The organism is Sanguibacter sp. TS_SC_8, from assembly GCF_055361235.1.
This window is the reverse complement of the sequence record NZ_CM143955.1, coordinates 2,740,155-3,201,527: the sequence shown is the minus strand read 5'-3', so window position 1 is coordinate 3,201,527 and position 461,373 is coordinate 2,740,155. Positions and strand designations below refer to the sequence as shown.

General features: G+C 70.2%; 407 protein-coding genes, 6 tRNA genes, 3 rRNA genes and 1 pseudogene (2 of these 417 running past the window's edge). 265 read left to right on the top strand and 152 right to left on the bottom strand.

What is annotated here, in order from left to right; genetic code table 11:
* Both ACWA15_RS14490 and hemQ read left to right on the top strand, forming a co-directional pair.
* Positions 1–217: the 3' portion of a ferrochelatase gene (locus ACWA15_RS14490; RefSeq protein ID WP_464056083.1), read on the top strand. Its footprint begins 1,001 nt before the window's first position; 217 of the gene's 1,218 nt are visible here — the last part of the coding sequence; the start codon falls outside the window, past its left edge; the stop codon is at positions 215–217.
* A 138-nt stretch (positions 218–355) separates the two neighbouring features.
* A complete protein-coding gene (gene hemQ / locus ACWA15_RS14485; protein ID WP_464059527.1) occupies positions 356–1,027 on the top strand; it encodes a hydrogen peroxide-dependent heme synthase in 672 nt (223 codons plus the stop codon).
* Between the two features lie 95 nt (positions 1,028–1,122).
* On the opposite strand, the gene ACWA15_RS14480 is transcribed toward hemQ, so the two are convergent.
* From ACWA15_RS14480 to ACWA15_RS14455, 6 genes are all read right to left on the bottom strand, one after another.
* Positions 1,123–2,403 (bottom strand): Glu/Leu/Phe/Val family dehydrogenase, encoded by a 1,281-nt coding sequence (locus ACWA15_RS14480; RefSeq protein ID WP_464056081.1) that lies wholly within the window; start codon positions 2,401–2,403, stop codon positions 1,123–1,125.
* A 77-nt stretch (positions 2,404–2,480) separates the two neighbouring features.
* Positions 2,481–3,530, bottom strand: a complete 1,050-nt coding sequence (locus ACWA15_RS14475) for a LacI family DNA-binding transcriptional regulator (protein ID WP_464059525.1) — start codon at positions 3,528–3,530, stop codon at positions 2,481–2,483.
* 309 nt (positions 3,531–3,839) lie between these two features.
* The gene (locus ACWA15_RS14470) at positions 3,840–4,751 is read right to left on the bottom strand and encodes a carbohydrate ABC transporter permease (RefSeq protein WP_464056080.1); all 912 of its coding nucleotides are present in this window, start codon (positions 4,749–4,751) and stop codon (positions 3,840–3,842) included.
* Complete coding sequence (locus ACWA15_RS14465; protein WP_464056079.1) at positions 4,748–5,764, bottom strand: carbohydrate ABC transporter permease; 1,017 nt, start codon at positions 5,762–5,764, stop codon at positions 4,748–4,750. Before ACWA15_RS14465 ends, ACWA15_RS14470 begins: the two co-directional genes overlap by 4 nt.
* A 158-nt stretch (positions 5,765–5,922) precedes the next feature.
* Positions 5,923–7,239: an ABC transporter substrate-binding protein gene (locus ACWA15_RS14460; protein ID WP_464056078.1), complete on the bottom strand. Its 1,317-nt coding sequence runs from the start codon at positions 7,237–7,239 to the stop codon at positions 5,923–5,925.
* 297 nt (positions 7,240–7,536) lie between these two features.
* Positions 7,537–8,049 (bottom strand): DUF2505 domain-containing protein, encoded by a 513-nt coding sequence (locus ACWA15_RS14455; RefSeq protein ID WP_464056077.1) that lies wholly within the window; start codon positions 8,047–8,049, stop codon positions 7,537–7,539.
* Positions 8,050–8,136: 87 nt separating this feature from the next.
* Between ACWA15_RS14455 and ACWA15_RS14450 the strand changes: the two genes are divergently transcribed.
* Positions 8,137–9,600: a sensor histidine kinase gene (locus ACWA15_RS14450; RefSeq protein ID WP_464059523.1), complete on the top strand. Its 1,464-nt coding sequence runs from the start codon at positions 8,137–8,139 to the stop codon at positions 9,598–9,600.
* Between the two features lie 149 nt (positions 9,601–9,749).
* Here ACWA15_RS14450 and ACWA15_RS14445 read toward each other — a convergent pair whose 3' ends face one another.
* Positions 9,750–9,998, bottom strand: coding sequence for a WhiB family transcriptional regulator (locus tag ACWA15_RS14445; protein ID WP_093183738.1), 249 nt, complete (start codon positions 9,996–9,998; stop codon positions 9,750–9,752).
* Between the two features lie 340 nt (positions 9,999–10,338).
* Here ACWA15_RS14445 and ACWA15_RS14440 point away from each other — a divergent pair, with 340 nt between their 5' ends.
* Entirely contained in the window at positions 10,339–10,809 is a 471-nt protein-coding gene (locus ACWA15_RS14440) for a hypothetical protein (RefSeq protein WP_464056075.1), read from the top strand.
* Between the two features lie 21 nt (positions 10,810–10,830).
* Here ACWA15_RS14440 and ACWA15_RS14435 read toward each other — a convergent pair whose 3' ends face one another.
* The 5 genes from ACWA15_RS14435 to ACWA15_RS14415 all read right to left on the bottom strand — a co-directional run bounded on the left by ACWA15_RS14435 (position 10,831) and on the right by ACWA15_RS14415 (position 20,966).
* A complete protein-coding gene (locus ACWA15_RS14435; RefSeq protein WP_464056074.1) occupies positions 10,831–15,210 on the bottom strand; it encodes an FtsK/SpoIIIE domain-containing protein in 4,380 nt (1,459 codons plus the stop codon).
* A gap of 133 nt (positions 15,211–15,343) precedes the next feature.
* A complete protein-coding gene (locus tag ACWA15_RS14430; protein ID WP_464056073.1) occupies positions 15,344–17,956 on the bottom strand; it encodes an ABC transporter permease in 2,613 nt (870 codons plus the stop codon).
* Entirely contained in the window at positions 17,956–18,777 is an 822-nt protein-coding gene (locus tag ACWA15_RS14425; RefSeq protein WP_464056072.1) for an ABC transporter ATP-binding protein, read from the bottom strand. Before ACWA15_RS14425 ends, ACWA15_RS14430 begins: the two co-directional genes overlap by 1 nt.
* 177 nt (positions 18,778–18,954) lie before the next feature.
* The gene (locus tag ACWA15_RS14420) at positions 18,955–19,668 is read right to left on the bottom strand and encodes a response regulator (RefSeq protein ID WP_464056070.1); all 714 of its coding nucleotides are present in this window, start codon (positions 19,666–19,668) and stop codon (positions 18,955–18,957) included.
* Between the two features lie 14 nt (positions 19,669–19,682).
* Positions 19,683–20,966: a sensor histidine kinase gene (locus tag ACWA15_RS14415; RefSeq protein WP_464056068.1), complete on the bottom strand. Its 1,284-nt coding sequence runs from the start codon at positions 20,964–20,966 to the stop codon at positions 19,683–19,685.
* Between the two features lie 187 nt (positions 20,967–21,153).
* Between ACWA15_RS14415 and ACWA15_RS14410 the strand changes: the two genes are divergently transcribed.
* Positions 21,154–21,837, top strand: a complete 684-nt coding sequence (locus ACWA15_RS14410; protein ID WP_464056067.1) for a response regulator transcription factor — start codon at positions 21,154–21,156, stop codon at positions 21,835–21,837.
* A gap of 53 nt (positions 21,838–21,890) precedes the next feature.
* Positions 21,891–23,219 carry an ATP-binding protein gene (locus tag ACWA15_RS14405; RefSeq protein ID WP_464056066.1) on the top strand — a complete coding sequence of 443 codons (1,329 nt, stop codon included), beginning with the start codon at positions 21,891–21,893 and terminating at the stop codon, positions 23,217–23,219.
* A gap of 82 nt (positions 23,220–23,301) precedes the next feature.
* Here ACWA15_RS14405 and ACWA15_RS14400 read toward each other — a convergent pair whose 3' ends face one another.
* Positions 23,302–23,874, bottom strand: a complete 573-nt coding sequence (locus ACWA15_RS14400) for a GtrA family protein (protein WP_464056065.1) — start codon at positions 23,872–23,874, stop codon at positions 23,302–23,304.
* A 66-nt stretch (positions 23,875–23,940) separates the two neighbouring features.
* On the opposite strand from ACWA15_RS14400, the gene ACWA15_RS14395 reads away from it, so the two are divergent.
* Together ACWA15_RS14395 and purE are read left to right on the top strand one after the other, a co-directional pair.
* The gene (locus ACWA15_RS14395; RefSeq protein WP_464056064.1) at positions 23,941–25,161 is read left to right on the top strand and encodes a 5-(carboxyamino)imidazole ribonucleotide synthase; all 1,221 of its coding nucleotides are present in this window, start codon (positions 23,941–23,943) and stop codon (positions 25,159–25,161) included.
* Positions 25,158–25,703: a 5-(carboxyamino)imidazole ribonucleotide mutase gene (gene purE / locus ACWA15_RS14390; protein WP_464056063.1), complete on the top strand. Its 546-nt coding sequence runs from the start codon at positions 25,158–25,160 to the stop codon at positions 25,701–25,703. The genes ACWA15_RS14395 and purE overlap by 4 nt, the downstream gene beginning before the upstream one ends.
* Before the next feature lie 63 nt (positions 25,704–25,766).
* Here purE and ACWA15_RS14385 read toward each other — a convergent pair whose 3' ends face one another.
* From ACWA15_RS14385 to ACWA15_RS14365, 5 genes are all read right to left on the bottom strand, one after another.
* Positions 25,767–27,320, bottom strand: coding sequence for an LCP family protein (locus ACWA15_RS14385; protein ID WP_464056062.1), 1,554 nt, complete (start codon positions 27,318–27,320; stop codon positions 25,767–25,769).
* 11 nt (positions 27,321–27,331) lie between these two features.
* On the bottom strand, positions 27,332–28,648 hold the full coding sequence (locus ACWA15_RS14380; protein WP_464056061.1) for an LCP family protein: 1,317 nt from the start codon (positions 28,646–28,648) through the stop codon (positions 27,332–27,334).
* Between the two features lie 78 nt (positions 28,649–28,726).
* Complete coding sequence (locus ACWA15_RS14375; protein WP_464056060.1) at positions 28,727–29,749, bottom strand: LCP family protein; 1,023 nt, start codon at positions 29,747–29,749, stop codon at positions 28,727–28,729.
* Between the two features lie 174 nt (positions 29,750–29,923).
* Positions 29,924–30,304, bottom strand: a complete 381-nt coding sequence (locus ACWA15_RS14370; RefSeq protein WP_464056059.1) for a DUF2304 family protein — start codon at positions 30,302–30,304, stop codon at positions 29,924–29,926.
* A 41-nt stretch (positions 30,305–30,345) separates the two neighbouring features.
* Positions 30,346–31,056, bottom strand: coding sequence for a glycosyltransferase family 2 protein (locus ACWA15_RS14365; RefSeq protein WP_464056058.1), 711 nt, complete (start codon positions 31,054–31,056; stop codon positions 30,346–30,348).
* Between the two features lie 85 nt (positions 31,057–31,141).
* Here ACWA15_RS14365 and ACWA15_RS14360 point away from each other — a divergent pair, with 85 nt between their 5' ends.
* Genes ACWA15_RS14360 through ACWA15_RS14330 form a run of 7 tightly spaced genes read left to right on the top strand, consistent with a single transcriptional unit; the run spans position 31,142 to position 39,519 of the window.
* Entirely contained in the window at positions 31,142–31,741 is a 600-nt protein-coding gene (locus ACWA15_RS14360) for an acyltransferase (protein ID WP_464056057.1), read from the top strand.
* Positions 31,738–32,847, top strand: a complete 1,110-nt coding sequence (locus ACWA15_RS14355) for a DegT/DnrJ/EryC1/StrS family aminotransferase (protein ID WP_464056056.1) — start codon at positions 31,738–31,740, stop codon at positions 32,845–32,847. The genes ACWA15_RS14360 and ACWA15_RS14355 overlap by 4 nt, the downstream gene beginning before the upstream one ends.
* Positions 32,847–33,842, top strand: a complete 996-nt coding sequence (locus ACWA15_RS14350; protein WP_464056055.1) for a Gfo/Idh/MocA family protein — start codon at positions 32,847–32,849, stop codon at positions 33,840–33,842. Before ACWA15_RS14355 ends, ACWA15_RS14350 begins: the two co-directional genes overlap by 1 nt.
* On the top strand, positions 33,835–35,061 hold the full coding sequence (locus tag ACWA15_RS14345; RefSeq protein WP_464056054.1) for a glycosyltransferase family 4 protein: 1,227 nt from the start codon (positions 33,835–33,837) through the stop codon (positions 35,059–35,061). The genes ACWA15_RS14350 and ACWA15_RS14345 overlap by 8 nt, the downstream gene beginning before the upstream one ends.
* Positions 35,058–36,902: an ABC transporter ATP-binding protein gene (locus tag ACWA15_RS14340; protein WP_464056053.1), complete on the top strand. Its 1,845-nt coding sequence runs from the start codon at positions 35,058–35,060 to the stop codon at positions 36,900–36,902. Before ACWA15_RS14345 ends, ACWA15_RS14340 begins: the two co-directional genes overlap by 4 nt.
* Positions 36,899–38,359 (top strand): glycosyltransferase, encoded by a 1,461-nt coding sequence (locus tag ACWA15_RS14335; protein ID WP_464056051.1) that lies wholly within the window; start codon positions 36,899–36,901, stop codon positions 38,357–38,359. The genes ACWA15_RS14340 and ACWA15_RS14335 overlap by 4 nt, the downstream gene beginning before the upstream one ends.
* Complete coding sequence (locus ACWA15_RS14330) at positions 38,356–39,519, top strand: glycosyltransferase family protein (RefSeq protein ID WP_464056050.1); 1,164 nt, start codon at positions 38,356–38,358, stop codon at positions 39,517–39,519. Before ACWA15_RS14335 ends, ACWA15_RS14330 begins: the two co-directional genes overlap by 4 nt.
* On the opposite strand, the gene ACWA15_RS14325 is transcribed toward ACWA15_RS14330, so the two are convergent.
* Entirely contained in the window at positions 39,483–40,730 is a 1,248-nt protein-coding gene (locus tag ACWA15_RS14325; RefSeq protein WP_464056049.1) for a hypothetical protein, read from the bottom strand. The two genes, ACWA15_RS14330 and ACWA15_RS14325, sit on opposite strands and share 37 nt — an antisense overlap.
* A gap of 96 nt (positions 40,731–40,826) precedes the next feature.
* Positions 40,827–41,894: a non-hydrolyzing UDP-N-acetylglucosamine 2-epimerase gene (wecB, locus tag ACWA15_RS14320; protein WP_464056048.1), complete on the bottom strand. Its 1,068-nt coding sequence runs from the start codon at positions 41,892–41,894 to the stop codon at positions 40,827–40,829.
* A gap of 77 nt (positions 41,895–41,971) precedes the next feature.
* Here wecB and ACWA15_RS14315 point away from each other — a divergent pair, with 77 nt between their 5' ends.
* The 3 genes from ACWA15_RS14315 to ACWA15_RS14305 are packed head-to-tail and all read left to right on the top strand — an operon-like array spanning position 41,972 to position 45,567.
* A complete protein-coding gene (locus ACWA15_RS14315; RefSeq protein WP_464056047.1) occupies positions 41,972–43,090 on the top strand; it encodes a glycosyltransferase in 1,119 nt (372 codons plus the stop codon).
* A gap of 5 nt (positions 43,091–43,095) precedes the next feature.
* The gene (locus tag ACWA15_RS14310; RefSeq protein WP_464056046.1) at positions 43,096–44,208 is read left to right on the top strand and encodes a glycosyltransferase; all 1,113 of its coding nucleotides are present in this window, start codon (positions 43,096–43,098) and stop codon (positions 44,206–44,208) included.
* A gap of 57 nt (positions 44,209–44,265) precedes the next feature.
* A complete protein-coding gene (locus ACWA15_RS14305; RefSeq protein ID WP_464056045.1) occupies positions 44,266–45,567 on the top strand; it encodes a nucleotide sugar dehydrogenase in 1,302 nt (433 codons plus the stop codon).
* Positions 45,568–45,629: 62 nt separating this feature from the next.
* Here the strand turns inward: ACWA15_RS14305 and rfbB are convergent, their stop codons facing one another.
* Positions 45,630–46,625, bottom strand: coding sequence for a dTDP-glucose 4,6-dehydratase (gene rfbB / locus ACWA15_RS14300; RefSeq protein ID WP_464056044.1), 996 nt, complete (start codon positions 46,623–46,625; stop codon positions 45,630–45,632).
* Positions 46,626–46,781: 156 nt separating this feature from the next.
* Between rfbB and ACWA15_RS14295 the strand changes: the two genes are divergently transcribed.
* On the top strand, positions 46,782–47,780 hold the full coding sequence (locus tag ACWA15_RS14295; RefSeq protein WP_464056043.1) for a class I SAM-dependent methyltransferase: 999 nt from the start codon (positions 46,782–46,784) through the stop codon (positions 47,778–47,780).
* Between the two features lie 31 nt (positions 47,781–47,811).
* On the opposite strand, the gene ACWA15_RS14290 is transcribed toward ACWA15_RS14295, so the two are convergent.
* From ACWA15_RS14290 to ACWA15_RS14275, 4 genes are read right to left on the bottom strand one after another with little or no spacing between them, the layout of a single operon-like run.
* A complete protein-coding gene (locus ACWA15_RS14290; RefSeq protein WP_464056041.1) occupies positions 47,812–48,789 on the bottom strand; it encodes a glycosyltransferase family 2 protein in 978 nt (325 codons plus the stop codon).
* The gene (locus tag ACWA15_RS14285; RefSeq protein ID WP_464056040.1) at positions 48,786–49,949 is read right to left on the bottom strand and encodes a glycosyltransferase family 4 protein; all 1,164 of its coding nucleotides are present in this window, start codon (positions 49,947–49,949) and stop codon (positions 48,786–48,788) included. Before ACWA15_RS14285 ends, ACWA15_RS14290 begins: the two co-directional genes overlap by 4 nt.
* A gap of 34 nt (positions 49,950–49,983) precedes the next feature.
* The gene (locus tag ACWA15_RS14280; RefSeq protein ID WP_464056039.1) at positions 49,984–51,192 is read right to left on the bottom strand and encodes an ABC transporter ATP-binding protein; all 1,209 of its coding nucleotides are present in this window, start codon (positions 51,190–51,192) and stop codon (positions 49,984–49,986) included.
* Complete coding sequence (locus tag ACWA15_RS14275) at positions 51,192–52,097, bottom strand: ABC transporter permease (RefSeq protein WP_464056038.1); 906 nt, start codon at positions 52,095–52,097, stop codon at positions 51,192–51,194. The genes ACWA15_RS14280 and ACWA15_RS14275 overlap by 1 nt, the downstream gene beginning before the upstream one ends.
* A 151-nt stretch (positions 52,098–52,248) precedes the next feature.
* Between ACWA15_RS14275 and ACWA15_RS14270 the strand changes: the two genes are divergently transcribed.
* The 10 genes from ACWA15_RS14270 to ACWA15_RS14225 all read left to right on the top strand — a co-directional run bounded on the left by ACWA15_RS14270 (position 52,249) and on the right by ACWA15_RS14225 (position 67,172).
* Positions 52,249–54,768 carry a glycosyltransferase gene (locus tag ACWA15_RS14270; RefSeq protein WP_464056036.1) on the top strand — a complete coding sequence of 840 codons (2,520 nt, stop codon included), beginning with the start codon at positions 52,249–52,251 and terminating at the stop codon, positions 54,766–54,768.
* Between the two features lie 196 nt (positions 54,769–54,964).
* On the top strand, positions 54,965–56,902 hold the full coding sequence (locus ACWA15_RS14265; protein WP_464056035.1) for a DUF7657 domain-containing protein: 1,938 nt from the start codon (positions 54,965–54,967) through the stop codon (positions 56,900–56,902).
* 94 nt (positions 56,903–56,996) lie between these two features.
* Positions 56,997–58,118, top strand: a complete 1,122-nt coding sequence (locus ACWA15_RS14260) for a DegT/DnrJ/EryC1/StrS family aminotransferase (protein ID WP_464056034.1) — start codon at positions 56,997–56,999, stop codon at positions 58,116–58,118.
* 50 nt (positions 58,119–58,168) lie between these two features.
* Entirely contained in the window at positions 58,169–59,101 is a 933-nt protein-coding gene (locus ACWA15_RS14255; protein ID WP_464056033.1) for an NAD-dependent epimerase/dehydratase family protein, read from the top strand.
* The gene (locus ACWA15_RS14250; protein ID WP_464056032.1) at positions 59,101–59,559 is read left to right on the top strand and encodes an acyltransferase; all 459 of its coding nucleotides are present in this window, start codon (positions 59,101–59,103) and stop codon (positions 59,557–59,559) included. Before ACWA15_RS14255 ends, ACWA15_RS14250 begins: the two co-directional genes overlap by 1 nt.
* Before the next feature lie 8 nt (positions 59,560–59,567).
* Positions 59,568–60,755, top strand: coding sequence for a glycosyltransferase family 4 protein (locus ACWA15_RS14245; protein WP_464056031.1), 1,188 nt, complete (start codon positions 59,568–59,570; stop codon positions 60,753–60,755).
* Between the two features lie 161 nt (positions 60,756–60,916).
* The gene (locus ACWA15_RS14240) at positions 60,917–63,328 is read left to right on the top strand and encodes a glycosyltransferase family 4 protein (RefSeq protein WP_464056030.1); all 2,412 of its coding nucleotides are present in this window, start codon (positions 60,917–60,919) and stop codon (positions 63,326–63,328) included.
* Entirely contained in the window at positions 63,325–65,004 is a 1,680-nt protein-coding gene (locus ACWA15_RS14235; protein ID WP_464056029.1) for a polysaccharide pyruvyl transferase family protein, read from the top strand. The genes ACWA15_RS14240 and ACWA15_RS14235 overlap by 4 nt, the downstream gene beginning before the upstream one ends.
* Before the next feature lie 143 nt (positions 65,005–65,147).
* Positions 65,148–66,143, top strand: coding sequence for a GDP-mannose 4,6-dehydratase (locus ACWA15_RS14230; RefSeq protein WP_464056028.1), 996 nt, complete (start codon positions 65,148–65,150; stop codon positions 66,141–66,143).
* 3 nt (positions 66,144–66,146) lie between these two features.
* Positions 66,147–67,172, top strand: coding sequence for a GDP-mannose 4,6-dehydratase (locus tag ACWA15_RS14225; protein ID WP_464056027.1), 1,026 nt, complete (start codon positions 66,147–66,149; stop codon positions 67,170–67,172).
* On the opposite strand, the gene ACWA15_RS14220 is transcribed toward ACWA15_RS14225, so the two are convergent.
* Positions 67,138–68,298 carry an alginate O-acetyltransferase AlgX-related protein gene (locus ACWA15_RS14220; RefSeq protein WP_464056026.1) on the bottom strand — a complete coding sequence of 387 codons (1,161 nt, stop codon included), beginning with the start codon at positions 68,296–68,298 and terminating at the stop codon, positions 67,138–67,140. The two genes, ACWA15_RS14225 and ACWA15_RS14220, sit on opposite strands and share 35 nt — an antisense overlap.
* A 731-nt stretch (positions 68,299–69,029) precedes the next feature.
* On the opposite strand from ACWA15_RS14220, the gene ACWA15_RS14215 reads away from it, so the two are divergent.
* The 11 genes from ACWA15_RS14215 (at position 69,030) to ACWA15_RS14165 (ending at position 83,564) form a co-directional block, all read left to right on the top strand.
* Positions 69,030–70,595: a hypothetical protein gene (locus tag ACWA15_RS14215; RefSeq protein WP_464056025.1), complete on the top strand. Its 1,566-nt coding sequence runs from the start codon at positions 69,030–69,032 to the stop codon at positions 70,593–70,595.
* 270 nt (positions 70,596–70,865) lie between these two features.
* Positions 70,866–71,801, top strand: a complete 936-nt coding sequence (locus tag ACWA15_RS14210; protein ID WP_464056023.1) for a lysylphosphatidylglycerol synthase domain-containing protein — start codon at positions 70,866–70,868, stop codon at positions 71,799–71,801.
* Positions 71,802–71,915: 114 nt separating this feature from the next.
* On the top strand, positions 71,916–72,512 hold the full coding sequence (locus ACWA15_RS14205; RefSeq protein WP_464056022.1) for an acyltransferase: 597 nt from the start codon (positions 71,916–71,918) through the stop codon (positions 72,510–72,512).
* Positions 72,509–73,609 carry a DegT/DnrJ/EryC1/StrS family aminotransferase gene (locus ACWA15_RS14200; RefSeq protein WP_464056021.1) on the top strand — a complete coding sequence of 367 codons (1,101 nt, stop codon included), beginning with the start codon at positions 72,509–72,511 and terminating at the stop codon, positions 73,607–73,609. The genes ACWA15_RS14205 and ACWA15_RS14200 overlap by 4 nt, the downstream gene beginning before the upstream one ends.
* Positions 73,609–74,595: a Gfo/Idh/MocA family oxidoreductase gene (locus ACWA15_RS14195; RefSeq protein ID WP_464056019.1), complete on the top strand. Its 987-nt coding sequence runs from the start codon at positions 73,609–73,611 to the stop codon at positions 74,593–74,595. Before ACWA15_RS14200 ends, ACWA15_RS14195 begins: the two co-directional genes overlap by 1 nt.
* Positions 74,596–74,758: 163 nt before the next feature.
* Entirely contained in the window at positions 74,759–75,352 is a 594-nt protein-coding gene (locus ACWA15_RS14190) for a hypothetical protein (RefSeq protein ID WP_464056018.1), read from the top strand.
* Positions 75,352–77,415: a hypothetical protein gene (locus ACWA15_RS14185; RefSeq protein WP_464056016.1), complete on the top strand. Its 2,064-nt coding sequence runs from the start codon at positions 75,352–75,354 to the stop codon at positions 77,413–77,415. Before ACWA15_RS14190 ends, ACWA15_RS14185 begins: the two co-directional genes overlap by 1 nt.
* Positions 77,412–78,908 carry a hypothetical protein gene (locus ACWA15_RS14180; protein WP_464056014.1) on the top strand — a complete coding sequence of 499 codons (1,497 nt, stop codon included), beginning with the start codon at positions 77,412–77,414 and terminating at the stop codon, positions 78,906–78,908. The genes ACWA15_RS14185 and ACWA15_RS14180 overlap by 4 nt, the downstream gene beginning before the upstream one ends.
* Before the next feature lie 38 nt (positions 78,909–78,946).
* Positions 78,947–81,835, top strand: a complete 2,889-nt coding sequence (locus ACWA15_RS14175; protein ID WP_464056012.1) for an N-acetylmuramoyl-L-alanine amidase — start codon at positions 78,947–78,949, stop codon at positions 81,833–81,835.
* Between the two features lie 70 nt (positions 81,836–81,905).
* The gene (lhgO, locus tag ACWA15_RS14170) at positions 81,906–83,102 is read left to right on the top strand and encodes an L-2-hydroxyglutarate oxidase (protein ID WP_464056010.1); all 1,197 of its coding nucleotides are present in this window, start codon (positions 81,906–81,908) and stop codon (positions 83,100–83,102) included.
* A gap of 81 nt (positions 83,103–83,183) precedes the next feature.
* Positions 83,184–83,564: a GtrA family protein gene (locus ACWA15_RS14165; RefSeq protein WP_464056009.1), complete on the top strand. Its 381-nt coding sequence runs from the start codon at positions 83,184–83,186 to the stop codon at positions 83,562–83,564.
* A 62-nt stretch (positions 83,565–83,626) separates the two neighbouring features.
* Here the strand turns inward: ACWA15_RS14165 and ACWA15_RS14160 are convergent, their stop codons facing one another.
* Positions 83,627–84,073 carry a DUF2304 domain-containing protein gene (locus ACWA15_RS14160; RefSeq protein WP_464056008.1) on the bottom strand — a complete coding sequence of 149 codons (447 nt, stop codon included), beginning with the start codon at positions 84,071–84,073 and terminating at the stop codon, positions 83,627–83,629.
* Positions 84,070–84,810, bottom strand: coding sequence for a glycosyltransferase family 2 protein (locus tag ACWA15_RS14155; RefSeq protein WP_464056007.1), 741 nt, complete (start codon positions 84,808–84,810; stop codon positions 84,070–84,072). Before ACWA15_RS14155 ends, ACWA15_RS14160 begins: the two co-directional genes overlap by 4 nt.
* Positions 84,811–85,199: 389 nt before the next feature.
* Here ACWA15_RS14155 and ACWA15_RS14150 point away from each other — a divergent pair, with 389 nt between their 5' ends.
* The 3 genes from ACWA15_RS14150 (at position 85,200) to ACWA15_RS14140 (ending at position 89,660) form a co-directional block, all read left to right on the top strand.
* Complete coding sequence (locus ACWA15_RS14150; protein WP_464056005.1) at positions 85,200–86,324, top strand: hypothetical protein; 1,125 nt, start codon at positions 85,200–85,202, stop codon at positions 86,322–86,324.
* An 88-nt stretch (positions 86,325–86,412) separates the two neighbouring features.
* Positions 86,413–88,428 (top strand): DUF7657 domain-containing protein, encoded by a 2,016-nt coding sequence (locus ACWA15_RS14145; RefSeq protein ID WP_464056004.1) that lies wholly within the window; start codon positions 86,413–86,415, stop codon positions 88,426–88,428.
* A 116-nt stretch (positions 88,429–88,544) separates the two neighbouring features.
* Positions 88,545–89,660 carry a glycosyltransferase family 4 protein gene (locus ACWA15_RS14140; protein WP_464056003.1) on the top strand — a complete coding sequence of 372 codons (1,116 nt, stop codon included), beginning with the start codon at positions 88,545–88,547 and terminating at the stop codon, positions 89,658–89,660.
* Positions 89,661–89,694: 34 nt separating this feature from the next.
* On the opposite strand, the gene ACWA15_RS14135 is transcribed toward ACWA15_RS14140, so the two are convergent.
* Positions 89,695–90,318: a dTDP-4-dehydrorhamnose 3,5-epimerase family protein gene (locus tag ACWA15_RS14135; protein WP_464056002.1), complete on the bottom strand. Its 624-nt coding sequence runs from the start codon at positions 90,316–90,318 to the stop codon at positions 89,695–89,697.
* A 196-nt stretch (positions 90,319–90,514) separates the two neighbouring features.
* Here ACWA15_RS14135 and rfbD point away from each other — a divergent pair, with 196 nt between their 5' ends.
* Complete coding sequence (gene rfbD / locus ACWA15_RS14130) at positions 90,515–91,312, top strand: dTDP-4-dehydrorhamnose reductase (protein WP_464056001.1); 798 nt, start codon at positions 90,515–90,517, stop codon at positions 91,310–91,312.
* Between the two features lie 61 nt (positions 91,313–91,373).
* Here the strand turns inward: rfbD and rfbA are convergent, their stop codons facing one another.
* From rfbA to ACWA15_RS14115, 3 genes are all read right to left on the bottom strand, one after another.
* On the bottom strand, positions 91,374–92,240 hold the full coding sequence (rfbA, locus tag ACWA15_RS14125) for a glucose-1-phosphate thymidylyltransferase RfbA (RefSeq protein ID WP_464056000.1): 867 nt from the start codon (positions 92,238–92,240) through the stop codon (positions 91,374–91,376).
* A gap of 70 nt (positions 92,241–92,310) precedes the next feature.
* The gene (locus ACWA15_RS14120) at positions 92,311–93,189 is read right to left on the bottom strand and encodes a glycosyltransferase (RefSeq protein ID WP_464055998.1); all 879 of its coding nucleotides are present in this window, start codon (positions 93,187–93,189) and stop codon (positions 92,311–92,313) included.
* Positions 93,190–93,257: 68 nt separating this feature from the next.
* Positions 93,258–94,052, bottom strand: a complete 795-nt coding sequence (locus ACWA15_RS14115; RefSeq protein ID WP_464055997.1) for a TIGR03089 family protein — start codon at positions 94,050–94,052, stop codon at positions 93,258–93,260.
* A gap of 235 nt (positions 94,053–94,287) precedes the next feature.
* Between ACWA15_RS14115 and ACWA15_RS14110 the strand changes: the two genes are divergently transcribed.
* From ACWA15_RS14110 to ACWA15_RS14100, 3 genes are all read left to right on the top strand, one after another.
* Positions 94,288–94,623 (top strand): WhiB family transcriptional regulator, encoded by a 336-nt coding sequence (locus ACWA15_RS14110; RefSeq protein WP_464055995.1) that lies wholly within the window; start codon positions 94,288–94,290, stop codon positions 94,621–94,623.
* A 112-nt stretch (positions 94,624–94,735) separates the two neighbouring features.
* The gene (locus ACWA15_RS14105) at positions 94,736–98,074 is read left to right on the top strand and encodes a glycosyltransferase (protein WP_464055994.1); all 3,339 of its coding nucleotides are present in this window, start codon (positions 94,736–94,738) and stop codon (positions 98,072–98,074) included.
* On the top strand, positions 98,071–99,828 hold the full coding sequence (locus ACWA15_RS14100) for a DUF5719 family protein (protein ID WP_464055992.1): 1,758 nt from the start codon (positions 98,071–98,073) through the stop codon (positions 99,826–99,828). Before ACWA15_RS14105 ends, ACWA15_RS14100 begins: the two co-directional genes overlap by 4 nt.
* A gap of 147 nt (positions 99,829–99,975) precedes the next feature.
* Here ACWA15_RS14100 and ACWA15_RS14095 read toward each other — a convergent pair whose 3' ends face one another.
* Positions 99,976–100,413 (bottom strand): metallopeptidase family protein, encoded by a 438-nt coding sequence (locus tag ACWA15_RS14095; RefSeq protein WP_464055991.1) that lies wholly within the window; start codon positions 100,411–100,413, stop codon positions 99,976–99,978.
* A gap of 126 nt (positions 100,414–100,539) precedes the next feature.
* Between ACWA15_RS14095 and ACWA15_RS14090 the strand changes: the two genes are divergently transcribed.
* The 5 genes from ACWA15_RS14090 to ACWA15_RS14070 all read left to right on the top strand — a co-directional run bounded on the left by ACWA15_RS14090 (position 100,540) and on the right by ACWA15_RS14070 (position 104,162).
* Complete coding sequence (locus ACWA15_RS14090; protein WP_464055990.1) at positions 100,540–100,896, top strand: DUF3499 domain-containing protein; 357 nt, start codon at positions 100,540–100,542, stop codon at positions 100,894–100,896.
* A 117-nt stretch (positions 100,897–101,013) separates the two neighbouring features.
* Positions 101,014–101,301 (top strand): hypothetical protein, encoded by a 288-nt coding sequence (locus ACWA15_RS14085; protein WP_464055989.1) that lies wholly within the window; start codon positions 101,014–101,016, stop codon positions 101,299–101,301.
* 19 nt (positions 101,302–101,320) lie between these two features.
* Positions 101,321–102,838, top strand: coding sequence for a phosphohexomutase domain-containing protein (locus ACWA15_RS14080; protein ID WP_464059521.1), 1,518 nt, complete (start codon positions 101,321–101,323; stop codon positions 102,836–102,838).
* A gap of 140 nt (positions 102,839–102,978) precedes the next feature.
* Positions 102,979–103,164 (top strand): Trm112 family protein, encoded by a 186-nt coding sequence (locus ACWA15_RS14075; protein ID WP_464059520.1) that lies wholly within the window; start codon positions 102,979–102,981, stop codon positions 103,162–103,164.
* A gap of 89 nt (positions 103,165–103,253) precedes the next feature.
* A complete protein-coding gene (locus tag ACWA15_RS14070) occupies positions 103,254–104,162 on the top strand; it encodes a cation diffusion facilitator family transporter (RefSeq protein WP_464055987.1) in 909 nt (302 codons plus the stop codon).
* A gap of 91 nt (positions 104,163–104,253) precedes the next feature.
* Here the strand turns inward: ACWA15_RS14070 and ACWA15_RS14065 are convergent, their stop codons facing one another.
* The 3 genes from ACWA15_RS14065 to ACWA15_RS14055 form a co-directional block, all read right to left on the bottom strand.
* Positions 104,254–105,195: a glycine betaine ABC transporter substrate-binding protein gene (locus tag ACWA15_RS14065; RefSeq protein ID WP_464055986.1), complete on the bottom strand. Its 942-nt coding sequence runs from the start codon at positions 105,193–105,195 to the stop codon at positions 104,254–104,256.
* A 112-nt stretch (positions 105,196–105,307) separates the two neighbouring features.
* Positions 105,308–106,192 carry an ABC transporter permease gene (locus tag ACWA15_RS14060; RefSeq protein ID WP_464055985.1) on the bottom strand — a complete coding sequence of 295 codons (885 nt, stop codon included), beginning with the start codon at positions 106,190–106,192 and terminating at the stop codon, positions 105,308–105,310.
* Positions 106,189–107,493 carry a quaternary amine ABC transporter ATP-binding protein gene (locus ACWA15_RS14055; protein WP_464059519.1) on the bottom strand — a complete coding sequence of 435 codons (1,305 nt, stop codon included), beginning with the start codon at positions 107,491–107,493 and terminating at the stop codon, positions 106,189–106,191. The genes ACWA15_RS14060 and ACWA15_RS14055 overlap by 4 nt, the downstream gene beginning before the upstream one ends.
* 682 nt (positions 107,494–108,175) lie before the next feature.
* Between ACWA15_RS14055 and ahcY the strand changes: the two genes are divergently transcribed.
* The 3 genes from ahcY to ACWA15_RS14040 all read left to right on the top strand — a co-directional run bounded on the left by ahcY (position 108,176) and on the right by ACWA15_RS14040 (position 111,922).
* On the top strand, positions 108,176–109,684 hold the full coding sequence (gene ahcY, locus ACWA15_RS14050; RefSeq protein WP_464055984.1) for an adenosylhomocysteinase: 1,509 nt from the start codon (positions 108,176–108,178) through the stop codon (positions 109,682–109,684).
* A 127-nt stretch (positions 109,685–109,811) separates the two neighbouring features.
* On the top strand, positions 109,812–111,170 hold the full coding sequence (locus ACWA15_RS14045; protein WP_464055983.1) for a sensor histidine kinase: 1,359 nt from the start codon (positions 109,812–109,814) through the stop codon (positions 111,168–111,170).
* 95 nt (positions 111,171–111,265) lie between these two features.
* Entirely contained in the window at positions 111,266–111,922 is a 657-nt protein-coding gene (locus tag ACWA15_RS14040) for a response regulator (RefSeq protein WP_464055982.1), read from the top strand.
* 12 nt (positions 111,923–111,934) lie between these two features.
* On the opposite strand, the gene ACWA15_RS14035 is transcribed toward ACWA15_RS14040, so the two are convergent.
* Positions 111,935–112,753: an RDD family protein gene (locus tag ACWA15_RS14035; RefSeq protein ID WP_464055981.1), complete on the bottom strand. Its 819-nt coding sequence runs from the start codon at positions 112,751–112,753 to the stop codon at positions 111,935–111,937.
* Positions 112,754–112,815: 62 nt separating this feature from the next.
* Here ACWA15_RS14035 and ACWA15_RS14030 point away from each other — a divergent pair, with 62 nt between their 5' ends.
* Entirely contained in the window at positions 112,816–113,805 is a 990-nt protein-coding gene (locus tag ACWA15_RS14030; protein WP_464055980.1) for a stage II sporulation protein M, read from the top strand.
* Between the two features lie 196 nt (positions 113,806–114,001).
* Here the strand turns inward: ACWA15_RS14030 and ACWA15_RS14025 are convergent, their stop codons facing one another.
* From ACWA15_RS14025 to ACWA15_RS14000, 6 genes are read right to left on the bottom strand one after another with little or no spacing between them, the layout of a single operon-like run.
* On the bottom strand, positions 114,002–114,124 hold the full coding sequence (locus ACWA15_RS14025; RefSeq protein WP_464055979.1) for a hypothetical protein: 123 nt from the start codon (positions 114,122–114,124) through the stop codon (positions 114,002–114,004).
* Positions 114,125–115,417 carry a DUF58 domain-containing protein gene (locus ACWA15_RS14020; protein ID WP_464055978.1) on the bottom strand — a complete coding sequence of 431 codons (1,293 nt, stop codon included), beginning with the start codon at positions 115,415–115,417 and terminating at the stop codon, positions 114,125–114,127.
* A gap of 14 nt (positions 115,418–115,431) precedes the next feature.
* On the bottom strand, positions 115,432–116,433 hold the full coding sequence (locus tag ACWA15_RS14015) for an AAA family ATPase (protein WP_464055976.1): 1,002 nt from the start codon (positions 116,431–116,433) through the stop codon (positions 115,432–115,434).
* Entirely contained in the window at positions 116,430–117,698 is a 1,269-nt protein-coding gene (locus ACWA15_RS14010; RefSeq protein WP_464055974.1) for a DUF4350 domain-containing protein, read from the bottom strand. The genes ACWA15_RS14015 and ACWA15_RS14010 overlap by 4 nt, the downstream gene beginning before the upstream one ends.
* Positions 117,695–118,363, bottom strand: coding sequence for a DUF4129 domain-containing protein (locus tag ACWA15_RS14005; protein WP_464055973.1), 669 nt, complete (start codon positions 118,361–118,363; stop codon positions 117,695–117,697). Before ACWA15_RS14005 ends, ACWA15_RS14010 begins: the two co-directional genes overlap by 4 nt.
* Entirely contained in the window at positions 118,360–119,811 is a 1,452-nt protein-coding gene (locus tag ACWA15_RS14000; RefSeq protein ID WP_464055972.1) for a hypothetical protein, read from the bottom strand. Before ACWA15_RS14000 ends, ACWA15_RS14005 begins: the two co-directional genes overlap by 4 nt.
* 109 nt (positions 119,812–119,920) lie before the next feature.
* Here ACWA15_RS14000 and mtrA point away from each other — a divergent pair, with 109 nt between their 5' ends.
* From mtrA to secA, 7 genes are all read left to right on the top strand, one after another.
* On the top strand, positions 119,921–120,604 hold the full coding sequence (mtrA, locus tag ACWA15_RS13995; protein ID WP_464055970.1) for an MtrAB system response regulator MtrA: 684 nt from the start codon (positions 119,921–119,923) through the stop codon (positions 120,602–120,604).
* Positions 120,601–122,328 carry an MtrAB system histidine kinase MtrB gene (mtrB, locus tag ACWA15_RS13990; RefSeq protein WP_464055969.1) on the top strand — a complete coding sequence of 576 codons (1,728 nt, stop codon included), beginning with the start codon at positions 120,601–120,603 and terminating at the stop codon, positions 122,326–122,328. Before mtrA ends, mtrB begins: the two co-directional genes overlap by 4 nt.
* On the top strand, positions 122,325–124,154 hold the full coding sequence (locus tag ACWA15_RS13985; protein ID WP_464055968.1) for an LpqB family beta-propeller domain-containing protein: 1,830 nt from the start codon (positions 122,325–122,327) through the stop codon (positions 124,152–124,154). The genes mtrB and ACWA15_RS13985 overlap by 4 nt, the downstream gene beginning before the upstream one ends.
* Positions 124,155–124,215: 61 nt before the next feature.
* Positions 124,216–125,127: a ComF family protein gene (locus tag ACWA15_RS13980; RefSeq protein ID WP_464055967.1), complete on the top strand. Its 912-nt coding sequence runs from the start codon at positions 124,216–124,218 to the stop codon at positions 125,125–125,127.
* 112 nt (positions 125,128–125,239) lie between these two features.
* On the top strand, positions 125,240–125,902 hold the full coding sequence (hpf, locus tag ACWA15_RS13975; RefSeq protein ID WP_464055966.1) for a ribosome hibernation-promoting factor, HPF/YfiA family: 663 nt from the start codon (positions 125,240–125,242) through the stop codon (positions 125,900–125,902).
* 85 nt (positions 125,903–125,987) lie between these two features.
* Positions 125,988–127,403, top strand: coding sequence for a winged helix-turn-helix domain-containing protein (locus ACWA15_RS13970; protein WP_464055964.1), 1,416 nt, complete (start codon positions 125,988–125,990; stop codon positions 127,401–127,403).
* 24 nt (positions 127,404–127,427) lie between these two features.
* Positions 127,428–130,235 (top strand): preprotein translocase subunit SecA, encoded by a 2,808-nt coding sequence (gene secA, locus ACWA15_RS13965; protein WP_464055962.1) that lies wholly within the window; start codon positions 127,428–127,430, stop codon positions 130,233–130,235.
* Between the two features lie 80 nt (positions 130,236–130,315).
* Here secA and ACWA15_RS13960 read toward each other — a convergent pair whose 3' ends face one another.
* Both ACWA15_RS13960 and ACWA15_RS13955 read right to left on the bottom strand, forming a co-directional pair.
* Positions 130,316–130,909 carry an Rv3235 family protein gene (locus tag ACWA15_RS13960; protein ID WP_464055961.1) on the bottom strand — a complete coding sequence of 198 codons (594 nt, stop codon included), beginning with the start codon at positions 130,907–130,909 and terminating at the stop codon, positions 130,316–130,318.
* 92 nt (positions 130,910–131,001) lie between these two features.
* Complete coding sequence (locus tag ACWA15_RS13955; protein ID WP_464055960.1) at positions 131,002–131,889, bottom strand: LysM peptidoglycan-binding domain-containing protein; 888 nt, start codon at positions 131,887–131,889, stop codon at positions 131,002–131,004.
* Positions 131,890–132,071: 182 nt separating this feature from the next.
* On the opposite strand from ACWA15_RS13955, the gene ACWA15_RS13950 reads away from it, so the two are divergent.
* Complete coding sequence (locus ACWA15_RS13950) at positions 132,072–132,707, top strand: hypothetical protein (RefSeq protein WP_464055959.1); 636 nt, start codon at positions 132,072–132,074, stop codon at positions 132,705–132,707.
* Between the two features lie 28 nt (positions 132,708–132,735).
* On the opposite strand, the gene ACWA15_RS13945 is transcribed toward ACWA15_RS13950, so the two are convergent.
* Entirely contained in the window at positions 132,736–132,951 is a 216-nt protein-coding gene (locus tag ACWA15_RS13945; RefSeq protein WP_464055958.1) for a helix-turn-helix domain-containing protein, read from the bottom strand.
* A 132-nt stretch (positions 132,952–133,083) separates the two neighbouring features.
* Here ACWA15_RS13945 and ACWA15_RS13940 point away from each other — a divergent pair, with 132 nt between their 5' ends.
* The 3 genes from ACWA15_RS13940 to ACWA15_RS13930 are packed head-to-tail and all read left to right on the top strand — an operon-like array spanning position 133,084 to position 135,708.
* Complete coding sequence (locus ACWA15_RS13940) at positions 133,084–133,767, top strand: hypothetical protein (protein ID WP_464055957.1); 684 nt, start codon at positions 133,084–133,086, stop codon at positions 133,765–133,767.
* On the top strand, positions 133,764–135,212 hold the full coding sequence (locus ACWA15_RS13935; protein ID WP_464055956.1) for an AAA family ATPase: 1,449 nt from the start codon (positions 133,764–133,766) through the stop codon (positions 135,210–135,212). Before ACWA15_RS13940 ends, ACWA15_RS13935 begins: the two co-directional genes overlap by 4 nt.
* 4 nt (positions 135,213–135,216) lie before the next feature.
* Entirely contained in the window at positions 135,217–135,708 is a 492-nt protein-coding gene (locus tag ACWA15_RS13930; protein ID WP_464055954.1) for a DUF6912 family protein, read from the top strand.
* An 11-nt stretch (positions 135,709–135,719) separates the two neighbouring features.
* On the opposite strand, the gene hisN is transcribed toward ACWA15_RS13930, so the two are convergent.
* The 5 genes from hisN to ACWA15_RS13905 form a co-directional block, all read right to left on the bottom strand.
* Positions 135,720–136,523, bottom strand: a complete 804-nt coding sequence (gene hisN / locus ACWA15_RS13925; protein ID WP_464055952.1) for a histidinol-phosphatase — start codon at positions 136,521–136,523, stop codon at positions 135,720–135,722.
* Between the two features lie 37 nt (positions 136,524–136,560).
* Positions 136,561–137,595: a ribosome small subunit-dependent GTPase A gene (rsgA, locus tag ACWA15_RS13920; RefSeq protein WP_464055950.1), complete on the bottom strand. Its 1,035-nt coding sequence runs from the start codon at positions 137,593–137,595 to the stop codon at positions 136,561–136,563.
* Positions 137,596–137,599: 4 nt separating this feature from the next.
* A complete protein-coding gene (aroA, locus tag ACWA15_RS13915) occupies positions 137,600–138,946 on the bottom strand; it encodes a 3-phosphoshikimate 1-carboxyvinyltransferase (RefSeq protein ID WP_464055948.1) in 1,347 nt (448 codons plus the stop codon).
* A 54-nt stretch (positions 138,947–139,000) separates the two neighbouring features.
* Positions 139,001–139,486: a DoxX family membrane protein gene (locus ACWA15_RS13910; RefSeq protein WP_464055947.1), complete on the bottom strand. Its 486-nt coding sequence runs from the start codon at positions 139,484–139,486 to the stop codon at positions 139,001–139,003.
* A gap of 141 nt (positions 139,487–139,627) precedes the next feature.
* Positions 139,628–140,173 carry a ferritin gene (locus tag ACWA15_RS13905; RefSeq protein ID WP_464055946.1) on the bottom strand — a complete coding sequence of 182 codons (546 nt, stop codon included), beginning with the start codon at positions 140,171–140,173 and terminating at the stop codon, positions 139,628–139,630.
* A 142-nt stretch (positions 140,174–140,315) separates the two neighbouring features.
* On the opposite strand from ACWA15_RS13905, the gene ACWA15_RS13900 reads away from it, so the two are divergent.
* A complete protein-coding gene (locus ACWA15_RS13900; RefSeq protein ID WP_464055945.1) occupies positions 140,316–141,017 on the top strand; it encodes a sigma-70 family RNA polymerase sigma factor in 702 nt (233 codons plus the stop codon).
* Entirely contained in the window at positions 141,014–141,259 is a 246-nt protein-coding gene (rsrA, locus tag ACWA15_RS13895) for a mycothiol system anti-sigma-R factor (protein WP_464055943.1), read from the top strand. Before ACWA15_RS13900 ends, rsrA begins: the two co-directional genes overlap by 4 nt.
* An 82-nt stretch (positions 141,260–141,341) precedes the next feature.
* Here the strand turns inward: rsrA and ACWA15_RS13890 are convergent, their stop codons facing one another.
* Positions 141,342–141,416 (bottom strand): 50S ribosomal protein bL37, encoded by a 75-nt coding sequence (locus ACWA15_RS13890; protein WP_099052597.1) that lies wholly within the window; start codon positions 141,414–141,416, stop codon positions 141,342–141,344.
* Positions 141,417–141,585: 169 nt separating this feature from the next.
* On the opposite strand from ACWA15_RS13890, the gene ACWA15_RS13885 reads away from it, so the two are divergent.
* Both ACWA15_RS13885 and ACWA15_RS13880 read left to right on the top strand, forming a co-directional pair.
* On the top strand, positions 141,586–142,674 hold the full coding sequence (locus ACWA15_RS13885; RefSeq protein WP_464055942.1) for a type IV pilus twitching motility protein PilT: 1,089 nt from the start codon (positions 141,586–141,588) through the stop codon (positions 142,672–142,674).
* Between the two features lie 112 nt (positions 142,675–142,786).
* Positions 142,787–143,644 (top strand): DUF4097 family beta strand repeat-containing protein, encoded by an 858-nt coding sequence (locus ACWA15_RS13880; RefSeq protein WP_464055941.1) that lies wholly within the window; start codon positions 142,787–142,789, stop codon positions 143,642–143,644.
* 5 nt (positions 143,645–143,649) lie between these two features.
* On the opposite strand, the gene ACWA15_RS13875 is transcribed toward ACWA15_RS13880, so the two are convergent.
* The 6 genes from ACWA15_RS13875 to ACWA15_RS13850 all read right to left on the bottom strand — a co-directional run bounded on the left by ACWA15_RS13875 (position 143,650) and on the right by ACWA15_RS13850 (position 152,389).
* Complete coding sequence (locus ACWA15_RS13875) at positions 143,650–144,273, bottom strand: GDSL-type esterase/lipase family protein (RefSeq protein ID WP_464055940.1); 624 nt, start codon at positions 144,271–144,273, stop codon at positions 143,650–143,652.
* A 232-nt stretch (positions 144,274–144,505) separates the two neighbouring features.
* A complete protein-coding gene (locus ACWA15_RS13870) occupies positions 144,506–148,345 on the bottom strand; it encodes a multifunctional oxoglutarate decarboxylase/oxoglutarate dehydrogenase thiamine pyrophosphate-binding subunit/dihydrolipoyllysine-residue succinyltransferase subunit (protein ID WP_464055939.1) in 3,840 nt (1,279 codons plus the stop codon).
* A 282-nt stretch (positions 148,346–148,627) separates the two neighbouring features.
* On the bottom strand, positions 148,628–149,431 hold the full coding sequence (locus ACWA15_RS13865) for an ABC transporter permease (protein WP_464055938.1): 804 nt from the start codon (positions 149,429–149,431) through the stop codon (positions 148,628–148,630).
* Complete coding sequence (locus ACWA15_RS13860; RefSeq protein ID WP_464055936.1) at positions 149,428–150,426, bottom strand: ATP-binding cassette domain-containing protein; 999 nt, start codon at positions 150,424–150,426, stop codon at positions 149,428–149,430. The genes ACWA15_RS13865 and ACWA15_RS13860 overlap by 4 nt, the downstream gene beginning before the upstream one ends.
* Before the next feature lie 71 nt (positions 150,427–150,497).
* Entirely contained in the window at positions 150,498–151,634 is a 1,137-nt protein-coding gene (locus tag ACWA15_RS13855) for a HAMP domain-containing sensor histidine kinase (RefSeq protein ID WP_464055935.1), read from the bottom strand.
* Positions 151,635–151,648: 14 nt separating this feature from the next.
* A complete protein-coding gene (locus tag ACWA15_RS13850) occupies positions 151,649–152,389 on the bottom strand; it encodes a response regulator transcription factor (protein WP_464055933.1) in 741 nt (246 codons plus the stop codon).
* 240 nt (positions 152,390–152,629) lie between these two features.
* Here ACWA15_RS13850 and ACWA15_RS13845 point away from each other — a divergent pair, with 240 nt between their 5' ends.
* From ACWA15_RS13845 to ACWA15_RS13835, 3 genes are all read left to right on the top strand, one after another.
* Positions 152,630–153,979, top strand: coding sequence for a hemolysin family protein (locus tag ACWA15_RS13845; protein WP_464059517.1), 1,350 nt, complete (start codon positions 152,630–152,632; stop codon positions 153,977–153,979).
* On the top strand, positions 153,976–155,016 hold the full coding sequence (locus ACWA15_RS13840) for a hemolysin family protein (RefSeq protein WP_464055932.1): 1,041 nt from the start codon (positions 153,976–153,978) through the stop codon (positions 155,014–155,016). The genes ACWA15_RS13845 and ACWA15_RS13840 overlap by 4 nt, the downstream gene beginning before the upstream one ends.
* A 367-nt stretch (positions 155,017–155,383) precedes the next feature.
* Entirely contained in the window at positions 155,384–156,118 is a 735-nt protein-coding gene (locus ACWA15_RS13835) for a M15 family metallopeptidase (protein WP_464055931.1), read from the top strand.
* A gap of 190 nt (positions 156,119–156,308) precedes the next feature.
* Here the strand turns inward: ACWA15_RS13835 and adhE are convergent, their stop codons facing one another.
* The gene (adhE, locus tag ACWA15_RS13830) at positions 156,309–159,116 is read right to left on the bottom strand and encodes a bifunctional acetaldehyde-CoA/alcohol dehydrogenase (protein WP_464059515.1); all 2,808 of its coding nucleotides are present in this window, start codon (positions 159,114–159,116) and stop codon (positions 156,309–156,311) included.
* A gap of 220 nt (positions 159,117–159,336) precedes the next feature.
* Here adhE and ACWA15_RS13825 point away from each other — a divergent pair, with 220 nt between their 5' ends.
* The 3 genes from ACWA15_RS13825 to ACWA15_RS13815 are packed head-to-tail and all read left to right on the top strand — an operon-like array spanning position 159,337 to position 161,014.
* Complete coding sequence (locus ACWA15_RS13825; RefSeq protein WP_464055929.1) at positions 159,337–159,843, top strand: methylated-DNA--[protein]-cysteine S-methyltransferase; 507 nt, start codon at positions 159,337–159,339, stop codon at positions 159,841–159,843.
* Between the two features lie 33 nt (positions 159,844–159,876).
* Positions 159,877–160,401, top strand: coding sequence for an RNA polymerase sigma factor (locus tag ACWA15_RS13820; protein WP_464055928.1), 525 nt, complete (start codon positions 159,877–159,879; stop codon positions 160,399–160,401).
* Complete coding sequence (locus tag ACWA15_RS13815) at positions 160,394–161,014, top strand: methylated-DNA--[protein]-cysteine S-methyltransferase (RefSeq protein WP_464055927.1); 621 nt, start codon at positions 160,394–160,396, stop codon at positions 161,012–161,014. The genes ACWA15_RS13820 and ACWA15_RS13815 overlap by 8 nt, the downstream gene beginning before the upstream one ends.
* Before the next feature lie 47 nt (positions 161,015–161,061).
* Here ACWA15_RS13815 and ACWA15_RS13810 read toward each other — a convergent pair whose 3' ends face one another.
* Positions 161,062–161,772, bottom strand: coding sequence for a helix-turn-helix transcriptional regulator (locus tag ACWA15_RS13810; protein WP_464055926.1), 711 nt, complete (start codon positions 161,770–161,772; stop codon positions 161,062–161,064).
* A 49-nt stretch (positions 161,773–161,821) separates the two neighbouring features.
* Here ACWA15_RS13810 and ACWA15_RS13805 point away from each other — a divergent pair, with 49 nt between their 5' ends.
* Positions 161,822–162,550: an alpha/beta fold hydrolase gene (locus ACWA15_RS13805; RefSeq protein WP_464055925.1), complete on the top strand. Its 729-nt coding sequence runs from the start codon at positions 161,822–161,824 to the stop codon at positions 162,548–162,550.
* Between the two features lie 33 nt (positions 162,551–162,583).
* Here the strand turns inward: ACWA15_RS13805 and ACWA15_RS13800 are convergent, their stop codons facing one another.
* On the bottom strand, positions 162,584–163,033 hold the full coding sequence (locus tag ACWA15_RS13800; RefSeq protein ID WP_464055924.1) for a hypothetical protein: 450 nt from the start codon (positions 163,031–163,033) through the stop codon (positions 162,584–162,586).
* A gap of 114 nt (positions 163,034–163,147) precedes the next feature.
* On the opposite strand from ACWA15_RS13800, the gene ACWA15_RS13795 reads away from it, so the two are divergent.
* Positions 163,148–163,636 carry a universal stress protein gene (locus ACWA15_RS13795; protein WP_464055922.1) on the top strand — a complete coding sequence of 163 codons (489 nt, stop codon included), beginning with the start codon at positions 163,148–163,150 and terminating at the stop codon, positions 163,634–163,636.
* A 26-nt stretch (positions 163,637–163,662) separates the two neighbouring features.
* Here the strand turns inward: ACWA15_RS13795 and ACWA15_RS13790 are convergent, their stop codons facing one another.
* Positions 163,663–164,460: a hypothetical protein gene (locus tag ACWA15_RS13790; protein ID WP_464055921.1), complete on the bottom strand. Its 798-nt coding sequence runs from the start codon at positions 164,458–164,460 to the stop codon at positions 163,663–163,665.
* Between the two features lie 397 nt (positions 164,461–164,857).
* Here ACWA15_RS13790 and ACWA15_RS13785 point away from each other — a divergent pair.
* The 6 genes from ACWA15_RS13785 to ACWA15_RS13760 all read left to right on the top strand — a co-directional run bounded on the left by ACWA15_RS13785 (position 164,858) and on the right by ACWA15_RS13760 (position 170,432).
* Positions 164,858–166,020, top strand: a protein-coding gene (locus ACWA15_RS13785) for an IS3 family transposase (RefSeq protein WP_464054785.1) whose coding sequence is annotated in 2 segments (ribosomal slippage) — positions 164,858–165,136 and positions 165,139–166,020 — 1,161 coding nt in all. Because the reading frame shifts where the segments join, the coding sequence is not laid out codon by codon here.
* Positions 166,021–166,585: 565 nt separating this feature from the next.
* The gene (locus tag ACWA15_RS13780; RefSeq protein WP_464055920.1) at positions 166,586–167,023 is read left to right on the top strand and encodes a hypothetical protein; all 438 of its coding nucleotides are present in this window, start codon (positions 166,586–166,588) and stop codon (positions 167,021–167,023) included.
* A 170-nt stretch (positions 167,024–167,193) separates the two neighbouring features.
* Positions 167,194–168,090, top strand: coding sequence for a peptidoglycan-binding domain-containing protein (locus tag ACWA15_RS13775; RefSeq protein WP_464055919.1), 897 nt, complete (start codon positions 167,194–167,196; stop codon positions 168,088–168,090).
* On the top strand, positions 168,083–168,742 hold the full coding sequence (locus ACWA15_RS13770; RefSeq protein ID WP_464055918.1) for an ABC transporter ATP-binding protein: 660 nt from the start codon (positions 168,083–168,085) through the stop codon (positions 168,740–168,742). Before ACWA15_RS13775 ends, ACWA15_RS13770 begins: the two co-directional genes overlap by 8 nt.
* 128 nt (positions 168,743–168,870) lie before the next feature.
* Positions 168,871–169,911, top strand: a complete 1,041-nt coding sequence (locus tag ACWA15_RS13765) for an FtsX-like permease family protein (RefSeq protein ID WP_464055917.1) — start codon at positions 168,871–168,873, stop codon at positions 169,909–169,911.
* A 347-nt stretch (positions 169,912–170,258) separates the two neighbouring features.
* Complete coding sequence (locus ACWA15_RS13760) at positions 170,259–170,432, top strand: hypothetical protein (RefSeq protein WP_464055916.1); 174 nt, start codon at positions 170,259–170,261, stop codon at positions 170,430–170,432.
* 59 nt (positions 170,433–170,491) lie between these two features.
* Here ACWA15_RS13760 and ACWA15_RS13755 read toward each other — a convergent pair.
* Together ACWA15_RS13755 and ACWA15_RS13750 are read right to left on the bottom strand one after the other, a co-directional pair.
* Positions 170,492–170,567 (bottom strand) — tRNA-Arg (locus ACWA15_RS13755).
* A gap of 232 nt (positions 170,568–170,799) precedes the next feature.
* A complete protein-coding gene (locus ACWA15_RS13750; protein ID WP_464055915.1) occupies positions 170,800–171,465 on the bottom strand; it encodes a FadR/GntR family transcriptional regulator in 666 nt (221 codons plus the stop codon).
* Between the two features lie 197 nt (positions 171,466–171,662).
* Between ACWA15_RS13750 and argS the strand changes: the two genes are divergently transcribed.
* The 27 genes from argS (at position 171,663) to nucS (ending at position 201,590) form a co-directional block, all read left to right on the top strand.
* Positions 171,663–173,357: an arginine--tRNA ligase gene (argS, locus tag ACWA15_RS13745; RefSeq protein ID WP_464055914.1), complete on the top strand. Its 1,695-nt coding sequence runs from the start codon at positions 171,663–171,665 to the stop codon at positions 173,355–173,357.
* Positions 173,354–174,712 (top strand): diaminopimelate decarboxylase, encoded by a 1,359-nt coding sequence (lysA, locus tag ACWA15_RS13740; RefSeq protein ID WP_464055913.1) that lies wholly within the window; start codon positions 173,354–173,356, stop codon positions 174,710–174,712. The genes argS and lysA overlap by 4 nt, the downstream gene beginning before the upstream one ends.
* Before the next feature lie 143 nt (positions 174,713–174,855).
* Entirely contained in the window at positions 174,856–175,983 is a 1,128-nt protein-coding gene (locus tag ACWA15_RS13735) for a heme/hemin ABC transporter substrate-binding protein (RefSeq protein ID WP_464055912.1), read from the top strand.
* Positions 175,980–177,092 (top strand): FecCD family ABC transporter permease, encoded by a 1,113-nt coding sequence (locus tag ACWA15_RS13730; RefSeq protein ID WP_464055911.1) that lies wholly within the window; start codon positions 175,980–175,982, stop codon positions 177,090–177,092. Before ACWA15_RS13735 ends, ACWA15_RS13730 begins: the two co-directional genes overlap by 4 nt.
* Positions 177,083–177,952 (top strand): heme ABC transporter ATP-binding protein, encoded by an 870-nt coding sequence (locus ACWA15_RS13725; RefSeq protein WP_464055910.1) that lies wholly within the window; start codon positions 177,083–177,085, stop codon positions 177,950–177,952. The genes ACWA15_RS13730 and ACWA15_RS13725 overlap by 10 nt, the downstream gene beginning before the upstream one ends.
* Positions 177,939–178,877 carry a hypothetical protein gene (locus tag ACWA15_RS13720; RefSeq protein ID WP_464055909.1) on the top strand — a complete coding sequence of 313 codons (939 nt, stop codon included), beginning with the start codon at positions 177,939–177,941 and terminating at the stop codon, positions 178,875–178,877. Before ACWA15_RS13725 ends, ACWA15_RS13720 begins: the two co-directional genes overlap by 14 nt.
* 146 nt (positions 178,878–179,023) lie before the next feature.
* Positions 179,024–180,334, top strand: a complete 1,311-nt coding sequence (locus ACWA15_RS13715) for a homoserine dehydrogenase (protein ID WP_464055908.1) — start codon at positions 179,024–179,026, stop codon at positions 180,332–180,334.
* Positions 180,334–181,404, top strand: a complete 1,071-nt coding sequence (gene thrC, locus ACWA15_RS13710) for a threonine synthase (RefSeq protein WP_464055906.1) — start codon at positions 180,334–180,336, stop codon at positions 181,402–181,404. Before ACWA15_RS13715 ends, thrC begins: the two co-directional genes overlap by 1 nt.
* Before the next feature lie 10 nt (positions 181,405–181,414).
* Positions 181,415–182,338: a homoserine kinase gene (thrB, locus tag ACWA15_RS13705; RefSeq protein ID WP_464055905.1), complete on the top strand. Its 924-nt coding sequence runs from the start codon at positions 181,415–181,417 to the stop codon at positions 182,336–182,338.
* A gap of 423 nt (positions 182,339–182,761) precedes the next feature.
* Positions 182,762–185,065 (top strand): transcription termination factor Rho, encoded by a 2,304-nt coding sequence (rho, locus tag ACWA15_RS13700; protein ID WP_464055904.1) that lies wholly within the window; start codon positions 182,762–182,764, stop codon positions 185,063–185,065.
* Positions 185,066–186,134: 1,069 nt separating this feature from the next.
* Positions 186,135–187,790 carry an HNH endonuclease signature motif containing protein gene (locus ACWA15_RS13695; RefSeq protein WP_464055903.1) on the top strand — a complete coding sequence of 552 codons (1,656 nt, stop codon included), beginning with the start codon at positions 186,135–186,137 and terminating at the stop codon, positions 187,788–187,790.
* Between the two features lie 175 nt (positions 187,791–187,965).
* Positions 187,966–188,172, top strand: coding sequence for a 50S ribosomal protein L31 (gene rpmE / locus ACWA15_RS13690; protein ID WP_464055902.1), 207 nt, complete (start codon positions 187,966–187,968; stop codon positions 188,170–188,172).
* A 216-nt stretch (positions 188,173–188,388) separates the two neighbouring features.
* Positions 188,389–189,474, top strand: coding sequence for a peptide chain release factor 1 (gene prfA, locus ACWA15_RS13685; protein WP_464055901.1), 1,086 nt, complete (start codon positions 188,389–188,391; stop codon positions 189,472–189,474).
* A 5-nt stretch (positions 189,475–189,479) separates the two neighbouring features.
* Positions 189,480–190,607, top strand: a complete 1,128-nt coding sequence (prmC, locus tag ACWA15_RS13680; protein ID WP_464055900.1) for a peptide chain release factor N(5)-glutamine methyltransferase — start codon at positions 189,480–189,482, stop codon at positions 190,605–190,607.
* Positions 190,604–191,404, top strand: coding sequence for an L-threonylcarbamoyladenylate synthase (locus tag ACWA15_RS13675; protein WP_464055899.1), 801 nt, complete (start codon positions 190,604–190,606; stop codon positions 191,402–191,404). The genes prmC and ACWA15_RS13675 overlap by 4 nt, the downstream gene beginning before the upstream one ends.
* Complete coding sequence (locus ACWA15_RS13670) at positions 191,401–192,525, top strand: glycosyltransferase family 4 protein (RefSeq protein WP_464055897.1); 1,125 nt, start codon at positions 191,401–191,403, stop codon at positions 192,523–192,525. The genes ACWA15_RS13675 and ACWA15_RS13670 overlap by 4 nt, the downstream gene beginning before the upstream one ends.
* Positions 192,522–193,055 carry a hypothetical protein gene (locus tag ACWA15_RS13665; RefSeq protein WP_464055896.1) on the top strand — a complete coding sequence of 178 codons (534 nt, stop codon included), beginning with the start codon at positions 192,522–192,524 and terminating at the stop codon, positions 193,053–193,055. The genes ACWA15_RS13670 and ACWA15_RS13665 overlap by 4 nt, the downstream gene beginning before the upstream one ends.
* A 142-nt stretch (positions 193,056–193,197) precedes the next feature.
* Entirely contained in the window at positions 193,198–194,073 is an 876-nt protein-coding gene (gene atpB, locus ACWA15_RS13660; protein WP_464055895.1) for a F0F1 ATP synthase subunit A, read from the top strand.
* Positions 194,074–194,197: 124 nt separating this feature from the next.
* Positions 194,198–194,428, top strand: coding sequence for an ATP synthase F0 subunit C (locus ACWA15_RS13655; RefSeq protein ID WP_066464947.1), 231 nt, complete (start codon positions 194,198–194,200; stop codon positions 194,426–194,428).
* A complete protein-coding gene (locus tag ACWA15_RS13650) occupies positions 194,428–195,012 on the top strand; it encodes a F0F1 ATP synthase subunit B (protein ID WP_464055894.1) in 585 nt (194 codons plus the stop codon). Before ACWA15_RS13655 ends, ACWA15_RS13650 begins: the two co-directional genes overlap by 1 nt.
* Positions 195,012–195,824, top strand: coding sequence for a F0F1 ATP synthase subunit delta (locus ACWA15_RS13645; protein WP_464055893.1), 813 nt, complete (start codon positions 195,012–195,014; stop codon positions 195,822–195,824). The genes ACWA15_RS13650 and ACWA15_RS13645 overlap by 1 nt, the downstream gene beginning before the upstream one ends.
* An 87-nt stretch (positions 195,825–195,911) precedes the next feature.
* Positions 195,912–197,546, top strand: a complete 1,635-nt coding sequence (gene atpA / locus ACWA15_RS13640) for a F0F1 ATP synthase subunit alpha (protein ID WP_464055892.1) — start codon at positions 195,912–195,914, stop codon at positions 197,544–197,546.
* A gap of 3 nt (positions 197,547–197,549) precedes the next feature.
* Positions 197,550–198,452, top strand: a complete 903-nt coding sequence (locus ACWA15_RS13635; RefSeq protein ID WP_464055891.1) for a F0F1 ATP synthase subunit gamma — start codon at positions 197,550–197,552, stop codon at positions 198,450–198,452.
* Between the two features lie 102 nt (positions 198,453–198,554).
* A complete protein-coding gene (atpD, locus tag ACWA15_RS13630) occupies positions 198,555–200,042 on the top strand; it encodes a F0F1 ATP synthase subunit beta (RefSeq protein WP_464055890.1) in 1,488 nt (495 codons plus the stop codon).
* A 48-nt stretch (positions 200,043–200,090) separates the two neighbouring features.
* Positions 200,091–200,375 (top strand): F0F1 ATP synthase subunit epsilon, encoded by a 285-nt coding sequence (locus ACWA15_RS13625; RefSeq protein ID WP_464055889.1) that lies wholly within the window; start codon positions 200,091–200,093, stop codon positions 200,373–200,375.
* 111 nt (positions 200,376–200,486) lie between these two features.
* Complete coding sequence (locus tag ACWA15_RS13620) at positions 200,487–200,840, top strand: DUF2550 family protein (protein WP_464055888.1); 354 nt, start codon at positions 200,487–200,489, stop codon at positions 200,838–200,840.
* 54 nt (positions 200,841–200,894) lie between these two features.
* Entirely contained in the window at positions 200,895–201,590 is a 696-nt protein-coding gene (gene nucS / locus ACWA15_RS13615) for an endonuclease NucS (protein ID WP_464055886.1), read from the top strand.
* 33 nt (positions 201,591–201,623) lie between these two features.
* Here nucS and ACWA15_RS13610 read toward each other — a convergent pair whose 3' ends face one another.
* Entirely contained in the window at positions 201,624–204,575 is a 2,952-nt protein-coding gene (locus tag ACWA15_RS13610; RefSeq protein WP_464055885.1) for a glycoside hydrolase family 3 N-terminal domain-containing protein, read from the bottom strand.
* 253 nt (positions 204,576–204,828) lie between these two features.
* Here ACWA15_RS13610 and ACWA15_RS13605 point away from each other — a divergent pair, with 253 nt between their 5' ends.
* From ACWA15_RS13605 to ACWA15_RS13595, 3 genes are read left to right on the top strand one after another with little or no spacing between them, the layout of a single operon-like run.
* A complete protein-coding gene (locus ACWA15_RS13605) occupies positions 204,829–206,493 on the top strand; it encodes a twin-arginine translocation signal domain-containing protein (RefSeq protein ID WP_464055884.1) in 1,665 nt (554 codons plus the stop codon).
* A complete protein-coding gene (locus ACWA15_RS13600) occupies positions 206,490–207,491 on the top strand; it encodes an ABC transporter permease (protein ID WP_464055883.1) in 1,002 nt (333 codons plus the stop codon). The genes ACWA15_RS13605 and ACWA15_RS13600 overlap by 4 nt, the downstream gene beginning before the upstream one ends.
* A 38-nt stretch (positions 207,492–207,529) precedes the next feature.
* Positions 207,530–208,504, top strand: a complete 975-nt coding sequence (locus tag ACWA15_RS13595; RefSeq protein ID WP_464055882.1) for a carbohydrate ABC transporter permease — start codon at positions 207,530–207,532, stop codon at positions 208,502–208,504.
* Positions 208,505–208,526: 22 nt separating this feature from the next.
* Here the strand turns inward: ACWA15_RS13595 and ACWA15_RS13590 are convergent, their stop codons facing one another.
* A complete protein-coding gene (locus ACWA15_RS13590; RefSeq protein ID WP_464055881.1) occupies positions 208,527–209,531 on the bottom strand; it encodes a LacI family DNA-binding transcriptional regulator in 1,005 nt (334 codons plus the stop codon).
* 299 nt (positions 209,532–209,830) lie between these two features.
* Between ACWA15_RS13590 and ACWA15_RS13585 the strand changes: the two genes are divergently transcribed.
* Complete coding sequence (locus ACWA15_RS13585; protein WP_464055880.1) at positions 209,831–211,948, top strand: beta-galactosidase; 2,118 nt, start codon at positions 209,831–209,833, stop codon at positions 211,946–211,948.
* Entirely contained in the window at positions 211,945–214,263 is a 2,319-nt protein-coding gene (gene yicI, locus ACWA15_RS13580) for an alpha-xylosidase (RefSeq protein ID WP_464055879.1), read from the top strand. The genes ACWA15_RS13585 and yicI overlap by 4 nt, the downstream gene beginning before the upstream one ends.
* A 134-nt stretch (positions 214,264–214,397) precedes the next feature.
* Here yicI and ACWA15_RS13575 read toward each other — a convergent pair whose 3' ends face one another.
* The 3 genes from ACWA15_RS13575 to ACWA15_RS13565 are packed head-to-tail and all read right to left on the bottom strand — an operon-like array spanning position 214,398 to position 218,028.
* On the bottom strand, positions 214,398–215,642 hold the full coding sequence (locus ACWA15_RS13575; protein ID WP_464055878.1) for an AGE family epimerase/isomerase: 1,245 nt from the start codon (positions 215,640–215,642) through the stop codon (positions 214,398–214,400).
* The gene (locus ACWA15_RS13570; protein ID WP_464055877.1) at positions 215,639–216,682 is read right to left on the bottom strand and encodes an acetylxylan esterase; all 1,044 of its coding nucleotides are present in this window, start codon (positions 216,680–216,682) and stop codon (positions 215,639–215,641) included. Before ACWA15_RS13570 ends, ACWA15_RS13575 begins: the two co-directional genes overlap by 4 nt.
* Positions 216,683–216,708: 26 nt before the next feature.
* The gene (locus ACWA15_RS13565; protein ID WP_464055876.1) at positions 216,709–218,028 is read right to left on the bottom strand and encodes an ROK family transcriptional regulator; all 1,320 of its coding nucleotides are present in this window, start codon (positions 218,026–218,028) and stop codon (positions 216,709–216,711) included.
* A gap of 334 nt (positions 218,029–218,362) precedes the next feature.
* Here ACWA15_RS13565 and ACWA15_RS13560 point away from each other — a divergent pair, with 334 nt between their 5' ends.
* From ACWA15_RS13560 to nrdF, 10 genes are all read left to right on the top strand, one after another.
* Positions 218,363–219,682: an ABC transporter substrate-binding protein gene (locus ACWA15_RS13560; protein WP_464055874.1), complete on the top strand. Its 1,320-nt coding sequence runs from the start codon at positions 218,363–218,365 to the stop codon at positions 219,680–219,682.
* A gap of 98 nt (positions 219,683–219,780) precedes the next feature.
* Positions 219,781–220,782, top strand: a complete 1,002-nt coding sequence (locus ACWA15_RS13555) for a carbohydrate ABC transporter permease (RefSeq protein ID WP_464055873.1) — start codon at positions 219,781–219,783, stop codon at positions 220,780–220,782.
* Positions 220,779–221,612, top strand: a complete 834-nt coding sequence (locus tag ACWA15_RS13550; RefSeq protein WP_464055871.1) for a carbohydrate ABC transporter permease — start codon at positions 220,779–220,781, stop codon at positions 221,610–221,612. Before ACWA15_RS13555 ends, ACWA15_RS13550 begins: the two co-directional genes overlap by 4 nt.
* A gap of 257 nt (positions 221,613–221,869) precedes the next feature.
* Positions 221,870–224,410, top strand: a complete 2,541-nt coding sequence (locus tag ACWA15_RS13545; protein ID WP_464055869.1) for a glycoside hydrolase family 2 protein — start codon at positions 221,870–221,872, stop codon at positions 224,408–224,410.
* A complete protein-coding gene (locus ACWA15_RS13540) occupies positions 224,407–225,279 on the top strand; it encodes a LacI family DNA-binding transcriptional regulator (protein ID WP_464055868.1) in 873 nt (290 codons plus the stop codon). The genes ACWA15_RS13545 and ACWA15_RS13540 overlap by 4 nt, the downstream gene beginning before the upstream one ends.
* Before the next feature lie 127 nt (positions 225,280–225,406).
* Positions 225,407–226,864 carry a GH1 family beta-glucosidase gene (locus tag ACWA15_RS13535; RefSeq protein ID WP_464055867.1) on the top strand — a complete coding sequence of 486 codons (1,458 nt, stop codon included), beginning with the start codon at positions 225,407–225,409 and terminating at the stop codon, positions 226,862–226,864.
* Positions 226,865–227,497: 633 nt separating this feature from the next.
* Positions 227,498–227,740 (top strand): glutaredoxin-like protein NrdH, encoded by a 243-nt coding sequence (gene nrdH, locus ACWA15_RS13530; RefSeq protein ID WP_464055866.1) that lies wholly within the window; start codon positions 227,498–227,500, stop codon positions 227,738–227,740.
* A gap of 64 nt (positions 227,741–227,804) precedes the next feature.
* A complete protein-coding gene (gene nrdI, locus ACWA15_RS13525; RefSeq protein WP_464055865.1) occupies positions 227,805–228,221 on the top strand; it encodes a class Ib ribonucleoside-diphosphate reductase assembly flavoprotein NrdI in 417 nt (138 codons plus the stop codon).
* Positions 228,222–228,253: 32 nt separating this feature from the next.
* Entirely contained in the window at positions 228,254–230,335 is a 2,082-nt protein-coding gene (nrdE, locus tag ACWA15_RS13520; protein ID WP_464059513.1) for a class 1b ribonucleoside-diphosphate reductase subunit alpha, read from the top strand.
* Between the two features lie 244 nt (positions 230,336–230,579).
* A complete protein-coding gene (gene nrdF, locus ACWA15_RS13515; protein WP_464055864.1) occupies positions 230,580–231,557 on the top strand; it encodes a class 1b ribonucleoside-diphosphate reductase subunit beta in 978 nt (325 codons plus the stop codon).
* A gap of 104 nt (positions 231,558–231,661) precedes the next feature.
* On the opposite strand, the gene ACWA15_RS13510 is transcribed toward nrdF, so the two are convergent.
* The 3 genes from ACWA15_RS13510 to ACWA15_RS13500 all read right to left on the bottom strand — a co-directional run bounded on the left by ACWA15_RS13510 (position 231,662) and on the right by ACWA15_RS13500 (position 233,936).
* Entirely contained in the window at positions 231,662–232,942 is a 1,281-nt protein-coding gene (locus ACWA15_RS13510) for an MFS transporter (RefSeq protein WP_464055862.1), read from the bottom strand.
* On the bottom strand, positions 232,939–233,568 hold the full coding sequence (locus ACWA15_RS13505; RefSeq protein ID WP_464055861.1) for a metalloregulator ArsR/SmtB family transcription factor: 630 nt from the start codon (positions 233,566–233,568) through the stop codon (positions 232,939–232,941). Before ACWA15_RS13505 ends, ACWA15_RS13510 begins: the two co-directional genes overlap by 4 nt.
* A gap of 86 nt (positions 233,569–233,654) precedes the next feature.
* Entirely contained in the window at positions 233,655–233,936 is a 282-nt protein-coding gene (locus ACWA15_RS13500; RefSeq protein WP_464055860.1) for a DUF1876 domain-containing protein, read from the bottom strand.
* A gap of 250 nt (positions 233,937–234,186) precedes the next feature.
* Between ACWA15_RS13500 and ACWA15_RS13495 the strand changes: the two genes are divergently transcribed.
* Positions 234,187–235,179 carry a zinc-dependent alcohol dehydrogenase family protein gene (locus tag ACWA15_RS13495; RefSeq protein WP_464055859.1) on the top strand — a complete coding sequence of 331 codons (993 nt, stop codon included), beginning with the start codon at positions 234,187–234,189 and terminating at the stop codon, positions 235,177–235,179.
* Positions 235,180–235,243: 64 nt separating this feature from the next.
* Here ACWA15_RS13495 and ACWA15_RS13490 read toward each other — a convergent pair whose 3' ends face one another.
* Positions 235,244–235,753 (bottom strand): flavodoxin family protein, encoded by a 510-nt coding sequence (locus ACWA15_RS13490; RefSeq protein ID WP_464055857.1) that lies wholly within the window; start codon positions 235,751–235,753, stop codon positions 235,244–235,246.
* Positions 235,754–235,888: 135 nt separating this feature from the next.
* Here ACWA15_RS13490 and ACWA15_RS13485 point away from each other — a divergent pair, with 135 nt between their 5' ends.
* Positions 235,889–237,181, top strand: a complete 1,293-nt coding sequence (locus ACWA15_RS13485; protein WP_464055855.1) for a wax ester/triacylglycerol synthase domain-containing protein — start codon at positions 235,889–235,891, stop codon at positions 237,179–237,181.
* On the opposite strand, the gene ACWA15_RS13480 is transcribed toward ACWA15_RS13485, so the two are convergent.
* A complete protein-coding gene (locus ACWA15_RS13480) occupies positions 237,161–237,577 on the bottom strand; it encodes a hypothetical protein (RefSeq protein WP_464055854.1) in 417 nt (138 codons plus the stop codon). The genes ACWA15_RS13485 and ACWA15_RS13480 overlap by 21 nt on opposite strands.
* Positions 237,578–237,815: 238 nt before the next feature.
* Here ACWA15_RS13480 and ACWA15_RS13475 point away from each other — a divergent pair, with 238 nt between their 5' ends.
* Genes ACWA15_RS13475 through ACWA15_RS13465 form a run of 3 tightly spaced genes read left to right on the top strand, consistent with a single transcriptional unit; the run spans position 237,816 to position 239,298 of the window.
* The gene (locus ACWA15_RS13475; protein ID WP_464055853.1) at positions 237,816–238,262 is read left to right on the top strand and encodes an SRPBCC family protein; all 447 of its coding nucleotides are present in this window, start codon (positions 237,816–237,818) and stop codon (positions 238,260–238,262) included.
* Complete coding sequence (locus ACWA15_RS13470; RefSeq protein ID WP_464055852.1) at positions 238,259–238,495, top strand: hypothetical protein; 237 nt, start codon at positions 238,259–238,261, stop codon at positions 238,493–238,495. Before ACWA15_RS13475 ends, ACWA15_RS13470 begins: the two co-directional genes overlap by 4 nt.
* A gap of 44 nt (positions 238,496–238,539) precedes the next feature.
* Complete coding sequence (locus tag ACWA15_RS13465; RefSeq protein WP_464055851.1) at positions 238,540–239,298, top strand: DUF4386 family protein; 759 nt, start codon at positions 238,540–238,542, stop codon at positions 239,296–239,298.
* Between the two features lie 11 nt (positions 239,299–239,309).
* On the opposite strand, the gene ACWA15_RS13460 is transcribed toward ACWA15_RS13465, so the two are convergent.
* From ACWA15_RS13460 to ACWA15_RS13450, 3 genes are all read right to left on the bottom strand, one after another.
* Entirely contained in the window at positions 239,310–239,825 is a 516-nt protein-coding gene (locus tag ACWA15_RS13460) for a phosphoribosyltransferase (RefSeq protein WP_464055849.1), read from the bottom strand.
* 90 nt (positions 239,826–239,915) lie between these two features.
* Positions 239,916–240,884 carry an FKBP-type peptidyl-prolyl cis-trans isomerase gene (locus ACWA15_RS13455; RefSeq protein WP_464055847.1) on the bottom strand — a complete coding sequence of 323 codons (969 nt, stop codon included), beginning with the start codon at positions 240,882–240,884 and terminating at the stop codon, positions 239,916–239,918.
* Positions 240,885–240,958: 74 nt separating this feature from the next.
* Positions 240,959–241,924, bottom strand: a complete 966-nt coding sequence (locus ACWA15_RS13450; RefSeq protein ID WP_464055846.1) for an FKBP-type peptidyl-prolyl cis-trans isomerase — start codon at positions 241,922–241,924, stop codon at positions 240,959–240,961.
* Positions 241,925–242,088: 164 nt separating this feature from the next.
* Here ACWA15_RS13450 and ACWA15_RS13445 point away from each other — a divergent pair, with 164 nt between their 5' ends.
* Positions 242,089–242,376, top strand: a complete 288-nt coding sequence (locus tag ACWA15_RS13445) for a hypothetical protein (RefSeq protein ID WP_464055844.1) — start codon at positions 242,089–242,091, stop codon at positions 242,374–242,376.
* 27 nt (positions 242,377–242,403) lie between these two features.
* On the top strand, positions 242,404–243,207 hold the full coding sequence (locus ACWA15_RS13440) for an alpha/beta fold hydrolase (RefSeq protein WP_464055843.1): 804 nt from the start codon (positions 242,404–242,406) through the stop codon (positions 243,205–243,207).
* Between the two features lie 42 nt (positions 243,208–243,249).
* Here ACWA15_RS13440 and ACWA15_RS13435 read toward each other — a convergent pair whose 3' ends face one another.
* Together ACWA15_RS13435 and ACWA15_RS13430 are read right to left on the bottom strand one after the other, a co-directional pair.
* Positions 243,250–243,681, bottom strand: a complete 432-nt coding sequence (locus ACWA15_RS13435; protein ID WP_464055842.1) for a hypothetical protein — start codon at positions 243,679–243,681, stop codon at positions 243,250–243,252.
* Positions 243,682–243,686: 5 nt separating this feature from the next.
* On the bottom strand, positions 243,687–245,798 hold the full coding sequence (locus ACWA15_RS13430) for a coiled-coil domain-containing protein (RefSeq protein ID WP_464055841.1): 2,112 nt from the start codon (positions 245,796–245,798) through the stop codon (positions 243,687–243,689).
* A gap of 252 nt (positions 245,799–246,050) precedes the next feature.
* Between ACWA15_RS13430 and ACWA15_RS13425 the strand changes: the two genes are divergently transcribed.
* From ACWA15_RS13425 to ACWA15_RS13415, 3 genes are all read left to right on the top strand, one after another.
* Positions 246,051–247,301, top strand: coding sequence for a hypothetical protein (locus tag ACWA15_RS13425; protein ID WP_464055839.1), 1,251 nt, complete (start codon positions 246,051–246,053; stop codon positions 247,299–247,301).
* The gene (locus tag ACWA15_RS13420) at positions 247,301–248,293 is read left to right on the top strand and encodes a DUF8094 domain-containing protein (protein WP_464055838.1); all 993 of its coding nucleotides are present in this window, start codon (positions 247,301–247,303) and stop codon (positions 248,291–248,293) included. Before ACWA15_RS13425 ends, ACWA15_RS13420 begins: the two co-directional genes overlap by 1 nt.
* A gap of 96 nt (positions 248,294–248,389) precedes the next feature.
* The gene (locus ACWA15_RS13415; protein WP_464055837.1) at positions 248,390–249,331 is read left to right on the top strand and encodes a tetratricopeptide repeat protein; all 942 of its coding nucleotides are present in this window, start codon (positions 248,390–248,392) and stop codon (positions 249,329–249,331) included.
* Positions 249,332–249,435: 104 nt separating this feature from the next.
* On the opposite strand, the gene glgB is transcribed toward ACWA15_RS13415, so the two are convergent.
* The 3 genes from glgB to ACWA15_RS13400 form a co-directional block, all read right to left on the bottom strand.
* Positions 249,436–253,230, bottom strand: a complete 3,795-nt coding sequence (gene glgB / locus ACWA15_RS13410) for a 1,4-alpha-glucan branching protein GlgB (protein WP_464055836.1) — start codon at positions 253,228–253,230, stop codon at positions 249,436–249,438.
* A gap of 70 nt (positions 253,231–253,300) precedes the next feature.
* Positions 253,301–255,082 (bottom strand): maltose alpha-D-glucosyltransferase, encoded by a 1,782-nt coding sequence (gene treS / locus ACWA15_RS13405; RefSeq protein ID WP_464055835.1) that lies wholly within the window; start codon positions 255,080–255,082, stop codon positions 253,301–253,303.
* Entirely contained in the window at positions 255,079–257,046 is a 1,968-nt protein-coding gene (locus ACWA15_RS13400; RefSeq protein WP_464059512.1) for an alpha-1,4-glucan--maltose-1-phosphate maltosyltransferase, read from the bottom strand. The genes treS and ACWA15_RS13400 overlap by 4 nt, the downstream gene beginning before the upstream one ends.
* Positions 257,047–257,609: 563 nt before the next feature.
* On the opposite strand from ACWA15_RS13400, the gene ACWA15_RS13395 reads away from it, so the two are divergent.
* Positions 257,610–258,152: an aromatic ring-opening dioxygenase LigA gene (locus tag ACWA15_RS13395; protein WP_464055834.1), complete on the top strand. Its 543-nt coding sequence runs from the start codon at positions 257,610–257,612 to the stop codon at positions 258,150–258,152.
* Positions 258,153–258,242: 90 nt separating this feature from the next.
* On the opposite strand, the gene ACWA15_RS13390 is transcribed toward ACWA15_RS13395, so the two are convergent.
* Together ACWA15_RS13390 and glgX are read right to left on the bottom strand one after the other, a co-directional pair.
* A complete protein-coding gene (locus ACWA15_RS13390; RefSeq protein WP_464055833.1) occupies positions 258,243–259,343 on the bottom strand; it encodes a hypothetical protein in 1,101 nt (366 codons plus the stop codon).
* Complete coding sequence (gene glgX, locus ACWA15_RS13385) at positions 259,340–261,607, bottom strand: glycogen debranching protein GlgX (RefSeq protein ID WP_464055832.1); 2,268 nt, start codon at positions 261,605–261,607, stop codon at positions 259,340–259,342. Before glgX ends, ACWA15_RS13390 begins: the two co-directional genes overlap by 4 nt.
* Before the next feature lie 119 nt (positions 261,608–261,726).
* Between glgX and ACWA15_RS13380 the strand changes: the two genes are divergently transcribed.
* The 5 genes from ACWA15_RS13380 to ACWA15_RS13360 all read left to right on the top strand — a co-directional run bounded on the left by ACWA15_RS13380 (position 261,727) and on the right by ACWA15_RS13360 (position 267,193).
* On the top strand, positions 261,727–262,542 hold the full coding sequence (locus ACWA15_RS13380; RefSeq protein WP_464055831.1) for an electron transfer flavoprotein subunit beta/FixA family protein: 816 nt from the start codon (positions 261,727–261,729) through the stop codon (positions 262,540–262,542).
* A gap of 18 nt (positions 262,543–262,560) precedes the next feature.
* Complete coding sequence (locus ACWA15_RS13375; protein WP_464055830.1) at positions 262,561–263,592, top strand: electron transfer flavoprotein subunit alpha/FixB family protein; 1,032 nt, start codon at positions 262,561–262,563, stop codon at positions 263,590–263,592.
* 135 nt (positions 263,593–263,727) lie between these two features.
* Positions 263,728–264,978 (top strand): cysteine desulfurase family protein, encoded by a 1,251-nt coding sequence (locus ACWA15_RS13370; RefSeq protein WP_464059511.1) that lies wholly within the window; start codon positions 263,728–263,730, stop codon positions 264,976–264,978.
* Positions 264,978–266,150, top strand: a complete 1,173-nt coding sequence (mnmA, locus tag ACWA15_RS13365) for a tRNA 2-thiouridine(34) synthase MnmA (protein ID WP_464055828.1) — start codon at positions 264,978–264,980, stop codon at positions 266,148–266,150. Before ACWA15_RS13370 ends, mnmA begins: the two co-directional genes overlap by 1 nt.
* Positions 266,147–267,193 (top strand): uroporphyrinogen decarboxylase/cobalamine-independent methonine synthase family protein, encoded by a 1,047-nt coding sequence (locus tag ACWA15_RS13360; protein ID WP_464055827.1) that lies wholly within the window; start codon positions 266,147–266,149, stop codon positions 267,191–267,193. The genes mnmA and ACWA15_RS13360 overlap by 4 nt, the downstream gene beginning before the upstream one ends.
* A gap of 383 nt (positions 267,194–267,576) precedes the next feature.
* On the opposite strand, the gene ACWA15_RS13355 is transcribed toward ACWA15_RS13360, so the two are convergent.
* Positions 267,577–267,984 (bottom strand): hypothetical protein, encoded by a 408-nt coding sequence (locus ACWA15_RS13355; protein WP_464055826.1) that lies wholly within the window; start codon positions 267,982–267,984, stop codon positions 267,577–267,579.
* A gap of 66 nt (positions 267,985–268,050) precedes the next feature.
* On the opposite strand from ACWA15_RS13355, the gene ACWA15_RS13350 reads away from it, so the two are divergent.
* Positions 268,051–269,373 (top strand): MFS transporter, encoded by a 1,323-nt coding sequence (locus ACWA15_RS13350; RefSeq protein ID WP_464055824.1) that lies wholly within the window; start codon positions 268,051–268,053, stop codon positions 269,371–269,373.
* Between the two features lie 34 nt (positions 269,374–269,407).
* On the opposite strand, the gene ACWA15_RS13345 is transcribed toward ACWA15_RS13350, so the two are convergent.
* A complete protein-coding gene (locus ACWA15_RS13345; RefSeq protein WP_464055823.1) occupies positions 269,408–271,510 on the bottom strand; it encodes a prolyl oligopeptidase family serine peptidase in 2,103 nt (700 codons plus the stop codon).
* An 86-nt stretch (positions 271,511–271,596) separates the two neighbouring features.
* On the opposite strand from ACWA15_RS13345, the gene ligA reads away from it, so the two are divergent.
* The 4 genes from ligA (at position 271,597) to rrf (ending at position 279,826) form a co-directional block, all read left to right on the top strand.
* Positions 271,597–273,915, top strand: coding sequence for an NAD-dependent DNA ligase LigA (ligA, locus tag ACWA15_RS13340; RefSeq protein WP_464055821.1), 2,319 nt, complete (start codon positions 271,597–271,599; stop codon positions 273,913–273,915).
* Between the two features lie 642 nt (positions 273,916–274,557).
* Positions 274,558–276,081, top strand: a 16S ribosomal RNA gene (locus ACWA15_RS13335).
* Positions 276,082–276,517: 436 nt separating this feature from the next.
* Positions 276,518–279,627: ribosomal RNA gene (locus ACWA15_RS13330) — 23S ribosomal RNA — on the top strand.
* Positions 279,628–279,709: 82 nt separating this feature from the next.
* Positions 279,710–279,826, top strand: a 5S ribosomal RNA gene (gene rrf / locus ACWA15_RS13325).
* The 16S, 23S and 5S rRNA genes sit together here, the layout of an rRNA operon.
* Before the next feature lie 181 nt (positions 279,827–280,007).
* Here the strand turns inward: rrf and ACWA15_RS13320 are convergent.
* Complete coding sequence (locus ACWA15_RS13320; RefSeq protein ID WP_464055820.1) at positions 280,008–281,189, bottom strand: IS30 family transposase; 1,182 nt, start codon at positions 281,187–281,189, stop codon at positions 280,008–280,010.
* A gap of 128 nt (positions 281,190–281,317) precedes the next feature.
* Here ACWA15_RS13320 and gatC point away from each other — a divergent pair, with 128 nt between their 5' ends.
* Genes gatC through ACWA15_RS13300 form a run of 4 tightly spaced genes read left to right on the top strand, consistent with a single transcriptional unit; the run spans position 281,318 to position 285,214 of the window.
* The gene (gene gatC, locus ACWA15_RS13315; RefSeq protein WP_464055818.1) at positions 281,318–281,617 is read left to right on the top strand and encodes an Asp-tRNA(Asn)/Glu-tRNA(Gln) amidotransferase subunit GatC; all 300 of its coding nucleotides are present in this window, start codon (positions 281,318–281,320) and stop codon (positions 281,615–281,617) included.
* A complete protein-coding gene (gene gatA / locus ACWA15_RS13310) occupies positions 281,614–283,128 on the top strand; it encodes an Asp-tRNA(Asn)/Glu-tRNA(Gln) amidotransferase subunit GatA (protein WP_464055817.1) in 1,515 nt (504 codons plus the stop codon). The genes gatC and gatA overlap by 4 nt, the downstream gene beginning before the upstream one ends.
* Positions 283,125–284,633 (top strand): Asp-tRNA(Asn)/Glu-tRNA(Gln) amidotransferase subunit GatB, encoded by a 1,509-nt coding sequence (gatB, locus tag ACWA15_RS13305; protein ID WP_464055816.1) that lies wholly within the window; start codon positions 283,125–283,127, stop codon positions 284,631–284,633. Before gatA ends, gatB begins: the two co-directional genes overlap by 4 nt.
* Positions 284,630–285,214 carry a GNAT family N-acetyltransferase gene (locus ACWA15_RS13300; protein ID WP_464055815.1) on the top strand — a complete coding sequence of 195 codons (585 nt, stop codon included), beginning with the start codon at positions 284,630–284,632 and terminating at the stop codon, positions 285,212–285,214. Before gatB ends, ACWA15_RS13300 begins: the two co-directional genes overlap by 4 nt.
* Positions 285,215–285,253: 39 nt before the next feature.
* Here ACWA15_RS13300 and ACWA15_RS13295 read toward each other — a convergent pair whose 3' ends face one another.
* Positions 285,254–286,621 (bottom strand): cryptochrome/photolyase family protein, encoded by a 1,368-nt coding sequence (locus ACWA15_RS13295; RefSeq protein ID WP_464055814.1) that lies wholly within the window; start codon positions 286,619–286,621, stop codon positions 285,254–285,256.
* Between the two features lie 85 nt (positions 286,622–286,706).
* Here ACWA15_RS13295 and ilvD point away from each other — a divergent pair, with 85 nt between their 5' ends.
* Positions 286,707–288,449 (top strand): dihydroxy-acid dehydratase, encoded by a 1,743-nt coding sequence (ilvD, locus tag ACWA15_RS13290; protein ID WP_464055813.1) that lies wholly within the window; start codon positions 286,707–286,709, stop codon positions 288,447–288,449.
* A gap of 125 nt (positions 288,450–288,574) precedes the next feature.
* On the opposite strand, the gene ACWA15_RS13285 is transcribed toward ilvD, so the two are convergent.
* Positions 288,575–289,153: a hypothetical protein gene (locus tag ACWA15_RS13285; protein ID WP_464055811.1), complete on the bottom strand. Its 579-nt coding sequence runs from the start codon at positions 289,151–289,153 to the stop codon at positions 288,575–288,577.
* Positions 289,154–289,260: 107 nt separating this feature from the next.
* On the opposite strand from ACWA15_RS13285, the gene ACWA15_RS13280 reads away from it, so the two are divergent.
* Complete coding sequence (locus ACWA15_RS13280; RefSeq protein WP_464055810.1) at positions 289,261–289,926, top strand: VOC family protein; 666 nt, start codon at positions 289,261–289,263, stop codon at positions 289,924–289,926.
* 38 nt (positions 289,927–289,964) lie between these two features.
* Here the strand turns inward: ACWA15_RS13280 and ACWA15_RS13275 are convergent, their stop codons facing one another.
* A complete protein-coding gene (locus tag ACWA15_RS13275; RefSeq protein ID WP_464055809.1) occupies positions 289,965–291,176 on the bottom strand; it encodes a cytochrome P450 in 1,212 nt (403 codons plus the stop codon).
* A 108-nt stretch (positions 291,177–291,284) separates the two neighbouring features.
* Between ACWA15_RS13275 and ACWA15_RS13270 the strand changes: the two genes are divergently transcribed.
* The 9 genes from ACWA15_RS13270 (at position 291,285) to ACWA15_RS13230 (ending at position 300,926) form a co-directional block, all read left to right on the top strand.
* Positions 291,285–292,355 carry a 3-oxoacyl-ACP synthase III family protein gene (locus ACWA15_RS13270; protein WP_464055807.1) on the top strand — a complete coding sequence of 357 codons (1,071 nt, stop codon included), beginning with the start codon at positions 291,285–291,287 and terminating at the stop codon, positions 292,353–292,355.
* The gene (locus tag ACWA15_RS13265; protein WP_464055805.1) at positions 292,352–293,116 is read left to right on the top strand and encodes a glycosyltransferase; all 765 of its coding nucleotides are present in this window, start codon (positions 292,352–292,354) and stop codon (positions 293,114–293,116) included. Before ACWA15_RS13270 ends, ACWA15_RS13265 begins: the two co-directional genes overlap by 4 nt.
* Complete coding sequence (locus ACWA15_RS13260) at positions 293,113–294,369, top strand: cytochrome P450 (protein ID WP_464055804.1); 1,257 nt, start codon at positions 293,113–293,115, stop codon at positions 294,367–294,369. Before ACWA15_RS13265 ends, ACWA15_RS13260 begins: the two co-directional genes overlap by 4 nt.
* Positions 294,366–296,054 carry an AMP-binding protein gene (locus ACWA15_RS13255; protein ID WP_464055803.1) on the top strand — a complete coding sequence of 563 codons (1,689 nt, stop codon included), beginning with the start codon at positions 294,366–294,368 and terminating at the stop codon, positions 296,052–296,054. The genes ACWA15_RS13260 and ACWA15_RS13255 overlap by 4 nt, the downstream gene beginning before the upstream one ends.
* 330 nt (positions 296,055–296,384) lie before the next feature.
* Complete coding sequence (locus tag ACWA15_RS13250) at positions 296,385–298,238, top strand: acetolactate synthase large subunit (RefSeq protein WP_464055801.1); 1,854 nt, start codon at positions 296,385–296,387, stop codon at positions 298,236–298,238.
* A gap of 20 nt (positions 298,239–298,258) precedes the next feature.
* Positions 298,259–298,783, top strand: a complete 525-nt coding sequence (gene ilvN / locus ACWA15_RS13245) for an acetolactate synthase small subunit (protein WP_464055799.1) — start codon at positions 298,259–298,261, stop codon at positions 298,781–298,783.
* Positions 298,784–298,831: 48 nt separating this feature from the next.
* Complete coding sequence (ilvC, locus tag ACWA15_RS13240) at positions 298,832–299,860, top strand: ketol-acid reductoisomerase (RefSeq protein ID WP_464055797.1); 1,029 nt, start codon at positions 298,832–298,834, stop codon at positions 299,858–299,860.
* A gap of 81 nt (positions 299,861–299,941) precedes the next feature.
* Positions 299,942–300,385 (top strand): nitroreductase family deazaflavin-dependent oxidoreductase, encoded by a 444-nt coding sequence (locus tag ACWA15_RS13235; RefSeq protein ID WP_464055796.1) that lies wholly within the window; start codon positions 299,942–299,944, stop codon positions 300,383–300,385.
* Positions 300,386–300,392: 7 nt separating this feature from the next.
* On the top strand, positions 300,393–300,926 hold the full coding sequence (locus ACWA15_RS13230) for an ASCH domain-containing protein (RefSeq protein WP_464055795.1): 534 nt from the start codon (positions 300,393–300,395) through the stop codon (positions 300,924–300,926).
* A gap of 13 nt (positions 300,927–300,939) precedes the next feature.
* On the opposite strand, the gene ACWA15_RS13225 is transcribed toward ACWA15_RS13230, so the two are convergent.
* Complete coding sequence (locus ACWA15_RS13225; RefSeq protein WP_464055794.1) at positions 300,940–301,695, bottom strand: TetR/AcrR family transcriptional regulator; 756 nt, start codon at positions 301,693–301,695, stop codon at positions 300,940–300,942.
* A 161-nt stretch (positions 301,696–301,856) separates the two neighbouring features.
* Here ACWA15_RS13225 and ACWA15_RS13220 point away from each other — a divergent pair, with 161 nt between their 5' ends.
* Together ACWA15_RS13220 and ACWA15_RS13215 are read left to right on the top strand one after the other, a co-directional pair.
* Complete coding sequence (locus ACWA15_RS13220; RefSeq protein WP_464055793.1) at positions 301,857–304,163, top strand: MMPL family transporter; 2,307 nt, start codon at positions 301,857–301,859, stop codon at positions 304,161–304,163.
* 18 nt (positions 304,164–304,181) lie between these two features.
* Positions 304,182–304,583 carry a hypothetical protein gene (locus ACWA15_RS13215; RefSeq protein WP_464055792.1) on the top strand — a complete coding sequence of 134 codons (402 nt, stop codon included), beginning with the start codon at positions 304,182–304,184 and terminating at the stop codon, positions 304,581–304,583.
* Between the two features lie 19 nt (positions 304,584–304,602).
* Here ACWA15_RS13215 and ACWA15_RS13210 read toward each other — a convergent pair whose 3' ends face one another.
* Positions 304,603–304,905, bottom strand: a complete 303-nt coding sequence (locus tag ACWA15_RS13210) for an antibiotic biosynthesis monooxygenase family protein (RefSeq protein WP_464055790.1) — start codon at positions 304,903–304,905, stop codon at positions 304,603–304,605.
* 131 nt (positions 304,906–305,036) lie between these two features.
* Here ACWA15_RS13210 and ACWA15_RS13205 point away from each other — a divergent pair, with 131 nt between their 5' ends.
* The 6 genes from ACWA15_RS13205 to ACWA15_RS13180 all read left to right on the top strand — a co-directional run bounded on the left by ACWA15_RS13205 (position 305,037) and on the right by ACWA15_RS13180 (position 312,540).
* Positions 305,037–306,080, top strand: coding sequence for a 3-isopropylmalate dehydrogenase (locus tag ACWA15_RS13205; RefSeq protein ID WP_464055788.1), 1,044 nt, complete (start codon positions 305,037–305,039; stop codon positions 306,078–306,080).
* A gap of 113 nt (positions 306,081–306,193) precedes the next feature.
* Positions 306,194–307,321: a branched-chain amino acid aminotransferase gene (locus ACWA15_RS13200; RefSeq protein ID WP_464055787.1), complete on the top strand. Its 1,128-nt coding sequence runs from the start codon at positions 306,194–306,196 to the stop codon at positions 307,319–307,321.
* A gap of 537 nt (positions 307,322–307,858) precedes the next feature.
* Positions 307,859–309,394 carry a citramalate synthase gene (gene cimA, locus ACWA15_RS13195; RefSeq protein WP_464059510.1) on the top strand — a complete coding sequence of 512 codons (1,536 nt, stop codon included), beginning with the start codon at positions 307,859–307,861 and terminating at the stop codon, positions 309,392–309,394.
* A gap of 204 nt (positions 309,395–309,598) precedes the next feature.
* Positions 309,599–309,823, top strand: a complete 225-nt coding sequence (locus ACWA15_RS13190; RefSeq protein WP_464055786.1) for a hypothetical protein — start codon at positions 309,599–309,601, stop codon at positions 309,821–309,823.
* A 106-nt stretch (positions 309,824–309,929) separates the two neighbouring features.
* Positions 309,930–311,438, top strand: coding sequence for a nuclease/transposase family protein (locus tag ACWA15_RS13185; RefSeq protein ID WP_464055785.1), 1,509 nt, complete (start codon positions 309,930–309,932; stop codon positions 311,436–311,438).
* A gap of 52 nt (positions 311,439–311,490) precedes the next feature.
* Entirely contained in the window at positions 311,491–312,540 is a 1,050-nt protein-coding gene (locus ACWA15_RS13180) for a lipoate--protein ligase family protein (protein WP_464055783.1), read from the top strand.
* Positions 312,541–312,545: 5 nt separating this feature from the next.
* On the opposite strand, the gene ACWA15_RS13175 is transcribed toward ACWA15_RS13180, so the two are convergent.
* The 4 genes from ACWA15_RS13175 to ACWA15_RS13160 all read right to left on the bottom strand — a co-directional run bounded on the left by ACWA15_RS13175 (position 312,546) and on the right by ACWA15_RS13160 (position 315,141).
* Positions 312,546–312,965 carry a hypothetical protein gene (locus ACWA15_RS13175; protein ID WP_464055781.1) on the bottom strand — a complete coding sequence of 140 codons (420 nt, stop codon included), beginning with the start codon at positions 312,963–312,965 and terminating at the stop codon, positions 312,546–312,548.
* Complete coding sequence (locus ACWA15_RS13170; protein WP_464055780.1) at positions 312,955–313,146, bottom strand: helix-turn-helix transcriptional regulator; 192 nt, start codon at positions 313,144–313,146, stop codon at positions 312,955–312,957. Before ACWA15_RS13170 ends, ACWA15_RS13175 begins: the two co-directional genes overlap by 11 nt.
* Positions 313,147–313,149: 3 nt before the next feature.
* A complete protein-coding gene (locus ACWA15_RS13165) occupies positions 313,150–314,061 on the bottom strand; it encodes a CPBP family intramembrane glutamic endopeptidase (protein ID WP_464055779.1) in 912 nt (303 codons plus the stop codon).
* A gap of 111 nt (positions 314,062–314,172) precedes the next feature.
* Positions 314,173–315,141 carry a hypothetical protein gene (locus ACWA15_RS13160; RefSeq protein ID WP_464055777.1) on the bottom strand — a complete coding sequence of 323 codons (969 nt, stop codon included), beginning with the start codon at positions 315,139–315,141 and terminating at the stop codon, positions 314,173–314,175.
* An 89-nt stretch (positions 315,142–315,230) separates the two neighbouring features.
* Between ACWA15_RS13160 and ACWA15_RS13155 the strand changes: the two genes are divergently transcribed.
* From ACWA15_RS13155 to ACWA15_RS13145, 3 genes are all read left to right on the top strand, one after another.
* Positions 315,231–315,965, top strand: coding sequence for an MIP/aquaporin family protein (locus tag ACWA15_RS13155; RefSeq protein ID WP_464055776.1), 735 nt, complete (start codon positions 315,231–315,233; stop codon positions 315,963–315,965).
* An 81-nt stretch (positions 315,966–316,046) separates the two neighbouring features.
* Positions 316,047–317,045, top strand: coding sequence for an ATP-binding cassette domain-containing protein (locus tag ACWA15_RS13150; protein ID WP_464055775.1), 999 nt, complete (start codon positions 316,047–316,049; stop codon positions 317,043–317,045).
* Complete coding sequence (locus tag ACWA15_RS13145) at positions 317,042–317,857, top strand: ABC transporter permease (protein ID WP_464055774.1); 816 nt, start codon at positions 317,042–317,044, stop codon at positions 317,855–317,857. Before ACWA15_RS13150 ends, ACWA15_RS13145 begins: the two co-directional genes overlap by 4 nt.
* A gap of 29 nt (positions 317,858–317,886) precedes the next feature.
* Here the strand turns inward: ACWA15_RS13145 and ACWA15_RS13140 are convergent, their stop codons facing one another.
* On the bottom strand, positions 317,887–318,618 hold the full coding sequence (locus ACWA15_RS13140) for a YggS family pyridoxal phosphate-dependent enzyme (protein ID WP_464055772.1): 732 nt from the start codon (positions 318,616–318,618) through the stop codon (positions 317,887–317,889).
* A gap of 43 nt (positions 318,619–318,661) precedes the next feature.
* Here ACWA15_RS13140 and ACWA15_RS13135 point away from each other — a divergent pair, with 43 nt between their 5' ends.
* Together ACWA15_RS13135 and ACWA15_RS13130 are read left to right on the top strand one after the other, a co-directional pair.
* The gene (locus ACWA15_RS13135) at positions 318,662–320,083 is read left to right on the top strand and encodes a DUF2079 domain-containing protein (protein ID WP_464055771.1); all 1,422 of its coding nucleotides are present in this window, start codon (positions 318,662–318,664) and stop codon (positions 320,081–320,083) included.
* Positions 320,080–320,484 (top strand): YccF domain-containing protein, encoded by a 405-nt coding sequence (locus ACWA15_RS13130; RefSeq protein WP_464055770.1) that lies wholly within the window; start codon positions 320,080–320,082, stop codon positions 320,482–320,484. The genes ACWA15_RS13135 and ACWA15_RS13130 overlap by 4 nt, the downstream gene beginning before the upstream one ends.
* A gap of 6 nt (positions 320,485–320,490) precedes the next feature.
* On the opposite strand, the gene ybaK is transcribed toward ACWA15_RS13130, so the two are convergent.
* Positions 320,491–321,003 carry a Cys-tRNA(Pro) deacylase gene (ybaK, locus tag ACWA15_RS13125; protein WP_464055769.1) on the bottom strand — a complete coding sequence of 171 codons (513 nt, stop codon included), beginning with the start codon at positions 321,001–321,003 and terminating at the stop codon, positions 320,491–320,493.
* A gap of 61 nt (positions 321,004–321,064) precedes the next feature.
* On the opposite strand from ybaK, the gene ACWA15_RS13120 reads away from it, so the two are divergent.
* Positions 321,065–321,922, top strand: coding sequence for a PhzF family phenazine biosynthesis protein (locus ACWA15_RS13120; protein ID WP_464055768.1), 858 nt, complete (start codon positions 321,065–321,067; stop codon positions 321,920–321,922).
* Between the two features lie 16 nt (positions 321,923–321,938).
* Here ACWA15_RS13120 and ACWA15_RS13115 read toward each other — a convergent pair whose 3' ends face one another.
* Together ACWA15_RS13115 and ACWA15_RS13110 are read right to left on the bottom strand one after the other, a co-directional pair.
* Complete coding sequence (locus ACWA15_RS13115) at positions 321,939–324,557, bottom strand: DEAD/DEAH box helicase (protein ID WP_464055766.1); 2,619 nt, start codon at positions 324,555–324,557, stop codon at positions 321,939–321,941.
* A gap of 19 nt (positions 324,558–324,576) precedes the next feature.
* The gene (locus tag ACWA15_RS13110) at positions 324,577–325,047 is read right to left on the bottom strand and encodes a DUF3817 domain-containing protein (protein WP_464055765.1); all 471 of its coding nucleotides are present in this window, start codon (positions 325,045–325,047) and stop codon (positions 324,577–324,579) included.
* Positions 325,048–325,256: 209 nt separating this feature from the next.
* On the opposite strand from ACWA15_RS13110, the gene ACWA15_RS13105 reads away from it, so the two are divergent.
* Positions 325,257–326,726, top strand: coding sequence for an alanine/glycine:cation symporter family protein (locus tag ACWA15_RS13105; RefSeq protein ID WP_464055763.1), 1,470 nt, complete (start codon positions 325,257–325,259; stop codon positions 326,724–326,726).
* 45 nt (positions 326,727–326,771) lie between these two features.
* Positions 326,772–327,311, top strand: coding sequence for a DUF488 domain-containing protein (locus ACWA15_RS13100; RefSeq protein WP_464055762.1), 540 nt, complete (start codon positions 326,772–326,774; stop codon positions 327,309–327,311).
* Between the two features lie 40 nt (positions 327,312–327,351).
* Here ACWA15_RS13100 and ACWA15_RS13095 read toward each other — a convergent pair whose 3' ends face one another.
* The 3 genes from ACWA15_RS13095 to ACWA15_RS13085 form a co-directional block, all read right to left on the bottom strand.
* Positions 327,352–328,227 (bottom strand): 3-methyladenine DNA glycosylase, encoded by an 876-nt coding sequence (locus tag ACWA15_RS13095; protein ID WP_464059508.1) that lies wholly within the window; start codon positions 328,225–328,227, stop codon positions 327,352–327,354.
* A gap of 61 nt (positions 328,228–328,288) precedes the next feature.
* Positions 328,289–328,684, bottom strand: a complete 396-nt coding sequence (locus ACWA15_RS13090; RefSeq protein WP_464055760.1) for an MmcQ/YjbR family DNA-binding protein — start codon at positions 328,682–328,684, stop codon at positions 328,289–328,291.
* A 60-nt stretch (positions 328,685–328,744) separates the two neighbouring features.
* Positions 328,745–329,728, bottom strand: coding sequence for an aldo/keto reductase (locus tag ACWA15_RS13085; protein WP_464055759.1), 984 nt, complete (start codon positions 329,726–329,728; stop codon positions 328,745–328,747).
* Between the two features lie 112 nt (positions 329,729–329,840).
* Here ACWA15_RS13085 and ACWA15_RS13080 point away from each other — a divergent pair, with 112 nt between their 5' ends.
* From ACWA15_RS13080 to ACWA15_RS13065, 4 genes are all read left to right on the top strand, one after another.
* Positions 329,841–330,737 (top strand): methyltransferase domain-containing protein, encoded by an 897-nt coding sequence (locus ACWA15_RS13080; protein ID WP_464055758.1) that lies wholly within the window; start codon positions 329,841–329,843, stop codon positions 330,735–330,737.
* 24 nt (positions 330,738–330,761) lie between these two features.
* A complete protein-coding gene (locus tag ACWA15_RS13075; protein WP_464055757.1) occupies positions 330,762–331,556 on the top strand; it encodes a fumarylacetoacetate hydrolase family protein in 795 nt (264 codons plus the stop codon).
* Between the two features lie 82 nt (positions 331,557–331,638).
* Entirely contained in the window at positions 331,639–333,168 is a 1,530-nt protein-coding gene (gltX, locus tag ACWA15_RS13070; RefSeq protein ID WP_464055756.1) for a glutamate--tRNA ligase, read from the top strand.
* Positions 333,165–333,923, top strand: coding sequence for an HAD family hydrolase (locus ACWA15_RS13065; RefSeq protein ID WP_464055755.1), 759 nt, complete (start codon positions 333,165–333,167; stop codon positions 333,921–333,923). Before gltX ends, ACWA15_RS13065 begins: the two co-directional genes overlap by 4 nt.
* 28 nt (positions 333,924–333,951) lie before the next feature.
* Here the strand turns inward: ACWA15_RS13065 and ACWA15_RS13060 are convergent, their stop codons facing one another.
* A complete protein-coding gene (locus ACWA15_RS13060) occupies positions 333,952–334,881 on the bottom strand; it encodes a LysR family transcriptional regulator (RefSeq protein ID WP_464055754.1) in 930 nt (309 codons plus the stop codon).
* Between the two features lie 69 nt (positions 334,882–334,950).
* On the opposite strand from ACWA15_RS13060, the gene ACWA15_RS13055 reads away from it, so the two are divergent.
* Positions 334,951–336,099, top strand: a complete 1,149-nt coding sequence (locus ACWA15_RS13055; protein WP_464055753.1) for a YeiH family protein — start codon at positions 334,951–334,953, stop codon at positions 336,097–336,099.
* 19 nt (positions 336,100–336,118) lie between these two features.
* Here the strand turns inward: ACWA15_RS13055 and ACWA15_RS13050 are convergent, their stop codons facing one another.
* Positions 336,119–336,772, bottom strand: a complete 654-nt coding sequence (locus ACWA15_RS13050) for a DinB family protein (protein ID WP_464055752.1) — start codon at positions 336,770–336,772, stop codon at positions 336,119–336,121.
* Positions 336,765–337,712 carry a class I SAM-dependent methyltransferase gene (locus tag ACWA15_RS13045; RefSeq protein ID WP_464055751.1) on the bottom strand — a complete coding sequence of 316 codons (948 nt, stop codon included), beginning with the start codon at positions 337,710–337,712 and terminating at the stop codon, positions 336,765–336,767. Before ACWA15_RS13045 ends, ACWA15_RS13050 begins: the two co-directional genes overlap by 8 nt.
* A gap of 273 nt (positions 337,713–337,985) precedes the next feature.
* Between ACWA15_RS13045 and ACWA15_RS13040 the strand changes: the two genes are divergently transcribed.
* Both ACWA15_RS13040 and ACWA15_RS13035 read left to right on the top strand, forming a co-directional pair.
* Positions 337,986–338,057: transfer RNA gene (locus tag ACWA15_RS13040), tRNA-Gln, on the top strand.
* 109 nt (positions 338,058–338,166) lie between these two features.
* Positions 338,167–338,239 (top strand) — tRNA-Glu (locus ACWA15_RS13035).
* 389 nt (positions 338,240–338,628) lie between these two features.
* On the opposite strand, the gene ACWA15_RS13030 is transcribed toward ACWA15_RS13035, so the two are convergent.
* Entirely contained in the window at positions 338,629–339,348 is a 720-nt protein-coding gene (locus ACWA15_RS13030; protein ID WP_066461661.1) for an IclR family transcriptional regulator, read from the bottom strand.
* A 125-nt stretch (positions 339,349–339,473) separates the two neighbouring features.
* Here ACWA15_RS13030 and leuC point away from each other — a divergent pair, with 125 nt between their 5' ends.
* The 5 genes from leuC to ACWA15_RS13005 all read left to right on the top strand — a co-directional run bounded on the left by leuC (position 339,474) and on the right by ACWA15_RS13005 (position 344,931).
* Complete coding sequence (leuC, locus tag ACWA15_RS13025) at positions 339,474–340,907, top strand: 3-isopropylmalate dehydratase large subunit (protein ID WP_464055750.1); 1,434 nt, start codon at positions 339,474–339,476, stop codon at positions 340,905–340,907.
* Positions 340,908–340,941: 34 nt separating this feature from the next.
* Positions 340,942–341,580 (top strand): 3-isopropylmalate dehydratase small subunit, encoded by a 639-nt coding sequence (leuD, locus tag ACWA15_RS13020; RefSeq protein ID WP_464055749.1) that lies wholly within the window; start codon positions 340,942–340,944, stop codon positions 341,578–341,580.
* A gap of 134 nt (positions 341,581–341,714) precedes the next feature.
* Complete coding sequence (murA, locus tag ACWA15_RS13015; protein ID WP_464055747.1) at positions 341,715–343,031, top strand: UDP-N-acetylglucosamine 1-carboxyvinyltransferase; 1,317 nt, start codon at positions 341,715–341,717, stop codon at positions 343,029–343,031.
* Positions 343,032–343,099: 68 nt separating this feature from the next.
* The gene (locus ACWA15_RS13010; protein ID WP_464055746.1) at positions 343,100–343,891 is read left to right on the top strand and encodes a lysophospholipid acyltransferase family protein; all 792 of its coding nucleotides are present in this window, start codon (positions 343,100–343,102) and stop codon (positions 343,889–343,891) included.
* A complete protein-coding gene (locus ACWA15_RS13005) occupies positions 343,888–344,931 on the top strand; it encodes an NAD(P)H-dependent glycerol-3-phosphate dehydrogenase (protein WP_464055745.1) in 1,044 nt (347 codons plus the stop codon). The genes ACWA15_RS13010 and ACWA15_RS13005 overlap by 4 nt, the downstream gene beginning before the upstream one ends.
* Positions 344,932–344,935: 4 nt before the next feature.
* Here ACWA15_RS13005 and ACWA15_RS13000 read toward each other — a convergent pair whose 3' ends face one another.
* Both ACWA15_RS13000 and ACWA15_RS12995 read right to left on the bottom strand, forming a co-directional pair.
* Positions 344,936–345,634 (bottom strand): AMIN-like domain-containing (lipo)protein, encoded by a 699-nt coding sequence (locus tag ACWA15_RS13000; protein ID WP_464055743.1) that lies wholly within the window; start codon positions 345,632–345,634, stop codon positions 344,936–344,938.
* A gap of 137 nt (positions 345,635–345,771) precedes the next feature.
* Positions 345,772–346,983, bottom strand: a complete 1,212-nt coding sequence (locus ACWA15_RS12995; protein ID WP_464055742.1) for a trans-sulfuration enzyme family protein — start codon at positions 346,981–346,983, stop codon at positions 345,772–345,774.
* 42 nt (positions 346,984–347,025) lie between these two features.
* On the opposite strand from ACWA15_RS12995, the gene ACWA15_RS12990 reads away from it, so the two are divergent.
* On the top strand, positions 347,026–348,213 hold the full coding sequence (locus ACWA15_RS12990) for a D-alanine--D-alanine ligase family protein (RefSeq protein WP_464055741.1): 1,188 nt from the start codon (positions 347,026–347,028) through the stop codon (positions 348,211–348,213).
* Between the two features lie 19 nt (positions 348,214–348,232).
* Here ACWA15_RS12990 and ACWA15_RS12985 read toward each other — a convergent pair whose 3' ends face one another.
* Entirely contained in the window at positions 348,233–348,769 is a 537-nt protein-coding gene (locus tag ACWA15_RS12985) for a DUF3515 family protein (protein ID WP_464055740.1), read from the bottom strand.
* Between the two features lie 64 nt (positions 348,770–348,833).
* Here ACWA15_RS12985 and ACWA15_RS12980 point away from each other — a divergent pair, with 64 nt between their 5' ends.
* Positions 348,834–349,817, top strand: a complete 984-nt coding sequence (locus tag ACWA15_RS12980) for a thiamine-phosphate kinase (protein ID WP_464055739.1) — start codon at positions 348,834–348,836, stop codon at positions 349,815–349,817.
* Between the two features lie 11 nt (positions 349,818–349,828).
* On the opposite strand, the gene ACWA15_RS12975 is transcribed toward ACWA15_RS12980, so the two are convergent.
* Positions 349,829–350,344 (bottom strand): N-acetyltransferase family protein, encoded by a 516-nt coding sequence (locus ACWA15_RS12975; RefSeq protein WP_464055738.1) that lies wholly within the window; start codon positions 350,342–350,344, stop codon positions 349,829–349,831.
* A 151-nt stretch (positions 350,345–350,495) separates the two neighbouring features.
* Complete coding sequence (gene rpmB / locus ACWA15_RS12970; RefSeq protein WP_066461686.1) at positions 350,496–350,687, bottom strand: 50S ribosomal protein L28; 192 nt, start codon at positions 350,685–350,687, stop codon at positions 350,496–350,498.
* 330 nt (positions 350,688–351,017) lie between these two features.
* Between rpmB and ACWA15_RS12965 the strand changes: the two genes are divergently transcribed.
* The 3 genes from ACWA15_RS12965 to rsmD all read left to right on the top strand — a co-directional run bounded on the left by ACWA15_RS12965 (position 351,018) and on the right by rsmD (position 355,799).
* The gene (locus ACWA15_RS12965) at positions 351,018–352,775 is read left to right on the top strand and encodes a DAK2 domain-containing protein (RefSeq protein ID WP_464055737.1); all 1,758 of its coding nucleotides are present in this window, start codon (positions 351,018–351,020) and stop codon (positions 352,773–352,775) included.
* A gap of 107 nt (positions 352,776–352,882) precedes the next feature.
* Positions 352,883–355,189 carry an ATP-dependent DNA helicase RecG gene (locus tag ACWA15_RS12960; RefSeq protein ID WP_464059506.1) on the top strand — a complete coding sequence of 769 codons (2,307 nt, stop codon included), beginning with the start codon at positions 352,883–352,885 and terminating at the stop codon, positions 355,187–355,189.
* Positions 355,190–355,217: 28 nt separating this feature from the next.
* Entirely contained in the window at positions 355,218–355,799 is a 582-nt protein-coding gene (rsmD, locus tag ACWA15_RS12955; RefSeq protein ID WP_464055736.1) for a 16S rRNA (guanine(966)-N(2))-methyltransferase RsmD, read from the top strand.
* A 22-nt stretch (positions 355,800–355,821) separates the two neighbouring features.
* On the opposite strand, the gene ACWA15_RS12950 is transcribed toward rsmD, so the two are convergent.
* Positions 355,822–356,205: a ribonuclease E inhibitor RraB gene (locus tag ACWA15_RS12950; RefSeq protein ID WP_464055735.1), complete on the bottom strand. Its 384-nt coding sequence runs from the start codon at positions 356,203–356,205 to the stop codon at positions 355,822–355,824.
* Positions 356,206–356,493: 288 nt separating this feature from the next.
* Here ACWA15_RS12950 and ACWA15_RS12945 point away from each other — a divergent pair, with 288 nt between their 5' ends.
* A complete protein-coding gene (locus tag ACWA15_RS12945; protein ID WP_464055734.1) occupies positions 356,494–358,095 on the top strand; it encodes an HNH endonuclease signature motif containing protein in 1,602 nt (533 codons plus the stop codon).
* Positions 358,096–358,184: 89 nt separating this feature from the next.
* On the opposite strand, the gene ACWA15_RS12940 is transcribed toward ACWA15_RS12945, so the two are convergent.
* Positions 358,185–358,955, bottom strand: a complete 771-nt coding sequence (locus tag ACWA15_RS12940; RefSeq protein ID WP_464055733.1) for a GNAT family N-acetyltransferase — start codon at positions 358,953–358,955, stop codon at positions 358,185–358,187.
* Positions 358,956–359,025: 70 nt separating this feature from the next.
* Here ACWA15_RS12940 and coaD point away from each other — a divergent pair, with 70 nt between their 5' ends.
* The 6 genes from coaD (at position 359,026) to mutM (ending at position 362,662) form a co-directional block, all read left to right on the top strand.
* Positions 359,026–359,544, top strand: a complete 519-nt coding sequence (gene coaD, locus ACWA15_RS12935) for a pantetheine-phosphate adenylyltransferase (RefSeq protein WP_464055732.1) — start codon at positions 359,026–359,028, stop codon at positions 359,542–359,544.
* A complete protein-coding gene (locus ACWA15_RS12930) occupies positions 359,541–360,065 on the top strand; it encodes an ATP synthase subunit B family protein (RefSeq protein ID WP_464055731.1) in 525 nt (174 codons plus the stop codon). The genes coaD and ACWA15_RS12930 overlap by 4 nt, the downstream gene beginning before the upstream one ends.
* 97 nt (positions 360,066–360,162) lie before the next feature.
* Entirely contained in the window at positions 360,163–360,732 is a 570-nt protein-coding gene (locus ACWA15_RS12925) for a YceD family protein (RefSeq protein ID WP_464059505.1), read from the top strand.
* A gap of 2 nt (positions 360,733–360,734) precedes the next feature.
* Positions 360,735–360,929: a 50S ribosomal protein L32 gene (gene rpmF / locus ACWA15_RS12920; RefSeq protein WP_093186154.1), complete on the top strand. Its 195-nt coding sequence runs from the start codon at positions 360,735–360,737 to the stop codon at positions 360,927–360,929.
* A 49-nt stretch (positions 360,930–360,978) separates the two neighbouring features.
* The gene (gene rnc, locus ACWA15_RS12915) at positions 360,979–361,716 is read left to right on the top strand and encodes a ribonuclease III (RefSeq protein ID WP_464055730.1); all 738 of its coding nucleotides are present in this window, start codon (positions 360,979–360,981) and stop codon (positions 361,714–361,716) included.
* Between the two features lie 7 nt (positions 361,717–361,723).
* Complete coding sequence (gene mutM / locus ACWA15_RS12910; protein WP_464055728.1) at positions 361,724–362,662, top strand: bifunctional DNA-formamidopyrimidine glycosylase/DNA-(apurinic or apyrimidinic site) lyase; 939 nt, start codon at positions 361,724–361,726, stop codon at positions 362,660–362,662.
* On the opposite strand, the gene ACWA15_RS12905 is transcribed toward mutM, so the two are convergent.
* Entirely contained in the window at positions 362,643–363,593 is a 951-nt protein-coding gene (locus ACWA15_RS12905) for a phosphoglycerate dehydrogenase (RefSeq protein WP_464055727.1), read from the bottom strand. The genes mutM and ACWA15_RS12905 overlap by 20 nt on opposite strands.
* A 124-nt stretch (positions 363,594–363,717) precedes the next feature.
* On the opposite strand from ACWA15_RS12905, the gene ACWA15_RS12900 reads away from it, so the two are divergent.
* The gene (locus ACWA15_RS12900) at positions 363,718–364,344 is read left to right on the top strand and encodes a response regulator (RefSeq protein WP_464059504.1); all 627 of its coding nucleotides are present in this window, start codon (positions 363,718–363,720) and stop codon (positions 364,342–364,344) included.
* A gap of 10 nt (positions 364,345–364,354) precedes the next feature.
* On the opposite strand, the gene ACWA15_RS12895 is transcribed toward ACWA15_RS12900, so the two are convergent.
* Genes ACWA15_RS12895 through ACWA15_RS12875 form a run of 5 tightly spaced genes read right to left on the bottom strand, consistent with a single transcriptional unit; the run spans position 364,355 to position 371,708 of the window.
* Positions 364,355–365,635 (bottom strand): sensor histidine kinase, encoded by a 1,281-nt coding sequence (locus tag ACWA15_RS12895; protein ID WP_464055725.1) that lies wholly within the window; start codon positions 365,633–365,635, stop codon positions 364,355–364,357.
* A 55-nt stretch (positions 365,636–365,690) separates the two neighbouring features.
* Complete coding sequence (gene cydC / locus ACWA15_RS12890; protein ID WP_464055724.1) at positions 365,691–367,454, bottom strand: thiol reductant ABC exporter subunit CydC; 1,764 nt, start codon at positions 367,452–367,454, stop codon at positions 365,691–365,693.
* A complete protein-coding gene (cydD, locus tag ACWA15_RS12885) occupies positions 367,451–369,142 on the bottom strand; it encodes a thiol reductant ABC exporter subunit CydD (RefSeq protein ID WP_464055723.1) in 1,692 nt (563 codons plus the stop codon). Before cydD ends, cydC begins: the two co-directional genes overlap by 4 nt.
* Position 369,143: 1 nt before the next feature.
* Complete coding sequence (gene cydB, locus ACWA15_RS12880; protein ID WP_464055722.1) at positions 369,144–370,187, bottom strand: cytochrome d ubiquinol oxidase subunit II; 1,044 nt, start codon at positions 370,185–370,187, stop codon at positions 369,144–369,146.
* Positions 370,188–370,220: 33 nt separating this feature from the next.
* A complete protein-coding gene (locus tag ACWA15_RS12875; protein ID WP_464055721.1) occupies positions 370,221–371,708 on the bottom strand; it encodes a cytochrome ubiquinol oxidase subunit I in 1,488 nt (495 codons plus the stop codon).
* A 484-nt stretch (positions 371,709–372,192) separates the two neighbouring features.
* Between ACWA15_RS12875 and ACWA15_RS12870 the strand changes: the two genes are divergently transcribed.
* The 12 genes from ACWA15_RS12870 (at position 372,193) to ACWA15_RS12815 (ending at position 384,569) form a co-directional block, all read left to right on the top strand.
* Positions 372,193–375,837: an Rne/Rng family ribonuclease gene (locus ACWA15_RS12870; RefSeq protein WP_464055719.1), complete on the top strand. Its 3,645-nt coding sequence runs from the start codon at positions 372,193–372,195 to the stop codon at positions 375,835–375,837.
* A 485-nt stretch (positions 375,838–376,322) separates the two neighbouring features.
* Positions 376,323–376,631: a 50S ribosomal protein L21 gene (gene rplU / locus ACWA15_RS12865; protein ID WP_464059502.1), complete on the top strand. Its 309-nt coding sequence runs from the start codon at positions 376,323–376,325 to the stop codon at positions 376,629–376,631.
* A 74-nt stretch (positions 376,632–376,705) separates the two neighbouring features.
* Positions 376,706–376,963, top strand: a complete 258-nt coding sequence (rpmA, locus tag ACWA15_RS12860; RefSeq protein WP_464055718.1) for a 50S ribosomal protein L27 — start codon at positions 376,706–376,708, stop codon at positions 376,961–376,963.
* A gap of 92 nt (positions 376,964–377,055) precedes the next feature.
* Complete coding sequence (gene obgE / locus ACWA15_RS12855) at positions 377,056–378,582, top strand: GTPase ObgE (protein ID WP_464055716.1); 1,527 nt, start codon at positions 377,056–377,058, stop codon at positions 378,580–378,582.
* Between the two features lie 73 nt (positions 378,583–378,655).
* Positions 378,656–379,768 (top strand): glutamate 5-kinase, encoded by a 1,113-nt coding sequence (gene proB, locus ACWA15_RS12850; RefSeq protein ID WP_464059501.1) that lies wholly within the window; start codon positions 378,656–378,658, stop codon positions 379,766–379,768.
* 94 nt (positions 379,769–379,862) lie between these two features.
* Positions 379,863–381,188 (top strand): glutamate-5-semialdehyde dehydrogenase, encoded by a 1,326-nt coding sequence (locus ACWA15_RS12845; protein WP_464059499.1) that lies wholly within the window; start codon positions 379,863–379,865, stop codon positions 381,186–381,188.
* Between the two features lie 136 nt (positions 381,189–381,324).
* The gene (locus ACWA15_RS12840) at positions 381,325–381,477 is read left to right on the top strand and encodes a hypothetical protein (RefSeq protein ID WP_464055715.1); all 153 of its coding nucleotides are present in this window, start codon (positions 381,325–381,327) and stop codon (positions 381,475–381,477) included.
* Positions 381,462–382,127 (top strand): nicotinate-nucleotide adenylyltransferase, encoded by a 666-nt coding sequence (gene nadD / locus ACWA15_RS12835; RefSeq protein ID WP_464055714.1) that lies wholly within the window; start codon positions 381,462–381,464, stop codon positions 382,125–382,127. Before ACWA15_RS12840 ends, nadD begins: the two co-directional genes overlap by 16 nt.
* The gene (locus tag ACWA15_RS12830) at positions 382,124–383,317 is read left to right on the top strand and encodes a hypothetical protein (RefSeq protein WP_464055713.1); all 1,194 of its coding nucleotides are present in this window, start codon (positions 382,124–382,126) and stop codon (positions 383,315–383,317) included. Before nadD ends, ACWA15_RS12830 begins: the two co-directional genes overlap by 4 nt.
* A gap of 8 nt (positions 383,318–383,325) precedes the next feature.
* Positions 383,326–383,772 (top strand): ribosome silencing factor, encoded by a 447-nt coding sequence (gene rsfS, locus ACWA15_RS12825; protein WP_093186205.1) that lies wholly within the window; start codon positions 383,326–383,328, stop codon positions 383,770–383,772.
* Positions 383,769–384,449 (top strand): histidine phosphatase family protein, encoded by a 681-nt coding sequence (locus ACWA15_RS12820; protein ID WP_464055711.1) that lies wholly within the window; start codon positions 383,769–383,771, stop codon positions 384,447–384,449. Before rsfS ends, ACWA15_RS12820 begins: the two co-directional genes overlap by 4 nt.
* 47 nt (positions 384,450–384,496) lie before the next feature.
* Positions 384,497–384,569, top strand: a tRNA-Ala gene (locus tag ACWA15_RS12815).
* 67 nt (positions 384,570–384,636) lie between these two features.
* Here ACWA15_RS12815 and ACWA15_RS12810 read toward each other — a convergent pair.
* Both ACWA15_RS12810 and ACWA15_RS12805 read right to left on the bottom strand, forming a co-directional pair.
* On the bottom strand, positions 384,637–385,113 hold the full coding sequence (locus ACWA15_RS12810) for an SRPBCC family protein (RefSeq protein WP_464055709.1): 477 nt from the start codon (positions 385,111–385,113) through the stop codon (positions 384,637–384,639).
* Positions 385,114–385,141: 28 nt separating this feature from the next.
* Positions 385,142–385,807: a hemerythrin domain-containing protein gene (locus ACWA15_RS12805; protein ID WP_464055708.1), complete on the bottom strand. Its 666-nt coding sequence runs from the start codon at positions 385,805–385,807 to the stop codon at positions 385,142–385,144.
* Positions 385,808–386,058: 251 nt separating this feature from the next.
* On the opposite strand from ACWA15_RS12805, the gene ACWA15_RS12800 reads away from it, so the two are divergent.
* Positions 386,059–386,131 (top strand) — tRNA-Ala (locus ACWA15_RS12800).
* A 30-nt stretch (positions 386,132–386,161) separates the two neighbouring features.
* Here ACWA15_RS12800 and heR read toward each other — a convergent pair.
* On the bottom strand, positions 386,162–386,959 hold the full coding sequence (gene heR / locus ACWA15_RS12795) for a heliorhodopsin HeR (RefSeq protein ID WP_464055706.1): 798 nt from the start codon (positions 386,957–386,959) through the stop codon (positions 386,162–386,164).
* A gap of 120 nt (positions 386,960–387,079) precedes the next feature.
* Positions 387,080–388,099, bottom strand: a complete 1,020-nt coding sequence (locus tag ACWA15_RS12790) for a TIGR00341 family protein (RefSeq protein WP_464055705.1) — start codon at positions 388,097–388,099, stop codon at positions 387,080–387,082.
* Between the two features lie 85 nt (positions 388,100–388,184).
* On the opposite strand from ACWA15_RS12790, the gene ACWA15_RS12785 reads away from it, so the two are divergent.
* Positions 388,185–388,334 (top strand): hypothetical protein, encoded by a 150-nt coding sequence (locus ACWA15_RS12785; protein WP_464055703.1) that lies wholly within the window; start codon positions 388,185–388,187, stop codon positions 388,332–388,334.
* Here the strand turns inward: ACWA15_RS12785 and ACWA15_RS12780 are convergent.
* From ACWA15_RS12780 to ACWA15_RS12770, 3 genes are all read right to left on the bottom strand, one after another.
* Complete coding sequence (locus ACWA15_RS12780) at positions 388,331–388,804, bottom strand: DUF2231 domain-containing protein (RefSeq protein ID WP_464055702.1); 474 nt, start codon at positions 388,802–388,804, stop codon at positions 388,331–388,333. The genes ACWA15_RS12785 and ACWA15_RS12780 overlap by 4 nt on opposite strands.
* Before the next feature lie 28 nt (positions 388,805–388,832).
* Positions 388,833–389,603, bottom strand: coding sequence for a VIT1/CCC1 transporter family protein (locus ACWA15_RS12775; protein WP_464055701.1), 771 nt, complete (start codon positions 389,601–389,603; stop codon positions 388,833–388,835).
* 251 nt (positions 389,604–389,854) lie between these two features.
* Complete coding sequence (locus tag ACWA15_RS12770) at positions 389,855–390,823, bottom strand: hypothetical protein (RefSeq protein ID WP_464055700.1); 969 nt, start codon at positions 390,821–390,823, stop codon at positions 389,855–389,857.
* A gap of 157 nt (positions 390,824–390,980) precedes the next feature.
* Between ACWA15_RS12770 and ACWA15_RS12765 the strand changes: the two genes are divergently transcribed.
* Both ACWA15_RS12765 and ACWA15_RS12760 read left to right on the top strand, forming a co-directional pair.
* On the top strand, positions 390,981–391,328 hold the full coding sequence (locus ACWA15_RS12765) for a cupin domain-containing protein (protein WP_464055698.1): 348 nt from the start codon (positions 390,981–390,983) through the stop codon (positions 391,326–391,328).
* 185 nt (positions 391,329–391,513) lie between these two features.
* Positions 391,514–392,866 carry an MFS transporter gene (locus ACWA15_RS12760; protein WP_464055697.1) on the top strand — a complete coding sequence of 451 codons (1,353 nt, stop codon included), beginning with the start codon at positions 391,514–391,516 and terminating at the stop codon, positions 392,864–392,866.
* A 49-nt stretch (positions 392,867–392,915) separates the two neighbouring features.
* Here the strand turns inward: ACWA15_RS12760 and ACWA15_RS12755 are convergent, their stop codons facing one another.
* The 4 genes and pseudogenes from ACWA15_RS12755 to ACWA15_RS12740 form a co-directional block, all read right to left on the bottom strand.
* Positions 392,916–393,395, bottom strand: a complete 480-nt coding sequence (locus tag ACWA15_RS12755; RefSeq protein ID WP_464059498.1) for a VIT1/CCC1 transporter family protein — start codon at positions 393,393–393,395, stop codon at positions 392,916–392,918.
* Positions 393,347–393,505 (bottom strand): annotated as a pseudogene (locus ACWA15_RS12750) (VIT1/CCC1 transporter family protein); the annotation flags it as partial. The pseudogene ACWA15_RS12750 and the gene ACWA15_RS12755, both read right to left, overlap by 49 nt.
* Before the next feature lie 152 nt (positions 393,506–393,657).
* Positions 393,658–394,218 (bottom strand): hypothetical protein, encoded by a 561-nt coding sequence (locus tag ACWA15_RS12745; RefSeq protein WP_464055696.1) that lies wholly within the window; start codon positions 394,216–394,218, stop codon positions 393,658–393,660.
* Between the two features lie 72 nt (positions 394,219–394,290).
* Positions 394,291–395,319, bottom strand: coding sequence for an NAD(P)-dependent alcohol dehydrogenase (locus tag ACWA15_RS12740; RefSeq protein ID WP_464055694.1), 1,029 nt, complete (start codon positions 395,317–395,319; stop codon positions 394,291–394,293).
* Positions 395,320–395,439: 120 nt separating this feature from the next.
* Between ACWA15_RS12740 and ACWA15_RS12735 the strand changes: the two genes are divergently transcribed.
* From ACWA15_RS12735 to ACWA15_RS12685, 11 genes are all read left to right on the top strand, one after another.
* Entirely contained in the window at positions 395,440–397,473 is a 2,034-nt protein-coding gene (locus ACWA15_RS12735) for an AAA family ATPase (protein ID WP_464055693.1), read from the top strand.
* A 105-nt stretch (positions 397,474–397,578) separates the two neighbouring features.
* Positions 397,579–397,651, top strand: a tRNA-Ala gene (locus ACWA15_RS12730).
* 154 nt (positions 397,652–397,805) lie between these two features.
* A complete protein-coding gene (locus ACWA15_RS12725; RefSeq protein ID WP_464055692.1) occupies positions 397,806–399,992 on the top strand; it encodes a DEAD/DEAH box helicase in 2,187 nt (728 codons plus the stop codon).
* Positions 399,993–400,032: 40 nt separating this feature from the next.
* Positions 400,033–400,407 (top strand): hypothetical protein, encoded by a 375-nt coding sequence (locus ACWA15_RS12720; RefSeq protein ID WP_464055690.1) that lies wholly within the window; start codon positions 400,033–400,035, stop codon positions 400,405–400,407.
* Between the two features lie 144 nt (positions 400,408–400,551).
* Positions 400,552–402,213, top strand: a complete 1,662-nt coding sequence (locus ACWA15_RS12715; RefSeq protein WP_464055688.1) for a SulP family inorganic anion transporter — start codon at positions 400,552–400,554, stop codon at positions 402,211–402,213.
* Positions 402,214–402,374: 161 nt separating this feature from the next.
* Positions 402,375–403,781 (top strand): hemolysin family protein, encoded by a 1,407-nt coding sequence (locus tag ACWA15_RS12710; protein ID WP_464055686.1) that lies wholly within the window; start codon positions 402,375–402,377, stop codon positions 403,779–403,781.
* Positions 403,781–404,794 carry a hemolysin family protein gene (locus tag ACWA15_RS12705; RefSeq protein WP_464055684.1) on the top strand — a complete coding sequence of 338 codons (1,014 nt, stop codon included), beginning with the start codon at positions 403,781–403,783 and terminating at the stop codon, positions 404,792–404,794. Before ACWA15_RS12710 ends, ACWA15_RS12705 begins: the two co-directional genes overlap by 1 nt.
* Before the next feature lie 65 nt (positions 404,795–404,859).
* Positions 404,860–406,140, top strand: a complete 1,281-nt coding sequence (locus ACWA15_RS12700; RefSeq protein WP_464055683.1) for a hemolysin family protein — start codon at positions 404,860–404,862, stop codon at positions 406,138–406,140.
* A 37-nt stretch (positions 406,141–406,177) separates the two neighbouring features.
* Positions 406,178–406,771, top strand: a complete 594-nt coding sequence (locus ACWA15_RS12695; RefSeq protein WP_464055681.1) for a hypothetical protein — start codon at positions 406,178–406,180, stop codon at positions 406,769–406,771.
* A 164-nt stretch (positions 406,772–406,935) separates the two neighbouring features.
* Entirely contained in the window at positions 406,936–408,072 is a 1,137-nt protein-coding gene (gntH, locus tag ACWA15_RS12690) for a guanitoxin biosynthesis MBL fold metallo-hydrolase GntH (RefSeq protein ID WP_464055680.1), read from the top strand.
* A 29-nt stretch (positions 408,073–408,101) separates the two neighbouring features.
* Positions 408,102–408,857, top strand: a complete 756-nt coding sequence (locus ACWA15_RS12685; RefSeq protein WP_464055679.1) for a CPBP family intramembrane glutamic endopeptidase — start codon at positions 408,102–408,104, stop codon at positions 408,855–408,857.
* Between the two features lie 4 nt (positions 408,858–408,861).
* Here ACWA15_RS12685 and ACWA15_RS12680 read toward each other — a convergent pair whose 3' ends face one another.
* Genes ACWA15_RS12680 through ACWA15_RS12670 form a run of 3 tightly spaced genes read right to left on the bottom strand, consistent with a single transcriptional unit; the run spans position 408,862 to position 410,352 of the window.
* A complete protein-coding gene (locus tag ACWA15_RS12680) occupies positions 408,862–409,449 on the bottom strand; it encodes a dihydrofolate reductase family protein (protein WP_464055677.1) in 588 nt (195 codons plus the stop codon).
* 50 nt (positions 409,450–409,499) lie between these two features.
* On the bottom strand, positions 409,500–410,090 hold the full coding sequence (locus tag ACWA15_RS12675) for a YdeI/OmpD-associated family protein (RefSeq protein ID WP_464055676.1): 591 nt from the start codon (positions 410,088–410,090) through the stop codon (positions 409,500–409,502).
* A 34-nt stretch (positions 410,091–410,124) separates the two neighbouring features.
* Positions 410,125–410,352, bottom strand: a complete 228-nt coding sequence (locus ACWA15_RS12670; RefSeq protein ID WP_464055675.1) for a DUF2249 domain-containing protein — start codon at positions 410,350–410,352, stop codon at positions 410,125–410,127.
* Positions 410,353–410,466: 114 nt separating this feature from the next.
* On the opposite strand from ACWA15_RS12670, the gene ACWA15_RS12665 reads away from it, so the two are divergent.
* The gene (locus tag ACWA15_RS12665; RefSeq protein ID WP_464055674.1) at positions 410,467–411,051 is read left to right on the top strand and encodes a CueP family metal-binding protein; all 585 of its coding nucleotides are present in this window, start codon (positions 410,467–410,469) and stop codon (positions 411,049–411,051) included.
* A 17-nt stretch (positions 411,052–411,068) separates the two neighbouring features.
* Positions 411,069–412,562 (top strand): PQQ-binding-like beta-propeller repeat protein, encoded by a 1,494-nt coding sequence (locus ACWA15_RS12660; protein ID WP_464055673.1) that lies wholly within the window; start codon positions 411,069–411,071, stop codon positions 412,560–412,562.
* A 10-nt stretch (positions 412,563–412,572) separates the two neighbouring features.
* On the opposite strand, the gene ACWA15_RS12655 is transcribed toward ACWA15_RS12660, so the two are convergent.
* The 4 genes from ACWA15_RS12655 to ACWA15_RS12640 are packed head-to-tail and all read right to left on the bottom strand — an operon-like array spanning position 412,573 to position 417,597.
* Positions 412,573–414,150 carry an ATP-binding cassette domain-containing protein gene (locus ACWA15_RS12655; protein ID WP_464055672.1) on the bottom strand — a complete coding sequence of 526 codons (1,578 nt, stop codon included), beginning with the start codon at positions 414,148–414,150 and terminating at the stop codon, positions 412,573–412,575.
* Positions 414,147–414,983 (bottom strand): ABC transporter permease, encoded by an 837-nt coding sequence (locus tag ACWA15_RS12650; protein WP_464055671.1) that lies wholly within the window; start codon positions 414,981–414,983, stop codon positions 414,147–414,149. Before ACWA15_RS12650 ends, ACWA15_RS12655 begins: the two co-directional genes overlap by 4 nt.
* The gene (locus tag ACWA15_RS12645; RefSeq protein ID WP_464055670.1) at positions 414,980–415,948 is read right to left on the bottom strand and encodes an ABC transporter permease; all 969 of its coding nucleotides are present in this window, start codon (positions 415,946–415,948) and stop codon (positions 414,980–414,982) included. The genes ACWA15_RS12650 and ACWA15_RS12645 overlap by 4 nt, the downstream gene beginning before the upstream one ends.
* Before the next feature lie 2 nt (positions 415,949–415,950).
* The gene (locus tag ACWA15_RS12640) at positions 415,951–417,597 is read right to left on the bottom strand and encodes an ABC transporter substrate-binding protein (protein ID WP_464055668.1); all 1,647 of its coding nucleotides are present in this window, start codon (positions 417,595–417,597) and stop codon (positions 415,951–415,953) included.
* An 81-nt stretch (positions 417,598–417,678) separates the two neighbouring features.
* On the opposite strand from ACWA15_RS12640, the gene ACWA15_RS12635 reads away from it, so the two are divergent.
* Together ACWA15_RS12635 and ACWA15_RS12630 are read left to right on the top strand one after the other, a co-directional pair.
* A complete protein-coding gene (locus ACWA15_RS12635; protein ID WP_464055667.1) occupies positions 417,679–418,278 on the top strand; it encodes a TetR/AcrR family transcriptional regulator in 600 nt (199 codons plus the stop codon).
* Positions 418,279–418,295: 17 nt separating this feature from the next.
* The gene (locus ACWA15_RS12630; protein WP_464055666.1) at positions 418,296–418,853 is read left to right on the top strand and encodes a hypothetical protein; all 558 of its coding nucleotides are present in this window, start codon (positions 418,296–418,298) and stop codon (positions 418,851–418,853) included.
* On the opposite strand, the gene ACWA15_RS12625 is transcribed toward ACWA15_RS12630, so the two are convergent.
* A complete protein-coding gene (locus tag ACWA15_RS12625; RefSeq protein ID WP_464055665.1) occupies positions 418,850–419,353 on the bottom strand; it encodes a hypothetical protein in 504 nt (167 codons plus the stop codon). The genes ACWA15_RS12630 and ACWA15_RS12625 overlap by 4 nt on opposite strands.
* Positions 419,354–419,491: 138 nt before the next feature.
* Here ACWA15_RS12625 and ACWA15_RS12620 point away from each other — a divergent pair, with 138 nt between their 5' ends.
* Positions 419,492–419,866, top strand: coding sequence for a zinc ribbon domain-containing protein YjdM (locus ACWA15_RS12620; protein ID WP_464055664.1), 375 nt, complete (start codon positions 419,492–419,494; stop codon positions 419,864–419,866).
* A 53-nt stretch (positions 419,867–419,919) separates the two neighbouring features.
* Positions 419,920–420,327 carry a hypothetical protein gene (locus ACWA15_RS12615; protein ID WP_464055663.1) on the top strand — a complete coding sequence of 136 codons (408 nt, stop codon included), beginning with the start codon at positions 419,920–419,922 and terminating at the stop codon, positions 420,325–420,327.
* Here the strand turns inward: ACWA15_RS12615 and ACWA15_RS12610 are convergent.
* Positions 420,324–421,325, bottom strand: a complete 1,002-nt coding sequence (locus ACWA15_RS12610; protein WP_464055662.1) for a LacI family DNA-binding transcriptional regulator — start codon at positions 421,323–421,325, stop codon at positions 420,324–420,326. The two genes, ACWA15_RS12615 and ACWA15_RS12610, sit on opposite strands and share 4 nt — an antisense overlap.
* A gap of 59 nt (positions 421,326–421,384) precedes the next feature.
* Between ACWA15_RS12610 and ACWA15_RS12605 the strand changes: the two genes are divergently transcribed.
* The 3 genes from ACWA15_RS12605 (at position 421,385) to ACWA15_RS12595 (ending at position 423,402) form a co-directional block, all read left to right on the top strand.
* Positions 421,385–421,807 carry a YchJ family protein gene (locus ACWA15_RS12605; protein WP_464055661.1) on the top strand — a complete coding sequence of 141 codons (423 nt, stop codon included), beginning with the start codon at positions 421,385–421,387 and terminating at the stop codon, positions 421,805–421,807.
* Positions 421,808–421,867: 60 nt separating this feature from the next.
* Positions 421,868–422,893, top strand: a complete 1,026-nt coding sequence (gene add / locus ACWA15_RS12600; protein ID WP_464055660.1) for an adenosine deaminase — start codon at positions 421,868–421,870, stop codon at positions 422,891–422,893.
* A gap of 104 nt (positions 422,894–422,997) precedes the next feature.
* A complete protein-coding gene (locus ACWA15_RS12595; RefSeq protein ID WP_464055658.1) occupies positions 422,998–423,402 on the top strand; it encodes a DUF1304 domain-containing protein in 405 nt (134 codons plus the stop codon).
* 28 nt (positions 423,403–423,430) lie between these two features.
* Here the strand turns inward: ACWA15_RS12595 and ACWA15_RS12590 are convergent, their stop codons facing one another.
* A complete protein-coding gene (locus ACWA15_RS12590) occupies positions 423,431–424,057 on the bottom strand; it encodes an alpha/beta hydrolase (protein WP_464055656.1) in 627 nt (208 codons plus the stop codon).
* A 44-nt stretch (positions 424,058–424,101) separates the two neighbouring features.
* On the bottom strand, positions 424,102–424,548 hold the full coding sequence (locus ACWA15_RS12585) for a pilus assembly protein CpaE (RefSeq protein ID WP_464055655.1): 447 nt from the start codon (positions 424,546–424,548) through the stop codon (positions 424,102–424,104).
* A 113-nt stretch (positions 424,549–424,661) separates the two neighbouring features.
* Between ACWA15_RS12585 and ACWA15_RS12580 the strand changes: the two genes are divergently transcribed.
* The 3 genes from ACWA15_RS12580 (at position 424,662) to ACWA15_RS12570 (ending at position 426,496) form a co-directional block, all read left to right on the top strand.
* Positions 424,662–425,033 carry a PadR family transcriptional regulator gene (locus tag ACWA15_RS12580; protein ID WP_464055653.1) on the top strand — a complete coding sequence of 124 codons (372 nt, stop codon included), beginning with the start codon at positions 424,662–424,664 and terminating at the stop codon, positions 425,031–425,033.
* Positions 425,030–425,752, top strand: coding sequence for a hypothetical protein (locus ACWA15_RS12575; RefSeq protein ID WP_464055652.1), 723 nt, complete (start codon positions 425,030–425,032; stop codon positions 425,750–425,752). The genes ACWA15_RS12580 and ACWA15_RS12575 overlap by 4 nt, the downstream gene beginning before the upstream one ends.
* Positions 425,753–425,854: 102 nt before the next feature.
* Positions 425,855–426,496 carry a CYTH domain-containing protein gene (locus tag ACWA15_RS12570; RefSeq protein WP_464059496.1) on the top strand — a complete coding sequence of 214 codons (642 nt, stop codon included), beginning with the start codon at positions 425,855–425,857 and terminating at the stop codon, positions 426,494–426,496.
* On the opposite strand, the gene ACWA15_RS12565 is transcribed toward ACWA15_RS12570, so the two are convergent.
* Positions 426,493–427,014 carry a MarR family winged helix-turn-helix transcriptional regulator gene (locus ACWA15_RS12565; RefSeq protein ID WP_464055651.1) on the bottom strand — a complete coding sequence of 174 codons (522 nt, stop codon included), beginning with the start codon at positions 427,012–427,014 and terminating at the stop codon, positions 426,493–426,495. The genes ACWA15_RS12570 and ACWA15_RS12565 overlap by 4 nt on opposite strands.
* A gap of 87 nt (positions 427,015–427,101) precedes the next feature.
* On the opposite strand from ACWA15_RS12565, the gene idi reads away from it, so the two are divergent.
* From idi to ACWA15_RS12515, 10 genes are all read left to right on the top strand, one after another.
* A complete protein-coding gene (gene idi, locus ACWA15_RS12560; protein WP_464055650.1) occupies positions 427,102–427,698 on the top strand; it encodes an isopentenyl-diphosphate Delta-isomerase in 597 nt (198 codons plus the stop codon).
* The gene (locus tag ACWA15_RS12555; RefSeq protein ID WP_464055648.1) at positions 427,695–428,846 is read left to right on the top strand and encodes a polyprenyl synthetase family protein; all 1,152 of its coding nucleotides are present in this window, start codon (positions 427,695–427,697) and stop codon (positions 428,844–428,846) included. The genes idi and ACWA15_RS12555 overlap by 4 nt, the downstream gene beginning before the upstream one ends.
* Entirely contained in the window at positions 428,843–429,703 is an 861-nt protein-coding gene (locus ACWA15_RS12550) for a phytoene/squalene synthase family protein (RefSeq protein ID WP_464055647.1), read from the top strand. The genes ACWA15_RS12555 and ACWA15_RS12550 overlap by 4 nt, the downstream gene beginning before the upstream one ends.
* Positions 429,700–431,280 (top strand): phytoene desaturase family protein, encoded by a 1,581-nt coding sequence (crtI, locus tag ACWA15_RS12545; protein WP_464055646.1) that lies wholly within the window; start codon positions 429,700–429,702, stop codon positions 431,278–431,280. The genes ACWA15_RS12550 and crtI overlap by 4 nt, the downstream gene beginning before the upstream one ends.
* Positions 431,277–431,621, top strand: a complete 345-nt coding sequence (locus ACWA15_RS12540) for a lycopene cyclase domain-containing protein (RefSeq protein WP_464055645.1) — start codon at positions 431,277–431,279, stop codon at positions 431,619–431,621. Before crtI ends, ACWA15_RS12540 begins: the two co-directional genes overlap by 4 nt.
* Positions 431,618–431,953, top strand: coding sequence for a lycopene cyclase domain-containing protein (locus tag ACWA15_RS12535; RefSeq protein ID WP_464055644.1), 336 nt, complete (start codon positions 431,618–431,620; stop codon positions 431,951–431,953). The genes ACWA15_RS12540 and ACWA15_RS12535 overlap by 4 nt, the downstream gene beginning before the upstream one ends.
* Positions 431,950–432,849 carry a prenyltransferase gene (locus tag ACWA15_RS12530; RefSeq protein WP_464055643.1) on the top strand — a complete coding sequence of 300 codons (900 nt, stop codon included), beginning with the start codon at positions 431,950–431,952 and terminating at the stop codon, positions 432,847–432,849. The genes ACWA15_RS12535 and ACWA15_RS12530 overlap by 4 nt, the downstream gene beginning before the upstream one ends.
* Before the next feature lie 9 nt (positions 432,850–432,858).
* Positions 432,859–433,479 (top strand): trimeric intracellular cation channel family protein, encoded by a 621-nt coding sequence (locus ACWA15_RS12525; RefSeq protein WP_464055642.1) that lies wholly within the window; start codon positions 432,859–432,861, stop codon positions 433,477–433,479.
* Positions 433,480–433,513: 34 nt separating this feature from the next.
* Positions 433,514–434,122: a thymidine kinase gene (locus ACWA15_RS12520; RefSeq protein WP_464055641.1), complete on the top strand. Its 609-nt coding sequence runs from the start codon at positions 433,514–433,516 to the stop codon at positions 434,120–434,122.
* 113 nt (positions 434,123–434,235) lie between these two features.
* Entirely contained in the window at positions 434,236–434,736 is a 501-nt protein-coding gene (locus ACWA15_RS12515; protein ID WP_464055639.1) for a flavodoxin domain-containing protein, read from the top strand.
* 22 nt (positions 434,737–434,758) lie between these two features.
* Here ACWA15_RS12515 and ACWA15_RS12510 read toward each other — a convergent pair whose 3' ends face one another.
* From ACWA15_RS12510 to ACWA15_RS12500, 3 genes are all read right to left on the bottom strand, one after another.
* Entirely contained in the window at positions 434,759–435,772 is a 1,014-nt protein-coding gene (locus tag ACWA15_RS12510) for an aldo/keto reductase (RefSeq protein WP_464055638.1), read from the bottom strand.
* Between the two features lie 51 nt (positions 435,773–435,823).
* A complete protein-coding gene (mqo, locus tag ACWA15_RS12505) occupies positions 435,824–437,257 on the bottom strand; it encodes a malate dehydrogenase (quinone) (protein WP_464055636.1) in 1,434 nt (477 codons plus the stop codon).
* 150 nt (positions 437,258–437,407) lie between these two features.
* Positions 437,408–438,778 (bottom strand): CotH kinase family protein, encoded by a 1,371-nt coding sequence (locus tag ACWA15_RS12500; protein ID WP_464055635.1) that lies wholly within the window; start codon positions 438,776–438,778, stop codon positions 437,408–437,410.
* 222 nt (positions 438,779–439,000) lie between these two features.
* Between ACWA15_RS12500 and ACWA15_RS12495 the strand changes: the two genes are divergently transcribed.
* Together ACWA15_RS12495 and ACWA15_RS12490 are read left to right on the top strand one after the other, a co-directional pair.
* Positions 439,001–439,645 (top strand): DUF4956 domain-containing protein, encoded by a 645-nt coding sequence (locus tag ACWA15_RS12495; RefSeq protein ID WP_464055634.1) that lies wholly within the window; start codon positions 439,001–439,003, stop codon positions 439,643–439,645.
* Positions 439,642–440,466: a polyphosphate polymerase domain-containing protein gene (locus ACWA15_RS12490; RefSeq protein WP_464055632.1), complete on the top strand. Its 825-nt coding sequence runs from the start codon at positions 439,642–439,644 to the stop codon at positions 440,464–440,466. The genes ACWA15_RS12495 and ACWA15_RS12490 overlap by 4 nt, the downstream gene beginning before the upstream one ends.
* On the opposite strand, the gene ACWA15_RS12485 is transcribed toward ACWA15_RS12490, so the two are convergent.
* The 5 genes from ACWA15_RS12485 to ACWA15_RS12465 form a co-directional block, all read right to left on the bottom strand.
* The gene (locus ACWA15_RS12485) at positions 440,407–440,925 is read right to left on the bottom strand and encodes a hypothetical protein (protein WP_464055630.1); all 519 of its coding nucleotides are present in this window, start codon (positions 440,923–440,925) and stop codon (positions 440,407–440,409) included. The two genes, ACWA15_RS12490 and ACWA15_RS12485, sit on opposite strands and share 60 nt — an antisense overlap.
* A 28-nt stretch (positions 440,926–440,953) precedes the next feature.
* Complete coding sequence (locus ACWA15_RS12480) at positions 440,954–441,715, bottom strand: SDR family NAD(P)-dependent oxidoreductase (protein ID WP_464055629.1); 762 nt, start codon at positions 441,713–441,715, stop codon at positions 440,954–440,956.
* A 149-nt stretch (positions 441,716–441,864) separates the two neighbouring features.
* Positions 441,865–442,812, bottom strand: a complete 948-nt coding sequence (locus tag ACWA15_RS12475) for a hypothetical protein (RefSeq protein WP_464055628.1) — start codon at positions 442,810–442,812, stop codon at positions 441,865–441,867.
* A 78-nt stretch (positions 442,813–442,890) separates the two neighbouring features.
* The gene (locus ACWA15_RS12470) at positions 442,891–444,264 is read right to left on the bottom strand and encodes an HNH endonuclease signature motif containing protein (protein WP_464055627.1); all 1,374 of its coding nucleotides are present in this window, start codon (positions 444,262–444,264) and stop codon (positions 442,891–442,893) included.
* Between the two features lie 460 nt (positions 444,265–444,724).
* Positions 444,725–447,403, bottom strand: coding sequence for an ATP-dependent DNA ligase (locus tag ACWA15_RS12465; protein ID WP_464055626.1), 2,679 nt, complete (start codon positions 447,401–447,403; stop codon positions 444,725–444,727).
* Between the two features lie 93 nt (positions 447,404–447,496).
* Here ACWA15_RS12465 and ku point away from each other — a divergent pair, with 93 nt between their 5' ends.
* The 7 genes from ku to ACWA15_RS12430 all read left to right on the top strand — a co-directional run bounded on the left by ku (position 447,497) and on the right by ACWA15_RS12430 (position 456,976).
* Positions 447,497–448,297: a non-homologous end joining protein Ku gene (gene ku / locus ACWA15_RS12460; protein ID WP_464055625.1), complete on the top strand. Its 801-nt coding sequence runs from the start codon at positions 447,497–447,499 to the stop codon at positions 448,295–448,297.
* Positions 448,298–448,363: 66 nt separating this feature from the next.
* Complete coding sequence (locus ACWA15_RS12455; RefSeq protein WP_464055624.1) at positions 448,364–450,226, top strand: metallophosphoesterase family protein; 1,863 nt, start codon at positions 448,364–448,366, stop codon at positions 450,224–450,226.
* 30 nt (positions 450,227–450,256) lie between these two features.
* Entirely contained in the window at positions 450,257–450,949 is a 693-nt protein-coding gene (locus ACWA15_RS12450; protein ID WP_464055623.1) for a metal-dependent transcriptional regulator, read from the top strand.
* Positions 450,946–452,139, top strand: coding sequence for an MFS transporter (locus ACWA15_RS12445; RefSeq protein WP_464055622.1), 1,194 nt, complete (start codon positions 450,946–450,948; stop codon positions 452,137–452,139). The genes ACWA15_RS12450 and ACWA15_RS12445 overlap by 4 nt, the downstream gene beginning before the upstream one ends.
* Before the next feature lie 108 nt (positions 452,140–452,247).
* On the top strand, positions 452,248–452,910 hold the full coding sequence (locus tag ACWA15_RS12440) for a vitamin K epoxide reductase family protein (protein ID WP_464055620.1): 663 nt from the start codon (positions 452,248–452,250) through the stop codon (positions 452,908–452,910).
* Positions 452,911–452,993: 83 nt separating this feature from the next.
* Positions 452,994–455,918, top strand: coding sequence for a leucine--tRNA ligase (gene leuS / locus ACWA15_RS12435; RefSeq protein ID WP_464055618.1), 2,925 nt, complete (start codon positions 452,994–452,996; stop codon positions 455,916–455,918).
* Positions 455,919–456,118: 200 nt separating this feature from the next.
* A complete protein-coding gene (locus ACWA15_RS12430; RefSeq protein WP_464055617.1) occupies positions 456,119–456,976 on the top strand; it encodes a hypothetical protein in 858 nt (285 codons plus the stop codon).
* 73 nt (positions 456,977–457,049) lie between these two features.
* Here ACWA15_RS12430 and ACWA15_RS12425 read toward each other — a convergent pair whose 3' ends face one another.
* Positions 457,050–458,852 (bottom strand): helicase HerA-like domain-containing protein, encoded by a 1,803-nt coding sequence (locus tag ACWA15_RS12425; protein WP_464055615.1) that lies wholly within the window; start codon positions 458,850–458,852, stop codon positions 457,050–457,052.
* 87 nt (positions 458,853–458,939) lie between these two features.
* Between ACWA15_RS12425 and ACWA15_RS12420 the strand changes: the two genes are divergently transcribed.
* The 3 genes from ACWA15_RS12420 to ACWA15_RS12410 form a co-directional block, all read left to right on the top strand.
* Positions 458,940–459,833, top strand: coding sequence for a DegV family protein (locus tag ACWA15_RS12420; protein ID WP_464055614.1), 894 nt, complete (start codon positions 458,940–458,942; stop codon positions 459,831–459,833).
* Between the two features lie 180 nt (positions 459,834–460,013).
* Positions 460,014–460,808, top strand: coding sequence for a ComEA family DNA-binding protein (locus ACWA15_RS12415; RefSeq protein WP_464055612.1), 795 nt, complete (start codon positions 460,014–460,016; stop codon positions 460,806–460,808).
* 2 nt (positions 460,809–460,810) lie between these two features.
* A protein-coding gene (locus ACWA15_RS12410) for a ComEC/Rec2 family competence protein (RefSeq protein ID WP_464055610.1) crosses the window boundary here: on the top strand, positions 460,811–461,373 show its 5' end (the start). It continues 1,963 nt past the right edge of the window; the window shows 563 of its 2,526 coding nt (coding positions 1–563); it begins with the start codon at positions 460,811–460,813; its stop codon lies off the right edge, out of view.

The following is a 461,373-nucleotide window of genomic DNA, read 5'->3' as shown; positions in this document are numbered from 1 at the left end:
GCGTGCCGGCACGGTCGGCACCCGGGCCCCGTTCGTGTCCGGCCTGGTCGACCTCGTCCTGGAGCGGGCGGCCCTGGCTCGCGGTGACCAGGTGGTCGAGGCCGCCGTCGGGTCGCTCGGCGCCTACTCCTCCGTGTGCCGACCCGGTTGCTGCCGTCGCCGCGACGGCGAGGACAGCGGTGTGCCCGCGCTGTGCAGCGCAGGCCTGTACACCTGACGACGACCGTCCCGTCCGCAGTCCCACCACCCACCCGAGAGCAGGCCATCACACGTGACCCAGACCGACGCCCACCACCACCGCGACACCGGCGAGTTCGTCGACACCGAGCCTGTCAACGCGACGGTCCGCTACGCCATGTGGTCGGTGTTCTCCACCGTCCAGACCTTGCCTGCGGACGAGACCGACCGCACCGCCCTCGTCGACGACGCGCTCGCCGCGGTGGGCGGGGCGGCGTCGGGCACCGACACCGAGCTCACGGTCCGTGGCTGGTACGACATCGGTGGGCTGCGCTCGGACGCCGACCTCATGGTCTGGTGGCACGGCCCCACCATCGAGTCGGTCCAGCACGCCTATCAGCGGCTGCGGGCGAGCGAGCTGGGGCGTCACCTCGAGCCCGTGTGGTCGGTCGCCGCGCTGCACCGCCCGTCGGAGTTCAACCGCGGTCACATCCCCGCGTTCATGGCCGACGAGGCCCCCGAGAAGTACATCTGCGTGTACCCCTTTGTGCGGTCCTACGACTGGTACCTGCTGCCCGCCGACGAGCGCGCGACGATGCTCCGCGACCACGGGATGGCCGCGGCCGACTACAAGGACGTCCGGGCGAACACGGTCTCCGCCTTCGCCCTGGGCGACTACGAGTGGATCCTTGCCTTCGAGGCCGCCGAGCTCGACCGGATCGTCGACCTCATGCGCGACCTGCGCGCGACCGAGGCCCGCCGCCACGTCCGCGACGAGATCCCGTTCTTCACCGGCCCCCGCACCGACCTGCACGCCTGGGCCGCCCGCCAGCCCCTCTCCAACGACTAACCACCCACCCCCCCGCCTCGCTGAGTGCTGGGAAGTACGGCGACACGCCCGGCGTGTCGCCGCATTTCCCAGCACTCAGCGAGGGCGAGGGTGGGTCAGGGGTAGAGGCCTCGGATCTGGTGGGCTTCGGCTACGCGGCGGACGCCGATCACCAGGGCGGCGTCGCGCAGGGTGAGGCCCTGGCGGTCCGCGACCTCGGTGACGTCGTCGAAGGCCGTGTGCATCCGCTCGGCCAGCCGGCTCTCGATCTCGCTCAGCGTCCACCGGTAGGCCTGGTTGGCCTGCGCCCACTCGAAGTAGGACACGACGACGCCGCCCGCGTTCGCCAGGATGTCCGGTACCACGACGACGCCTCGGTCGGCGAGGATCGCGTCTGCCTCGGCGGTGGTCGGACCATTGGCTCCTTCGACGACGAACCGGGCCCGCACGGTCGGCGCGGTGACCGCGTCGAGCACGCCCTCGATCGCGGCCGGGACGAGGACGTCGACCTCGAGCGCGAGCAGCGCGGCGTTGTCGATCGGGTCGCCTCCGTCGAAGCCGACGATCGACCCGGTGGCGTCCACGTGCGCGAAGAGCCGTGAGACGTCGATGCCGTCGGCATTGAGCAGCCCGCCGAACTGGTCGCTCACGGCGACCACCCGGGCGCCCTCCGCCGCGAACATGTTCGCCGCGTGGGACCCCACCTTGCCAAAACCTTGCACGGCAACGGTCGCCCCGGCCAGGTCGGTGCCCGCCCGCGACAGCGCCGCACGCGTGACGTGCACGACGCCGCGCGACGTCGCCGTCGTGCGTCCCAACGACCCGCCCAACCCGATCGGCTTGCCGGTCACCACCGCGGGGATGGTGTACCCCTGGCTCGCTGAGTACGTGTCCATGACCCAGGCCATGGTCTGCTCGTTCGTCCCCATGTCGGGGGCCATGATGTCCTGCTCCGGCCCGATCACCGGCATGATCTCGCTCGTGTACCGACGGGTCACCCGTTCCAGCTCGGCCTGGCTGTAGGCGAGCGGGTCGATCCCCACTCCGCCCTTGGCCCCGCCGTAGGGGATGTCGACGACGGCGCACTTCCACGTCATGAGCATGGCCAGCGCGCGGACCTCGTCGACGTCGACGCCGGGGTGGAACCGCAGGCCGCCCTTGCCGGGGCCGCGCGAGACGTTGTGCTGGACCCGGTACCCCTTGAACAGCGCGATCCGCCCGTCGTCGCGCCGGAGAGGGACCGCGACGTTCACCTCGCGGCGCGGCGTCGCCAGCATCTCGTGCATGCCCTCGTCGTAGCCCAGGATCGCGACAGCGCCGGCGAGCTGACCGAGAGCGTTCGGCCACGGCAGGGAGGACTCGCTGCGGCTCTGGATGGAGACAGAGGTGGATGACATCGTCGTCGCTCCTGGTTGTCCTGGTGGTCGTGGTGGCGTGCTCTCGTCAACCTACGCCACCGGACGCCGGGCCAGGCTCAGGACGAGGCGCGGCGCACCAGCTCGGGGGACAGGATGATGTGACCGTCCTGCTCCACCGCGGGTGGGGTGCCGTTCACGACGACGTCGTCCTTGTCGATGAAGCCGAGGCTGGTGAGCAGCTCGTCCGTGGCGTACTTGGCCATCCCGATGACGGGGTTGCTGATCGTCGTCAGGGCCGGGATCGTCCCCTCGGCGACGCCGAGGTCGTCGTAGCCGATCACGGCGACGTCGCCGGGCACGGACAGGCCGTGCTGGGCGAGCACCCGCAGCGCACCCACGGCCATGAGGTCGGAGGCGGCGAAGACGGCATCGATGGTCGGGTCGATCGCCAGGATCGCCTCCATGGCCTGGGCGCCGGCTACGGTTGTGAAGTCCCCGCGGGCGAGGGGCCCCTCGGTCATCCCTGCCTCGGACAGCGCCTGGCGCCAGCCGGCCAGGCGGTCCTCCCCGGACATCATGTCCGAGGGGCCAGCGATGTGGGCGATGTTCTTGCGGCCCTGGGCGATGAGGTGGTTCGTGGCGAGGACGCCGCCGGCGACGTTGTCGACGTCGACGAACCGGAGGCCGGCGAAGTCGCGGAACGGACGTCCGACGAAGACGGCGGGGATCCTGGACGCCTCGATCGCGCCCTCGAGGTCGTCGCGGCGGTGGTGGGAGACGACGATCGCGCCGTCGACGTGGCCGTTGCGCAGGTAGCGGGCGATCCGCCCGGACGCCTCGCCCGGTTGAGCGATGAGCAGCACGAGCTGCAGGTCCCAGTCCCGGAGGGCGGAGTTGATACCGCGCAGGGTGGCCGCGAAGAACGGGTCAGAGAGCACACGTTCGTCGGGCTCGGGCACGACGAGCGCGATCGAGTTGGTTCGACGGGTGACGAGGGAGCGGGCCGCGCGGTTGGGGACGTACCCGAGGCGGGCGATCGCGTCGTCCACCGCCTGCTGGGCCTCGGGCGAGACACGCGAGCCACCGTTGATCGCGCGGGACGCGGTCGACCGCGACACCCCGGCCGCTTGCGCGACCTCCTCCAACGTGGGAGCTTGCTGGCTCATCATGTCTCCTCAAGGCGGCAGCTGTGCGGCCGACGACGTCTCCTGCTGGTGGGAACGCGAGCAGGTCGCGAATTGAGATGCTAGTACTCAGAACTGTGCCGCCGCACGAGGTTCGGCGAACGCCGGCGCTCGGTGCTGAGTCCGACAGGCTGACGGCTCGTCGGTTCGTCGGTTCGAGACACATCGTAGGACGATTCGCGCTGCCGGGCCCTCCGGGGGTGATACCACGTCGTCCGGGGTGCGACCTGGTCGCACCCCGGACGAGCTCCCCGCCGATCACGTCGATCAGCCGGGGTGGTGTGGAGAGGACTACCCCTTGACTGCGCCCGCCATGATGCCGGCGACCAGGTGACGCCCGGCGAAGGCGAACACGATGATCAGGGGCAGGGTGGAGAGCAGCACTCCGGCCATCACGAGCGAGAAGTCCGTGAAGTACGTCGAGTTGAGCAGCTGCATGACCATCGGCAGCGTCGGGTTCTTGCTGCCGAGGATGATGAACGGCCAGAAGAACGCCGTCCAGCTCCCGATGAAGGTGAACAGGGCGAGCATCGCCGCGGCCGGCCGTGCCGCCGGCATGGCGATGTGCCAGAACGTGCGGATCATCGAGGCACCGTCGACCCGGGCGGCCTCGATGAGCTCGTAGGGCAGCGCGCTTTCGAGGTACTGGGTCATCCAGAACACACCGAAGGCGGTGACCATGCCCGGCACGATGACGGCGATGAGCTTGCCGGACCAGCCGATCTCCGACATGACGATGAACAGCGGCACGATGCCGAGCTGGGTGGGGATGGCCATGGTCGCGATGACGAAGACGAGGAGCGGGCCGCGACCCCGGAAGCGGAGCTTGGCGAAGGAGAATCCGGCCAGGGTCGAGAAGACGACCACGGTGATGGACTGCACGACAGCGACGACGAGGGAGTTGACGAAGCCCTTCATCAGCGGGATGTTCGAGTCGAAGACGCGGCTGAAGTTCTCGAACATGTTGCCCTCGGGCAGCAGGGCCGGGATCGGGTTGCGCACGATCGTCAAGGAGGTCGAGGACGCGAGCTGGATCACGTAGTACAACGGGTAGATCGAGATGAGCAGCACAAACCCCAGGATCACGTACGTGACCCATCCTGGCCTGCGGTCTGGACCACCGAGCTTGATCTTGCGGCGCCGGGCGGCGGAACGGGCAGCGCCCTTTCCAGCGGTCTGGGCGATGACGGGGATGGAGCTCATCGCGTCCTCCGGTTGGTTGAGTTGCGGGACTTGGTCTTCTTGATCTTGACGTCACCGGAGGTGGCGATCTTCGTCGTGATGAGGAAGTTGATCAAGCCGATCAGGACGATGATGAGGAAGAGGATGAGCGCGACAGCCGAGGCCCGTCCGAAGCTCTTCTGGTTGCCCCAGCCGAGGTCGTAGAGGTACATGGTCACGGTCATCCACTGCCGGCTCGAGCCACCGTCGCCGGTCGCATTGAACATGCGCGGCTCGTCGAAGATCTGCAGTCCGCCGATCGTGGACGTGATGATGATGAAGATGAGCGTGGGGCGCAGCTGCGGGATGGTGATCGAGAAGAACTGGCGCAGGCGACCGGCGCCGTCGATGATCGCGGCCTCGTAGAGCTCGCGGGGGATGGCCTGCATCGCCGCCAGGAAGATGAGCGTGTTGTAGCCGGTCCAGCGGAAGTTCACCATGGTGGCGATCGCGAAGTGGCTGGGCAGGATGTCGACGTGCCAGCGGACCGGGTCGAGGCCGATGTTGATGAGGACGGCGTTGATCAGACCGGACTCGTCGGCGAAGAGCTTGCCGAAGATGAGGCCGACGGCGACGGGGGCCACGACGTAGGGGAGCAGCACGCCCATTCGCCAGAAGGTCTTGGCCCGCAGGTTCGCCGACAGCACCGCGGCCAGGGTGATCGACATGACGACCTGGGGCACGGAGGACAGCAGGAAGATCGAGAGGGTGTTGCGCAGGGCCTTCCAGAAGTTCGGCTGGTTGAGCACCTCGACGAAGTTCTCGAAGCCGATGAACTCCCCCTTGCCCTTGAGCAGGTGCCAGTCGAAGAGCGAGACGTAGCCGGTGTAGATCAGGGGGAAGAGCCCGGTGATCGCGAAGAGGATGAAGAACGGCGAGATGTAAAGGTATGGAGAGAGCTTCACATCCCACTTGCCACGCTTCTGGCTGAAGGCGACCCGTCGTGGGATTCGGCCTTCATCGCTTGATGGCTTTGGTGGGGACAAGACGGCCATGGGTTTCCTTCGGCGATGTGCGGGCGGCTGGCACCGGTGAGCCGGGCCTGCACGGGGTGAGCAAGGTGGTGATGCGGCCGGGCGCCGCCGGAAGGTTGTGCCTTCCGACGGCGCCCGGCGTTGTCATCCGGGCGGCGTCAGCCGACCCGTGGCGTCTCTCAGAAACCGAGCGAACCGAAGTTCGTCAGGGCTTCGTCCCAGGAGGCCGTTGCGTCGCCACCATCGATGTCGACGCGGTTGAGGGCGTCCATGACGATCGTCTGGATGGCGAAGTAGTTCACGCCCTTGAACGGCGGCACGTCGCTGATCGCGTTCGCCCGGGTGCTGAAGATCTGCCCGACCGGTGCGTCGTTGAAGAACTCGTTCGTGGCGTCGTTGACCTCAGGAAGGCCCTGTGCCGCGATCTGGCTCGGGAAGGTGCCGGCGTTGGCGAAGGCCTTGGCCTGCTGCTCCGGAGCGGTCAGCCAGGTGGCGAGCTTGATGGCCTCGGCGGTGTTCTTGCCGGTCGACGGGACGGTGAGGAAGGATCCGCCCCAGTTGCTGCCGCCCTCAGGGAAAACGTCCGCGACGTCCCAGCCAGCGACGCCCTCAGCCTTGCCGGAGACGACCGAGGTCATCCACGGCGGGCACGGCATCGTGGCGAAGGCGTTGTTCTGGAATCCAGCGTCCCAGTCGGGCTCCCACATCTTCAGGCCAGCCGACAGGTCGACGGACTCCGCGAGGATGGTGTCGTACATGCCCTTGATGACGGTGTTCGCCGCAAGGTCGGTGGGCTCGCCGGTGGAGGGGTCCTCGTACGCTGCCTCGAGCTGGCCGATCTGGGCCTGCATGATGGCGACGCCGGAGTCGAACCAGGCAGCCTCAGAGCTGTCGACGAAGGTGTGGCCCACCTCGAAGTACTTGTCCCACGTGGCGTCCTCGCCACCGAGGAGCTCGGCGACGGCTGCGCGGTCGGAGGGCAGGCCAGCAGCCTCGAAGAGGTCGGCGCGGTAGCAGATGGCCTGCGGGCCGATGTCCGTTCCGAGGCCGATGAGCTTGCCGTCGGCGGTGCCCTGGGCTTCCTTCCACGGCACGTAGCGGCCGGTGACGTCGGCGCCGGCGAGGTCTTCGAAGCTCTCGGCGATCTCAGTGAGCTCAGGCATCCAGTCGACCTCGATGGCCTCGACGTCGGCCAGGCCGTCGCCGCCGGCTGCGAGGCGCGTGGTGAGGTTCGTGCGAGCCTCGCCGGACTGAGCGGCAACGGTCTGCTCGACCTTGATGCCGGGGTTGGCGTCCTCGTACTCCTTGAGCAGCTCAGGGGTGTAGCCGAACTGGTTGAAGGTCGCGACGGTCAGCGTGATGGTGCCGTCGGCAGCCTTCGACTCTTCGGGCTTGGTCTCGTCACCCTCGCTCGAGCAGCCGGAGAGGGTCAGGGCGAAGATCGATGCGCCGGCAACGACTGCTGCCATGCGGCGGGTACGGATGATGCTGGTCATTCGAGGACTCCTTTGTCGACGGTGCGGCGTCAGCGCCGCTCGTGTCTGTCGTGAGGATCTCGAGCCACCCCGGGGGGGTGCTCGCAGTGCGTGCACGGTTTCGCTCTCCCGATGAATCTGGGAGCGCTCCCATGCGCTATGGATGATCTTGGTGGGAGCGGTTCCACCTGTCAAGCAAGCCTGGGGTGTTGTGACGGTGTCCGCGGGGGTGAAAACTGCATAATTGCAGGTCAGAGCGTTGTGGCCTTCGGGGCCGTATGCGAAATCGTTACGTTCGGAGACCCGGCGGACGGTCGATCACGACGGTCCGTGGTCGGCCAGCCAGACGGATGCGTAGGCGGCTTCCTCGGTCAGTGCGCTCCGGATCGCCTCCGTCGCGGCAGCCTCGATGCTCGCCCCGAACAGCGGGATCGGGGACTTGACCTCACCGGAGTAGGTCATCCGTGACCCGTCAGCGGTGGGGACCAGCAGGATCGATCCGGTCATCCGCACGGGGGCCCCGGTGATCTCGACCGACACCGTGCCGTGCCGCTGCCCCTGCGGGCCGTCCATCGGCTCTGCCCAAGCCTCGGTCTGGCGGATCTCGAGCTCGTTCCCCACGAACGACCGCACCTGAGGGGGGATCTGGTCGCTCGAGATGGTGCGGCGCACCGAGGACGTGAAGCTGCCGTCCGTGCCGGGGGTCACGTCCACCTGCACGACGCGGGAGCCGACGTGCTCAGCCTTGAGCCGGATGAACTCGACGTCGTTGACCAGTCGCACGGCTGCGTCCGTCGGAACGGGGAAGTGAAGGTCAATGCTCGCGCGCATCGTGGAGGTCTCCTTCGAAGGATCAGGTGCCCCGAGCCTACCGAACGCAGCACGATCGTCTCCGCGTAGGCTTCGTCTGTGTCGACCATGAGCAACCTTGTGTCCAAGTACGGCCAGCTCGAACCGGCCGACGCCGAATGGCTCCACCTCCTCATCGGGGACTGGCAGCTCATCGCCGACCTTGCTTTTGCGGACCTCGTGCTGTGGCTGCCCATGCCGGACGGCGCGTTCGTCGCGGTCGCCCAGTGCCGGCCGAGCACCGGTGCCACCGTGCACTACGACGACATCGTCGGGTCCTTCGCCCCGGAGGGGCTGCTGCCCCAGCTCGAACGGGCCCTCGTCGAGGAGCGCACGCAGCGGTCCAGGGAGCCACGCTGGTTCGGGACGTACGCGGTGCGTGAGGAGACGGTGCCGGTCGTCCACGACGGCCGGGCGATCGCCGTCGTCGCGCGGCAGACGAACCTGGGCAGCGGGCGGACCCCGAGCAGGCTCGAGCTCAACTACGTCGAGGCCGCCGACGACCTGATGAACATGGTCTCCACGGGTGAGTTCCCCTCTCCCGACGGTGCGACGGGACCGCGCCGGGGCGCTCCCCGCGTCGGTGACGGGCTCATCCGGCTCAACTCCGAGGGCGAGGTGCTCTACGCGAGCCCCAACGCACTGAGCTGCTTCCACCGCCTCGGGGTGATCGGCGCGCTCGTGGGCGAGTCCCTCATCGAGGTCGCGACCGAGCTCATCGAGCACAAGATGCCCGTCGACGAGTCCATGCCGCTGGTGGTCATGGGGCGTGCGCCGTGGCGCACCGAGATCGACTCGAGGGGCGTGTGCCTCTCGATCCGTTCGGTCCCGCTCACCGAGCAGGGGCGCCGCATCGGCGCCGTGCTCATGTGCCGGGACGTCTCCGAGCTGCGCCGGCGCGAGCGCGAGCTGATCACCAAGGACGCCACGATCCGGGAGATCCACCACCGGGTGAAGAACAACCTGCAGACGGTGGCTGCCCTGCTGCGGCTCCAGGCCCGGCGGATGACCGTGCCCGAGGCCAAGGAGGCGCTCGAAGAGGCGATGCGCCGCGTCGCCACGATCGCGCTGGTGCACGACAGCCTGTCCCAGACCCTCGACGAAGAGGTCGAGTTCGACACGATGGTGGGCCGTGCCCTGCGCCTCGCGGCGGACGTCGCCTCGGCCGGGGTCAGTGTGCGGACCGTGCAGAGCGGCTCCTTCGGCCTCGTGCCGGCCCAGGACGCCACCGCTCTCGCGCTGGTGCTCACCGAGCTGGTGACCAATGCCGTCGAGCACGGACTGTCGAAGTCCGGTGGTGGGACGGTGGAGATCCACGCCCTGCGCGACGGCAAGTCCCTGCGTGTGACCGTGGCCGACGACGGCGTGGGCATGAGCGAGGGCAAGGGGCCCTCGGGCGGGCTCGGGACCCAGATCGTGCGGACCCTGGTGACCAACGAGCTCCAGGGCGAGATCGAATGGGCAGCCCGCGAGGGCGCCGGCACGATCGTCACGGTCTCGGTCACCCTCCGAGGCGTCACCGCCCACACCTGACCCCTCCGCTGAGTGCGGTCGAACGGCTGCCCGATGTCCGGTTTGGGCAGCCAGAAGCCCGCACTCAGCGGAGGGTGGCAGGCGAAGAGCCCGGACCCTGTGGGGGCCGGGCTCTTCGGGTGCGCTGGGCGCGGGTGGTGCTGGGGTCGTCAGCTCGCGCGGCGGGCGCGGGCCGTGCGGCGCTTGAGGGCGCGACGTTCGTCCTCGGAGAGGCCGCCCCAGACGCCGGCGTCCTGACCGGACTCGATGGCCCACTTGAGGCAGGTGTCGACTACGTCGCAGCGACGGCAGACAGCCTTGGCCTCATCGATCTGAAGGATCGCCGGACCGGTGTTCCCGATCGGGAAGAACAGTTCGGGGTCTTCATCGAGGCAGGCTGCGCGGTGACGCCAATCCATGGGATCTCCTAGGCAGGGGGGAGTCAGCCCGGTGAAGGGGAACTGGCTCGGGGGGGGGCTTGTAACTGCTGGTAACTAGTTCACACCTCAATCAGCTGTGGCACAAGGGTTACGGGAAGGTTTCTATTGAGTGACGACTGAGGTCTTGGTCACATCTTTGGTCCGGGTCGACTCCGCAGTGGGTTATAAGCACGCCCACTCGGCTTCCGTCAAGGGCCGAATGGTGCCGATCGCATGAGTGTTGTGAGTTCGTCGCCGCCCTCGCGTCGCACGATCACGCGGCGGGCCCTCGCCGAGCGTCCTGCGCCGTGCCCGGCGTCAGTTATTCTCGGAGCCATCTATGGCTGACAACGACCACGACCCCGCCGCGCCGTCCGCCGCGCCACAGCCCGGGCGAGCCCGGACATGGTTCGACCGGTGGAAGCCGCTCGGCGTCTGGCTCACGCTGATCGCGCTGGCGCTCGAGGGAGTCGTGCTGGCTGTGCTGGTCGTGGTCGGGCTGGTGGATCTCCTCGTCGGTTCCGACCGGGTCGTCTCCGTCGCGGTCGCCCTCGTCGTGTGCGCCGCCCTGGGATCCTGGCTGCTGCTCGCCTGCGCCGTGGGCCTCGGCACCGGGCGTCCCTGGGTCCGCGGGCCCTCGATCACCCTCCAGCTGCTGGCCGTCCTCGTCGGGATCAGCCTCCTCCAGGGCGGCGTCCCCGTGCTCGGTGGTGTCCTGACGGCCGTGGGTGGGGTCACGCTCGTGGGTCTGCTGAGCCCGCCGGTCTCGCGCTACACCGGACGGACGACCTTCTCCTTCCACCAGGACTGACCAGCCAGGACTGCCCAGCGCTCACGCGTCGATCACCTGGACGAAGGTCGACGACGACCCGTCCACCAGCACCCCGCGTCCCGGCCGGTGCATCTCCGGCTCGACCTGCCAGCCGAGGTCGGACCCGAAGACCTCCGAGCTCCCTGGCACCCCGGGGCTGAGCACCACGCCGTAGCGTGCCGCGCGCAGGTCCGCCAGGGCGCCGCGGAAGGCTCCCGCGGCTGCCACGGTCGTCGAGGAGGCGACCAGTGCGACGCACCCCGCATCCTCGGTGCCACCCTCGGCGATCGCGCACAGACCCTCCAGCGCCCCGGGGCAGGAGAGGGCGAACGCGTCGAGGTCGTCGACGACGAGGCGCAGCGCCGGGGCCGGGTGGCGCCGGTTCAGCATCACCAGCCGGGCGTGCACGTCGTCGACGAACCGGTCGGCCGCCGCCGGGGTCAGACGGGACAGGACCGGGACCTCGCCCAGCGCGCACCCCCGTGCGGCCAGCAGCCCGTCCCGACTGACCACCCCGACGATCGCCGTACCCGTACCCGTACCTGCACCCGCACCCATGCCCGCAGCGCTCGCACGGGGCGATGCGTCCAGGAACCGGCCGAGCACGGTGGTGCGTCCTGACCCGTGCGGACCGCAGACCAGGATGCTCTGGCCTGAACGCACCCACACCGGGCCGGCGTCGTCCCCTCCGCGACCGAGCAGCACCAACCCCAGCCCCGGAGCCGCCACCTCCCCCGCGTGCACCCGGTAGGGCACCTCCTCGATCCGGGTGCGCTGCGCCGTGAGACTTGGGCCCGTGACAGCCGGCCCGGCCAGTCGAGCCGACCCCGCCGACCCAGCCGACCCAGCCGACCCAGCGGCCTCAGCCGCCCCGGCCTCCGCTCTCAAGGTCTCCCCGGTCTCCGTGACCGCGACCTGGCAGAGCACCGGCGTCGGGCCGGTGAGCAGGACCGCGCGGCCAAGCGGTCCGCCCAGGCCTGCCAGCGCCGCTGGGATGCCGAGGAAGGTGTCCTCGTGCTTGTCCCCGCCGGCGAAGACCATCCTGTGCCGGATCAACGCACCGACCCCCGACGTCGGCGCGCCGGCGCCGGACAGGGCGAAGGCGAGGCGGCGGGACGGTCCCTCCCGCAGCGCTGACAGGAACAGGTCGAGGCCCGCGCCGCGGTGCAGCGTGCTCATCGCCTGGAGCACGTCCTCGAGGCCGTCGACGACCACCACGTGCTCCACCGGGCCACGTGCCCCGGGCGCTTCCACGCCGGCGCCCGACATGAGCACCGTCAGGAGCCTGGCCACCCGGCGCGGGTCCGCCCGGGACGCGACGGTCCCCAGGCACGGATCTCCCGCGCCGAGGCCGGCGGTCAGGGCGGTCGGTCCCACCAGGTGCACGATGCACCCGGCCGCGAGCGCCGCGTGGGCGAGGGTGCGCAGCGCACTCGTGCGCCCTGATCCGGCGCGGCCCAGGACCAGCAGGTGCCCCTCGGCCGGCGCCCAGCCGAAGGGGCGTTGTTGCTGATCCTGGGGGTGATCGGCGAGCCCCAGCAGGACGATCGAGGCGGGCGTGCCAGCGGTGCCGGCGGTGTCGGTCCTGTCCAGATCGTCCCACCGGACCTGGGTGGGCAGCGCAGGGGTCCACGGCACCCGCGGACGGCCGATCCCCGACGCGGAGGCCACCTGCACCGCGCGGGCGACGAGGGCGGCGACGGGGTCGTGGGTCGCCCCTGGGTCCGGGGTCTCGCCGGGGTGACCCGCGAGCGAACGGGCACCGAGGGACAGGCCCGCGTCCTCGGGGACCACGCCCCGCGGGGAGTGCCACACCCCAGGCCCGGAGAGCGCCGCCACGCCGCCGGCGAAGTACGTCTGGAGCGCCTCGGGCGGCTCCTGCCCGCGCCGCACCACCGCCCGGCCAGGCAGGTCGGTGGGGATCCACGCCGCGTCGGGGGCGTCGATGACGTCCTGGGAGTCCGCGGTCCCGGCGACGCGCAGAGCGACCCGCACCGAGATGTTCGCGCGCATGTCGGCGCTGATCGCGCCGCTGGGACGTTGGGTCGCCAGCACGAGGTGGACGCCCAGGGACCGTCCCTGCGCGGCGATGCGGACCAGACCGGGGATGAAGCCCGGGTGGTCGTCGGCCATCGCCCGGAACTCGTCGACGACGATGAGCAGCCGGGGCAGCGGCTCCGCGCCGGCGGACCGCGCACGATACGTCGCCAGGTCGCCGGCGCCGACGCCGGCGAAGAGCCGTTCGCGCCGACGCAGCTCGGCCCTCAGCCCGGTCAGGGCGCGCTCGGCCGCCCCCGGGTCGAGGTCGGTCACCTGCCCCACGACGTGCGGCAGGCGCGCGCACTCCCCGAAGCTCGCCCCGCCCTTGTAGTCGACGAGGGCCACGGACAGCTCGTCGGGGGAGTAGGCGAGCGCGAGGGTGAGGACGAGCGTCTGGAGCAGCTCGGACTTCCCGGACCCGGTCGTCCCCGCCACGAGGGCGTGCGGTCCGTCGCGCAGCAGGTCGATCGTCACCTCCGCGCCGCCCTGCCCGACGCCGATCCTCGCCTCGAGCGTCTCGCTCGCCCGGTCGCTGTCCCCGACCGGCCGCGCCGGTCCCTGGGCGTTCTCACGCCAGCGGCGCTCGATCTCCCAGAGGGCTGGAGCCTCCGAGAGGGCGGCGCGGCGAGGGAGCAGGGTGCGACCCGCGAGGTCAGCGCCGGGTGGCGTCCCGGCGGACCCGCCCGGGCGGGGGAGGTGGGTCCACCGCCCGCGTTGGCTCAGCGCCGCGACCCGGCGCGCGTAGGCCTCCAGCCAGTCGGGCGCCACCCCGTCGAAGGTGGTGACCTCCTCGACCGTGCCGGGCGCGGACCACACCACGCGAGCGCCCTCGATCGTCGCCCGTGCCGCGCACCACGAGGGCACCGCTGCCGCGTCGTCGACCACGAGGAGCAGCGCGGCCTGCTCGGGGTGGCTCGCGTGCCAGCTGCCGAGCCGGGCGAACAGCGGGCCCGGCGTGCCGCAGTCGACGACGAGCAGGCGGCCGGTGCCCGCCTCGAGGGGTCCAGCGGTGGCCGGCGTGCGGATCTGGGTCTGGGGGAGCCAGCGCGCCCACTCCCAGGCCACGGTGCGGGAGGGGTCGCACAGGATGGTGATCGCCTGCCCTCGACCGCAGGCGTTCAGGGAGACGACCATCCGGGCGGCCAGCGCCGTCCCCAGCGCCGGGGGCCCCACGACGGCGAGGCACCCGTCCGGGAGGTCGCCGGGGAGGGAGGTCGCGGGCAGGGAGGTCCCAGGCAGGGTGGTCCCCGGCAGAGTGGTCGCGGGCAGGGGAGTGCTGTCAAGGACGGTGGCAGGCAGAGCCGCGCAGACCGCAGCCGCGGTGAGCAGGTCGGCGGGCGGGAGCCCGGCACGCAGGGCAGCCGGTCCCCACGGGGCCGCCCAGCTCCACGGACCGCCGTTCACCGGTCCCGGTGGTCGCCGTCGTCCTCGTCGCCGGGCCACGGCTGGGCCGAGGATCGCCAGGGGCGCGGTGAGCGCCATGATCGCGAAGAGCGGGTTGCGCAGGACGATCGCGAGCACGACCCCCGCGACCGCCGGGACCAGCCCGGCGACGAGGGTGCCGGCCCGCGTCTCGGGCTGCGCGTCGTGGTCAGCGGCGACCGGGGTGAGCGAGGTCAGCGTCGCCCGGTACGTGCGCTCGGCCAGGACCGGTCGGGTGCGCAGCTCGACCGTGGCTGTCGGGACCTGCCCGTCCCCCGTGCGCTCCCCTCGGACCGTGAGCAGGGACCCGCACGGCCACCGCCGCCCCCGGGACCGGAGCGGCAGCCATGACATGCGCCGGCAGCCCCCGACCGTTCGGGTGCGCCCGGCCGGGCTGGTCAGGCTCACCCGACCGCAGCGGTGCCCGGCGCACCCGTGCCCGCCCGCCCGAACGACGACGCGCACCCCGCCGCGCCGTCTCCTCCGGACCCGCAGCCGGACGCCGAGCACGGTGAGGGGCCCGGGCCCGGGCCCGGGCTCGAGCGGGAGCAGCGTGCCCGCGCGCGGCCCGGTGAGCACCGCGAGGTGGACGGGCGCTGCCAGGGCGCGCTCCGGCGTCGGGCAGGTGGTGGGCCCGGTGCGCAGGACGGCGCCGGCGACGAGCGGGGGATGGCCGACGACGTGGTGGTCGTCCAGCCGGCGGTCGTCGACGTAGAGCGGTGCCCCCAGGAGCTCGGGCCGGCCCGTGCAGGCCGCGAGCTCGGTGCGCAGGTCTCCGAGCGGGCGGGCGAGGGCGAGGTGGACGTCCTGGCCGGGGTGGATCGTCACCGGGACGCCGGCGCCGGGCGCGGGCGGGTGCCGGGGGAGGGACGAGGTGGGCGCAGTGGGGTGGGACGGAGTCGGGTGAGGCGGGGTGGGATCGGGCAGGAGTGAGCGCACCCTCCGAGCGTGCCCCGTCTGGCCGCGGGACGGCCGAGGGCCTGTGGTCCGCCGGGGACATCCCCGACGGTCCACAGGCCCTCGTCCCGCTCCTTGCGCCGACCAGCCCCCCGACCAGCCGGCGTCAGGACGGCTATTCGACGGCGAGCGCCTCGACCGGGGAGGTCCGGGCCGCGCTGCGGGCCGGGAGCACCGAGGCCAGCAGGCCCGCGACCACGGCGATCGCCAGGACCAGACCGAGGTCACGCCACGGGACGGTCAGCGTCACCTCCGCAAAGGTCTTCAGGACGATCGTCGACCCCACCCAGCCGTAGAGCAGGCCGAGCAGCACCCCCAGGACCGCGCCCACCCCGGCGATGAGCGTGCCCTCGATGGCCAGCGTCGTGCGCAGCTGGCGCCGGCTCAGCCCGATGGCGCGCAGGGTGGCCGACTCCCGTCGGCGTTCCAGGACCGACAGGGACAGCGTGTTCGCCACCCCGATCAGCGCGATGATCACGGCGATACCGAGCAGTCCGACGATGATCGCGAGGAACGTGTCGATGAGGTCCTCCATCTCGCCCCGCTCGAGCGCCTGACCGGTCAGGGCGACCGGGGTCTGGGACACGACATCCCGGATGTCGGACATCGTCGCTGCCGCGCTGGACGAGTCGGTGATCTTGAACCATGCCCCGTTGACGGTCGCGGTGGCATCCACCTGGGCGCCGACCGCAGGGGTCGCCACGATGAGTGTCGTCCCGATGTCGGACAGCGACACCTCCACCGTCACCGTGCCGCTGGGACCGCTGACCTGCAGGGTGGAGCCGGAGTCGAGGTTGTAGTCGCGGGCGGTGTAGCGGTCGACGACCACGGTGGCGTCGTCGAGACCGGCGAAGAGCCCGTCCGGGTTGACCGCGGCGGCCGCGGCGGCGGGGTCCACGGTGGTCAGCATCTGATTGTCGGTGACCGAGCTGTCCGGCCACGTGATGGTGACGGGCGCCCTGGTCACCTCCGCCATGGCGTCGACCCCCGACACGGTCGACAGCTCGTCGAGCAACGCAGGGGTCAGGCCCGCGACGGAGGCCGCGGTGTCCCCGGGCTCCGGGGTGATCCCCGCGCCGTCGATCGCCACGTCGAAGGGGTACCGCTCGTCGAGGGTCCCGTCGAGGGAGCTCCGAGCGGTGGCGGCGCCCACCGACATCATCGCCACGAGCGTGACCCCGATGAGCAGCGCCGTGCTCGTCGCGGCCGTGCGGCGCGGGTTGCGGACCGTGTTGGCGGCTGCGAGCTGGGCGCTCGCACCGAACTGGCTGAGCAGGCGGGCGATCCCCGAGACGATCTTCGGGATCCAGAACACCGACCCCAGCAGCACACCCATGAAGGACGCGGCGCCGCCGGCCATCCCCACCAGCAGCCCGAGCGAGACCGAGGTGGACGCGGCGAGCACCAGGCCGACGACCATGAGCGCGCCACCACCGAGGACGAGGAGCAGCGAGAAGGCCAGGCGGATCCTGCTCGACGACGCGGACACCCTCTCCAGGTCGGCCGGGCGCAGCGCCGCGAGCGGGGCGACCCGGGTCGCGGCGCGCGCCGGCACCAGGCTGGCCAGGATGGTGACCAGGGTCCCCACCACGAGCGGCCACACCACCGAGGCCACCGTGATCGTGATCGTCTGCGGGATCGGGACGTCGAGGTCGACCCGCTGCAGGACGAGCACCGTGATCTGCACGAGGACCGCACCGATCGCGAAGCCGATCGCCGAGGAGACCAGGCCGAGCAGGGACGCCTCGAGCAGCACCGAGGCGCGGAGCTGGCGCTTGCTGGCGCCCACGCAGCGCAGCAGGGCGAGGGTACGAGTGCGCTGGGCGACGATCACCTGGAAGGTGTTGGCGATCACGAGCGCCGCGACGAGCAGCGCGATCGCGGCGAAGGAGAGGATCGTCACGGTGAAGACGTCCTGGCCGTTGGTGACCGACGCGACGGAGGCGGCCGCGGCCTCGTCCTTGGTCACCACGCTGAAGCCGAGCGGGCCGACCACAGCCTCAAGGTCGGCGCGCACGTTCTCCGCGTCAGCCCCGTCCTCCAGGGAGAGCGTCGCCTCACGGAACGGAGCCTCGTTCCCGTAGTCGACGACCATCCGTGCCTGGAGCGAGTCGTCGGAGATCAGACCTGCGCCTCCGGTCATCGAGAACGCGCCGTCGGGGTCGTCGACCAGCCCGACCACGACGAGCGTGGCGGTCCTCGAGTCCCAGACGTCACCGTCGTCGGTGTTCGCGGAGACGAAGAAGGGCACCGTCTCGGTGATCGTCCCGCCGATCGTGGTGCCCAGGCGGTCCGCGACGTCGGACGGCAGCGCGATCTCGTCCGGCGCGTCGGGCAGCGCTCCGTCGATGAGCTCGAGCGGCTGCAGGGACGGGTCGGAGCCGACGGCGATCACGGTCTGGTAGACCGCTTGCGCGCCCATGGTGAGCGTGACGGAGGTAGAGGCCACCGGGTCGGTAGCCCGCACGCCCTCGACCGTCCGGATCGTCGTCAGGTCGGCCGGGGTGAGCGCGGAACCGAACCCGGGGGACCGCTGGTCGGTGGTGGGCACGACGATGAGCGCGGCGTCGGCGTAGGCGGCCGCGACCGAGTCGTAGCTGGACCGCTTGAGCACCTCCCCAGCGAGCAGCGTCGCCGCGACGAAGGCGGTCCCGATGACGATGGCGATGCCCGCGGCCGTCAGCCGGCCCAGGCTGCGCCGCATCTGGGCGAGAGTGAGGCTGAACATCAGACGTTCACCTGCGCGGTCGCGCCGGTGGTGGCTGTCGTCTCGAAGGTGCGCAGGGCGTCGAGGCCGGCCAGGACGGACTCGGGGGTCGGGTTGGCGATGTCCCCGGCGATCTGGCCGTCGGCGAGGAGCACCACGCGGTCGGCGTAGGCGGCGGCCGCTGGGTCGTGGGTGACCATGATGATCGTGCGGCCCAGCTCGCGGACCGAGCGGCGCAGGAAGCTCAGCACCTCGGCACCGGATCGGGAGTCCAGGTTCCCGGTGGGCTCGTCGGCGAAGACGACCTCCGGGCGGGCGATGAGCGCCCGGGCGATGGCCACCCGCTGCTGCTGCCCACCGGAGAGCTCGGCGGGGCGGTGGGAGAGCCGGTCGCTCAGGCCCAGGGTGGTCACGAGCGTGGCCAGCCACTCCTTGGTGGCGGCGTCGATCTTCACACCCGCCAGGGTGAGCGGGAGCGTGATGTTCTGCTCCGCGGTGAACATCGGCAGCAGGTTGAAGGACTGGAAGACGAAACCGACACGGTCCCGGCGCAGCGTCGTCAGCTGGTTGTCGTCGAGCGTGGTCACGTCGGTGCTGCCGATGAAGGCCTGGCCCGAGGACGCCGTGTCGAGCCCGGCGAGCAGGTGCATGAGCGTCGACTTGCCGGACCCGGAGGGGCCCATGATCGCGGTGAACTGGCCGGCGGCGAAGTCGACGTCGACGCCGTCGAGCGCACGGACGGTGCCCTCACCGCGGCCGTACAGCTTCGTCAAGGACCGCGCCCGGACGGCAGGGCTCGAGATCTCGGGTACGGGCAGGGGCTGGTACACGGTGGTGTCCACGAAGGTCTCCAAGCACGGCGGGGATCGAACAACGGATGTGGTCGCCGAGGTGCGGGTCGCCCCGCTCCTCAGCGCACCGCCCACGCTAGTGAGCGGCACCGGGGTGCGGCGTCGGGCTGGGGGAGGGTCTTGACGTGGGGTGATGTCATCCCGGAGGGGGAGAAGGGGGGCGCCGGGTCATTCCCCAGGACGGACGAGACCGGTCTCGTAGGCGGTCACCACGGCCTGCACGCGGTCCCGCGCCCCGAGCTTGGACAGGATCCGTCCCACGTGCGTCTTGACGGTCGCCTCGGCGACGAAGAGGTCGGTGGCGATCTCCTGGTTGGACCGCCCTCGGGCCATGGACAGGAGCACCTCGCGCTCGCGGTCGGTGAGCGAGTCGACCGCCGCGGCCTGTGCGGAGTCGACGAGCTGCTCCTCGGGGAGCGGGACGATGAGCCGGTCGAGCAGCCGGCGGGTGGTGGAGGGGGCGATCACCGCGTCGCCGGAGTGCACGGTGCGGATCGCGCCGAGCATCTCCTCGGGCGGGGCGTCCTTGAGCAGGAACCCGCTCGCCCCGGCGCGGATCGCCTCGAGGGCGTACTCGTCGAGGTCGAAGGTGGTCAGCACGATGATCCGGGGGACGGTCAGCGGCCGGGTGGTCGACCAGATCTCGGTGAGCTGGGCGGTGGCGGCCAGGCCGTCGAGGTTGGGCATCCGCACGTCCATGAGCACGACGTCGACCTCGTGGTCGGTCAGCAGCCGCACGGCCTGGGCCCCGTCGGCGGCCTCCAGGACGACGGACAGGTCCGGCTGGGAGTCGATCACCATCCGGAAGCCGGCGCGCAGCAGCTGCTGGTCGTCGACGATCGCGACCCGGATGGGCGGTGCGGTCTCGGTCGCGAGGTACATGGTCGCGGTGGCTCCTAGGTGCGTAGGTCTGCGTCGGCGCCTGCGTCGGCGTGGGTGTCGGAACCGGCGTCGGCGCGCGGCTCGGGCAGGGGGAGGTCAAGCATCACACGGAAGCCGCCACCGGGGCGGGGGCCGGAGACGACCGTCCCGCCAAACATCGCGGCCCGCTCGCGCATGCCGAGCATGCCCTGGCCTGCACCGTCGCTGTCGGCGGAGGCGCCGCGCCCGTCGTCGTCCACCTGGAGCTGGACGTTGCGCGGTCCCCAGGTGAGCACGACCGTCACGGTCGGCTCCGGACCGGCGTGCTTGAGGATGTTGGTGAGCGACTCCTGGCAGATCCGGTAGAGAGTCAGCCCGGTGCCCGGCGGCAGGGTGCGCGCCGTGCCCATCCGCACGAGGGAGACCCGCAGCCCCGAGGCGCGGACCTGGGCCACGAGCGACTCGATGTCCGACGCCGCCGGCTGCGGTGTGAGGTCGCCGAGCCCACGCTCCTCGGCGCCCGGGTTGCCCGGTTCGGCGCGCAGCACTCCGAGCAGGCGGCGCATGTCGGCCAGTGCCGCGCGGCCCGTCTCGGCGATCGTGCCGAGCGTCCGGGTGGCGGCCGCCGGGTCCGCCGCGGCCATGTAGCGGCCGCCGTCGGCCTGGGCGATCATCACCGAGAGGGAGTGGGCGACGATGTCGTGCATCTCCCGGGCGATGCGGGCCCGCTCGGCGGCGGTCGCGATCTGGGCCTGCTGGTCGCGCTCGATCTCCAGGCGCAGCGCTCGGTCGCGCAGCGCGTTGACCGAGTCGCGACTGGCGCGGCGCACCAGCCCGAACGCCCAGGTGGCCAGGAACATCGACCCGGTCAGCGCCGTCGTGACGACGACAGCACTGAGCATGTCGCCCTGCATGCCGATGAAGACACCCAGCAGGACGCAGCCAAGGAGTCCGGACACGATCGCCACGTGGTGCGCCCACCGGGGGCCGTAGACGGTCACCGAGAAGAGGGCGAGCAGGACGACGAGGTCGGCCGGCATGACGAACGGGACACCGACCAGCTGGTGAGCCAGCGCTGCGGCGTAGACGAGGACCACCGAGAGCACCGGGTGGGTGCGGCGCACGGCCAGCGGGGCGATGACGCAGAAGGCCATCGCGCCCAGGGCCGGGCCGTCGGTCCCGTTGAGGGTCAGGAACTCACCGGTCCCGGTCATCGCGGAGATCGGGACGATCAGGACGAGCAGCACGGCGGTCAGGGAGACGTCGACGGTGGAGCGGTGGGAGTCGGACCATCGGCCGATCGTGTCGTACCAGTTCATGGCGCCCAGCCTAGGCATCGTGACGGTCTCTGGCGTCACCCTCCAGGGGGAGGCGCAGTGCGAGCGAGGGCGCCGCGGCCCGCCCAGGAGCGAGGTTTGTGGCATTTCGACGCTCGGCGAGACCTGTGACGCGAAAGGCACTGCCTTCGATGGGTCTCACGGGTGTTTCATGACCTAGCATGGGCGAATGACCCACGTACTTCTGGCAGAAGACGACCCGGCTATTGCCGAACCTTTGGCGCGCGCGCTCTCCCGTGAGGGATACGACGTCGTTGTGCAAGGAACAGGTCAAGGCGCCATCGACAACGCGCATGCTGCCGACTTGATCGTCCTCGACCTCGGCCTTCCGGACATGGACGGCCTCGAGGTCGCCCGTGCGATCCGCGGCCTGGGCCTGACCACGCCGGTGCTCGTGCTGACTGCGCGGGCCGACGAGGTCGACCTCGTCGTCGGGCTCGACGCCGGCGCCGACGACTACGTGACCAAGCCCTTCCGGCTGGCCGAGCTGCTCGCCCGGGTCCGGGCGCTGCTGCGCCGCACCCACGGCGACCCGGCCGACGCCGAGGAGCTCCAGGCCCAGGACGTCAAGGTCGACGTCGCTGCGCACCGTGCCTTCCAGGGCGAGCGCGAGCTGCACCTGACGACCAAGGAGTTCGAGCTGCTGCGCGTCCTCGTACAGGGTGCCGGGACCGTCGTCGTGCGCGACACGCTCATGCGCGAGGTCTGGGGCTCGGAGCCGATCGGCTCGACCAAGACCCTCGACATGCACGTGTCCTGGTTGCGCCGCAAGCTGGGCGACGACGCCAACTCTCCTCGCTACATCACCACCGTCCGGGGCCTCGGGTTCCGTTTCGAGTCCGGCGAGAACTGACAAGTCCCGGGGCTGCCCTCGTTCAGGGCGCCCACGGTCGGGGGTACTGAAGCATGCGCCGTCGAGTACTGCTGGCCACCGTCTCCGCGGTGGCGGTCGCCGTGATCCTCCTAGGCCTGCCCCTGGCCATCCTGGGGGCCTCTCTCGTGCGCGACAACGAGGTCCGTGACCTGCAGGCACGCACCTCCGAGCTGGGCCGCGCGGTCGAGGGCAGGATCGCCCGCGAGGAGCCGATCGACGAGGAGTTCCTCGACCGCTACGTCGGCGGGGACAACGGCAGGATCCCGGCCTACATCTTTGTCGTGAGCCCGGACGGGACCACCGCCTCGGCCGGCGAGGAGATCGACGGGCGCGTGATCGAACGTCCGATCCGCACACAGTCCAACGCGACCATCCAGATCGCCGTGTCCTACCTGGACATCTACCTGCGCAGCGCCCAGGTCGTCGTGCTTGTGGTCGCCGCGGCCGTGGTGGCCTTCGGTGCCGGGATCGTCATGGCCGTGTGGCAGGCGAACCGACTCTCCGCGCCGCTCGTCTACCTCGCCGCCTCCGCCGAGCAGCTCGGCTCGGGCCAGGTGCGTCCCCGCATCGAGCCGTCCGGCGTCGAGGAGATCGACCTCGTCGCGGCCGAGCTCTCCCGCAGCTCCGACCGGATGGCCGGGCGCCTGGCCGCCGAGCGCCAGTTCGCCTCCGACGCCTCCCACCAGCTGCGCACCCCGCTCACCGCGCTGTCCATGCGCCTGGAGGAGATCGGGATGGCCGCCGGGGACAACGAAGAGGTTCAGGAGGAGGCGCGGATCTCCCTCGAGCAGGTCGAACGCCTCGTCCAGGTGGTCGACGACCTGCTCTCCCGCTCGCGGACCTCGGGCGGCACGACCGAGGCGGTGCACCTCATCGAGGTCGCCAGCCAGCAGGAAGAGGAGTGGGCGCCGACCTTCCTCAAGCACGGTCGCAAGCTCGTCGTCGACGTCTCACCCGACGCCCACGTGCTCGCCACCCCCGGCGCCCTCGCGCAGGTGCTCGCCACCCTCATCGAGAACTCCCTCAAGCACGGCGCGGGCACGACGACGGTGCGCTCCAAGCCGTCCGGGCCCAGCGGTGCGATGGCCATCCAGGTCTCCGACGAGGGCGCGGGCGTGCCCGACGACCTCGCCCCGCGCATCTTCGAGCGCGAGGTCACCTCGGGAAAGGGCACCGGCCTGGGCCTGGCGCTCGCCCGGGACCTGGTCGCGGCCGACGGCGGCCGCCTGGAGCTCTCCCAGCGGCGGCCACCGGTCTTCTCGGTGTTCCTGGCCGGAGTCCCGCGGACCATGGACCCCGAGCTGGTCCTGCCCCGCGGCGTCGCCATCTCCAGCCGCTCCAAGCGCCGCCGCAGCTGGTAACCCCGCCAGATTCCGGTACCCGTGTCGACCTCGGGAACCGGTCGCCGAGCTCGTGACCCCCGTCACCGACCTCGTGAACGCGTCACCGAGCTCGTGAGCCAGCCGGCTTCCCGAGGGCGGAATCGCTGTCGCTCACGAGTTCGGCGGGTAGGCCGTCGACCGCGCGGTCGCCGACCGCGGTGAAGACCCAGTGCCGGTAGGCGAGGTACCGGAACACCATGCCGAGCACGAGGCCGACGCCGTTCGCGGAGATGTTGTCCGCCAAGGGCGAGCGCAGGTCGAGCACATAGTGGGAGAAGCCCAGGCAGGCGACGGCGATGGCCATCCCCCCGATGTTGACCACCACGAAGCCGGCGAACTCCCGCAGGTGGGTCTCGGTGCGCCGGTCGGAGAAGGTCCAGAACCGGTTGCCGAGCCAGGACACCACGGTCGCCACGGCGACCGAGAGGATCTTCGCGGTGATCGGCTTCGCCTCGAGCAGCTCACCGGGGCCGAACCGCAGCAGGTTGAACAGCCCGATGTCCACGATGAAGGCGACGCCGCCGACCATGCCGAACCGCATGAGCTCATACACCCGGGTGAGCACCGCGGTGCGCCGGACGCGGGATGAGGTGGGCGCGGCGGGGGACCGGCCGGTGCGCCCTGACAACGTCATGGTCGAAGATTATCGCGGATGGACCCGGGTCTGTACGCGAGCCCGACTCGACTACGCTGGCTCACTGTGGCAGCTCCAGTGATTGCAGTAGTAGGCGGCGGGCAGCTCGCCCGGATGATGGCCCCAGCGGCGGCCGAGCTGGGCGTGCACCTGCGCGTCCTGGTCGAGGCGGTGGACTCTTCGGCGGCTCAGGTCGTCGTCGACTCCCCGGTCGGGGCGGCCGGCGACGAAGGCGCGATCCGAGGTCTGATCGTGGGCGCGGACGTGCTGACCTTTGAGCACGAGCACGTGCCGAACGACCTGCTCCACGAGCTGGTGGCCGCCGGCACCCCCGTCCGCCCCGGACCGCACGCGCTGGTCCAGGCCCAGGACAAGATCGTCATGCGCACCAGGCTCACCGAGCTCGGCGCCCCGTGCCCCCGCTGGGCCGCGCTGTCCCGCGAGGAGGGCGCCGCCCGGACAGAGCTGGCGCACTTCCTCGCCGCGGCCCCCGGCGGTGAGGCCGTCGTCAAGACCTCGCGCGGCGGCTACGACGGCAAGGGCGTGCGTGTGGTCACCTCGCCCGACGACGTCGCCGACTGGTTCGCCGGCGTGGCGGCGGGCGGCCCGGCCCTCCTCGTGGAGGACAAGGTCCCCTTCGCCCGCGAGCTCGCCGTCCTCGTGGCACGCCGCCCGAGCGGTGAGGTCCGCACCTGGCCGGTGGTCGAGTCCGTCCAGCGCGACGGCGTCTGCTCCGAGGTCGTGGCGCCCGCACCGGACATCACCCCCGCTGAGGCCGAGCGCGCGCGGGCCGTCGCCGTGGCCATCGCGGAAGGGCTGGATGTCACCGGGGTGCTCGCCGTCGAGCTCTTCGAGGTCCGCGGTCCCGGAGCAGAGCCGGTCATCATCGTCAACGAGCTGGCCATGCGCCCCCACAACTCCGGCCACTGGACCATCGACGGGTCGGTGACCAGCCAGTTCGAGCAGCACCTGCGCGCGGTTCTGGACCTGCCGCTGGGCGACACCTCGCCCACCGCGCCGTGGACGGTGATGGCGAACGTGCTGGGCAGCTCCCTCGCCCAGATGACCGACGCCCTCCCGGCGGTCCTCGAGCAGTTCCCCGACGCGCGCGTGAACCTCTACGGCAAGGACGTGCGCCCAGGCCGCAAGCTCGGCCACGTCAACGTCAGTGGCACCAACCTCGACGACGTCCGACGTCGGGCGATGGCCGCCGCCGCGCTCTTGCGCGGGGAGCAGCGCGAGCCAGCACCTCAGACACCAACCAGCCGAGCAGGGGACCAGTCATGAGCAACGCAGTCGTGGGCAACGCAGTCGTCGGGATCGTCATGGGGTCGGACTCCGACTGGCCGGTCATGCAGGCAGCGGCGGACGCCCTGACCGAGTTCGGCGTGGGGATCGAGGTCGACGTCGTCTCCGCCCACCGGATGCCCACCGAGATGATCGACTACGGTCGTGCGGCAGCCGGTCGCGGGCTGCGGGTGATCATCGCCGGAGCAGGCGGTGCGGCGCACCTGCCCGGGATGCTCGCTGCGGTGACGGCGCTGCCGGTGATCGGTGTCCCCGTCCCGCTCGCCTACCTCGACGGGATGGACTCCCTGCTCTCGATCGTCCAGATGCCGGCCGGGGTCCCCGTCGCCACGGTGTCGATCGGCGGGGCCCGTAACGCCGGCCTGCTCGCCGCACGGATCCTGGCCAGCGGGACCGACGAGGCGTCGCTCGCGCTGCGCCAGAAGATGGTCGACTTCCAGGACGACCTGAGCGCGCAGGCCAAGGCCAAGGGCGCCCGGCTGCGGGCAGGCCGTGAGCAGCGCACCGGCTTCACCGCCTGAGGAGACCGACCACCCCGCTGACCGACCGTCTCGCGGACCGGCGGCCCTACTGCCCAACAGTGCCTACTGCGGCAGCCCGCCCACCACACCCGCCGGCATCTTCCCGTCGCGGATGTCGGTCCAGAACTGCGGGCTCCGGTCGGGATCGAGCTGGACGGCGGAGCCGACGCCGCCGGGCCGGTAGTCCAGGCTGCTCAGCGGCGGGGCGCCGGTGACGCCGTCGGGACCGTTCGCGGCCCGGAAGGCCAGCGCCATCTTCCCCAGGTCGATGATGTTCGTGTCCTCGTCGACGGTGAGCACATCGAGGCCGGCGCTGATGAGCTCACGCTGGGTGCCCGGCTTGACGAGGATCGACTTGTCCTGCAGGGCCGAGCTCACCGCGCCGATCACCTGGCGCTGACGCTCGGCGCGGCCGATGTCGCCCTGCGGGTCGGCATAGCGCATCCGGGAGAAGGCGAGCGCGGTCGTGCCGTCCGACACGTGGCACCCGGCCGTCCACACGAGCCCGCTCAAAGGTTCGTTCACGTCGTAGTCGAGGCACAGCTCCACCCCGCCGACCGCATCGACGATCGTCTCGACTCCGCTGAAGCCGATCTCGATGTAGTGGTCGACGGTCATCCCGGTCAGGCCCTCGACCGTCTCGACGAGCAGCGGGGCACCGCCCCAGGAGTAGGAGGCGTTGAGCTTGTTGGCGTCGTAGCCGGGGATCTCGACGTAGGAGTCGCGCGGCAGGCTGATCAGGGACGTAGGCCCGGAGTCCGGGACGTGCAGCACCATGATCGTGTCGGTCCGGGCGCCCTCGGTCCCGTCCTCGCCGACGGCGCCGTCGGCACGGGAGTCCGAGCCGGCGAGCAGGTAGGTGGTGCCCGGTGTGTTCGCCGCTCCGGAGAGCGCATCGAGGTGGTTGATCTTGCCGTTCGCCCAGAAGAGCAGACCGACCGGCCACGCGATCGCGAGCACCAGCAGGAACGCGACGGCGAGGGCGGCGATCCGGCCCCAGCGTGGCTTGGTGCGCGGTCCGCCGAGCGGCACCGGACCGTGAGGTCCCGCTCCGCCGGGTGTCCCGGTGCCGTGCACCCGGGTGGCACCCGGACCACCGGAGCCGCCCGCCCCGACGGCGGTCCTCGACGGGGTCGCACCGGAGGTCCGTCCCGGAACCGTCCGGACCTCGCCGGGAACCCGAGGGCCGGTGGGTCGGACAGCAGGCCGCGCAGACCCGGCGGCGTCGGAGGCGCGTGCAGGCGTCCCCGCCGCGGGAGGGAGCGTGCCGGGCCGGGTCGTCCCGGACACCGGTCGGGCCGGGTGCGCTGACGGTGGCGTCGCGGCGCGCGGCGCCGGTGCCGGGATCCGCCCGGACGACCCGGGACGCGGGGCGTTGCTGCTCAGTTGGCCCGCAGTGCCCGACGACGTCCGTCGTACGACGGGGGCGCCCTTCGGGCTGGGGATCCTGCCGACGCGAGCGCCGTCGCCGGGCGGGACAGCGCGCAAGGCGCCGTCGCCGGTGTCACCGACCTCGATGGTCGGTTCCTTGGCGGTGGGTCGGGGGGGACGCCCGGACTGCGGGGTGAAGCTCGGCGGCGGGAAGGAGCCCGGCCGAGAGGGGTCGCTGGGAGCCATGGGTGTCCCGATCAGCCGCAGGAGACGGACGAGTTCGCCGCAGAGGTCAGGCCCTCTGGAGGTGCCGCGGTGGTGGCTGCCGGCTCGGGCTCGGTGGCCTCCGGGCTCGCCGGGGCGTCGGGGGTCGCGTCGTCGGGAACGTCGCCGGGAGCGACGTCCGGCGCTTCGGTCGTCGGGTCTGCGGGTGCCTCGGCCGGCGCGCTGCCGTCGATGGGCCGGTCAGCGGCGATGTTCGCCCACACCTCGTCGGCTTCGGAGGTCCACACGACACGGTTCTTGTCCGTGGGGGCGTCGGCGACCGGGATCGTGAGGAAGGTGATCTTCGTGGCGTCGATCCCGCGCAACGACATGGCCAGCCCGCTGAGCTTCTGCAGCGACGAGAACTCCTCGCTGGCCGTCAGCGACGAGGTCGCGGCGTTGAGGAACTTCAGCAACCCGGACGCGTCGGTGAGGACATTCTTGTCCAGGACAGACTGCGCGGTCGCGCCGAGCAGCTCCTGCTGGCGGGAGATCCGGGTGAGGTCCGAGCCGTTGAGACCGGTCCCCTTGCGAGCCCGGGCGAGACCGAGGGCCTGCTCGCCGTTGAGGGTCTGCTGACCGGCAGCGAGGTTGAGGTTCGCCTCGGGCGCGACGATGTCCTCCGGGATGCACATCGGCACCCCGCCGATCGCATCGATCATGGACTGGAATCCGGCGAAGTCGACGACGACGAACCCGTCGAGGTACACGTCCGTGAGGGACATGACCGTGACCATGGAACAGGTGGCAGCGGAGCCGATGTCCCCGCCGTGGTCCCAGCCCAGAGCAAAGGCGGAGTTGAACATCGCGTTCTTCTGCGGCTTGGTCGTGGACTCGTCGGTCATGGGGCAGGAGGGGATGTCGACCAGGGAGTCGCGGGGGATGGAGACGAGCTCGACCCGGGTCCGGTCGGCGGAGATGTGCATGACGATCGTCGTGTCCGAGCGCACGCCACCGGCCTCGCCCCCGATGGCTGCGTTCGCGCCGCTGCGGTCGTCGGATCCCATGAGCAGGATGTTGACCGGCAGACCGGCTTTGGGATCCTCGGGATCCTCCGTGGGAGCGCTGGGCAGCCCGTCGACCCCGTCGAGGAGCGCAGCGACGTCGACGTTGTCGATGTTGTTCTGCATCTTGTAGAGGACGGCACCGGCGCCGGTGGCCACGAAGGCGAACACCCCGGTGAGGACCAGACCGACGACGCGCATCATCGTGTGCGTGCGGGCGGACCGCGCGTGCAGCGGGTCGCGGCCTGCGACTGCGGCGTTCTGTGCGCGGTGCGCGGCCCGGGTCGAGGCAGGAGGAGTCGTCACGATTGGTAATACTAGGTCCGCCCGGCAGAGAGCCGGAGAAGTCGCAGCGGCAGGCTGGTGGAGGGATTGTGGAGATCGTCACTGGTCAGCGCTGGGAGGAGGCGGCTCGTCCGCCCTGATCCGGTCCCACAGTGCGCCGGCCTCTGACGTCCACACCACCCGGTTCCGGTCCCGGGAGTCCTCCGCGACGGGGACCTGGGTGAAGGCGATCTCTTCGATGTCCGTCTGGCGCAGGCTCAGCGCGAGCCCGGTGAGGTCGCGCACGGAGCTGATGCTGTCGCTCACCGTCAAGGACTTGGTGGCGGCGTCGACGAACTGGGTGAGGGCCGGGAGATCCGTGAGCAGGTTCTTGTCCGCGGCGGCCGCGGCCATCGCCCCGAGCAGGGCCTGCTGGCGTTCGATCCGTTTGAGGTCGGAACCGATCTCCAGGCCCCATCCGGTCCCGGTGCGTGCCCGGGAGAGCTGGGTGGCTTGCCACGGGGTGAGCACCTGGTAGCCGGGCTCCAGGGTCAGGCCTCCTGCCTTGGGGGAGGAGATCGCCTCGGGGATGGTGATGGGTACACCGCCGAGGGCGTCGACCATCGAGGAGAAGCCGTTGAAGTCTGCCACGATCGCGCCGTCGAGGTAGATCCCGGTGAGCGACTCCACCGTGGCCATCGCGCAGGCGGTCGCGGACGTGAGGTCGCCGCCGTTGAACCAGCCCCGGCTGAAGGCGTGGTTGAACATCATGTCCTCGACGGGGGGCAGGATCGTCTCGTCGGCCATCCGGCACTCGGGGATGTCGACGACGGAGTCGCGCGGGATGGAGATGATCTCAACCCGGCTCCGGTCCGCCGACAGGTGCACCACGAGCGTGGTGTCGGAGGCCACCGACTCGTCGGCGCCACCGAGGGCGAGGTTGTCGCCCGCACGCGTGTCGGAGCCGAGCAGCAGGATGTTCACCGGGACGCCGGCGTTGGGATCGTCGGGGTCGGGCTCGGGCGGTGCCGGGCGGTCGACGAGCAGCTCGGTCACGGCGATGGTCGTGACGTTCCTGTCGAAGATGTACAGCGCGGTGCCCGCGCCCACCACCGAGAAGGTCAGCGCTCCGAGGCTGACCATCCCCACGACCCGCCCTGCCCTCGACCGCGGAGTGGGGCGTATGTGGACGGGCGGCGCAGCGGAGCCGGACGACTTGGACATAAACCCTGACTATAGGGCTCGCGGCGAGCGGGGGCGCTCAGAACGTGCGGAGGATTCGTGACGGCATGGTGACGGATCCCCTAGATATGCAGGTCAGTCGCCCGTCTCGCGATCAGGTGCCGAGGGCTGGCCCTCCCCACGCGCCTCCGCGAGCGTCAGTTCGCGCGTCAGTAGAGTGATCTGCCGTGACATCCGGTTCATCCGCCGGTGGCTGGTGGAGATGTAGCTGAGGAAGGCGATGACCAGCGCGTAGAGCAGCAGGTCCGCGCCACGCCCGACGCCGACGGCGTTGGCCAGCCGGGAGAGCACCTGCGGGAAGATCACCGACGCGGCGGCCCCCGCGACGAACGCCAGGAGGAACAGCCGGCGGATGGCCTGGTGCCGGGCGCCCGCGGTCGACCGCGTGAGCATCACCGCGATGGCCGCCACCGCCACGAGCAGGATGACCTGGATCAGCAGCACGTTGCCGCCCATGAAGCTCCTTTGATGGTCCGTGGAGAGAAGGATGAGAGAGGCTACTTGAAGAGCAGGTCGACGAGGATGTTCACCGAGTTCCACATCGACTGGCCCTTGCCGCGGGAGTAGTCGGTATAAAGGACGTGGACCGGGTACTCCCGCCACGCGAGCCCGGTACGGCCCAGCTGCAGCACGATCTCGCTCGCGTGCGCCATCCGGTCCTGGGTGAGGTCGACCTTCTTGGCCGCCGGGATGGTCATCGCCCGCAACCCGTTGTGCGCGTCGGTCAGGCGCATGCCGGTGCTCTGCTTCGTGAACCACACGGCGAAGGTGAGCACCACACGCTTGACCAGGCCGGGTGTGGTGCGCCCGTCCAGGAACCGCGAGCCGAAGACGATCGCGGTCTCGCCCGAGGCGATGAGGTCGACCATGGCGCGGGCGTCGGCGACCTGGTGCTGGCCGTCGGCGTCGAAGGTGACCAGGGACCGGGCACCAGGCTGGCTGCAGACGAAGGAGATCCCGGTCTGCAGCGCCGCTCCCTGGCCGAGGTTCACGGCGTGGGTGAGGACCCTGGCCCCGGCCGCCCGGGCCACCTCGCCCGAGCCGTCGGTGCTGCCGTCGTCGACGCACACGATGTTGGGAAAGGTGGGCAGTGCTCCGGCAATCACCTCGGCGATCACGGAGGCCTCGTTGTAGAGCGGGATGACGAGCCAGTCGGCGGCATATCCCGAGGTGGGGCTCGGGGGCGGCGGCGCGGCGGGGTCAACCATGGCGCCATTCTTGCATCGAGTTCCGTTAGGCTCGCGAAAGCGCGCGAACGTCGTGTCCCCGCGCCGGACCGGTCTGGAGTGGTGAATGGCTGTCAAGATCGCGGCGTCTGCTGACATCGACGCAGACGCGCAGATCGGTGAAGGATCGCAGATCTGGCACCTCGCGCAGGTACGAGGCGGGGCAGTGCTCGGTGAGCGCTGCGTCGTCGGGCGCGGGGCCTACATCGGGTCTGGTGTGCGCGCCGGGTCGGACTGCAAGATCCAGAACTACGCCCTCGTCTACGAGCCGGCCACCCTGGGCGACGGCGTGTTCATCGGCCCGGCCGCTGTGCTCACCAACGACCAGTACCCGCGCGCGATCAACCCCGACGGCTCCCTCAAGAGCGCCGACGACTGGCACGCCGTCGGCGTCGACATCGGCACCGGTGCCTCGATCGGTGCCCGCGCCGTGTGCGTCGCACCGGTGCGCATCGGCGCCTGGGCCACCGTCGCCGCCGGCGCCGTGGTGACCAAGGACGTGCCGGACTTCGCGATCGTCGCGGGCGTGCCCGCCCGCCAGCGCGGCTGGGTCGGCAAGGCCGGGCACCCCCTGGTCGACGACGGCGACGGACGTTGGTCCTGTCCCGTCACCGCGACCGTGTACGAGGCTGTTGACGCCACCCTGAGAGAGGTCGTTCGACCATGAGTCTTCCACTCATCCCCGCAGCAAAGCCCATCATCGGAGACGACGAGAGGGCCGCGGTCGACCGCGTGCTGCGCTCGGGCATGATCGCCCAGGGGCCCGAGGTCAAGGCCTTCGAGGCCGAGTTCGCCGACCAGCTCGTGGCCGGTCGCCAGTGCGTCGCGGTCAACTCCGGCACCTCTGGGCTGCACCTCGGCCTGCTGGCCGCGGGCATCGGCCCCGGCGACGAGGTCATCGTGCCGTCCTTCACCTTCGCCGCGACCGGGAACTCGGTCGCGCTGACCGGGGCCACGCCGGTCAGCGCCGACATCGAACCCGACTACTTCGGTCTGGACCCGGCCTCCGTGCGCGCCTCGATCACCGAGCGCACCAAGGCGATCATGCCTGTGCACCTCTACGGCCACCCGGCTGCGATGGTCGAGCTGCGCGCGATCGCCGACGAGTTCGGGCTCCAGCTCTTCGAAGACGCCGCCCAGGCGCACGGCGCCCAGCTGAACGGTGCACCCGTGGGCTCCTTCGGCGACTTCGCGATGTTCAGCCTGTACCCCACGAAGAACATGACGAGCGGCGAGGGCGGCATGGTGGCCTGTGCGAACGACACCATCGCCCGCAACGTCCGGCTGCTGCGCAACCAGGGCATGGAGGTGCAGTACGCCAACGAGCTCGTCGGCTTCAACGCCCGGATGACCGACGTGCACGCAGCCATCGGCCGGGTACAGCTGACCAAGCTGACCTGCTGGACCGAGCAGCGCCAGACCAACGCCGGCCTGCTCGACGCCGGCCTCGGCGGCCTGCCCGGCGTCACCATCCCACCCGTGCACGACGACGCGGTGCACGTCTACCACCAGTACACGATCCGCGTCACCGCGGACCGGGACCGGATCGTCAAGGCGCTCCGCGAGGAGCACGGCGTCGGATCCGGGGTCTACTACCCGATCCCCAACCACCGCCTGCCCTCCCTGGCGAAGTACGCCCCTGATCTGCACCTGCCGCGCACCGAGGAGGCCGCCCAGCAGGTCATCTCCCTGCCGGTGCACCCCTCGCTCACCACGGGTGACCTCGAGCGGATCGTCGCCGGCGTCGTCGCGACCGTCAAGGCCGGTTCCTGATGGCGACGCAGAACCTGCGCGCCGGGCTCATCGGCCTGGGCGCGATGGGCCGTCACCACGCCCGCGTGCTCCGTGAGGTCCCTGGCGTCGACCTCGTGGCTGTCGCCGACCCGGGCGGTGACCCGCACGGCGTCGCCGGTGGTCTGCCGGTGCTCCGGGACGTCCAGGCGCTCATCGCCGCCGGGCTCGACACGGCCGTCGTCGCCGTCCCCACGATCTACCACGAGGCGATCGCGCTGGCCCTGGCCGAGGCCGGGGTGCACGCGCTCATCGAGAAGCCGGTCGCCGACTCGAGCGCGGCGGGTCAGCGGATCGTCGACGCCTTCGCCGCGGCCGGACTGGTCGGCGCCGTCGGGCACATCGAACGGTTCAACCCCGCCCTGCAGGAGCTGCGTCGCCGGCTCGCGGACGGCGAGCTCGGAGCGATCTACCAGATCATCACCCGCATGCAGGGGCCCTTCCCGGCCCGAATCGCCGACGTCGGCGTGGTCAAGGATCTCGCCTCCCACGACATCGACCTCACCGCGTGGGTCGCGCAGAGCCCCTACGCGACCATCTCCGCCCAGGTCGCGCACCGCAGCGGGCGCCAGTTCGAGGACATGGTCCTGGCTACCGGCACCCTCGCCAACGGCGTGATTGTCAACCACACGGTCAACTGGCTCTCCCCCATGAAGGAGCGGGTCACGGTCGTCACCGGCGAGCGCGGTGCCTTCGTCGCGGACACCGCGAGCGCCGACCTCACCTTCTACGCCAACGGCACCGTGGCCACCGAGTGGGACTCGATCGCGGCCTTCCGCGGTGTCTCCGAGGGGGACGTCGTCCGCTTCGCCCTCGCCAAGCGCGAGCCCCTGCGCGTCGAGCACGAGGCTTTCCGGGACGCCGTCCTGGGGATCAGCAACGACATCGTCACCCTGGAGGAAGGCCTGGCGACACTGCGGGTCGCCGAGGCGATGGTCACCTCCGCCCAGAGTGGGCAGAGCGTCCGTCTTGGGTGAGGCGACCCCGGCGACGGTTGCTCGGCCGACGGCGCACGTCGTCGTCGCCAGCCGCATCTTCGTCCCCGAGGCCGCCGCGGCGTCCTTCCGGCTCGCCGCGCTGACCCGCGCGCTGGCCCGCCGGGCCGGGCGGGTCACGGTCCTCACCGTGCGCCCGACGCCGGAAGCCGCCGCTGCCGACGCCGCGCCCGCGCTGCCCGCCAACGTCGCCGCCAAGCGGTGGCCCGTGCTGCGTGACGCCTCCGGCGTGGTCCGCGGGTACGTGCAGTATCTGAGCTTCGACGCCCCCCTCGCCCTGCGGCTGCTGCTCGTGGCCCGGCCCACGGTCGTGGTGAGCGAACCGCCGCCGACCACCGGCGTCGTCGTCCGCGTGATCAGCGCGCTGCGCCGGGTGCCGTACGTCTACTACGCGGCGGACATCTGGTCCGACGCCGCGGCGAGCACCGGCGCGCCCGCCCCGCTCGTGCGGGTGGTCGCGGCGATGGAGCGCTGGGCCCTGCGCGGGGCGCGTGCCGTGATCGCTGTCTCCGACGGCGTCGCCGACCGCCTGGGCGAGCTCGGCGTCGACCCGGCCGTCGTGACGGTCGTGCGCAACGGGATCGACACGACCGTGTTCACCCCGACCGGGCCGCCGGCGCCCGATGCGCCGGAGGCGCCCTACCTCGTCTACGCGGGGACCGCGTCGGAGTGGCAGGGTGCGGAGATCTTCGTCGAGGCCCTGGCCCGGGTGCGAGAGACCGTCCCGGACGCCCGGGTGGTCTTCCTCGGCCAGGGCAGCGCGTGGTCGACGATCGCCTCCCACGCCGAGGCGCTGCCGGCCGGTGCCGTCGAGTTGCGCGGAGCCGTGCCCCCCGAGGTCGCCGCGCAGTGGCTGCGCGGTGCCCACGGCGCGCTGGTGAGCCTGCGCCCCGGCCTGGGCTACGACTTCGCCTTCCCGACCAAGGTCTTCGCCGCAGTCGCATGCGGCACCCCGGTCGTCTACGCCGGGCCAGGCCCGGCCCGCGCGGTGATCAGCGACAACGCCCTGGGAACGGTGATCGACTTCGATGTCGAGGCCGTCGCCCAGGCGATGATCGGCGCCCTGACCAGGCCCGCCACCGCCCCCGAGCGTGAGCGCCTGGCCGCCTGGGTCCAGGACAACGCCTCTGCGACCCGCGCGGGCGCGCAGGCCGCCGCCGTCGTCGCCGGCTGCCTCAGCTCCGTGAAGGACGACCGATGACGAGCCTGATCCACACCGTGCGGACGCTGCTGGCGCTGCTGCCCGCGGGCAGCCGACGCTTCGTCATGCTCTTCGCGGCGATGTCCGGCGGCCTGGCGATCCTCGACGTCGCCGCGCTCGGGCTGCTCGCCCTGACCCTGGCCCCCATGCTCGCGTCCTCCGACGCCTCGGTGACCCTCCCGGTGCTGGGCACCTTCGACGAGACGAGCGAGTTCGTCCGGCTGCTCATCGTGGTCGGGGTGCTCATCATCACCAAGAGTGTGTGCGCGGTCATCCTGCAGTGGTTCGCCACCCGCCGGTTCGCGCGCTTCGAGCAGGAGCTCGGCCGTCAGCTTCTCGATGCCTTCTTCGTCTCCCCGTGGACCGACCGGCTCGGGCGCAACTCGACCGACCTCGTCCGCTCGACCGACGTCGGGGTGGCCACGACCGTTTCGGGGGTGCTCATCCCGTTCACCATGCTCTCGGGCGAGGCCTTCACCTTCGTCGCGGTGCTCGCCGTGCTCGTCATCGCCGCGCCGCTCATGGCCGTGGTCACGGTCGTCTACTTCGGCATCGTGGGTGCCTTCCTCTATGGCTGGGTGCTGCGCAAAGCGGTGGCCGCCGGCCACGACAACCGCAACTACTCCACCCGCGCGGTGCGCCTGGTCAGCGAGATGGTCGCCTCGCTCAAGGAGATCACCCTGCGGGACAAGGGCGGGGAGGTCTCCGCCCTGGTCCAGGGCGTCCGCCTGCGCAGCTCCCACGCCCGGGCGAACATGTCCTTCCTCGGCGTGGTCCCGCGCTACGTCCTGGAGGCCGCCCTCGTCGGCGGCTTCGCCCTCGCCGCGCTCGTCGGTTCCGCCGAGGGCAGCGGGTCCGGCGGTGCACTCGGGGCGATCGCGCTGTTCGGCGTCGCCGGCTTCCGCATCGTCCCCTCGATCACCCGCTTCCAGTCGATCATGGCCTCCACCGCCGCCTCGATCCCCTTCGCCCAGAAGGTCATCGACGAGATCGAACGGGGCAAGCGCAACTCCGCGCAGCGCCTGGAGGCCGGCCCCGGGGAAGCGCTGCCCGACGACGCCCGCGCGATGATCCTCGAGGACGTCACCTTTACGTACCCTGGCAGCGACCGCGCGGCCGTGCGCGGGGTGGACCTCACGATCCCCTTCGGCTCCTCGATGGCCCTGGTCGGGGCGTCCGGGTCGGGCAAGTCCACGCTCGTGGACCTCATCCTCGGGCTGCTCGAGCCGACCGGCGGGCAGATCTTCGTCGACGACCTGCCCCTGGCCGGGGTGCTCGCCTCCTGGCGGTCCCGGGTCGGCTACGTGCCCCAGGAGGTGTCCCTCTTCGACGCGAGCGTCGCCCAGAACGTCGCCCTGTCCTGGACCGAGGAAGGCATCGACCGGGCCAAGGTCCGCCGGTCCCTGCAGCGGGCGCAGGTGCTCGACATCATCGACGCCCGCGAGGGCGGCATCGACGCCCCGATCGGTGAGCGCGGGATGAACCTCTCGGGCGGCCAGCGTCAACGCCTGGGCATCGCCCGCGCGCTCTACGCCGACCCGATGGTGCTCATCATGGACGAGGCCACGAGCTCCCTGGACACCGGGACCGAGGCGCTGGTCACCCAGGCGATCCAGGAGCTGCGCGGGGACGTGACGGTCATCGTCGTGGCGCACCGCCTCGCCACCATCCGCCACTCCGACGCGGTGTGCTTCATGCGCGACGGCGAGCTCGTGATCTCCGGGACCTTCGCTGAGGTGGTCTCCGCCGAACCGGACTTCGCCCACCAGGCAGCCCTCGCGGGCCTCGCCGAGGAACCGACCCCACCTTCCCCGACCCCGCCCGCCGAGGACCCCGCATGAGCACCCAGGACCAGCCCGCCGCCGCACCCGCCGCACCGGCCGCGCTCCCGACGGTCGACGGCCGCCCGCTGCGGATCGGCGTTCTCGTCTACAACGACTGCCACGCCGACGCCCGCGTCCTCAAGACCGCCGCCACCCTGCACGACGCCGGCGCGGACGTCCGCATCATCGCCGTCGCCCGTGCGCGCGCCGGCTTCCCCGAAGGCTTCGAGACCCTCCCCTCGGGCGTCGAGCTCGTCCGCGTGCCCGAGTTCGAGCTCGCCGCGTCAGCGCCGCGGCTCGCGGCGTTCACGAAGAAGGTGCTCCGGATCGGGACCGGCGCACCGGCCTCGATGAGCACGTCGATGGTCGACACCCCGGGGCCGCCCCGCACCCGGCAGGCCGCTCCCGTCCCGAGCGCGGTCGCCGTCTCGTCGTCCCCGACAGCAGCAGCCCCCACTCCGCCCCGGACGCTCACCACCCGCGCGAAGAAGACCTTCGACGGCCTGTGGATGAAGACCTACCAGGTCGTCAGCCTCGCGATCTACCACCGGGGTGCCCGCAAGGCGCTCGCCGAGTGGCGCCCCGACGTCGTGCACGCCAACGACGCGAACACCCTCGCGCCGGCCTCCCGCGCCGGGGTGCCGGTCGTCTACGACTCCCACGAGCTGTGGACGCACCGCAACGTCTCCGGCGCCCGCCCGGTCGCCAAGGTCGTGGAGAGGATCAGCGAGCGACGCCACGCCCGCCGGGCCGCCGGCGTCATCACCGTGTCACCCTCGATCGCGACCTGGCTCCAGGACACCTACCGGCTCCCGGTGCGGCCCACCCTCGTGCGCAACATCCCGGCCCGACCGACCACGCCGATGGACCCCGCGCAGGGACGCCTGCGCACCCTCGCCGGTCTGGACCCCCAGGACCAGGTGATCGCCTACGGCGGGCGGATCACCACCTCGCGGGGCATCGAGGAGACCCTGCGCGCCATGGTCGAGCTGCCGGCCGCCGTGCACTTCGTCCTCCTCGGCTACGGGGAACCGACGTACATCGCCCCGCTCAAGGTGATGGCCGCGGACCTCGGCGTCGCCGACCGGGTGCACTTCGTCGGGCGGGTCGGCCCGACCGAGGTCGCCGCGGCCCTCGCCGACGCCGACCTGTCCGTCGTCTACGTCCGCCCGACTTGCCTGAGCTACCGCTACTCCCTGCCCAACAAGCTCTTCGAGGCCATCCACGCCGGGCTGCCCGTTGCGGCCGCGGACCTGCCCGACACCGCGCAGATCGTCCGGGACTACGGCGTCGGTGAGGTGTTCAGCTCGGACTCCCCGCACGACCTCGCCCGCGTCGTCTCCGAGGTGCTGGCGGCCCCCGAGCAGTTCCGCGCGGCCGCCCGCGCCGCGGCGCAGCAGCTCACCTGGGAGGGGGAGGCCGCCCAGCTGCTCGGCCTCTACCACCGGGTGCTCGACGCCGACGGCCCCGCATGAGCGCCCGACCGTCGCTGCTCATCGTGTCCTTCTCCCGCATCGCCGACGACGCGCGGGTGCTCAAGCAGGTCAACCTCTTCTCCGGCACCTACGACGTGACCACCGCTGGCTACGGCCCCGCGCCTGCGGGTGTCGTCAACCACCACGAGGTCCCCGCCGACCTGCCAGCGTGGCGCAAGGACCCGAAGTGGCTGCTGACCCGCCAGTACCAGCGCGTCTACTGGGGCAACGCGGCCGTCGCCCACGCACGCGGCGTGCTGCCGGTCGGCGCCTTCGACGTGATCCTGGCCGACGACGTCGACACGGTCCCGCTCGCGCTGTCCCTCGCCCCCCGCCGCGGTGTGCACGCCGACCTGCACGAGTACGCCCCCGGTCAGAACAGCGAGCTGGCCCGGTGGCGGTGGTTCGTGGCGCCCTACATCCGGTGGATCTGCCGGCGGTTCGTCACCCAGGCGGCGTCGGTCACCACGGTCGGGCAGGGGATCGCCGACCGGTACACCCGCGAGCTGGGCGTCCCGGTATCTGTCGTGACCAACGCCGCGCCCTACGCCGAGCTCGACGCCCACCCTGTCGGTTCCCCGATCCGGCTCGTGCACAGCGGCAACGCCCAGCGCAACCGCACCCTGGAGGTGATGATCGACGGCGTCGAGCAGTCCAGCGCCGAGGTCACCCTCGACCTGCTGCTCATGCCCAACGACCCCGTCTACCTCGCCGAGCTGCGCGCGAAGTGCGCGGCATCCTCGCGGGTGCGGGTCCTCGACCCGGTCCCGTACGCGGACCTGGTGCGGACCCTCAACGGCTATGACGCCGGCGTGTTCGTGCTGCCGCCGGTGAACTACAACTACGAATGGACGCTGCCGAACAAGCTCTTCGACTATGTCCAGGCGCGGTTGGGCGTCATCGTCGGGCCCAGCCCGGAGATGGCCCACGAGGTGAGGGCGCGCGGCCTGGGCGCCGTGGCGGAGGACTTCACCGCCACCGGGTTCGCGGCGGTCCTCGACGCGCTCGACCCGGTCGAGGTCAACGCCTGGAAGGCGGCCTCAGACGGCAGCGCCCGCGAGCTCTCCGCCGAGGTGCAGTCGGCAGGCTGGGCGAGTGCCGTCGCGGAGATCCTCGCCGGGGGTCAGGACAGGCCGAGCAGGGACCGCCACGCGCGGTAGTGCTCAACGGCGACGCCCCCGAACAACGGGTCACCGGCCAGCGCCTCGCCCACCAGATCGGCCTCACGCACCAGCGCGTCGGCGCCGTCGTCGTAGAACGTGAAGGGCGCGCCGCCGGCGATGGCCGGCGTGTCCGTCTCCAGGCCCACCATGTACGGGACGCCTGCGGCCCCGGCGGCCGCGCGGGCCGGCGCGGACAGGGCGATGATCCCGTCGAACTCTGCTGCGTGGTCGACGAAGGTCACGATGGAGAGTGCGTCGGCCCGCTCCAGGACGGCGTCGAAGAGCGTGCCGCCGTCCGGAGCGGGGGTCGTGGCCAGCCAATAGGGAGCGTCCAGAGAGAGTGCGACACCTGCAGGGAGGGCGGCCTTGACGGCGTCCATGGTGGCTTCCCACCGTGCGACGGTCCCGGCCCGGTCGGTGGTCCAGGACGGCAGCGTCCACGGCTCGAGGGAGAGCTGGACGTAGTCGACGGGCCGTGTGCTGATCGCGTCCAGGGCCCACGTCACAGCCAGGGACGGGTCGTCGAGCCAGCCGGGGTCGCCGCCGAGCACCCCGACCTCGAACCCGGCGTCGTGCAGGGCCGTGGTCGTCGCGTCCATCCACGCCCCGACGGGCCCCTCGTCGGACACCCACGGTGCGGCGATGTGCACCTGGCGCAGGGAGTGCTGGCGAGCGAACTCCACGAGGATCTGCGGGTCAGCGGCGGCGTAGCCGGTGCCGCGGTTGTCTTGGTCGGTGGTGAGGGAGTTGTCCCAGACCCACATGGACCCGAACGTCGACCTGGCCGTCACCGGCTGGCCGGGCGGAGCCTGCGTCTCGCCGGCAGGCGCCTGCGAGGGGTTCGCCGGGGTGTCGGCGGGGGTCTCGGCTGCGCTCAGCGGTGTCCACGTGGTGGCGGCCGCCGGATCGTTGATCTGCATTCCGCGCGGCTCCTCGAAGGAAGAGGTGATCAGGGCACCATCTCCTGGCGCGCTGTCTGCTGGTGCCGTCGCCGGGACCGGCTGTGCGGGCAGGTGCGGCTGGGTCGGTGCGGGGGACGTCGTGGCGGGGTGGGCCACCTGGGTGTACCCGACGGCCGCGCTCACGCCGAGGAAGCCCAAGGTCACGACGACGCCAACACCGACCACGATGGACCGGCGAGTGGGCCGTACGGCGCCGGGACGGGTGCCCGCTCGGGTGCTGGGGCGGGAGAGTGTCGGGGTGGGCATCAGAGCATCTCCCCGCCGTTGGCTGTCCGTTGACCGTGCAGACGCTCACACGTGCCACGCCGCGAACCGAACCTCTGTGGCGCGTGTCACAGAACCCTAGCCCATCCGGCCTCCCAGCTCCTGGATCACCCGCTCCGCCGCGTGTCCGTCCCCGTACGGCGCCGCCTCGGTCGGCTCCGGCGCTGCCCGCCGGACCCCGGCCAGGATCTCCGCGGCCGAGAACGCCAGCACGTTCCACCCCAGCTGGACCGTCTCGACCCACTCCGTCTCCGTCCGCACCGTCGTGCACGGCACCCGCAGCAGGAACGCCTCCTTCTGCAGGCCCCCGGAGTCGGTCACCACGCCCGCGCTCGCCATGGTCGCGGCGATCAGGTCCGGGTAGGCCAGCGGGGGGTGCAGCACCACCGCCCCACCGGACCAGTCGATCCCGGCCGACTCGGACCGGGCGAGCAAGCGCGGGTGGGCGAGCAGCACGACCGGACGGTCCAAGGCCTTGAGGCTCGCCGCGATCTCGGCGAGGCGGGCAGGGTCGTCGGTGTTCTCCGCGCGGTGGATGGTCGCCACATAGAAGTCCCCGGTGGTCACTCCCGCGCTCGCGAGCACGGCCGCCGGTGCGCCGGTGAGGGAGTCGCGCACGGTGAGCAGCACGTCGGTCATGACGTCACCCACCACGACGGTCCGCGTGCCCAGCCCTTCGGCGCGCAGGTGCTCGGCGGCCACCGTGGTCGGTGCGAGGAGGAGGTCGGCGGCGTGGTCGGTGAGCACCCGGTTGTGCTCCTCGGGCATGGCCCGGTTGAAGGAGCGCAGCCCGGCCTCCAGGTGCGCGACCGGCAGGTGCAGCTTGACCGCGGACAGCGCCGCGGCGAGGGTGGAGTTGGTGTCCCCGTAGACGAGCACCCAGTCCGGGCGTTCGGCCTCGAGAACCGCGTCGAGCGCGGCGAGGATCGCCCCGGTCTGGCGCCCATGGCTCCCGGACCCGACACCGAGGTGCACATCCGGGGCGGGGATGGACAGGTCGGTGAAGAACACGTCGGAGAGCATCGGGTCGTAGTGCTGCCCGGTGTGGACGATCACGTGCTCAACCCCCGCTGCGGCCGCCGCGTGGGCGATCGGGGCGAGCTTGACGAACTGCGGGCGGGCGCCGACGACCGAGAGGAGCTTCACGCTCGGTGAGTCTACGCACCGGCGTCGGCCCCTCGCGTCAGGCCCGCCCGCCGACCGGCGCTGATAGCGTCGGGGCCGTGAAGATCATCGCCGTGACCGCGTGGTTCCCCAGCCCCAAGGCGCCCACGATGGGCACCTTCGTCGAGAAGGACGTCCGCGTGCTGGCCCGCGACCACGACGTCGAGGTGGTCCACCTCATCGCTCCCCACCTGGCGGACCGCCGCGAGGCCGACGTCGACACCATCGACCACGACGGCCTGGTGGTGCACCGCATCGTCATGTCCCCCCAGCGCCCCGACCAGATCCTGCGTGCCCGCCGCCTGCTCGAGCCGCTGCTCGCCGGCGCGGACCTCGTGCACACCATGGCCTTCCCCTCGTTGCTGCCCTTCGCCCGCACCCGGCCCGCTGCGCCGTGGGTGCACACCGAGCACTGGTCGGGCCTGACCACCCCGGCCACGCTCCCGGCCGCCTGGCGGCTCGCCCTGCCGGCGCTGCGCCCGCTCCTCAAGCGGCCCGACGTCGTCACCGCGGTCTGCGAGTACCTTGCCCGCCCGATCCGCGCCGAGCGCCCCGGGCGGTCCACCGTCATCGTGCCGTGCATCGTCCCCGCCCCGTCCGCGCTCGCGCCGCGCACCCCGGGGCAGGGGCGCCCGCTCGAGCTCGTCGGGGTCGGCGGGCTCATCGACCGCAAGGACCCGCTGCTCGCCGTGCGCGCCCTCGCCGTGCTCCGTGCCCGCGGCCACGACGTCCACCTCACCTGGGCGGGCAGCGGCCCCCTGCACGACGCCGTGCTCGCGCTCGCGGCCGACCTCGCCGTCTCCGACCGCCTCACCCTGCTCGGCACGGTCGACGCCGCCGGGGTGGGCGCCGCTCTCGACGCCGCCGACCTGTTCTTCCTGCCGACCAAGGCGGACAACTTCTGCGTCTCGGCCGCCGAGGCGCTCGTGCACGGGCGCCCGGTCGTCGTGGGGGCCACCGGCGGTCAGGGGGAGTACATCGAGGCGGACGCCGGGGAGCTCGTCGACGTCCAGGACGCGGGGGCCTACGCGGACGCGATCGAGCGGGTGCGGCGCTCGACCTCCGGGCGCAGCGCCGAGGAGATCGCCGCGACCATCGGGGACCGGTTCAGCCCGGAGACCGTCCGGCGCGGCTACCTCGACGCCTACGCGGTGGCCCGTGCGGAGCGTGGCGAGTGACGGTGGTGTCTCCCGCAGCCGATGTCGTGGTCGACGTCGTGATCGCGGTGCACACCGCACAGCGCCCGATCGCGCGCGCGGTCGCCTCGGTGTTCGACGGTCCCGATGCTCGCGTCCCGGTCCGGGTGACCGTCGTGGCGCACAACGTCGACCCCGCGCTCATGGAGGCCAACCTCGCCGGCGTGGCCGTCCCTGCGGGCTCGAGCGTCCGTGTCCTCGCCTTCACCGACGCCACCCGCAGCCCAGCCGGCCCGTTCAACCACGGCCTCGACGCGGCGCGAGCACCCTACGTGGCGGTCATGGGCTCTGACGACATGCTCGCACCCGGCGCGATCGTCTCCTGGGTCGCCCTGGCCCGCCGCACCGGCGCTGCAGCGGTGATCGCGCGGCTGGCCACGGCCCACTCCGACGGCTCGGTCGCCGCCGTCGTCCCCACCCCACCAGCCCGGCCCCTGCGCTCGACCGGGCTCGACGGCGTGCGGGACCGGTTGTCCTACCGCTCCGCGCCGTTGGGCCTGCTCGACCGTGCCATGCTCGACCGCCTCGGCCTGCGGTTCACCCTGGGCCACGAGGTCGGTGAGGACGTCGCCTTCGTGACCCGGTTGTGGTTCTCCGGGGAGCCGATCGCCTTCGACCGCCGCGGCCCGGCCTACCTCGTCCAGGACGACGCCGGGGACCGGGTGACCGGGATCGCCCGACCGGTCGCGACCGAGCTGGCCTTCCTGCTGGACCTCGTGCGCGAGGAGTGGTTCACCGCGCTGCCGTTGAACGCTCGGCGCGCCGCCGCGGTGAAGTTCCTGCGCATCCACGTCTTCGGGCTGCTGCTCAACCGGACGGCGCCGTTCTGGACGCCCGTCGAGCGGGCGTCGCTGGCCCGCCTCGCGGGCGCCGTCCTGCACGCGGCGCCCGGGTGCGAGCGGGTGCTCTCCCGAGCCGACTGCGCGGTGCTGCGCGCGGTCGCGGACCCGGCGAGCGACCTCGGGCAGCTCATCGAGCTGGCTCACACCCGACGCCGCCACGGCCGCCCGGCGACGGTGGTCACCGCGGACCTGACCCGGCTGTTCGCCCGGGAGGCGCCGCTGCGGCTGATGGCCGCCTCCGTCCTCGCCAGGCGCTGAGGGCAGTATCCTGCAGGGAGATTTGTGCCCACTCAGTCGGACCAGGTGAAGGTGTACATGCGCATCGCAGTCGTTGCTCTTGGAAAGATCGGCCTCCCGCTGGCCGTCCAGTTCGCCGACCAGGGTCACGACGTGGTGGGAGTGGACGTCAACGCCGCCGCCGTCGACCTCATCAACGCGGCAGTCGAACCCTTCCCCGGTGAGGCTCACCTCGCTGAGAAGCTCGCCGAGGTGGTCGGTGCCGGGCGCCTGCGCGCCACGACCGACTACGCCGATGCGATCCCCGGCGCCGACGCCGTCGTGCTCGTCGTGCCGCTCTTCGTCGACGAGGCGACCGCCGCCCCGGACTTCGGCTGGATGGACGCCGCGACCCGCTCGCTCGCCGAGCACCTGACCCCGGGCACTCTCGTCTCCTACGAGACGACCCTGCCCGTGGGGGTGACCCGCGGGAGGTGGAAGCCGCTGCTGGAGGAGGTCTCCGGCCTCACCGAGGGCACCGACTTCCACCTCGTCTTCTCCCCCGAGCGGGTGCTCACCGGCCGCGTCTTCGCTGACCTGCGCAAGTACCCCAAGCTCGTCGGGGGGCTGAGCGAGGAAGGCGCACGCAAGGCCAAGGAGTTCTACGAGGCGGTGCTCACCTTCGACGAGCGCCCCGACCTGGCCCGCCCGAACGGTGTCTGGGACCTGGGCTCCGCCGAGGCCGCCGAGATGGCCAAGCTCGCCGAGACCACGTACCGCGACGTGAACATCGGCCTCGCCAACCAGTTCGGCGCCTTCGCCGAGAAGGTCGGCATCGACGTGTACTCCGTCATCGAGGCGTGCAACTCCCAGCCCTACAGCCACATTCACCGTCCCGGTATCGCCGTCGGCGGTCACTGCATCCCGGTGTACCCGCGGCTGTACCTGTCGGTCGACCCGGACGCCTCGATCGTGCGGGAGGCCCGGGCGGTCAACGCGGCGGTGCCCGAGCGGGTGGTGGCGCGCGCCGAGGAGATCCTGGGTTCGCTCGACGGACTGGGGGTCGTGGTGCTCGGCGCGACGTATCGCGGTGGAGTGAAGGAGACGGCACTGTCGGGCGTCTTCCCGCTCGTCGAGGCCCTGCGGTCGCGGGGGGCCCGCATCACGGTCCACGACCCGCTCTACACCGACGCCGAGCTTGAGGCGCTGGGCTTCGACGCCTACCACTATGGCCAGGCGACCGACGTGGCGATCGTGCAGGCCGACCACGGCGAGTACCGCACCATCACCCCGGTCCAGGTCCCCGGCCTTCGGCTGCTGGTGGACGGTCGCCGGGTGACCGACCCGGCGGCGTGGGCCGGGGTGCCGCGGATCGTCGTCGGGAACGGCCAGGTCGCGTAGCCTGCCGGTGAACGCAGAAGAGGCCCCGGGACGACTGTCGTCCCGGGGCCTCTGGTGTCAGGTCAGTGACCCGCTGCGGAGTACTTCGCCTCGGTGGCGGCCTTCGCGGGACGCCACCACGCCTCGTTGGCCTTGTACCAGTCGACCGTGGCCTGCAGCCCGGTCTGGAAGTCGGTGTACTTGGGCTCCCACCCGAGCTCAGACCTGAGCTTGGAGGAGTCGATCGCATACCGCAGGTCGTGCCCGGCGCGGTCCTTGACGTGGTCGAAGTCGTCCTTCGCGAGGCCGAACGCCTCGAGCAGGGCCTCGACGACCTCGAGGTTGTTCTTCTCCCCGTCCGCACCGATGAGGTAGGTCTCCCCGATCTGGCCGTGGTCGATGATGGCCCAGACGGCCGAGTTGTGGTCCTCGACATGGATCCAGTCGCGAACGTTCTCGCCCTTGCCGTAGAGGCGCGGCTTGATGCCGTCGATGAGGTTGGTCACCTGGCGCGGGATGAACTTCTCGATGTGCTGGTAGGGCCCGTAGTTGTTCGAGCAGTTCGAGATGGTCGCCTGGATGCCGAAGGAGCGCGCCCAGGCGCGCACGAGCATGTCGCTGCCGGCCTTGGTCGAGGAGTACGGGCTCGACGGGTTGTACGGGGTGTCGGCGGTGAACTTGGCCGGGTCGTCGAGCTCGAGGTCGCCGTAGACCTCGTCGGTCGAGATGTGGTGGTAGCGGACGCCGTGCTTGCGGACGGCCTCGAGCAGCGTGTAGGTGCCGATGAGGTTCGTGTGCACGAAGGGCCACGGGTTCGTCAACGAGTTGTCGTTGTGGGACTCGGCCGCGAAGTGGACCACGAGGTCGCTCTCCCCGACGAGGCGGTCGACAAGCTCCGCGTCGGTGATGTCACCTTCCACGAAGGCGATCTGGTCGGCGACAGGTGCGAGGGACGCCTTGTCGCCGGCGTACGTCAGCGCATCGAGCACGGTGATCTTCACGTCGGGTCGTTCGCGAACGGTCAGGTGGACGAAGTTCGAGCCGATGAAGCCGGCTCCTCCGGTGACGAGCAGACGCATGTGTTTCCTCCAGGACGGGGTGGTCGGCTGCCAGCCTACCCAACCCGCCAGGGTGCGGTGCCGGATGGGCACGGTGGATGGCCCGGTACGGGTAGGGTGTGGTCGATCCAGTGTGCGTGACGCCATGACTGGAGAGCCTTGAAGCGGGAGCCCTACGTGAGCCAGTACGAAGCGACAGTGAACCTGGCGGACTCGAACCTGAGCCACACCTTGATTCTTGAGCAGGTCGGCGAGAACAAGACCGTCCTGGACCTGGGGTGTGCGTCCGGCTACCTTGCCGAGGCGTTGGTCGCTCGCGGCTGCACGGTGAGCGGGGTCGAGTACGACGCGGTCGAGGCGGAGAAGGCGCGCCCGCACCTGGACCGCCTGATCGTCGGTGACCTGAACCACCTGGACCTCGCAGCGGAGTTCGCCGAGCAGACGTTCGACGTCGTGGTGTGCGGCGACATCCTCGAGCATCTCCTCTTCCCGGCCGACGTGCTGGCGGCCGCCGTGTCGCTGCTCGCTCCTGGGGGGAGTGTCATCATCTCGATCCCCAACGTCGGGCACGGGAGCCTGCGGCTCGCGTTGCTGGCCGGAGAGTGGAACTACACCTCCCTCGGCCTGCTCGACGAGACCCACATCAAGTTCTTCACGTACAAGACGCTCATGAGCCTCGTCGCCGGAGCGGGACTGGTCATCGAGGACGCTCAGTACACCGTTGCCGACGCGCTGGCCACCGAGGTGAAGATCCCCACCGACGACCTGTCGGCGGAGGTGATCGACTGGGTCCGCGGGCGTCCGTTCGCCGATGCCTACCAGTACGTCGTCCGGGCCGTCCCGGCGCCCGCAGTCGATCTCCCCTCGAGCGACCGTGGACACGCAGAGCCCCGTCCTGCGGTGGCACGGAACAGCGTCGTGGACGAGTTCTCGCAGGCCGCGGAGAAGCTGCGCGCCGATCGGGCCGCCGTCGAGACGAGGGCGCAGGAGCTCCACGGTCGCGTTGTCGAGCTCGAACGGGAGCGGGACGAGCTGGAACGCGAGCGGGACCACCTGCGCGGCATCGTGGTCGACGTCACCCGCGATCGTGACGACATGCTGCGGTCACGGACCTGGCGTGCGGGTCGTGTCGTCGTCGCCCCGGTCGCCGGCCTGCGCCGACTCCTCGGTCGCTGAGCACCCGCCCGGCTGGCGGGGCTGGTGGGGGCTACCCGACCCCGAACCGGTAGACGTCCCTGCGCAGGCGAGAACCGCGCCACACCTTGCGCCGCGTTCGCAGGTCCTCCGGGAGTCCCCGCAGCGCCCCGACCAGGGCCCTGCGCCGGGCACTGAGGAGCTCGGCAGGCTCGTCGCGCGTGAGCGCGTGACGCAGCAGCCCCGCGGCCTGGCGCGCGTAGCTCGCCAACACGACGGCGGCCGGTGCGTGCCGGGTATAGACCCGGAGCGAGTTGCGGGTGTTGAAGAACCGGAAGCGCGCACTCGTCGCGTCGCTGCTCGCGGCGTGCAGGTGATGCGCCACCGCAGCCGGCACGTAGTGCACGGCCCAGCCGCCGGCACGCATGCGCCAGGACAGGTCGGTGTCCTCGTAGTAGAGGAAGAGGTCGCCGTCGAAGACTCCGACGTCGTCCAGGGTGGCCCGGCGCAGGGCCGCGGCACCGCCGCAGAAGCCGAAGACGTCCTGAGTCGCGAGGGAAGGGTCGTCCGCCCCACTGCCGACCGTCGTGCGCCATCCACGGTCGGTGGCACCGCCGCTGCGGGTGAGGACGTTCCCGGTGGAGTTCACGATCGCGCTGCCGTCGCCGGCACGTTCCACGAGAAGGATCTGTGCGGTCGCCGCGCCCACCTGGGCGTGGCGCGGGTCCTGCAGGTGCTCGACGAGACGCCGCACGGCGTCAGGGGCGAAGGTCGCGTCGTTGTTGAGCAGGATGGCGAAGTCCGCGTCGAGGCCGGACAAGCCGGCGTTGACACCCCCGGCAAAGCCCAAGTTCTCGGACGTGACGATGACACGAACCCCGGGGTAGTGCTCGGCCAGCAGTTCGATCGAGGAGTCCGTCGAGGCGTTGTCGACCACGACGATGTCGAGGGCACCGGGTGCCAGGTCCTGGGCGAGCAGGGAATCCAGGCACGCGGGGAGCAGGTGAGCCCCGTTCCAGTTCACCACGATGGCCCGGGCGACCGCGGTCACGGTCGCCCGACCCGTGATGCTCGCTCGATCGCGGTGCGATACGTCTCCAGGTGCAGGTCGGCGCTGCGCGCCCAGGAGTACCGGGTGCTGTTGGACAGCGCAGCCTCGCTCAGCCGGGCATGGTCCGGCCCGGCGGCCCGCGCGATGGCCGCAGCGATCTCGTCCGGTGACGACGGGTCGATCAGCAGCGCACCGTCCCCGCTCACCTCGGACATCGAGGTGTCTCGCGAGGTGACGACGGGCGTCCCGTGCGCCATCGCCTCGAGCACCGGCATGCCGAACCCTTCCCAGAGGGAGGGAAAGCAAAAGACTCGTGCCGCGGCGTATGCGCGTTGGAGGTCTGCGTGGCTGAGTGATCCCAGAACATGGATGCGCCCTGTCGGCAGTGCGGAGAGGGCTGCCTCGACCTCCGCGGACGCACCGCCCCAGCCGTGCGGCCCGACGAGCACGAGGTCGAGGTCCGTGTCCTGGTCGAGGAGCAGGGCGTACGCCCGCAGCAGCGCGCCGACGTTCTTGCGGGGTTCGAGCGTCCCGCACCAGAGGACGAAGTCACGAGCGAGTCCGTGCTGCGTACGGAAGGTCCGCATCTCCTCCGTGGTCGCCGACTCGGAGGACGTACCGTGGTGGATCACCGAGATGAGCTCGTCGTCGATCCCCGCCGCCACGCAGTCGTCGCGAGTGGCCAGTGACGGGACGATCACGGCGTCGGCCTCCCGAGCGGTCGTGGCGAGCGCACGCTCGAAGAAGGCGACACCACGCCTGGTGAAGTGCTCGGGGCTGCGCAGGAACGCGACGTCGTGCACCGTGACCACTAGGGGGGCGCTGCGCGGTGGGACTGCCCACGTCGTCGCGTGAATGACGTCGTACGTCGCGCCGGCCTCCCGCATGGCTACGGTGCGGGGGACGCATGGCCGGCGCAGCCGTCCCCACGTCTCGTAGAGGGCCTGTCGGGGAAGACGCGACGCCACGAGAGGAAGTCCGGCAGGGAGCTGGTGAGAGCTGACGGGACCGCGCGCCCTCACACCCGTGACCGAGACGTCGGCTCTGGGCGCCAGCTCGCCGGCCAGGGCGCGGATGTAGGTGCCGGAACCACCGGGGACGGGCTGCCACAGCTGCTCGACCGTCATGGCGACCTCAAGCGCGCCAGTAGTTGCCATCATGGTGTCTCCTGCCCTGTGGTCGAGCACGTGGGCTTCAGGAGCCCACCCGGAGCGTGCTGAACTGGGCGTTGACCCGGACGACCCCGCGGGAGGTGCCGTCGCCGCCGACGATGAACTGCCCGGCCTCGGGGATCCGGTGGAGCTCCGTCCCGTCGCCTGCGGTGAGATCGAGGGAGATGGCGTACTCGCCCTCCCCGAGGTGCAGCTCAGGGAGGAACACCTCGTACTTGTTGATCGCGCGCAGCGGGGAGGTGGGGACGCCGAGGAGCTTGGTGTCCGTCGAGAAGACCCCGCTTCCCATCGACGTTGCGATGCCGACGCCGATGACATAGTCATCGATCGGAGCGGTCGTCGTGATGTCGAAGTTGACGTAGAGACCCTCCGATGCGTTGAGCGTCGGGCGACCCAGGCGACCGGACTCGGCACGCAGCGTGACACCGGAGATCTGCGCGCGGGGAGCGGTCGATGCGGACCCGAGCCCGACCAGCGCGCGTTCGATCTCCTCCTGCCGCGCTTCCTCGAAGTCGGCGCGCAGCGTCCGCAAGGCATCCCGAGGGGTCCCGTCCAGGATGATGTTCCCGTGCTCGAGGACCACCGCGCGGTCGCAGAACTCGGCGACCTGGTCCAGCCCGTGGGTCACGAGCACGATCGTGCGTCCCTCGGACTGGAACTGCCGGATGCGTTCGAGACACTTGCGCTGGAACGGCTCGTCCCCGACCGCGAGGACCTCGTCCACGAGCAGGATGTCAGGATCGACGTGGACGGCGACCGCGAACGCGAGCCGGACGTACATTCCGGAGGAGTAGAACTTCACCTGGGTGTCGATGAACCTCTCGATCCCCGAGAACTCCACGATGCCGTCGAAGTGCTGGTCGATCTGCTTGCGCGAGAGTCCCAGGATCGAGGCGTTGAGGTAGACGTTCTCCCGGCCAGTCAGGTCGGGGTGGAAACCGGCCCCCAGCTCCAGGAGGGCTGCGAGCCTGCCGCGGATCTGGACGCTCCCGCTGTCCGGCTGCAGGATGCCCCCGATCATCTTCAGCAAGGTGCTCTTGCCGGAGCCGTTCGGTCCGATCAGCCCGATCGTCGACCCTGAGCTGATCTCCAGGTTGATGTTCTTGAGAGCCCAGAAGTCTTCCTTGTGAAGCTTCGAGCGGCCGAAGTTCACCACGCGTTCCTTGAGCGATTTCTCTTTGCGGATGACGAAGTGCTTGGAGAGGTCTTCGATCTGTACGACGGTGGTCATCACAGCTCCTGAGCGAAGTTGGCCTGAAGCTTGGCGAAGACGCGCTGGCACAGCCACAGCAGCACCACGCCGACGATGACGGCGACGGCCAGCCGGGTGAACAGGTGGTCCGGCACGGGCTCGGAGTAGCCGGCAACCCAGAACGTCTGCTGGAACCCGATGACGGCGAGGGTTGCCGGGTTGGCGAGATAGAGCTCGTGCAGCCAGCCACTGGGCACGTTCGTCGTGAACAGCTTCCAGGAGTAGACGATGGGCGAGACCCAGAAGAAGATCATGATGAAGATCTCCACCAGGTACTGGATGTCCCGCAGGTAGACGTTGAGGGCGCTCAGCAGGAGGGCCAGCGCCGTGGCGTAGATCACGAGGACGACGAGGGAGATGAGGAAGTAACCCCACCGAGGGCCGGTGGGGAACTTCCCGACGGCGATGGTCGCGGCGACGAGGATCACGAGCTGGACGCCGAAGTTGAAGAGCGCTGAGCCGATCGCGCTGAACGGGAAGACCTCGCGGGGGAGGTAGACCTTCTTCACCAGCCCGGAGTTGTTGACCACCGATGCCGTGCCGGCCGTGATCGCCTCGGAGAAGAAGCCCCACGCCGTCAGTCCGGTGTAGACGAAGATCGCGAAGTCCGGGACGTTGCGCGCGGCGCCGAGGAACTTGCCGAGGGCGATGTAGTAGATGAGCAGCATTGCGATCGGCCGGATCAGGGTCCAGATGAAACCGAGGGTGCTGTCCTTGTACCGGGCCTTGAGCTCTCGGCGCACGAGCATGTTCATCAGCTCGCGCTGGCCGAGGATGTCCTTGATCGACGACCAAGTACCGGAGGCGAAACCGAGCCGTGGGCCCGACGGACGAAGTGGGAGCTCCGCCAGCTGTGCGGCGCGCTCCTGCTGCTGAATCGTCATGGTGTCCTTTGGTAGCGGTGCTGGCATCGGGATGTCAGCGAAGATCACAATACCCAACCTCGCACTGACCCAGATCCACCACCGTAGGATGGGGTGGCTTGAGCCAACCGCACGGCCGGTGGTCTCGTGAGATGCGAAACGTGGAGGATTTGTGAGTTCGAAGTCAGCGTTCCAGGAAGCGCCCGAGAGCGGGGAAGTGCCCGGGCTCGTCTCGGTCATCCTCGTGAACTACAAGGGTGCTGAGGACACGATCACCTGTCTGCAGTACTTCGACGAGATCGACTGGCCACGGGAGCGCTTTGAGCTCATCGTCATCGACAACGACTCCCAGGACGGCAGCGTCGAGCAGATTCAGGCTGCGGTACCGCACGCCAGGGTGATCCCGGCGGGGCGGAACTCGGGATTCGCTGCGGGCTGCAACCTCGGTGTGTCCCACTCGCGCGGGGAGTACGTGGCGTTCATCAACAACGACGCACGCCCTGACGCGGGTTGGATCCGTGCCGCTGTCGAGGTGTTCGAGGCCGATCGCTCGGTCGGTGCGGTCGCCAGCAAGGTTCTCGACTGGAGCGGTGAGCTCGTCGACTTCGCTGATGGCTCTTTGACCTGGTACGGGATGGGCTACAAGCGCGAGGCTGAGAAGCCCGACTCCGAGGACTACAACGTGGCCAAGGACGTGCTCTTCGGCACGGGTGCCGCAATGTTCGTGCGGACCGAGCTCTACCGTTCCGTCGGGGGCTTCGACGACCGGTTCTTCATGTTCTACGAGGACGTCGACCTCGGCTGGCGGCTCAACATCCTGGGACACCGTGTTCGGTACGTCCCGACGTCGCTCGCCTTCCACAAGCACCACGTGACGATGAAGAAGTTCGGCAACTTCCGTGAGACGTACCTGCTGGAACGCAACGCTCTCATGTCGATGTACAAGAACCTCGACGACGAGTCGTTGGCGAAGGCGCTCCCCGCAGCCATGGCTCTTGCTGTGCGGCGCTCGATCGCACGCACAGAGACGGACGCGACGACCCTCGACCTCGAGCGCTCTCCCGGTGGCGATGACATCGGGACGCTCGAGATCCAGAAGATGGCCCTCACCGGCGCCTACGCGATCGACTACTTCACCGACAACCTGGACACCTTGATGGGGAGCCGGGACCTGATCCAGGGCGCCCGCCGCCGCTCGGACCGCGAGGTGTTCCCGCTCTTCCGGCATGCGATCGAGGCCGCCTACGCGATCGAGGGCTACAACAGCGCCCACGACGTGCTGGTCAAGGCTTTCGGGATCGACCAGCATTTCAGCTCCAAGAGCAGGATCCTCGTCGTGACCGGGGAGCCGCTCCTGGAGCGGATGGCCGGTCCCGCGATCCGCGCGTGGGAGATCGCCTCGGCGCTTTCGACCGAGCACGACGTCCGCCTGCTCTCCACCGCCGGTGCGCGCGTGTCGAGCGACGACTTCGAGGTGGTCTACCAGGTCGGACCCAAGCTCCAGCAGCACACGGACTGGGCAGACATCATCATCTTCCAGGGCTTCCTCCTCGAAGGTGCGCCGTGGCTAAAGGACTCGAACAAGATCCTCGTCGCCGACGTGTACGACCCGATGCACCTCGAGCAGCTCGAGCAGGCCCGCGACCTCGGCGAGGCAGGTCGGGCACGATCCATCCGCGAGACGAGCCGGGTGCTCAACGAGCAGCTCAAGCGCGCGGACTTCGTGCTCTGCGCCTCGGACAAGCAGCGCGACTTCTGGCTCGGGCAGATGGCTGGCCAGGGCCGCGTCAACGCGTTGGTCTACGACGAGGACGAGAGCCTCGACTCCCTCATCTCCGTGGTTCCCTTCGGGATCTCCGACAAGGACCCCGTCCAGGCCAAGCGCGCGATCAAGGGCGTCGTGCCCGGCATCAGCGAAGACGACAAGGTCATCATCTGGGGCGGTGGTGTCTACAACTGGTTCGACCCGCTGACTCTCATCCGTGCCGTCGACCGCCTGCGTGTCAAGCACCCCGAGGTGAGGCTCTACTTCATGGGGCTGAAGCACCCCAACCCCGGCGTGCCCGACATGAAGATCGCCTGGGAGACTCAGCAGCTCGCAGCCGAGCTAGGGCTCACGGACAAGCACGTGTTCTTCAACACCGGCTGGGTGCCCTACAACGAGCGGGCGAACTACCTGCTCGATGCCGACCTTGGGGTGTCCACGCACTTCCACCACATCGAGACGGCGTTCAGCTTCCGCACCCGGATCTTGGACTACCTGTGGTCTGGTCTGCCGATCGTCGCCACGGGCGGGGACACCTTCGACCCGTTGATCGTCGCCAACAACCTCGGCCGAGTCGTCAAGCCTGAGGACGTCGACAGCCTCGAGAGCGCCCTCGAGGAGATGCTCTTCGACGAGGCAGCGATCGCGGAGGTCAAGGCTGGCGTCAAGGCCTTCGCCGAGGGATACCGCTGGACCAGCGTCCTCGCCCCGCTCGTCGAGTTCTGCCGGTTCCCGCGCAGGGCACCAGACCTGGTCGCTGTGCTCGGCGACAGTGCGCGCGTGGCACATGCGTACGTCAAGCCCCGATGGAGCGTGCGGTCTGACCTCGCGCTGGTCAAGGGCTACCTCTTTGCGGGCGGACCGCGAGAGCTGTCCCGTCGGGTTTCCGGCCGGGTCAGGCGTCTGGTGAAGGGTTCGCCCAACTGACTGTGCGATGCTGCCGGCGCGTCCCCCTATGCTCTGGGGGATGCGCCGGCATTCCGCGCGTCTGCGTACAACTCGTGATGGTGACAAGAAGATGGTTGGTCTAGGTGTGAGCATGAGTGGTCCGCGCCGTCTCCGAGCGCGCTACCAGTCCCTGGTCCAACCGCGTGCCGATGGGCTGCCCAACCGCACAGTCCTCATGGTTCCGCTCCTCGGCGCACTGGTTCTGCTAGCACTCTTCGTCGGCCTCGGCATCACCGGTTCGTCCACGGGAGTCCTCAACAACTACCTCGAGGCCACCCCCGACGAGGACCTGCTGGTCAACGAACCGCAGATGATCCGTTCGGACGAGTGGTTCGTGCAGACGTCGTGGACGATCTCGCAGGTGGAGCAGGGGCTACCAGCAGTCAACGAGACGTTCCCGGGTGGCATGGATGCCACGGTCCAGCACGACCTGCCCTCCCGAGACTGGTCGGTCGCCTTCCGGCCCCACCTCTGGGGCTTCTTCGTCTTCCCCCTCGACAACGCCATGGCTCTGAAGTGGTGGCTGCCAGGCCTGGCGCTCGTGGCCGCCGTCTATGCCTTCGCCGTGACGTTGCTGCCGCGCAACCCCGGTGCGTCGATGCTCATCGCGTGCGGGTTCTTCTACGCGCCGTTCTTCCAGTGGTGGTACCTGTCGATCACGTTCTGGCCGGCGGTCTGGACCTTCCTGGTCATGACAGCGGCGGTCTGGCTGCTGCGAAGTCGTAGTCGCCTCACGAAGATCGTCTGGCCGGCGCTGTGCGGGTACGTCACCGTCACCATGGGGATGGGCATCTACGTTCCGTTCATCCTCCCTGCGGTCTACGTCGTCCTCGCCTTCGCCGTCGGACTGGTCCTGACGAAGTCCTCGAGCCCGGTCCTGGTGACCTTCCGGACGCGCCTGCGAGCGATGGTCCCGCTGCTGGTGGCAGGAGCCGCCGCAGGCGCAGTCCTCGTCGTCTGGCTGCTGACCAGGTGGTCGACGATCGAGACGTTCATGGGGACGGTGTACCCGGGTCAGCGGCTCTGGCCCGTGGGCGGGGTGGGTCCGATGGAGACTCGCTCCCTGCTCGGTGCGCCGTTGACGAGCGAGCTGACCAGCACCAACGGCGCTCCCTTCGGCGGGAACCAGTCCGAGGCGTCGAGCGTGTTCCTGGTGGGCCTCTTCCTCCTGGGGGTCGTGCTCTGGCTCGTCATCGACCGGTTCCGCAAGACCCGTGAGATCGACTGGCTGCTGGTGTCTCTCCTGGCTGTGGCTGGGCTGTTCGCTGCCTACATGTGGATCCCCGGCTGGGACCCGCTGGCGCACCTGCTCCTGCTCGACCGGACGACGTCTGGCCGGCTCAGGCTCGGTCTCGGCACGCTGAGCGTGGTCGTGATGATCGTCGTGGCGGCGCGTCTGCGGGCACCCGACCACGGGATCGAAGCACCACGGATACCCTGGTGGGTCTCCGGTGTGACGGTGGCGGTCGCGATCGCGGTCAATCTCAAGGTGATCCACTCCCTGGCGATCGAGAATGCGCCCATCCTGGACAGCCCGGGCCACTGGAAGCTCATCATGGCGCTCTACGTCGTCGTGATCTTCCTCAGTTCCCGGGGGTGGATCACCCTCGCGGGGATCGGATTCTTGTACCTCTCGTTCCTCGGCTCGTCGCGGGTGAACCCGATGTACGAGGGCGTGTTCGACATCAACGACACACCGCTGGGTGCGGACATCCGCGAGTTCGCGGACGAGCGCCCGGGCACCTGGGTCGGTGTCGGGGACACCTTCCTCCCGACGATCGTGCTCGTCCAGACGGGGGTCCCCGCCTACAACGGCTTCCAGAGCTCGCCGTCTGAGCTGATGTGGGACCAGATCGACCCGGACGGGACACAGGAGGAGAAGTGGAACCGCCTCGCCAACGTCAGCTGGGAGGTCGGGACGGGGGAACCATCACCGGAGAACCCGTACCCCGACCAGATCAAGCTGACCTTCGACTCGTGCGCCTCCTTCGCTCAGGAGAACGTCACGTGGGTCCTCGCTGACGCGCCCCTCGACCAGGCGTGCCTGGCTGAGGGGGAGGAGATCCGGCAGGGGGGTTCCACCTTCTGGGTGTATCAGCTCGCCGAGCGGTAGGCCTTCCGGTCACGGGACCATTCTCCAGACTTGGCTACTATGGGCAGCGGTGCGCTCAGTGCGCCGCTCACACAACGATCATCGAGGTCTTCAGTTGTCAGAAACCATTGCTCTAGGACAGCCCACCGTCGGGGACGAGGAACTGCAGGCGATCGCTGAGGTCTTCGCCTCTGGGTGGCTCTCCGGGGCGGGTCCGACCTGCCAGACGTTCGAGGAGCGATTCGCGGCCGTGGCGGGGGTCAGCGACGCGCTCGCGACAAACAACTGCGGCGCCGCGCTCCACCTCGGTCTCAAGGTCCTGGGGACCAACCCCGGTGACGAGGTCATCGTCGGTGACTACACCTTCCCGGCCACCGGGCACGCCGTCGCCTGGACGGGAGCGACACCCGTGTTCGCGGACGTCCGGCCCGACATCTGGAGCATCGACCCCGCGGTCGTCGAGGCGTCGATCACCCCGCGTACCGTCGGCATCCTCGCCGTGGACGTCTTCGGTCAGCCCGCCGACTACGACGAGCTGCGTGCCATCGCCGACAAGCACGGCCTCTGGCTCATGGAAGATGCGGCCTGCTCGGCAGGAGCCACCTACAAGGGTCGTCCCGCGGGTAGCCTCGCGGACGTGGCGGCATTCAGCTTTCACGGTCGCAAGGGAATCACCGCAGGCGAGGGTGGGGCGCTCACGACGAACCGCCCTGAGCTGGCTGCCCACGCGCGCAAGCTGCACACCTACGGCATCGCGCCCGCGCTCAGCCGCGAGGGTGACACCGACCTGCCCGTCCCCAGCTTCGACGAGCTCGGCTACAACTACCGGCTCTCCGACGTCGCTGCGGGGATCATGCTCGCCCAGCTAGACCGCCTGGAGACGCTCGTCCTGAACCGCCGGAGCGTCGCTGCGCGGTATGAGGCGGGCATGGGCTCGCTCGAGGGCGTGACCACCCCGGTCGCCCTCACCGACCGCGAGCACCCGTGGCAGTCCTACGTCCTCACGCTCGACCCCGCGATCGATCGCGGGGCCGTGGCCAGGTACCTCAAGAGCCACGGGGTCCAGTGCAACTTCGGCACGTATGCCTCGCACGTCCAGCCCCTCTACAGCTTCGACAAGCACCTTCCGGTCTCGGCATCCCTCTTCGCCCAGCACCTCGCGATCCCGATGCACGCGAACCTCACCGATGACGAGGTCGACCGCGTCATCGAGACCGTTCACGCCGCGATCGCCTAGTCACACCGTCACAGCGTCGGATATCTACTCCTAAGAGAATTGAGATCTTGGTGTCTTCCCAGAACACAGCCTTCATCACCGGTGGCGCAGGCTTCATCGGTCTCCACGTCGTCAACCAGCTGCTCGACAAGGACTACAAGGTCCGCATCTTCGACAACATGTTCCGTGGGGACCGCGCCGAGGTGGCCAAGCTCGCCGAGAGTGGCGACGTCGAGCTCATCGACCAGGACATCCGCTACGGCGGAGCGGTCCACGCCGCGATGAAGGGCGCGACCCACGTCGTGCACCTCGCCGCCGTCTCGATCAACAAGAGCCAGTCGGACCCCTACGAGTCCATGGAGATCAACACCATCGGTGAGCACAACGTGTTCGCCGCAGCGGCAGACCACGGTGTCAAGCGCCTGGTCTTCGCCTCGAGCGCGTCCGTCTACGGCGACCCCGAGAAGCTCCCGATGCACGAGGACGACAAGCTCTCCCCACTCACCCCGTACTGCATCTCCAAGCGCACCGGCGAAGACCTCCTCGGCTACTACCAGCGCCGCGCCGGCCTGTCCTGGATCGCGCTGCGCTTCTTCAACGTCTACGGTCCCGGACAGAAGACGACGGCCTACTACACATCGGTCATCAACCACTTCGTCAACCGCATCAAGAACGGCGAGGCGCCTGTCATCGACGGCAAGGGCGAGCAGTCCATGGACTTCATCCACGTCCACGACATCGCGCGGTCTGTCGTCCTGGCCATGGAGTCCGAGGAAGCCAACGTCCCGGTGAACATCGGCACCGGGATCGACACGTCGATCGCGGACCTCGCGCGGATCCTCATCGACGCCGTCGGCGCCGACGTGGAGCCCATCTTCAACCCCCGCGAGGTGCTCGTGAGCCGTCGGGCTGCCGACACGACGCGCGCCAAGGAGATTCTCGGCTTCGAGCCCACCATCAACGTGCTCGACGGGATGACCGAGCTCATCCGGATCGGCGGCTGATGGCCCCCCGCACACCGGGAACGCTGCCCGCCAACCAGTTCCACGAGCTTGCGTGGATCGTTGGCGAACCGACGGTCGGTGAAGGCACCTGGATCGGTGCCTTCACCGTCGTCGACGGCTCCGGCGGACTCGTGATCGGACGAGGATGCGACATCTCGGCCGGCGTCCAGATCTACACCCACTCGTCGGCCAAGCGGTGCGTCTCTGCGCGCGTCTTCCCCGAGGTCGAGCGGCAGCCGGTGACGATCGGGAACCACGTCTTCATCGGTGCCGGTGCGATCGTCAACATGGGTGTGACCATCGGAGACCAGGCTGTGATCGGCGCTGGGGCAGTGGTGACGTCCGACGTCGCCGCCAGGACGATCGTCGCGGGCGTCCCTGCTCGCGTGATCGGCACGGTCGCGCTCGACGAGGCGGGAATGCCGACGTTCGACGTCGCCTCCGCCACCCACCACTGAAGGACATCATGCGGATTGTTGTAGTCAATAACTTCTTCCCCCCGCGGGTGGGCGGAAGCTCCCACCTCTCCGAGTCGTTGGCGAAGGGGTACGCGGCCCTGGGGCACGAGGTCCTCGTCCTGACGGCTGCGTACGCGGACGCCCCCGCCCGCGAGGAGCGGGACGGCCTGACGATCATCCGGATGCCCTCGGTCGCGCTGCCCAAGACCCGCTTCGCCGTGAGCTTCGACATCTCCTTCGCGACCCGCCCGGGGCTCGCTCGGTCGATCGCGCGGATTCTCGACGACTTCAAGCCGGACGTCATCCACCAGCACGGTCAGTTCTTCGACCTCACCTGGGCGACGGGCGAGTACGCGCGCAAGCGAGGTGTCCCGTCGCTCCTGAGCGTCCACACCCGCCTGGAGAACCCCACCGCCCTGTACTCCGGGATCTTCCGCATGCTTGATGCCACCATGGTGGCCCCGGTCCTGCGCAGGTACCGCCCGCGCATCGTGGTGATGGACGTCCTCATGGACGAGTACATCAAGGACCGGTACCGCAAGCGGTACTCCGGGCTGGACTACATCCCTGTCGGTGTGGACCCCACGTGGACGCTGGGCGGGGACGCGAACGTCGCCAGAGCCGCGATCGGCGTTGCTGACGACGTGCCCCTCATCCTGTCGATCGGGCACATCATCCCGCTCCGCGACCGGGTCAAGATCGTCGAGGCACTGCCTGCGGTTCTCGCGGAGTTCCCCAGCGCGAAGCTCGTGGTCGTCGGACAGGTCTACTACGACGAGTTCCTCAAGCGCGCCGACGAGCTCGGTGTCGCAGGGTCGATCATCTCGACCGGTGCGGTCCCCAAGGCGCAGGTGCCGAACTTCCTCGCGGCGGCAAACGTGGAGGCCCACGAGCAGGGCATCGGTCTGGGGACGGCGACGCTGGAAGCCATGGCTGCAGGCGTGCCTGTCGTCGCCCCGGCCCGGGCAGACAACTTCCCCACGATCGCGCTGAAGGACCGCAAGCACCTGTACCTGACCCCGATCGGGGACGTGCAGGCTGTGAGCGAGGCCATCCTCGAGGTGCTGCGCGACCCAGAGGGCGCGCGCGACATCGGGCTCGCGGGTCAGGAGATCGCTCGGGCGAACTTCGCACTCGACGTCGTGGTGGGGCAGCACCTCACCGTGCTGGCAGAGATGGTCGAGCCAGCCAAGTAGCCACGGTGGGGGCAGTGCTTCGGGTGGGAAGGAAGCCCCATTGGTCGATCGTGTGTGGGTATCGTGTTCGCGACCTGGGCTATGATTGCCGGAATCTCGGTGCGAAGACTCTTGTCGCCCGTCCCGCCGAGTCGCTGACTACTGACGAGGGGGCCCTTCCTGTGGCCGAGGATAGACCAGCAGGAGCTGGGTACTCCGTATGCACGATCGTCGCGAGAAACTACGTAGCGCAGGCCAGGGTGCTCGCGGGCTCTTTCCACACCCACCACCCGACGAGCCCGTTCTTCACTCTGGTGATCGATGGCGATGAAGCTGACCGGGATCTCGAGGGACTTGGAGTTGTCCTTCTCCCGGCCGACATCGGGCTCGAGCCCCGGGTCGTTCACCAGATGCAGGTCATATATGACGTCATGGAGTATGCGACGGCCCTGAAGCCCGCGCTCCTCATGCACCTGATCCGGTCTGGTGCGTCGACGGCTACGTATCTCGATCCGGATATCAGGGTATACGCCAACCTCGACGACGTCTTCTCGAAGGCCAGAGAAGCCGGCATGTTCCTGACACCGCACACGCTGGACCCAATACCCCGCGACGGGGCCGCCCTTGACGAGCAAGCGATCATGCACTCAGGCATGTACAACCTCGGCTTCATCTCGGTCGGAGCGCAGTCGTACAAGTTCCTCTCGTGGTGGCACGAGCGGCTGTCGATAGACGCCGTGGTCGATCTGGAACGTGCGCTGTTCACAGACCAGCGGTGGATCGACTGGACACCATCGCTCTTCACCCCCTTCATTTCGCGCGACCGCGGCTTGAACGCCGCGTACTGGAACCTCCATGACCGCCGGGTTCGTCAGGACGCTCAGGGTGTCTTCTGGGCGGGCGATGCGCCGCTCCGTTTCTTCCACTTCAGCGGGTACGACCCAGCGAAGCCGTGGCTGCTCTCTAAGCACATGGGAGCCAATCCGAGGACCCTGTTGAGCGAGAACTCGGATCTTCATCTTCTGTGCGGCGGCTACGGTGCGGAACTTGTCGGCGCAGGGCATGTCGAGATGCGAAAGAACCCCTATCGGAACGGGAATCTCTCGAACGGTCTGCGACTCACTCCGCTCGTGCGATCCCTTTATCGGAGGGTGTTGAAGGATTCGACCGCGAAGGGTGTAGTTCCCAAAGACCCACTGGCGGCGCCTGACGAGTTTACCGAGTGGCTCCTGGAGCAGACGATCCGCGCGGGCAGGGTGACGTTCAGTCGCCTGGAGATGGGCATTTGGGAGTCACGTCAGGATCTTCGAATCGCTTTTGCTGACCCGCTAGGAAAGCACGCCGGAGACTATCGGCACTGGCTCGACGTGGATCAGGGATCGTCGTACATCTACGATGAGATCCAGATCGTCAAGCCGGAGGCACGCCGGCCGATGGCTCCGTTGCGTATGCAGTCGGATTCGCGCAGTGCTGTCGGCTGGAGTGTGCTCGGATATGCGCGGGCAGAGCTGGGTGTCGGCGAAGCTGGACGGCGCGTGTCCCAGGCGATGGCGCTCACAGGGCTCCCGTGGGAGATGGTCGGTGTGTCGGTGGGACCACAGTCCCGCCAGGACCACGCATACGCAGGAGTGCTCACCGAGGTGCCTACCTACGACAACGCCCTGATCTGTGTGAATGCCGATCAGACGGAACGCCTTGTGAGGATGCTTGACCTGGACCGGCTTCCCGGAAAGAGGATCGGCTACTGGTTCTGGGAGCTCGAGGCCTTCCCGGAGCACCACCTGAGTGCCCTTGACTACGTCGACGAGGTATGGGTCGCCAGCGAGTTCACCCGCGCATCAGTGGCGGCGGTGACGAGGAAGCCAGTCAAGGTCGTCCCGCTTCCCGTCGTCACCGAGAACAGGCACAGGACACCCTTCACTCGGGCGCAACTAGGCATACCGGAGGACAAGACGGTCTTCTTGGTCAACTTTGACTACCTTTCGACGATGGAGCGCAAGAATCCGATCGCCGCGATCGATGCATATTGCGAGGCGTTCGCGGACAACGGAAAGACATGCCTCCTCGTGAAGTCGATCAACGGGCACCACAGGCCGTTGGAGCGCGAGCGCGTTCGTCTCGCTCTGCGCGGCCGGTCGGACATCATCCTGCGCGACGGGTATGTCACCTCGTCGCAGATGCAAGGGATCATCGAGCTGTCCGACTGCGTTGTCTCCCTTCACCGTTCCGAGGGGTACGGGCTGAATCTGGTCGACGCCATGGCGTCAGGAACCCCTGTCATTGCCACTGGGTATTCGGGGAACCTTGGCTTCATGGACGACGAGTCTGCGCTCATCGTCCCGTACACGATGACCGCCGTCGGGCCGAACGCCGCGCCCTACGACCCGTCTGCTAGCTGGGCCGACCCAGACCTCGAGGCCGCAGCACGGGCGATGCGGAGAGTCGTGGAAGACCGAGTGGGCATCGATCAGATGATACGCAACGGGCTTCGCCAGCTGGAGCGGTTCTCGCCGGCACGAGTCGCGGACATCTTGAAGGCGAGCACGCTCCCTTCTGAATTGTGGCAGGAACTTTCGAAAGAGGGCGTACGGTGAGACTACTCATTCTCGGAGATATCGGCAGCAGTGTGGACTTCCACGCGGGCGACGAAGCAATGGCCGAGGCTTTCGCGGCAGAGATGGCGAAGCGGGGAGATGTCTCAGTCACGGCGATCAGTGGTTGCGTCGACGACACACGCACGCGTTATGGATGGAATGCGGTCCCGAGGTTCGGCTTCGGGCCGATCGCCGATAGCAGGGTGGCTTGCGAGGAGCGCTTGATCGCACTCGAGTCCGCGGCCCGGGGAAGGGCAGACTCGCTTCCCTGGGACGACACCGCTTGGGAAGTGATCGACGCGGTCTCAGGCGCCGACGCAATCGCTGTCACCGGTGGCGGGAACTTGAGCTCGACGTGGCCAGAGCACATCTATGAGCGCGCCGCACTTGCGATTGTCGCTGGGGTCTTCGGAAAGCCGTTTGTCGTCAGCGGCCAGACGCTCGGCCCGCACCTGCTTGGTCGCGATGGCGAACTCATCGCGCGACTGCTGCACACTGCGCGTCTTGTCGGCGTGCGCGAGGAGGCGTCGCTCGACCTGCTGGGGCGCCTGGGGGCTCCGATCGACCGATCAACACTGACGATCGACGACGCCACATACCTGCCAGGCTCGTCGCCTGCATGGATCGCACCTCGCCACTACATCGCGGCAACGTTCGCTCCGTACGCAGGCATCCTCGGCCCGGAGATCTACCGGGACCTGATCGTCGATCTTCTCGACCGTTCCATCGACATGACTGACTACGACGTGGTGCTGATCCCGCACCAAGGGGGCTCCATCGACGGGAATCCCACGGACGATCTGGCATTCCATGCCGAGATCGCGGAGGCGGTAGCCGGCGACAGGGTCCATCAGGCTCCCATGATGACTGCCGCAGAGGTGGCCGAACTGACCCGGGGCGCCAGCCTGGTAATCAGCTCGCGGTACCACCCGATCGTCTTTGGTCTCTCCGGATCGGTGCCCAGCGTGGGCATCGGCGTCGATGCCTACACGAGCACAAAGATCAAGGGAGCGATGGCGAACTTCGGCGTGAGCTCTCTGCACGTCAGTCCTGGCGCGTTCGCACACGGCGACGCCGTCGACGCTGTTGCCGGCGCATGGGCGCGCACCGAGGACATCTCCAGCTTCCTGGACGCCGCGAATACACAGCGGAAGAGTGATTCTGAGGCGTGGTGGAACGGCGTCCATTCTGCCTTGTCGTTCGATTCGTCGTCCCCGCCCCAGTCACTGTCCCGCCTTGCAGCTCTTGGAGGTAACGGGGCGACACAACAGGCCGCGACGGTTGACCGTTGGAGTGCCCAACTGGGAAGTCGGCTCGCCAGCCAAGACCTCGGACACTCCGAGACCTTGAGCTCTCTCGCATCGACCGAGGCGCGGGTTGCTGATCTCGAGATGACGTTGGCCGCGGCGCAGGCTGACTTGCACGATGCGCAGGCTGAGTGCGCTCAGCTCCGCGATTCTGCCGCTGCGGCGCAGAAGCTTGCGGGAGACCTGCTGGCACCGACCATCAAGGCGTTTGCCGAAGCGCCAGCCCGGGCGGCTGCCCACGAGAACGCGTCCGACCTCACTCACAAGCTGGCAGCCGCCGAACAGGAACTACGTCGCCTGCTCGAGACTCGGCTCTTCAGGTATTCCCGCCGACCGCGCGCATTCTACTCGCGACTCCGAAAGGCATAGCTGACAGTCGTCGGTCTTGACGCCTGGGGCGATGGCAGCGGTGTGAGAGCGCGCTGGTTCTGAAACGCGGGCTGCCGCCCGCATGGATGTCGTGTTTCGACGGTCTTCGATTGTTGCTCGTCGGGTTGAGAGTTGGAGGAAATATGCGTCGCGCCTTGATCACCGGCATCACCGGTCAGGACGGTCTCTACCTGGCAGAACTGCTGCTCTCGAAAGGCTATGAAGTTTTCGGGCTGATTCGAGGACAGAACAATCCGAAGATCGAACTCGTGCGCGAGACCGTCCCAGGAGTGAAGCTCTTGACGGGTGACCTCACGGATCTGTCGAGTCTGCTTCGCGCCCTTGAGGCGTCCACGCCGGACGAGGTGTACAACCTAGGTGCGATCTCATTCGTGGCATATTCGTGGGAGAACGCCATGCTGACAACAGATGTCACCGGCAAGGGTGTGCTCAACCTGCTGGAGGCCATTCGTCTCTATTCGCGAGATGACATGTCACGTGTCCGGTACTACCAGGCGTCGAGCTCCGAGATGTTCGGCAAGGTGCAAGAGGTGCCGCAACGAGAGACGACTCTCCTCTGGCCGCGATCCCCCTATGGCGTGTCGAAGGTCTTCGGCCACTACATGACAATCAACTACCGGGAGTCCTACGGAATGCACGCTTCCTCGGGCATCCTGTTCAACCACGAGTCCCCTCGTCGGGGACCGGAGTTCGTGACCAGGAAGGTCACCCGGGCCGTCGCGCGAATCCAGCTCGGGCTCCAGAACGAGATCGTCATGGGGAATCTGGATGCCAAACGAGACTGGGGCTTCGCCGGCGACTATGTCGATGCGATGTGGCGCATGCTCCAGCAGGACGAGGCGGACGACTACGTGATCGCCACCGGAGTAACATACTCGATCCGAGATCTGCTCGACGTTGCTTTCGGTGCGGTGGGAATCTCCGACTGGGAGGGACTCATCAAGCAGGACCCGAAGTTCATGCGACCAGCGGAGGTCGAGCTGCTGATCGGCGATCCCTCCAAGGCAAAGGCCGTCCTCGGGTGGGAGCCGAAGGTGGGCTTCCACGAACTCATCGGGATGATGGTCGACAACGATCTGCGTGAGCAGAAGATACTGTCCGACATGCTGAAGGTCTGAGGTATGAAGCGCGCATTGATCACGGGGATCACAGGTCAGGACGGACGATACCTCGCGGCCGAACTGACTGCTCGCGGCGTCGAGGTCCACGGGGTCGTGAGGCGTGAGATCGCAGATAGCGACGCTCGTTTTAGAGATCTCCCCATGCTCCCGACTTTTCACGTGGCGGACCTTGCAGACGGAGCAGCTCTGTCCGGAATTGTCGCCGCGGTCAGACCTGACTACATCTACAATCTTGGCGGCATGAGTTCGGTAGCGAAGTCGTGGTCTGATCCACTGACGACGGCTCGCGTGACTGGCGAGGCCGTGGCCACGCTCCTTGAGGCAGCGTGGCGTCTTGGTCAGCAAGGTGAGGCAAAGGTGTCGTTCCTCCAAGCCTCGAGCTCGGAGATATTTGGTGTATCGGGCCCAGACCTGCTCTCTGAGTCTTCTCCGGTCCGTCCGTCCAATCCCTACGGCGCCGCCAAGGCCTATGCGCACCACCTGGCAGCTGTGTATCGCGATCGTGGGCTTGGCGTATCGACATGTATCCTCTTCAACCATGAGTCACCGATCAGGCCAACCACTTTCGTGACTCGAAAGATCACGTCCGGTGCCGCGCGAATCGGACGGGATGGATCTGGAGTCATTGAACTTGGCAATTTGGATGCGCGCCGCGATTGGGGCTGGGCTCCTGACTATGTGAAGGCGATGATGAGCGCGTGCGAGGGCGAGTACTCAGACGATTTCGTCGTGGCAACGGGCGTGTCGCACTCAGTATCAGACTTTGTGGAGGTCGCGTTGCGGCGTGCTGGAGTCGGAGACTCATGGCGAGAGCACGTCGTCATCAATCCGCAGTTCATGCGCCCGGGCGATGCGCCAGTCCAGGTCGGCGACGCAAGCAAGGCCAAATCAGTGCTCGGATGGTCTCCGTCTGTATCCTTCGCCGAGATCGTGGATCGGATGGTCGATGAGGATTCTCTGCTGCTGAGCGGGACCGCGCCAGAGGCCTGGCCTACGCTGAGTGATCCTCCAGGGAGGCTCGCGTGAGCTCGGCTGCATCGATCGCGACCTTTGGCGGTCGTGGAACGAATCGTTCTGCCATCTCGCACAAGACGATGTCTGCTCCGGACTCCGCCACATAGTTCGAATCCCATCCAAACGGGGACCAGATGAAGTGAACGCTGCGAAAATACTGCGCAAAGAACCAGGCGATCCCCTGGTAGCCTTCGACGCCAAAACTGTAGGAGTCGCCGAAGATCAGGGCTGTGCGGCGGTCGATGGCCTCTGGATTGTGGTAGACCCTTCGAATTCCCACATGTCGACCGGCCGCACGCATCGAATCATGATTGTCCTCCGCTATCTGGGCTGCGCCGAGTGAATTGAAGGTCGCCATGATTTCGACCACCGGCGGAGACATGTTTTGCCCAAGATCCCCACTGCTGGCATACATGGCGACGGGCAGTGCGTCAATTGCAGCAGTTTGCCGCGAGATTCCTAGCGAAGATAGCGCAGATGAGGCGAGCGCCTGGTTCCCAGGCAGAGACAGATGAGTGTCTGTTCTGAGGAAAGCGCCCCCTTCTACCGCTTTGAGCTCGGTGAGAGGGTACGTGACCCGCAGAGTCGTAGCCAGGGTCGCTGCTGGCGGGAGCGCGTCGAGTGAATATGATGCCGGTAGATACTCGTGCATCGCTGAGAGCTTGTCTGGCACGATCAACAGACTGATCTGGACCCCGAGCCGGGCCGCCTCGCGGCGGCGGTAGTTCACGATCTCTGACCAGTCGCTGGCCCAGGTCTCTCCGGGGTCAAACGTTGCTTGATGCTGGTCAAGGACAGAGTTGGAACCCGCGATGAGAAACAACCATCCGTCGAGGCCCATGAGGGTGCTCATGTCGTCGGAGAGGCTACCCGCCGCGTGAGTGTAGGCGGCAAGCTCCGGATGCCAGATGTTGACCGTGGGATTCGCCGGTGACGATGGGAATCCTTTTTGCGCCCCATATTCGTCGCTCGCGGCTATCGCAGTCAGAAGCACCTGCCAGTCAGTCGTAGCGGCAAGTTGCCCCTCGACCTCTGCTGGTGAAGGCGTGCGGCGAAGCAGGGCCTCATAGAGATGCACGACGTCGGCGTAGGTGAGGCCGGGTTCGCGACGTGTCCCAGCTGTGGCTTGGCTGCTCATCCGCCGATCGTACCCGCGCGTGGAGGCTGCCTGCCAGTGGCTCCGCGCGGTGCGCCGATCATTGGGGCGCGGTTGGTGGGCGTCTTGAGGAAGGTGGCGTCGTGTGCTCGTCCCACGTCGCGGGAGGGGCGGCACGCGCTGGCTGCACTGGCAAGACGGTCTCGGGGGGCACCACGTTGAAGCCCACCGGGAGACATGCTGTTGCGCCATCACATGGCAGAGTAGAGCGGCGTGGAGTCAAGCGCACCGGGGGCGGTCGGTGTTCGGGCTCCCGCAGCAACCGCGGGAGCGGCATCCGTGTCGCAGAAGAAAGGCAACAGGAATTGTTGACGGAAGAGTCCGATAGGCCCGACGGAGCGATCGTGGGAGGGTGGACAGCGCATGCGGTGGCATACGGTCCTGCGGTGGTGATCATTCTGGTGGTCCTGGCACTGGCGTACGAGGTCCTCGGTTTGGCCGGCGCCATAGTGCTGCTCTCGACGTGGACCCTCGCTGCGGGCCTCGGGCGGACTTTTGAAGGACTGCGGGGTTCTGCCGCGTGGGCCGGAGGAATTGTAGGAACATTTGGTATTGTGCTCGCATCCAGTACTCTCATGCGAATCGTGTCACCGCGCCTTCATGGTTCGACTGTGAATGTCGCGATGGCAGTCGCTCCGGCCGTGCTCGGACTGTGTCTCTTAGTGTACTCACGTCGCTCCAGCGAAGAAGGTACGCAGTACTCACGTACTTACATGGCGGTTCCCGCAGCAATTTCTGGATCCTTCCTTGCCGTGGCCGGGATAGTCGGTTCGCTCGGAAAGTACAATGATATCGCGTGGGCAATGAGCGGTGATGCGCGAAATCACGTTGCGATCATTCGTGGAATCATGACTGATGGTGGAGTCGGAATCTCGACGTTTGCCGAATATCCTGCGGGTGTGAGCGCATTCACCGCGATGCTCGCCGGTGTGGGTGATCGGTCAGGCAGTGTTGGTGAAGTCATGCGCAATGACATTGAAGCGATGGCGTCTACATACATTCTCTCAGCGATCGCTATCGGCGTTCTCACCGCGGCCGCACTTCTTGAGGTTCGACGGTCAGATCTACGGAACGGCGGTCGAATCTCGTGGCCGCTGTTCGTGACACTCTTTGTCGCATCGATGAGCGCGGGTACCGGGTTCATGCTCGGCATGGCGCTCGATGACGGATTTCTCTCGGCCTACGGCGCACTGCCTCTTTCGATAGCCGGCGTGGTGTTTGGGCTCCGGTATTTCTCCAGCCGCTTGAGCGGTTTGGTGCCATTCTTCATGTTGGTTGCGACCGTCCCGCTGGCGTTTGTCAGTTGGACGATGATTGCTATCGTGCCAGCGGCAACCCTGGTGGCTGCAATAGTGGTCGCGGCCAGAGATTTGCGCAGGGTTACTTCCCGTGGCGCCGACATGCGCATCAGAATGCGGAGTGGATCGTTCCGGGTCGTCTGGTGGTTGGCTATCTGGACTGGCGCTCTAGGACTTGTCGGGATTGCGTGTGTGGTTGCGCGCTTCTTGCCAAGACTTGAGGCGAGCTTCATTCTCACGGGATCCTCCAAGTCGCCCTACAGTCTCATGATTGTTGTTTTGTTGCTGGTCACCACCGGTATCGCGGTAGCAGCGAAAGGCAAGACGATCTCTCGGCAGATGATTGTTCCGCTGGCGGCCGGTGTCGCTGGTGGGCTCGTCGTCGTATGGCTCACCGGACTTCCGGGCCCGGGGGTGACGTGGACCTACTACGCCTTGAAGACGAACTGGCTCGTGAGCAGCAGTCTCCTCTGGGTGCTCTTTGTGCCCATCGCGCTGTGGACTGAGAGCGGATCTAGCCCAGGCCTCGCGCGTGACCGCCTCGGGATCAGTTCACTCTCAGTTTCCCTTGCGGTGTTGATGCTGAGTGGGTCCGCGACCACCTCCCAGGCGCCTATCCTCCCGGCGGCCCGAGGGTGGGTGCAACCCTCCGCTGAGGTGGTCGAGCAGGCAGTGGACGGTGCGGGCGACGGCAGTCCGTTCGTCTTCTGGGACTGGTCTGATCCCGGGAATGACCGCCTTGGGAACTTCTGGGGTGCCCTTGCATGGGGCAGTGATGCATCAGGCGAGTACCTAGAGTTGCCAGGCGTCCCAGGAGGCGTGCGGCTGTGGGCATACTTCGAGGCTGGCGAGATCCACGAACTCTGTGAACTCATCTTGGGAGCGCCGGGCATCGAGGTATACACGCGCAACGACAGCCTCGAGGGCGAGCTCAGCAGTGCCTGTCCGTCCGGTGAGGCGATCGTGTCCGTCGGGGACTGACGTGCAGGTCAGCGTCTCCTGAGAGGTGTTTTGCTAGGGTTGATGGAGTAATGCTTCTCTGAGCGAACAGATGGTGAGGTCTTGGGGTGAGATTGGTCTGCCGGACCGTGCCCTAGACTCTTCAACGGTGTGTCAGCTGACATGTGTCGAACAGGATGGGTGCGGCGTGTGATTGACGACGATGGTGCTGGTGCGGAGGTGGCTGTTCTGAGAGCCGGCACTGCGGACGTTGTCGACCCGGTGGTACCCGCTCGCTCGAAGCGCGCAGCTTTGATCAACATCGTCCGGTACCTCCTCGTGGTGCTCGTCGTCGGCGCGGCCGTCTACTACATCTGGCGCAACTGGGACGAGGTGGGCCCGTACTTCGGTCGGATATCAGTCTTGTCCCTCGTCGGTTCATTCGTCGCCGTCTCGGCAGGCATCGCCTCGGCCACGATGAGTTGGCAGGTACTGGTCGACGATCTCGGACGGCCGATCGGCGCTGGCCGAGGCGCACCGATCTTCTTGGTGGGTCAGCTCGGCAAGTACCTTCCAGGCACGGTCTGGGCCTACGTCCTCCAGGTCGAGTTGGGACGCAAGGCGGGGTTGGCTCGCGCACGCGTGTTCGCCGCGACCATCTTCTCTGTCGCGGTCGCGATGGTCGCTGCTCTGATCGCAGCACTCACCGCACTGCCGGAGATCGTGAGCGACAGACCGGATCTGAAGCCCGTCTATCTCTTGTACGTCCTGCTGCCGGTCGCCCTCGTCCTTCTGCATCCGAAGATCCTCAACGCGATGGCGCGTTTCGGGTTCAAGATCCTCCGGCGCCCCGCACCCGACCACCCCGTCCTGGGCCGGACCGTCGTCAAGTCGTTGCTCTGGGCATTCGGCTCGTACACCTGCTACGGCATCCACCTGTGGATCTTGGCCCGCACCGCCACCGATCTGGGTGTGTCTGCGCTGTTCCTCTGCATCGGGATCATGGCGACGGGGATGATGGCCGGTCTGTTCGCCTTCTTCCTGCCGTCCGGGGCAGGTGTCCGGGAGATCGTCATCATCACCGCGCTCACACCGCTGATCGGGATGGCGCCGGCCACCGCGTTCGCGGCGATGTCTCGGGTGATCTTCACCGTCGCTGACCTGGTCACGGCAGGCGGTGCTGCGGTGATCGGAGCGGTCACGCTCAAGAGGCGAGGGCACTACAGCGGTGACCCCGGGATCACCTGAGCGGGTGTTCCGCCTAGGACGTCTGTCCGTCAGACGCTCCCGTCACTGCGATAGCCTGTGGCGCGGAGCGATATTGCCGCCGAAGTCACGTTGACCTCCATAGGGAGCAGTTTGATGTCAGTTCGCATTGCCGAAGGCGCAGATGTATCCGCCCAGGCGCACATCGGAGACGGAACCCAGATATGGCACCTCGCCCAGGTCCGCGAGGACGCTGTTCTGGGTGAGCAGTGCATCGTCGGCCGTGGCGCCTACATCGGGACAGGAGTGACGGTCGGGGCCCGAACCAAGATCCAGAACTACGCGCTCGTCTACGAGCCTGCGTCCCTGGGTGAGGGTGTCTTCATCGGGCCCTCGGTCGTCCTGACCAACGACCAGTACCCGCGGGCCATCAACGAAGACGGATCGCAGAAGAGCGCACACGACTGGGACGCCGTCGGAGTGGTCGTGGGGCGAGGAGCCTCGATCGGGGCTCGCGCGGTCTGCGTTGCACCACTGACGGTCGGTGCCTGGGCGACCGTCGCGGCCGGTGCTGTGGTCACCCGAGACGTTCCGGCCCACGCGATCGTCGTGGGTGTGCCCGCTCGCCAGGTCGGCTGGGTCGGGTTCGCGGGGGTACCGCTGGTCGCCGAGGGTGACCAGTTCCGGTGCCCGCAGACGCAGCGGCTGTACCAAGTCAGTGAAGGACAACTCGAAGAGGTGACTGCGCAGTGAACCTGGAACTTATCCCCGCGGCCAAACCGATCGTCGGTGACGACGAGCGTGCCGCCGTCGACCGCGTCATGCGCAGCGGAATGATCGCCCAAGGGCCTGAGGTTGCCGCCTTCGAGCGCGAGTTCGCCGACGTGCTCGTGGCCGGACGGCAGTGCGTCGCGGTCAACTCCGGCACGGCCGGCCTGCACCTCGGCCTCTTGGCCGCTGGCGTCGGTCCCGGCGACGAGGTCATCGTGCCGTCGTTCACGTTCGCGGCCACAGGCAATTCCGTCGCCCTCACCGGCGCCTCCCCGGTCTTCGCCGACATCGAGCCGGACTACTTCTCTCTCTCCGTCGAGAGCGTCCGAGCGTCGATCACCGAGAAGACCAAGGCCATCATGCCGGTGCACCTGTACGGTCACCCGGCGGACATGGACGGCCTGCGGGGCCTTGCCGACGAGTTCGGCCTCCTGCTGTTCGAGGACGCAGCACAGGCGCACGGTGCGCAGCTCGGAGGCGCGCCGGTGGGATCCTTCGGAGACTTCGCGATGTTCAGCCTCTACCCGACGAAGAACATGACCTCGGGTGAGGGCGGCATGGTGTCCTGCGGTTCCGACGAGATCGCACGCAACATCCGCCTGCTGCGCAACCAGGGCATGGAGAAGCAGTACGCCAACGAGGTCATCGGCTTCAACGCGCGTATGACGGACATCCACGCGGCGATCGGACGGGTCCAGCTCACCAAGGTCCAGGGTTGGACGAAGATCCGGCAGGAGAACGCCGCATTCCTCGACGCGCACCTCGAAGGGGTTTCCACTCCTCAGGTCGCCGAAGACGCTGTGCACGTCTACCACCAGTACACGATCCGGGTCCCGGAGGACCGCGACGCGATCGTGGCGGCGCTCCGCAGCGAGTACCAGGTCGGCAGCGGCGTCTACTACCCGATCCCGAACCACCGGTTGGCCAGCCTGGAGGCGTTCGCCCCCGGGCTCGATCTGCCTGAGACCGAGCGCGCGGCGCAGCAGGTCATCTCGCTGCCGGTCCACCCCTCTTTGAGTGAGGGCGACCTCGAGCGCATCGTCACCGCAGTCAACACCCTCGTGAAGGCAGGATCCTGATGGCCAACCTCCGTGCTGGACTGATCGGACTCGGCGCGATGGGGCGTCACCACGGTCGAGTCCTACGTGAGATCGACGGTGTGGATCTCGTCGCGGTGGCCGACCCCGGAGGAGACCCGTACGGCGTGGCGGGCTCGCTCGACCTGCTTCCCGACGTCGACGCCCTCATCGCAGCAGGTATCGACATCGCCGTCGTCGCGGTTCCGACGGCATTCCACGAGTCGACGGCGCTTGCCCTCGCCGAAGCGGGGATCCACGCGCTGATCGAGAAGCCAGTGGCTGAGAACTCCGCCGCCGGACAGCGCATGGTCGACGCCTTCGACAGTCGCGGACTCGTCGGTGCGGTGGGCCACATTGAGCGGTTCAACCCGGCGCTGCAGGACCTGCGTCGGCGGCTGGAGCGCGGGGAGCTCGGTGAGATATACCAGATCCAGACGCGCCGACAGGGTCCGTTCCCCGCACGTATCGGAGACGTCGGTGTGGTCAAGGACCTCGCGACGCACGACATCGATCTGACCGCCTGGGTGGCGCAGAGCCCCCACGCGTCGATCTCGGCACAGACGGCACATCGCAGCGGCCGCACACACGAAGACATGCTCTTCGCCACCGGGCGACTCGCCAACGGTGTTGTCGTCAACCACGTGGTGAACTGGCTCTCTCCGATGAAGGAGCGTGTCACCGTCGTCACCGGCGAGCGCGGCGCCTTCGTCGCCGACACAGGCAGCGCCGACCTCACGTTCTTCGCCAACGGAACCTTCGACACCGAGTGGGAGTCGATCGCGACGTTCCGGGGCGTCTCCGAGGGAGATGTGGTCCGCTACGCCCTCGCGAAGCGCGAACCCTTGCGTGTGGAGCACGAAGGGTTCCGTGACGCTGTACTCGGAACGGGCTCGCAGATCGTGACCCTCGCCGAAGGGCTGCACACGCTGCGGGTCGCCGAGGCGATGCTCGAGTCCGCTGCGACAGGGACCGTCGTGACGATCTGACGTCGCACTCTCCCGCAGGCCCGCTCCCCTGACCATCGGTCTGCGGGGGCGGGCCTTCTGCATCTGCCAGCAAGCGCGTGGCGCTGCCTCGGGAGGCATCGGGGCGGGCTAGTGTTCGTTGGAACTGCCCGTGCGGGCATTGAACAACCAGGAGAGTGTCGTCATGCGTGGGAAAGTACTCTGGACCATCGGCATCCTGTTGGCGATCGGGATTGCTGCGCTGCTCTACGCCGTCACACGCGGAGCCGGCTCGGACGATCCTGAGACCACGGCTACCTCACCCTCGGCGACAGCCGACCCCACTGCGACCAGCACGACAGCCCCCACCACGACGGACCCTACTACCGAGTCGCCTGTCGTCGATGGGGACCTGGTGAAGCCGATCCCTGCACCTGACCCGATCACACCTGACCCGGGTCAGGACGACAACCCCCCTGTCGAAGAGCAGCCCACCGGCGGTGCGGCTGACGTCGTGATCACCTTCGGACTCTACGACCCCGAGTCCTCGACGGTGATGGTCTCCGGCTACGTCGGGAATGCGGTCGAGGACGGTGGCGTGTGCATGCTCACGCTGACGAGCGCAGGCGCCGCGGTCACGGCGGAGGCGCCGGGTGTGGCAGACGCCAAGACAACGTCGTGCGGAGGACTCTCGATCGAGCGTTCACTCCTGTCCGCGGGGACGTGGTCCGCCACACTCGGCTATGCATCTTCGACGACGACCGGCACTTCGGCTCCTACGACGATCGAGGTCCAGTGATGTTTGGAACGGCACGAGAATGGTTCGACCGGACAGTCCGCCTCGGACTGGTCGTGGTGGCAACCGCAGCGACCGCGGTCGCAGGAGTCCTCCTGGCCACGCCGAGCCTGGCGGCCGACACCTTTGACCCAGGGCTGATCATCAGCGACACCGCCTTCTACAAGAGCACGTCCATGACAGTCGGCGAGATCGAGGCCTTCATCGCGGGCAAGGGCGCCAACTGCGTCCCGGGCAAGGATGGAAGCCTCTGTCTCAAGACCTTCCGTCAGGACACGACGTCACGGGCGGCTACCGCCAAGTGCACCTCGCCCTACGTCGGTACCGGGAACGAATCTGCGGCCCAGATCATCGCCAAGGTGAGCAGCGCGTGCGGCATCAACCCTCAGGTGCTCCTCGTCATGCTGCAGAAGGAGCAAGGTCTCGTCACGGCATCCGGCACCGGACTGACCGTGACCCGCTACCAGAAGGCCATGGGGTACGCGTGCCCCGACACCGCGCCGTGCGACGTCCAGTACTACGGGTTCCAGAACCAGGTGTACTCCGCCGCGGCTCAGCTCAAGAGCTACGCGCTGACACCGAAGAACTGGAACCACCGGGCGGGCACGATCAACAACGTGCGGTTCCACCCGAACGCCGCGTGCGGGACATCACCCGTCTACATCCAGAACCAGGCCACGGCCAGCCTGTACAACTACACCCCGTACCAGCCCAACGCTGCTGCGCTGGCGGCCGGGTCCGGCACCGGAGACGCTTGCTCGAGCTACGGCAACCGCAATTTCTACAACTACTTCAAGCTGTGGTTCGGCGAACCGCTCAACCAGTCTCCGGTCGGCAGCGTCGAGGTTGTTCGAGTGGAAGGTACGACGCTCACGGTGTCTGGGTGGACCCTAGACCCGGACACCTCGGACTCCATCGAGACCCACATCTACATCGACGGCGGGGGAGTCGGCCTGCTGGCAGACAGGTCTCGCTCCGATCTGGTGCCTGCGTACGACCGGGGTGCCAATCATGGGTTCTCCTATTCGGTCACCCTCACCCCAGGAACCCACAGCGTCTGCGTCTTCGGGATCAACGCGACGCCCGGTGCCAACACGCTCCTTGACTGCCGCAACGTGACAGTCGCGGACGCCGCGCCGATCGGGGTCATCGATGCGGTGACGACGACCGCGACATCCTTGACCGTGTCCGGGTGGACTCTCGATCCCGACACGTCTGCCCCGATCGAGGCGCACATCTACGTCGACGGCGTGGGAGTCAGCATCATGGCCAACGGATCTCGGCCTGACCTGATCCCCTACTACAACCGCGGCGGCGATCACGGCTATAGCCACACGTTCACTGCTGGGCCGGGTGTGCACAGCATCTGCGCCTATGGGATCAACTCGACGCCGGGTCCGAACACGCTCCTCTCCTGCCGCACGGTCACGATTGCCGACGCGGCACCGTTCGGGACTGTCGATGGTGTGACGACGACTCCGACATCGCTGAGAGTCTGGGGCTGGACGATCGACCCGGACACGACGGCGCCGATCGAGGCGCACATCTACGTCGATGGCGTGGGAGTCAGCATCATGGCCAAGGAACCTCGGCCTGACCTGGTCGGCCCCTTCGCGTACGGTGCGGATCACGGTTACAGCTACACGTTCCCGGTCGGTCCAGGAATGCACAACGTGTGCGTCTACGGCATCAATTCGACCCCGGGCCCGAACACTCTCATCGGGTGCCGGACCGTGTCCATCGCCGCGACGAAAGACACCCCCCCGATCGGGGTGCTCGACTCGGTGGTGGCCTCGCCGGGATCCGTCCTGTTCTCCGGATGGGCACTCGACCAGGACACGACTGCCTCGATCGAGACCCACATCTATGTCGACGGCGTCGGGGTCAGCATCCTGGCCAACGGGTCACGCCCTGACCTGATCCCGTACTACAACCGGGGAGCCGAGCACGGCTTCTCCTACGCGTGGGCGCTCGCGCCGGGCAGGCACTCCTACTGCCTCTACGCGATCAGCGGCAATCGCGGGGCCAACTCGACGATCGCCTGCGGGACCGTTGATGTTCCTTGACGACCACGCGCGGCGGGCGTGGGAGCGCCCGAGTCCCGCCGCGGACGACGGGCCATTCCGAGGACGGCGCGGGTGAGGTGACGCCGACCGGACGTGGCCACGCGGTCCGGGCAGCGGCACCCGTAGTCGTGCTCGCTGTGGTCCTCGTGGTTCTGGGCGTCTCGCTCGTCCGTGCCGCGCTGGCGGGTGCCCCGTTGGCGATCACGGACGAGCATGCGCACTACGACTACACGGTGTCGCTGGGGCACGACGTGCTGCCCTACCGGGGCCAGACCTACAGCGAGGAGGTGGTCTGGGAGTGGATCTGCGGGATCGGTCACGACGCCGGCCAGCCGGTGAGCTGCGGTGACACGATGGACGCGTCGATGCTGCCGTCGGGTGAGTACGCGACGGGCTATATCCATTACCCGACGTACTACCTCGGTGCATCGGCTACCCGGGCTGTCCTCGAGGACGTCTTCGGTGAGCGTCGACCGATCGACTACCTGCGGGCGTTCAGCGCCCTCGTGATGACGCTGGGTGCCGTCTCCTGCGCGTGGTTCGCCAGGGGGCTAGGACTGAGACGGTGGGCGCTCGTCACTGCAGCGTGCGCTCCGCTCGCGTCGTCGATGATGCTGTTCATGGGGACGACGGTCAACCCCTCGTCCTTGGCGATCCTCGCCGGCGCGCTGGTTGCGGGTACCGGGCTGCTGTGGGTGCGTCAGGGGCGAAGCTTCTGGTGGCTGGCTGCGGCCTCGACGTTCGCGGCACTCAGCGCGGCTACGATCTCGCTGGCGATCGGACCGTTCCTCGTCGCGATCCTGGCTGTGGTGGTCGGACGGTGGTTCGGGTGGCGCCCAGCGCTGGGCGCCTGGAATCCTCGGTGGTGGCACGGCCTGGTCCTCGGCCTCGTCGTCCTCGTCCCAGTGAAGCTGTGGTCGTGGGTGATCGAGAGCCGTGCCACGGTCGGGAACGACGTCCTGTTCGAGTTCGCGGAGCCCGCATCGTTCAGTCAGGTCCTGACCGGGATCGCGGGAGAGCTGACGAGTCTCCACTCTCCGTGGGTCGAGGCATATGTCCTGCCGTCCACGCTCAGCTCGCTCGACCCGGTCCGTGCGGGCGCTGCGGGGCTCACAGTCTGGGTGGGGATGCTGCTCGTCGCCGGTCTCTTCCTGGCTGTCGTCGGGGTCCGCCTGCCCGGGGGCGACGAGCTCACCGGTCGAGTCCAGGAGAGGTACCGGTGGCGCGACGGCGCCTTCGGCCCCACCGAGCTCGTCGGGCTCGGCGCGCTGGTGACCTTCGTGCTCTATGCGCCGGTCCTCCGGCTCAGCAACTACCTCACGTTCGGGTTCGACTTCGGGATCGTCGCGCGCTACTCCATGGGTCTCACACCCGTCATCGTCCTGGTCGCACTGGTGCTGGTGCGGGACCGCCGGTTCGCCGGAATCACGGCGGGGGTCTCGGCCTTCGTCGTGGTCGGTATTATCGGCACTGCAGCCGTGTCAGCCATGTGACAAGAACTCAATTCGCTTCCAGACATCGGAGACCACGGATGAACCGCAGAGCTGGGACGGCCCTCGCCTCCTCCCTCGGGTTGGCACTCATAGCGGCGACGCTCCCCGGTGTCGCCCTCGCACACAGTGCGACGCAGGGCCTGGCGGCGATGGTGTCTGCACAGACGCAGGCACAGACGCCGGTACAGACGCTGGCGACGGTGCCCGGGGACGGTGGACTCGCGCATCCGGACGTTGACCCCGTCGATGCTCCCGAGACGTTGCTCCTCGAGATCCCGCTGGAGTCGGCCGTGACGGTCCAGGCAGAGGACCCCACGGCTCCGGACCCGGTCGTCGATCTCGCCTCCGCGGCGACACAGTCGGTCGACACCGAGCTGGCAGCTGTGGCAGCACGGGGAATCGACCTCGCGGAGGTCCCCATGCTCGCAGTGACCTGGACCGGACCTCAGCCGGACCGTGTCGAGATCCGAGCCCAGGACCTGGCAGGCACCTGGAGCGAGTGGTCGGTCCTCGACGGGGACCAGGACGCTGACGGGACCCGCGGTGGTTCTGACCCCTGGTGGACAGGAGGCGCCGTGCGCGCGGAGGTCCGTTCTTGGCGTGACGGAGCACCGGCGGACGATCAGCTGACCCTCGTCGCGATCACGCCCCAGGCCAGCTCGACCGATGCCGAGCTCCCTGCTGCCCAGGGCATCGACCCAGATGCGGTCCTCGATCCGTCGGTGACGGCTGCTCCTCCTGTGCCCGTCGATCCTCCAGTCGCAGTGGATCCTCTGCCCGCGCCGTCCCTGGGTCCGGCCCCTGCGCCCTCGATCGCCCCCTCCTCGCCCCCGCCCACGCAGACCGTTCCCGCACCTCCCAGCATTCCCGCACCACCGAGCACAGACGCACCGGCCACGGATGAACCCGCAGAGGACATGGTCGTCGAGCCCACGTCGTTCCGGAAGAGTGCGCCAGGCGCGACAGCTGAGACGGAATTGAGGGCCTCGGTACTGTCCACCGCTCTTGCCGCGCCCCTGCCGAGCGCGGGAGCGGCGCCGGTCATGCCCGTGGTGATCACCCGCGGGCAGTGGGGTGCTGACCCGGCGATCATGACGTGGACACCGCAGTACACCAACACGACGATGTTCACGGTGCTGCACCACACCGCCAGCTCCAACGGGTACACAGCTGGCGAGTCCGCGCAGATCGTCCGTGGTATCTACCAGTACCACGCCATCGCTCGAGGATGGGGTGACATCGGCTACAACGTCCTTGTCGACGCCTATGGTCAGATCTTCGAAGGTCGCTCCGGCGGACTCACACGGTCGGCGATCGGTGCCCATGCCGGCGGATTCAACTCCGGTGGCTTCGGGGTCTCGATGATGGGGACCTTCGATACTGTCCAGCCGTCGGAGGCTATGAAGGCATCCGTTGCGTCGATCGTCGCCTGGAAGATGGGCGGCAACTACCACTTCAACGCGTGGGAGGTCGTCAACGTCGTGGCCGCCGGACACCCGACGTCACCGTGGCCGGCAGGTCAGACCATCCAGATGTACCGGATTGTCGGTCACCGGGACCTCGCGATGACGGCATGCCCTGGGAACGGAGGCTATTCCTTCCTTCCCGAGCTCCGCAACCGCGTCAACACGCTCACCTCGGGGCACCAGACACCCATCTGGAGCGCGTGGCTCGCCAGCGGTGGCTGGTCGAGCCAGTGGGGCGCACCTCGCCAGGCTGAGACGAACTACTGGGACGGGTCCGCGACGTACTTTTCCAAGGGGCACGTGGCCACGTACACCTCGAACCGTGGGGTGCTTGTCATCCCGCCGAACATCCGACCGGGGTGGACTGCGGGTGGGGAGTTCGTCGGGCTGGGATACCCGCTGGCACCGATGTTCAACGTCGGCGACGGTCGCGGGACCGCGCAGGAGTTCCCTGAAGGATCGGTGATCTACTCGCCGAGCTCAGGGAGCCACTCGATCAAGGCGGACATGCGGGCCGCCTGGTGGTCCACCGGCGGCGCGACCGGATCGCTCGGCTACCCCACCCGGTCCCAAGGGCCGGTAGGCGACGGCCGAGGGGTGTTCATCGAGTTCGAGAACTACGCCTCGATGCTCTGGTCGCCGCAGACAGGAGTGAACCGGATCTCCGGCGACCTGCGCGGGAAGTGGTGGAGCACCGGGGGGACCGTGGGTCCGCTCGGCTACCCGATCCGCAACCAGGGACCGGTGGGCGACGGCCGGGGGCAGTTCGTCGAGTTCGAGAATGCCGCTTCGATCGTCTGGAGCCCCACCACCGGGGCCCACACCCTGGCCGACGCCGCTGGTGTGCGGCTCAAGTGGTGGGAGACGGGCGGCACCGTGGGGAGCCTCGGGTATCCGACGCGCAGCCAAGGGCCGGTCGGAGACGGCCGCGGTACCTTCGCCGAGTTCGAGAACGCCGGGTCCATCCTCTCCACCCCGGCCACCGGAACTCACACGATACGGGCGGCGGTCAGAGATCTCTGGTGGCAGCACGGCGGGGCGAACGGTCTCGGGTACCCGGTGACGGACACGCTGGCAACCGGTGACGGTACCGGCCTCTACAACGATTTCGAGCGGTACGGCGTGTCCATCGTCTGGGGGCCTCAGACCGGCGCACACACCATCTGGGGACCGCTTCGGGATGCCTGGCGTGCGGCCGGGGGAGTGCAGTCTGTGGGCTACCCGACGGCCGAGCCGGTGAACTTCGGGTCTCGACCCGGGGGATACAGCCCATTCTCCTCCGGAGCGTGGGTCGTGTGGAGTGAGCCGACAGGTGCGCACGTCGTGTCCGCGAAGATGCGTTCCGCGTGGCAGGCGAAGGGTGGGGCCGCGGGGGTCTATGGCGTGCCGACGGGTCCAGCCACCGTCGTCAACGGACGAGAGTCCCAGGCATTCCAGGGTGGAACCATTACGCTCCAGTAGGAGCGTGGTGACCTGTCACCAGCGTCTCGACGCGGTCCGTCGAGACTCACACGATGAAGGGCAGAAGGACATGGCGAAGGTAGTAGTGGTGGGGTCCGGAATTGTCGGGCTGGCGGTGGCCGACAACCTGGCGCGCCGCGGTGACGAGGTCATCGTCCTGGAGAAGGACTCCACGATCGCCCAACACCAGACCGGACGCAATTCTGGTGTGGTTCACTCCGGGCTCTACTATGCTCCCGGCAGCCAGAAAGCCCTGATGTGCGCGGCGGGTGTGCGTTCGATCCGTGAGTTTGCAGAAGAGAACGGGGTTGAATATCGCAACACCGGCAAGCTGGTCGTGGCGACGCAGTCCTCTCAGGAGTCACAGCTCCAGAAGCTGGTGGACCGAGCCAACGCGAACGGCGTGCCGTCGCGGGTCGTCTCTGGCGCAGAGGCGCGCGAGTACGAGCCGTATGTGCGTGCCACCAAGGCGATGCGGGTGGAAACCACCGGAATCATCGACTATCCGGGAATCTGCGCGGCGATGAAGCGCCGAATCGAGGACGCCGGCGGCGAGATCCGCTTCAACACCGCGTTCGTGTCAGCCACGACAACGGGATCCGGTGTCGTCGTCCAGACCTCGGGCGAGGAGATCGCGGCGGACGCTCTCGTCACGTGCGCCGGGCTCTACAGCGACCACGTCGCCAAGGCGTCGGGGTTGGTGCCTGAGGCGAGGATCGTGCCGTTCCGTGGGGAGTACTTCGAGCTCGCGGACGATCGGGAGTACCTTGTCAACGGACTCGTCTACCCCGTACCGGACCCGAGGTTCCCGTTCCTGGGAGTGCACTTGACGAAGATGATCAAGGGAGGGGTCCATGCCGGACCCAACGCTGTCTTCGCGCTCGCCCGGGAGGGATACCGGTGGCGCGACATCAACGTCTCCGAGCTCGCTGAGTCGCTGGCGTGGCCAGGCCTGTGGCGTCTCGCGGTCAAGAACATGGTGCCCGGCGTCAAGGAAGGCGTGCGGTCTGCGTCCCGAGCCGTCTTCGCAAAAAGCCTGTCCGAGCTCGTCCCGGGCATCCGCCCCGAGGACCTCGTGCCGGTCGACTCGGGCGTTCGTGCGCAGGCGCTCAAGCGTGACGGGTCCATGGTGGACGACTTCCTGATCCAGGAGGCTCCGCGCCAGGTCCATGTCCTCAACGCGCCGTCTCCCGCGGCGACCTGCTCGATCGAGATCGCCAAGCACATCGTTGCTAGAGTTGACGCGCTGACGGCGCTGACGCGCTGACGAGTATGTGAGATGAGAGGAAGCGTTCTGTCTCCACCGTCGATCGCCTCTGTCGCTCGGACAGCCTTTGCGCACTCCTCCGTGCGCTATCTCATCGTCGGCGTTCTCTCGCTGCTGCTGGACCTCGGGATTCTCACACTCTTCTATCGAGGTCTTGGGGTTCCGCTCGGCATCTCCACAGGGATCGGCTTCTGGGGAAGTGTGCTCTTCAACTTCACGCTGCAGAGAAGATTCGCCTTCGGGGGGTCGGGGGCCACGGGCAGGAGTCTCTGGCGCTACGGAGTGCTTCTCGCAGCGAACTCCATCATCAATATCGTCGTCGTCTCGCTCTTCCACAGTCTCGGATGGGGATTCGTCCTCGGCAAGATCTTCGTCACCGCGGCGCAGACGGTGTGGAACTATTTCGCCTATCGATACTGGGTCTTCGTGCGAAGCGCATCTGAGGCTCCCCGGACCTCCTGAGATGCTCTGTGGTGAGGCAGGGGAGAGCGGACGGGCGTGAACCCCACGGGGCTCTCAGCGAATCAGGTCTGGGGCGTCTGGTGCCCGTCCGGTTGGTCCGGGGCCTGCTTGTTGGCGCACCCGTCGAGGGTGAGCTCGTCGGTGGGCGGCGTGAGTGACACGGTGGTCGCCGACTGGAGGAGATCGAGATCGAACCGGAGGAGCGCAAGTTCTTCCGCGAGGGTGCGGGTCTCCTCCTCGAGTTCGGTGAGCTCCACGCTCAGCTGGACGCAGACTCCCAGGAGGACCATGAGAGCCAGGGCGAAGATGAGGTTGCTGGGGGTCTCCACTCCGACCAGGTCGGTGACGGACTCGATGAAGTGCGGGAACGCCCCGAGTATGCAGACGCCGAGCGCTACGACGATCCAGATGGTGGCGTACTTCTCTCTGAGGCGCCGCTTGCGCAAGAGTGCGGCGAGGAAGATCACCAGGGCCACGCAGCTCGCGAGGGCGAAGTAGTAACCGCTCATGACTCGTCTCCAGTTGGCTGTCGGGTGGGCCGTGAGAGGGCGATCACCAGCGCCAGGACGGCGCGCCCGAGAAAGAGGGCAGCTTTGGCGGGGTTGTGTGAGGGGGTGCCGCCCGCGCGCGGTCGCATCTCCACGCCGATCTGGCGGATCGTCAATCCCGCCCTCGATGCAATGACGAGCGACTCGATCGTGTCGCCCAGGTATTCGGCCGGGTAGTCGACCGCGAAGAGCGCGATCGCAGTTCTGTTCGATGCCTTGAACCCTGACGTGGTGTCGGTCAACCGGGTGCGGGCGACCCTGGACAGCGCCAACGAGAGCAGTCTCATGGCCCAGCGACGCGGCCCGCGGGCTTCATAGGTGCCACGTTCGGCGAACCGGGCACCGATGACGACGTCAGCTTCCTGCGAGGTGAGGGCACCAACGACGCGCATGACATCGGCGGGGTCGTGCTGTCCGTCGCCGTCCACCTGGACGACGACGTCATAGCCCTTGCGGACGGCGAACTTGTAGCCGGCCCGCATCGCTCCACCGACCCCGAGGTTGAGCGGAAGGTCCAGGACCATCGTCCGACCACGGCGAGCCACTTCAGACGTCCGGTCCGTCGAACCGTCGTTCACCACGAGGAAGTCCGCGTGCGGGAGGGCGGTGTGGAGCTCGTCGAGAACGCCAGGCAGTGCTTCCTCTTCGTTCCAGGCAGGGAGGACGATGAGCAGCTTTGAGCCGCGTTCACTGGTCACCGGGCAAGCCTAGCCTGGCCCCGCACTGGGTCTGCAGCGTTGGGGTCTGCTGCACGTGATCTCGGCTTATGGGTGTAGCACGGGCTGGCAGGGTTGCAGGCCGCCCTCCCTGATCAGCTGCGTGACGATCCAACTGACTAGACCATTGGCAACAACGCCGACATGGACTCTGGCAGTGGGTGATCGAAGTCCACCTGGCCGCGCGGTCTTGACGCCCAGCCTTCGTTGGCGAGAAGTGACCTGAATCACCAACCAGTCGCTACATGTGTCCGGTCAACCTTCAAGCCGCGAGGCGAACTAACCACTTCCGCGATGGGTTCGGCGGGTGGGGCGAGGCAGCCATGCCGACGACACAACCCGGCACCAAGCGCATCTCGATGTTGACTGCCGTGCCTATCGACACCGACGAGATGGTTAAGGAGTCCTCTCTTGTAGCCCTGAGCGATACCATGGTCGCCATGGGAGTAGTACGAGTCAGCAACTGCACGTTCGATGGATTCACCGCACGGGCTACAGTCACGGTCGGGGGAGAGGCGTCTCAGTTGTCCATTCACTCCCGGAGCCGACTCCCGTCGCCGACGCACCTGGGCGATGTATGGCTTCCGTTGGCGCTGTTTCCCGCGATGCGCACCGGCCAGCCACTCGTGTTGGACAGCCCGGTCTCGGATTCTATGCTCCGGGGCGTCGACACTCTTCAGAGGATCTTCAGCACCTGGTTTCATGATCTGAAGGTCATTCAGGTCACCGCGCCGCGACGGCGGGGACACAAGCGGCGCAGGCCAGCCGTGGCGCAGTTCTTCACCGGCGGCGTAGATTCGTTCTTCACGCTCAGCCAGCACGAAGACGTCAGTGGCCTCTTGTACGTGCACGACCTCGTCCACGACACTCCAGGTGTGGTTGCGCGTATCCACGAGCTCCTCGCGTCGGTGGCGCGGGAGAAGGGGGTGATTCTTCATGAGTTCGACAGCGATGTCAGGACCATGCTGGACCGATATGGTGAGTGGGGATCGCAAACCCACGGTGCCGCGTTGGCATCCTTATCAGCACTCGCCTCGGGCACATACGGCACAGTGCTCGTCCCAGCTTCGCACACGTATCGCGACCTTTATCCATGGGGTTCTCATGCATTGACCGACCGGCTCTGGAGCGGTGACCGCCAGGAGTTGACCCACGATGGTGCCGATGCGACGCGATTCAGGAAGATCGAGACTGTTTCTCGGGACACTATTGCCCTCGAGCATCTACGGGTATGCTGGATGACAAACTCTGAGATCAACTGCTCGCGCTGCGAAAAGTGTCTTCGCACAATGACCAGTCTTGATATCGCGGGGACCCTGGACCATGCGGTCACTTTTCGCGGTCCCCTGGATCTGGAAGCGCTCCGGGCGGTGGAGCTTAAGAATGCGAGCGACTTGTCGTTCGCAGTTGAGAACCGTGACGCTGCGCAATCAGCCGGTCGCCTCGAGATAGAAGCTTCGCTTACGTACATGATCCGAGCATTTGAAAGGGCCTAGCGGTTCTCAGCCGAGCGGCACGGACGAGACCTTGAGGTGCCGTGCCCGCCCGGGTCATCGTCAAGAGAACCCCAAACGGAGGACAACTGTGGACGCAATCCGCCGTGCGCCAAACAGACTGCTCGACGCCCTAACTGGTCTGCGCCACGCCTACGTACAGTTCATCACCGGTCGTTCGCTCAAGACGCTCCTGCTGGCAGGAGCTGTCGCTCACCTCGCAGTCTTCGCCTTCCTCGTCGCCACGGCGGTGACGGGCACGTCGATCACTCTCGTGCATGCGCCACTCTTCGCCGGGGCCGACGCCGACCTGATCGCAGGAAATCCGCAACCTATCCGTTCGGACGAGTGGTACGTCGCGACACCGTTGATCTTGTCGCAGGTTCAGCAGAACCTGCCCGCGATCAACGACGCATTCCCGGGTGGGATGGACGTCTCGGTCGTGTGGGACGCCCCTTATCGCGAGTGGTCGACGCTGATCAGACCGCACATGTGGGGCTTCTTCGCACTGCCTCTCGACAACGCCTTCGCCTTCAAGTGGTGGCTTCCTCTCATCACCCTCAGCATGAGCGTGTACACGTTGGCCGTGAGCCTCTGGCGACGACCGGGCGCGTCCCTCGTGCTTGCGGCAGGATTCTGTTTCTCTCCGTTCATCCAGTGGTGGTTCCAGTCGACGACGATCTGGTCGCTGACGTTCGGCACCGCACTCGCTGCGCTGACAGTCCTGGCAACCAAGGCGACGGCCCGGCGGCACACGTGGACCGTTGCCGCTCTCATCGCCTATACGACGGCGGTCGCCGCGGCAACTCTGTACCCAGCCTTCCTGATTCCGTGCGGCTATGCCGGGGTTGCTTTCGCTGTGGGCTGGCTGATCTGGAACGGCCACGGCAAGAACCGGGCGGACAGGCTCAAGGAGCTGCTGCCGATCGTCGCTGGTGCGCTCGTCGGGGGTCTGCTCACCGCAGTCTTCCTGTTCACGCGGATCGACGTCGTCCGTGCGGTCCTGGGGACTGCCTATCCCGGCGAACGTCTGTGGAACACCGGCGAATCAGCGAACTTCGGGCTGCAATGGGTCTTCTCCGGTGTGTTCCAGACGTCTCTCGAGCGCACCGAGATCGCCGGCTTCGCGCCCAACCCCAGCGAAGGCTCCAGCTTCCTGCTCGTCGGGCTCTTCCTCATCCCGGCGACCCTCTGGATGATCTGGGCGCACCGCCGCCGGCGCGGGTACAACGACTCGCTGCTGATCGCACTGCTGCTCTGCGTCGGGCTGTTCCTCGCCCACGTCTACATCCCGGGGTGGAACTGGCTCTCGCACCTTCTCCTCCTGGACCGTTCGACGGAGTCCAGGATCGTCATCGGCCTCGGCCTGCTCTCCCTCATGCTGGTGATCGCTGTGGCGCACCGGGTGATCGCGCTCAACCTGCGCCCGCCGTGGTGGATCACGGTGCTGAGCGTCGCGTCGTACGCTCTGACGCAGGGCGCCGTGTTCAGAGAACTCAGGGTGGTCGCCCCGCAGATCATCACGGCCACCCCGAGGTGGCTGCTGCTCAGCGTGCTGCTCGCCGGGTGCATCGCGCTCTACTCACGGGGCAACGTCGTAGTCGCCGGGATCGGGCTGCTGGCCCTGTCCCTGGTCGTCGCAGGCCGCGTGAACCCGCTCTACCACGGGGTCCTCGACCTGAGCGGCTCTCCCCTCGCACAGGAGATCCTTCGCATCGACGAGGCCGACCGCGGCAACTGGATCGGGGTCGGCGAAGCGCCGGTCACCAGCACGCTGAGGTCCACCGGCGTCGTCAGCTACAGCGGGGTCCAGGCATGGCCGTCGCTGGAGATGTGGGAGCAGATCGACCCGACCGGTGCCAACACGGATGCGTGGAACCGCTATGCCCACGTCAACTGGACCCCGGATCCTGCCGCGGCGGACTTCGCCCTGGTGGCGGCAGACAGCATCATCCTCCGTTTGGACTCCTGCAACGACTTCGCGCAGCATAACGTCGACCACGTCGTCAGCGATACGCCGATCAGCCAAGCCTGCTTGATGGAGACGGACCGGGTGCTGGACGACGACGGCGACGGGTTCTGGATCTACGACGTCGTTTCCCGGTAACGGCCCGATCGATGCGGTGGACAGCGCATGACTGCAGCACGAGGGCAAGCGCGTAACCTTGGCGGCGAACTGGTGAGTGACCAATGTCGTCGAACGGAAGGCACGAGATGCGTGTGATGCTGGATGCGACTGCAGTGCCGCAGGATCGCGGCGGGGTGGGTCGCTACGTGGACGAGCTGGCTCCTGAACTCCTCGCCTGCGGGATTCAGCTCATCATTGTCGTCCAGGCCCGCGACGTCGATCACTACGCACGTCTGCTCCCGGGTGCGGAGGTTGTGGGTGCACCTCCGCGCATCGCGCGTCGACTCGTCCGCATGCTCTGGGAGCAGGTCGGGCTCCCCGCCCTGATCCGCCGGTTCAAGCCGGACGTGCTCCACAGCCCGCACTACACGCTCCCGCTGTTCGCTGGAGTCCCCGTCGTCGTCACTCTGCACGACGCCACGTTCTTCACGACCCCCGAGCTGCACCTGCGCTCCAAGGCCGTGTACTTCCGCACCGCGATCCGGGTGGCCAGCCGCCGCGCAGCTGGTCTGGTGACCCCGTCCAAGGCGACGCGTGATGAGGTCATCCGGCTGGTCGGCGCCAAGCCGGAGAAGTTCGCCGTGGCATATCACGGCGTCGACCACACGATGTTCCACCCGACGACCCAGGCAGAGCAGGACAGGGTCCGGGCCACGCTCGACATCACCGAGCAGACCTACGTCGGGTTCCTCGGCACCCTCGAGCCTCGCAAGAACGTCCCGGCTCTCATCCGTGCCTGGGCGCGTACGTGCGCCGGACGCAGCGAACCGCCGGCCCTCGTGCTGGCCGGCGGGAAAGGGTGGGATACGGCGATCGATGACGCCGTCGCGGAGGTCGCACCCGGCCTCACCGTCCGGCGCGCCGGCTACCTGCTGCTGGAGGATCTCCCCGCCTTCCTCGGCGGATCTGTCGTCCTGGCCTACCCGAGCCTGGGCGAGGGATTCGGTCTGCCGGTGCTGGAAGCCATGGCCTGTCGCACGGCGGTGCTGACCACCCGGGAGCTCTCGCTGCCCGAAGTGGGAGGCTACGCCGTCGCCTACTGCGGGACGGACGAGCTGTCGATCGCCTCTGAGCTGGCGGCGTTGCTCGATGATCCGGACCGCCGCAGGCGTCTGGCAGACGCGGCCGTCGAACGCGCCGCTACGTTCACCTGGGGACAGGCTGCCCGCGACCACGTCGCGGCCTATGAGGCCGCCCTGCGGGCGGGCTGACCGCCTGCCCGCAGGTGCAGCGCTCACAGGGTGATCAGCGACCTGCCCGCAGCGCGTCGAGGTGCGCGGTGACCTGGTCGGCCGTGGGGAGCAGACCCGTGGCGACCGCCTCGCTCAGGCTGGGCGCCACGAGGTCCTTCTCGGAGAGCAGCGGGGTGAGCGGGGAGCCGTCGCGGGCCGTCGTCGGCCACTCGATGCCGACCTCAGGGTCGAGCGGGTGGATGCCGTGCTCGCGCCCGGGGGAGTAGCCCGTCGAGCACAGGTACATCACTGTCGAGTCGTCTTCGAGCGCCATGAACGCGTGACCGAGTCCTTCGCCGAGGTAGATCGCCCGGCGGTCGGTGTCGTCGAGGAGGACGGAGTCCCACTGGCCGAAGGTCGGTGAGCCGACCCGGATGTCGACGACGACGTCGAGCACGGCGCCCTTGGGGCAGGTGACGTACTTGGCCTGGCCAGGAGGCGTGTCAGCGAAGTGGATTCCACGCAGGACCCCGGCTGCCGACACGGACATGTTCGCCTGCTGGAGGTCGAGCGGGTGCCCGAGCGACTCCTCGAACTCTCCCGCCTTGAACCACTCGAGGAACACGCCGCGGGGGTCCCCGAACTGCTTCGGTGTGATCTCCCAGGCTCCGGGCACAGATAGTTCGCGATACTCCACAGGATGTCTCCTTCGATGGGACAGGTGACGAACCGACGTCCGCCGTGACCAAGGACCGAGTCTAGTGGCGTCCACTACGATCTACCGTGGCGCGGGCGAACACCCGCGCTCCCGGTCGATAGGTTTCGGTAGAAGGAGTCTCGTGCGCTGGTTGGTCGTTGGTGCGAACGGAATGCTCGGTCAGGATCTTGTGACCATGCTCAAGGAGCGAGGTCACGACGTCGGTGCGGCAGATCGCGAGGAGTTGGACATCACGGATCCAGCGAGCGCCGCAGCCGGTGTTGCAGGATATGACGTCGTGGTGAACTGCGCCGCGTGGACAGCGGTCGACGAGGCGGAGACGCAGGAAGGTGCCGCCTTCTCCGTGAACGCCGTCGGGCCTGCGAACCTCGCCGCTGCTGCCCGTGCCGTGGGCGCTCGCCTGGTACAGATCTCCACGGACTACGTCTTCGCCGGCAGTGCGTCGTCGCCCTACGCGGAGGACGCCCCGCTCGACCCGAAGTCTGCCTACGGCCGGACCAAGGGTGCCGGTGAGTGGGCGGTGCGCGCCACCACCGACGACTACCTCATCGTCCGGACCGCGTGGCTGTACGGCGCTCAGGGCAACTGCTTCCCGAAGACGATGGTCAAGCTCCTCGCCGACCGTGACTCCCTCACCGTCGTCGACGACCAGGTCGGCCAGCCCACCTGGACGGTCGACCTGGCGGACCTGGTGGTCCGCCTGGTCGAGGCCAAGGCGCCATCGGGGACCTACCACGGAACGTCCTCGGGTCAGACGTCGTGGTACGGGTTCGCCCGCGCCGCAGTGGTGGCAGCTGGGCATGACGCAGAGGCGATCCAGCCGACGACGAGCGCGGCCTTCGTCAGGCCGGCCCCACGGCCCGCCTACTCCGTCCTGGGGCACGACGCTCTCGTGGCGGCCGGGGTCGCTCCCATCGGCGACTGGGACGAGCGTTGGGTGACGGCGTCGTCCAGCGTCCTCGCGGCCCTCTAGGTTCCGTGGACGGCCGAGGGGCTCCCATCCACTGGATGGGAGCCCCTCGGCCGTCAGGTGGTCAGCCGTTCTCGAGCAGCCCGAGCAAGTACGTCCCGTACCCAGACTTAAGCAGCTTGCTTGCCCGCTCGCGCAGCTCGTCGTCGCTCAAGAATCCCTGGCGCCACGCCAGCTCCTCAGGCGCGCCGACCTTGAGCCCCTGGCGGTGCTCGATCGTCTTGACGTAGTCGGAGGCCTCGACGAGGGAGTCGAACGTCCCTGTGTCGAGCCAGGCCGTCCCGCGGGGGAGGACCTCGACCTGCAGGCGTCCCTGCTCGAGGTAGATCCGGTTGACGTCGGTGATCTCGTACTCCCCGCGCGCCGAGGGCTTCAGATCGCGGGCGATCTGGACGACGTCGTTGTCGTAGAAGTACAGGCCGGGAACCGCGTAGTTGCTCTTGGGCACGGCCGGCTTCTCCTCGAGGGAGAGCGCGATGCCGTTCTCGTCGAACTCCACGACGCCGTAGGAGGTGGGGTCCGCCACGCGGTAGGCGAAGACGGCTCCGCCCTCGATGTCGTGGAAGCGGGAGAGCTGTGAGCCGAGGCCGGGACCGTAGAAGATGTTGTCGCCCAGCACGAGCGCGACCTTCTCGTCACCGATGAAGTCGGCGCCGAGCACAAACGCCTGCGCGAGCCCGTTGGGCTCGGCCTGGACGGTGTACTGGATCGAGATGCCGAACTGGCTGCCGTCGCCGAGGAGGCGGTGGAACTGGTCGGCGTCGTGCGGGGTCGTGATGATGAGGACTTCACGGATGCCTGCGGCGATGAGGGTCGACAAGGGGTAGTAGATCATCGGCTTGTCGTAGACCGGGACGAGCTGCTTGCTCACGCCGAGTGTGATCGGGTGGAGTCGTGTGCCGGATCCGCCGGCCAGGATTATTCCGCGCATGGGTCAACAGTGTGCCCTATGCCCCGGACCGGGACCTAAGTGGGGGTGGTGCGTGGCCGCACGGGAAGGGCTAGTGCCGCGCCCCGCGCACCTCGAGCGTCTCGCGCGCCCAGAGCCCCACGCTGATCGCCGCGCGCAGCGGCGCCTGGTACCAGCGCGCATATCGCCGATGGAGATACTGCTTGGCGCTCGCGTGGTGGGCCCGGATCATCAGCTCGGGCTTGGACTTCCAGGACACCCCTTGCACGTGCGTGACCCGGGCCGCGGGCACGTAGAGGTTGAGCCAGCCCGCGTCCCGCAGCCGCTCACCCAGGTCGAGGTCCTCGAAGAACATGAAGTACGACTCGTCGAAGCCGCCGATCTCCTCGAGCGCCGCGCGGCGCAGCACGAGGCACGCTCCGGACAGCCACCCGGCCGGGCGTGTCTGGTCGCCGGCCGCCTCGTGCTCGCGGCGGTAGTCCCGCGACCACGGGTTGCCCGGCCAGATGCGCCCGAACAGCGCGTGACCGATCCCTTGCCTCAGCGAGGGGACCGCGCGGGCGGAGGGGTAGACGGTGCCGTCGGTGTTGAGCAGGGCCGGGCCGATCGACCCGGCACCGATCTCAGCCTCCCCGGCCGCGAGCAGGACGTCGAGCGACCCGGGCTCCCACACGAGGTCGGGGTTCGCGACGACGGCCCACTCGGACGCGCTCGTCGCGAGCCCGAGGTTCGCGCCGCCGCCGTACCCGAGGTTCCCGCCGCTCGCGAGCACACGGCCGCCGAGGGACGCGGCCACCTCCTCGGCCACCGCGGACGGGGCGCCGTTGTTGATGAAGACCAGGTCGACGGGTCGCAGCGACGCGGTGGCGAGCGATCGACCGAAGTCGCGGAGCTCGTCGCCGGGGTTGAAGACCACGCAGACGACGAGGACGGGCGGGACGGACGGAGCGTCGTGTGGGAGGGCAGTCATGGTGAGACAAGGTTAGCGACCGCTGGGGCAGGGCAGCGCCGGGTGGTCACGACCTGACGGACCGGCCTCTACCCCACGCTCACCCGTTCCGTCCCCACCAGCCGTGCGAGCCGCTCAGGGTCGGCGTCCAGCGCCGCGGTCGTCTCCGGCCCGAGCACCACGACCGACCCGCCGGACGCCCACACGCTCAGCGCGCGGGCGAGCAGCCCGGCGACTGCGCCCGCAGCGTCCGAGGTCCGCACCAGCACCCGTTCGCCGGTCCCGGTCCCGGTGCCCGCGTGCTCCGCGGCCCAGCCGAGCAACGCCGCATGGTCCACCTCGAGGGCGACCCCGGCCCCGGACAGCGCTGTCGCCCCAGGGTCAGCCGGCGGGACGTACCCGAGCTGGTCCCCGTACGTCATCACGGCCGACGCCGCGTCGACGGCCCCGCTCGGCAGGTCACCGCCGAAGCGGCGCGCCAGGGCGGGCAGGGACACCGCGACGAGCTCGGTGCGTGACCGTACGCCCGCCGGCGGCGCCCACACGTCCGGGCGGGCGGTGAGGACGACGTCGGGTGCGCCGGTGACGGCCGGGGTGGGCGCGGCGGAGTCGCTGGCGTCGACCAGCCGCAGCTGCGCCCCCGCACGCCACACGGCGAGCGCCCACACGAGCGTGCGCCAGTGCGGGGGCAGGTCCATCGCCACGGAGGTGCCCGGCTCGGCGTCGAACTCCTCCACGAGCAGGTTCGTCGTCTTGTTCACCCAGTTCGCCAGGACCGCGCCGGACAGCTCGATGCGCTCGCCGTCGGCTCCGTACCAGGTCAGACGTGGTTGTCCGCCGTCGCGGGCGAGGGCGGACAGCAGGGCGGGGATCGTGGATGACATACCCAGATCGTAGCCATCGGCCGCAGGCGCGCGGGCGTGTCGCAGATTTCACCCGACGGATGTCGCCAAATAGCACAACTCGGCTTGACTCCTGGAGATGACACGCGTGTAATTTCACATAACGGTTTGGCACCGAGCGTGCGGCGGACCCGCGCAGAGCTGCGTCGGTGTGCTTGCGAGCCGGGTGATTCGTCGGACCGTTCGAGACTGTTGACTGTTTTTGAGGGGGCGCGGCATGTGGAACCTGCTGGATGGGGACGGGGCATTCCCCACGGATGCCCTGAGCGGCCCCGAGACGATCGAGCTGCTCGCCCCGGTCCTCCCGCTCTTCGGGACGCCTGACGACGACTCTGTGATGGGCTGGCAGGAACGTGCGCTGTGCGCCCAGACGGACCCCGAGGCGTTCTTCCCTGAGAAGGGCGGTTCCACGCGCGAGGCCAAGAAGGTGTGCGTGAGCTGCGAGGTCCGGGTCGAGTGCCTCGACTACGCCCTCGAGAACGACGAGCGGTTCGGCATCTGGGGCGGCCTCTCCGAGCGCGAGCGCCGCAAGCTCAAGCGCCGCGCGATCTGATCGCGAGGGCGCAGCGCCCAGGCCCTGCGCCCGGGCGCCCGCGCACGCCACGCCCGCCACACCCCGCAGAGTCACGGCTTTCCCTCGCCGGTGGGGCACTATGGACGACGGTATGACTTCTCCGGCTCCCACTCAGACGGCTCCCGCCGCCGCGGCCCGCACCCTCGAGGGTGCCGTGACCGCTGTTCTTGTCACCCGCGGCGCAACGCCCTATCTCGACGAATCTCTGGCGTCGGTGCTGGCCAGCGCCCCGCGCCCGTCTCGGGTGGTCGTCGTGGACGTCTCGGCGGACTCCTCCGCACAGATCACCGTCGCCGATCCCGACCTCGCCGGCCTCGTCACCCTCGTGCCCGCCCCGGGGGCCCGGTCCTTCGGTGCGGCGGTCACGACCGCTCTGGCCGTGGTGTCCCCGGCCGTCGCCACCGAGTGGCTGTGGCTCTTCCACGACGACAGCGCCCCTGCCCCGGACGCCCTGAGCCACCTGCTCCGCGGGCTCGAGCACACCGCCTCCGTCGCGATCGCCGGCGCCAAGCAGGTCGGCTGGCACAACCCCGACGAGCTCATCGAGGTCGGCTTCACCGTCTCGCGGAGCGGCCGGCGGATGACCGGCGTCGAGCAGGGTGAGCTCGACCAGGGCCAGCACGACTCCCGCGAGGACGTCCTCGCCGTCGGGCTGACCGGGGCGCTCGTGCGGCTGGACGTGTGGACCGAGCTGGGCGGCACCGACCCCACCTACGGGGTGTTCGGCGACGGCCTCGACCTCTGCCGGCGGGCCCGCCTCTCGGGCCACCGCGTGATCGTCGTCCCCGACGCCGTCGTGCGCCACGCCCAGGCGACGCTCAGCGCCGGCGCGGGGGACGAGACCTTCGGCGCGCGGCTGCGCTCGCAGCTGTACTTCCTGGCGACCGGGGTGAACGCCTGGCTGCTGCCCTTCTTCTTCGCGGCGACCGTGCTCGCCGCGCCCGTGCGCGCGCTGTACCGCATCACCATGAAGGCCCCGCGGCACGCCCTCGCGGAGCTGTGGGCGCCGTTCTGGCTGATCGCCCGACTGCCCCGGGTGCTCGCCGCACGCCGCGCCGCCGCGCAGACCGCGGCGGCCGGGCGCGGCCTGCTCCTGCCCCTCATGGCCACGACCCGTGAGGTCGTCGACGCCCACCAGGACCGGCGCCTGGCCCACGCAGCCCGGCGCAGGGCTGCCAACGCCCCGCACGAGCTGGACCTCGCCGAGATCCGCAGCACCGCGCAGCGGCGCCGGCTGACCGCCCTGGGGGTCCTGATCGTGGCCGCGGCGGCCACGATCACCGCCCTGCGCCCGCTGCTGGCCACGTTGACCGACGGGTCCCGGATCGTCGGCGGCGCGATGCTGCCCACGGGAGGCGGATGGTCCGACGTGTGGCAGGCGGTCTCGGGAGGCTGGGTCCGCGACGGCCTCGGCGCCTCCGCCCCCGCCGATCCCCTCCTCACCGTTCTCCTGCCGGCCGCCGCCCTGGCCCGCGGTGACGTCCAGCTCGCGGTCAACGCGGTGGTCGTGGGCGCGCTGGTGCTCTCCGCGCTCGGTGCGTGGTTCGCGGTCGGCGCGGCCACCCGGTCGGTGACCCTGCGGTTCTGGGCGGCGCTCATGTGGTTCGCCGCGCCACCGCTGCTGCTCGCCGTCGGGCAGGGGCGCCTCGGTGCGATCGTCGCGCACGCCGCGCTGCCCTGGCTCGCGCTCGCCCTGGCTCGTACGCTCGGTGTGCAGCGCGGGGACACCTGGGGGCGGCTGCGCCTGCGCTCCGCGGAGCGCGCCGACCAGCGCCTGCGCGAGCGCACCGCGCTGAGGGCCGACGCCGCCGCACCGACCTCGCGCGCACCGGAAGCCGCGAAGCTCGCGGCAACCCCGGCCGGGGACACCATCTCCTCCTCACCCGCCACCCCCGCTCCCACCACCACCCCCTCGATCGCGGCCCTCGGTGCCGCGGCGCTCACCTTCGCCGTCGTCGTGGCCGGTGCGCCGGTGCTGCTGCTGCCGGGCATGGCCGTCCTCCTCGTGGTGGCGATCGGTGCCCCCGCCCACCGCCGCTACCTCACCCTCATCCCGCTGCCCGCGCTCGCGATCGCCGGGCCGCTGCTGCTCCGCGCGGGCGTGACCTGGTCCACGGGTGGCTGGCGGATCCTGCTCGGCGACCCGGGCCTGCCGCTCGCCTCGACCGGTGCCCCGGCCTGGCGCCAGCTGCTCGCGATGCCCGTCGACCCGGTCGCCTGGTTCACCGCCGACGGCGCCTGGGGGCTCGTGGGCACGTACGGTCCCTACCTCTTCGGCGTGACCCTCGTGGCCTCGGCGCTCGTCGGGCTGGTCCGTGACGGAGGCCGGGGCCGGGCCGCGTGCGTCGCCTGGGCGGTCGCCGCGATCGGCCTGGCCACCGCGCTGGTCTCGGCGTCCACCGTGGTCGCCGCGGGAGCCCTCGCCCCCGTCACCGGGTGGGCCGGCGCGGGCCTCTCGCTGCTCGTCCTCGGCCTGGGGACCTCCGCGGTCCTGGGCCTGGACGGCCTCGCGACCAAGACGCTCATGCACACCTTCGGCTGGCGCCAGGTGGTCATCGCCGTGGCTGCCGTCCTGGTCACCGCGGTGCCGCTGACCGGCCTGGTCACCTGGTCCGTGCAGGCCACCGGCGACGACTCCCCGGTCGCCCTGCGCGCCCTCGACCGGGCGATCGTGCCGGCGGTCGGCCAGCAGATGCAGGCCTCGGGCCGCCAGGCCCGGGTGCTGGTCCTCGAAGCCGGCCCGGACGGCTCGATCGCCTACCAGCTCCTGCACGACGACGGCCCCCAGCTCACCGACTCCTCGATCGTCGTCAACGTGGCCCGCCTGTCCGGGCGGTCCGACGACGTCGCCGAGCTCGTCTCCCGCGTCTCGACGGGCATGGACTCCGGCCAGGCGCTGGCCCTGGCCGAGCTCGGCGTCGGTGCGGTCCTCGTGCCGCCCTCGCCCGACCTCACCCGCGCCCAGCTGGTCAGCCGCATCGACACCATCCCCGGGGTCGCGCGGATCACCGAGAACGAGTCGGGGACCATCTGGCGGGTCACCCCCGACGACTCCCTCGAGCCCCTCGACCAGCCGGCCTGGGCGCGGATCTACGCCCCCGGTGCTGCCGCCGGCACGCGGGAGGTCGAGGCCTCGATCGAGGCCGGCCACCTCTCCATCGACACCGTCATCGCCCCCGGCGCGCTCGACCGGGTGCTGGTCCTCGCGGAGAACTCCGCACCCGGGTGGCGCGCCGAGCTCGACGGCACCCCGCTGCGTGCCGTCTCCGGCGATGCGCGCCAGACCTTCTCCCTCGGGTCCGACGGCGGTCACCTGACCGTCAGCTACGAACGTGCCAGCCGGACCCCGTGGCTCGTCCTCCAAGGAGTGGTGGTCGTCGTGTTCTTCCTGCTCGCCCTGCCGGTGCGTCGCCGCCGAGGCCTGCGATGAACGCGCGCCGGATGCTCTCCGCGGTGACCGTCGTCGCGGTCATGGGTGCGCTGGTCGGCTACGGGACGGACCTCTTCGGCGTCGGCGCCCACCCCGGGGTCCCCGGCGAGGCCGTCGCCCTCACCTCGCAGGGAACCACCCTGGTGTGCCCCGCCCCGGTGGCGCTCGCCGGGGAGATCCTCGCCTCGGCGGCGGACGACGCCGAGGCTGGCGGAGACGCGGAGTTCGGCTCCTCGCCGGTGGCGCCGAGCACCAGTCTGCAGGTCTCCCTCTTCGGCGCGGACACCTCGAGCACGCTCGAACCCTTCACCGTCGACGCCTCCGCGGCGTCGGGCATCAGCGCGGTGCAGGGTGGTGACCCGAGCGCCCAGCTGACCGTGACCGGCGTCGGGTCCGCGATGATCCTGCGCAGCCTGGCCTCGGCCACCCGCGACGCCGACGCCTACGCGAGCCTGGCCTCGGTGACCTCCGCCGGCGACCTGCGCGGCCTGGCCGCGGCCGCCTGCCAGGACCCGGGCGTCACCCAGTGGCTGGTGGGCGGGGCGACCGAGCTCGGCACGACCACCGAGCTCGTGCTGTCGAACCCGAGCCGGACGCCGGCCACGGTGACCGTCGACCTGTGGGGCGCCGGCGGCGAGCTGGTGCTCGCCGGTCCCTCGACCTACCTGGTGCCCCCGGGCGGGCAGGTGACCACGCTCCTGGGCGGGCTCGCCGCCGAGCAGAACCGGCTGGTCGCGCGCGTGAGCACGAGTGGCGCGCTCGTGACGGCATACCTGCAGCACACGGTGCTGGACGGGCTGACCCCGGTCGGGGTCGACTACGTCGTCGCCGGGGACGCCCCGGCGACCGCGCAGGTGCTCACCGGCGTCACCGTGGAGGCCTCCGAGGTGACCGACACCGACGTCGCGACCCTGCGCGTGCTGGCCCCCGAGGCGGACGGGACCGCATCTATCCGGGTGCTGGGCGCCGACGGTCAGCAGGTGCTGCGCGGCGCCGAGACGATCGACCTGGTGGCCGGCGCGGTCAGCGACGTGAGCCTGTCAGGGCTGCCCGCCGGGACGTACACCGTCCTCGTGCAGGCGGACACGGCCGTCGTGGCCGGCGCGCAGATGACCCGGACCGGTGAGGGTGACACCGCGTCCGGAACCCCCAAGGACCGCGCCTGGGTGGCCGCACGGCACGACCGCTCCGGCGGCGGGGTCGCCGCGGTCCCGGCCGGGACCCAGCCGCTCGTGGTGCTCACGGCACTGCCGACCGATCTGGTGGCCGACGAGTCGGCCGGTGACGCTGCCGGTGACAGCTCCGGTGATGCGGATGGCGGCCCGGTGGGCGACCTCGTCGCGGACGTGCCGATCGTCTACGCCGCGGTGGACGGCCAGGCCAGCACCGACCCCCGCGCCGCGGACTGGACGACGGCGCCGCGCGGTGAGCTGCGGGCCTATGGCACCGACGGCGCGCTCGTGGGCACGAAAGAGATCATCCTCGCGCTGGGGCAGACGGTCGTGATCGACCCGGCGAGCTTCAGCGGGGGAGCGGCGGTCAGCTCGATCGCTGTGGTGACCGGGTCCGGAGCAGACGACGGTACGGGCGAGGCGACGGGGGAGGCGGGCGCGCTCACGCTGGACTGGTCGGTGCTGCTGTCCGCGCCCGAGGTTCCCGGCTCGATCGCGGTCGTCCTGCCGACGTCACCGACGGTGACCAGCGGGTCGCTGACCGTGCGCCGGTCCGCGGCCGTCGGCCTGCCCACCGACTGACCTCCCTTCGCCCTGACCTCCCCTCGCCCAACTCGTGAGCGCGTCGCCCAACTCGTGAGCGAGGGCCGGTTCTCCGGGAGGTCGGCCCGTGATTCACGAGCTCGGCGACTGGTTCACGAGCTCGGCGACGGCGGTGGGACGGTCGGCTCAGTCCAGGTCGCGGAAGTGCGGGTCGATCTCCTCCGGTGAGCGCGCCAGGAGGTGCGCCACCTGCTCGACGACGACGTCGCGCACGAGGTCGACGAGGTCACCGGGGTCGACCGCGCGGCTCTCGACCGGGCGACGGTAGATGAGCACCCGGCCCGGCTGCCCCGCCTCGGCGGGGAAGTAGCGGCCCATCGGCACGCCGCCGCTCTCCCACGGCGCGGGGTCGGAGGGCGGGACGTCCTCGACCGCGAACTCCGTCCCGTTGAGTTCGGCCCCCCACGTCGCCTCCAGGCGCTGCACGGTGACCAGCACGCACTCGTCGAACTTCTCGCCCCGGGTGCGGTGCGCCGGAACCGTGTCGGGGAAGACGGGGCCACGTAGGCCCCGTCCACGGCGGTCGCGGCGGCTGCGCCGTGCGGGGAGGGAAGACTGGCTCATTCCCGTCACTCTAGTCGCCCGGCCCGGCCCCTCGGCCTCTCTCGAGCGTGGCCGGGACCGGGTGATATCGGACCGGTCCGGCGTGGGATTGCCTCCGGTGGCGGCCCGGGCAGTACCGTGTCTGCTGTGATCCCCGTTCGCCATTGCTCCCGAACCGCCTGCGCGCGTGCTGCCGTGGCGACCCTGACCTATGTGTACTCGGACTCGACCGCGGTGCTCGGTCCGCTGGCCGTCAATGCCGAACCCCACAGCTACGACCTGTGCGACGTGCACGCCGAGCGCACCACGGCCCCCCGCGGCTGGGAGATCGTCCGGTTGGCACCGGCCTACGTCGACCTGGGCCCGACCCCCGACGACATCTCCGCGCTGGCCGACGCCGTCCGGGAAGCCGGGCGCCCCAAGCACCTGGCCGCCCCGGAGCCGGTTCAGACCGGCGAGGTCGGGCGGCGCGGTCACCTGCGGGTCCTCCGAGGAGAAGGCTGACGCGACATGGCCGAGCCCGTCGCGCGTCCCTGCCCTGATGAGCCGTCCGCAACCGCAGGTCAGGCGGCGCCCGTACGGTCTGCCGTGCCACCGATCAAGGTGGTCCGACGTCGTCGCATGGCGGTAGTCCCCGACCTCCCGCTGGGCTCGTTGAGCCAGCCCCAAGGGACCGTCCCGGGCCCGGTGCGCTGCACAGACTGCGCCTCGACGTCGCTGACTCGGCTCCTGCTGGCGAACCCGGCCGGGGTACCCGCCGTGTTCGTCTCGTGCCACGACTGCGAGCGGTCCGGCTGGTACGCCGTGGACGGCGGCCACGAGGTGACCCGGGACGCGGTCGTCACCGTGCCGGACAGCATGCCGGGCACCGCGGCGATCACTGAGCCGGTTGTCACACCAGAGACGTAGGCTTTCACCCATGTCGACCATGGAACCGGCGGGCGCCCAGAGCCCCGCAGACCTGACGGGGCTGTTCGCGGGCAACGACGTCCGTGGCGCGGTCCCCGACCCGCTCAGCCCGGAGGTCGCCGAGGCGGTCGGCGCGGCTTTCGCGACCGTCGTCGTCATCCCGGAGTCGGGCGAGGACGCCCCCCCTGCCTCCCTCGACGCACCCGTGACCTGGACGCTCACCCGGCCCGTCGTCGTCGTCGGGCGGGACATGCGCGAGTCCGGGACCGATCTTCTCGCGGCCTTCGTCCGTGGCCTCACCGCGGCGGGCGTCGACGTCGTGGACATCGGACTCTGCTCGACCGACGTGCTGGGCTACGGCTCGGGAGCGCTCGAGGCGCCCGCCGTCATGGTCACGGCGAGCCACGCGCCCGCCGGGATCAACGGCATCAAGCTCTACCGCGCGGGAGCCCGTCCGGTCGGGGCGGACACGGGCCTTCCGCGGGTGCGCGTGCTCGCCGAGCAGTACCTCACCCACGGGCTGCCCGGACCGGCCACCCAGCTGGGCCAGGTCACCCGGCGCGACCTTCTCGACGACTTCGCCGCGCACGTGCGCGCCCTGGTCGACCTGTCGGGCATCCGCCCGCTCACGGTGGTCGTCGACGCCGGGAACGGCATGGCCGGGCTCACCGTACCGGCGGTGCTGGCTGCTGCTGCCGGTCAGGCACCGCTGCCCCTCGACGTCGTCCCCCTGTACTTCGAGCTCGACGGCTCCTTCCCCCACCACGATGCGAACCCCGCCGACGCGACCACCCTGGTGGACCTGCAGGCCGCGGTCGTCGCCCACGGGGCGGACATCGGTCTGGCCTTCGACGGCGACGCCGACCGCTGCATCGTCGTCGACGAACGGGGCACCGTGGTCAGCCCGTCGGTGATCACCGCGCTGGTCGGGCTGCGGGAGGTCGTCCGTGAGCAGGGCGCGGGTCGCCGGCCCACGATCGTCCACAACCTCATCACCTCCGCCGGGGTCCCGGACCTCATGACCGCGGCCGACGCCGACGTCGTGCGCACCCGGGTGGGGCACTCCTCCATGACCGAGCAGATGGCCGCCCACGACGCGGTGTTCGGTGGTGAGCACAGCGCCCACTACTACTTCCGCGACCTCTACCTCGTCGACTCCGGCATGCTCGCCGCGCTGCACGTCCTGGCCACCCTCGGAGGCCAGCCGCACCCGCTCTCGGTGCTCGCCGAGGTGTACGAGCCGTACGCCGCGAGCGGTGAGATCAGCTCCCCGCTCGCCGACGTCGCCGCAGCCCGTGACCGGGTCGTCGACGCGTACGTGACCCGTCAGGGAGCCGGCCGGGTCACCGTCGACGAGCTCGACGGCCTCACCGTCTCCCACTGGGACGAGCACCCGCGGTGGTGGTTCAACCTCCGGGTCTCGAGCACCGAGCCGGTGCTCAGGCTCAACGTCGAGGCGGCCGACGAAGACATCATGATCAAGGTGCGCGACGACGTGCTCGCCCTGGTCCGCGGCGTCGGGCCGGTGACCCCGTAGGTCCCGCACATCCCCTCTGCACCACCCACCCGAACCACAGAAGGCGAGAGACCCCCATGAGCCAGCGCGCGCCGTCGGGCAGCACCACCGACAGCACCACCGAGAGCACCACCGAGAGCACCACCGGCAGCAGCTCGGAGATGTTCCCCCTGGACCCGTGGGTCCGGGAGATCCTGCGGTGCCCGGTGAGCGGGGCGCCCCTGGTGGACGGCGTCGGGCCGGACGGGCAGGCCGAGCTGCACTCGACCGCCGAGGTCGACCCGCTGGCGTACCCGGTGCGGGACGGCATCCCGGTGCTGCTCGTGGACGACGCGCGCCCGCTCTAGCCGTCTGCCGGGAGGGCGCCGACGACGCTCCGCATGTAGTCTGTCGCGGCGGCACCACCGCCCTCACCTCATCCTCATCTGGGAGCTCCATGTCCACGCACGGCGGATCCAAAGCGATCATCGCGGCACTCATCGCGAACCTCGGCATCGCCGTCACGAAGTTCGTGGCGTACCTGCTCACCCACTCCTCCTCGATGCTCGCCGAGTCCGTGCACTCCCTGGCAGACTCCGGCAACCAGGCACTGCTGCTGCTCGGCGGGAAGCGCGCCCGCCGGGAGGCCGACGAGAAGCACCCCTTCGGCTACGGACGCGAGCGCTACATCTACGCCTTCATCGTCTCGATCGTGCTGTTCAGCGTCGGTGGCCTGTTCGCGCTGTACGAGGCGTTCCACAAGTTCCAGGACCCGCACGCGATCGACTCGTGGAAGTGGGTCCCCGTCGTCGTGCTCGTCGCCGCGATCGGCATGGAGTCCTACTCCTTCCGGACCGCGATCCACGAGTCCAACCTGGTGCGCGGCAAGCAGACCTGGGTGCAGTTCGTCCGCACGGCCAAGGCCCCCGAGCTGCCCGTGGTGCTCCTCGAGGACCTCGGTGCGCTCGTCGGCCTGGTCCTGGCGCTGTTCGGGGTGGGGCTCACGCTCATCACCGGCGACGGACGGTGGGACGCCGCGGGCACCGCGTGCATCGGCGTGCTGCTCGTGCTCATCGCGGTCGTCCTGGCGCTGGAGACCAAGTCGCTGCTGCTGGGGGAGTCGGCCACGAAGGCTGACGTCGCGGCGATCGAGGCCGCGCTGGTCGGCCCCGGCGTGCCGTCCGTCATCCACATCAAGACGCTGCACCTGGGACCGGAAGAGCTCCTGGTGGCCGCGAAGATCGAGGTCGACGTGCGCGACAGCGCCGAGGAGATCGCCGACGCGATCGACGCGGCCGAGGGCCGCGTCCGTGCGGCCGTGCCCATCGCTGCGCGGATCTACCTCGAGCCCGACCTGCGCGACTGACGGTACGAGCCGAGATCGCAGAAGGCCCCGCGACCGTCCTGCTCGAGTGTGCAGCAGGTCGATCACGGGGCCTTCGGTGCTCCGGGGCGGACTACTCCGAGGCGGTGGCGGCCTTGAGGTCCTCGACGAACGTCGGGTTCGCCTCGAGCCACGTGCGCGCGGAGGCGTCGTTGTCGGAGCCACCGTTCTCGTTGAACATGATGTTCTCGAGGGAGAACAGCTGCTCGTCGTCGAGGGTGAAGGTCGAGATCCACGACGCGAGGGTCGGGAAGTCCTCAGTGAAGCCGACACGGCCGACCGAGTTGATCTCCTCGGCGTCGCCCAGGGCGTTCTTGGGGTCTTCGAGGTCGCGGACGGGGAACTCGTCGTAGGCCCAGTGCGGGCGCCACAACGTCACGGCGATGTTCTCGCCGGCGTCGGTCGCACCCTTGAGCTCGGCGAGCATCGCCGGGGTCGAGGAGATGACGTAGTCCATGTCCTCGAGGCCGTAGTCCGGGATGACCTTGTCCTGGGTGATGGTCGTCAGGCCGGCTCCGGCCTCGATGCCGACGAGGCGGTTGCCGAAGTCGTCTGCACTGGCAGCGAGCTCGTCGAGTGAGGTGATCGGGGAGTCCTCGTTGACGGCGATGGTGAGCTTCGCGTCCTTGTACCAGGCGCCGAGCTGTTCCATCTGGTCGCCGTACTTCGTGAGGTAGTCCGCGTGGGTCGTGGGCAGCCACATGTCGAAGTTCACGTCGAAGTCGCCGCCGGTCAGGCCGGTGTAGACGATGCCGGCGTCGGCCTCGGTCGTCTCGACCGTGTAGCCCTCGTCCTCGAGGATGACCTTGAAGAGGTGGGAGACCGCGATGCCCTCGTCCCAGCCGGAGTGGACTCCGATCGAGACCGTGGCCAGGTCGCCGTTCTCGACGGTGTCGCCGCCGGAGGACGCTGCCGAGCCGTCGGCGGAGTCCGTGCTGGAGCAGCCTGCGACCCCGAGCGCCAAGGCGATGGAGGCGGCGACGATGCTGGTACGGGCGGTGGTGCGGTTGAACATGGGTTCCTTCCTGAAGGCGGCTGGTCCGGATGACCTGCCGCCGCGGGATCGGGGAGTGGTGCGAGGAGCCGGGCCGCCCTGCGCCGGTGAATCACCGGGCAGGACCGACCGGTCAGACCGAGGCGGCTGAGAGCGCCTTGGAGACGGGGGCGCGTGCTGCCAGGGCAGAGGTCACGCGGTCGAGGAACATCGCCAGGACGACGACGGAGAGGCCGGCTTCGAAGCCGAGCGAGATGTTGACGCGCTGCAGGGAGGCGACGACGTCGCCACCGAGGCCGCGTGCGCCGACCAGACCCGCCATGACCACCATGGACAGCGAGAGCATGATGACCTGGTTGACGCCGGCCATGATGGTCGGCATCGCGAGCGGGAGCTGGATCTGGCGGGTGATGCGCCCGTCCGTGGCGCCGAAGGCGTGGCCGGCTTCGACGACCTCCTTGTCGACGCCGCGGATGCCGAGCTCGGTGAAGCGCACACCGGGGGCGAGGGCGAAGATCACGGTCGCGACGATCCCCGGGACCACCCCGGTGAGGAAGATGACCACCATGGGGATGAGGTAGACGAAGGCCGGCATCGTCTGCATGAAGTCGAGGATGGGTCGCAGGATGCTGGAGACCACATCGTTGCGCGCGGCCCAGATGCCCAGCGGGATCCCGATGACCAGCGCGATGACACTGGCGAGGATGACGAGGGCGAGGGTGTCCATCGCGTTGGACCACTGCCCGACGACGTCGATGATGACGAAGCCGATGAGCGTGCCCAACCCGAGCTTCCATCCCTTGGCCCAGAAGGCCAGGGCTGCCAGCACGAGTGCGACGGCCCAGAACGGCGGCCCGGACAGGACCAGGTCGATCTGGTCGTAGCACCAGACGAGGATGATCTTGAGCTGGTCGAAGAACCACCCGAAGGTCGCTGTCGCCCAGCTGATGACGGACTCGACCCAGTCGCCGAGGGCGATGCGGGGCAGGCCTGAGGTGGTGTCTGCGGTGGTGATCACGGGCGTGCTCCTGTCGTCTGCTCGATCGGGGTGGCGGGTGCGAGCGGACCGGGGTCGTCGGGCCCGACGTCGTCCGCGAGGCCGTCAGCGTTCTCACTGGTGCCTGTGGTCTCGTGAGAGGTCTCCTCGAGCTGCGGGGGCACCATGGCCTCGAGCAGGACGACCCGCGGGATCACTCCGACGAGCCGGCCCTCGGAGTCGGTGACCGGCACGGGGAGGGGGGACTCCGCCGCGGGGGCGAAGATCTCCGAGAGCGAGGTGTCCTCGGTGACCGCGGTGACGTCGTCGCGCACGAGGGACTCGATCGACGTCATGCCGGCGCGCAGGGCGTCGACGACCTCGGAGTCGTAGACGACGCCGACCAGACGGCGCGAGCGGTCGACGACGTAGGCCGCCTGGACCTGGGCGTCGCGGATGGTGCGCGAGGCGCCACGCGGGCCGGCCGAGAGCGGGACGACGGCGGCAGGACGGTTCATGAGGGAGGCCGCGGTGAGCACCCGGGTGCGGTCGACGTCGGCGACGAACTGCGCGACGTAGTCGTTGGCCGGGTTGGAGAGGATCTCTTCGCTCGAGCCGATCTGGACGATCTTGCCGTCGCGCATGACCGCGATGCGGTCGCCGAGGAACATGGCCTCGTTGAGGTCGTGCGTGATGAAGATGATGGTCTTGCCGAGCTTGTGCTGGATCTCGACGAGCTGCTCCTGCATCTCGCGCCGGATGAGCGGGTCGAGGGCAGAGAAGGCCTCGTCCATGAGCAGCACCTCGGTGTCGGCTGCCAGTGCCCGGGCCAGGCCCACGCGCTGACGCATGCCACCGGAGAGTTGGGAGGGCAGGTGGTCCTCCCAGTCGGTGAGCCCGACGAGGTCGAGGGCGGTCTGCGCCCGGGCGAGCCGCTCGGCCTTGCCCACGCCCTGGATCTCCAGGGGGTAGGCGGCGTTGTCGCGCACCGTGCGGTGCGGGAGCAGGGCGAAGTGCTGGAACACCATGCTGACGCTGTGCTGGCGGATCGAGCGCAGCTCCTTCGTCGACACCTGGGCGAGGTCGGCGCCACCGATGCGGACGTGACCCGAGGTCGGCTTCCAGAGCCCGTTGAGCATCCGGATGAGCGTCGACTTGCCCGAGCCGGAGAGCCCCATGACGACGAAGATCTCGCCTCGGGCGACCTCGAAGCTCGCATCGATGACTGCCGCGGTGCCGAGGTGCTTGACCTCGTCGCGGGTGGCGCCCCGGGTGAGCTGGCGGACCGCCTCGTTGGGGCGGCGGCCGAAGACCTTGTAGACGTTCTCGACCTGGACGGCCATCTCGGGCGCTGCGCTCGGTGCGGACCGGTCAGCCGCGGAGGACTGGTCGGTCGCGGCTGGCGCGGCTGCTGCTGAGTCTGTGGATCGTGCTGAGTCGCTGAGTTCTGCGGAGTTGCCTTGCACTACGGTCACTGTCTCCCCGTTCGGGTGTCCTTGCCTCCGCTCGTGCGGTGGCAAGGTGCGGCCTGCGAAGCATTGAGACCCACACCCGAGGTGCAGTGGTCGCCTCCTGAGGCGACGCGCTGGCAGCTGATCGCTGCCGCGCCGCTGAGCTTCGGTTCTCCGGGTGACCGGGGTCGTCCGGCGGGGATCCCCACACATGACACGACTGTTCGAAGCTCTCGCAGGCCGATCTTTTCCTTGATCGGTCGTCACTACCATGCCTCATCGTTGGTCAGTTATCTACCAGCGGAGGGTGCTAGATGGGGGTCTGGAGGGGAAGTCTTTACCTAATTCCACCCCGCTAGCCGTTGCAAATGCTCGGTTCTTGATCGTTACCGTTTCGTGACCGACGCTTTTCGGGGGCTGTGCCATATGTCGGTTAATATCCCCGAAATGTGGCCTGGCTCACCGCCGCGGTTGCACGGCGGTGGCGCTGGTTCCGGCGCTGCGCACGAGGCTGACGCCGCCGGCCCGCCCCGAGTAGTCTGTAGGGGATCCCACCCTGCGACCACGGAGCACCATGTCGACGTCCAGCTTCAGCGAGTCCCCCGGTAACTACAAGGTCCGCGACCTCTCCCTCGCGGAGGCGGGTCGCCACCAGATCCGTCTCGCCGAGCACGAGATGCCCGGGCTCATGGCGCTGCGCGCCGAGTACGGCGAGGCCCAGCCGCTGGCCGGCGCCCGCATCGCGGGCTCGATCCACATGACCGTGCAGACCGCGGTGCTCATCGAGACGCTGACCGCCCTCGGCGCGCAGGTGCGCTGGGCGTCCTGCAACATCTTCTCGACCCAGGACGAGGCCGCTGCGGCGACCGTCGTCGGGCCGGACGGGACCCCGGACGCACCCGCCGGCGTCCCGGTCTTCGCCTGGAAGGGCGAGAGCCTCGAGGAGTACTGGGAGTGCACCGAGCAGATCCTCGTCTGGCCCGCGGGGGCCGACGGCGAGTACGTCGGCCCGAACATGATCCTCGACGACGGCGGCGACGCGACCCTCCTCGTCCACAACGGCCTGGCCTACGAGCGCATCGGCGCGGTCCCCCCAGACACCATCCCCGGCGAGCCGGACCACTCCGACGAGGCCAACGTCGTGCACGCGCTGCTGCGCCGCGTCCTCCAGGAGGACCCGCTGCGCTGGACCACGATCGGGGAGAACATCCTCGGCGTGACCGAGGAGACCACGACCGGGGTGCACCGCCTCTACCAGCTCGCCGAGTCCGGCCAGCTGCTCTTCCCGGCGATCAACGTCAACGACTCGGTCACGAAGAGCAAGTTCGACAACAAGTACGGCATCCGCCACTCCCTGCCCGACGGCATCAACCGCGCGACCGACGTCCTCATGGGCGGCAAGGTGGCGTTCGTGGCCGGCTACGGCGACGTCGGCAAGGGCGCGGCGGAGGCGTTCCGCGGCCAGGGCACGCGCGTCATCGTCTCCGAGATCGACCCGATCTGCGCGCTGCAGGCGGCGATGGACGGCTACCAGGTCGCCCGCATCGAGGACGTGCTCGGTGAGGCGGACTTCTTCATCACCACGACCGGCAACAAGGACGTCATCACCGCCGAGCACCTGTCGGCGATGAAGAACAAGGCGATCGTCGGCAACATCGGCCACTTCGACAACGAGATCGACATGGCCGGCCTCGCCCGCGTCCCGGGGGTCACGCGCACCGAGATCAAGGCCCAGGTGCACGAGTGGACCTTCACCGAGGGGGAGAACCCCGGGCGCTCGATCATCGTGCTGTCCGAGGGGCGCCTGCTCAACCTCGGCAACGCGACCGGTCACCCGTCCTTCGTCATGAGCAACTCCTTCGCCAACCAGGTGATCGGCCAGATCGAGGTCTTCACCAAGGCCGGCACGGACGAGGAGTACCCGGTCGCGGTGCACCGCCTGCCGAAGATCCTCGACGAGAAGGTCGCCCGCCTGCACCTCGACGCCCTCGGTGTGCGGATGACCACGCTCACCCCGGCGCAGGCCGACTACCTCGGGATCGACCCGGCCGGCCCGTACAAGGCCGAGCACTACCGCTACTGAGCGGTCCGGCGGCGGGCGGTCACGTCCCGCCGCCGGCGCATCAGAGCAGGTCAGGGGGGATGTCCTCCGTGCACGACGGTGGGTGGCCCCGTCGCGCAGACGGCCACGCACCCAGGAGGATGAGTCCATGTCGACGAGCTCTGACCCCACGGCCATCGCGCACGTCCCACCGCTGGAGCGGGTGGGGTTCTGGCACGGCCCGTTCGCCACGCGCACGTGGCGCGAGCTCGGCTACCTCGTCCTCGCCATGCCCTGGTCGATCGTCGGCTTCGTCTACGTCGTGGTGATGATCTCGCTCACCGCGTCCCTGCTGATCACCGTCGTCGGCGGGACCGGGATCCTCGCCGTCATGGTCGTCGGTGCGCGCGGGATGACCGGGATCGACCGCGGGCTGGCCCGCGGCCTGCTGCGCACCCCGATCGCCAGCCCCACCCCGTTCCGGCGCCGGTCAGGCTTCTGGGGCGCGGTGTGGTCGATGATCTCCGATGGCGCCGGGTGGCGCGCGATCGCGTACATGGTGCTCCAGTTCCCGCTCGCCCTGATGACCTTCGTCGTCGCGGTGACCTTCATCGTGGCCCCGCTCGGGGCGATGACCCACTGGATCTGGGGGCGCTACCTGCCCGCTCAGCCCGACGCCGACGGGCTCATGCACTCCGGCTCTCAGATCATCGAGGGTTTCTTCATCGACACCCCGTGGCGGAACCTCGGCTTCGCCCTGTTCGGGGTGTTCCTGCTGTTCATCGGCACCGCCGTGACCCGCGGTGTCGCGCACCTGCACCGCATGCTGGCCAGCTCGCTGCTCGGCCCGACGGCGGCGAGCCTGCGGGTGGCGCGCCTGGAGCAGTCCCGCGGGCGCGCCGTCGAGGACGCGGACTCGACGCTGCGCCGGATCGAGCGGAACCTGCACGACGGCACCCAGGCCCGGCTCGTCGCCATCGCGATGCAGCTCGGCGAGGCGAAGGAGCAGGCGGTCGCGAGCGGCGCCGCGCCCGAGCTCACCCAGCTCATCGCCGCCGCGCACACCGCGACCAAGGAGACGCTCGTCGAGCTGCGCGAGCTGGCCCGCGGCATCCACCCGCCGGCCCTCGACAACGGTCTCGCGGTCGCGCTGGAGACCCTCGCGGCCCGCAGCCCGCTGCCGGTCACCGTCGACATCGACATCCCGGGCCCGCCCGCGCGGCGCCCGGCCGAGGCGATCGAGACGATCGCCTACTTCTGCGTCACCGAGCTGCTCACCAACACCATCAAGCACGCGAACGCCACCGGCCTGTACGTCCTCGTCGAGGCGCGCGAGGACACGCTGCACATGCGCGTGCGCGACGACGGCACCGGCGGCGCCGTGATCCTCGTGCCCGACGTCGACGGTCACCACAGCGGGCTGGCGGGGCTCGCCGAGCGGGTCGGGTCGGTCGACGGCGAGTTCGTCATCTCGAGCCCCGTCGGGGGACCCACACTGGTGACCATCACCCTGCCGATGCAGGTCTAGCCGCGCCCGCTCACCTCTGTCCCTCCCGCCCTGCCCCCTGTTCCCGCCCGCCCGCTCGCCCAGCACCGGACCCGACCGATCGACGAGAGAGACCCATGCGACTGCTCATTGCCGAGGACTCGGTCATCCTGCGCGACGGACTCGTCGCGCTGCTCACCCGGCGCGGCCACGACGTCGTCGGCGCGGTGGGCGACGGAGTGGCGCTGTGCGCCGCGCTCGCCGCGCTGCCCCCCGAGCGCCGGCCTGACGTCGCGATCATCGACATCCGGATGCCGCCGACGTACACCGACGAGGGACTGCACGCGGCGCTGGCGATCCGGGCCGAGAACCCCGCCCAGGGCGTGCTGCTGTTCTCCCAGTACGTGGAGACCCGTTTCGCGGCGCAGCTGCTCACCGGTGACGCGCGCGGCGTCGGGTACCTGCTCAAGGACCGGGTGGCCGACGTCTCGGACTTCCTCGACGCCCTCGAGCGCATCGCCGCCGGTCACACCGTGCTCGACCCCGAGGTCGTCACCCAGCTCATGGGCGCCGCGCACAACGACGGCGGGCTCGCCCGGCTGAGCCCCCGCGAACGGCAGGTCCTCGAGCTCATGGCGCAGGGCCGGTCGAACTCCGCGATCGCCGAGCTCCTCGTGCTGTCCTACGGCGCGGTCGAGAAGAACGTCTCGTCCATCTTCGCCAAGCTCGACCTGCCGCTGGACGCCGGAGACCACCGCCGGGTCCTCGCGGTGCTGCGCCTGCTCAACGCCTGACCCGGGTGGGGGTCAGTTGACCGGGTCGGGGATGGCGTAGGGGAGGCGGCGGACCATCTCCGACTGCTCGGCGGCCACCGCGCGGGACCGCTGGGCGGCGATCCACTCGCGGTTGCGACGCTCGGCGAGCACGGCCATGAGGAACGCCTCGGTCGGCGTGCCGGGCGGAGGACCGGGGGCCGTGTACTGCTCGATCCGCGCCGCGAGCTCGCGACCCATCCGCAGCCGTGAGGCGGCGTGCATCGTGGAGCCGCGGGCGAGGAACTGCCGGGTCGACAGCGCCAGGCCGTCGGGCAGGCGCCGCATGTCGGCGGTCGCGGCCCACGCGGCCAGCGGGGGAGGCATGGTCACCCGGGCGGACGCGGTGCCCCCTCCCCGGACCCGGATCGCGTACGTCCCGGCGAGCATGTCCCCGACCCGCTTGCCCTTGGTGTTGGAGAGCGAGGCGAACAGCGCGACGGTCCCGGCCGTCAGCCACAGCTCCCCGACACCCACCAGGGCGCGGATGAAGGAGTGGCGCAGGCGCACCGGGCCGGCGTCGTCGCGCACGATGCGGATGCCGGTCGCGAGCTTGCCCAGCGAGCGGCCCCGGGTGAGGGTCTCCACCGTGGTGGGGACGATGACCATGACCGTCACCACGATCGCGATGAGGAAGGCGGGGGCGACGTTCTCCCCGCCGAGGTCGAAGTTGCCGGTGGCCACCAGCAGCAGGGCCAGCAGCACCACGAGCTGGACGGTGACGTCGAGGGCGGACCCGAGCATGCGGGTCGCGAACGATGCTGGGCGCGCGTCCAGGACCACGCCTTCTCCGATGACGACGCCGTCGTCCATCCGACCCTCCGAGCTTGCGATGTGCACGCCGCGGCCCGGCGTTCTATGGCAGGGTATCGTCCGTGGACCTCGACGCCTTCTCAGATGTGCATTCCGGTGAGTGGGCGCGCCTGAAGATGCTCAGCACCCGGCGCCGGATCAGCGGCGCGGAGGCGGACGAGCTCGTCCGCCTCTACCAGGCGGTGGCCACCCATCTGTCGATGATCCGCTCCTCGGCCCCCGACCCGGTCCTCATCTCCGAGCTCTCTCAGACCCTCAACCGTGCCCGCACCACGATCGCCGGGGCGCACGAGCCGGCCTGGCGCGACGTCCAGCGCTACCTCCTGGTGTCCCTGCCCGCGGCGCTGTTCCGGCTGCGGTGGTGGATCCACGTCGTGACGGCCAGCTGCGTGGTCCTCGCGGTGATCGCCGGGATCTGGGTCGCCACGACACCCCAGGGGCTCGCCGCGGTCGGCCCACCGAGCTTCCGCGAGGAGTACGTCGACAACGCCTTCGCGTCCTACTACGAGCCCGGCGCGGGTTTTGCGGCCGTCGTGTGGACGAACAACGCGTGGATCGCCGCGCAGTGCATCGCCTTCGGCATCTCCGGCATCTGGCCGGTGTTCATGCTCGTCCAGAACGCGGTGGGCGTCGGTGCGATCGGCGGGATGATGGCCCACTACGGCGAGCTCGGGATGTTCCTCAAGCTCATCGCCCCGCACGGGCTGCTCGAGCTCACATCGATCTTCGTGGCCGGCGCGGCCGGACTGAAGATCTTCTGGACGCTCGTCGACCCCGGGCCGCGGCCCCGCTCGCGCGCCCTCGCCGAGGAGGGGCGCGCGCTGTTCACGGTCGCCGGCGGCCTGGTCATGACCCTCGCGGTGTCCGGCCTCATCGAGGGCTTCGTCACCGGCTCGACCCTGGCCTGGTGGCTCAAGATCGTCATCGGCGCCCTGGCGCTCGCCGCCTTCTGGGTCTACATCCTCGTGCTGGGTCGCCGGGCCGCGGCCGACGGCGCCACCGGCGACCTGGACGCCGACCTCGCCGGAAGCGTCCAGCCCGTAGCGGCCTGACCCACCCCGCGCGCTCTCGCGAGCTCGTGAGAGCGCCGTCGAGCTCGTGAGCGAGGGCCGGTCCTGGGGCCTGGACGCCCGTGGCTCACGAGGTCGACGGGCCAGTCACGAGCTCGGCGACCGGGTCACGAGCTCGGTGGGCCGGCGCGGGCGCCGGTCACGAGCGGGCGGGGGCGCCGGGCGCGACCCGGGTGGGTCAGGAGAGGACGAAGAAGATGACCGGCGCGGCGACCATGAGGACCATGGCGGCGATCACGGCGATCGCGATCTGGCGGGTGCGGCGTTCACGGGACGGGGTTCGCTTGATCGTGGGGCGCATCTAGAGCCTTCCTGCGGCCTTGAGGGAGAGGTACATGTCCGCCAGCCGCGGCGCGAGGTCCTCGGGCAGCGCCGAGACGACCTCCACCCCACGGCGGTTCAGAACCATTGTCGCCGCAATCCGCTCGAGCTCGGTACGCGCCGCCGCCGCCGCGTCGAAGACGTCCGACGCCGTCTCGCGCCGGGCGGACATCTGGGCCTCGTCCGGGTCGGCCACCGAGGCGAGCACCACCTGGTGCACGGAGCTCAGCTGGTCGACGACGGGCAGCAGCCCGGTCTCGATCGCGGCGGGCTCGACCGAGGAGAGCAGCACCACGAGGGCGCGCTGGGAGAGCCGCTCACGGACCAGGGCCACCAGTCCCGGCCAGTCGGTCTCGAGCAGCGCCGGCTCGAGCGGGGCCATCGCGTTCGCCAGTGCCGGCAGCAGCCGCGGCCCGGCGGCCCCGGCGACCCGGGCGCGCACGGTCCGGTCGTAGGCGATGAGCTCGACCCGGTCGCCGGCCTTGGCGGCCAGCGCCCCCAGCAGCAGTCCGGCCTCGATGCTCGCGTCGAGACGCGGCTGGTCCCCGATCCGCGCCGCCGACGTGCGGGCGGTGTCGATGACGATGAGCACCCGTCGGTCACGCTCGGGACGCCAGGTCCGCACGACCATCTCGGTGCGCCGGGCCGAGGCTCGCCAGTCGATCGACCGGACGTCGTCGCCGATGACGTACTCGCGCAGGGAGTCGAACTCCGTGCCTTCCCCGCGGATCTGCACCGCGGCCTGCCCGTCCATCTCCCGCAGCCGGGCGAGCCGGCTGGGCAGGTGCTTGCGGGAGGCGAACTCGGGCAGCACCCGCAGCACGCCGGGCACCGGGATGGAGGCCTGGCGTCCGGCGACCCCGAGCGGCCCGAGCGCACGCAGCGTGACCCGGTCCGCCGGGCGGTCCCCGCGGCGGGTGGGCACGAGCACGGTGGTCAGGCGCCGGGACTCACCGACCGGGACGGTCACCGGATGGCGGTTGGCCTGCGCCCCGGCGGACGGTGCCCACGCGTCGCGGACGACCCCGGTGAAGGTGCGACGCGACTCGTTGGTCACCACGAGCACGGACCGGGCGTGCTCGGTCAGCCGGACGCTGCGCGGGACCGTCCGCTGGATCGAGACGAGCCGCGGTGAGGCGGCCAGGAGCGCGTCACCGCAGGCGACGACGGCGACCACGGCCGCCCACACGACGACCATCCCCACGTCCCCGGAGAGCAGGACGGGGACGATGCCGAACGCGGTGAGAGCGACCGCGCGCCAGGTGAGGACCATGGGGGCCGGGCCGGTCAGCGGGGTACGGGGACGGAGGCGAGGACGGTGTTCAGCACGCCCTCGGCGCTCACCCCCTCGAGCTCGGCCTCGGGGCGCAGCTGCACCCGGTGCCGCAGGGTCGGGTGGGCCAGGGCCTTGACGTCGTCGGGCGTGACGAAGGGGCGGCCGGAGAGCCAGGCCCAGGCGCGCGACGTCGCCAGCAGCGCCGTCGCGCCACGCGGGGACACGCCGAGGGACAGCGAGGGGGAGTGCCGGGTGGCCCGGCACACGTCGACGATGTAGCCGAGCACCTCGGGTGAGACCTGCACGGTGGCGACCTCTGCGCGGGCCTGTTCGAGCTCGGCGACGGTCGCGACGGGGCGCACGCCGGCCGCCGCGAGGTCGCGGGGGTTGAAGCCGGCCGCGTGCCGGGCGATCACCTCGATCTCCTGGTCGCGCTCGGGCAGCGGGAGCAGCACCTTGAGCAGGAAGCGGTCGAGCTGGGCCTCGGGCAGCGGGTAGGTGCCCTCGTACTCGACCGGGTTCTGGGTCGCGATGACGAGGAAGGGGTCGGGCAGCGGGCGGGGGGTGCCGTCCACGCTCACCTGGCGTTCCTCCATGGCCTCCAGCAGCGAGGCCTGGGTCTTGGGCGGGGTGCGGTTGATCTCGTCGGCGAGCAGCAGGTTCGTGAACACCGGCCCCTCGCGGAAGCTGAACTCCGAGGTCCGCGCGTCGTAGACGAGCGAGCCGGTGATGTCGCCGGGCATGAGGTCGGGGGTGAACTGCACCCGCTTGGTGTCCAGCGCCAGGCTCGCGGCGAGGGTGCGCACGAGCAGCGTCTTGGCGACCCCGGGGACGCCCTCGAGCAGCACGTGCCCGCGGCACAGCAGCGCGATGAGCAGGCTCGTGACGGCGGCGTCCTGCCCGACGACGCCTTTGGCGACCTCGGCGCGCACGCCCGCCAGCGTCGAGCGCAGGGCGGCGCCGGAGACGGCCGCCGGCGCGCTCGTGGCGGTGGTGGATTCAGATGTGCTCACGCGCGGTGAACCTCGCTCTCCAGCTGGTCGAGATCGGTGGCCAGACGCGTCAGCTCGACGTCATCGGCCGGTGGTGGTCCGTACAGCAGCGCTTCGACCTGCTGGGCAGGCCGTCCGCTGGCCCGGGAGACGGCGTCGACGACGGCGTGCAGCCCGGCTGATCGTGGCACACCGAGGCGCACGGCCATGCGGTCGGTGGTCTGGGCGCGCAGGGCGGCGCCGGCGTGGCCGTGGGCGCGTGAGCGCCGGTACAGCCGCCCGCGGCCCCGCGTGGTCTCGGAGGCCTGCACGACGACGGGGAGGTCCTCGGTCGCGAGCGGCCCGAGCCTGCGCCCCCGCCACACCGCGGTGACCAGCACCAGCAGCAGGAGCTGGGCTCCCACGGCTGCCGTCCACGGGGGGAGCATGCCCGCCAGGCCGGTGGGTCCGGACGCGGTGACGGGCCGCTCGGGCAGCAGCCAGACCAGGCGCGGTTCGTGGCCGAGCATGCGCAGCCCCAGCGCGGCGTTGCCGGCGTCGGTGATGAAGGCGTTGGTCAGGCCGGTGTCGTCGTCGAGAGCGCGGACCGGAGCGCCGGAGGTCTGCTCGACGACGGCGTAGTGGCCGGCCGGGGTGCTGCCGGCGTCGGCATCCGTGCCGGCATCGAGGAAGCACACCGTGGCGGACGCCGTCGCGTCGGCCGTCAGCGTGAACCCTGCTCCCCAGCTGGTGATCTCCTCGGCCGCCGCGGCGTCTGGGTCGGCGCACTGCGCGGTGGTCGTCGCCCCGTCCGGGGCCACCCCGGCGTGGCTCACCTGCGAGGTCGCCGCCGCCAGCAGGTCAGGGCCGGGGGCGACGAGCACGACGGCCGCGCCGGTGTCCAGGAGCGAGCGGGCGACGTCGTCGGGCATGCCGTAGTCGTTGGCCACGAGCAGCGTCGACCCCGGCCCGGCCGCCCCGATCGCCTCGGCGACCGAGGCTGCGTAGACGACCTCGACCCCCTGCCGCTCCAGGACCTGGGCGAGGGCCATGGCGCCGGCGTCGGAGGGGTTGTCCGGGGCGAAGCGGACGGTGGACTGCTCGGTGGCGAGGGAGACCAGGACCGCCCCGGCGAGCAGGATGGCGCCCAGTCCGGCCGCCGGCCAGCGCCAGGACCGCAGGCGCGCCGCGATCCGGGAGGTACCGGTGGTCCCGTCGCCCCGGACCGAGGTCGGAGGAGAGAACGCGGGCGAGGTCGTGGCGACGGTGGCCGGGGACGTGGGACTGCTCAGGGCGGAGAGGCTCACAGCGCGACCGCCCGGGTGGCTCGGGGAGCGGGGGCGGACGGCCGGGTCGCGGCGGCGGTCGCCTCGAGGGCTCGCATCTGCTCGTAGCTGCTCGCGTCGGCCGGCACCTTGCCGTAGTAGATCGCGTCGAAGTTCGTGGCGCCGGCCGCCAGCGCCGGGGCGAGCTGGGGGAGCCGGGCGCCGATCATCTCCGCGGCCTCGTGAGCGGTGCGGCCCGGGGCGGGGTCGAGGATGGCGCGTTCCTCGCAGCGCCGGGCGAGCGCACGGTAGGCGTCCAGGGTCGCGGCGGTGAAGTCGCCGAGCGAGGCGGCGTGGGCGGCGGCGGCCAGCAGGTCGCCGGCGGTGCGGGTGTCGTCGACACCCAGCACGGGGGCGTGGCGGGCATGGCGGGTCCGGCGCACCGGCCCCGAGACGTACAGCGCGATCGCGGCGATCACCGCGATCACCCCGACGAGCACGAGGGCCGCCCACCCACCGGAGAGACCGACGGCCGACACCCCGTCGAAGAGGTCGCGCAGCCAGGTCAGGAAGCGGTCGAGCAGGGACGGCCCCTGGTGGTAGATCGGGTTGGTGAGCTCGTCGTGGAGCCACTGGCGCGCCGTCGGGGCGTCCGGGGTGACCGGGATCTGCGTCCCGGCGACGGCGTGCATCACGGCGCTGATCACACCGCGTCTGCTGCCGCTGCGAGCTCGACGTCGAGGCCTTCACGACGCATCCGGACGTCGATGTAGAGCAGGGCGATGACGCTGGAGAGGAAGGTGGTCGAGATCGTCGAGGCGAGGATCTGCGAGACGACGATGATCGCGACGCCCCCCACGTGGGAGGAGTAGTCACCGGGATAGATGATCTCGGCGATGAACTGCCCGGGCAGCGCCACCAGGCTGGAGACGATCGAGGTGATGACCGAGGAGAGCAGGTAGATGCCGAGCAGCCGCCAGAAGCTGCCGCGGCTGAGCAACCAGCCGCGACGGATCGCTGTGCCCAGGCCCTGACCCTCCAGGACGTAGGCGGCGGTGGTGAGCAGGAACCGGACGGTCAGCCATATCGCGAGGACCACGACGGCCACGACGAGGCCGAGGATCAAGAACCCGGCCAGCGCGGTGGATCCGGCCTCCGCAGCCGCGTAGGCGAGCAGGCCGAGCAGCGCGCTCAGCACGAGGACGGCGAGCGAGGGCAGCAACGAGATCGCGATCAGCCCGAAGACCTTGCCGCGGACTTGCTGCCACAGGTCGGAGACGGTGAACGGCTTGTTGATGACGGCGCGGGAGATCGCGACGATGAGCAGCCCCGTGGTGACGATCGAGGCCAGGTACACACCGATCCCGATGAAGACCGACTGCGAGAGCTGGCCGCCCAGGCCCGTGAGGCCCAGCTCCCCTGACAGCCCCAGGTCCCCGGACGGGTCGAGGCTCAGGAGGGAGTCGTCCAGCCAGCGGTTGGCGGCGGGGGAGACGAGGTAGCTGAGGATCGCCGGGATGATCGTCGCGACGGAGATCACCAGGCCGACGACGCCGAGCATGACCTTGGGGTTGGTGCGGATGGCGGCGAAAGCGCCGTCGTAGAGCTCGCCGAGGCTCAGCGGTCGCAGCGGGACGATCCCCGGCTTGGCCGCGAGCGGACGCCACCCCGGTCCGCCGAAGCCCGCGGGGCCGCCGTACTGGGGCTGGCCGTACTGGGGTCCGCCGTACTGCGGCTGACCGTACTGCGGCTGACCGGGGTACTGGGGCTGGCCCGGGTACTGCTGGCCCGGGTACTGCTGCCCTGGGTAGGGCTGCCCGTACTGCGGCGGACCACCCGGACCACCCGGACCACCCTGACCACCCGGTGCGGCCTGTCCGTCCTGCGGCTTGGTCAACTGCGGGCCGGCCGGTGCCGGTGGGACGCCCCCCGGTGCGTACTGCCCGTACTTCGGCTGCCCGTAGCCGATGGCCGAGGTGGGCTGGCCCCAGGCCCCGGTGGACCCGGGCGGTCCGCCCGGCGCGGGCGCGCCGGAGCCCGGCGTCGGCTCGGTAGATCCGGGTCGGGTCGCAGGTGGGGGTTCTGGGTGCGCAGCGCCCCCGGGCGGGACGAACGGCGCAGGACCGGGCTCGGGAGCGTCGTCGGGCGTCGTCATCTCTGCTGACCTCTTACCTAGGGGGCACGCTGACCTGCGCCGGAAGATCATCCGGCGTGCCCATCGTGCCACGACACACCGACAGATGGGGAGGTGGCAAGATGACGTCATGAAGTCACGTGTGCTGGTGGTTGACGACGACACTGCGCTCGCAGAGATGATCGGGCTGGTTCTCAAGACTGAGGGCTTCGACCCGGTGTTCTGCGCGGACGGCGATTCCGCGATCGGGATCTTCCGGAGCACGGCTCCCGACGTCGTCCTGCTCGACCTGATGCTCCCCGGCAAGGACGGCACAGAGGTGTGCCGTCAGATCCGCGCCGAGTCCGGCGTGCCGATCATCATGCTCACGGCCAAGAGCGACACGGTCGACATCGTGCTCGGGCTGGAGTCGGGCGCGGACGACTACATCTCCAAGCCGTTCAAACCCAAGGAGCTCGTCGCGCGGATCCGTGCCCGGCTGCGCCGCACCGACGAGCCGGCCCCCGAGCGGCTCTCGATCGGCGACCTCGAGATCGACGTCACCGGCCACCGGGTCACCCGCGCGGGTGCGGCGATCTCGCTCACCCCGCTCGAGTTCGACCTCCTCGTCGCGCTGGCCCGCAAGCCGTGGCAGGTGTTCTCCCGCGAGGTGCTCCTGGAGAAGGTCTGGGGCTACCGCCACGCCGCGGACACCCGCCTGGTCAACGTCCACGTGCAGCGCCTGAGGTCCAAGATCGAGCACGACCCGGAGATCCCGGAGATCGTGCTCACCGTGCGCGGCGTCGGGTACAAGGCGGGCGCAGCACAGTCATGAGGCGGCGTGCGCGTCGGGTGGCGCTCGCCGTCCGACGCGGTCTTCGGCGCGGGAAGGGCTGGGCCCTGCAGGGCGTGGGCGCCTGGCGCTCGTCTATCCAGCTGCGGGTGACCTCGACCGCGCTGACCATCGGCATCCTCGCCGTCGTGGTGCTCAGCGCCTACCTGTCCGGGACCATCCGCGACGGGTTGTTCGACCAGCGCATCGACCAGGTGCTCACCGAGAGCAGCCGCTCCGCCGCCCAGGCCCAGGCCACCCTCACGACCACGACCGCGTCCACCGCGCCCCAGGTCCAGCAGCTGCTCAACGACATGCTGCCGGCCCTGCAGGCCGGCGGGTCGGGGGGACGGGAGGTGTTCCTGTGGCGCAGCGAGAGCAACGACACGCCGTCCACGGTCCTCGACATCTCGACCGCACCCCAGCTGAGCTCCCTCGTCACCGACAGCCTGCGCGAGACCAACGCCGAGGGTGAGGGCCTGCGCTGGCAGTCCGTCGCGATCCCGGAGGGTGAGTCGACCGTCCCCGGGGTCATGGTCGGTACCACCGTCGAGGTCCCGGTCGCCGGGACCTTCGAGATGTACTTCCTCTACTCCTTCGGGCCCGAGCAGCAGACCCTGAGCTTCATGCAGCGCGTCCTGGCGATCGCCGGCGGAGTGCTCATCACGTTCCTCGCGGTGAGCACGTGGACCCTCGCCCGCCAGGTGGTCCGTCCGGTCCAGCGCGCCGCGCAGGTCGCCGAGCGGCTGGCCGACGGCCACCTGGACGAACGGCTCGTGGTCAGGGGCCAGGACGAGATGGCCACCCTCGCCCGGTCGTTCAACGAGATGGCGGTCAGCCTGCAGGACCAGATCCAGCGCCTCGACGCGCTCTCGACCGTGCAGCGCAGGTTCGTCTCCGACGTCTCCCACGAGCTGCGCACCCCGCTCACCACCGTGCGGATGGCCAGCGAGATGATCTACGACAGCCGGGAGGACTTCGACCCCGTCGTCAAGCGCTCGGCCGAGCTGCTGGTCACCCAGCTGGACCGGTTCGAGGACCTGCTCTCCGACCTGCTCGAGATCAGCCGGTTCGACGCGGGCGCGGCCGTCCTGGACGCCCAGTCCCTCGACCTGCGCGACGTCGTGAGCTCCGCGGTCGACCAGGCGACGTCGCTGGCCAGCCGCAAGGGCGTCTGGCTCTCGGTGATGTTCGACGACGAGCGCGCCACCGCGGACATCGACCGTCGCCGGGTCGAGCGGGTCGTGCGCAACCTCCTCGTCAACGCGATCGAGTACGCCGAGAACGGCCCGGTCGAGGTCCGCGTCGCCACGAGCGAGACCGCGGTCGCAGTGCACGTCCGCGACTACGGCATCGGGATGGCGAAGGACCAGGTGGCGCACGTCTTCGACAGGTTCTGGCGGGCGGACCCGGCCCGCGCCCGGACCTCGGGCGGGACCGGCCTGGGGTTGGCGATCTCCCAGGAGGATGCGCTGCTGCACGGGGGATGGCTCGACGTCTGGGGCCGACCCGGCCTCGGCGCGGTCTTCCGCCTCACCCTGCCGCGGCGCGCGGGCATCGTCCTGTCCAGCTCCCCGATCGAGTTGGAACCCGAGCGTCCCTCTGATGTCATTGATGTCGAGGCACGCAGTCCCCAGGCGTCCGGGCCCTCGAGCCTGCCCGACATCGACGAGCTCGACGCCCGGCGCTTCACCACCTGGCGAGACCCGAAGGAGGGGAGCTGGTGAGCTCACTCGCACGCACGACCCACCGGGCCAGGGCGATGATCCGGGTTCTCGCCGTCGGGCTCCTCGTCGGTGCGCTGACCGGATGCGCGACCATCCCCAGCGACGGACCGGTCGAGCGCCGGGACGTGACCATCAGCGAGCTCGGACCGATCTTCCCGCAGTCCTACGGTCCGGCACCCGGGGCGAGCCCCCAGGAGATCGTGCAGGGCTTCCTCAGCGCCCAGGCGGTCGGGGTCAACGACGACTGGGCGACGGCGCGGGAGTTCCTCACCCCGCGCAGCGCGAGCGCGTGGGCGCCCGCGGCCCGCGCCTTCGTCTACTCCGGCGAGCCGGCCTTCACCGAGTCCGCGAGCAGCCTCCCACCGACCGACCCCGGGACGGACCCCGGTTCCGCCGCGGACTCGACGACCGACCCGACCGACCCGGCCGACGACTCCGAGCCGGCCGAGCCTGCCGAGCCGACCACGGTGTCGATCGTCGGGAAGGTCTCGGTGGTGGCGACGCTCGAGACCGACGGGCAGTTCACCGAAGCCGCCCAGGGCAACACCCAAGACCTCACCTTCACCCTCGAGAAGTCCTCGGCGGGTGAGTGGCGGATCACCGCGACCGAGGACGGGATCTTCGTCTCGGAGCCCAACTTCGCGCTCGTCTACCGCGCCACGACGCTCTACTTCCCGTCCCACGACGGCTCCTTCCTCGTGCCCGAGGTGCGGTGGTACTCCAAGAGCAACACCGCCAGCCACGCGGTCAACGGGCTGCTGGCCGGCCCCTCGCCGTGGCTGCGCGACTCCGTCTCGGTGGTGGCGCCGGCAGGCACCCGGCTCGTGCTCGACTCCGTGACCATCGACGAGTCCGGGGTGGCCCGGGTCGACCTCACCAAGGAGGTCCTCTCGGCCTCCGACACCGACCGCGCCATGCTCGAGGCGCAGATCACGGCCGTCCTGCTCAAGGTCCCGCGGGTGCGCACGGTCGAGCTCCTCGCGAACTCGCTCCCGCTCTCGATCCCGACGAAGGTCAACCCCCTGCGCGACCCGGTCCCCGCCCGGACCTCACCCCTGGTCCTCGCGGGGGACGTGATCAGCGAGGTGCGCAACGCGGGCCTCGCACCGCTGGACGAGTTCCTGCCGCTGACCGGCCTGCGAGCGTCCGCCCTGGCCACCGACGACGCGAACCGCCTGGTCGTGCTGCGCTCGGGGACCGAGGCGATCATGACGGCGCCGACGCCGACCGCGCCGGCCACGACCCTGGTCACCGGGACCGACCTGCTCGCCCCCTCGATCGACCGCTTCGGGTGGGTCTGGACGGGGGACCGCGCCGCGGACGACGGCCTGCGCGCGGTGACCGCTACCGGTTCCCCGGTCCCGATCGGTGCCGACTGGCTGGACGGACGCACCCTCGAGTCCGTCCGGGTCTCCCACGACGGTGCCCGCATGGTCATCGTCTCCAGCCTGAGCGACGTCAGCCGGATCGACGTGGCCGCGATCGTCCGGGACACCTCCGACGTCCCGGTCAGCCTGTCCGAGGAGGTGCTCGCCATCGGCGCCCCCGTCCCGTCCGCCGGCCAGGTCGTCTGGGTCGACGAGTCGACCGTCGGGGTGCTGGCACGGGGGCAGTCCTCCGGGATTCCGACGTTCTACGAGGTGCCGCTCTCGGGTCGCTCGGCTGCGCTCTCCGGCGTGGAGGACACGGTGTGGATCTCGGCCGGGAAGGGGTTGCGGTCGGTTCACGTCGCCAGCTCCGACGGCGACCTGTTCAGCCGCGCGGCCACCGGGAACACCTGGTCCCCGGTCGTGGGCGGCATCCAGTTCCCGGCCTTCCCCGGGTGAGTCGCACTCTCAGGCGCTGAGCCGAGACGGCGCAGGAACTGGTCGCCCACAGCACCGCGCGGTGCGCCTCGGTCCGCCCGGCTGCGCCTGCGCGGCCGGGGTGCGGGCCGGCGTCGGGCAGGGTCGTGGCATGGACGGGCCGGGGCGAGGAGCAGCGCGGGTGCTCGGCGCGCTCAGCGCGCTCGGGGCAGCAGGCGGCGAGCTCGCCCGCCTCGTCGTGCCGCTGGAGTGCGGGGGGTGCGGGGCGCCGGACGAGCGCCTGTGCCCCGGGTGCGCCTCGCACCTGGCGGGCGTGCTCCGGGTGGACGACGGCGCCCCCCGCCTGGACCGGCTGGGCGAGGGACCGAGATGGCCGGTCTGGGCGGCGGGCGACTACGCCGGGCCGGTGCGGGAGTCGGTCGTGGCGTGGAAGGACCGCGGGCGCGCCGACCTCACCGCAGCGTTCGCCCCGGCGCTGGTGCGGCTGGCCCGGACGCTCTCGACCGAGATGCTCGCGCGGGTACCCGGCCGCCAGGTGTGGATCGTGCCGGTGCCTTCGACCCCGTCCGCCCGGCGCCGCCGGGGCCGGGAGCCGGTCACCGAGCTCGCCCGGATCGTGGCCGCGCACTCCACCGGCGCGAGTCACCCGGTGCAGCTGGTGCGTGCGCTGGTGCCCCTCTCCCGGGTCCGGACCCGGGTCCGGGACCAGGTGGGTCTGGGGGTCCGGGCCCGTAGCGGGAACCTTGCCGGGACCCTCGACGTGCGCGCCCGCTCTCGCCCCGGTCTCCTCGCGGGCGAGCGACGTCCCGGAGCCGTCTGCGTGCTGGTCGACGACGTGCTCACCACCGGTGCGACGCTCGCCGAGTGCGCCCGGGCCATCACCGGCCGGGGCGGGGTGGTGGTGGCCGGAATCGTGCTCGCGGCGACCCCTCCACCGGGCTCCGGGAGAGGTCGAACGGGCGCGTCGGCGCAAGCACCCCCCGAAGCGCGATAACCTGTATCAAGATCTCGTCAGCGTTGGGAGGTGGTTCGTCACGGTGCCCGGAAAAGGCACCGAGCTGGTCACCGTCGGGCGTGAAAACGCCCCCACTCCCTTGGAGGCTCTCATGGAGATTGTTGTCGTCGGTAGGCACACTGAAGTAGCCGAACGTTTTCGCCGACACGCTGAGGACAAGCTCGCCAAGATCGAGCAGCTCGCACCGACCGCGCAGCGCGTCGACGTCGAGGTCACTCACGAAAACAACCCCCGCCAGTCCGGCAACCGCGAACGGGTCGAGCTGACCGTCCGGGACAAGGGCCCTGTGGTCCGCGCCGAGGCTGCGGCAGACGATCGCTTCGGAGCCCTCGACCTCGCGCTCGACAAGCTCATCGAGCGTCTGCGCCGTGCGAACGACCGTCGCAAGAACCGCTTCCGCAACCCCACGCCGATGGACACCGTCGACGTTCGACCCTTCGTGCCGGCTCCCGCCCCGGAGCCGGTCGTCCCCACCTCGCCGCGTGAGCCGGGCGAGACCGTCGAGACCCAGCTGGGCGACTCGCCCGTCGTCATCCGGCAGAAGCTCCACAGTGCGTCCGCCATGAGCATCGACGACGCGCTCGACGAGATGGAGCTGGTCGGGCACGACTTCTTCCTCTTCATCGACGCCGACACCTCACGCCCGTCCGTGGCCTACCGTCGCCGAGGATGGACCTACGGTGTGATCGCGCTCGACACGGCCTGCAGCCTGGAAGCCGCCGCCGTGGCCGTCGAGGCCGCACGTTCGGTGTAGCACGTCCCACGACGACCGGTGACGGCGTGGAACCCTCGGTTCCACGCCGTCACCGCGTGTCGGGGGACCGGTGCACAATGGCGCCATGACAGCCCCGCCCGCCCTGCCCACCATGACGCTCGCCCAGGCCCGTCGGACCGCGCTCGCCGCCTCGGGCCTGCACCGGCCCCGGCCTCGGGGCCCGGCGACCATGGCCGGCCTGCAGCGGGTCGTGGACCGCCTGGGGCTCCTGCAGATCGACTCCGTCAACGTCCTGGCCCGGGCCCACCTCATGCCGTTGTACGCACGGTTGGGACCCTACGACACAGGGCTGCTCACCCGGGCGGCGCAGCGCGAACCGCGCAGGCTCGTGGAGTACTGGGCCCACGAGGCCTCCTTCATCCCGCCTGAGACCTACCGGCTGCTCGAGTGGCGCCAGCGCAGGTACCGCACGGAGGCGTGGGGGCAGATCAGCGCCGCCGAGCTGGACCACAGCGCCGAGATCGCCGAGATCCGCGCGATCGTCCGTGAGCACGGCCCGCTCACCGCGGGCCAGGTCGAGGCGCTGCTGGTGGAGACCCACCCGCGGGACCGGTCCGCGTGGGGGTGGAGCTGGAGCACCGCCAAACGCGCGCTGGAGTTCTTGTTCTTCACCGGTGAGGTCACCGCGGCGGGGCGCACCAACTCCTTCGAACGTCTCTACGACCTCACCTCCCGGGTGCTGCCGCCGAGTGTGCTCGCCGCTGACCCGATCTCCGACGCCGACGCCGTCCGCGCGCTCGTGGAGATCGGCGCGCGGGCCCACGGGGTGGGCACCGCACGCTGCTTCGGTGACTACTTCCGGCTCAGGGGACCGGCGCCCCGGGCGGCGATCGCCGAGCTCGTGGAGGACGGTGCCCTCGTCCCGGTCCGGGTCGAGGGGTGGGACCGGTCGACCTTCGTGCACAGGGATGCGGTGACGCCGCGGACCGCGACCGCCCGGACCCTGCTCAGCCCCTTCGATCCGCTGATCTTCGAGCGGCGCCGGCTGATCGAGCTCTTCGGCACGCACTACCGGATCGAGATCTACGTCCCGGCCCGGGATCGGGTGCACGGCTACTACGTGCTGCCTTTCCTGGAGGGAGACCGGATCACCGCCCGGGTCGACCTCAAGGCCGATCGGCGCGAGGGTGCGCTCCTCGTGCAGGCGGCGCACCGGGACTCGTTCGCGACCGAGCGCACGGCAGGCCTGCTCGCTGACGAGCTCAGGGTGCTGGCCGGGTGGCTGGGGCTCTCTGACATCGTCGTGGCTGACCGCGGCGACCTGGCGGCGGACCTGGCGGCGACCTGGCGGCGGACCTGGCGGCGGGCCTGGCCGCGGAGCCGCGCGGGCGATCGCCGGTTGCCCCTCGTCTCGATGACGGGCCAGGTCAGAGCCACAGTCAGGGTGCGGATGCGTCATGATGTGACGAGGAGCACCGCTCCTCGCATACGATGGGGAGTTGTATGCCGTCTGGGCCGTTCGGCGCAGGCGAGAGCGTGAAGAAACTCGAACCGGGAGTACTGCGTGGCTGCGATCCTCGAGAAGGTCCTACGCTTCGGCGAGGGTCGGATTCTCAAGAAGTTGTCCGGGCTGGCCAAGCAGGTCAACGCGCTCGAGGACAGCTTTGAAGTCCTCTCCGACGAGGAGCTCCGCGAGGAGACCGATCGGTTCCGGGAGCGCCTCGCGACCGGCGCGACCCTGGATGAGTTGCTCCCGGAGGCCTTCGCCGCTGTCCGGGAGGCCGCCCGGCGCACCCTGGGCCAGCGTCACTTCGACGTCCAGCTCATGGGCGGTGCCGCGCTCCACCTGGGCAACATCGCCGAGATGAAGACCGGTGAGGGCAAGACCCTCGTGGCGACGCTGCCGGCCTACCTCAACGCGTTGTCCGGCGACGGCGTGCACGTGGTCACGGTCAACGACTACCTCGCGCAGTACCAGAGCGAGCTCATGGGGCGTGTCTTCCGCTTCCTCGGGCTGACCACCGGCTGCATCCTGTCCGGTCAGACTCCTGCCGAGCGCCGCGAGCAGTACGCCAAGGACATCACCTACGGCACGAACAACGAGTTCGGCTTCGACTACCTGCGCGACAACATGGCGTGGTCCACCGACGACCTCGTCCAGCGTGGGCACAACTTCGCCGTCGTCGACGAGGTCGACTCGATCCTCATCGACGAGGCTCGCACCCCGCTCATCATCTCCGGCCCCTCCTCGGGCGACGCCGACAAGTGGTACGGCGAGTTCGCCCGGGTGGCCCGCCGCCTGGTTGCCGACGAGGACTACGAGGTCGACGAGAAGAAGCGCACGATCGGCGTCCTGGAACCCGGGATCGCCAAGGTCGAGGACTACCTCGGCATCGACAACCTCTACGAGTCCCTCAACACCCCGCTGATCGGGTTCCTCAACAACGCCATCAAGGCCAAGGAGCTCTTCGCGCGCGACAAGGACTACGTCGTCATCAAGGGCGAGGTGCTCATCGTCGACGAGCACACCGGCCGCATCCTGGCCGGACGCCGCTACAACGAGGGCATGCACCAGGCGATCGAGGCCAAGGAGGGCGTGGCCATCAAGGCCGAGAACCAGACCCTGGCCACGATCACGCTGCAGAACTACTTCCGCCTCTACGGCAAGCTCGCCGGGATGACCGGGACCGCCGACACCGAGGCTGCGGAGTTCCACGGCACCTACAAGCTCGGTGTCGTGCCCATCCCGACGAACCGGTCGATGCAGCGCCTGGACCAGCCCGACCTCGTCTACAAGAACGAGGACGGCAAGTTCAACGCCGTCGTCGACGACATCGTCGAGCGGCACGCGGCAGGTCAGCCCGTCCTCGTCGGCACCACGAGCGTCGCGAAGTCCGAGCTGCTCGCCTCCAAGCTCAAGAAGCAGGGTGTCCCGCACGAGGTCCTCAACGCCAAGCAGCACGCCCGTGAGGCGACCATCGTCGCCCAGGCCGGGCGCAAGGGCGCGGTCACGGTGGCCACGAACATGGCCGGTCGAGGGACCGACATCATGCTCGGCGGGAACGCCGAGTTCCTGGCCATCGCCGACCTCGCGTCGCGTGGCCTCGACGTGACCGAGACCCCCGAGGACTACGAGGCCGCCTGGCCCGCCGCGATCGAGGCTGCGAAGAAGGCTGTCCAGGACGAGCACGACGAGGTCGCCGGGCTCGGTGGCCTCTACGTCCTGGGGACCGAGCGCCACGAGTCCCGTCGCATCGACAACCAGCTGCGCGGTCGTTCCGGCCGGCAGGGGGACCCGGGCGAGTCCCGGTTCTACCTCTCGATGCAGGACGACCTCATGCGGTTGTTCGGCAACGGCCTCGCCGAGTCGATGATGCAGCGGGTCGGCTTCCCCGACGACATGCCGCTCGAGTCCAAGATCGTCACCCGTGGCATCGCGTCCGCGCAGGGACAGGTCGAGGGCCGCAACTTCGAGATCCGCAAGAACGTCCTCAAGTACGACGACGTGCTCTCCCGCCAGCGCACGGTCATCTACGACGAGCGCCGCCGCGTGCTCGACGGCGAGGACATGGAGGAGCAGGTCAAGCACTTCATCACCGACGTGCTCACCGCCTACGTCGAGGGCGCGACCGCCTCAGGACACCCCGACAGCTGGGACCTCGAGGCGCTGTGGACCGCGCTCAAGGCCGTCTACCCGGTCTCGATCACCGTCGAGGAGGTCATGGAGCAGGCCGGCGACACCGACGCCCTCACCCACGACCTCATCCTCGCCGAGGTGCTCTCCGACGCCCGCCACGCCTACGGGGCCCGCGAGAGCGAGCTGGGCGAGAAGAACATGCGTCAGCTCGAGCGTCGTGTCGTGCTCTCGGTCCTGGACCGCAAGTGGCGCGAGCACCTCTACGAGATGGACTACCTCAAGGAGGGCATCGGCCTGCGCGCCATGGCCCAGCGCGACCCGCTCGTGGAGTACCAGCGTGAAGGCTTCCTGCTGTTCCAGGCGATGACCGAGGCGATCAAGGAAGAGTCCGTCGGCTTCCTGTTCAACCTCGAGGTCAAGGTCGAGCCGGCAGCCCCGGCGGTGACCGCTGCAGCTGCCGCGGCCGCCGCGGGCAGCTCTGCCGCGCAGGCGCTGGGCGTCGCGGGCAGCTCTGCCGCGCAGGCCCCGGCCGAGCCGGTGCTCGTGGCGAAGGGCCTCGACGGCCCCGAGCGCAAGGTCCCGCTCAGCTACACGGCGCCGAGCGAGGACGGCGACGCCGAGGTGGTCACCGAGGGTGCCGGCGGCGCGACGAGCGTCCGCGCGGTCGACGGCGACGGCGACGAGGCGGGTAACCGCGAGGCCCGTCGCAAGGCCGCGAAGAAGAAGCAGCGCTGACCCTCCGCTGACCGGGTCTGATCACCGCACGCCAGAGGGCGCCTTCCCGGTCGGGAGGCGCCCTCTGGCGCGCGGTGCGGTCAACCGATCTCCAGGACGACGACCCACCACCTCCCGCGGTGCTCCTCCACGCGCAGGGCTGCGGCACGGACCCGGTCGACGTCGTCGACGATCACCGTCGCCTCGGCCACGCTCGGACCGATGCGGATCACCCGTGCGTGGCGCACCCGCGCCCGGGACTGGGCCACCGGCGGGGCGCCGCGTCGGGTGCGGGCCAGCTCGCGGACCTGGCAGCGGGCGTGCAGTGCGTCGAAGACCTCGGGGGAGACCGACCGGACGAGCTGGGCCAGCGGACGGATGCCTCGCAGGGACTCCATCGCCGCGTGCGCCACTGCGCAGCACAGCGCCGTCGGGTCTCCGAGCGGGGTGCCGGGGTCGACCGTGGGAGGTGCGGGCGGTCGAGGTGGGTTGGTCGGGCCGTCCGGGTGGTGGTTGAACTCCTGGAGCCCGCCCCGGCGCCGATGGATCGCGGCCGGTCGGCGGGCCGGGAGGAAGTCGGTGCGGTGCAGCGCCCGTAGCGGCTCGGCGATCGGCTCACCGCGTGGTGGTACCGCTCTCGTGGGCGCCAGGGCGAGGGGAGTGCGTGGTGCGGAGGGAAGCGGGGGTGGGCTCATGACGGTCTCCTTTGGGTGGACGGGGTGGACGGGGTGGACGGGGTGGACGGGGTGGGCGGTGTGGCGGCTGAGGGGCTCGCGGGCTGAGGGCGTCAGCTCGTAGGGCCGGGGATCTGGAGAGTCTGGCCGGGATGGAGAAGGTCGGGATCGTCGCCGATGACGGCAGCGTTCACCGCGTACCAGGCGTGCCAGGAGGACGCGATCTGGGCATTCGTCGCGCCGGCCGGGAGCGTGGCCGCGGCGAGACGCCACAGGGAGTCGCCCTCGGCGACCACGACCTGCCCTGGCGTTGAGGTCGGTGGGTCGGACTCGGTGGGGGTCGGGGCTGTCGACAGGCCGGTCGGTGCCGCGGTCGCCGCGGGCGCGGGCGCAGGGGCGGGCGCGGGAGCCGGAGGGCCGGGGCGCTCGGCCAGTGCGGCAGGTGCGCCGAGGCCGGTCGGGTCGGTGAGCTCGGGCGCGACGTCGGTCGGTGGCGTCGTCGAGCCGGCGTGCTGCGCGAGGCTGAGCTGGTCGGACTGGGCGGGCTGAGTGGTCGTCCAGCCGAGGTCGGGCGGTTCGTCGGTGGCCTGGGCGCCGGCGGCGGTGAGGGAGAGGCCGGCACCGATCCCGGCCACCGCGAGCCTGCGGAGCGTCTGGGGGGCGACGGCCTGGACGCAGCGCAGGAGCCTCGCGCTCCGCACTCCGGCGAGCTCGGCGAGCAGGCTGGTCGCGATGAGCGCGAGGCTCAGGGACCACCAGGCAGCCAGACCCGTGCCGAGCGCCAGGAACGGCGCGGCGGCAATGGTGTCGATCGCGAGTGAGCTCGGTGCATTCCAGCTGAGGGTGGTTGCCCTGATCTCCGGCCAGATCGCGACCAGCCGGGCCCCCAGGAGCCCGGCCGTGCCGGCCAGGCCGACCGAGGCCAGGGCGACGGCGGTGAGGCGTTCGCCGAGCCCGAGGACGGACCGACGGGGATACGAGGTGAAGGCCGAAGATGACATGTGATCTCCGTAGATAATTGTTGATGTCGTTTGATGCTGTTTGATGTCACTCGATACTCCACGACGAGATGGTGACTGTCCACCGATAGCCGGCAGGTGTGGATGACGGAGCGCAGCGCGGTGAGACACCGGCCCGACGCCGCCCACGGGCGCCGGCGGCTCCTCTGCGGCACAGTGGTCGCATGCGGTGGGAGATGCTGTTCGCGGACCTCGAGGCTCAGCTCGAGGCGGCGCGCGCCCTCGACCTGCACGCGGCCGCCGCGGACCTGACCCGCGCCGAGGCCGCGACGATCCCCCTGACCGATCGGCTCCGCGGGCTACGGGGCACGCCTGTGCGGGCCGCCCTGGTCAACGGGCAGGACGTCGACGGTGAGGTCCGCGAGGTCTTCCCTGAGTGGGTCCTGCTGGCGACCTCCCGGCGAGAGGTGATCCTGCCCCTGCGGGCGGTGGAGTCGTGGACCGGCCTCGGTGGGGACGCGACCCCGCCGACGGCCGGCGAGGTGGTCGCCTGGCTGCGGCCACCCGGTGACGGCTCAGCCCAGCTGCCGACCGGCGGCTCAGCGGCATCCGGCCCCCGGTTCGCGCCGAGCATGCTCGGGCTGGGACAGGCCCTGCGCCGGCTGTCCCGGGACCGAGCGGTCGTCGTCGTGCAGACGGCGTCGCGGGAGCACCACGGCCGGATCGACCGGGTGGGTCGCGACCACCTCGACCTTCAGCCTGACCAGGGGCTCGACTGGGGGGCGCGCAGGCGCGCCGTGGACCAGCGGATCGTCATCGGGACGACGAGCATCGTGCTCATCGGGTCGTCGGCGCTCTGAGGCGCCCCTCCCACAGGGCGATCGCCGGTCAGTCCTCGAACCCGTTGGCGTCGACCTTGGCCCGGGTCTGGGCGTACAGGCGCTGGATGTACGCCTCGAGCTCGGTCGTCTCCACCCGCCACTGTCCACGCCCGCCCACCTGGATGGCCGGCAGGTCACCGGAGCGCACCAGGGCGTACGCCTGCGCCGCGGAGATGTTCAGCGCCTCGGTGACGTCGGCAAGGGTGAGGAAGCGGTTCGCCATGGCTCCAGTCTGGCACGCGCGCACCGCAGGGTCGGGTTGTGCACACCGGTGCTCGTCCACAGGCACCGCGCGGAGTTGGCGATGAACAGGCAGGATATGAGGCCAACAGGTGGATCAGGACGGAGATCTCCGATGCGCGCACCACCCGAGGAGGCCATCATGACGGCTGAGCTGCCCACGCCGGTGGCCCCGCGCCTGCGCCGCCCGACCTGGCGGGACCCGCGCCTGGCCTTCGGCATCCTGCTCGTCACCGGGTCGGTGGCGCTGGGGACGTGGGCGGTGGCCGACGCCGGACACACGGTCGCGGTCTACGCCGTCACCACCACCCTCACCCCGGGCGACGCGATCGGCCCGGAAGACCTGGTGGCGGTCGAGGTGCGGCTCGGCGGCGACCTGGACCTCTACTACCCCGTGTCCGGTGGCCCGCCCCAGGGGCTCGTGGCGCTGCGCGCCGTCGGTGACCGTGAGCTCCTCGCCCGCAGCGCCGCCGGCTCCTCGGATGCCCTGGACTACCGGTCCGTGGCGATCCCGGTCACCGAGACGCTCTCCTCCAAGGTCACTGCCGGATCCACGGTGGACCTCTGGCTCGTGCCACCGGGGCAGGACGACGCGGCCGGCTCGGCGGCGGCGCAGCCGCAGATCCTGGCCGAGGGACTGGTCGTGGCTGAGCTGAGTGAGCGGGGCAGCGGCCTCATGGCGGGCGGGACGCCGACCGTCCACGTGCTGGCACCGACCGAGGTGCTGCCACAGATCCTCGCCGCCCTCGCCGGAGGTGGCACGGTCGCGATCATGGCCGTCCCGGGACCGGACCTGTGAGTCCCGGGGCGGGTGCGGACCAGGGGAGCGGGCCGCTCACTGTGCTGTGCGCCGTGGTCGGCCCGGTCGAGGCGACCGCGGTCGCCGTCCTGGCGGGCGCGCCGAGCCAGGTGGACCTCACGCGACGCTGCGCCGACATCGCGGAGTTGCTCGCAGCGTCCGCGTCCGGGCTCTGCCGGGTGGCGGTGGTCTCCGCGGACCTGGTCGGTCTGGACCGCCTCGTCGTGGCGTCCCTGCACTCCGACGGCACCGGGGTGGTCGCTCTCTGCCCCGACGATCCCCGGCAGCACGAGCGGATGCGTGCCATCGGAGCCGACGCCGTGGTCATCGACACGGAGGTCGCGACGCACCTGCTCGACCTGGTGAGGTCCGTGGCCGTCACCCGAGGAACGGACGCACGTGGGCTCGACGACGCGGCTGGCTGGGCCGGCGCCCCCGGCGCCGACCGCGTCATGCTCGGGTCGTCGGCGTTCACGCACACCTCCGTCCACGACGCCGGCCACGACACCGGCCGCGTCGCCGGCCCCGACGGCGTCGTCGTCGCCGTGTGGGGGCCGACCGGCGCACCGGGACGCTCGACGATCGCGCTCAACCTCGCCGCCGAGCTCGTCGCCCCACCCGGGCCACGACGCCGCCGAGCACCGTCACCGGCCGGTGAGACCGGACTCCTCGTGGACGCCGACACCTACTCCGGGGCGCTGGCGCAGATGACCGGGCTGCTGGACGAGTCTTCCGGGATCGCCGCTGCGTGCCGGGCAGCCGGGCAGGGAGCGCTGAGCCTGCACCAGCTGGCCATGATCACGCCGTCGATCGCCCCGCGGCTGCGGATCCTCACCGGCATCGCGCGGGCCGGTCGGTGGCCCGAGGTGTCTGCCGCGAGTCTGGACGTGGTTTGGCGCGAGTGCCGCCGGCTGGCCCGGTGGACCGTGATCGACTGCGGCTTCGCGCTCGAGCACGACGAGATGCTCACCTACGACACCCGGGCCCCGCAGCGCAACGCGGCGACGTTGAGTGCACTGGCCGCGGCCGACGTCGCGGTGGTGGTCGGGGGCGCGGACCCGGTGAGCATGCAGCGACTCGTGCGCGCCCTGGACGACCTGCGCAGCACCGAACCGGGGGCGGACCCGGTCGTGGTGGTCAACCGGGTCCGCGCCTCGGCCGTGGGGCGCACTCCCGGCCCGGTGCTGCGTGAGGCGCTCCTGCGGTACGCGAACGTCGCCGATGTCCAGCTCGTTCCCGAGGACCAGTCGGCGTGCGACGCCGCGCTGCTGGCCGGCCGGACGCTCGCGGAGTCCGCGCCGTCGTCGAGCGTGCGCCGGGCGATCGCCGGGCTCGCGGTCACCGTGCGTGAGCGGGCTCCGTCACCCGCCCCGCCGAGCGCGGGATCATCCTCGGCGGGGCGGGTGTCCGCTGCGGCCGCGTGGTCTCCGACGGTGGCACACTAAGGCCATGCGCCTCTACGTCCCCTCGACGCTTGCCGAGCTCGATGCCCTGACCACCGCGACGATCACGCTCTCCCCGCGCCGCGCGCACGCCGCGACGTCGGCGCTCGCGGCCGAGCTCGCCGCGGAGGAGATCGTCGACCTCGAAGAGGTCGAGTACGTCGCCCAGCTCGCGGCGGCCGACGACTCCCTGGTCATGATCGCCTCCGCACCCTCGGTCCCGTGGGTGCGCGTGGTCATCTCCGTCGACGTGCCCGACTCCGCCGTGCGGCCGGTCCCGGCCGGTGGTGCCGGTGAGGACGAGGGCCTCGCACCGAGCGCCGTCGAGATCACCGAGCAGCTCGCCGACGTGACGATCGTCTGCGTGCACGTCGACGAGCCCGAGGCAGCGGCCGACATCGAGGCCGTCATGGGCGGTGACGACGACGCGATCGAGCGTCTCGCCGACCGTGACCTGCTCTGGTACGACGCGACCGAGATCGCCGCGATCCCGCGCTGACTCAGACCGGCTCAGCCCTGCGGCCGGTCCGCCAGCGCTGCCAGGATGTGGTCGTGCAGCGGCCCGTTCGTCACGAGCGCGTTCCCGCCGTACGGCCCGTCGACGCCGTCGAGAGACGTGAACCGCCCACCCGCCTCGGTGACGATCGGCACGAGCGCAGCCATGTCGTAGAGCTCGAGCTCCGGCTCCATCGCGGCGTCCACCGCCCCCTCGGCCACGAGCATGTAGGACCAGAAGTCGCCGTAGGCGCGCGTGCGCCAGGCCTGCCTGGTGAGGTCGACGAACTGGTCGAGCTTGCCGCGCTCGTCCCAGCCGCTCAGGCTCGAGTAGGACAGCGACGCGTCGGCGATGTCCGTCACGCCGGAGACCCGCAACCGGGACGCCGCGGCGAGGGACCGGCCGGTCCACGCCCCGGTGCCCTTGGCCGCCCACCAGCGCCGCCCGATCGCGGGCGCGCTCACCACCCCGACGACGATGTCGTCGCCCTCGGCCAGTGCGATGAGCGTGGCCCACACGGGCACGCCGCGGACGAAGTTCTTGGTCCCGTCGATCGGGTCGATGATCCAGCGCCGCGAGCCGTGCCCGGTCGCCCCGAACTCCTCACCCAGGATCGCGTCGCGCCCGCGGGCCCGGCCGAGCTGACCACGGATGATCTCCTCGGCGGAGCGGTCGGCGTCCGAGACGGGCGTGTGGTCCGGCTTGGACTCCACATGCAGGTCGAGGGCTTTGAACCGGGACATCGTCAGGGAGTCGACCTGGTCGGCGATGACAAGGGCGAGGCGGAGGTCGTCGTCGTAGTGAGGGCGAGCAGTCATGGTCCTCACCGTAGCCGTGCGCGGCGGTGACCAGCGACTAGGCGCGCGCTGTGAGGAGCCTGCGGAAGGAGTCCAGGCGCGCCGCCCGGGCCAGCTGGACGGTCTCCTCGGGGGCGGCGGCGACCCAGTCGTCGAGCATGCAGTCGGGGGAGCCCTCGAGGTGGGTGCACCCGCGCGGGCACTCCTCGGCCACCTCGGCGAGGTCGTCGAAGGCCGTGAGCAGGTTCTCGATCTGCACGTGCGCGAGCCCGAAGGAGCGCACACCGGGGGTGTCGATCACCCAGCCGCGCTGCCCGTCGTGCTCGGGCAGCCGCAGGGCGACGGCCGAGGTCGACGTCTGCCGTCCGCGCCCGGTGACGTCGTTGACCACGCCGACGGTGCGCCGCGCCCCCGGGACGAGCGCATTGACGAGGGTCGACTTGCCGACCCCGGAGTGCCCCACGAACACCGAGGTGCGCCCGGCGAGGGCCGCCCGGACCACGTCGAGGGGGGTGATGATCCCGTCCGCGTCGCGGAAGGTGGTCACCACAGACACCCCGATCGGCTCATACAGGGCGCGCAGCGCGTCAGGGGAGGCCAGGTCGCTCTTGGTCAGACAGAGCAGCACCTCCATGCCCGCGTCGTAGGCGGCCACGACGCAGCGGTCGATCATCCGGGTGCGGGGCTCGGGCTCGGCGAGCGCGGTGACGATGACCAGCTGGTCGGCGTTGGCGACGATGATCCGCTCGTAGGGGTCGGTGTCGTCGGCCGTGCGGCGCAGCACGGTCGCACGCTCGGTGATCCGCACGATCCGGGCGAGGGTGCCGTCCTCGCCGGTGGTGTCCCCGACGACGTCGACCCGGTCACCGCAGACCACCCGGTTGCGGCTGAGCTCGCGGGCCTTCATCGCGGAGATGGAGTGCTCGCCGGGGAGGTTCTCGTCGATGAGGAGGGTGTACCGTCCCCGGTCGACGGCGACGACCAGGCCGGTCAGGGCGTCGTCGTGGTCGGGGCGGGTCTTCGTCCGCGGACGGCTCCCACGCTTGCTGGGACGGGAGTGGAAGTCCGACTCGTCGGTGGGGCGGCGGGACATCAGGTCAGATCGCCGGCCCGTCGGTCGAGGTCGCGTCCGCGCCGAGCATGGCGTTACCGAGCATGGCGTTCCACAGGCCGGTGAAGCCGGGCAGGGTCTTGGCGGTCGTCTCGACGTTCTCGATCTGGACACCGGGCACCCGCAGCCCGATGATCGCGCCCGCGGTCGCCATCCGGTGGTCGTGGTAGGTGTGGAAGACGCCGGCGTGCAGCGGGCGCGGGGTGATCACGAGGCCGTCGCTAGTCTGCTCTGCCTGCCCGCCGAGCCGCGTGATCTCGGTGGCGAGCGCCGCCAACCGGTCGGTCTCGTGCCCGCGCAGGTGCGCGATGCCGCGCAGGCGGCTGGGGGAGTCACCGAGCGCGGCCAGCGCGGCGATCGTCGGGGCGAGCTCGCCGCCGGCGTGCAGGTCGATGTCGATGCCGTGTATGGTCCCGGTCCCGGTGACCGTGAGCACGTCGCCGTCGAGGCTGGTGATGGCGCCCATGGCCGCGAAGATGTCGGGGACCATCGCACCGGGCTGGGTGGTGTGCACCGGCCACCCCGGGACCCGGACGGTCCCGCCGGCCACGAGGGCGGCGGCCAGGAACGGGCTCGCGTTGGACAGGTCGGGCTCGACCCGGACCTCGCGGCCGGCGATCGGGCCGGGGCGCACCTGCCAGATGGCGGGACGGGAGTCGTCGACCTCGACCCCGGCCTCGCGCATGAGCGCAACGGTCATGTCGATGTGGGGCAGGCTCGGCAGGGTGGTCCCGGTGTGGCGCAGCGTGAGGCCCTGGCCGAAGCGGGCCGCGGCGAGCAGCAGACCGGAGACGAACTGGCTCGAGGCGGAGGCGTCGACGTCGATCGAGCCGCCGCGCACGGCCCCCGACCCGGTGATGGTGAACGGCAGGAGACCACGACCGCCGTCGTCCACCCGCACGCCCAGCCCGCGCAGCCCTTCGAGGATGGGCCCCATGGGACGGACCCGGGCCCCGGCGTCCCCGTCGAGGGTGATCCGCCCGCTGGCCAGGGCGGCCACGGCGGGGATGAAGCGCATGACGGTCCCGGCGAGGCCGCAGTCGATGGTCACGTCGCCCGCGTGGCTGCCCGGGGTGACGAGCCACTCGCTAGGGCTCGCACCCTCGGTGATGGTCGCGCCGAGGGCACGCAGCGCCCCGACCATGAGGTCGGTGTCGCGGCTGCGCAGCGCCCCGCGGAGCACTCCGGGTGCATCGGCCAAAGCCGCCAGCACCAGGTAGCGGTTGGTCAGGGACTTCGACCCCGGTACCTCGACCGTCGCGTCGAGCTGCCCGGGCGCCGGCGCGAGGGTCGGTGCTGTCCACAGGTCAAGGCCGGGAGAGGTCGTCGTCATGCCCCTAGGTTATGGCACCTGCTGCGGCCACGGCGCCGACCGGGCGAGGCGTGGTCACACCTTCGCGACGGCCTTCTTGACCGCGGACTTCGTCGCCGCGCGTTCGGCGCGGGCGTGCTCGAAGCGCCAGGACATCCCTGGGCGGCCTTCGAAGTCGACGCCGGCGAGCAGTGCCGCCCCGATCGCGCCGAGACGACGCACGAAGGGCTCGGTGCGCTCCTCGCGGGTGCGCGGACCCGAGGTGAAGGGCTGCTCGGCGAGCGCGAGGGGGAGGGAGAGCGCAGCGAGGGTCAGTGCGGCCAGGCGAGGGGTGCGGCCGACGGCCAGGGCGAACCCGGCAGCTGCGGTGATCCCACCGTGCACCTGGACGACCGTGCGCAGCTGGCGGTCGGTGAGCGGTGCGCGTCCGAGCAGGTTCGTCGCCTGGTCGGCCGGACGGCGTGCGGTGACGACGTGTCCCGCCGGGTGACGCGCGGCGTCGACCCCGTCACGGATGAACCAGGTGGCGAGGAGTGGACGGGCAATCTTGCGGAGCAGCATCAGTGGTCTCCCTACAGGCGTGTGTCCAGGTCACTGTATCCTCGTCGGCCCGCTCGCGGCGCGTTCAAGCGGTGCACGCGGCCGGCGTGACCAGCCGGTGCGCCCGGCCCGCCGAGGCGGGGCCGGGCGGGATCGGTCGGGTCAGAGCACGCCGCCGGCGGCGGACGGCGCGTCGGAGGACTTGCCGGAGTCACCGACCTGCTCGCGGGCGACATAGTTCTCGATGTCGAAGAGGTTGTCCCCGGCGCGGCGGGCGATCGTCAGCAGCGTGTTGGCCGAGGCGACCTCCTCGACCTGCTCCTTGAGGAACCACAGCAGGAACTGCTCACCGAGCGCGTCGCCCTCGGTGCGGGCCGCCCGGAAGATCGCCTCGATCTGGTCGGTGACCTGCTTCTCCTGGTCGAGGGCGAGCTGGATCGGCTCGGTCACCGAGGAGAAGTCGTTGCGGACGGCGCTCCCGGACGGGATGGTCACGCGGATGTCGCGGTCGAGCATGTACTGCACGATCATCATCGCGTGGTTGCGCTCTTCGACGGCCTGGGCGTAGTAGTGCTTGGCGAGCTGGGGCAGGTCCTCGCTGTCGAACCACACGGCGATCGCGATGTACTGCTGGTGGGCGTCGAGCTCGTGGCCCACCTGGGCGCGCAGGAGGGAGAGGAACTGGGAGTCGGTGGCTGTAGTCGTCATGAGGTCCACCGTAGTGCCCGACGCCGCGTCCTGGCCTGGTGAGCCGGGTCACCCCGGCAGGGCTCACCTGGGCGGGGAATGGCGGGGGGCGGCGACGTGTTGAAGCAGAGTGACTTGTGTACTTGAGGAGAGCGGCCCCCGGGTGGGTACGCGTGCAGGCAGGGAGACCCACGTGGCACTAGGCTCGGCGGTGATGACTGAGGACACCAACCGCGCGCCCGAGACCGAGGGCGACAACGAGCGGACCCAGCGGTTCGAACGCGATGCGCTCGTCCACCTCGACCAGCTGTACTCGGCCGCGCTGCGCATGACGCGCAACCCCAGCGACGCCGAGGACCTGGTCCAGGAGACCTTCGCGAAGGCGTTCGCGGCATTCCACCAGTACCGCCCGGACACGAACCTCAAGGCCTGGCTCTACCGGATCCTCACCAACACCTTCATCAACACCTACCGCAAGAAGCAGCGGGAGCCGTTGCAGTCCGCGGCGGAGGACGTCGAGGACTGGCAGATCGCCCGCGCCGCCTCGCACACCTCGACCGGGCTGCGCTCGGCCGAGGCCGAGGCGCTGGACCGGCTGCCCGACTCCGACGTCAAGCGCGCGCTGCAGGAGATCCCTGAGGACCGGCGGATCGCGGTGTACCTGGCCGACGTCGAGGGGTTCCCCTACAAGGAGATCGCCGAGATCATGGGCACGCCGATCGGGACGGTCATGTCGCGCCTGCACCGGGGACGTGCGCAGCTGCGCGAGCTGCTCAACGACTATGCGGTCGATCGTGGATTCACCGTCGCGGACCACAAGGGTCCGGTCGGGACAGGACAAGACGGCAAGGAGGATGCGCGATGAGCACCAACGACGACTGCGACGAAGTCTTCGCCCATCTCTTCGAGTACCTGGACTCGGAGATGACCGACACCGACGCCGATCGGATGCGGGCCCACGTCGCGGAGTGCTCTCCGTGCCTGGCCGAGCTGAGCATCGACGAGCTGGTCAAGCGGCTGCTGCGGCGCTCCTGCACCGAGCAGGCCCCCGAGCACCTGCGGCTGAAGATCCACCTGCAGATCACCCGGCTGTCCGCCGGGGGCTGAGCGCGGCCCGCGCATGACCCGAGCATGACAAAGGGCCCCGTCACTGGTGTGACGGGGCCCTTCTGCATGCTCACAACGCGAATCAGGCGTTGGGACGCTTGCCGTGGTTCGCTGCGTTGCCCTTACGGCTACGACGCTTGCGTCCGCGCTTGCTCATAGTGATCTCCTCGAATCGAAGGACTGGTAGCCGCGCGTGTGGCCGCACGTGCCTGGCTACTATGGTCCCACAATTCCCGAGGCGTCGAGCACGCGGTGCGGCGCGGGTGCTCGGTATGAACGATGCGGAGGCCCTCAAGTGGCGCCCGCGAGGTGCCGATAACGGGTGCGTGAGCCAACAGAGCCAGTCCATCATCCCGCTCCTGCACGCCCTCGTTGGCACGGGCGGCTCCGACCTGCACTGCAAGGTCGGGTCCTCGCCCCGGGTCCGGGTGGACGGTCGTCTGCGGCGTCTGCAGATCCCCGAGCTCACCCCCGAAGACACGGTCCACATGCTCTCCGAGGTGCTCCCGGACTCGTTCCTGGACGACTTCGAACGCACCCATGAGGCGGACTTCGCCTACCAGCTGGACAGCGTCGGGCGGTTTCGCGTCAACGCCTACCTGGCTCGTGGGCACGTCGCGCTGGTCTTCCGTCAGGTGACGGAGGGCGTGCTGTCGATCTCCGAGCTCGGGCTGCCCGAGGTGGTCGGCGAGCTCGCCCTGGAGCCGCGCGGCCTCGTCCTGGTGACCGGTCCGACCGGCTCCGGCAAGACGACGACCCTGGCGTCCATGGTCGACCTCATCAACACCCTGCGTGAGGTCAACATCATCTCGATCGAAGACCCGATCGAGGTGCTGCACACCGACAAGAAGTCGATCATCTCCCAGCGCGAGGTGCGTCACGACACCCTCGACTTCCACTCCGCTCTGCGGGCCGCCCTGCGCCAGGACCCGGACGTGATCCTCGTCGGCGAGATCCGCGACGCGGAGACCGTCCGCGCCGCGCTGCAGGCGGCCGAGACCGGCCACCTGGTCCTGTCCACCCTGCACACCATCGACGCGCAGGAGACGATCAACCGCATCGTCGACTTCTTCCCCCCGCACGAGCAGATCCAGGCACGAACGGCACTGTCCCAGGCGCTGCGCGGCGTCGTCTCCCAGCGACTCGTGCGCCGGGCCGACGGCGGCGGCCGTCGGGTGGTCTCGGAGGTCATGGTCAACACCGGGCGCACGGCCGAGGCGATCGTCAACCCCGCCGACAACCCGCCGCTCTTCGACCTCATCAAGGAGGGCGAGTACTACAAGATGCAGACCTTCGACCAGCACCTCTTCGATCTGGTCCGGGACGGCGTCATCACCTACGAGGAGGCGTGCGGGGCCTCGACGAACCCGCAGGACCTCACGGTCGAGCTGCGCGGAGCCGGTCTGCTCGCCTGACCCCGCCTGCGGCACGCAGTGGTTGCTGCGCTCCCGTCGCTCCGCTCGCTTCCGTTGTCCGGTCTCCAGGTCCGGTCTACGGTGGGTGGACACTCACGACGAAGGAGCACGCATGAGGAACGAGACCTGGGTCATCGCCCAACCCCGATCGCTGCGCACGACGATCGCCGCCAACGCGAGCGACGGCGCGGACGAGGCGTTCCTCGCCGGCGGCGGACCTGTCACCTCGATCGTCGTGGCGATCAACGCCGGGTCGGTGCGGGTCGAGGCCCACGACCGCCTCGACGTCGAGCTCGACGTCGTGAAGGTCTCGGAACGACCGCTCGCCGCGACCCTGACCGAGGACACCTTCAAGGTGTCCTACGACTTCACCGGCATCGAGGGAATCGTGGACCGGGTCAAGGGTCTGCGGGACAAGGACTCCGCCGAGATCCTCGTGCGGGTGCCCCGGTCGGCCGCCGTCAAGGTGTCGACCGTGCACGGGGACGTGAGCGTCCAGGACGTCACCGCGCCGGTCACGGTCAGCACCGTGGACGGCAGCGTGGAGACGATCGACGTGACCGGTCCGGTCTCGGTCTCGACCGCCGCAGGGCGGGTGTCCTGCACCGGTCAGGTCGGACCGGTGAACATCAGGACCGCGACCGGGCCCATCCACCTCGCCGGCCAGCTGAGCCGCGCCGACATCTCTACGGTCTCAGGAGAGGTGAGCATCCAGACGGCGCCCGGCGCGGGCGTGATCACCACGAAGACGGTGTCCTCCCGGGTCGCGCTGCGGGTCCCGGCCGAGGCCGGGGTCGACCTGCGGGTGCGCAGCGTCACCGGCAAGATCGCCCTCGATGGCGCGGACCTGCGCAAGACCACCGGTCAGGGCGGGCGCACCGCCCTCGTTGAGCGCGCTGAGCCGGGGGCGACGGTCTTCCTCACGGCCAACTCGGTCTCGGGCGACGTCGCAGTCTCCCGCGAGGTCTAGGCGCCCTAGGCGCCAGAGGCCTCGTCGTCGGGCAGGCCCAGCCAGCGGTACCAGCCGGTGTGCAGGACGAGCCAGGCCATCAGGCCGTAGCCGGCCTGGCCCGGGTACACGGTCCCGTTGGCGGCGAGGTCGCCGAGCCACTGCTCGTGGTTGACCAGCGGGGTGAAGGTGTCTACGTAGGGCACGCGGCGGCGGTTGGCGACGTCGGCGAAGGCCGTGGACAGCTCGGCGAGCCGGTCCCGGTCGGCGGCCAGGCCGGGCGGCGGTCCGACGACGAAGGCGGAGATCCGCCGGTCGTCGGCGACGTCGAGGATGTTCGCCAGGTTGAGGCGGCTCCGGGCCAGGGTCAGGCCGGCGGCCAGGTCGGATCGGCCCAGGGCGACGACGATGCGCAGGTCGACCGAGGGGTCGCTGGTGGCCCGGCGGTTGAACTCGTCCTCCCAGCGGGCGCTCAGTGCCGTCGTCGTCTCGCCGGGGACGGCGAGCGGGAAGACCATGGTGAGCGACGGTGCGTGGGTGCGGGCGGTGACGCGGCCCAGCCAGCCCAGGCCCTTGGGGTCCCCGACCCCGGCCGCAAGCTCGTCGCCGACGACGCAGATGCGCAGCTGGTCTGGGGGTGGCGTGGTCACTGTGGACTCCCATTCAGGTCGGGCGGGTGCGAGCGGGTGCCCGTCCGCCGTGCCGGGTGACGAGCATCGTGCCTGTCCGAGCGCACTGTGCCGGTGAGCGGCCGGTGAGCGGCCGGTGAGCGCCGGTGAGCGCCGGTGAGCGCACAGTGCCATTGTCGGGGTGAAAGGCGACGGCGGGGTGCGCCAACACGCCGAAGCGTGCGGTGCACCCCGCCGTCTGCGTGGGATCCCGTCAGCGGGCGAAGGCCGTCTCGATGAGCCCGGTCTGCTCCTCGAGGTGCTTCTTCGCGGAGCCGGTCGCCGGAGAGGCCGAGGCGCTGCGTGAGACGACCCGGATCGGGCGGCCGACCTCGGCCGGTGCGTTGAGCGCGATGAACGGCCACGCGCCCTGGTTCTCGGGCTCGTCCTGGACCCAGACGATCTCAGCCTGGCCGAACGGCGCGAGAGCCTCGCGCAGTGCAGCGCCCTCGAGCGGGTAGAGCTGCTCGAGCCGGATGATCGCGGTGGCCGTGTCGCCGGTCTTGTCGCGGTGGGCGATCAGGTCGTAGTACACCTTGCCCGCGCACAGCAGCACCCGGTCGAAGGACTGGCCCGAGGCGGCCCGTGCGACCGCCGCGTCGTCCCCGATGACCTCGCGGAAGGTCCCGGTGGTGAAGTCCTCCGGGGCTGAGGCCGCCGCCTTGAGGCGGAGCATCGACTTGGGGGTCATCACCACGAGCGGGCGGCGCGGGCGGGCGTAGGCCTGGCGGCGCAGCAGGTGGAAGTGGGAGGCCGGGGTGCTCGGGAAGGCCACCGTGAGGTTGTCCTCCGCACACATCTGCAGGAACCGCTCCAGGCGAGCCGAGGAGTGGTCCGGACCCTGACCCTCGTAGCCGTGCGGCAGCAGCAGCACGACCGAGGAGTTCTGGCCCCACTTCTGCTCGGCGGAGGAGATGAACTCGTCGATGATCGTCTGACCACCGTTGACGAAGTCGCCGAACTGGGCCTCCCAGAGCACGAGGGCGTCCGGACGCTCGACGGAGTAGCCGTACTCGAAGCCGAGGACCGCGTACTCGCTCAGCGAGGAGTCGTAGACCCAGAACTTCCCCTGGTCCCCGGACAGGTACAGCAGCGGGGTCCACTCGGCACCGGTCTCGCGGTCGTGCATGACCGCGTGCCGCTGCACGAAGGTGCCACGACGTGAGTCCTGGCCGGAGAGGCGGACGGGTGTGCCCTCCATGAGCAGGGAGCCGAAGGCGAGGATCTCGCCGTAGCCCCAGTCGATGCTGCCCTCGCTCGACATCTTGGCGCGCTTGTCGAGCAGCTGGCTGAGCTTGGGGTGGACCGTGAAGCCCTCCGGCGGGGTGACGTGCGCGCTGGCGATGCGGTCGAGCACGGACTGGCTGGTCGCGGTCTTCCACCCGACCATCGTCCCGGCGTCGGCGCGCTGGGACTCGGGGCGCTCCAGACCGGAGATCGGCTCGGACTCGGCGGGCGGGGTGTAGCCGCCCTGACGCGTCTCGGTGAAGACCCTCTCGAGCTGGGACTGGTAGTCGGCGAGGACCTGCTCGGCCTCGGCGACGCTGATGTCGCCGCGGGCCACGAGGTTCTCGGTGTAGAGGTTGCGGACCGAGCGCTTGGCCTCGATGAGGTTGTACATGAGCGGCTGGGTCATCGAGGGGTCGTCGCCCTCGTTGTGACCGCGTCGGCGGTAGCACACCATGTCGATGATGACGTCGGAGTCGAACTCCTCACGGAACTCGAAGGCGAGCTGGGCGACGCGGACCACGGCCTCGGGGTCGTCCCCGTTGACGTGGAAGATGGGCACCTGCAGGCCCTTGGCCACGTCCGTGCAGTACAGCGTGGACCGGGAGGACGCGGGGCCGGTCGTGAAGCCCACCTGGTTGTTGATGATGACGTGGATCGTCCCGCCGGTGCGGTAGCCACGCAGCTGGGAGAGGTTGAGCACCTCGGTCACCACGCCCTGGCCCGCGAAGGCGGCGTCGCCGTGGATGAGGATCGGCAGCACGGAGAAGCCGTCCCCGCCCAGGTCGATCCGGTCCTGCTTGGCGCGGACGATGCCTTCCAGGACGGGGTCGACGGCCTCGAGGTGGGAGGGGTTCGCCGCGAGGTACACCTTGGTCTTGGCGCCCGACTCGGAGGTGAAGGTGCCCTCCGTGCCGAGGTGGTACTTGACGTCGCCGGACCCCTGCACGGTGCGCGGGTCCTGGTTGCCCTCGAACTCGGAGAAGATCTGCGCGTAGCTCTTTCCGGCGATGTTGGAGAGCACGTTGAGCCGGCCGCGGTGGGCCATGCCGATGCAGACCTCGTCGAGACCGGCCTCGGCCGCCCCGGACAGCACCGCGTCGAGCAGGGCGATGACCGATTCCCCGCCCTCGAGGGAGAAGCGCTTCTGACCGACGAACTTCGTCTGCAGGAAGGTCTCGAAGGCCTCCGCGGCGTTGAGCCGGCGCAGGATGCGCAGCTGCTCCTCGCGCGGGGTGCGCTCGTAGCCGGCCTCCAGGCGGGCCTGGAGCCACTTGCGCTGGGTGCGGTCGGCCAGGTGCATGTACTCCGCGCCGACGGTGCGGCAGTAGGAGTCGCGCAGCAGCCCGAGGATGTCGCGCAGGGTGGCCTTCTTCGTGCCGCCGAAGCCGTTCGTGGGGAAGGTCCGGTCGAGGTCCCACAGCGTCAGGTCGTGCGTCTGCACGTCCAGGTCCGGGTGCTTGCGCTGGCGGTAGGCCAGCGGGTCGGTGTCGGCCATGAGGTGACCGCGCGAGCGGTAGGAGTGGATGAGCTCGGCGATCCGGGCGGGCTTGGCAGCCTCCGCGTCGGCGTCGATCGTGTTGTCGCGGACCCAGCGCACCGGCTCGTAGGGGACCCGCAGCGAGGCGAAGATGCGGTCGTAGAAGCCGTCCTGGCCGAGCAGCTTCACACCGAGGATGCGCAGGAAGTCCCCGGACTGCGCGCCCTGGATGATGCGGTGGTCGTAGGTCGACGTGATCGTCAGCACCTTCGAGATCGCCATCCGGGAGAGCTGCTCGAGGGAGGCGCCGGCGAACTCCGCCGGGTAGTCCATCGCGCCCACGCCGACGATCGTGCCCTGCCCGGCCATGAGGCGCGGCACGGAGTGCACGGTGCCGATGGTCCCGGGGTTGGTCAGCGAGATCGTCGTGCCCTGGAAGTCCTCGACGGTGAGCTTGTTGCCGCGCGCGCGGCGCACCACGTCCTCGTAGGCGGCCCAGAACTGGGAGAAGTCCATCGACTCCGCGCCCTTGATGCTCGGCACGAGGAGCTGGCGGGTGCCGTCCGGCTTGGCCAGGTCGATCGCGAGGCCGAGGTTGATGTGCCCCGGGCGCACGACGGCGGGCTTGCCGTCGAGCAGCGTGTAGCCGGAGTTCATCGCGGGCATCTCGGCGAGGGCCTCGATGAGGGCAAATCCGATGATGTGGGTGAAGGAGATCTTCCCGCCACGCCCGCGGATGAGGTGGTTGTTGATGACGATGCGGTTGTCGACCATGAGCTTGGCCGGGATGGCGCGGACCGACGTCGCGGTGGGCACCTCCAGGCTCGACTCCATGTTGACCACGACGCGCGCGGCGGGGCCGCGCAGCTTCTGCACGTCGTCGGCCTGGTCGGAGGTCTCCTGCTTGTGCTTGGTCTTGGCGACCTCCGCGTAGGGGGCGGTCGCGGGCTGCGCGGTCGCCACGGGAGGGGACGTGGGGAAGTCGGCCACGATGGGCGCGGCCTGTGTCACAGCCGCGATCTGCACCTTCTGCGCCTGGCGGGCGGCCTGCTCGCCGTGCGAACCGCTCGCGGCCGGCGTGGCTGACGGAGCAGCGGCGGCCGGTGCGGGTGAGGCGGTCAGGGCCGGCCGAGCGGCGGCCGGCGGGGTGGGCGCGACGGCGGGGGCCGCCGACGGGGCGGGTGCCGCTGCCGCGGGCGTGGCCGGCTCAGCGGCGCCCTCGGACCCACCGGGCTGGTAGCTCGCGAAGAAGTCCCACCAGGCAGGGTCGACCTCGTTCTTGTCCTTGAGGTACTGCTCGTACAACTCGTCGACAAGCCATTCGTTGGCGCCGAAGATGGCGCTCACCGCGCTGATCGACTCTGACTCAGCATTCGAGGACACGCTCGGATCGCCCACTTTCACCACAGATCGCTACCGCATGGAGCGGTAATAGACGTCCCCAGCCTAGGGCCTAAAGACCTACCCCACGGACTGGAGTGGGGCTTATCACCTGCCCACTTCCGCGTAATCACCTCGCCCTTCAGGTGCAGGCAAACGGGGGGCAACGAGAGTCTGGTGATCGTCCAAAGAGGGTGTCGGGAACGTCTGGACCCGGTATATCCGGCGACGGATCCCGCGACACCGGGATCAGGCGACGTCCCGTCGCCATGTCGTCATCGCGCCGAAGAGGGCGCCCACGAGGGCGTAGCCCGCCAGCACCGCGACGCCCGCGCCCCACGGCAGGAGCTCGCCGATCCCGATCGAGGTGTAGATGCTGCCGCCGGCGATGGCCTCGCTGGCCGCGCCGGGCAGATAGGTCGAGAGCGTCGCCCCCGCGTCGCCGACGCTCGTCAGGCCCAGGCGCAGGACCGCCTCGAGGAACTGGGTGTAGACGAGCACGACGACGATCGCGACGACCTGGTTGGTGATGAGGGCCCCCAGGGCCACGCCCACCGGTGCCCAGAGCGTCAGTGCCAGGACCGACCGGCCCAGGGTGACCCACAGCTCACCGTCTCCGAGCAGGGTGGGGTGCCCGGTGGCGGCGAGGACGGCAGCCCCGGCGACGGCTGTGCTCAGTGTCCCGGCCACGCCGTAGAACGCGCCGATCGGCACCGATGCGCCCAGCTTGGCCCACAGCACGCGCAGCCGGTTCGGCTCGGCGAGGAAGGTGGGGGTGATGGTCTTGTGCCGGAACTCCCCGGTCACCGACAGTGCGCCGATGATCACCGGGAAGACGTAGCCGAAGGTCGTGGCTGTGGAGTACACGGAGCTGAGGATGAGCTCGGGGGTCACGGGTGGCATCGGTGCAGACGGGTCGCCCGGGGCGACCGTGATGGACCACGCCATGACGGCGCCGAGGAAAGCCATGTACCCGGCCATGGCGAGCAGCAGGATCCACCACATGCGGGTGGTGACGAGCTTGCGGTACTCGCTGACGAGCGCGGCCCTCATCGCTGGGCTCCCTCGGGGTCGGTGGTGGAGTCGGAGGCGATCATGCGCAGGAAGATGTCTTCGAGCCCTTCTGACTTGTCCATGAGGGTGTGGATCTCCAGCCCGGCGGCGAAGGCCGCAGACCCGAACTCGGCCGTGGTGACGTCGTCCAGCTCGACCGTGGTGGCCTTCTTGACGGCGTCGACGGCGCTGACGGCGTTGACGGCGCGGCCCTCGGCGGGCGCGACGGCCGGCTGACGCGCGGTCCAGCCCTGGGTCGCGATCAGCGTCGCCAGCCCGGTGGCGTCCGGGGAGACCACCTGGATGGTGGTCGAGGCGAGGGTGCTCAGCTCGTCCATGGACGAGGCGTGGATGAGCCGGCCGGCGGCGATGATCACCACGTCGTCCACCGACTGCTGGACCTCGGAGAGCTGGTGGCTGGAGACCAGGACGGTCTTGCCCTGTCCGGCGAGGTGGCGCAGGAATCCGCGCAGCCAGCGGATGCCCTCCGGGTCGAGACCGTTGGACGGCTCGTCGAGGAGCAGCACCTGCGGGTCCCCGAGCAGGGTCGTGGCGAGGGCGAGGCGCTGGCGCATGCCGAGGGAGTAGCCGGCGACGCGGCGTCGGGCGGCCTGGCCGAGACCGACCTGCTTGAGCAGCGCGAGGCAGCGTGCGTCGTCGGACCCGGTGTAGGGCGCGTAGGTGCGGAGGTGGTCCAGGCCGGTGCGGCCGGGGTGGAAGCTCGTGGCCTCGAGAGCGGCGCCCACCTCGCGCAGCGGCTTCTCGATCCGGGCGTAGGGACGCCCGGAGATCGTCGCGGTGCCGCTCGTGGGGCTGGCCAGGCCGAGCAGCAGCCGCAGGGTGGTCGTCTTGCCCGAGCCGTTGGGGCCGAGGAAGCCGGTGACCCGCCCAGGCCGTACGTCGAAGCTCAGGTCCTGGACGGCGCGGACGGCGCCGAAATGCTTGGTGAGGTTGCGGACACTGACGGTGCCCTGCCCCGAGTCGGGAAGTTCCATGCGCCGATGCTACTTGTTCTACCCACGCTATAACAAGCCCAGAGGGCTGGACAGTTGACCAAACCTGCAGGTCAGGCCGGAGGCTCGGGGGTGGTGTCGGGCTTGCCGGGCTCGTCGGGGGTGTCGGGCATGTCGGCATCGAGGGGAGGCGCCGCGACCTGGGGGAGGGTGACGCGCATCGTCGCGCCCTCGCTCGTGTCGGCCACCTCGACCGTCCCGCCGTGCAGGTCCACCGCCCAGCGCACGATCGCCAGGCCGATCCCCGTCCCGCCCGACGACGTCAGCGCCACCTGGGCGTTGCCCGCCCCGCGGGCGAAGCGCTCGAAGATCCGCTGGCGGTCCGCGACCGCGATCCCCGGACCATTGTCGGTCACGTCGAAGACGATCGACGTGGCGGTGCCCCGGGCGTGGACGGAGACCTCCCCGGTGAAGGGGGAGTGCCGGATCGCGTTCTGGAGCAGGTTGACGAGGATCTGTCGCAGCCGCTCCGGGTCCGCCACGAAGGTCAGGCCCTCGGGGACGACGTCGACCAGGAAGGTGAGCTGCTTGCCGGCCTCCAGGGTGGACACCGAGTTGACGGTGTCCTCGAGGAAGTCCGCCGCGTCCAGCCGGGTGAGGTTGAGGTCGGCCGCCCCGGCCTCGATCCGGGACAGGTCGAGCAGGTACGTGATGAGGCGGGTCAGCCGCTCGGTCTGGGTGAGCGCCGTCTGCATCGTGGCCGGGGTCGGTTCGACCACGCCGTCGACGAGGTTCTCCAGCTGGGCGTGCAGGGCCGCGACCGGGGTGCGCAGCTCGTGGGAGACGTTCGCGATGAGCTCACGTCGCACCTGGTCGGAGGACTCCAGGTCCTCGGCCATGATGTTGAACGCCGTCGCCAGCTGGCCCACCTCGTCCCGGCTCGTGGCCTGGACCCGCCGGGAGTAGTCGCCCTCGGACATCGCCTGGGCGGCCGCGGTCATCTCCCGCAGCGGGGACGTCATGCCTTTGGCGAGCAGCATCGTGAACCCCATGGACATGAGGATCGCGAGCGGGAAGGTGCGGGTGGGTCCGAGGGCGTTGCGCAGGCCCCACCAGGTGATGAATGCCGCCAGGGTGACCGAGGCGACCACGACGATCACCATCTTGATCTTCAGGGTGCGGAAGCGGTCCAGCGGGCGGACGTCGGGCAGGTGGGGTCGCAGGGCGCGGGGGCGTCGCGGGGTCGACATGGTCGGTTCGCGGATCAGGGGGCGACCGGCGGCTCGAAGGCGTACCCGACGCCGTGCACGGTCCGGATGAGGTCCGCCCCGAGCTTGCGGCGCAGGGCCTTGATGTGGGAGTCCACGGTGCGGGTGCCGCTCGCGTCCGCCCAGTCCCACACCTCGGCGAGCAGGCGCTCGCGGGTCTGCACCGTCTTGGGTGAGCTGGCCAGCATGACGAGGAGCTCGAACTCGGTCGGGGTGAGGTGGACCTCGTTGCCCGCCCGGTGCACCCGACGCTGGGCCTGGTCGATGACGACGTCGCCGATCGTCATCGGCGGCTCGGCCTCGTTCGACGGCGCGGCCGAGGCCTGCACGGCACGGTCCACCCGGCGCAGCAGGGCCTTGAGCCGGGCGACCAGCTCGCGCATGGAGAACGGTTTGGTCATGTAGTCGTCGGCGCCGACGCCGAGCCCGATGAGCATGTCCGTCTCGTCGTCGCGGGCGGTGAGCATGAGGATCGGCACCGGGCGCTCGGCCTGGATCCGCCGGCACACCTCGAGGCCGTCGATCCCGGGCAGCATGACGTCGAGCACGACGGCGGCGGGGCGCAGTCGCGAGGCTGCCTCGACTCCGCTGAGCCCGTCCCGGGCGACCTCGGTGCGCCACCCCTCGGCGGTCAGGCGCTGCGCGATCGCCGTGGCGATGGCGGGCTCGTCCTCGACGATGAGGATCGTCGCGCCGACTGAAGGGGCCCCGTCGGGGCGAGATGCGATGGCTGACATGTTCACACAATCCCACATCCGAGGGGTTGACGCCGTCAGAAAGGGTGGGCGGCGATGCGAGTGTTGTGCGGTGATGGTGTGTGGGTCAGAATGCGCGCGCGCCGGGTCGACTATTATTCTCAACCTGATGACAGATGACGATTCGTCACGACGCACGTCCCCCTCGCGCCGCTCGCGCTCCTCTCGCTCGATGGCCGATCCGCTCTCCCCGGGGTGGGCCCTGAGGTGACCGAATGGCTCATGGTCGGTCTCGGGGTGCTCCTGACCTTCGGCACCGCGGTGTTCGTCGCGAGCGAGTTCGCCCTCGTGACGCTCGATCCCGCGGTGGTCGGCGCCGACGGCGAGAGCGGTGGCGGGTCTGACGGGTCTGCCGGGTCTGCCGCTGCGGGGGGTGACCGCCGCACCCGCAGCGTGCGGCACGCGCTCAAGCACCTGTCCACCGAGCTGTCCTCCGCGCAGGTGGGCATCACCATCACCACGATCCTGCTGGGCTACACCGCCCAGCCTGCGGTCAGGACCCTCGTCGAGGGCGCGCTCGGTGGGGGGTCGGTCATCACCGCGACGACCGCAGGGGTGCTCGCGGTGGCTGCCTCCGTCATCGTGGTGAACTTCTTCTCCATGCTCTTCGGTGAGCTCATCCCGAAGAACTACGCGCTCAGCCGCCCGCTCGCCACCGCCCGCGTCGTGGTCCCGGTGCAGCGGGTGTTCAGCCGCGCGCTGCGCCCGCTCATCGCGGCCCTCAACGGCTCGGCCAACGCGATCCTGCGGGGGATGGGCGTCGAACCCAAGGAGGAGCTCTCGGGAGCCCGGTCGGGCCCCGAGCTCGCAGCGCTGGTCCGCCGGTCCGCGCAGGTCGGCACCCTCGACTCCTCGATGGCGCGCCTGCTGACCAATGCCGTCGAGCTCGACGAGCTGACCGCCGTGGACGTGATGACGGACCGGATGCGCCTCGCGGTCGTGACCCGTGGCGACACGGCCGGCGCGGTGATCGAGCTCGCCCGGCACACCGGCCACTCCCGGTTCCCGGTCATCGGCGACTCCCACGACGACATCGTCGGGCTGGTCCACCTGCGCCGGGCGATCGCCGTCCCCCGGGAGCGTCGCGACCAGGTGCCCGCCGTCGCGCTGATGGACGAGGCGCCCCGGGTGCCCGAGACCGTGCGGCTCGGGCCGCTGCTCGTGGAGCTGCGCTCCTTCGGCATGCAGATGGCGGTGGTCGTCGACGAGTACGGCGGCACCTCCGGCGTGGTGACCCTGGAGGACGTCGTCGAGGAGCTGGTCGGTGACGTCGCCGACGAGCACGACGCCCGACGCGTGGGCGCGCTGCGGGCGACGGACGGGTCCTGGGTCGTCCCGGGCCTGCTCCGCCCCGACGAGCTCGAGGAGCGGACCGGCATGAGGATCCCGGAAGACCCCGACTACGAGACGGTCGGTGGGCTCGTGATGGCCCGCCTCGGCCGGATCCCTGTGGTCGGTGACTGCGTGCGGGTGGACTCCGACCCCGACGGCACACCGATCACCGCGACCGTCGAGGCGATGGACGGGCGGCGCGTGGAGCGTCTGCGCCTGCGGACGGACGGTCTCTCATGAGCTCGACCCTCGCCCTGTGCATCGGCGTCGTGCTGCTGGCCGGGAACGCCTTCTTCGTCGGGGCGGAGTTCGCCATCATCTCGGCGCGCCGCAGCGCGATCGAGCCGCTGGCGCTCGCCGGCAACAAGCGGGCTACGACCGTGCTGTGGGCGATGGAGAACCTCTCGCTCATGCTCGCCTGCGCCCAGCTGGGGGTGACGGTCTGCTCGGTGACCCTCGGCGTGATCGCGGAACCCGCGCTCGCCCACCTCATCGAGGCGCCGCTCACCTCGCTCGGGGTGACCAGCGCTCTCATCCACCCGATCGCCTTCGTGGTGGCCCTCGCGATCGTCGTCTACCTGCACGTGGTCTTCGGTGAGATGGTCCCCAAGAACCTCTCGGTCGCGGGTCCGGACAAGGCCGTGATGTGGTTCGGCCCGCCGTTGGTCCACATCGGCCGCGCGGTGCGACCGGTGATCGTCGCGCTCAACTGGATGGCCAACCACGCGGTCCGGCTGACCGGCGTCGAGCCCAAGGACGAGGTCGCCTCGGCCTTCACCGCCGAGGAGGTCCAGTCGATCCTCGAGCACTCGCGGGCGCAGGGGTCCCTCGACGACTCCCAGGGGCTGATGGCCGGTGCGATCGAGTTCTCCGAACGGACGGCGGCCGAGGTCATGGTCCCGGTCGCCGACCTCGTCACGCTCGCAGAAGGCTGCACTCCCGACGACGTGGAGCGGCTGGTCGCCAAGACCGGCTTCAGCCGGTTCCCGGTCGTGGGACCCGACGCCGACCTCCTCGGGTATCTGCACCTCAAGGACGTGCTGTTCGCCGACGAGGAGCAACGGGACTCTCCGTTGCAGATGTGGCGTACCCGTGCCCTGGCCGAGGCGTCACCGGACGACGAGGTCGAGACGGTCCTGCGGGCGATCCAGCGATCCGGCGCACACCTCGCCCGGGTGTGGGACGGGACGAGCGTGCTGGGCGTCGTGTTCCTCGAAGACATCCTCGAGGAGCTGGTGGGTGAGGTTCGGGATGCCATGCAGCGGGAGAATCGCTAGTTCTCTGGGGCTGATCTGGGACTTTGCACGTGCTCCACGTGCGGGACACCGAACCTTGTCCACGGAAGGGACCAAGGGGCTTGGAATGTGAGCGATCCTTCGTTACTCTTTCGTAACAGTACTTGCGGTCTTGTTCCCCGCGCCTGTCGTCGATAGACAGAGCACGAGAAGAACAGGACCGCTTCGTCTGCCCGGCCGTTCTCGGCCGGGCCCGCCAGAGCAGCATGGAGGTGTAGTGGAGCAGCATGCAGGCCTGACATCAGGCGACGCTCCCCTCTCCCGTCGGGCTCTTCGCGAAGCAGCCGAGCGGGAATCCGCGCGTCCGAACCGGACACGACGGACCGACGCACCATCATCCCGGGCAGCGGTGCCTCCCACGCACCGCTGGATCCCGCGGGCGGCGATCCTGACCAGCCTTGCCATGGCGACCATCGCCATCCCGCTGACGGCCGGAGCGGGGTCCCCAGCGGGCTCCGAGCTCGCGGCCGAGTCAGCCGCACCGGTTGAGGTGGACGCCGCGCCGGTCGGCCCGAGCACCTTCTCCATCGTTGCCGCGGCCGGTGTCGAGCAGGCCCCGCCGGCCAGCCTGGCCCAGGCCGTCTCCGCCGAGCAGCGCACCATGCTGGCTGCCAGCCGGAGCGAGGAGCGGTCCTCCCCGCTCCCGGGCTGCGACACCTCCACCCTGCCCAAGGGGACGAACGGCAACCTGTCCAAGGACGGCCTGTGCGAGCTGTGGGGCACCGGGACGTACGCACGTGCCGACGCAGCCGTGGCCCTCGCGGCGCTCAACGAGTCCTATGTCCAGACGTTCGGCGTCAACATGGGTGTCACCGACGGGTACCGCACGCTGTCCTCGCAGTACTCTCTCAAGAGCACCAAGGGTGGCCTCGCGGCGACTCCCGGCAAGTCCGAGCACGGCTGGGGACTCGCTGTCGACCTGCGACCGGAGACCTACCAGTCGGCCGCGAAGACCAAGTGGCTGCGGGCCAACGCTCCGCTCTTCGGCTGGGACAACCCCGCCTGGGCGCGACCCGGCGGATCGGGTGCGACCGAGCCCTGGCACTGGGAGTACACCGAGGGTGTCGAAGCCCACGGCTACTGAGCCGATGGACAGCAGCTCGATCTGAGAAGTGGCCCCGCACCTGATGGTGCGGGGCCACTTCTGTCTGTGCCGGCCGGTCCTCGCCCTGTGCCGGCCGGTCCTCGCCGGACAGCAGTCAGCCCCGACCGGACCACCCGGTCGGGGCTGACGTGTGTGAGTCCGGCATCTTCAGATGCTGGCCGGAGCTGGCCTACCTACCCGACTTGCGGAACCCCTTCTTCGCCGGGGCTGCTGCCTCAGCGGGCGCGTCGTCAGCAGGTGCGTCAGCAGGTGCTGCAGCGGCGTCGACGGCTGCCGGCTCGGCGCCGGTCTCCTTCGCCGCCTCGACGACCGCGGCGCGTCCGGTGCGGACCTCGCCGAAGGAGGTGCCGTAGTACGCGGCCTCCATGATCGTCTTCATGTCGTCGAGCATCGGCATGCGGGGGTTGGCCGGTGCGCACTGGTCCTCGTAGGCAGCCATCGCGAGATCGTCGAGGCTCCCGATGAAGTCCTCCTCCACGACGCCCTGCGCCTGGAAGGAGCGGGGGATGCCCACCTTGTCGCGGAGCTCCTCGACGGCCTTGGCGTAGGACTCGACGCCCTCGGCCGGGGTGGAGGCTGCCAGTCCCAGGTGCTTGGCGATCTCCTGGAAGCGCTCGGGAGCGACGTAGTGCTCGTACTTGGGCCAGCTCGTGAGCTTGGTCGGGACGGTGCCGTTGTAGCGGATGACGTGCGGCAGGTACGTGGCGTTGGTGCGGCCGTGGATGAGGTGGAAGGCCGAGCCGGTCACGTGCGCCATCGCGTGCACGATTCCCAGGAACGCGTTACCGAAGGCCATACCGGCGATCGTGGCGGCGTTGTGCATCTTCTCGCGGGCCTTGACGACCTCGTTCTCGGTGCTGCCCGGGCCGCCCACGACCGACTTCTCGATGTTCTCGAAGATGAGCTTGATCGCGTGCAGGCACAGGCCGTCGGTGAAGTCGTTCGCGTAGACCGACACGTACGCCTCGGTCGCGTGGGTCAGGGCGTCGAAGCCGGAGTCCGCGGCGAGGAAGCCGGGCATCATGGCGGTCAGCGCCGGGTCGACGATCGCGACGGTCGGGGTGAGCGCGTAGTCGGCGAGAGGGTACTTCTTGCCGGAGACGGGGTCGGTGATGACCGCGAAGGGGGTCATCTCCGAGCCGGTGCCCGAGGTGGTCGGGATGCAGACCAGGCTGGCCTTCTCGCCGAGGTCGGGGAACTTGAAGGCGCGCTTGCGGACGTCGAAGAACTTCTCCTTCATGTCCGCGAACTCGATCTCGGGGTGCTCGTAGAGCAGCCACATGACCTTCGCGGCGTCCATCGGCGAGCCACCACCGAGGGCGATGATCGTGTCCGGGTTGAAGGCCCGCATGAGCTCGGCGCCGGCCTGGACCGAGTCCACCGTGGGCTCGGGCAGGATGTCGTCGATGATCTGCAGGGCCACGCGCTCGCCGCGGCGGTTGAGCACGTCGAGGATCTTGTCGACGAAACCGAGGCGGGTCATGGTGGCGTCGGTGACGATCGTGACCCGGCTGATGCCGCGCATGTCGGCCAGGTACCGGATCGCGTTCGGCTCGAAGTACGTCTTGGCGGGAACCTTGAACCACTGCAAGTTGTTGTTCCTCCGGCCGATGCGCTTGATGTTGACGAGGTTGACTGCCGACACGTTGTTCGAGACCGAGTTGTGCCCGTAGGAGCCACAGCCCAGGGTCAGCGAGGGGATGAACGCGTTGTAGATGTCGCCGATGCCACCGAGCGAGCTGGGGGCGTTGGTGATGATGCGGACAGCCTTGACGCGTGAGCCGAACTCCTCGATGAGGGCCTGGTTCTCGCTGTGGATCGAGCCGGAGTGGCCCAGTCCGTCGAACTCGACCATCTGCTCGGAGAGCGAGATGCCCTCTTCGGCGTCCGCTGCGCGCAGCACGGCGAGCACGGGGCACAGCTTCTCGCGGGTGAGCGGCTCGTGCGGTCCGACTCCGGAGACCTCGGCGAGGATGATCGACGTGTCCTCGGGGACGGTGAAGCCGGCCTGGGCGGCGATCCATGCGGGGGACTGGCCCACGACCTTGGCGTTGAGCTTGGCGTCACCGCAGTTGGTGCCGTTGGCCTGGACCCCGAAGATGAACTCTTCGAGCAGGGCCTTCTCGGCGGGGGTGGCGCGGTAGGCGTGCAGCACGGCGAACTCGGCCATGGCCTCGTCGTAGATCGGGGCGTCGAGGATGACGGCCTGCTCCGAGGCGCAGATCATGCCGTTGTCGAAGGCCTTGGAGAGGACGACGTCGTTCACGGCCCGCTTGAGCTTGGCGCTGCGCTCGATGAAGGCGGGCACGTTGCCGGCGCCGACGCCGAGGGCGGGCTTGCCGCAGGAGTAGGCCGCGCGGACCATGGCGTTGCCGCCGGTGGCCAGGATGAGCGCGATGCCGGGGTGGTTCATGAGGAGGTTCGTGGCCTCGAGCGAGGGGTGCTCGACCCACTGGATGCAGTTCTTGGGGGCACCGGCGGCCACGGCGGCGTCGCGCACGACGCGGGCGGCGGCGACGGACGACTGCTGGGCCGAGGGGTGGAAGCCGAAGACGATCGGGTTGCGGGTCTTCAGTGCGACGAGGGCCTTGAAGATGGCGGTCGAGGTCGGGTTGGTCACCGGGGTGACGCCGCAGATGACACCGACCGGCTCGGCGATCTCGGTGATGCCGGTGAGCTCGTCGCGGCTGATGATGCCGACGGTCTTGAGCTTGAGCATGGAGTTCGTCACGTGCTCGCACGCGAAGATGTTCTTCACGGCCTTGTCCTCGAAGACCCCGCGGCCGGTCTCCTTGACCGCGTGCAGGGCCAGCTCGCCGTGCTGGTTGAGGGCGGCGACGGAGGCCTTCTTGACGATGTGGTCGATCTGTTCCTGCGTGAAGCTCGCGTATTCCTTGAGAGCGACGTTGCCGGCGATGACGAGCGTGTCGATCTCTTGGGCGACGGTGCCGGTGGTCGGGGCGTCGGTGAGAGTCATCATGTCCTCTTCTGTGCTGCCTGCGGTGGGGGTCTGTCGTGTTGATCACAACGCTATTGGGTCGTTCCGACGCGGGCATGCGTCAAAGGTCCCATGTTTTCTCTGGGATGTACGGGCGTTTTGTCGGAAGACGTGGCCCGTCTGTGCGAATGATAGCCGTCCTGCCCTCACATCTGGGGTGGCTGCGGCGTCTACCTGGTGACTGGAAGAATGGAGAACCATGACGACGCATACGGTGATCGACTCTCCGCTCGGACTGCTCACTGCGGTCGCGACCGGGGCGGTCCTGAGCGGGCTGTACCTTCCCGACTCCGCGCACCCGCCCGGCTCCTTCGGCGATCCGGTTGCCGGCACCCCGCTCGACGGCCACTTCGACCAGCTCCGCGAAGAGCTCACCGAGTACTTCGCCGGGGAGCGTAGGGAGTTCACCGTCGTCACGGCTGCGACCGGCACGCCGTTCCAAACCCGGGTGTGGCAGGCCCTGGCGACCATCCCGTACGGGCAGACCCGCACGTACGGCCAGCTGGCCGTCGAGGTCGGTGCTCCGCGGGCGGTGCGGGCGGTCGGTGCGGCCAACGGACGCAACCCGCTCTGCGTCGTCGTGCCCTGCCACCGGGTGGTCGGGGCGAGTGGGGCGCTCACCGGATACTCGGGCGGACTCGAGCTCAAGGAGCTGCTGCTCGCCCTCGAGGATCCCACCCGAGCCCGCACCACCTCGTTGTTCTGATGCGGGCACAATTCTGATGCGGACACGGTCCTGATGCGCACGTCACGGGTGATGCAGGCGCCGTTCGACGACGTCGTCACCCGGCACGGACCCGCGATCCTGCGGGTCTGCCGGGCGGTCGTGGGCTGGTCCGACGCCGAGGACGTGTGGTCGGAGACGTTCCTGGCAGCCCTGCGCGCCTACCCCGACCTGCCGGACGGGGCCAACGTCGAGGCCTGGCTCGTGACGATCGCCCAGCGGAAAGGGATCGACGCGCTGCGCGCCGGTGCGCGCCGAGCGGTCCCGGTCGAGGTGGTTCCTGACCGGGGAGTCCGCGATCCGGAACCCGATGCGGAGCTCCATGCGGCGCTCGCCGAGCTCACGCCGCGACAACGTGAGGTGATCGTCTACCACGTGCTCGCCGGGCTGCCCTATGCGGAGGTCGCGCAGATCGTCGGCGGGACGGCCGCAGCAGCCAGGCGCGCCGCCGCAGACGGGCTCGCCCGGCTGCGGCGCATCTACGCCGAGGCCGCTGCTCAACGAGCCGCAGCCGAACCACAGGAGGAGCACCATGGTTGATGCACCGATCGACCCCGTCGAGTCCGCCTTCGCCTCGCTCCTGGCGCCCGACGACGCGACGCTCGACCGCCTGCGATCTCGCCTGGGGCGCGCGGCGGCCGCCGACGGGCTGCTCGACGTCGCCTATCGCATCGTCGACTCGCCGATCGGGGGACTGCTGCTCGCCGCGACCGAGGAGGGGCTCGTCCGGGTCGCCTTCGAGCGCGAAGGCTTCGAGTCCGTCCTGGAGCAGCTCGGGCGCCGGCTCGGGTCCCGGGTGCTGCGCGCACCCGCCCGGCTCGACGCCGCCGCGAGCGAGGTCGAGGAGTATCTGTCCGGCCGACGCCACACCTTCGACCTGCCCCTGGATCTCGCACTGACGTCGGGCTTCCGGCGCGAGGTCGTGGAGCACCTGCCCGACATCGCGTACGGCAGCACCGCCAGCTATGCGGCAGTGGCCGCGCTCGCCGGGAGCCCGCGGGCGACCCGCGCGGTCGGCACGGCGTGTGCGCGCAACCCGTTGCCGCTCGTCATGCCGTGCCACCGGGTGGTCCGCTCGGACGGGGGCTTGGGACAGTACCTCGGGGGAGAGGCGACGAAGCGGTGGCTGCTCGACCTCGAGCGGGGACGCTGAGCGGGGTCGGGCGCCTCAGGTGACCCGGTCAGTCCTTAGTCAGTCCTTCACGACGACCGCGTGTACGGAGACAGGTCGCTCGCGCTCTCCGGCGGTCGGCCGATCTCGGCTGGATCGATCTCGCTGGCCTCGATCGTAGTCAGGGATGCGCTCTCGATGCGGTCCAGGCGGAACCAGCGCACGCCGTCACGCAGCCGGCACCACGCGATGAGGTACCAGCTCCCGCGAGTGCGGGCCAGCAGCTGCGGGTCGACCTGCCGCCGGGTGGTGCTCCCGGTCTCGTCGCGGTAGCTGAGCAGGAGAACCCGTCGTTGCAGGAGCGCCGCCTCGACAGCTGCCTGCACGTGCCGGGAGCCGTCCAGGGAGTCCGCGGCGTCGACCCAGATGCGTCGCGCGAGCTGATCGGCTCGGCTGCGGGCGCCGGCATCCATGACGGCGAGGACCTTGGCGAGGGCGGCGTGGCCGTCGGAGTGGAAGGGCTGCCCGCGGTGCGACGCGAGGGCGGCAGCAAGGGCGGCCGCCTCCGTCGCGGTGATGTTCACGGGAGGCAGCGTGGCGTTCGCGTCGACCACATAGCCCCCGGACCGGCCCAGGCGCGCCCACACGGGGAATCCGCCCTGCTGCAGCGCCGAGATGTCCCGCTTGATGGTGCGCACGCTCACCTCGAACGTGGCGCTCAGCTGGTCTGCGGTCCGCCCGAGGTCGCCCGACCGGCGGAGCTCTTCGCGGATGGCGTACAGACGATCGGTCCTGTTCACCGGTAAATGGTGACATAGGGATGTCACGGGCGCCGCGAAAGATGGGGGGATGAACACTCACCGCGTCGAAAACCTCCCGATCGTCCTCGTTCCCGGCTACTGGTTGGGCGGGTGGGCCTGGGATGCCGTCGTCGAGCGTCTTCGCGCCGACGGCTGCCATGCCGTCCCCGTCACCCTGCCGGGACTCGAGTCGCCGGCGGCGCCCCGCGCCGGCATCCGCCTGGGCGACCATGTCGACGCGGTCCGTGCCGCGCTCGACGCAGCGCACGGCCCCGTCGTGCTGGTCGCGCACAGCGGCGCCGGTGCCATCGCGTCAGCGGTCCTCGACGTCGCTGCGCACCAGGTCGCCCGGGTCGTCTACGTCGACAGCGGCCCGGTGGCTGACGGAAACGTACCCCGACCGGATCTCCCGTCGGAGGCGGCGGAGCTGCCGATGCCCTCCTTCCCCGACCTGGAGGCGGACGGAGGGAGCCTGGAGGGGCTGGACGATGCCGTCCGGCGCCGGTTCCGCGAACGCGCGGTGGCCCACCCCGCAGGCCCGTTGCGCGAGCCGATCGCCCTGCCGCACGGGCTGGGCGTCGCCGTTCCCACGACGGTCGTCTGCTGCTCGTTCCCGTCGCAGGCGGTGCGCTCGCTGGTCGCCTCCGGCGAACCGATGTTCTCCGCGCTCGCAGATCTGAGCGACGTCACCTATGTCGACCTCCCGACCGGGCACTGGCCCATGTGGTCGAGGCCAGATGCGCTCGCGGACCTCCTCGCCGGGCTCGCCCGCGGATGACCCGGGGACGCGGCCGGTCGGGCGGGTGATGGCCTAGATCGAGGTCCAGAGGAAGAGCCCGTCCCCGCGCCCGTGGGCGATGACGGCGAGCTCGACGATCCGGCGCAGGAGCGCCGGCGTGACGGCGGGGTCGAGCTCCATGTCCTCCGCCGTCGCCCACCTGACCGCGATGTCGTCGACGTCGGCGCTCTCGGCCGGGTCGGCGTCGTGCACGGAGAGCTCGACGCAGGCGGCGACGACGTCGGCGGGGATCTCGAGGAGGTCCGGGACGTCGATGTCGACAAGGTCGGGCTCGCACTCGATGCCCTCGGCGTGCACGGCGCGGGCGATGAGCTCACCGAGGACCTCGATCTCGAGGTCGGTGATCCCGGTCGTGGAGAGGAGGTCGGTGAGGGGCGCTGGGGTCGCACCTTCCTCGGCGGCGCGGGCGCGGGCGAGCGCGGTCGGGCGAGGGGCGGTGAAGATCTCAGTGAGGATGGCCATGCTCGTAGGGTACCGACGTCCAGCCTGCGCAACAGCACGGCAGGTGGGCGGCCCGGCGTGCCGGGTGAACGCGGGTGTGGCAGCGTGGGGCGCACAGGGGAGAGGAGGGATCTGATGAAGGTTCTGATCTGGCTGACGGCGGGTGCGTGGGAGGCCTGCGTCGATGCCGCTCGGTCCTTCGTCCCCGCGGCCGTGAGCGAGCCCGGCGGTGAGCTGATCCTGCTGCACGTGCTCGACGACGGGGTGTTCGCCGGTCGACCGGGCCCGGACGCGAGGCTGTTCGGGTCGGGCCGGTCGTCCACGAACATCATCCCGGTGCTCGACGCCGAGGCGGCGCTTCTTGATGCGGCCGCCCACCGGCTGGGTGCACCCGCCCGGCGGGAGACTCGACGCGGGCGCCTTGAGCGCAAGGTGGTCGCCGCAGCCGCCGACGCCGATCTGCTGGTCTGCGCGCGAGACGGCGATCTGCGTCACCCCGGTCCGCGCAGCCTCAGCCCGGCCACCCGGTTCGTCGTCGACCACGTGCTCTGCCCGGTGCTGCTGGTGTGGCCGAGCGCCCCACCGACCGGGGCGACGCCGCTCGAGCTCGCTGCGGAGACGTAGTTCCCACGCGACCCGTCGTCGGTGCGCTAGCCGATGCGCTTGATGTGCACGACGACGGACGCGGTGGCCGTGGCCCCGGCCGAGTCGGTCGCGGTGGCGGTGAGGAGATGTGTCCCCTCGGTGAGCTCGTCGGCTCGGGAGTAGAGCTCTTGGCCCGTCGTCAGGGGGCCGTCGAGGTCGGACGACCACGAGACGGCGTCGTAGTCGAGCTCGCCGTCCTCGGTGTCGTAGGCGTTGGCGTCGAGGACAAAGGTCTGCGACCCGCTGAACGTCGCACCGTCGCGCGCGTTGTCGATGTCCACCGTCGGCGCGAGGTTGGCCAGCGAGAAGTCTGGGGACATCGCCTCGGTCGAGGTCTGGCCGTCGCTGACGATCACCTTGAGCCGTGCGTGGTCGCCGCCGGGCAGGCTCCAGCGGGGGAAGTCCGTCGAGGTGCCGGTCAGCTCCACGCCAATGAGCTCCCAGGTGGCGCCTGAGTCGGCCGAGTAGAGCAGGGTGTGCATGAGGGGGGAGCCGTCCCCGCCGGCGGACGACCAAGTGATGGTGACGTCCTCGCCGGTCCCAGGGGCGAGCGCGTCGATCGAGGCGGTCAGGGTGGTCGGCGCGGACCCGGATGGCGTGGGCGGCGCCGGGGCGGTCGCATCCGGTGTGGGAGCGCCGGGTGCAGACGTGGTGGAGGGGCCTGGGCGGGCGGGGTCAGCCGAGGCTCGCTCGGCCCGTCCAGCGGGTCCAGGGTCCGGCGTCGACGTGACGATGAACGGTACGGCTACGGCCGCGACGAGTGCTGTGCCGACCAGGGTCCGCTTCTGCGCCATGGTGTTCACGCCGCGCTCCTCTTCATCAGTGACTGACGATGAGCCGACGTGCGGCGAGGACACCCGCTCACCTCGCATTCGGCGAGGACTCTCGGCGTAGTCGGGCACCGTGTCAATGTGAGGCTAAGCGTCGGCTTTTCTACGGGTTGCACAAGCAAGTCGACCGGTTCTGGCCTGGCCGACGTGTGCATGCGCGCACATCGACCAGACCTGTGGTCCTACATGGATCTACACCGGCGCTTGAGCGCAGGTCGCCGCGTGGCTGCTGTACTGCCATGCAGAGACAGCCCAGTTGCCAGACCGGGCAAAACCACTGCTAGCTACAGAGATGGAACTCGGGACTGCTGCACGAATAGGTGACACCCCACTTGTGGTGCCTGTGGGCACTGCTGGGAGGATGTTGACCATGCCTAAAGCTCACCCCAAGGAGTTCCGCGACGACGTCGTGGCGATCGCCCGGCGCGGCGAGGCTCCGATTGCCCAGATCGCCAAGGACTTCGGGATCTCCGACTCGTGCCTGCGCAACTGGCTCCAAGCCGCGGATGTCGAGGACGGCAAACGTCCCGGCGTGACGGCGTCGGAGTCGGCCGAGCTGCGTGAAGCCAAGAAGCGCGTTCGGCTGCTCGAGCAGGAGAACGAGGTACTGCGCCGTGCAGCGGCGTACTTCGCCCAGGCGCACCTGCCGGGAAAATGAGCTACCCGCTGGTCCGTGACCTTGCCGCTGACGGGATCCCCGTCACGGTGACTTGCCGGGTTCTCAAGCTCTCCAGAGCGCCCTACTACCGCTGGCTCGCTGACCCGGTGACCACCCTGGAACTGCGTCAAGCGCACCTGGCGAACGCCCTCTTCGACGCCCACCGCGACGACCCGGAGTTCGGGCACCGCCTCCTGGCCGACGAAGCAGGCGCCGTGGGCCACAGGGCCTGCGACCGGACGGTGTGGGCGATCTGCTCAGCCAACGGCTGGTGGAGCGCGTTCGGGAAGAAGCGCGGAAAGAACGGCAAGAAGCCGGGCCCACCAGCCCACGACGACCTCGTCGAGCGCAAGTTCACCGCCAACGCCCCGAACGAGCTGTGGCTGACTGATATCACCGAGCACGCCACCGGTGAGGGCAAGGTCTACCTCTGCGCGATCAAGGACGTCTACTCGAACCGGATCGTGGGTTACTCCATCAGCGACCGCATGGAAGCCTCTCTCGCGGTCAATGCCCTGCGCTCCGCGGTCCAGCGTCGGGGCGGTGACGTGGCCGGCTGCGTGGTCCACAGCGACCGCGGTAGCCAGTTCCGATCCCGGAAGTTCCTGCGCGAACTCACCCGCCACCACCTCATCGGATCCATGGGTCAGGTTGCCTCAGCCGGTGACAACGCAGCCATGGAATCCTTCTTCGCCTTGCTGCAGAAGAACGTCCTGGACCGGCACCGCTGGACCACCCGGACCGAGCTGCGACTGGCGATCATCACCTGGATCGAACGCACCTACCACCGCCGCCGCAGGCAAGCCCGTCTCGGCCGGTTGACCCCCATCGAATACGAAGCCATCATGACCACTCAGGTCGCACTCGCCGCCTGAGACGAACTGTCCCCTATTCGTGCAGCAGTCCCCTCCACCCAGTACTCGTCTTCGAATTCATGTTCGTGCCTGCAGTAGCGCTGACCGAGTCCCATCCAGTCACCCAGACCCCAAACCACTGACTTGGCGCACAAGTTTTGGTGCCGGTCTTGTAGATGTCCGCGGTGGCGCCTGCCGCCGGAAGCAACACAAGGCTTGCCGTCATCACTGATCCGATGACCGATCCGATCAACGCTCTGTGCTTGGTCTTCATCGCATTTCCCCTTTGCGTCGCGCTTGTAGAGATTCGCGATCTGGGTGATTTGCTGCGTTCCCCCCCGCCGTAAACCCTCTTGACCGTGGAATCTATTGTCCCGTATGGTGCATGTCAAGGGGTTCGTGCCGTCGAACCTTTTCCGAGTTCGTCTGCGTGATGAGCACAACTGGGGGGCTTGTGGCGCGGCTGAAAATGGTGAGCTTGGGAGTTGTGTTGCTGGTCGCACTCTCGTCGTGCAGCGAGGCGACCGAAAGTCGAACTCTTGCGGGCCCGCAACCCAGTATTGACCAGTGGATCGAACCTGCCTGGATGACGGAGGTGAGGAAAGCCGATGAGGAACTCAACTCCAAGATCACATCGTGCATGGGTGAGAAGGGTTGGGTTGAGGAGCGTACGAGCAGCGGTTCTTACAGCGTCAAATTGTCAACTGAAGAAGAAGGTCTTAGGTATAGGGAAGATCGAACGCTCTGCGAGTCGGTCGTGCGCGAGGACTTAGGAATCCCTCCCAGGACTCACGACGACGCCTTCTTCAGGACCATGTACGCGCGAACCCTCGACACCCGTGACTGTCTAGTCGCGCACGGCGTTGTCGTGTCCGAGCCGCCGAGCGAAGATGCCTGGATCGAGGCAATCAAGACGGGGAGCGCCGACGTCTGGGCACCGTTTAGTGACGTGACGGGGTCGGACGAGGAGTTCTACGAGCTGTTCGACGTCTGCGTCCAAGCTGGGGTCGAGATCACGCGATGAGCGGACGTCGGCTGCTGACCACGGTCTCTTGGGTCAGTTTCTGCGCAGTCATGGTGACCGGGGCCTTCTGGGCAGGGCGCGCGGCCACCGAGGTACCAACCATCACCGCTGCGCCGGACGTGACCGAGACAGTTGTCGTCCAAGACGGTCGACTCGGGCGGAGCGTCGACGTGACTGTGCAGGCGCAGTGGAACCTCCGTGACGTGGCCCGCGCGTCGGCCGGCGGGACGGTCACCACGGTGTCGGACGTGTCAGGAGTCGCTGTCGAGGCCGGCACGATCCTCATGACGATCGATCTGCGCCCAGTGATCCTCGCCCAGGGTGCCGTCCCGGCCTTCCGCGACATGTCTGAGGGGGATGCGGGGCAGGACGTGGGGCAGCTACAGGACTTCCTGCGCTCCTCAGGGTTCCTGTCCGGTGAGGCGACAGGCTCCTACGGTGCGTCGACGACCAGGGCCGTCACGGCCTGGCAGAAGAGCCTGGGGCTCGAGCGGACCGGGATGGTGACGCAGGGGGATCTTCTGTTCATTGAGACTCTCCCGGCCCGCTTCATCCTCGACGCCTCGATCGTGGCCGGCGCCGTGGTCGCCCCGGGCGACGTCCTCCTCAAGGCAGTGTCTCTGGCGCCTGAGATGTGGATCGAGAACGACGCCAGCCAGGCCAGTCCCTACCGGGCCGACGTTGGCATGGTCGTCGAGTCAGGAGATTTCTCGTGGGACGCCGTCGTGTCACGGGTGGAGACCGACCCTGAGACGGGTTCTGAGCGGCTCGTGCTGTCGAGCCCGGACGGGGCGCCGGTCTGCGGGGCAGACTGCGGCGATGCCATCCCGGTCCTGCCGCAGGGCGGCTCGACCGTTCTTCCCGCTCGAGCGGTGATCACACCCGAGGTCAGCGGAGCCATGGTGCCGCAGTCCGCGCTGGGGTCCACGGCGTCAGCAGAGAACATCGTCCTGGACGCTCACGGTCGGCGGGTCCCCGTCGTCGTCCTCGTGCTCGCCGACGGCCAGGCGATCGTCACCGGAGTGGACGTCGGGGAGACGGTCCGGCTGCACGGTTCCGATGAGTGAGCCGGCAGCCGGCGTCACCGCTGAGGACCTAGGGTTCGGCTACCGCCGGACGAACGAGCCCGTCATCGACGGGTTCAGCCACCGGTTCGCGGCGGGAACACTCACCTCCCTCGTGGGAGCATCCGGCTCGGGAAAATCGACTCTGCTGTACCTCCTCGCGCTCATGCTGAAGCCGACCGCCGGGCGAATCGAGTGGCGCGGGCAGTCGACCGAGAACATGCGAGACGATCGCCGTGCCCAGCTCCGTGCCGCACACTCCGGCTTCGTCTTCCAGGACGCTGTCCTGGACCCGTCCCGAAGCGTCCTGGACAACGTTCGCGAAGGCGGGTTGTTCGCTGGTCTCGACCGTGCGACGTCCACCAGCCGGGCCCATGAGCTGCTGGAGCACCTCGGGCTCGAGGGCAGAGCCAAGCATCGCCCCGGGCAGGTCTCCGGAGGCCAGGCGCAACGCGTCGCGCTGTGCCGAGCCCTAGTTTCCCGACCATCGGTGATCTTCGGTGACGAGCCGACCGGCAACCTTGACACCGACAGTGCAGACGTCGTCTGGGAGGAACTTCGCCGACAGGCCGACCGCGGGGCGACTGTCATCGTGGCTACACACGACCTGGCTCGAGCTCGTGGTGGGGACCACACAGTGGACCTCGACCGATGATGAGCAGAGACGCATCACGCGAGCTGCGCTCCGATGGTGCTGACGACCGCTGCAATTCCGGACGACCACGCGTGGGCGCACTGTTCAGGGCGGCGTTGACGTCTGCACGGTCACAAGTCGTCACCACCGTGGTAGCCGCCGTCGTGGTGGCGGTCGTCTGCGGTGTCGTCTTCGCCACGACCGGACGCTCCGCTGCCACCGAACAGACTGTCCTGGCGAGCGTCGACCTTGCAGGCACCCGGCTGATCACGGTCTCGGACAACGACGGCGCCTCTCTGCTCAGCCCCCAGTCGATCGGGGCTATTGCGTCTCTGCACGGGGTGGAGTGGGTGATCGGGCTCGGTCCCGTGACTGACATGTACTCGGTGAGCCTTCCGATCTCAGGGACCGGAACGTCGACCCGCAACGTCTACGGTGATCTCCTCTCGGCTGTTGACCTCGTGGACGGACGTGCACCGGGGCGCGGAGCTGCGGTGATGGGCGTCGAGGCCGAAGGTGAGCTCGGTCTTGTCGACGGGGTAGGTGGAATCCGCCCATCTGGGTCGGCGGCCGAGTCCGTCGGAGTACTGGGTACCTTCCGCTCTCCGGTCGTGGCATCACTGGACACGAACGTCCTGGTCCTCAGCGACCCCACGGACGGCGCGGAGCTCAGGTACATCTACGTCCAGTCCACGACCGTCGAGGGTGTTGAGCGTCTGCAGGCCGCTGTCAGCGACGTCCTGGTAGCCGGCAACCCGTCCTCGATCACCGTGTCGGCCCCGCAGGGACTCATCGAACTGAGGAACAGCATCGCGTCCGGTCTCGGTGTCCAGTCGCGACTTCAGATGCTCCTCGTCCTCGGCGTCGGACTCTTGCTCGTCTCGATCACCATGCTCGGCGGCGTCGCGTCACGTCGAAGGGACTTCGGCCGCCGCCGAGCGCTCGGTGCTTCACGATCAGCGATCGTCTTCTTAGTCATCGTTCAAGCGGCAGTCGCGGGGTGCGTAGGTGTGGTCCTGGGGTCTGCGGCTGGTCTCACAGCAACCCGCACACTGGCAGGAAGCCTCCCGAGCCTCGAGTTCGTCTCGGGTGTGATCCTGCTGACCCTGACCAGCGTCATCGTCGCCGCCCTTCCTCCCGCTCTGGCCGCCGCATACAGCGACCCCGTGCTGATCCTCAGAGTCCCGTGACTGTCTCTCTCCTAGCCTTGGGCTCTCATTGGCGGGGTGGTCTGGCGCGTGTGTCGTGACGCAAGAAAATGCCCCCTGAACTGGGAGAATAGGGCTTTGTCTGGAGACCCACTTCTACCAGTTGGAGGAGCACCTTCTTTGGTGTTGACGACCGTCGTCTATCCCGGCTCCACATCGGCCCGTCGAACACCGCTGCAGCCGGTCAAGCTGGTGGGGTGCTGCTGACCGAGACGATCCGCGCGACAGGTCTGGATCGGGCCTGGGCGAGGGGCTGGCGCGGTGGCGTAGGCCGAACGCGGTGCACGATACGGGCAAGGTGCTCCTGGATCCGGGGGGTCGTGGTGGCGGTGGCCGCTGATGCCCCGCGGTACTGCGCGATCAACAGCGCCCGAGCTGCGGCCTGGAAGCTCGTCGGCGCCCACGCCCCTGATCGCGCCGTCGATGTGAGGTCCCCGGTGGTCATCGCCCTGGACGCCACGCTGGTCACGGTGCCCGGCCAGGCCGCGGGAAACCGTCTGTGACCTGGGACGGCGCCGGATACGCAAGAGGCCCAGACCCCTGCTGGGGGTCCGAGCCTTGGTGGTGCCCTCGATTGGAATCGAACCAACGACCTTCTGCTCCGGAGGCAGACGCTCTATCCCCTGAGCTACGAGGGCGGGGACCAGATCTGGTGGGCGCAGGCGCTCACCGAACGGGCATGGAGCACATTACCAGCCCCAGGCACCTTCGCTCACCTCCACCCACTCCCAACCTCGCCCACCCTCCGCTGAGTGCGGGCGAACGGCTGCCCAAACCGGACATGAGGCAGCCGTTCGGCCGCACTCAGCGGGGGTGGGCGCGGGCGCGGGCGCGCTCGGGTGCGGGGGGAGGGGGTGCGGGGCAGGGGGGTCAGGCGAGGGTGTCGTCGATGTAGGCGTCGAGGTAGGAGGTGATCTCCTCCATGGCCAGGTAGGAGTCGCCCAGGGCGATGGCCTCGACGAGGGAGTCGTGGTCGTCCTCGGACCGGGTGTGCACCAGGCCGATGACGTTGGTGCGGATGTTCGCACCGATCGCATCGATGAGGTTCTCGTAGAGGGACAGCAGCACGGGGTTGCGGGCCGTGGCCGCGATCGCACGGTGCAGAGCGAGGTCGGCCGCGACGATCTCGTCGACGTCACCAGCGGCGAAGGCCGCCTGACGGGCTGTGTTGAGCTCGCGCAGCGCGGCGATGTCGTCCTCGGTGCGTCGCCGAGCAGCGAGTCGGGCCGACTCGACCTCGAGGCTGCGTCGCACCTCGAGCACGTGCTGGTGGTTGGCGTCGGCGATCTGGCGGCCCATGGCGACCGTGAGCTCGGAGTCGGAGAGCACATACGTGCCCGAGCCCTGGCGACGCATGAGCAGTCCCGCGTGCACGAGGGACTGCACGGCCTCCCGGACGGTGTTGCGCCCGACGCCGAGCATCTCGGTGAGTGCGGGCTCCGTGGGGATCTTGGACCCCACGGCCCAGTCGCCGGAGACGATGTGCTTGCGCAGCTGCTCCACGGCCCGGTCGATCAGTCCTGCTCTGTCGTTCATCCGATGATTCTCCCACCACCGTCGTCCGTCGGCCCCATCGCCACCCGGATCCCACGCCGCACTCTACCCACTGGACACCGGATCGTTGTCGGGTCTGTCCGGGTCGGTGAGCAAGCGCTCGCGGGCCGGGCGGTGGATCAGGACGGTGGGTCAGGACGGTGGAGGAGGCGCCGGGCTGGCTTCGCTAGGATTGCACGGTGACCCCTAACGAGCTCTCCGCCGCACTCCGCGCTGCCCTCGCCGACGCCATCGCCGACGGCACCCTGGCCCTCGACCCGGAGGCGCTGCCCGCGCAGATCCTCGTCGAGCGACCCCGCCAGCGCGAGCACGGCGACTGGGCGACGAACATCGCCCTGCAGCTCGCGAAGAAGGCCGGCATCGCCCCGCGCACCCTCGCCGAGGACCTCGCCGCCCGACTGGGCTCGACCCCCGGCGTGAAGAGCGTCGACGTCGCCGGGCCCGGCTTCCTCAACATCACCCTCGACGCCGCGACCGCCGGCGAGCTCGCGCGCACCATCCTCACGCAGGGGGCCGTGTACGGGCACGGCGACGCCGAGGCCGGGCACATCGTCAACCTCGAGTTCGTCTCGGCGAACCCGACCGGCCCCATCCACATCGGCGGTGTGCGCTGGGCCGCGGTCGGTGACTCCCTCGCCCGGATCCTGCAGGCCGCCGGCGCGGAGGTCACCCGCGAGTACTACTTCAACGACCACGGGGCGCAGATCGACCGCTTCGCGCGCTCGCTGCTCGCCCGCGCCAAGGGCGAGGACGCCCCCGAGGACGGCTACGGCGGCCAGTACATCCAGGACATCGCCGACGCCGTGCTCGCCGAGGTCGCCGCGGCCGGCGGCCCGGACCCGCTCACGCTGCCCGACGCCGAGGCCCAGGAGGTCTTCCGGTCCATCGGCGTCGAGCAGATGTTCACCGAGATCAAGGCCGCCCTGCACGGCTTCGGCGTCGACTTCGACGTGTACTTCCACGAGGACTCCCTGCACGAGTCCGGAGCCGTGGACCGCGCCCTGACCCGGCTGCGCGCAGGTGGGCACATCTTCGAGAAGGACGGCGCGGTGTGGCTGCGCACGACCGACTTCGGTGACGACAAGGACCGCGTCATCATCAAGTCCGACGGCGAGGCCGCCTACATCGCCGGCGACATCGCCTACTACCTCGACAAGCGCGAGCGTGGGGCGACCGACGTCATCATGATGCTCGGCGCCGACCACCACGGCTACGTGGCCCGGCTCATGGCCGTGTGCGCGGCATTCGGTGACGTGCCGGGGGAGAACCTGCAGATCCTCATCGGCCAGATGGTCAACCTGCTCAAGGACGGCACGCCGCTGCGCATGTCCAAGCGGGCCGGGACCGTGGTGACCCTCGAAGACCTCGTCGAGGCTGTCGGCGTCGACGCCGCGCGGTACTCCCTCGTGCGGTCCTCGACCGACTCGTCCCTGGACATCGACCTCGACCTGCTGTCCCGGGCGACGAACGAGAACCCCGTCTTCTACGTCCAGTACGCCCACGCCCGCACCGCCAACGTCGCCCGCAACGCGGCCGACCACGGTGTCTCGCGGACGGCGCCCGACGGTTCCGACGCCTTCGACCCGTCCCTGCTCGTGGCGGACACCGAGTCCGGGCTGCTCGGCTCGCTCACCGAGTTCCCCCGGGTCATCGCCCAGGCGGCCGAGCTGCGCGAGCCCCACCGGGTGGCGCGCTACCTCGAGGCGCTCGCCGGCGACTACCACAAGTGGTACGCCGAGTGCCGGGTCACCCCGATCGGCGAGGAAGCGGTCAGCGACCTGCACCGCACCCGCCTGTGGCTCAACGACGCCACCCGTCAGGTGCTCGCCAACGGCCTGGACCTGCTCGGCGTCGGCGCCCCGGAGCGGATGTGACCGCCGCGCTCGAGGCGCACGTCTGGCCCCAGGGTGCCACCGTGTCCGACGCCGGCGCGCTCGCCCTGGCCGGGATCGACGCGGTTGCCCTCGCGCGCGACTTCGGGACGCCGTCGTACATCCTGGACGAGGGGCACTTCCGGGCCCGCGCGCGGCTGTTCGTCGACTCGTTCACCGACGCCTTCGCCCCGCTGGGCACGAGCGTCGACGTCTACTACGCGGGCAAGTCCTTCCTCTCCGTGGCGGTGGCCCGGTGGGCCCGCGAGGAGGGCCTGCGGGTGGACACCTGCACCGGCGGGGAGCTGGCGGTCGCGCTGCGCGCCGAGGTGCCTGGCGCCGAGATCGGCCTGCACGGGAACAACAAGTCCGACTCCGAGATCTCCCGGGCGATCGAGGCCCGGGTGGGGCGGATCGTCGTCGACTCCTTCGCCGAGATCGACCGGGTCGCCGCGGCGGCCCGCGCGGCAGGGCGCACGAGCGCCGACCCGGTGCCGGTCATGGTCCGGGTGACCACCGGCATCCACGCCGGCGGGCACGAGTTCATCTCGACCGCTCACGAGGACCAGAAGTTCGGCGTCTCCCTCGCCGGCGGGCAGGCACTGGCCGCACTGTCTGCGGTCCTGGCTCATTCCGAGCTCGAGCTGCTCGGGGCGCACACGCACATCGGTTCCCAGATCCAGGACGCTGAGGCCTTCGAGATCAACGCCCGCAAGATGCTCGGCCTGCGCGAGGACCTGCGCGGGGCCACCGGCTACCTCATGCCCGAGCTCGACCTCGGTGGTGGCTACGGCATCGCGTACACGGCGGACGAGACCCCGATCGACGTGCCGTCCCTCGCGCTCGACCTGGCCGGTGTCGTCGGGCAGGTGTGCACGGAGCTGGGCACCACGGTCCCGCGGATCTCGATCGAGCCGGGACGCTCGATCGTGGGATCCACGACGGTGACGCTGTACACGGTCGGCGTGGTCAAGCCGGTGACCCTCGAGGACGGCTCGGTGCGGGTGTACGTCTCGGTCGACGGCGGGATGAGCGACAACATCCGCCCCGCCCTCTACGACGCCCGGTACACCGCGCGCCTGGCCAACCGCACCGGCTCGACGCAGACGATGCGCGCCCGGGTGGTCGGCAAGCACTGCGAGAGCGGGGACATCGTCATCTCCGACATCACCCTGCCGGCCGACATCACCCCCGGTGACCTGCTCGCGGTCCCCGCCACCGGTGCCTACGGGCGGTCCATGGCGAGCAACTACAACCACGTGCTGCGCCCCCCGGTGGTAGCCGTGTCCGACGGCGAGGCGCGCGTCATCGTGCGCCGGGAGACCGAGGATGACCTGCTCGCCCTCGACCTCGGCTAGCGTGAGCCGTGACCTTCGTCACGGAACGACTCAGGAGACGGGGGACTTAGGTTAGGGTATCCATACCTCCCTGTCCGGGGCGGTCTTCACTCCCAGCAGCGCTCGTGGCAGCGCCGCATGCACACCTGGATGGTCCCGGCACGATGACAGAACCGCGTCGACACCGCGCGTGGGGTGGGATCCGTCAGGTGGCCGGCGTGCTCGCGCTGTCCCTCCTGCTGGCCGCCTGCCACGGCGCGACCGGTGCGACCGGGGCCGGCGGCTCCGACCGCCCGATCGACGGCGGTGTCCAGCTGGCCGACGTCACGCCGGTCGCAGACCCGAAGGCCCACGTGGGCGGCTCGACCGCGCTGCTGGTCGACTCGAGCGTCCCCGCCCCGGCGACGCCGCCCGAGCCCACCCTCCCGCTCACCCTGACCGACATGCAGGGCACCGAGGTCACGGTCACCGACACGTCCCGGATCCTCGCCCTCGACGTCTACGGCACCACCACCCGCATCGTCTACGAGCTCGGCCTGGGCGCCAACCTCGTGGGCCGGGACGCGTCGTCGTCCTTCCCTGAGGTCGCCGCGCTGCCGCTGGTCACCCAGAGCGGGCACGACCTCAACGCCGAGGCGATCCTCGAGCTCGCACCGACCCTCATCATCACCGACACGAGCCTGGGCCCGTGGGACGTCGTGCTGCAGATGCGCGACGCCGGGATCCCGGTCGTCATCGTCGACTCCGACCGCTCTCTCGACAACGTCGCCTCCCTCATCACCGAGGTGGCGACCGCCGTCGGGCTGCCCGCCGAGGGCGCGGCCCTGGCCGAGCGGGTGACCGCCCAGATCGACGCCAAGGTCGCCCAGATCGCCGCGGTCGCCCCCACCGCACCCGCCGACAAGCTCCGGATCGTCTTCCTCTACGTGCGCGGCCAGGCCGGGGTCTACTACATGTTCGGCACCGACTCCGGGGCGGACACCCTGGTCACCGCCCTCGGCGGGATCGACGTGGCCACCGAGATCGGGTGGTCCGGGATGCGCCCGGTCAGCGACGAGGGCCTCATCGCGGCCCAGCCCGACGTGGTGCTCGTCATGTCCGCCGGCCTCGACTCCGCCGGCGGGGTGGACGGGCTGATCGAGTCGATCCCGGCGCTCGCCCAGACACCGGCGGGGGAGAAACGTCGGATCATCGACATGGACGACTCCGAGATCCTCAGCTTCGGGCCGGGGACTGCGAGCGTGCTCGACGCCCTCGCGGTCGCCCTCTACGCCCCGCAGGACCCGTCGTGACCGGCCCGGTCGCGACTCCCGTCGCGGCGCCCGGTCGCGCGGCGACGACGGCACCGGCCGTGTCCGGCGCGCGCCGCACGGTCCGGGTCGGCCTGCTCTTCACCGTCCTCGCCGTCGCGCTCGTCGCCCTGGCCGTCCTGTCCGCCGGGATCGGGCAGCTGCACATCCCGGCCTCGGAGGTGCTCGGCTCGGTCCTGCACCGCGCCGGTCTCGACGTCGGACCGATGCCCACCCACCCCAACGGCGACGCCGCGCTGTGGACCATCCGCTTCCCCCGGGTCACCCTCGCGATCCTCGTCGGCGCGGCCCTCGCCTCGGCCGGGGCGCTCATGCAGGGAGTGTTCGGCAACCCCCTGGCCGACCCCGGCGTCGTCGGCGTCTCCTCCGGCGCGGCCGTGGCCGCCTGCCTGGTCATCGTGTTCGGCTGGACGTTCCTCGGCTCGTGGACCGTGGCGGCCTTCGCCTTCGTCGGCGGTCTGCTGACCACCCTGCTCGTGTACTTCATGTCCCGGTCCGGCGGGCGCACCGAGGTGGTCACCCTCGTGCTCACCGGCGTCGCGGTCAACGCCATGTGCGGGGCCGGGATCGCGTTCCTCACCTTCCTCGGCGACACCCAGGCCCGCGAGCAGATCGTCTTCTGGCAGCTGGGCAGCCTCAACGGCACCCGCTGGCAGTACGTCGGCGTCGTCGCCCCTCTCGTGGCGTTCGGCCTGGTCGGTGTGTTCCTGCTCTCGCGGCGCCTCGACCTGCTCTCGCTCGGGGAGCGTCCGGCCCGCCACCTCGGGGTGGACGTCGAGCGGTTGCGCATCGTCAGCGTCGTGCTGGTGGCGCTGCTCACCGCTGCCGCCGTGGCCTTCTGCGGCATCATCGCCTTCGTCGGCCTCGTTGTGCCGCACCTCGTCCGGATGCTCGTCGGCCCCGGGCACCGGGTGCTGCTGCCGGCCAGCGCGCTCGGCGGCGCGGTGCTGCTGCTCGCTGCGGACCTCGTCGCCCGGACCGCGGTGCCCTACGCCGACCTGCCGATCGGCATGCTCACCGCCCTCGTCGGCGGGCCCTTCTTCTTCTGGCTCATCCGCCGTACCCGTCGCACCTCAGGAGGATGGGCATGAGGCCCGACGCCGCTCCCGCCCCCGTGCTCCGGGCGCGGGGGGTGAGCGTCGTCTTCGACGGCACGCCCATCGTCACCGAGGTCGACTTCGAGCTCTACGCGGGCCAGGTGCTCGCGCTCGTCGGGCCGAACGGCGCCGGGAAGTCGACCCTGCTCTCGGTCCTCGCCGGGGACATCGAGCCGGCGGCGGGTGAGGTGCTGCTGCACGGTCAGGACCTGCACGCTCTCAAGCTGTCCGAGCTGGCCCGGCACCGCGCGGTGCTGCTGCAGGAGCAGCGGCTCGCCTTCCCGTTCACCGTGCACGAGGTGGTCGAGATGGGACGTGCGCCGTGGCGGGGGCGCCCCGAGGCCGACGACGACCTCGTCGTGGCGCGGTCCCTGGAGACCGCGGACGTCACCCATCTCTCCCACCGGCTCTATCCGACGCTGTCGGGCGGGGAGAAGGGGCGCGCCTCCTTCGCCAGGGTGCTCGCGCAGCGGACGAGGGTGCTCATGCTCGACGAACCCACCGCCGCCCTCGACATCCACCACCAGGAGGCGGTCTTGGCCCAGGCCCGGGCGCAGGCCGCGGCGGGGGACGCCGTCGTCGTCGTGCTGCACGACCTCTCCCTGGCAGCGGCCTACGCGGACGAGGTCGCCGTGCTCGAGGCGGGGCGGGTGCGCGGCCACGGCGCGCCCCGGGAGATCTTCACCAGTGCGCTGCTCAGCGACGTCTACCGCCACCCGATCGAGGTGTTCGACCACCCGGTCACCGGCGACCTCATCATCCTTCCGGTGCGCGGCCCGGCCGCGCACACCACCCCGGCGAGCCCGCTCGACCGGTCCGCCCGACCTGGAGGAACCACCCGTGCCACTGTGTGACACCATCCGTCGCAGCACCGCTCCCGCCCGCGCTGGGCACCTCGCCTCCGGCCTGCTCGCGGTCCTCGTCGTGGCCGGCGCCTCCGTGGCGCTGGCCGGACCGGCCGCCGCCGAGTCCCGCGTGACCATCACCGACGCGACCGGCACGAGCGTGACCGAGGTCGTCGCGGGCTCTGTGGTGCACGTGGGCGGCTCCGGGTTCCAATCGGTGCAGGGTGGCACGGGTGGCATCTACCTGACCTTCGGCTGGGTCGACGACGCCGAGGGCGGCACCTGGCGCCCGAGCGCGGGAGGGGCGACCGGGGCCAACTACCTCTACGCGCCCGACGTCGAGGGGGCGGAGAACAAGGGGTTCCAGCGGTACGTGGCCTTCCCCGGCTCGAGCACCGAGGCGGCCGCCAACGGAGGGGTGATCGCACCGGACGGCACCTGGACGACGGACCTGGCCATCCCGGCCGTGCAGTTCCAGGCGATGGACCGGGAGGGCGACGCGGCCCCGGTCGACTGCGCCGTGGTGCAGTGCGGGTTCATCACCGTCGGCGCGCACGGGGTCAAGAACGCCAACAACGAGACGTTCACCCCGGTGACCTTCGTGGCGACCGCGGCCGAGGTGGCTCCGACCGGCGCGGCGACCGACGCGGCGACCGACGACATGAGCACCGACGCCCCGACCGAGGCGATCACCCCGATCTCTGCGGACCCGGCCGAGCCGGCCGACCCTGCCGACGACGCCTCCGCCCAGCGGACCTTCATCCTCTCGATGGTCGGCGGATTCCTCACCCTCGCCCTGCTCGGCTACCTCGGTGTGCGCCGCGCCCGCGCCCGCGGCGCGGCCGACCCGACCCGTACCGACCCGACCCGTACCGACCCGACCAGCACCGACCCGACCAGCACCGACCCGACGGACGACGACGCGACCCGCTGATCGCCGTCGGGAATGAACTCCCGGCCCGCGAGGGCAGAACTACCGCGTATCCTGTGGGCGTCACCCGACTGTCTGCGCGCGCCGCCCTGCGCGTGCGTGCGGGCCGGACGCACGTGATCTCACAACGACCTGAAGGGTGGCCTCCTGTGCCCGCACCATCGGCGCTCCGCGTCGCACTGCTCGGATGTGGCGTCGTCGGGACGCAGGTCGCGCGGCTGCTCATCGAGCAGTCCGACGACCTCACCTCCCGTGTCGGCGCCAGGCTCGACCTCGTCGGGATCGCGGTCCGCGACCTCTCCGCCCCGCGCGACGCGATCATCGATCCCGCGCTGCTGACCGAGGACGCCAGCTCCCTCGTCGAGCGTGCGGACATCGTCATCGAGGTCATGGGCGGGATCGAGCCGGCCCGCACGCTGCTGCTGCGCGCGATCGCCGCGGGCGCCTCCGTGGTCACCGCGAACAAGGCGCTGCTCGCCGAGGACGGTCCCACGCTCTACCGCGCAGCCGACGAGGCCGGCGTCGACGTGTACTACGAGGCCGCCGTCGCCGGTGCGATCCCGATCGTCCGCCCGATCCGCGAGTCGCTCACCGGCGACCGGATCCAGCGGGTCCTGGGCATCGTCAACGGCACGACCAACTACGTCCTCGACCAGATGACCACGCACGGGCTGGCCTTCGACGAGGCCGTGTCCCAGGCCCAGGAGCTCGGCTACGCCGAGGCCGACCCGACCGCCGACGTCGAGGGCTTCGACGCCGCGGCCAAGGCCGCGATCCTCGCCTCCCTCGCCTTCCACACCCGCGTGACCATCTCCGACGTCTACCGCGAGGGCATCACCGCGGTCACGGCCGACGACGTCGCCTGGGCCAAGCAGACCGGTCACGTCATCAAGCTGCTCGCGATCTGCGAGGCCACCGAGGCCGGCGTGTCGGCCCGGGTGCACCCCGCCCTCGTGCCGGTCGACCACCCCCTCGCCGGGGTCCGCGGCGCCTTCAACGCCGTCTTCATCGAGGCCGAGGCCGCCGGTGAGCTCATGTTCTACGGCCGCGGCGCAGGCGGGGCGCCGACCGCGTCGGCGGTCCTCGGCGACGTCGTCTCCGTGGCGCGCCACCGGGTGCTCGGCGGCAAGGGCCCCGAGGAGTCGCACTACGCGGGTCTGCCCATCGCGCCGCCGGCGACGTCGCGCACCCGCTACCAGGTGCGCCTCGCCGTCGCCGACCGCCCGGGCGTGCTCGCCCAGGTGGCCCAGGTCGTCGCCGCCGCCGGGGTCTCGATCGAGGCCGTGCGCCAGGTCGCGCTGCCCGGGGACCAGCCGGCCGGCGAGGGTGCGCCCGCGGCCCTGCTCGTCATCACCACCCACCACGCGGCCGAGTCCGCACTGGCCCAGACCGTGGCCGCGATCGCAGACCTGGACTCCGTCCAGGACGTCATGTCCGTTCTCCGAGTTGAAGGATCCTGATGGCTCACCTGTGGCAAGGAATCATCCGCGAGTACGCCGACCTGCTGCCCGAGCACCTCAAGACGCACATCGTCACCCTCGGTGAAGGTGGCACGCCGCTGGTCCACGCGCCCGCCCTGTCCGCGCTCACCGGTGCCGAGGTGTTCCTCAAGGTCGAAGGGATGAACCCGACCGGGTCCTTCAAGGACCGCGGCATGACGACGGCGATCTCGGCCGCCAAGCACAAGGGCGCCAAGGTCGTCGTGTGCGCCTCGACCGGCAACACCTCCGCCTCGGCCGCGGCCTATGCGGTCGCCGCGGGCATGCGCTGCGCCGTGCTCGTCCCGGACGGCAAGATCGCGATGGGCAAGCTCAGCCAGGCGATCGCGCACGGCGCGACGCTGCTGCAGGTCGACGGCAACTTCGACGACTGCCTCGTGGCCGCCCGCAAGCTCGCCGAGGCCTACCCGGTCGAGCTCGTGAACTCGGTCAACCCAGACCGGATCCAGGGCCAGAAGACCGCATCCTTCGAGGTCGTCGACGTCCTGGGCGACGCCCCCGACATCCACGCGCTGCCCGTCGGCAACGCCGGCAACATCACCGCGTACTGGAAGGGCTACACCGAGTACGCCGCGGCCGGGGTCTCCACCCGTCTGCCGCAGATGTGGGGCTTCCAGGCTGCCGGTGCCGCGCCGATCGTCGCCGGTCACCCGATCACCGAGCCCGAGACGATCGCCACGGCGATCCGGATCGGCAACCCCGCGTCCTGGGAGCAGGCCATCGAGGCCCGTGACACCTCGGGCGGCGTGATCGAGTCGGTCACCGACGACGAGATCCTCGCCGCGCACCGCATCCTGTCCGCCGAGGCCGGCGTGTTCGTCGAGCCCGCCTCCGCCGCCGGCGTCGCCGGGATCCTCTCCCGCGCCCGTCGCGGCCTCGTGCCCGCCGGGGCGCGCATCGTCGTGACCGTCACCGGTCACGGGCTCAAGGACCCCCAGTGGGCCCTGCGCACCCTGGACGGCTCCGACGTCGTCCCGGAGCGCGTCACGGCCGACGTCATGTCGATCGCTGCCGCGCTCGAGCTGGCCTGAACCGGCCGCCATGCAGCTGGGAGCAGATCACGTCCGCGTCACGGTCCCGGCCACGAGCGCGAACCTCGGGCCGGGATTCGACGCGCTCGGGCTCGCCCTGGGCCACCACGACATCCTCGAGGTGCGCGCCCTGGCCAGCTCGCAGGTCCGCGTGGACGTCACCGGGGAGGGTGCCGGCGAGGTGCCCGACGACGAGCGTCACCTCGTGGTGCGCGCGCTGCGTGTCGCCCTCGACCACGTGGGTGCACCGCAGACCGGATTGCACCTGACCTGCACGAACACCATCCCGCACGGGCGGGGGATGGGGTCGTCGGCCGCCGCTGTGGTGGCCGGGCTGCTGGCCGCGCGGATGCTCGTGGCTGACCCGTCCGGGCTCGACGACGCGACGATCCTCGCCCTGGCGACCGAGCTGGAAGGGCACCCGGACAACGCCGCGCCGGCGATCTTCGGCGGTGCGACGGTGGCCTGGTCGCGCGACGGTGGTGGCCCGCAGGTCGCGCGGCTGCAGATCCACCCCGGCATCGAGCCGACGCTCGTCGTGCCGGTCACCCGCCTGGCCACCCGCGCGGCGCGCGGGGTGCTGCCGGCCACGGTGCCGCACGGGGACGCCGCGTTCAACGCGGGCCGGTCGGCGCTGCTCGTCCACGCCCTCGCCCAGGAGCCCGCGTTGCTCTTCGACGCGACCGAGGACCGCCTGCACCAGGAGTACCGCTCGGGCGTCATGACGAGCACCTGGGAGCTGGTCCGCGGGCTGCGCGAGCAGGGAATCGCTGCGACGGTCTCCGGTGCGGGTCCCACCGTCCTGGTGCTGCACCCGGTGGCCGACCGGGAGCAGGTGGCCCGCGCGGTCGACGAGCTCGTCGGCGGGTCGCCGCGCTGGACGGCGCTGCAGCCGGGCATCGACTCGGTGGGGGCGGTCGCGGAACGCGTGTGATCTCGGACCTGGTCACGCGCTGGATCTTGCACCAGATCTCGCGCCGCAGAGCGGGTGAAAGTGCGCGTGGGAGCGGTCCACCGGGTGTTATAGTGGGCTCAGTTTCCCACAGGTCCCGGCAGTCACCGGGAGAGTGCGCCACTGACATCACCGAGTCTCGCTCCGCAGGTCATCTCCGTCGATGCATCTCGTATCTCGTTGATCACCTGAGGTCGTCGATAGCTACGACCTCCGCGGACAGTCATGGTGGATCCCCAGCCGGCGCCGCACGGGAAGCAATCCGAACACGTGTCATCTCTCGTTGCGTCGTCTCGACGTGACGTGTGTTCGTACTACGTACCGGCCGCCTCAGTGCCGGACGTCGACCGCACACAGCCCGGCAGCGCTTGACGCGCGGGCTGTGAACGAGGGGAAGGGTCCTTCGTGACTGAAACCATCGACGCCACTTCGAGCAGCACCGCTGCTGGTGGCTCTGCCCGAACCGGCGCGATCTCTGCGCTGCGTCTCCCCGAGCTGCAGGCCCTGGCCGCCCAGCTCGGTGTGAAGGGCACGTCCAAGATGCGCAAGAGCGATCTTGTCGACGTCATCAAGGCGACTCAGGGTGGCTCCGGCCGTCCCGCCAGGGCCACCAAGGCCGCTGGGCCTGTCGTTGCCTCGGTGTCCGCACCTGAGACCTCCGGCAGGGCGTCGGCTGCGACGACGGATCCGACTTCTGCGCCGGCTTCTGCGCCGGCCTCTGCGCCGGCCTCTGCGCCGGCATCGACACGCTCGTCGGCTGACTCGGCCGCGGCTCGGGATGACGCCGCTGCGGCGCGCGCTGCCCGTTCGGTCGCCTCCCTCGACGCACCCGTGCGGACCGAGCGGGTCCGTGCCGATCGCAGCGACGTCCGCCTCGCGGCCGGGGAGACCGCCGACGACCGTGCGGCTCGCGCCGCAGCCGCCGTCGTCGACGTGACGCTGCCCGACCGTCCGCTCCGTGAGCGTGGCTCGCGCCGTGCGGCGCGTGGCGCCGGTGCTCCGGTCGACGGGATGCCCACCACCGCACGCTCCACGTCCGACGACGCACTGCGCGCGACCGGTGACGGCCAGCGCGCGGACGCGCAGGGCGACGGCAGCCGTGAGTCTCACCGCGGCTCGAACGACGCGGCGCGGGGCGACGCCCAGCGCGGTGGCCAGAACGACGGCCAGCGGCAGAACCAGAACGACGGTCAGCGGAACGACGGCCAGGGTCGGGGCAACCGCCAGCGCGGCGGCCAGAACGACGGCCAGCGTCAGAACCAGAACCAGAACCAGGCCGACGGTCAGCGTGGCGCTCAGGCCGACAGCCAGCGGGGTGGCCAGCCCGACGCTCAGCGTCAGAACGACCGCGGCACCGGCCCGGACCGCAGCAGCGGCTTCGACGACGACGAGGGCACCGGCCGTCGTCGGCGTGGACGCGACCGGTTCCGTGACCGGGACCGCGATCGCGACCGCAACAAGCGCGGCGCGCGCACCCGTGGCGGACCCGACGACCTCGCCTTCGACGAGATCGAGGTCAACGAGGACGACGTCCTGCTGCCGGTGGCCGGGATCCTCGACATCCTCGAGAGCTACGCCTTCGTGCGGACGTCGGGCTACCTGCCCGGTCTGAACGACGTGTACGTCTCGCTCAGCCAGGTCAAGAAGTCCGGCCTGCGCCGCGGTGACGCCGTCACCGGAGCCGTGCGTCAGCCCCGTGAGGGCGACACCAGCGGACAGGCGACGGCCGGCCGGTCGAAGTACAACGCGCTGATCCGCCTCGACACGATCAACGGCATGCCTCCCGAGGCTGCTCGCGACCGTCCCGACTTCGCCAAGCTCACGCCCCTGTACCCGCAGGAGCGGTTGCGCCTGGAGACCGGCGACCCGACACGCCTGACGCCTCGCGTCATCGACATCGTCGCCCCCATCGGCAAGGGGCAGCGTGGTCTCATCGTCTCTCCGCCCAAGGCCGGCAAGACGATCATCATGCAGCAGATCGCCAACGCGATCACGGCGAACAACCCTGAGGTCCACCTCATGGTGGTGCTCGTGGACGAGCGGCCTGAAGAGGTCACCGACATGGAGCGCACCGTGAAGGGCGAGGTCATCGCCTCGACCTTCGACCGTCCGGCCTCCGACCACACGATCGTCGCCGAGCTCGCGATCGAGCGCGCGAAGCGTCTGGTCGAGCTGGGCCAGGACGTCGTCGTGCTGCTCGACTCCCTGACGAGGCTGTCGCGTGCCTACAACCTTGCGGCTCCGGCGTCGGGCAGGATCCTCTCCGGTGGTGTGGACGCCTCGGCGCTCTACCCGCCGAAGCGGTTCTTCGGTGCAGCCCGCAACATCGAGAACGGTGGGTCGCTCACGATCCTCGCCTCGGCGCTGGTGGAGACCGGGTCCAAGATGGACGAGGTCATCTTCGAGGAGTTCAAGGGCACCGGCAACATGGAGCTGCGCCTCGCTCGTTCGCTCGCGGACAAGCGGATCTTCCCGGCGGTGGACGTCAACGCCTCGGGTACCCGCCGCGAGGAGATCCTCATGGGTCAGGACGAGCTGCGGGTCATCTACAAGCTGCGCCGCGTGATGGGTGCGCTCGACCACCAGCAGGCCATCGAGCTGTTGCTCGGCAAGCTCAAGGACACCAAGTCCAACGCCGAGTTCCTCATGCAGGTGCAGAAGACCACGCCGGCCGGTCCCATGGACGAGCACGCGGGTCGCACGCTCTGATTCGCTGAGCCGGCAGTTCCGGCACGTACTGGACGCGCGACCCTGGGCATCACTGCCCGGGGTCGCGCGTCCTTGTCGTGTCAGGGCCGGGCGGGTCGAGTCAGGGAGCGGATGCGCCGCGGAACGTCCCCGCCAGTCGCCGCGTTCATTGCCGGGATGTTCCTAGACTGCGGGGTGTTCGCTGAATGACGGCGTACCCCTCGGGTAAGGACCCCACATGCTGATCGTCGTCGGTGCCTTCCTCACCGCTGGGTGGGCCGCGTGATGGCGGCAGTCCGCGAGGTGATCTTCTTCGCTGGATTCTGCGCAGCGTTCCTGGGCTCCTGCGCAGCTCCTGCGTTCGCCTTCCCGTGGCTCGGCCCAGTGCCGCAGCGGAAGTCAGTGTGGCCTGCGCTGCAAGCCCGATCGGGCATCCCGACCTCGGTGGCTGCAGCGGGCTTCATCACGGTCGCTGCTACCGGGGAGCCCCTGATCCTCTCCGCGTCGAGCGCACTTGCCGGAGCGCTCCTCGTGCTTGGCCTCCGCATGCCGCGGACTGAGCGCCCCCCTGCCAGGCGAGACCGAGGAGAGCGCCCACTCACAGGTCGACATGGTGTCCCTTGGCGGTCGCCATGGCCTGGCATCACCCCTCGCATCGCGGTCTTGGGATGTGGCTACGCGGCCGGATTGATCGGGTTCTTCGCCACGGTCGTCATCGCGGTTCCGAACGCGCCGACCTGACCGGTAGCCGCTCACCCGTCTGAGGGGATGGGTGCGCTGGACCACCAGGAGGCCATCGAGCTGTGGTAGCAAGCTCAAGGGCACCATTCAATGGTCCGCTCGTCGACACCGCTTCCGCGGTGTCGCTGGTCACGGCCGGATGAGTCGGTTCTGCCCTGGAATGTCAGTGGTGATCCGTAGGGTCGGGGCATGAGCTGGAACGGGATGGTCGACGGTGATCACGGGCCCCGCTGGGCGGGTCCGGCGGACGGGACGTCGTGCTCGACGGCGGGTGCCGCGCCCTGTGCTGCGGCGACCGGTATCGGGGGTCTCGCCCGGGAATGTCAGTGGCTGGAGGTAGGTTCGGAGCATGCTTGAGAACCCGATCATCATCGACACCGAGACCCCTGCCGGGGCCCCCGGTGAGACCCCGGCGGATGCTCCCGGCGAGTCCCCGGCGGGCGCTCCGGCGCAGGACACCGCAGCGCAGCTGCTCGCGGCTGTGGTGACTGCGGACCGGATGCTCAACGCGATGTCGGCGGTGCGGGCCGGGCTCATCGAGGCGCTGCGCGCAGCGGCGGTGGACCCCGACCCTGACGACCCTGCGGCGTGTGAGGGCTCCGCCCCGGGCGCGCACGCCCTGCGGGGGTTCTGGCAGGACATGGATCTGGCGAGCGTGACCGCAGAGCTGGCCTGCGCGTTGCACCTGCCCCAGTCCACCGCGGGGCACCTCATCGACGACGCCCAGGCCCTGACCGCCCTGCCCGCTACCGCAGCGGCGTTGGGTGAGGGGCTGATCAGCTACCGCCACGCCCGCACGATGATCGCCGCCATCGCCGACCTGGATCCCGACGCCCGGGCCCGGGCCGAGACCACTTTGGTCCCGAAGGCGAAGAGGCTCACCGTCGCGGCGTTCACCCAGCACGCCCACCGCGAACGTGACCGCCTCGACCCCGTCCCGGTGACCGTGCGCCACGAGCGCGCCGCGACGGGGCGCACGGTGCTGCTGGAAGGGGACCTGGACGGGATGGCGTGGCTGCACGCCCACCTGCCCGCCACCACCGCGACCGCGATCTTCAACCGTCTCACCGACACCGCAGTGTCCCTGCAGCACCCCGACGACGGGCGGACCCTGCCCCAGCTGCGCGCCGACGTCCTGGGCGCCATCATGATCGACAACGACGCCCGCGAAGCCTTCACCCACGCCCTCGGGAACCCCGCTCCAGCCGGGCACGAGGCTCGCGCGGAGGACACCGACGAACCAGACGACGACGGTGACGGTGATGGTCCCGGCTCCGCCGAGGACAGCCGGCGTCTGCGCACCACGATGCGCGGCATCCGCCCCACCGTCGCTGTCACCGTCCCGGTCCTGACCCTCCTCGGCGGTGACACCCCCGGCGAGCTGGAAGGCTACGGGCCCATCGACCCCGAGACCGCCCGGGACCTGTGCGGGAGAGCACCCACCTTCCTGCGGATCCTCACCCACCCCCACACCGGCGCCGTCCTGGGTGTGGACCGCGACCGCTACACCGTCCCAGGCGACCTCACCGCCTGGCTGCGCCTGCGCGATGAAACCTGCCGGTTCCCCGGCTGCGCACGCCGCGCCCGACGCTGCGACCTCGACCACGTCACCGACTGGGCCACCGGCGGGGCCACCGACCAGAAGAACCTCATCCACCTCTGCCGCGCCCACCACCGCATGCGCCATCACACCCCCTGGACCGCACAGATCACCACCCACCCACCCGATGAACCCAGAACAGGCGACCCTGAACCCGGCGAACCCGGCGAACCAGCACGACCCACCGGACCCCTCGGCGCGAGCGTGCACTGGACCGCGCCGTCAGGGCGGACCTACACCACCACCGACGCCCTCCACGGACGCCACACCCCCGACGACCACACCCCCGACGACCACGACCACGACGGACACGACCACGGTCACGGCACCGACCCGCCACCGGACCCCGACCCACGCGAACCGCCCAAGCCCCGGAGCCGGTTCCCCGACGACCCACCCTTCTGAGGTGCGTCGCAGTGCCAGCGCTCTCCGGGCGCGCCCGCGCCCACCACTACGTCCGGCCCGGTCAGCAGGATGATTTTCGTCCCGGCCATTGTTCTGAGAGAATATCCCGTTGGCTCCTGGTTCACGTGGACGGTTGGCGTTCACGACCCAGGTGCATATCTCAAGGAGAAACCCTGTGAAGGCTGGAATCCACCCCGAGTACGTCGAGACCACGGTCACCTGCACCTGTGGCAACTCGTTCGTCACGCGTAGCACCCAGGTCTCGGGCACCATCTCGTCCGACGTCTGCAGCGCCTGCCACCCGTTCTACACGGGCAAGCAGAAGATCCTCGACACCGGTGGCCGCGTGGCCCGCTTCGAGGCGCGCTACGGCAAGAAGTAGCGACTTCACAGCGCCGGTGGATCCGGCGTCGGCAACCTCTCCAGGGGCACCCGACGCCGGCTCCACCGGCGCTGTTGTCTTACCCGGGTGGCGCCTGCGCCGCTCACTGCACAGCCCCGAGCGCCGCACACTGCACAGCCCCGAGCGCCCCCCACGCTCCACCACCGCGCGGTCACCCGCACGACTGACACATGCACTCAGCGAGGAACCGATCCGATGAACGAGTCTTTTGCAGCGGCGGAGCCGCTCCTCGCCGAGCATGCCGAGATCGAGCAGCAGCTCTCCGAGCCGTCCGTGCACGCCGACGCGGCCCGTGCCCGCACCCTGGGCCGCCGGTATGCCGAGCTCGGCCAGGTCGTTGCGGCGTACCGCAGCTGGCACGCTGCGAGCGAAGACGCCGAGGCCGCCGCCGAGCTTGCCGCGGAGGACGCCTCCTTCGCCCAGGAGCTGCCGGCCCTCAACGAGGTCGCCGCCGCCGCCGCCGAGAAGCTACGCCGGGTCCTCGTTCCTCGCGACCCCGACGACGGTCGCGACGTCATCCTCGAGATCAAGGCGGGGGAGGGCGGCGAGGAGTCCGCTCTCTTCGCAGGTGACCTCTTGCGGATGTACCTGCGCTACGCCGAGCGGCGCGGCTGGAAGACCGAGATCCTCGGCTCCACCGAGTCCGACCTCGGCGGATACAAGGACGTCCAGGTCGCGATCAAGGCACGTGGCACCGTCGCCCCTGAGGACGGGGCCTGGGCCAACCTCAAGTACGAGGGCGGCGTGCACCGCGTCCAGCGGGTGCCGGTGACCGAGTCGCAGGGCCGCATCCACACCTCCGCCGCGGGGGTGCTCGTCTTCCTCGAGGTCGAGGACGTCGGTGAGCTCGAGATCGACCAGAACGACCTGCGCATCGATGTCTACCGCTCCTCCGGTCCGGGCGGTCAGTCCGTCAACACGACCGACTCCGCGGTGCGCATCACCCACGTCCCCACCGGGATCGTCGTGTCGATGCAGAACGAGAAGTCCCAGCTGCAGAACCGGGAGCAGGCCATGCGCGTGCTGCGGGCCCGCCTGCTGGCCGCACGCCAGGAGGAGGAGGCCGCTGCGGCGAACGACATCCGCCGCTCGCAGGTCCGCACGGTCGACCGCTCCGAGCGGATCCGCACGTACAACTACCCCGAGAACCGCATCGCCGACCACCGCACCGGCTACAAGTCCTACAACCTCGACCAGGTGCTCGACGGCGACCTCGAACCCGTCGTCCGCTCGGCGATCGAGGCGGACGAGGCAGCCCGGCTGGCTGCCGCCGGAAGCTGATCGGCATGTCCCCGGACGCTCCGCTGAACCCGGTCGACGTCGGCAGCGATCTCGCTGACACCGTCCCAGCCCTCGCCACGGCACAGAACGCGGCACAGAACGCGGACGCCGCGCCGCAGGACGCCGCGCCGCAGGACGCCGCGCCGCAGGACGCCGCGCCGCAGGACGCCGGCCGGATCCTCCGGGCGGCGGCCGCCCGGCTCGCCGCGGCAGGCATCGACTCGGCGCGGGTGGATGCCGAGCTGCTGCTCGCGCACGTCTGCGGACTGAGCCGCGCCGACCTCACCCACGCCGTGCTGCTCGGCCGTGACGTCTTCGGAGCCACGCGGACCGGGGAGGCCGTCAGCCCTACCAACTCGGCCAGCGCCCCCAGCCCCGCCGACTCGGCCGCGAGTCGCTTCCTCGAGCTCGTCGCTCGTCGCGCGGACCGCGAGCCGCTCCAGCACCTCACCGGCTCGGCCGCCTTCAGGCACACCGAGCTCGCCGTCGGTCCTGGCGTCTTCGTGCCGCGTCCCGAGACCGAGTCAGTCGCCCAGGTCGCCGTCGACGAGGCGCGCCGGGTCGTCGCCGAGCGCGGAGACGCCCTCGTGGTCGACCTGTGCACCGGGTCGGGTGCGATCGCGATCGCCGTGCACACCGAGGTCGCCGGCACCCGGGTGCACGCGGTCGAGCTCGACGCCGACGCCTTCGCCTGGGCCCAGCGCAACGTCGCGGCCCACCCGTCGGCGTCCGGCGCGCACGTGGTGCTGGTCCGCGGGGACGCCCGACGCGCGTTCGCCGAGCTCGACGGGACGTGCGACGTCGTCGTCTCCAACCCTCCGTACGTGCCCCCGGACGCGGTGCCCAAGGATCCAGAGGTGGCCCGCCACGACCCCGCGGTCGCGCTCTACGGCCTGGGACCGGACGGGCTCGAGGTCCCCCGCGGGGTGACCCGCGCGGCCGCGCGACTGCTCGCACCAGGGGGGCTCTACGTCATGGAGCACGCCGAGGTGCAGGACGACGCGGCCCGCGCGATGGTCGCCGAGACCGGCCTGTTCGACCCGGCCACGACCCGCCTCGACCTCACCGGTCGCCCACGGATGGTGGTGGCTCGTCGAAACGGCTCCCCGGTCGTGGAAGACTCTCACCCGTGAGTACGTCCGCGATCCGCCCTGCCCACGACCCGTCCGTGTGGGGTCCCTCCATCGATGAGGCTGTCCACGTCGTGCAGCGGGGCGGTCTGGTGGTCCTGCCCACCGACACCGTGTACGGCATCGGCGCCGACGCCTTCGACCCCGACGCCGTGGCCGCCCTGCTCGCGGCCAAGGGACGCGGCCGGCAGATGCCGCCTCCCGTCCTGGTGGGATCCCTCGCCACTCTCGACGGCCTCGCGACCGACGTGCCCGACGCCGCCCGCTCCCTCGCCACCCGCTTCTGGCCCGGCGCGCTCACCCTCATCCTCACCGCCCAGCCCTCCCTCGCCTGGGACCTCGGGGACACCTTCGGCACCGTCGCGCTGCGCATGCCCGACCATCCCACCGCCCTCGCGCTGCTGGCCCGGACCGGGCCCATGGCCGTCTCGAGCGCGAACCGGACGGGATCACCTGCGGCGCTCACCGCGCAGGACGCCCATGCCCAGCTGGGCGCCTCGGTGATGGTCTACCTCGACGCGGGCGACGCCCCCGGGGGAGTGGCCTCCACGATCGTCGACGCGACCGGACCGGTGCTGCGCATGGTGCGGGCCGGGGCCATCTCGCTCGCCGAGCTCAACGCCGTCGCGCCGGTCGAAGAGATCGCCCCGGTCGAAGACCTGCCGGTGGAGGGCGCGCTGGCGGACGCACCCACAGATGCGCCCACAGATGCACCCACAGCCGCACCGCCCGAGGAGAGCGCGGCAGCCGAGACCCCTCGCGCCGCGTCGGCCACCGACCGTCAGGACACCCCCGGGTGAGGGTCTATCTCCTGGTCATGCTCGTCGCGGCGGCAGTGACGTTCCTGCTCACTCCCTTCGCCCGGTGGCTCGCCATCCGCACCGGGGCCGTCACCGCGGTCCGCGCGCGTGACGTGCACACCATCCCGACGCCGCGTCTGGGCGGGGTGGCGATGCTGCTCGGTATCGCTGCGGCCCTGCTCTTCGCGTCGAAGATGCCCTTCCTGGAGGGGGTCTTCGCGGCCTCCGACACCGCCTGGGTGATCCTCGGGGCCGGTGCGATGGTCTGCCTGCTCGGCGTGGCTGACGACATCTGGGACCTCGACTGGATGACCAAGCTCGTCGGGCAGGTCCTCGCGGCCGGGTTCATGGCCTGGCAGGGGGTCCAGCTCATCACCATCCCGATCGGTGGGCTGACCATCGGGTCGAGCAGGCTCTCCCTCGTCGTGACCGTCCTCGTGGTGGTCGTGGCGATGAACGCGGTGAACTTCGTCGACGGGCTCGACGGCCTTGCCGCAGGCATGATCGCGATCGGTGGCACCGGCTTCTTCGCCTACACCTACCTGCTCACCATCGACGCGAGCCCGACCGACTACTCCAACCTCGCCACGGTCGTGATCTCGGCGCTCGTCGGGGCCTGCCTGGGCTTCCTGCCGCACAACTTCCACCCCTCGAAGATCTTCATGGGGGACTCCGGCTCGATGCTCCTCGGGCTGACCATCGCCGCCGCCGCGATCGTGGTCACCGGACAGATCGACCCCTCGCAGACCTCCGGCGGCAAGTCGATCCCGGCCTTCATCCCGATCCTGCTGCCGATGGCGGTGATCCTGCTGCCGCTGCTGGACATGGGCCTGGCGGTGGTGCGCCGACTGCTCGCCGGGAAGTCCCCGTTCCACCCCGACCGGATGCACCTGCACCACCGGCTGCTCCAGCTGGGCCACTCCCATCCCCGCGCGGTGATCATCATGTACCTGTGGAGCGCAGTGTTCTCCTTCGGGGCCGCGGCACTGGTCATCGCGCCCTGGCGCACGGTCGCCGTCGGGCTCGGGCTCGCCGTCGTCATCTCGATCGCCCTCACCCTCGGCCCGCTGCGCGGGCGCAGCGCCCGCATCGGCGCCACCCCAGAAGGAAAGACCTCATGAGCACCCATGACTCTCACACGCCGCCGAACTCACCGGACGAGCCACCGGCCTCGGGCGACTCCACCGAACCCACCGACACCCCAGCGATCCCGGTCGTCCCGGCTCACGTCACCAAGGAGATCTTCACCTCCGCGCTGCGCGCGACCCTGATCATGCTCGTCGTGCTCACGGTCCTCGGGGTCGGGATCGGCGCGCTCGTCGCCGGGGCGTCGGGTGTCTGGGCCGCGCTCCTCGGGGTCGGGGTGACGCTGATCTTCTCCGGGACGACCATCGCCTCGATGCTCTACACCGCTGACAAGGGACCGAACATCACCATGGCGGTGCTGCTCGGTGGGTGGATCGCGAAGATGGCAGTCCTCATCGTCATCCTTGCGGTCCTGGGCCAGATGGACTTCTACCACCACCTCATCTTCGCGGTGATCGTCCTGGTCGGAGTGGTCGGCTCGGCCGCCCTCGACATGCTCTCGGTCATCCGCGGACGACAGCCCTACGTGACTCCCGGCGCGACTACGAACCAGCCCCCGCGCTGACCGGGTCCGCGGCCGGGCAGCCGGCCGATCGTCGGCCATGCAGGTGCCCGAACGCGAAGATCTCGAGGGTCTGCTCCGCGAGATGCCGTCACCGACACGGCCGGCTGTGGGTTACGATTCTTACAATCCATGACGGACAGGTTTGCCTTGTGCGCGCACGCGAAGCCGCCAGCGCCACGCAGACCACGACGACCGGGAGCTTCCTCTGTCCACCTTAGCGACGATTACGCAGTTCGCCGCCTCCGGTGAGGACGGCGGATTCCATCCCCCGTCAATCACGGAGTTCTTCCCGACGGCCATCTTCTTCGAGGACTCGATCTTCGAGTTCAACCGCATCATGCTGGTGCGAGTCATCGCCGCGGTCGTTCTCATCTGGTTGTTCGTCCTCGCCGCCCGCCGAGCCAAGCTCGTCCCCGGTCGCAGCCAGAACGTGGCCGAGATGGCCCTGGACTTCGTCCGGGTCCAGATCGCCGACGAGATCCTCGGTCACAACGCGCGACGGTACCTGCCGATGCTGACGACGATCTTCTTCGCGATCCTCGCCTTCAACATCACCGGCATCATCCCGCTCCTCAACATCGCCGGGACGTCCCTCTTCGGGCTGCCGGCGCTGCTCGCGCTCTGGGTGTACGTCGTGTACCTGAGCTCGGGCATGAAGAAGTTCGGGATCGGAGGCTTCCTCAAGATCAGCCTCTTCCCGCCGGGCGTGCCGTGGTTCCTCTACATCCTCATCACCCCGATCGAGATCCTCCAGGTCTTCGTCTTCCGGCCGGTGACCCTCGCCCTGCGACTCACGGCCAACATGATCGCCGGTCACCTCCTGCTGGTCCTGTGCTTCTCGGCGACGAACTTCTTCTTTGTCGAGGCCACCGGCGCGCTCAAGGCGATGGGTGTCGTCACCCTCGCCGCAGGCCTGGGCTTCACTCTCTTCGAGCTGCTCGTCGCGGCGCTGCAGGCCTACGTCTTCACGCTGCTCGCCGCGGTCTACATCTCGATGTCGATCGAAGAGGAGCACTGACGCCCGCCGTCCGTGCCACCTGGTAGCACAGCAGCACCGCTCCACCGCAGTACCCCACACTTTTCTCCGCGTAGCACGTCCCACATGACGCCCCGACGGGGCGCCCAACGGAAGGAACACCCCAGTGGACACCACCACCACTCTCGCCGAGCTCACCGGAAACATCGCCACGGTCGGTTACGGTCTGGCGACGCTTGGCCCGGGTATCGGCCTGGGTATCCTCATCGGCAAGACCGTCGAGGGCATGGCACGCCAGCCTGAGGTCGCCGGCCAGCTCCGCACCACCATGTTCATCGGTGTCGCGTTCGTCGAGCTCCTCGCTCTGCTGGGCATCGTCGCAGGCTTCCTGTTCTGATGACTGCCTTGACGGCAGCCGGGACCCTCCTGGCCGCGACCGGGAGCGAAGAGGTTGAGGGAATCGACCTGTTCCTGCCCGCCGCGTACGACATCATCTGGTCTGCGGTCGTCCTGATCCCGATCGCCTGGATGTTCTACAAGCTCGTCCTCCCCAAGTTCACCGAGATCCTCGATGAGCGCACGGCGAAGATCGAGGGCGGGCTGAGCAAGGCCGCCACGATGCAGGCCGAGGCCGACGCTCTGCTCGCCGAGTACAAGGCGCAGCTGACTGAGGCACGCACCGAAGCTGCTCGGATCCGCGAGGATGCGCGCTCCGAGGGCGTCGCGATCGTGGCAGAGGCCCGGAGCAAGGCGAGCGACGAGTCAGCACGGATCTTCGAGACGGCTCAGCGTCAGATCGAGGCCGAGCGTCAGGCAGCAGCGATCTCGCTGCGCAACGACGTCGGCGTGCTCGCGACCGAGCTCGCCTCCAAGATCGTCGGGGAGTCCCTCGAGGACACCGCCCGTCAGTCGCGTGTCGTGGACCGCTTCCTCGATGAGCTCGAGGCTTCGGCTCTGACCACCGCACCAAAGGGGAAGTGATGCGAGGGACCAGCCTGGCGTCTCTCCACGCAGCTCAGGACCGGCTCGAGCCGGTCCTGGCAGCGGCAGGGGAGCAGGCCCACACCATCGGCGATCAGATGTTCGCCGTGGTCGACGCTCTCGACGCCTCAGGGGCGCTGCGCCGGTCTCTTGCAGACCCGTCACGTCCGGCTCAGGACAAGGCAGACCTTGCCCGATCCCTCCTGAAGGACTTCGACCCGCGCACGGTCGACATCATCGAGGGCCTCGCCCGTTCGCGGTGGTTCTCCGAGCGCGACCTCACCGACGCCGTCGACACGCTCGGCATCGACGCCTACCTGGCGTCGGCGCAGGCGCGCGGGGTGCTCGAGAAGGTCGAGTCGCAGCTGTTCCGGATCACCCGGGGGCTCGTGGGGCAGCGTGAGGTCCGTCAGGCCCTCTCGGACAGCTCGACGGACCCGGCCCGGCGCATCAAGCTCGTCGACGACATCCTCGTCGGCAAGGCCGACCCGGTGACCATCGCCATCTGCCGCCGGGCGACCGGCGTCCCGCGCGGGGAACGTTTCGTTCCCGCACTCGTGCGGGTGGGCGGGATGGCCGCAGCGCGCCGGAACCGCATCGTGGCCTCGGTCACCTCCGGCGGCGAGCTCAGCCAGTCCCAGCTGGACCGCCTCGCGGGCCTGCTGGAGTCGGCCTACGGCTCGGCGGTCCAGATCGACCTGACCGTCGACCCAGCAGTTGTCGGCGGTCTGCGCATCCAGATCGGGTCGGACGTCGTGGACTCCACGGTGCTGGCCCGCCTCGCCGATGCTCGGCGACGCCTTGCAGGGTGAGCGCCTTCCGCTCCGCACCGCCGGCACCGTCCGGTTCCACAGACATGAAAGTTCGACCGCACATGCGGCCACGACAGGAGACAAGCAATGGCTGAGCTGACGATCCGGCCCGAGGAAATTCGGGCCGCGCTGGACAGCTTCGTGAAGTCCTACAAGCCTGAGACCGTCGTCACCGAAGAGGTTGGCCGGGTAGTTCAGGCTGGTGACGGCATCGCGCAGGTGGAAGGTCTTCCGGGCGCAATGGCCAACGAGCTGTTGCGATTCGAAGATGGCACGCTCGGCCTCGCGCTGAACCTTGACGTGCGCCTCATCGGCGTCGTCATCCTCGGTGAGTTCACCGGGATCGAAGAGGGTCAGCTCGTGCGCCGCACCGGAGAGGTCCTCTCCGTCGGCATCGGCGACGCCTACCTCGGTCGCGTCGTCGACCCGCTGGGCGCACCGATCGACGGTCTCGGCGAGATCGTCACGACGGGCCGCCGCGCCCTCGAGCTGCAGGCTCCGGGCGTCATGGCCCGCAAGTCCGTGCACGAGCCGCTGCAGACCGGCCTCAAGGCGATCGACGCGATGATCCCGATCGGGCGTGGACAGCGTCAGCTCATCATCGGCGACCGCCAGACCGGCAAGACGGCGATCGCGATCGACACGATCATCAACCAGAAGGCGAACTGGGAGACCGGCGACCCGACCAAGCAGGTGCGCTGCATCTACGTGGCGATCGGTCAGAAGGGTTCGACCATCGCCGGCGTGCGCGGCGCCCTGGAAGAGGCAGGCGCGCTCGAGTACACGACGATCGTCGCGGCTCCGGCCTCCGACCCCGCCGGGTTCAAGTACATCGCTCCGTACACCGGCTCGGCCATCGGCCAGCACTGGATGTACGAGGGCAAGCACGTCCTCATCATCTTCGACGACCTGTCCAAGCAGGCCGAGGCCTACCGCTCGGTCTCGCTGCTGCTGCGTCGCCCGCCGGGCCGTGAGGCTTACCCCGGTGACGTCTTCTACCTGCACTCCCGTCTCCTCGAGCGTTGTGCCAAGCTCTCCGACGAGCTGGGTGCCGGCTCGATGACCGGCCTGCCGATCATCGAGACGAAGGCCAACGACGTCTCGGCGTACATCCCGACCAACGTCATCTCGATCACCGACGGTCAGATCTTCCTCCAGTCCGACCTGTTCAACGCCGACCAGCGTCCCGCGGTCGACGTGGGCATCTCGGTCTCGCGCGTCGGAGGTTCCGCGCAGATCAAGGCGATGAAGAAGGTCTCGGGAACGCTCAAGCTCGACCTCGCGCAGTTCCGTTCGCTCGAGGCCTTCGCGATGTTCGCCTCGGACCTCGACGCCGCGTCCCGCGCCCAGCTCAACCGTGGTGCGCGTCTGCTCGAGCTGCTCAAGCAGGCGCAGTACAACCCGTACCCGGTCGAGGACCAGGTCGCCTCGATCTGGGCCGGCACCAAGGGCAAGCTCGACGACGTGCCCCTCGAGGACGTGCGCCGCTTCGAGACCGAGCTCATCGACCACCTGCGACGCAACACCGACGTGCTCACCACGATCGCCACGACCGGCAAGCTTGAGGACGCCACCGAGGCGGCTCTGTCCGCCGGCGTCGACGAGTTCCGCAACGGCTTCCTCAAGGGCGACGGTTCTCCGCTCGTCGGTGGCGATGACGAGACGGTTGACGAGTCCGCGCCTGTCGAGCAGGAGCAGATCGTCCGTCAGAAGAAGGCGTGACCTGTGGCCGGTAACCAGCGCGTCTTCAAAGAGCGCATCAAGTCGACGCAGTCGCTGAAGAAGATGTTCCGTGCTCAGGAACTCATCGCAGCGTCTCGCATCGGCAAAGCCCGCGCCCGCGTCACTGCGTCTCTGCCGTACGCGGTCGCGATCACCCGTGCTGTCTCGGCGGTCGCCACGCACTCGAACGTCAAGCACCCGCTGACGTCCGATCGCGAGGGCAACAACCGGGTCGCGGTCCTCGTCATCGCCTCGGACCGCGGCATGGCGGGGGCATACGCCGCCAGCGCCATCCGGGAGGCCGAAGCGCTGATCGGGCGCCTCACGGACGAGGGCAAGGAGATCGCTCTCTACGTCAGCGGACGTCGTGCGCTCGCCTACTACCAGTTCCGCGGTCGCGAGATCACCGGATCCTGGACGGGAGACTCCGACCGTCCCGACGCCGTAGAGGCCGAGGCGATGGCGGACACGCTGTTGGCTGCGTTCCTGGCCGAGGACGACGCCGAGGGTGTCAGCGAGCTGCACATCGTGTTCACGCAGTTCGTCAACATGGTGACCCAGCGTCCCCGGGTCATCCGCATGCTGCCTCTCGAGATCGTCGACGGGGTCGCACCGGTCGGTGAGTCGCACACGCAGACACTGCCGCTGTACGACTTCGAGCCCTCGGCCGAGGACGTGCTCGACGCGTTGCTGCCACGGTACGTGCGCAGCCGAATCTTCAGCTGCCTGCTCCAGGCCGCTGCCTCCGAGCTCGCCTCGCGTCAGCGGGCGATGCACACAGCCACCGAGAACGCAGAGGACCTCATCCGCATGTACACGCGTCTGGCCAACCAGGCGCGTCAGGGTGAGATCACCCAGGAGATCAGCGAGATCGTCTCGGGCGCTGACGCGCTTGCGGCCTCCTGACCGGCGCATGATGACCAAGAGCAGCAGCGCCATCGTCACAGCTTCATCACTCAGCACAGTCCCTGCCGGAGTCACCTCCGGCCCAGCGAAGCGAGGCCAGAAATGACCGCCACGTCCGTCGAAGCCACGGCCGGCTCACAGGCCGGACCCGGCGTGGGCCGTGTGGCCCGCGTCATCGGTCCCGTCGTCGACATCGAGTTCCCAGCCGATGCCATCCCCGAGATGTACAACGCGCTCACGGTGGAGATCGACCTCTCCGCCCAGGGCGAGGGCGAGGGTGACGCCAACTTCGTGCTGACCCTCGAGGTGGCTCAGCACCTGGGAGACTCGCTCATCCGCGCGATCGCCCTCAAGCCGACCGACGGTCTGGTCCGCGGCGCGGTCGTCACCGACACCGGTGCGCCCATCAGCGTGCCCGTCGGTGACGTGACCAAGGGTCACGTCTTCGACGTGACCGGCAACGTGCTCAACGCCAAGCCCGGCGAGAAGATCGAGATCACCGAGCGCTGGCCGATCCACCGCAAGCCGCCGGCCTTCGACCAGCTCGAGTCGAAGACGACGATGTTCGAGACCGGCATCAAGGTCATCGACCTTCTCACCCCGTACGTCATGGGTGGAAAGATCGGCCTGTTCGGTGGCGCCGGCGTCGGGAAGACCGTCCTCATCCAGGAGATGATCTACCGCGTGGCGAACAACCACAACGGTGTGTCCGTCTTCGCCGGTGTGGGGGAGCGGACCCGTGAGGGCAACGACCTCATCGAGGAGATGACAGAGTCGGGCGTCATCAAGCAGACCGCCCTGGTGTTCGGCCAGATGGACGAGCCGCCAGGCACGCGTCTGCGCGTCGCGCTCTCCGCGCTCACCATGGCGGAGTACTTCCGCGACGTGCAGAAGCAGGACGTGCTGTTGTTCATCGACAACATCTTCCGCTTCACACAGGCCGGTTCCGAGGTCTCGACGCTGCTGGGACGCATGCCGTCCGCGGTCGGCTACCAGCCGAACCTCGCCGACGAGATGGGTCTCCTCCAGGAGCGCATCACGTCCACGCGTGGTCACTCGATCACCTCGCTGCAGGCGATCTACGTCCCGGCCGACGACTACACCGACCCGGCACCGGCGACGACCTTCGCCCACCTGGACGCCACCACCGAGCTGTCCCGTGAGATCGCCTCGCGTGGGCTCTACCCGGCCGTCGACCCGCTCGCCTCGTCGTCGCGCATCCTCGACCCGCGCTACGTGGGCCAGAAGCACTACGACACCGCGACGCGCGTCAAGCAGATCCTCCAGCGCAACAAGGAGCTGCAGGACATCATCGCCATCCTCGGCGTCGACGAGCTCTCCGAGGAGGACAAGACGGTCGTCTCACGCGCCCGTCGTATCCAGCAGTTCCTCTCGCAGAACACGTACATGGCCGAGCAGTTCACCTCCGTCCCGGGCTCCACGGTGCCCATGTCGGAGACCATCGAGGCCTTCTCGATGATCGCGGACGGCGACTTCGACCACATGTCGGAGCAGGCTTTCTTCAACATCGGTGGCCTCGAGGACCTCGAGCGGAACTGGGCACGGATCCAGAAGGAGTACGGCGTCTGACGCTGTCCTTCCCCGCTGGCGGCATCCCAACGATCACAGGAGTAGCACGTGGCACAGCTTGAAGTTGACCTCGTCGCGGCCGACCGGAAGGTCTGGTCGGGCACCGCGAGGCTGGTCACCGCACCGGCCGCCGACGGTGACATCGGCATCCTCGTCGGTCACTCGCCGCTGCTGGCGGTCCTGCGCAGGGGGCACGTGAAGATCCACGGAACGGGCGGGGCGGACGTCAACGTCTCCGTCTCGGGTGGATTCATCTCGGTGGACGACGACGTGATCACGATCGTGGTCGACTCAGCCGAGCTCGATGTAGCCATCGCGACCGCGGCACGCTGAGACCAGCTGCGGAGCACTGACGAAGTCGTGGGGATCCTGGTCTGGACACTGGTAGGACTGCTTCTGGCAGCCCTGCTCGTGGCTGGGCTGGGGTTCTCACGACTTCGTGCGTTGTCCCACCACGTGGGTTCCTTCGAGTCGCGGCTGCGGTTCACGACCGAGGCGGCCTCCGGGTCGGCGTCGGGCAGGCTGTGGCGCTCCGGGTTCGGTGTCTACCGGGCGGACCGGCTCGTGTGGTGGCAGTCCCGGTCCCTCGCTGTCCGCCCGACCTACGAGTGGTTGCGCGGGTCCTTCTCCGTGTCCGGGCGGGTCCCGCTGGTGTGTCCAGGACGACCCGATCTCTTCCTCGTCCACTGCCGGCACGGATCGGAGGGCTTCGACCTCACGATGTCCCCGGAAGCCTATTCTGGGCTCGCCTCCTGGCTCGAGTCCGCCCCACCCAGCTCCCGCCACTTCGTGGTGTGATGGGTGGCCCGGCGTCCCACGACGCCGGTGAACGACCTTCTCTAGGAGTCTGCTGTGCGTCTTGTCGTTGCCCTGTGCTCGGCCCACTACACGGGACGGCTCGCCGCTCACCTCCCGCTCGCCACGAGGCTCCTCGTGGTCAAGGCGGACGGCAGCGTCCTGCTGCACTCCGACGGAGGCTCCTACAAACCGCTGAACTGGATGAGCCCACCGTGCTCGATGGCTGTCACGGTGCCTGACTCCGAAGCGGTCGCCCGCGGTGTCAGCGAGGTCTGGGCAGTCCAGCACGCCAAGAGCGACGACCGCCTGGAGATCGAGCTGCACGAGATCATCCACGACTCCTCCCACGCCCTGGGGATCGACCCGGGCCTGATCAAGGAGGGCGTCGAGGCGCACCTGCAGGCGATGCTCGCCGACCAGATCGAGCTGGTCGGCGCCGGCCACACGCTCATCCGGCGCGAGTACCCGACGGCGATCGGCCCCGTCGACATCCTCGCCCGGGACGCCTCGGGGGCCAGCGTGGCGATCGAGATCAAGCGCCGCGGTGACATCGACGGTGTCGAGCAGCTCACCCGCTACCTCGAGCTGCTCAACCGGGACCCGATGCTCGCGCCGGTCCGGGGCGTGTATGCGGCCCAGGAGATCAAGCCCCAGGCCCGCGTCCTCGCGACCGACCGCGGCATCACCTGCCTCGTGCTCGACTACGACGCCATGCGTGGGGTCGACGACGTAGACGCGCGCCTGTTCTGAGCGGTCTGAAACCGTCCCGGACGAGCAGGTCGGCTACCTGAACGTCACGGTCGACAACCGGGCGGCTCCGGTCAGCAGGACTCGCAGGGGCCCCGGTCCCCGGTCGCCCGACGCCACCGGCACGCTCGCGTCCTGCCAGTCGTAGCGGCCGTTCCCGGACGGCACCTCGTGCCGCACCGGGCGCAGGCCCGGTCCGCCGTCCAGGGCCACGGTCGCCACACCGGGGCGCAGGCGGGCGGAGCGCAGCACGATCTCCTGGACACCGTGCAGATCCAGGTCGGCGAACTCGACCCACCCGGTGTGGCAGCCCGAGGCGAGCTGGACGGCGTCGCCCAGCAGCGGCGTCTCCTCGGCGATCACGGTGTGCGCGGAGGAGTCGAAGTCGGCCGCGCGCAGCGTGGCCCCCAGGGCCGGGAAGGGGGCCGGGGCAGGTCCCGTCACCTCGAGAACGGCGTGCAGGGGCAGGTCCACGCTCGAGGAGCCGACGCCGAGGGTGTGCCGGCCCGGTTCGACACGCAGGTGGCCGGAGCGGACGTCCCAGGTGGCCAGCGCCGCCGGGTCGACGCCGATCGTGACCCGCGCGCTCTCGCCCGGCGCGAGGGCCACCCGGGTGTGCCCGGCGAGCCGGCGCACAGGCGTGTCCGCCCGGCCGGTGCCGCTGTCGTCGAGGACATAGACCTGGGCGACCTCGTGCGCGGTCCGGGCCCCGGTGTTGGTCACCGTCACCGTGAGCTCGACCGCTCGCGGCACGTCGGTCCTGGTGGTGTGCGCGGCGGCATCGATGACAGCGGCGTCGACCACGGCGGTGGACAGTGCGACGTCGGAGTAGCCGATCGAGGAGTAGGTGAGCCCGTGGCCGAAGGCGTAGAGCGGTGCGTGCGGGCTGTACCAGTACGTCGAGCGCGCGGCGATGATGTCGTAGTCGAGGACGTCGCCGGCGTGTGAGAGCTCGGCGACCCAGGCCTGTGCGAGCCGCCCGGTGGGTTCGACGTCGCCGACGAGCACGTCGGTGACCCCAGGGCCGAGCTCCTGACCGGCGTGGCAGGTCCAGACGACGGCCGCCGCCTGGTCGGCGATCGACCCGAGGGTGTACGGGTAGCTCGAGACGACGAGGAGCGCGGCCCGTGGGTTCGCCTCGTAGGCCGCGCGCCACACCGCCTGAGCGGCGGCCGGCAGGTCCAGCCCGGGACGGTCCTCGGTCTCCCGACCGTGGATGTGCGGGTCGTTCCCGACCGCCACGACGACGACGTCGGCTGCGGCGGCCGCGCGGGCCACCTCCACCTCGCCCGAGACGATGGTGCGCAGGTCGAAGCGCTCGGCTTCGGCGAGGGAGGTGGCTTCCGCGACGGCCAGGCCGGACTCGGTCTGCACCCGCAGCCACTTCCCGGAGGCGATGTGCTTGAGGGACCAGCTGGCGTCGTCGTGACGGTGGAGCCGGAAGGTCTCCTGGGCGACCCAGCCGCCCACCCGCGTGGCATCGGCACGCAGGATCCACGAGCTCCCGGTGACCAGCGCCCCGGTGGCCACCGACCGCAGCGTGACGACGCCGTCGCCCCAGTCGGTCACGTCGAACTGGGCGGCCGCCGGGCAGCCGGGGGAGTCGGCGAGCAGAACCGCGGGCGCACCCTCACCCGCAGCGGCGCTCTGGCCCGCGGCTGTGGCGGCGGCGGCGACGGCCTCAGCCGGCACCGCGAGGTAGCGCCCGGTGCTGCGTGCGCGCAGGGCCACCCGGTCGGACCCGTCGACCACCTCGACGACGGAGGCTGCCAGCCGGGCGGTGAGCGCGCCACCGAGTCCCGCACGGTAGGGAGGGGTCCCGGAGTACCAGTCGTGCAGGACCCGGTCGGCGAGCGGTCCGACGACCGCGACCCGGGACGGGGCGGCGCCGTCGGGGGCGAGGAGCGGGAGCACACCCTCGTTGGACAGGACGACGACGCCGCGCGCGGTGGCCTCCCGCGCGAGAGCTCGGTGGGCGGGCAGGTCGATCGCGTCTGCCCCGATGTGGGCGTACGGGTCCGCGGCGGCGTCGAACTCGCCGGTCAGGTGGCGCAGCTCGAGGAGGCGGGTGACCGCCGTGTCGATGTCCGACTCGGCGATCAGCCCCGCCTCGAGCGCGGCGGTGAGGCGCTGCGTCGTCGGGCCCGCGTTCGCGTCGTTGTCGGTGAAGGAGTCCACGCCGGCGAGCAGCGAGGCGGCGTGGGAGGCGGTATGGGTGGAGAAGTACCGCTCCGACTCGACAAGATTGGTGGGTGCGGCGGCGTCGGAGACGACGAGCAGGGACTGCTCGGTCCAGCTGCGCAGCTCGTCGAGGAGCTCCTTGGCCACGTGGTTCGGGCGGCCGTTGACGAGGTTGTAGGACGGCATGACCGCCCCGATCACCCCGGCCTCGACGGGGCCGCGGTAGGCGGGGAGCTCGTACTCGTGCAGCACCCGGGGGCGCATCTGCGAGGACGTCACCGAGCGGTCGGCCTCGTTGTTGTAGGCGAGGAAGTGCTTGAGGGTGGGCACCGTCTTCCAGAAGACCGGGTGCTCCCCGCGCAGGCCACGGGCGTAGGCGGTGGCGATCTGCGCGGTCAGGCACGGGTCCTCGGAGAACCCTTCTTCGTTGCGTCCCCACAAAGGGTTGCGCAGGGGGTTGACGACGGGGGCCCACACGTTGAGGCTCACCGACGCGTCCGCGGCGTGCTTGGCCCGGATCTCGGTGGCCACGGCGTCGCCGACCCGCTGGACGAGCTCGGTGTCCCACGTGGCGGCGAGGCCCACGGGCTGCGGGAAGACGGTTGCTGTGCCGAGCCAGGAAACCCCGTGCAGGGCCTCGGTCCCGGTGCGGAAGGGGGCCACGCCCAGCCGGTCGATGCCCGGGCTCACCTGGTGCACGAGGGCGAGCTTCTCGGTGAGGCTCATCTGCGCGACGAGGGCTCGGGCGCGCTGGGTGACGGTCGGAGCGGTCTGGGGCTGGACTTCGTCGTCTGCCTGGGGTCCCACGGTAGGTTCCTTCGTTCGGGTGATGGACAGGCTAGCGCTCGAAACGGTTCGATGACCAGTCGATTGAAGAAGTTCTACAACAATCGGCCTTCCATCAGCCTAAATCGTGATGGACGCGTTCCCGTGAACCTCTTGTCAGCCGTAATGATCTGACGTAGAGTCCGTTTCGTCGAATCGCTTCGACGGTGAAATTGCGACTCAGATCGAGCACACCGACGTGCTGCGTAACCCACAAGGGAGTGAAGGACGCCTCATGAACACCAGCCCAGATCGTCACCGGCTCATGCAAGCCCCGATCAATCGACGCTCGTTCCTCGGTATGCTCGCCGCTGGCGCCGCCGTCATCGGCGTGCCGTCGCTGCTCAGCGCCTGCGGTGACGCCGCGTCCACGAGCCCGACCGGGCCGGCCGGGCCGATCGGCGACGTCATCCCCAGCTTCATCCCCAAGGACTACGTCACCCCGGACTTCCCGAGCGTCAACGGGTCGACGCCCGGCTTCACGAGCCTGCCCGACTCCCTCGTCCAGTCGGTCGCCAAGGCACCGGGCACGGGTCAGACGTACACCGCGATGACGCCGTTGTGGGGAACGATCCCGCCAAAGAGCGGGAACCAGTACTACGCGGCCGTCAACGAGATGCTCGGCTCGAGCATCGACTTCCAGATCACCGACGGGAACACCTACGGCGACAAGCTCGCCACGGTGCTCGCCTCGGCCAAGGACGTGCCGGACTGGGTCTGCGTGCCCTCGTGGAACCTGCCCCCGCGCTTCGGCAGCGAGATCGTCGGGAACGTGTTCCAGGACCTCACGCCGTTCCTCGCCGGCGACAAGGTCAAGGACTACCCGAACCTGGCCAACATCCCCTCCGACGCCTGGAAGTACTGCGTCTTCAACGGCAAGCTCTACGGGCTTCCCTTCCCCGGTGAGGTCATCACCGACGCGATCTTCTACCGCAAGGACGTGCTCGACGGGCTGGGGATCACCCCCTCCATCAAGAACGGCGACGACCTCCTCGCTCTCGCGCTCGAGCTGACCGACGCCGACGCGGGCCGGTGGGGCGCCGAGGACCTGTGGAACACGGCAGCGATCATCCACTCCGTGCCGCCGAAGTGGAAGATCGACGACGCGGGCAAGCTCATCCACCGTGTCGAGACCGAGGAGTACCGCGCCGCGCTGGAGTGGAACGCCAAGCTCTTCGCCTCCGGCGCAGTCCACCCCGACGCCGTGGCCGACCAGAGCGGCGAGGCGAAGGCGCGCTTCCAGGCCGGGAAGTCGCTCATCATGAACGACGGGCTCGGCTCCTGGCACGAGGCGCTGCGCGACAACCTCGCGAGCAACCCGGCCTACTGGCAGCAGCCGCTGCCCGCCTTCGCGGCCGACGGCACCACGCCGGTCCTGTACAAGGGCAACCCCGCGAACATCTTCTCCTTCCTCAAGAAGTCCGACGACGAGGCCAGGATCAAGGAGCTGCTGGGGCTCGCCAACGTCCTCGCGGCACCCTTCGGGACCACCGAGTTCGACCTCGTGGCCAACGGGGTCGAGGGTGTCCACTACACCAAGGGCTCCGACGGCCTGCCGGTGCCGACCGAGCTCGCCGCGACCGAGCTCCAGCCGACCTACATCTTCCTCGTCGACGGACCCATCGCGAACACCCGGGTGCAGTTCCCCGGCTTCGTCGAGGCCTCCTCGACCTGGCAGACCGAGGCCTCGAAGTACCTCGCCGACCCGGCGTTCTACGGTCAGCAGATCTCCGAGCCCCAGCAGTACGCCTCGATCGGTCAGCCCTTCGTCGACCTGGAGAAGGACATCTCCCGCGGCCGCAAGGCGATCACGGACCTCGACGCGGCCGTGAGCACGTGGAAGTCCTCAGGCGGTGACGAGCTCCGCGCGTTCTACCAGGACATCCTGGACGCCCAGTGACGCTCCCCGCACTCCGGCGGCGTACGCCGCCTGCTCCCGACGCCGGTGGGGAGACGAAGCCCGTCTCCCCGCCGGTGGCGGTCCGCAAGATCTCGTGGCGGCTGCGGCTGCGCCGTGACCGTTCCTTGCTCATCATGACCCTGCCTGCGGTCCTCCTGCTCGTCGTCTTCGCCTATGTCCCGATGCTCGGGAACATCATCGCCTGGGAGGCATACTCTCCCTACACCGGGTTCATCAACAGCGTGTGGGTGGGCTGGGAGAACTTCGAACGGGTCTTCAGCAACCCGCTGTTCCTCAACGCGGTCGGGAACACCCTGACGATCACGGCGTTCCAGCTGGTGTTCTTCTTCCCGATCCCGATCGTCATGGCGCTCCTGCTCAACTCGGTCGTCACGCCCCGGATCCGCACGACGATCCAGTCGATCGTGTACCTGCCCCACTTCTTCTCCTGGGTGCTGGTCGTGACGCTGTTCCAGCAGATCTTCGGCGGTGCGGGCCTCGTCAACCAGACGCTGCGCTCGCACGGGTATGAGGGCTTCGACCTCATGACGAACCCGGACACCTTCCTGGTGCTCATCACGATGCAGTCGGTCTGGAAGGACGCCGGATGGGGAATCATCATCTTCCTCGCCGCGCTGAGCACCGTCTCACCCGAGCTCTACGAAGCGTCTGCGGTCGACGGCGCGAACCGGTGGCGGCGGATGTGGCACATCACGCTCCCCGCGCTCAAGCCCGTCATCATCCTGCTGCTCATCCTGCGCCTGGGCGACTCGCTCACGGTCGGGTTCGAGCAGCTCATCCTCCAGCGCGGGGCGGTGGGCTCGGAGGTCTCCGAGGTCATCGACACCTTCGTCTACTACCAAGGTGTCGTCTACGGGGACTGGAGCTTCGCGGCCGCCGCAGGCTTGGTCAAGGGTGTGGTCAGCCTGGGCCTCGTGCTCGGCGCGAACAAGCTGGCCCACGTCTTCGGTGAATCAGGAGTGTACAAACGAGCATGAGCGGACAGACGCCAGTGCTGTCAGCCGACGCGGCTGTCATGCCAGAAGATGCCCTGGACGGGCGACGCGGATCCGGGGCACCCCAGGCCCCCCGTCGCAAGCGCCGGTTCTACGACTCACCCGACCGCCCGATCTGGGAGGAGCCGCCCAGCGCGGTCGGTGCGGCCGCCAAGTTCCTCACGCTCGCGATCATGGTCCTCGTGGTCGTCTTCCCGCTCTACACGGTCGTGCTCACGAGCCTGTCGACCCAGGCGGAGACCATCCGGGCGGGTGGGCTGGTCATCGTCCCGGGGGACATGACGATCAACGCCTACAAGCAGATCCTCAGCGGGGGGATCGTCACCCGAGCCACCCTCGTGAGCGTCGGGATCACGGCGGTGGGAACCACCATCTCGACGATCGTGTCGATCCTGGCCGCCTACGGGCTCTCCAGGTCGAACTCGATCGGTCACCGCCCGATCCTCTTCGTCTTCCTCATCACGATGTTCTTCGGGGCGGGTCTCATCCCGACCTACCTGCTGGTGAGCGAGCTCGGTCTGATCGACTCCTACTGGGCGCTCATCCTGCCCGGTGCGGTCTCGGCCTTCAACGTCCTCATCCTGAGGAACTTCTTCATGGGGATCGAGCCCGCGATCCTCGACGCGGCCCGGATCGACGGCGCGGGGGACTGGCGGGTGCTCGGCGCGATCGTCCTGCCCATGTCCAAGGCGGCGACCGCCGTGGTCGCCCTCTTCTACGGCGTCGGCTACTGGAACGCGTTCTTCAACGCGATCCTGTACATCAACGACAACGAGAAGTGGCCGCTCCAGCTCGTGCTGCGCTCCTACGTGCTGCAGGGCGTGACCCTGCCCGGGAGCGGGACCGGACAGGTCGACGTCGCCTCCGGTGCGGTGACCGGGCTGCCGATCCAGATGGCCGTCATGGTCCTGGCCATCGTCCCGATCCTCCTCGTCTACCCCTTCGTCCAGCGCCACTTCACCAAGGGCGTCATCTTCGGGGCGATCAAGGGCTGAGGCCGCGCCTCCCGCCGTGGGCTCAAGCCCGCGGCGGGAGGGTGGTACCCCGTTCGACGACGTGCGGGGTGAGCAGGCGGGTCTCGGCCGGCTGGTCGTGGTCGAGACGGGCCATCGTCATCTCGACCGCGACCCGGCCGATCGCCGACGCCGGCAGGTCGATCGAGGTCAGCGGGACCGGCTGGGCGTCGGCGACGTCGGCCGGGCACACAGCCAGGACCGAGATGTTCTCGGGGGTGCTGCATCCACGCTCACGCAGAGCAGAGACGACATAGGGGAGGGCCACCTCGTTATGGACGACGACGGCAGTGACATCAGGCATCTCGGAGAGCAGCGCGTCGACCGCGTCGACCGCTCCGGTCTGGGACGACTCGCACGAGATCTCCACGGCACGCACGCCGAGCTCGGCGGCCTCCGTCCGGAAGCCGCGCAGCAGCCTCTCGGCGTAGCTCGTGTGGCGTTCCAGGACGGCGTGCGGGGAGCCGATCAGGCCGATCCGGGTGTGTCCGAGCGCAGCCAGGTGGCTCACCGCGAGGTGCCCGGCGCCGTCGAAGTCCAGGTCTACGCAGCTCAGCCCCTGCGGCTGGCGCGGCAGGCCGATGAGGACGGTCGGCTGGCGCAGCCCGGCGAGCACCGGGATCCGCGGGTCGTCGGCCTCGATGTCCATGACCACGAGCGCGTCGACCATCGACCCGCTCGCCACCCGGTCCAGGCCGGCGGCGTCGTCCTGGGTGAGCAGCAGCACGTCGTAGTCGAAGGTCCGTGCGCTGGTCACCACCCCGGTGACGAACTGCATGATGACGTTGACGTTGACGTCGACCCGCAGCGGCGCCATGAGGGCGATGACGTTCGTGCGGTTCGACGCCAGGGCCCGGGCGCCGGCGTGCGGGCGGTACCCGAGATCACGGATCGCCTTCTCGACGCGGTGACGGGTCGGGGCGGAGATCGGTCGCTTGCCGCTCAGCACGTAGGAGACGGTCGAGGTGGAGACACCCGCGGTCCGGGCTACGTCGTCGATCGTGGCCACTGGGAACTCCCTGTTCGATCATCGGTGGGACGAGCAGGCGGCCCGAGCCGCCAGGGTGGCCGGGGACGTCTGAGCGTGCGGAACGTGCAGGTCACCAGCCTAGGGTGTCGAGCACCCCGTGCGGAAGCGATTCGACTCAGACCGCCCGGTGTGTCGACGACGACGGGCGACACGACGCGCGGTGGGGGGCTGGTGGACACTCCCGGGGGCCCGGCATACGCTGTTGAAGCGCTTCGACGACAGATGAAGCACGCAGATTCGGTACATCGAGACGACAGAGGGCGCAGGTGCACGTTCCCATGATCGACCAGACGGTTCCTGGTGGCCCCGAGCCGCTGCCCGGCGCGCACGGAGCGCAGCACAGTCCTCCGCACGGTGCACCGCGCGGGCTCGGCGACCTCACCGGCGACCTCGGGGTCCTCTACGGCGGGGACTACAACCCCGAGCAGTGGCCGCGGGAGACCTGGCTCGAGGACATGGCACTCATGCAGGCGGCCGGCGTCAACCTCGTCACGGTCGGTGTCTTCAGCTGGGCCCAGCTCGAGCCGAGCCCGGGGGAGCGCACCTTCGGCTGGCTCGACGAGGTGCTCGACCTCGCCCACGCCCACGGGATCGCCGTCGACCTCGCGACCCCGACCGCCTCTCCTCCGCCCTGGATGGGGCACCGCTTCCCCGAGACCCTGCCCGTCGACGCCGACGGCGTGCGGCTGTCCTACGGCTCCCGCAACCAGTTCAGCCCCTCCTCGCCCGTGTACCGCGCCTTCGCCCGGGACATCACCCGCGACCTGGTGGCCCGGTACGCGACGCACCCGGCCGTGCGGATGTGGCACGTGGGCAACGAGTTCGGCCAGGTCTGCCGCTCCGAGGACTCCGCCCGCGCCTTCCAGGACTGGCTGCGCACCCGCTACCAGACCGTGGACGGACTCAACGAGGCATGGGGGACGACCTTCTGGAGCCAGCGGTACGACACCTGGGACGAGGTGATCCCCCCGCGCCGCGCCCCGTACCTGATCAACCCCACCGAGAAGCTGGACTTCGCACGGTTCACCTCCGACGCCCTGCTCACCCTGTTCCGTGAGCAGCGGGACATCATCCGCGAGATCGACCCGGTCCGGCCGGTGACCACGAACTTCATGGGCTTCTTCCCGCTCGTCGACTACTGGTCCTGGGCCGGTGACCTCGACGTCGTGGCCGACGACGCCTACCCCGACCCCGAGGACCCCCACGCCGCGTCCACCGCGGCCCTGACCCAGGACCTCATGCGGTCCCTGGGCGGGGGAGCGCCGTGGATGCTCATGGAGCAGGCCGCCAGCGCGGTCAACTGGCGGGCGCACAACGTCCCCAAGTCCCCCCGGCGCATGCGCCTGGAGTCCCTGCAGGCGGTCGCGCACGGCGCGGACGCCGTCTGCTTCTTCCAGTGGCGGGCCTCCCGGGCCGGGGCCGAGCGCTTCCACTCCGCGATGCTGCCCCACGCCGGGGCGGACACCGCGGTGCACCGCGGCGTGGTCGGGTTGGGCGGGGACCTGCGCGCGCTCGCGGGCGTCGTCGGGCAGCGCAGCGAGGCGCGGGTCGCGCTGCTCTTCGACTGGTCGAGCTGGTGGGCCGCGGAGGAGGACGCCCGCCCCACCGACCGGCTCTCGGTGCTCGCCCAGCTGCAGGCCTGGCACCGTCCGCTCTGGGACCGCGGCGTGGCCGTGGACCTGGCCCGCCCGGGCGAGGACCTCTCCGGCTACGACCTCGTGCTCGCCCCCAACCTCTACCTGCTCACCGACGACGACGCTGCCAACCTGCGCGGCTACGTCGCTGCCGGGGGCGCCCTCGCCCTCGGCCCGTTCAGCGCCGTCGCGACGCAGGACGCCCACGTGCGCCCGGGCCGGTTCCCGGTCCAGCTCTGCGACGTGCTGGGCACCTCGGGGGAGGAGTGGGTGCCGTTGCCCGCCACCGGCGCGGAGCTCGAGATCGACCTGGGGGACGGGGCGGCACCGGTCTCTGCCCGGGCGCGCGACTTCGCCGAACGGCTCCGCCTCGACGGCGGGCACGCGCTGGCCCGCTTCGCCGCGGGAGCCCCGGCCGACCTGGCCGGGCTGCCCGCCGTCGTCGGGCACACCTACGGGGGCGGGCAGACCTGGTACGTGGGGACCCTCCTGCCCGACACCGCGACCGACACCCTGATCACCCGCATGCTCCGCGAACGGTCCATCCCCAGCGCGCTCGGGACCCCCGTCACCGCGGCGCCGATCGGCGTCGAGGTCGTGCGGCGGGGACCGATCACCTTCCTCCTCAACCACACCGACTCACCCGTGACGGTCGCCCTCGGCGCCGCCACCTCCACAGATCTGCTCACCCAGCTCGTCCACACCGGCGCCGTCATGGTGCCGGCCGGGGACGCCCTAGCCCTCACCGAGAGGCCCGCATGAAGTTCACCGACGGTTATTGGCAGGTACTCCCGGGCATCTCGATCCTGCGCCCGCAGTCCGTGGACGACGTCGTCGTCGACGACGGCGCAGCCGGTGACGGCCCGCAGCTCACGGTCTACGCCCCGACCGCCCCGATCACCACCCGGGGCGACACCCTCAACCGGCCCCAGATCACGATCACCTTCGACGCGCCCATGGACGACGTCGTCGGGGTGCGGATCGAGCACTTCCTGGGTGGGGTGGACCACGGGCCCGCCTTCGAGATCCACCGCCGCACCGGTGACGCCAAGGCCGTGGCGGCCCCCGGCAGCGATCCGCACGCGGCGATCACCTCCGGCGGGCTCACCGCCAAGGTCCGCACGGAGGGCGCCTGGGGGGTCGACTTCCTCGCCGGCGACACGCTGCTGACCTCCTCGACCCCGCGCAGCGTGGGTGTGGTCTCCCGCGACGACGGGACGGAGTTCGTCTACGAGCAGCTGGCCCTGGGCGTGGGCGAGCACATCTACGGTCTCGGTGAGCGGTTCGGTGCCTTCGTCAAGAACGGTCAGTCGATCGACATCTGGAACGAGGACGGCGGCACCGCGAGCGACCAGGCGTACAAGAACATCCCGTTCTACCTCTCCGACGCCGGCTACGGGGTGTTCGTCGCCCACCCCGAGCGGGTCTCCTTCGAGGTCGGCACGGAGGTGGTGTCCCGGACCCAGTTCTCGGTCGAGGGCCAGCACCTGCAGTACTACGTCATCTACGGGCCCACGCCCAAGGAGATCCTCACCAAGTTCACCGCCCTCACCGGCCGCCCGGCACGGGTGCCGGCGTGGTCCTACGGGCTGTGGCTGTCGACGTCGTTCACGACCGACTACGACGAGGCGACCGTGACCGGCTTCATCGACGGGATGGCCGAGCGGGACATCCCGCTGAGCGTCTTCCACTTCGACTGCTTCTGGATGCGCCAGTTCCACTGGTGCGACTTCGTCTGGGACCCGGCGACCTTCCCCGACCCCGAGGGCATGCTCGCGCGCCTGCACGCGAAGGAGCTGAGGATCTCCGCGTGGATCAACCCCTACATCGCCCAGCGGTCCTACCTCTTCGCCGAGGGACGCGACCTCGGCTACCTCGTGCTCACCCCGGCCGGGGACGTGTGGCAGTGGGACATGTGGCAGGCCGGGATGGCGCTGGTGGACTTCACCAACCCGGCGGCGACTGCGTGGTACCAGAGCAAGCTCAAGGCGCTCATGGACATGGGGGTCGACTGCTTCAAGACGGACTTCGGGGAGCGGATCCCCACCGACGTCGTCTGGCACGACGGCTCCGACCCGGAGCGGATGCACAACTACTACACGCACCTGTACAACAAGGCGGTATTCGACCTGCTGCGCGACGAGCGCGGGGAGGGCGAGGCGGTCCTGTTCGCCCGCTCGGCCACGGCCGGCGGCCAGCAGTTCCCGGTGCACTGGGGCGGGGACTGCGAGTCGACCTTCGTCTCGATGGCGGAGTCGCTGCGCGGGGGACTGTCCCTGGCGCTGTCCGGCTTCGGCTACTGGAGCCACGACATCGGCGGCTTCGAGGGCACCCCCGACCCGGCCGTCTTCAAGCGGTGGGCCGCGTTCGGCCTGCTGTCCTCGCACAGCCGGCTGCACGGCTCGGACTCCTACCGGGTGCCGTGGGCCTTCGACGACGAGGCAGTCGAGATCACCCGGGCGTTCACCAAGCTCAAGATGTCGCTCATGCCGTACCTGGGGCGGCTCGGGGAGGACGCGCACGCTGAGGGCACGCCGGTCATGCGCCCGATGATGCTCGAGTTCCCCGCGGACAAGGCGGCCGCCACGGTGGACACCCAGTACATGCTCGGGGACTCCCTCCTCGTCGCGCCGGTCTTCACCGCGGTCGGTGACGTGTCGTTCTACGTGCCCGAGGGCACCTGGACCCATCTGCTCAGCGGGGAGACGTTCACCGGTCCGCGGTGGTTCGAGGCCCGGCACGGCTTCGACTCGCTGCCGCTGCTCGTGCGTCCCGGCACGGTGCTGCCGGTCGGTGCGCGCACCGACCGTCCCGACTACGACTGGGCCGACGGCGTGACCCTGCGCCTCTTCCAGGTCGGCGAGGGGCACTCCTCCCTCGTGCGGGTCCCCGACCCGGCCGACCCCGCCGCCCGCGGCGTGAGCTTCGCGGTGACCTGCACCGACGGCGTCGTGCACGTCACCCGCACGGCCGACGACGCTGCACCGGCCACGAGCTGGAACGTCCAGATCGGCGACGTCGTCCACCCGGCGGCCTCCGGCACCACCACCCTCGAGGTCCCGATCACCCGCCCCTGACCGCACACCTGACCCCCACCCCCACCCACCTCCGCTGAGTGCGGGGAGATGGCTGCCCACACCGGACATCAGGCAGCCGTTTCGCCGCACTCAGCGGATCGTGGGGCGGGGTGGGGCGGGGTGGGGCCGGTGGCTCAGGGGAGGAGGTTGTTGCGGAGGGCGACCGACAGGCTCGGGGACAGCGGGGCACGGGGGATGAGCGTGGCCTGGAAGGCGTGGTAGAGGTCCGGCTTGCCGGGCCACACCGCGCGCGACGGCGTGTTGGTCGCGTCGAGCTCGTGGTGCCAGGACCCGTGCTCGGGATCGAGGAAGGCCTGCGCCGCGTGGTCCCACCACCGCTGGTAGTCGGCCGCGTACTGCTCCTCCCCGGTGGCCAGCAGCAGAGCCGCCGCCGCACCGATCGCCTCGGCCGCGACCCAGTGCATCCGGGTGGCGACCACCGGCTCCCCGTCCCAGTCGGTCGTGTAGACGAAGCCCCAGGCCCCCGGGGTGGACTCCCGCCAGCCGTCGGCGATCGCCCGGGCGTAGAGCTCACGGGCCCCGGTGAGCAGCCAGTCCGGGGCGTGGGCACCGAGGCCGGCGCGCAGGTGCAGCAGCAGCCGCGACCACTCGATGCCGTGACCGACCGTCGCACCGAACGGCTTGAACGGGTCGTCGGGGGAGTCCTCGTTGAGCAGCAGCAGGGGTGTCCACTCCTCGTCGAAGTGCTCCGGGATGCGCCAGGAGTGCGCCGGTGCCCACTCGCAGACGACGTGCTGGGCGACGCCGAGCGCGCGCTCGCGCCAGCGCGCGTCACCGGTCACGTCCGCGGCCGCCAGCAGCGCCTCGACCGCGTGCATGTTCGCGTTGACCCCGCGGTAGGGGTCCAGCACGGTCCAGTCCGCGTTCCACTCGTCGCGGTGCAGGCCGGACGCCGGGTCGAAGAATCGTTCGTCGAGCACCGCGAGGGCGTCCGCGAGCAGTGCGTCCGCCCCGTCCAGGCCGGCCGCGACCCCGGTGCTGGCAGCCAGCACGACGAAGGCGTGGGCGTAGGCGCTCTTCGTGGCGTCGGGAACCCCGTCGGCGTCGATCGAGGAGTACCAGCCGCCGGACTCGTCGTCGTGCAGGCGCCCGCGAAGGGCGTCCAGCGCCGCCTGGGCGCGAGGGGCGGAGCCGGGGACGCCGAGCAGCGACCCGAGACCGTAGACGTGGGCCATCCGGCAGGTGATCCACGTGAAGACCGGCTGGGTGGCGTCGAGCGTCCCGTCGTCGGCGAGCCAGCCGGCGCCGCCGGCCGGGGAGGGGAAGCCCTCGCCGAAGGCGAGCAGGTCGCGGGAGTGCTCGTCCAGCCAGCGTCGGTGAGTGGGGCTGGCGAGCCAGCCCGGGGAGGTGAGGGTCATGAGAGGGCTCCGACGGTCGTGGACGCGGGCACGGATCCGACGGCGTCGGGTCCGGTGAGGCCGGCGAGCGCTCGCAGCCAGTGCAGCTGCTTGACGAGCTGGTGGCCCTGGCCGCCTTCGTGCTCGTTGAAGGGGTAGACGTCGATGGTGACCGGCCCGGCTGTGGAGGAGGTGCTGCCGTAGACGTTGTGTGCGGCGAACACGGTCGAGGGCGGGCAGATCGGGTCCATGAGGGCGACCGAGAACATCGCCGGGGCGCTGGCTCGGCGGGCGAAGTTCACGCCGTCGATGTAGGACAAGGTCGTGAACACCTGCTCGACGTGGCTGCGGTGGACCGCGAGGTACCGGGCGACCTCCGCGTAGGGATCGGTCCCGGTGATCTCGACCGCGCGGCGCAGGTGGCACAGGAACGGGACGTCGATCGCCGCGCCGAGCAGGCCGGGGACCAGGCCGGCCACCGCGAGGGCGAGCCCTCCGCCCTGGCTTCCGCCGGAGACCGCGACCCGGGTCGGGTCCACCCGGGGCAGGGAGCGCATGAGGTCGACCGCGCGCACGGCGTCGGTGATCACCCTGCGGTAGAAGTAGTCCTCGGGGTCGAGCACGCCGCGGGTCATGAACCCGGAGCCGGCCGGTGTGCTGCCGACCGGGTCGGGGGTGTCGCCTCCGGTGCCCCAGCCGCTGCCCTGCCCACGGGTGTCCATGACGAGGTGGGCGAATCCGGCTGCGGCCCAGCCGAGGTGCTCGGCCGCGATGCCGCGCCCACCGCCGTAGCCGACGTAGCTGACCACACCGGGAAGGTCGTGCCCGCCGCGGGGGAGCACGAGCCAGGCCTTGATCGGGTGGCCACCGAACCCGGCGAAGGTCACGTCGAAGGTCTCGACGAGGTCGAGGCCGACGTCGACCGGCTCGATCGAGATCTCCACGGCCGCGGTCCGTGCCTGGGCGAGGGTCCTCTCCCAGAAGGCGTCGAAGTCGTGGGGCTCGTGGACGGCAGGCTGGTAGCTGCGCAAGGCCTCGGCGTCGAGGTCGTAGAACGGCATGGGGTTCCTCTCCCTGGTGGGTGAGACTAGTGGGTGGCGGTGCGGACCGGCGTCGTCGCCGGTTCGGGGTGGGCGAGCGAGCTCAGCTCGTTGACCTGGGCGAAGGATGCGTCCGTCCCGGGCGGTTGGGCCTCCCGGCGCTGCGGGACGAGCTCGGACTGGAGGATCATCGCCGCCCCGCCGATCGCCCCCGCCGTCTCGGCCGCCCGGGACAGCCGGACGTCGACGGGATGGCTCGACCGGGCGAAGGCGGCGGAGGCGAGCAGGTCCCGGATGACCGGGACGTAGATGTGGCTGGCGGCTGCGAAGCCGGATCCGGTGAGCACGAGCATGCGGACGTCGAGCAGGTTGGTGATCGCGTGCGCAGCCACGGCCACGTACCGGGCTGACTGCTCGAGGATCTCGCGGGCGCCGACGACGCCGCTGCGGGAGGCCCTGGCCACGGCGGCGAACTCCGAGGCGATCGATGCCCCCGGCCCGAGCGCGTCCAGCCCCGCCGCGTGGCGCACCTGGGCGTCCGCGCGAGCGGCCGCCACGACGGCGGCCGGCCCGGCGAGGACCTCGGCGCAGCCGTGCATGCCGCACCAGCACGTCGGGCCGTCCAGTTCCAGGCACATGTGCCCGATCTCGCCCGCGTTCCCGCTGGCGCCATGGTAGGCGTTGCCGTCCAGGACGATCCCGGCGCCGATCCCGGTACCCATGTACAGGGCCGCGAAGGTGCGCTCGGAGTCGGTTCCCCCGGACCAGTACTCACCGATCGCCGAGGCGGTCGCGTCGTTCTCGAGCAGCACCGGGAGCCCGGTGAGGGTCTCGAGCTCGGCCGCGAGCGGGTAGTCCAGCCACGGCCGCATGAACGGCGGCGTGCGGTGCATCGCCTGGGCGGAGGTGAGCGGGCCCGGGGTGGCGAGGCCGAGGCCGAGCACCTTGGACCGGTCGATGCCGATCCCGGTGATGAGCAGGTCGATCTCGTGGGCCATCCGGGCGAGCACGACGGCGGGGGGTGCGTCTCCGGGGCCGGGCCGTGACATCCGGGCGACCGGGGCGCCGGCGAGGTTGGTGACCGCGTAGGTGATGCCGGAGTGGTCGAGGTGGGCCCCGACCGCGAACCGCGCGGACTGGTTGAGCTCGAGCAGCACGCGTGGCTTGCCGCCGGTGGACTCGGCGCGACCGATCTCCACGACCAGCTCGTCGTCGAGCAGCTTGCGGACGACGGTGGAGACCGTGGCCCCGGTGAGGCCGGTGGCCCGGGTCAGTCCCACCCGGGAGATGGTGCCGGCGTCACGGATGGCGTCGAGGACGGTGGACGCGCTCGGTCCGTGGGGGCGGGCCTGGGGTGCTCGGGCCACCTGGACCGCCTCTCGTCGCTGCCTGAGGCCGCCGCGCAGGTGCGGGCAGGTGCTCTCAGGCGGGGTGAACTGGGCCCACGGCGAAGGCCGCGGGTACCCCCCCACTTTATTCACGTGCCGAAGATTGGGGCAAGGCCGGGGGCGCACGGTGGCCGCGAGTGTCGTTCAGTGCCTGGATCTCGACCCGTATGTCGGGAGTACTCGCCGGCTCACGACCCTTGACTTACTTTGTTCATCTGTTTAAGAATGTTCCCACGGGGCGATGACGCCCGTTGGCCCCCCTGGGCCACACCCTTCCGGCACGCAGACGTACCGGATCCAGAGAGGATCACAGATGTTCCCTCACGCTCGACGCTCGCGCATCGTCGCGGCCACCGCGATCGCCTCCCTCATCGGACTCACCGCAGCCTGCTCGTCCAGCGGTGAGACCGACGACTCCACCGACCCCAATGCCATCTCCGGTGACATCACCGTCCTCACCTGGCGCACCGACCTCGTCGAGGACGGCACCTTCGACGAGTACAAGGCGGCCTTCGAGAAGGCCTACCCCGACGTCACCGTCGAGTTCGAGGGCATCACGGACTACGAGGGCGAGGTCCGGACCCGGATGAACACCAAGGAGTACGGCGACGTGCTCGGCATCCCCAACACCGTGACCCCCGCCCAGCTGCCGGACTTCTTCGAGCCGCTCGGCGCGATCGACGAGCTCGAGAAGACCTACCGCTTCCTGCGGGACAAGACCTTCGAGGGTGTCGCCTACGGCATCCCGGTGGTCGGCAACACCCAGGGCATCGTCTACAACAAGACCGTCTGGGAGGAGGCCGGCATCACCGAGGTCCCGACCACCCCGGAGGAGTTCCTCGCCGACCTCGCCCTGGTCAAGGCGACCGGCTCGATCCCGCTGTACACGAACTACAAGGACGGCTGGCCGCTCACCCAGTGGGAGAGCCACCGAGGCTCGATCGCTGCCGACCCCGAGTACCAGAACCAGATGACCGTCTCCGACGAGCCGTGGGCCGCCGGGTCCGACCACTTCATCATCGACTCTCTGCTCTGGGACTCCGTCAACCAGGGCTACACCGAGGACGACCCGACGTCGACCAGCTGGGAGGAGTCCAAGGCGATGCTCGCCAACGGCGACATCTCCGCCATGGCGCTCGGCTCCTGGGCCATCTCCCAGATGCAGCAGGCCGCGACCGACGCCGGCCAGGACCCCGCGATCATCGGCTACATGCCCTTCCCGCACCAGAAGGACGGGCAGTTCTACGCCACGGTCGGCGGGGACTACAACCAGGCGATCAACATCAACTCCGAGCACAAGGCCGCCGCGCGGGCCTGGATCGACTGGTTCAACACCGAGTCCGGCTTCACCGAGGCGCAGGGTGGGCTCTCCCCGCTCAAGGACGGCCCCACCCCGTCCACGCTCGTCGACTTCGAGGCCCTCGGCGTGGAGTACGTGGCCCAGAACCCCGGCGTGCCGGGTGAGGAGTCGCTGCTCACCGACATCGACAACGCGGCCGAGATCGGTCTGTTCGCCCCGGAGTACCGCCAGCGCCTCGTCGACTCCGCGCGTGGTGCGACGGACGAGACCAAGGAGCAGATCTTCGACGACCTCAACTCCCGTTGGGCAGCTGCTCGAGCCTCGATCGGCTGACGAGAGCGACCGACGTCCTGCGCGGCGGCCCGCAGCCGCCGCGCAGGACGCCCGGGACCCTTCTCGCAGCCGTGGCACAACCTCAGTGGGAGACTCGCATGACTGATACATCCAAGGGCCCGCGGCCGGTGGCCGCCGGTCACGCACCGGTCCCGACGACGCGCCCCGCACCGGTCCCGGCGACGCGGCGCCCGTCCCCGCCCGTGTCCGTACGCGCTCGCCGCCGCCGCGGCACATGGGGCTGGGCCGGTACCCCGTACCTCTTCCTCGCCGTCCCCGTCCTGCTGCTCGTGCTCTTCACCTACATCCCGGTGGGGAACATGTTCTGGTACTCCCTGACGAGCTGGGACGGGCTGGACAAGACGAAGGAGTTCGTCGGGGTCGACAACTACGTCGCGGTGTTCACCCGGCCCGAGCTGTTCAAGGTGTTCTTCGTCAGCGCGTACTACCTCGGCGGGTCCGTCGTCCAGATGGTCCTGGCCCTGTACTTCGCCACCATCCTCAGCTTCAGCACGAAGTTCCGGAGCCTGTTCAAGGGCATCCTGTTCTTCCCGTACCTCATCAACGGCGTCGCGATCGGCCTGATCTTCACGTACTTCTTCAAGGCCGACGGAACCCTCGACACGATCCTGACCCTGCTCAACGCGGACGGCCTGATCCAGCAGTGGACCGGCAACCCGGACGTGGTGAACTTCTCCCTCGCCGGGGCGTCGGTCTGGCGCTACATGGGCCTGAACTTCGTGCTGTTCCTCGGTGCCATCCAGTCCATCCCGGGCCAGATCTACGAGGCGGCCGAGCTCGACGGCGCCAACCGCTGGCACCAGTTCCGCTACATCATCGCCCCGAGCATCAAGCCGATCATCGGCCTGTCCTTCATCCTCGCGATCTCGGGCAGCCTCGCGGTCTTCGAGATCCCGTTCATCATGACCGGCGGCGCCAACGGGTCGATGACCTTCGTCATCAAGACCGTGGACATGGCCTTCCAGTTCTCCAAGGTGGGCCTGGCCTCGGCGATGGCCGTGGTGCTGCTCGTGATCGTGCTGGTGCTGACCTGGCTCCAACGAACCATCGTCCCGGACGAGAAGGTGAACCTCACATGAGTGCCCTGGTCGCAAAGACTGCCACGACGTCGAAGTACGTCTCCCTCGTCGTGGCCTCCCTGGTGACGATCGTGCCGGTCCTGGTGATCGTCGTCGCCTCGCTCAAGGGCCACCAGGAGTTCCTCACCACGGGACCCTTCGACGCCCCCGCGAACTGGATGAACTTCGACAACTACGTCACGGCCTTCACCAAGGGCAAGATGGTCCAGGGCTTCGTCAACACCACGATCCTGCTGGTGATCTCGGTGACCGGGACGATCCTCATCGGCACGATGGCGGCGTACGCGATCGACCGGTTCGACTTCCGGCTGAAGAAGACGGTGGTCGCGGCGTTCCTGCTGGCCACCCTCGTCCCGGGGGTGACCACCCAGGTCGCCACCTTCCAGGTGATCAACAACCTGGGTCTGTACAACACCCGGGGAGCGGCGATCGCCCTGTTCCTGGGCACGGACATCATCTCGATCTACATCTTCATCCAGTTCATGCGCTCCATCCCGCGCGAGCTCGACGAGGCTGCCGTGCTCGACGGCGCCAACCACCTGACGATCTACCGACGGATCATCCTGCCGCTGCTCAAGCCGGCGATCGCGACCGTCGTCATCATCAAGGGCATCGGGATCTACAACGAGTTCTACATCCCGTTCCTGTACATGAAGGACAAGGACCTCGGTGTGATCTCGACGTCGTTGTTCCGCTTCAAAGGGCCCTTCGGGGCCCAGTGGGAGGTGATCTCGGCGGGGGTGGTCATCGTCATCATCCCGACGCTCATCGTGTTCCTGCTGCTGCAGCGCTTCATCTACAACGGCTTCACCTCCGGGGCCACCAAGTAGACCCCACCGGGGTGCCCTGCCGACCCGCCGCGCGCCGGTCGGCAGGGTGCCGCCCCCGCCGGGACGCCTCGCGCCCGCCCGGCGGGCCCGCTCCGGTGGCGGCGACTAGGCTCGCCACGATGGACGGACCGCTCTCAGCACTCTCCCTTGACTTTGTTAGTTGTCTTGCTTAAGAATCGTCCCAGGTGCCGGATCAAATCGATTCGACACGTCAGTTGCTGCCGCTCGGCAGAGGCCCGAACCAGGAGTGATCAAGGATGATCAGCGACACGCTGCACACCGGCTGGACCCTTCGAGCCACCGGCGGCCCCGTCCCGGCGGAGCTGGCCGAGCCGCTCGCCGGCGGCGTCCAGGCCCAGGTGCCGGGCACCGTCCACACCGACCTGCTGACCGCGGGACTCATCCCCGACCCGTACCTCGACCTCAACGAGACCGCGCTGGCGTGGATGCACCACACCGACTGGCGCTACGAGACCACCTTCACCGCTGCGGCCGCCCAGCCGGGGGAGCACCTCGACCTCGTCTTCGAAGGCCTGGACACGGTGGCCACGATCACCCTCAATGGGACCACGATCGGGCGGACCGCGAACCAGCACCGCAGCTACCGCTTCGACGTCGCAGCCCTGGCACGCGACGGCGAGAACCACCTCGCGGTCGACTTCCGCTCCGCGCTGGCCTACGCGAACGAGGTCGCCGACGCGCTCGTGCTGCGCCCACGCGCCTACGACCACCCCTTCAACATGGTCCGCAAGATGGCCTGCAGCTTCGGCTGGGACTGGGGACCGGACCTGCAGACGGCAGGCCTCTGGAAGCCGGTGCGCCTCGAGCGCTGGACGACGGCGCGGATGACCCAGGTGCGCCCGCTCGTCACGGTCGACGCCGAGGGCGCCGGGCACGTCGACGTCCATGTCGACCTCGACCTGTCCCCCCACGCCACCGACCGCCACGGCGACCTCGTCCTCACCGCGGCGCTGGACGCCGCCCACGGGGTGGGCGACCACGTCGCGACCGTCGCGGTCTCGCCCGACGCGCGCACCGCCGTCGTGCACCTGGAGTTCGCGCAGGCGCCGCTGTGGTGGCCGGCCGGCTACGGCGAGCACCCGCTCTTCGACCTCACCGTCAGCCTGGGCACGACCGACGGCGACGCCTACGACAGCTACACGCGCCGGATCGGGTTCCGCACCGTCGAGCTCGACACCACCCCCGACGAGCTCGGCACCCCGTTCACCCTCAAGGTCAACGGCCAGGCCGTCTTCGTCAAGGGCGCCAACTGGATCCCCGACGACCACCTGCTCACCCGGATCACCCGGGACAAGCTCGCCCGGCGGGTGGACCAGGCCCTCGACGCGAACATGAACCTGCTCCGCATCTGGGGCGGGGGCATCTACGAGTCCGAGGACTTCTACGACGTCTGCGACGAGCGCGGCATCATGGTGTGGCAGGACTTCCTGCTCGCCTGCGCGGCCTACGCGGAGGAGGAGCCGCTGCGGAGCGAGCTCGAGGCCGAGGCCCGCGAGAACGTCGCCCGGCTCACCCCGCACGCCTCGCTCGTGCTGTGGAACGGCGGCAACGAGAACCTCTGGGGCTTCCTCGACTGGAAGTGGCAGGCCGAGCTCGACGGACGCACCTGGGGATACACCTACTACACGGAGATGTTCCCGGCGATCGTCGCCGAGCTCGACCCGACCCGGCCGTACTGCGAGGGCAGCCCGTACAGCCCCGGCTTCACCGGGGAGATCACTGCCGGCGCGCTCCCCACGGTCCACCCCAACGACCCCGACCACGGCACCCACCACGAGTGGGAGGTGTGGAACCGCGTCGACTACACGAGGTACCGCAACGACATCCCGCGCTTCTGCTCCGAGTTCGGGTTCCAGGGACCCCCGGCCTGGACCACGCTCACCCGCTCGATCCCCGAGGCGGCGCTGACCAAGGAGTCCCCGGAGTTCCTGCTCCACCAGAAGGCCGACCAGGGCAACCTCAAGCTCGACCGCGGGCTCGCCCCGCACCTGCCCGAGCCGGCGACCTTCGAGGACTGGCACTGGACCACCCAGCTCAACCAGGCGCACGCCGTGTCCTACGCGATCGAGCACTACCGCTCCTGGTGGCCACGCACCGCCGGGTCGATCGTCTGGCAGCTCAACGACTGCTGGCCGGTGACGTCGTGGGCCGCGATCGACGGCGACGAGCGGCCCAAGCCGCTCTTCTACGCCCTGCGCCACGCCTACGCCGACCGCCTGCTCACCGTCCAGCCGCGGGGCGGCGAGACCGCGATCGTCGCGGTCAACGACCACGCCGAGACCTGGCAGGGTGACCTCGTGCTGCTCCGGATCGACGTGACCGGCGCCGAGCTCGCCCGCGCGGAGGCCACGCTGTCGATCCCGCCACGGTCGGCCTCGACCCTGACCGTCCCGGACGAGATCCTCGCGGCCGGCGACCCGACCCGCGAGATCCTCGTGGCCGAGATCGACGGGGTGCGCACGGTGCACCGCTTCGTCGAGCCCAAGGACCTCGACCTCGACCTCGACCCGGTGACCGTGGACGTGCGCCGGGTCGAGGGGGGCGTGGCCTTCACCGTCACGGCGCAGTCCCTCGCCCTCGACCTGTCGGTCCTCGCGGACCGGGTGGCGCCCGACGGAGTGGTCGACGACATGCTCGTCACCGTGCTGCCCGGGGAGACCCACACCTTCACGGTGACCACGGCCGAGGCGGTCTCGGACGAGAGGGTCGCCGAGCTGGGCGACCCGGCGACGCTGGAGACGGTCCTGCGCTCGGTCAACAGCTGCCTGCGGTCATGATCGCCCGCGCCGGGGGAGGTGCTCGTGGCTCCGGCGCGGTCGGGATGGTGCGCACCGCCTCCCGCCGCGTCGTCGGCGTGGAGCCCTTCTTCATGGAGTTCATCGCGGGCGCCGAGGAGGTGCTCAGCGAGGACGGCCTCTCGGTCCTGCTCGCGGTGGTCGCCGACGAGGCTGCCGAGGACGCGATGTACGCGCGCTGGGCGGCGTCGGGCATCGTCGACGCGGTGCTGGTCGTCAACGTGCGCGTCGACGACCAGCGGGCGGCGCTGCTCGCCGAGCTCGGCGTGCCCGCGGTGGCGGTCGGCGCGTGGGACGGTCCGCCTCCGCTGCCCTCGGTCCGGGCGGACGACGTCGCCGCCATGCAGGTGGTCGCCGACTACCTGCTGGGGTTGGGGCACCGCTCGATCGCCCACGTCACGGGCCCGGCCGCGTTCCTGCACACCCGGGCGCGGGTGGTGACCCTGGACGCGGCCTGCGCGGCCCGCGACGCCCACGTGGTGACGGTCGAGGGAGACTACTCCGACCTGGCCGGCGCGCGGATCACCCGGGCGCTGCTCACCGCCCCCGAGCCGCCGACCGTCATCGTCTACGACAACGACGTGATGGCGGTGGCCGGGCTGCACGCCGCGCACGAGCTGGGGATCAAGGTCCCCGACGACCTCTCCCTCGTGGGCTGGGACGACTCGGCCCTGTGCCAGCTCACCCTCCCCCCGCTCACCACGATGAGCCTGGACGTGCACCTGCTCGGCCGGCTCGCCGGGACGGCCGTGCTCGACGCGATCGCCGGGTCCCCGCCGCTGGACCACCCCGTCGTGCCCGCCCGGCTGAGTGTCCGCGGGTCGACCGCGGAGCCGGCCGGGGGTCGGTAGGCTCGACGGTCTGTGCCGGGCGCACGTGCCCCTGCTCGTCCGTCGCCCGTCGCCCGTCGTCCTCGTCTCGACCTCGTCTCTCGTCCTCGCCCGGTTCCGCGCGGGGTCATGTCCTCAAGGAGTGTCTGTGCCTGAAGCAGCTGTCCCGTCCGCCGTTCCCGTCTCCGTGCCCGGTTCCGGGCGCCGGTTCCCCGCGGACTTCGTCTGGGGCTCGGCGACCGCCGCGTACCAGATCGAGGGCGCGGTCGGTGAGGGCGGACGCGGCACGTCCATCTGGGACACGTTCTCCCGCACCCCCGGCAAGACGCTCAACGGCGACACCGGAGACGTGGCGGACGACCACTACCACCGGTGGGCCGAGGATGTCGGGCACATCGCGGACCTGGGCCTGGACGCCTACCGGTTCTCGATCTCCTGGCCCCGGGTGCAGCCGGGCGGGTCGGGGGAGTTCAACGCCGAGGGCATCGCCTTCTACTCGACCCTGGTCGACGCGCTGCTCGCCGCGGGCATCAAGCCCGTGGTGACGCTCTACCACTGGGACCTCCCGCAGGAGCTCGAGGACGAGGGCGGCTGGACCAACCGCGCGACCGCCTACGCCTTCGCCGCCTACGCCCGGCGGATGGCCCTCGAGCTGGGCGACCGGATCGACGTCTGGACCACGATCAACGAGCCGTGGTGCGCGGCCTACCTCGGCTACGCCAACGGCGAGCACGCCCCCGGACGCACCGACCCGGTCGAGGCCCTCACCGCGGCGCACCACCTCAACCTCGGGCACGGCCTGGCCGGTCGCGCGATCCGGGAGGTGCTCGGGGAGGACGCAAACATCTCGATCACCCTGAACCTGCACGTCAACCGTCCCGCCGACCCTGCCTCCGCGCTCGACCGCGAGGCCGTGCGCCGGGCCGACGCCGTGGGCAACCGGATCTTCCTCGGCCCGCTGCTCGAGGGTGCCTACCCGGCCGACCTGCTGGCCGACCTCGCCCACGTGACCGACTGGTCGTTCATCCAGCCCGGCGACGGCGAGCTGTGCCGGGTGCCGATGGACGTCCTCGGCATCAACTACTACTCCACGGGCAAGGTCCGCTTCGTCGAGGGCGCCGGCCGGGTGCCCGAGGGAGAGGTCGCCGCGTCGGTCCTCGTCGGGGTGCTCGACGTCGAAGGGGTGGCCGTACCGGGCCCGTACACGGCGATGGGCTGGAACATCGACCCCTCAGGCATGACCGAGCAGCTCCTCGCGCTGCACGCGACGTACCCCGGTCAGGCGCTCATGGTCACCGAGAACGGCGCGGCCTTCCCCGACGAGGTCTCCGCCGACGACCGGGTGCACGACGTCGACCGGGTGTCCTACCTGCACGACCACATCGACGCGGTCGGTGCCGCGATCGACGCCGGCGCGGACGTCCGGGGGTACTTCGCCTGGTCCTTGCTCGACAACTTCGAGTGGTCCTTCGGCTACGAGCGCCGCTTCGGCATCATCCGGGTCGACTACGACACCCAGGTGCGCACCTGGAAGGACTCCGCGTTCTGGTACCGCTCCCTCGCGACCACCGGGGTGCTGCCGGCGACGGGCGACATCCGGTACTGAGGTCTGCTCGTCGGTCGCACGCGTCAGGCACGCGTCAGGCACGTCAGGCACCGACGGCGCCTGTGACGCTCTTCACCCGGTCTCTCGTGGACCGGGGGACACCCCGATGAGAGGGGCTGTCCACCGCTCGTGGACGACGGTCGTCCACAGGCGGTGGACAGCCCCTTCCTCGTGCCCGCGCGACGCCTCGCGAGGGTGCCGGGCGGTGATCGCCACGGAATGTCAGGGGTGCCGGGCAGACTTGACGAAAGAGCCCCGATGGGCATCCCGACACACGGACGGTGGAGCCATGAGAGCCGGTCGAGTTGTCCACAGTGCGGTCCACAGCCTGCCGGTCGCGACTGTGTCTCTGGCGACACGCCCTACCAGGTCTAGGGGTAGCGCCCGGGTCGAACCCCTAGGTATAGTGGTTACATGCTTCGCGCCCCGCAGTGACCGACTCACCTCGGCCTCACCGCAGCGCAAACATCATGAACGTAGTTCCAGCCGTGTAGTTCGAGGTCACCCGCCGCTACGGTCGACGGAGACCGAACGGCGCAGTGCCCGAGATGAGTGGTTGGAACGTAGTGCGCTCGACCCCCACAGCATGTATCGACGGGCTGAAGAAGCCCCACACCCCGAGGAGACGCCAGGATGAGCATCACGGTCTACAGCAAGCCGGCATGTGTCCAGTGCGACGCGACCTACCGAGCTCTCGACAAGCGCGGCATCGAGTACACGATCGTGGACATCAGCCAGGACGCTGAGGCCCTGGAGATGGTGCGTGGCCTCGGCTACCTCCAGGCTCCGGTCGTCGTGGCCGGCAGCGAGCACTGGTCCGGCTTCCGCCCCGACCAGATCAGCGCCCTGGCCGCCAAGGTGGCCCAGGTCGCCTGACCCGACGTCGCCCGACCCGCGTCGCCTGACACCCGGGCGCACTGACCTACGGAGGTGAGGTGGCATGGCAGATCTTGTCTACTTCTCGTCCACATCCGAGAACACCCACCGATTCGTGCTCAAGCTCGGTCGTGATGCCCTGCGCATCCCCGTGCGACCTGCGGACGGATTCCTCCGGGTCGACGAGCCCTACGTCCTCATGGTCCCCACCTACGGCGGGGGCAACGAGGGCGGGGCCGTCCCCCGTCAGGTCGTGAAGTTTCTCAACGACGAGCGCAACCGCTCGCTCATCCGCGGAGTGATCGCCGCCGGCAACACGAACTTCGGTTCGGCCTACTGCATCGCCGGTGGGATCGTCGCCGCCAAGTGCGACGTGCCGTACCTGTACGGCTTCGAACTTCTTGGAACTGCTGAGGACGTACTACGCGTCCGCGAAGGATTGGATCAGTTTTGGCAACGACAGTCACGGATTCCGGCGTAGAGGCCGAGCTCGACTACCACTCGCTCAACGCGATGCTCAACCTCTACGGGCCCGACGGTGAGATCCAGTTCGACAAGGATCGACAGGCGGCGCGGCAGTACTTCCTGCAGCACGTCAACCAGAACACGGTGTTCTTCCACAGCCTCGACGAGAAGCTTGAGTACCTCGTCGAGAACAAGTACTACGAGCCTGAGATCCTCGCCAAGTACAACGCCGCGTTCATCAAGAGCCTCTTCGCCTTCACGTACTCGAAGAAGTTCCGTTTCGAGACCTTCCTCGGCGCCTTCAAGTACTACACCTCGTACACGCTCAAGACCTTCGACGGCAAGCGCTACCTCGAGCGCTTCGAGGACCGCGTGGCGATGGTCGCCCTGACCCTGGCCGACGGCGTCGAGCAGACCGCCCTCGACATCGTCGAGGAGATCATCTCGGGCCGCTTCCAGCCGGCGACCCCCACCTTCCTCAACTCGGGCAAGGCCCAGCGCGGGGAGGCAGTCTCCTGCTTCCTGCTGCGCATCGAGGACAACATGGAGTCGATCGCCCGCGGCATCAACTCCGCCCTGCAGCTGTCCAAGCGCGGCGGCGGCGTGGCCCTGCTGCTCTCCAACATCCGCGAGCACGGCGCACCGATCAAGCACATCGAGAACCAGTCCTCCGGCGTCATCCCGGTGATGAAGCTGCTCGAAGACTCCTTCTCCTACGCCAACCAGCTCGGCGCACGTCAGGGTGCGGGCGCGGTGTACCTGCACGCCCACCACCCCGACATCATGCGGTTCCTCGACACCAAGCGGGAGAACGCCGACGAGAAGATCCGGATCAAGACCCTGTCCCTGGGCGTCGTCATCCCGGACATCACCTTCGAGCTGGCCCAGAAGAACGAGGACATGTACCTCTTCTCCCCGTACGACGTCGAGCGCGTCTACGGCAAGCCGTTCGCCGACGTGGCGATCTCGGAGAAGTACCGCGAGATGGTCGACGACGGCCGGATCCGCAAGACGAAGATCAAGGCGCGCGAGTTCTTCCAGACCCTCGCCGAGCTGCAGTTCGAGTCCGGCTACCCCTACGTCATGTTCGAGGACACGGTCAACGCCGCGAACCCGATCAAGGGCCGCATCACGCACTCCAACCTGTGCTCGGAGATCCTCCAGGTCTCCACGCCCTCGACCTACAACGCCGACCTGTCCTACGACCACGTCGGTCGTGACATCTCGTGCAACCTCGGCTCCCTCAACATCGCCAAGGCGATGGACTCCCCGGACTTCGCCAAGACGATCGACACCGCGATCCGTGCGCTGACGGCGGTCTCGGACCAGACGAGCATCGAGTCGGTCCCCTCCATCAAGCGCGCGAACGAGTCCGGTCACGCGATCGGCCTGGGCCAGATGAACCTGCACGGGTACCTCGCCCGGGAGCGCGTCTTCTACGGCTCCGAAGAGGGCATCGACTTCACGAACATCTACTTCTACACGGTCGCCTTCCACGCGATCGCGGCGTCCAACCGTCTCGCGATCGAGCGGTCCCGCTTCTTCGGGGGCTTCGAGGACTCCAAGTACGCCACGGGGGAGTACTTCGACAAGTACACCGAGCAGGAGTGGGCACCGGCCACCGCCCGCGTCGCCGAGCTGTTCGCGACCGCCGGCGTGCACATCCCCACCCAGGACGACTGGCGCGAGCTCAAGGCCTCGGTCATGGAGCACGGCATCTACAACCAGAACCTCCAGGCCGTGCCGCCCACCGGGTCGATCAGCTACATCAACAACTCGACCTCCTCGATCCACCCGATCGCCTCGAAGATCGAGATCCGCAAGGAGGGCAAGCTCGGGCGCGTGTACTACCCGGCGCCCTACCTGACCAACGACAACCTGGAGTACTACCAGGACGCGTACGAGATCGGCTACGAGAAGATCATCGACACGTACGCCGCGGCGACGCAGCACGTGGACCAGGGGCTGTCCCTGACGCTGTTCTTCAAGGACACCACGACGACGCGTGACGTGAACCGGGCGCAGATCTACGCGTGGCGCAAGGGGATCAAGACGCTGTACTACATCCGGTTGCGGCAGATGGCGCTTGAAGGGACCGAGGTCGAGGGCTGCGTGTCCTGCATGCTGTAGTTGTTGTTGGCTGGGCCGCACCTTCCGCGATCCGGGTCTGTGATCGCCGGGCCGCTGCGCGGCCTGCCAGGCCCACCACGATCACAGACCCGGATCGCTCCAGGTGCTCGGGTCCCGTCGCACCTTTGGTGGGGCGGGGGGCCGGGTGGGCTGGGTCGGCTGTGTCGGAGGCGGGTTGCGGGTTGCTCGTGGGTAGTGCACTTATTGTCGGGATGCCTGCCTTCGGGTGGGAGAGGGAGTAGAGATGTCCACCGGAAAGCTCAAGCTGGTCAGCCGCGTTCAGGCGATCAACTGGAACCGCATCGAGGACGACAAGGACCTTGAGGTCTGGGACCGCCTCGTCGGGAACTTCTGGTTGCCCGAGAAGGTTCCGGTGTCCAACGACATCCAGTCCTGGGCGACGTTGACGCCGGCCGAGAAGGAGCTGACGACCCGGGTGTTCACCGGTCTGACGCTGCTCGACACGATCCAGGGGACGGTGGGCGCGGTCAGCCTCATTCCCGACGCGATCACCCCGCACGAGGAGGCCGTCTACACGAACATCGCGTTCATGGAGTCGGTCCACGCCAAGAGCTACTCCTCGATCTTCTCCACGCTCATCTCCACGTCGGAGATCGACGAGGCCTTCCGCTGGTCGGAGGAGAACGTCAACCTGCAGCGCAAGGCCGAGATCGTGCTGAAGTACTACCACGGTGATTCCCCGCTCAAGCGCAAGGTCGCCTCGACGCTGCTCGAGTCCTTCCTCTTCTACTCCGGCTTCTACCTGCCGATGTACTGGTCCAGCCGCGCCAAGCTGACGAACACGGCCGACCTCATCCGCCTCATCATCCGCGACGAGGCCGTGCACGGGTACTACATCGGCTACAAGTACCAGAAGGGCCTGGAGAAGCTCACCCCGGCCGAGCGCGACGAGATGAAGGCGTACACCTTCGAGCTGCTCTTCGAGCTCTACGAGAACGAGGTCCAGTACACCGCTGACCTCTACGACGGCGTCGGGCTCACCGAGGACGTCAAGAAGTTCCTGCGCTACAACGCCAACAAGGCGCTCATGAACCTCGGCTACGAGGCGCTCTTCCCCAAGGACGAGACGGACGTCAACCCGGCGATCCTCTCGGCGCTGAGCCCCAACGCCGACGAGAACCACGACTTCTTCTCCGGGTCCGGCTCGTCGTACGTCATCGGCAAGGCCGTCAACACCGAGGACGCGGACTGGGACTTCTAGGTCCCGATCTCACCGGCTGTCCCGCCCTCATCACCTGTCCCGCCCTGGTCCCCGCGACCAGGGCGGGTTCGTGCTCTCTCGGGGTGATGTAGGCCCTGACTCGTTCACCGGGGCCGGCGGGACCACAGGACGACGGGGATGAGCAGGAGGGACAGGACGCCTCCGGCCAGGGAGAGCGTCGCGTAGCTGGTGCCGGCCATGACCATGCCCGACATCGCGCCCCCGCCCGCGCCGGCCAGTGCGACGAGGACGTCGATGGACCCCTGAGTCTTGGCCCGCGTCTGGACAGGCGTGGCGTCGACGACGAGCGCCGTGCCGCTGATGAGCCCGAAGTTCCACCCGAGGCCGAGCAGCGACAACGCGACCATGAGCTGGGTCATGGAGTCCGCCGGGGCGGTCGCTGCGACGATCCCGGCGGCCAGCAGCGTCACTCCCGACGCCACCGACATGACCATGCGCCCGAGCCTGTCCACGAGGATCCCGGTGACGAGCGACGGCAGGTACATCGAGCCGATGTGGATGCCGATCACGACGCCCACCTCGGTGAGGCTGTGGCCGTGGGCGTACATGTGGACGGGCGTCATGGTCATGATCGCCACCATCGCAATCTGGGTCAGGACCATGACGGTGGTGCCCACAACCACCCCACGGTTGAGCCCAGTCGGTCCGGGGCTGGTGGGCGACACCTCCTGCGACGAGTGGGTGTGCGCGGCGATCGCCCTGGCCATGAGGAAGGGGTCGGGCCGGAGCCAGATCAACAGGACCGTCCCGGCGACCAGGTAGGCGGCCGCCGCGAGCAGGAACGGCCCGGCCAGCGCCGGGACGCCGATCGACGTCGCGAGACTGCCCATCGGAGTGACCAGGTTCGGACCCGCGACCGCCCCCAGCGTCGTGGACACCATGGCCAGGCTGACCGACGTGGCCCGCCGACGCGGTGTGGCCAGGTCGGTGCCGGCATAGCGGGCCTGCAGATTCGTGGCGGTCCCGGCGCCGTAGACGAGCAGCGAGACGAAGAGCAGCGGCACGCTGGTGGTGACGGCCGCTGCGACGACGCCGAGGGCACCCAGCCCACCGGTGAGGAATCCTGCGGTGAGTCCCACCCGTCGCCCGCGGCGCTGGGAGATGCGCCCCACGAGGAAGGCGGCCCCGGCAGAACCCAGGGTGAACAGCGCAGCAGGGAGCCCGGCCAGCCCGTCGCTGTCGAGCATGTCTTGAGCAAGCAGCGCCCCGACGGTGACCCCGGCGGCCAGGCCCGCTCCTCCGAAGACCTGCGAGAGGATCACCACCCGCAGGGTGCGCTGGTACAGCGCGTGCTGGCGCTGCGGAGAGGCCGCGTACTCCGCGACGACGTCGGGCGTGACCTGCGCCCTGGTCGTCGCGCTCATGCCGTGGCCGTCAGGTGCACGCGGTGACCGGCGCGCCACTCGAGCACACCCTCGTCCATCGCGGAGGCGTCCACCCCTCGCCCACGCAGCAGCGCCGCCGCATCACGGGCCAGCATGCAGAACTCACCGCGGCAGTACACGATGACTCGTCGCCCTGCCGGTACTTCACCAGCTCGCTCGGTGAGCTCGGCGAGCGGTATGGACGTCGCGCCGGGGAAATGGCCGGCGTCGAACTCTCGCCGCGGGCGCACGTCCAGCATGAACGCCTCGCGTGTCTGCTCCAGACCGTGCGTGAGCGGCACGACGTCGATGGCGCCGGCCCGGGACGCCGCCGACCGGGGCAGCACCTGCGCAGCGACAGCCTTCAGCGCCACGACCACCCCGGCGACCTCGTCCGCGGCGAGCCGGTAGTAGATCCTCGTTCCTTCGCGGCGGGTCGCGACCAGGCCAACACCCTTGAGAACCTGCAGATGAGCCGACACCGACGTCACGCCTGTGCCACTGATGCGCGCTAGATCGTCAACGCTCTGCTCAGCCTGCGCCACGAGCTCAAGGAGCTCGAGCCGCGTGCCGTGGCCGATGGCCTTGCCGAGCTGGGCAACCTGCTCGTACGTCTGCGGTGTCATGGGTGCTCCAGTATTCCAGCGATTTCTGGAATACTATCGCGCGATCCACGATGTGCACGTCCCTGAGCTGTCGCGTGCTCGCGCGGTCACTGCTGGAGGTTGACCGGATGGTGCTCGATCTCGGCGATGTCCTCGGAGGTCGCCTGCAGCAGATGGTCCGCCAGGTCACGCAGCGCCCGGGCGGTGGCGAGCTCTTCTCCGATCTCCCTGACAGCGGTGTCGTGCGGGTTGCGCCGGGCGACCCCGTGCCCTTCGAGCGACGTGCCGGCGGTCGTGGTGAGGACGGCGTGGGCGGTGGTCAGGACACCTCCGGGCTCGATGTCGTCGGCGTCGAACAGGTGGACGGACACGGTCCAGGTGTGGCTCATGGCGATGCTCCCCTCGATCTGCACTCTGTCTCTGCGTGCTCTTCGTCTCTGCGTGCTCGCGGAGCCTGATGTCAGCGTCTCACTCGGGGCAGCCGGGCGGTCAGTGCCGAAAGCCCCCTCGGGCGCGCCGCACAGCGTGGCAGGGATCGGGCACTTGGTCGCGTACAGGAGGGGCCAACCTCACCTGGGATGGAGGTCGCGGTCGTGGTGGGCTGGGTGAGGGAGCGGACGGGACGGGGAGGCGCGGGACATGAAGGCGTGGGTGACCGGGGACCAGGCGGGCAGCCTCGCACTGGCGGAACTTCCCGTGCCGGCGCCGGGTCCCGACGAGGTGCTCGTCCGGGTCGAGGCCTGCGGGGTGTGTCGCACCGATCTGCACGTCATCGACCGCGAGCTGGCCGTCCACCTGCCCCACGTCGTTCCCGGTCACCAGATCGTCGGCGTCGTGGTCGACGTCGGCCCCGCCGTCCGGCAGGCCCGCCGCGGTGACCGCGTCGGGATCGCCTGGCTGCGCCGCACCTGCGGTGCGTGTCGGTGGTGCCGTGAGGGTCGAGAGAACCTGTGCCCACACTCCCGATACACCGGGTGGGACGATCATGGGGGCTTCGCTGAGTACGCGGTCGCGCCGGAGACCTACACCTACGTCCTACCCTCCGACACCGACCCTGCCACGACTGCACCCCTGCTGTGCGCGGGGATCATCGGCTACCGGGCGCTGACGCGGGCCAACCTCCCCCCGGGTGGACGGCTCGGCATCTACGGGTTCGGATCGAGCGCGCACATCACCGCCCAGCTGGCTGCAGCGGCCGGTGCGCAGCTGTACGTCATGACACGCGGCGAGGAGAGCCAGGATCTTGCTCGACGGATCGGTGCGGCCTTCGTCGGTGACGCCACCGACGCCCCGCCGGTGAAGGTCGATGCGGCGATCGTGTTCGCCCCCGCCGGAGCGCTGGTCCCGCGAGCGCTGGAGGCCACCGAGCGGGGTGGCACGGTGGTGCTCGCCGGGATCCACATGAGCGACATCCCCGCGATGGACTACACGCGGCACCTCTTCGACGAACGGGACCTGCGCACGGTGACCGCCAACACCCGCGCGGACGGCAGCGCGCTGCTCCGGCTCGCCCACGCACTCCACGTCTCCCCGACGGTCACCCCGTACCCCGCCGACCAGACGCGCACCGCGCTCGACGCCCTCCGCTCAGGTCACGTCTCGGGGTCGCTCGTCGTGACGGGCTCGTCGTGACTGCCTTGTCCTGCCCTGTCGTGACGGCCTCGTCGCAGCGGTGCTAGGTGCTGGTACCGAGCTGCTACGTGCTGGTACCGAGCTGTGCGAGCACCTCGTCGGCCCACTCCGCTGCGCGGTCGAGCTCACCGTCGGCGAGGGGGCCCTCGTAGCCGTGGACGTGGAAGGTCTGCTGCTTGACCGACGTCTCGAAACCGAGCGAGCGCAGCTCGTGCCTCGCCGCCTTCGCGGCGGAACCGGGAAGGCGCGGCTTGGCGACCCGGGTGTCGAAGGCGACCGCCGGGATCTGCGTCGCGGGCCGGTCGAGCTCGTTGAGCCACTCCCGGATTCCACGGGTCGGCTCGTGCGGGGCGGACCGGGTCGTGACCGCGTCGGATCGAGTCGAGGCGCGGGTCATCGAGAAGGCGTGCGTGGGGCCACCGACCACGAGCAGGTCGTATCCCTCGACCGATCGTGGGGCGGCATCGGAGTCGAGGATCTCGACGTCCGCCTGGGCGCTGAGCCTGGTGCCGATGGCCCGCGCCACCTGCGCGGTGTTGCCCCACAAGGATTCGTAGACCACAAGAGCGCGCATCAGATCTCCTCGGTGAGGGCCGGCAGGCAGGGCGGTCCGGGTGTGGATCGCACCACGACAAATCTATGCCTCTCGGTGGTTTCCCGCGCTTCTCGCGCGGTGGCCGCCGGCGCGGCGCCCACCTAGGCTGGCGGCATGCGGTCAGCGACGGGGCGGCTTGCGGCGGTCGACGAGGCGAACCTGGTGATCGACCATCCCGGCCAGGTCAACGTGTTCCTCATCGCCGGACTCCTCGCGCCGGGCGGGTGTGTCGGTCGTGACGGCAGTCCGGACATGGCTGCCCTGCGTGCCGCGCTCCGCCCGCGGATCGCTGCGCTGCCGGCGCTGCGCCGCATCCCGGTCGCGAGCGGTCGCCGGCATCGCTGGGTCGAGGTGCCACCCGACCTCGACACCCACATCCGGCTCATCGACCCCGTCGAGGGGCTCGGGGGTCTCGAGCGGACCTGCGGGGAGCTGATGACCGTGCCACTGGCACTGGACCGCCCTCCGTGGGAGCTCCTCGTCGTGCCGGGAGCGGGCCCCGGACAGGTGGGGATCGTGCTGCGGATCCATCACGTGATCGCCGACGGGATTGCAGCGCTCGCGATCGTGGACCAGCTCTTCGAGCGTTCGGGAGCGGCGGCCCGGCACGCGGCCGCAGACCCGAACCCGATCCAGACCCCGGCACTGACACCGGCGGCCTCGACCCGCCGAGGGTCGCTTCGGCTCCCCAGCCTCCGGCGGCTCGGTGTCGGTCTGCATCGTGTGGTGTCGATGGTCGGCGGCCAGGGGATCGGGCCCACGATGCTGCTCGGGGACCGCGGCCCGCATCGCGGAGTCCTCTTCGTGGACGCGGACCTCGCGGCGCTCCAGGCGCGGACGCGACCGCTCGGGGCGACGGTGAACGACGCTCTGCTCGCGTCTGTCGCGGCGGGCTACGCCTCAGCCCTGTCTTGGGCCGGGGAACAGGTGCCCGCCGAGCTGCCGGTCTCGGTCCCGGTCGCCCTGCGCCGGCGGGGCACGTCGAGCAACCAGGTCGGTGTCATGCTCGTGCGGCTGCCACTCGGTGTTCCGGCGCCTGACGCGCGCCTTCGACTCATCGCTGCCCGCACCCGGGAGGAGAAGGTGCGCGCCCGCGAGCAGGGGACGCTGGAGTTCATGCGCGGCCCCTGGGGTGCGCGTGTCATGGACCACGTCGCTCACCGCCAGCACGTCGTGGCTGGCTTCGTCACCAACGTGCCTGGCACCGCTGACCAGCTGCATCTTGCGGGGGCGCCGACGGTCGCGATCTGGCCGGTCGGTGGGTTGGCCGGCAACGTTCGGCTCGGCGTCGCGGCGGTGTCCTACGCCGGCAGGTTGAGGTGCAGCATCCACTTCGACGAAGCCAGGGTTCCCGGAGCCGTGTTCGTGCAGGCGATGCGGGAGGAGCTAGCCCGCCTGGCGGGATGAGGGATCGTCCTCGCGGCCTGTCCCGGTCCGGTGTCCAGCCGGTGTCCACACCACGACGAGCGATCCGGTCACGAGGAAGATCAGCTGCAGCACATGGAAGGCGCGGATCGACGCGACCTCGCCGACGATCCAGAACACCATGATCGCTCCCGCGACGATGCTGGTCAGCTGCCAGCCGTCGCTGCGTTTGACCAGGGCGGTGGCGGCGATGAGCGAGCTGCCGCCGACGATCGCCAGAAGGATCACGCCCGGGAAGTAGTTGCTGGGGAAGTCGGTGTGCCGGACCCAGGAGGCCTGCTCGGGAATCCAGTCGGTCATCAGGGCGAGGCCTCCGGCCACGGCGCTCACGCCGTTGAACAGCAGCAGTCCGAGCAGGATCATGTCCTTGCGGGTCATCGCGCCTCCCTCAGCCGGTGTCGGCGGGTGCCAAGCGCAACACTAGGCGTGGTTCCGAGACCAAGGTAGTGCCAAAGGTCATCATTCGCGCGTTCTGGCCCGGGCACCACGCCCCGCCTGCCTGCCGACGCCATGATGTGGGCCGGGCGGCGGGTCGGAAGACCCTACCGAGCATCGAACGGGGCGAGGATCGTGGTGAGCAGCCGCCGGAGCACATCGGGGGTCAGGGGAGGACGCCATGACCAGACTCCGCGGCAGCATCGAGATCCACCGGCCGGTCGACGAGGTCTTCGACTTCGTCGCGGACCAGCGCAACGAGCCCAGCTACAACGAGAAGATGGTGGAGTCGGTGAAGCTCACCGAGGGGCCGATCGGGGTGGGGACGCAGTTCCGCTCGACGGTCGAGAGCCGGGGCGGACCGGTGCAGGTGACGATCGAGTGCACCGGATTCGATCGCCCCCATCGGCTGGCGAGCCGCTCCACCATGACCGGTGCTGTCGTCGAGGGTGAGGTGCAGTGCCGCTCCGTCCCGGGCGGGACCCTGTTCTCGTGGGACTGGGACGTCGCGGTCGCTGGCCCGGCCCGGCTCGCGGGTCCGCTGGTCGGCTGGATCGGGCGACGCCAGGAGCGATCCATCTGGACCGGCCTCAAAGGGCTCCTCGAGGGCAGCCGGAGCGCGCCATGACCGCCGTCGTGCGCTTCGTCGTCGGGGTGCTGGTGGCGCTGAGCGTGTGGGGGGCGCCCGGCCTGTCTGGTGCGTGGCCGGTCCTGACGATCGTCGCCGCGGGAGTCTCCGCGGTGCTGCTCCTTCTCTACTGGGACAAGCAGCTCGTCGTGGGGCTCGCGATCGACGCCGCCCTCATCGCCCTTGCGCTGTGGCAACCGAGCTGGCTCGAGCCGCTCGTCCCCATCCCCTGACCGCGACCCTGTCCCTGACCCAGCTCGACCGTGGAGGTGTGACGATGACCAGCGAATCCGCAACGACAGGGCTGATCGGCCCGGAATGGCGAGGTCTGATCCGGCTCGGTGCCGCCGCCGCGGTCCTGGTGGTGGTGATGATCCCGATCCAGGCGGCAGTCTTCCTCCTCCACCGGCCCCCGGACACGGTCGAGGAGTTCTTCGCGTTGTTCCAGGACAGCCCGCTGCTCGGGCTCCTCGACCTCGACATCCTCCTGACCCTCGACTACCTCGCGCTGATTCCCTTCTACCTGACGCTGTACGTGGTGCTCCGGCACGCGGCACCTGCCTGGGCACTGCTGGCCCTGGTGGTGGGTCTGTTCAGCCTGGTGCTGTTCGTCGTCTCGCGGGAGGCGACCTTCTCGATGTGGATGCTCAGCGACCAGTACGCCGCAGCGACATCACCGGCGGACCAGGCCGCGCTGCAGGCAGCGGGCCGGAGCCTGCTGACCCTCTACGACGGCGGGACGTTCGCCACCAGCTACGTCCTGGGCGGGATCAGCACCCTCGTCTTCTCGGCGACGATGGTGCGGCACCGCATCTTCGGTCGGCTGCCTGGTGCTGTCGGCCTGGTCACCGGAGCGACCATGCTCGTCCCGGCGAACGTCGGGTCGGTCGGGCTGGCTCTGGCGATGGTGTCACTGATCCCCACCGCGGTCTGGCTCATCCTCCTGGTCCCGCACCTGCTCCGGGTCGCCCGGGGAGCGCCGGCCGACACCGGCGTGGGCCCGGTGCAGCCACCGGTCAGCCCGGCCGAGATCTGACCCGGGTGTCGCTACTCGCGGGCGGCCGGCAGCGCGCCGTCGACCGGGGGGTGGGCCGACCACGGGAAGGTGATCCAGCGGTCGGTGGTCTGCCAGGAGTAGTCGGGCACGACGATCGAGGCGGGCTTGGTGTACAGGACTGCGGAGCGGGCCAGCACACCTTTGTCCGCGAGCATGCCCATGACCAGGGCGAGGGTTCTGCCCGAGTCGGCTACGTCGTCGACCACGAGGACGCGGGCACCCGGGAGCTCGGAGGTGTCCATGAGCGGGGGGAGGACCCGCGGGTCCTGCAGGGTCGTGCCGATGTCGGTGTAGAACTCGACGTTGAGCGTGCCCACACCCTTGGTGCCCAGCGCGTACGCGACGGCGCCGCCGGGCAGCAGCCCGCCGCGCGCGACGGCGACGACGACCTCGGGCAGGAACCCGCTGGCCACCACCTGCTCGGCGAGTTCGCGGGAGGCGCGGCCGAAGGTCTCCCAGGTGAGGACTTCACGGTCGGTGGGCGTGGAGTGCACAGTCGCGGTCACCCGCTCACCCTACGCGGAACCCCGGTGCCCCGGAACGACGAAAGGCCCGCTCACCGGTGGGGTGAGCGGGCCTCGGATCAGGTCGGTGAGCTACGTCGCGGAGACGATCTCCACGACGAAGACGAGCGACGCGCCACCGGGGATGCTGGCGTTGCCCTGCGGGCCGTACGCCAGGTCCGACGGGATGACCAGCATGACCGTGCTGCCCACCTGCTGACCGACCAGACCCTGGTCCCAGCCCGCGATGACGGCGCCGGATCCGATCGGGGCGACGTCAAAGGTCTCGCCGCGGTCCCAGGAGGAGTCGAACTTCTCACCGGTCGACTGCAGCCAGCCGCTGTAGTTCACGGTGACCGTCTGGCCATCTTCCACGACCGCGCCATCGCCCTCGACGAGGACCTGGGTGAGGAGTTCCGTCGGCCCGGCGAACCCGGGCTGGACGGTGATCGACGGGACGCCAGACTCGTCGAAGGTCGCCGTCGGCATGCCCTCCTCGAGGGTGGTGGTCGGGGGCGCCGCGACGATCTCGAGCGCGGTCAGGGCGGTGACGGAGGTCCCGTCCTCCTTCTCGACCGGCGCCGCGTACAGAGCCTGCGTGCCGAGGGTCTTGCCCAGCAGGATCGCCGCCAACGGGTGGCCCTCGGGGGCAGTGCTGAGGTCGAGCATCTGCGGGGCGTCCCACGAGCTCGCGGACCCCACCAGCTCCGCCGCGGTGCTCCCGTCATAGGTGACCGCTCGGACCCAGACCACGCCGCCCTCTCCGGGGGCCTCACCGGTGCCCTCGGTGACCACGCGGGACACGGCAGTGGTCACCGTCAGGGGCGCGGTGAAGGCGAGCGTGGGCTTGGTGCCGGCGTCGCCGGTCCACGTCACCGACTCGAGGGCGGTGACGTCCTCGGCGGTCGGGGTCGCGAAGGTCTCCTCGGGGGCGGCGCCCGGCGTCGTGGCGGAGGCGCCCGGTGTCGAGGTGGCGTCCTCCGTGTCGTCCCCGCAGGCAGACAGGAGGAGCACTGCTCCGAGGGTGAGTGCGGCGATTCCGCGCACGGTGCGGTTCTTCACGACGAGTCAGTCCTTCGGTGGTCGGTTGTGCGCGGTCAGCGCGACGAGCAGAGCGGGTGCGATCGGCCCGCGGATCACTTGACGCGCAGGATGTCCACGACGAAGACGAGGTCCTCGGTGGCCAGGTCGTTCGCCGAGCCCTCGTAGGCGAGCGCCTTCGGGATGACGAGCAGCACCTGGCTGCCGACGGTCTGGCCGACCAGTCCCTGGTCCCAGCCGGCGATGACGGCGCCGGTCCCGATCGCGGACGTGAACGGTGTGGCTGAGTCCCAGGAGGCCTCGAACTTCGTGCCGTCGGAGAGCTTGTATCCGGCGTAGTGGAACTCGACCGTCTGGCCTGCCTCGACGACGGGTCCGGTGCCGGTGATGAGGGGCTGGACGACAAGCTCGGTGGGCGCGGGGTAGGCGTCGGGGATCGTGACGGTCGGCGCGCCGGACTCGTCGAGCGTGACCGTCGGCAGGCCGGCGGGAGGCGTGACGGCCTCGCCCTCGGCGCGGGTGGGGACGGGGCGGGTGGAGGTGACGTCGACCGCGTAGATGACCGACTCGGCGGCCGCTTCAGTCGCGCCCTCTACGGGGGCCTGCGGCTGGGCGTACAGGACGCGGACGCCGACCTTCTGCCCGGCGAGCGCCTCGGTGAGGGCGGGCGGCAGCTCCGTGCCGTCGAGGGCGACCTCGAAGGCGGGGACGTCCCAGCTCGACTGCACCTCCGCGCCGTCGGACCCGGTGTACGCCACGAGCTGGAGGCCGACGAGGTTGCCCTCGAGGATCTCGTCGCCGGTGCCCTCGGAGGCCACACGGGTCACCTCGGCGCTCGTCGTGAACGGGGCCGCGATGGTCAGCGTCGGCTTGGCGCCGGGGTCGCCGGCCACGGTCACGGCCTCGAGGGCTGCGATGTCCGCTGCGGTCGGCTCTGCGGCGGCGACGGTGGCGGAGTCGCTCGGCGACGGCGTCGTCTCGTCGGAGGTCCCGCAGGCGGACAGGAGGAGCGCTGCTCCGAGGGTGAGCGCGGCGATCCCGCGCACAGTGCGGTTCTTCAAGACGAGTCAGTCCTTCGATGGTCGAGAGGCGTGCGGCCGAAGCCGCGGGCCTCGCAACTGTAGCGTCGAATGCTGGAAGGTCCCTGAGACGAGCGACCCACCAGGCCCTTCTCGCCGGCGCGGGACGTGGGTGCGCGCCGGCCGATTGCTGGGAGGATGGACCCATGCCGTCTTCACGTCGTTCCTCGCGTCGCCCCTACACCGAGGAGTATCGACCGCTCGACCTGGACCGGGTCACCGGGGGCCGGCGGACCGAGGAGCGCCGCGGTGAGGAGTGGACGGTCCAGAGCGTCCGCGGGAACGACAAGGCCTACCGGTGCCCCGGCTGCAACCAGGAGATTGCCGCCGGCACCGCGCACGTCGTGGCCTGGGCCAACGACTCCCTGTTCGGCGTGCAGGCGGCGCTCGCCGACCGCCGCCACTGGCACTCACGCTGCTGGGGCACCCGATGAGAGGCACCCGATGAGAGAGGTACCGCGATGACCGATCCCCGCGTCTCCCTGTTCACCTACCGCGACGCCGGACCCGGCGCGCCGGCGCTGCTCCTGCTGCACGGGTTTCCGCTCGACCACCGCATGTGGGACGACGTCGCGCGGGCGCTCCCGGACGACGTCACCGTCGTCGCGGTCGACCTGCCCGGGCTGGGGGAGACCCCGCTCGCAGAGTTTCCCGTCCCCTCCGTCGAGATCGCGGCCGACGCGGTCGCAGCCTCCCTGCGCGACGCCGGGATCACCTCTGCGGTCGTCGCGGGTCTGTCGATGGGCGGGTATGTCGCCCTCGCCCTCGCCGAACGCCACCCCGACCTGGTCGCTGGTCTCGCCCTGGTGGACACCAAGTCCACCGCGGACGACGACGCCGCGCGCGCGAACCGGCTGCGGGTCGCCGACGAGGTGGAGCAGTCCGGGACCGTCGAGGCGGTGCGGGGGATGAGGTCGAGCACCCTCGGGGCGACCAGCCGAACTCGGCGTCCCGGCCTGGTCGACGTGCTCGACGGATGGATCGGTGCGCAGTCCCCGGCCGGGGTCGCCTGGTCGCAACGGGCCATGGCCGCGCGCGCGGACCGGACTGGCGTGCTGGCGGGGTTCGCCGGACCGGCCACGGTCGTGGTGGGGGCGCAGGACACGCTCACCCCCGTGGCAGCAGCCGAGCACATGGTGGCGGCGCTCAGCGAGCCGGTCTTCGTCGTGGTCCCCGACGCCGGGCACATGAGCGCGATCGAGGCGCCGGACGACGTCGCGCAGGCGCTGGCCGAGCTGGTCCACCGGGTGCCGCCGACGTACTGACCGGCGGCCCGAGCCGGAGGGGCTGAGGTCGCAGGGCCGAGGTCAGACCGGTCGCTCGGGGTGGAGGGCTCGATCCAGCGCCTCGCTGAGGTCGATGGACTCGCCGTCCCGCGCTCCCTGGCCGAGCACCAGCGGCGGGTCGCTCGGGGTGAGCTCGGCCCCGCGCAGGCGTGCCATGAGCGAGCCCTGGACGGTGAGCACGTAGAACTCCCCGTCGATGCCGACCCCCACGCTCTCGTTCTTGCGCAGGTACCAGCCGTCGACCGAGGTCCGGTAGTTCGACCCGCCGCCGTAGCTGCGGGCGACGAACCTGCGGGTCGGGACCTCGGCGGCCACGGCCGCACGGACGAACTCCGCGATCATCGCCCGCGCCTGGTCGGACTGCACCCGACGCTTGCGCTCGAGCTCGGACCGCTGGTGGGCGGCGTTGAGCGAGGCCTTCTCACGCCATGAGCTCTCGGGGCTGCCGGACACGTCGATCAACGTGCCTCGGACGCCTCGATGCGCTCCTCGCCGTCGTCGGAAGGCGTGGTGCCGGACACGGCGTCACCCTGGTCCGGGGTCGCGTCGACGACCGGGCTGACCGGGTTGACCGGGACGACCGGGCTGACCTCAGCGCCGGGTGTGTCGCTGGTGTCGCCGGCGTGATCGGTGTCGTGGGCGTCACTGGTCGCGGGGGACGCGGACAGCGGAGCCGGACGGGCCTTCCCGGCCGCGGCCTTGCGCGCCTGCTGGGCGGGGGTGCCCTGGGTGGGGGTTCCCTGCGCCGAGAGCGGAGCGCGGCGGGCCGGCTTCTTCGGCTTCTGCTGCGTGGCGGTCGCGGCGGCGAAGGACTCCTCGACCGCCGCGGCCTTCTCGAGCGTGGACGCGCTCGGGATGGCCTCGCTGCCCAGCAGGTTCCGCAGCTCGTCGAGGTAGGTGGTGATGGACTCGCGCTGACGGTTGAGGTCGTCGACCTGACGCTGGGCGGCGCTGCGCTCCCGCTCGGCCTCGATCAGGGAGTCGCTGAGGGTCTGCTCGGCCTGCTCGCGGGAGGAGGCGGTGATGGCCTCCGCAGCCAGACGGGCCGACTCGGCCGACTCCTTGGTGTAGGCGTCGCTGTCCTTGCGGATCTGCTCGAAGGTCGCCAGGGCCTCCGCGGCCCGCTGCTCGGCCTCGGCGGCGTGCCGCTCGGCGTCGCTGAGCAGGCGGTCGGTCTCGGCCTTGCTCTGGGCGTGGAGCTCGGTGTCGGCGAGCTGGGCCGCCTCGTGCTTGGCGGCGATGTCCAGCTCGGCGCGAGCGAGCCCCTCACGAGCGGCGTCGAGCATCGCCGCGGACTCGGTCCGGCTCGTGGAGAGTGTCTCCTCGGCCTGGCGCAGGGCGTCCGAGACGACCTTGGCGGCGTCCACGGCCGTCTGCTCCCGCAGCTCGGTCGTCTCGCGCGCGGCGCTCTCGCGCTGCTCGGCGGTCTCGCGCTGGGCGCTCTCGCGCAGCTCCGCGGCCTCCCGGGTCGCGGTCTCCACCAGGTGCGTCGCCTCGAGGCTGGCGCGGGTAGCGAGCTCGGTCGTCGTGCGCTCGGTCGTGGTGCGCAGGTCCGAGAGGTCGTGCTCTGCCTGCAGGCGCACGGCATCGAGCTCCTGGTCGACGCCGAACCGCAAGGCGGCGATCTCGGCCTCGGTCGCCTGACGGAGCGAGGCGAGCTCGCGGCTGAGCTCGGCGCGGCGGGCGTCGACCTCCTGCTGGGCCGCCGCGCGCATGGAGGCGGCGTCGGTCTCGGTGCGCTGGCGCAGCTCGTCGGTGTCGCGGGTGGCGGACGCTCGCAGATGAGAGGTGTAGTCGTCGGCGTCCTTGCGGGCCGCCGCGGTCTCGGAGTCCGTCCGGTGGCGCAGCTCGGTGGTCTCGGCGTCGGTCGCCTGACGCAGCTCACGTGCGTAGCGAGCCGCCTCCTCGCGCTCGTTCGCCGCCCATTCCTCGGTGCTGGTGCGCAGCGCCTGGGCGTCGCGCTCGGTGGTCACGCGCAGCTCGGTGGTCTCGCGCTCGGTGGTCGCGCGCAGGGTCCCGAGCTCGCGCTCGAGGGACGTGCGACGCTCGGTCCCCTCGGTGATGATGGCCGTCTGGATCCGGGCGGCCTCCCGCTCTGCCGACCCCACCAGCTCCTCTGCGCGACGCTCGGCCGAGACGGTGGCGGTCTCGGCCTCGTTGTGGGCGGCGGCCTTGACCTCGTCCGCCTCGCGGCGGGCCGCAGCCAAGATCTCGGCGGCCTCGTTCTCGGCACGCGACCTGATCTGCCCGGAGGTCGTCTTCGCTCGGTTCACGACGTCCTCGGCGTGCGTGTTCGCCTGAGACATGACGTCGGTCGACTGCTCCTCGGCGGTGCGCATGAGCTGTTCGATGCGTGAGCCCAGCCCGGCGTAGGAGGGGCGGTCGGTCTCACGGATCTTCTCGTGGGCCGCGTCGAGGTCGGTGGTGACCTGTCGCGTGTGTGCTTCGAGTGCCTCGATCTGCGCGAGCGACTTCGCCAGGTTCGACTCGAGGGACTGGATGCGTCCGTCGACCTGTGATCGGTCGTAGCCGCGCATGACGACGGGGAAGATCGGGCGATCGTCGGACACAACAGACCTCCGAGGTCAGGGTTGAACATGCTCCACTGAACATTCACATGGTGGCCTGGACAGCCTGCAGGAGCATGGATACGTCGCTGTGACAAAGGGTTCCGCCACTGTGAGGCCCAGCCTAACGGGTCCGGACGTGGTGGACGACGACCGTCCGCTCGCGTCGGGTATGCACTGTTTACGGGGCAAGGGCTCGATCTGCGCGAGCGGTGGGGCGATAGGCTGGAAGACCGCAGTCGAAGGGAACAATCGGTGCTCCACAAATTCGTGACGATCAGCCTGGTGCTCGTGGGCCTGGTGCTCGCCGGGCTCTCGGTCGCGTCAGGGACCCTCTGGCGCCCCAGTGACACGGCGGTCATGACGACCGGCACCCAGAGCGGTGCAACCCTCCTGACCACCGCCCCCGGCGTCCTTGGCCTCGTGGACGACTCCGTGACGATCACCGCGACGTCCTCCGCCGACGCGAAGGTGGTCCTGGCGATAGGTCGAGCCGTCGATGTCGAAGGCTGGATCGGTGAGGACCCGGTCCTTGAGGTGACCGGCGCCTCCGACTGGGAGACGCTGAGCGTCACGGAGCCTGCGAGCCCCGACGAACCGACCGAACCACCGGCCGAAGAACCACCGGCCGAAGAGGCACCGGCTGAGGAAGCTCCGGCTGAGGCAGCTCCCGTGGAGGACCTCCCGGCCGAAGAAGCTCCCGCGGTCGGCCCTGATCCCGAGGTCTCGGACATGTGGCTGACCAGCGCGATCGGGACCGAGTCCGCCTCCCTCACCTGGGACGCGTCCTCGAGCGACGAGGTCCTGCTGGTGGCCGCGGTCGGTGAGGACGCCGCGACGCCGCAGCTCACCCTGAGCTGGCCCCGCGAGGTCACCACCCCGCTGATGTGGCCAGGAGTCTTGCTCGGTACGCTGCTCGTCCTCGCCGGGTGCGTCTACGGGTTCTTCTTCCTCCGCTCCCGCGACCCGGTGGCTTCCGCCCCCACCAACAGCTCGGCGATGCGCGCCGCGGCTCGTCAGCGTGCCGCGGCGATCGGGCGACCGGTCACCGATGGCACCGATGGCGCCGCAGGAACCGCCGGCTCCTCGTTCCGACAGACGATCTCCGCCGGCTCCGGGGCGATGGTCGGGGCGTCCTCGGCCACCGACGGCACCGAGACCCGCACCGGTCTCACCCGCCGCGAGCTGCGAGAGCAGGCCGCACTGGAGGAGCAGACACGACTCGAAGAGGTCAACGCCGCAGCCCGCCGCACGAAGCGGGCGTGGCCGTGGACCGGCGCGATCCCCATGGTCAAGAAGACCGAGACCGCACCACCTGCCCCAGCGGCGCCGCCCGTGGTCGACCTGGCTCGCCCGGTGTGGCTGCCCGCGGAATCCAGCTCCGCGTCCGGGTCCAGCTGGCGTCAGGCCTGGGGCGTGCGCCCGGAGGGGGCGACGTCCCCCACGGACGGGTCGGCCCCGCAGAGCACGGCGCCCCGCAACAACACCACGACGGAAGGATCCTGATGCGACGCACCACGCCCGCACTCGTTCTGACAACCGCCGGGTTCCTCCTGCTGACGGCCTGCACCCCGGATCTGCCCGAGGTCCAGGTCGACCCTGCACCCTCGGCGCCTCCCGTGGTGCTCACGGTCGATCAGGACGAGGTGATCCTCACCGCGATCGGCGAGACGCTCACAGCGGCCTCGGCCTCCCTCGACCCGGCGGCGCTCGACAGCCGGGTGACCGGCCCGGCCCTGACGTTCCGCACGGCGGAGTTCACGGTCGCCACGGCGACCGGCAGCCCCGACGCGATCTCCGAGATCCCCACCACGGTCCAGTCCGAAGTGCTGCCCACCACCCAGACCTGGCCCAGGACGACCTTCGCGGTGAGCGAGCGCCCGCAGAACCTGCAGACCGAACGCCTGCTGGTCACCGAGCAGGCCACCGCCCGCGACCCCTACAAGCTGTGGGGCTGGATCCGGCTGTTCCCGGGGGTCACGCTGCCCGCCTTCCCGGCGGCAGCGATCGGCACCGAGGCCGTCGCCCCGGACGACCCCACGCTGCTGCTCACCCCGGCGGACGCCGTGGCGCACTACGCCGACCTCCTCACCAACGGTGACGCCTCGCCCTACCTCGCGGAGTTCCCGACCGACCCGCTGCGTGAGCAGATGTCGGCGCTGCGGGAGAAGCGGGCAGCGTCGGCTGCCGAGATCACCGGCACGTACACGCTGCAGTTCACCCCGACCGCTGGTGCGCTGCGGACGCTGCGCACCGCCGACGGCGGAGCGCTCGTGGTCGGGGAGATCACCTCCCTCGAGACGCTCAAGGGGGAGGAGAGTGCCAAGATCTCACCGTCACCGACCGAACAGGCCTTCATCGGCGCCACGGAGCCGAGCAACTCGCTCACCGTGGGACGCACGAGCCTCGTCGGCATCTACATCCCACCGGCGTCCGCGGGCACGCCCGTGTCCGTGATCGGGAGCGAGCTGATCACCACGTCGGCCTCCATCCCCTGACCTCCCCGGCCGAATGACGGACCTCCTGATCGCCGGGCTGCTCGCTCTTCGGTCACGGTTTCCCGCTTCGTCGCCTCAGATGGAAGGATGGGACCCATGAGTCAACCTGGTGCACCTGGTTCACAGTTCGAGGTCCGCGGCGCCGTGGACCTGTCCGCCTTCGGGCGCCCGACCGCTCCACCGCCAGGAGCGCCCGGCGGCGCTCCTGCCGCAGGCGGGTTCGTGGTGGACATCACCGACGAGATGTTCCCCTCGGTGGTCCAGCAGTCGGCCAAGGTGCCGGTCATCGCGCTGCTCTGGCTGCCGACCGACCCGGAGAGCATCCGCCTCGCCGCGACCCTCGGTGCGCTCACCCAGGAGTACGCCGGACGGTTCCTGCTGGCCCGGATCAGCGTCACCGACTATCCCCAGATCGCGCAGGCCTTCCAGGTCGAGGCGTTCCCCACGGTCGTGGCGATCCTCGCCCAGCAGCCGGTCCCGCTCTTCCAGGGCGTCGCCGAGGCCGAGCAGATCCGCGGGATCCTCGAGGAGATCCTCGAGGCCGCTGCGGCGAACGGGGTGACCGGGGTGCTGGAGTCCTACGACGGCTCGATGGCGACCGGAGCCGACCTCCCCGAGCCGGAGCCGGAGCTGCCCCCGCTGCACCAGAAGGCCTTCGACGCGATCGAGGCTGACGACCTGCCCACCGCGGTCGCCGCGTACGAGCAGGCCCTGCGCGAGGACCCCCGAGACCAGCTGGCCACGGCCGGGCTGGCTCAGGTCAAGCTCCTGCTGCGCACCCACGACGCCGACCTCGCCGCCGTGCGCCGGCGGGCCGCCGACGCCCCGGGAGACATCGACGCCCAGCTCGCCGTGGCCGACATCGACCTGCTCGGCGGGAAGGTCGAGGACGCCCTCAACCGGCTCATCGAGCTGGTCCCGGACGCCCCCGACCGCGAGGTGCTGCGCAAGCGGCTCGTCGAGTACTTCGATCTCCTGGGATCTCAGGACCCTCGGGTGGCTCCCGCCCGGCGCGCGCTCATGACGGCGCTGTACTAGCAGGACCGGCACAAGCGCGTTCCGACCCAGACGACAGATGGTCGGCCCCATCGGGGCCGACCATCTGTCGTCTGTCTCTTGTGGGCGCCAGCTCCGGGACTGGGCTACAGCTCCGGGACGAGGAACACCGCGCCGAGCGGGGGCACCTGGAGGGCGACCGAGTACGGGCGTCCCGACCACGGCACCTCCTCGGTCTGGACCGACCCGAGGTTCCCCACGCCCGAGCCGCCGTAGACAGCCGCGTCGGTGTTGAGCACCTCGCGCCACACCCCGCCCGAGGGCAGCGGCAGCCGGTAGCCCTCGTGCGGGCTGCCGGAGAAGTTGATGAGCACGGCCATGACGTTGCCCTCGCGGTCCCGGCGCAGGAACGAGAGCACGTTGTGGTCGGCGTCGGAGGCGTCGAGCCACTCGAAGCCTGCGGGGTCGTGGTCGAGGGCCCACAGCTCGGGGTGGTCGAGGTAGAGGGCATTGAGGTCCCGGACCAGGCTCTGCACGCCGACGTGGCCGGAGTGGTCGAGCAGGTACCAGTCGAGGCTGGACGACTCGGCCCACTCGGTGCCCTGGGCGAACTCGTTGCCCATGAAGGTCAGCTGCTTGCCCGGGTGCGCCCACTGGTAGGCGAAGAGCAGCCGCACGCCGGCCAGCTGCTGCCAGTCGTCCCCGGGCATCTTGCGCATGAGGGAGCCCTTGCCGTGCACGACCTCGTCGTGGCTGATCGGCAGGACGAACTGCTCGGAGTAGGCGTACACCAGCGAGAACGTGGCCTCGTGGTGGTGGTACCGGCGGTTGATCGGTGCCTCGGCGAGGTAGCGCAAGGTGTCGTTCATCCAGCCCATGTTCCACTTGAGCCCGAACCCGAGGCCGCCTGCGCTCGTCGGCTGGGTGACCCCGGCCCACGCCGTCGACTCCTCGGCGATCATCATGACGCCGGGGCTGCGCCGGTAGGCCGTGGCGTTCGCCTCCTGGAGGAAGCTGATGGCCTCGAGGTTCTCACGGCCCCCGTGGATGTTCGGGGCCCACGCTCCGTGCTCGCGGGAGTAGTCGAGATAGAGCATGGACGCGACGGCGTCGACGCGCAGCGCGTCGATATGGAACTCCTCGAGCCAGTAGGTCGCGTTGGCGACGAGGAAGTTGCGCACCTCCGACCGTCCGAAGTTGAAGACGTAGGTGCCCCAGTCCATCTGCTCCCCGCGCATCGGGTCCGGGTGCTCGTACAGGGCGGTCCCGTCGAAGCGCGCCAGCGCCCAGGCGTCCTTGGGGAAGTGGGCGGGCACCCAGTCGAGGATGACGCCGATCCCGGCCTGGTGCAGGCTGTCGACGAGGAAGCGGAAGTCGTCGGGGTGACCGAACCGCGAGGTCGGTGCGTAGTAGGAGGTGACCTGGTAGCCCCAGGACCCACCGAAGGGGTGCTCGGCCACCGGCATGAGCTCGACGTGCGTGAAGCCCATGTCCACGACGTACTCGGTCAGCTGCACGGCCAGGTCTCGGTAGGACAGCGTCTGGCGCCAGGAGCCCAGGTGGACCTCGTAGATGCTCAGGGGAGCGTTGTGCGGGTCCCTCCCGGCGCGCCGGGTGATCCACTCCTGGTCGTCCCACGTGTACGCGGACTGCACGACGACAGAGGCGGTGGCCGGCGGGATCTCGGTCCCCTTGGCGACCGGGTCGGCCTTCTGGTGCCACGCGCCGTCGGGCCCGAGGATCTCGAACTTGTAGCGGCTGCCGGCGCCGACGCCGGGGACGAACAGCTCCCAGATGCCTGTGGATCCGAGCGAGCGCATGGGGTGGGACGAACCGTCCCAGAAGTTGAGGTCACCGACCAGCCGCACGGCGCGGGCGTTGGGTGCCCAGACGGCGAAGGCGGTCCCGTGGACCTCACCGAGCGTGCTCGGGTAGGTCTTGAGGTTCGCGCCGAGCGCGGTCCACAGCTCCTCGTGACGGCCTTCGCCGATGAGGTACTGGTCCAGCTCGCCGACCGTGGGCAGGAACCGGTAGGGATCGTCCGCGACCACGGTCTCGTCGCCGTAGCGCGAGGCGATGCGGTAGTCCGGGACCGTGGCGTCCGTCGTGGGCAGCACCGCCACCCAGATGCCGTCGAGCTCGTGGACGGCCGTGTGCTCACTCGTGCCGGTGATGATGACGACCTCGTCGGCGAGCGGGCGCCGGGTGCGGATCGTCACGGTCGTTCCCGTGGGGTCGACGTGCCCACCCAGCACGGCGTGGGGGTTGTAGAAGACCCCGCGTGCAACCGCGGCGAGGTCCTCGGTCGAGACGGGCAGCGGATCGAGCGGACCAGCGGATGGCAGTGTCGAGTCGGTCATGGCCCTACCATTCCACGCCTGCGAAGCCGGTGCTGCCAGACGCCGCGGCGCGCCCTGGACTTCTTGGGGCACAACGGCGTCGGGCACGCGGGCGTCGAGGATCCGGTCGACCGCCGCGAGCGGGATGGTGATCCAGTCCGGCCGGTTGCGCTCCTCGTAGACGACCTCGTAGAGCGCCTTGTCGAGCTCGAACGCGTCCAGGACCACCGTCCGGTCGGTGAGCAGGGGGTCGGTGAGGGGGTGGGACACGTCCTGCGGCCTGTCCGGGTCGACCCCGTCGTACCCCTGGCCGTAGTACCCCTCGAGGAAGCCGCGGCGTGCGCTGCGGGCCCACTGCGGCGACGTCGCGCCGCCCAGTGCGGAGGCGTAGTCGAAGGACCGCAGCATCCCTGCGACGTCGCGTTCGCCGAGGTCAGGGCGGGTGCGCTCGAGGAGCGGGCGCAGCGGCTCACCCTCGAAGTCGAGGACCCGCCAGCCGGACGCGGCGTTGTGCAGGACCTGTCCCAGGTGCAGGTCCCCGTGGATGCGCTGGACCGGGGGGAGCGGGCGGCCCTGGCGCACGGCGTCGTTGGCGACGGTGCCCAGGTGCACGAGGAACGCCTCGATCCGGGCGGCGCGGGAGCTCACGGCGGTGCTCGACGCCGCCGCGGTGAGCACCCGTCGGCGCAGCGCGCCGAGCAGCCAGGTGACGTCGGCCGGGCTGAGCTCGTCGGCGAAGGCGGTGCGCAGCGCCTGGTGCATCTGGGCGACCCGCTCGCCGAGGTCGCGTGCCAGGTCGTCGAAGGGGAGCCCGTTGCGTGCGTGGGTGCAGGCGAGCTCAAATCCGTCGTCCGCGTCGGGGATCAGCTCGGCGAGCACGCCCGCGTGGGCGGTCCAGCCGTGGGCGTCGTGCCCACCCGCCACCGGGGCGGCGTCGGCCACCGAGATCTCGTTCCACGCGTAGGGCGCGGGCACACCGGACCAGCCGACCCGGGTGAGTGCGAGGGGGACCACGAGGTCAGGGTTCTGCCCCGGGGCGAGCGAGCGGAGCACCTTGAGCATGGCGCCGCCGGCGACGTTGGGCAGCAGGACGGAGGTGTTCGACTGCTCGCCCGTGAGCACCCGCATCCCGGTCAGGTCGAAGGGCGCCGAGGCAGCCGGGGCGGTCTCGGACCAGGTGGCAGCCGCGAGCCAGGCACCGATGAACGCAGGGTGGTAGGCGCCGTCGTAGAGCCGGGCCGCCCCGGACTCGGCGATCAGGCCGGCCGGGGAGGCAGGACCGTCAGTCCCCGGTCCGTCGCTCTCCAGGACCAACGGCACCTGGAGCGTGACGTCGGCCCCGTCCGGGCCGGCACCGAGCGCGCGCAGCACCTCGACGAACACCTGCGGCGCCGGCTCCGGTGAGCCGGCCAGGGGGATCCTGGCGACCTGCTCGAAGACCGCGTCGGTTCCCTTGGCGGGGAACCATCGCCGCCCCGGCAGCCAGGCACCCAGCGCCGCGGCCACGTCGATCGGACCGGTCGCGCCGTCGGGTGCCTCGTGCCGTGCCGTGTGTGCCGTGCCTGCCGTGTCGTGCGTCGTGCGTCCTGCGTCCTGTGCCATGCCGTTTCTTACCCGCCCGTCGTCACCCCGTTCAGGGGGGTGCTGGTGATGTGGATCAGCCGAGGGGGAACTACCCCGCAGTCGGGCTGAGCGAGAGCCAGAAGAACTCTCGCGACCCCAAGGTCATCACGACATCACCGTTCGTGCCCACCGAGCCGATCTGGGAGCCGCCGAACACGTCGGTCAGGTCGGCGCCCGCCCACCCAGGAACCGTGACGGTCGCCGCCCGGGCCGTGGCCGCGAGGTTGGTCACGCAGAGGATCGTCTCCTCCGGGGTGACCCGCAAGAAGGCCAGGACCGACTCGTTGTCGGCGACCAGCGGCACGAAGGTGCCCGTGCCGAAGGCCGGGTGCGCGCGGCGGACCTTGAGCATGCCGTGCACCCAGTGCAGCAGCGACGTCGGCTGCGCCCACTGCGCCTCGACGTTCGCGTGCTGGTAGTTGTGCACGAGGGACTGGATCAGGGGCAGGTAGAGCTTGCCCGGATCGGCGGTCGAGAACCCGGCGTTGCGGTCCGGGGTCCACTGCATCGGGGTGCGCACGGCGTCGCGGTCGGGCAACCAGATGTTGTCGCCCATGCCGATCTCGTCGCCGTAGTACAGGCAGGGGCTGCCTGGCAGAGACAGCAGCAGCGCGTGAGCGAGCTCGATCTCCTTGCGGGAGTTGTCCAGCAACGGCGCGAGCCGGCGCCGGATCCCGATGTTGGCGCGCATGCGCGGGTCGGGGGCGTACCACCCGTACATCGAGGCGCGCTCCTCGGTGGAGACCATCTCGAGGGTGAGCTCGTCATGGTTGCGCAGGAAGGTGCCCCACTGGGCCCCGGCCGGGATGGCGGGGGTGTCGGCGAGGATGTCGAGGATCTGGTTGGCGCGCTGATCCTTGATCGCGTAGTAGATCCGCGGCATGACCGGGAAGTGGAAGCACATGTGGCACTCGGGCTCCTCGTCGGTACCGAAGTACTCGACCACCTCTTCAGGCCACTGGTTCGCCTCGGCGAGCATGATCCGGCCGGGGAACTCCTCCTCGATCACGGCCCGCACGGTGCGCAGGAACTTGTGCGTCTCGGGCAGGTTCTCGCAGTTGGTGCCCTCGGCCTCGAAGAGGTAGGGAACCGCGTCGAGCCGGAACCCGTCCACGCCCACCTGGCACCAGAACCGCGCGACGTCGATCATCGCGGCGATGACCTTCGGGTTCTCGAAGTTGAGGTCCGGCTGGTGGGAGAAGAACCGGTGCCAGAAGTACTGGCGCCGGACCGGGTCGAAGGTCCAGTTCGAGGTCTCGGTGTCGACGAAGATGATCCGCGCGTCGGGGTACTTCGTGTTCTCGTCGTTCCACACGTAGAAGTCCCCGTACGGGCCCTCCGGGTCCGAGCGGGAGGCCTGGAACCAGGGGTGGTCGTCGCTCGTGTGGTTCATCACGAGGTCGATGACGATGCGGATCCCCCGCTTGTGCGCCTCGTCGATGAGCTCGGTGAAGTCGGCCATCGACCCGTACTGGGGCGCGATGGCTGTGTAGTCGGCGACGTCGTAGCCGCCGTCGCGCAGCGGCGAGGGGTAGAACGGCGGCAGCCACAGGCAGTCGATGCCTAACCACTGCAGGTAGTCCAGGCGCTGGATGAGTCCGCGCAGGTCACCCGAGCCGGCCCCGGTCGAGTCGGAGAAGGCCCGGACGATGACCTCGTAGAAGACCGCGGTCTTGAACCAGTCCGGGTCGTCGCTCAGACCCGGGTAGATGAGTCCGGGGTCGGTGAGCTGTTCGCTCGTGCCCCCGCCGGGGACGGCAGGCTGGGTGCGCGGAGGCAGCGCCGTCACAGGGATCGGCATGGTCGCCGGACGGCGGTCAGGCCCGTTCATCGCTGACCCACCGTGATGATGTGCGCGCAGTTGGCGAAGGGGTCGAGCTGGACGAAGGCCTGGGCCCCCCAGGCATAGGTGGCTCCGGTGAGGAGGTCGTGGGCGTCGAAGGTCGCGTCGTGGCCTGCGTCGTGGATGCCGAGGGCGGCGAGGTCGAAGGACACGTGCGCCGAATGGGTGGCGTGCGGGTCGATGTTGACGATGGAGATCACGGTGTCAGCCGATCCGGTGGGAGAGTGCTCGGCGGCCAGGTGCGAGGAGAACGCGATGATCGAGTCGTCGTCGGTGGGGTGCACGGTGAGGTTGCGGAGCTGGCGCAGAGCGGGGTGGGCACGGCGGATCTGGTTGAGCCGGGCGAGCAGGGTGGAGATCCCCAGGTCGTCGGCACGGGCCCAGTGGCGCGGTTTGAACTCGTACTTCTCGTTGTCGATCTGCTCGTCGACGCCGGGGCGCGGGACCCGCTCGGCGAGCTCGTAGCCGGAGTAGATGCCCCACGTGGGGGAGGCCGTGGCGGCCAGGATGGCGCGGATCGCGAACCCTGCGACGTCGCCGTGCTGCAGGTACGGCGGCAGGATGTCGTGCGTCGTCGGCCAGAAGCTGGGTCGCATGTACGCCCCGTCCGGCCCGCTGACCTCCTGGAAGTACTCCTCGAGCTCGACCTTGGTGTTGCGCCACGTGAAGTACGTGTACGACTGGTGGAAACCGATCTTGGCCAGGGTGTGCATCATCGCTGGCTTGGTGAAGGCCTCGGAGAGGAAGATGACCTCCGGGTTCGTCGAGCGGATCTCACCGAGCAGACGCTCCCAGAACGGCAACGGCTTGGTGTGCGGGTTGTCGACCCGGAACGCGGTGACACCGTGCGCGATCCATACCCCCAGCACACGCAGGATCTCCTGGTAGATGCCCTCGGGGTCGTTGTCGAAGTTCAGCGGGTAGATGTCCTGGTACTTCTTGGGAGGGTTCTCCGCGTAGGCGATCGAGCCGTCCACGCGGGTGTTGAACCACTCCGGGTGCTCGGTGACCCACGGGTGGTCGGGGGAGCACTGCAGTGCGAGGTCGAGCGCGATCTCCATGCCCAGCCCGCGAGCGTGGGTGACGAACTCGTCGAAGTCGTCGAAGGTGCCCAGCTCGGGGTGGATGGAGTCGTGCCCACCGTCGGCCGAGCCGATGCCGTAGGGCGACCCAGGGTCGCCGTCGACGGTCTCGAGGGAGTTGTTGCGGCCCTTGCGGTTCGTCGTCCCGATCGGGTGCACGGGGGTGAGGTAGATGACGTCGAAGCCCATCGTGGCGATGCCGGGAAGGCGCACGGCGGCCGTGGCGAAGGTGCCCGAGGTCCAGCGGCCGGTCTCGGCGTCCTGGGTGGCGCCCTCGCTGCGCGGGAAGAACTCGTACCAGGCTCCTGCGAGGGCGAGCGGGCGGTCGACGACGAGCGGGTAGGTCGCGGAGGCCGAGACCATGTCGCGCAGCGGCGCGGCGGCCAGCACGGTGTGCACAGCGGGCGACGTCGCGGTGGCCAGGCGGGTCAACGGGTCCTGGCTCAGGTCCGCGAGCGCGACGGCGACGCCGCGCAGCGCGGCCGCGTCGTCGGCTCCGAGCTCTGCGCGCGCCGCAGCGCGCGTGAACAGCGCTGCGCCCTCGGCGAGCATGAGCTCGACATCGATGCCGGCCTCGATCTTGATCCTGGCGTCGTGCTCCCACGTGCCGTAGGGGTCAGACCAGCCTTCGACGAGCAGGCCCCACTGCCCGGGGGCGTCGGGAACGAGCTCGGCGCGGAACCGGTCGAGGCCGGGGGCGATGTCGACCATCGCAGCGGTGAGGCGCTCACCGGTGGGGGAGAGCAGGACTGCGGTCGCGGCGACGGCGTCGTGCCCCTCGCGGAAGACGGTCGCCTCGATCGGGACCACCTCGCCGACGACGGCCTTGGTGGGCCACCTGCCCTCGTTGATCACCGGCGCGACGTCCATCACGGGGATCCGGCCGATCGGTTGGTGCGCGACCGCCACAAGGGAGGCGGTGGCGGCGGTGTCGGCGGTGGCGGCAGGGACGGCGTGGGCAGCTGGCCTCACGGTGCTGCGGGAGTCACCGGTGACCGAGGTGAGCGGAGAGGTCTGACGAGAGACGACAGTGGGCTGTGCGCCAGAGGTCTTGGTCACGGGTGGCTTCGGGGAGCGCTTGGAGGTCACCTGACGAACCTACCGACTCCGGAGCGCCGATGACACCTGAATCGCTGGGCAATCCTCGGCCGAGTGCGTCACGTTGACGGGTTGCCTCCGGCGTCATGGCCGGGGGCGTTCAGGTCGTGCCGATCATCCTGACAGCCATGGATCGCCTGTCAGGATCTTGAATCACCTCGTACAGGGCCAGGACCGGTGCAAACACGCTGATCCCGGGGGTGGAGTGTGACGCAGGATACATCGAGGCTGAGTCCTAGGTCCCCTCTGTGTCAGTTCCCTCGCGCATAGCGTGGGGTCATCGCACCACACCAAGTCCGAGACACAGAAAGCTCGGCATACTGAGGGGTATCAAAATGTCTGCAGCTGTTGTCAAGACCCACAAGCCGGTCGCCATCATCGGCATCCTGTCGATGATCGCCGGACTTGTCCTCATCATCGCCGGCGGGGTCGTCTGGGGAGTCATCACCAGCCAGCTCAAGGCCGAGGAGATCACGGTCTCGGCAGTGACCGACGAGGAGCCGGGCGCGCTGGCCGGCAAGCCTGTCGCTGGTCCGTTCACGGCCTTCGCTCAGGCCAACGCGATCAACCACCACGCGCTCGCCGGCAGCGACGGCCTCACCTACGCCCAGATCGGCTCCAAGGTCGCCGAGCTCAAGGCTGCGGACGCCGACGGCAACGCTGAGGAGATCGAGGCTCTCACCACCCAGCGCGCCTCGGTCATGAACGGCTCGTTCCTGCGGGCTTCGCTGTTCACCTCGGTCGTCTCCTACGGTGTCTCGGCTCTCGTCATGGGCCTGGGCGTCATGTTCATCCTCATCGGCTGGAGCCTGCGCGAGCTGGCCGCGGCGAAGACCGCGGTCGTCGTCGCCGAGGAGAAGGTCGCTCTGAAGGTCTGAGCGTCAGCCCGTCACCGTTGACGGGACCGCTTCGCAGGAAGGCCCCCACCGCACGCGGTGGGGGCCTTCCTGCGTTCGGGGGGCGCCAGGTCAGCCCAGCAGCTCCCGGTACCGCACCCGGGCCGCCACCACGGTGCGCAGCTGGCGTTCGATGCCCTCGCTGAACTCCGTGCGGTACGCCGAGTCGGTCTGGATCGAGATGGCGAAGTACAGGCCGGTGAAGGTCGCGATCGCGACCGAGACCCGCAGCAGGGACTGGTTGACGACCAGCTCGGTGCCCTGGAGGGTGATCGGCAGCGACCACCCGCCGCCCACCGCCCACACCTCCTGCACCTCGGGGGTCACGGTGAGGGTGCCGATGCCGACGAAGAAGGCGAAGACCCCGGCGCACACGACCACCACCTGCAGCAGCTGGCTGGCCCCGACCATGATCATGACGTTGATCCGCTGACCTCGCCCGAGCGGCGCCAGCCCCTGGGCCCCGGGAACGTCGGCGGAGGCCTGGGAGAGCGCCGACCCGGCCTCGGAGGGCAGCCGCAGGCCCACCAGGACGAGGATGAGCGCGGCGAAGAGCACGCCGAGGACGAAGGACGACACGGTGGGTATCCGGTCGAAGACCTGCCACACCTCGGCGTTGTAGAACAGCACGAGAGAGAAGATGAGCAGCGGCGGCAGCAGCCGCACGAGCCGCAGCAACGACGCGCCGAGCTCGTCCACGCCGCGCGCCATGCCCCACCACAGGGTGGAGAGCAGCCCGTACTGGACGGTGAACCACGTGAGGGCGAGGATCGCGACGTTCATGGTCGCCGTCGCGAGGGCAGCGGCCCACTGCCCGCCGAAGAGCAGGGGCAGCAGGGCAGGTGCGAGCACGAAGAACGTCAGCTCCGGACCGGCGATCTCCTGGGGCAGGGTGGACCACGCCCGCCCGCGCACGCGGTTGAGCGCGATGTACCCACCGGTGGTCACCGCGACCGCGGCGACCACCGCGCCGATGTTCGCCGTCGCCGTCCATGACTGGTTGACCGCCCCCGAGAGCTGCGCGAGCAGGACCAGGAGCAGGAACGGGGCGGCCCGGCCGAAGACGTCCCGGCGCAGGGTGTGCCCCTGCACGAGCATCGGCAGGCCGTTGCGGCGGAAGACACGCTCGCAGTCGGCGACAGCTTCGGCCTCGGTCCGGCCCGGGGCCGTCACAGGTCGTCGTCGTCGTAGGCGAGGTAGACCTGGATGGTCAGCGGCTCGAGCTGAACCTCCACCCCGGCCGCGAGGCTCGTCCCGTGCCCGTCCGGCCCGATCTCGCGCTCGGCGGGGTTCTCCCACGAGCTGTCCCAGGCGAGCGTCCAGCTCCGGCTGCTGTTCCCGCGCCCGGCGAGCACGACGTCGACCGGGTCGAGGGTGCCGTTGAGGATGACCAGCACGTGGGAGTCGTCGATCTCGTCGGTCGTGCGCCCGGCGCGTTCCCGGCGCAGCATCTGCACGATCCGCGTGCCGGAGTCGTGCCACTGGGTGTGCGAGACCGGCTGCCCGGCGTAGTCGTACCAGGCCAGGTCCGGCTGGGTGGGCTGGTCGTGCGGCTGGGGGTGGCCGAGGAAGAACTCGTCGACCCGCAGCGCGAGGTGGTCGCGGCGCAGCGCCAGCAGGAACCGCGTGGTGGCGAGCAGGTTCTCCCGCCACGGCGAGAGGTTCCAGCTGACCCACGACATGGCGTTGTCCTGGCAGTAGGCGTTGTTGTTGCCGCGCTGGGTCCGCCCCATCTCGTCCCCGGCGGTGATCATCGGCGTGCCCGCCGACAGCAGCAGCATGCCCATGAGGTTGCGGATCGACCGCCGGCGCAGCGGGGCGATCTCCATCGCCGGTGAGTCCGCCGGTACCGGGCCTTCGACGCCGTGGTTCCACGACCGGTTGTCGTTGCTGCCGTCCTGGCCGTTCTCGCCGTTGGCCTGGTTGTGCTTGTGCTCGTAGGCCACGAGGTCGGCCAGGGTGAAGCCGTCGTGAGCGGTGACGTAGTTGACCGAGGCGATGGGCCCGCGGACCAGCGGCGGGTCGCTGTGGCCGAAGAGGTCGGCCGACCCGGCGAGCCGGGTCGCGAGCTCGCGGACGCCATGACCGGGCAGCCCGTGCGCGGCCGCTGCCGGGTCGGTCAGCCAGAACGAGCGGATGGCGTTGCGGAACCGGTCGTTCCACTCGGCCATCGGCGCCGGGAAGTGCCCGGTCTGCCAGCCGCCCATCCCCACGTCCCACGGCTCGGCGATGAGCTTGAGCTGGTTGATCACCGGGTCGGTCTGCAGAGCGACGAGGAAGGGGTGGTTCGTCGTGAAGCCGGCGCCGTCGCGGCCCAGCGTCACCGCGAGGTCGAAGCGGAAGCCGTCCACCCCGACCTCCTGCGCCCAGTACCGCAGGGAGTCCAGCGCGAGCTGGACCACCCGCGGGCGGCGGAAGTCGAGGGAGTTCCCGCACCCGGTGACGTCGACCAGCCGCGCCGGTGCGCCGCCGTCGTGCAGGTAGTAGGCGGAGTTGTCCAGGCCGCGCCAGCTGACCTGCTGCCCGGGCTCCCCGCCCTCGCAGGTGTGGTTGTAGACGACGTCGAGGACGACCTCCAGGCCCGCCTCGTGGAGCAGGTGGACCATGCCCTTGACCTCGTCGAGCACCGCGCCGGGGCCTGCCGCCTGCGCGGCCGCCGTCGCGTACGGGGCGTGCGGGGCGAAGAAGCCCAGGGTGTTGTAGCCCCAGTAGTTGCTCAGGCCCTTGGTGATCAGGTGCGGCTCGGAGACGAAGGCGTGGATCGGGAGCAGCTCGATCGTGGTCACGCCGAGGTCGAGCAGGTGCGCGATCGTGGCCGGGTGGGCCAGGCCGGCGTACGTCCCGCGCAGGTCCTCCGGGACGGCCGTGAGGTTCTGGGTCAGGCCGCGCACGTGCGCCTCGTAGATGACGGTGTCCCGCCAGGCCACGTTCGGGCGGTGCACCGGGGGGTGGTGGTGGCGCGGACCGACGACGACGGAGAGCGGCACGTGGCCGAGGGAGTCGCGGTCGTCGGGCGCGCCGTAGGGGTCACCGGTGATCGCGGCGGTCTCCGGGTCGAGCGTGGCGACGTGACCGTAGCTGACCGGTCCGTAGTCGAGCTCGCCGACCAGCCCGCGTGCGTAGGGGTCGACGAGCAGCTTGGCCGGGTTGTGCCGCAGCCCGGCGTGGGGGTCCCAGGGGCCGTGAGCGCGGAACCCGTACCGCTGCCCCTCGTGCACGCCGGGGACGTACCCGTGCCAGACGCCGTAGCTCTGCTCGACGAGAGGGATGCGGCGCTCGGTGAAGCGTTGGGGGGTGCCCGGGACCGGGTCGACGAGGCACAGGTCGACACCTGTGGCGTGCGAGGCCAGGACGGAGACCCGGACCCCGCCGCCGTGCAGGTGGACACCGAACGGGGGGACTGGTCCGTGGACGGAAGCAGTGGTCGTGTCCTTCATACCGGCTATTCTGACGCGCCGGTCGCCAAACCTTTGCACGCCTGGACCGGATGCCGTTCGCGTGAGCGCGCGTTGTAGGCTGCACACCACCTGTCGCGATGGAAAGAGAGCCGCCTGCCATGAGGATCGTCGTCCCCGTGAAGCACGTCCCTGATATCCACTCCGATCGGCAGTTCACCGATGCGGGACGGGTGGCCCGAGGATCCGACGACGGCACGCTCAACGAGCTCGACGAGAACGCCATCGAGGCAGCGCTGCAGCTCCTCGAGGCGCTCGACGAGGCCGACCGGGCCACGAGCGAGGTCGTGGTGATCACCGTGGGACCGGCCGAAGCCGACGCGGCGCTGCGCAAGGCGTATCAGCTCGGGGTGGACCGCGCCGTCCGCCTGACCGACGACGCGCTCGCCGGGTCGGACGTCTTCGGGACCGCGACGGCCATCGCCGCGATCATCCGCCGGCTCGAGGCCGACAGCACCGACGGCACTGTCGACCTCGTCATCACCGGGATGGCGGCCCTCGACGGGCTCGCCTCGGTCATCCCCGCGCTGGTCTCGGCCGAGCTCGGCCTGCCGCAGCTGACCCTGGCCACCAAGCTGACCCTCGAGCACGGCCAGGTCGAGATCGTCCGTGACCTCGACGGCGTCACCGAGGTGCTCACCGCGCCGGCACCCGCGGTGGTCTCGGTGACCGACCACGTCAACACCCCGCGGTACCCGAACTTCAAGCTCATCATGGCGGCACGGACCAAGGAGATCACCGTCTGGGGCCTCTCCGACGTGGGCCTCGACGCCGCCTCGGTGGGCGACGCCGGAGCGCGCACCCGAGTGGTCTCGAGCGCCCCGCGCCCGCCGCGCCCTGCCGTGCAGCTGGTGACCGACAAGGGCGAGGGCGGGCTGGCGCTCGCCGACTTCCTCATCCGCAACGACCTCGTCTGACTCGCGAACGGACTGATCATGGCTGACACCGACCTCACCCCTGCAGGACGCACCGTCCTCGTCGTCCTCGACCACCCCGACCGTGGCCTGCGCTCACCGGCCCGCGAGCTCCTGACGATCGCGCGCGATCTCGGCGAGGTCACGGCCGTCGCGCTGGCCGAACCGTCCCAGGACACCCTCGACGAGGTCGGCGTCTACGGCGTCGGGCACCTTCTGGTGGCCGATGTCGTCGATGACGGCGCCACCGGCGCCGCCCACCTCACCCATCTTGCTCACCTCACTCCGGTCGCCGCCGAGGCGCTCGTCGCGGCCGTGACCGCGACCGGGGCAGACCTCGTGCTGCTGTCCTCGTCTTTCGTCAACCGTGAGATCGGCGCCCGCCTCGCCCACAGCCTCGGCGCCGGGATCGTCTTCGATGCCTCCTCGGTCACCGTCGACTCCCGCGGGGTGATCGGCGACAAGCGCGTCTTCGCCGGGTCCTGGGACGTCTCCTGCGCGGTGACCACACCGGTGGCCGTCGTCACCGTCCGCGCGAACGCCGTCGTGGCCGCCCCGGCCCCTTCGCCGACTCTCACGCGGGTCGACCGCATGGAGGTGCTTCCGAGCGCCGCCGCGACCGCCGCGGTCCTCGTCTCCCGCACCGAGCACCCCCCGCCCGAGGGAGGCGCGGGGCGCCCCGCGCTCGCCGAGGCGGCCTACGTCGTGGCCGGTGGGCGGGGGACCCTCGGGGACTTCACCCCGGTCGAGGAGCTGGCCGACGCCCTGGGCGCTGCGGTCGGCGCGACCCGCGACGCCGTCGACGAGGGCTGGGTGACCCACGACGCGCAGATCGGTCAGACCGGTGTGACGATCGCCCCCCGGGTGTACATCGGGGCGGGCATCTCCGGCGCCCCGCACCACCGCGGTGGCATGCAGGCCTCCGGCGTGATCATCGCGGTCAACAACGACCCGGACTCCCCGATCTTCGAGATCGCAGACTTCGGCGTCGTCGGGGATCTCGCCGACGTCCTCCCGCAGGCGGCGCAGGCGATCCGCGCGCACAGGGGCTGACCGCGCCCCGAGACAGGCCCCGCGACGTGCCCCGCGACGTGCCGGGCACCGTCCGGGGCGCTGCGGGCGGCTCGTAGACTGGTGCCCGTGACCCCATCTCCTACCGCCTATCTCGACCACGCGGCGACAACACCCATGTCGCCGGCCGCGATCGAGGCCTTCACCGACCAGCTCGCGGTGGCCGGCAACCCGTCCTCGCTGCACGCCGCCGGACGCGCGGCGCGGCGCGTGGTCGAGGAGTCCCGCGAGCAGGTGGCCGCCGCGCTCGGCGCCCGCCCCAGCGAGGTCATCTTCACCGGCGGCGGTACGGAAGCCGACAACCTCGCCATCAAGGGCCTGTTCTGGTGCCGTCGGGTGGCCAACCCCGAGCGCCGGCGGATCCTCGTCTCCGCCGTCGAGCACCACGCTGTCCTCGACCCGGCCTTCTGGATGACCGAGCACGCCGGCGCCGAGATCGTCCTGCTCGCGGTGGACTCCCGTGGAGTGCTCGACGTCGCGGCGCTGCGCGCCGAGCTCGCCGAGCACGGCCCTGAGATCGCCCTCATCTCCGTCATGTGGGCCAACAACGAGATCGGCGCGATCCAGCCGATCGCCGACGTCGTCGCCGCGGCCCGGCCCTACGGCGTGCCGGTGCACTCCGACGCCGTGCAGGCCGCCGGGCAGATCCCCGTCGACTTCACCGCGAGCGGCCTGGACGCGCTGACCCTCACCGCCCACAAGCTCGGCGGCCCGGTGGGCGTCGGCGCCCTGCTGGCCCGCCGCGACCTCGGCCTCACGCCCGTGCTGCACGGGGGCGGGCAGGAGCGCGGGGTCCGGTCCGGGACCCTCGACGCCGCCGGGATCCGGTCCTTCGCCGTCGCGCTGACCGAGGCGGTGCACGCCATGGAGGCCACGACCGCGCGCGTGGTGGCGCTGCGGGACCGGCTCATCGCGGGCGTCCGGGAGCTGATCCCCACCGCCACGCTGCGCGGCCCGGACCCGGCCACGGACACCGACCCGGCCGGCGCCGGGCTCCGCCTGCCCGGCAACGCCCACTTCACCTTCGCCGGCTGCGAGGGCGACTCCCTGCTGTACCTGCTCGACGCCGCCGGTGTGCAGTCCTCGACCGGGTCCGCCTGCCAGGCGGGGGTTCCCCAGCCCTCCCACGTGCTGCTCGCGACGGGGGTGGGGGAACGGGACGCGCGCGGCGCTCTGCGCTTCTCCCTCGGCTCCACCTCGACCGACGCCGACGTCGACCTGCTGCTCAGCGTCCTGCCCGGCGTCGTCGCCCGGGCCACCTCCGCAGGCCTGGCCTCGGCGGGGATCGGCACGAACCGCAGCCGTGACACGCGGGCGCAGGGCTCTGACGGCACACAGGAGACACACGGCACGCAGGAGGTGCGCTGATGCGGGTTCTCGCCGCGATGTCCGGCGGAGTCGACTCCGCGGTGGCCGCCGCACGCGCGGTCGACGCCGGCCACGAGGTGGTCGGTGTGCACATGGCTCTCTCGCGCAACCGCAACCAGTTCCGCACCGGGTCGCGGGGCTGCTGCTCGATCGAGGACGCCGGCGACGCCCGCCGCGCCGCCGACATCCTCGGCATCCCGTACTACGTGTGGGACCTGTCGGAGAAGTTCGAAGACACCGTCGTGGCCGACTTCCTCTCCGAGTACGCCGCCGGGCGCACGCCCAACCCGTGCGTGCGGTGCAACGAGCACATCAAGTTCGAGGCCCTGCTGGACAAGGCGACCGCCCTCGGCTTCGACGCCGTCGCGACCGGCCACTACGCCCAGGTGATCACCCGCACCGGGGCCGACGGCGCCGACGTCCGCGAGCTGCACCGCTCGCCCAACACCGCCAAGGACCAGTCCTACGTGCTGGCCGTCATGGGCCCGGAGCGCCTCGCGCGCGCCATGTTCCCGCTCGGGGCATACGAGACCAAGGACGAGGTGCGCGCCGAGGCCGCCGCCCGCGGGCTGAGCGTGTCGAACAAGCCGGACTCCTACGACATCTGCTTCGTGGCCGACGGCGACACCCAGGGCTTCCTGCGCGACCACCTCGGCTCCAAGCCGGGGGACATCGTCGACACCGACGGCGCCATCATCGGCGCGCACGACGGCGCGTACTCCTACACCGTCGGCCAGCGCAAGGGCCTCTCGATCGGGCGCCCGGCGGCCGACGGCAAACCGCGCTACGTCCTGGACGTCCAGCCGGTGTCCAACCGGATCGTCGTCGGCCCGGCCGAGATGCTCACGGTCGACCGGATCGCCGGTGACCAGAGCGTGTGGCTCGCGGACGACGTGCTCGCCGCGGCGGGACTCGACGAGCACGGGTCGGACTTCTTCGACGCCGAGGTCCAGGTGCGCGCGCACGGCGAGCCGGTGCCCGCCCGGGTCCGCGCCGTCGCCGACGCCACCGGACCTGCGGGCCGGATGGAGGTCGAGCTCACCGGGGAGACCCTGCGCGGCGTCGCCGCCGGGCAGTCCCTCGTGGCCTACCTCGGGACCCGGGTGCTGGGGCAGTCGACCGTGGTGAGCTCGGGGTGGAGCGCGGCGTCCCCAGTCGCGCAGTCCGCGTGACCGGGGCCACCGGGCCCGGCGTCTGGCCGGGCGTCGACTCCCTCGAGGCCTACCTGACGATCTTCGGTGACCTCGCCGAGACCGGTGAGGGCGTCACCGGCCTGCCCTTCCTCGCCCAGCTGCCCGCCCGCGGCGCCGGTGCGCTGCCCGTGGCCCGCACGGCGGCGCTGCTCGCAGACATGCCGGTCGAGCTCGGGACGCACGGCTGGAAGCTCAGCGACCACCCGGGGATGGACCTTGAGCGCGCCCAGTCCTTCCTCCGTGAGGACCTCGACGCCCTGGCCGTCGCCGGGCACGGCTACTCCGGCCCGATCACCGTCCAGGTCGTGGGCCCGTGGACGCTCGCGGCCACCCTCTACCTCGCGCGCGGTGACCGGGTGCTCGCCGACCGGGGAGCCGTCGCCGAGCTCGCCGGCTCGTTGGCCCTCGGGGTGGGCGAGCACGTCGCGGCCGTCCGCGCCCAGGTGCCCGGCGCCCAGGTGACCGTCCAGGTGGACGAGTCCCTGCTCGGACAGGTCGCGGCCGGTGTCATCCCCACCTTCTCCGGCTACTCCCGGCTGCGCGCCGTCCGCGGCCCCGACCTCCTCGACGCCCTGCGTCCCGTGCTCGACGCCGCCCGCGACGCCCAGGCCCGCAGCGTGGTCCACGTCGGTGCCGCCTGGGTCGGCATCGCCCCGGTCGTCCTCGCCGGGGCCGACGCCGTCGGGGTTGAGCTCGGCGCCGTCACCGACGGTCCCGCGTGGAACGAGCGCGGCTGGGAGCTTGTCGCCCGCGCCGTCGAACGTGGCACCCAGCTGTGGGCGGGCCTGCCGCCGGCGACCGTCTCGCAGTGCGCCGGGACGGACGTGCGCGGCCTCGCCGACCTGGTCAGCGTCCCGTGGCGACGGATGGGCCTGCCGCTGGCCGGCCTCGCCGACGTCGTGCTCACCTCAGCCGGGTCCGCGGCGACCCTTGCTGCCTCCAGCACGCCCGACGCCGCACGCGGTGCCCTGGGCTCGGTCGTCCGCGCGGCTGCGATCCTCGCGGAGCGGGCGGCGGACTGACCTGAGCCGACGGGTCTTCACGACGCGGCCCGCTGGGGTTCGGCAACCTTGACCTTGTCGGGGTTCTCCTACCGTATCGATATGCCTGAAACGGATGGATCGACCGCGATGTTCTCCCGGAGACGGGTCCTTCTCGCGCTCTCCGCTGTACTCACTGCTCTGGGCATCCTGCTGCTCACTCCCATCGGACCGGTTGGCCCGTATGACTCGTACCTGCTGTTCATGGTGGCCCTGCTCCTGTTCGTGGTGGGGCTCCTGAGCAGATCTGCCCCACGGGCAACGGACCCCCGCGTCTCGGGTGTGCGCGGGGCCTGACTCGTCTCCCTACCGGATCCGGCATCCAGGCGGCTGGGCTTGACGTCCGCCGACGGCGAGGGACGCCGCTACGGTCCGAGCACCGCGTAGGTGATGATCGGTGCGGCCACGGCCGCGCCGATCGTGAGCATCCGGACGACCTGGGCGACCGGCTTCATCTCGAGGTTGCGGACCAGGTCGATGACGTTGGCCACCAGGACCGTCAGGCTCGCGATGGGCAACAGGAAGAGGTACACGACGCTGACTGTCCCAAGCCCTGCCAGCACGTGGTCGACCGGTTCGCCCCACACGTCCAGGCGGCTGCCCGCAGCAGCGCGCTCGACGGCGATCACGAGCGAGAACCCGATCACCGTGATCAGCCACGTCAAGGAGACGACGCCTACCCATCGCGCACCGTTGGTCTGCGCTGACCGCAGCGAAGTGCGCTGAGTTGCGACGTCGGCGGTGGTCTCGCCCAGCTCAGGTGACGTATCCATGCCGATTCCTCGCAGCTGACTTGATCCTGCCGATCGACCGGGTGGCCCAGGGATAGGATCCCTCAAGTGCCCAGACTCCTCGCCGACACCACGCCGCTGCGTGTGTCCCCGGCCTTCCGCCGGCTGTGGTGGGGCCTGGGGATCTCCAACCTCGGCGCCCAGCTGACCGTCGTCGCGGTCGGCCTGCAGGTCTACTCCCTTACGTCCTCGACGCTGGCCGTCGGGGTGCTCGGCATCTGCGCGCTCGTCCCGCTCGTGCTCCTGGGGCTGTACGGCGGTGCGCTCGTGGACGCCTACGACCGCCGCAAGGTCGCCCTCATCGCGTCGTCGGTGCTGTGGCTCGTGACGATGGCGCTGGCCGCCCAGGCGTGGCTCGGCGCCGACTCGGTCAACCTGCTCTATGCCCTCGTCGCGCTGCAGTCGGCCGCCTTCGCGGTGAACAACCCGGCGCGCTCGGCGATCATCCCGCGCCTGCTCGACCCCAGGCTGCTGCCCGCCGCCAACACGCTCATGACCATGACGTGGAACGTCGCACTGACGATCGGTCCGCTCGCCGCCGCGCTCATCGTCAGCCGGTGGGGCTACGGCATCGTCTACACGGTCGACGTGCTCTGCTTCACGGCCGCGCTGTGGGCCCTCGTCCAGCTGCCCGGCATGCCTCCGGAGCCTTCGCACGCCGGGGAACCGGGGGACGATGGCGTCGGCGCGACCGCGGGCGCCCCCAAGCGTGTCGGTCTCTCCTCCGTCCTGGAGGGTCTGCGCTACCTCGCCACCCGGCCCAACGTGCGCATGACCTTCCTCGTCGACCTCGCCGCGATGGTCTTCGCCATGCCGCGGGTGCTCTTCCCGGCGATCGGCGTCGTCATCATCGGTGGTGGGGCGACGACGACGGGCGCGCTCACCGCTGCCCTCGCCGTCGGCGGGCTGCTCGCCGGGCTGTTCTCGGGCGGCCTGACCCGGGTCAACCGCCAGGGCGTGGTCATCATGTGGGCGATCATCGCGTGGGGCCTGTCGGTCGCAGGGTTCGGCGTGGTGCTCGTGCTCGCCGGGCGCTCCCGCCCCGACGAGGTCCTCGTCGTCGCGCTCGTCGGGGCGCTCATCATGCTCGTGGCGTGCGGGGCCTCCGACGCGATCAGCTCGGTGTTCCGCCAGACGATCCTGCAGTCTGCGACCCCTGACGACATGCGAGGGCGCCTCCAGGGCGTCTTCATCGTCGTCGTCGCGGGCGGACCGCGCCTGGGCGACCTCGTCCTCGGTGCGCAGTCGTCCTGGTGGGGCGAGGGCTGGGCGGCCATCGCCGGCGGCCTGACCTGCGTCGTCGTGCTCCTGGTCCTGCTGCGCTGGCAGCCGCGGCTGCTCTCCTACGACGCACGCCACCCCGAGCCGTAGCCCGGGGTGGCGTGGATCCTGCGCTGACGACGTCTCAGGCGAGCCGCTCCCACAGGAAGCGGTAGGCGAGGGCCTGCATGTGGGCGGCCTGGGAGTTGTTGGCCGCGCCGCCGTGACCACCTTCGATGTTCTCGTAGTACGTCACGTCCTTGCCCGCCGCGAGCATCGCCGCGGCGAGCTTGCGGGCGTGCCCGGGGTGCACCCGGTCGTCCTTGGTCGACGTCGTGAACAGCACCGGCGGGTACTCGCGGCCGGAGTCGAAAAGGTGGTACGGGGAGAACGTGCGGATGTACTCCCACTGCTCGGGCACGTCGGGGTCGCCGTACTCGGCCATCCAGGACGCCCCGGCCAGCAGGTGGGAGTACCGCTTCATGTCCAGCAGCGGCACCTGGATGACGACAGCCCCGAAGAGCTCGGGGTACTGGGTGAGCATGTTGCCGGTGAGCAGCCCGCCGTTCGATCCGCCCTGCACGCCCAGGTGCGCGGGGGAGGTGATCCCGCGCCCCACAAGGTCCTTCGCGACCGAGGAGAAGTCCTCGTAGGCGCGGTGCCGGTTCTCCTTGAGCGCCAGCTGGTGCCAGCGCGGCCCGTACTCACCGCCGCCGCGGATGTTCGCGACGACATACACCCCGCCGCGGGCCAGCCACGCCCGCCCCAGTCCGCCGGAGTATCCGGGGGTGAGGGAGATCTCGAAGCCGCCGTAGCCGTAGAGCAGAGTCGGGGCGGTCCCGTCGAGGGCGAGGTCCGCCCGACGCACGACGAAGTACGGGACGCGCGTCCCGTCGTCGGACGTGGCGAAGTGCTGGTCGATGGTCAGGCCGTCGGCGTCGAAGAACGTCGGCATGGACTTCAGCAGCGCCGGGACCGCCGCCTCGTCACCGACCGTCGTGATCGACAGCGTCGTGGGGGTGAGGTAGTCGGTGGCCACGAGCCACACGTCGTCGCTGTCGTCGGAGTCGACGGCCGAGACCTCGACCGTGCCGATCTCCGGGGCTCCGGTGAAGGGGCTGCGCGGCCAGGTCCCGGTCCCACCGGTGGGTGGGGTGAGGACGTGCAACCGGTTCTTGACGTCGTCGAGCACGTTGATCACGAGGTGGCCGCGTGTCCAGGTGGCCCCGGCCAGGGAGGTCGTGGCGCCCGGGGCGAAGAGCACGGTGAGCTCACGCTCCCCAGCCAGGAACGCGTCGAAGTTCGCCGCGAGCAGGGAACCCGCGGTGTAGGTGGTCCCGCCCACGGTCCAGTCGTCGCGGAGCTCGACGAGCAGCCACTCGCGCTTGACGCCCACCTCGGCCGAGCGCGGCACGTCGATCTTCGTCAGCGCGTCGCCCGCGCCCAGGACAAAGAGCTCGGAGGAGTAGAAGGCCAGCGACCGGGCGACGAAGTCGCGGACGAACCCAGGGGTGTGGCTGCGGAAGGCCGAGATGTACATGTCGTCGGCCTCGCCCTCAAAGAGGGGGGTGGCGGAGGCGAGCGGGGTGCCGCGGGTCCACCGCTTGACGATGCGGGGATAGCCCGAGGGAGTGAGCGAGCCCTCGCCGAAGTCGGTGAAGACGTAGACGGTGTCGTCGTCGATCCAGGCCAGGTCGCCCTTGGCCTCGGGGCGGAAGAAGCCGCCGTCGCCCGGGGCCACGAAGGCCTTGGTGACGAGGTCGAACTCGCGGGTGACGTCGGCGTCGGAGCCGCCGGGGGACAGGCTGACCAGGGCCTTGCGATAGTCCGGGCGCAGCACCTGCGCGCCGTGCCAGACCCAGCTCGTATCCTCGGCCGCGCCGAGAGCGTCGACGTCGAGGACCGTCTCCCACTCCGGGTCGGAGGTCCGGTAGGACTCGAGCGTGGTGCGCCGCCACAGGCCCTGGGGGTGGTCCGCGTCCTTCCAGAAGTTGTAGAAGAGGTCGCCGACCTTGCTCACGCCGGGGATCTTCGCGTCGGAGTCGAGGACCGCGCGGATCTGTGCCTCGGTGGTCGCGAACTCGTCGGTCGCCTCCAGGGTTGCCGCGGTCGCGGCGTTGCGCTCGCGGACCCAGGCCAGCGGCTCGTCTCCTTCGACCTCCTCGAGCCAGAGGAACGGGTCGGTCGCGGTGGTGGTCGGGGTGGTGGTCGCGGGGGATCCTGACACGGCGGTGGCCTCAGAGTTCATGGGACAACTCTGACACGCGCCTGTCGCGGCGAGGGTTCCCCGCAGATGTCGGAGGTTCGCGCGATGATGGACCGGTGAGTGAACCCATGCCTGCCACGAGTGCGACCGACGTGAGCCCAGCCTCGAGCGAGGCGCACCGCGCCTGGGCCGAGCTGGCCGAGCAGATCGAGGCGCACCAGTTCGCCTACTACGTGCGCGACGCCCCCACCGTGTCCGACGCCGAGTACGACGCCCTGCTGCGGTCGCTCGACGCGCTCGAGACTGCCCACCCCGACCTGCGCACCCCAGACTCCCCGACCCAGCGCGTCGGCGGCAGCTTCTCGACCGACTTCGCCGCGGTCGACCACGTCGAGCAGATGCTCAGCCTCGACAACGCCTTCAATGCCGAGGACCTCGAGGCGTGGGCCGAACGGGTGCACCGCGAGATCGGCTCGACGCAGGTGCACTACCTGTGCGAGGTGAAGATCGACGGCCTGGCCATCGCGCTGCTCTACGAGAAGGGCCGGCTCGTGCGGGCGGCGACCCGCGGCGACGGGCGGACCGGGGAGGACGTGACGCTCAACGTCCGCACCATCGAGAGCGTGCCCAAGACCCTCGGCGGGGATCCCGCCACGCACCCGGACCTCATCGAGGTCCGCGGCGAGGTGTTCATGCTCACCGACCAGTTCGCCGCCCTCAACGAGGCTCAGGTGGCCGCCGGCAAGGCGCCGTTCGCCAACCCGCGCAACGCCGCGGCAGGGTCGCTGCGCCAGAAGAATCCGAAGATCACCGCGAGCCGCCCGCTGCGGATGTACGCCCACGGCATCGGCGCGCTGCACTGGGAGGCGGGCAGGCCGTCCACGCTGCAGCGGCAGTCTGACGCCTACGCCCTGCTGGAGTCCTGGGGGGTGCCGGTCTCCGCCCACAACAGGGTGGTCTCCGGGCTCGCCGGGGTGCAGGAGATGATCGACCACTACGGCGTGCACCGCCACGACATCGAGCACGAGCTCGACGGGATCGTCATCAAGGTCGACGAGCTGGCCCTGCAGCGCCAGCTCGGGGCGACCAGCCGCGCGCCGCGGTGGGCCATCGCGTACAAGTACCCGCCCGAAGAGGTCAACACCAAGCTCCTCGACATCCGGGTCAACGTCGGCCGGACCGGGCGGGTCACCCCCTACGGCGTCATGGAGCCGGTGCTGGTCGCCGGGTCCACGGTCGAGATGGCCACCCTGCACAACGGCAGCGAGGTCAAGCGCAAGGGCGTGCTCATCGGGGACACCGTCGTGCTGCGCAAGGCGGGGGACGTCATCCCCGAGATCGTCGGCCCGGTCACGGAGCTGCGCGACGGCACCGAGCGTGAGTTCGAGATGCCCACGCACTGCCCGTCCTGCGGCACGCTCCTGGCCCCGGCGAAGGACGGCGACGTCGACATCCGCTGCCCCAACCAGCGCTCCTGCCCGTCCCAGCTACGCGAACGGGTGGCGCACCTGTCCGGGCGGGGTGCCTTCGACATCGAGGCGATGGGCTGGGAGGCCGCGATCGCGCTCGTCGACCCCGAGCTCAACCGCCCCCCCGGCGCCGACGACGCCGGGATCGAGCGTCAGATCCCGGTCCTGGCCACCGAGGCCGGGTTCTTCGACCTCACCGTCGACGAGCTCGCCGACGTCAAGGTCTGGCGCCAGAAGAAGGTCAAGGGCGTCGTCACCGACGTCTGGGAACAGGTGCTCTTCTTCTGGACGAAGCCCACGGCGAAGACGCCGTCGAAGCCGACGGCGACGACGGTCACCTTCTTCACCGAGCGCGAGAAGGCGAAGTCGCAGCCACTGTGGCGGGTCCTCGTCGCACTCTCCATCCGCCACGTGGGCCCGACGGCGGCCCGTGCGCTGGCGACCCACCTCGGCTCGATGGACGCGATCATCGCCGCGACCGAGGAGGAGCTTGCTGCGACGGAAGGCGTCGGGCCCACCATCGCGGGCGCCGTGCGGGAGTGGTTCGGGGACCCGCTCGACGCGGAGAACTGGCACCGGGAGATCGTCGAGCGGTGGCGCGCGGCGGGCGTGCGCATGCACGACGAGCGGGACTCCTCGATCGAGCGGACGCTCGAAGGACTGACGATCGTGGTGACCGGCAGCCTCGAAGGCTTCAACCGGGACCAGGTCAAGGAGGCGATCATCGTGCGCGGGGGCAAGGCGTCGGGGTCGGTGTCGAAGAAGACCGACTTCGTCGTGGTCGGGGAGAACGCCGGCTCCAAGGAAGCCAAGGCGCGCGAGCTGGGCCTGACCATCCTCGACGAGGCGGGGTTCGTGCGCCTGCTCGCCGAGGGGGCGCCGGCCGCGCCGGAGCTGGCGGAGTCGGACCTCGTGGAGGCGGCTCTGGTGGAGGACGAACTGGTGGAGAACGAGCCCACGCCGGCGACGGCCGACTGACGGCCAGCCACCTGCGACGCTGGATGTGGTCGCAGTCACGTCGCTCGGGTTTGACGGTCTCGGTCCGGTGGCCGTACTGTTCTGGAAGTCAGCCCGACTGGGAGGCACAGACACCACTGCGAAGCTCGTGAGAGCCGCCGCGAAGTGGCTGGTCCCGGGGTTGGTTTCCTACGCTGCAGGTGCTTGGTGAGCTGGTCTCGCCGGGTGGAGTAGTGTGGGGCTTCTGGTTCAGACCGGGGTGCGGATTGCTTGGAAGAGCGGTTCGGACGCGAGGGTGGATCGGGTAGGCTTGAACGGCCCGCTGATGGCGGTTGACTGGCTCGGAAACGGGGTGGTTGACGGGCTAGGCGTGATCGGATAGGCTAGAGAGGTTGCCCCAAGAGAAGGACCGAAGGGTCTGGAAGTGGTGCGCGTCCGCTCCTTGAGAACTCAACAGTGTGCTTAATAGTCAATGCCAAGACCCCTTGTCTGGTGTTGGTTGCCGGGTCTTCGATCTGGTGGCTGATTCGCAGCAAGGTTTATTTGGTATGAATTGAAAACGCAAGTTTTCGGTTTGTAGCCTTGATTAATCAGGTGCCTCTTTGCAGGGGTGCTTGCTTCGTATGGTTGTTAACTTCTCTTCGGAGGGGTTGATATCAAACATTTACGGAGAGTTTGATCCTGGCTCAGGACGAACGCTGGCGGCGTGCTTAACACATGCAAGTCGAACGGTGATGGGGGAGCTTGCTCTTCTTGATCAGTGGCGAACGGGTGAGTAACACGTGAGTAACCTGCCCTTGACTCTGGGATAAGCGTTGGAAACGACGTCTAATACCGGATATGAGATGCGACCGCATGGTCTGTGTCTGGAAAGTTTTTCGGTCAAGGATGGACTCGCGGCCTATCAGCTTGTTGGTGAGGTAATGGCTCACCAAGGCGTCGACGGGTAGCCGGCCTGAGAGGGCGACCGGCCACACTGGGACTGAGACACGGCCCAGACTCCTACGGGAGGCAGCAGTGGGGAATATTGCACAATGGGCGAAAGCCTGATGCAGCGACGCCGCGTGAGGGATGAAGGCCTTCGGGTTGTAAACCTCTTTCAGTAGGGAAGAAGCGAAAGTGACGGTACCTGCAGAAGAAGCACCGGCTAACTACGTGCCAGCAGCCGCGGTAATACGTAGGGTGCAAGCGTTGTCCGGAATTATTGGGCGTAAAGAGCTCGTAGGCGGTTTGTCGCGTCTGGTGTGAAAACTCAAGGCTCAACCTTGAGCTTGCATCGGGTACGGGCAGACTAGAGTGTGGTAGGGGTGACTGGAATTCCTGGTGTAGCGGTGGAATGCGCAGATATCAGGAGGAACACCGATGGCGAAGGCAGGTCACTGGGCCACTACTGACGCTGAGGAGCGAAAGCATGGGGAGCGAACAGGATTAGATACCCTGGTAGTCCATGCCGTAAACGTTGGGCACTAGGTGTGGGGCTCATTCCACGAGTTCCGCGCCGCAGCTAACGCATTAAGTGCCCCGCCTGGGGAGTACGGCCGCAAGGCTAAAACTCAAAGGAATTGACGGGGGCCCGCACAAGCGGCGGAGCATGCGGATTAATTCGATGCAACGCGAAGAACCTTACCAAGGCTTGACATACACCGGAATCATGCAGAGATGTGTGCGTCTTCGGACTGGTGTACAGGTGGTGCATGGTTGTCGTCAGCTCGTGTCGTGAGATGTTGGGTTAAGTCCCGCAACGAGCGCAACCCTCGTCCTATGTTGCCAGCACGTTATGGTGGGGACTCATAGGAGACTGCCGGGGTCAACTCGGAGGAAGGTGGGGATGACGTCAAATCATCATGCCCCTTATGTCTTGGGCTTCACGCATGCTACAATGGCCGGTACAAAGGGCTGCGATACCGCGAGGTGGAGCGAATCCCAAAAAGCCGGTCTCAGTTCGGATTGGGGTCTGCAACTCGACCCCATGAAGTCGGAGTCGCTAGTAATCGCAGATCAGCAACGCTGCGGTGAATACGTTCCCGGGCCTTGTACACACCGCCCGTCAAGTCACGAAAGTCGGTAACACCCGAAGCCGGTGGCCTAACCCCTTGTGGGATGGAGCCGTCGAAGGTGGGATTGGCGATTGGGACTAAGTCGTAACAAGGTAGCCGTACCGGAAGGTGCGGCTGGATCACCTCCTTTCTAAGGAGCTACATGCTGGCGCTGTTCGGGGACTACCCCGGAAGTGGTCAGGTGGCCACGTCCACTCTCCGAATGAGGGGGTGGGTGGTTGCTCACGGGTGGAACATTGACTATGGATGCCGGCAGCGCCGGTCATGGAAGTACGTCGCCCCCTTCGGGGAGCGGGTGGAACCTGTGGCCAGTGAGGTGGGTGGACGCAAGCACACTGTTGGGTCCTGAAGGTACGGGCGCCGAAAGGCGAACGAACTTCAGGCAGCCCTGGTCTCATCGACCGGGGTTGCTGCACGCGGGTCACCGTGATCCATCCGAACCGCATGCCCCTGGGGTGTGTAGGCGGTGGTGTTCGGTGGGATCGTCCGTAGCTTGAGAACTGCACAGTGGACGCGAGCATCTTTGCGATCAAGGACTTACGAGTCTTTGTTCTGCAATTTAGTGATATTAAGTTTTTAAGGGCACAGGGTGGATGCCTTGGCACTAGGAGCCGATGAAGGACGTAGTAGCCTGCGATAAGCCTCGGGGAGTTGGCAAACGAACCGTGATCCGAGGATTTCCGAATGGGGAAACCCAGCTGGAGTTATGTCCAGTTACCCGCATCTGAATATATAGGGTGTGTGGAGGGAACGTCGGGAAGTGAAACATCTCAGTACCGACAGGAAGAGATATTCCGTGAGTAGTGGCGAGCGAAAGCGGATGAGGCCAAACCGTTCATGTGTGATACCCGGCAGGGGTTGCATGGGCGGGGTTGTGGGACCTTTCAGATTGTTCTGCCGAACTTTCAGGGAGTCAGAAAGCCGCGTTATAGTCGAAGGGCATTGAAAGGCCCGGCGTAGAGGGTGTGACCCCCGTAGACGAAATGACGTGGCCTCCCGAAGGGGATCCCAAGTAGCACGGGGCCCGAGAAATCCCGTGTGAATCCGTGAAGACCACTTCATAAGCCTAAATACTACCTAGTGACCGATAGCGGACAAGTACCGTGAGGGAAAGGTGAAAAGTACCCCGGGAGGGGAGTGAAATAGTACCTGAAACCGTGTGCCTACAATCCGTTGGAGCCTCCCTAGCAGGGGTGACAGCGTGCCTTTTGAAGAATGAGCCTGCGAGTTAGTGCTCAGTGGCGAGGTTAACCCGTGTGGGGAAGCCGTAGCGAAAGCGAGTCTTAATAGGGCGAATGAGTCGCTGGGTCTAGACCCGAAGCGAAGTGATCTACCCATGGGCAGGTTGAAGCGCGGGTAAGACCGCGTGGAGGACCGAACCCACCTAGGTTGAAAACTGGGGGGATGACCTGTGGGTAGGGGTGAAAGGCCAATCAAACTTCGTGATAGCTGGTTCTCCCCGAAATGCATTTAGGTGCAGCGTCACGTGTTTCTTGCCGGAGGTAGAGCTACTGGATGGCCGATGGGCCCCAAAAGGTTACTGACGCCAGCCAAACTCCGAATGCCGGTAAGTGAGAGCGTGGCAGTGAGACTGTGGGGGATAAGCTCCATAGTCGAGAGGGAAACAGCCCAGACCACCAGCTAAGGCCCCTAAGCGTATGCTAAGTGGGAAAGGATGTGGAGTTGCACAGACAACCAGGAGGTTGGCTTAGAAGCAGCCACCCTTGAAAGAGTGCGTAATAGCTCACTGGTCAAGTGATTCCGCGCCGACAATGTAGCGGGGCTCAAGTATACCGCCGAAGCTGTGGCATTCACATAATAACCAGGCCTTCGTGGTCCAGGTGTGTGGATGGGTAGGGGAGCGTCGTGTGGCCAGTGAAGTCGCGGGGGAACCCAGCGGTGGAGGCTACACGAGTGAGAATGCAGGCATGAGTAGCGAATGACGGGTGAGAAACCCGTCCGCCGAATGATCAAGGGTTCCAGGGCCAGGCTAATCCGCCCTGGGTAAGTCGGGACCTAAGGCGAGGCCGACAGGCGTAGTCGATGGACAAGGAGTTGATATTCTCCTACCGGCGAAGAACCGCCCATACCGAATCTGGTGATGCTAAGTGCCCAAGCCTGGTCCGCACGCCCTTCGGGGCCGAGGACTCAGGGGAGCGCACGACCCGAGCTGGTAGTAGGTAAGCGCATTAACAGGGGTGACGCAGGAAGGTAGCCCAGCGTGGCGATGGTTGTCCACGTCCAAGGTTGTAGGGAGAACAGTAGGCAAATCCGCTGTTCACATATCCTGAGAACTGATGGTGAGTCCGTATGGACGATGATTGGGTGATCCTATGCTGCCAAGAAAAGCCTCGGCGCGAGGTTCTAGCCGCCCGTACCCTAAACCGACTCAGGTGATCAGGTAGAGAATACTAAGGCGATCGAGAGAATCATGGTTAAGGAACTCGGCAAAATGCCCCCGTAACTTCGGGAGAAGGGGGGCCCGGAGCGTGTACCCACTTGCTGGGGAAGCGTGCAAGGGCCGCAGAGACCAGGGAGAAGCGACTGTTTACTAAAAACACAGGTCCGTGCGAAGTCGCAAGACGATGTATACGGACTGACGCCTGCCCGGTGCTGGAAGGTTAAGAGGACGGGTTAGCACTTGTGCGAAGCTCAGAATTTAAGCCCCAGTAAACGGCGGTGGTAACTATAACCATCCTAAGGTAGCGAAATTCCTTGTCGGGTAAGTTCCGACCTGCACGAATGGCGTAACGACTTCTCCGCTGTCTCAACCGTGAACTCGGCGAAATTGCACTACGAGTAAAGATGCTCGTTACGCGCAGCAGGACGGAAAGACCCCGGGACCTTTACTATAGTTTGGTATTGGTGTTCGGTGCGGCTTGTGTAGGATAGGTGGGAGACTATGAAGCATGCACGCCAGTGTGTGTGGAGTCAACGTTGAAATACCACTCTGGTCGCTCTGGATATCTAACCTCGGTCCGTAATCCGGATCAGGGACAGTGCCTGATGGGTAGTTTAACTGGGGCGGTTGCCTCCTAAAATGTAACGGAGGCGCTCAAAGGTTCCCTCAGCCTGGTTGGCAATCAGGTGTCGAGTGCAAGTGCACAAGGGAGCTTGACTGTGAGACTGACAAGTCGAGCAGGGACGAAAGTCGGAACTAGTGATCCGGCGGTGGCTTGTGGAAGCGCCGTCGCTCAACGGATAAAAGGTACCCCGGGGATAACAGGCTGATCTTGCCCAAGAGTCCATATCGACGGCATGGTTTGGCACCTCGATGTCGGCTCGTCGCATCCTGGGGCTGGAGTAGGTCCCAAGGGTTGGGCTGTTCGCCCATTAAAGCGGTACGCGAGCTGGGTTTAGAACGTCGTGAGACAGTTCGGTCCCTATCCGCTGCGCGCGCAGGAAACTTGAGAAGGGCTGTCCCTAGTACGAGAGGACCGGGACGGACGAACCTCTGGTGTGCCAGTTGTTCCGCCAGGAGCACGGCTGGTTGGCTACGTTCGGAAGAGATAACCGCTGAAAGCATCTAAGCGGGAAGCTTGCTTCAAGATGAGGTTTCCACGGGATTCGTCCCGAGAGGCTCCCAGAAGACCACTGGGTAGATAGGCCGGATGTGGAAGAAGGGACGAAAGACCTTCGGAGCTGACCGGTACTAATAAGCCGATAACTTGATAACACTCAAATTTTGTGTGCTACGCGTCCACTGTGCAGTTCTTAGGGTACGGCCGTGAGTTCCCGGTCGAAAAACCTAATAGAGTTACGGCAGTCATAGCGTGAGGGAAACGCCCGGTCCCATTCCGAACCCGGAAGCTAAGCCTCACTGCGCCGATGGTACTGCACGGGTGACTGTGTGGGAGAGTAGGTCGCTGCCGGACAACCTTTCAACGAAAGCCCACCCCTTCGGGGGTGGGCTTTCGTCGTCCCCGGACACAAACCGCCGACCCCACCGCCCCTCTCCGGCTGCCGTCCGGCCCCAGCCCGCCCCAACACCGTTGAGTGCGGGATCCTCCGCAGACACGCCGGGGCAAAGTCAAGTAGTCAGGACAACGGGGTGGGCTATGCCGCCAGCAGCAGGTCGTTGAGGCGGTTGGCGGGGGTGTCGAGGTTGAGGGTGGGGCGGGGCCGGCGGTTGAGCTTGGCGGCGACCTGGCGGAGGTCGTCGGGGGTGTGAACGGACAGGTCTGAGCCTTTCTCGAACCAGAACCGCAGGAGCCGGTTGGTGTTCTCGTTGGTGCCCCGCTGCCAGGGCGAGTGGGGGTTGCAGAAGTACAGCTGCAGGTCCAGGGCCGTCTGGATCTGGGCGTACTGGGCCAGCTCGGTTCCGCGGTCCCAGGTGATCGAGCGGCGCAGGTGGTCAGGGAGGTCCTTCATCTCCTCGATCATCGCAGCCGCGACCGTCTCGGCGGTGTGGTCACCGGGCAGGTGCAGCAGGATCGTGAACCGCGTGGCCCGCTCCACCAGGGTCCCGATCGCGGTCCCGTCGCACCCGATGATCAGGTCCCCTTCCCAGTGCCCCGGGACCGCCCGGTCCTGGACCTCGGCGGGCCGGTCACTGATCTTCAACGCGTCCTTGTAGGGGCTGTTGTTGGGCCGGGTGTCGATGTTGGGGACGCGTCTGCGGCGCTTCAACGACAGGTTCTGGGCCAGGTCCGCCCGCAGACCCCCGCGGGTCTGGACGTAGAGGGCCTGGTAGATCGTCTCGTGACTCACCTGCATAGTCTCGTCGCCGGCGAAGTAGAACTCCAGCATCGACGAGATGAGCTTCGGGCTCCAGCCGTCGTCCATCCAGACCGCGATCAAGTCGCACAACGGCGCGTTGTCGACGAGCTTGAGCGCCTTGGGGCGCCGGCGCTCCTGGAACGCCGTGCGATGGGCGACCGAGGCGTAGTAGACGCCGTCGGGGCTGGTGTTGCGCTTGACCTCCCGCCAGATCACCGACTTGTTGCGACCCGCGAGCCGGGCGATCTTGGCGTAGCTCCAGCCGTCATGCAGGCCCGCCTGGATCATGCCGCGCTCGGCCAGCGTCACCTCCCGGCCCCCAGGCTCAGCAGGAGGAACCGGACCAGCCAAACCACCAGTGGCACCACGCGAGATCTCCATGCCACCAGACTGAGCCCACCACCTCGAGCCACTGGCCGGATGAGCCCCTACACGCTGAGCAGCGACCTGAACGGACACCCCCGAACACACCAGATCCACGAACTTCGTACGAGTCCCAGCAGGGAACAACTTGACCATCACACGCTCCATTCAGACGAGCGTTGCTCTGACCATATGACTTTGCCCCGGCGTTTCCCCGGACAACCCAGCACTCAGCGGGTGGGGGGAGGGTGGGGGTGGGGTGGGTTGGCTCTAGACTGGGGGGCATGTCCACACTCTCCCGTGACGAAGTCGCGCGCGTCGCTGCGCTTGCGCGAATCGACCTAAGCCCCGAAGAACTCGACCGCCTCGCCGGTGAGCTCGTCGTGATCGTCGACGCCATCGCTGAGGTCAGCGCCGTGGCTACCCCCGACATCCCGGCCACGAGCCACCCGCTCCCGCTGTCGAACGTGTTCCGCGACGACGTGCCTGTCGCCCCGCTCGACGTCGACGCCGTCATGGCGAGCGCGCCGGCCAGTGAAGACGGCCGGTTCCTCGTCCCGCAGATCCTCGGGGAGGACTCATGAGCGACCTGATCCGCATGTCCGCAGCCCAGCTGGCTGCCCACCTCACCTCCGGTGACGTCTCCAGCGTGGAGGCCACCCAGGCCCACCTCGACCGCATCGGTGACGTCGACGGAGCCATCCACGCGTTCCTGCACGTCTCCTCCGAGGAAGCCCTCGCCACCGCCCGTGACATCGACACCCGACGCGCAGCGGGGGAGGACCTCCACCCGCTGGCCGGCGTCCCGATCGCGATCAAGGACGTCGTCGTCACGAAGGGGCTGCCCACTACGGCCGGCTCGAAGATCCTCGAGGGCTGGATCCCGCCCTACGACGCGACCCTCATCGAGAAGATCAAGGCGGCCGGCCTCCCGATCCTCGGCAAGACGAACATGGACGAGTTCGCGATGGGCTCGAGCACCGAGCACTCCGCTTACGGCAACACCCACAACCCCTGGGACCTCGACCGGATCCCCGGCGGGTCCGGCGGTGGCTCGGCCGCCGCGGTCGCAGCCTTCGAGGCGCCCCTGGCGATCGGTACCGACACGGGTGGCTCGATCCGTCAGCCCGGCGCCGTCACCGGGACCGTCGGCGTCAAGCCGACCTACGGCGGGGTGTCCCGCTACGGTCTCATCGCCATGGCGTCCTCCCTGGACCAGGCCGGCCCCGTCACCCGCACCGTCCTGGACTCCGCACTGCTGCACGAGCTCATCGGCGGGCACGACCCGCGCGACTCCACCTCGCTCAACGAGTCGGTCCCCAACCTCGTCGACGCCGCCCGCCAGGGTGCCCTCGGTGACCTGACCGGCGTCCGCGTCGGCGTGGTGACCGAGCTCAGCGGCGAGGGCTACCAGGAGGGCGTCTCGGCGCGCTTCGCGGAATCCCTCGCGCTGCTGGCCGCCGCCGGCGCCGAGATCGTCGAGGTGTCCTGCCCCAACTTCCGGTACGCGCTGTCCGCGTACTACCTCATCATGCCCTCGGAGGCGTCGAGCAACCTCGCGAAGTTCGACGGCATGCGCTTCGGCCTGCGCGTCGTGCCTGAGGTCGGCCCCGTCACCGCTGAGCGCGTGATGGCCGCGACCCGCGGCGCCGGCTTCGGCGACGAGGTCAAACGCCGGATCATCCTTGGCACCTATGCGCTTTCCGCGGGGTACTACGACGCCTACTACGGGAGCGCGCAGAAGGTCCGCACGCTCATCCAGCGCGACTTCGACGCCGCGTTCACCCAGGCCGACGTCCTCGTCTCACCGACCGCACCGACCACGGCGTTCAAGTTCGGCGAGAAGCTGGACGACCCGCTGGCCATGTACCTCAACGACGTCGCCACGATCCCGGCGAACCTCGCCGGCGTCCCCGGGATGTCCCTGCCCAACGGACTCTCCGACGACGGCCTGCCCGTCGGGTTCCAGATCCTGGCGCCCGCCCGCGGCGACGCCCGCCTGTACCGCGTGGGCGCCGCGCTCGAAGCAGCCCTCGAGAACTCTTGGGGCGGACCGCTCCTCGCCCAGGCCCCTGAACTGGAGATTGCCCGATGAGTCACGCAGCAGACGTCGACCTGGTCGACTACGACGAGGCCATTGCCCGTTTCGACCCGGTCATCGGTATCGAGGTGCACGTCGAGCTCGGGACCCTGACCAAGATGTTCTGCGCCGCCGAGGTCGACTTCGGCGGGGCGCCCAACACCCAGGTCACGCCGGTCTCCCTCGGCCTGCCCGGCGCCCTCCCGGTCGTCAACGGCAAGGCCGTCGAGTTCGCGATCAAGATCGGGCTCGCGCTCAACTGCCAGATCGCGACGTCCTGCCGCTTCGCGCGGAAGAACTACTTCTACCCCGACGTCCCCAAGAACTTCCAGACGTCCCAGTACGACGAGCCGATCGCCTTCGACGGGTACCTCGACGTCGAGCTCGACGACGGCGCGATCTTCCGGGTGGAGATCGAGCGCGCGCACATGGAGGAGGACGCCGGCAAGAACACCCACGTCGGCGGCAGCACCGGCCGCATCCACGGCGCCGAGTACTCCCTCGTCGACTACAACCGCGCCGGGATCCCCCTCGTCGAGGTCGTCACCCGCCCGATCGAAGGGGCCGGCACCCGCGCCCCCGAGGTCGCCCGCGCCTACGTCCAGACGCTGCGGGACATCTTCCGCGCGCTCGAGGTCTCCGAGGCACGGATGGAGCGCGGCAACGTGCGCGCCGACGTCAACCTGTCCCTGCGCGCGACCCCCGAGTCGCCGCTGGGCACCCGCACCGAGACGAAGAACGTCAACTCGTTCCGCTCGATCGAACGTGCCGTGCGCTACGAGGTCTCCCGCCAGGCCGCAGTGCTCGACGCCGGTGGCACGATCATCCAGGAGACCCGCCACTGGCACGAAGACACTTCGACCACGACGTCGGGCCGTGTGAAGTCCGACGCCGAGGACTACCGGTACTTCCCCGAGCCCGACCTCGTCCCGGTCGAGCCGAGCCGTGCCTGGGTCGAGCAGATCCGGGCGACCCTGCCGGAGATGCCGGTCCAGCGTCGCCGGCGCCTGCAGGGCGACTGGGGCTTCGCCGACCCGGAGATGCGCGACGTCGTCAACGCCGGTGCGGTCGAGCTCATCGAGACGACCATCGCCGCCGGGTCCAGCCCTGCCGCCGCCCGCAAGTGGTGGATGGGCGAGCTCGCCCGGGCGGCGAAGACCAGTGAGGTCGAGCTCGCCGACCTGCCCGTCACCCCCGAGCAGATCGGCCAGCTGCAGAGCCTCGTCGACTCCGGGCGGATCAACGACAAGATGGCCCGCAAGGTCCTCGAGGGTGTCCTCGCCGGTGAGGGGTCGCCCGAGGAGATCGTCGTGGCCCGCGGGCTCGAAGTCGTCTCCGACGACGCCCCGCTGCTCGAGGCCATCGACACCGTCCTGGCCGCGCAGCCCGACATCGCCGCGAAGATCCGCTCCGGGAACCTCGGCCCGATCGGTGCGGTCATCGGTGCGGTCATGAAGGCCACCCGCGGCCAGGCCGACGCCGGCCGGGTGCGCGAGCTCGTCATCGAGCGCATCGGATGACCCGAGGACCGCAGGTGCGCGGGGAGCTCGTGCGGCTGCGACCGATCGTGGCGAGCGACGCCGACCGCATGTGGGAGTCCCTCCAGGACCCTGAGGCCATGCGCCTCACCGGGACCACCGCGGACTTCACCCGGGAGCAGATCGGGGAGTGGGCGGCAACCGTCGGTGACGCCCCCGGACGCTACGACTGGGCGATCACCTCGGCCGCGGAGCGTGACGGCCACCTGGTCAGCGACGACATGATCGGCGAGATCGTCCTCAACGAGATCGACGAGCATGCCCGGTCGGCGAACATCCGGCTCGTGCTGCTGCCCAACTACCGGGGCCGCGGCTACGGCCGGGACGCGATCTTCGCGGTGCTGCGCTGGGCGTTCACGCAGGGTGAGGGTGGCCTCGACCTGCACCGGGTCTCCCTCGACGTGCTGAGCATCAACCCGCGGGCGCAGATGCTCTACGAGTCGCTCGGGTTCCAGGTCGAGGGACGTCTGCGCGACGTCTACCTCGACGGCGACCACTACTCCGACGCGACCGTCATGGGGATCCTCGAAGACGAGTTCCGGGCGATGATCGCCCAGGACTGACCGCAGCACCGCATGACCACACCCGCCCGAGGGAGGGACCTACCGGTCCTTCCCTCGGGCGTAGTCGTCCAGGGTGGTCGCACGCTCGTGGGCGTGGTCGACCATCCGGTCGGGGTAGCCCGCCGGCGCTACCGCGAGCTTCCACGGCTCGTGCGCGGCGCGGCCGGGCACCCCCCGCAGCTCGGGCACCCAGCGCCGGACGTACGTGCCGTCCGGGTCGAACCGCAGGCCCTGCGCGACGGGGTTGAAGATCCGGAAGTACGGCGCCGCGTCGAGGCCGGTCCCGGCCACCCACTGCCAGTTGAGCTGGTTCTGGGCCACGTCGGCGTCGAGCAGGTGGTCCATGAAGTGCTGGGCGCCGCGCTGCCACGGGATGTGCAGGTCCTTGACCAGGAAGGACGCGACGACCATGCGGGTGCGCCCGTGCATCCACCCCTCGGCCAGGAGCTGACGCATCCCGGCGTCGACCATCGGGTAGCCCGTACGTCCTTGAGCCCACCGGGTGAACCACTCCTGCGCCGTCGGCTCAGGCGTCCAGGAGTCCGCGGGCAGCACCGGGCGCAGCGAGGCCTGCGCCGCGGACGGGGTGTGGAAGAGCACGTCCGCGTGGAACTCGCGCCAGGCCAGCTCCGACCGGAAGGAGGCCGCCCCCGGTGCAGTCCGCCCGGCGAGGTCGTCCAGGAGGGTCCGGGGATGGATCTCCCCCCACTTCAGCGCGGTGGACAACCGCGACGTGAGGTCGAGATCTGGGCGGTCCCGGTCGGTGTCGTAGGTGTCCACCTGGTCGAGGAACTCGTGCCAGCGGGCCAGGGCCGCGTCCTCCCCGGCCTCGATCGAGGCGGTGGGGTGGTCGTCGAGGGCGGGGAGCGGGTCGGAGCCGACGTCGAGCCACCGGGGGTGCTCGATGCGGGGGGCCGGGCGCCGCCACCCGTGGGCCAGCCACGCCGCCCGGAACGGGGTGAACACCCGGTAGGGGTTGCCGACCTGGGTCATGATGCGGCCGGGGGACACCGCGTAGGGCGAGCCGACGGGCACGAGCCGCGCACCGGCGTCGGCCAAGGCGGCGGCGGTGCGCGCGTCGCGGCGCCGGCCGTAGGGCTCGAAGGACTCGGTGACGTGCACGTCACCGGCCTCGATCTCCCGGGCCACCTGTGGCACGACGACGGCCGGGTCTCCCGTGCGGACGACGAGCTGTCCGTCCATGCTCGCCGCGAGGGAGCCGAGGGTGGCGAGCAGGTGGCTGCGACGTGGCGGGCCGGCGGACTCCCAGAGGGCCGGGTCGAGCACGAAGAGCCCGACGACGTCGCTGCCGCCGCCGTCGTCACCGCCGGAGGAGGCCGCCGCCGCGGCGAGGGCGGGGTTGTCCGCGAGGCGGAGGTCACGGCGGAACCAGTGCAGCGCGGTCATCCGATCACCCTAGCCGCCACCGGGCCACGTCCGAGGAATGACCCGGTGGACCACCTGGCACCAGGGCAGTCATACACTCAGTGGCATGACCGCAACGACCCAGAATGTCAACGAGACCCCCGCCGGAGACGAGTCCTCCGGCGTCGACATCAAGCCCCGCTCCCGCAAGGTCACCGACGGCATCGAGGCCACGGCCTCGCGCGGAATGCTCCGCGGCGTCGGGCTCGGCGACGACGACTTCGCCAAGCCCCAGATCGGTGTCGCCAGCTCGTGGAACGAGATCACCCCCTGCAACCTCTCGCTGGACCGCCTGGCCAAGGCCGTCAAGCAGGGTGTGCACGCCGCCGGCGGGTATCCGCTCGAGTTCGGCACCATCTCCGTCTCGGACGGGATCTCGATGGGTCACGAGGGGATGCACTTCTCCCTCGTCTCCCGTGACATCATCGCCGACTCCGTCGAGACCGTCATGGAAGCCGAGCGCCTCGACGGCTCCGTGCTGCTGGCCGGCTGCGACAAGTCCCTGCCCGGCATGCTCATGGCTGCCGCGCGCCTGGACCTGTCCTCCGTCTTCCTCTACGCCGGCACGATCATGCCGGGCTGGGTCAAGCTCGAGGACGGCACCGAGAAGGACGTCACCCTCATCGACGCCTTCGAGGCCGTGGGCGCGTGCGCCAAGGGGCTCATGAGCGAGAAGGACCGCGACACCATCGAGCGCGCCGTCTGCCCGGGCGAGGGTGCCTGCGGTGGCATGTACACGGCCAACACGATGGCCTCTGTCGCCGAGGCGATGGGCATGTCCCTCCCCGGTTCAGCCGCGCCGCCCTCGGCCGACCGCCGCCGTGACGCCTTCGCGCACAAGTCAGGCGAGGCCGTCGTCGAGCTGCTCCGCCAGGGCATCACCGCCCGTCAGATCATGACGAAGAAGGCCTTCGAGAACGCCATCGCCGTCGTCATGGCCTTCGGTGGCTCGACCAACGCCGTGCTGCACCTGCTGGCGATCGCCTACGAGGCCGAGGTCGAGCTCACGCTGGCCGACTTCACGCGGATCGCGGAGAAGGTCCCGCACCTGGGCGACCTCAAGCCGTTCGGCCGCTACGTCATGGCCGACATCGACAAGACCGGCGGCGTCCCCGTCGTCATGAAGGCGCTGCTCGACGCCGGGTTGCTGCACGGGGACTGCCTCACCGTGACCGGCAAGACCGTCGCGGAGAACCTCGCCGACATCAACCCGCCCGACCCCGACGGGAAGATCCTGCGGGCCCTGGCCAACCCGATCCACAAGACCGGTGGCATCACGATCCTGCACGGGTCGCTGGCCCCCGAGGGTGCGGTCGTGAAGTCCGCGGGCTTCGACTCCGACGTGTTCGAGGGCACTGCGCGCGTGTTCGAGCGCGAGCGGGCAGCACTCGACGCGCTCGAGGACGGCACGATCGTCGCCGGCGACGTCGTCGTCATCCGCTACGAGGGCCCCAAGGGTGGGCCGGGCATGCGTGAGATGCTCGCCATCACCGGAGCCATCAAGGGCGCCGGTCTGGGCAAGGACGTGCTGCTGCTCACCGACGGCCGCTTCTCCGGCGGGACGACCGGGCTCTGCGTGGGGCACGTCGCCCCCGAGGCCGTCGACGCCGGGCCGATCGCCTTCGTCAAGGACGGCGACCGGATCCGCCTCGACGTGTCCAACGCGACGCTCGAGCTGCTCGTCGACGCAGCGGAGCTCGAGACCCGCAAGGTCGGCTGGGAGCCCGTCCCGCACAAGTACACCCGCGGTGTGCTGGCCAAGTACGCCAAGCTCGTGCACTCCGCCTCGCAGGGCGCCGTCCTGTACTGAGCGGGCACGCTGAGCCCGGACACGTTGAGCCCGGACACCTCACGACACGTCCACCGACGACGCAGGGCCACCGATCCACGCGGATCGGTGGCCCTGCGTCGTCGTCGGGGGGGGGAGGGGAGCGCCTACTCCAGGCCGAGCGGGACGACGAACAGCTCGACCGGGAGCATCTCCTCGTTCTCGTCGGTGATGTTGTCCGGGCGGGTCATGACGAGCTCGGCGCCGACCACCGTGTCCCACGTGACCGGGTAGGCGACCCACCCGCGCTGGGCGCTGCCGGAGGTGATCTCCCCGAGCGGCCACAACGTCGCCCCGGTCAGCGCCGACTCGATCGTGGTGACCGGTTCGACGACGTCCCCGGCCGCGGAGCGCAGGTGGAAGTCCGAGGGCTGGGCGACCGAGGGGTACTTGTCCCCGGCCACGACACCGAGGTCGACCACGACGAAGACGTCCGGGGTCGTCTCGTCGTCCGCAGGCTCGTAGTCCGCAGGGACCGGGAAGTTCGTGACGACGGCATGGACCGTCGCGGTGCGCCCGATGGTCTCGTCGCGGGCCGTGGCACCGACCTCGCGGTGGCGCAGCGCGCTCGCCTCGGTCGAGTCCGCGGGCACCAGGTCGGCCGGTCCGCAGCCGGTCAGGGTGATCGACGCGGCCAGCGCCAGCCCGAGGAGGGCGGCGCGTCCGCGACCTGGGTGTGCCGTCACCACGCCGGATCGACCTCGTCTCTGCCGCTCAGGGCTCTGGTGGGGCTCGTCGGCTGCCTCGTGGACAGCCGGTGGTGCCCTCATACTCTAGGTGCCACCATGGGTTCATGGGCGAACTGGGAAATGCTGAGATCAAGCAGAGGCTGACGGGGACCGGGTGGCACCTCTTCGTGGGGAGCCTGCACGCGCACTTCGCCACCGCCGACTTCACGCAAGGGGTCGAGCTCGTGCGCCGGATCGGCGCAGCGGCCGACGCCGCGGGCCACCATCCCGACGTCGACCTGCGGTACGGCTACGTCGCCGTGGTCCTGGTCAGCCATGACGTGTCCGCCGTGACCGAGCGTGACCTGGCCATGGCCGAGCAGATCTCCGCGATCGCCGCGGACCTGGGGGTGGCGGCGGCGCCCGGGTCACCGCAGGTCCTCGAGATCGCCGTCGACGCGATGGACATCCCCCTGGTGCGCCCGTTCTGGCAGGCGGCGCTCGGGTACACCGACACCTCCGGGGACGACCTCGACGGCGATGCCCGGCTCAGCGACCCGCGCGGGCGCGGACCGATGGTCTGGTTCCAGCAGATGGACGAGCCCCGCACCGACCGCAACCGGATCCACTTCGATATCACGGTGGCCTACGCCGACGCCGCAGGGCGGATCGAGGAGATCGTCGCGGCGGGCGGGCGTCTGCTCTCCGACCACGCGGCGCCCCGGTTCTGGGTGCTGGCCGACCCCGAGGGCAACGAGGTGTGCATCTGCACCCCGCAGGGCCGGGACTGACCCGGGCCCCGGCGGGCCCCGGTCAGCTGCGTGGCGGGTCAGCCGCGCGGCGCCACCCGGGAGACGACGAGCGTCTCGTACCCGGGGACGAGCACCTTGCGCTGCGCCGAGCGCTCCTCGATCCGCAGCGGCCCGTCGGCCCACAGGGTCCGCAGCAGCGTCGCGATCTCCGCGCGGGCCAGGGCTGCGCCCAGGCACAGGTGCCGCCCGGCCCCGAACCACAGCTGGCGGGTGTGCGGGTTGTAGGGGCGGTCCACCGCGAAGGACCCGGCCGCGGTGTTCGCGCTCCAGGTGAGAATCATCACCCGCTCACCCGCGCGCAGCTGCCGGCCGGCGACGACGACGTCGGCCCGCACCCCGCGCCCGATCACCGATGCCGGGCTCGTCATGCGCAGCCCCTCCCGGACGGTGTGGTCGATGAGGTCCGTCCCCGCGGCGCGGGCGGCCAGCAGGCGGTGCTGCTCGCCGGTGTCGACGAGCAGCGCCGTGGTGCGGGACATGGCGCTCGCGGACGTCTCGGTGCCGGCGACCATGAGCAGGCTCGCCAGGCCCGTCGTCTCCTGGAGCCCCAGGCCCAGCTCGCGGCACCGGCCCAGCAGCGTGTGGGAGGGGGAGGACTCCCACCCGTGCGGCACGCCCTGGGTGAGGTCGGCGACGAGCGCCTGCGCGGAGTCGATCTGCGCGGGCGACAGGACCGTGCTGCCGGCGCTGCCGAGCGCGACGGCAGCCAGCCGCTCTCCCGTGCGGAAGGCGCCGAGCGCGTCGTCGTCGGTGGGCCACGTGTCGGTGCTCCCCGGGATCCCGAGCAGCGAGATCATCATCCTGCCCACCAGCACCCGGGCGAGGCGCGCGACGTCGAGCCGTCCGCCGGCGGCGAGCGTCGCCTCGGCGCGGGCCAGCGGCTCGTCCCAGGCGGTGTGCACCAGCTCGGCCGAGCTCGCCTCGGTGAACAGCTCGCGGGAGCGGGACCGCAGGTCGTGGTGGCCCGGCCCGTCGAAGAGGTCGTAGACCCAGTCGCCGAGGATCTGGGCCCACAGGTGCCCCACCCCGCCCTCGCCGACGATGGTGAAGGACGTGTGGTCGCCGAGGATGGCGCGGGCGACCACGGGGTCCGCCGTCACCCAGCCGATGCCGGGCATCCGCACCAGGGGTCGCTTGGCGCGCGCCAGGCCCCTGCCGGTGATCAGGATCCCGGCCATCGCGGGGCGGGCCCGGGCCAGCAGGGTGATCTCGTGTCGGGTGGTCAGCACTGCAGCAGTCTGCACCACGGTGCGACGTCCCCGGCGCCGGGCGGGCCTTGATGGGGAGTTCTCCACATCTGGTCCCGCCCGGCGCCGGGGGTCACTACTCTTGCGAGCATGCCCTCCCCTGACGTGGTCCCCGCGCGCAGACCTGTGCCACCCGTGCCCGCGGCGATGATCACCGGCGTGGGTGTCTTCCTCCCCGACCACGTCGTCGACGTGGCCGAGGCGGAGCGCGAGCTCGGGCGGCGCAGTCCGGGTGCGGCGCCGCGGGTGCCGATGGTCTCGCGGCTGACCGGCGTGCGTCAGGTGCACGTGCTCCCGGCCGACTGGAACGCCTCCGACCTGGCCGTCGCCGCCGCCGAGAAGCTGCTCGCCGCCCAGGGCATGCACGCCGCCGACGTCGATCTGCTGGTCTTCGCCGCCGCGAGCCAGGACATGGTCGAGCCCGCGACGTCGCACATCGTGGCCGCCAAGATGGGGATCCGCGCGCCGGTCATGGACGTGAAGAACGCCTGCAACTCCGTGCTCAACGCGATCGAGGTGGCCGACGCGCTCATCGCCGCCGGCCGGTACGCGACCATCCTCATCGTCTCGGGGGAGGCGCCCTCCCGCGCCGTCCGCTGGGACGTCCCGGACCGCCGCACCTACGCGCTGTCCGCCCCCGGCTACACGATGTCTGACGCCGGAGCCGCCCTCCTCGTCCAGCGCTCGCAGGCGCCGTCCCCCGGCCAGGCCCCGCGCGGGATCCTGGCGAGCGCCTTCGCGGCGGAGTCGGTCCACTGGGACGTGGGCATGCTCCCGGGAGGGGGGACCGCGTTTCCGCGCGACCTCGAGCGGACGTACTTCGAGATCGACGGGACCCGCCTGCGGGAGGCCTTCGCCGCCCTCGGCCCCGGGGTCATCGTCGACGCGCTCGCCCAGGCCGGGCTGACCATGGACGACGTCGCGCTCGTCGCGGTCCACCAGGTCGCCGTCGCCTACCTCGCCGAGCTGCACGAGGCCTTCGGTCTGCCCCAGGACCGCACGGTGGTCACCGTCGCCGAGCACGGCAACGTCGCGTCGGTGTCCCTGCCGCTGCAGGTCGCCACGGCCCTCGAGCTCGGCCGGGTGCATCCCGGCGACGTCGTGCTGCTCGTGGGCCTGGCCGGCGGGATCAGCATCGGCGCCATGGTGGTGCGGCTGTGACGGGTGCCCAGCGTCTCGCGGTGGTCGTCCCGGCCCTCGACGAGGCGCGCGGGATCACCGCGACCCTGGAGGCGCTGCGCGCCCAGCAGGACCCGGACTTCGATGTCGTCGTCGTGGACAACGGCTCGACCGACGGGACCGTGACGGTCGTACGGGAGTTCATCGACCGCTGGGCGCTGACCCGGTGGCGGGTGGTCGCCGAGGGGCAGAAGGGCACCGGCGCGGCCGCCGACACCGGCATGCGCGCCGCGATCGCCGGCGGTGCCACGCACCTGGCCCGCACCGACGCGGACTGTGTCCCGGCGCCGGACTGGACCCGGACGGTGCGCGCGGCCTTCGCGACCGGCCACGACCTCGTCGCCGGGCAGCTCAAGGCCCGCCGCGACGACCTGCCCGTCTCCCGGCTGCACCAGGGCGTGCTGGCCGCGGCCGTCGTCCTCTCGAGCACCTTCGGCCGGTTCCGACCGGGCAACCGTGACACGGCCTACCTCGGGCCGTACGTCATGACGGCCGGCTGCAACATGGCGATCACCGCCGACCTCTACGAGCGCTCCGGGGGCTTCCCACGGACCGCGATCGAGGACGTCCACGAGGACCGTGCCCTGGTCAACGCGGTCCGACGGCTGACGACCCGCTACGGCGCGCACCCCGAGGTGGTGGTGCACGCCTCGACCCGGCGGGTGCACGCCTGGGGCCTCGTGCGCACCCTCGGCTGGTACGCCGACCACCGATACCGCCCGGCGATCGTGGACATCCGATGACCCAGACGACCGACCGGCAGGGCCCGGGCCGGGCCGAGCGACAGGACCAGGACTGGCGCCGCGCGCTGGCCTGGGAGGAGCGCGTGCAGCGAGCCGCCCACCCGCTCGTCTACCCGGCGATCCGGTCGCTGCGGCGCCTCGGTCCGGCCGTGCGGGTGCCCGGGCTGGGGGTCGTGGTGAGCGACGCCGCGGTGGCCCGTGAGGTGCTGCTGGACACCGACGTGTTCTCCAAGGTCGGTCCTGGCGCGCCGTCGGATCTGTGGACCCCGATCCTGGGACCGTCGGTGCTGCTCAACATGGAGGGAGCCGACCACGGCGCCCTGCGCCGCGCGCTGTCGGGCATCTTCACCCCGCGCTCGGTCGCCGCGCTCACCCGCCTCGAGGCCGGGGCGGCGCTCGACCGGCTGGGGGAGCGTCTGGCCGCCGGTGAGCGCGTCGACATCGTCGACGAGGTCTCGGTCCTGGCCGGCACCGTGGTGTGCCGCCTCACCGGCATCCCCACGCACGACGACGCCGTCCGCGACACCTTCCGCCGCGCGCAGTCCATCGTCGGGATGGTCCGCCTGCACCGTCGGAAGTTCTCCCCCGCCCAGGTGCGCCAGGCCCGAGCGGTCCTGGCGGAGCTGAGCGAACCCGCCCGCGCCGCGTACCGCACCGGTGACCCAGCCACGGTCCCGGGGCGCATGCGCGAACTCGGCCTGAGCGAGCACGAGGCGATGGGCGCGGTGGGCGCCTTCGTGCTCACCGGGACCGAGACCATCCAGTCCTTCGTGCCCCGGCTGCTCACCCTCACCCACGACACCGGTTGGCTGCCGCGGCTGCTCGCCAGCGAGCCGGGCGATACGCTCCGCGCCCGGATCGTGGAGGAGGCGCTGCGGGTCACCGCGCCGACCCCGGTCATGCTGCGGGCCGTGCGGACGGCCGGCGAGGTCGCCGGGATCCGGGTGAACGCGGGGGACAGAGTGGTCATCGCGACGATCTCCTGCTGCCGCGCGGGCGGTCCCTTCGCCCCCGAGCAGCCCGCCGACCCGGCCGTGCGGAACCTGTGGTTCGGCGCCGGGCCGCACTTCTGCCTCGGCATGCCGCTCGCCATGGCCCAGATCGACGCGGTCGTGGAGGCCCTGCGCCCGGCGCTCGCAGGTCCCGGCGCGACGGGCGAAGCCGGGGAGCGCCAGCTCCGGGTGGTCGACCGGACGGTGGCTCGCGGCGTCCTCATCCCCAGCTATCGCAGCGTCCACCTGGAGGTCCGGTGAGCGGCGCGCCGCACGTCGTCGACCTCGTCCTGGCCCAGTGCGCGCGCACGCCCGACGCCGTGGCGCTCAGCTGGTCGCCGCGGGCGTCCAGCCGCCGGACCGGGCGCGGGCGGGTGCGCCTGACCTACCGGGACCTCGCCGCGCAGGTCGAGGCGACCGCCGCCCGGCTGGCCGCGGCAGGCCTGGGCCCGGGGGAGCGGGTGCTCTTCTCGATCCGGCCGTGCCCGGAGGGGATCGTCCTCGTGCTCGGGATCCTGCGGGCCGGAGGCGTCGTCGTCTTCGTCGACCCCGGGTCCACCCCCGAGCTCTTCGCCGCCCGGCTCGGCGCCGCCGCTCCGACGTGGGCCGCGACCGAGTCGCTGCTCTACGCGATCTCGCAGGGACCGCTCCGCCGGCTCGCCCGGTCCCGCGGGCTGCTGCTGCCGAGCTACTCCCGGCTCGACGTCGAGCACGTGTACTCGGGCCGGTGGCTGCCCGGGGTCCCGCGCGGGGCACGCTCGGCCCGCAGCCTCTCTCGCCCGGTGACAGGAATTCCGGATGTTCCGGTCACCCTGGACGGCGACGCCCACGCGCTCACCGTCTTCACCTCCGGCACCACGAGCGCCCCCAAGGCCGTGGTGCACACCGGGGCGAGCCTGGCTGCGGCCAGCGAGCTGCTGGCCGGGGTCAACGCCCTCGACCCCGGCCAGGACGTCTTCACCGACCAGATGCTGCTCGGTGTGCCCGCGCTGCTCGCGGGGGCCACCTGGACCCTCCCGGCGGTCTCACCCGCCAAGGACATCGTCGCCTTTGCCCGGGGTGCCGCCGCGGCGTCGTGCGCCTTCCTCGTCCCGGCTGACGTGAGCGCCCTGCTCGACGCGGTCGAGACCGCCCAGGTGCCCGCCTCCTGCGCCGCCGTGGTGCTGGTCGGCGGGGCACCGGTCACTGCGGCGCTGCTGACCCGGGCGCTGCGGCTGCTGCCCGGCACCCGCTGGCTCGCGGTCTACGGCATGACCGAGATCCTGCCGGTCGCGGTGATCGAGGCGAGCGACAAGCTGGCCTTCGACGGCGGCGGCGACCTGGTCGGCGCGCCGCTGGCGGGGATCACCGCCCGGGTCCGGGCCACCGCGGCAGGGGACCGGCGCGCGGGGGAGCTCACGCTCGCGGGCCCCTCGCTCATGGCCGGCTACCTCGACGACCTCGCCGGTCACGGTCACCACGTGGCGACCGAGCACCGCACCGGCGACCTCGGCTACCTCGACGACCAGGGCCGGATCGTGCTGGTCGGGCGGTCCCGCGACATGATCATCCGCGGGACGGTGAACATCTACCCCGCCCTGCACGAGCCGCGCATCGCGGCGCTCGACGGCGTCGCCGCTGCGGTGCTCGTCGGGGTGGCGCAGGAGGACGGGGACGAGCGGGTGGTCCTCGTGGTCACCGCGGACCTGCCGCCCGTCGCCCCCGGGGCGCCGGGGTCGTCGGCGTCGTCGGCGTCGTCGGCCCAGCACTCGACCGGCCGGCTCACCGCCGAGCACCCGGTGCTCGACCACGTCCGGGCGCAGCTCGCGGCGGTCCTCGACCACGGCGCGCTGCCCGACGTCGTGCTGCTGGCCGAGCGGATCCCGCTCGCCGGGCGGTCGCGGAAACCGGACCGGACGTCGCTCGCGCTGGCCGTGGCGGCCTATGTCGGCGATCCCACCCACTGAGACGAGGTGGACGGCAAGTGACATTGTCAACGTCGGCGCGTACTGTGCTTGATGTGCAGACACTCATTCTCGTAGTACTTCCTGGGCGCGCCGGCTGAGGCCAAGCACTTAGGTCTCGTCAGCGCGCTTACCCCTCGAAGAGCCGACCCGGCTGCGAGGGGTTTTTTCATGTCACCACCAGTGGACACCGGACAGCAGCCCACAAGGCTCCGCGCCGGAGTGCACGCCAGGTCGGGCGCCCCGTGCGCCCGGTCCGCACGACCCGACGAGCTCGACCAGCCTGACCGGTAGCACCTCCCATATCTGTTTTTCAGCACTTAGGAGAACCCGATGGTCCAGGGCCCCACCCCAGCGCCGCCCCGCGGCGCGACGCCAGCCGGCACCGCGGCGACGCCGGAAGCCAGGCGACCCGCACCCCGTGCACACGTCACCTCTGAGGAGATGACGGGCGCGCAGTCGATCGTCCGCTCGCTCGAGGAGGCCGGGGTCGAGGTGGTCTTCGGCATCCCGGGCGGGGCGATCCTGCCCACGTACGACCCGTTGATGGACTCCAAGAAGGTCCGCCACATCCTCGTCCGCCACGAGCAGGGCGGGGGGCACGCCGCATCCGGCTACGCCCACGCGACCGGCCGGGTCGGCGTGACGATGGCGACCTCGGGTCCCGGGGCGACCAACCTCGTCACCCCGATCGCCGACGCGAACATGGACTCGATCCCCATGGTTGCCATCACCGGCCAGGTCGGCGCGTCCCTGATCGGGACCGACGCCTTCCAGGAGGCCGACATCGTCGGCATCACCCTGCCGGTGACCAAGCACAACTTCCTCGTCACCGACCCCGACGAGATCCCCCGCGTCATCGCCGAGGCGTTCCACATCGCCTCGAGCGGACGCCCGGGCCCGGTCCTGGTCGACATCGCCAAGTCCGCGATGCAGTCCCGGACGACGTTCGCCTGGCCCACCGAGCTCAACCTCCTCGGGTACCACCCGGTCACCAAGCCGCACAGCAAGCAGATCCGCGAGGCGGCCCGTCTGCTGGCCACCGCTCGCCGCCCGGTCCTCTACATCGGTGGCGGCGCGATCCGGTCCGGCGCGGCCGCCGAGCTGCGCAAGCTCGTCGACCTGTCCGGGGCCGCCGCGGTCACCACCCTCATGGCGCGCGGGGCGCTGCCCGACTCCCACCCCCAGAACCTCGGCATGCCCGGCATGCACGGGACGGTCCCGGCCGTCTCCGCACTGCAGAAGGCAGACCTCGTCTTCGCCCTCGGCGCACGCTTCGACGACCGGGTGACGGGTAAGCTCTCCAGCTTCGCCCCGCACGCCACGATCATCCACGCGGACATCGACCCGGCCGAGATCGGCAAGAACCGGGTGGCCGACGTCCCGATCGTCGGTGACCTCAAAGAGGTCATCGCCGACCTGCTGCCCGAGCTCGCCCGCGAGCAGAGCGTGCACGGCAAGCCGGACCTCGAGGCCTGGTGGCGCCAGATCGACAGCTGGCGCGAGACCTACCCGCTGGGCTTCTCCGAGCCCGACGACGGCCACCTCGCTCCCCAGCACGTGATCCGGCGCCTCGGGGAGATCTCCGGACCGGACACGATCTACGTGGCCGGCGTCGGGCAGCACCAGATGTGGGCCGCGCAGTTCATCAAGTACGAGCGCCCCAACACCTGGCTGAACTCCGGTGGTCTGGGCACGATGGGCTACTCGATCCCGGCCGCCATGGGCGCCAAGGTCGGCCAGCCCGACCGCACCGTGTGGGCGATCGACGGCGACGGGTGCTTCCAGATGACCAACCAGGAGCTCGCGACCTGCACGATCAACGACATCCCGATCAAGGTCGCGCTCATCAACAACTCCTCGTTGGGCATGGTCCGTCAGTGGCAGACCTTGTTCTACGAGTCCCGGTACTCCAACACCGACCTCAACACCGGGCACGGCACGATCCGGATCCCGGACTTCGTCAAGCTCGCCGACGCCTACGGCTGCGTGGGGATCCGGGTGGAGCACGCCAACGAGGTCGACGCCGCGATCAAGCGCGCCGAGCAGATCAACGACCAGCCGGTCGTCATCGACTTCAACGTCTCCCGTGACGCCATGGTCTGGCCGATGGTCGCCACCGGCGTGAGCAACGACGACATCCAGTACGCACGCGGCATCTCGCCGGCGTGGGACCGCGAAGACTGACAGGGAAGGCAGCACAGGACATGACTCGTCACACCCTCTCGGTGCTCGTGGAGAACAAGCCCGCCGTGCTCGCACGGATCGCCGGGCTGTTCGCCAGGAGATCGTTCAACATCCACTCCCTCGCGGTCGGACCGACCGAGCACGAGGAGCTCTCGCGGGTCACGGTCGTCGTCGACGTCGACGGCCTCCCGCTGGAACAGGTGACCAAGCAGCTGAACAAGCTCATCAACGTCATCAAGATCGTCGAGCTGGACCCGGCAGCGGCCGTCCAGCGCGAGCTCATGCTCGTCAAGGTCCGGGCCGATCTCACGAGCCGCACCCACGTGCTCGAGGTCGTCCAGCTCTTCCGCGCCCACGTGGTCGACGTCGTCACCGACGCCGTCACCATCGAGGCGACCGGCAACCCCGAGAAGCTGGCGGCGCTCCTCGGGGCGCTCGAGCCCTTCGGCATCCGGGAGATCGTCAAGTCCGGCACGGTCGGGATCGGGCGAGGAGCCCGGTCGATCACTGATCGGGCGCTCGAACGCACGACACGTTCTGCCTGAGACACTTAACTCGAATGCACCACACCAAAGAAACCAAGGAGACCCACGGTGGCTGAGCTGTTCTACGACGACGATGCTGATCTGTCCATCATTGCCGGCCGCAAGGTTGCGGTCATCGGCTACGGCAGCCAGGGGCACGCGCACGCGCTGAACCTGCGCGACTCCGGCGTCGACGTCCGCGTCGGCCTGCGCGAGGGCTCCGCCTCCCGCGCCAAGGCGGAGAACGAGGGCCTGCGCGTCGTGACCGTCGCCGAGGCCGTCAAGGAAGCCGACGTCGTCGTCATCCTCGCGCCCGACCAGGTGCAGCGGCACGTCTACACCCAGGAGATCGCCCCGAACCTCAACGAGGGCGCTGCGCTCGTCTTCGGCCACGGGTTCAACATCCGCTTCGGCTACATCAAGCCCGAGCCCGGCCACGACGTCGTCATGGTCGCCCCCAAGGGACCGGGGCACCTCGTGCGCCGCGAGTTCCTCGACGGCCGCGGCGTGCCCGTGATCGTCGCGGTCGAGCAGGACGCGTCCGGTTCCGCCTGGGAGCTCGCCCTGTCCTACGCCAAGGCGATCGGTGGCCTGCGCGCCGCCGGCATCAAGACGACCTTCACCGAAGAGACCGAGACCGACCTGTTCGGCGAGCAGGCCGTGCTCTGCGGCGGCGCCTCGCAGCTCGTCATGTACGGCTTCGAGGTCCTCACCGAGGCCGGCTACCAGCCTGAGGTCGCCTACTTCGAGGTCCTCCACGAGCTCAAGCTCATCGTGGACCTCATGTGGGAGGGCGGCATCGCCAAGCAGCGCTGGTCCGTCTCCGACACCGCGGAGTACGGCGACTACGTCTCCGGCCCGCGCGTCATCACCCCCGACGTGAAGGAGAACATGAAGGCTGTCCTCGCGGACATCCAGAACGGCGCCTTCGCGGAGCGGTTCATCAACGACCAGGACAACGGCGCCCCCGAGTTCCTCGAGCTCCGCACCAAGGGCGAGACGCACCCGATCGAGGCCACCGGCCGCGAGCTGCGCAAGCTCTTCGCGTGGGTCAAGCCGACCGACTCCGACTACGTCGAGGGTTCTGCCGGGCGTTGATCGCCTAGCTCTACCCCACGAGCCGCGCCCCGCACGACCGACCGGTCGTGCGGGGCGCGGCTCGTCTGGTCTACTGGTGTGATGCCACTCGAGGGAATCTACGAACCCAGCCCGGACGACCGCTCACGCGCGCAGGTGGAGCTCTACGAGAGCTCCGGTGGCACGAAGGGCACGACGTTGGAGGGGCGACCCGTCATCATCCTCACCACGGTGGGCGCCCGCTCCGGCAAGCTGCGCAAGACCCCGCTCATGCGCGTCGAGCACGCGGGGGAGTACGCGGCCATCGCCTCGCTCGGCGGGTCGCCCAAGCACCCGGTCTGGTACTTCAACGTGGTCGCCGACCCTCGCGTCGAGCTGCAGGACGCCGAGCAGCGCTGGGACATGGTGGCCCGTGAGGTCACCGGCGTCGAGCGAGATCTGTGGTGGGAGCGAGCGGTCGCGGCCTACCCGCGCTACGCCGACTACGAGCGTGCGACCGACCGGCACATCCCGGTGTTCGTGCTCACTGCGGTCGATGGGCAATGATCTACCCATGACCAGCGCCGGCGAGACCCACGTCCCCTCCTCCGCAGCCGAGCTCGACGACGAGATCGCGAGCTTCTGGGAGGTCGCGCGGGTGCACGCCGGTCTCGGGAAGATCGCGGTGGTGGGCGGGCTCACCGTCACAGCCGGGATCCCCCCGGTCGCCTGGGCCTTCGGGGACAACCCGGTGATCGCCGACGAGCTGCTCGCCCTCGTGCTCTCCGGGACCAAGACCGCCACCTCCTCCGCGCTGTCGGACTTCGCCGCGGAGGACTCGCCGCAGCCGGTCGTCGGGGAGCTCTCGATCATCCTCGACGGGGAGGGCCGCCCGGCTGCGCTCATCCGGACCACCGAGGTCGAGGTCGTGGCCTTCGACGCGGTCGGCGCCGACTTTGCCGACGCCGAGGGCGAGGACGACCGGTCCCTGGAGTCCTGGCGCGCCGAGCACACGACGTACTTCCTGCGGACTCTGGGCCTCGACACGCTGCCGGCGGACTTCCAGATCGTCACCGAGCGGTTCGAGGTGCTCTACCCCGGTCGCTGAGCGATCCTCTCGCTCAGCCCGCTGCTCGCGGGATGTAGGGGACGCCCAAGGCTGCCGCGGCGTCCTCGAGCTCACTCTCGAAGTACGGCGTGACGTCGTCGAACATGAACGTCAGCTGCCCGAACACCTCCATGCTGATGACCCCGTAGAGCCGGACCCAGGTCCGGGCGAAGACGAGGAGCGCCCCGGGGGGCAGATCGGTCCCGTCCACGCCTGACTGGCCGGACGGCGTTCCCGCGGGCGTGAGGACCTGTGCGGCGAAGGCGGCCATCTGGGCGCAGGTCGCTGCAGACACATCCGTGAGCGCGGGCACCGTGAAGGTCTGCGCGTGCCACATCCGGACGTAGAGGCCGAAGAACACGGCGGCGAACTGCTGGCTGCCCGCGCACGGATCTGCGGCCCCCGTGGTCTGGGCGGCCCCCTCCCGGAACATCAGCGTGAACTCGCCCTTGTGGCCGGTCGCCCAGTCCCGGAACGTGCGGATCGCGGCGTGCATGCCCTGCCCGGGGCTGTCCGGCGCCTGCGCGATCGCCACCGAGATGGCTTCGGTGACCTCGTTGAAGAAGTCGTCGCACATGGAGGAGACGAGGTCGTCCAGGCTGGGGAAGTAGCGGTAGAGGGCGGGCGCCGTCATCCCCATGTCGCGCGCGATCCCGCGGAGGGTGACGTGCTGCGCGCCCTCGACGGAGAGCTGCGTGCGGGCGACGGCCTTGATCTCCAGCTCGGTCGCCATGCGCTGCATCTCGCGCCGACGTGTCTGGACGGTCATTGGAGGCTCCCGGGACGCGGGCCCGTCCGAGTCGTCCACAGAGTGGACAGATGCGTGACAGGCGTTGACAAAAGTAAACGGTAGATGCTCTAGTAAACACTGTTAGCAAACGGTGTTCACCCAAGTGATCATCGATTACATCGTACGCCAAGGAGACTCCGATGTTCCCAGCACTCGGGCGGTTCACCCACCGGCGCGCAGGCGTGATCCTCGCGGTCGCCGCACTCCTCCTCGTCCTCGCCGCGCTCTACGGACCCGGGGTCTCCGGCGCGGTCAAGAGCGGCGGCTTCGATGACCCGGGCTCGGACGCCGCGCGGGCCGACGCCCTCCTGGAGAAGACCTTCGGGCGCAGCGCCGCCGACGTCGTCGTCGTGGCCTCCCACGACTCGCTGAACGCCGGGTCGCCGGCCTTCGAGGCAGGTCTGGTGGACCTCGTCGCCGGCCTTCCGGCAGACGCGGTGACGGGGGTGGTGACGGCCTGGACGCCCGGCCTCCCGGCCGCGACCGCCCAGGCGCTGCTCGGCTCGGACGGACGCTCCGCGCTGGTGCTCGTCACTCTCGCCGGGCAGACCCACGACGAACGAGAAGCCGCCTTCGACGAGATCGAGCCCGCGCTCCACCCCGACGCGCCGTGGACCACCTACGTCGGCGGTGTCGTCGCGGTCAACGCCGAGATGCAGGCCCTGGCCGAGGAGGACATCGCCCGCGCGGAGATGCTCGCCATGCCGATCCTCGTCCTCCTCATGCTCGTGATCTTCGGGGGGCTGGTGGCCGCGCTGCTGCCGGTGACCATCGGCGTCGTCGCGATCCTCGGCGCCATGGGGCTGCTGCGGCTGCTCACCCAGGTCACCGACATCTCCTCCTTCGCGGTGAATGTCACGACGATCCTCGGCCTGGGCCTGGCGATCGACTACTCCCTCTTCATGGTCTCCCGGTTCCGCGAGGAGCTGGGCGAGGGGAACAGTCGCGACGACGTCGGCCGCGCCGTGCGCCGGACCGTGGCGACCGCGGGGCGCACCGTCGTCTTCTCCGGCGTGACCGTCCTCATCGCCTTCGCCGGGCTGCTGTTCTTCCCGCAGATGTTCCTGCGGTCGATGGGCGTGGGCGGGATGGCGGTGGTCCTGCTGGACATGGTGCTCGCGGTGACGCTGCTCCCGGCGATCCTGTCCCTGCTCGGGCGGCGCGTGGACGCCGGACGGCTGCCGAGCGGGGTCACCGGATGGCTCTCCCGCCGGCGTGGTGGGGCCCCGGTGCCGCGCGGCGCCTCCCCGGTGCCCGACGCCGCCGCCGCACCGGACCGCGGGTGGGCCCGGTGGGCGCGGGTGGTCATGCGCCGACCCGGGCTCGTGGCCTCCGCCGCGGTCGCCCTCCTCGTGGTCATCGCCCTCCCCGTCCTCGACCTGCAGGTCGCCGACGCCGACGCACGTGAGCTGCCGGAGTCGGCCACCTCCCGCCAGGCCGCCGAGCGGATCGGCGCGCTCTTCCCGGCCGAGTCCGGAGCCGCCTTCCACCTCGTCGTCGACGGGCCGGTCGACGGGTCAGTCACCGATGGCTCGCTCGAGGACTATGTCCGTGAGGTTGCCGCGGCCGACGGCGTCACCGCGGTCCGCGAGGTCGCCCGGTCCGGGGACGTCATCCACCTCGTCGCCACGACGGCCGAGCGCCCGGACTCGCCGCAGGCCCGTGCCGTGCTCGCCGACATCCGGGAGGTGCCCGACCCGACGGGCGCGCAGGTCCTGGTCGGTGGTACCGCGGCGCAGAGTGCTGACTCGATCGCTGCCATCACCGCGACCGCGCCGTGGACCGCGCTGTTCATCGCGGGGGTGACCATGGTGCTGCTCTTCCTCGCGCTCGGGTCGGTCGTCGCCCCGGTCAAGGCCGTGCTGCTCAACCTGCTCTCGATCGCCGCGACCTTCGGCGCGATCTCCTGGGCGTTCTCCCAGGGGCACCTGGCGCCGGTGATCGGGTTCACCGACTCCGGGGCGGTGGCGCCCGGGAACCTCGTCCTCGTCGCCGTCATCGCCTTCGGCCTCGCGATGGACTACGAGCTGTTCCTGCTCAGCCGGATCCGGGAGGCGCACCTCGCCGGGCAGGACGCGGCCCAGGCGATCACGACCGGGCTGGTGCGCTCGGGCTCGACGATCACGAGCGCGGCGCTCCTCCTCGTGGTGGTCCTGGCGGCGATGGCTACGAGCGGGGTGACGTTCCTCAAGCTCGTGGGGCTCGGGCTGGCCTTCGCAGTCGCCCTCGATGCAACGGTGGTGCGGGCCATGCTCGTGCCGGCCGTCCTGCGCCTGCTCGGCCCGGTCACGTGGTGGCTGCCGGCCCCGCTGCGCCGGTTCCACGACCGCTTCGGGATCAGCGAGGGGGATGCTGACGGAGATGTGAAGGGAGACGGCGCTGGTGAGGGCAGCGACGCCGTCGATGCGCAGGTTGCTGTGCGGGATAGTGTCTCCTCCACAGCATGACGGACAAGAGGAGTGAACGTGACGGTGCGGACATGGGCGGACATCGTCCGAGGAGACGAGATGGACGAGTCCCGCCGTCAGCTCACGAACGGGGGATGGCGGTGGGTCTGGGTTCTCACGAGCGTGTTCATGGGGACGGTGGCCGGGCTCTATGCCTACAGCCGGTGGGCTGCCTGGCAGGTCGGCGAGCTCGGACCGAGGGCAGAGCACTTCGTGGGGTCGTGGTTCGGGTACCACATGATGCTGTGGCTGGTCTGCCTCGTCGTCGTGGTGCCGCTCGGTGGCGCGGTCGTCGTCTCCAGCGCGGTCGAGCTGGCGTCGAACCGAGACTGTCGGCCAGCTGTCCGCATCGCGCGGGTCGCCGGCATCGTGCTCGCGCTGGTGGTTCCGGTCCCGTTGGTGGGGATCCTCGCCCGGTAGGGCGTGATCGCCGGGTCGGTCAGGACCCGACGCTGAGCGCGACCTCGAACTCGAGCAGGTTCGCGCCGGTGGCCACCGGCGCGGGACGGTCGCCGGCGTGCGCGGCGCGGGCCGATCCGTTTGCCCAGGCCTGGTAGTCCTCCTCGGTCTCCCACCTCGTGTAGACGAAGTAGCGGGTCTCGCCGGCGACCGGGCGCAGCAGCTCGAAGCCGAGGAAGCCGGGGGAGTTCTCGACGGCGCCCGCGCGAGCGGCGAACCGCTTCTCGAGCTCGGCTCCGGCGCCGGCGGGGACGTCGATGGCATTGATCTTCACGATGGTCATCGCCCCAGCGTGGCCCGCACCGACAGACATTCCAAATCCGCGCTTCCCGCGCGTGTCGGGCTGCTACAACGTTGGGTCGAGGGGTGAGATGCGCGTCCCGACCCCTGGGACCGAGGGGTAGCATGCCGCTCATGACGAGGAACATCGAACTGGCAGTGGTGGCAGGCGACGGCATCGGGATCGAGGTCGTCGAGCAGGGGCTCGCGGTGCTCGACGCGGCCCTGGCGACGACGGACGTCACGGTGACGACGACGCCCTTCAACCTGGGCGCCCAGCGCTGGCACGCGACCGGTGAGACCCTCACCGACGAGGACCTCGCGGCGATCCGCACCCACGACGCGATCCTCCTCGGAGCGATCGGCGACCCGTCCGTCCCCTCGGGAGTGCTCGAGCGCGGGCTGCTGCTCAAGCTCCGCTTCGCCCTCGACCACTACGTCAACCTCCGCCCGGGCAAGCTGTACCCCGGCGTGAAGTCACCGCTGGCCGAGCCCGGCGAGATCGACTTCGTCGTCGTGCGTGAAGGCACCGAGGGGCCCTACGTCGGCAACGGCGGCGCGATCCGCGTCGGCACCCCGTACGAGGTCGCCAACGAGGTGTCCGTGAACACGGCCTTCGGCGTCGAGCGCGTCGTCCGTGACGCCTTCGCCCGCGCCCAGGCCCGCCCGCGCAAGCACCTCACCCTCGTGCACAAGCACAACGTGCTCGTGCACGCCGGTCACCTGTGGCGCCGCACGGTCGAGGCCGTCAACGCCGACTTCCCGGACGTCACGACCGACTACCTGCACGTCGACGCGGCCACGATCTTCCTCACGACGAACCCGTCGCGGTTCGACGTCATCGTCACCGACAACCTCTTCGGCGACATCCTCACCGACCAGGCTGCCGCGATCACCGGTGGCATCGGCCTCGCAGCCTCGGCGAACATCAACCCCGACCGCACGGCACCGTCGATGTTCGAGCCGGTGCACGGGTCCGCCCCCGACATCGCCGGACAGGGCAAGGCCGACCCCACCGCGACCGTCCTCTCGGTCGCGATGATGCTCGACCACCTGGGTCTGCCCGTCGAAGCAGCCCGGGTCGAGGCAGCGGTCGCCGCCGACCTCGTCGAGCGGGCCGGCCGAGTACGGTCGACGGCCGAGGTTGGCACCGCGCTCGCTGACCGCGTGCGCGGCTGACCCAGCCCGTCCGTCTTCACCGGTACCTCGTCCGCAGACCGTTCCCCGCGCCGCACCCGAACATCGGGTGCGGCGTGGGAAACTGAATGGTCGCCAGGTGAAAGGCCTTGATCATGAGCTCCACTCTCGAAAACTCCGCACAGACCGTCGATGACGCGGCGAACCTCTTCGAGGTCACGCGCTCGGACACCCCGCTCCCCGTGGCCGACCGGGAGGTCGAGCTCGCCGACCCCAAGTTCGGCACCGTCTTCACCGACCACATGGCCCGGGTGACCTGGACCTCCGGCGGAGGATGGGTGAACCGCCGGGTCGAGAAGTACGGACCGCTGCTGCTCGACCCCGCCAGCGCGGTGCTGCACTACGGCCAGGAGGTCTTCGAAGGCCTCAAGGCGTACCGGCACGCCGACGGGTCGATCTGGACGTTCCGGCCCGAGGCCAACGCACAACGGTTCCAGAAGTCGGCGCACCGCCTGGCCTTGCCCGAGCTCTCGGTGGACGACTTCCTCGGCGCGATCACGGCGCTCGTGCGCACCGACGTCGAGTGGGTGCCCTCCGGTGAGGAGGCGAGCCTGTACCTGCGCCCGTTCATGTACGCCTCCGAGGCGTTCCTCGGTGTGCGTCCCACGCTCGAGGCGGAGTTCATCGTCATCGCCTCACCGGTCGGCCCGTACTTCTCCGGGGGCGTCAAACCGGTCTCCATCTGGGTCGCCCAGGACTTCCACCGGGCGGGCGCCGGGGGCACCGGTGCCGCCAAGTGCGGTGGCAACTACGCCGCGAGCCTGCTCCCGCAGACGCACGCGTACGAGATGGGGTGCGAGCAGGTCTGCTTCCTCGACGCCTCGACGAACACCGCCATCGAGGAGCTCGGCGGGATGAACGTCTTCTTCGTCCGGGCCGACGGCACGGTCGAGACGCCGGAGCTGTCCGGCTCGATCCTCGAAGGGGTCACCCGGTCCTCGATCCTGCAGCTGCTCAGCGACCGCGGGCACACGATCGTCGAGCGCCGGATCCTGCTCACCGAGGTCCAGGAGGGCCTGCGCGACGGGTCCATCACCGAGGTCTTCGCGTGCGGCACCGCCGCCGTGGTCACCCCGATCGGCCGCCTGGCCGGTGAGGGCTTCGACCTGACCATCGCCGACGGCGACGCCGGCGAGGTCACCATGTCCGTGCGGGCCGAGCTCACCGACATCCAGAACGGCCGCACCCCCGACCGCCACGGCTGGCTCACCCGCCTCGTCTGAGCCCGCCCCGGCTCTCTGGCCGCCCGCGCCCGCCGTCTTCGGCTCGCGCCCGCCATCCCGCCGAACTCGTGAGCGCCCCGCCGAGCTCGTGAGCCAGCGCCGATTCCTCCGGGAGTCTCCCGCTGGCTCACGAGCTCGACGAACGGTTCACGAGTTCGGCGCAGGGCGGGGCGTGTGCAATGATGTGTGACATGACACACACCGTCGTCTCAGCGCTCATCATCGTGTAGCGCGTCCGGTCAGCTCTCCGGACGCGCAAACCTCCCGTACCCGGGGGGTTTTTTTGTTGCCCGGCACACCCCCGCCAGGGCAGCAGCGCACACGGTGAGGCTGGCCGCTTCCACCCATCGCCTCAGGTGTTTCTTGTGCTGGACGCCCACGCCGCAACCCGGCGGCGTCGAGGACAATACTCAGGGGAGCTGCACGGCCTACCCAGGTCACGCCGCCCTTCGCACCCAGATCTCCCGAGAGAAGAGCAGTCGAGTGACTTTCCACGTCTACGACACCACCCTGCGCGACGGTGCACAGCAAGAGGGCATGAACCTCTCCGTCTCGGACAAGCTCGCGATCGCTCCGCTGCTCGACGAGCTCGGTGTCGGCTTCATCGAGGGCGGCTGGCCGGGCGCGGTGCCCAAGGACACCGACTTCTTCTCCCGTGCGGCCAAGGAGCTGACGTTCAAGAACGCGGTCCTGGCGGCGTTCGGGGCGACCCGCAAGGTCGGGCTGCGCGCGAGCGAGGACCCCCAGGTGCTGGCCCTGCTCCACTCCGGTGCGCCGGTCATCACCCTCGTCGCCAAGTCCGACATCCGCCACGTCGAACGTGCCCTGCGCACCACCGCGGCCGAGAACCTCGCGATGATCACCGACACGGTCGCCTTCCTCACCGGGGAGGGACGCCGGGTGATCATCGACGCCGAGCACTTCTTCGACGGCTTCCGCTTCGACCCCGTGTACTCCCGCGCCGCCGTGCTGGCCGCCTTCGAGGCCGGCGCCGAGGTCGTGGCGCTGTGCGACACGAACGGCGGCATGCTGCCCGACTGGGTCGGTGAGATCGTCACCCAGGTGCGGGCCGACGTCGGGCCGGAGGCGATCCTGGGGATGCACGCGCACAACGACACCGGGTGCGCCGTGGCGAACTCCCTCGCCGCCGTCGAGGCCGGCTGCACGCACGTGCAGGGGACGGTCAACGGCTACGGCGAGCGGACCGGCAACGCCGACCTCATCACGGTCGTGGCGAACCTCGAGCTCAAGGGCGGTCGCACCCTCCTGGCCGGGAACGGGCTCGAGGAGTCGAGCCGGATCGCGCACGCGATCAGCGAGATCACGAACATCTCCCCGTACGCCCGCCAGCCCTACGTCGGCGCGAGCGCCTTCGCCCACAAGGCGGGCCTGCACGCGAGCGCCATCAAGGTCGACCCCGACCTCTACCAGCACATCGACCCCACCCGGGTGGGCAACGACATGCGCATGCTCATCTCCGACATGGCCGGTCGCGCCACGATCGAGCTCAAGGGCAAGGAGCTCGGCTTCGACCTCGCGGGCCAGGGCGAGATCCTCACCCGGATCACCAACCGGGTCAAGGAGTCCGAGGCCAACGGGTACACCTTCGACGCCGCGGACGCCTCCTTCGAGCTGCTGCTCATCGAGGAGGTGCACGGCGAGCGACCGCCGTACTTCACCGTCGAGAGCTGGCGGACGATCGTCGAACGCACCGGGCACCGGGGGACCGAGGCGACGGCCGAGGCGACCGTCAAGCTCGTGGCGGGCGGAGAGCGGGTCGTGGTGACCGGTGAGGGCAACGGGCCGGTCAACGCGCTCGACCACGCGCTGCGGATCGCCCTGACGACCGTCTACCCCGAGATCACCGCCTTCGAGCTGATCGACTTCAAGGTCCGCATCCTCGACCAGATGCACGGGACCGACGCGATCACCCGCGTGCTCATCGAGACCACGGACGGGCACACGAGCTGGTCGACGGTCGGCGTCGGGCCGAACCTGCTCGAGGCCTCCTGGGAGGCGCTCACCGACTCGGCGATCTACGGGCTCATCCACGCCGGGGTCGACCCGCGCTGACCCCGGTCGGCGGTGGGCGGGTTAAGTACCGACGGGCACTTGGTCGACCGTTCTTGGCCATACCGGGACACAGTGTCGTCGCGGTGGATGCGCAGGTGCGCCCTGTAGAGCCCGTTGGCTGATACTCGTTCGGCAGGGGGGGGCGGGCTGGGTCGGGCTGTGGTTTCGCCGAGGTATGTCGGTGGCCACGGGTAGGTTCAGATCATGGTTGTGAACCTGATGTGCGGCGACGACGACGCGCCTGGTCGGGAAGGTCCGGCAGGTGGCGTGCCGGTTGGTGGCGGCCTGCTCTGGGACGAGTGGGTCCGCGACGTGCTCTCGATCATGACGTCGTTCTCTGGCCGGTTGTGCGGCCGGTGGTCGGCTCTGGTCACGGGGGTGCGCGCAGCCGTGGTCCAGGAGCAACGCGGGGGTGGCCACATTGGGTGAGGTGCTGCGCGAATGGCGCGGAGTGAAGGTCGTCGCAGCTCCTGGCAGTATCGCGACGACAACCCGCCTGCGCACGACACTGGCCGATGAGGAGGTGTTGACGGCTGTGGCTGAGCGCGTCTCCCGGACCCGTCGTCGCGACCTGGCCGAACGGTCCCGTGCGCCCGGTGATGCGGCGTCGAAGGCTCGCCGCAAGCGGGAGATGACCGCGGGGACGTCGTCGCGGTGGGCGGGGACGATCATGCGCGGCAACGACACCCAGTACCAGCTGGCCCGGTGCGCCCAACGAGCGGACATGAGGTCCCTGCGGGCGGGCATCACCGCGATCACCGCCCGGCTCGCTCAACCGATCATGACTGCCGGTTCTGGTGCGTCGCCGCCGGCCGGTCGGCGACGGGTAAAGGGCTACCGGTCGGCGGCCGAGCGATACGCGAAGCAGCAACGACTGCAGGTCCTGCAAGGCCGCCTGGTCCGGGTTGAGGCAGACTACGCCGCCGGGCGAACCCGCGTCGTGGCGGGCGGGAAGCGACTGCTCAAGATCCGCGCCAACCTCGCCCTGGCCGGCCTGAGCGAGGAGCAGTGGCGTGAGCAGTGGAACGCGGCCCGGGACCGGATCGAGGCGAACGGGTCCCGCGACGAACCGTTCGGGAACCTCACGCTCACGGTGACGCCCGCCGGGGTGGTCAGTATCCGGCTGCCGCGCCCGCTGGAGCACCTGGCCAACGCCCCGCGCGGACGCTACACACTCACGGGCACTGCATCGTTCGCCCACCGCGGGCCCGAGTGGGCAGCCCAGATCACCACGCCCGGCGCCGTCGCGTACGCCCTCGCACGCCAAGCCGGTCGGGCCGGGTGGTACCTGACTGCGTCCTGGACCACCACGGTGCCCGAGCCGCCCGCGAGTGACATCCTGGCCGGTGCCACGTTGGGTGTGGACTTGAACGCCGACCACCTGGCCGTGCGCCGGGTGGACGCTCACGGGAACCCGGTCGGCGCGCCCTTCCGGATCGACATCGACGTCACCGGAACCTCGGCGCGCAGGGATGCCCAAGTCCGGCACACGATCATTCGGCTCCTGCATCTGGCCGCCCGGTTCGCGGTGCCCGCGATCGCGGTCGAGGACCTGAACTTCGCTGACGCCCGCGAGACCGGGCGGGAGACGATGGGCCGCGGCGCGCGCGGGAAGCAGTTCCGGCGCACTGTCGCGGGGATCCCCACGGCGGTCTTCCGGGACCGGCTCGCGGCGATGGCCGCGACCGCGGGCATGTGCGTTTTTGCGGTGAATCCTGCGTACACGTCCCTGTGGGGCGGGCAGCACTGGCGCAAGCCTTACGACATCACTCGGCACGAGGCTGCGGCCACTGTGATCGGGAGACGTGCCCAGGGGCACAAGGCGCGGCGACGGGGAGGTGTGACGCGCGTTGGACCAGAGGATCGGACCGCGAGAGCTACCACCCAGGCCGCGCCCCAACCCTTGGGCGCTACGGACGGTCACCACCGGGACGGGACGGGCACCACCAAGGCACCCGGACCCCACCGGCCACGTACGCGACCGCCCAGCCGGGCAACCGTTATCCCGGCACAGTTGACCAACAACGGCCAACTCCTTCAGTAACGGTGAGCAACCGCACACCGCCGCCGGGCCCGCGGGCCTCTAGGCTGTAGCCGTGAGAGGCGAATATAAAGTTCCTGGCGGCAAGCTCGTGGCGATCGACCTGGAGGTCGACGGCGACCAGTTGGCGGAGGTGGCCGTCAGCGGCGACTTCTTCCTCGAGCCCGACGACGCCCTGCTCGACATCAACGCGGCCCTGACCGGCATGCCCGCGACGGCCCCGGTGGCGGTGCTCGCCGAGGCGATCACCCGGGCGCTCGACCCCGCGGCGACGCTCATCGGCTTCAGCCCCGAGGCCGTCGCGATCGCGGCGCGCCGGGCGCTCGGGCACGCGACCGGCTGGCACGACCACACCTTCGAGATCATCCACGACGGTCCCCAGGACCCCGCCATGCAGATGGCGCTCGACCAGGCGATCTCCGAGGCTGTCGACGCCGGTACCCGGGCGCCCACGCTGCGGATCTGGGAGTGGGGCGCCCCGGCCGTGGTCATCGGGTCCTTCCAGTCCCTGAAGAACGAGGTGGACCCCGCCGGCGCCGCCAAGCACGGCATCACCGTGGTGCGCCGGATCTCCGGCGGCGGCGCGATGTTCATCGAGCCGGGCAACACGATCACGTACTCCCTCACCGTCCCCAGCTCCCTCGTCGAGGGCCTGAGCTTCGAGAGGTCCTACGCCTTCCTCGACGACTGGGTGCTCGGAGCGCTGGCCGACCTCGGCGTGCACGCGACCTACCAGCCGCTCAACGACATCGCCTCCCCGGCCGGCAAGATCGCCGGCGCCGCGCAGAAGCGGTTCGTCGGTGGCGCGGTGCTGCACCACGTGACGATGGCCTACGACATCGACGCCGACAAGATGCTCGAGGTGCTGCGCATCGGGCGGGAGAAGATGAGCGACAAGGGCACCAAGAGCGCCAACAAGCGTGTCGACCCGGTCCGGTCCCAGACCGGCATGTCCCGGTCCGACGTCATCGAGGCCTTCAAGTCCCACTTCCGCAGCCGCTACGCCACCGTCGAGGGCACCATCACCGACGCCGAGTGGACCCGCGCCCGCACCCTCGCCGAGACGAAGTTCGCCACCCCCGAGTGGACCGCCCGAGTCCCCTGACGCCCTCAGGTGCGGCGGGAGACGGTGATGAAGCTCGCCACGGCGATGGCTAGCAGCGTGTAGAGCATGATCGCGAGGGTGGGCGTCGCGGGGGCTCCCATGGCGACGGCCGCCGACGCGATCCCGGCGATCGGCAGGGACGCGACCCCGAGGACGGCGGCCGCCTTCGTGGCGACGAGCCGGTCGCGCTCGTCCGCGGAGCCGGTGACCGACCGCTCGAAGGTCGTGGTGCTCTCCGGACGACGGACCGTGCGCCACGCCGCGACGGTGAAGGCGATGAGCACGAGGCCGCCGCCGACGGCAGCCCCGGCTCCCATGCTGCCGGGCGCCTTCTGGACCAGGAGCACGACGAGGGGGACCAGGACGGCGATCCCGGCGACGAGCCCGATGCCCGCCCTGACGATGGGGCGACGGTCAGTCGACATGGAAGATCTCCTCGACGGTGGTGGTGAAGTAGCGGGCGATGGCGATGGCGAGCGGCAGGGACGGGTCGTACTTGCCGGTCTCGATCGAGTTGATGGTCTGGCGGGAGACCCCGAGCAGGGTGCCGAGCGCCCCCTGGGAGAGTCCGGCCTGCTCGCGCAGCGCGCGGACGTCGTTGAGCACGTGTCACGCTCCCGGGAGCGCGTCGCGGGAGGCTTCTGCTCCCGTCTCCGTGCCCGACGCCGCGGCGCCCTCCGCGGCCACCCCCGGTTCCAGAGGGCTCGCCCGGACGGGAATGAGCAGAGCGCGCAGGTCCATGAGCGTGTGCAGGATCATCGGGATGAGGAGACTGCCGGTCCCGATGTAGAGCATCATCATGCCCGCTCCCACGACGCCGGTCGCGAGCATCCCGGCGCGCCCCTGGTACCAGTGCGCCGCACCGAACAGGGCGGCCGCGACGACGACGAACACGGCGGTCGGCGTCTGGGCGGGCAGCGCCACGGCCAGAGCAAGGAGCAGCAGACCGCGGAAGGTGATCTCCTCGGTGACCCCAGCGCTGAGGGACAACGCCGCCCAGCCCCACCGCCCGCGCCGGGTGCGCGGGAGCATCGGCTGGATGGCGGCCATCTGTCCGGACGGCGTCGTCGAGCTGGGCGTCGCCCCACGACGCGCGCTCCACACGAGGAGGCCGGCCCCGAGACCTGCCCCGACGATCATGCCGGCGATCAGGCCGGCCCAGACGTTCCCCCCCGAGAGGCCGATCCGGTCCAGTGCGTCGGCGTCCGGGGCCTGCAGGCCGATGTCGGCCAGTCCGACGCCGGGTAGCGCCAGGACGAGAGCGACCGCGAGGGCCGCGGTCAGGCATCCCTGGAGGAGCCACGAGCGGTAGAACCGCAGCCGGGCAGGCTCGCCGTAGACGGCCTCGGCGCGCAGGAACGCCGCGAAGCTCCGCTTGCCGGAGACCGGCTCGTGGATGACGAGCACGATGACGGCGGCGACCAGCGCGGCGATCACGAGCGGTGCGAGGTCGAGGTGCTGCAGGTGGGCCAGCTGGGACAGGTGGTAGGGCATGAGGTCTCCCGAGGCTCCGGCTGTCAAGGCTCCTTGACTTGTGTCAAGGATGCTTGACTCGGAGGGCGCTGTCAAGACTGCTTGACACTTGGCGTGTCGGTCTCGTGCGCAAGGGAGAGCGCTCGGCGCGCCGGAGGGCTAGCGTCCCGCGAGCATCCCCACGACGACCTCACGCGGCTCGGTCACGACGGCGAAGTCGACGCGGGTGTCCTCGAACTGGTCCTCGCCGTCCTCGAACATCTTCTCGGTGAGCGGCCCGACCGCGTCCTCGTTGACGACCACTGTGAGCCACACCGGGTGGCTGGCGGGCGCGTCGTCGGGGATCTGGGCGCGGGTGGCGGGGGCGGCCAGGGCGGCGATGGTGAGCTCGACGAGGGTGCGCACGTCGACCTGGGTCTGTGCATCCGCACCGGCGCCGCCGAGATAGACGATCTCCGCGCGCAGGCGCTCGTTCTCGGCGTCCCAGACGTAGTCGGCGGGCAGCAGGCCGTACCGGGCCGGGGGCTCGACGACGGCGGGCGGCGCCACGACGGCGTCGGCCTCGGCCAGCTCGTCGTCCATGTCGTCCAGCTCGTCGACCTCGTCCTCGTCGGGATCCGCAGGGTCGGTCTTGTCGAGGGAGACTGCGGCGGTGGGACCGGCCCCCAGTGAGGAACCAGTCGTCGTGGAACCGATCGCCGCCGTGGCTCCGCCTGCGCCAGCCCCCGCCTTCTTCCGCTTGCCCTTGTTGACCTTCGGGGCCCTGGCCGCCGGCACAGGCTTGGTGGTGACGACCGAGAGCGGGATCGACTGCCCGAGGTGCTCGCGCAGGATCTCGACGCTGTGCTCGGCCAGCGCAGGGAGCGGGTCCGTCCCGGTGTCCACCTGGATCCGCACACCGGCGCCCTGTGCGCCGTCGGGGATGCAGTGGCCGAACAGCCCGGCCTGGACCGCACCGACCGAGGCGATGACCAGCTCGGAGATCCGGTCGGCGATGACGCTCGCGTCAGGGGTGGAGGCGTTGATCGGGACGTGCACCACGACGCAGTTCTCCTCGGCGGACCACGTCTCCGTGACACCTTCAGGGATGTACGCGGCACGTGCCTTGCGGGAGAACGGCATCTTCATGACACTGACAATATCCGATACGCGCGAGCGTCTTCGGGCCCCACCCGCTAGGTTGCTCTGCAGACACCCCCCCGAACGAGAGCGAGCCGATGGACGACTACTCCCTGACCGTGAAGGTCCTGTGCGAGTTCATCGGGACCGCGATCCTGCTCATCATCGGCAACGGGACCGTCGCCAACGTCCACCTCAAGGGCAGCAAGGGCTACCAAGGAGGCTGGAGCCTCATCGCGATGGGCTACGGCTTCGGTGTGATGATCCCGGTGATGATGTTCGCCGGGATCTCCGGCGCCCAGATCAACCCCGCCATGACCATCGGGCTCGCGGTCAACGGGCACCAGGGCTGGGACGTCGTCCCGTGGTACATCCTCGCGCAGATGCTCGGGGCGATGGCCGGGCAGATGGCGATCGTCATCACGCACAAGCCCTACTACGACCGCACCGAGAACCCCGAGGACATCCTCGCGACATTCTCGACGATCAACGCGGCCCAGAGCCGCCTCAACGGCTTCGCCAACGAGTTCCTCGGCACGATGATCCTCACCTCGTGCGCGCTGGGCATCCTCGACTCCCCGACCTTCGCCGAGGAGTCCGGGGCGGCCGCGATCGGTGTCGGGTTCCTCGTGTGGGCGCTCGTCGCCGGGCTCGGCGGTCCGACCGGCCCCGCGCTCAACCCTGCGCGCGACCTCGGTCCGCGCATCCTGCACGCGGTGCTGCCGCTCAAGCACAAGGGCACCTCGGACTGGCGGTACTCCTGGGTCCCGGTCGCCGCGCCGATCACCGGCGCGATCGTCGGGGTGGGCGGCTACACGGCGCTGCTCGGCTAGCCCGGAGCGCCAGCGGTCGCCCTTGAGGTGCACCTCGTCGGACCCCGTCGTACTTTAGAAAATGTGACCTACGCCACAGATGTGAGACGACACCAGTCCGGACCCGACCCGGTCATCCAGGCGCGCGGCCTCACCAAGCGCTACGGGAAGGTCGTCGCGCTCGACGGCGTGGACCTCGACGTCCGCGCCGGGACCGTCCTCGGGCTGCTCGGCCCCAACGGGGCCGGCAAGACGACGATCGTGCGGATCCTGGCCACCCTGCTCGAGGCCGACGAGGGGACCGCCACCGTCGCCGGGATCGACGTCCGCGCCGACCCGCGGGAGGTGCGCCGCCACATCGGCCTGTCCGGACAGTACGCAGCCGTCGACGAGTACCTCACCGGCTTCGAGAACCTCGACATGATCGGGCGCCTCTACCACCTCGGCAAGCAGCGCAGCCGCACCCGGGCGCGCGAGCTGCTCGCGCAGTTCGACCTCGAAGACGCCGGGGACCGCCCCACGCGCACGTACTCCGGCGGGATGCGTCGCCGCCTCGACCTCGCCGGCGCGCTCGTCGCCCACCCTCCGGTGCTCTTCCTCGACGAACCGACGACCGGGCTCGACCCCCGTGGGCGGATCCAGATGTGGGACGTCATCCGCACCCTCGTCTCAGAGGGCACGACGCTCCTGCTGACCACCCAGTACCTCGAGGAGGCGGACGTGCTCGCGGACGAGATCGTCGTGATCGACCACGGCAGGACGATCGCCCAGGGCACCGCCGACGAGCTCAAGCTCCAGGTGGGCGGGGAGCGCCTCGAGGTGACGATCCGCGACCGGGGCCGGCTCGCGGACGCCGAGCGGCTGATGGCCAGCCTGGGCACGAGCCCCCAGAACGACCTGGAGCGGCGGACCTTCGCCGTCTCCGCGGTCGGGGTGGCCACCCTCTCCGCGGCGCTGCACGCCTTCGAGGACGCCGGGATCGAGCTGGACGACGTCGGGCTGCGTCGGCCCACGCTCGACGACGCGTTCCTGTCCCTCACCGGGCGCACGACCGAGGAGGTCGACGCCACCACGGACGCACCGGGAAAGGCAGAACGATGAAGGTTCCCTACGTCCTGGCCGACGCCTCGACCGTCGCCAAGCGCAACATCATCAAGATCAAGCGGGTCCCCGACCTCCTCGTCTTCACCACGCTGTCCCCGATCATGTTCGTCCTGCTCTTCGCGTACGTGTTCGGCGGGGCGATCGACGTCGGTGGCTCGGAGGCGACGAGCCAGGCCTACCGCGAGTTCCTCATCGCGGGGATCTTCGCCCAGACGGTGATCTTCGGCGCGACGATCACCGGCGCCGGCCTCGCCGAGGACGTGAAGAAGGGGGTGATCGACCGCTTCCGGTCCCTGCCCATGGCGCCCTCGGCGGTGCTCAGCGGTCGCACGTTCTCCGACGTCGTGAACAACGTCCTTGTGCTCGTCGTCATGTCGCTCACCGGGCTGCTCGTGGGGTGGCGCATCAACACCTCGTTCTGGGAGGCCGCGGTGGGTTATGGGCTGCTGCTCGTCTTCGCCTACGCGATCTCATGGATCATGGCGTGGATCGGCATGCTCGTGCCCAGCCCCGAGGTGGTCAACAACGCGTCGTTCATCGTCATCTTCCCCCTCACCTTCGTCGCCAACACCTTCGTGCCCATCGAGACGCTGCCGGCGGCCCTGCAGACCTTCGCCGAGTGGAACCCGGTCTCCGCGGTGACGCAGGCTGCCCGCGAGCTCTTCGGCAACATCCCGCCCGGGACCCCGCCGCCGACCGCCTGGCCGTTGCAGAACCCGGAGATCTACACCCTCATCTGGACGGTTGTGACGCTCGCGGTGTTCATCCCGATCGCCAACGCGCAGTACCGCGTCTCGACGAGCCGCTGACCCCGCTGACCCCGCAGCCCGGTCTCCGGCTACGCCTTCCGGGCGCCGAACACCGCCGAGCCGACCCGCACGATCGTCGCCCCCTCGGCGACCGCCCACTCGAGGTCACGGCTCATCCCCATCGACAGCTCCCGGGCGTGCGCGGTCCCGGCCGCCCCCGACCCGGTGACACGGTCGCGGATGCCGCGCAGCAGCTCGAACTCCGCGCGGGCCACGCGTTCCTGGCGGGTCGGTGAGGCGATCGTCATAAACCCGCGCAGGGTCAGCCCGGGCAGACCCGCGACCTGCTGGGCGAGCTCGACCGCGTGGCCGGGGTCCACCCCGGCCTTGGAGGCCTCGCCCGAGACGTTCACCTGGATCATGACGTCCAGCGGGCTGAGCGGACCGTCCCCGTCGACCCGGGCCGACAGCTTTGTCGCCAGGTCGAGGGTGTCGATCGTCTCCACGCACGCGTGACCGTGCAGCGCGAGCGCCCGCAGCGTGAGGTTGATCTTGTTGGACTGCAACGGTCCGATGAGGTGCGCCTCGACGTGGAGGTCGGCCAGCGCTGGGGCCTTCGCGACGAGCTCCTGCACGCGGTTCTCCCCGATGAGCACCGCCCCGCCAGGTGCGCTGCGCAGCGCCTCCCGCACGACGTCGGCCGGTTGGGTCTTGGTGGCGAGCAGCAGCCGGACGCCGGCGCGGTCCCGGCCCACCGCGTGGCAGGTGTCGTCGATGCGAACCTGGACGCGGGCGAGGGCGTGAGCGACGGTGTCAGGCATGGACAGCATCGTAGTTGCCCCCTCGATGCGCCAGACTGTGGGCGTGAGACACCTCCGTACCCACTGGCCGGTGGCACTGCTCACCCTCGTGGCGTTCCTCGCCTACCTCGCGTTGTCGCTGGCCCGGTGGCACCGGTGGGCCAACCCCTCCTGGGACCTGGCGATCTTCGAGCAGGCGATCAAGGGCTACGCGCACCTGGGCGCCCCGGTCGTGAGCATCAAGGGACCCGACTTCAACCAGCTCGGCGACCACTTCTCACCGCTCCTGGTGGTCCTCGCGCCGTTCTACCGGGCCTTCCCCTCGCCGGTCACCCTGCTCGTGGCCCAGTGCGTCCTCATCGCCGTCTCGATCGTCCCGATCACCGTGACCGCCCGCCGGATCCTCGGACCGTGGCAGGGAGTGGCCCTCGGGTTCGCCTATGCCTTCGCCTGGGGGATCCAGTCGGCGATCGACGTCCAGTTCCACGAGTACGCCCTCGCCGTCCCGCTGCTGGCCTTCGGGATGGCGGCGTTCCTCGCCGAACGATGGCGGGCCAGCGCCGTCTGGATCGTGCTGCTGCTCGGGGTGAAGGAAGACCTCGGGCTGACCGTCGCGGCTTTCGGTGCGGTCCTCTGGCTGCGCGGGCAGCGCCGGCTGGGGGCGGTCGTGGCCGCGGCGGGGGTGATCGGCATGGCGCTCGTCGTCGGTGTCATCGTCCCGGCGTTCAACCCGCACGGTCGCTATGACTACTGGGGCAAGCTCGGCGAGGAGTCCGGGGAGCCCGGGGGACAGGTCGGCCTGCTCACCAGCCTGGGACGCCTGGTCACGGAGTTCCTCAGCCCGTCGATCAAGGTCGAGACCCTCCTGCTGCTCCTGATCATCACGGCCTTCGTCGCGCTGCGCTCCCCGCTCATGCTCGTCATCGTCCCGACGATCATCTGGCGGTTCGCCGGGTCGACGGAGTTCTACTGGGGCACGACCTGGCACTACTCGGTCATCCTCATGCCCGTCGTCTTCGCCGCCGCGATCGACGGCCTGCGGCTGCTGCGCGAGTCCCGGGCGCCCCTGCTGCGCGGCTACGCGATGGCCGCGCCCACGCTCATGGCGGTCATCGCCGTCGTGCTGACCTTCCAGTACCCGGTGAGCGACCTCTGGGACCCGGCGACCTACGAGCGCAGCGACCGGATCGCCGTCGCCCAGCGCGCGGTCGACGCCGTCCCGGACGGGGCCAGCGTGGCCAGCGACCGCGGGCTGATCGTGCAGCTGGCCAACGACCACGAGGTGTTCTGGATCTCGACCGATCCCTCGGTCCGCCCGGACTACGTGGTCCTCGACCTGCAGACCTGGGGCTCCAACCCGCCCGCGGACGTCGTCGCCTATGCCGAGGGGCTGTTCCCGGGGACCGAGTACCGCGTGGTCTTCGACGAGTGGGACTACGTCGTCGTGGCGCGGGAGGACACGGAGGCCTCTAGGGTCGAGAGATGAAGACATTGCTGAACATCATCTGGCTGGTGCTGTCGGGGTTCTGGCTGGCGATCGGGTACGCCGTCGCCGGAATCATCTGCTGCATCCTCATCATCACGATCCCCTTCGGGATCGCGTCCTTCCGGATGGCCAACTACGTGCTGTGGCCCTTCGGGCGCACGGTCGTGGACCACCCGCAGGCCGGAGCGTGGTCGACGATCGGCAACATCGTGTGGCTCATCGTCGCGGGCTGGTGGCTCGCGATCGGCCACCTCGTCACCGGGATCGCCATGTGCGTGACCATCATCGGCATCCCGCTGGGCATCGCCAGCTTCAAGATGATCCCGATCTCGCTGCTGCCCCTCGGCAAGCAGATCGTGCCCAGCGACCGCCCGTTCGTCGGGTACGAGCAGACCAGCTAGCTCAGCTCAGACCCGCGCGATCGGCGCGGTCGTCGCCCCGGTGGCGGCGACGAGGTCCGCCGGGGCGAGCCCGACGTCGAGCCCGCGTCGGCCGCCCGAGACGTACACCGCGTCGAAGCCGAGCGCGGACTCGTCGATGATCGTCGTGTGCGGGGTGCGCTGGCCGAGCGGGGAGATGCCGCCCACGACGTACCCGGTGGCGCGCTCGGCGTCGGCCTGCTCGGCCATGACCGCCTTCTTGGCGCCGACGGCGTGCGCGAACGCCTTGAGGTCGAGCTCGCGGTCCACCGGCACGACGGCGACCACGAGGTGCCCGTCGACCGAGGTCATGAGGGTCTTGAACACCTGCGCGGCGTCGACACCGATCGCTTGGGCGGCCTCGAGGCCGTAGCCGAGGTCGCTCAGCGGGTCGTGCTCGTAGGGGTGCACCGTGTGCTCGATCTCCGCCTTCTCGAGGGCGACGATCGCCGGAGTTGCGCCGTGCAGGGTCTTCGCTGACTTCTTCACATGCTTCGACATGCCTCCCACGGTAGCCCTTCGCCCCCGATCGCACGCCGCCGGCCGAGATATCGTCGGGGCCATGACTCGCAGCCGCACCTTCGCCCAGGTAGACGTGTTCACCGCTGTGCCCTACCAGGGCAACCCCGTCGCCGTCGTCCTCGACGCGGACGGGATGACCGAGGAGGAGATGGGCGCCTTCGCGCGATGGACGAACCTCTCCGAGACGACCTTTGTCCTCCCTCCCCACGACGCACGTGCCGACTACCGTCTGCGGATCTTCACCCCGAGCGGCGAGCTGCCCTTCGCCGGGCATCCCACCCTCGGCAGCGCGCACGCCTGGCTCGAGGCCGGTGGCCGTCAGCGCGGCGGCGACGTCGTCCAGGAGTGCGCGGTCGGCCTGGTCCGCCTGCGCCGCGACGCGGGCCGGCTCGCCTTCGCGGCGCCGCCGCTGCGCCGCTCGGGTCCCGTCGACGCCGCGACCCGCGGCCAGGTCGCCCTGGCTCTCGGGCTCGAACCTGAGGCGCTGGTCGACCTCGCGTGGACCGACAACGGACCGGGCTGGATCAGCGTGCTGCTCGCCGACGCCGACGCCGTCCGCGCGGTCCGGCCCCACCACACGGTCATGGTCGAGCACGGCCTGAAGATCGGGATCGCCGGTCTGTGGGCTGCGGGGTCGGAGGGCGCCCGGTCGGGTCTGGCGGTCGAGGTGCGCGCCTTCGTCCCGGACGAGGGCGTCGCCGAGGACCCGGTCACCGGCAGCCTCAATGCCGGCCTGGCGCAGTGGCTCGTGCCGCGTGGCGTGCTGCCCACCTCCTACGTCGCCGGCCAGGGGTGGGCCGTCCGGCGCGACGGGCGGGTGCACGTGGAGCACCGCGACGGCGACATCTGGGTCGGTGGAGACGCGGTGACCTGCATCCGCGGGACCGTCGAGGCCTGAGCGCTGCTCGGAGGACCTACATCGGCGCGACCCCGGTCACCCGCAGCACCGCCGCCCCGGCCTCGTCGCTCGCGTCGAGGTCGACGACCACGGTGATCGCCCAGTCGTGGTCGCCGTCGGGGTCGTCGAGGACCTGACGGACGGTCCACAGCCGCGGGTTGCCGTCCACGCCCTCGGTGATCGTCACGAGCTTGGGGGATCGGGCCGCGGGGTCGATCCCGATCGCGTCGTCGCCGTAGTGCTCGAACATCGGGTCGAGGGCGTCGGCCCAGGCGTCGGCGTCCCAGCCGTCCTTGCCGTCGAGGGAACCGAGCGTGGAGTACGCCTCGCGCGCGGCGAGCTCGACCCGCTTGAACAGGGCGTTGCGCAGCAGCACCCGGAAGGAGCGCAGGTTCCCGGTGACCGGGCGGACCGGGGCCTCGGCACCGGTCCCGGCGAGCGGGGAGTCACCGGTGAGGGTGTCGGCGTCGTCGTCGACCGGGTTGGCCAGGCGCTCCCACTCGTCGAGCAGGCTCGAGTCGACCCCGCGCACGAGCTCACCGAGCCACTCGATGATCTCCTCGACCTCCTCGGTGCGGTGCTCGGCCGAGACCGTCTGGCGCAGCGTCCGGTAGGCGTCGGCGAGGTAGCGCAGCACGACCCCCTCAGTACGGTCGAGCTGGTACTTGGAGACGAACTCGTTGAAGGTCTGCGCCCGCTCGACCATGTCCCGGACCACGGACTTGGGGGAGAGCTCCTGGTCGGCGATCCACGGGTTCGCCTTCTTGTACATGGCGAAGGCCGCCTGCAGCATCTCCTCGAGCGGCTTGGGCCACAGCACGTCCTCGAGGGCAGCCATCCGCTCGTCGTAGTCGTAGCCCTCGGCCTTCATCGCCCCGATCGCCTCGCCGCGGGCCGCGCGCTGCTGGCCGTAGAGCACCTGGCGCGGGTCGTCGAGGGTCGCCTCGATGACCGAGACGACGTCGAGGGCGTGGGTGGGAGAGGTCAGCTCGAGCAGGTCCAGGGCCGCGAGGGCGAAGGGCGAGAGCGGCTGGTTGAGCGCGAAGTCGCGGGGCAGGTCGACCATGAGCCGCACGGTGTACCCGCCGCCGGGGTTGCGGACCTTCTCCACGATGCCCGCCAGGCGCAGGGAGCGGTAGATCCGGAACACCTGGCGCACGTGGGCGGCCTTCTGCGGCTCGGTGTCGTGGTTGGCGGTGAGCAGGTGACGCATCGCACTGATCGGGTCACCGCTGGTCGCGGTGCTGCGCGCCAGGACATTGAGGACCATGGCGTGGCTGACCGCGAAGTGGCTGGTGAGGGGCTCCGGCTCGGCGTCGCGCAGGCGTTCGAAGGTCTTGTCGGTCCAGTTGACGGCCCCGGCCGGGGCCTTCTTGCGGACGATCTTCTTGAGCTTCTTCGGGTCGTCGCCGGCCCGCTCGAGGAGCTTGCGGTTCTCGATGACGTGCTCGGGGGCCATGACCAGCACGTCGCCGACAGTGTCGTAGCCGGCCCGCCCGGCCCGCCCGGAGATCTGGTGGAACTCGCGCGCGGAGAGGTGGCGCATGCGCTCGCCGTCGAACTTCACCAGGGAGGTGAGCAGCACCGTGCGGATGGGGACGTTGATGCCGACGCCGAGGGTGTCGGTCCCGCAGACGACCTTGAGCAGGCCCTTCTGGGTGAGGCGCTCGACGACGCGGCGGTACTTGGGCAGCATCCCGGCGTGGTGCACACCGATGCCCTGGCGCAGGAACTTGCTCAGCGACTTCCCGAAGCCGGAGGTAAACCGAAAATCACCGAGCTCGGTGACGATGGCGTCCTTCTCGGCGCGGCTGGCCACGTTCATGCTCATGAGCGACTGCGCGCGGTCGACGGCGTCCTTCTGGGTGAAGTGCACGACGTAGACGGGGGAGCGGTGGGTGTGCACGAGGTCCTCGATGACCTCGACGAGCGGTTCGATGACGTAGTTGAAGTTCAGCGGCACGGGACGCTCGGCGCTGGTGACCTCCGCGACCGGGCGACCGGTGCGCCCTTCGAGGTCCTTCTGGAACATCTCGGTGTCGCCCAGGGTCGCGGACATGAGCAGGAACTGCGCCTGCGGGAGCTCCAGGAGGGGGACCTGCCAGGCCCAGCCGCGCTGGGGGTCGGCGTAGAAGTGGAACTCGTCCATGACCACCTGGTCGACCCCGGGGTTCTCCGCCTCGACGCCGCCGGCCCGCAGCGCGATGTTGGCGAGGATCTCGGAGGTGCAGCAGATGATCGGGGCCGTCGGGTTGACCGAGGAGTCCCCGGTCATCATGCCGACGTTCTCCGACCCGAAGGCCTCGACGAGGGCGAAGAACTTCTCGCTCACCAGGGCCTTGAGCGGGGCGGTGTAGAAGGACCGCTTCCCCTCGGCGAGGGCGACGTAGTGCGCCCCGATCGCCACGAGGGACTTCCCCGACCCGGTCGGGGTGCTGAGGATGACGTGCGAGCCGGAGACCAGCTCGATGAGCGCCTCGGACTGCGCGGGGTAGAGGTCCAGCCCGCGGTCGGTGGCCCAGGAGGTGAAGCCTTCGTAGAGCTCGTCAGGGTCCGGTGCCTTGCCGTCGATCGCGGGTGGGATGTGGCTGAGGAGGCTGATCGAGGCAGGCGCGGGGATGGTCACCCGGACCATTCTCCCAGAGGGTGCGCGCTCAGGCGCCCCACTCCCCGGGAGGGCCGAGGATCAGCAGCACGGACATGATCACCACGGACCCGACGAGGAACACCCCGACGAAGGTCGCCGGACGTGCCAGCATCCAGCGCAGCAGCGTGTCCAGGCGGCCGGAGTCGCGGGCGTCGTCGGACGCGGTGGTGCGCCACCCGCCGTCGAGGCGGCCCCGACGGTCGACGGAGAGATCGAAGGGGATGGTCGCGTAGGGCACGACGGCGGTGATCACCGCGAGCGCGGTGAGCCGCGCCGGCCAGCGCTGGTTGAGCCCGACGACGACCGCGGTGAGCACGTAGACGATGAAGACGAAGCCGTGCACCCCGCCGCCGATCCGCACCGGCGCCGGCCCGGCGTCGAACCCGTACTTGGCGACCATCCCGGCGATGAGCAGGGTCCACGTCACCGCCTCGGCGATCGCGACGGCGCGGAAGAACAGGCGGGGGGTGAAGGACACGCGGGAGCTCCTGGGCTGAGTGACGGGGCTGAGTGATGGGGCGCAGTGACGGGTGGATCGAGGGACACCACCATTGTCTCTGGTGATCGACCTGCGGCGATCAACCGAAAGGTTGAGCGATGCGAGCGGCGGCGCGTCGACGGACCTGTGGTCCGCGAGTGGGACCGGTGCACCTACTCTGTCCGGAACCACAAGCGCTGGAGGGCACCATGGACGCACTCAGGACCGCACTCATCGACCCGGTGAGCAGCTTCCTCTACACCTACGTGCTCATCTACCTGCTCGTGGGGGCGGGCATCTACTTCACGGTGCGCACCCGCGCGGTCCAGGTCCGCCTGGCCCGGCAGATGTGGCGGGTGGTCGTGGGGTCCCGCGGGCACTCCGACGGCGGGATCTCCTCCTTCCAGGCCTTCTGCGTCGGCCTCGCCTCGCGGGTGGGGACCGGGAACATCGTCGGCGTCGCGATCGCCCTCACCCTGGGCGGCCCGGGCGCGATCTTCTGGATGTGGGTGGTGGCGTTCCTCGGGATGGCGACGGCCTTCATCGAGTCGACGCTGGGGCAGATGTTCAAGGTCCGCGCCGAGGACGGCAGCTTCCGCGGCGGGCCGGCCTACTACATCCAGCGCGGCCTGGGCTCGCGTCCCGTCGCGGTGCTCTTCGCCCTGCTGCTCATCTTCGCCTTCGGATTCGCCTTCAACATGGTCCAGTCCAACACCATCTCCGACGCGCTCGCCGGGCACGGGGTGAGCACCGAGTGGACCGCGGTGGGCCTGATGATCCTCGCCGCCCCGGTGCTCTTCGGGGGCGTGCGCCGAGTCGCCTCGGTCGCCGGTGTGCTGCTGCCGATCATGGCCGGCGTGTACGTGCTGCTCGCCCTCGTGGTGGTCGGGCTCAACCTCGGCGAGATCCCCCGCGTGGTCACGATGATCGTCGAAGGTGCCTTCGGCCTGGACCAGGCGGCCGCCGGGACGGCAGGTGGGATCCTCGCGGCGCTGCTCAACGGCGTCAAGCGCGGCCTGTTCTCCAACGAGGCCGGCATGGGCAGCGTGCCGAACACCGCAGCGACCGCCACCGTGAGCCACCCCGCGAAGCAGGGGCTCATCCAGTCTCTCGGGGTGTTCGTGGACACCATGGTCGTGTGCTCGGCGACCGCGTTCATGATCCTCGTGGCCGGACCCAGCATCTACGACCCGGGGTCCACGACCGAGGCGGTCGGTGCCTCCCTGACGACGTCCGCCGTCGCCGAGACGCTGGGCACCTGGACGACTCCGCTGATGACGGCCCTGCTCTTCGTCTTCGCCTTCTCCTCGGTGCTGGGCAACTACTCCTACGCCGAGGTCAACCTGGCCTTCCTCGGGGTGCGCGGCAGAGGGCTCACTGTCCTGCGGACCCTCGTCCTGGCAGCCATCGGGTCCGGGGCCCTGCTCAGCCTGGACGCGGTGTGGGCGCTCGCCGACATCGCCATGGCGCTCATGGCGATCGTCAACCTCGTCGCCATCTCGCTGCTGGGGAAGTGGGCGCTCGGCGCACTGCGCGACTACGAGGGCAAGGTCCGCGCGGGGCGCGGGGAGGAGCTGTTCGTCGGGGTGGGCAACCCGCTGCTGCCCGGCGACCTGCCCGGAGACATCTGGGCGCCGGAGCCGCGCGGCGCCCGGGCTTTCGAGGCCGTGGACGTGTGAGAGGGCCCGCGGCCCCTGGCCGCGGCGCCGTGCTAGACACGAGGTATGCCTGAGCTCTTCACCCTCGGCCACGGCCGCCTCGACCGTGACGGTCTCACCGCGCAGCTGCACGCCGGTGGCGTGACCCGCCTGGTCGATGTCCGCCGCTACCCCGGGAGCCGTGCCAACCCGGACGTGGGCGGTCCAGCGCTCGCGGAGTGGCTGCCCGGTGCGGGCGTGACCTACCGCTGGGATGAGCGCCTGGGCGGACGGCGCCGGCTGCCGGCGGGGGAGCGTAGCCTGGACGGGTGGTGGACGGTCGAGGCATTCCGGGCCTACGCCGCCCACACCCGGACGCCGGAGTTCGCGGCGGGATTCGCCGAGCTGACCGGCGACGTCGCCGGCGTCGGCGCCACGGCTGTGCTGTGCAGCGAGAGCGTGTGGTGGCGCTGCCACCGCCGCCTCATCGCCGAGGTCGCGGTGCTCGGCCACGGCTGGAAGGTGCGCCACCTCATGCCGGGAGGTCGCGTCGTCGGGCATCGCGTGGCGGAGGGCGCGCGGCGGCGCACCGACGGGCTGCTGGTGTGGGACGGGCCGGAGAGATGAAACGGGCCGGCGAGCTGAGTCGCCACCCCATGCCGGGGCCTCAGACGGAGCCGTCCTCCAGCGCCCGGTCGCACGCCTGGACGATCCGGTCCCGCAGCGGGGCGGCCCGGTCGGCGAAGTCGCGCTGGCGGTGGGAGTACTCCGCCTTGCCCTCGGGGGTCTCGATCATCACGGCGTCCTGGCCGAACCGGGAGACGTCGTAGGGGGAGGCCTGCATGTCCAGCAGGCGGATGTCGCGGGCCAGCTCGAAGCAGTCCAGGACCAGCTCGCTGGGCAGCAGCGGGACGAGCTTGTTCGTCCACTTGAACAGGTCCATCCCGGCGTGCAGGCAGCCGGGCTGCTCGAGCGCGGGCTGGTCGTCGCGGGTGGGCTGGAGCCGGTTGAGCGGGACGGCCTCGGGGGTGAAGAAGCGGAAGGCGTCGAAGTGCGAGCAGCGGATCTGGTGCGCCTCGACCACCTCGTCGGTCCCGGCGGCGCCCAGCCGCAGCGGCAGCATGTGCCGGGTGCCGGCACCCTGCTTGTAGACCATCGCCCACTCGTGCAGCCCGAAGCACCCCACGTTCGCGGGGCGCCCGGCGGTCGCCGCGACGAGGTCGCGGACATAGGTGACGGTGCCTCCGCGCTCGGCGAGGAAGGCGGCGGTGTCGACCGTGACGCCGCCCTCGGCCGGGATGTGCCAGCGCCAGGTGAGACGGTCGGCGATCTGCCCGGGGGAGGCCGCGTCGTCGAGCAGCGTGACCCCGGCACCGGGGTGCCAGCGGCGCAGCGGGCCCGGGCGGGTCTTGTAGTACGTGAAGAGGAAGTCGTCGATCTCGTGCTTGGCACCGCTGAGGCGGCGCTCGCGCCAGCCGGCCGTCGCGGCGTCGGCGCGCTCGGCGTGCGCGGCCTCGCGCGCGGACCACTGCGGGAAGTCCATCGGCGCGGCAGCGCGCGCGAAGGTGGCGGTGGTCGCGGGGACGGGGGAGCTGGGCACCGGTTCAGCCTACGTCGTGGGCGTCCAGGTACTCCCGTGCCAGCCGCACGGGTGCCCGGACCAGCCAGGACTCGACCACGAGCTCGGTGAGGCGGTCGACGTCGATCTGGCTCAGGCGTCCCAGGACGATCGGATGCCCGTCCAGATGGGTGATGGTGAAGAACACCTCCGGGTCCTCGGCGATCAGCGCGGCCTTCTCGCCGGCGTCGGCGACGTAGAACCCGACGATCGGACCGTCAGGGGCTGTGGGACCCAGCTCGGCGAGGTCCGTGGGGCGCAGCGGGCGGTCCCAGACGAACAGCCGCTCCTTGATACGCCAGGCGGGCGTCCCCCAGGCGGGACGCTCCGTCGCCAGAGGAAGCGCGAGCGCGCATCGACGGACCTCGTCCCAGGTGGCCATGGCTTCACGCTAGGCGGTGCGCGCCGGGGAGGCGCGGGGAGGCGCGGGGACCCCGCCGGCTCAGAACAGCGCGATCTTCCCCGGAGCGGGGAAGATCGCGTCGAGCTCGGCGAGGTCGGCGGGTGTCAGGGGGTGGACGGCCGCGGCGTTCTGCACGACCTGCTCGGGACGGGTCGCCCCGGCGATCACCGACGCCACGACCGGCTGCGCGGCCAGCCAGGAGAACGCGACCTCCACCTCGGTCAGGTCGCGCTCGCGCGCAAACGCGGAGTAGCGGCCCAGCGCCTCCCACGGCGCGGACTCGAGCAGGGCCGGCTTGGAGTGGGTGATCCGCCCGTCTGCCGGGCCCCCGGACGCCGCGTACTTGCCGGTGAGCAGCCCGTTGGCGAGCGGGAAGTAGGGGAGCAGGCCGAGACCGTAGGCGCTCGCGGCCGGCACCACCTCGAGCTCGGCGCGGCGGTCGAGCAAGTTGTAGTGGTTCTGGGCGGAGACGAACCGCTCGGTGCCCAGCTGCCGGGCGACCAGCTCAGCCTCGGCGATCTGCCACCCGGCCCGGTTGGAGTGCCCGATGTAGCGGACCTTGCCGCTGGTGACCAGGGCGTCGAGGGCGCTGAGCGTCTCCTCGATGGGCGTCCCGGCGTCCGGGGTGTGGAACTGGTAGAGGTCGATCCAGTCCGTGCCGAGGCGGCGCAGGGACGCCTCGACGGAGGTGAGGATGTAGCGCCGCGACCCGCGGGCGCCGAGGTCGGCGCCGTTGCCGCCGTCCATGTCCATGCCGAACTTCGTCGCGACGACCACGTCCGCGCGCCGGGTGCCCAGGGTCCGCCCGAGGATCTCCTCCGACAGCCCCGGGACGGCCCCGTAGACGTCGGCGACGTCGAAGAACGTGATGCCCGCCTCGAGGGCGGCGTCCACGACGAGCTGGCTGCCCTCCAGCGTCTGCGTCGCGCAGCGGGGCCGGCCGAGGTTGTTGCAGCCGAGGCCGACGACGGAGACGGTCAGGCCGGAGGAGCCGAGGTGGCGGAGCTCAGGGGAGGTGCGCATACCGACGAACGTACGTCGAGCGGGAGCCGGAAAGGAAACCTCGTCTCACCCCGATGCCCACGATCTGAGAACGAGGTCTCATTTATGTCACGACCCGCATACGGTCATACCTATGAACCCGACCACCCCGGAGCGCACCGTCGCACCGACCGACACGCACCGCGAGGCCCCCACAGGAGCCCACGGCAGCGAACAGTCCCGCGAGTCCGAGTCCTACACCCACGGCCACCACGAGTCCGTGCTGCGCTCGCACAAGTCGCGCACCGCAGCGAACTCCGCGGCGCACCTCGTCCCGCTGCTGCGTGAAGGCATGTCCGTCCTCGACGTCGGCTGCGGCCCGGGCACCGTCACCGTCGACCTCGCCCGCCTCGTCGGCCCCGGGAAGGTCGTCGGCGTCGATGCCGCGACCACGATCCTCGACTCCGCGCGCGAGCTGGCCGCCTCCTCCGGCGTGGACAACGTGAGCTTCGAGTACGCCAACGCCTACAAGCTCCCCTTCGAGGACAACACCTTCGACGTGGTGCACGCCCACCAGCTGCTCCAACACCTCTCCGACCCGATCGCCGCGATCACCGAGATGCGCCGGGTCGCGAAGCCGGGTGGCATCGTCGCTGCCCGCGACGCCGACTACGGCGCCATGACCTGGTACCCGGAGTCTCCCGGGCTCACCGAGTGGAACACGCTGTACCACGAGGTCACCGCCGCCTACGGCTACCAGGCCGACGCCGGGCGCCGTCTGCTCAGCTGGTTCCAGGAAGCGGGCTTCGCCCCGGACGACCTCACCGCCTCGGCCGGCGTGTGGTGCTACGCCTCACCCGAGTCCCGCGCCTGGTGGGGTGGGCTGTGGGCGGAGCGGTGCATCGCCTCGAACTTCGCGGTCCAGGCCCAGGAGTCCCACCTGGCCGACGACGTGGCGCTCGAGGAGCTCGCGCACGAGTGGCAGCGGTGGGCCGAGCAGCCCGACGGGTGGTTCTCCGTGCTCAACGGCGAGATCCTCGCTCGAGCCTGAGCCTGAGCGACGTAGGCTTGCCCCGTGCGTATCGCGAGATTCACCACCGGAAATGACCCGCGTTTTGGCATTGTGCAGACCGAGCACGGCAAGGACTTCCTCGCCGTGCTGAGCGGGGACCCGCTGTACATGCCCGTCACGCCCACGGGCGAACGGATCGAGATCGGTGACGGGGTGCGACTCCTCGCACCCGTCATCCCGCGGTCCAAGATCATCGGGGTGGGGCGCAACTACGCCGACCACGCCGCGGAGATGGGCAACGAGGTCCCCGGCAGCCCGATGCTCTTCTTCAAGCCGAACACCTCGGTGATCGGCCCGGACGACCCCATCGTGCTGCCCGAGTTCTCCAGCGAGGTCAGCTACGAGGCCGAGCTCGCGATCGTCATCGGCAAGGTCACCAAGAACGTCACCCCCGAGAGCGCCCTCAAGCACGTGCTTGGCTACACCGTGGCCAACGACGTCACGGCCCGCGACGTCCAGCGCACCGACGGGCAGTGGGCCCGGGCGAAGGGCTTCGACTCCTCCTGCCCGATCGGCCCGTGGATCGTCACCAACCTGGAGACGGACGAGCTGGGTGTCTCCTCGCGAGTCAACGGCGAGGCCCGCCAGGACGGCAACACCCGGGACATGGTCTTCGACGTGGCCTTCCTCGTCTCCTACGTCTCCGAGGCGTTCACGCTGCTGCCCGGGGACCTCATCCTCACCGGCACACCGGCCGGGGTCGGGCCGATCGTCGCGGGTGACCGGGTCGAGTGCGAGGTCGAGGGCATCGGTGTGCTGAGCAACCCGGTCGTGCGCCGCAGCTACGGCGAGGACTGAGCCCGGGAGGGACTGGGTACTCTAAGGGGGGCCCTCACCGGCCCCCCTTCGTCGTTCCCCGATCCGAAACCCAGGTGTGTTCGTGTCTGCAGAGACCACCCCCGCTGTGCTCAGCTCCACCCCCGTGACCGGCAGCGACATCCGTGTCCGCTTCTGTCCCTCACCGACCGGGACCCCGCACGTCGGGCTGATCCGCACCGCCCTGTTCAACTGGGCCTACGCCCGGCACGTGGGCGGGACCTTCGTGTTCCGGATCGAGGACACCGACGCCGAGCGCGACTCCGAGGAGAGCTACCAGCAGCTGCTCCAGGCGCTGCGCTGGCTCGGGCTGGACTGGGACGAGGGCATCGAGGTCGGCGGGCCGCACGAGCCGTACCGCCAGTCGCAGCGCGCCGACATCTACTCCGACGTCATCGCCAAGCTCGTCGCGGGCGGCTACGCCTACGAGTCCTTCACGACGCCGGAGGAGACCGAGGCGCGCAACGTCGCCGCCGGGCGCCCCAAGGTCATGGGCTACGACGGCTTCGACCGCACCCTCACCGACGAGCAGAAGGCCGCCTTCCGGGCCGCCGGCCGCGAGCCGGTGCTGCGCATGCGGATGCCCGACGAGGACGTGACCTTCACCGACCTCGTGCGCGGCGACGTCACCTTCAAGGTGGGCACCGTCCCCGACTACGTCATCGTCCGCGCCAACGGTCAGCCGCTGTACACGCTGGTCAACCCGGTCGACGACGCGCTCATGGAGATCACCCACGTGCTGCGCGGGGAGGACCTGCTCTCCTCCACCCCGCGCCAGGTGGTCCTCTACCGTGCGCTGCTCGAGCTCGGCGTCGCGAAGGTCATGCCGGCCTTCGGGCACCTGCCCTACGTCATGGGTGAGGGCAACAAGAAGCTCTCCAAGCGCGACCCGGAGTCGAACCTCTTCCTGCACAAGGACCGCGGGTTCATCCCCGAGGGGCTGCTCAACTACCTCGCGCTGCTCGGCTGGTCCATCGCGTCCGACAACGACATCTTCTCCCTCGCGGAGATGGTGGCCGCCTTCGACGTCGCCGACGTGCTGCCCAACCCGGCCCGCTTCGACCTGAAGAAGGCTGAGGCCATCAACGCCACGCACCTGCGCCTGCTGGCCCCGGAGGACTTCCGGAACCGTCTCGTGCCGTACCTGCACGCGGCCGGCCTGGTCCCGAGCGGTTCCTACGCCGACCTCGACGGCGCCCACCAGCGCCTGCTCGACGCCGGCTCGCCCCTGGTCCAGGAGCGCATGACGCTGCTCGGTGAGGCACCGGGCATGCTCGGCTTCCTCTTCGCGGCCGACGACGCGGTGGCGGTCGAGGACGAGGCCCGCGCGGCACTGCGGGAGGAGGCCGCCACGGTCCTCGACCACGCGATCGACACCCTCGCCGCCCTCGAGGACTTCAGCCCCGCCGCCCAGCAGGAGGCGCTCAAGGCCGTCCTGGTCGAGCAGCTGGAGATCAAGCCGAAGTTCGCCTTCGCGCCGCTGCGGGTGGCGATCACCGGACGCCGGGTCTCCCCGCCGCTGTTCGAGTCGATGGAGATCCTCGGCAAGGACGCGACCCTGACCCGGCTGCGCGCGCTCCGGGCCAGCCTGTGAGCGGGGTCGTCTTCGCGGGCCGTGGCCCCATCGACGGGGTGCTGTTCGACATCGACGACACCCTTGTCAACACGAGGTCGGCCTTCGGCGCGGCGATGACCGCCGTCGCCGGCGTCTACCTCGCCGACCTGCCGCGTGAGCGCTATGACGAGGTGCTCACCACCTGGCGCTCCGACTCCGACGGCAACTACCGCCGGTACACCCGGGGCGAGCTGACCCTGGGCGAGCAGCGCCTCATCCGGGCGAACCAGCTGCAGGCCGAGTTCGGCGGCGCCCCGCTGGACGCCGACGACTTCCAGGCCTGGGACGCCGTCTTCGAGGCCGGCTTCCAGCAGGGCTGGGCGGCGCACGACGACGCGGCCCCGGCCGTGGCCGCTGCGCTCGCCCGGGGCCTCGCGGTCGGTGCGCTGTCCAATGCGATCTCCGACTACCAGGCGCTCAAGCTCGCCCGCACGGGCCTGGGGCACGTGCCCATGCTCGTGGGTCTGGACACCCTCGGGTTCGGCAAGCCGGACCCCCGGGTCTTCCTCGAGGCGTGCTCCCGGCTGGGGACCGACCCGGCCCGCACCCTCTACGTGGGCGACGAGCTCGACCTGGACGCCCGTGCGGCCATCAACGCCGGGCTCTACGGCGCCTGGATCGACCGCCCGGGCAGCCGGCGCGGCGGAGTGCACGAGGAGGACCCGGGCGCGGCCGGCGCGAGCGGCGTCGTCGTGATCTCGGCGCTGGCCGAGCTGGACACGTTGCTCGGCTGAGGCGCGGACCCGCCCGCGTGCGGGCGGGTCAGCCGGCCTGGGGTGCGGTGACGAGCGCGGCGATCTCGCGCACCGGCGCGCTGAGCTCCGCGCCGTCCTTCCAGACCAGGCGCAGCCGCCGGTCCAGGGTGAGCCCGGGCACCTCGATCCGGACGAGCGACCCGCGGTCCAGGTCCTCGGCGACGGCGAGCTCGGAGAGCACCGTCACGGCGTCGGAGTACTGCACAGCGGTCTTCAGGGCCGCCGAGGACCCCAGGTGGGGCAGGTGCCCGGGGAGCTCGGCCCCGGCGGCGGCGAGAGCGTGCTCGAGGATGTCGCGCGTGCCCGACCCCTCCTCGCGGATGACCAGCCGCGCCGCGACGAGCTCGGCGAGGGAGGCGCGCGCGGCGCGCCGGCGGGCCCACGGGTGCTGGGAGCCGACGACGACGACGAGGGTGTCGCGCATGATCGTCCGGCTGCGCAGCCCGCGCCGCACGGAGGTGCCCTCGACGAAGCCGAGGTCGGCGGCGTCGGCCAGGACGAGGTCCATCACGTCGTGGGAGTTGCGCACGATGAGCTCGACGTCCGCGCCGATCTGCATGAGCCACCGCGGCACGAGGTGCTCGGCGATGGTCATGGACGCCGCGAGGCGCACGCGCGGGGTGGGTGCTTCGCGCAACGCGGTGACGCCCTGCTCGAAGCGGTCGGAGGCGGCCAGCACGGTCTGGGCCCAGGCGGCGACGGCGCGCCCCGCGTCGGTGAGGGTGGCCCCCCGAGAGGTGCGGGCGAGGAGCTCGAGCCCGAGGTCGCGCTCCAGGCGTCGCAGGGTGGCCGAGGCGCTCGGCTGGGACAGGCCGATGGCCCGCGCCCCGGCGCTGATGGAGCCGTGGGTGTCGCTCGCGACGAGGACCTCGAGCGCGGCCAGCGACGTGCGTGGCGCCCGGGTGTCGCTGCGGTCGCCACCCCTCCTGTCAGCCATAGCCTGAGACTATAGCAGCGGGGGTGGTTGGGGGGTCAGGGCGGTCCCGGGGTGCACCAGGCTGGAGGGGTGAACAGAACCGGTTGGACTGCCGCCCCGGCGCGTGGCACAGCTCCCAGCATCGCACCCGGCATCGCGCCCGGACTCGCGCCCGGACTCGCGCCCGGACTCGCACCCGGCATCGCGCCCGGACTCGTGCTCGCCCTCGTGGCGACGGCAGTCAGCTCAGCGCTCTCCTGGGTGGTCGCCGCAGCCTTCGGCGCCGCAGTGTCCCCGCTCGTCGTGGCGCTCGTCCTGGGTGCTGTCCTCGGCTCGGTCCGGCGCACGCCCGCCGCAGCCACCACCGGCCTGGGATGGACCACCAAGCACGTCCTGCGCGCCGGGGTGGTGCTGCTCGGCCTCAGGCTCTCCCTGGGCCAGGTGGCCGACCTGGGCTGGCGCGGAGCTGGCGTCATCGGTGCGACGGTGACCTGTACCTTCCTCGGCACGCTCATGGTCGGCAAGGCCATGGGGGTGGCCCGGCTGACCCGGCTCTACGTCGCCACCGGGTTCTCCATCTGCGGGGCCGTGGCCATCGCCGCGATGGCCGGGACCGTCGGACCCCGCGAGCGCGCCACGTCGCCCGGGGACACCGACGCCTCCGACGCGCTGGGCACCGCACTCGCCCTCGTGACGATCTACGGGTCGCTCGCGATCGTCGTGCTGCCGTGGTTGGTCGCGGTCATCGGGCTCGACGACGCCCAGGCCGGGCTGTGGATCGGGGCGAGCGTGCAGGAGGTCGGCCAGGTCGTCGCCGCGGCCGGGATGGTCTCGACCACCGCGCTGGCCGCGGCCACGGTCACCAAGCTCGCGCGGGTGGTCCTGCTCGCCCCGCTCACCGCCGGCGTCGCCCTGGTCTGCCGCACGCGCGAGGCGCGCCGCCTCGGCGCTGACGACGCCGGTCAGCCCCGCCGCGCCGCGGTGGCGCCGGTCCCGCTGTTCGTCCTCGGGTTCCTGCTCGCAGTCCTGGTCCGGTCCACGGGGGTGCTCCCGCAGGGGCTGCTCGACGGGGCCGCGACTGTGAGCAATCTCATGCTCGCGGCCGCGATGTTCGCCCTCGGCACCGGCGTCGACCTGCGCAGGCTGGTCGCCACGGGTGGGCGCCCGCTGGCGCTCGGTGCGATCTCGGCCACCATCGCCGTCGGCGTCAGCCTCGGGGGAGTCCTCCTCCTGGGCTGAGGCGCGCGGGTCTGACGGGTCACCGGACCGCGGAGTCCCACGTCCATCGGGTCCGCCGGGGGGTCCCGGGCAGCGGGATGCGACCGGTGCACCACAGCAGCGCCGCCGCCGGGCGAGCCCCGGGTGGATGGGCGAACAGCCGGTGGACGGCCCGCAGGGCGGGCCCTTCGGGGATCGGCAGCCGGCTCGCGGGGGTGACGTCCACCCCCAGCCCTTGCGCGACGTCGTACCCGTGGACGAGGAGCTCGACGACGCCCATCGCGGCGAAGCCGGGACCGTCGGAGATCCCGTAGGGGTGATAGGCGCGCGCGTCGGGCGCGGCGCTCGCCACCTGGGTCGCGAGCAGCTCCGCGCTCGCCACGAGCGTGTCGCTGAGCCCGCCGACGCCGCTGGCGCGATCCACCCGGGCGAGGTCGTCTCCGCCGTCCGCGGCCACCATCGGCAGGTAGCCGACCTTCGGCAGGCCGGCGAGCTGGAGCGCGTAGGCGAGCATGTCGTCGACCACGTGCTCGCCGGTGCGCCAGCAGGACCAGGCGAGCGCGCCCGCCGGGGCGTCGAGGTCTCCGTGCTTGCCGGCCGCCAGCACCTGGGCGAACCATCGTGCGCTCTCCCGCACGTCGTCGGCGGTCACCGGGCCGGCCTCGGCCGGGTCTCCCACGAGGCGGTCAGCCACGGCCGGATCCCTGAGGTGCTGGCGCCGGCAGGCGGTCCGCGCGCCAGCACTGTGCGTCGTAGGGGAGGTCGATGAGGTCCTTGCCGCGCAGGTCCGGATGTGTCCGCGTGAGGTGCTCGACGGCGTCGAGCAGGGCCTCGCGGCTGGTGGCGTCGAGGGTGAGCAGGTAGCTGCGCGAGGCGGCGAGGGCCCGCAGGTCCGCGGGCGTGACGGCGTCGTGCCAGCGGACGGTCGTGTGCTCGAGCGGCCCGAAGAGGGTGCCGGGCACTGCCATGTCACCGGGCTCTGCCGTGTCACCGGACCCCGCCGAGTCGCCCAGCACGGTCGCGCCGAGCGTCGGCGGCTGGTAGCTCGCGGTCAGGGTGTCGCCGCGGTGGATGATCTCGGTGAAGGCGCTGACCCAGTCCGTGGAGTTGTCGCGGACGTTCCACACGATGCCCAGCCGCCCGCCCGGTCGGAGCACCCGGGCGATCTCGGCCGCGGCGGGTTCGGGGGAGAACCAGTGCCACGCCTGCCCGACGACGACGGCGTCGACGCTCCCGGTCTCCATCGGGATGGACTCGGCGGTCCCCGACAGCACCGTCGCCGACGCCGTGACCTGGGAGAGTGCTCGCTCAAGCTCGGCTCGCATGGCGGGGGACGGCTCGATCGCGGTGACCTGCAGCCCGCGCGCGAGCAGGCTCCGGGTGAGCTTGCCCGTCCCGGCGGCCAGATCGAGCACGTGCGTGCCGGGCCCGGCGCCGGCAGGCAGCAACCACTCCACGGCCTCGGGCGGGTACTCGGGGCGGACCTGGGCGTAGACCTGTGCCCCGTGCTCGAAGGACTGTGCGCGGTCCGCGCGGGAGGCGGGGTTCGCCCCGCCATGAGCCTGCGGCGGGGGCGCGGCGTCGGAACCCGTCGTCATCGGTGCTGGGTCGTCGCCCGTGAGGTTCGAGGTCATGAACTGACCGTGCCATGTCGGCGCGCTCAGGTCTACTGGTGTTCCGCTCGTTGCGCTGCTCGCGCCCTGCTCGTGCCCTGCCGGCGCGCTGCGGGAGCGCTGCTGGTGGGGTGACCGGAGGCGGTGCCTGGAGCGGCGACCGGAGGCCCTGAAGCGGCCGACAGGGGAGGCGGGTTTGGTAGATCGGGCGACCGTCCGGTAATGTTTCCGTTCGGTGCGGCCCACGGAAAAGCCCCGCGAAAGCGGGACGATTCAGCGGAAGCCGTGACTCATTGGGGTATGGTGTAATCGGCAACACATCGGTTTCTGGTACCGACATTCTAGGTTCGAGTCCTGGTACCCCAGCGGAGAATTTCTACAGATCGCACGGTGTCAGAACCGCTGAGATTCATGATGTAGAGTTCTCAATCGGAAGTTGATCTGCTGGCCGCAACGCCGCTGATCAGGTTCTTAGGCCCCCATCGTCTAGCGGCCTAGGACGCCGCCCTCTCACGGCGGTAACACGGGTTCAAATCCCGTTGGGGGTACAACGCAAGGCCCGACCGGTCCGCCGGTCGGGCCTTTGTTCTTTCCCGGTGGCGAGCGCCTGCAGTCGGCCACCTCGCCGTCGCCTGCACTCCGCCGGCTCCGCCGCTCCCCAACGCGCGACCCCGGCTGTGCTCCTCGCCACACCCCCACGCGCCGACCCCCCCGCGCGCCCCCGCCCCGCCGAGCTCGTGAATGGCTCGCCGAACTCGTGAGCCACGGCCGTCTCGCGACGCTGGACCCGCGTGGCTCACGAGTTCGGCGAGCCGCTCACGAGCTCGGCGACGGGGAGTCGGGCGGGCTCGGCCCAAGGCGCGGGCCTGGGGACGGCTCGGGCGCGGCACCCTGGGGGTGCCGCGCCCGGAGGAGCGAGGAGCAGGACGTGGAGGGGCTACTCGCCCGAACGGCGCAGGACCTCCGTGAGGCGGTTGGCGGCGGCGACGACGGAGCCGGCGTGCAGGCGTCCGGGCTGGCGGCTGAGGCGCTCGACCGGGCCGGAGATGGACACGGCGGCCACGATGCGCCCTGACGGCCCGCGGACAGGCGCCGAGACGGAGGCGACCCCCACCTCGCGCTCGGAGACGGACTGGGCCCAGCCGCGGCGTCGGACACCGGAGAGGATGGTGGCGGTGAACTTCGCTCCCTGGAGTCCGCGGTGCAGGCGGTCCGGCTCCTCCCAGGCGAGGAGGATCTGCGCGGCCGAGCCGGCGTGCATCGTCAGGGTCGCTCCGACCGGGATCGAGTCGCGCAGGCCGACCGGTCGCTCGGCGGCCGCGACGCAGATGCGTTGGTCGCCCTGGCGACGGTAGAGCTGGGCGCTCTCCCCGGTGTGGTCTCGCAATGCGGTCAGAACCGGGTTCGCTGCGGCGAGCAGGCGGTCCTCTCCGGCGGCTGTGGCGAGCTCGTTGAGCCGCGGTCCGAGCACGAATCGTCCCTGCATGTCTCGCGTGACAAGACGGTGGTGCTCCAGCGCCACGGCTAGGCGATGGGCCGTTGGGCGGGCCAGTTGCGTGGCTGCGACGAGCTGTGCGAGGGTGGCCGGTCCTGCCTCAAGAGCACCCAAAACGGATGCTGCCTTGTCGAGCACTCCGACTCCGCTAGAATTGTCCATAGGTCGATATTGCAGTCTCGAAGGCTGAGACGCAAATGGACTTCCCCGAAAGCCCCCCAAAACCGCACATGTCACCCGCACAGGCCACCGAGGGCCGCGAGGGACGGTGTACGAGAGGAACAGTGATGGCCGGCACGCTGGCAGAGAAGGTCTGGGATGCGCACCTGGTGCGCCGAGGTAGTGATGGTGCTCCTGACCTTCTCTACATCGACCTCCACCTCGTCCATGAGGTCACCAGTCCCCAGGCGTTCGAGGGACTGCGGCTCGCTGGTCGCCCGGTCCGACGCCCGGACCTGACGATCGCGACCGAGGACCACAACACCCCGACGCTGAACATCGACCTGCCGATCGCGGACCTCACGAGCCGCACGCAGATCCAGACCCTGCGCAACAACGCGAAGGAGTTCGGTGTCCGCATCCACTCCCTCGGTGACGCGGACCAGGGCATCGTGCACGTCGTCGGCCCTCAGCTCGGCCTGACCATGCCCGGGCTGACAGTCGTCTGCGGCGACTCCCACACCTCCACCCACGGCGCCTTCGGAGCCCTCGCCTTCGGCATCGGCACCTCCGAGGTCGAGCACGTGCTCGCCACGCAGACGCTGCCCCTGGCACCGTTCAAGACGATGGCGATCACCGTCAACGGCGCTCTGCCCGAGGGCAGCACGGCCAAGGACATCATCCTGGCCGTCATCGCGAAGATCGGCACCGGCGGGGGCCAGGGCTACGTCCTGGAGTACCGCGGCGAGGCCATCCGCGCGCTGTCGATGGAAGGTCGCATGACGATCTGCAACATGTCCATCGAGGCCGGCGCCCGCGCCGGCATGATCGCCCCGGACGAGATCACCTTCGAGTACCTCAAGGGACGCCCGCACGCGCCCGAGAGTGCCGACTGGGACGCTGCGGTGGAGTACTGGAAGACGCTCAAGACGGACGACGACGCGACCTTCGACACCGAGGTCTTCCTCGAGGCCACCGACCTGGAGCCGTTCGTCACCTGGGGCACCAACCCGGGCCAGGGCCTGCCGCTGTCCGCCAACGTCCCGATCCCCTCCGAGATCGCCGACGAGAACGACCGCGTCACGGCCGAGCGCGCCATCGAGTACATGGGCCTCAACCCGGGTACCCCGCTGCGCGACATCGCGATCGACACCGTCTTCATCGGATCCTGCACGAACGGCCGGATCGAGGACCTGCGGGCCGTCGCCGAGATCGTCGAGGGCAAGAAGAAGGCCGACACGCTCCGCGTCCTGGTGGTCCCCGGCTCGGCTCGGGTGCGCCTGCAGGCCGAGGCCGAGGGACTGGACAAGGTCTTCCTCGACTTCGGTGCCGAGTGGCGCAACGCCGGGTGCTCGATGTGCCTGGGCATGAACCCGGACCAGCTGGCACCGGGGGAGCGCAGCGCCTCCACGTCGAACCGCAACTTCGAGGGCCGTCAGGGCAAGGGTGGGCGTACCCACCTGGTCTCACCGCTCGTGGCTGCCGCTACCGCGATCCGCGGAACCCTGTCCTCGCCGTCCGACCTCGCCCAGGACGCAGCAGACGCCCTCGCGTCGGTCTGATCGCGCCCCGACCACAGAAGTCTCAGGAGTCATCATGGAGAAGTTCACCACGCACACCGGAGTGGGCGTCCCGCTGCGTCGCGGCAACGTCGACACCGACCAGATCATCCCGGCGGTCTACCTCAAGCGCGTGACCCGCACGGGCTTCGAGGACGCGCTCTTCGCCGCCTGGCGCAGCGACGAGTCCTTCGTCCTCAACCAGCCCGCGTACGCGACCGGCACCGTGCTCGTGGCCGGCCCCGACTTCGGGACCGGGTCCTCGCGTGAGCACGCCGTGTGGGCGCTCAAGGACTACGGCTTCAAGGTCGTCCTCTCGACGCGCTTCGCGGACATCTTCCGCGGCAACTCCGGCAAGCAGGGTCTCCTCGCCGGCCAGGTCGCCCAGGAGGACATCGAGATGCTGTGGAAGGTCCTGGAGACCAAGCCCGGCACCGAGGTGACGGTCAGCCTCATCGACCGCACCGCGACCGCGGACGACGTCGTCGTGCCCTTCCAGGTCGACGACTACACCCGCTGGCGCCTGATGGAGGGCCTGGACGACATCGGTCTGACCCTCCAGCACGCCGACGAGATCACCGAGTTCGAGACGACGCGGGCCGCCTGGCGCCCCACGACGCTTCCCGCCAAGCACCTCCCGCCGGTCGAGATCGTGGCAGCCCGCCCCGTGTCCTGACCGCGTCACCTGCACCGACGCCGCGAGGCCACCGAGGAATAGGTGGCCTCGCGGTTGCGTTCGACGGGTGAAGACCCGGTGTACGCCTGCGCCCGGAGTAGGACGCAGCCCGATCGATAGGCGACGATAGCGTCATGACAGATCTGCTGTATGTCAACGGGGGCAACCCGTTGAACGGAACCATCACCGTCCGTGGCGCGAAGAACTTCGTCTCCAAGGCCATGGTCGCCTCCCTCCTGGGGGACGGCCCCAGCGAGCTGCGCAACGTCCCCGAGATCCGCGACGTCAACGTCGTCTCCGGTCTCCTGGAGCTGCACGGCGTCGCGGTCGACTACGACGCGCCGGCCGGGGTGCTCAAGCTCGATCCCAGCAACGTCGAGTCCGCCCACGTGGCAGACATCGACACCCACGCGGGTTCCAGCCGGATCCCCATCCTCTTCTGCGGCCCCCTCCTGCACCGCCTCGGCGAGGCGTTCATCCCGGACCTGGGCGGCTGCCGGATCGGCGACCGGCCGATCAACTTCCATCTCGACATCCTGCGCCAGTTCGGCGCCCAGGTGGACAAGCGCGAGCAGGGCATCCACCTGACGGCCCCCAACGGGCTGCACGGCACGAAGATCTCCCTCCCGTACCCGAGCGTCGGCGCGACCGAGCAGCTGCTGCTCACGGCCGTGCGCGCCGAGGGGATCACCGAGCTGTCCAACGCCGCGATCGAGCCCGAGATCATGGATCTCATCAACGTCCTGCAGAAGATGGGCGCGATCATCTCGGTCGACACCGACCGCGTGATCCGCATCGAGGGTGTCGCACGGCTCTCCGGCTACCGCCACACCGCGCTCGGCGACCGGATCGAGGCGTCCTCGTGGGCCTCTGCCGCGCTGGCCACCCAGGGAGACATCTTCGTCAAGGGCGCCACCCAGCCCGAGATGACCGCCTTCCTCAACACCTTCCGCAAGGTGGGCGGCCAGTTCGAGGTCGAGGACGACGGCATCCGGTTCTTCCACCCGGGCGGCGAGCTCAACTCGATCGTCCTGGAGACCGACGTCCACCCCGGTTTCATGACCGACTGGCAGCAGCCGCTCGTCGTCGCGCTGACCCAGGCCAAGGGGCTCTCGATCGTCCACGAGACGGTCTACGAGAACCGCTTCGGCTTCACCGAGGCGCTCGTGGGCATGGGTGCCAACATCCAGGTCTACAAGGAGTGCCTGGGCGGGCGGCCGTGCCGCTTCGGCCAGCGCAACTTCTACCACTCCGCTGTCATCTCCGGCCCGACGCCGTTGGCCGCCGCCGAGATCGAGGTCCCGGACCTGCGGGGCGGGTTCAGCCACCTCATCGCGGCCCTGGCCGCCAAGGGTGTCTCCACCGTCCGCGGCATCCAGCTCATCGACCGCGGCTACGAGCGATTCACCGAGAAGCTCGAGGCCCTCGGGGCTGAGTTCTCCCGCGACTGACCACCTCTGGTCCCGGTTCCACCTCGGAACCGGGACCGTCGGCGGTCCAGGGGCGGTAATCTTGCCCGGTGACAGTTGAGACAAGCGCGTCCGGCCGCAAGAAGAAGGACCTGACCTACCGCATCGTCGCGGGGATCTTGAAGCCGTTCCTGCGGGCGGTGTCCAAGCGGGACTGGCAGGGGATCGAGCACCTGCCCCGCACCGGCGGGTACATCGCCGCCGCGAACCACATGACGAACTTCGACCCGCTGACGTTCGCGTACTTCCTCTACGACTCCTCCCGCCCCCCACGCATCCTGGCCAAGTCCTCGCTGTGGAAGGTCCCCGTGCTGCGCACGGTGCTCAACAACACCGGCATGATCCCCGTGCACCGCAACTCCGCCGGCGCGGCCTCCTCGCTGGCCGACGCCGTCGCGCAGCTCAAGGACGGCGAGTGTGTCGCGGTCTTCCCCGAGGGCACGCTCACCCGCGACCCGGACCTGTGGCCGATGGTCGGCAAGACCGGAGCCGCGCGCCTCGCGCTGAGCAGCCGCGTCCCCGTCATCCCGGTGGCCCAGTGGGGCCCGCAGAACATCATGGCGCAGTACTCCAACAGGCTGCGGCCCTTCCCGCGCAAGAAGGTCTCGGTCCACGCCGGCCCTCCGGTCGACCTGTCCGACCTCTACGACCGCCCCGCGGACTCCGCAGTGCTCAGGGAGGCCACGGAGCGGATCATGGCGGCGATCACAGGCCTCCTCGAGGAGATCCGCGGCGAGGCCGCCCCGGCGGTCCGCTTCGACATGCGCAAGTCCGGCAAGGCCACGCCGTCCGACGACGCACCCGCCGACGACACGACCCCCGACGGCGGAACCCCCGCATGATCGCCGCAGTCCTCGGGTCCGGTGCCTGGGGCACCACCTTCGCCCAGGTGCTCGCCGACGCCGGGTGCACCGTGCGCCTGTGGGGGCGCAGCGCCGAGACCGCCGAGCAGGTCAACTCCGGCCACGTGAACAGCCGCTACCTGCCCGGGGTGGTGCTCCCGGACGCGATCACCGCGACGACCGACGCCGCGCAGGCACTCGCCGGCGCCGACCTCGTGGTCATCGCCATCCCGTCCCAGAGCGCGCGCGCGACCCTCGAGCCGCTGCGCCCGCTGGTGCCCGCCCACGCGGTCGCGGTGTCCCTCATGAAGGGTGTCGAACTGAGCACCGACCAGCGGATGAGCCAGGTGGTCGCCGAGGCCCTCGGTATCGACGCCAGCCGCGTCGCGGTGGTCTCCGGTCCCAACCTCGCCGGCGAGATCGCCCAGCGCCAGCCGACCGCGACCGTGGTCTCCTCGACCGACCCCGAGACCGCCGCGCTCGTGGCGAAGGCCTGCTCCTCGGGGTACTTCCGCCCCTACACCAACTCCGACGTCGTGGGCGTCGAGCTGTGCGGCGCGGTCAAGAACGTCATCGCCCTCGCGGTCGGGATGGCCCAGGGGCGCGGCTTCGGCTACAACACCACCGCGACGGTGATCACCCGCGGCCTCGCCGAGATCACCCGGCTCGGCCTCGCCCTGGGGGCTGACAGCGAGACCTTCCCGGGGCTGGCCGGGATGGGGGACCTCATGGCCACGTGCGCCTCGCCGTCCTCCCGCAACCACACCCTGGGCCGCCACATGGGTCAGGGCATGACCCTCGAGGACGCGACGCGCGCGACCGGGGGGACCGCGGAAGGTGTCAAGTCCTGCCGCTCCGTGCTCGAGCTCGCGCGCTCGGTCGGGGTGGAGATGCCGATCACCGAGGCCGTCGTCGCGGTGCTGCACGCCGGCCTCCCGGTCGAGGACATGGCCCGCGGGCTGCTGGCACGCCCTCAGCGCGCCGAGGGCACGGACCGCGCGGACGGGGCAGACGACACCGACCTCGCGGCGTCCGTCTGAGGGCTCAGCCGACCGCCTCGGAGATGTCGACGACGACACGCACGGGGTCCTGGAGGAGGTATGCCCGGAACGGGTGACCGGCCTCGGTCAGCCCGATGAAGGACCCGGTGATCCCCTCGAAGACGCTCCATCCCTGGACCTCGGTCACCGTGGTCGTGCCCGGCCCGACCACACCCGTGGCATGCTCGAACGGAGTCGCGCCGGAGTCCATCGGGTACGCGCTCCCCGAGATCGCGACCGAGAGCGTGCCCTCTCCGGGGAGGTCGAGCACGAACCCGCTGCCGTCCTGGATCGCCTCGGAGACGTAGGAGACCGTCCAGCCGGGCGTCCCGGTCCCGTCCATCTCGTAGACCACGCGGTCGAAGCCGGGGTGGTGGGCCACCCGCACGTCGGTGACGGTGAGCATCGCCCCGGCTGACGGCTCGGCGGTGTCCGCCGACGTGTCGGCCGGGAACGGCGGCGGAGCCGGGACCTCGTCGGCGGGCGGCGCCGTGGTCGCGTCGTCCGGTGTCGCGCCGTCGTCCGGTGCCGTCGAGCTCGTCGACGGCTCCGGCTCGGAGGTCGCGGACGTGGTCGGCTCCGGTTGGACCGTCGAGGGGCTGGGGGTCCCGGGGTTGACGTCGTCGTCGCAGCCGGCCAGGGCCAGGGCTCCGACGAGTGCGACCACGACCGCGGCGGCGCGGATCGCGGGGTGGGCATGCATCGTGTGCCTCCGGGACTTTCAGGGTGGACCCAGGGAGCTGGGTCCAGGACGGTCTCCCTCACACGATAGGCGCGTGGGCACCCCCGCCGGTGAAGGGAACGTCACAGCTTGGCCGCGATCACGACTCGATGCGGGGCTCAGACCTGGTGGAGCGCCTGGTGGAGCGCCTGGTGGAGCGCCTGGTTGAGTGCCTGGTCGAGGTCGGCCCACAGGTCGTCGACGTCCTCGATGCCCACACTCATCCGGAGCAGGTCCTCCGGCACGGTCACGGACTCGGTCGGGAAGCGGCGTCGGCGTTCGAGGGTCGACTCCACGCCGCCCAGGCTCGTGGCCGGCGTCCACAGCGCGAGCGCGGCGACGACGGCGTCGGCTCCCGCGGCGCCCCCGCGGGGGCGCAGGCCGATGATCGCGCCGAAGCCGTCCATGATCCGGGAGGCGACCGCGTGCCCCGGGTCTTCCGGGAGACTCGGGTGGCGCACCTGCTCGACGCCGGGGTGGGTGGACAGGCGACGGGCGAGCTCGGTGGCGTTGGACTGGGCGCGCTCGACCCGCAGGGACAGCGTGCGCAGACCGCGCAGCGCGAGCCACACCTCCCACGGCCCGGCGATCGCCCCGTGCAGGGTCCGGTAGGCGCGGATCGTGGCGTTGAGGTGCGCGGAGCTCGTCACCGTGATGCCGAGCACGACGTCGGAGTGCCCGGCCAGGTACTTCGTCGCGGAGTGCACGACGATGTCGGCCCCCATCTCGAGGGGACGCTGGACGAGGGGCGTGGCGAAGGTGTTGTCGACCGCCACGAGGGCGCCCGCGCGGTGCGCGGCATCGATGAGCACGGGCAGGTCGGCGACCTCGAGCATGGGGTTGGTCGGCGACTCGATCCACACCAGGTCCGCGCCGTCGAGCTCGGCGACGGTGGCCGCGGTGTCGGCGACGTCGACCCGCACGACCGTGACGCGGTGGCGCAGCGCCATGTCGTCGACGAAGCCCAGAGTCACCTGGTAGGCGTGCCGGGGCACGACGACCTTGCCGCCGTCGGGCACCATCGACAGGACGGAGGCGATCGCGGCCATCCCGGAACCGAAGACCACGCCGGGCTGCGACGCACCTTCCAGGGCCGCCACGGCGTCCTCGAACGGCCCCCAGGTCTCGGTGTCCATGCGGGTGTAGAGCTTCTCACCGGGCCCGGGGACGCCCGCGGAGACGTAGGTCGAGGAGAGCACCACGGGCGGGTTGACCGGGGCTCCCTGCACGCGGGGGGGCCTGCCGGCCGTGACGGCCACGGTGGCCCGGGCCAGAGAGGTGGGATGGGGACGGGGTTCGGAGTCTGCAGGGCTGTGCTGCACGTCGGTCATGGGACCGAGACTATGCGGTCGACTCCGGTAAGGTCGCACACGATGTCTACCGCGCCCGAACCCCAGCTGCCCTCCGCCTCCGACGCCTCGCGTGCCGCCACGGCGGCCGAGGGCTCCGCGCCCCCACGCGCCCGCGTCGTGCTGCTCTTCGGGGGCCGCTCCGGCGAGCACGTCATCTCCTGCGCGACGGCGGCCGGCGTCATGCGCGCGATCGACCGCGACCGCTTCGACGTCATCCCGGTGGGGATCACCCGATCGGGCCAGTGGGTGCTGGCCGCTGACGACCCCGACCTGTGGGCGATCACGGCGGGGCACCTGCCCGAGGTGGTGGCCACCGACCGCGAGGTGCTGCTGCCCATGGCCACCGGCCAGCACGCGCTGCGCGAGCTCGTCCCCGGTGAGCTGCCGGCGATCCTCGGCGACGTGGACGTCGTCTTCCCGCTGCTGCACGGCCCCTTCGGTGAGGACGGCACGCTCCAGGGCATGCTCGAGCTCGCCGACGTCCGGTACGTGGGAGCCGGGGTGCTGGCCTCCGCGGTGGGCATGGACAAGCACTTCATGAAGCTCGTGCTGGCCGGTCAGGGACTGCCGATCGCCCCGTTCACCGTCATCCGGCCGGGGGAGTGGGACGTCAACCCCAAGGCGTGGACCGAGTCCATCGCCCACCTCGGCCTGCCCGTGTTCGTCAAGCCCGCCCGGGCCGGGTCGAGCCTGGGCATCTCCAAGGTCTCCGACCTGGCCGACCTCCCGGCGGCCGTCGCCGAGGCCCGCAAGCACGACCCCAAGGTGATCGTCGAGGCGGGCGTCGTCGGCCGCGAGATCGAGTGCGCCGTGCTCGGCGGCCGCACCGGCCAGCGCCCTCGTGCCTCCCTGCCCGGGGAGATCGTCGTCACCGATGAGGGCCACGACTTCTACACCTTCGAGGCGAAGTACCTCGACGAGACGAGCGTGGTGCTCTCCTGCCCCGCGGACCTGTCGCCCGAGCTCATCACGGAGGTGCAGGACATCGCGGTGCGCACCTTCGAGGCGGTCGCCGCCGAGGGGCTCTCCCGGGTCGACATGTTCGTCACCGCGACCGGGACCGTCATCGTCAACGAGATCAACACGATGCCCGGCTTCACGCCGTTCTCGATGTACCCGCGGATGTGGGAGATGAGCGGGCTGGACTACGCCGACCTCATCACCGAGCTCCTCGAGCTGGCTCTCGAACGGCCCACCGGGCTGCGCTGAGCGGTGCGCGTGGCCCCTCTCACACGCAGCGCTTGGTGACCGGGATCTCGTTCACCGCTGCGGCCAGGTCGACGAGGGGGGCGGTGGGCTGCCCGGCGATCGCGGCAGGGACCTGGACGGAGACTGCGGGCTCGCGTCCGTAGGTGGTGAACGTCCACCCGTTCTCGTCCGATGAGGTGATCCAGTCGAAGGACGTCTCGACCCCGCCGACCGGTACGAGGATCTCCTGGCAGTTGCCGACCCCGATCGTGGGCTGGGCGACGCCGCAGCGCAACGTGATCGCCGCGCCCGGCTCGCCCCAGGCGGCAGTCGCCTGGCTCGAGGCCTTCACCTTGGGCAGGCCACCCACCTCGGACGGGACCATGAGCACGGTCCGCGCGCACAGAGGGTCTCCCGCCTGCTCACCGGCCGGCACGTTGATCGTCGGGGTGCAGCCGGCGACGGCCACGGTGACGGTGGTGACCAGCAGCGTGAGGGTGCCGCGGCGGGACCCGGCGCGACGGCGTCGGGCACGGCTGGTTGCGGCAGGGGCGGTGGCGGCGGGGCTGTCGAGCACGCCTTCACTGTAGCGGGACCTGGCGCTGGTCCCGGTGGCCGCAGCGGCTGGGTAAGGTTGCCGCGTGACCGACCTCGAACTCGTCCGGGACCTCTCGGAGGAGCAGCTCCTCGCCCGCTTCGTCCCCCTCCTGCCGACCGCAGCCTCGACCCTCCTCGGCCCCGGCGACGACGCCGCCGTGGTGGCCGCGCCCGACGGACGGTTCGTCGTCTCGACCGACGTCCTCGTCGAGGACCGCCACTTCGTGCGAGCGTGGTCGACGGGCTACGACGTCGGATGGCGTGCAGCCATGCAGAACCTCGCCGACTGCGCCGCGATGGGCGCCGATGCCACCTCGCTCGTGGTGTCCCTGGTCATCCCCGGTGACCTCGAGGTGGCCTGGGTGCTGGACCTCGCTCGCGGCCTGGCCGATGCCTGCGGGGCGCACAGCGCGGCGGTCGTCGGCGGGGACCTGTCCGGGGGGCCGGTCATCGTCGTGGCCGTCACCGTGCACGGCGACCTGGCCGGACGTCCACCGGTCCGGCGATCCGGGGCCAGGCCCGGTGACACGGTGGTCTGCGCGGGCCCGCTCGGCCGGTCGGCCGCCGGTCTCGCGCTGCTCTCCGCCGCGGTCACCGACCCCGACCCTGCCCTGGTCGCCGCGTACCTGCGACCCGATCCTCCGCTCGCCGCCGGGGTACAGGCGGGGGTGGCGGGTGCGAGCGCCATGCTCGACGTCTCGGACGGCCTGCTGCGCGACGCCGGCAGGGTCGCCCGGGCGAGCGGGGTCACCCTCGACCTCCTCGACCCGGCCGAGTCCTTCGCCGAGGACCTCGCTGCCCTGGCGGAGGCCGCCAGGCTGCTCGGGATCGATCCGCTGACGTGGGTGCTCACCGGCGGTGAGGACCACGCCATGCTCGCCACCTTCCCGGCCGGCCTCGCCCTGCCGCCCGGGTTCCGCGTGATCGGGTCCGTGCGGGCGCTGGGCGCGGGCGAGACCGCGCGGGTGACCGTCGCCGGGGCGGAGCCTCCGGTCACGGGACCGGGCTGGGACCACTTCGCGGGGTGAGAGCAGCCGGGTCAGGACCGGCGGTAGCGCACCTCGGTGAGGCGCTTGTCGCTGTAGTCCTCGATCTTCTCCACGCCGTCCGGGACGAACCCGTGCCGGCGGTAGAAGTGGCGGGCCCGCGCGTTGTCGGCGAGGACCCACAGGGTCATGGGAGTCGCGGGCGGCACCTCGGCCAGCAGGGTGCGCATGAGGTTGCGGGCGACCCCCCGGCCCCAGGCCTCGGGGTCGAGGTAGATCGCGTAGAGCTCGAGGTCGCCGTCCTCGGCGTCCTCGTCGCGGCACGGCCCGATGCTGGCGAAGCCGACGGTCCGTCGAGCGATCTCGGCGAGCCACGTGGTCGAGGCCCCCGTGGTGATGACGTCGAGCCACCGCTTCTCGCGTGCGTCGACGTCGAGGGAGGAGAGGTAGTCGTCAGGCACGATCCCGGAGTAGGCCTCGCGCCAGGATGCGATGTGCACGCGGGCGATGGCTCGCGCGTCGTCGGGGGTCGCCGGCCGGATCGTCACGTCGTCGAGTTGGTCCACCATGGAGTCAGCCTGCCACGAGAAGCGCCCTCGGCCAACAGGTGAAGGGGGGCGAACTGTAGAAGGTGGACATGCTCAGACGGCCCGTGCAGCACAGAAGCCCGCCGGACCGAGGTCCGACGGGCTTCTGTGCTGCGCTCTCCGTGAGGAGGGCTCAGATGTGACGGGTGACCTTGCCTGCCTTGAGGCAGGAGGTGCACACGTAAAGGCGCTTGGGCGCACCGTTGACGATTGCGCGAACGCGCTGGATGTTCGGGTTCCAGCGGCGCTTCGTGCGCACGTGCGAGTGCGAGATGCTGTGCCCGAAGCTCGGGCTCTTGGCGCAGACTTCGCAGTTGGCAGCCACGGTCTCTCCTGATCGTCGTGCACGCCGCTAGGGCGCGAATTCAATGGTCTGTGGATGCGGAGCCACTGCGGTCCGGCAGAATGACCTGACAGCCTGCGGTGTGGTTCGCGCATGCCCTGGTGAATGCGGGCAACCTCGATAGAGTAGCCGATTCTTGGCCCGGTTCTCAACTACCGCTCGAGACCGGGGTGCCGACGAGGCCCCGGGAGGGGCATCCGGGCCCGGTCCGGGAGTGCCCGCGCAGGCCGCTGAGGTCCCACGCTGGGACACGTGCGTCATCATATGAGGTTGAAGGCCGGCGATGGGAGAGGTGTGACGACGAGCGACGACGTGTCATCAGACCGCAGGGACGACCTCCTCACGGTCGCGGTCGTGCGGACGTGGGTGGTCCTCGCGATGCGCCTGCTCACGGCGGCGCGCCCGGTCATCAACGAGGCCAACGTGTTCCCGGTCGCCGACTCCGACACCGGCACGAACCTGTGCCTGACGCTGGGCGACGGCCGCGACGCGCTGGACGCTCTCGGCGCGACGGCCGGGCTCGACGACGCGCTGCGCGCCCTCGCCCACGGCGCGCTGATGGGTGCGCGCGGCAACTCCGGGATCATCCTCAGCGAGTACCTGCGGGGCTTCGCCCTCGGCGTGGCGGGCCAGGGCGGTGCGGGCAACGGTGGGACCGATGCTGTCGTGGCGGGCCTCCGAGAGGCTTCGCGCTGTGCCTATGACGCCGTCGGCCACCCCCGGGAGGGCACCATCCTCACCGCGGCGGCCGGTGCCGCCCGCGCGGCCGGCCGGGCGCTCGAGGCGCCAGCGGCGCCGGCGCAGGCGACGGGGCTGCGCGACGTCGTGGACCTGGCCCGGGCAGGGGCCCAGGACGCGCTCGAGCGCAGCGTCCAGGAGCTCGACGTGCTGCGCACCGCCGGGATGCTCGATGCCGGCGCCTACGGCCTCGTGCTCATCCTCGACGCCCTGGGGCTCGCCCTCACCGACGCCGCGGACCCGGCACCGGTCCGGCGCGGTTCCCGCGCGGCAGCCGAGGCGATGTCAGAGGCAGTGGGCATGATCACGATCATGGACTCGCTCGCCGTGGCCGACGCCGGCACGCACCCTTCGCGCACCGAAGGTGACCGTGCTCTCGACCATGACCACGCACACCACACCGCGACTGACGGTGAGTTCGAGGTGATGTTCGTCGTCGGGCACACCGGAGCCGACCGGGACGAGATCGACGCGATCGCCCTCACCCTGCGCGAGCGGCTGCTCGTTCTCGGGGACTCCGTCGTGGTCGTCGGCGGGGCGGACGAGGCGAGCGCCCGCGCGGTGACCGGGACGTGGCAGGTGCACGTGCACACCGACCGTCCGCTCGACGCCTTGTGCGTCGCCGAGGGCTGGACCCAGCGCCAGATCATCGTCCGCAGCCTCCCGCACCAGGTCGCCGCACGCGCCCACGGCGCCCAGCCACCGCACGGCGTGGTGGCCTGCACCGCCGCACCCGGCCTCGTGGCCGACCTCGCACGCAGCGGCGCGGTCGTGGTGCTGCGCGGGACGGCCCCGATCGGCCGCGACGACCTCCGCCGCGGTGCCCTGGAGACGACGGCGACCCGGGTCACGCTGCTGCCGTCGGATGTGAGCACCGCCCGGTGGGCCCACGCCCTTGCCGCGCAGGCCGCGCAAGCTGACGCGGGCGCCGGACCGCTGCCGGTGCTGGACGTCGTGGACACCGTGAGCGACCTGCACGTGGTCGCGGCGATGTCGGCATGGGCGAGCGCAGCGGAGCCCGACGCCGCGCCGGATCCGGACGCCGCCGTGCGGCGGCTGGCCGCCGTGCGCGCGGCCGTCGCGGTCATGGCTGCCGTGACGATCGACGGCTCGGACCCGGTGGGGGTCCGGGACGGGCTCGCCGAGCTGCTCGGCGCCGTGCGCAGCGGTCCTGACGCGGTGCTCACCGTGCTGGCCGGTGACCTGGTCACCGGCCACGTCACCGCCGAGATCGCTGCTGAGGCGGTGCGTCGGTGCCCGGGGATCGAGGTCGTCGTGCTGGCTTCGGGACGTCGGTCGGTGACCCTCGTGATGGGGGTGGACGAGCCGTGACGGCACCCCGCGAGGCCCCTCGCGACATCCCCCGCCCCGAGGTGATCGTCATCACGAACGGTCGCACGGAGACCGGGACCGACGTCGCGCCCTGGCACGGGACCGGTCTGGAGCGCCTGCAGGAGCCGCTGTCCAAGGTGCTCGGGACGGCCAAGAAGAAGGAGCAGTTCGCCAAGCTGGGGCTGGGGACCGTGGGCGACCTGCTGCGGTACTACCCGCGTCGGTACGGCGAACCCGGGACGATGACCGACCTGTCCAGCCTCGTGGTCGGGGAGCACGTGACGGTCATGGCTCAGGTGGTGAGCGCCACGACCCGCACGATGCGCTCCCGCGGGGGTGCGATGCTGCACGCGGTCGTGACCGACGGGACCCACCAGCTGTCGTTGACGTTCTTCGGCAAGAACGCCGGCGCGCTGCGCGGGCACGAGTTCAAGCTGCGCCCGGGACTGACCGGGCTCTTCACCGGCGTCGTCTCGCAGTACCGCGACACGCGTCAGCTGACCCACCCGGACTACTTCTTCGTCGGGGTGGACACCGAGAACGAGGAGACGGCCCGGGCCAAGGCCAGCCGGATCATCCCCATCTACCCCGCGAACGCCTCGATCGCCTCGTGGAAGATCGCCCAGTGCGTGTCGGTCGTCCTGGACCCGCTGACCGCCCAGGACGTCCCGGACCCCATCCCGGAGCAGGTCCAGCAGCGGCGCGGCCTCGTCGACCTGCACCAGGCTCTTCGGGACATCCACCAGCCCCAAGACCGGACGCAGGTCGCGCGCGGGACCAAGAGGCTGCGCTACGAGGAAGCCTTCGTGCTGCAGGTCGCCCTCGCCCAGCGACGGTCCCGGGCCGCGCAGCTCGAGGCCGTCTCGCGGCCCCTGCTGCTCGCGGACGGTGACCTGCCGAGCCTGCTGCACGACTTCGACGCCTCGCTGCCCTTCACCCTCACCGCCGGCCAGCGCGCCGTCGGGCAGGAGATCGCGCAGGACCTCGCCACGACCCACCCGATGCAGCGCCTGCTGCAGGGCGAGGTCGGCTCGGGCAAGACGGTCGTGGCGCTGCGGGCGATGCTCCAGGTGGTCGACGCCGGGGGCCAGGCCGCGCTGCTGGCACCGACCGAGGTGCTCGCGGCCCAGCACGCTCGCACGCTCACGACGCTGCTCGGGGACCTGGCAGCAGGCGGGCTGCTCGGCGGGTCCTCGCACGGCACGCGGGTGGCCCTGCTCACCGGGTCGCAGAACGCGAGGTCCCGCAAGCAGAACCTGCTCGACGCCGCGAGCGGCGCCGCCGGGATCGTCGTCGGCACGCACGCGCTGCTCAGCGCCGGGGTCCAGTTCGCCGAGCTGGGGCTCGTGGTCGTCGACGAGCAGCACCGGTTCGGCGTCGAGCAGCGCGACGCGCTGCGGGCGAAGGCCGCCAAGGTCCCGCACATGCTCGTCATGACCGCCACCCCGATCCCGCGTACCGTCGCCATGACCGTCTTCGGCGACCTGGAGACGTCGGTCCTGCGCGAGATCCCCGCCGGCCGGGCCGGCGTGGTCACCCACGTGGTGCCCGCCGAGATCCCCTCCTGGATGGCGCGCACCTGGTCCCGGGTGCGCGACGAGATCGCCTCCGGGCGCCAGGCCTACGTCGTGTGCGCCCGGATCTCCGCCGACGAGCCCGGTGCCGGGCCCGACGACGCCGACCTCGACGGGTCGGAGCTCGAGGGTGAGGACGGCGAGGACGGCGGAGCCGACCCGCAGGAGCGCCCTCGGCGCCCTCTGCGGGCCGTGTACGAGGTGGCCGAGGAGCTGCGCGGGCTGCCTGCGCTCGCCGGTGTCCGGATCGGCGTGCTGCACGGCCAGCTGCCCCCGGCGGAGAAGGAGGCGACGATGGCGGCGTTCACGGCCGGTGAGATCGACCTGCTCGTCTCCACGACGGTGATCGAGGTGGGAGTCGACGTCCCACAGGCCACGGCGATGGTCGTGCTGGACGCCGAGCGGTTCGGCCTGTCCCAGCTGCACCAGCTGCGCGGTCGGGTCGGGCGCGGCACGCATGCGGGGATCTGCCTGCTGGTCTCCTCGATCCCGGCCGAGGAGTTGCTCCCGGTGACCGCGACGAAGGAGGCGTTCGCCCGCGCCGCGCCCGCGAGCCAGCGCCTGGCCACACTGGCCGGCACGTCGGACGGGTTCGAGCTCGCGGCCGCGGACATCTCGCTGCGCCGGGAGGGCGACGTGCTCGGGGTGGCGCAGTCTGGGACGGCGAGCTCGCTGCGGCTGCTGCGGGTGGTGCACGACGCGAAGGTGATCGGGCAGGCCCGCGAGGACGCGACCGAGATCGTCGCGGTCGATCCGGAGCTGGACACCTATCCCGTGCTCCGTGAGGCGATCGCCGAACGCCTACCCGGGGAGCGGGCCGACTTCCTCGAGCGCACGTGAGCGTCGTGGCCGTGGGTAGGCTGGCCCCGTGACGAGGATCGTGGCTGGCAGCGTAGGTGGCAGAACTCTCGAGGTGCCCGCGAGCGGCACCCGACCGACCAGCGACAAGGTCCGGGAGGCGATGTTCTCCCGGCTCGAGCACTACGGCGTGATCGACGGCGCGCGGGTCCTCGACCTGTACGCCGGCTCCGGGGCCCTCGGCCTCGAGGCGGCCAGCCGCGGAGCGGTCGAGGTGGTTCTCGTCGAGGCCGCCGCGGAGGCCGCGCAGGTCTGCGCGCGCAACACCGCAGCGCTGGGCCTGCCCGGGGTGCGGGTGGTCACGAGCACAGTCGAGCGGTTCGTCCAGAGCGCCGGGACCGGGGCGTGGGATCTTGTGCTCCTCGACCCGCCCTACGACGTGCGAGACGCCGAGGTCGCCGAGGTCCTCAGCCGTCTCGAGGCGCAGATCTCCCCTGACGCGGTGGTCGTCGTCGAGCGGTCCTCGCGCTCACCCGAACCTGTGTGGCCGACGACGTGGCGTCTCATCACGGTCAAGAAGCACGGCGACACGAAGGTCTACTACGCCGAGCCAGACCGTGAGCCGGAGGCCGGCGCGGACGCCGGCACGTAGATCTCAGGGGTGGCGAGTCCGCCTACAGGGCGGCCTTCTCCTCGTCGGTGAAGAGCGCGACCCAGCCCTCGTAGTCGCCCTGGTGGGCATCGGCGAGAGAGCGGCAGAGGTCCACGCGCTCGCGCAGGAAGTCGGGGACGAGCGGCTGGTTCCTCGCCACGAGCATGATGGTCCAGTCGGGGATGTCATGACTGGGTTGGACGAGCTCATGACGCACGCGGTCCGCGCGGAGGGCGGCCGACGCCGCATCGGCGCGGTCCTGGGTCGCGAAGCAGACGGCGAACTCGATCTCGCGGGGCGCGGTGATGTCACACCCCCGCGACTCCAGCCGCGCCACGTGCTCGGCATCGGGTTTGAGCAGGCCATACGGTCCGACACGCTTCTTTGCGGAAGAGAACAATCCCATGCGCTCACGCTAGCCCGCTTTTCAGCGGTGCCCGACCGTATCCCTTGAGGAGAGTCCCGCAGCGGGGGGAGCGAGGACGGTGGTGACCGGCCCCGCCAGCCCACCCACCGGAGCCGGATGCCTCGATCAGGCGACGCTGGACGCTGCGGTCGCTGAGGCGTCCGTACGGTGGCGGTTCGGCGGTGAGCCGGGTCGTCAGTCGGTTGGCTCAAACTCTTGCCCGCCGGACGTTTGTTCGATAGACTTATCGGAGTATTCCCGATAGATCCGACCAGGGCAGGGGGCATCGTGAAGCTTGCACGTCACCTCTGCGAGTACCCCGAGTATCCCGAGTACGCATCGATGATGACCGAGCTGTTCGAAGCGGCGTTCAACGCCTTGCTCCAGCCGGCGTCGGAGAGGCCCGTCGAGCCCTCTCTGGAGGTGCCCGCGGCCACCGGGGGCGTGGCCGTGGGCGATGTCCCTGGCGACGGCGTCGATCCGGGTGTCCCGGTGAATGTGTTGGCGTTGCTGGATCAGATGGAGTCGTTGGTGGAGGTGATCACGTCGGTCGACCCGGCGTCGTTGCCGGGTGCGGTGGCGGCGGAGGTGTCCCAGCGGATCCACGTCGTGGTGGGGCGCCTTGAGGCTCAGCGGTTGGGGTGCATCGCCCGCACCGAGTCCGAGGGGTCGTGGCACCAGGAGACGATGCATTCCTTCACGACGTGGTTGGAGAAGGCGGAGAACCTCTCGAAAGGACTGGCCCAGCGCACCGTCGCGGCGGCGCGGGCGGTGAGTGAGCACCTGCCGGCCACGGGGGCGGCGGCTCGGGCGGGGTCGATCACCGGGGAGCACGTGGGCATCATGGTGCACGCGGCCAAGACCCCGACGTTGCGGCAGTCGTTGGCCGACCCGGCGCCGGGGGCGGTCCCGGTGTGCACCGGTGAGGAAGCGTTGTTGGTGCATACGGCGGCGTGGTCGGTGACGGAGTTCAACCGGTTGGTCAAAGGGTTCACCCTCTCTGCTGACCCGGTGGCGCAGGAGAAGGCGTTCAAGGACGCCGCCGAGCGGGAGTTCCTCCAGGTGTCCCCGACCTTGGGTGGGATGCAGATCAGCGGGTTCGTCACCACCGAGCACGGTCAGCTCATCGGTGCGGCGCTGCGCGCGGTGGCCGGGGTCCCCTCCGCCACCGACACGCTCGTCCCGGCGGATCTGCGCAAGGTGGACGCCCTGGTCGAGCTGTGTCAGGCGTTCCTGGACGCCGGGACCGCCGGCAAGGGCGCCAACGTGCGCCCCCACCTGTCGGTGCACGTGTCCTGGGAGGAGTTCACCCGGGTCTTCGAAGCCACCCACAGTGACGGTGATGACGACGCTGACAGCACTGACGGTGAGTCAGATGGCACCGGCGCGGCTGGTGAACTGGCCGGCGGAGCGAGCAGCACTGCCTCAGACGGCACCGGTTCCCGATCCTGGTCCCCGAGAACCTTCGAGGCTCGCCTCAAGGCCGGGTACGCGACCTGGGAGGACGGCACCGGCCCCATCCCCGACGCGGTCCTGAGACGGATCGCGTGCGACGGGGAGATGACCCGGATCATCTTCGGACCCGACTCCCAGATCCTCAACATCTCCCGCACCAGACGCACCTTCACCAGAGAGCATCGCCGCGCCATCATCGCCCGCGACACCACCTGCGTCTGGCCGGGCTGCGACGCGCCACCGCGCATCTGCGAGATCCACCACGCCCTACGCCACTGGGCCGATGGCGGAGACACCACACCCTCCAACGGGGCCCTGCTCTGCCGACACCACCACCACCGCGTCGACGGAGAGAACATCGCCATGACCCGCGCCTTCGGCACCTGGCACATCGACGTCCCCGGCACCTACCCAGCAGGCGACGCCGCAGCCTGACCACGCCCCGGTCGAGCAGCCACCGGTTCGGCACGGTGATCAGTCCGGTTCAGGGATTCGTTCCACACCGCGATCATCGCGCCACCCAGCTACTCCTCAGGCAGCAGCCCGACAGGGACGTCAGAGAGGTCTTCGGGGGAGACGAGATCCACCCACTGTCCGCTGACCGAGTCGAGCAGCGCGTGGGTTGCGTCGTCGTCGGACACCGTTCCCTCCGAGCTCAGCAGCTGGGCCTCCAGGAAGTCCCGCAGCGGGGGAGCGCTCACGCGTGCGGCAGGCGCCCCGCCCACACCCGCATCGCCCACACCCGCCTCTACCACATACAAGGTGACCAGCAACAACGCGGGGACCCGCTGACCGCCCGGACCCATCCTGGGCTGGAAGTACGGTACCGAGAGCACCCGGGCCCCGTGCCGGGCGTAGAACCGCAGCCGAGCGGCGGGGTCACCGTGCTCGATGCTCGCCGCGTGGTGGTCTGGGTGCTCGACCTCGGCCACAACCAGCGCGGGGGAGAACTGCTCCGCCCAGCGGGCCACCGCGCCGTCGAGCAGCGCGCCGCCGATCCCGCCCCCGCGCCCGCCGGGCGCGATCGCGAGATACATCAGCAGCACGACCCCGCCAGGGGCGGACGGGCTGCCCACCGCACCGGCGACCACCTGCCCGTCGCGCACCACGCCCAGTGCGTGCAGCTCCCCGGTCGCGCACCCGGACAGGAGCCCATCGAGGTCGATGAGCTCGGCAGGCGGGAAGGACGGGGCCAGGACCCGCTCGTGCAGCGCAGCCAGGTCCGCGGGGTCGACGAGATCGACGAGATCGACGGAGGCTGGTGCAGAAGCATCTGGTTCGGAAACGTCACCCATGTCACCATCATGGCCGCCCACGGCCGCGTCGGCCATGTCCGCCCGCGCCGGACTGCACTACCGTGAAGGCGTGACCATCGCCGTGAGCCCCGGATCGTACGACCCGATCACCCTGGGGCACCTCGACATCATCCGCCGGGCCAGTGCCCTCTTCGACGAGGTCGTCGTCGGCGTGGCGAGGAACTCCGCCAAGTCCACGCTCCTGGACGCCGACCAGCGCCTCGCGCTGGCCGAGGCCGCCTGCGCGGACCTCCCCGGGGTCCGCGTCGCCCTCGTGCCCGGGTTGCTCGTCGACTTCTGCCGCGACGTCGGCGCGACGGTGATCGTCAAGGGGCTGCGCGGGGGAGCGGACTTCGACTCCGAGCTGCCGATGGCGCTCATGAACCGCCACCTCGTGGGCGTGGAGACGGTGTTCGTCCCGGGCGACCCGGCCCTCGCCCACATCGCCTCGTCGTTGGTCAAGGATGTTGCCAGGTTCGGGGGCACAATCGACGATTGTGTGCCCGACGGCGTTTCTTCCATCCTCCGGGCGGCTCTGGATGGCACCGTGGACGGCAGTCGCAACCCCCCGAAACAAGGAGTGTCATGAGCAGCCACGACGAGACTGAGACGTTTGTCGAGGGTGAACGCCTCGGCGTCCCTGCCCTGATGGATGCGCTGACCGACGTCATCGAGCGCGCGCGCGCGATGCCCATGTCCTCATCGGTCCTGGTCAACCGCAACGAGGCCCTCGACCTGCTGGACGAGCTGCGCGATGCGCTGCCCTCCCAGCTGAGCCGCGCGGACGAGGTGCTCTCCGACGCCGACCAGGTCCTCGACGACGCCCATGTCGAGGCGGAGAACCTCATCGCGACCGCCCGGGCGCGCGCCGCCGAGCTGGTCAGCTCCGAACAGGTCGTGCTGCAGGCCGAGGTGCACGCACGCGAGCTCATCGCCCACGCCGAGGCGACCGTGGCGACCCTGCGCCACGAGGCCGACGACTACTGCGACCGCCGCCTCGCGGAGTTCGAGATCGACCTGGGCAAGGTCCTCGCCCAGGTGCACGCCGGCCGCGACAAGCTCGCCGACCGCCTCGGTGAACCGAGCGGGACAGACACCGCCAAGCCGTGACCTCAAGCGAGTTGGGCGCTGGTCCCTCGATGACGTAGCATTACCTGTTGGTCCTGCCAGTCGCGGCATGTACCGAGATCACTACGTTCGGAAAACTGTGCAGCGTCCCATCACACTCGATCCTCGTTCGCCTCTTGTCCTCGATACCCATGAGCTCAGTCGGCGTCCCGGTTCGATGCGTACGGTCACGCGCACAGTCTCCGCACCAGCCGATCTCGGAACTGTGGTGATCGGCATCCCCGAAGGTAGCGATCTTGACCTTGATCTCAGGGTCGAGGCCGTGATGGAGGGGGTTCTTGTCTCCGGATCCGTAGTCGGTCAGGCGATCGGTGAGTGCGGGCGGTGCTTGGATGAGGTTGTCGAGGATCTCGACATCCAGATCCAGGAGCTGTTCGTCTACCCCGAGCGTGCACAGGCCGCCGAGGACGACGGCGACGAGGAGGAAGACGTACGTGAGCTCGAGGACGATATGATCAACCTCGAGCCCGTGCTTAGGGATTCGGTGGTCACTGCACTACCATTCCAACCGTTGTGTTCGCCGGACTGCCCGGGCCTGTGCTCCATCTGTGGAGTGCACCTGGCAGATGAGGTTGAGCACAGTCATGACGTAGTCGATCCCCGGTGGTCGGCCTTGCAGAGCATTATCGACGAGACGAAAGAGAGCTAGCCGTGGCTGTTCCGAAGCGCAAGATGTCGCGCAGCAATACCCGTGCGCGCCGTTCGCAGTGGAAGGCTACCGCTGCAAACCTCACCACGTGCCCGCAGTGCAAGGGCGACAAGCTGTCGCACGCTGCCTGCCCGACGTGCGGCACCTACAAGGGTCGCCAGTACGCCGAAGCAGTGCGCACCGAGCACGCAAACTGATCTTCCCGACTCCCTAGCGTCACGGAGTCAGCAGTAAGGAGTACGACCGGTGGGAACACGAGCACAGCGCAAGGTCTCCCCGGCATCGGAACTCCTCGAGAAGCTCGGGGTCCATCTGGACCCCGAGCTTCTCGTGCAATCCCTGACCCACCGCTCCTTCGCGCACGAGGCCGGTGGGATCCCCACGAACGAACGCCTCGAGTTCCTCGGCGACGCCGTCCTCGGCCTCGTCTCGGCCGAGGCGCTGTACCGCAGGCACCCGGACCGCCCCGAGGGTGACCTCGCGAAGATGCGCGCAGCCTCGGTCTCCCAGCGCGCGCTGGCCGCCGTCGCCCGGGAGCTCGACCTCGGGCAGTACATCCTCCTCGGCAAGGGCGAGTCGGGCACCCGCGGTTTCGACAAGGACTCGATCCTCTCCGACACCGTGGAGTCCCTCATCGGCGCGGTGTACCTCAGCCACGGCCTCGAGGTCGCCCGGGACTTCGTGCACAGGCTGCTCGACGAGACTCTGAGCACGGCCGCCGGCCTGGGCGCCGGCCTCGACTGGAAGACCTCGTTGCAGGAGACCGCCGCCGAGTTCGGGGCGGGCAGCCCGGAGTACTCGAGCGAGGCCACCGGACCTGACCACGCGCGCCACTTCGTCTCGCAGGTGAGGATCGACGACGAGGTCCTGGGTACCGGTGAGGGATCGGCGAAGAAGCATGCCGAGCAGATCGCCGCCCAGGGTGCGTACGAGGCGCTCATCGCCCGCGGGCCGGCGCGTCCGGCCCACCGCCAGCTCACCTGACCTGCGCGTGCCCGAGCTGCCCGAGGTCGAGACCGTCCGCGACGGCCTGGCCCGCCACGTCCTGGACGCCGTCGTCACATCGGTCGAGGTGCGCCGCGACTACAGCGTGCGCCGCCATGCCGGTGGGCCGGCGGACTTCGCGGCCCAGCTCACCGGGCAGCGGCTGGCCGAGGCCGCCCGCCGCGGAAAGTACCTCTGGCTCACCCTCGACGGGACCGACGACGCACTGCTGGGCCACCTGGGCATGTCCGGTCAGCTCCTCGTGCGCACCGGCGCCGGCCTCGACGTCATCTCCCCGCACCTGCGGGTCCGGATCGGGCTGCGGGGCGCGAGCGGGGAGGCGATGGCCCTCGACTTCGTCGACCAGCGGACCTTCGGGCACCTGAGCGTCTGCGAGCTCGTGCCCACCCCGGACGGGTTGCCGGGCGGTGCGGGGTCGCGGCGGCCGGCCGTGCCCGACGCCGCGGCGCACATCGCGCGCGACCTCCTCGATCCCGCGCTCGCCCCGGGCACGCCCGGTCGCGCGGCCCTCGTGGACGCGGTGCGTCAGCGTCGGACGGGGGTCAAGCGGGTGCTGCTGGACCAGAGCGTGGTCTCCGGCGTGGGGAACATCTACGCCGACGAGGCGCTGTGGCGTGCCCGGATGCACTACGCGCGGCCCACGGCAGGCCTCACGCGCGCCCAGGTCGCCCAGGTGCTCGACGCCGCCGAGCAGGTGATGCGCGAGGCGCTCGCCCAGGGCGGCACGAGCTTCGACGCGCTCTACGTCAATGTCAACGGTGCCTCGGGGTACTTCGACCGCTCTCTCAACGCCTACGGCCAGGAGGGACGGCCGTGCCCCCGGTGCGCCACCCCGATCCGGCGCGACGAGTTCATGAACCGGTCCGCCTTCAGCTGCCCGACCTGCCAGCGGCGGCCGCGCCTCGTCAGCGCTCGACGAGGTTGAGCAGCGGCGCTCCGGCGAGGTAGGCGGTGAGGTTGGTCTGGATGAGAGCCTCCGACCCCTGGGGACGTCCGCCGGCCGCGTGCGGGGTGATGACGAGGTTCGGGGTGCTCCACAGCGGCGAGTCCGCCGGGAGGGGCTCGTGGTCGAAGACGTCGAGGGCGGCGCCGGCCAGCGTGCCCGCTCGCAGCGCGAGGTCCAGGGCCTCCTCGTCCAGGGTCGCGCCGCGCCCGACGTTGATCACCCAGGCGTGGGCGGGGAGCTGGTCCAGCACGTCGGGGCCGATGATGTGAGCGGTGGCCGGGGTGGCCGGCAGGATCCCGATGAGGATGTCGGTCTCGGCCAGCCGGGCGGGGAGGTCCTCGCCCGTGATGACGCTCGCACCGGCCCGCGTCCCGGGTGAGGTGGCGACGCCGACGACATTCGCCCCCAGGGCGGTGAGCAGCGGGGCGAGGCGCTGCCCGATCGAGCCGAAGCCCCACACCGTGATCTCGGCCCCGTCGAGGGTGCCCAGACCGGGGAAGGTCGACGGGTGCGCGGACTGCACGCCGCCGAGCTCGCGGGCCCACCGACCGGCGCGCTGCGCGTCGTGCATGAGGTCGAGGCGGCGGACGGCCGTCAGGGCCAGGGCGAGCGTGTGCTCGGCGACCGGTCCGTCGTGCAACGATCGGCCGGAGGTCACGCGGACCTCGGGAGGGAATCCTGCCGCGAGGATCACGTCGGGTCCGGCGGCGAGCGCCTGGATCCAGCGCAGCCCGGTGAGTCGTGAGGCGCTGTCCGCGAGCTGGTGCCGGGTGTTGCCCCAGACGACGAGGATCTCGGCGTCGGTGTGCTCGCTCGGGACGGGGGAGGTGACGTCGTAGGGAACAAACGTGACGCCTGAGGGCGCAGCGGTCATATCGAGGGGCAATGACGTGGGCAAGAGGACCTTCATCCCCTTACGATGCCAAACTTTCTGGCAAATCGTTCGCACCTGGGCGGTTCCGAGATCCAGGCTTGTCTAAGATGACAGGGTGGACAGCCTAGAGGGACAGACAGCCGACGGACAGATCAGCGTGATGATCGTGGACGACCACGAGGTCGTCCGTCGAGGGATCGCCGAGGTGATCGACCGGTCGGAAGGCATGACGATCGTCGCCGAGGCGGGGAGCGTCGCTGAAGGAGTGCGCCGCGCCGAGCTGGTGCACCCGCAGGTCATGCTCGTGGACCTGCAACTGCCGGACGGCACCGGCATCGACCTCATGCGCGCCGTGCGCCGCACCCAGCCGAACACCCGAGCCATCGTCCTGACCTCCTTCGACGACGACTCCGCGCTGGCCGCGGCGCTCGAGGTCGGCGCGGCGGCCTTCGTGCTCAAGAGCGTCCGCGGCGCCGAGATCGCCGATGTCGTGCGCGCCGTGGCGGCCGGGCGGGTGCTCCTCGACGAGCGGACCGTCACCCGTCGCCGCAAGGAGCACGACGACCCGACCGAGGACCTCACCCCGAGCGAGATGCGGGTGGTGGACCTCATCGGTGAAGGGCTGTCCAACCGTGAGATCGCCGAGCGACTGAGCATCGCGGAGAAGACCGTCAAGAACCACATCACGTCCCTGCTGGCCAAGATGGGCCTGCAGCGCCGCACCCAGGTCGCCGCCTGGGTCGCCGCGCGTCGTCACCACGCCTGGGCCCAGGACACCCCCCGCTGAGTCGGGCCGGTCAGCTGGTCCAGTTGGACCAGCTGGGACCGGACCGGACCGGAGGGGCCGGGAGCGAGTCCGTCGCTGCGGCGGCTGAGGGCTGAGAGGTCACCGGAGCCGTCCAGGTCAGGAGGGTGCCGCGACCCGAGGGCGCGTTCTCGATCGACGCGCTGCCCCCGTGCTGACGGGCCCTGGCCATGACGTTCCACGTCCCGGAGTTGCGCCCGCTCGGCGCGCCGATCCCCACACCGTCGTCCTCGACCTCGACCGTGACGTTCCCCGGGGAGCTGTCGAGACCGTCCGTGGCGACCATGACACGCACGGAGACCGAGGACGCCTGGGCGTGCCGGGCCGCGTTGGCCAGACCTTCGCGGACCACCGCGAGGATGTCGTCGGCGAGGGTCTGCGAGACGAGGATGTCGATCGTCTCCTCGTCGTCGTCGATCGCTCCCAGGCTGCGGTCGTCGAGCGAGATCACCAGGGAGGGGGCGAAGCCGAGGCCGGTGCGGGCCAGCGACGACTCGCGGCGCAGCCGCTCGATCACCCCGGTCGCGGCGTCCGGGTCGCGCAGGGAGTGCACGATCGAGCGGATCTCGCGCACGGAGTTGTCGACGTTGTCGAGGGCCTCGTCGAGGATGGCGATCAACCCCGCCTTGTCCAGCCCACGAGCCGCCCGCCTCCGGACCGTCTCGAGCTGCATACCGGTCGCGAACAGCTGCTGGATCGCCAGGTCGTGCAGGTCGCGGGCGATCCGTTCGCGTTCCTCGACGAGCTTGGTCAGGCCCTGCGCCTGGCGTGCCTCGGACAGCACGAGTGCGAGCGCGGCCTGGTCGGCGAAGGTCGACGCACGCTCCAGGTCCTTGCCGATGAAGGACTCCTCACCGACCTTGCGCAGCAGCACGAGCACGCCGACGGGTTTGTCGGAGGTCCCCATCGGCGCGTAGAGGGCAGGTCCGTAGCGGCGCATGGGTGGGAGCTCGAGGTTGCGTTCGCTCTGCAGCGACGGGACCAGGCGCCCGCGCCCGGTCTCCAACGCCGTCCAGGACAAGCCTGTGCGCGGCATGGTCAGCCCCAGCAGCTGGTCGGCGCCCCAGCCACGGACGATCTCCATGACCAGCTCGCCCCGCAGGCCCGGCAGGACCAGGGCTGCGGCGTCGGCGTCGGAGATCTCCCGCGCGACGGACACGATGTGCTCGAGGACGTCCTCCTCGGGTGCCCCCGAGAGCAGCATGGTGGTGATGTGCGCTCCCGCACTGAGCCAGCGTTCCCGTTCGACGGCGTCGGCTTCCCGTGGTCTCACTGCGTCTTCAGCTCCTCGATGTCGTTTCGTCCTGATGCGCTCGTGCACGGCTCCATCATCGCTCAGCGAGGTCGTTCTCCGCAGCGACGGCATCCCGGTACCCCTGATCGGTGGCAAGGAGCTCGGCGTGGGTGCCTCGCACGCGGACCGCGCCGGAGTCGATGACGACCACCTCGTCGGCCGCGCCGAGCGCGCTCAACCGGTGCGTCGCCACGACGACGCCGCGCACAGACCCGGCGCCGACCGTGAGCAGGTCCGTGAGCAGCGCGTCCGCGGTGGCCGGGTCGAGGTGTTCGGCGGGTTCGTCGACGAGCAGGATCGGCGCGGGGGAGCACAACGCCCGGGCGAGCAGGAGGCGGCGTCGTTCACCGCCGGAGATCGAGGAGGCGTCCGATCCCAGCCGGGTGTGCACGCCGTCGGGCAGCTGGCTGAGCCACCTGCCCAGCCCGGCCCGCTCCAGCACGGCGACGGCCTCGGTCTCGGTGACGCTGCCCCGGGCCACCCGGAGGTTCTCCAGGATGCTCGTGTCGAAGACGTGCGCGTCCTCGGCGGTGAACACGACCGAACGGGCGGCCAGATCGTGGCTGAGACAGTCCACCGGGTGACCGTCGAGGAGCAGGCTGCCCCCACGCGGTGGGACGAGACCGGCGAGGGTGAGCAGCGCGGTCGTCTTGCCGGTGCCGCTCGGGCCGACGAGGGCGACCGACCGGCCGGGGGTGAGGGTGAGGTCGAGGCCGCTCAGGGTGGGCGGCTGACCGGGCCACCCGCACACCAGGCTCGCGGCGACGAGGGAGGGGGCGGAGGAGGGGGCGTCCGGCGCAGCCGCGGCGTCCGGGACGGCAGCGGACGGTGCCGCCGCGTCGAGCACCGCCATGATGCGCGTGGCCGCCTCGCGGGAGCGGTGCACCTGGATGGCCGCGGCCGGCAGCACCTGGGTGATCTCGAAGACCGCGAGCGGGGTGAGGACCACGACGGCGAGGGCGACCGGGGAGAGTGAGCCGTCGGTGACGGAGGGGATCGCCAGCACGAGCGCGGCCAGCACGGCGAGCCCGGTGGACAGGGTGCCGACGGCCGAGGCGAGCCCGGAGGTCCGGGCGCCGGAGTCGGTGGCCGCGGCGAGCCGCGCATCGGCCTCACGCAACGCGGCGCGGCGCGCGGAGAGCGTGCCCGAGACGGTCAGCGCGGCGGCGTTGTCGACGATGTCCAGGGAGATGGCGGCCATGTCCGAGCGGGCTTGAGCCGAGTGACGCTCGGTCCTGGCGGCCCCGCGAGCCGCAAGCCACGGGCCGACGACGCCCGAGAGGACCAGGCACAGTGCGAGGGAGGCCCCCGCGCCGACGTGCACCGCGGCGATGAGGGCGACGGACCCGGCGCCGAGCACGACCGCCACCGCGGCGGGCAGCAGCCCGCGCACGACGACGTCGCCGACCGTGTCGACGTCGGCACCCACCCGGGCCAGCAGGTCCCCGCGGCGCAGCGTGGCCACCGACTCGATGCGCCCCGCGGCGAGGTCGGCATACATCCGGGTGCGCAGGCTGGCCATGCCGCGCAGCGCGACGGCGTGGGAGGCCAGGCGTTCGAGGTAGCGGAACACCCCACGGGAGATGCCGAAGGCGCGCACGGCGACCGTGGCCATGGACAGGGTCAGCACGGGCGGCATCTGCGAGGCGCGGGCGATGAGCCAGGCCGAGACGGCGGCGAGGGCGATCGCGCTGCCCAGGGCGAGCGCGCCCAGGGCGACCGCTCCCGCCGCGCGCCGGTGGTCGATCTCGAGCAGGGCGATCGCGCGCCGCAAGGGATCCCGCCTCCAGCGGCTCATGAGGTGACCGTGCTCTCTGTGCGCAGAGTCGACTCCGGCGTCAGCGACGCCGAACCGACCTCGAAGACGTCGTCGGCGAGGGCCACGAGCGCTGGGCGGTGCGCGACGACGAGGACCGTGCGCCCCGCGCCGCGCAGCGCGGAGATGGCCGCCAGGACCTGGTCCTCCGCGAGGGTGTCCAGGTGTGCGGTCGGCTCGTCGAGCACGACGAGGGGGCGGTCCCCGAGCAGGGCGGAGGTGAGGGCTACCCGCTGACGCTGCCCCACGCTCAGGCCGAGACCTCCGTGGCCCAGGACGGTGTCCAGGCCGTGGGGGAGGTGGGCGACGACGTCGTCCAGGCCGGTCAGGCGCATCGCCCGGGCGAGGTCGGCCTCGCTCGGGGGTACCAGCGCGTCCGCGGTGAGCGACTCGCGGACGGTGCCCGGGGCCAGCACGCTGCGCTGGGGGAGCCAGGCGATCTGGGACCACCACGTCGAGGGGTCGATCGTGGTCAGGTCCACCTCGCCTGCGCGGACCGTGCCTGCGTCCGCGGCGACCAGGCCGAGCAGGGCGAGGACCGCGGTGGTCTTGCCGGACCCGGACGGGCCCACCAGGGCGACGACCCGGCCGGGGCGGATCTGCGCCGTGAGGTTCGAGGGGGCCACCGCGAGGCGGCCGGGGGCGACGACGCTCAGCCCGTCGAGCGTGATCGTCGTGCGTGCCAGGTCCGGCGCCGGGACGGACCCGGTCGGGGGATGGGCTTCGTCGAGCACGTCGAAGGCGCGCTGAGCGGCGGTGATGCCGTCGGTGGAGGCGTGGAACTGCACACCGATCTGGCGGATCGGCAGGTAGACCTCGGGAGCGAGGACCAGCACCACCAGGCCGGTCTCGAGGCCGATGTCACCGTGCACGAGGCGCAGCCCGATGCCCACCGCGACGAGCGCCACGGACAAGGTGGTGAGCAGCTCGAGCACCATCCCGGAGAGGAAGGCGACCCGCAGGGTGCTCATGGTCGAGCGGGTGTACGCCTCCCCGAGCGCCCGGACTCGGGCCACCGGGCCCTGCTCCCGACCGAAGGCCCGCAGCGTCGCGAGGCCGGCGAGCAGGTCGAGGACCTGTGCGCCGAGCCGCGTCATGACGAGCAGCCGGCGCTGGGAGTAGGTCTGGGTGAGCTGCCCGACGAGGATCATGAACAGCGGGACCAGCGGGATCGTCGCGGCGATGATGAGGGCCGAGATCCAGTCCTGGCCGAGGACCACGAGGAGGGTCGCGGGGGTGACGGTCACCGCGAGCAGCAGCTGGGGCAGGTAGCGGACGAGGTACGGCTCGAGGTCGTCCAGGCCCCGCGTGGCCAGCGTCACCACGTCGGTGCCGCGCCCGGTGAGCCACCGCGGGCCGAGCTCCGCGGCCCGCAGGACCACCTGCTCGCGCAGGTCCGCGACCACCCGGGTGGCGGCGCGGTGCGCGTACCGCTCCTGGAGACCGTTGACCACCGCGCGGGCCGCCACGACCGCCGCGAGCCACCACAGGTGGCTCGCGACGTCGGGCAGGGTGGCGCCCTCGGAGATGACCGGGGCCAGCGCGCCCGCAACCAGCAGCGCCTGCGCGATCACCAGGCCCGCGGTGGTGATGCCGAAGGCCGTGGTGAGGAGCACGTAGCCGCGCGCAGGCGCCGCGTACCGCAGCAGCTTCGGGTCGAGGGGCTTCACGCTACGGCTTGCCTGCGGTCTCGCGGGGAGGGGAGAGCGAGGGCAGGCCGATCGCCTCCGGGATGTGGTGGGTGGCCAGGCGCCTGCGGAAGACCCAGAACGTCCACCCCTGGTAGACCAGCACGAGCGGGACGAGGAACAGCGCGACCCAGGACATGACCGTCAACGTGTACTGCGTCGAGGACGCGTTGCGGATGTTCAGCGAGTTCGCCGGGTCGAAGGCGGGCATCACGTCGGGGTACATCGACCCGAAGATCAGCACGACGGCGGCGACGATCGCCACGGCGGACAGGGTGAAGGCCCTGCCCTCACGGCCCTTGGCGTTGGCGGCGACCACGCCGACGAGGGCGAGCGCGGCCACCACCACGGCGGCCCACGTCCACGTGACCGAGTAGGCGATCTGGGCCCACACGGCCCAGGCGCCCGCGGCCACGACGGCCGCGACGGAGAAGTAGCCGGCGAGCCGGTTCGCCCGGGCGCGCATGTCACCCTGGGTCTTGAGCGCGAGGAACACCGATCCGTGCAGCAGGAAGAGCAGCAGCGTCACGACGCCGCCGAGCAGAGCGAAGGGGTTGAGCAGCGCCCAGAAGCCGCCGACGTACTCGAAGTCCGCGTCCAGCTCGACACCGCGGACGAGGTTCGCGAAGGCCACACCCCACAGGATCGAGGGCAGCCAGGAGCCGATGATGATGCCCTGGTCGCAGCGGCGCTGCCAGGTCGGGTTGTTGATCTTGGAGCGGTACTCGAAGGAGATGCCACGCAGGATCAGGGAGATGAGGATGATGAACAGCGGGATGTAGAAGCCCGAGAACAGCGTCGCGTACCACTCCGGGAACGCCGCGAACGTGGCCCCGCCCGCGGTGAGCAGCCACACCTCGTTGCCGTCCCAGACCGGACCGATGGTGTTGATCATCAGGCGGCGGTCCTTGTCGGTGCGTCCCAGCACCGGGAGCAGCATGCCGACGCCGAAGTCGAAGCCCTCCAGGACCAGGTAACCCGTCCACAGGACGGCGATCAGTACGAACCACAGGATCTGCAGATCCATCTCTGTTGCCTTTCTCGCGCGTTCGGTGGCAGGTCAGTAGGCGAAGGACAGCGGGCGGCTGTCGTCGTCCGCCTCGTCGCCGCGGGCCTCGGGGGAGTCGTCGTGCACCGTCTCGGGTGCACCCTCGATCATGTACCGCCAGATCAGGCGGCCCCACACGATGGTCAGCACGGTGTAGACGAGGGTGAAGATGAGCATCGAGGCGAGGACCACCCCCGGGCCCTGAGCCGTGGAGACCCCACGCTCGGTGAGCATCCGGATCGAGTCGATCCCGCTCGGGTTCGGGGCCACGATCCACGGCTGGCGCCCGGTCTCGGTGAAGATCCAGCCGAAGGAGGAGGCCAGGAACGGGGTGGGGATGGCGAGCAGGCCACCGATCGCAAGCCACTTGTTGTCGCTGATCCGTCCCTTGCGGGTGAGCCACAGGGCGACGACCGCGAGGGCCGCCGAGCCGACGCCGAGCCCGATCATCAGCCGGAAGCTCCAGTACGTCAGGGCGAGGTTCGGGGAGTAGTCGATCGGGTTGCCGGCCGCGTCCACGTCGCCGTACCGCTCGGTCATCTGCTCCTGGAGCTCGGGGATGCCCTTGACGGTGGAGTCGAAGGTGCCGTCAGCGAGGAAGCTGGTGAGCTTGGGGACCTCAAGGATCCGGATGACGCCGTCGCAGTCGTTGGAGAGGTCCCCGAGGGTGAGGATCGAGAAGGACGCGCCGGTCTCCGTCTCGCACAGGCCCTCGGCGGCGGCCATCTTCATGGGCTGCTGCTCGAACATGAGCTTGGCCTGGAAGTCGCCCGAGACGGCGATGCCGATCCCGGAGACGATCATGACGATGACACCGAAGATCACTGCGGGGCGGTAGACGTCGCGGGCCACGTCCTGGCGGCCCCGGCGGATCTCACGGACCATCCACCAGGCGCCGATGCCGGCGACGAAGGTCCCTGCGGTCAGCCACGCCGCCGTGATGGTGTGCGGGAACGCGGCCATGAGCGTGGAGTTGGAGAGCACGGCGCCGATGTCGTCCATCTCCGCGCGACCGGTCTCGGGGTTGTAGATCGCCCCGACCGGGTGCTGCATCCAGGAGTTGGCCGCGAGAATGAAGAACGCGGACAGGTTGGTGGCGATCGCGACCGCCCAGATGCACGCGAGGTGGACCTTCTTGTTGAGCTTGTCCCAGCCGAAGATCCACAGACCCAGGAAGGTCGACTCGACGAAGAACGCGGCGAGGGCCTCCATGGCGAGCGGGGCCCCGAAGACGTCACCGACGAAGCGCGAGTAGTCGCTCCAGTTCATGCCGAACTGGAACTCCTGGACGATCCCGGTGACGACACCGATCGCGAAGTTGATGAGGAGCAGCTTGCCGAAGAACTTGGTCAGCTTGAGCCAGCGCTCGTTGCCGGTGCGCACCCACGCGGTCTGCATGATGGCGACCATGGGGGCGAGCCCGATCGTCAGCGGTACGTAGAAGAAGTGATAGACGGTCGTGATGGCGAACTGCCACCGTGCCAGGTCCAGGACGTCCACGGTGCTCCTGAGTGCTCGTGTGTGGAGGAGAGGGGGAGATGCGGTGAGACGGTCGATGCATATGCTGGATCTGACGCTATGACGCGAACATTTCTCACGGTAGGACCTACGTCCCACGGGGGCGTATCGCGGGTCGCGCGCTGTGTGACCTAAGTCTCCGCCCGCGCGTGCTGGCCCGCGACACGCCCTGTCCGCAGCGGCGCCGCCGTCGCCGCGGGGCCCTGTGCGATACTTGACAAGGCTCAAGGACCCCACACGCCTTCGATGCCGAGATTCAGCTCGTTGCAGTCGCGAATCGCGGATTGTGGCGCGCCGCAGTCGGGAGAATGGCCCGACCGCCTGGCGCACACCGTCGCTCGCCGTTGCCTCGAGCCGAAACCGACGACTTCCGTCGCAGCGCATCAGGCGCTGACGACGACTGAACCGCCCTTGGGGCGCCGCACGTGTGGGGCGGAGCCCTCGGAGGGCACATGGAGCACACCCCGTGACGCTCGACAGCTCGAACACACCCGACTCATCCATCGACACCACCGCATCAGAGTCCGCCGCGGCTCCCGCCACCAAGGCCCCGCGACGCCGCGTGACCCGCCAGGCGGCCCCCGCCCAGGCCGACGCCGCGCAGACAGACTCCGCGCAGACAGACTCCGCACAGCCCGACGCCGCAGCTGCGGCGCCCGCGAAGAAGACTGGCGCGCGACGGTCCAGGGGCGCCGCGACCGTGTCGCCGGCCACCGCACCGACGCCCCCCGCAGCGACGCCCACGCCGACCCTCGACGTGCTCTCCGAGTTCGCCGACGCAGCACCCAAGACTGCACCGCGCCGTCGCCGGGCCACGTCCGCCGGCACGGTCCGCACCGCCGCTGCTGAGACCACGGCCCCTGAGACCACGGCCCCTGAGACCACGGTCGCCGAGGCCGCAGCACCCGCAGCTCCCGCCGCCGAGGCTGTACCGGCCCGGACCCCTCGTCGCTCGCGCTCACGCAGCGCCGCCGAGCAGGTAGCCACGGCGCACGAGGCCGAGGTGGCCACCCTCGACGTCGTCGCCTCGATCGAGGCGCTGACGTCGGCGGGGGAGACCGCCGCCCGTCCCGCCGCCAAGAGCCGCCGCAGCCGCAGCGCCTCCAAGCCCGCCGGCCCGCCGGCCGCACCCGAGCAGGTGGACCTCGTGGAGGCCCCTGCCGCGCCCGTCGACGCAGCCCCCGAGGTGACCCCCGAGCCGGAGGCCACCAAGGTTCCCCGCACGCGTGCCGCCGGCCGGACCCGCGCCTCTCGCGCGTCCCGGCCCGCGCAGGACGAGGTTGCCCAGCCTGAGCTTGATGTCGCCCCTGTGGAGGCCGTGCCGGACGCCGCGCCCGCCGACGACGAGCCCCGCAAGACCCGCAGCCGCAGCACCCGTGGCAGCCGGACCCGATCGTCCGAGGACACAGCCGCCACGGTGGCCGAGCCCGCCGTGACCGAGTCCGCCGCGACCGAGCCTGTCGCTGAGCCGGTCGCGCAGGCCCGTCCGATGACGGCGCTCCTCTTCCAGGCACCGGAGTCCGAGGCCCGCGCCCCGCGTCGGCGTCGTGCAGTGTCTCCTGCCGGACCGCCGAAGGTCGTCTTCGAGACGACCGAGGGTGCGCCCGGCGACGACCAGCTCGACGAGGACGCGGCCGAGGCGCTCGTGACCGACGCCGTGCCCGCAGCCGACGCGATCATCGACGAGGACTCAGCCGACGAGGACACCTTCGAGGACGAGTCGGACGACGAGTCCGACGAGGACACCGACGCCAACGGCGCACCGCGTCGTCGTCGTCGCCGCGGTGGTCGTGGGCGTCGCAACCGCGGCGGCTCGGACAACCAGCGCGACGAGTACTACGACACCGACGACTCCGAGCGGTCCGCGGATGCCGCAGACGCCGGCCCGGAGGCCGAGGACGAGGCCGCCGAGGCCCCCGCTCCGTCCAGGAACCGTCGCCGCGCCCGCGGTGCCGGTGGTTCAGCGCCGGCTGCAGCAGCCGAGGAGAACGCCGGGGACGAGTCCGAGGACTCCGACGACTCAGACTCCGACGACTCCGACGACTCCAGCTCGAGCCGTCGCCGTCGCCGTCGTCGCCGCGGGACCCGCGGGAACGAGAGCGAGCCGGCCGCGGCGTCGGCTCCGCAGCAGTCCTCCTCCCGGACTCGTGCACCGCGGCCTGTCTCGGACGAGGTGACCGCACTCAAGGGGTCGACCCGCCTGGAGGCCAAGCGCCAGCGCCGCCGTGAGGGACGCGACGCCGGTCGTCGTCGCTCGACGATCACCGAGGCCGAGTTCCTCGCCCGCCGCGAGTCCGTCGAACGCTCGATGATCGTCCGTGAGCGTGGCGGTCGCACGCAGATCGCCGTCCTCGAGGACGGTGTGCTCGTCGAGCACTACGTCTCTCAGCAGGAGCAGGCGTCGATGGCCGGGAACGTCTACCTCGGCCGGGTGCAGAACGTGCTGCCGAGCATGGAGGCCGCCTTCATCGATGTCGGCAAGGGCCGCAACGCGGTCCTCTACGCCGGTGAGGTCAACTGGGACGCGGCCGGTCTCGAGGGGCAGCCGCGCCGGATCGAGCAGGCGCTCAAGTCCGGTGACTCCGTCCTGGTGCAGGTCACCAAGGACCCGATCGGTCAGAAGGGTGCTCGCCTGACGTCTCAGGTGACCCTCGCCGGCCGCTACCTCGTCTACGTGCCCGGTGGTGGCATGACGGGGATCTCCCGCAAGCTCCCCGACAACGAGCGCGCCCGCCTGAAGAAGATCCTCCGCGAGGTCGTCCCCGAGACCGCAGGCGTCATCGTGCGCACCGCGGCCGAGGGTGCCAGCGAGGCCGAGCTCCGGGCCGACATCGCCCGGCTGCAGGCCCAGTGGGACGCGATCGAGAAGAAGGCGAAGACCGCCTCGGCTCCCGCGCTGCTGCAGGGTGAGCCGGACCTCGCGATCCGCGTCGTCCGCGACATCTTCAACGACGACTTCGCTTCCCTCACGGTGGCTGGCAACGACGCGTGGACGGAGATCTCGCAGTACGTCAACGCGCTCGCCCCGGACCTCGCCGAGCGTGTGACGCACTGGGTGAGCGAGAAGGACGTCTTCGCCGAGGCGCGGATCGACGAGCAGCTCGCCAAGGGCCTGGACCGCAAGGTCTGGCTGCCCTCGGGTGGGTCGCTGGTCATCGACCGGACCGAGGCGATGACCGTCGTCGACGTCAACACCGGGAAGTTCACCGGCTCCGGCGGCACCCTCGAGGAGACCGTCACCCGCAACAACCTCGAGGCCGCCGAGGAGATCGTGCGTCAGCTGCGGCTGCGCGACATCGGCGGGATCATCGTCATCGACTTCATCGACATGGTCCTCGAGCTCAACCGCGACCTCGTGCTGCGCCGGCTCGTGGAGTGCCTGGGCCGGGACCGGACCAAGCACCAGGTGGCCGAGGTCACCTCGCTCGGGCTCGTGCAGATGACCCGCAAGCGCGTGGGACAGGGCCTCGTCGAGGCGTTCAGCGAGACCTGCGACCACTGTAACGGGCGCGGGTTCATCGTCCACGACGAGCCGAACGAGAAGCACTTCCAGGGTGGCTCCACGCCGTCGACCGCTCAGATGTCGGCGCACGCCCCGGCGGAGAGCGACGACAGCGCTGCGGCCTCGCGGTCGCGTCGCAAGCGTGGCGGTACCAAGGAGGTCGAGGCTCCCTCGATCACCGTCCCGGTGCTGCCGCAGGCGCGTGAGGCGGTCAAGGCCACGCTCGCGACCATCGCTGCGGCCGCGGCACACGCCCACGACCACGACCACGATGCCCAGCCTGTGGTCGTCGAGGAGGCGGCTGAGGCTGAGGTCGAGGTCGAGACTGCAGTCGAGGTGGTCCCGGAGGTCACCGTCCCGGTCGTCGTCGAGGCGGAGCCCGAGGCGGCGCCTGTCGCGACCAAGCGGCCGGCGCGGACCAGCCGCCGGGCCATCCGCACGGCTCCGTCGAGCACCGCGCCCTCGCGCGCGGTCCTGGACGTCTTCGCCGAGGTCGAGGCATCCCAGCGGGCGGTCGAGGCCGCTGAGCCGCCGGTGGCCGCGTCGTTTCCCGCCCCGGACGCCTCCGACCAAGGTGAGTCTGTGGCAGCGCCTGACGCGCAGGGGTAGCCAGCGGTGACGGACACGGCACCGGCCCATCGAGGGTCGGTGCCGTGTCTGCTCTCCCTTCAGACGCCGCAGGGGCGGACGACCACGTCGTCCGCCCCTGCGGCGTCCGGGGGCCCCGTCAGGGGCTCGCACGTCGTGCCAGGTGAGATCCACGGCTCGGTTGTCGACGACAGCGTCACAGCCCTGCCCGCGGGGAGGTGGTCGCCGGATGGCTCGAAGTAGGGCATGATTAGCACCGGAGCCCTTGAGGTTTCACTCTGTCCTCAGTTCGCAAGTGGTTCGTCCGCGGTCGTAGGGTTTCACCTGGAACCTGAGGCGTGATCGGCCCTGCAAGCAGGATGCCCTCGTTGGCATTTGACCCTGAGCGCAAGATTCCGTAATCTTGATCGTCGGCGCGTGAGTGTTCGCGCGCTGGTCCCCGTGTGCTCCCGAGGTTTTCCTCGGTGATGAGCACGCCGCAGAGACTAAGAGAGATGAGCAGCAACGTGGTGTACGCGATCGTCAAGGCCGGTGGCCGCCAGGAGAAGGTTTCCGTTGGCGACGTCGTCGTCGTCGACCGACTTTCCGGCGACGCTGGCGAGTCCATCGAACTTCCCGCGCTGCTTCTGGTTGACGGGGAGAAGGTGACCACCGATGCGGCAGCGCTCGCCAAGGTGAAGGTCACCGCAGAGATCGTTCGGGACGAAAAGGGTCCGAAGATCATCATCCTGAAGTTCAAGAACAAGACCGGTTACCGCAAGCGTCAGGGTCACCGTCAGCAGCTGACCCGCCTGAAGGTCACCAGCATCAAGTGATTTCTCGTCGCGGCGGGCGATGCCTGCTGTGAACGACTCCTCAATTACTTCTCAGCAGGAAAGCAGGTTCCGCCATGGCACACAAAAAGGGTGCGAGTTCCTCGCGCAACGGTCGCGACTCGAACGCACAGCGCCTCGGTGTCAAGCGTTTCGGTGGTCAGGTTGTCAGCGCGGGTGAGATTCTTGTCCGCCAGCGCGGCACGCACTTCCACCCCGGCAACAACGTGGGCCGTGGCGGAGACGACACGCTCTTCGCGCTGACCGCAGGTGCTGTCCAGTTCGGTACGCGTCGTGGCCGCAAGGTCATCGACATCGTCGAGGCAGCAGTCTGAGCCACTCAGGCACCGTAGTTCTTGGGAGAGGGGCGCACCGCAGGGTGCGCCCCTCTTCTTTCATTCACGTTTGACAGATGATTGGTAGATCGATGGCTTCGTTCGTAGACCGTGTAGTGCTCCACGCCTCTGGCGGGAACGGTGGCAACGGATGCGCCTCGATCCGTCGAGAGAAGTTCAAGCCGCTGGCCGGACCTGACGGTGGCAACGGTGGCAACGGTGGCAGCGTCATCCTGCGCGTCGACGGCCAGGTGACCACCCTGCTCGACTTCCACCACCTGCCGCACCGGCACGCGACCTCGGGCACCCAGGGTGCCGGAGACCACCGCGAGGGTCACAACGGCGAAGACCTCATCCTGGGAGTCCCGGACGGCACGGTCGTCAAGGACCCCGAAGGCACCATCATCGCCGACCTCGTCGGCCTGGGCGCCGAGTACGTCGTGGCTGCCGGCGGGCACGGAGGCCTCGGCAACGCTGCCCTCGCCTCCAAGCGCCGCAAGGCCCCCGGCTTCGCGCTGCTCGGTGAGCCGGGCTTCGAGGTGGACATCGTCCTCGAGCTCAAGACCATCGCCGACGTCGCGCTGGTGGGCTACCCGAGCGCCGGCAAGTCGAGCCTCATCGCCGCGATCTCGGCCGCGCGCCCCAAGATCGCCGACTACCCGTTCACGACCCTCATCCCCAACCTCGGCGTCGTCCAGGCCGGCGGCTCGCGCTACACGGTCGCCGACGTGCCCGGACTGATCGCCGGCGCGAGCGAGGGCAAGGGCCTGGGCCTGGAGTTCCTGCGTCACATCGAGAGGTGTGCGGTGCTCGTCCACGTCATCGACTGCGCCACCCTCGAGCCCGGCCGGGACCCGATGAGCGACCTGGACATCATCGAGGCGGAGCTGGCGGCCTACGCCCCCGACCTCAACGCCGAGGGTGTGCGAATTCCGCTGACCGAGCGTCCGCGCCTCATCGTGCTGAACAAGATCGACGTGCCCGAGGCCCGCGAGCTGGCCGAGCTGGTCCGCCCCGACCTCGAGGCACGCGGCGTCAAGGTGTTCGAGGTCTCCGCGGCGAGCCACGAGGGCCTGAAGAAGCTCACCTACGAGCTCGCCGAGTACGTCGAGCGCGCACGCAAGTTCGCGCCCAAGCCGGGCGCAGCGCGCACGATCATCCGCCCCAAGGCGGTCGATGACGCAGGCTTCACCGTCCAGCGCAAGGAGTCGGGCGGAGTCCCCTTCTACGAGGTGCGTGGCGTCAAGCCCGAGCGCTGGGTCCGCCAGACCGACTTCTCGATCGACGAGGCCGTCGGGTACCTGGCTGACCGTCTGGGGACGCTCGGCGTCGAGCGAGAGCTGTTCAAGGCGGGCGCGGTGGCCGGCGACGAGGTCCGGATCGGACCCGAGCACAACTCCGTCATCTTCGACTGGGAGCCCACCCTCATCACCGGTGCCGAGCTGCTCGGCGGGCCCCGTGGGACCGACGCGCGCATCTCGGAGTCGCTGCGCCCCACCCGCGAGGAGAAGCGCCGGGACTACACCACCCGGATGGACGCCAAGGCCGAGGCCCGCGCGGAGCTGTGGACCGAGCGCGAAGCCGGCATCTGGACAGAGCCCGATCTGGACACGAAGTAGGCGCGTGCCCTGGGTGCGCGAGAATGGGTTGATGAGCTCTCTTGAGAAAGCCCACGTTCAGTCTCGCGACCACATGCGCTCTGCGCACCGCATCATCATCAAGGTCGGGTCGTCTTCCCTGACTGCTCCAGACGGACGTCTGGACGTCGAGGCCCTGAGGGCGCTCGTCGACGTCATCGCGGCTCGTCACTCCGCCGGCTACCAGGTCGTGCTCGTCACCTCTGGTGCCATCGCGGCGGGCCTCGCCCCCCTGGGGCTCACGGACCGGCCCAAGGACCTGGCCACGGCGCAGGCGACGGCCTCCGTCGGCCAGGGGCTCCTCGTCGCCCGCTACACCGAGGCCTTCGCCAGCCATGGAATCCCGGTGGGGCAGATCCTGCTCACAGCCGAGGACACGGTGCGTCGTGGCCACTACCGCAACGCTCAGCGTTCCCTCGAGCGACTCCTCAACCTCGGTGTGGTGCCGGTGGTCAACGAGAACGACGCCGTCGCGACGAACGAGATCCGATTCGGTGACAACGACCGCCTCGCTGCGCTGATCTCCCACCTCGTGCGCGCTGACGCCATGGTGCTGCTCACCGACGTCGACGGGCTGTACGACGGCCCGCCCTCGCGCGCGGGCACAGAGCGTATCTCCGAGGTGCACAGTCTGAGTGACATCGAGGACGTCGAGGTCACCAGTCGCGGCAGCGCCATGGGAACCGGTGGCATGGTCACGAAGCTCGAGTCCGTCTCGATCGCGACCGCCTCGGGGATCCCCGTTGTCCTCACCTGCGCGGCGAATGCCGCGGGCGCTCTCGACGGGGAGGACGTGGGGACGTGGTTCCCCGCCACCGGCAGACGGACGAGCCGGCGTCGACTCTGGCTCGCCTACGCGGCCAAGGTGCGCGGGCGCCTGGTGCTCGACGAGGGCGCCGTGCGTGCTGTGCTCGGCGGCTCTGCCTCGCTGCTGCCCGCCGGGATCGTCGGGTTCGAGGGCAACTTCGAGTCGGGGGACCCGGTGGAGCTCGTGGACAACCGCGGCCGGGTCATGGCTCGGGGGCTGTCCTCCTACGAGGCTGGGGAGATCCCGGAGCTCATGGGACGCTCGACCACGTTCTTGCGCGACATGCTCGGAGAGGGCTACGACCGCGCTGTCGTGCACCGCGACGACCTCGTCCTCGTGCGCCGACCGCGCAAGAGCTGACGTCCTCGGGCCCAACCATCGGGACGTGGGTGACGCCCGCGCCGATGGTCGCTAGCCTGGAGGGATGACTGATGGTGCAGAACGGTCCACAACCATGTCTCCCACGGCGCACGACGGCGGTGTCGACGGCGGGGCGGGCGACGTGCAGGAACAGGTCCTCGATATCGCCCGCCGCGCCAAGATCGCTGCACGGGCTCTGGCCACGGCGACGCGCGCCTCGAAGGACGGTGCTCTGCACGCCCTCGCCGACGCCCTCGTCGCCTCGAGCGAGGAGATCGTCGCCGCCAACGCCCTCGACGTCGAGCGAGGACGTGCCGCGGGTACTTCCCCAGGGCTGCTCGACCGTCTGACCCTGACTCCCGAGCGCACCGTCGCGATCGCCGACGCCCTGCGTGAGCTCGCCTCTCTCCCCGACCCGGTCGGTGAGGTGGTGCGCGGGTCCACGCTGCCCAACGGTCTGCGGCTGCGCCAGGTCCGGGTGCCGATGGGCGTCGTCGGGATGATCTACGAGGCTCGCCCCAACGTCACGGTCGACGCGGCCGGGCTCGCGCTCAAGAGCGGCAACGCGGTGGTGCTGCGCGGGGGGAGCGCGGCGGCCAGCTCGAACGAGGTGATCGTCCGAGTCCTGGGCGAGGCCCTCGTCGGCTGCGGACTACCGGCCGACCTCGTGCAGTCCATCGACGCCTACGGGCGCCCCGGCGCCGTCGCGCTCATGCACGCCCGCGGGCTCGTCGACGTGCTCGTCCCGCGCGGGGGAGCGGACCTCATCCAGACCGTCGTGCGGGAGTCCACGGTCCCGGTGATCGAGACGGGTGTGGGCAACTGCCACGTCTACCTCGACGCCTCTGCGGGGCTCGAGACGTCGATCGACATCGTGCTCAACTCCAAGACGCACCGGGTGGGCGTGTGCAACGCCGCCGAGACGCTGCTCGTGCACGCGGCCGCCGCACCGACCGTGCTGCCGGGCGTGCTGGCCGCGCTCGGTGCGGCGGGCGTCGTCGTGCACGCGGACGAGGAGACGACCGCGCTGGCCGTGGCCGGCGGGCTCGTGCCCGACCTCGTGACCGTCGTTCCTGCGACCGACGAGGACTGGGCGAAGGAGTACCTCTCCCTCGATCTCGCCGTCCGGGTGGTTCCCGACCTGGACGAGGCGATCGAGCACATCCGGACGTGGACGTCGGGGCACACCGAGGCGATCGTCACGGCGGACCTGCGGTCCTCCGAGCGGTTCGTGGCCGAGCTGGATTCCGCCGCGATCATGGTCAACGCCTCGACCCGGTTCACCGACGGCGGCCAGTTCGGGCTCGGCGCGGAGATCGGGATCTCGACGCAGAAGCTGCACGCCCGCGGGCCGATGGGGCTGAGCGAGCTGACGACGACGAAGTGGGTCGTCAACGGCGACGGTCAGATCCGGTCCTGAGGCGCCCGGTCATCAAGTTCGAGGGTCGAAGTGCCGACAGAGAACATGAGAGACTGGGCGCCAAGATCTGCTCACCCGCACGGGGGCAGCGATGTGCGACACCCGCTCGTTCGACGAGCGACTTCTGGAGGATGACGTGATCACAGCAGTCCTGGCCGCCGCCGAAGAGTCCGAGGTCGTGAACCACCTCCCGATGCACCCCATCGCGTTCGGGGTGACGACGTTCGTCGTCCTCGCCGCCCTGCTCGCGGTCACCTACGCGTTCCGCAGCGTATGGACGCGTCACTGACGGCAACGACCGCCGACCCCCTTGATCCTGTGCACCTGACCGTGCAGCGACGACGGGTGGGGGTGATGGGCGGGACGTTCGACCCCATCCACCACGGTCACCTCGTCGCCGCGAGCGAGGTCGCCGCGCAGTTCGACCTCGACGAGGTCGTCTTCGTGCCGACCGGCCAGCCCTCGTTCAAGCAGGACCAGGACGTGAGCCCGGCCGAGCACCGGTACCTCATGACGGTCATCGCGACGGCGTCGAACCCGGACTTCACGACCAGCCGGGTGGACATCGACCGCGCAGGACTGACGTTCACCGTCGACACGCTGCGCGACCTGCGCAGCGAGCGTCCGGACGTCGACCTCTTCTTCATCACCGGGGCCGATGCGATCGAGCAGATCGCGTCGTGGAAGGATGCAGAGGAGCTGTGGGGAATGGCACACTTCGTCGCAGTGACCCGGCCTGGGCACACCATCTCCGTCGCGGCGCTGCCGCCGTCGGTGGTCAGTGTTCTGGAGATCCCGGCGCTCGCGATCTCCTCGACGGACTGCCGTGCGAGGGCCAGGGCGGGTGACCCCGTCTGGTACCTCGTGCCGGACGGCGTCGTGCAATACATCGCGAAGTATGGACTGTATCGGGAGTCAGCTGTGAAGGTCGCGTCATGACGAATCCGAACGACGGGGTCCCCCTCACCCGGCGCCAGCTCCGCGAGCTCGCGGCGCAGGCGACCGGAGAGAGCGCCGCGCCGGCCGGGCAGGTCCCGCCGGCGCAGAGCGTGCAGGCTCCGCCCGCTCCTTCCGCTCCTTCCGCTCCGCCGGCGGCTGCCCAGCGCACGCCGCAGCCCATGCGGACGCGGACCGCCCCGCACGGATTCTCCCAGGCGGGTGCGGCCCTGCCGCAGCGCCCAGGAACCACAGGCCAGCCGGTGGGTCGGGTCAGCGCGCCCCCGAGCGCCGCGCCCGCTCAGGTGCCGCCCGCACAGCCGTCGACGCCGGCGCCCTCCCGTCGGTCGCTGCGGGAGCAGACCTCCTCGCACCGCGTCGTCATCGTCCCACCGACCCAGACGAGCGGGATCCGGACGATCGACGAGACCGGTGCGCTCTCCGCGATCCGGGATCTCGGATCGGGTCGGCCGCAGATGACCGCGCGACCCGAACCTGTCCGGCCCCCCTCCGTCACGGCCCCGCAGACCAGCCAACGCACGCCCGCGCCGACGGTCCAGCGCCTGCCCACCCAGCCCCAGCAGCCGACGCAGAGGCCCGTCTCACCGCAGGCCTTCTCGCCGGCCCCGCCAGCCAGTCCCACCGCCCAGTCCGCCCCGCTGCTGCGCGAGCAGGCGGCTCGCGAGCAGGCCGCTCGGGAGCAGGCCGCTCGGGAGCAGGCCGCCCGGCCGGAGAGCCTGCAGCCCGCGTGGGCGCCCGTCCCGACGTCGGCCAGGCCTGTGTCCGCTCCAGGACACCCGGGCGCAGCCAACGACCCACCTGAGCTGTTCCGCCAGCGCGTGACCGCACCCGGTTTCGAGCCGGTGGCGGCGCTCCCTGGCACTGGCGGTCCCGGCGGCCCCGGCGAGCTGCCCGCGTGGGCCGCGATCACGACGTCGCCACCTGTGGCCGAACCGCTCCCCGCGGACGACGACGCCGACGACGACGACGACTTCGACGACGACGAGCCGGACCACAGGTACACCTGGTTGCACTATCTGATACTGGTCGCGGTAGCGTTCGTGCTGGGCCTGATCATCTGGAAGGTCGGCCTGGAGAATCGTGGCGCGGCCTCGCCTGCCGAATCGGCGGCGAGCTACGGCATCGTCAGCGATGCCCCGTACGACCTCACCCCGCACGACCATGACTTCTAAGGAGAGCTGTGCCGGCAACTGAACGAGCCATCGAACTGGCGATCATCGCGGCCCGGGCCGCCTCGGACCGCAAGGCTGCCGAGATCATCGCCCTGGACGTCAGTGAGCAGCTCGTCCTCACCGACGTCTTCCTCATCGCCTCCGGCAACAACGAGCGTCAGGTGTCGGCCATCGTCGACGCCGTCGAGGAGGCCCTGCACAAGGAAGGCGTCAAGCCGATCCGCCGCGAGGGCAAGGGCGAGTCCCGCTGGGTCCTCATCGACTTTGGCGACATCGTCGTCCACGTGCAGCACTCCGAGGACCGCGTGTACTACGCCCTCGAGCGCCTGTGGAAGGACTGCCCGGTCATCGAGCTGCCCGAGGACGCCCGTGGCGGCGACGGCACCGCCCCTGAGTACGAGCCGGACGACTACGGATACCCGCTCCCCGGGACGGACGTGGACGACGCCGTATGAGCGTCGGCTCTGTCATCTTCCTGCGGCACGGCCGGACCGCGTACAACGCGATCGGCCGGCTGCAGGGGCAGGTGGACATCCCGCTCGACGAGGTGGGCCTGTGGCAGGCCCAGCACGGCGCCGAGGCGCTCGCCCGCCTGCACGCGCCGTCGCGGGTGGTCTCCTCCGATCTCGTTCGGGCCTGGGTGACCGCAGAGCACTACGCCGACGCCGCAGGCGCCGGTGTGGTGGCCGACCCGCGGTTCCGCGAGCGGAGCTTCGGCATCTGGGAGGGCCTGACCCGCGAGGAGATCGCCACCGGGTGGCCGCAGGAGTTCGAGCAGTGGCGCGGCGGCGCTGACCCGACAGGTATCGAGGTCGAGCCGCGGGCCGCTGTCGCGGCGCGCGTCGCCGCTGCCGTGAGAGAGCACGGGGCGGACCTGACCGGTGCCGACACGCTCGTCGTCGTCGCGCACGGCGCCGCGATCACTCTCGGCATCACCGCGCTGCTCGGGCTCGACCCGGACACCTGGCGGGGGATCAGCGGGCTGAACAACGTCCACTGGAGCCACCTGGAGCGTTCGCACGCCGGGTCGGTCACCGACTGGCGGCTCGTCGCCCACAACGTCGGGGCTGGTTTCCCGCTGGATCACTGGAATGCGGGACCCGATTGGAATTTGGAGCCGACTTCGTTCTAAGATGACGACGCTCCGCGATGCGGAGTGCAGGGCCGATGTCTGGTTCTGGGGCTGTGGCGCAGCTGGTAGCGCACCTGCATGGCATGCAGGGGGTCAGGGGTTCGAGTCCCCTCAGCTCCACCGAAGTAGCAGGGCGAGGGCCGTGTCTGAGTCTCCACGTGGAGGCCAGGGCACGGCCCGTCGTCGTTCATGTCACTCCGTTCATGTCGCTCCCGGGGGCGCGAGCCCGGTCCGCCGCCTCGAGCTCACGGCGGAGCCCGGTGAAGTCGCGCAGCAGGATCCGCGCCAGCACGGGCTTCGGCAGGAGTGCCACCAGCCGGAGCCAGGAGGCGACGTCGCCTCCGTAGTCGGCATGGATGCGCGTGCCCTCGGCGTCGCGTGTGCACACGTACTCGACGCGGGAGTTCCACGGTGACGTCGAGTGCCACACGACCCGACGGTCAGGCTCGACGACCTCGAGCACGTCGGTGAACCGGACGCGGAACGGCCCGATGCGGTCGACGGCGGCCCACCGGTTCCCCACCTGCAGCGGACCGCTGTCCAACGGGCGGCGAGAGTCGACCGCAGGCGCGAACTCGGGCCACCGACCCGGATCGGCGAGGTAGGGGTAGACGCGCGACGGCGGGTGATCGAGGTGGACGTCGAGCGTCACGCGTCGCCACATGGTTTCCTCCGCCTCGCCGGTCGCCGCATCACACCATGGTGGGTACGGGACGGTCGGGGTAGAGCTCCCGCATCGCGCTGTCGTATCTCCGCTTCATGAGGAGGAGGTACAGGACCCGGATCGGGGCCGGCACGTTGGCGCGGAACCAGTCCTCCCGCTCGTCCTCGGGGACGCTCGCGAGGAGCAGACCGAGCTGCAGCGACATGACGTCTTTCCCGAGCTCCTTACGGTGCGCCATGAGGGTGGCGCGTGTGTGCTCCTCCATGAAGTCCCACTCCTGCTGTGACATCACCTCCCCGGCGACGGGGAGGATGTCGTCCTCCTCCTGCCCGAGGTGCGCCAGCAGCAGGTCGCGGAGACTCTCGATGTCGGTGGCGAAGGCATCGCGCAGCCGGGGATCTGCGGTGGCCACCCAGGGCTCCAGCTGCGGCTCGATCCGCGCGAGCCGCACCGCGACCTCGGCGTGCTGCGCTTGCATCTGACCGACGTGCAGGGTGCAGGCGGGGTCACGCGCGACCAGCCTGTCCCACAGCACCATGTCCTCGGTCTCGTGGTGCATGTGCAGGGCGAAGAAGTCGAGGTGGGCGTAGCGGCCTACGACCGCGGAGCGTGCGGTGTCGCCGGGCTCGACCTCGCGCACCAGCACGGGGAGCTCCCGATACAGCCAGCGGAAGATGCGATGAACGAGGATCATCCCCGACGTGTCACAACCGGGGTGCTGCCCCGCGGGCATCGGCCCGGGAGGAGGAAGTGTCTTGGCCATCCGTCCACCACCCGATCCTCGACATCGGCGTCCTCGCTGCGACAAACGCTACTCCCACCCGTTGCGTGCCACATCCGCTCCGCGCCGGAGGACCTAGCTGGCCCGCGATTGGGACCTGCGCCAAGTTCGTTCTAGGATGACGACGCTTCGCGATGCGGAGTGCAGGGCCGATGTCTGGCTCTGGGGCTGTGGCGCAGCTGGTAGCGCACCTGCATGGCATGCAGGGGGTCAGGGGTTCGAGTCCCCTCAGCTCCACCGAACAAGCGTGGCCCGGGCCGTCGCCGCTCATGGGGCGAGGGTACCGGCGAACACCTGCCAGGCCAGGGCGGACTTCGCCACGAAGCTCAGCACGATGTAGGCGCGCTCGCCCCTCAGGTAGTCCGCGAACCGGCCGACCGGGCGGTACTGCAGCCACTGCACGACGGCGAAGACGTTGAAGAACACGAACAGCGACACGATGATCGCGTAGACGAACGCCGGTGGCTGCGCGGCCGAGGTGGACCCGGGGGCGGCGACGTAGACGACGATCGCCAACCATGGGACTGCTCCGGCGATGCAGCCGAAGGTGAACGGCAGCCAGCCGCCGTCCCCGGGCTCGTGGTAGGTCTCCTGCAGCCAGCCGAAGAGGATCATCGACGCGTTGACGCCGAAGATCGCCAGCAGCGCCGCGATGTCCGTGATCCCGCACAGCTGGGCGATCACCACGATCATCAGCGAGCTCGACAGGGAGTACTCGACCCACCGGAAGACGTTGCGCCGCCGCGCCAGACCATCGAGGTAGCGCCCGAAGAACCATGGGGAGCTCACCAGCAGGTGAAAGAGAGCCGAGAGCAGCAGGAACCCGGCGACGGCTCCTGCCACGGACAGGTCAAACACCGTGACGCTCTCACCGGCCGAGCCGGGCGGCCCCACGAGGTAGGTCCCGGTGACGGGAAGCGTGAACCCGTTCGCCAGCGCCAGCACCGCGGCGGCGCTCACAGCGTGCACCAACGACGCGAGCAGGTTGGCCCGGCGCAGCGAACGGGCGCGGTCGGCGGGGACGGGGACGATGGGCATCGCAGTGGTCACGGTGGGTGAGGACATCGGCATCTCCTTCAGAGGGACACAACAAGTCAACTGGATCTCGCCCGTTCTGTCGCATCAGACCACGCGGGAGGGCCAGACCAGATCTTCCGTGTCAACCTGACACGCCCGAGGCGGGGCTCAGGGGCCCTGGGCGCCCACCACCGCGGCGTCCAGGTCCTCACCGCGCAAGGTCGTGACCACGACAGTCATCCCGTCCGGAACCTGACCTTGAAGGTTGGTCATCAGGTGGTCCAGGTCCGGGAGATCCTCCGGCGTGCGGACCCGCACGTAGAAGGAGCCAGATACGAGCTCGACGCCGTCCACGAGCCCGCCGGGAACCGTGGAGATCCATTCATCTGCGGTGACCTGCACGCGGTGGGTCCACAGGGCCACGAAATAGGTGAACGCAGTGTTGGCCACCAGCGGCACGAGCACCAGGACGAGCAGGACGCCGATGGCGGCATAGGCCCGCTGCTGCGACAGGACCTTGGCCGTCGATCCCTCGGCCGCGTAGCCGGCAGCGGTGAAGACCAGCATCCCGACGAGCACCAGTGCGACGAAGTTCGACAGGAACAGCACGAGAGCACCGATCGCCAGCACGATCGACCCCTGACCGAGGCAGACACCCACGACGACGAGGGGCGGCACCAGGGAGATGGCGATGGCGACCCCCGGCAGAACGACCGCAACGTCGCGCCGGGAGAGCGCCACGGCACCGGCAACACCGGTGGCGACGGCCGCCACGAGGTCGAGCAGCCCGGGGGACGTGCGCCCGGTGATCTGGGTGTTGGTGAAGAGGTTCTCGTCGCCCGGCACCACGAACGTGAAGACCACACCCATCAGCACCACGAGGCCCGCGCCGAGCACGACGTAGCGCACCGCGCGACCGGTCAGGTGGGAGTCGCGGAGCACCACCCCGAGGGCGATGCCCATGATCGGGGTGGACAGCGGCGCGATGATCATGGCGCCGATGACGGTCGCGGTTGAGTCCGACAACACTCCTGCTGCCGCTACGACAGCCGAGACCACGAGCATCGTCCAGAAGGCCGATCGCTTCGACTCGTGATCACCCGCCGTCAGGTCGAGGTCGGCGGTGAGCTCGTCGAGCGTGCGTCGTTGCACCTCGGGGAGCAGCTGCTGGCTGAGGCGACCACGCATGTCGGCGGCCTTTCGCGGGGGAGACAGGTCTGTGCCGGTGAAGTCGGGGAGCGGTACCGCGGGTGGCGCACCGGGATCGATGTCTGTGGGCGCCGAGACTCATCTCACCACCTCCGGGATGATCGGCAACCCGAACGTCGGGTGGACCAGCCTGCGGGTGTGCGTGACCGGGGCGGAGACCGCCGCGATGGGCGCCGAGGAGGTCGCGTTGCTCACTCACCAGCGCCGAGGCTAGTCGGCGACGTCCTGCGACCAGACGGCTTCTGCACCGCTGTGCCCGATGCGGATCGCCTGCACCGTCGTTCCGGTGCTGGTGAGAAGGGCCGCGACCGCGAGCGCGACGGCGACCCAGCGCGGTGCCCGTCGAGTGGGCGCTGAGCGCTCGCCCCGGTACCACCACACGAGCAGGGCCGCGACGACGACGAGGCCAACCACCCAGGGCAGGAGCCCCTCGGCGAGCTCCGCATGGGCCTCGACCAGGGCCGACTCGCCGACACGTTCCTCGAGGGCTTCTCCGGACTGCTCCGAGATGGGAATGAGCACGAGCGCCGCGAGCGCAAGGCCTGCGGGCAGGAGACCCGCCCAGCGGCGAAAGCGCGGCCAGAGCGCCGCGAACGTGGCGGCGAGGGCTGCCGCCGGCACGATGACTTCGGTGGCGTGGATGACGAGAGGGTGCAGCGGCAGGCCGGCGATGGTGTCGAACATGGGACTCCCGACGGGTGAGGTGCGCGGGTCAGCCGCCGAGCCCGGTGACTCCGATGAGGCTGCCGACCCCGTAGGTGACGATCATCGCGGCGGCCCCGCCGAGCACGAGGCGTGCGACGGCGCGCACGTGGCCGGAGCTGCCGAGTGCTGCGCTCACGCTCCCCGCGACGGCGAGGGCGAGAATCACCGCGAGAAAGGTGACCGGAATGCGGATGGAGGCCGGGGTGAGTGCGATCGCGAGAATGGGCAGGATCGCCCCGACCGTGAACGAGGCGCCTGACGAGATGGCGGCGTGGCCGGGATTGGTCAGGTCGTCCGGGTCGAGGCGCAGCTGGGCGTCGAGGTGCGCCGCGATCGGGTCGTGCGCCGTGAGCTCGGCCGCGACGGTGTTCGCGGTGGCCGGCGACACGCCCTTGGAGCGGTAGATCGCAGCGAGCTGCACAAGCTCGGCCTCGGGGTCCTGGGCGAGCCTGGCCCGTTCGCGGGCGATCAGAGAGCGCTCGGCGTCGCGCTGGCTGCTGACCGAGACGTACTCGCCCAGCGCCATCGACACGGCGCCGGCGACGAGTCCGGCGATGCCGGCCGTGAGGATCGGTGCGAGGGCGGTCGTCGCACCCGCGACGCCGACGACGAGGCCCGCCGTCGAGATGATCCCGTCGTTCGCGCCGAGCACCCCGGCGCGCAGCCAGTTGAGCTTCGCCGCGTGGCTCCGTCCCGGCTTCGCGACGGCAGTGCGCTGCGGCACCGTTCCCTCGGGCCGCGGGGAGGTGCCGGGGCTACGGAATGCGGCGGTCGTCATACAAAGAATCGTAGGCAACAATGCAATTCAATACCAGCAAGGAAAGGCTGCGCTGACCGAAGCTTCCTAAGGATTCCCTCACCTTTGTTGACGAAGGAAACAACTGCGAGTCGGTGTTGTCACGGTGGGTGAGGGCATCGGCATCTCCTTCAGAGGGACACGACACGTCAACTGGAACTCACCCGTTCTGTCGCATCAGACCGCGCCGGCCTGCCTCTACCCAGTCATGACGATGATCGGCGGCTGGAGCTTCAGCGTCGACGCAGCTGCTGCGAGCCCCGACGCAGGCGCCGCACGGAACGGCTCCTGAGGACGGGGGGCGCGCTGGCGGCCGCGACCACCCCGACGGTGCACAGAGCGACCGACACCGCGCCCGCAAGAGCCATCACCACGACGAACCAGGCGACGCACCCGAGGACGATCGTGGTCATCACCACCGTGGGCCATCCCGTGGTCTCACCGGGAACGGCTCCACGCAGCACTTTCGCCGGCGTCCGCAGGCCGGGCCGGGACCAGAATTCCGTGCGGTGCTCGATGATGAGGTAGGGCGGGACCAGGCGCACGAGGTCGGCCAGCACTGCCGCACGAGCCTCGACGGTCTCGAGCCTCGTCCGGCCGGGGGCGTGCACTGCCACGTTGCCGCCGGCGACAACGATGCTCAGACCAGCGACGTCGGGCCGCATCAACCGCTCCATGACGCGGGGGTGGCAGAAACCGTGCCCGAACTGCGCATCCGCGCACTGCACCTGCCAGCCGGCGTCGAACTCCGCCCACTCGAACCGCAGGCGCGTGCCGTCGTCCGGCCCGGCGGGCGGGCGCCGCACACCTCCCGTCGGAACCATCGTCAGCACCGGGAGGTTGGCGTGGACCGGGCTCATGAGGAGGTGCCTGTACCGGGTCGTATCGATCCCTCGGCGCCAGTCGGGGTCGTACTCCGTGGTGGACGAGGTCACCGGGATGCCGTCGACCGCTCCGTGCAGAACCTCCGTTCCGCGGGTGACCGTCCACGCTTGCGCCGGCTCAACGTTCCACCCGTGCTTACGTGCCCACCGGTGGACCTCCCGGGACCGCCGGCGGTCACGCCGGATCGGTAGCACGATCCACGCCGTGAGCGTGGCGAGAATCCCGCCCACCACCACCGCGAACACCACCATGTCGTGGGCGGCGAGCCACCCGCACGCCGGTCCCGGGTATGGCGCGGATCCGTGCGGGTAGGTCACGACAGGGGCATCGGCACGGATCTTTCACGTCTTGAGGGCCGAGTCGGTTCGCTCCCACTGCGGCGTCATCCTGCGACGGCCGTGGCCTCGCTATGCTCAGCTCATGCCGTGGGCTTGTCTCGCGGGCCTGCACGCCCATCGCTCACCCGGAGGAATCGTGGCCAATCTCAGCGTCCTTGCCCCCTCGCACCTCGACGCAGCTCGTGCCTCGGACCACGGCCGCAGCGCCGAGCTGCTGCTGCACGACGGACCTCTGCGGCAGACCCTGATCGCGCTCGTGGCGGGCACCGAGCTCGCGGAGCACAACTCGCCCCACGCAGCGAGCCTGCAGGTCCTGGTGGGTCGGGTGCGCGTGACCGGGGCGGAGGCCGCCGCCGTGGTCGCCGGAGAGGTCGTGCTGCTCACGCACCAGCGTCACGCGGTGCTGGCGGAGGAGGACTCGGTCTTCCTGCTGACGACCGTCACGGGCGTGGCACCCACGACGGAACCCGCCAGGGCGCGGTAGCCAGGACGGTCGGTGACGACCGATGCTGCGCCCCGGCCACCACCCCTCGGGACCTCGGACCCAGTCGCTGCCGTGAGCCTCAGGATACCTTGTTCCGCATAGCGGAACGAGGTGCCGCAGTGCGGCCTGCCTGGCCTCCCCGAGGATCACCCGTGGCACGCCAGCTCCCACGGAAACGGTGCACTGTGACTGAGATCCTGACTACCTCCCGCGAGGGGGCGGACGCCGTCCTTCCCCCGGCGGACGCGCAGAACCTTCGCCGCGCGGCCTGGGCCGGTGGGATCGGTACAGCCCTGGAGAACTTCGACTTCACGATCTACGGGACTGCGTCGGCGATCATCTTCGGCAAGATCTTCTTCCCGAACCTGGACCCCACGGTCGGAACCATCGCGTCCTTCGGCACGCTGTTCGTCGGCTTCGGTGCCCGCCCGCTCGGAGGGCTGTTCTTCTCCAAGTACGGTGACCGCCTCGGACGCAAGTTCGTCATGGTTGCCACGCTCTTCCTCATGGGCACGGCCACGTTCGCGGTCGGCCTGCTGCCCAGCTATGCCGCCGTCGGGCTCTGGGCCCCGGTCCTGCTGCTCATGGTCCGGTTCCTCCAGGGGTTCGGCGCAGGCGCTGAGCAGGCCAGCGGGATCGTCCTGCTGACGGAGACCGCACCCAAGGGGCAGCGCGGCAAGTATGCGTCGCTCGTGTTCGTCGGGGCCGCAGCGGGTGCTGCGATGGCCGCCGTCGTGTGGATCCTCGTCCAGCGCATGTCCGACGAGGCGCTGATGTCCTACGGCTGGCGTCTGGTCTTCTTCAGCTCGATCTTCGTCACCATCGCCGCCTGGGTCATCCGTCGCAAGGTGAAGGAGTCCCCGGTCTTCGAAGAGCTCAAGACCGTGGGCAGCATCGAGAAGGAGAAGTCCCCGGTCGCGGACGTCTGGAAGAACGGCAAGAAGCACCTCGCCCGGATCTTCTTCATGAACATCGGCGCCAATGCGCACTCGTACATCTTCCAGGTCTTCGCCGGCGCCTACCTCATCAACGAGATCGACGTGGACCCCAAGTGGATCCCGAAGTTCCTCCTCATCGGAGCGGTGTGCGCGTGCTTCTCCGCCGTGGGCTTCGGCATCCTGAGCGACACGTTCGGCCGCCGCCGGACATACCTGTTCACCACCGGGTTCCTCTTCCTCTTCAGCGCCCCCGCGTTCCTGCTTATGACCACCGGCAACCTGGTGATCATCTGCATCGTCATCGTGATCGGCTTCATGGTCGCCTCACAGGGCACCGTCGGGGTGCAGGCGGCCTACTTCCCGGAGCTGTTCGGCTCCCGCTACCGCTACGCCGGTGTGGCCATCGGGCGCGAGTTCTCCTCCGTCTTCGGTGGCGGCCTCGCACCGCTGATCTGCTCCGCGCTCGTGCAGTGGGCGACCGGTTCGTGGTGGCCGGTGGCCATCTACATGATGGTGATCATGGCGATCACGTTCGGCACCACGCTCTTCGCACCGGAGACAGTCGACCGCGACCTGCTCAGTGAAGACGACGCCGTCTAGCGCGAGGACTCCGACCGTTCCGGGTGGTGCTCTCACGATCCCTACGGGGTCAGCCGCCGAGCCCGGTGACTCCGATGAGGCTGCCGACCCCGTAGGTGACGATCATCGCGGCGGCCCCGCCGAGCACGAGGCGTGCGACGGCGCGCACGTGGCCGGAGCTGCCGAGTGCTGCGCTCACGCTCCCCGCGACGGCGAGGGCGAGAATCACCGCGAGAAAGGTGACCGGAATGCGGATGGAGGCCGGGGTGAGTGCGATCGCGAGAATGGGCAGGATCGCCCCGACCGTGAACGAGGCGCCTGACGAGATGGCGGCGTGGCCGGGATTGGTCAGGTCGTCCGGGTCGAGGCGCAGCTGGGCGTCGAGGTGCGCCGCGATCGGGTCGTGCGCCGTGAGCTCGGCCGCGACGGTGTTCGCGGTGGCCGGCGACACGCCCTTGGAGCGGCGGTCGTCGCACCCGCGACGCCGACGACGAGGCCCGCCGTCGAGATGATCCCGTCGTTCGCGCCGAGCACCCCGGCGCGCAGCCAGTTGAGCTTCGCCGCGTGGCTCCGTCCCGGCTTCGCGACGGCAGTGCGCTGCGGCACGGTTTCCTCGGGCCGCGGGGAGGTGCCGGGGCTACGGAATGCGGCGGTCGTCATACAAAGAATCGTAGGCAGCAATGCAATTCAATACCAGCAAGGAAAGGCTGCGCTGACCGAAGCTTCCTAAGGATTCCCTCACCTTTGTTGATAGGAAGGGAGTGGGTGTCGGCGAGGAAATCATCGCCGCGATCGTGACGGCTCGTGAGCTGTCAGGATCCGAGAAAATGGTCCAGCAGCGGGACAGCGAGCGCCATCCACAGCGCGACCGCTATCGTCGTCGCGACCACCGGGTACGCGTGCACCCACGAGAATGCCTCGGGCCAGCATCGCCGGAGATCCTTCGGGCGGCTCAAGAGGTCGGAGCGCCGCGTGACTGGGACGTCGAGCGGCGTCCACATACGGGCCAGCCGGCGCTGCTTCCTCGCCCCTGACAGTGTGTGTCCTCCGCCTGCAGCGACTCTGAGCAGGGCTGCGCCGTCGACGTCGAGGACCAGCGCGTAGGCGGCGACGGCAGAATATGGTCTCGTGTCGGACGCGACCTCTGCCAGGCGCACCTCGGACACCAGTGCGGCAGGGATGGATCCGTTGCGCCCAGCGAGGGTGCGCCACGACACGCCCTCCGGTGCGACCTGGACCCGGCGAACACCCACTCGGAGCGCGCGGCGAGCACGCGGGTGAGTGGCGCTTGGCGGGGGAACCGCACCGACCATCTGCTCACAGGCAAATCCCCACCAGGTGACGGGGGAGACGCCGGTCTCACCGGTGCTCATCCGCCGACCTGCCACGCTCCTCCGACCCATACCCAGCCATCGGCACGCAGAGCCGCTCGATCAAGGTGCTTGTCACCGCGCGGTTCGGGGCTGGGGTCGAATCGTGATGGCGACCTTCCCGCGCGCCTTCCCGGCGGCCAGGTACCGCAGCGCCTCCGGGGCCTGGTCCAGAGGGAACGTCCGGTCCAGCGGCGGCGTCACGATGCCCGCCTCGAGGAACTCGGTGAGCTGGACGAGGTCGCTGGCGCGCACGATGCCCACGAATGCCGCCAGCCGCTGGCGCACGAACGGGGAGAGGACCAGAGCGCCGAGCTGTCGGTGCAGGCCGCCCCCGAGGTCGCTGCCCTCCTCGCCGCCCGTGATGACCGCGGTCCCGGACGGGGTGAGGGCGCGGCGGAGCCGGGACAGCGGGGGATTCCCGGCGACGTCGAGAATGAGGTCGTAGTAGTGGGCGCCGTCCGCGAAGTCCTCGCGGGTGTAGTCGAGGACGTGGTCGGCGCCGAGGGACCGCACGAAGTCGACCTTCGCGGTGCTGCACACCCCCGTGACCTCCGCGCCGAAGGCCTTGGCCAGCTGGACCGCATAGCTGCCCACGCCCCCTGAGGCGCCCGTGATGAGGACCGTCTGGCCTCGCTCGAGGCGGCCGACGTCGCGCAGGCCCTGCAGCGCGGTGACTCCGGAGACCGGGACCACGGCGGCCTGCTCGAAGGTGAGCCCGGCCGGCTTGCGGACGAGCCGGTCCGCGCGCGCCACGGCGTACTCGGCGAAGGTCGACCTCCCCTCGCCGAACACCTCGTCGCCGGCGGAGAGCTCGCTCACTCCCGCACCGACCGCCACGACGGTCCCGGCGACGTCGGACCCGGGCACCGAGGTCCGCGGGCGGCGCAGACCCAGGGCGAGGCGAGCCACATAGGGCCGACCGGTCATCAGGTGCCACACCCCCCGGTCGAGGCCCGCCGCGTGCACACGCAGGAGCACCTGGTTCTTGCCGGGCTCGGGGCGGGGGATCCGCGCGAGCCGCAGGACGTCGGCGGAGCCGTAGGTGTCCTGGGTGATCGCCCGCATCGTGGTGTCGGGGGTGGGCTGCGCGGCGGATGCCATGACCGTTCTCCTCCGGGTGGGCGAGTTGCGGCTTCTTCATCACGATACGGGGGATGAGGGGTGCTGTCGTGCGGGTTGGGTATCGTGTTGCTGCCCTGCTGCCGCGACCTGGAGTCCTCCGTGAACCACCTGGTCCTGCCTGACCACCTCACCGTCCTCATGTCCACGCGTCCCCACCTGGACATCGTGGGCGACCAGGCGCCGTGGGAGATCCCCGACGGATGGTGGGACCGCACGCACGCCCGGGTGCGTGCTCTCGCCGAGGACCCGCGTGGCGGGCGCCTGGCCGAGGCGATCGGCGACTGGCCGGCGGGGACCCCCCACATCGCCCTGTTCCTCTGCACGCTCGGTGAGCGGCTGGGCGGGTGGAGCGCGCTGCTCGCGGGGTCCGCGACCTTCCCGCACACGATCCTGGGGGACGTCCTCCCGGCGTCGATCACCCTGGGGCCGAGCCCGGTGTACCGCTACATCGGGACCCAGACGGACTGGCCGCTGCGTATGGTGGACCGCGCCGGCACAGACCCTGAGGCCCGCCTGGACGCCCTGGACCTCACCCTCGAGGCCCTCGCGGTGTTCAACGACGTCGCTCCCTTCGCGCGGCGTCGTACAGCCCTGCAGGGCGTCCTCCAGCGCGTGCTGGACACCCGCGAGCTGCGGATGACCCACCTGTTCGGTGACTACGCCGAGATCACGCGGATGTGGCGCAAGGATCTGCTGACGAGCGACGAGCGCGCCCAGCTTCCCGAGCTCGGGGGGTGGACGGACACCTTCGCCTGGTCCTTCGCCGGCCTGGAGGCCGTCCACGAGCACCTCGCCGCGCGCCTGGGGCGCTCGGAGCCGGTCGAGGACCTCATCGCCTCCGTCGCGCTCTCGGACGGACTCGCTTCGCTCCCAGCCGCGGCCGCCCACGCCCTGGGCGCCGCGCGCTGGACCCGGATCGACTCCCTGCTCACCGATCGGCGCTCCTCCTTCGACAAGGGGGAGTGGACCGTCAGGACCCGCGACTGGGTCGCGCGCGGCCTGGCGGCGGGCGAGATCGACGCGTGCCGAGCCTGGATGCAGGCGATGAGCCAGACTGCGGTCTCCCTGGCGGGACTGCCGGGAACGCCGCGGACCTCGTGGGCGCCCAACACCCTGGGGTTCCTCCAGGACGTCGAGGACACCTACACCGTCCGGACTGTCCGCAACCCGCTCGCCGCTGACTTCGCCCTCAAGAGCGCCGCCGCGGCGAGCGCGGGTGACGCCGGTCTCAGCGTCGGGCTGCGCGCCGAGGGCGAGGACGACGCGGTCGACGTCGACCCTGACGAGGTGGAGATCGGCGACCCGCAGGCCGAGCTCGCCCAGCTGATCGGCCTGGGGCCGGTCAAGGAGCAGGTGCGCCGCCTGGAGTCCGAGGCCAAGGCCGACCAGCTCCGCGCGAAGGCGGGCATGCCCGACTCGGGCCGCTCCCGGCACCTCGTCTTCACCGGGAACCCCGGCACGGCCAAGACGACGGTCGCCCGGCTGCTCGCCCGCACCTACGCCCAGCTCGGCCTGCTGACCCGCGGCCACCTCGTCGAGGTGAGCCGGATGGACCTCGTGGGGGAGTACATCGGCCAGACCGCCCCGAAGGTCCGCAAGGTCTTCGAGAGAGCCTCCGGCGGTGTCCTGTTCATCGACGAGGCCTACGCCCTCATCCCGGCGGACTCCTCCCGCGACTTCGGGGCCGAGGCGATCGCGACGCTCATCAAGCTCATGGAGGACCGGCGCGACGAGGTGGTCGTGGTCGTCGCCGGGTACCCGGCCGAGATGGGGCGGTTCCTCACCTCCAACCCTGGCGTCGCCTCGCGCTTCCCCAAGACGCTGACCTTCGCCGACTACGACGACGCCGAGCTCGTGCGGATCTTCCACCTCATCACCGGCGAGCAGGGCTTCGTCCTGGGCGACGGCGTCGAGGAGCGGGTGCGTGCACTCTTCCCGGCGCCGCGCCCCGCGGGCTTCGGCAACGGCCGGTTCGTCCGCAACGTCTTCGAAGAGACCGTCTCGATCCAGGCTGAGCGGATCGTGGCGTTGGAGGACCCATCGCCCGAGCAGATCAGGACCATCCTTGCCCGCGACGTGCCGGCCGTTCTCGCCGAGCGTCCGTCCCGGCCGTCGCCGGGGATGTACCTCTGAGGCGTCGGCCCGGGGAGGCAGCCGGCCGCGATTGGGACCTGAGCGAACTTGGGCCTAGGATTGCGACGCTCCGGGAACGGGGCGCGGGAGCTCTTCGGAGATCCTGGGGCTGTGGCGCAGCTGGTAGCGCACCTGCATGGCATGCAGGGGGTCAGGGGTTCGAGTCCCCTCAGCTCCACGAGAAACACCTGGTCAGAGGCCATCTTGGGGCCCGCGGGCGGCGCAGGACGCTGTGCGGAGTCCGACGCCCGACCGACCGGCCACGACCGGCACGGTCCGGCACGGCGCGCTGCGCTGCAGTCGCGGCGGGGGATGCGCGAGAAGGAGGAGCCGTGGCACGACCGCACCAACGCCGGCCCAGTGGCACGCGCACTGATCCCGGCGCACAGCGCCGTCGCGCCCCGCGTTCCACCGAGCAGGGGCTCGTCCCAGTGCTCGCCGAGGTCGCCCGCGAGGTCGACAGTGCTGTGAAGCGCCCCCCGACGCCCCCGTCGGTGCGCACCAAGTTCCAGGTCGTGGCGCTGCTCGTGCGCGAGGAGCGGGCCCGGGTGATGGCCGACGCCGGCCCGACCGCGGGGCGCGCCAAACAGCTCAAGCGGCTCGACGAGGTGGCGACACAGCTGGCCAAGACCGCTGCCCGGGACACCTCCCTGCTCGACCTGCTCGCCGAGGATGCGCGAGTCTCCAGCGCGGCGCGCGCCCTCAAGGTGACCTTGATGCGCGCCGGCGGGCTGGAGCCGCCCGAGGAGCCCGCACCCGCCGCGCCGACGGCGCCGACCGCGCCCACCGCCCCGACAGTGCCGGTGCGCGGCGCCGTGAACCAGGTCGTGCCCCGGTCGGTGATCTCGCGACAGCTCGCAAACCCGTTCCTGGCCCCGGACTTCGAGGCCGCGGCCGCGCGGACCGCTCCACGGGCCCGCAGACTGGCCGGCTGGGAGCTGCTCGAACCCCTCTTCCGGTCCTTCGAGAAGGCCGCGACCGGTGCGCCCGCCTGCATGCCCCTGCCCGCGGCGCGCCCGGTGCCCGTTCCCCCCGGCCTGGAGCTCATGCCGCACCAGTCCCAGGTCGTCGCGGCGACGGCCAGCGGCCATCGCACGTTCCTGCTCGCCGACGAGCCCGGGCTCGGCAAGACCGCTCAGGCGCTGCTCGCCGCCCGGACGGCCGACGCCTACCCTCTGCTGGTCGTGGTGCCCAACGTGGTGAAGACGAACTGGGCGCACGAGGTCGACCTGTGGACGCCGTCGCGCCGGTCCACGGTGATCCATGGCGACGGCGACCGGGTCGACGGATTCGCCGACATCGTCATCGTCAACTACGAGCTCCTGGACCGGCACGTCGGGTGGCTCGGCGACCTCGGCTTCCGCGGCATGATCGTCGATGAGGCGCACTTCATCAAGAACAAGACCTCCCAGCGCTCCCAGCACGTCCTGGCGCTCTCCGAGCGGATCCGTGCCCGTACCGCCCGGCCGCTGCTCATGGCGCTCACCGGGACCCCGCTGATCAACGACATCGAAGACTTCCGTGCGATCTGGCAGTTCCTCGGCTGGATCGACGACACGGTGCCGCTCGGCAAGCTGCAGGCCGCGCTCGAGGACACCGGGCTCACCCCGGCCGACCCGGGGTTCTACGCCGCCGCGCGGACCAGCGTGATCAACATGGGCATCGTGCGTCGCCGCAAGGTCGACGTGGTCGCCGACATCCCCGCCCGCCGGGTGGCAGACCTGCCGGTCGAGCTCGACGGCGCGGCCGGCCGCTCGATCCGCGCCGCCGAGGCCGCCCTCGCCGGGCGGATGGTCGCGCGCTACCGTTCGGCTGTCGAGGCCCGTACCCCCGGTGCAGCCGTCGTCAACCGGATCGACCACGAGCTCGCCCGCCGGGTGGCAGCGGCCGAGCTCAAGGACTCGAGCTCGAAGACCACCGGCGAGAACGTCTTCACGATGGTCCGCCGGATCGGCCAGGCCAAGGCAGGGCTGGCCGCCGACTACGCCGCGCAGCTCGCCCGCAACGTCGGCAAGGTGGTGTTCTTCGCCAAGCACGTCGACGTGATGGACCAGGCTGAGCAGACCTTTGCCCAGCGTGGCATCCGCTACGCCTCGATCCGAGGTGACCAGACGCCCAAGGTGCGCGAGAAGAACATCGCCGCGTTCGTCCACGACCCGGACGTACAGATCGTGGTGTGCTCCCTGACGGCCGCAGGCGTGGGGCTCAACCTCCAGGTCGCCTCCAACCTCGTGCTGGCCGAGCTGTCCTGGACCTATGCCGAGCAGACCCAGGCCATCGACCGGATCCACCGGATCGGCCAGGCCGAGCCCGTCACCGCCTGGCGAATCATCGCCGCGCAGACCATCGACCCCAGGATCGCCACGCTCATCGACAGCAAGTCGGGGCTGGCAGCCCGGGCGCTGGACGGAGCGTCGGAGGAGGACGTCACCTCCTCGACGAGTGTGCAGCTCGAAGCCCTGGTCGGGTTGCTCACGGACGCGCTCGCCGCCGAGGGCATGGGCGTCGATACCCCCTAGGGTATGCTGGGCATGTCCCACGCGTCTCGAGGAGCCACCCATGTGCAGTCCCACCACCGCCCTGGAGAGCGTTCTCGAGTCCCTCCGGATGCGTGAGAGTGCCGCGCTCGAGCGTCTCGCCGCCGCCCTGGACGGTCAGTCCTCGTGCGCCATCTCCCGCGCTGGGACGTCAGTGCCTGCGGCGAAATACCACGAGGGAGCAGCGTCTGCGCTCGCCGAGGTCCGGCGGGCCGTGCGGCGCGCAGGGGGCGGTCCCGACGACGAGATCGCCGCCGTGCTGCGCGACATCCGTGCCCGCTGGCTGGCGCAGGTCGGTTCTGCGGGCCGGGCCGGTCGCGACTGGGCGAGCTACCAGTCCGGTGGGCTGGACGCGCTCACCCAGCTGGAGCAGCTGATGGATCCCGACCACAGCTGAACCGGGCCGATGGCTCCGCCGCGGGCGAAGGCCCCAATCTGCCCGAAACGGAATATGGCGGTAGCGTTGGAGTCGTCGCAGACCCACTCCGGATGGACGAGGTGCGACGGCGTTCGGGGGTGAGCAGTGGCACGTCAATTCTCGGTGAGACGTGGGACGGTACGCCACGACGCCGTCGCCGGCCTGGTCCTCGGCGTCCAGAGCGTCCCTGACGGCCTGGCCACCGGACTGCTGGCCGGGGTCAACCCGTTGTACGGGCTGAACGCGTACCTGGTCGGCACCATCACCGGAGCCCTGGTCACCAGCTCGTCCTTCATGGCCATCCAGGGAACCGGCGCCATGGCGATGGTGGTCGCGGACGTGCCAGCGGTGCAGAACGCGAGCGACCCCGCGGGTGCGCTGTTCACGCTGTCGATGCTCACCGGGGTCGTCATGCTGATCGCCGGGCTGCTGCATCTGGGATCGGTCCTGCGGTTCGTGTCGAATGCCGTCATGGTCGGGTTCATCAACGCGGTCGGGGTGAACATCATCCTCGGGCAGCTGGCCAACTTCACCGGGTACGACGCAGACGGCTCGAACCGGGTCGTGCGGGCCGTCGACACGCTCCTGCACCCGGGGCTGCTGCAGCTGGCGACCGTCGTGGTGGGCGCCCTCACGATCGTGCTGATCGTCGCGCTCGAGCGCACGAGGCTGGGTTCGCTGGGGCTGGTGGTCGCGGTCGTGCTCACCTCGGCCGGGGTGGCAGCAGCGGGACTGACCGACGTCGCGACCCTGAAAGATCTCGGGGTGGTCCCCGAGTCCCTCCCGCACCCTGTCGCTCCGTCGCTCGCACTGATCCCTGCCCTGCTGGTCCCGGCACTGTCGCTCGCCTTCGTGGGGCTGGTGCAGGGGGCGAGCATCTCGGCGAACTTCCCCAACCCCGACGGGACCTACTCCGACGCGTCGCGCGACTTCGTCGGGCAAGGGGCCGCGAACGTGGCGGCCGGGGCTCTGCAGGGGATGCCCGTGGGCGGGTCCCTCTCGGCGACGTCCCTGAACAAGGCGGCCGGGGCCCGCTCACGCCTGGCCCTCGTGATCGCCGGGGGAGTCATGGCCGTGGTGATTCTCGCCTTCGGGACGCTGGTCGGGAGCGTCGCGATGCCCGCTCTGGCCGGGCTGCTGATGCTCATCGGCTACCGCACCATCAAACCGTTGGACCTGCAATCGGTGTGGAAGACCGGCACCGTGCAGAAGGCTGTGCTGCTGGTGACGTTCGCGCTGACGATGGTCGTCCCGCTGCAGTACGCGGTGCTGGTCGGCGTCGGGGTGTCGGTGATCCTGCACGTGGTGCGACAGTCCAACCAGATCACGATCAGGCGCCGTCAGTACGACCCCGAGGGGCACCTGATCGAGTCGGATCCTCCTGCCGAGCTGCCCGGCGATGAGGTCGTCGTCCTGCAGCCCTACGGGAGCCTGTTCTTCGCCGCGGCGCCGGTCTTCGAGGATCACCTGCCCGCGGTCACGGCCGCGTCGGGCAACTCGGTGGTGATCGTGCGACTGCGCGGCCGCAGCGACCTCGGGACCACGTTCATGGACGTGCTGCACCGGTATGCCGCGTCCCTGGCCGAGGTCGGGAGCAAGCTCGTCCTGGTGTCCACCACCAGCACGATCGACGCCCAGATCGCCGTCGCCGGCATCACCGACGTGATCGGCCCGGAGAACGTGTACCGGGGGACCGAGCGGGTCGGCGCGGCCACCGACCGTGCCCGTGGCGATGCCCAGGAGTGGGTTGAGGCGCACCGCCGGAGCCGGTCTGACGGCGCCTGAGATCAGGGAGCCCTGCCCTTCGACCCTGCACTCTGGAACGCGGGAGGCAGAGTCTTCGTTGTACGGTTCGACTCCGACAACAATGAGAGAGACATGGACATACTCAGTACGAGCCCCCTCGCCCCGACGAATGACGCCGTGACGATGGGGGGCAGGTTCTGATGTGGGTGTTGACCTTGCTGCTCGGCATCGTCGTGATCGCGGCGATCACGGCTGTCACGGGCTACTTCGTCGCCCAGGAGTTCGCATACATGGCCGTGGACCGGTCCCGGCTGAGCGCACGCGCGAAAGCAGGAGACGCGGGGGCCAAACGCGCCCTGGCAGTGACCAAGCGCACATCCTTCATGCTCTCGGGAGCCCAGCTGGGCATCACCGTGACCGGGCTGCTGGTGGGCTACGTCGCGGAGCCCCTGGTGGGCGAGTCCCTGGGAACGGCCCTGGGCGGAGTGGGAGTTCCGACCGGTGTGGGGATCGCGGTGGGCACCGTCCTGGCATTGGTGTTCTCCACCTTCGTCCAGATGATCTTCGGTGAGCTGTTCCCCAAGAACCTTGCGATCGCCCGACCCGAGCCGGTCGCGCTGTGGCTGGCCCGGTCGACGACGCTGTACCTGGCGGTGTTCGGGTGGCTCATCCGGATCTTCGACCAGGCGTCGAACCTCTTGCTACGGGCTCTCAAGATCGAGCCGGTCCACGACGTCGAGCATTCGGCAACGGCGAGGGACCTCGAGCACATCGTGGCGGACTCGCGACAGAGCGGTGACCTTCCCGCCGAGCTCTCCGTCCTCCTGGACCGCATCCTGGACTTCCCCGACCGTGATGTCGAGCACGCGATGATCCCGCGGGCCCGCGTGGACGTCGTGCATGTGGACGACACCCTCGCCCAGGTGCGGGCTCTCATGGCGGTGGGTCACTCCCGGTACCCGGTGCTCGACGCCGACGACCAGGTGGCCGGAGTCGTCCACATCGTCGACGTGCTGACCATCGCCCTCGGCGACGAGGTCCCGGCCCGCGCCTTCATGCGGCCGGTCGTCGTCGTCCCGACCGCGATGAGCCTGCCCGATGCCCTGCGTGAGCTGGCCGACACCCGCAACCAGCTGGTGTGCGTGATCGACGAGTACGGCGGGTTCGCCGGTGTGCTGACCGCCGAGGACCTGGCCGAGGAGCTCGTCGGGGAGATCACCGACGAGCACGACCCCGCCACGCCGACCGTCGCCCCACGCAGCGACGACGGCATCTGGGTGATGGCCGGTGACACCCACGTCGACGAGGTCGAGCGCGCGATCGGCCGTGACCTGCCACGCGGGGACTACGAGACGATCGCCGGCCTCGTCATCGACCACCACGGGTCGCTGCTCGACCCCGGGGAGCACATCGACGTCGAGCTGCCCCTCGACCCCGCCGACCTCGCACTGGCGATGGACCCCGCGGCAGCCTGGATGCGGGTCGACGTGATCGAGATCGAGCGCCATGTCCCGTCCCTGGTTCGCGTCACCTACCCGGCCCCGCTGCGACACCTGACGGACCAGAGCGCGGACCAGAGCGCCGCCCAGACCACCGAGGAGAACTGATGAGCAACCCCTGGGTCATCGTCGCCATCACCGTCGCCCTCATCGCACTGAGCGCGTTCTTCGTCGCGATCGAGTTCGCACTCCTCGCCGCCAAGCGGCACCGGCTGGAGGATGCCGCCCCCAACAGCCGCTCGGCGCGCGCCGCGCTGCGCAGCTCGACCGAGCTGACCGTGCTGCTGGCAGGATCTCAGCTCGGCATCACCGCGTGCACCCTCGCACTCGGTGCCATCACCAAGCCTGCGGTCCACCACTGGCTCACCCCCGCCTTCGAGTCGTGGGGAGTGCCCGCGCTCGCCGCGGACATCACCGGATTTGCTCTCGCCCTCATCATCGTGACCTTCCTGCACCTCGTCGTGGGCGAGATGGCACCCAAGTCCTGGGCCATCGCCCACCCCGAGACGTCGGCCACCCTGCTCGCCATCCCGATGCGGGCCTTCATGTGGGCGACCCGCCCGCTGCTGACCGCGCTCAACAACATGGCGAACTGGTGCCTGATCAAGGTCGGGGTCGAACCCACCGGGCAGATCAACTCTGGGCAGAGCGCCGATGACCTGCGCCACCTGGTCGAGCACTCGGCCAACGTCGGCGCCCTCGACCCGTCCTACTACGCACAGCTCTCCGGTGCCCTGGACCTGCAGACGCTGACCGTGGGCGACCTGATCACGGTGAGTGCGACGCCGACCAAGGTGCCCCTGGATGCCAGCGTCGAGGACGTCCAGAACGCCACCCGCGCATCGGGGCACCTGCGGATCCTCGTCGGTGACCACGACGCCGTCGCCGGCGTCGTGCACGTGCGGGACACGCTCAACGTGGACAAGGACCGGCCGGCGGCCGACCTCATGCGAGAACCGTTCACGCTTGAGCCCTCTGTTCCCGTCTTCGCGGCTCTCGCCCAGATGCGTGAGACGCGCAACCACCTCGCGGTGATCATCAGCGGCGGCACCATCACCGGTGTCGTCACACTCGCCGACGTCATGGCCCGGCTCTTCCCGCCGGCGATGGCGCCGACCTGACACGTGGTGAGGGGCAGGCCTGATGCTGCCCCTCATCACCCGTTCGACAGCGGAGGGGGTGCATCGTGGACTCAGGTACCTGGTTCAACGTCGTGCTCGTGCTCGTGTTCGTCATGATCGGGGGAGTGTTCGCCGGGACGGAGTTCGCCCTGGTCTCGTTGCGCGAGTCCCAGATCAACCAGCTCGCCGAGCGCGGGCGCCGGGGGGCGAGGGTCGCGGGCGTGGCCCGCGACCCGAACCGGTTCCTCGCCGCGGTCCAGATCGGGGTCACGGTGGCAGGGTTCCTGTCGGCGGCGTACGGCGCCTCGACGCTGGCGCCCGACTTCGTCCCGACGCTCGAGTCCCTCGGCCTGCCGTCCGGCCTGGCGCCGACGACCTCGCTCGTCCTCATGACCCTGGTCATCTCGTACCTGTCGCTGGTGCTGGGCGAGCTGGTGCCCAAGCGCATCGCGCTCCAGCGGTCCGCGCAGGTCGCCTTCGTCGTGGGGCTGCCGCTCGACCGGTTCGCGACCGCGATGCGGCCCGTGATCTGGCTGCTCTCGCGGTCCACCGACGTCGTGGTGCGCCTGCTGGGCGGCAACCCGACCGCGCGCGGCCAGGAGATGACCGAAGAAGAGCTGCTCGATCTCATCATCATGCACGAGGCACTGCCCCAGGACGAGCGCGAGATCCTCACCGACGTGTTCTCCGCGGCGAAGCGGACGGTCGTGGAGACCATGCGCCCCCGCGGCGAGGTCGTCTTTCTGGCCGCCGACCTCCCCCTCACCGAGGCGGCAGCGATCGTGCGCGCCCAGCCCTACTCCCGCTACCCGGTCACCGGCGAGGACTTCGACGACGTCATCGGGTTCCTGCACGTGCGTGACCTGCTCGACGCCGCAGCAGGCGGGCACCGCACGGTGCGCGACGTGACCCGGACCGTGCTCGAGCTCCCCGGCTCCAACCAGCTCCTGCCGTCGCTCTCGCTCATGCGCCGTGAGGGAGTCCACCTCGCGATCGTCGTCGACGAGTACGGGGGAACGGACGGCATCATCACGCTCGAGGATCTCATCGAGGAACTCGTCGGAGACATCCGCGACGAGTACGACCTGGACGGTGAACCACTGACCGGTGGGGACTATGACGCAGGCCTGACGATCGAGGCCTTCGAGGTCCAGAGCGGTATCCGCCTCGACGACGGACCGTACGAGACCGTGGCGGGGTATGTCATCTCGCGGCTCAAGCGCCTCGCCGTGGTCGGTGACACGATCGACGTCCCCGGGTACCGGCTGAGGGTGAGCGCTGTGGAGGGGCGGCGGGTCCGGCGCGTCTCCCTCGCCCAGCTCCCGGGCGAGGCGACCAACCCCTGAGCGGTCCGTCTGTGGAGGGTTGTGGTCTACTCAGGCGATGAAAACCTCCTGTCGCGCTGCCCTGTCCGTCGCTGTGCTCGGCATGGTCGTCACCGGATGCTCGTCCGACTCGGACGCCCCAGCCGGCGCAACCCTCCCATCGACCACCACGCCGGAGGTGCCCGCGGAACAACCCGACTCAGAGCCTCCGACCGACACCCCCACTGAGGGGGGATCGCTCCTCGATGGTGGCCAGGAGGTGGAGATCCGCACGTACATGGACACGTTCCTCGCTCCGTCGGTCGAGGGGGGCGTCGTGACCGTGGAGGACCCAGCCGCGTCCGATGTCCCCGCTCTGTGGATGTTCTCCCCGGTCGCGCCGGGCGGTGAGACCTATCAACTGGTCACCGTGGCGCTCACGGACGGAGTCCCGTCCTGCCTGGCTCTTGCGGCCGAAGCGGACGTCTCGCTGGCCGTCTGTGACGGTGCCGACCCTGCTCAGGAGTTCGAGGTGACGTCGCTGGACAACGCCGATCAGGTTGCGCTGAGCACGAGCGGCGGGCACCTCGGCGTCGACCCTGACAGTGGCCTGCCCCGGGTCTTCGCGACCGGGGACCAGCTGAGCAGCACCTTCACGCTTGTCGTGCCCTGAGATGCAGTGACTGAGGCCCGGTTCCCGTGTCGTCGCGCGTGCTGCGCGGCGGTGGCCGCAGTCGTCTCATCCGTGGTGGGTGAGGACCGGTGGAAGCTGGCGGACGACCATGGAGGTGGTCGACAGAGCGGGAGCGGCCGTCCGCGCGGGAGAGGTGTGCAGCCATGACTGACGAGATCACCGAGCGGACACCGCTCGCTTTCGAGGTGGGCGGCGAGCCGCTGACCACCACGCCCGTCGTCGGTGCGCCGAGCCGGCCCTACCCGGCTCGATTCGTGCCGGGGACCGAAGACCTCGAGGCGGATGAGATCCGGGTCACGATCCTGGGCAGCGGGGACCCGTTCGTGCGGCCGTCCCAGGCCGCGGCATCGGTCCTCGTCGAGGTAGGCAACGAGGAGAGAGACTTCTTCTTCTTCGACCTTGGTTCGGGGGCGCTGAAGAACTTCACCGGGCTGGGTCTGCCCGTGACGGCCACCACCAAGGTGTTCCTCACGCACCTGCACGCCGACCACGTCGGCGACATGCCGACCCTGCTGTACTCCATGGCCAAGGCTGGCCGTCGTGACCCGGTCGAGGTGTGGGGACCGAGCGGGGCCGTCGAGTCCCTCGGTACAGGCGCCTATCTTGAGCATCTCCAGGCCGCCCACAAGTGGGACATGGAGTCGCTCTGCGGCCATCCGGGGCAGTCAGGCGCCCGAGCGATCGCGACCGAGGTCCCCCACGACGCCACCTCGATGATCTACCAACGCCATGGGGTCACGATCGGCTCCTTCCCCGTGATCCACATGCAGAGTGGATCGGTCGGGTACCGCCTTGACTACGCGGGACTCAGTGTCGTGTTCTCGGGAGACACGCGCCCGTGCCGCACGCTGGTCGACGCCAGCGCCGGTGCGGACCTGCTCATCCACGAGACGTTCCCGTCAGCCCCGGTGTTCGCGAAGAAGGCCGGAGTCCCGTTGGCCTTCGCCGAGCAGGTCGTCAACGGCGTGCACACCAGCCCGACGATGGCCGGGAGAGTGTTCTCCCTCGTGGGCGCCAGGATGTCGGTCATGTGGCACCTCGCCGTCGATCATGACACCGTCGGGGCGGCCTACCGCGAGATGCGGGCCCAGTACGAGGGGCCGGTCACGATCGCCCAGGACCTGACGGTCTTCAACCTCACCGAGCACGCGCTCGTGGTTCGTCAGGCTGTCGTCCACCCTGCACCGTGGCCGGTCCTGGGACCGACGGAGATATCCGGACCGCCCATGTCCGCACCGCATGCACCGCCGGACTGGTGGGCGGACGCGCTGCTCCACTGAATCGATCATGCCCTGGTTGAGGAGTCACGATGAGAGTCACACCCAGAGCGTCGATAGCTGTCGTCGTCATCGTCGTCTATGCCGCGATCATGGCTGTGTTCTGGACGCTCACCGGAGCCGACTACGAGACTGTCGGGACGACGACAGAGACCGTCGTGCGCGGAATCGTCGTCCCCGTCGGTGCTGCAGCGGTCTTTGTCGCAGCGACGACGACCTACCTCAGATGGTGGCACCCGGTACTCCGCGACACCCCGACCGGTCCGCGATGGCTGCTCATCCTCCCGATCGCAGTCTTCCTCACGTCACTCGGCACGCTCCTGAGCAGAGGGTTCGACGGCATCGAGGCGCAGTTCTTGCTCACACTGGCACTCGGCACGCTGTTCGTCGGCTTCGGCGAAGAGATCGCCGCCCGCGGTATCGGTGTCGTCGCGCTGCGTGGCAGCACAGGCGAGGTCGGAGTGTGGTTCTTCACCTCGTTGCTCTTCGGAGCTCTGCACTCGATCAATGTGCTCTACGGTCAGTCGCTCACCGACACGGCCCTGCAGATGGTGTTCGCGTTCCTGATCGGGAGCGTGCTCTACGTGATCCGCCGAGTCACCGGGACGCTTGTCGTCTGCATCCTCCTCCATGCGTTCTGGGACTTCGCGACATTCACCGCCGATGCATCGACCGGAGACACGAGCACATTCGCGGCCCTCGCGCTCTTCCAGTATGTCGCGATCGTCGTCGGCGTCGTGGGACTCGTCATCGTCCTGCGCAGGGGCGCGGTCAAGGTCGAGGGCTGAGCTGCTATCGGCGTGCCCCGAGGACCGCGTAGCGATGCATCGTCACGCCGCGCTCGAAGGACCGCTGCTCGATGAGGTCGAGCTCGACCGGGTCGATCGGGTCGTCGAAGAGCGGCCGACCGGATCCCAGGACGACGGGATGGGTGAAGAGGAGGAGCTCGTCGAGCAGCCCCGCTCGCAGCAGCTGCGTCGCCAGGGTGGCGCCGCCGACCCCGATGTCGCCGTCCCCCTCGGCCCGGACCTTCGCGAGCTCGTCGATCGCGTCGTCGCCGCCGATGATCCGGACGGCGTGCTCGGCGGTTGTGCGGGTGCGGGACACGAGGATCTTCGGCGTCGACATCCAGATCTCGCCATACTCCCGCATGTAGTCGGGCTGGCTCTCGTCGGTGCGGGCCGCCGGCCAGTACTCCTCCATCGTCTCGTAGATCTTGCGACCCGAGACGTCGAGCGTCATGGCGCGGGCTCTCGCGTTGAACTCGCGGTGGAGCTGCTCACCGATGCGCATCCAGCTCCCGCCGCCCTGCTCGTCGACGGCGTGCTCAATCTTCAGGTCGAGGGAGACGTTCATCCAGTAGACAAAACGACCTGACATGGGCATCTCCCGGGTGATCGCGACGGGTGCGTACCTTGTCGATCGTAGGCTCACCGCGGGTAGGGCACATCTCCCGCTGCGAGCATCGCGACGAGCGTGGCCAGGCGGCGCTGCCGGGTTGCGTCGTTGGGTGCCGTGACGATGCGGTGCAGGACCGTATACCGGTTGGTCGCGTCGAGCCCGGCGAAGGCTGCGGCCGCGGCCGGGGAGCCAGCCAGCGCCTGGATGAGGTCGTCGGGGACCTGGATGGTCGCCGACCCGGCATAAGCGCGTTCCCACCGGCCGTCGGCCTGCGCCGCGGCCACCTCGGCGCGCCCGCGTGCCCGCATGCGTCCGTCGGCCTCGAGCCGGGCCACGTGCGCGACGTTGCGCGCCGACCAGATCGACCGCGGGCGCCGGGGCGTGAAGCGTTGCAGGAACGTGGCGTCGTCGTGCGCCCGCTTCTGCCCGTCGATCCACCCTGAGCACAGGGCCTCGTCGAGAGCTTGGGCGTAGGTGAGCGTCGTCGGCGCGTGCGCGCCCTTCTTGGCGAGCACGAGCCACACACCGGCCGGGTCCTGCTCGTGCGCGTCGAGCCACGCCCGCCATGCAGCCGCGTCTGCGACGACGAAGGGCTCGGGCGGGACCCCGGGTGTGGTCATGGGATCGAGCATAGGGCGCGAGCCGCGCGATCGGTCAGGGACGCCCGATGCGGACGCGCCACTCCACGGGTCCCTCGGCCTGGTAGTCCCAGGTGAACTGGTCGGGGTACTCCGCCGCGAACTGGTAGTACAGCGGCTTCGGGTCGTGATCGTTGACGAGGATGTAGCCCGCGCCGGCAGCGAGGGAGTGGTAGGTGGACAGGATGAGCTCGTGGCGGCGGGCGGGCACCTCGGAGCGGACGTCGAGGATTGGGTCGGTCATGGTGTGGCCTCTCGGAGAAGGGTCGATGATCTGTCGACAATAACCACGGGGAAACCCGTGAAAATGGGACCTTGATCCCTGCCCCCGCGCCCGCCAGCGGGCAGAATGGGGGCCATGAAGACCCGACTCCTCGCCCTCGCCGTCGCCGTGATCCTCCCGCTCGCGGCGTGCTCCACGCCCGACGGCGCGTCCCCGGCGCCTGAGTCCTCGACGACCGTCCAGGACGACACCGCTCTGCTCGCAGACTTCGGTCTCGACGGCATGGACGCGCGTGAGGCGATCGAGCACCTGGACCGCGGGACCGAGCGTCCTGCTGCTCTCATGGCCTCGATCCGCACCCACGAGCTCGTGCTGACCGCCGACGGGCACGAGACGACGCTCGCCATGCCGACCGACAGCTTCTACGTCTCGATCGCGCCGTACATCGACCAGACTCACGACTGCTTCTTCCACTCCCTGACGACCTGCCAGGGTGAGCTGGTCGAGGCGGACGTGCACATCACGGTGACCGACGACGCGACCGGAGAGACGATCCTCGATGAGCAGACGGTCACCTACGCCAACGGCTTCGTCGGTCTGTGGCTGCCGCGGGACATCACCGGGAGCCTCACGGTCACCCACGACGGCCGGTCGGTCGAGGCCCCGATCAGCACGGATGCCGACAGTGCCACCTGCCTGACGACGCTCCAGCTCGTCTGAGAGCCTACGATCTCGGGGTGGACGCGCTGACGCAGCAGGGAACGGAGAAGGCCCGCCCGGGGGGACGATCCGTTCGGGCGGTCATCCGCCGGTGGTGGGTCCTCGCACTGGCACTCGTCGTGGTCGTGGTGGCCTGGCGGATGAGCATGACCGCGGTGTATCTCGCCGGCCTGGTGCTGACCGTGGTGGGTGTCCTGGTCGCGCTGCGCGGCCACCGGTACTGGGCTGCGGCCGCTGCGGTGGTCGTGGTGGTGCTCGGGATCGGCGGTCCTTGGCTCGGAGTGCGCCTCGCGTACCGCGACGTGGGGGTCCCGGTCTCCGCCCACGTCGAGTCGTACCCGGACTACGTGGCGTCCGTCGGCGACGTCGCCTTGCTGGCGCAGCACGACACCGTCCTGGCGGTCGACGACACCGGCACGCTGGTCTGGCAGGCCGACCTCCCCGACCTCGCTGCGCTCTGGCCCCTCACGGATGGGCGGCTGCTCGCGCGGCTCGACGGCGAGCTCGTCGCCATCGACGGCGGCACGGACGGTGAACGAGCCTGGTCCAGGCCGCTGGTCTCGGAAGGTCGGCTGGTCGCGGCGACCGAGGACGTCGTCGTGCAACGGCTCTGCGTCGAGACGGAGGTGCCGGCGACCTGCACCTGGACCGGGATCGACCTCGCGGACGGTGCTGACCTCTGGGACGTCACGGGGGTCTGGGCGCCGGGATGGACCGTGAGGAACGGTGAGCAGACCTCCATCGCGAGGCGCATCGAGACCTCGCTGTTCACGGTGCAGGGCGAGGACGACCAGGTCGAGGTCTACGACGCGGACACCGGGCAGGCCCTGCAGGTCCTGCGGGGCCCGGACCTCTACCCGGTGCTGCTGGGTGATGCGGTGCTGGTGTTCCGCCTGGGTGACGAGTGCTCGGTCGAGCTCGTACGGGCGGCCGGCTCGCAGTGGACGAGCGGGTACCCGTGCGCACTGTGGAACGCACCAGACTCCGACCTCTCGCCGGTCGGATCCCGGGCGGGCGACGCGTACTGGGGTGTGACCGCCGACGACGGAGGCACCCTCGTCCTCGACCTGCGGGACGGCACGGTGCGCGAGGAGCCGACCACCTTCGGCCCGGTGATCTTCCCGTACGGGTTTGAGGACCCTGCCCCGGTCGAGGTCCTCGGCGCCGCGATCGACGTGCAGCTGAGCCGCGATGGGCTGGTCGGGCGCGACCCGGTCGACGAGACGCACTGGTGGGAAGCCGGCGTCCCGGGTACCGACATCAGGGCGGTGCAGGTGAGCAGCGGGGTGGTCGTGGTGAGCCGCTATCACCGACCGCTGCTGCTCCACGAGTGGTTCGCCCCGGAGGACCCCCGTACGGTCGTCGTCGAGGTGCTCGACGCCGTGAGCGGTGAGCGTCGCGCGGTGGTGCGGACAGAAGGCTGGTCCTCGGAACCCACGCTCGTGGGCGACCGTGTCCTGCTCGAGGTCGCCGACCTCGGCGGTGAGCCGACCCTTCGGCTTGTCGGCTGAGGACGTCCTCTCACGCGTTCGGCGACGTCGCCCCGGACGCCGCCGTGAGCAGCTCCCGGGTGAACGGGTCCTGCGGGTCGGCGAACACGTCCTCGACCGGCCCGCGCTCGACGACCCGACCGTCCCGCATGACCAGCACCGTGTCGCAGACCCGTCGCACGACCGCGAGGTCGTGGGAGACGAAGACCATCGACAGTCCTCGGTCCCGCTGCAGCCCGGTGAGCAGGTCGAGGATCTCGCTCTGCACCGTGACGTCGAGGGCGGAGACCGGTTCGTCGCACACGAGCACGTCGGGTTCCAGGGCCAGCGCCCGCGCGATCGCGAGCCGTTGTCGCTGACCACCGGACAGGGAGCGGGGACGGCGGCCGAGCGTCGCGCGCGGCAGGTGCACGGCGTCGAGCAGATCGTCTGGGCTCGCGGCCGACCGGCCGCGGGCCAGCGCCTCGCGCAGGATCTGTCCGGCGCTGTACCGGGGGTCGAAGGACCCGAGAGGGTCCTGCGGGACGAGCTGAACCCGGTGGCGGCGGCCCGCGCGGCCCCGCGCACCGCCGCCGCTCCACGGCTCCCCGTCGAGGGTGACAGCTCCGGCGTCGGGCAGGTCGGCGGCGAGCAGCAGGCGGGCGAGCGTCGTCTTGCCCGAGCCGGACTCCCCGACCAGGCCGAGCGCCTCCCCGCGGCGCAGGTCGAGGTCGACGCCGTCGACCGCCCGGACGTGGCCGCCGCCCGGGGTGGGGAAGGTGCGCGAGAGCCCGCTCGCGGACAGCACCACGGGACCGAAGGTCGGAGCGGGTCCGGACTTGGACCCACGCGGCACGGCCGCGGCGAGGCGCCGGGTGGTGGGGTGGGTGGGCGCGGTGAGCACCTGCGCGGTGGGTCCGTGCTCGATGATCACCCCGGCCTCGAGCACGACCACGCGGTCGGCGATCCGGGCGACGGCCGCGAGGTCGTGGCTGATCAGCAGCAACGCCGTACCGCCGTCGCGCAGCGTGGCCAAGGTGTCCAGGACGCGCGCGGAGACGGTCGCGTCGAGGGCCGTCGTCGGCTCGTCCAGGACGAGCAGGGGCGGCGCGGCGACGAGCGCGGAGGCGAGGAGGGCGCGCTGGCGCATGCCGCCGGAGAGCTGGCCCGGGCGCTGGGCGTAGCGCAGCTCGGGGGAGTCCAGGCCCGCGGCCACCAGGGCACCCAGCACACGTTCGCGGCGCTGCGCGCGTGGCACCTTGCGGAGCGCGAGGGTCTCCCCGACCTCGGCGCCCACCGTGCGCAGCGGGTCGAGTGAGGCGAGCGCGTCCTGCAGCACGAGGCCGGCGCCCGCACCCCGCAGCGCCCGCCAGCCACGATCGGAGAGCCGGCGCACGTCCGTGCCCCCCACGGTGAAGCGGTCGGCGCTCACCCGAGCGGTCGCCCCGCCCTCGGAGGCGAGACCGAGCACGGACCGCACGAGGACCGACTTCCCCGAGCCGGACTCACCGACGACGGCGACGCACTCCCCGGGCGCGACGGTCAGGTCGAGGCCGCGCAGCACCTCCCCGACCCCGGCGAAGGACACCCGCAGGCCGCGGATCTCGAGTGACGGCGTGGGCGCGGTCATGCGGGGGCCAGCCGTCCGAGCCGCCGGCCGAGGACGGTGAGCGCCGCGGCCGTGAGGGTGATCGCCAGGCCCGGGGCGAGAGTCAGCCACCAGGCCCGGACCAGGTAGACGCGGCCGCCGTTGACCATCGCGCCCCACTCCGGTGACGGGGGGAGCGCGCCGAGGCCGAGGAAGCTCAGCGCCGAGACCCACACGATCGCCTGCCCGACGCCGAGGGTCGCCACCGCGACCAGCGGCCACAGCGTGTTCGGGGCGATGTGCCGAAGGAAGACGCCGGCTGCGGGCTGGCCCTCGAGGCGTGCGGCCTCGACGTAGGCGCTGCCCGCCACCGCGCGGACCTGCGAGCGCAGGATCCGCGCGTACCCCGGAGCGGTCGCCAGGCCGACCGCGAGGAGGGTGGGCGTCACGCCCTTGCCCATGACCGCCACGAGCAGCAGGGCGAGCACGAGCGAGGGCAGGGCGAAGAGCACCTCGACGACGCGGCTCAGCGCGGCGTCGAGAGGGCGCGGCCCGAGGCCCGCCAGCAGCCCGATGACCAGGCCGAGCCCGACACCGATGGCCGTCGCCGCCGCGCCGATCCCGAGGGACTGGCGCGTGCCGTGGACCACGCGGGTGAGCACGTCGCGGCCGGACTCGTCGGTCCCGAACCAGTGCCCGGGGCCGGGGGCCGCGAACGCGGCACGGGGGTCGATCGCGTCCGGGTCACCGGGGGCGAGCAGGCCCGGCCACACGGCCGCGGCGACCATGAGGCCGACCGCCACGAGGGCGAGGGCCCCGGCGACGCCGAGCGACCGCAGGCGTGCGCGGCGGGCGGAGGTCGTGGACGTGGTCATACGATCACCGCCTCTCCGCGCGTCGATCGCCCGCGCGGGCGCGGGTCGACGAGGCGTTCCACGCCGTCGGCGATCGTCATGACGAGGGTATAGGCGAGGGCGACGACGAGGACGACGGCGACGACGACCGGCACGTCGCGGGCGTTGGTCGCGTCGAGCAGCAGCCGGCCCAGTCCTGGGCGCCCGAACAGCGACTCCACGACGACCGCGCCGCTGAGCAGGGACCCGAAGGCCCACCCGGACAGGGAGATCGCCGGCAGGGCGGCGTGCCGCAGGGAGTGCCGCCACAGGATGCGCGTCTCGGAGGCGCCCCGGGCGCGGGCCGTCGTCGCGAAGGGTGCGGCCGCGGCCTCGTCCAGGCCGTCGCGCAGGACCTGACCGAGGAACCCCGCGGTGGGGACGGCGAGGGTGACGACGGGCAGCACGAGAGAGGCCGGCGCGGCGCCGACGCTGGTGGCCGGGAACCAGCCGAGCGTGGCGGAGAAGACGAGGATGAGCACCGCGCCGAGCCAGAAGTGCGGCACGACGGTGGCGACCACCTCACCGGCCTGCACCACGGCGCCCGCGGCGCGGCCCAGGGCGCCGCGGCGGCGGGTCGCGAGGGTCGCAGCGGTCAGGGCGATGGCCCAGGCGAGGGCGAGGGCGCACACCGCCAGGAGCGTGGTCGAGGCGAGCTGGGCTCCGACGAGGTCGGCGACCGGTGCCTTGCGGGCATAGGAGTCGCCGAGCTGGAACGTGACGATCCGTCGCATCTGGACGAGGTACTGCACGATCAGCGGTGCGTCCAGGCCGTAGTCGGCCCGGGCCTGGGCGACGGCGTCGGGCCCGGCCTGGGAGCCGGGCCCGCCGAGGATCGCCTCGGTCGGGTCGCCGCCGGAGGCGCGCAGGGCGAAGAAGACGACGGTCGTGACGACCCAGGCGACCAGGGCTGCGGCCCCGACCCGTCCCAGCGCCCAGCGCAGCACGCTCAGCTCAGACGGGTGTCGAGGAAGGTCGGCGTCGAGACCGTGTGCAGGGTCCGGATCCCGCTCGCGCCGCGGACCAGGAAGTGGTTCTGCTGGTCGTAGAGCGGCAGCACGTAGAAACCGTCCAGGACGCTCTGCTGGGCGCTCGCGTAGAGCGCGGCGCGCTCGGTCTGGTCGGTCGTGGCGGCTGCGCGGTCGAGGACGTCGTCCAGGGCCGGGTCGGCGAGCTGGGCGTGGTTGGCGAAGTACCCGCTCGGGGCGGGCGTGATGCCGCTGGAGTGGTAGAGGATGCGCAGCACGTCCGGGCCGACCTTGGTGTAGGGGGCGCTGACGATCTCGTACTCGTTCGCGGCGAGGGCGCCGTACCAGCCGCTCAGGTCGAGCGGGGTGATGACCACCTCGAAGCCGACGCCGCGCGCGTTCGCCTGGATCTGCTCGAAGAGCGACTGCTCCGCGGCGACGGACTGGTTGGTGCTCACCGGGAAGCGCAGCATGAGGCGCGCCCCGTCCTTGGTGCGGTAGCCCTCGTCGTCGCGCCCGGTCCAGCCGGCCGCGTCGAGGAGGGTGTTCGCTGCGTCGGCGTCCGCGGCGAAGAGGGAGTCGTCGGAGGTGGCGAGCGGCTCGCTGCTGGAGAGCGGGGAGTAGGAGCGGGTCACCGTGCCGGCGTAGAGGGTCTCGATGCCGGGGTCGACGTCGGCTGCGCGGATGAAGGCCTCGCGGACCCGGGCGTCGTCGAAGGGCGCCTGGCCGGAGTTGAGCTCGATCCGGTTGACCGAGCCGGGGCGCGGCGCGTCGATGTCGGTGACGTCGCCGCCGGCCTGCGCGGCCGCGACGGCGTCGGGCTGGGGGTTGTCGATGACGTGCACCTCACCGGACTGGAGCGCGGCGGAGCGCGTCGCGGCGTCGGGGACAAAACGCCAGACGATCCGGTCCAGGTGGGCGGGGCCGGTGTGCTCGGCGCCGGGCGCCGCGGTCGTGTAGCTGTCGTTGCGGACGAGGTCCACCTGCTGCTGAGGGGTCCAGCTCTCCACGACGAACGGTCCGGTGCCCACCGGAGCGGCGCAGTTGGCATCCGTGCCCCGAGCGATGCCCGCCGGCGACTGGATCGCTGTCCACTGCTGGCTGAGCGACTCGAGCAGGGCCGAGTCCGGCGCGCTCAGGTGGAAGCGCGCGTGGGTCGCGTCGACCACCTCGACGTCGGCGACCTTCGCGAGCGCGAGGAAGCCGGTCGAGGAGCCGGTCGCCGGATCCTGCAGGTGGGCGACGTTCGCCTTCACGGCCTCGGCGTCGAAGGGGGTCCCGTCGGTGAAGGTGATGCCCTCGGCGAGGGTGAAGTCCCAGGTGAGAGCATCCTCGCTGACCGTCCAGCCGGTCGCGAGCCACGGCAGGATCTCACCGTCCGCGTCGCGTCCCACGAGGGGCTCGAGCACGTGGGTGCTGAGCAGAGCCTGCGGGTAGTTGCCGCCGACGTGCGGGTCGAGGCAGCTGGGTTCGGCGTCCCCGGTCGCGTAGACGAGCGTGCCACCGTCCTGGGGTGTGCCTGACGCCGCGGTGGTGTCGCTCGCGCAGGAGGCAAGGACGAGGGCGACGGGGATGAGCAGCGCGACAGCGGCTCGGCGCCGGGTGGTGGCGCGTCGGACGGCAAGCATGATGCTCCAGGTTCGTGTGAGGGTTGTTGGACTGGGTCTCACAATAGGTCGAACACGTGAGGTGCTGTCTACGATCAGGTCATGAGCCACCAGCCCCCGTCACGTCGCTCCGTGGGGCGCCCACCCGCCTCGTCCCGCGCCATGCTTGAAGAAGCGGCGGGTGAGCTCTTCCTCGAACGCGGATACTCCGCCACGTCGGTGGCAGACATCACAGCCCGGGCGGGTGTGAGTCGTGCCACCTTCTTCAACTATGTCGGCGCGAAGAGCGATCTGCTGTGGTCGGGCTTCGACGCGGGCGTGGCCGGGCTCGAGGAGCTGCTCGCTGATCACGAGGGCGACGATCCAGACGTCGGAGCCACCGTCCGCGGCGCCCTGCGGGCGGTCGCGACTGCGCTCGCGCCCGGCAACGTCGCGCTCGCCTTCCTCCACGCCGAGCCGATGGGGCTCACCGACGAGCTCCGGCGCGCGGCCGCCCTCCGCGTGAGCGACGTCGCGGTGGTCCTGGCGCGCTTCGCGGTCGCCCGCGGGGTGGATCCGCTGCGGGCCGACGTCGCGGGGACCGCCTACGCCGGGGCGCTCGTCGCCGCGGTCGCGGCGTGGTCGCGCGCGGGAGCGACGAGGACGTCGTTGCCCGAGATGCTCGACGCCGCGCTCGTCCCGGTCCACGACGCGCTGGACTGACGCGCGATGATGGTCCGGTGAGCACTCACGAGACCCGCCCCGACCGCCCCGCCGGGGATTCCCTCGCCCGGGTCCAGGCCACGCTCGACCGGGCGGCCCGCACCCTGGCCGCAGCGGGCGCCCGGGACGAGGCGCTCGCGGAGTACGTCGAACCGCGCAAGGTCTGGGGGCTGACCCGCCCCGCGGTGCTGCGACCGGTGGCCCGGGCCTGGCGGCTCGGGGCGCTCCTGCTCGGACGAGACGGGACCCTCTACGCGACCGGGGCGATCGTGCGGGCCGGTGAGGCGGGGGTGCGCAACCACCAGTCCCGGTCGGCCGAGGACCGCCGCGACCTGCGCGCGGCTGCGCTGCGGGGGAAGTTCGCGCCGGGGGAGACGGTCAACCACGGGTGGAAGGTCATCGACCTGTCCGCCCTCGTGCCACCCGGGCCGGTGCACGGGCACGGGCTGGTTCTCCTCGGACCGGACGGGTCCGTCCGGGTGCGGTGGAACGCCGCCCTGGGCGACGGTGCGTCCCGCGAGCTCGGTGCCTACGTCGAGGAGCGGGTCGGTCTGCTCCTCGAGCCTCCCGGCTAGGAGGTCGCCTTCTTCACCTGGGCGACAGCGTCAGAGACGGCGTCCGCCCCGGTGACGGCCTCGATCGCGTCGCGGACGTCGCCCGCACCACCCTCGCCGCCGCAGGTCCCCGCCGAGGAGCTGATCCTCTCCTCGTCGACCTCGATGTCGATGTCCGCGGTGCTCCCACCCACACAGTCGCCGGTGTCGTCGTCGCCGGCGAGCAGCCCCGCCTCGTCGAGGATCGCCACGGCGCCGGGCACGTCGATCGGGACGCCGGTGGCACTCCCCACCTCGTCGTCATAGCCGGACCAGGTCAGCGTGTACGTCTCCGCGGTGAGCTCGAGCTCGAGCTCGTAGTGCCCGGGGGGTGGGAGGGACCCGTTGGAGAAGGTGAGCGTCCCCGTCATCGCCGACGCGGCCTCGCTCTCCTCCGGGGACGGGGTGGCCGGCGCGCAGGCGGTCGCGAGCACCAGGCAGGCGGCAGCGACGACCGCGAAGGGGAGGCGGGGTGTGGTCACGAGGGTGTCCTTCCGAGGGTGCCCATCGGCCGAGGGACGTCGTCACGATAGCCCCGCTCGCGGTGCGCCGACCATGGGGTGAACAACCCAGGTGCTGGCGCCGGTGGTCCCACCTGAGCCGGTGCGCCCTCGACTAGCATGTCCGGGGTGACTGACGCCCAGACCTCGTTGCCCCCGTGCCCGCAGTGCTCGAGTGAGTACACCTACGAGATGGGCGCCCTCCTCGTGTGCCCCGAGTGCGCGCACGAGTGGGCCGCCGGTGCGGTCGAGGACACCGACGAGGGGTCTACCGGGCGGGTGATCAAGGACGCGGTCGGCAACGTCCTCGCCGACGGTGACACCGTCACCGTGATCAAGGACCTCAAGATCAAGGGCAGCTCGACCGTCATCAAGGTGGGCATGAAGGTCCGCAACATCCGCCTGGTCGACGGCGTGGGCGACCACGACATCGACTGCAAGGTCGACGGCGTGGGACCGATGCAGCTCAAGTCCTCCGTGGTGAAGAAGGTCTAGCAGGCCTGTCCCGTCCAGTGGCTATTGCCCGGGTGAGGTCTAGTATCGGAGACATGGTGCTCTTTCTCATCCGGGCAGTGATCTTCCTCGTCTCAGCGGCCCTCGGGCTGCTTGTCGCCTCATGGGTGCTGGACGACGTCACGGTGAACGCAACCGGGTTCACGGTCGCCGTGCTGGTCTTCGCCGTCGCGCAGAGCGTGCTGTCCCCGTTCATCGCGAAGATGACGGCACGCAACGCCCCAGCGTTCCTGGGCGGCATCGGCCTGCTCTCGACGTACGTCGCACTCCTCATCGCCTCGCTGGTCAGCGACGGGCTGGAGATCTCCGGGGTGCAGACCTGGATCCTCGCGACGCTCATCGTCTGGCTCGTGACCGCACTGGCGACCTTCCTCCTGCCGATGGTCTTCCTCCGCAACAAGGTCGACGAGCGGCGCACCACCCCGCGGGTCCCACCGGTCTAGCCGCCGGTGCTCGCCCGCACGAGGATCGTGTGCGCGATGGTCGCGCGGCGCACTGGCGCGTCGGGATCGTTCATCCGCTCGACGAGCATCTGCAGCGCCCGCTCGGCGAAGGCGCGCTTGTCGAAGGAGACCGTGGTCAGCGGCGGAACCGTGTGCCGGCCGTCGGCGATGTCGTCGAACCCGGCCACGACCGCGTCGTGGGGCACGGCATACCCCAAGGACCACAGCACGCCGAGCGTCGCGACCGCCATCGAGTCCGTGAAGCAGAAGAAGGCGTCCGGGAGCGGGTGGGAGTCGAGGTAGCTGCGCACCACGACGGCGGCGCCGTCGGGAGACCAGTTGTCGCAGCCGATCTCGAGGTCGGGGTCGGGCTCGATGCCGGCGTCGGCAAGCCCCGCGTGATACCCCGCCAGGCGCAGCCGGGCGGTGGCTCGGCCCAGGGTGTCCGGGGAGCCGACCACCGCGATCCGGCGGTGACCGAGGCTGAGCAGGTGCGCCGTCATGTCGCGGGCGGCGGCGACCGAGTCGACCCACACCTGGTCCACCCGGTCCTGCTCGACCTCACCGATGAGCACGACCGGGGGAAGCGGGCCGGAGTCGGCGATCGCGCTGTCGGCCAGGACCACCGGGTTGAGGATGAGACCGTCGACCAGGTGCGCGCGGGCCCGCGAGAGCAGGTTCCACTCGCGGTTGCTCTCCGAGCCGGTCTCCTCGATCTGCACCGCCCAGCCCTGCTCATGAGCGACCTCGACGAAGTGGTGGGCGATCTCGGCGGAGTACGCCGTCGCCAGGTCGGGCAGGGCCAGGGCGATGACCCCGGAACGCCCGTTGCGCAGGGCTCGGGCGCTGAGGTTGGGCACGTAGGCAAGCTCTGCGAGGGCCGTCTCGACCCGCGCGCGGGTCTCCGGGCGCACGAAGATGCCACCGTTGATGACGTTCGAGACCGTCTTGGGTGAGACCCCAGCGCGCAGGGCGACATCCTTCACCGTGGCGCGCATGGTCCTGCCTCTCGCTGGGAGGTGTCCATTATCCACGGCTCTTGGCGCAGAATGAGGAGGTGACGACGCGCTCTGCTCCGACAGCTCTGCCAGCTCCCGACTGCCCCTGTGGATCCGGGCTGCCCTACGCCGCCTGCTGCGGCGTCGTCCACGAGGGGCATGGGCGCTCGGGCCCGTCAGCCCCGACCGCTGAGGCGCTCATGCGCTCGCGGTTCAGTGCCTTCGCGCTCGGGCTCATCGACTACCTCTCGGCGACCTGGCACCCCTCGACCCGACCGGTGGACCTCGAGCTCGACCCGGGCACCACCTGGACCCGCCTGCGGATCCTGTCCCGCACCCTCGGCGGGCCCGACGACGCGACCGGCACCGTGGCCTTCCGCGCCCACTTCGTCCACGACGGCGAGCGCGGCTCCCAGAGCGAGACCAGCCGCTTCGTGCGGGACGAGGGTCGCTGGAGCTACCTCGACGGCGAGGTCGGGTAGGGGCACGTCAGGTCGGTCCCCGGGCTAGATTGGAGCCTCCCGACCGAAAGGTGTCTGACCGTGGCACTGCCTTCCTCGCCCACCCGCGAGTTCATCACCGGCCTCCCCAAGGCCGAGCTCCACCTGCACCTCGAGGGCACCCTCGAGCCCGACCTCAAGCTTGCGCTCGCCCAGCGCAACGGGATCACCATCGCGCAGTCGAGCCTCGGCGAGGTCGAGGCGAGCCACCAGTTCGACTCTCTCGCGAGCTTCCTCGCCGTGTACTACCCGGCGATGGACGTCCTGGTCACCGAGCAGGACTTCTACGACCTCGCCCACGCCTACCTGCTGCGCGCCGCGGCCGACGGTGTCCGGCACGTCGAGATGTTCTTCGACCCGCAGGCGCACACCGTGCGCGGGGTCCCTTTCGCCGACGTCGTGGGCGGGTACCACCGGGCGGCCGTCGAGGCGGCGGACTTCGGAGTCGACGCCGACCTCATCCTGTGCTTCCTGCGTGACCATTCCGCCGAGAGCGCCGCGGCCACGCTCGAGGCCTCGGTGCCGTTCCAGGACCTCATCCTCGGGGTGGGGCTCGACTCCGACGAGCGCGACAACCCGCCGGCGAAGTTCGCCGCGGTGTTCGCCCGCGCCCGTGAGCTCGGCTACCTCCTGACGATGCACTGCGACATCGACCAGGTGGGCAGCATCGAGAACATCCGCCAGGTGATCGAGGACATCGGCGTGGACCGGATCGACCACGGGACGAACATCGTGGAGAACCCCGCGCTCGTCGAGCTGGTCCGCGCCCGCGGGCTCGGACTGACCTGCTGCCCGCTCTCCAACGGCGTCATCACCTCCGACACGAAGTCGGCCGAGATCGCGGCGCTGCTGCGCGCCGGGGTCAAGGTCACGGTCAACTCCGACGACCCGGCGTACTTCGGCGGCTACGTCGCGGCGAACTACGTGGTGCTCGCGGAGCACGCGGGACTGTCCAGCGCAGAGGTCGTCGCGCTGGCGAAGAACTCCTTCGAGGCCTCCTGGATCTCGGACGAGGACAAGGCCGCCTACCTCGAGGAGATCGACGCGTACGTCGCCGACTTCGTCTGACGCCCGTCCACCCTGCTTGCCCACCCTGCTTGCCCACCCTGCTTGCCCACCCTGCACGTCCACCCTGCTTGTCCACCCTGCTTGTCCACCCTGAGAGGCACCCCATGGTCGAGACCGTCCCCGTCGTCGCCGCCGTCCTCGCGATCCTCGCGGGCCTGATCCACGTCTACATCTTCGTCATGGAGAGCGTGACCTGGACGTCGGAGCGCACCCGGGCGACCTTCGGCGTCGGGTCCGAGGCTGAGGCCCTGGCCACCCGGGAGCTGGCCTACAACCAGGGCTGGTACAACCTCTTCCTGGCGGCCGGAGCGATCGGCGGGGCGGTCGTCGGTCTCGCCGCGAGCGGCACGGCGCAGACCTGGGGAGCCGCCATCATGGTGTTTGCGACGGCATGCATGGCCGCCGCGGCCCTCGTGCTCATCACCAGGAACGTGGCGATGGTGCGGGCCGCGGCGGTCCAGGGCGTGCTGCCCCTGCTCGCGGTGGTGACGGTGGTGCTGCTCGGCTGAGTCGCGCCACGCCACGCCACCAGCGGTCTCAGGCCGGCAGGTTCGCCCGCAGGAACGCGGCCACGTCCTCGAGCTCCTCACCGGTGATGCCGTGGGCCAGGCCCGGGTAGACGACCTCCGTCGTCGTGGTGTGCCGGGGGAGCCAGGCGCTCGTGCGGGCGAAGGCGGAGTCCGCGATGACCGGGTCGCGGTCCCCGCGGCCGAAGAACACCGGCGGTGCCAGCGCCGCGAGCGTCTCGTCGCCGGCCAGGACGGTGTCCGCGATGAAGCCGGAGAGCACGACGCCGGCGAAGAAGCGCCCGGGCCGGCTGCGCAGCAGGTGGGTGACCATGAGGCCGCCCTGGGAGAACCCGAGCAGGGCGACCGGGGTCTCGGCGGGAACGGCGTCGTCGAGCCAGGCCAGGACGGCGTCGGCGGCGTCCTGGGTGGCGGCCGGGTCGGGGCGGCCGGGGTCGGCGATCGGCACCCAGGCGTAGCCCATGCCGGCCGGCAGCGGGGCCCGGACCGAGACGGTGGCCAGCTCGGTGGGCAGGTGCGGGACGAGGCCCAGGAGGTCCGCCTCGTGCGAGCCGTAGCCGTGCATGAGCAGGAGCAGGGGCTGGTCGGAGCGAGGGTCGCCGGACCAGATGGCGGCGTCGGCAGAGAGAGTGGTCATCCCCGAACCCTACGACGCCCCCGGGTCCGGTGGGGTCGGGCTGCTCAGACCTCGGCGGATGCGGTGATGAGTGCCAGCAGGGCCCGGGCATAGGCGTTCGTGGGCTCGGTGTCGGTGAACTCCAGGACCTGGTCGCCGAGGAGGATCACGACGGTGTGCTGGGCGCCCCCGTGCTCCCGGCCGTCGGTCGCACCGCCGGGATGGACCGTGCTCAGCGAGCGGAAGGTGCGCCCGAGGAGGGAGCGCAGCTGCTCCTCGGACGGCAGCCACAGCGTCTGGTCGATGCTCACCGAGTCGAGCGCCCACTCGGTCGTGCCGTTGAACCGCAGGATCGTCTCGTCGGTGTACTGGTGCACCTCGATCGTCAGGTCGCTGACGGTGAAGACCACGGTCTCGAGCTCCTCGGCCTGGATGGAGAACTGGTCCCCGGCAGCGGGGTGCCAGTGGAGCCCGGAGAGGGCGAGTGAACGGGCGAGGTCGTGGGAGATCATCACACCAGTGTCGGGGGGAGAGGGCGTGTGCGCACGTGGGCGCGGTTTCTGAGCTCCAGTAGGTAGACAGTCTGTCTAGTTAGCCGTACTGTCTAGCTATGGGTCAACGGGACATGAGCGAACAGGTCTGGCCGGGTGAGTGGCTGCGCGGGGTGCTGGGGGTGTGCGTGCTCGGCATCCTCGAGGCGGGGCCCACCTACGGGTACGCGATCGCCGCGGCGCTCGCCGACGGCGGGCTCGGCACCATCAAGGGCGGGACGCTCTACCCCCTGCTCGGCCGGTTCGAGGAAGCCGGGCTGGTAACCGTCGAATGGCGGGCCGGTGACGGGGGACCGGGACGGAAGTACTTCGCGCTGACCCCGGCCGGGACCGCCGAGCTCGCCCGACAGTCCGCCCAGTGGTCCGCCTTCACGACCGTGACCCGGTCCTTCATCACCTCCCACGCCGCCCCACCCCACACCGACCCGGAAGAGAGCCCCTCATGACCACATCCAGCACCACGAAGAAGTGGCGGGACGCCTTCATCATCGAGCTGCGCCTGCGGGGTGCGGACGGCAGGCAGATCGGCGACGAGCTGGCCCTGGTGGAGTCGCACTGCCAGGATGCGGGCGCGGGAGTCGAGGAGGCGTTCGGCGATCCGGTCGCCTACGCGCGGTCGGTCGTGGTCGCGGATGACGGAGCGCAGGCTCTCAGCGGGAAGGAGAGTCGTCGGCTCGTCCTGCGGACGCTCGCACAGGCGATCGGCCTCATGCTCCTGCTCGAGTCCACCCTCGCGCTGCGCGACGGCCGGCAGGTGACGTTCACCGGGGTCGAAGTGGTCATGGTGCTCGTGCTCACCGTGCTCCTCGTCCTGCTGGTCACCCATGCCGACAGGGTGATGCGCTTCGTCGCCCAGCGCTCGATCGTGATCGTGGGCCTGCTCGGCGCAGTGCTCTTCGCGGCCTTCATGGGCGTCGCCCTTGCGGCCGGCCCGGCAGCCTCGGTCGTCGCCCTGACCCTGCCCGCCGGGGTAGCCGCCGCAGCCGGTGCCGTGATGCTCGTGCTGCCGTCGGTCATCACCTCGACCTCGGACGACGACGCCATCGTCGTGCCGCTGACCGCCGCGCCGGTCCGGCCTGCACCGGGCTGGTCAACTATCGCGCTGCGCTGGTGGGTGCCGGTCGCCGGGCTCACCCTGTGCGCACTCATGTGGGTCATGCTGTGACCAGCAGCGCGCCGGTCCACAGCCCTTGCGCCCACCGTCGCAACCGCGGAAAATGGTAGGTTGCAGGCAGCAGCGACCGGCGACCCGAAGGGACGATGGACAGTGAGTGACTGCGGGTACGGTGACTTCGAGTTCGAGCGTCGCTTCTTCGTCGACGACCTCCCCCCGGCGGCGCTCACCGAGCCCGACCCGATGCTCATCATCCAGAGCTACTACCTCGCGGCCCAGGGGTACGCCATGCGCCTGCGGGTGCAGTCGAGCTCGGTCCTGCTGCCCCTCGACGGGACCGAGGACGAGCTGACGATCATGTCCGACTATGCCTCGGAGTTCGAGTTCTGCGCGGTGACGATCAAGGGCCCCATGAACGGTGGCACCCGCTACGAGGCGGAGCGGGAGATCGACGTGAGTGTCGGCCTCGACATGATCCGCCTCGGTGGTCAGCGCATCATCAAGAACCGCTACGCGATGTGGCTCGACGGCGACGGCTGGGTCGTCGACGTCTTCGGTGGGAGCAACCGGCCGCTGGTCATCGCCGAGTGTGAGCGGGGCGGTCCGGTGACCGACCTGACCATCCCGAGCTTCTGCGTCACCGAGGTGACCGAGGACCGCCGGTTCTCCAACGAGTCGCTCTCGCAGAACCCCTACAGCACCTGGGCCGCGGACTACGCCGTCGAGCTGGCCGGCCAGGGACCGCGGTTCCTCCAGGGGTTCGGTCACAACACGATGGGCACCGGTCCGGTCTAGGATCGCGGCGTCAGCGCATTGATGCCCTCGGAGTCGAGGTGCTCCGACATCCGGACGAGGAAGTCGGCGACGTCCTGGCGTGAGCTCGCGGGGACCGCCGCGGCGATCTCCCGCATGGCGGCGTGCATGCGCTCGAGCCGGTCCCGGATCTCGTCGTGGGCATGGGGCGTCGCGGTGATCACGAGCGCCCGCCGATCGGTGGGGTGTGGGTGGCGTTCCAGGTGGCCTGAGGCGGTGAGCCGGTCGAGCAGCTTGGTCGTCGAAGCGGTCGAGATGCCGAGCCCGGCGCTGAGGTCGCGAGGGGTTACCAGCCGGTGGCGCGGCTCAGCGGCGATGACGATCTGCAGCGCCTGCATGTCGGACTCGTTCATGTCCATGTCGGCGCTCATCCGCCGCCGCATGTCCTGGTCGCTGCGGCGGAATCGTCTGAGCGCGTGCAAGATGGCGACTACTGAGTCATTGTCGGCGTACCAGTAGTTCTCGTGCTCGTTGCTTCGAGAGGGGGTGTCCACACCCATATGCTACCTTGACTAGTAACTAGCCAAACTAGCAATATCAAGCTCTGGCCACGACACCCACCGATCCAGCAGACAGGAGGTCACCCGATGCCACCCACGAGCGGCCCGCTCCTGACCCCGCACCCGACCGTCCCCGTGGTCGGTGGCCACCCCGACCACGTCGTGCTCCTCGACGAGGCCGGCACCCCGATCGGCACCGCACCGCGGGCGACCGTGCACTCGACGACCACACCCCTGCACCTCGCCTTCTCCTGCTACCTCATCCGCGGGGGCGGGGAGGTCCTCGTCACCCGTCGGGCGCTCGCCAAGCGCACCTGGCCCGGCGTGTGGACCAACTCCTTCTGCGGGCACCCCCGCAGCGGGGAGTCCTTGCCCGACGCCGTCGCGCGGCACGCCCAGCACGAGCTCGGCCTCACGGTCGACGGCGTCGAGATGGCCCTCCCGGACTTCCGCTACCGCGCCGTCGACGCCTCCGGCATCGTCGAGAACGAGATCTGCCCCGTGCTCCTGGCCACGACCGACCAGGACCCCGTGCCCAACCCTGACGAGGTCATGGACATGGCCTGGGTCTCGATGGAAGACCTCGGGCGGTCCATCACCGCGACCCCGTGGGCCTTCAGTCCGTGGATGGTGCTCCAGCTCGGGCAGCTCAGCCGGATCGACCTCACGGGAGGCGTGTCATGAGCAGCCAGACCCGACCGATGCACACGCTCGACCACCTCCTGGGCCGCGGGCGTCTGGACCTGCCCGAGCACACCGACCGACCAGCCGCGCAGGTCCCCGCGCCCGCTGTCCCCGCGCCCACCACGGTCGACGCCGTGCTCGACGACTTCTTCCGCGCCTCGCTCGAGCGGTCAGCCGCCTACGGCGAGGACTACGCCGAGCTCTGGCAGAGCCTGCACCGGGCCTCCCAGGGAGGCAAGCGGTTCCGTCCCGCGCTGCTCACCGGGATCTACCGCCACCTCGGCGGCGCCGACGAGCGCCTGGCCTGCACCCTGGCGGCGGCGGTCGAGCTCCTGCACACCGCCTTCGTCGTGCACGACGACGTGATCGACCACGACGACGTGCGCCGGGGGCGGCTCAACGTCTCAGGAACCTTCGCCCAGAGCGTCCGCTCGGCTGACGGGGGCGAGACCCAGGCGGCGACCCTCGGCGCGGCCGCCGGGATCCTCGCCGGTGACCTCGCGCTCACCGGGGCCCTCCGCCTGGTCGCCTCCAGCACCGCCGGCCCGAGCGTGCGTGAGGACCTGCTGGCCCTCTTCGACCACGCGATCTACGCGACCGCTGCCGGTGAGCTCTCTGACGTCCGGTACTCCCTCGGCCCGGCCGCAGCGACCCTGACCGAGGTGGTCACCATGGCGGCGAACAAGACCGCCGTGTACTCCTTCGAGCTCCCCCTCCAGGCGGGTGCCCTGCTGGCCGGGGCGGACCGTCGCACGATCGCGGGACTGGGCCACCTCGGGCGTCTCGTCGGTGTCGCCTTCCAGCTGCACGACGACCTGGACGGCATCTTCGGGGACGAGGACGTCACCGGGAAGAGCGTGCTCACCGACCTCCGGGAGGGCAAGGTCACCCCGCTGGTCGCCCACGCCCGCGGAACCGAGCAGTGGCCGCTCGTCGAGCGCCACCTCGGCACAACCGGCCTCACCCACGACCAGCTGCACGAGGTCGGGGCGGCGCTCGAGGCCTCCGGGTCACGGGCGTTCATCGAAGATCTCGCGGAGGAGCAGCTCGCCTCGGCGCGCCGTCTCGCCGCCGACCTGTCCCTGCCACCGGGCGCCGTCGGATGGCTCGAGTCGATGACCCGTTCGCTCCCCTGGAGGTCCGCATGAGTGCCCTGATCAGCGACGCCCGCTACGACGCGGTCTCCCAGGCGAGCGCTGCCGCGGTGATCCGCGGCTACTCGACGTCCTTCGGGTGGTCGTGCCGCATGCTCGGGCGACCGGTCCGCGCCCACGTGCGCAACATCTACGCCCTCGTCCGGCTCGCGGACGAGATCGTCGACGGCCCGGTGAGCGCCCACGACCCCGCCCGCGGCCTCGTGCTGCTCGACGAGCTCGAGCGGGAGACCGTCCAGGCGGTGGCCGAGGGGTACAGCACCAACCTCGTGGTGCACGCCTACGCGCTCACCGCACGACGTTTCCAGCTGCGACCGGAGCTCCTGACGGCCTTCTTCACCTCGATGCGGATGGACCTGACGACTGTGACCCACACACCCGCCTCCCTCGCCACCTACATCTACGGCTCGGCCGAGGTCGTGGGGCTGGCCTGCCTGCAGGTCTTCCTCGGGGCCGCCGGGCGCACCGACTACGACGCGCTCGCCCCCGGCGCCCGTCGCCTGGGCGCGGCCTTCCAGAAGATCAACTTCCTGCGCGACCTCGGCGCCGACCACGATGGCCTGGGGCGCAGCTACTTCCCCGGGATCGACCCGACCCGCCTCACCGACGGCGACCGTGACCTGCTCGTCGCCGACATCCGCGCGGACCTCGTCGCGGCCGGGGACGCGCTCGCCGCGCTGCCCTCGAACAGCAGGGCCGCCGTCGCTGCCGCCCACGGGCTCTTCACCGAGCTCACCCGGCGGATCGCCGACACCCCCGCGGAGCAGCTGCGCCGGACCCGGGTGCGTGTCCCCGGCCCGGTCAAGGTGCGCGTGCTGGCCCGCTCCCTCGCCACCGGAGGACGGCCGTGAGCCGGGTCGTGGTCATCGGAGGAGGCATCGCCGGTCTCGCGACGGCCGCGCTGCTGGGGCGGGAAGGTCACCAGGTCGACCTCATCGAGAAGAACTCCGCCCTCGGTGGGCGGGCGGGGTCCTGGGAGCGCGACGGCTTCCGCTTCGACACCGGCCCCTCGTGGTACCTCATGCCGGAGGTCTTCGACCACTTCTTCCGCCTCCTGGGCACGAGCGCCGACGCCGAGCTCGACCTCACCCTCCTCGACCCCGGATACCGGGTGTTCGTCGAGGGCGGTGGCGACCCGCTCGACATCGCCGCGGACCTCGAGAGAAACATCGCGATCTTCGACGGCGTCGAGCCGGGCGCGGGGGAGCGGCTGCGCACCTATCTCGCCTCCGCCCGGACCACCTACGACCTCGCCACCGAACGCTTCCTGTACTCCTCCTTCCAGTCGATGACCACCCTGCTGCGGGCGGACGTGCTGCGCAACGCCGGGAAGCTCGTCTCGTTCCTGGTGCGCCCGCTCGACCGCTTCGTCGCCCGGTCCTTCACCCACCCCACGCTGCGCCAGGTGCTCGGCTACCCGGCGGTGTTCCTCGGGTCCTCCCCGGACCGCGCACCGAGCATGTACCACCTCATGAGCCACCTCGACCTGGCCGACGGCGTGCTCTACCCCCAGGGCGGCTTCACCACGATCATCGCCGCGATCGAGCGTCTCGCCCGGGCCGAAGGGGTGAGGATCCACACCGACACCACCGTCACCCAGATCCGGACAGGACCCGCTGCCGGGCCGCGCCGGGGGCGCCGCCCGCGCGCCGCAGTGCGCGGCGTCGTCGCGCGGACCGGGGACGGGCCGGACCGGGTGATCGAGGCAGACGTCGTCGTCTCCGCGGCCGACCTGCACCACACCGAGACCACGCTGCTGCCCGAGGCGCTCCAGACCTACCCGCAGCGCTGGTGGGACACCCGCAACCCCGGCCCTGGCGCGGTCCTGGTCGAGCTGGGGGTCGAGGGGACCCTGCCCGAGCTCGCTCACCACTCGCTCTTCTTCACGACCGACTGGCAGACGAACTTCGACGCGATCTTCGGCGACGCCCCCCACGTACCCGATCCAGCGTCGATCTACGTCTGCAAGCCGTCCCAGACCGACCCGAGCGTCGCGCCCGCCGGGTCGGAGAACCTCTTCGTCCTCGTCCCGGTGCCCGCGGACCCCTCGATCGGGCGCGGGGGCACCGACCGCTCAGGTGACCCCACGGTCGAGAAGGTCGCCGACGCCGCGATCGCGCAGATCGCCGACTGGGCCGGGATCCCCGACCTCGCCGACCGCATCCTCGTGCGCCGCACCGTGGGCCCGGGCGACTTCGTCGCCGACGTCAACGCCTGGTCCGGGGGAGCGCTCGGTCCCGCGCACACCTGGCGCCAGAGCGCCTTCCTGCGCGGGCGCAACGCCTCGAAGCGGGTGAGCGGGCTGCTCTACGCCGGCAGCAGCACGATCCCGGGGATCGGCCTGCCCATGTGCCTGATCAGCGCCGAGCTCGTGGTCAAGCGGCTGCGCTCGGACACGACGACCACTCCGCTGGCGGAGCCGCTGTGACGGGATGGGCATACCTCGGTGCGCTGCTGGCGTCCTTCGCCGCGATGCTCGCCGTCGACCACCGGTGGCGGGTGTTCTGGTGGGCTGACCGCCGGCGCGCGGCGATCGTCATGGCCGCCGGTATCGGGCTCTTCCTCGTGTGGGACGCCGCCGGCATCCTCACCGGGTCCTTCGAGCGCGGGGAGAGCGCGGGGATGACCGGGATCGAGCTGGCCCCGGACTTCCCGCTCGAGGAGCTCGTGTTCATCACCTTCCTGTGCCACCTGACGATGGTGCTCGTCGGCCTGGCCGGCCGCGTGCTCGACGCCGTGCGCCCCGCAGACCGGGAGACGGTCTCATGAGCTACGGCCAGCTCAACCTCATCATGCTGGGCGTCGTCGCGATCATCGCGGGGATCCTCGCCGTCCGCGCCCGGGCGGGCGCGCGGTGGTGGCTCCAGGTCGCCCTCGCGTGGGTCGTGCTCACGGTGCTGACGATCGTCTTCGACTCGATCATGATCGCCGCCGACCTCTTCCGCTTCGACGAGGAGAAGCTCACCGGGGTGACGGTGTGGCTCGCGCCGGTCGAAGACCTCGCCTGGCCGCTCGCCGCCGCGCTCCTGCTGCCCGCGGTGTGGGCGTGGCTGGGCGCGCGCCAGCAGGGCCGTCCGCAGGACGGAAGAATGCAGCCATGACTCAGACCCTCCCGTCCAGCGCCGTCCGCTCGGTCATCGCCTCGTCGCGGCCGATCAGCTGGATCAACACCGCCTATCCTTTCGCAGCCGCCTACCTCATGAGCGGCGGGCAGATCGGGGTGACCTTCGTCGTCCTGACGGTGTTCTTCCTCGTGCCCTACAACCTCCTCATGTACGGCATCAACGACGTCTTCGACTACGAGTCGGACCTGCGCAACCCGCGCAAGGGCGGGGTCGAGGGGATCGTGCTCGACCGAGGCCTGCACCGGCTGACCCTGTGGTCGGCCGTCCTGAGCACCGTGCCCTTCCTCGTCTTCGCCGTCGTCGTCGCGCTCGCCTCGACCGACGTCAACCCGGTCGCGTGCCTGGTGTCGCTGGCCGTGAGCATCGCCGCGGTGGTCGCGTACTCGGCGCCCGGGCTGCGGTTCAAGGAGCGCCCGGTCCTCGACTCCCTCACGTCGAGCACCCACTTCGTCAGCCCGGCCGTCGTCGGGCTGGCCTACGCGGGGGCGAGCCCGAGTGCGACGGTCTGGTTCACCCTGGCGGCGTTCTTCCTGTGGGGAGTGGCCTCCCAGGCCTTCGGCGCCGTCCAGGACATCGTCGCCGACCGCGCGGGCGGGATCGCCTCGATCGCCACGGTGTTCGGTGCGGCCCGGACCGTGCGGTTCGCGATGGCCTGCTACCTCGCGGCCGCGCTGCTCATGCTCGGCGCAGGCTGGCCGGGCGCGCTCGCGGGGGTGGTCCCGCTCGCCTACCTGGTGAACATCGCCGGCTACCGCTCCCTCGCCGACGCTGACTGCGAGAGCTCCAACGCCGGCTGGCGCCGGTTCCTCTGGCTCAACATCGTCAGCGGCTTCCTCATCACCCAGTTGCTCATCTGGATCGCACTCCGGTAGACCTAGGCCATGCCGCCCGCCACGACCGTGCTCCTCGCCCTCGAGCTCACCGGTGTCCTGGCCTTCGCGATCAACGGGGCGATGACCGCCATCCGCACCGCCCACCTCGACATCGTGGGCATCATCACCCTCGGCATGCTCACCGCCCTGGGCGGCGGCTTCCTCCGCGACATCCTGCTCGACGACCTGCCCCCGGTGACCTTCCTCGACTGGCGCTACCTCGGCACCGCCGCGCTCGGCGGGCTCATCGCTTTCGCGCTGAGCAAGCGCCTGGACCGCCTCGCCCGCCCGATCAACGTGCTCGACGCCGCTGGCCTGGGCCTCTTCGCCGTCACCGGGACGCTCAAGGGCTTCGAGTTCGGGCTCGGAGTGACGCAGTCGATCATCATCGGCGGGGTGACCGCCGTGGGCGGTGGCACGCTGCGCGACGTGCTGCTGCGGGAGATCCCGGCGATCTTGCACAGCGGGCTCTACCTCGTGCCCGCCCTCGTGGCGTCCGCCCTCACCGCGATCGTCGTCTCCGCCGACCTGCGGCTGCTGCCGTGGACGGTGGTCGCCGCCGGGGTCTGCTTCGGGATCCGGATGGTCGGGGTGCGCTACGACCTCAACGCGCCACGTCCGCGGTTGTGACGGGCCCACCCTCTCGGTCAAGGACAATGGACCCATGGCAAAGCTGTATTTCCGGTACGGGGCGATGAACAGCGGCAAGAGCACGGCTCTGCTGCAGGCCGCCCACAACTACGAGGAGCGTGGGCACCAGGTGCTCCTCGCGAAGCCTGGGATCGACACGAAGGCGGGACGGGCGATCCACTCCCGGCTCGGCGTCGACCGCGGGGTCGACGTCGTCATCGGCGGGCAGGACGACGTCTACCTGCTCATCCAGGGGCAGCGCGACGCGATCCAGACCCGGACCGGCCGCGACGTGAGCTGTGTGCTCATCGACGAGTCGCAGTTCCTGTCCGCGCAGCAGGTCAACGACCTGCTGCGGGTGGCGACCCTCGATGCGATCCCGGTGATCTGCTACGGCATCCGGACCGACTTCCTCACGGCCGCCTTCCCCGGAAGCCGGCGCCTGCTCGAGATCGCCCACAGCCTCGAAGAGCTCAAGACGATCTGCCGCTGCGGACGCAAGGCGGTGTTCAACGCCCGCTCGGTGGACGGGGTGTTCGTCTTCGACGGCGCCCAGGTCGCGATCGACGGCGCGCAGGTGAGCTATGAGTCGCTGTGCGCGGCCTGCTACCTGCGCGAGAGCGGCGGGGTCCTCGCGCGCTAGGGAACCATCACGGGCATCGTCGCGCCCGGGCCTTTGGTCCCGGTTCGTGGACGTTGCGACGGTCGATCCTGGGAGGAGCGACTCACCGGAGTGTCGCCCCAGGAGGAGGAACCATGAAGGTCAGCGTGGCGGTCGCGAGCAAGCACGGCTCGACGCAGGAGATCGGCGAGATGATCGCTGCCGAGCTCACGTCCCAGGGGCACGAGCCCCGGCTCCATGACATGGCGACAGCGAGCATCCTCGACCTCGACGACTCCGAGGCGATCGTCATGGGCAGTGCCGTGTACTTCGGCAAGTGGATGATGGCTGCCTCGGTCTTCGCCCAGGACATCAGCACCCGCATCGAGGGTCGACCGGTGTGGCTCTTCTCGACCGGACCCGTCGGCGAGCCGCTCAAGCCCGCCGACAACGAGATCGACGTCGACGAGCAGATCCGGTTGACCGGGGCGAGCGAGCACAAGGTGTTCGCCGGTCGGGTCGACAAGAGCCAGCTCCGGCTGGGAGAACGCTCGGTCGTGCTCGCCCTGCGCGTCCAGGAAGGCGACTACCGGGACTGGGACGAGGTCCGCGGGTGGGCCAGGTCCATCGGCGAGGAGCTCACCGCGCAGGCGTAGACCTGCGCGGGAGCCGATGCCGTCACCAGCGGGCGTGCACGTGCGGGCGCACGGACTCGTCGTAGATCTCGGCGAACCGTGCGCTCTGCTCCGCGGTGAGCGGCGCAAGCTCGGCCGCAGCAGCGTTGGACCGGGCCTGGGCGGCGTTGCGGGCACCGGGGATGACCGTGGTGACGCCCTGGTCGAGGACCCAGCGCAACGCGATCTGAGAGGTGGTCACCGGCGACCCGTCGCGGTCGAGCGCACCCTCAGGCACGAGAGCGGAGATCTGACGGGCCGCGGCCACGCCGACGTCGAAGGGCACCCCCGCGAACGTCTCGCCGATGTCGAAGGCCTCACCCTTGCGGTTGAAGGTCCGGTGGTCGTCCGCGGCGAAGGTGGTGTGCTCGTCGTAGCGGCCCGAGAGCAGCCCGCTCGCCAGCGGCACACGCGCGATGATCGCGACGCCTGCCTCGGTCGCGGCCGGCAGCACCTCTTCGAGCGGCTTGCGGCGGAAGGCGTTGAAGACGATCTGCACGCTGGCCACACCGGGTCGCGCGATCGCCGTCAGGGCCTCCTCGCACGTCTCCACCGAGACGCCGTAGGAACCGATCCGTCCCTCGGCGACGAGGGTGTCCAGGGCGTCGTAGGTCGCGTCGTCGGCGAAGACCGCAGTGGGCGGGCAGTGCAGCTGGACGAGGTCGAGGGTGTCCACGCCGAGGTTCTCCCGGGACCGGTCGGTCCAGGCACGGAAGGCGTCGAGGGTGTACTCGGCGGCCTCGTGCGGGTCGGCGCGCCGGCCCATCTTGGTGGCGACGCGGACGGCGCCGGGCAGGTCGGTGCGGGCGGCGAGGAAGGCGCCGATGAGGCGCTCGCTGCGGCCGTCGCCGTAGACGTCGGCGGTGTCGAGGAAGGTGACACCGGCGTCGAGGGCGGCGGCGAGAACGCCGTATGCGGCGTCGTCGGTGACGTCGCCCCAGCTACCCCCGATCTGCCAGCAGCCGAGGCTGACGGGGGAGAGAGGGAAGGGGAGACGGGCTGCGCTGCGGGTTTCCATAGACCTACCCTAGGCCGTCCCCGCCCCGGTCAGGTGCTTGTCAGGCATAGGTCAGGCGCTGTGGACCTCTGCGCCGTCCGCCTGGAGCTGGGCGAGCTCGGCGTCGGTGTCCCAGTCGCCGCTGCCCAGGCTCGGCATCATCGTCACGAGCTCGGGGCGCCAGGTGTCGAAACGCTCGGGGAAGCAGCGCTCGAGCAGGTCGACCATGGCCGAGCACGCCGTCGAGGCGCCCGGGGAGGCGCCCAGCAGACCGGCGATGGTCCCGTCGGCGGAGGTCACGAGCTCGGTCCCGAACTCCAGGACACCGCGCTTGACCGGGTGGCTCTTCATCACCTGGACGCGCTGTCCGGCGGTGATGAACTCCCAGTCCTTGGGGTCCGCGGTCGGCATGAACTCGCGCAGGGTGCGGAACTTCGTCCACCGCGACTTCGTGACCTCGCTGATGAGGTAGCGCGTGAGGCCCCAGTTGTCCTTGGCCACGGTGAGCATCGTGAGGATGTTCGTGGGTCGGATGGACAGGAAGAGGTCGAGCAGGGACCCCTGCTTGAGGAACTTCGTGGTGAAGCCCGCGTACGGGCCGAAGAGCAGCGAGGTCTCGCCGTCGACCACGCGGGTGTCCAGGTGCGGGACGGACATGGGCGGGGAGCCGACGTCGGCCTTGCCGTAGACCTTGGCCTGGTGCTGGGCGACGATCTCGGGGTTGGAGGTCTTGAGGAACTGACCGCTGATCGGGAAGCCGCCGTAGCCCTTGACCTCGGGGACGCGGGCCTTCTGCAGCAGCGTCAGCGCACCGCCGCCGGCGCCGATGAAGACGAAGCGCGCGTCGACGACGTGGCTGCGCTCGGTCGCGTTCCAGCTCGTGTCGGCGACCTTGAGGCGCCACGTGCCGTCCTTGCGCTGCTTGAGCGCACGGACCTCGTGCTGCAGGAACAGCTCGGCGCCGGAGGAGGTGAGGTAGTCAGTGAGCTTGCGGGTCAGCGAACCGAAGTCGACGTCGGTGCCGGTGGTCGCACGGGTCGCGGCGATCGGCTCGTCACTGGAGCGCTCGGAGAGCAGCAGCGGTGCCCACTGACCGATGACGGCCGGGTCGGCGGAGAACTCGAGGTCGCTGAACAGCGGGTGCGCGACGAGCGCGGCGTGCCGGCGGCGCAGGAAGTCGACGTTGTCGGCGCCGCGCACGAAGGTCATGTGCGGGGTCGAGGAGATGAAGCCCTCCGGCTCGGGCAGCAGGTCCGCGGTGACCAGGTGCTGCCAGAACTCGCGGGACACCTGGAACTGCTCGTTGATCGTGACAGCCTTGGTGATGTCGACGGTGCCGTCGGGCCGCTGCGGGGTGTAGTTGAGCTCGCACAGCGCGGCGTGACCGGTCCCGGCGTTGTTCCAGGCGTTCGAGCTCTCCTGCGCGACGGCGTCGAGGCGCTCGTAGATCCGCACGGTCCAGGTGGGCTCCAGCAACCGGATCATCGACCCGAGGGTCGCGCTCATGATGCCGCCCCCTACGAGGACGACATCGACTGGCTTGCTGAGGTGAGATTCGCGGTCTGCCACGCTTTCGATGGTAGGACTATTCATCCCTCGACTTGCCCCGGAGTGACTAATATCACGAGCCATCCCGGGGCGGAAGGACCGAAGGTCCTAGGACGTGAGAGCGGCCCGTACGGAGGCTGCCTCGCTCGCGGTCGTGGCGGCGTCGACGAGGTCGCCGGCCTGCTCGGTCAGCACGTCCTCCCAGGTGGAGAGGATCTCCTCGGCCGCTCCGCTGGCGTAGAGGGAGGTGGTGAGGTCGGTGACGGCCTGGTCGTAGAGAGCTGTGAAGCCCGCGTCGGCGAGGAAGCGGGTGGCGAGGATGTTGCCGCCGCCCATCGTGCCGCCGGCGCCTGCACCGTCAGGGCGCTCGCCGGTGGGAGGGGCCATGCCCTCGGGCAGCTCGCCGCCGGGGAACCCGTCGCCGGGCTCGAAGCCTTCGGGGGGCTCCATGCCTTCGGGGAGCTCCGCGCCGTCGGGCATTGAAGGGCGCTCGCCCATCCCGCCCCCTCCCGTCCCGCCGCCGGTCGGCATCTCCCCGAACGCCATGTTGAGGTCCCAGCTGACGACGGTGAAGGCGCCGGTCGTGGTGTCGTAGCGGAGGTAGGAGTTGTTGCCGGGGCCGTCGATGTCGTCGGCGTTGTTGACCAGGTCCTGCATCGCGAGGTAGGTCGCGAAGGCGTCGACGTCGAGGTGGTCGGAGAGGTCGGCGGCGAAGGTCTCGTCGTCGGACTCGTTGATGAACTGGAGGAACGCGATCAGCGGCTCGAAGTTGTCCTCGCCGCTCTCCTGGTCGAAGACGTCGGTGTAGGACTCGGGGTCGTCGCCGCGGTAGCTGTAGTCGCCGCCGGCCTCGGCCTTGTAGAGGATCCCTTCCGTCGCGAACTCCGCCGCGTCCCAGGCGTCGTCGGGGTTCTCGATCGTCAGGCGCAGGGTCTCGGCGCTGCCGTTGACGGAGAACCGTGTCGCGATCGCCTCCTGGGTGGCCAGGCCGGCGTGGTCGAGCAGCTCGAGGGCGACGGCCTCGTTGAGCGAGGTCTGCGTGCTCGAGGAGCGCACGACGAAGTCGGTCGAGCCGTCGAGCTGCTGGCCGTCGGTGAACTTGTCGAGGCGGATGAGCCAGGGCAGGTCCTGCGGCTCGGTCTCGGTGGTGCTGACCGACCGGAGCGAGGAGTTGCCCTTGAGGCGGAGCCCGACGTCGGAGAACGTCTGCCCGTCGATCGTCACGGTCGCGCTGAGCCACTCCTTGTCGTCGCTGCTGACGAAGGTCTCGAGCATGGTCGCGTACTCGTCCTCGTCGACCTCGACGGAGAGGGTGTGGACCGTGGAGGAGTCCCACACGGTGCCCGCGGTGTCGGCTGCGGCCTCCGTCGGTTCCGGGGAGCAGGCGGTGAGCGGCCCGAGGGCCAGGGCGAGCCCGAGGGTGGTGGCCGTGAGACGGGACCAGCGGTGGCCGGCGTCGGGGTGGCGTGGGGGAGTCATGGTGATCCTTCACAGGTGGGTGATGGGCAGCCTCCAGAACACCCTGGGCGCCTTGAGGTGGCGTGTGCCCACCCTGTGCGTGCGCTGTGACCTGCCCGGACCTGCGCGTCCACCCGGTGTTCGCCTGCCGTTCCCCAGCGGTTCCTACCCCGTTCACAGCGCAGGCATAGCCGGGCGCTCTAGACATGGGTCATCTGAACCAGCCGTACTGAGGAGCTCTCCATGCCGAACCTGTGGATCGTCGCGTTCGATCTTGTCGCCATCCTGACCCTGACCTACGCAGTGTACTTCCGGCGGCACCGCCGCCGAGAGATGCTGCTCGCCTACATCGGCCTCAACATCGGCGTGCTCGCCGTCACGACCGTGCTGGCCACCTCGACCGTCGGCGCAGGGCTGGGCCTGGGGCTGTTCGGGGTCCTCTCGATCATCCGCCTGCGGTCCTCCGAGCTCGCCCAGGAAGAGGTCGCCTACTACTTCGCCGCACTCGCCCTCGGTCTCATCGCCGGGCTGCAGCCCGACCCCGTCTGGGTCGCCCCGGCCTTCAGCGCCGCACTCGTCCTCGTGATGTTCCTCGTCGACGCGAATCCGCTGCACTCGCGCTACCGCCGCCAGGTGGTCACGCTGGACGCGGTCTACGCGGACGAGACAGCGCTGACCGCGCGCCTCGAGGACCTCCTCGGCGGGCGGGTGCGGACCGTCATCGTCCAGGAGATCGATCTGGTGCGGGACATGCAGCGGGTGGACGTGCGGTACGAGATCGACGTGGCCGGGCCATCGGTCGCCTCCCACCAGGTGGTGGCGGCTCCGTACCGTGTCGCGCAGCCGGTCGCTCCGCGGCGCGAGATGTCGTCCGCGGCGCGGTCATGACGGTCATGACGGACGCCCTGGTGGCGAGCCTCACCCCGGTGACGCTGGACGAGATCCAGTCGCACGCCGACCTGCAGACCCGCGTGGACCGCAAGTACGTCGTCCCCGAGCGCCTCGTCGCCGAGCTGCTCGAGGCGCACCCCGACCTGGGTGTGCTCGAGATCGCCGGGCTCCGGCGGTTCGGCTACGAGTCGGTGTACTTCGACACCCCGGACCTCCTCTCCTACCGCGGTGCGGCGCACAGCCGACGCCGCCGGTTCAAGGTCCGCACCCGCACCTACACCGACGCAGGAGACTGCGTCTTCGAGGTCAAGGTCAAGGGCGGGCGCGGTGAGACGGTCAAGGCACGGCTGCCCTACGGGCTCGGCGACGCCGAGACGATCACCCCCGACGCGCGAGCCTTCGTCGCCGGCATCCTCCACGAGTCCCTGCCCGACGCCGCCGGCCTGGTCCGCTCGCTCAGCCCGACCCTGGTCACCACGTACGACCGGACGACCTTCGTCGACGTGGCCGCCGGCACCCGGCTCACCTGCGACACGACGCTCCGGTGTGCCGTGCCCGACGACGTCGCGCGCGTCGCGCTGGACGGCCAGGTGCTCATCGAGTCGAAGTCCCCGGGCACGGCGACGGCCGTCGACCGGTGGCTCTGGGCCCATGGACACCGCCCCGACCGGATCAGCAAGTACTGCGTCGGGCTCGCAGCTCTCGACACCGACCTGCCGTCCAACAAGTGGCGTCGCACGCTCGTGCGGCACTTCGGGTCACCGGGGATCGTCGACGCGATCGGGAGCGAGGTCGGGAGCGGGGTCGAAGAAGAGTGAGCGAGCGACCGGGGCGGTGAGGGCACCGCGGTCCACAGGACCGCCACCGACCAGGCCGCCATGTTCGTGGGCACCCAGCGGAACGCGCGGGGGCGCCGCATCGCGAGCCACTGCGCGCAGGGGATGGACGCCAGCAGCACGACCGCCCCCAGGACGACCAGCGCGACGGCGCCGGGGGAGTCGACCTCGAGCTCCAGCGTGCTCGGCAGCAGGCCCAGCAGCCAGGCGACCGACGCTGTACTGGCCGGTCGCGAGCGCGGCGCCCTCGACCGCCCCGCCGACGACGAGGAGCGCGAGCCGCCACGGGTCGTCGAGCGAGAGCGCGACGGTGAGGACGGCGAACCCGGAGGCGATCGCGAACCCGGTCGCCTCGGCGATCGTGACGGTGGTGATCCATCGACGGACGAACGCCCCGCGCGCGGCGGTCAGGTCGTCGGTGCTCGGTTCGGCGATCTCCATGGAGGGCTGCTTGGTCGAGGGGGGATCCTCAGATCGCGGACCAACCCCCGTCGCTCGCCAGGATCACCCCCGTCACGTTGAGGGAGTCGTCGCTGAGCAGCCAGCAGATCGCTGCCGCCAGCTGTTCCGGGGTCGCGATCGGGGGCACGTTGACCTGCATGAAGGGCCCGAGACGTTCACCGGCGAACGCCGACCGGAACGGGGCCTCGATGTGTGTGGCGACGGCGCCGGGGGCGACGGCGTTGCAGCGGATCCCGTGAGGTGAGTAGAAGAATGCCGTGCTCATGGTGAATCCGTTCACCGCGTGCTTCGACGTCGTGTAGGTGGTTCCCGCGGCCGATCCGCGCAGGCCCGCCTCGGAGCTGACGTTGACGATGGCGCCGGCGCCGGCGTCGAGCATGAGGGGGAGGACGGCGCGGGTGAGCCGCATGACCGCGGTGAGGTTGACGTTCATCACCCGGTCCCACGTCGCGTCGTCGATCTCGGCGGTCGGCAGGAATCCGTCCATGATCCCGGCGACGTTCGCCAGGGCGTCGACCTTCCCGGCGGCTGCGGCGACAACCGCCTGGACGGTCTCCTCCGAGCTGATGTCCCCGGCGACGGTGACGAGCAGGTGGCTGGAGACGGCGTCGCGGAGCTCCTCCAGCCGAGCGGGGACGACATCGGTGGCGATGACCTGCGCACCCTCGTGCACGAGCCGGACGGCGGTCGCGTATCCGATGCCGGAACCGGCACCGGTGACGATCGTTGTCTTCCCCGCGAACCTGTCGGGTACATGAGATGTGGTCATGGTCCTCTCACCCCTTCGTGAGTGGTGTCCGAGGAGTCGGACGGGTCAACGAGACCATTCGACTCCCCGGGGCGGAACGGGGCACAGAGTCGAAAGTCCCGTGGGCGCGGGGCCATCTGCTGCGGCCGAGTCTCAGCGTCCACCGTCTCTCAGCGTCCACCGTCCCACCAGTCCAGCACCCGCAGCGCGCGGAGCGTGGCCCATCGGCTGGGACCGCGCGACTCGAGAGGGAACCAGTAGCGACCGGGATGCGGCTGGTGGACGGGCCACCGCCCGTCACTGCGGCGCGCCGCGCGCAGGACGTGAACGGCGTCGGCCAGGCGCGGGTCGGGTGGTGCCCCGCTGGAGCGGAAGTGCTCGAGGCCGCGAAGGACGTCGAAGTGCCACTGGGGCGGGAACGGGAAGCGGGTGAAGGCAGGATCGACGACCTGGCCCGTGCGGTGGGAGCGGTACAGCCGGTGATCCAGGAAGAACTCGCGCCCGGCCTCCATCGCGCCGTCGACTGGCACGGTGCCCCCTGCGGATCGGTAGGTGAGGAGCCCGTCGAGGACGCTGATCGAGGTGTGGAACGAACCGTGGACGGAGCCGGACCGGATGGACTCGCAGTTCCAGCCGCCATCGTGAAGCTGCTGGCTGAGGAGCCACCCGACGGTGGGGTCGATCCGCTCGTCCCGGTAGCCGAGGGAGGAGGAGAGGAGGACAAGCATGCCGGTGATGCAGGTCTCGGGTTCGCGCACGGTCTTGGCGAAGGTCACCCCGTCGCCATAGAACCTGGCCCCCGCCCACAGCGTGCGGCACCCCGCCAGCGCCTGCGGGTTCCCCGGGGGAAGGCCCAGCCACTGCAGCAGCAGGAGCGTGTACGTGGTGGAGGTCCACTTGGGGCTGTACAGCGCGCCGGCCCACGTCCCGTCCGGCTCCTGCAGCGCAAGGAGGCGCGCTCCCCACCCGGACGCTGCGATCCGCTGTCTCTCCGTGTCCACCTCGGCCGGTGGCGTGCGCGTGAGGTCGCGCTGTGTCTGCCACCGGATCGAGGCGTCGCCCTCGAGCAACCAGTCGAGGAGGGCGGAGCGGGCCTCGGGATCGAAAGGGTGGACCATGCCGTTGTGGACCATACCTTCGGACAGTATCCGGAGTGGGTGGTGCCCACTCCCGGAGTGGTGATGGGCTGCCGGGTATCAGGACTGGTAGGTGCCGGGGACGTCGATGTGCCAGGCTCCGCCGGTGTGGGTCATGGCGATGTTCTCGCCGTCGACGCGGTGGTGGTGGTGTCGGCAGAGCAGGGCCCCGTTGGAGGGTGTGGTGTCTCCGCCATCGGCCCAGTGGCGTAGGGCGTGGTGGATCTCGCAGACCCGGGGTGGCGCGTCGCAGCCCGGCCAGACGCAGGTGCGGTCGCGGGCGATGATGGCGCGGCGATGCTCTCTGGTGAAGGTGCGTCTGGTCCGGGAGATGTTGAGGATATGGGAGTCGGGTCCGAAGATGATCCGGGTCATCTCCCCGTCGCACGCGATCCGTCTCAGGACCGCGTCGGGGATGGGGCCGGTGCCGTCCTCCCAGGTCGCGTACCCGGCCTTGAGGCGAGCCTCGAAGGTTCTCGGGGACCAGGATCGGGAACCGGTGCCGTCTGAGGCAGTGCTGCTCGCTCCGCCGGCCAGTTCACCAGCCGCGCCGGTGCCATCTGACTCACCGTCAGTGCTGTCAGCGTCGTCATCACCGTCACTGTGGGTGGCTTCGAAGACCCGGGTGAACTCCTCCCAGGACACGTGCACCGACAGGTGGGGGCGCACGTTCGCGCCCTTGCCGGCGGTCCCGGCGTCCAGGAACGCCTGACACAGCTCGACCAGGGCGTCCACCTTGCGCAGATCCGCCGGGACGAGCGTGTCGGTGGCGGAGGGGACCCCGGCCACCGCCCGCAACGCCGCCCCGATGAGCTGGCCGTGCTCGGTGGTCACGAACCCGCTGATCTGCATCCCACCCAAGGTCGGGGACACCTGCAAGAACTCCCGCTCGGCGGCGTCCTTGAACGCCTTCTCCTGCGCCACCGGGTCAGCAGACACCGTGAACCCTTTGACCAACCGGTTGAACTCCGTCACCGACCACGCCGCCGTATGCACCAGGAGAGCCTCCTCACCCGTGCACACCGGGACCGCCCCCGGCGCCGGGTCGGCCAACGACTGACGCAACGTCGGGGTCTTGGCCGCGTGCACCATGATCCCCACATGCTCCCCGGTGATCGACCCCGCCCGAGCCGCCGCCCCCGTGGCCGGCAGGTGCTCACTCACCGCCCGCGCCGCCGCGACGGTGCGCTGAGCCAGTCCTTTCGAGAGGTTCTCCGCCTTCTCCAACCACGTCGTGAAGGAATGCATCGTCTCCGCATGCCACGACCCCTCGGACTCGGTCCGGGCGATGCACCCCAACCGCTGAGCCTCAAGGCGCCCCACCGCGACGTGGATCCGCTGGGAGACCTCCGCCGCCACCGCACCCGGCAACGACGCCGGGTCGACCGACGTGATCACCTCGACCAACGACTCCATCTGATCCAGCAACGCCAACACACTCACTGGCACGTCAGCCGGCACGTCCGCCGGTGCCGTGAGCAGACCGTCACCGGCGGAGACCGCCTGTCCGCAGACCATCCCGCGCGGCGCCCGCCCGCTCGGGGCAGGCTCCACTGAGTCCGGCGCAGACTCCGCCTCGTCGCCCACCGTCGGCCAGCCCGCGCGGACCAAGTCCTCGAACACTGCCTCGATGCAGTCCTCGACCAGCGATCTCGCTGGACCGGGCACCACATCGGCCCACACACCAGGAGCACGTTCGAGACGTTCCGGGGAAGGGCGATCAAAGGCGCGCGCGGGACCGTGAGAGATTGATTTTTCCGATCCCATGAAACGCCTCCCGTCTTCGCGAGAACAACCAGATGATCTATGCTCTATTCTACCAACGGATGACGCCTTCGGCAAGAATTCGAGATCGTGAGATGGGATCTCTTCGTGACACGGTGAGCCCACGGAATTACTGACGGTTCTCCCCTTCAATCTGGACATCGGCCAGGGACTTGTCGGGACGCCAGCCCAGCCAGACCGGATGCCGCAGCCTGCCCGAGCTGGTCCACCCTGCGAAGCTCACCTCACCCACGCGATCAGGGCGAACCCAGTGGGCGTCGACCCTGTCGTCCTCGGGAACGTCGTCGACGGAAGCGCTTTCTTGCGCGAGCAGATCGAGGTCGGCCCGGAGTCGAGCCAGAGTCTTGTCGGTGAATCCCGTGCCCACCCGCCCGGCATATCGAAGTCTCCCTGAATGGCTGGATGGGGCGGCGTCGGACAATGGAACGACATGAAGTGGGGCGGCTGCGGGCGCTTGATCTACGCTCCGCCCGCGGGTATTTGTGGACAGAGAATCTGTGGAGGTGGAATCCCCAGATCGCGGCGCACCATTCCCGCCCGGAATTGCCACCAGGAGCGACCCGAGCGTGGAGGCCCGAGACCCCTTCCCGGTGCGCCACCCCACGACCAGGACCTCCTGGGTGCGCACGTGCTTGACCTTGATCCAGGCGGGGGAGCGGCGCCCCGGCCGGTACGTGCTCGACCGCCGTTTCGCGACCACCCCCTCGAGCCCGAGGGTGAGGCTCGCCTCGATCGCCGACTGCGGCCCGGAGGTGAAGGCCGGGGGCAGGTGCACCCGGCCGCGCTCGCCGAGCACTTCCTCGAGCGCGCGACGTCGGGCGTCGTAGCCCAGTGTCGTCATCCGCCGGGAGCCGCGGTGCAGCAGGTCGAAGACCATGAAGTCGACGGGCTGCTGGGCCCGGGCTGCGGCGACCTCGGCGTCCCGCGAGAGGTTCATCCGGGCCTGCAGCAGGCCGAAGTCGGGCCGGCCGGATCGGTTGAGCGCGACGATCTCGCCGTCGAGCAGGACGTCCTCGCGCACGCACCCGGCGAGCTCGGCGAGCTCGGGATACGTGGCGGTGAGGTCGATGCCGTTGCGGCTCGTGAGCCGCACCACCCCCGCGGTCACGCTCGCCAGGGCCCGGATGCCGTCCCACTTCATCTCGAAGGCCCAGGCGTCGGGGTCCTCGATCCGGTCGAGGTCGGCCAGTGTCCCCGGGGTGGCGAGCATCGGTTCGAGCGCCCGTGCCGGGAGGGTAGCCGCCTCCCCAGTGCCTGGCTCGTGAGTACCTGGCTCGTGGGTGGGCGCCGGGACGGGAGCCTCACCGGTCTTCACCCGCAGCCCACCGCGGTGACCGGCCCCGCGCCCCTCCATCCGGTGGATCAGCCACGACGTGTCCGACCCACCCGACCCACCCCGCCCGGCGTGCCCGGTGTGGATGAGCGCGAGCTTCCGGGTCCCGCGGTCCACCCCGCCGATCCCCGAGCTGTGCAGCACGACGATGATCTCCTCGCCCTCACGCCACTTCTCCACCTCGTAGGTCCCCGCGTCCCAGATGCTCACCGTGCCCGCCCCGTACTCTCCGCGCGGGATGGTCCCGGCGAAGTTCGCATACTCCAGGGGGTGGTCCTCGGTCTGGACCGCCAGGTGGTTCGTCGCCGACGAGGTCGGTTCACCCTTCGGCAGCGCCCAGCTCACCAGGACGTCGTCCCGCTCGAGCCGGAAGTCGTAGTGGTGCCCGCGCGCGTGGTGGTCCTGGATGACGAAGATCGGCGCGCCCGCCGAGACGGACCCACCCGCCGGGCCCGCCGCCGGCACCGGCTCCGGCGTGCGGTCCGGGTCCCGCCGCGACCGGTACACCGCCAGCCGGTCCGGCCCCTGCTCGAACGTCGCCAGCCGCGGCGGCGTCGGCTCGAGGCCACCGCGACCGCCGGCCAGCAGCCCGGCCAGCAGATCGCCGTCGCGCACGAGGCGCTCGACGACGTCGGTCGCCTCGAGGTGCGCGAGACCCGGGTCGTCGAGCTCGGCCCACGTGCGCGGGGCCGCGACCGTGGGCCGCGCCCGCCCGCGCAGGGAGTACGGCGTGATCGTTGTCTTGTTCCGGTTGTTCTGGGACCAGTCGACGAGCACCTTCCCGGTCCGCAGCGACTTCTTCATGTCCGAGACCACGAGGTCCTTGTGGTCGGCCTCCAGCGCCCGGGCCAGCTCGTGCGCGACGGCGCTCGCCGCGTCCCAGTCGTGGGTGCCGTCGAGCGTGGCGTAGAGGTGGATCCCCTTGGACCCGCTCGTGACGGGGAAGAGGTCCATGCCCATGTCGGTGAGGATGGCGCGGGCCCACCGGGCGACCTCCGCGCACTCGGCGAGGCCGGTCCCCGGCCCCGGGTCGAGGTCGAGCACCAGCCGGTCCGGGAAGTGCTGCGCCCCCGTCCGCCCGAACCGCCACTGCGGCACGTGGATCTCCAGCGCGCCGATCTGCCCGAGCCACGTCAGCGTGGCCAGGTCGTCGACGAGGGGATACGTGTTCACGTGGTCGGAGTGCTGGATCTGGCGGCGGTGCACCCAGGCTGGGGCGGAGTCCTCGAGGTTCTTCTGGAAGAACGCCGGCCCCCCGGTGCCGTGCACCCACCGCTTCCGGGTCGCCGGGCGGTGCGCGGCGTGGGCGACCAGCGGCGCGGCGACGGCAGCGAAGTAGCCGAGCACCTCGGCCTTCGTGGTCCCGGTCTCCGGGTAGACGACCTTGGCGAGGTTGGTGAGGGTGACCGGGTGACCGTCGATGGTCACGACCTCGCGGGCGCCGCCGGTGGGCATCGGGTACCTCCTCAGACACGTCACGCAGGTCACGCAGGGACCTCCATCATCCGGGCAGGTGCGCGGCACGGCATCCGCGGCGATGATGGACGCATGCGTGCCATCTGGAAAGGTGCAGTGACCTTCGGCCTCGTCAACGTGCCGGTCAAGCTCTACAGCGCCACCGAAGACCACGACGTCGGCCTGCACCAGGTGCACGACGGCGACGGCGGCCGGATCCGCTACCAGCGCCGCTGCGAGGTGTGCGGGAAGGTCGTCGACTACTCCAACATCGCCAAGGCCTACGACGACGGTGAACGCACCGTCGTGCTGACCGCGGAGGACCTCGCCGCCCTGCCCGTCGAGCGCAGCCGGGAGATCGACGTCGTCGAGTTCGTGCCCCGGGAGCAGATCGACCCGATCATGTTCGAGAGCGCCTACTACCTCGAGCCGGACTCGTCCTCGACGAAGTCCTACGAGCTGCTCGTGCGCACCCTCGAGGCCAGCGACCGGGTCGCGGTCGTCAACTTCTCCCTGCGCCAGCGCTCACGGCTCGGGGTGCTGCGGGTGCGCGGCGACGTGCTGACCCTGCAGGGTCTGCGCTGGGACGACGAGGTGCGCCAGCCGGCGTTCCCGTCCCTGGAGGAGAAGGTCACGATCAGCACACGGGAGCTGGAGATGGCGGCCGCGCTCGTGAAGAGCTTCGAGAGCGACTTCCAGCCGGAGAAGTTCACCGACGAGTACCAGGCCCAGCTGACGGTGCTCATCGAGGCGAAGCTCAAGGAGGGTGACGCGCTGGACACGGCGGCCACCTTCGGTGAGCAGCCCACCGACACCCGGGGCGGGGACGCTGAGGTGGTCGACCTCATGGAGGTGCTGCGGCGCAGCGTCGAGAACTCACGGCGACGCGCGTAGGATCGTGGCGCTGACAACTCACCGGAGTTGTGACTGTCTCTGGGGGATCCATTCGTGGCGGTGCTGATGAGCGCGTTCGGCGACCGGCTGCGCGGGCTGTGGGCCCGCCTGCGCGGGCTGCCGATCCCACCGCGGTGGGTCAGGTACACCCTGGTCAGCCTTGTCGTGCTGATCGCCTGCGGTGTCTACGGCGTCACCTCCGCCTCGGTCCAGGCCAGCCTCGGCCCGCACGCCGCACGCTACGACGTGACCACCAACTCGGTCGTCACGGTCGACCTCGGCCCGCTCGGCACGATCCAGCTCGAGTCACCGCTCCCGGCGAACCTGGGCGTCACGGTCCGGATCGAGGAGATCCCCAACGACCTGACGTCCGTCGACACCTCGACCCTCGACGCCCTGGCCAACGACGTCCAGAGCTACCTGCAGTTCTTCTCCGGACCCGACGAGACCGTCTCCTACATCTCCAAGGCCCTCCTCCAGGACGCCGGACGCCGGGCCGGAACCGCGCTCGCGGTGGTGGTGCTGGTCGGCGCTGCGGTCTACCTGGCCCTCGGGTCTGCCCGACGGCGCGAGCTCGGCGAGCCGACCGCGCGCGGCACCTGGGCGATCACCGCCGGGGTCGCGATCGTGGCACTCGTCGGCGGCACCGTGGTGGCCAACCGGGCCACGACCAGCCTCGACGAGGTCGGCGCGCAGGCCTCCTCGGTCTTCGACGGGACCGCGCTCGAGGGCGCGCGGATCACCGGCCGGCTCTCGGGGGTCATCGACACCTACGGTGGGCACCTCGTCGGCGTCTACCGTGACAACGAGACCTTCTACGCCGGGGCGAACGGCAACCTCACTAGGGCGTGGCAGCTGCGCGCCGACGCCGACCTCGCTGCCGGCGACCTGCTCGCGGGGAACGCGGCGTCGGGAACGGCCGGTCGGGTCGGGACCGCGTCGGAGGGCGACCCGGTCGCGACGGAGGAGCCCAGCACCGGCCCCCCTGCCGACGCGACGACTGAGCCCACCTCCCCGACCACGGACCCGACAGACGACCCGACAGACGACCCGACCGAGGAGGACCCCGAGACCGACGAGCAGGACATCGTGACCCTGCTGATGGTCTCCGACCTGCACTGCAACACCGGCATGAGCCCGCTGATCAAGAACCTCGCGACGCTCTCCGGGGCAGAGGTGGTGATCAACGGCGGGGACTCCACGATCAACGGGACCGCCGTCGAACGCTTCTGCATCGACTCCTTCGCGGGGGCGGTGCCCAAGGGCGCCACGATGGTCCAGGCGGACGGCAACCACGACAGCGCGATCACGTCGGCGCAGGCCCGGGACGCCGGGGTGACCGTCCTGGACGGCAAGGTCGTCGAGGTCGAGGGCATCCGGATCCTCGGCGACTCCGACCCCCACGAGACCCGCATCGGCCAGGGGTCGACATCCGTGACGGGGGAGACCTACGCCCAGGCCGGGGACCGCCTGCGGGACGTCGCCTGCGAGGCGAAGGATCCCGTGGACCTGCTGCTCATCCACACCCCCACGGTCGGTGACGCGGTGATGGAGTCGGGCTGCGTCCCGGTCCAGCTCTCCGGGCACAAGCACGTGCGGAGCGGTCCGCAGGTCGTGGGCAGAGGTATCCGCTATGTGAGCTCGACCACCGCGGGTGCGGTCGAGGGGGCGGCGACGATCGGCCCGCTCAAGGGCACCGCCCAGATGACGGTGTTCCGCTTCGACCGGGAGAGCCGGGTCATGGTCGACTACCGGATCGTGGCAGTAGGCCCCGACGGCAGCGTCGAGGTGGGCGCCCCGCTGGCGTTCCCGCGGATCCCCCCGGTCAGCGACCTGCTGCGTGGCCTGGATCCAGACCCCGCGGTCGACCTGGACGCTCCCGCAGAACCCGCTGAGCCCGCTGAACCGGACGGGACCTCGGGCAGCTGACCGCCCGGGCCGGTGACCTAGGCTTGAGCCGTGACCGACGAACTCGAGCTGACCTCCGTGGCCCAGGACTATCTCAAGGTGGTCTGGAGCCTGCAGGAGTGGTCGCTCGAACCCGTCACCACCAAGCTGCTCGCCGAGCGGCTGGGTGTGGGCGCCTCGACCGTCTCGGAGACCGTGCGCCGGCTGACCGGTCAGGGGCTGCTCTCCCACCCGCGGTACGGCGCGATCGAGCTGACCGAGCTGGGTCGCGGCCACGCCTTGAAGGTCGTGCGCCGCCACCGACTCATCGAGACCTTCCTCGTCTCCGAGCTCGGCTACACCTGGGACGAGGTGCACGACGAGGCCGAGGTGCTCGAGCACGCGGTCTCCGACCTCATGATCGACCGGATCGACGCCCGCCTCGGGCACCCTCATCGGGACCCGCACGGGGACCCGATCCCCAGTCCCGACGGAACCGTCCCCGCGCCGCAGGCGGTCACCCTCGCGGTGCTCGACGCCGGCGCACGCGGCACGGTCGCCCGGATCTCCGACGCCGACGCAGAGGTCCTGCGGTACTTCGCCGACCTCGGCTTCGGTCTGGACGCCGAGCTGCAGGTCGTCGAACGCCGCGACTTCGCCGGCGTGATCTGCGTGGAGTGGAGCCCCGCGGAGGACCCCGACGCGAGCACCCGCATCGACTTCGGCCTGCGCGCGGCCGACGCGGTGTGGGTGGTCACCCGGTGACGAGCCGCACGCATCCCGGCGCGGCCCTCCTCGCCCTCGCCCTCGGCGGGTTCACGATCGGCACGACCGAGTTCGCCACGATGGGGCTGCTCACCAACATCGCCACCGACCTCGACGCGAGCATCCCCGCGGCCGGGCACACCATCACCACCTACGCCCTCGGCGTCGTCATCGGCGCGCCACTGATCACCGTCCTGGCGGCGAAGATCGAGCGCAAGGTGCTCATCGTCTGGCTCATGGCCGCGTACGCGCTCGGCAACCTGCTCTCCGCCGCGGCTCCCACCCTCGAGATGCTCATGCTCGGGAGGTTCATCACCGGTCTGCCGCACGGAGTGTTCTTCGGCGTGGGGGCGGTGGTGGGGACCGCCGTCGTCGGCGCCTCCCGCCGCGGCTACGCGGTGGCGATGATGATGGCCGGGCTCACCGTCGCCAACATCATCGGCGTCCCGCTGTCGTCCTGGGCCGGGCAGGCCCTGGGCTGGCGGGTGGCCTTCGTCATCATCGGCGCCCTCGGGCTGGTGACCGTGGTCAGCCTGCTGCTGCTCCTGCCGCGCACCCCGGCGCCGCGGAACGCGAGCGTGCGTGGGGAGATCGGCGCCCTGCGCAACGCTCCGCTGTGGATCGCCTTCGGAGTGAGCGCGGTCGGGTTCGGCGGGATGTTCGCGGTCTACTCCTACATCAAGCCCACCCTCATGGAGGTGACCGGGATGTCCGAGGCCTCCGTGCCGGTCGTCCTCGCGCTCTTCGGGGTGGGGATGACGATCGGGGTGCTGATCGGCGGGCGCCTCGTCGACCTCAACGTCATGCTCACCCTGTACCTCGGCTTCGGCGGGACCGCGGCCGCGCTCGCGGTCTTCGCGCTCGTGGGGGAGAGCCCTGTCCCGGCGGTGCTGGCCGTCGTCGGCATCGGGATCACCTCCCAGGTGCTGGGCATCGCGCTGCAGGCCCGGCTGATGGACCTGTCCCCGGCCGCGCCCTCCCTCGGGGCGTCCCTGTGCCACTCCTCGCTCAACGCCGCCAACGCCAACGGAGCCTTCCTCGGCGGGCTCGTCATCGCAGCAGGCTGGGGCTACCTGTCCCTCGCATGGACCGGCGCCGCGCTCACCCTCGTCGGGCTCGTCGGGCTGGTCGCCTTCGGGCGGCAGACGATCACCCGCGTGCCCGACGACGTGCTCACCCCGCTGCCGTAGCCGCGGGAGCGTCGAGATGACAGCTTGTCAGGCAACGTCCAGAGACGGCGGCTACCGTATGGCAGCCGTGGACCGCACCGCGGGACCTAGCCGGACGTGGAGATCACCGTGAACACCGTGAACGACGAGACGCCCGAGAGTCCGGACGACCTCGACGACCTCGACCTTCCCGCCATCAGCCACGACATGTCCGCGCGGGCCATGGGCTGGCTGCTCATCACCTTCGGCCTGGTCGGCTTCATCGCCTCGCTCGCCCTGGCCATCGAGAAGTTCCTCAAGCTGAGCGACCCGGACCGGGTGGCGAGCTGTTCGCTCAACATCTTCCTCGACTGCGCCGACGCCATGGCGTCCTGGCAGGGTGCCCTGCTCGGTTTCCCCAACCCGTTCCTCGGGGTGGCGGCCTTCCCGGTCGTGGTGACCACCGGCGTCGTGCTGGCCCTCGGCGTGACGCTGCCCCGCTGGTACTGGCTGTGCCTGCTCGCCGGGACCGTGGCCGCCCTGGGCCTGGTGGTCTTCCTCGTGTACACGTCCGTCTCCGTGCTCGGCAGGCTCTGCCCCTACTGCATGGTCGTGTGGGTGGCGGTGATCCCGCTGTTCTGGTTCACCCTCGTCTACGCGATCCAGGAACGTGCCCTCCCGGTCTCGGCCGGTCTGCGCTCGGCGCTCGTACGCAACCGCGCGGTGCTGCTGGTGGGGTTGTACGCCGTCGTCGTGGCCTGGGTGCTCATCGTCATGGGACCGGCGATCGCCGACCACATCCGCCGGTCCTGAGCGGGCGCTGACCGGGCGTTGACCTGACGCACGACCTCGCTCGCGCACCAGGTGAGGGGGCCGATGCCGGTAAAGTGGGGCGGGTGACCGACGCCTCTTCCCCCCACGCCCCCGCCGCCGCTCCCTCCGGACCGGCGGACCCGTCGCTGCGCTACACGGCCGCCCTCGCGACCGAGATCGAGCTCAAGTGGCAGCAGCGCTGGGCCGAGCTCGGCACCTTCTACGCGGCCAACCCCACCGGGGAGCTGACGGACGGCGCGGGACGCCACGCGGACCCCGCGAGCCCGAGCTTCTTCGTCATGGACATGTTCCCCTTCCCCTCCGGCGCCGGTCTGCACGTGGGGCACCCGCTCGGCTACATCGCGACCGACGTCGTCGGGCGCTTCCGGCGCATGTGCGGGGACAACGTGCTGCACGCGCTCGGCTTCGACGCCTTCGGCCTGCCGGCCGAGCAGTACGCGGTGCAGACCGGGCAGCACCCGCGCGCCACGACCGAGGCGAACATTGCCAACATGCGCCGCCAGCTGCGCCGGCTGGGCCTGGCCCACGACGAGCGCCGCACCTTCGCCACGACGGACTCGGAGTACGTGCGCTGGACGCAGTGGATCTTCCTGCAGGTCTTCAACTCCTGGTACGACGCCGACGCCGCGCGCGCCGACGGCGGCACCGGGCGGGCCCGCCTCATCGCCGAGCTCGAGGCCGCCTACGCGGAGGGCACCCGGACCACCCCGGACGGACGCCCCTGGGCCGACCTGTCGGTCTCGGAGCAGCGCACCGTGATCAACGACCAGCGCCTGGCCTACGTCTCCAACTCCCCGGTCAACTGGTGCCCGGGGCTGGGCACCGTGCTCGCGAACGAGGAGGTCACCTCCGAGGGACGCTCTGAGCGTGGCAACTTCCCGGTCTTCCAGCGCAACCTGCGCCAGTGGAACATGCGGATCACCGCCTACGCCGACCGCCTCGGCGACGACCTCGAGCTCATCGACTGGCCGGACAAGGTCAAGGCGATGCAGCGGAACTGGATCGGCCGCTCCGAGGGCGCGCACGTCGTCTTCGACGTCGTCGGCGCCACGCCGGTCACGGTGTTCACCACCCGCCCGGACACGCTGTTCGGGGCGACCTTCATGGTCGTCGCACCCGAGCACCCGCTGCTCGACGAGGTTCCCGCGGCCTGGCCCGACGGTACTCGCGCGGCGTGGACCGGGGGGCACGCGAGCCCGATCGAGGCCGTCGCGGCCTACCGCGCCGGCGCTGCCGCGAAGACCGCCGTCGAGCGCCAGGCCGACACCAAGAAGACCGGGGTGTTCACCGGTCACCTGGCCACCAACCCGGTCAACGGCACCCCCGTCCCGGTGTTCACCGCGGACTACGTCCTCATGGGATACGGCACCGGCGCGATCATGGCCGTCCCGGGCGGTGACGCCCGTGACTTCGCCTTCGCGGAAGCCTTCGAGCTGCCCGTGATCTACACGGTCGCCGTTCCCGAGGGCTTCGAGGGTGGGGCCTACACCGGCGACGGTGCGATCGTGGCCTCCGCCAACGACGAGGTCAGCCTGGACGGGCTGAGCGTCGCCGAGGCCAAGGCCGTCATCACCGCCTGGCTCGAGGAGAACGGCCACGGGTCAGCGACCGTCACCTACCGCTTGCGCGACTGGCTGTTCAGCCGGCAGCGGTACTGGGGCGAGCCGTTCCCGGTCGTCTACGGCGACGACGACCAGCCGATCGCGCTGCCGACCGAGATGCTGCCGGTCGACCTGCCCGACGTCCCCGACTACTCCCCGCGCACCTTCGCCTCCGACGACGCCCAGTCGTCCCCGGAGCCGCCGCTGGGCCGCAACGAGGACTGGGTGAACGTCACCCTCGACCTCGGCGACGGTCCGCGCACCTACCGCCGCGACACCAACACGATGCCCAACTGGGCCGGGTCGTGCTGGTACTACCTGCGCTACCTCGACCCGTTCAACAACGGTCCCGAGGCCCTCGTGCCGGTCTCGCCCGAGCTCGACACGTACTGGATGGGTCCCGGCCACAACGAGACAACCGGGGCCGCGGGCGGCGTGGACCTGTACGTGGGCGGCGTCGAGCACGCGGTGCTGCACCTGCTCTATGCGCGGTTCTGGCACAAGGTGCTCTTCGACCTGGGCTACGTCTCCAGCGTCGAGCCGTTCCACAAGCTCTTCAACCAGGGCTACGTCCAGGCCTACGCCTACACCGACGCCCGCGGGCAGTACGTCCCCGCGGAGGACGTCGAGGAGATCCTCACCGGCGACGGCTCGGCGATGTACCTGTGGAAGGGCGAGGTCGTCAACCGCGAGTACGGCAAGATGGGCAAGTCGCTCAAGAACGTCGTGACCCCGGACGAGATGTACGAGGCCTACGGCGCGGACACCTTCCGGGTGTACGAGATGTCGATGGGCCCCCTCGACGTGTCCCGCCCGTGGGACACCCGGGCCGTCGTCGGCTCCCAGCGGTTCTTGCAGCGGCTGTGGCGCAACGTGCTCGACGAGGACAGCGGCGAGCTCACCGTCACCGACGCCCCGGCCTCCGTCGAGACCCTGCGTGCGGTGCACCGGGCGATCGTCGACGTGCGGGTGGAGATGGAGAACATGCGCGCCAACACGGCGATCGCCAAGCTCATCACCTTGAACAACCACCTCACCGGGCTGCCCGTGGTTCCCCGCGAGGCGGCCGAGGCGATCGTGCTGATGACCGCGCCGGTGGCCCCGCACATCGCCGAGGAGCTGTGGTCCAGGCTCGGTCACCCCGAGTCCCTGGCCTACGCCCCGTTCCCGGTCGCCGACGAGCAGTACCTCGTCGAGGACACCGTGACCTGCATCATCCAGGTGCAGGGCAAGGTCCGGTCCCGGCTGGAGGTGGCCCCCGACATCACCGCCGCCGACCTCGAGGCCGCCGCCCTGGCCGACCCCGCCCTGCTCCGTTTCCTCGACGGCGCCCCCATCCGCAAGCTCATCGTCAAGCCCCCCAAGCTCGTCAACGTCGTCATCTGACCCCGCCCCACATCCCCCACCCCCGCCCACCTCCCCCCCCTTCCGCTGAGTGCTGGATCTTACGGCGACACGCCCGGCGTGTCGCCGTAAGATCCAGCACTCAGCGGGTTGTCCACAGGGCGGGTGCCGGGGGGCTGGGCGCGGGGCAGGATCTGGGGATGGATCTCTCAGAGACCGGCCCTTTCCTGCGCCGGGAGGCTTTGGCGGGCGGCATGGGTCGCCAAGATGTCGACGGGTGGGCCTTTCAGCGTCCCTTTCGTGGGGTGCGCACGTTGGCCGGCCTTGATCTGAACCTGGCCGACCGGTGTCTCGCCGCACAGCAGCTCCTGCCCGACGCCGCGTGCTTCAGCCACGTCACCGCACTGCGTCTGCACGACGTCGAGGTTCCGTGGCGGCTCGCAGGAGACGAGCGGCTGCACGTCGTGACTCCCACTCGTGGGCGACGGACCCAGAGCGGCAGCTTTGTTGCACACTTGTGCTCCCAGCCGTCGCTCGACGTGGTGCGGATCGGCCCGTTGCGAGTCACCTCAGCCGCCCAGGCCTGGTTGCACCTGGCCCACGGGATGCTTCTGCACGATGTGGTCGTCCTCGGCGACGCCATGCTGCGACGCCGGTCGCCAGTGACGACGGTCGCTTGTCTCGCACGGCTGACCGAAGCGACTCACAAGATGCGCGGGCTCGCCCTCTGCCGGGATGCGCTCGTGCTGTTGCGCCCGGGAACCGACTCCACCATGGAGACCCGAACCAGGCTGGTGCTCGTGTCAGCGGGGTTGCCGTGCCCGGAGGTCAACCAGCCGGTCTACTCGAGCACCGGCGAGTTCCTCGCACTTGCGGACATGCAGTACCGCGACCTCAAGATCGCCATCGAGTACGACGGCGACGTCCACCGCACCGATCCGGCCACGTGGCGCCGGGATGTGGAACGCCGCCAGCGCCTCGAAGACAACGGCTGGCTGATCATCACGGCAACCGCCGACGACGTCCTACGCTACCCAGACCGCTTCATCACCCGAGTACGCGCCGCCCGAGCCCTCGGCCGCCCCCGTAACCCCCGCTGAGTGCTGGAAAGTACGGCGACACACCCGGCGTGTCGCCGTACTTTCCAGCACTCAGCGGGAGGGGAACGGGGGGTCAGCGGCGGCGGGTGCCGAAGATGGTTCGGGTGATCTCTCGGCCCAGGGCTGAGCCGGCGGACTTGAGGAGAGAGTCGAGGCCGTCCTGGACGCCGCCGGTGGACCGGCGGGTGGGGCTCGTGCGGGGTCGGGCTGCGTCACGGTCGAGCGTGGCCTGCATGTCGGCGAGCTCGTCGGCGAGCTTGGCCGCCTCCTTGGCCGCAGCGGCGGCGGCCTGGTCCGCGCTGGCCTGGGCGGCCGACGCCGCGACCCGGGCCGCGAGCAGCTCGTAGGCGCTCTCGCCGTCGACCGGGGTGCCGTACCGGGCCAGCGACGGCGACGCCGCGACGACCTGGTGCATCGTCGCCGCGGGAGCGGGGTCCATCGACGACTGCGGCGCCCGCACCCGGGTCCAGGCGACCGGCGTCGGCGCGCCCTTCTCGGTGAGGACGGTGACCACGGCCTCCCCGGTGCTCAATGACTGCAGCAGCTGCTCGAGGTCGTAGGGCGAGGTCGGGAAGGTGCGCACCGCGGCCTTGAGGGCCGTGGCGTCGTCGGGGGTGTAGGCGCGCAGCGCGTGCTGGACCCGGTTGCCGAGCTGGGCGAGCACATCCGCGGGCACGTCCTTGGGGCTCTGGGTGACGAAGAAGATCCCCACACCCTTGGACCGGATGAGCCGCACGGTCTGCACCACCTGGTTGATGAAGTCCTTCGAGGCGCCGCGGAAGAGCAGGTGCGCCTCGTCGAAGAAGAACACGAGCTTCGGCTTGTCGAGGTCGCCCACCTCGGGCAGATCCTGGAACAGGTCCGCGAGCAGCCACATGAGGAAGGTCGAGAACAGCGCGGGCCGGTCGGCCACCGCGGGCAGCTCGAGCGCCGAGACCATGCCGCGCCCGTCCGCCGCGACCCGCAGCAGGTCCGACGACGCGAACGCCGGCTCCCCGAAGAACACGTCCGCCCCCTGCGCCTGCAACGTGATGATCTCCCGCAGGATGACCCCGGCCGTCGCGGCCGAGAGCCCACCGATCCCCTTGAGCTGGGCCTTGCCCTCGTCGGAGACGAGGTGGGCGATGACCGACTGCAGGTCCTTGAGATCCAGCAGGGCCAGCCCCTGCGTGTCCGCCCAGTGGAAGACGAGCCCGAGGCTGGACTCCTGCGTGGGGTTGAGCTCGAGCACCTTGGCCAGCAGCAGCGGCCCGAAGTCGGAGATGGTGGTGCGGATCGGCACGCCCGCGCCCAGCCCGCCGAGGGAGTAGAACTCGACCGGGTAGACCCTCGGATGCCAGTCCTGGCCGATGCTGCGCGAGCGCTCGAGGACCTTCTCGCCCGCAGCCCCCGGCACCACGAGCCCGGACAGGTCGCCCTTGACGTCGGCGAGGAACACCGGCACCCCCGCGTCGGACAGCCCTTCGGCCATGACCTGCAGCGTCTTCGTCTTCCCGGTCCCGGTCGCCCCGGCCACCAGCCCGTGCCGGTTGAGCATGGCCAGCGCGAACCCCACCTGCGCGCCCGACGCCGCGACGGGCTCCCCGCCGATCTCGCCCTCGAGCAGCGCACCCAGGGCGAGGAGCCCACCGGGCGCTGCGTAGGCGGCGCTGACCTTCGCGGCATAGTCGGAGAGGGGGTCGGGTGCGGTGGGTGCGGTGGGTGGGGTGGCGGGGGTGATGGGCGCGGTGACCTGCCCCGCGGCGGACAAGGCTGCGTCGAGAGCGGCCTGGGCGGCCACCGCCCGAGCCTGCGCAGCCTCGGCCGCCGCCTGGGTCGCCGCGGCGCGCAGGGCGGCGAGGTCGGGTGCGGGACTGGTGGGAGCGTCGTCGGCCATGATCGGATCCTAGGGGGCGTGCGTCGCGCGCGCGTGCGCGGCGCGTGCCGCACGCGTCTGCCCCCTCGCGCCGCCTAGGGTGGTCCGGTGAGTCCCGCCCAGAGCACCCGTCCCCCGATCCGGGACGTCCATGTCGTCACGGACTCCACCGCCTCGCTGCCACCCGACCTCGTCGAACGCTGGGGGATCGGGGTCGTGGCGCTCCAGGTCGTCATCGACGGGACCGCCTTCCAGGAGGGGGTGGACCTGTCCACCGGCGACCTCGTGGCCGCCCTGGACCGCCGCGCCGTGCTCACCACCTCCCAACCCACCGCGCACGCCTTCGCCGAGGCGTACCGCCAGGCCGCCGCGGCCGGCGCGCGGCACATCGTCTCGGTCCACCTGTCCGGGGACCTGTCCGGGACGGTGCACGCCGCTGCGCTCGCAGCCCGGACGAGCCCGGTCCCGGTCCAGGTGGTGGACTCGCGCACGGTCGCGATGGGGCTCGGCTTCGCGGTGCTCGCCGCGGCGCGCACCGCTGCCCAAGGGGCCTCGAGCGCCGCGGTGGCGCGGGCGGCCATGCAGACCGCGACGTCGTCGGAGGCCGTCTTCGTGGTGGACTCCCTCGAGTACCTGCGCCGCGGGGGCCGGCTCAGCGCGGCCGCTGCGGCGGTCGGCACCGCCTTGGGCCTGCGGCCGGTCCTCGGGGTGCGGGGCGGTCGGGTCGAGGTGGTGCACAAGATCCGCACACGCGCGGCGATGGCAGCCCGGCTCGTGGAGTCCGGGATCGCCGCCGCCCGGCGCAGCGACGACGTCCGTTTCGCCATGCACTACCTGGGCGACGACGCCGCGGTCCGGGCGTGCGCGGCGCAGATCACCGAGGCGACCGGGCGCGAGGTGCTCATCACCCCGGTCAGCGCGGTCCTCGGCGCGCACGTGGGTCCGGGGCTGCTCGCGCTCATCACGACGGAAGACGTCGCCCACAGCCCAGACGCCGGGTAGTCCCGTCCCCGCTGGGCCTGCCCGGGGCGACGGCGCGCGAGGGGGTGGTGCCAGGGTCGCAGGGTGAGCAGAACCGGACCAGAACCCCGTCCCCGTCACCAGGCGGACCACGAGAGCGAGCCCGCCGAGCCAGAACCGCCCGGCGCTCCCCCAGACCGTCTGACATCGGTGTCGGGGCTCATGGCGTCGGTGTCGACGGCGTACACGGCCGCGCACGGCCACCCCCTCGAGCACGACGGCCTGGTCGCCCGGCAGGTGCGACGGCGCCGATGGTCGGTGGGCGTGGGGACGGCCGTCATCGCCTCCCTCGCGGTCGCCCTCGTCACGGGCGCGGTCGTGGTCAGGGACCTCGCGCGCGCCTCAGGCACGCCGGTGCCGCTGTCCCAGGTCGATCCTGGGACCGCAGCCAGCGGGAGAGCCACCGCGACGGAGGAGCGAGATACCGGGGGCCTCGGCCCTGAGGGTGCGCAGGACGCCGCCGCGCCGCCCGTCCCTGATCCCTCACCCCCAGCCCCGGTCGGGGTGACGGTCCACGTCGTCGGCCAGGTCAACAGCCCCGGTGTGGTCGCGGTCGCCGCCGGGGCGCGGGTCATCGACGCGATCGCCGCGGCGGGCGGGATGACGACGGAGGCCGACGCCGGGGCGGTCAACCTGGCCCGGCCGGTGGTCGACGGCGAGCAGGTCTACGTGCCCACCCCGGGGGAGCAGATCCCGGTGGTGGCGGGACCACCGGCCGCCCAGCCGCCCCAGTCCGCCCCCAGCACCGCGCCCGGCACCGGCACCGCGGTGACGGACCTCAACACCGCCGACGCCGGTGCCCTCGACGCGCTGCCGGGGATCGGTCCCGCGCTCGCCGGCCGGATCATCACCTGGCGGGAGGAGAACGGCGGCTTCGGTGCGGTCGAGGACCTGCTCGAGGTGTCCGGGATCGGCCCGGCGGTCCTGGCCAAGATCCGTGACCTGGTCACGGTCTGACCGTGCGGGTCTTCGACCTGCGCCTGGTCCCGGTCGCGGTGAGCGGATGGGTCGCGGCGATCGTCCTGGTGGGCCAGCCCGCGGCGACCGCCCGGTGGGCCGTGCTCGTCGCGGTCGCGCTGGCGTTGGGGTGCTGCGCGGTCCTGGTCACGCTCACCCGGCGCGGGCACCCGGCACCGGTTCGCGGGGCCGGTCAGGTGGCCCTCACGATCGGGGTGCTCACCTGCGTCCTGGTGGCCGTCGCCGGCCAGCTCACCGCGCGGGAGTCGGGGATCCTCACCCCGCTGCTCGCCCGCGGCGCGCACGTCGAGCTCGTGGGCACCGTGGTCTCCGAACCCCGCCCGATCGCGGCCGGGACGGGAGGCCAGCAGCGCTTCCGCCTGACGGTCCAGGCAGCGACCGTGACCGCGACGGTCGACGCCGCACCCACCCGCGGACCCGTGCACGGCGACGTGCTGGTCATCGGGGGAGCGGAGCTGCTCGACGTGCCCTACGGGTCGACGGTCGTGGTCGACGGCCGGGTGCGCCCGGTCGACCCCGGTTCGGCCACGGCAGCCATGCTGCT

Bases quoted from the DNA above. Each gene is read 5' to 3' on its own strand.
- ACWA15_RS13485 (WP_464055855.1), top strand. From the start codon at position 235,889: ATGCGGTCAGCGACGGGGCGGCTTGCGGCGGTCGACGAGGCGAACCTG.
- ilvN (WP_464055799.1), top strand. From the start codon at position 298,259: ATGACTCGTCACACCCTCTCGGTGCTCGTGGAGAACAAGCCCGCCGTG.
- ACWA15_RS14420 (WP_464056070.1), bottom strand. From the start codon at position 19,668: ATGTACCTCGCGACCGAGACCGCACCGCCCATCCGGGTCGCGATCGTC.
- ACWA15_RS13795 (WP_464055922.1), top strand. From the start codon at position 163,148: ATGAAGGTTCTGATCTGGCTGACGGCGGGTGCGTGGGAGGCCTGCGTC.
- mqo (WP_464055636.1), bottom strand. From the start codon at position 437,257: ATGAGCGCGACCCTCGGGTCGATGATCCGGTTGCTGGAGCCCACCTGG.
- ACWA15_RS14220 (WP_464056026.1), bottom strand. From the start codon at position 68,298: ATGAGCAGCCAAGCCACAGCTGGGACACGTCGCGAACCCGGCCTCACC.
- ACWA15_RS12845 (WP_464059499.1), top strand. From the start codon at position 379,863: ATGTCTCCCACGGCGCACGACGGCGGTGTCGACGGCGGGGCGGGCGAC.
- ACWA15_RS13120 (WP_464055768.1), top strand. From the start codon at position 321,065: ATGACTCGCAGCCGCACCTTCGCCCAGGTAGACGTGTTCACCGCTGTG.
- ACWA15_RS14195 (WP_464056019.1), top strand. From the start codon at position 73,609: ATGGCCAACCTCCGTGCTGGACTGATCGGACTCGGCGCGATGGGGCGT.
- ACWA15_RS14405 (WP_464056066.1), top strand. From the start codon at position 21,891: ATGCGCCGTCGAGTACTGCTGGCCACCGTCTCCGCGGTGGCGGTCGCC.
- ACWA15_RS14455 (WP_464056077.1), bottom strand. From the start codon at position 8,049: ATGCGCGCGAGCATTGACCTTCACTTCCCCGTTCCGACGGACGCAGCC.
- ACWA15_RS13115 (WP_464055766.1), bottom strand. From the start codon at position 324,557: ATGGTCCGGGTGACCATCCCCGCGCCTGCCTCGATCAGCCTCCTCAGC.
- ACWA15_RS12930 (WP_464055731.1), top strand. From the start codon at position 359,541: ATGAGCAGCCACGACGAGACTGAGACGTTTGTCGAGGGTGAACGCCTC.
- ACWA15_RS12475 (WP_464055628.1), bottom strand. From the start codon at position 442,812: ATGGTCCACCCTTTCGATCCCGAGGCCCGCTCCGCCCTCCTCGACTGG.
- ACWA15_RS12550 (WP_464055647.1), top strand. From the start codon at position 428,843: ATGAGTGCCCTGATCAGCGACGCCCGCTACGACGCGGTCTCCCAGGCG.
- ACWA15_RS14365 (WP_464056058.1), bottom strand. From the start codon at position 31,056: ATGGTTGACCCCGCCGCGCCGCCGCCCCCGAGCCCCACCTCGGGATAT.
- nrdE (WP_464059513.1), top strand. From the start codon at position 228,254: ATGCTCAACCTCTACGGGCCCGACGGTGAGATCCAGTTCGACAAGGAT.
- ACWA15_RS14085 (WP_464055989.1), top strand. From the start codon at position 101,014: ATGGCGGTAGTCCCCGACCTCCCGCTGGGCTCGTTGAGCCAGCCCCAA.
- ACWA15_RS12580 (WP_464055653.1), top strand. From the start codon at position 424,662: ATGAGCGAACAGGTCTGGCCGGGTGAGTGGCTGCGCGGGGTGCTGGGG.
- ACWA15_RS13155 (WP_464055776.1), top strand. From the start codon at position 315,231: ATGGACGACTACTCCCTGACCGTGAAGGTCCTGTGCGAGTTCATCGGG.
- ACWA15_RS13320 (WP_464055820.1), bottom strand. From the start codon at position 281,189: ATGGTCAAGTTGTTCCCTGCTGGGACTCGTACGAAGTTCGTGGATCTG.
- ACWA15_RS12975 (WP_464055738.1), bottom strand. From the start codon at position 350,344: ATGGTGGACCAACTCGACGACGTGACGATCCGGCCGGCGACCCCCGAC.
- ACWA15_RS12620 (WP_464055664.1), top strand. From the start codon at position 419,492: ATGTCCGGGGTGACTGACGCCCAGACCTCGTTGCCCCCGTGCCCGCAG.
- ACWA15_RS12525 (WP_464055642.1), top strand. From the start codon at position 432,859: ATGCCGCCCGCCACGACCGTGCTCCTCGCCCTCGAGCTCACCGGTGTC.
- ACWA15_RS14470 (WP_464056080.1), bottom strand. From the start codon at position 4,751: ATGAGCTCCATCCCCGTCATCGCCCAGACCGCTGGAAAGGGCGCTGCC.
- hpf (WP_464055966.1), top strand. From the start codon at position 125,240: ATGGAGATTGTTGTCGTCGGTAGGCACACTGAAGTAGCCGAACGTTTT.
- ACWA15_RS14330 (WP_464056050.1), top strand. From the start codon at position 38,356: ATGAGCGCCCGACCGTCGCTGCTCATCGTGTCCTTCTCCCGCATCGCC.
- ACWA15_RS13955 (WP_464055960.1), bottom strand. From the start codon at position 131,889: ATGTCATCTTCGGCCTTCACCTCGTATCCCCGTCGGTCCGTCCTCGGG.
- ACWA15_RS13750 (WP_464055915.1), bottom strand. From the start codon at position 171,465: ATGAACGACAGAGCAGGACTGATCGACCGGGCCGTGGAGCAGCTGCGC.
- cydC (WP_464055724.1), bottom strand. From the start codon at position 367,454: ATGAGCCGCTGGAGGCGGGATCCCTTGCGGCGCGCGATCGCCCTGCTC.
- gntH (WP_464055680.1), top strand. From the start codon at position 406,936: ATGACTGACGAGATCACCGAGCGGACACCGCTCGCTTTCGAGGTGGGC.
- ACWA15_RS14035 (WP_464055981.1), bottom strand. From the start codon at position 112,753: ATGGACGACGGCGTCGTCATCGGAGAAGGCGTGGTCCTGGACGCGCGC.
- cimA (WP_464059510.1), top strand. From the start codon at position 307,859: ATGAACCTCTCCGTCTCGGACAAGCTCGCGATCGCTCCGCTGCTCGAC.
- ACWA15_RS14280 (WP_464056039.1), bottom strand. From the start codon at position 51,192: ATGACCACCGTCGTACAGATCGAAGACCTCTCCAAGCACTTCGTCATC.
- gatA (WP_464055817.1), top strand. From the start codon at position 281,614: ATGAGCGACCTGATCCGCATGTCCGCAGCCCAGCTGGCTGCCCACCTC.
- ACWA15_RS12515 (WP_464055639.1), top strand. From the start codon at position 434,236: ATGAAGGTCAGCGTGGCGGTCGCGAGCAAGCACGGCTCGACGCAGGAG.
- ACWA15_RS12680 (WP_464055677.1), bottom strand. From the start codon at position 409,449: ATGTCAGGTCGTTTTGTCTACTGGATGAACGTCTCCCTCGACCTGAAG.
- ACWA15_RS14215 (WP_464056025.1), top strand. From the start codon at position 69,030: ATGGCGGTTCCCGCAGCAATTTCTGGATCCTTCCTTGCCGTGGCCGGG.
- ACWA15_RS14100 (WP_464055992.1), top strand. From the start codon at position 98,071: ATGAACGCGCGCCGGATGCTCTCCGCGGTGACCGTCGTCGCGGTCATG.
- ACWA15_RS13345 (WP_464055823.1), bottom strand. From the start codon at position 271,510: ATGAACTCTGAGGCCACCGCCGTGTCAGGATCCCCCGCGACCACCACC.
- ACWA15_RS13665 (WP_464055896.1), top strand. From the start codon at position 192,522: ATGAGCACCCATGACTCTCACACGCCGCCGAACTCACCGGACGAGCCA.
- ACWA15_RS14120 (WP_464055998.1), bottom strand. From the start codon at position 93,189: ATGACTGCCCTCCCACACGACGCTCCGTCCGTCCCGCCCGTCCTCGTC.
- thrC (WP_464055906.1), top strand. From the start codon at position 180,334: ATGGCTCACCTGTGGCAAGGAATCATCCGCGAGTACGCCGACCTGCTG.
- ligA (WP_464055821.1), top strand. From the start codon at position 271,597: ATGCCTGCCACGAGTGCGACCGACGTGAGCCCAGCCTCGAGCGAGGCG.
- ACWA15_RS14230 (WP_464056028.1), top strand. From the start codon at position 65,148: ATGCGTCGCGCCTTGATCACCGGCATCACCGGTCAGGACGGTCTCTAC.
- ACWA15_RS13280 (WP_464055810.1), top strand. From the start codon at position 289,261: ATGGGCGAACTGGGAAATGCTGAGATCAAGCAGAGGCTGACGGGGACC.
- ACWA15_RS13210 (WP_464055790.1), bottom strand. From the start codon at position 304,905: ATGACCATCGTGAAGATCAATGCCATCGACGTCCCCGCCGGCGCCGGA.
- ACWA15_RS13840 (WP_464055932.1), top strand. From the start codon at position 153,976: ATGAGCTCGACCCTCGCCCTGTGCATCGGCGTCGTGCTGCTGGCCGGG.
- ACWA15_RS14340 (WP_464056053.1), top strand. From the start codon at position 35,058: ATGACGAGCCTGATCCACACCGTGCGGACGCTGCTGGCGCTGCTGCCC.
- ACWA15_RS13160 (WP_464055777.1), bottom strand. From the start codon at position 315,141: ATGAAGATGCCGTTCTCCCGCAAGGCACGTGCCGCGTACATCCCTGAA.
- ACWA15_RS12650 (WP_464055671.1), bottom strand. From the start codon at position 414,983: ATGACCACGTCCACGACCTCCGCCCGCCGCGCACGCCTGCGGTCGCTC.
- ACWA15_RS13395 (WP_464055834.1), top strand. From the start codon at position 257,610: ATGTCTGCAGCTGTTGTCAAGACCCACAAGCCGGTCGCCATCATCGGC.
- ACWA15_RS13495 (WP_464055859.1), top strand. From the start codon at position 234,187: ATGAAGGCGTGGGTGACCGGGGACCAGGCGGGCAGCCTCGCACTGGCG.
- ACWA15_RS13825 (WP_464055929.1), top strand. From the start codon at position 159,337: ATGACGACGCATACGGTGATCGACTCTCCGCTCGGACTGCTCACTGCG.
- ACWA15_RS13230 (WP_464055795.1), top strand. From the start codon at position 300,393: ATGACCAGCGCCGGCGAGACCCACGTCCCCTCCTCCGCAGCCGAGCTC.
- gatC (WP_464055818.1), top strand. From the start codon at position 281,318: ATGTCCACACTCTCCCGTGACGAAGTCGCGCGCGTCGCTGCGCTTGCG.
- ACWA15_RS13190 (WP_464055786.1), top strand. From the start codon at position 309,599: ATGGTTGTGAACCTGATGTGCGGCGACGACGACGCGCCTGGTCGGGAA.
- ACWA15_RS13780 (WP_464055920.1), top strand. From the start codon at position 166,586: ATGACGGAGGTGAGGAAAGCCGATGAGGAACTCAACTCCAAGATCACA.
- ACWA15_RS13440 (WP_464055843.1), top strand. From the start codon at position 242,404: ATGACCGATCCCCGCGTCTCCCTGTTCACCTACCGCGACGCCGGACCC.
- ACWA15_RS13100 (WP_464055762.1), top strand. From the start codon at position 326,772: ATGCCTGAGCTCTTCACCCTCGGCCACGGCCGCCTCGACCGTGACGGT.
- ACWA15_RS13415 (WP_464055837.1), top strand. From the start codon at position 248,390: ATGAGTCAACCTGGTGCACCTGGTTCACAGTTCGAGGTCCGCGGCGCC.
- ACWA15_RS14460 (WP_464056078.1), bottom strand. From the start codon at position 7,239: ATGACCAGCATCATCCGTACCCGCCGCATGGCAGCAGTCGTTGCCGGC.
- ACWA15_RS14205 (WP_464056022.1), top strand. From the start codon at position 71,916: ATGTCAGTTCGCATTGCCGAAGGCGCAGATGTATCCGCCCAGGCGCAC.
- ACWA15_RS13510 (WP_464055862.1), bottom strand. From the start codon at position 232,942: ATGAGCGCGACGACCAGGGCGCAGGTCACGCCCGACGTCGTCGCGGAG.
- ACWA15_RS13650 (WP_464055894.1), top strand. From the start codon at position 194,428: ATGACTGCCTTGACGGCAGCCGGGACCCTCCTGGCCGCGACCGGGAGC.
- ACWA15_RS14400 (WP_464056065.1), bottom strand. From the start codon at position 23,874: ATGACGTTGTCAGGGCGCACCGGCCGGTCCCCCGCCGCGCCCACCTCA.
- nrdF (WP_464055864.1), top strand. From the start codon at position 230,580: ATGTCCACCGGAAAGCTCAAGCTGGTCAGCCGCGTTCAGGCGATCAAC.
- ACWA15_RS12695 (WP_464055681.1), top strand. From the start codon at position 406,178: ATGAAAACCTCCTGTCGCGCTGCCCTGTCCGTCGCTGTGCTCGGCATG.
- ACWA15_RS14370 (WP_464056059.1), bottom strand. From the start codon at position 30,304: ATGGGCGGCAACGTGCTGCTGATCCAGGTCATCCTGCTCGTGGCGGTG.
- ACWA15_RS12610 (WP_464055662.1), bottom strand. From the start codon at position 421,325: ATGCGCGCCACGGTGAAGGATGTCGCCCTGCGCGCTGGGGTCTCACCC.
- ACWA15_RS12950 (WP_464055735.1), bottom strand. From the start codon at position 356,205: ATGGGATTGTTCTCTTCCGCAAAGAAGCGTGTCGGACCGTATGGCCTG.
- mtrB (WP_464055969.1), top strand. From the start codon at position 120,601: ATGAGGCGGCGTGCGCGTCGGGTGGCGCTCGCCGTCCGACGCGGTCTT.
- ACWA15_RS12900 (WP_464059504.1), top strand. From the start codon at position 363,718: ATGATCGTGGACGACCACGAGGTCGTCCGTCGAGGGATCGCCGAGGTG.
- ACWA15_RS14225 (WP_464056027.1), top strand. From the start codon at position 66,147: ATGAAGCGCGCATTGATCACGGGGATCACAGGTCAGGACGGACGATAC.
- ACWA15_RS13225 (WP_464055794.1), bottom strand. From the start codon at position 301,695: ATGACCGTCCAGACACGTCGGCGCGAGATGCAGCGCATGGCGACCGAG.
- yicI (WP_464055879.1), top strand. From the start codon at position 211,945: ATGAAGTTCACCGACGGTTATTGGCAGGTACTCCCGGGCATCTCGATC.
- ACWA15_RS14110 (WP_464055995.1), top strand. From the start codon at position 94,288: ATGTGGAACCTGCTGGATGGGGACGGGGCATTCCCCACGGATGCCCTG.
- ACWA15_RS13090 (WP_464055760.1), bottom strand. From the start codon at position 328,684: ATGGCCACCTGGGACGAGGTCCGTCGATGCGCGCTCGCGCTTCCTCTG.
- rsgA (WP_464055950.1), bottom strand. From the start codon at position 137,595: ATGTCCCGCCGCCCCACCGACGAGTCGGACTTCCACTCCCGTCCCAGC.
- idi (WP_464055650.1), top strand. From the start codon at position 427,102: ATGCCACCCACGAGCGGCCCGCTCCTGACCCCGCACCCGACCGTCCCC.
- ACWA15_RS12485 (WP_464055630.1), bottom strand. From the start codon at position 440,925: ATGGAGATCGCCGAACCGAGCACCGACGACCTGACCGCCGCGCGCGGG.
- ACWA15_RS12710 (WP_464055686.1), top strand. From the start codon at position 402,375: ATGTGGGTGTTGACCTTGCTGCTCGGCATCGTCGTGATCGCGGCGATC.
- ACWA15_RS14070 (WP_464055987.1), top strand. From the start codon at position 103,254: ATGTCCACGCACGGCGGATCCAAAGCGATCATCGCGGCACTCATCGCG.
- ACWA15_RS13140 (WP_464055772.1), bottom strand. From the start codon at position 318,618: ATGCCTGACACCGTCGCTCACGCCCTCGCCCGCGTCCAGGTTCGCATC.
- ACWA15_RS13500 (WP_464055860.1), bottom strand. From the start codon at position 233,936: ATGAGCCACACCTGGACCGTGTCCGTCCACCTGTTCGACGCCGACGAC.
- ACWA15_RS12640 (WP_464055668.1), bottom strand. From the start codon at position 417,597: ATGCTTGCCGTCCGACGCGCCACCACCCGGCGCCGAGCCGCTGTCGCG.
- ACWA15_RS13605 (WP_464055884.1), top strand. From the start codon at position 204,829: ATGAACACCAGCCCAGATCGTCACCGGCTCATGCAAGCCCCGATCAAT.
- ACWA15_RS12685 (WP_464055679.1), top strand. From the start codon at position 408,102: ATGAGAGTCACACCCAGAGCGTCGATAGCTGTCGTCGTCATCGTCGTC.
- ACWA15_RS14445 (WP_093183738.1), bottom strand. From the start codon at position 9,998: ATGGATTGGCGTCACCGCGCAGCCTGCCTCGATGAAGACCCCGAACTG.
- ACWA15_RS13725 (WP_464055910.1), top strand. From the start codon at position 177,083: ATGGGCATGAGGCCCGACGCCGCTCCCGCCCCCGTGCTCCGGGCGCGG.
- hemQ (WP_464059527.1), top strand. From the start codon at position 356: ATGTGGTCGGTGTTCTCCACCGTCCAGACCTTGCCTGCGGACGAGACC.
- ACWA15_RS12510 (WP_464055638.1), bottom strand. From the start codon at position 435,772: ATGGAAACCCGCAGCGCAGCCCGTCTCCCCTTCCCTCTCTCCCCCGTC.
- ACWA15_RS13575 (WP_464055878.1), bottom strand. From the start codon at position 215,642: ATGACCCTCACCTCCCCGGGCTGGCTCGCCAGCCCCACTCACCGACGC.
- ACWA15_RS12520 (WP_464055641.1), top strand. From the start codon at position 433,514: ATGGCAAAGCTGTATTTCCGGTACGGGGCGATGAACAGCGGCAAGAGC.
- ACWA15_RS12490 (WP_464055632.1), top strand. From the start codon at position 439,642: ATGACGGTCATGACGGACGCCCTGGTGGCGAGCCTCACCCCGGTGACG.
- ACWA15_RS14000 (WP_464055972.1), bottom strand. From the start codon at position 119,811: ATGACGACGCCCGACGACGCTCCCGAGCCCGGTCCTGCGCCGTTCGTC.
- ACWA15_RS14055 (WP_464059519.1), bottom strand. From the start codon at position 107,493: ATGGCCGTCCAGGTCGAGAACGTCTACAAGGTCTTCGGCCGCCGCCCC.
- ACWA15_RS13645 (WP_464055893.1), top strand. From the start codon at position 195,012: ATGCGAGGGACCAGCCTGGCGTCTCTCCACGCAGCTCAGGACCGGCTC.
- ACWA15_RS12810 (WP_464055709.1), bottom strand. From the start codon at position 385,113: ATGTGGCGACGCGTGACGCTCGACGTCCACCTCGATCACCCGCCGTCG.
- ACWA15_RS13465 (WP_464055851.1), top strand. From the start codon at position 238,540: ATGACCAGCGAATCCGCAACGACAGGGCTGATCGGCCCGGAATGGCGA.
- ACWA15_RS13220 (WP_464055793.1), top strand. From the start codon at position 301,857: ATGTTCCCAGCACTCGGGCGGTTCACCCACCGGCGCGCAGGCGTGATC.
- ACWA15_RS14250 (WP_464056032.1), top strand. From the start codon at position 59,101: ATGGCCCCCCGCACACCGGGAACGCTGCCCGCCAACCAGTTCCACGAG.
- ACWA15_RS12675 (WP_464055676.1), bottom strand. From the start codon at position 410,090: ATGACCACACCCGGGGTCCCGCCCGAGCCCTTCGTCGTCGCAGACGCG.
- ACWA15_RS14175 (WP_464056012.1), top strand. From the start codon at position 78,947: ATGAACCGCAGAGCTGGGACGGCCCTCGCCTCCTCCCTCGGGTTGGCA.
- ACWA15_RS14045 (WP_464055983.1), top strand. From the start codon at position 109,812: ATGTCGACGAGCTCTGACCCCACGGCCATCGCGCACGTCCCACCGCTG.
- ACWA15_RS14430 (WP_464056073.1), bottom strand. From the start codon at position 17,956: ATGTTCAGCCTCACTCTCGCCCAGATGCGGCGCAGCCTGGGCCGGCTG.
- ACWA15_RS13005 (WP_464055745.1), top strand. From the start codon at position 343,888: ATGATCGCCGCAGTCCTCGGGTCCGGTGCCTGGGGCACCACCTTCGCC.
- adhE (WP_464059515.1), bottom strand. From the start codon at position 159,116: ATGACTCTCACCGACGCCCCGACCACCGGCACCGTCGCCCAAGAGATC.
- thrB (WP_464055905.1), top strand. From the start codon at position 181,415: ATGCAGCTGGGAGCAGATCACGTCCGCGTCACGGTCCCGGCCACGAGC.
- ACWA15_RS14245 (WP_464056031.1), top strand. From the start codon at position 59,568: ATGCGGATTGTTGTAGTCAATAACTTCTTCCCCCCGCGGGTGGGCGGA.
- ACWA15_RS13695 (WP_464055903.1), top strand. From the start codon at position 186,135: ATGCTTGAGAACCCGATCATCATCGACACCGAGACCCCTGCCGGGGCC.
- ACWA15_RS13735 (WP_464055912.1), top strand. From the start codon at position 174,856: ATGACAGAACCGCGTCGACACCGCGCGTGGGGTGGGATCCGTCAGGTG.
- ACWA15_RS13545 (WP_464055869.1), top strand. From the start codon at position 221,870: ATGATCAGCGACACGCTGCACACCGGCTGGACCCTTCGAGCCACCGGC.
- ACWA15_RS13865 (WP_464055938.1), bottom strand. From the start codon at position 149,431: ATGAGGGCCGCGCTCGTCAGCGAGTACCGCAAGCTCGTCACCACCCGC.
- ahcY (WP_464055984.1), top strand. From the start codon at position 108,176: ATGTCGACGTCCAGCTTCAGCGAGTCCCCCGGTAACTACAAGGTCCGC.
- atpA (WP_464055892.1), top strand. From the start codon at position 195,912: ATGGCTGAGCTGACGATCCGGCCCGAGGAAATTCGGGCCGCGCTGGAC.
- ACWA15_RS13930 (WP_464055954.1), top strand. From the start codon at position 135,217: ATGCGCCTCTACGTCCCCTCGACGCTTGCCGAGCTCGATGCCCTGACC.
- ACWA15_RS14385 (WP_464056062.1), bottom strand. From the start codon at position 27,320: ATGGCTCCCAGCGACCCCTCTCGGCCGGGCTCCTTCCCGCCGCCGAGC.
- ACWA15_RS12565 (WP_464055651.1), bottom strand. From the start codon at position 427,014: ATGGGTGTGGACACCCCCTCTCGAAGCAACGAGCACGAGAACTACTGG.
- ACWA15_RS13000 (WP_464055743.1), bottom strand. From the start codon at position 345,634: ATGCATGCCCACCCCGCGATCCGCGCCGCCGCGGTCGTGGTCGCACTC.
- purE (WP_464056063.1), top strand. From the start codon at position 25,158: ATGAGCAACGCAGTCGTGGGCAACGCAGTCGTCGGGATCGTCATGGGG.
- glgB (WP_464055836.1), bottom strand. From the start codon at position 253,230: ATGGCACAGGACGCAGGACGCACGACGCACGACACGGCAGGCACGGCA.
- ACWA15_RS13845 (WP_464059517.1), top strand. From the start codon at position 152,630: ATGGTCGGTCTCGGGGTGCTCCTGACCTTCGGCACCGCGGTGTTCGTC.
- ACWA15_RS12415 (WP_464055612.1), top strand. From the start codon at position 460,014: ATGGCGTCGGTGTCGACGGCGTACACGGCCGCGCACGGCCACCCCCTC.
- ACWA15_RS14190 (WP_464056018.1), top strand. From the start codon at position 74,759: ATGCGTGGGAAAGTACTCTGGACCATCGGCATCCTGTTGGCGATCGGG.
- ACWA15_RS12805 (WP_464055708.1), bottom strand. From the start codon at position 385,807: ATGATCCTCGTTCATCGCATCTTCCGCTGGCTGTATCGGGAGCTCCCC.
- ACWA15_RS13490 (WP_464055857.1), bottom strand. From the start codon at position 235,753: ATGCGCGCTCTTGTGGTCTACGAATCCTTGTGGGGCAACACCGCGCAG.
- ACWA15_RS13945 (WP_464055958.1), bottom strand. From the start codon at position 132,951: ATGGCGAACCGCTTCCTCACCCTTGCCGACGTCACCGAGGCGCTGAAC.
- ACWA15_RS13445 (WP_464055844.1), top strand. From the start codon at position 242,089: ATGCCGTCTTCACGTCGTTCCTCGCGTCGCCCCTACACCGAGGAGTAT.
- ACWA15_RS14375 (WP_464056060.1), bottom strand. From the start codon at position 29,749: ATGGTCAGCCTCGGAGCGCTGACCTTCTCGGTGGTGGGCGCGGGCACC.
- murA (WP_464055747.1), top strand. From the start codon at position 341,715: ATGACAGATCTGCTGTATGTCAACGGGGGCAACCCGTTGAACGGAACC.
- ACWA15_RS12555 (WP_464055648.1), top strand. From the start codon at position 427,695: ATGAGCAGCCAGACCCGACCGATGCACACGCTCGACCACCTCCTGGGC.
- ACWA15_RS12780 (WP_464055702.1), bottom strand. From the start codon at position 388,804: ATGTTCGACACCATCGCCGGCCTGCCGCTGCACCCTCTCGTCATCCAC.
- obgE (WP_464055716.1), top strand. From the start codon at position 377,056: ATGGCTTCGTTCGTAGACCGTGTAGTGCTCCACGCCTCTGGCGGGAAC.
- rsrA (WP_464055943.1), top strand. From the start codon at position 141,014: ATGAGCACCAACGACGACTGCGACGAAGTCTTCGCCCATCTCTTCGAG.
- ACWA15_RS13850 (WP_464055933.1), bottom strand. From the start codon at position 152,389: ATGTCAGCCATCGCATCTCGCCCCGACGGGGCCCCTTCAGTCGGCGCG.
- ACWA15_RS14350 (WP_464056055.1), top strand. From the start codon at position 32,847: ATGGCGACGCAGAACCTGCGCGCCGGGCTCATCGGCCTGGGCGCGATG.
- ACWA15_RS12940 (WP_464055733.1), bottom strand. From the start codon at position 358,955: ATGGGTGACGTTTCCGAACCAGATGCTTCTGCACCAGCCTCCGTCGAT.
- rfbB (WP_464056044.1), bottom strand. From the start codon at position 46,625: ATGCGTCTGCTCGTCACCGGAGGAGCCGGCTTCATCGGCTCGAACTTC.
- ACWA15_RS14095 (WP_464055991.1), bottom strand. From the start codon at position 100,413: ATGAGCCAGTCTTCCCTCCCCGCACGGCGCAGCCGCCGCGACCGCCGT.
- ACWA15_RS13080 (WP_464055758.1), top strand. From the start codon at position 329,841: ATGAACCCGACCACCCCGGAGCGCACCGTCGCACCGACCGACACGCAC.
- ACWA15_RS14065 (WP_464055986.1), bottom strand. From the start codon at position 105,195: ATGTTCAACCGCACCACCGCCCGTACCAGCATCGTCGCCGCCTCCATC.
- aroA (WP_464055948.1), bottom strand. From the start codon at position 138,946: ATGACGACGACCTCTCCCGGCCTTGACCTGTGGACAGCACCGACCCTC.
- ACWA15_RS12790 (WP_464055705.1), bottom strand. From the start codon at position 388,099: ATGCGTGGTCGCCTCAGCCAGCAGCTGCTCCCCGAGGTGCAACGACGC.
- ACWA15_RS12635 (WP_464055667.1), top strand. From the start codon at position 417,679: ATGAGCCACCAGCCCCCGTCACGTCGCTCCGTGGGGCGCCCACCCGCC.
- ACWA15_RS13205 (WP_464055788.1), top strand. From the start codon at position 305,037: ATGACGAGGAACATCGAACTGGCAGTGGTGGCAGGCGACGGCATCGGG.
- ACWA15_RS13880 (WP_464055941.1), top strand. From the start codon at position 142,787: ATGAGGAACGAGACCTGGGTCATCGCCCAACCCCGATCGCTGCGCACG.
- ACWA15_RS12595 (WP_464055658.1), top strand. From the start codon at position 422,998: ATGGTCGAGACCGTCCCCGTCGTCGCCGCCGTCCTCGCGATCCTCGCG.
- rfbA (WP_464056000.1), bottom strand. From the start codon at position 92,240: ATGCGCGGAATAATCCTGGCCGGCGGATCCGGCACACGACTCCACCCG.
- ACWA15_RS13095 (WP_464059508.1), bottom strand. From the start codon at position 328,227: ATGGACTTCCCGCAGTGGTCCGCGCGCGAGGCCGCGCACGCCGAGCGC.
- ACWA15_RS13570 (WP_464055877.1), bottom strand. From the start codon at position 216,682: ATGCCGTTCTACGACCTCGACGCCGAGGCCTTGCGCAGCTACCAGCCT.
- ACWA15_RS14040 (WP_464055982.1), top strand. From the start codon at position 111,266: ATGCGACTGCTCATTGCCGAGGACTCGGTCATCCTGCGCGACGGACTC.
- ACWA15_RS13130 (WP_464055770.1), top strand. From the start codon at position 320,080: ATGAAGACATTGCTGAACATCATCTGGCTGGTGCTGTCGGGGTTCTGG.
- ACWA15_RS12830 (WP_464055713.1), top strand. From the start codon at position 382,124: ATGACGAATCCGAACGACGGGGTCCCCCTCACCCGGCGCCAGCTCCGC.
- ACWA15_RS14360 (WP_464056057.1), top strand. From the start codon at position 31,142: ATGGCTGTCAAGATCGCGGCGTCTGCTGACATCGACGCAGACGCGCAG.
- ACWA15_RS14415 (WP_464056068.1), bottom strand. From the start codon at position 20,966: ATGAACTGGTACGACACGATCGGCCGATGGTCCGACTCCCACCGCTCC.
- ACWA15_RS12905 (WP_464055727.1), bottom strand. From the start codon at position 363,593: ATGAAGGTCCTCTTGCCCACGTCATTGCCCCTCGATATGACCGCTGCG.
- ACWA15_RS13950 (WP_464055959.1), top strand. From the start codon at position 132,072: ATGCGGTGGGAGATGCTGTTCGCGGACCTCGAGGCTCAGCTCGAGGCG.
- ACWA15_RS13855 (WP_464055935.1), bottom strand. From the start codon at position 151,634: ATGTCGACCCCGCGACGCCCCCGCGCCCTGCGACCCCACCTGCCCGAC.
- ACWA15_RS12530 (WP_464055643.1), top strand. From the start codon at position 431,950: ATGACTCAGACCCTCCCGTCCAGCGCCGTCCGCTCGGTCATCGCCTCG.
- ACWA15_RS13805 (WP_464055925.1), top strand. From the start codon at position 161,822: ATGAACACTCACCGCGTCGAAAACCTCCCGATCGTCCTCGTTCCCGGC.
- cydB (WP_464055722.1), bottom strand. From the start codon at position 370,187: ATGGATCTGCAGATCCTGTGGTTCGTACTGATCGCCGTCCTGTGGACG.
- ACWA15_RS13030 (WP_066461661.1), bottom strand. From the start codon at position 339,348: ATGGACAATTCTAGCGGAGTCGGAGTGCTCGACAAGGCAGCATCCGTT.
- glgX (WP_464055832.1), bottom strand. From the start codon at position 261,607: ATGAAGGACACGACCACTGCTTCCGTCCACGGACCAGTCCCCCCGTTC.
- ACWA15_RS13970 (WP_464055964.1), top strand. From the start codon at position 125,988: ATGACAGCCCCGCCCGCCCTGCCCACCATGACGCTCGCCCAGGCCCGT.
- ACWA15_RS13470 (WP_464055852.1), top strand. From the start codon at position 238,259: ATGACCGCCGTCGTGCGCTTCGTCGTCGGGGTGCTGGTGGCGCTGAGC.
- ACWA15_RS13550 (WP_464055871.1), top strand. From the start codon at position 220,779: ATGAGTGCCCTGGTCGCAAAGACTGCCACGACGTCGAAGTACGTCTCC.
- ACWA15_RS12500 (WP_464055635.1), bottom strand. From the start codon at position 438,778: ATGACTCCCCCACGCCACCCCGACGCCGGCCACCGCTGGTCCCGTCTC.
- ACWA15_RS13505 (WP_464055861.1), bottom strand. From the start codon at position 233,568: ATGACACCGCAGACGTACGAGCAGGTTGCCCAGCTCGGCAAGGCCATC.
- ACWA15_RS12665 (WP_464055674.1), top strand. From the start codon at position 410,467: ATGAAGACCCGACTCCTCGCCCTCGCCGTCGCCGTGATCCTCCCGCTC.
- ACWA15_RS13380 (WP_464055831.1), top strand. From the start codon at position 261,727: ATGAGGATCGTCGTCCCCGTGAAGCACGTCCCTGATATCCACTCCGAT.
- ACWA15_RS12775 (WP_464055701.1), bottom strand. From the start codon at position 389,603: ATGACGACCGCCGCATTCCGTAGCCCCGGCACCTCCCCGCGGCCCGAG.
- ACWA15_RS13560 (WP_464055874.1), top strand. From the start codon at position 218,363: ATGTTCCCTCACGCTCGACGCTCGCGCATCGTCGCGGCCACCGCGATC.
- ACWA15_RS12615 (WP_464055663.1), top strand. From the start codon at position 419,920: ATGGTGCTCTTTCTCATCCGGGCAGTGATCTTCCTCGTCTCAGCGGCC.
- ACWA15_RS14285 (WP_464056040.1), bottom strand. From the start codon at position 49,949: ATGATGGCAACTACTGGCGCGCTTGAGGTCGCCATGACGGTCGAGCAG.
- mtrA (WP_464055970.1), top strand. From the start codon at position 119,921: ATGAAGTCACGTGTGCTGGTGGTTGACGACGACACTGCGCTCGCAGAG.
- lhgO (WP_464056010.1), top strand. From the start codon at position 81,906: ATGGCGAAGGTAGTAGTGGTGGGGTCCGGAATTGTCGGGCTGGCGGTG.
- rfbD (WP_464056001.1), top strand. From the start codon at position 90,515: ATGCTCAAGGAGCGAGGTCACGACGTCGGTGCGGCAGATCGCGAGGAG.
- ACWA15_RS14160 (WP_464056008.1), bottom strand. From the start codon at position 84,073: ATGAGCGGTTACTACTTCGCCCTCGCGAGCTGCGTGGCCCTGGTGATC.
- ACWA15_RS13250 (WP_464055801.1), top strand. From the start codon at position 296,385: ATGGTCCAGGGCCCCACCCCAGCGCCGCCCCGCGGCGCGACGCCAGCC.
- ACWA15_RS14410 (WP_464056067.1), top strand. From the start codon at position 21,154: ATGACCCACGTACTTCTGGCAGAAGACGACCCGGCTATTGCCGAACCT.
- ACWA15_RS14305 (WP_464056045.1), top strand. From the start codon at position 44,266: ATGCGCATCGCAGTCGTTGCTCTTGGAAAGATCGGCCTCCCGCTGGCC.
- ACWA15_RS14185 (WP_464056016.1), top strand. From the start codon at position 75,352: ATGTTTGGAACGGCACGAGAATGGTTCGACCGGACAGTCCGCCTCGGA.
- ACWA15_RS13300 (WP_464055815.1), top strand. From the start codon at position 284,630: ATGACCCGAGGACCGCAGGTGCGCGGGGAGCTCGTGCGGCTGCGACCG.
- gatB (WP_464055816.1), top strand. From the start codon at position 283,125: ATGAGTCACGCAGCAGACGTCGACCTGGTCGACTACGACGAGGCCATT.
- ACWA15_RS12990 (WP_464055741.1), top strand. From the start codon at position 347,026: ATGTCTACCGCGCCCGAACCCCAGCTGCCCTCCGCCTCCGACGCCTCG.
- ACWA15_RS13105 (WP_464055763.1), top strand. From the start codon at position 325,257: ATGGACGCACTCAGGACCGCACTCATCGACCCGGTGAGCAGCTTCCTC.
- leuD (WP_464055749.1), top strand. From the start codon at position 340,942: ATGGAGAAGTTCACCACGCACACCGGAGTGGGCGTCCCGCTGCGTCGC.
- ACWA15_RS13770 (WP_464055918.1), top strand. From the start codon at position 168,083: ATGAGTGAGCCGGCAGCCGGCGTCACCGCTGAGGACCTAGGGTTCGGC.
- hisN (WP_464055952.1), bottom strand. From the start codon at position 136,523: ATGACTGCTCGCCCTCACTACGACGACGACCTCCGCCTCGCCCTTGTC.
- ACWA15_RS13420 (WP_464055838.1), top strand. From the start codon at position 247,301: ATGCGACGCACCACGCCCGCACTCGTTCTGACAACCGCCGGGTTCCTC.
- ACWA15_RS13940 (WP_464055957.1), top strand. From the start codon at position 133,084: ATGCGCGCACCACCCGAGGAGGCCATCATGACGGCTGAGCTGCCCACG.
- ACWA15_RS12455 (WP_464055624.1), top strand. From the start codon at position 448,364: ATGAGCGCGTTCGGCGACCGGCTGCGCGGGCTGTGGGCCCGCCTGCGC.
- nrdI (WP_464055865.1), top strand. From the start codon at position 227,805: ATGGCAGATCTTGTCTACTTCTCGTCCACATCCGAGAACACCCACCGA.
- ACWA15_RS13355 (WP_464055826.1), bottom strand. From the start codon at position 267,984: ATGGATACGTCACCTGAGCTGGGCGAGACCACCGCCGACGTCGCAACT.
- ACWA15_RS14355 (WP_464056056.1), top strand. From the start codon at position 31,738: ATGAGTCTTCCACTCATCCCCGCAGCAAAGCCCATCATCGGAGACGAC.
- nadD (WP_464055714.1), top strand. From the start codon at position 381,462: ATGGACGCGTCACTGACGGCAACGACCGCCGACCCCCTTGATCCTGTG.
- leuC (WP_464055750.1), top strand. From the start codon at position 339,474: ATGGCCGGCACGCTGGCAGAGAAGGTCTGGGATGCGCACCTGGTGCGC.
- ACWA15_RS12585 (WP_464055655.1), bottom strand. From the start codon at position 424,548: ATGATCTCCCACGACCTCGCCCGTTCACTCGCCCTCTCCGGGCTCCAC.
- ilvD (WP_464055813.1), top strand. From the start codon at position 286,707: ATGACCGCAACGACCCAGAATGTCAACGAGACCCCCGCCGGAGACGAG.
- ACWA15_RS14325 (WP_464056049.1), bottom strand. From the start codon at position 40,730: ATGCCCACCCCGACACTCTCCCGCCCCAGCACCCGAGCGGGCACCCGT.
- ACWA15_RS13820 (WP_464055928.1), top strand. From the start codon at position 159,877: ATGCGCACGTCACGGGTGATGCAGGCGCCGTTCGACGACGTCGTCACC.
- ACWA15_RS12480 (WP_464055629.1), bottom strand. From the start codon at position 441,715: ATGACCACATCTCATGTACCCGACAGGTTCGCGGGGAAGACAACGATC.
- ACWA15_RS14025 (WP_464055979.1), bottom strand. From the start codon at position 114,124: ATGCGCCCCACGATCAAGCGAACCCCGTCCCGTGAACGCCGCACCCGC.
- ACWA15_RS13175 (WP_464055781.1), bottom strand. From the start codon at position 312,965: ATGTCGACTGACCGTCGCCCCATCGTCAGGGCGGGCATCGGGCTCGTC.
- ACWA15_RS13295 (WP_464055814.1), bottom strand. From the start codon at position 286,621: ATGACCGCGCTGCACTGGTTCCGCCGTGACCTCCGCCTCGCGGACAAC.
- ACWA15_RS12705 (WP_464055684.1), top strand. From the start codon at position 403,781: ATGAGCAACCCCTGGGTCATCGTCGCCATCACCGTCGCCCTCATCGCA.
- rpmA (WP_464055718.1), top strand. From the start codon at position 376,706: ATGGCACACAAAAAGGGTGCGAGTTCCTCGCGCAACGGTCGCGACTCG.
- ACWA15_RS13585 (WP_464055880.1), top strand. From the start codon at position 209,831: ATGATCGACCAGACGGTTCCTGGTGGCCCCGAGCCGCTGCCCGGCGCG.
- ACWA15_RS12655 (WP_464055672.1), bottom strand. From the start codon at position 414,150: ATGACCGCGCCCACGCCGTCACTCGAGATCCGCGGCCTGCGGGTGTCC.
- prfA (WP_464055901.1), top strand. From the start codon at position 188,389: ATGAACGAGTCTTTTGCAGCGGCGGAGCCGCTCCTCGCCGAGCATGCC.
- ACWA15_RS13540 (WP_464055868.1), top strand. From the start codon at position 224,407: ATGATCGCCCGCGCCGGGGGAGGTGCTCGTGGCTCCGGCGCGGTCGGG.
- ACWA15_RS13375 (WP_464055830.1), top strand. From the start codon at position 262,561: ATGGCTGACACCGACCTCACCCCTGCAGGACGCACCGTCCTCGTCGTC.
- ACWA15_RS13060 (WP_464055754.1), bottom strand. From the start codon at position 334,881: ATGGCTGACAGGAGGGGTGGCGACCGCAGCGACACCCGGGCGCCACGC.
- ACWA15_RS12820 (WP_464055711.1), top strand. From the start codon at position 383,769: ATGAGCGTCGGCTCTGTCATCTTCCTGCGGCACGGCCGGACCGCGTAC.
- ACWA15_RS14020 (WP_464055978.1), bottom strand. From the start codon at position 115,417: ATGGTCCTCACCTGGCGCGCGGTCGCTCTCACCGCGTTCGGCATCGTC.
- ACWA15_RS13145 (WP_464055774.1), top strand. From the start codon at position 317,042: ATGAAGGTTCCCTACGTCCTGGCCGACGCCTCGACCGTCGCCAAGCGC.
- ACWA15_RS13400 (WP_464059512.1), bottom strand. From the start codon at position 257,046: ATGGACGTCGCGCCGGTGATCAACGAGGGCAGGTGGCCCACCAAGGCC.
- ACWA15_RS13235 (WP_464055796.1), top strand. From the start codon at position 299,942: ATGCCACTCGAGGGAATCTACGAACCCAGCCCGGACGACCGCTCACGC.
- ACWA15_RS14115 (WP_464055997.1), bottom strand. From the start codon at position 94,052: ATGTCATCCACGATCCCCGCCCTGCTGTCCGCCCTCGCCCGCGACGGC.
- ACWA15_RS13260 (WP_464055804.1), top strand. From the start codon at position 293,113: ATGACCCAGACGACCGACCGGCAGGGCCCGGGCCGGGCCGAGCGACAG.
- ACWA15_RS14075 (WP_464059520.1), top strand. From the start codon at position 102,979: ATGTTCCCCCTGGACCCGTGGGTCCGGGAGATCCTGCGGTGCCCGGTG.
- ACWA15_RS12575 (WP_464055652.1), top strand. From the start codon at position 425,030: ATGACCACATCCAGCACCACGAAGAAGTGGCGGGACGCCTTCATCATC.
- ACWA15_RS14450 (WP_464059523.1), top strand. From the start codon at position 8,137: ATGAGCAACCTTGTGTCCAAGTACGGCCAGCTCGAACCGGCCGACGCC.
- ybaK (WP_464055769.1), bottom strand. From the start codon at position 321,003: ATGTCGAAGCATGTGAAGAAGTCAGCGAAGACCCTGCACGGCGCAACT.
- ACWA15_RS13910 (WP_464055947.1), bottom strand. From the start codon at position 139,486: ATGCTGCTCCGCAAGATTGCCCGTCCACTCCTCGCCACCTGGTTCATC.
- ACWA15_RS13800 (WP_464055924.1), bottom strand. From the start codon at position 163,033: ATGGCCATCCTCACTGAGATCTTCACCGCCCCTCGCCCGACCGCGCTC.
- ACWA15_RS13475 (WP_464055853.1), top strand. From the start codon at position 237,816: ATGACCAGACTCCGCGGCAGCATCGAGATCCACCGGCCGGTCGACGAG.
- ACWA15_RS12995 (WP_464055742.1), bottom strand. From the start codon at position 346,983: ATGACCGACGTGCAGCACAGCCCTGCAGACTCCGAACCCCGTCCCCAT.
- ACWA15_RS13200 (WP_464055787.1), top strand. From the start codon at position 306,194: ATGAGCTCCACTCTCGAAAACTCCGCACAGACCGTCGATGACGCGGCG.
- ACWA15_RS13555 (WP_464055873.1), top strand. From the start codon at position 219,781: ATGACTGATACATCCAAGGGCCCGCGGCCGGTGGCCGCCGGTCACGCA.
- ACWA15_RS13905 (WP_464055946.1), bottom strand. From the start codon at position 140,173: ATGACGACTACAGCCACCGACTCCCAGTTCCTCTCCCTCCTGCGCGCC.
- ACWA15_RS14105 (WP_464055994.1), top strand. From the start codon at position 94,736: ATGACTTCTCCGGCTCCCACTCAGACGGCTCCCGCCGCCGCGGCCCGC.
- ACWA15_RS13085 (WP_464055759.1), bottom strand. From the start codon at position 329,728: ATGCGCACCTCCCCTGAGCTCCGCCACCTCGGCTCCTCCGGCCTGACC.
- ACWA15_RS14080 (WP_464059521.1), top strand. From the start codon at position 101,321: ATGGAACCGGCGGGCGCCCAGAGCCCCGCAGACCTGACGGGGCTGTTC.
- ACWA15_RS13045 (WP_464055751.1), bottom strand. From the start codon at position 337,712: ATGACCTCGAACCTCACGGGCGACGACCCAGCACCGATGACGACGGGT.
- ACWA15_RS14480 (WP_464056081.1), bottom strand. From the start codon at position 2,403: ATGTCATCCACCTCTGTCTCCATCCAGAGCCGCAGCGAGTCCTCCCTG.
- atpD (WP_464055890.1), top strand. From the start codon at position 198,555: ATGACCGCCACGTCCGTCGAAGCCACGGCCGGCTCACAGGCCGGACCC.
- ACWA15_RS13595 (WP_464055882.1), top strand. From the start codon at position 207,530: ATGCCAGAAGATGCCCTGGACGGGCGACGCGGATCCGGGGCACCCCAG.
- ku (WP_464055625.1), top strand. From the start codon at position 447,497: ATGCGTGCCATCTGGAAAGGTGCAGTGACCTTCGGCCTCGTCAACGTG.
- ACWA15_RS14475 (WP_464059525.1), bottom strand. From the start codon at position 3,530: ATGAGCCAGCAAGCTCCCACGTTGGAGGAGGTCGCGCAAGCGGCCGGG.
- ACWA15_RS12590 (WP_464055656.1), bottom strand. From the start codon at position 424,057: ATGACCACTCTCTCTGCCGACGCCGCCATCTGGTCCGGCGACCCTCGC.
- heR (WP_464055706.1), bottom strand. From the start codon at position 386,959: ATGTCCTCACCCACCGTGACCACTGCGATGCCCATCGTCCCCGTCCCC.
- ACWA15_RS14335 (WP_464056051.1), top strand. From the start codon at position 36,899: ATGAGCACCCAGGACCAGCCCGCCGCCGCACCCGCCGCACCGGCCGCG.
- ACWA15_RS12495 (WP_464055634.1), top strand. From the start codon at position 439,001: ATGCCGAACCTGTGGATCGTCGCGTTCGATCTTGTCGCCATCCTGACC.
- ACWA15_RS14140 (WP_464056003.1), top strand. From the start codon at position 88,545: ATGCTGGATGCGACTGCAGTGCCGCAGGATCGCGGCGGGGTGGGTCGC.
- ACWA15_RS12465 (WP_464055626.1), bottom strand. From the start codon at position 447,403: ATGCCCACCGGCGGCGCCCGCGAGGTCGTGACCATCGACGGTCACCCG.
- ACWA15_RS13860 (WP_464055936.1), bottom strand. From the start codon at position 150,426: ATGGAACTTCCCGACTCGGGGCAGGGCACCGTCAGTGTCCGCAACCTC.
- nrdH (WP_464055866.1), top strand. From the start codon at position 227,498: ATGAGCATCACGGTCTACAGCAAGCCGGCATGTGTCCAGTGCGACGCG.
- prmC (WP_464055900.1), top strand. From the start codon at position 189,480: ATGTCCCCGGACGCTCCGCTGAACCCGGTCGACGTCGGCAGCGATCTC.
- ACWA15_RS12670 (WP_464055675.1), bottom strand. From the start codon at position 410,352: ATGACCGACCCAATCCTCGACGTCCGCTCCGAGGTGCCCGCCCGCCGC.
- ACWA15_RS14440 (WP_464056075.1), top strand. From the start codon at position 10,339: ATGGCTGACAACGACCACGACCCCGCCGCGCCGTCCGCCGCGCCACAG.
- ACWA15_RS12425 (WP_464055615.1), bottom strand. From the start codon at position 458,852: ATGGCCGACGACGCTCCCACCAGTCCCGCACCCGACCTCGCCGCCCTG.
- treS (WP_464055835.1), bottom strand. From the start codon at position 255,082: ATGAACGGGCCTGACCGCCGTCCGGCGACCATGCCGATCCCTGTGACG.
- ACWA15_RS12535 (WP_464055644.1), top strand. From the start codon at position 431,618: ATGAGCTACGGCCAGCTCAACCTCATCATGCTGGGCGTCGTCGCGATC.
- ACWA15_RS14265 (WP_464056035.1), top strand. From the start codon at position 54,965: ATGGTTCCGCTCCTCGGCGCACTGGTTCTGCTAGCACTCTTCGTCGGC.
- ACWA15_RS12720 (WP_464055690.1), top strand. From the start codon at position 400,033: ATGTGCAGTCCCACCACCGCCCTGGAGAGCGTTCTCGAGTCCCTCCGG.
- ACWA15_RS12745 (WP_464055696.1), bottom strand. From the start codon at position 394,218: ATGAGCACCGGTGAGACCGGCGTCTCCCCCGTCACCTGGTGGGGATTT.
- ACWA15_RS14275 (WP_464056038.1), bottom strand. From the start codon at position 52,097: ATGACGATTCAGCAGCAGGAGCGCGCCGCACAGCTGGCGGAGCTCCCA.
- ACWA15_RS13270 (WP_464055807.1), top strand. From the start codon at position 291,285: ATGCCCTCCCCTGACGTGGTCCCCGCGCGCAGACCTGTGCCACCCGTG.
- proB (WP_464059501.1), top strand. From the start codon at position 378,656: ATGCGCTCTGCGCACCGCATCATCATCAAGGTCGGGTCGTCTTCCCTG.
- ACWA15_RS14465 (WP_464056079.1), bottom strand. From the start codon at position 5,764: ATGGCCGTCTTGTCCCCACCAAAGCCATCAAGCGATGAAGGCCGAATC.
- ACWA15_RS13370 (WP_464059511.1), top strand. From the start codon at position 263,728: ATGTCGCCGGCCGCGATCGAGGCCTTCACCGACCAGCTCGCGGTGGCC.
- ACWA15_RS13480 (WP_464055854.1), bottom strand. From the start codon at position 237,577: ATGACCCGCAAGGACATGATCCTGCTCGGACTGCTGCTGTTCAACGGC.
- ACWA15_RS13960 (WP_464055961.1), bottom strand. From the start codon at position 130,909: ATGAGCCCACCCCCGCTTCCCTCCGCACCACGCACTCCCCTCGCCCTG.
- ACWA15_RS13815 (WP_464055927.1), top strand. From the start codon at position 160,394: ATGGTTGATGCACCGATCGACCCCGTCGAGTCCGCCTTCGCCTCGCTC.
- mnmA (WP_464055828.1), top strand. From the start codon at position 264,978: ATGCGGGTTCTCGCCGCGATGTCCGGCGGAGTCGACTCCGCGGTGGCC.
- ACWA15_RS12740 (WP_464055694.1), bottom strand. From the start codon at position 395,319: ATGGCATCCGCCGCGCAGCCCACCCCCGACACCACGATGCGGGCGATC.